This is a genomic window from Planococcus sp. BI3 (genome assembly GCF_056680115.1).
Genome location: NZ_CM155266.1, coordinates 2,444,267 through 2,905,639, shown reverse-complemented (window position 1 = coordinate 2,905,639; position 461,373 = coordinate 2,444,267). Strand labels below are relative to the sequence as shown.

Below are 461,373 nucleotides of genomic sequence, written 5' to 3'. Positions count from 1 at the left end.
GGAACTGGCCGCCATTTTCCACAACTGTAATAACCCCAGGCATTTCCGATACAATCGCTTTGGCTTCCGGCTTAGAACGCTTTAAGACAATCCGAAGTCTCGTTGCACAACGTGCAGCACTTGCCACGTTCTCCTCCCCGCCTACTGCCTCCAATATGTCTTTCGCAAGTTTTGAATAATCCCTAATTGTTGCTCCCATTTGTTTCACCCCTTTGTTTGAATACTCTTTATATTAATTGTACCGGTACAATTAATCAAGTACCTAACAAAATAATTGTTAGTGAAAAATTTAATTAGATGAGCTTCAAAGGAATTCATGCTATAATTCGGGTATCTTTTCAGACAAGAAAGCAAAGAGGTATGTATATGCTAAAATATCAGCACATCGCAGAAGAACTGGAAAATTACATAGAAGAGCATAAGCTTCAGCAAGGCGATAAGCTGCCTGTACTGCAGGATCTGATGACCCAATTCAATGTCAGCAAAAGCACTGTGACAAAAGCGTTGGATTCATTGGAGAAAAAAGGGGTTGTATTTCAAGTGAGAGGCAGCGGAATCTTCGTCAGGCGGCATAAACGAAGTGGCTATATCAGCCTTCTTTCAAATCAAGGATTCAAAAAAACACTGGAAGAATTTCAGATCACCTCAAAAGTGATCCAACTGGATGTGCGAAAACCGACCAAAGAAGCGGCACTGAATTTGAATATCGGCCTCAATGATGATGTTTACTATGTCAAAAGGATCCGTTTTATCCAAGGCCAGACCCTGTGCCTGGAAGAATCGTATTTCAATAAATCAATCGTCACTTACCTGAACACCGAAATTATTACGGAATCGATCTTCAATTACATTACCGAAGGGTTAGGGTTAAGCATCGGGTTTGCGGATACGTTCCTGCATGTCGACAAATTGACCGCCGAAGAAGCGAAGCATCTGGAACTGCTGGAAGGCGATCCTAAACTATATGTCGAATCCATTTTCCACTTAACCAATGGCCAGCCCTTCGACTTTTCCAAAGTGACCTATAACTATGTCCAGTCGCAGTTCTTTCTTCAAGCCGCTTTGTAATAACTAGCGGGCTAGAGACAAATTGATCGATGGACATGGATGGCACGCGCAGAGAGCACTCAACCAAATAACCTATTCTCGTAAAGAAACCCTTCAGAAAAAATTCTGAAGGGTTTCTTTCGCACCTGAAATAGATTTTCTTCTGCCTGTTGATTGGCTCTTTTGCTTTTCCTACTAAATAATCGACGCTGCTTTTTTCTGTTTGCTGCATCTTTTGCATGTGTAGACATACAGCGCCGGGACTTCACCGTCTCGGCTGCCTCGCTCGTATCTATGCAGACCGACCCTGCATAGAAGGCTGTTTTCTTTATGGGTGGCCAGCAACGAAACGATCAGACCGATAGAACCGACAGCAATCAGCAGATAAGGCGCATTGTATAAATTGAATGAGCGGTCGACTTTGGCCAGAAGAAGCACTGCGCCGAACAAAATAAAAAAGGAAAAGAGCGTTTTCAATTTCGCCAACAAAAGAAAGCCCCCTTTGGATTTTTTACTTGTACCCTTCATATACCCTAATTTTTTAAGATAAAAAAAGAAAGAATACTATAGGAGAAAACTTTTCTTATAGGTTTCAGCAGCCTTATTAGTGGCTGGCTGCCCATTAGGATGGACTTAAAGACAAGGAGGATGACAAGACCGGAAATAGGATGCAGCGCGGGATTTTCCCTGTCCTGCTTTTTTAGGTGCATCAACAGTTGCCCAGGATCAGAATGGTTCACTTTTTCGTGTAGCAGCCTTCGCATATAAACCGGCCTTCGTTCTTTAAATAGGCTTTGATCTCCGTAAAGCCTTTTCTTTTCGGGTAGCGCATTTTGATGAAGACAATTTCATCCCCTTTGACTTCTTTGTTGCAGACGGAGCAGGTGGGGTTTTCATTGAACATTGCAATCGCCTCTTTTTTGGGTTTTGGAAAGCTCTGGATTCATTGTTTCGAGTGGATTTTGCCGTCGGCCTTCCTTAGCCGATTGAGCGCGATGCTTGAAACAAGCGAAACCAGAATCAGCAACAAGGGGAGCTGCAGTAAAAGCTGTGTGTTTGCCACTGATGGATTGTTATACGTATGGATACTGATTCCGATGGATAGAAGAGCGGAAGAAACCCCAAGAATCACCAAGATCCATTTTAAGAATTTTCTATTCATCTTGCATCACCTCGACATTTTCTTTTTCACCAGTGAAAAGATAAAAACTACCGCTATGAAAAATAAAACCGTGTAGATGACATCGCCTATATTGATCAAATTGTCTCCTCCTTTCATGCATTTCCATTCTGATTTCTGCTTAATGCGTTATGTAGACACAACAAGGTCTTTAAAAAACGTAATGGGACAGAACGAAAACGACCGTTGCTATTAAAATAGGGAGCCAGAGCCACTCAAGCCATTTCCTATCGAACTTTTTCTCCCTCTCCGTTTTCTCGAAGAACGTATTCGACCAGGCCAATGACACAGAGGCCACTAAAAAAGCAATGAGTGTAAAAAAACCGCTAAAGTGCAGGGAAAAAATCAGCAAAGACCAAAGCACGTAGCGTGTGGTCGTGTGAGCAAAAAGAGCCATGGTGAAAACCTCCTCCTTCTGTATACGGGTTGGGTCTTATTTAGTTGCGTTTTTCCTTGTATTTTCCTTATCTCAGTTGATCTGTCGAGCATTATCGATCGGTTAGAAAAAGAGAAGCTGCGGGTGCCAGCTTCTCTTTTTGGTATTACCCGTTCCAAATTCCATCCATTTTCCTTCTGACGCTTTTCAATTAACCCAGTAATTCCTTTTTCACTTTCAGATAGGCAGCGTTGATCGCAGTATAATCTTTTTTGTTTTCGTCAATCAACTGCTGCAGAGAAGATTTTAGGTCCATTGATTTTCCTTCCAGCATACTTTGCATAATACACCCTCTGAACTGCTCTTCATAAAAAGCACTGGATTGTGACAGCATTATTTAATTCCTCCTTCCTTGTGTTTTACATAACCCAAATAAAAAAGGCTATTTCTGATTTCCAGAAATAGCCTTCCACTTTTTATGCATAAGAAAAAAACGTCAAAGTCTCGTTAAACGTCTGATTCGCACAAAGCACCACCTATTTCCACGCAGGTATTTGGTGTGTACTGGAACTAGGCAGGTCTCCTGACTTCTCATCAACGCTCATCATGCCTTCCCGTTTTCACAGTGGCTTGTTATGACTCGCTCCGAATTTACAGTTGCGGGACAGTGTTGGATTTTCACCAAGCTTCCCTTTTAAGCTTACTTTCGCAAGCACCTATTCCTACACGTTATGTAATTAATGTTACTATACCACAAAATCAATAAACCGATTAAGGGGTTCTTTTAGTAGATGCTTCGCAACTCATTTTCTTCTATATAATGAGTTGCCTTTACTTGAGTCTACTCGCGTCGGCTATGCTACTATTAAAATCAAAGTCCATTCTGGTCGAGTCAGGTGTGAATTTACGATGAATTTAATTGAAAAACTATATACGCTCATTATTTTAGCGGCGGCAGTGATCGGCATTGGCCTAGGGCAAATCGCAGTGATCCAGGAAAATGCAGAGTATTTTATCGTTCCTTTGCTGATGCTGATGCTCTACCTGACCTTTTTGCAAATTCCGCTGCCTCAAGCGATGCAGGCTTTTAGAAACAGAAAATTCGCCTTCGCTTCCCTGCTCATCAACTTTTTATGGACCCCTCTTCTGGCCTGGTTCTTGGCTTCCCTGTTTCTTGGAGACCAGCCGGCTTTGTACATTGGATTTATCATGTTGATGGTGACGCCTTGTACAGATTGGTATTTGGTGTTCACTGGCATCGCTAAAGGGAACGTCGCCCTGTCCGCTGCCATCCTCCCAGTAAACCTGATTCTCCAAATTGTGCTGCTGCCGCTTTACCTGTTCCTTTTCAGCGGCGCAGCGGGAGCAGTCGAATGGTCATTTTTAATGGAGAGCATCCTTTTTGTGTTGCTGCTTCCCTTGCTGCTCGCCATCGCTACGAAAGCAATCGGCAGCAAGAGTCCATGGCTGATCGAAAACCTGACCGCTAAATTGAGCGCATTGCCCCTGGTTTTCCTAAGCCTGGCCATCACAGCGATGTTTGCTTCGCAAGGTACACTGCTGCTCGGTAATTTTGATTTATTGGGTCAGCTCCTTGTGCCCATCTTCCTGTTTTTTACGGTGAATTTCATTGTCTCCCAAACCACCGGCCAGCTGTTGAATTTTTCCTATGCCGACAAAGCCAGCCTGAGCCTCACGACATTGGCAAGAAATTCACCCATCGCACTGGCAATTGCCATGACCGCATTTCCAGATCAGCCGCTGATTGCATTAACGCTGGTGATCGGCCCCTTGCTCGAGTTGCCGGTTCTTGCAGCCATTTCACAGCTGCTGCTTGTGTTCCGTAAATAAGGAAAACGGGAAAGCACAGTCGACTGGGAAATAGTCGACTGTGCTTTTTACAATGGCGCTTACAGAAATAAAATCCGATTTCATTTTTTATTTCACAATTATTTTTCTGCCACTATTTTGTTTCATGGCCAAATAAACTATTGAATTTTGATGATTTTTGGTAGCACATTTCAAAATCGAGCTCTAGCCCTTACGGCAGTAGGTGTTTCTTGCAAATGCCAAATCACTCTCGAGCCATGCACACTGAATAGAAGCGTTTTCATTTTTAGTTGCGTGTTCCAATCGTTCTAGACCTTCTATTTACAGTGAATTTTTGGAAGAAATTGTGTCTGAATTTCCATAATCATTCCAAATATCGCCTAAATAGTATTGAGTTCTTATAAGAGTTTTTGTATAGTTGCAAAGTGACTCAACGGCTTTAGTGAAAAACACCCCTTTAATTGGAAGATGTATTTGAGAAATCCGGCAAGTCAAAATCATATATAGATAGAAGGAAATCAAGTTATGAAATCTCATGTGCAAGTAAAAAAGCCGAAAACCATGGCTGCTATTTTAATGATTGGATCGTTTATCGGCTTATTCGGTGAAACCGCATTGAACATGGCGTTGACGAATATTATGGAAGACTTCGCCATCAGCGCGGGGAAAGCGCAATGGCTGACGACAGGTTATTTATTGGTATTAGCCATATTAGTGCCTTTGTCTGCGTATTTGGTGCGCTGGTTTACGACACGCCAATTGGTCGTCGCCGCATTAGCCATTTCTTCACTGGGGGCAATGCTTGCCGCTTTGGCTCCAAGTTTCGCTGTCCTGTTGACCGGCCGTTTGGTTCAAGCGATCGGTACAGGGATTTTCCTGCCGCTCATGTTCAGTGTGGTCCTGCTGATTTTCCCGATCCAGAAACGGGGATCGGTGATGGGGATTGTCGGCTTGGTCATTACTGCGGGACCCGCTTTAGGCCCGACCTTCAGCGGGTTGATCATCAGTGCCAGCAGCTGGCATTATATTTTCTGGGTGATGGTCTTATTAAATGCCTTGCTCTTGATCGGCGCGTTGACCATCGAAAATGTCTCGGATATTACCAAACCCAAAATTGATATCGGGTCGTTGCTGCTGTCGACCATCGCTTTTGGAGGCATCATCTACTCTTTATCGACATTGGCCGAAACACCGTTTACAGAGCCGATTGTCTGGGCTCCACTCGTGGCAGGTGCAACCGCTTTAGGGCTGTTCATCGTCCGCCAGCTGAAGATGCCGCAGCCGATGGTCAACTTACGTGTCTTCCAATATCCGATGTTCGCACTGGGAACCTTGCTGATGTTCATCACCCTCTTCGTCATTCTTTCCGTGGCAATCCTGATTCCGATCTACTTGAAGAGTGTCCTGGCTTATACATCAATCGCCGCTGGTTTGTTGATGCTGCCCGCCAACTTATTGAACATCATCATGGCACCGATTGTCGGGTCCAATTTTGACCGGGTAGGCGCCCGCATCTTTACACGCCTCGGGTTTGCATTTATTACGGTAGCGGCCATTGGCTTCCTTTTGATCCTTTCAGCCACTACACCCGTTTGGCAGGTTATCGCCGCTCTTTGTGTGCTGTTCTTAGGGATTTCGATGACCATCATGCCTGCACAGACCCATGCGATGAATCAGCTGCCGCCAAAGCTGTACGCAGATGGTTCAGCCGCCATGAATACCCTGACACAGGTGGCAGGAGCTGCAGGTACGGCGATTGCCATCACCTTGTTTACAGCTGGGCAAAAGAGCTATATCGCCGAATTTGGAGCAGCCAATCCTGCAGAGTTTTTGGCATCCGGCACCCATACCGCGTTTTATGCGGTATTAGCGGCTGCGGCCATTGGCTTGATCGGTTCCCTGTTCATCAAAAACAACCGGGAAGTCGTTAAATAAAATACAAACACACCAGTCCTTTGATAGGATTGGTGTGTTTTTGGGATTTTATTGTTTTACTCGCAGCAATGTCTTCCGCTGCAGAATAAGCTTTTAATACCCCAGGTTCAGCAGGTCATACTGAATGGCCAGAGCCAGTGCTAGTGCAAAAACAAGCATCTCCCCGATTGTGAGGATCGCCTGCTTCGGATGATCCGAGTATCTCCACTCAAAAAACGCCCTTACCGCATAGTCTATTACCATGAGCAGCACAATTGGAACGAGATATAAGATGATGGAATACTCTTTGAAAATGACCAAGTACAAAATGACAATCAGCACAATCGTCGATAGAATCCTAACAACCCAATCGACTTTTTGATGCACCTTGTTGACGTGGTTATAAGAAAACCACTCCGTTTTTTCTTTCTCAATCTTGAAAAGCTTTCTCAAGGTAAATTTCACCAAAGCCAGCAAGGTGAATAAAATAACTAGAGACAAACCAATGTTCAACCAGACCATATCATTTCCTCCTCGAATAATTTTTTTAACTGAAGAAGAATTGATAGACGATGTAGCCTAAAAATAAGATCAGAAGCAACAGTAACATGCCTCTCCAGCTCATGTCACCAGCAATGTCCGTTAAATTGCCGTTTCCGGCGCCGTTATCCAAGCCATCGCGCATGGATCCTCCTGGATTCTGTTTCAGCTCATTTTGCCTCAAGCGTTCTCTTTTTTCTTTTGCAGTTCCTTTTGGGTCCATGTGCTATTTCCTCCTTAATTTATTGTTAATCCAATTATTGGTTAATTCTATTATGACATAGATATCTTTTTCTTTATCGTCTCAAAAAAAGATAAGAGGCGCGGAGGACTTATATTATGAATGCGGAAACTATAGAAATCCTTGCTGCTATTTTTTACTAGCCTGTTATTTCATCACTTTAGTTTCCTCAGTTAAATTAGAAATATAAAAAGCAGTCCACCTTTCAGGTGGACTGCCGGATTAAACAATTTTATAAAGAGAAACTTCAGCCAGTGGATGATTCTTCACCCCCACTGATTGTTAGTCCATCCAATCGGACCTTTGCGATCAGTAGGGTAGGGAATTCAAAATAGATGCTTGAAATCGAAGAACCGCCATCAGCTCAACACTGCTTCCAATTGATCAACCCATTGAATGGTCAATAATTTCGGCAGGGCGGCCATTTCATAATTCAAGTGGATGTATTTTTTGCATTTGACTGTTGCTATACATTCTATAGTAGAATTCCATGTTTCAACCAACACTTTATACTTGCCAATATTCGGCAAAGAATAATTGGGAAGCAGTCCATTCTTCTGGCAATACTTCGTTTTATGGTAAGAGCCCAATAAACTTGGCAACTCACTCAGTTTTCGGTCCGTTAAATGCTGTCGAATCATCGTCGAGCTGATTTTTTGTTCATTCCATTTTAATTCTTCTACTATTGTAAGGCCTACTTGCTTCACAGTCGCATAAGCCGCCAATGTATCAACCGTGCCCTTGGCCTTTGTGCCATAGGTATAATCGAATCCGCAAACGATTTCCTGGGCATTCAATCCGCTAATGTAGTCATCTAAAAAATCGCCGGCTTCCACTTTCGCCAATTCTTTCGTGAATTCCACCACATAGAATACATCCACTCCAAGCTTTTCCAGCTTTTCGGCTTTTTGCTCCAGGGGCTCTAAATAAGAAACTTCTTTATCCGGAAACAGCACCGATTTCGGATGCGGGAAAAAAGAGAGAACCGCCAATGACAAATTTCGTGTGTCCGCTTTTTCTTTAGCTGTCTGGATTACTTTCTGATGCCCCAAATGCACACCATCAAAATAACCAAGTGCCATGGCTGCATCTGGAGCTGACTGTTTGATCTCCTGTAAGTTATGAGCATTCACGTAGATGATTTGCATGGTGACCCTCTCCTTTTCCTGATTATCTTGCCAGGCTTTGTGCTACCTCATAAATCAAATCTTCCTGTCCGCCGACCGCCTTCATCTTGCCGATTTCTTTTAAAATATCCCGTTCTTGGACACCGAATTGCCGGGCTGCTTTTTGCGCGTGAAGCAAGAAGCTCGAGTAGACGCCCGAGTGTCCTAGGATTAAGCTGCCTCCGGTGATTTCCTGGGGCTGCTGCATGATTGGTGCAATCACATTATTGGCCGTATCGATTAATTTGTATAAATCCACACCCGTTTCATAACCCATTTTCTCCAGTACAGCCACCATGACCTCTGTCTGTGTATTGCCGGCACCTGCGCCTAATGCGCGCATGCTGCCATCGATGAATGTGGCACCTGCTTCCACTGCTGCCACGGTATTCGCCATCGCCATCGATAAGTTATTATGGGCATGGAATCCGATGTCGCATTGCAGGGTTTGTTTCAGTGCATGGATCCGCTCCGTCACATCTTTCGGCAACATCGCACCGGCAGAGTCCGTGACATAGACGATTTCCGCCCCGTAGCTTTCAAATAACGATGCCTGTTTCACAATTTCCTCAACAGAAGCCATATGGCTCATCATCAAAAAACCGGCAGTTTTCAAGCCCAGTTCACGGCCCAGCTGGATATGCTGGGCGGAAACGTCCGCTTCTGTGACATGAGTCGCTACCCTTACCATTTTCGCGCCTGCTTTTACTGCGTTCTGTAAATCCCCTTTTGTGCCGATGCCCGGAATCAGCAGCACGGCAACTTCCGAAGTCGTGCATTCCGCTGCGGCCGCTTCAATGAGTTTGAATTCATCCGTTCCCGACAATCCGTATTGCAGGGAAGAGCCGCCCAGTCCGTCTCCATGGGAGACCTCAAAGTAACGGACTCCCGCTGCGTTTAAGCCTTTTGCCGCTTCGCGTACTTGATCTACTGTAAACGCATGGCGGACGGAGTGGCTCCCGTCACGCAACGATACATCCAAAATATTCACTTTCATGAGATGACCTCCTTCGCCCGTTGCAGATGGCGCGCCATTTCATTGGCGACTTGCACCGCTGCAGCCGTCATAATATCCAAATTCCCTGCATAGGCCGGCAAGTAATCCGCTGCGCCTTCCACTTCCAGAAACACCGACACTTTTTTGCCTTCGAATACGGTATTCGCTTTCAGCGAATAGCCGGGCACATATTTTTGGACATCCTGCGCCATTTGCAGAACCGAATCCCGAATCGCTTCTTCGTGGCCTTCTTCTTCAACAAGCGCATGCACCGTATCCCGCATGATGATCGGCGGTTCAGCGGGGTTCAGAATGATGATGGCTTTTCCTTTTTTAGCCCCGCCCACCACTTCGATGGCCCGAGACGTCGTAACCGTAAATTCATCGATATTCGCCCGTGTTCCCGGACCGGCACTTTTGCTTGAAATGGTCGCCACGATTTCGGCATAATCCACGGGCACGATACGCGAAATCGCATGGATCATCGGGATGGTCGCCTGCCCGCCGCATGTGACCATGTTGACGTTGCTCTTTTCCAGATGTTCGGTTAAATTCACCGGCGGAACAACAAACGGTCCGATTGCAGCAGGTGTCAAATCAATCACTCGTTTACCCGCTTCCGTCAAGAGCTTGCTGTTTTGCGCATGGGCATAGGCACTTGTCGCATCAAACACAATGTCCACTAAGTCTAAACGCTCCATCAAACCGTCAATGCCGGTCGCAATCGTTTCATAGCCGCGGTCTTTTGCACGCTTCAGACCATCAGACGCTGGATCAATGCCCACCATGACGCTCATCTCCAGAACTTCACTGCGTTCAATTTTATACATCAAATCCGTTCCGATGTTCCCGGAACCGATGATTCCTGCTTTCAGCTTGGTCATTTCATCATCACTTCTTTCGCAAAGTTCGTACTGACTTTTCCTAATACGCCAAAGTCAGCCTCAAAATGATCGCCTGCCTCAAACGTCACCGCTTTCGATAAAGCACCTGCAAGGACAAACATTCCCGGTTCGATCGATATGCCATATTCGTCCAACGCCTGTGCCAACCACACCACCGCATTCAGCGGATTGCCCAGTACTGCGGCGCTTGTCGCTTCATCCATCCATTCGCTGTTTTTAGTGACCGTCATGGGAATGGCGGTGATGTCTGCAATTTCAGATAGTTTTGTTCGCTTTCTTCCGAGAACGGCGCCTGCTGATGAACCGTTGTCCGCTACGGTATCTTCGAATTTGATCCTCCAGTCTGCAATACGGCTATCAATGATTTCAACGGCCGGCACCACATAGTCGACCGCGTCGATGACGTCTTCGACTGTTGCATTTGCTCCGGCCAATGCCTTTTTAAATACAAATGCAATTTCAAACTCCACTTTCGGCTGCAAAAATGAGTCGGCTCTAATCGCTTCTTCTTCTCCATACATCATCGTGTTCAAGATAAAGCCGTAATCCGGTGTATGGACATTCAGCATGTCCTGCATTGCTTTGCTGGTCAGGCCGATTTTCAACCCTTTGACCGTTGCGCCGTTCTTCACTTTTTCATCAATCCCCGCAAGCTGGATATGGTACGCCTGTTGGGCGGAAATTTCTTTATAGGTCGTTGTCAGCGGTGCGATTGGTGCTTTGGTGCGTTCCGCTTCCACTAGCTGCTGTACGATTTCTTGAATATTCATCTGTCTCCTCCTACTTGACGGCTTCAAATTGCGTTAACTCACGGTATTTTCCGGCAAAGAACAACAGCGGGCTCTTATCTTCAAGCTTCAAATCCAGAACCTTGCCGATCAATAAGGTGTGGTCCCCTTCTATATGGGTGGATACCACTTCACAGGCGATTTGTGCCAACGCCCCATCTAAAACCGGCAGGCCTTCCAATGAATCAAACAGGACCGGCTCTTCTCCAGGTCTTCCTGAGAAATGGCGGGAATATTGCTCCTGGTCTTCACTCAGGATATTGACAGCGAATTTTTTTGAAGCGCTTACTTTTTCCAAAAACTTTGCTTTATGTCCAATTGAAATCACGACCAGTTTCGGATCCAGTGAAACGGACATGAAACCGTTGGCTGTCATTCCGTGCGGCACGCCTTCATTTTCAGTCGTCAACACCGTAACCCCTGTCGCGAATTTCCCCATTGCATCTCTGAATAAACGATCATCCATGCTAATTCCTCCATTCATTTTTCGAATAATTCAATCATAAAGCAGCCATTTCAAAATTATCATGTTAATTTTTATTGAAAATTCTGATAGAAACCATAAAAACCACAGGCGGCTGTTTTTCATTTTCGTTCAAAAGATTTTTTAAAGAAAATCAGATTTACCAACAGTTTTTCTGACAAAGAATTTTATTTTTGGGAGTGGAATTTCATTTTATTTTTATTTCTCCCATTATCACTCGAAGGTGTTTCCAGTATTTTGCCCCTTGTAAAACTATTTCTTTTCACATAGAATTCATTTCAACGGCAAGACACCTCTTCCTTTTTCTTCCATTAAACTCTTGATTGGCCAGGCAGGAAGCAGGGTGGTGCCGAACTAAAGCAGTTTTTAAGAAAGAAGATGAAGGGAGGAAATTATTCTACGAAAGTTTAGAGAACGCTTACATTCATATGATTCCAGGGTGATGGGGAATAATTGAAAATCAAAAGGGGGATTTATATGCGCATGCGTTGGGTGGTATTGGGATTTCTTTTCTTGCTCGCTGTTTTGAATTACACGGATAAATCAGTTTTGGGGTTAGCCGCAGAACCGATCATGTCTCAACTAAATTTGTCTTACGATGAGTTCGGCATGGTGGGAAGCAGCTTCTTCGCAGCATATGCTGTCGGAAGTATTGTATTGGGCACACTGACGTATCGGTTTAACTCAAAATACTTATTGATGATGATTGCTGTCGGATGGACAGCTTCATTGGCCAGTGCTTATTTCGTTGAAACGCTGACGCATCTAATTTTACTCCGCGTTGTCTTAGGTTTCTTCGAAGGTTCTACACTCGGCTTGTCCATTGTCCATCTGGCACGCTGGTTCACCAGTTCACAACGCGGGTTCGCCGTTGCCATCATGACTTCCGGCACAACTGTCGGAACATACTTGGCTGCACCGGTTCTCGTATTGGGCATTACAAATGTCGGTTGGCAGCATACATTCGCTTTGCTCGGGGTAGCAAGCTTAATCTGGGCTGTCGCTTTCTTCTTTATGAAAGAAGAGCCGGATGAGCCGCTGATCGAAGACGTAAAATCCTTGGCTTCCAACAAAAATGTGCCGTTCAAGGATATTGTAAAAGTATTTATGAACCCATATGTGCTATCGATCGTCGTCGTTGGTTTCGTCTCCATGTGGATCACCACATGGGTACTTACGTGGGCACCGACCTACTTAATCCAGATTGCCGGCCTTGCACCTACGCGTATGAGCTTGATCTTCGCTGGAATGGGAATTGTCGGAACGATATTCGCCATCTGTATCGGTAAATTCACTGATAGCCTGTTCAAGAAAAAGAAAAGCCTTATCAAATCCTATGACCGTGTATTGATCACTGTATTGATTATTGGCTCACTGTCTTTCGCCATGACAACCCTTGTAGCTTCTCCAATTTTGGGCTGTGTGTTCTTAGGGATTGGCTTGATCATGAACACCAGTTTATTGCCTTTGAATACGACGATTAAATCACTGGTCATTCCGAAAAACCTGGTCGGCAGCGTCACCGGGATTTCCCTATCCATTGCGAGTATGGCCGGCATCATCGGGCCATGGGCTACCGGTTACTTGATCACACTTGCAGGTGACGACATTCGTGCCGGCTTCAACGCAGGGGTATTGGTCATCGTTAGTTTGTATGTGGTCTCTGCTGTCGTGTTGCTGCTGACACGCAAGTTGAAAATTACAGCTACCGAAAAAGAAGATGCACTTCGTGCCGCTGAAGATGAAAAAGAAAGATTGAAAGTCGTTGTCGAGCAATAAGGCCGACAGGGATTTGTTTATAAAAAAAGACTGTAAACACACTCATTTCGAGTTTGTTTACAGTCTTTTTTTATCCCATATGGGGTTGAACTCCTAAAATCAGTTGAACTTATTTCGAGAATTCCTCGAAGCTTAGGCTGTCTGTCAGAATCAGCACTTGGATGACCAATAAAATATAGGCAGCAGTTGAAGCATTTTTCAATGAAATCTGCAGCTGTTCCTCAATTTGCTTGATGCGGTACTGGACGCCGCCGATGGACAACATCAGTTCATCGGTCGTTTCTTTTAAGCGCTGGCTGTTCAATAAATACACATAAAGCGTGTGCAGCAATTCCTTTTTGCGTGAATCACTGAAATTGTACAAGTCTTTCAAGGTTTTCTTCGCCATTTCATGCAGCTGCTCGATGCTCATATTCTTGACGATATCGCCAAGCATGCCCAGATCTTCATAGTCCGTCAACAGCTTTTCGTTCGGAAAACGCTGAGCGACGCGCGCTTCTTTCAGTGAATGCTCAAACTCCTTGAAGTTGCTGAATGTCCCGCTGAGCCCGAGCGAATACTGATAATTGCTGTTTTGCTTTTCCATCTTCTGAAAAATTTTTGTGATTTTGTTTTTCCATTCCTGCTTATCCCCGTTATGCGAATTGAGCAGGGCAATTTCTTCCCCGAGAATGGCAAAAATACAAGGCAGGTCCCATTCTCTTGCCACTTTCGCCAGTTGGGTCATCTGGTCATGGATGTCGATCATTTCGTTGCTTTTCTTTTTCTTTTTCACATTGATGATGCCCGTGGAGAACGGTGGCTGAAACTTGAACGGCAAAAACTTGTAGTAAGATTCAATATATTTGATGTTCCGGTTGTGGATCAACCGCTCGAGCAGCGAACTGCGCATCCGCTGCTGCTCTTCAAACTGCGCTTCCTCGTATAGAATGCACAAAGCCACCACCGTCGAAATGCGCCCTAAAAATAAATGGTCGTTTTCATCCATCAGCTTTTCGTCAAAGTAAAAGAACGAACACGTGGCGTAATCTTTTTTATTGATCAGAACAGGCGCTGTCAATTTCCAATAGCCATCGCCTTCATAATGGGAAACATTGTGCTTATCATTCACAAGCGATAATTTCGTTTTATTGTTTTTAACTAATAGCTGCTGTTCTTCGGTCCATCCGATTTGGCTTAACGGGTTGCCATGGATGTCCTCAATCAAAATCGGGATGTTCAACAGCTCATAGGCCGTCTCAACGATTTCGTCCATCGAATGCTTTTCTGTCACTTTTTGTGTGAGCTGCCCTTGGAACATTGAAATTTTCTCAAGCATTTGCTTGTGGTGAACAAGCGCGTCATAGGTCATTTCAAGCTCAGATAAGATATTGTCGTTTTGGTACAGGTGGATCAGCTCGCCTTGTTCTTCAAGCCAATCACGCTCCAAACGCACTTCGAACTCACAGCATGCGTCCCCTTTTGCGACGCATTTATGCTCAATGGCAATGATCGACTCGCTGAATTCGTATGTCAATGCGCCACTCGCAAAGCCGCAAAGCATATGGCAAACGCATTCATCGGCCACCCCTGAATTCTTGAGATGCAATTGCGCTTCGAAGGATTCCACCCATTGCCCCCGCGTATCGCGGCATTCCACTGTACCGTCCGGATGGCGGATGATTTCCCCTTCGAAAATAACATCTTTTACATGCCCCAGGCGCGAATGCCTCTTGCCGACAACAGTCGGCGACTGCTGGTTTTGGAGATTTTTTTTGGCTGATTCAAGTCCGAATTCCTTGCCCAGCCGGAACAGAAATCCTTTTGTCTTATAGGATCCAATGTTGTTGAACAGATTATTTTTTAACGTATGAAAAGCATTTGCCGACATTAAAATATTTTTTGTTTCGTTGGAATCAAATGAAACTTCACTCATAGTCCCTCACCCCTTCAATTTCTATTCTCCATATTACAAGAATAAAATCATTTTTCAATATTTTTTAAAGATTAAGTCATCTTATTCAATAAAAATCACTATGATATTGAAATTTTCTAACAGTTATACTCAAAACAGAAATTAGAAGAGCCACCCAATATCACAAGGAGGTATGATGATGACAATTTTTGAAGGTTTTCATACTAGCTATGTATTAGCAAACGGTGTACGTACACATTATTCATGGGCTGGAACAGAAGGACCAGCTGTAATCCTGCTTCACGGCGCAGGACCAGGTGCTTGCGGTGCAGCAGGTTGGCGCCACATGTTGCCGGCGTTGGCAAAAGCAGGCTTTCGCGCCTATGCAGTGGACCAGATATCAATGGGCTTCACAGATGCCCGTCCACATGCCTGGCCAGTAAACGGCCATCAAAGTTTAGTGGACCACGTCCATGATTTCATCGAAGCCTTATGCCTGGATGAAGTTTCATTAATCGGCAACTCCCAAGGTGCTTACGTGGCAGCCAAATATGCCATCGACCATCCCGAAAAAGTAAATAGAGTCGTATACATCGGCAGCAACACCATTTATCAGGCGATGCAGGAAGTGCCTGAAAGAAAGATGCGTTCGTTCCTGGACGTTATCGGCTATGACTATACGGAAGAATCACTGCGCAAGTTCATGTACCGCAATTCCACGGATGAGGTATCGATTCCAGAAGAACTGATCCAGCTTCGCCACCGCGCTGCAACCAGCCCGGGCATTAAAGAATCCAACGAAGCATTCGCTGCCTACCTGGAAAAGATGAACGAAGATCCAAAATTATGGGATCGCTATTGCATCAAAGACTCTTTGCCGAAATTGAAAATTCCAGGCATCTTCATCTGGGGCAACCAGGACGCCGTGGCGCCTGTTGAAGTCGGCTACAAGCTTGAGAAACTATTGCCGAACATTGAATTCGAGTACATTGAAAACTGCGGCCATCAGGCACAAACGGACCAACCGGAAATCGTCAATAACCTTGTCACTGAGTTTTTAGCAGCAGAAAAAAACCAGGCAGTCACAGCACTCTAACTAATTCTTGAAAGGAATGATCACATGGTTACATTAGGCGAAAATAAAGTGCTTTATGAAGAAATTATGCAAAAAGCAAAACGAATCGGCGAAGCGGCAGAATTGGAAGCAATTGAAGCAGACCATAATTCGACCATTTCCCCACGCATCGCGGACCTGATCCGCCAGGAAGAAATTCACCGGTTGATCTTGCCGAAAGAATTCGGCCACCCGCAGCTGGATTGGCGCACGTTCGTTGATATGGTAAGCACCGTCGGCTATCACAATTTATCCGCTTCTTGGCTGACCTTCTTCTTCTCTGCACACAATGCTTGGGTCTGCTATTATCCAAAGCATATCCGCGATGAAGTCATTAACCAAGGCGGTTTTGTGGCTGACGTCTTTGCCCCGATCGGCCAAGTGGAACCAACTGAAGGCGGCTATCTTGTTTCAGGCAAGTACAATTTTGTAAGCGGTATCAACTATTCTGAGTGGGTCGGCGTTGGCGCCATGATGAAATTCGAAGAAAACGACAAACCTGAGCGTGTTGGCATCCTCTTTAAAGTTTCCGACCTGGAAGTTGTGAAAACGTGGGATTCCCTCGGCCTTCGCGGATCAGGAAGCAACACCTTGATCATCGATAATGTTTTTGTGAAACCCGACGCCATTTTGCGTTTCAGCAAAATCATCGAAAAGAGCCAGCCGCCATATGAAGAATTCGACCAGGACTATTTGTACTACAACACGCCGTTCTACCCTGGCTTCTACGTAGGATTTGCTGCAATGGCTATCGGCGGCGCAGAACGTGTGGTGTCTGAATTCGAAAAACATACAGCGGGGCGCGTACGCTTCTCTGGTGTAAATGAAAAAGAATCCCCTACGAGCCAGCGTGTCCTGTCAGAGATCAAGCTTGATCTGATTTCAGCTAAAGGCCTGATGACCGAATACATCAACATGATGGAAACGGACAAAGACGGTGCTTACGAAGGGGCAAAATACAAAGCAATCCGCGCTAAAATCATCGATACCTGTATCCAGATTGCCGTTAAGGCGTTGCTTACCTTAGGCGGCCATGCCTTATTGAAAGGCCATCCGGTAGAAATGTTCACCCGCGACTTGATGGCGATCGGGACGCATATCACTTCTTTATACGAAGATGGAATTTTGGGCTATGGCAGACATCTATTCGGTGTCGACACAAAAATTCAAGGGTAATCACGTATGCAAAAATGCGGTATCCAAAAATCAAAATCGCATTTACATATCATTTTCAAAAAATCTACCTATGGGGTGAAATTCAATGGAAAAGTTTCTTTACGCACCTGAAATCGCAAAACTGGGACACGTTGCTTTAGTATCGGAAGATCTTGAAAAATCTTTGTTGTTCTTCCGCGACACCATCGGCTTGGAAGTAACAGAAGTTGTAGACGGCGTCCATTACCTGCGCGCTTGGGGCGATTTCGAACATCATACCTTGTCTATTGCACAAGGTGAAACTTCGTACATCGACCACATCGGCTGGCGCACGAAACGCCCTGAGGATGTAGCGACTTTCGCCAGATTATTGAAAGATGCCGGCACCGATATCCGTTGGGTGCAAGCTGGAGAAGAAGTTGCACAAGGTGAAGCCGTCCGTTTTGAATTGCCGAGCGGCCACCGCTTTGAGCTTTACTACGATATGGACAAAACACCAGGTGACGAATCACGGAAATCCGTGCTTAAAAACCAAACCTATAAATCCTGGGCGAAAGGCGTATCTCCACGGCGCATCGACCATGTAAATCTTCAGACTTCCCAGGACAATACGGAAATTGTAAATTATTTAAAAGAGGCATTGGGCTTTAAGCTTCGGGAATATTTCGTCAATCCAGACGATATCCCTGTAGCAAGCTGGCTATCAGTGACAAACTTGGTTCATGACGTGGCCATCATGTCGACACCACGTTCAAAAGCACCGAACGAGATGCACCATATCGCTTACTGGCTGGACAACTCGCAGGATTTGCTGCGTGCAGCTGATATCTTATGCGAAGCCGAAGTACCATTCGTCGGACCTGGTAAACATGGCATCTCGCAAGCCATGTACATTTATGTAAAAGATCCGGGCAGCGGTTTGCGCCTTGAAATCTTCACGAACAGCTACTTGATCTTCGAGCCGGACTGGGAACCCATCAAATGGACGTACGAAGAATACTTGAAGAACGGTTCGTCATACTGGGGCGACCGTCGCCGCGATGACGTGGACCGCGAAGCACAAGTCAAAGAACTGGCCAAATCATAATAGCGAACCACCAGCATTCATAATCATGGGTGCTGGTGGTTTCTTAAATGCTGAAGGCAGATTGCAGAAAGAGGTGTTACGTTTGATCGCGATGTTAAGAGTATTGGCCTTGTCTTTAATTGGCGGGTATCTCTTCAGCCTGCTGCACATCCCGATTCCATGGATGCTCGGCCCGATTGTTGTCGTCATGTTAACCCAATTCGTTTACAAAGGTCCGCTCCAATGGTCCGGAAAAATGCGTGACCTGGGCGTCGTGATGGTCGGAACTGTCATCGGCGTCCAATTCAACATTGATCTATTTGGCATGATGGGCTCGATTTTTTTTTATATGATCATCTTGAACGTCATCTTGATTGGCGGTGCGATCGGCATCGCCTACTTAACGGGAAAATGGGCAAAAATCCCATTGAAAGCCGCTGTACTTGCCGCAATTCCGGGAGGTTTAGGCCAGATCATCGTCTTTGCCGAAGAAGAGAAAGTGAAAGAAATCGGCATCATTTCCTATTTTCAAGTCATTCGCCTCCTGCTGGTGGTGGTGTTCGTTCCGTTTATCGTCGCTGGCCATGCAATGAGCAAACCAGCGAATGATTCGACCTTAACCATCAGTTTAATCTTGTTGATTGCACTGGCTTGGGTATGTTCGTATTTAATGAAACGCATCCATCTGCCGGTCGCATTTTTCATCACACCTATTATTTTATTGATCACGCTTCAGCTGACGACTCCCATCACCATGCCGCAAGTACCAGGCATTGTCATGGTCGTGGCACAGCTGCTGATCGGCGCCCATATCGGCTTAATGCTCAAACCGGATATGATCAAGCTTCCGACACGGGTGCTGCTCGCCGGCGTATTCAGCGCCTTGGCATTGATTGCGTTAACGCTCGGCTCTAGTGTCCTCATGTCATTCGCGCTGGACACTTCATTTGCGACAAGCTTCCTGAGCACCGCTCCGGGCGGCCTCGATCAGATGGTGCTGCTCGCTGATGCGGTGAAAGCCGATGTCTCGCTGATTTCGATGTTCCAGACCTTCAGGCTGCTGTTCATCTTCATCATCATCATGCCGCTGATGAAAATATTTTACCGCTGGTGGGATAAGAAAGAAACAGTCTTCGATCAGGACGGCAGCGTGGTAAAATCTTGAGCCATATAGTTCTCATCAAGAACTTTCAGCTAGGATGGTTGAATTTAGATCAGCAATAAGATTTAAGCAGCAGTAATCAAACTCAGGTTTAACCATATTATAGTAGAAACCCGATTTTCAGCATCGATAAAAGGCAGCAAATCAGGTGTTATTCTATTGATGGACCAAACCTCAAAAGGCAGCCACTTAAAAATGTGGCTGCCTTTTGAGGTTTGATTTAACTTTTTTTAGAAATTTCCACTCCAAGATTGAACCCATCAAACTGGATGGTCAAAGCGAAGAAAATCACTAAGGCTAATCCAATTTCAACCAAAACATATTATTCCTCCTTGAATGATGTCTCCTCTTTTAACTAAAGAAGAATTGATAGACGATGTAGCCTAAAAATAAGATCAGAATTAGCAGGAGCATGCCTCTCCAGCCCATGTCACCAGCAATGTCCGTTAAATTGCCGTTTCCGGCGCCGTTATCCAAGCCATCGCGCATGGATCCTCCTGGATTCTGTTTCAGCTCATTTTGCCTTAAGCGTTCTCTTTGTTCTTTGGCAGTCTTCCTCGATTCCATCTGGCTACCCCTCCCCGTTTACTAATAATTCAATTAATAATTAATTCTATTATGCCATATATTTGGGATTCCATTCTTTATTTTTTGCAACTGCCGCAGAACAGAAAAAGCACCGCAGAAGTATTTTTCTGCGGTGCTTTCATATGGGATAGAGTTGCAGGTTCCAGATGAATCAGAGCTCGGCAAAAGCAGTTGCCCTGCTACTGATCGCTGACCGGAATATCTTCGAACAAAGGACTCACCGGTTTTTCATTATGGACATGTTCAATGGCCTCAGCCAACAGAGGCGCAACCGATAGGATCGTGATTTTTGGTGTACGTTTCTCTTCAGGCATTTGGATGGTGTTGGTGACAACCAGTTCCGTAAGGGCCGACTCTTCGATTCGTTGAACCGCTTGACCTGAAAGAACAGCATGTGTGCAGCAGGCATAAACAGCTTTTGCACCGTTTTCAACCAAGACATTGGCTGCTAAAGAAATCGTCGTTGCCGTATCAATGATATCTACAATGATGATGACGTTCTTGCCTTTAATATCCCCGACAATATTCACCACTTCAGGCTCGCCTGGATGCATCCGCCGTTTATCGATAAAACCGATCGGAACGTCCAGATAGCTTGCCAGTTTACGGGCTCTTCCCAGCCCTCCATTGTCTGGAGCTACGACAATTGCATCTTCCAATTTCTTATCAGAGAAATGCTTCGATAACACCGTTCCGCCCAGCAGCTGGTCTACCGGCATATCGAAGAATCCCTGGAGTTGAGGGGCATGCAGATCCATGGTGATGATATGGGTAGCTCCTGCGGTTTCCAGCATATTGGCAACCAGTTTAGCCGTAATCGGTTCACGTGAACTCGCTTTCCGGTCCTGCCGCGCATAGCCGTAATAAGGGATGACCACATTAATGGCTTCCGCAGATGCCCGCTTGAGCGCATCGATCATAATCAAGAGCTCCATGACATGCTCATTCCCCGGTTGGGATGTCGATTGAATCAAATAGATGTCTTTACCACGGACACTTTCCTCAATGTTGATTTGAACCTCCCCATCGCTAAAGTGTTTAATGGAGCTTTTCCCCAGTTCGCAGCCCAGCTCATCCGCAATTTCCTGGGCAAGTTCTGGATTTGAATTCAGTGAAAACAATTTAAAGTTTTGTCCTAATTGATATGGCAATTTATAGTCCCCCTCCGTAAAAATTATTTGGTGAAACTTGATGACTTAGTGGTTATTATGAAGGTTATTCAACTGACATTTGAACTTCAGTAGTTGAATTAATAATAACGCTTTGACGGGGCAATAGCCACAAGTTAGAGGTATTTTTACTTTTTCTCCATTGTTTGATGGGGGAAAATGTCCATTTCCATTATAGGATTAAACCTTATAGACGCTACTCTCTCTTACTATCACCTTGCGTAATAGTTCGATCCCTTGCTAAAGATACCGATTTCCTTTCAAAATAAACATGCAGCCGATATTCCGCTATCTCGCGAGTCCGGTTGTACAAAATATCCTGTTCTTCGCCAAAAGGCCGCAACTTGAATTGAAAAATGCCCCCTTCAAAAGAAACTAGCCCGCTTTTCTCACTGCCGCTCCATTTACTCATCGGCATCTGAGCAATTAACTTCGCCATGTTCTTTTGGTCGTATGTATGCAGCCGTCTGCCTTGTGCATCGCTGAAGTCGATGTTCATGCGGTAATCCTTTTCAGATAAGTAATTATGAAAGTAAGGGGCAGCTTCATCTGCTGTTATCGGATCGAGCCATCTTTTCGCACCTTTTGACAGCATATAACTCAAGACGACCATCTTATAGCTTTTGTTCATCCCTGTTTTTTCGACTTCCAGGAACCAGTTCCTGTATTTCAGCCAGATGTCTTGTTCTTTTTCCGTCAGCTCATCCGCATAAGCAAGCATTCCCATATAACTGCCAAACTCCTGCTTTACAGTTTTGGCGTCGAGGTTGGCGCGAAGGTGGAACTCCAAATACCTTGGGCGCCTTCCTATCTCCCTTTTCAAATCATGGTAAGCCAGTACCAGGGCTTCTTTGCGGGGCGCTCTTTTTCTGCGTATTTCCTCCAGCAGATCGATCACTTGCAGGTCCAAGTTAAATTCACATTGGAGCGGCAAAAGCGGTTGAGTGGCTTTATTCCCCGCCGGCTTGCCTTCCTTGTCAAAAACCGCCAGTTTCAGATCTGCATTTCGGTAATTGCCGATAAAATCGATGATGACGCAATGCGACTTTTCTTCCGCAATCCGCAGACCGCGGCCGATTTGCTGCGTGTAAACAGCCAGCGATTCGGTAGGCCGGATGAAAAGAAGTGTATCCACTTTCGGAATATCGACGCCTTCATTGAATAAATCGACTGTGAATATAACTTCAAGTTCACCAGAATCCAGTTTGGAACGGGCAGTTTTACGCTCTTGCGGATGAGACTCCCCGTGAAGCGCAATCGACCGGATGCCTTTACGCTGAAAAGTACGGTTCATGTATACAGCTTGCTTTACAGATGAACAGAAGACAATTGTTCTCGTCTGCTTGTAGCGATTCCATTCGTCAAAAATCTTTTGTGCAAACTCTTCACGCAGCTGCACCTGCAGCAATTCCTGTTCATCATACCGGGTTCCCCTCCACGGGATGGCAGAGTAATCGGTATCGTCATACACGCCGTAATAATTGAACGGCGCAAGCCAATTGCGCTCAATGGCGTCCAATATCGCTCATGGACTAACTTGTTTTAGATAGGCATACGTAGGTTCCTTTTTGAAAATGGTTTTTCGAATCATATTAACATACTATTTCAGCCCTACTATCTATGGTGTTTCTAAGACAGATTGCCTTGTATTCCTGGAAATGCGCACATAGACTTATAATAGTTTTTTGCATCAAATTTCTTTGTATATCTCTTAGCATCAATAGGAGACATATAAATAACACCATCTATATCTTTAAGTTCTTCTGTGTAATTATAATCAATTACTATAATATTTTCTGCACTTTGCTTGAGAGCGTAAAATATTTCGTGTAAATGAATAAATAGAAAAAGGAAGAGATATGCCACCGAAGTTGCATTTCTCTTCCTTTTTCAACATTAAATATTCATTCCACTTTCAATAAATTCTAAACAAACTCATTAAAAGAATCCTTGTTTATTCTCACTATAGCTAACAAGCATGTTTTTTGTATTTTGGTAATGGTCTAGCATCATTTTGTGATTTTCACGTCCGAAACCGGACATTTTATATCCTCCAAATGCAGAATGAGCAGGATACTGATGATAGCAATTTGTCCAAACCCGACCTGCTTGAATACCTCTTCCAAAACGATATGCTGTTTGAGTATCACGTGTCCAAACACCAGCACCAAGCCCATAGAGTGTATCATTGGCGATTTCTAAAGCCTCTTCTTTTGTCTTAAACGTAGTTACAGAAACAACTGGGCCAAAGATTTCTTCCTGGAAAATACGCATTTTGTTGTTACCTTTAAACACGGTCGGTTTGATATAGAAGCCTTCGGCTAAATCACCCTCCAAAATATTACGATCGCCTCCTGTTAAAACTTCAGCCCCTTCTTGTTTACCAATATCCAGATAAGACATAATTTTTTCCATCTGTTCTTGTGAAGCTTGAGCTCCCATCATCGTCTCTACATTAAGCGGATTGCCAACTTTAATCGCTTCAACGCGCTTTATTGCACGCTCCATAAATTCATCATAAATATCTTCCTGAATTAAGACACGAGATGGGGAAGTACAAACTTCTCCTTGATTCAAGGCAAACATTACAAAGCCCTCAATTGCTTTATCAAGAAAAGCATCATCTTGATCCATAACATCTTTAAAGAAAATATTCGGCGATTTCCCGCCCAACTCTAAAGTTACCGGAATTAAATTCTGAGCAGCGTATTGCATGATCAATCTTCCTGTTGTCGTTTCACCAGTAAATGCAACTTTACTGATACGAGGACTCGAGGCAAGTGGTTTTCCAGCTTCCAAACCAAAACCGTTTACAATATTTAAAACTCCAGGAGGCAATAAATCACCGACTATTTCAGCCCAAACAAGAATACTGGCTGGGGTTTGCTCAGCCGGTTTCAACACTACGCAGTTTCCTGCAACAAGTGCCGGTGCCAGTTTCCAGGCCGCCATCAACAGGGGGAAGTTCCATGGAATGATTTGTGCCACCACACCTAACGGTTCATGAAAATGATAAGCAACGGTGTCTTCATCAATTTGACTAAGTGACCCCTCTTGTGCACGGATAGCTCCTGCAAAATAGCGGAATTGGTCAATAGCTAAAGGAAGGTCAGCATTCAAGGTTTCACGGATAGCTTTTCCGTTATCCCAGGTTTCTGCAACAGCTAGGATTTCTAAATTTTCTTCCATTCGATCAGCAATTTTCAATAAAATATTAGCTCTTTCTGCAACAGATGTTTTTCCCCATGCATCTTTCGCGGCATGCGCCGCATCAAGTGCCGCTTCGACATCTTCTGCAGTAGATCTTGCAATTTCAGTAAATTTCTTGCCATTTACAGGTGATACGTTATCAAAGTATTGTCCTTTAATTGGAGACTTCCATTCACCATTAATATAGTTTTCATATCTCTCTTTAAACTTACTTTTAGCCCCATCAGTGTTGGGTGTTGAGTAAATCATAACCATTATCTTTTCCTCCCTTTGATTCGGATTACCGTTCGTAACATATATTCCTTAAAAAGAGATGTATGAACGGCTTATTTTCATTATTGTCAGACTAGTCTGTAAAAATCAATACTGTTAAATACTCCGAAAAAAACAACTTAATGAAGAAACACATTTAAGTTTTCTAAAAATTCCGTTTTTTACAACTAAATTTTTTCTTAGTTTGATATATTGAGTTTATTACAAAAGGGGGTAATTTTATGAAAGCAGAAGAAATCCAGATAAAGCAGGGTTCTCATCCATTAGCTCCATTAACAATTATAGAAATTCAAGATGCAGTCTCTTTATTAAAAAAAGAGAAACAACTAAGTCCTAATGTTCGTTTCCCTACAGTTTCGCTAAATGAACTTCCAAAAGAACTAGTTTTGAACTTTAAAGACGGTGACACATTTGATCGTCAAGTTTATATAGTGCTCTTAGATAATGAAAACTTAAAAACATTTGAAGTTGTAGTGTCACTATCCTCTTCTTCTATCATACGTTATGAAGAAATTCCAGATGTACAACCAGGAATCATGTTAGATGAATTTTTGGAGTGTGAAGACCTAGTAAAGAAACATCCAGATTTTAAAGAAGCATTAAAAAAACGTGGCATTGATAATCCTGATTTAATCATGGTTGATCCTTGGTCAGCAGGGTACTTTAATATCCCTGAAAATGAAGGTAAACGAATTGCACGTGCTATATGTTGGCAAAAGAAATTCGCTGATGATAACGGCTATGCATACCCTTTAACAGGCATAGTTGCTTATGTAGATTTAAACAAAATGCAGGTAGATCGTATTGAAGACTACGGTGTACGTGAAATGCCATCGACTGATGCAAATTACTATCCTGAAACAAGTGATTCAATCGAATTCCGTACTGATTTAAAACCACTAGATATTATTCAACCGGAAGGCCCAAGTTTCACGGTAGAAGGAAACTTGATTAAATGGCAAAAGTGGAGTTTCCGCTATGGATTTACGCCGCGCGAAGGGCTTGTACTGTATACAGTAAACTACCATGATAAAGGAAAAGATCGTCCAATTTTATATCGCGGTGCGTTATCAGAAATGGTTGTCCCTTATGGAGATGCAACTTTTGCACATAATACACAAAATGCATTTGATGCTGGTGAATATGGTATGGGACAGTTAGCTAATTCATTGGAACTTGGATGTGATTGCTTAGGTCATATTCAATACTTTGATGCAATCCTTACTGATGGTGCAGGAAATCCTCGTACGATTAAAAATGCAATTTGTCTTCATGAAGAAGATTATGGGATTGGATGGAAGCACACTGATTGGCGCACAGACCATGTAGAAGTTCGTCGGTCACGTCGCCTTGTCATCTCATTCTTCTGTACAGTAGGTAATTATGATTATGGATTTTACTGGAGTTTCTATCAAGATGGCACAATCGAAGTTGAAGTAAAATTAACTGGAGTTTTAAATACGGGAACATTTGATTCTACAGGGAGCTCAAAATATGGAACTGAAATTGCTCCCGGTTTAAATGCAGTTCACCATCAGCATTACTTTAATTTCCGTCTAGATACTATGCTGGATGGAGTAAAAAATTCAGTCGTTGAAACGGAGACAGTTGCAGAACCTGAAGGACCGAATAATCCATATTCAAATGCATTCTATCCTGTTACACGCACATTTCAAACAGAACAAGAATCTAAGCGCATTATAGATATAAAAACGCAACGTACATGGAAAATAGTTAATAAAAACTCATTGAACTTTGTGAATCAACCGGTCGGATACAAAATTATGCCAGGTGAAAATTGTCTTCCATTCGCTCATGACAGTTCAAGTGTGATAAAACGTGCTGGATTCATCAAAAATCATTTACATGTAACTAAATTTGATGAAAATGAAATGTATGCTACCGGGAAATATCCAAACCAACATAAGGGTGGCGATGGTTTACCTAAATATATTGAAGCAAATCGTTCAATCGATAATGAAGATATTGTTGTTTGGTACACAATGGGCCATCATCATATTACTCGGCCAGAAGATTGGCCTGTAATGCCAACTGCTTATATTAATTTCCAATTGAAGCCAGTAGGATTCTTTGATCGTAATCCTGCTTTAGATGTTCCTCGTTCGATACCGAAAAAATCTAACTCATGTCATTAAATAGTTTTGTAAAAAAGGAAACTGGAGTAGAGAAATCTTCTCCTTTTCTTTCTTTACAGCCGATAATGATTGGAAGGAGTTAAATCATGCTGCTTTTAATTTGTACATGTATGGTATTGCTGTATTCTATTGTTTTTATTCTTAAGATGAAGATGAATGCTTTTGGAGATATGATAGGTATGGTCATAGTAATGATTTTCGTTACTTTTTCTAGCGTCGCTTTCGGTACCATTCTCGGCGTTTTTTTCAAATTTGATATAACTCTCTCAACTATAATATCAATGCTCTACGGACTGGGCCTCGGCTATTTAGTAGGAAAATCAGTTAGTTTAATTGCAATTTTAGAAGGTTTAGCTGCTGGTATAATGGGGGGTATGATGGGGGCCATGCTTGGTAATATGCTACTTAGCAACTTTAAAATTATGATTATCTTCATTACAGTTCTTTTTATTATCATTACCTCATTTCTTTCTTACATTATTACACTTGAGATAGGTAAGAAAAATGAAGAGATACTCCCCATGCCTCGCCCTGATAAATGGATTATTTCTGCAACTCTCTCCATTTTAATTATTTTTGCTACTATAGGTATCGAAGGAAATAAGCCTAATGATAAACTTTATGAAAATCATAATCATTCGAGCGCTGAAATGAAGAGACAAAGCATTAATCAAAGTAATAACTAAAAGAAGGAGACTAGATCAGCGATGATATTTACTCCTTATCAACCCGATATTGAATCAAAAACAGCTAACTATTTAGAATTTAAGCCTACTCAAAATGGAATCAAGGAAAATATTTCTCTTTTTTATCAGTTCAAAACCACAAAAAATAGCGTGCAATATTTTTCTGTAATTCCGGACGGGTGCTTCGATATTATTTTTGAATGCGCTTCCAATAAGCCGATAGCATACCTTTGGACAAGCCCAGAAAAAAGTTTGGAACAACATGGATTCCGGCCTGAATGCGAATATTTTGGGGTTCGATTTTTACCAGAGCAAACAGTATTGATATTTCGCGATTCTATGAAATGTTTATTAAGTAAAAAAATTCTTTTAGAAGACGTCATTGATTCTGTGTCTTTTTTAGCGGAGGAAGTTTATGAGGCAATATCATTTGATTGCAGGATTCAGGCATTTGAAAAGTATATAAAATCATTAACTCACAATAATGAATCTCAACTTATAGTTAATTACTGTATTAATAGAATTTATCAATCTCAAGGGCAACCTGTTATTCAGGAATTGCCTAGAGAAACAGGCTACTCAGACCGATATCTCCGAAAAAAATTTGAAGAAAGCCTTGGCTTCTCTCCAAAACAGTTCAGTGAAATTGTACGGTTTCAGAATATATTAAATGTAGTTTGTAAAGAAGAGATATATAACTTACAGGATTTAGTTACTGAACACGGATACTATGATTTGTCTCATTGTATTAAAGGTTTTAAAAAGTTTGCAGACTTGACACCTAACCGATATAAAGAAAAGATTCATTCATAATACTATGATTCTTTTTGATGTTCAACATTCTAATAACCACTAAAATTTAGGAGGTTTGTATTATGGATGAAAACGTGACATTAAAAAAAGCATTAACACCACTTAATTTATGGGCGATCGGTGTAGGTATAGTAATCTCTGGACAATACTTTGGTTGGAATTTTGGTCTTGCGCAATCCGGTTATGTAGGAATGTTAATTGCAACAGCCATAATCGGAATTATGTATGTAACTATGTGTTTAGCTATTGCAGAGTTATCAACTATAATGCCTCATGCAGGAGGGCCTTACGCTTTTGCAAGGCGCGCCCTCGGTCCCTACGCGGGATTCATAACTGGAATTGGAGTAATTTTACAATACGGAGTTGCTAGTTCTGTAGTTGCATCCGGTGCAGGTTATTACGTTAACTTTCTTATTCCTGAAATCCACCCCGTATTAGCAGGTGCTGTACTATATATTTTCTTTTTTATAGTTCATGTCTTAGGTATAAAAGAATATGCAACAATTGAAATGATACTCGTTACTATAGCTGTAAGTATGATTATTATTTTTTCTTTTTATGGACTACCGCATATTAATCCTGCAAACCTTTTTGGAAATAACTTGAATCAATTGATTCCAGGAGGTTTTTCCGGAGTTTGGGCAGCGCTCCCATACGCTATGTGGCTCTATTTAGCAGCTGAAATGCTACCAATGCTAGCTGAAGAAAGTAAAAACCCTATTAAAGATATGCCTAAAGCTATAATGAGAACTTTAATCACGCTTATTATATTATCTGTATTTGTTATTACAGTTACGGTTGGATTAGGTGGAATTGCCGCAACTACCACAGCATCTGATCCTCTCGCTCTTGCTATTTCTTCTGTTTTTGGAGAAAATCATTGGGTAGTTACCGGTTTATTTATAGTAGGTTTATTTGCTTTAATTTCTAGTCTGTCAGGTACTATTTTAGCTTATTCCAGACAAATCTTTTCTCTTTCAAGAGCAGGGTATTTCCCTAAATACTTATCAAATATACACCAATCGCGTCGTACTCCTTATAACGCCATTATTATTCCTGGTGTTATCGGATTTTTTTTAACACTTCTATTCAATCCTAATACCTTAATTCTGATAGCTACATTCGGAGCATTGGTTTCTTATATCTTTATGTGTTCATCATTAATTGCACTAAGAATAAAGGAGCCTAATTTACATCGTCCTTACAAATCGCCATGGTTCCCTATAGCTCCAGCCATATCTATACTCATCGCTTTTGCCGCTTTGTTCTCAAGTATTTTCAGTAATATAGCGTTCTTCTATATAAGTATCGGTATATTTTCGGTAGCATCACTATACTATTATGTGTGGGGTAAAAATAATATAAATAAAGATGCTCCAGAGGAACAGTTCTCACATTCTAATCCACTTATAGTACCGGAATTAAAAATTCAAGAGAATGTTTTATTGGTAAGTCCAGAAAAAACAAATAAATAAATTCAAACCATATAGTTTCATAATCATTGCTCTCTAATATTTTAAATTTTAAAAAATATTAGCAGCTTAATATCGACTCTTATTTACTTCTATTTTATAAAAAGAGAATATTTTGAGAATAAAGTGACTGCCGCATAATCATATGCTTATTACCATCACCACCCTAACCACTGTCAACTACATGTAATTAAAAGAGAAACACCTAACCAGAAAATCAGTTAGGCGTTTCTCTTTTGTATTCTTTTCAATAGAACCTCAACACCAACAACAACTTACTTATCCTGATTCGCTTCTTCTGTGTCCCGAACATTCTTCTGCACAGTGACTACAGCAAACAAACTCAGGACGAACGAGATGCCGTAAAAGCCTTTCTCGCTTAAAGTGATGCTCCCGGCGTTGAACAGGCCGATCGCCATGAGTGCCAGCGCCGCGATCAACGCAAACCAGCTGATGCCGAAATACAGGTTCGTGACCCGTATCCCTTCGTCGCGGTCTCTGACTGCCTTTTGAAGCGACACTGCGGCGTAAAGTCCAAGAATCAATAGGGTAATATAATAGCCTTTTTCATTTAATTCCATCAGCGCATTGTATAATCCGATCAAATACGCCGATACCCCAATCAGCAAAGCGCCCCAGGCCGCACCTTTAAACGCACCGGTCGGTTCCCCTAATCTGCGTTCCTCTTTCGGTTTTCTGCTGAACAAGTCTTCGCTTTCACCCATCTGATCCCATCCCCTTTTAGCTTGAATTTCCAACTTCACTTGCACGACGCCATTTACAGTGGCCGGCCAGAGAAAAAATTTGCGGCGGCCGTCGGTTGGAGTCCCTGTATTTGTACCAGGTGAAACTACCTCTCCCCGTTCCAGTTTATCACAGCAGAACCATTCAGAAAGATGAAACTTTATGATCTCTTGTCCTCGCCATGGAAAGTTCGTATGTAGACTAATCTTTCGCTCGAATAAAGTTTGCGGCAGGCAGAAAACCGTCAAATCAGACTGCACATAGGACGGTCACCTCAGGCAATCCGCTATTCAACCATCAAACTAAAAACATAATGAGCAGTCCCTTGTTCCCAAATTGCAGTAACTACATACACCGTTTTTCCGCTGGACTGGTCCAGCACGATTCCTTTATAAGGCCCCTTCGCAACCCCGTCCGAATTCCAGATATTCACTCTATAGGAATCCGGCTCCTTTTCGAACCTGAGGCCGATCCCTGTCTCTCCATTTACTCTGGGAGCGTTCTGCTTCTCAGCTGCTTCCATCGGAGAAAGGGTTTCCGTTTCAACAAGAACCCACTCGCTTTCCTGTTCGTCAAAATAGCTCCAGCTATACCCGCTTCTTATAGAAGAAATCTCCTTCCCATCCACCTCCACTGTGAGAACAGGAGGCGTTTCACCTAAATCCTGACTGGCTTCTATTGCAGAGGGAACGGGTTTGTCAGCCGTCGCTGCCCCTCTTTCTTCTGAACAAGCTGCCAAAATCACAAGAAAGATCGCGCCCCAGAACAAGTGCTTGAACTTCATTCCTCTCCCCCCCTTTGTATCCATTAGACCTTTTAATAAATGAAAAGTTACAGTTCCAAAACGCATCGCTCTTCAACATCGCCCAACTATTTCATCACGTTGCTTTTAGAACTTTTGCCAAGCCTGCATAAAAAACTATTAATTGCATTCATATCAAGCGGAGCCTATAATTTGAAGCACTGTGCTGAAAAATAATAGCGGACAGCAATTATTTTTGACACAAAGGAATTAATGATAGAACGGAGATGTATGCGTGAAAAGCTTTTATAGTTTGCTGGTCATTTTTGCAGGATCATTGCTGCTTGCAGTTGCATTTAATATGTTTTTATTGCCACATGAGATCCTATCCGGCGGCGTCACAGGTATGGCAATGATTTTGGGGCTATTAACCTCCATCAATGCAGGAGTTTGGCTGGTGGTCCTTAACATTCCGATTTTCGTGGTCGCGTGGATGAAACTGGGCAAGGTGTTTGTCCTCAACAGTATTTTTTCCGTGGCGGTAACATCGATTGCGATGCTTTACATTCCTATTATGAAAGTCACCGAAGACGCACTATTGTCTTCAGTGTTTGGCGGGGTCATGATCGGCGCAGGTGCCGGTGTGATCATCCGTTTTTACGGTTCAGGCGGCGGATTCGACCTCGTCGGGCTGCTGCTTACGCTAAAGCGCGACATCCCGCTCGGCTTTTTAGTATTCTGTTTAAACAGCGTCGTCATTTTCATTTCCGGGTTCATCTTTTCTTGGGAACTGGCGATGTATACCATGGCTTCCATCTATATCACCGGAATCGTCATGGACCGTGTACACACACGCCATATCAAGCTGAGCCTCATGGTGGTGACAAGCCTCGGCGATGCCGTCAAAAAAGAATTGCTCGAAAACCTGTACCGCGGCATTACGGTGACCGACGGCGAGGGTGCCTACTCCGGCAACAAAGTGAAAGTGCTGCATAGCGTCATCACGCGTTACGAACTGGCCTATGTCCGGCCGCTCATCAAGTCCATCGATCCGAATGCGTTCGTCAGCATTACGGAAACGATGGAAGTTATGGGGAATTTCCGGCGGGACGGGACGTTCAAGAAACCGGCTGAACCGAAAAGTGCCGTCGTTGCTAATGCCCCGGACACTTCTAAATAAAATAGCACAGATCAAAAACGCACCGACACTGAGCCAGTTAAAGCTCAGGATCGGTGCGTTTTCTTAATTGTTTTTATTCCTCAATCCCCATCGACTTTTTATACCCTTCCAAATACGTCTTCTCAGACGGACTGCTCATGTCAAACGAACTCATGGCGCGGTGCCAGTTTGGGTAGATGGGCACCGGGCGCGCGGTGGATTCGATCAGATCGTGCTCGTCTTGCGTCAGTTTGATTTCAAAGGAAGCGATGTTTTCCTTCAGCTGCTCTTCGTTGCGGGCTGCGATGACAATCGGGCCGACGTTCGGACGGTCCCGGACCCATGCGTACGCGATCTGCGGCACCGATGCGTTATGGTTGGCCGCGACTTCCTCCAAGGCGTCGATGACCTGGTACAGCCGCTCCTGATCCTGCACCCAAGGTTCCGGCCATCCCGCTCCTTGGCGTGTGTTTTCAGGCGCTTGTTTATTGCGCCCGATCTTGCCGTTCAGCAAGCCTTCACCAAGCGGACTCCAGATCATCGAGCCGACGCCGAGTTCTTGGCCGGCCGGAAGCAGTTCGTATTCCGCTTCCCGCGCTTCTGGAGTGTAGTAGATCTGCTGTGTAATCGGCGGGATGGAGCCAGATTGGTGTGCGACCGTAAACGTACGGGCCAGCGCCCAGCCGCTGTAGTTCGACACGCCCCAATGGCGGATCTTGCCGGATTTCACGAGACCCGTCATCGTTTCGACCGTTTCCTCGACCGGTGTCTGTCCGTCCCAAAGATGAACGAAATAGACGTCGAGATAATCGGTACCCAGGCGCTCCAGCGACTGGTCAATGGACGTCAGGATGTTGCTTCGCGAAGCTCCCCTTGCGTTAGGGTTATTTTCGTCTATATGGAAACCTGTTTTCGACGTCAGCAGTACCTCATCCCGGCGCCCTTTGATGGCCGATCCCAATACTTTTTCCGCATCGCCTTTTGAGTAGAGGTTGGCGGTATCGAACATATTGATGCCGGCTTCCAATGACATGTCGACCATGCGGCGCGCGAGATTTTCGTCAATATTGCCTGCAGCTTCAAAACCATTTGTTCCGCTGAAAGGGACAGTCCCGAGTATGTATTTCGGAACACGCAAACCTGAATTTCCTAGATAAATATATTCCATGGTGGCCTCCTGATAAGCTGTATTTTTTAAAGCAAGACAGTCTTAGCTTACCCGTTGGCTGCTTATATAAAACAGTCCTTTGAAGGATCCAATCCAATTGGAAATGAATTTATTGCTATGCTATACTGGCCTTATCAAACGACAGAAAGGCTGATGGGTGGACGATGCGCAACTAATCTTGTTTTAGCGACTGGAATTTAAATTTCAACTTACGCAAAATAGGATTAGTCTGCCCATATTCAGAAAACTGTCGAGTCATGATACATCTATGGCTTATTTAGAACGGGCACGATACGGCTAATCCTTTCAAATTTATTTGGGGGGATTTTTTAGTTCCCTCTCCTGAAGGGATTGATTGGATGAAAGAACTACTGAAATTACAGAGTGTACGCTATGAAATAATGGATACGATGATTTTTGAAGAGGTCCATACAAGCATCCAGCAAGGCGAAGTGATCGGCGTCATCGGCAAGAATGGAGCCGGAAAGTCGACTTTGCTTCGCTTGATCGCCGGTGAATTGATTCCCACAAGCGGGCAGCTGGACTGGCTCCAGCCGAACATCGAAACCGTTTTTGTGGAACAGGAAACGGAAACACACGCCTTCAATGAGGTCACGGCTCCAGAAAGCGCCTTGCTGAAACAATGGCATGTGCCGATGCATGATTTTCCGCTCCTCAGCGGCGGCGAAAAACTGAAAGCCCGGCTTTCCGCAGGCCTCTCGAAGGATGCCCACCTGTTGTTGTTGGACGAACCGACCAATCATTTGGACAGCGAAAGCATCGAGCTGTTGGAGGCGCAGATTCGCAAATACCCAGGGACTGTCATCCTGGTGTCGCATAACCGAAACTTCCTGGACGCTGTTGCAACCAAAATCTGGTCGCTCGAAAACCAGAAACTGATCGAGCACTACGGCAACTACTCCAGCTATATGGAAGCGCGGCAGCAGAAACGGTTGACCCAGCAGCGTGAATACGACAAGCAGCAGAAAATGGTCGAGCGCATCGAAGCGCAGATGGACGAACTCACTTCCTGGTCGCATAAAGCGCATGCCGAATCGACCAAACAGGAAGGCGCGAAGGAATATTACCGGAAGAAAGCCAAGCGCATGGACAAACAGGTTAACTCTAAGCAGAAGCGTCTGGAAAAAGAATTGGATAAAATCGATGCAAAACCGCTTGAGCCTGAATACGAAGTCGCCTTCTCGATGAACGCCACACATAAAACAGGCAAACGTTTTCTTGAAGTGAAAGAGCTGTCGAAGGCGTATGGAGGAAAACTGCTATTTGAAAAAGCCGGCTTCACCATATTACACGGGGAAAAAGTCGCCATTGAAGGCGCAAACGGAAGCGGCAAAACGACATTACTCAAAATCCTGCTTGGACAGGAAGCCGCGGACGGTGACGTTTGGGTCTCCCCTTCCGCAAGCATAGGCTACTTGACGCAGGAAGTGTTCGATCTGCCGCTTGAGAAAACACCGGGCGAGCTGTTCTATAAGGAAAGCTTTGAAGCGCGCGGCAAAGTCCAGAACTTGATGAAGCATCTCGGCTTTACAGCAGAGCAGTGGAAAGAACCGATTGGTGTTATGAGCATGGGTGAACGCATCAAATGCAAACTGATGGTCTATATTCTGGAGGAACGGGACGCGCTGATTCTTGATGAGCCGACCAACCACCTCGATTTGCCGTCACGCGAGCAGCTCGAAGAGACTTTGGCGCAGTACACGGGTACGCTGCTGGTCGTCTCTCATGACCAAGCGTTCCGGGAGAAAACCACCACCAGCAAACTGGTCATCGCGGACCGCCGGATCGAGAAGCAGCTCGATGCACCCGCTCCGGAACGCGATGAAACTGGGGAATTGCTGATGCGGCTTGAGACGGAGCGCCAGGAAGTATTGGGCAAATTGAGTTTTATGATAGTGAAAGATCCGCAATATGCCGAGCTTGACCGGCGGTTTAGTGAGTTGACTCGTAAAATCAGCGAGCTGAAGCCGATTTGAATGAGAAGGAAAAAGAGCCGTCCTGAATCGTTCAGGAACGGCTCGTTTCATGTCTGGTTTTTTGGATGCAGCGATTTATCTTCGCTGGAAAGTTTCATGATGAACGGATAAAGGCTGAGCGTAGCAGTCAGTAAGCCAGCGGCAAGCAACACTACACCCAGTACACCCAAATCAAAAATATTGCTTAGCGCGATGATAAGGAATGCGGGAAGAATACTGAAGAGGGCATTTTGCTTTCTCGACTTCGGCACGATGTATTGGACTTTTTCGCAGTATGGACAATTTGCTTTATTGGTAAATTTCAGGGTTTTCAGGACAATGGTCTTCCATTTCCATTGCCGTACGCAATTTTCACAGCTTGGCATATAGACACGCTCCTTTTATTTATCTATTTGTTTATTTACGGTCTGTATAGTGGAAAGTTTCGTAATTCGAAGCTTTTGCGGCTTTTATTCGCATGAAGATTCCTAGTTAAATGGATATACAGTCTGAATCGGACCAAATACAGTCCGTTCCATGCTAAATACTGTCCAAATCAGTCGAAATACTGTCCAAACGCCCCCGTTTACTTGCCAACCCCAAATTCCCACACAAAAAAGAGCAGAATGGAAACAGTTTGCACGGCAAACTGCCTCTCTCCGTGAGCAAATCCCGCTCATGGACGACGATCACTCGTGGATTTCCATATCATACTTTCATTTATTGATTAGATGCCCCGGCATCTTATACACGGTACGAGGAAAAGTCATCCAAACTTCCCCATGCGCCACGAAACGTTTCCAGCACTCTTTAACACCCAAAAAACCGGAGCCATTTTCACTGGTTCTGGTTTTTTGGGTGTTCGAAAGCACCAGCCGGGTTCAGACAAATTTCATATCGCCCCACTCAGAACTTTCGCTCAGCATTGCTTTCAGCAAGTTAAAGCCTGCTTCAAAATCCTTCAAATCCGCCATTTCAATCGGCGAATGGGAATAGCGGCGCGGGAATGTGATAGCCGCCCCTAAAATTCCTTCTTTCACAAGATGGATTGCCGATAAATCTGTCGTCCCATTGGGCATGACTGACAACTGGATCGGTACATCGTATCTCTCTGCATATTTAACAATGAGGTCTTTCATCTGCGGAGCCATCAAATTTCCCCTTGCACCTCCACCGGAAAATAAGGGCAGCACCGGTCCCCTGCCAATGGAGATTGGATACGCATTGCCGTCCGGGGTGTCTGTGCATGCAATGGTATCAAGGATGATGGCGTAGTCGGGATCGATTTTGTAGCCAGCGATCTGTGCCCCGCGAAGGCCCACCTCTTCCTGTACGGTGATCACGCCAACCAGGGTTCCGCTAAAATTCTTATCTTGAAAGGCTTTGAATAATTCCACAAGCATGACACAGCAGCTCCGGTTATCGATCGCCTTGCCGCAAATCAAGTCACTATTGGTAAACCTGTCCAGATCGCTGATATAGGTGATTGAGTCGCCGATTTGAATGCCCATTTTCAAGACTCTTTCTCTGGAGTGGGCCCCGACATCGACGTACATATCGCTAATCGGCAAAACTGTGGTTTTTTCGCTGGCGGTCTGAAGATGGCCAGCTTTCACGCCGATGACGCCAAAATGGCCATTGACGTCCACTTTGCGTCCGACCAACAATGCGTCCATCATGCCGCCGGTTCGCTCCATCCGCAGGAATCCTTTCCTGTCGATGGCGCTGACCATGCAGCCGATTTCATCCGAATGCGCTGATACCAAGACCGTCGGACCGGGTTTGTTGCCTTCCAGAACGGCATAAATATTGCCCATATGATCAATCTCCACAGCTGCCAGCGGTTCCAGCAATTCTGCCAGCCGTTGGACCACCTGATGTTCTCTTCCTGGACTGCCGGGCAATGCAGCCAGCTCTTTTAGTTCTTTAAAAAACTGCTCTTTAAACATCGAATCTCCCCTTTCAGAATGCTCTACAAAATCTATACTACTTGAAAATAAACGTTCAGTCTTTTGAAAATTCCATTTATTCTACACAATGTCTTTTAGCAGCTAGTGGAAACAGGCTATTCTTAATACATGTATCTTTTCCCAAGACGATGTAATCGTATCTGAAATACAAATCCTTAATTCGTTTCAGTTTATTTAGTAACAACACAGGGAAGTTTATAGACCAATACCGTTTTTAAATTAGAGGAGGAACTATTTTTGGGACATTACATTGAAGTAGAAGATGGCGTAAAAGTTTATGTAGAAGACGTTGGATCGGGGCAGCCGGTCGTATTTATCCACGGTTGGCCGTTAAACAGCAAATCGTTTGAATCGCAGGTCAGCATCCTGGCGCAGCAAAACTTTCGTTTTATTGGCATTGACCTCCGTGGATACGGAAAATCGGACAAGCCGTGGTCGGGTTATGATTACGATACAGCGGCGAGCGACGTTAAAGCAGTTGTTGACCACTTGAAACTTGAGAATTTCGTACTTGGCGGATTTTCTATGGGCGGACCGATTGCAATCCGCTACTTAACGAAGTTTGGCCAGCAAGGCGTAGATAAATTACTATTAATGGGAGCCGCTGCTCCTGTGTTCACGCAGCGTGAAGATTTCAAAATTAACTTGAAACCTGAAGAAGTGGATGACATCATCAAGCAAATCAAAGAAGATCGCCCGGCTTTCCTTGCTCAATTTGCAGACATGTTCTTTGAACAGAAAAAATCACCGCAATTCCTGCAATGGTTCCAGCAGCTCGGCCTTGAAGCCGGAGCGCATTCAACCATCAACTCGGCCATTGCATTAAGAGACGAAGACTTGCGCGGCGAATTGGCGGGCATCACAGTGCCGACAGCCATTTTCCACGGGAAAAAAGATCAGATTTGTGCCTATGAATTGGGTGAAGAGTTGGAAAAACAAATCCCCAACTCCGTTCTCGTTCCATTTAAAGACAGTGGACACGGCATCAATGCCGATGAACCCGAGCGCTTTAACAATGAATTGCTAAGCTTCCTTAGAAGCTCTGGCGTAAAATAACAGAATTTAGATAATGGTAAAGAAGATGGCTTTGCAGCCGTCTTCTTTTTTTTTCAAAAAAAGTGATCTACTTTTTAATCCCCTCCGTTATGTATGTAAGAAACTTAAAAAAGAGGAGTGGTTTTAGATGAATTGGAAAAAAATAGTAGCACCTGTACTTGGAGCCGCACTTTTGGTTCCTGGAATGGGAACAGCAGCATTCGCGGACGAACTTCCGCCAACAGAAACGACAGGCGTTGAACTTCGCGCCACACTGGATTCCCTATTGTCAGAGCATTATGCGCTGGCCGTGGATTCCATGATGAAAGTTTATGACGGCGATGAAGCTGCGGACGCATCGATTGCAGCACTTGATGCCAACGCTGCCGACATGGAGCCGGTCATCGCCTCAGTTTACGGCGAAGAAGGCGGAGCTGCTTTCGTCGAAATCTTCGATAAGCACAATATGGGCACCGACGATTACGCTGCCGCTGTGAAAGACGGCGATGAAGCGATGCAAGAAGAAGCATTGGTCGAAATCCAGTCATTCGTTGACGACATGGGCGCATTTCTTGGCACTGCAACAGAAGGCAATCTTCCAGAAGACGGTGCAACTGCCGCGCTTCGTGAGCATGAAGATTTTGTTCAAGAAACATTCGACCTGTATGTAGAAGGTGATTACGAAGCGGCTTATACTTCTTACCTGGAAGGCTTCACGCAAATCTTTGGAGCAGGAAGTGCCATCAGTGGAGCGATTTCCGCTCAGTTCCCGGATCAGTTCTCCGATCCGAACACGCCAGCCGGCGACTTCCGTTCAACGGTTAACCGCATCGCTGCTGAGCATTTCGCTTTGGCCCAGCTGAGCATGACAAAAGGTTATAATGGATCTGAAGACTTCGACTTTGCTGACTGGGCACAAGACCAGAATACAGAAGAGTTCCGTACAGCACTGGCTTCTGTATACGGTGAAGAAGCGAGCAACCAGTTTGTTGAACTTTGGAACAACCAACACATTTCAGTCCAAGGCGACTTGGCGACCGCAGCAGCAGCTGACGATCAGCCCGCTGTAGAAGAAGCGACAGCTACACTCACCAGCACGTTTGCGACTGATCTTGGAACATTCCTGAACACCGCAACTGAAGACCGCATGCCTTTGGATGACACCATCGCAGGCGTACAAGCACATGAAACTTCAGTAGTTGATGCATTCCAGCAATACGCAGCTGGCGACTATGCAGCATCTTATGAAAGCTACCGTGCAGGCTATGCAATCATGTTTGATATCGGCAAAGGGTTGAGCGGCGCCATCGTCGATCAATTCCCTGAGAACTTTGAAAACACAGCACCTGAAAAAATGCCGGCAACAGGACTTGGCGGCACCGCTGAACAATCCAACACTATGGTCCTTTGGATTACCTTGAGCCTGATGATCCTATTGGCAGCTGGAACAATTACGTATCGTCAAACTAAAAACCAGCAATAACAGTTCAGGGAGGGCCAAGTGGCTCTCTCTGTTCCTGATTGGAAAGGAGGGAATGCAGATGAAGCAGCTTGTCACCATGGGAACAGCGATTGTTTTATGCCTCGTCTTGTTCATCATTTTGAAGCCTTTAGCAGCCAGTCCGACGGTTGAAGAAAGAAGCGAAACCACCGAACCGGCTGAGCAAGCGGCAGATAAGGAAGAGGTATCCGGCAACTATGTCGACAAAATTGCGGAGTTTCCTATCCTTCCGGAACAACGGGAAAAGCTGCAGATGCTGCAGCGTGAACGCCAGGAAAGCATAAGAGGCATGGAGCCTGCGCAGATTGAAGTCCCTTCGATCGGTGTTAAAGCAAACATCGAACCGACGGGCATTCTGGAGAATGGCGAAATGGGTGTGCCGGAAGACGTAGATCAAGTCGGCTGGTTTGAACCCGGATTTAAAGCGGGCGCCAAAGGCAACGCCGTATTAGCTGGACATGTCGACAGTTTGACGGGTCCCGCAATCTTTTATGAATTGAAAGATGTAAAAGTGGGGGAAACCGTGATTCTGAGAGACGCAGATGGCCGCGAAATGGTGTTTGAAGTGAAAAACCTGACAAGCTATGAAACTGATAGAGCGCCCATTGAAGAAATTTTCGGCAACTCGGACAAGCGGATGATCAACTTGATCACTTGCACCGGTGACTTTAACCGCGACATCGGGTCGCATGAAGAGCGTCTGGTCGTGACCGCCGAACTCGTTTCCGATTCGAACGTTAAAGAAACGCCGCCGGAACCGCCCGCAAACGTCATGGCAACGGCTTTCAATATCTCCTGGCATGCGGTGCGGGATGACGCGATCATCGGCTACCGCATCTATGAAGAAGATATCCAGACAGGCGAAATAGAAAAAGTTGAAACGGTTTCCTTGTTCGACAGAAAGAAAGTTGAACTTAAAACGGATGATGCCAAGCGCTATTTCGTCACTTCTGTGGATGTCGATTTGAATGAGTCGGAAAGAGCGGAAGCACAGACGAAATAAGTATTCTATTTGCAAAACCCCCAGCTAAGCGACATTAGCTGGGGGTTTATTAGGCTTTATTAACGGATTGAAGATTTTTTCCAACTTCTTTTTCATGCCGCAGCAGCCATTCCTTCCGGGTCAACGTTCCGGCGTAGCCGGTCAGCTTCCCCGTCGATCCGATGATCCGGTGGCAAGGCACGACAATGGTCAGCTTGTTCTTGCTGTTGGCATTCCCCACTGCCCTTACGGCTTTGTCGCTGCCGACCGCTTTGGCAATCGCCCCGTAGGAGACGGTTTCGGCATAGGGAACCTCGGTTAATGCCAACCATACTTTTTGTTGGAATGGAGTGCCGGTTGATTGGAAGGGAATGCTGAATTCCGTGCGCTCTCCCTTAAAGTATTCCTCCAGCTGCCGTTGGCAATCCACGATCACTTGCGGACTATCCGGATTGAGCGGAAAGTCCGCGCTGTCTTTTTCGCTGAACAGGATCGATAGGATTGCCCTTTCTGTTCCGACGATTTCCACGATGCCGATCGGGGATTGGAATTCAGCTTTGTGCAATTCATTCATAATAAAGACCTCCATAGATAGAATGTGGCATAAGCCTGCCACCCTTCCCAGTTTTTCGCCAGTTCGGCAATTTCTTCGACTGTCGGTTTCCGCTCCATTTTTAATTGGGCTTTCAATGCATTATGCAGGCCGACATCCGCCAGCGGAAAGGCTGATTGGCTGTGCAGGCATTTCATCATGACATAATTAGCCGACCAGGCGCCGATTCCTCGAATTTCCAGTAACGAACGCTCCATGTCCATTTCCTTAAGCAGCCGCTCCTTCTTCAACTCGCCGCTTGCCATCGCTTGCGCAATGCCCAAAATGTATTCCGATTTCCTGCCGGTCAGCTGCAAAGCCCTTAATTCCGCAACAGTCAGCGCGGCAATTAGCTCAGCATCCGGAAATGTCCAATAATGCTCTCCTTCGTAAGTCAGGGATTCTCCAAAGTTTTCGACGAATCTTTTCTTCAATGTGTAGGCAAAAGCCAGATTGATTTGCTGGCCCATAACCGCCCAGACCAGTGCTTCAAACAAGTCCGGTACGCCAATGACCCGCAAGCCATAATATTTTTCAACCACGCTGTTCAGCACCGAATCCGTTTCCGCCATCGCGTAAAATTCCCGAAGATCTGTTTTCAGGTCAAACCAGTCCACTACATAAGCTGCAGCCCCTTCTCTTTCCTGCACAGATGGCGCGCCCAATGGGAATTCGAGGCGCAAAGCTCCAGCTGACGGTCTGATATGAAACAGCACAAGCTGTCCATTGAGCTTCAGCAGTTTGGTGATCTTGCCTCCATCCAGCCGGTACAGGTTTTCCTGCGAAGACCGGCCCAGATGGACAAGGCATTCCGCAAAATTAAAATCAGCGGGCGTTGGTATTTCCGTATACAGTCCATCATCTATCTTTTTCATGAAGTCACAGCCTCGCTCCACTTCCGAAATTCAGTTGGTGAATGATTCTTCAGCTTGCGGAATATTCTATAGAAATTGGAGGGACTTTGAAACCCGGCTTCAAAACATATAGCGAGATTGGACAAGTCGGTGCATTTCAGCAAGTGCGCCGCCTTGTCTACCCTGATCCTTTCCAGACAGGAACGCGGCGTTTCGGACGTTTCCTGCTTGAATACACGTTCCAGGTAAAACGGGCTCATGCCGACATGATCAGCAATGTCCGGCAGGGTTATGCTTTCATTATAGTTAGCCGTCAGGTAAGCCATCACTTTGCGTGTCAGCTCTTCATCAGGTGAAAATTCCGTTTCGGGTTGGCATCTTTTACATGCCCGGAATCCATTCGATTCAGCTTCCACCATGGTCATATAAAATTCGACGTTGTTCTTTTTTGGCTTCCGGGACCTGCAGGATGGCCTGCAATAAATTTTGGTTGTTTTGACTGCTGTGTAAAAAAGACCGTCATACTTCCGATCGCAAGCCAGGACCTTTTCCCACATTTCATCAAAAGACAACTTTTCTTTTTCCATCATGCAGCCTCCTTCCACGCGAATCCTGGGCACATGTTTTATTGAATTCATCTAAGTTGAACTCGAGTCTTTTCATTTTTGTGCAGCGCTTCGGGTGTTTTGCAGAACCTCTAGTCTGAAGGGTTATGGGTTCAACTTATATCCCCGTGTTCTTTTCTTCATTATATCCCAGTGCTGCGCTTTCTTCAGCCCTCCGCTATCCGTTGTTTTCTCCATTTTATAACCGTGAACCCCGAGATGCATCCTCAATCTTGCCTTTACAGTCTAAAAAATCACAAGCGGAAAAATTTTTATTTCCAGCCGCCTTCTCTTATAATGGATAAGAACTCTATGAAAGAAGGAATAAGTTCATGATACAAATTTTTTGGTACGTATACGCTGCACTTCTAGCCACTTCCACGATTGGGTTTTTCATACATGGCGGCTACCGGAGCCCTGTCTTTCTGATTGACCTGGCATTTACAGTGATTGCCTGGGTTGGCCTGTTCGGGTTTGTGACCCATTATCAGATTTTCACACCATTGGCATGGCAAGTGATCTTTGCGGCTGTGGTGTTATGGGACCTGCTGTTTTTCTTCTTCATCAAGTCGCATGTCACGGCGGAAGAACCGGAAGCCGGCACTGCATCCATGACCATTATTTCCGGTGCGTTGATGCTCGTCTTGCTTGGCCCTCTCTACTACGCCTTATTCCAATATGCCTTTTAAGATTGACTCTGCCCCATGCCAAAGACCGCTGTACTCCAATTTCAGGTTGGGAGTACAGCGGTCTTTTTTTGCGGATAGACAACTTACTGTCCCGTGCTCTTCAAATCCGCTACTGGGTTCTCCAGCGGTTCGAACCCATCAATCCGGCAGCTCACTACATCCCCTTGCCGGATCACCACGGCCCCAGGGGTTCCGGTCGAAATGATATCCCCCGGCAGCAAAGTCATTACTTTGGAATGGAATGAAATCAAGAACTGCGGCTGAAAAGTCATATTCGAAACCGTATTCTCGCGGTGCACTTCCCCGTTGATGACAGTCGCCACTTTCAGCTCAAGGACATCCTCCACTTCATCCGGCGTAACCAGATGCGGACCGAAACTGAAAAATGTGTCGAAACTTTTGGCACGCGTCAAATAACGCGGATTTTTCTGCAGGATATCCTCTGCAGTCATATCGATAATCATCGTATAGCCGGCTACGACATCGAGCGCGTCTTCTTCCGCCACATCCCTGCATTCTTTGCCGATGATGATGCCCAGTTCAGATTCAGCAGTGGTGCGCTCTGATTGCAACGGCACCTGAATCGTTTCCCCCGGACCAATAATCGTCGTGTCAGGTTTCATGAAGCTCGCCGGTTCGGTGTTGGGTGACACTTCATGCAGGTCGGCCGCATGCTCCACATAATTCAAGCCGATGCCCCAAATCTTTCGCGGGTGGCGATACAGCGGTGCATAGCTGATCTGATCAAACGGGATGATCAATCTCTTAAAGGACTCCTCCCTTATCTTTTGCTGGAATTCATCCTGAAACCAATGGTTCAACGCGTTCAATTGATCCGATTCTATCAGTTCCAATAGATTCGTTGCCCATTGTTGGTTGAACGCATCGTTCAACCGCTCAAATGGCACGAGACCGGATTTCAGCACTAAGGCAGCCACTTCTTTACCTGATTGTTTAATTGTCGCTAAACGCATACGGCCATTCCTCCTTCGCATTCACTTCTGTGATAAACCTAAGAACTCATGCGGCTTATGCCTTTTCTTATTTACCCTATTAACTGACGGAAAATTCTTTCATTTTGATAAAAGCATTAAAAGGTCGTCTTTTTTGGGAGCATTTACCTTTTGCAATGGTGTACAAAGAAAGGGGGAAATCGTATAATGAAGACATGAAAGCGGTAAACAAGCTGGACTTTACAGCCGCAAATCGGACTCTGACAAGAAGGTGCAAAGATGATGAATTGGGACGAACGCAGACAGATCGTAAAGGTCGCTAACCTCTACTATTTCGACGGCCAGACCCAGGCGCAGATCGCCAGCAAAATGGGTGTCTCCCGACCGGTGATTTCAAAACTGCTGAATAAGGCAAGGGAAATGGGCATTGTGGAAATTTACATCAAGGATGAAAATGCTCATACAGTGGAATTGGAACAGCAGCTGGAAAAAGCGTACGGCCTGAAAGAAGCTCTGGTTGTGCCTGCAGCCAATTTAGGCACCGACATGATTAAGCATGCCCTTGGAAAAGCGGCTGCTTCCTATGTATCAAAAAATATTAAAGACATTAAATCACTGGGCATTTCATGGGGCAGCACTTTGTCTAAATTTGTGCAGGAATACCCGTATGAACAGCATCGCGACCTGCAGATTGTCCCGCTGGTCGGGGGAATGGGCCAGAAATTTGTAAACATCCATTCAAACCTGCTCGCTTATCAGCTGGCTCAAAAAATGAATTCTTATTGTTCTTATCTGTATGCACCTGCCATGGTGGAATCCCTGGAATTGAAAGAGCGGCTCATCCAGTCGGAGGATATCGCCATGGTGCTGGAAGAAGGGCGCAATGTGGAAATGGCGGTTGTCGGACTTGGCAATCCGTTCGAAGGCTCGACTATGGTCGAGATGAACTATCTGACTGCGGAAGATTTGGAGTCATTGAAGAGCGCCGGAGCTGCAGGAGATATCGGTTCGCGCTTTTATGATGCGGACGGCAACCAGATCAAGCATCCGTTGAACGATTTGGTCATTGGCCTGGACTTGGAAGAATTCAAGAACATACCGCAGGTCGTCGGCATTGTCGAAGGCGCCCATAAAGTCGAAAGCCTTAGAGCCGCTTTAAAAGGCGGATACTTGGATGTATTAATCATCGATGACGTTACGGCAGACTTGCTTCTCCTAAAAAACCAATAGACTGAACCTGGTGACATGCGTTATAACAAAAACCGATTGGCTTGATGCTTAGTGCATCAGGCCAATCGGTTTTTCAGCTTAAGAAAGTAGAGTATTTCAGTGCTTTTTTTATGATTTAGGCAGAGCTGAACGGGCGCTTCCGCTTTTCTCATTGTCCAGTTGCAAGTGCCTAGCTCTTCGGGATGTAAGCCACTCTGGCTGTGCGGCTGAAAACATGCCGCTTCGCCAGATCGTCTTACCCCTGTCAGAGCTGAACAGGCACTTTCACTTTTCTAGTGATGCACACCTCTCCCTAACCAAGAGGCAGCGGCTTCGTACAGGCTTTCGGATACTGTCGGATGCGCATGGATCATGGTTGCCAGCTCATCGACTGTGCCTTCCAACCGCATATAGGCGGATGGTTCTGCTATCATTTCCGTTACGTGGGGACCGACCATGGAAACGCCCAGGATCTCCCCGTAGGTAGTGCCGGCGATCAATTTGGTGAACCCTTCTTTTTCATCCAAAGTGAGGGCTTTGCCATTTCCCGCATGGTCCACTTTCACCACTTTGAAAGGGATGCCTTGTTGTTCCGCTTCTTCTTCCGTCATGCCGACACTGGCAATTTCAGGACTTGTATAGACGCATCTCGGCACCACGTGGTAATCCATCTTTTCTTCCTGTCCTGCCGCATTAGCCGCAGCAACCAATCCTTCAGCACTCGCCACATGCGCAAGCTGCCAATTGCCGACCAGGTCACCAGCAGCGTAAACATCCGGAAGGCTGGTCGCCATCTGTTCATCTACTTTCACGAAAGGGCCATTCATCTCCAGCTCCAAGGAGTTGAATGCTGAAGTATTGGGAGACCTGCCGACCGACAGCAGAATCATTGCGGTCTGCAAAGTTTCCTGGTTCCCTTTTTGGTTTTCAACATGGACCAGCCGGGAGCCGCCCCCTTGCTCCACTGCCATCACTTTGGTCGAGGTTAAAATGGTGATGCCTTTCTTTTTCAGTGATTTCGCCAGAACTCTTGCAGCTTGCGGATCTTCGCTCGGAACAATCCGGTCGCTCATTTCAACAATGGTCACGGGCACACCCAATGCTGCAAATATGCAGGCAAACTCCACACCGATGATGCCGCCGCCAACAATGGCCAGAGATTCCGGAATTTCCGTGATATCGAAAATCGTATCGCTGGTGTGGAAATTCCCTCTCTCCAGACCGGGAATAGGCGGGACAATCGGTTTCGAGCCGGTGGCCAAAATGATTTTATCAGCTTTAATTGTTTCCCGGCTGCCGTTCTGGTCCACTTGAATGATCCCGTTCGGCTGCACTTCCCCGTAGCCATTCAAGACATCAATTTTTCCTTGTTTCATTAAATGGGCGATGCCAGTCCGCAGCTTTTGGATGACTTCATCTTTGCGTGCCATCATCTTGGATAAAGTCACGGTGACAGGCCCCGTTTCTATGCCCCAGCTTTTGGCTTTCTCGATGTTTTCGATGACTTCGGCGTGCCGCAGCAAGGTCTTGGAAGGGATGCAGCCACGATTTAAGCATGTTCCGCCAAGCTCCCGCGCTTCCACCAAAGCCACCGACTTGCCCAGCTTCGCGGCTCTGATGGCCGCCACATATCCTGCCGGGCCGCCGCCGACCACCGCCACTTCATAAGTCTTCAATAGGATCTACCCCTTATAGTAATAATTCAAATGGATTTTCGAGCACGCCCTTCAAATCTGTAAGGAAAGCCGCAGCCGGTGCTCCGTCGATGACACGATGGTCAAAGGACAGGCCTACTCCCATCATCGGGCGCAGCACAATCTGGCCATTCAGGCCCACGGGCTTTTCAATGATACGCCCGATTCCGAGAATTGCGGATTCCGGCTGATTGATGACCGGGTTGAATGTGTCGACCGCGTACATGCCCAGATTGCTGATGGTGAAGGTGCCTCCGGACATTTCGTCCGGCTTCAATTTGTTGTCTTTGGCTGCCTGTCCAGCTGTTTTACAGGCGACCGTAAGTTCAGCCAAGCCTTTCTGGTCGGCGTCTTTGATGACCGGCACCACCAGGCCATCTTGGAGTGCTACCGCCAATCCGACATTAATGGCTTCATGATGGATAATTTCATTGCCTTCCAGTGAAATATTGATGTTCGGATGGCGCTTCAAGGCATGGGCTGCCGCCTTCAAAATGATTTCCGTGTAGCTGAGGCGGTAACCAGTCTGTTTTTCAATCGGTCCCAGCAATTGCTTGCGCATCGCCACCACTTCAGCCATATCGATTTCACTATTGAGTGTGACATGCGGCGCGGTCGTTTTGCTGTGGAGCATCCGGTCTGCTACAGCTTTCCGGATCCCTGCCATTTTCACCCGTTTAGCCGGTGCCGCTTGAGATGCCGCCGGTTGCTTGGCTTGCTCTACATCTGCCCGGTAAATCTTGCCTCGCGGACCGCTGCCGCTGACTTCCTGCAACTCCACTCCTTCTGCTTTCGCTACTTTTTCAGCAAGCGGCGTAGCACTGCTGGAAGCGGTGGCGGTGGCGGAAGCAGCGGCAAAACCTTCAACATCCGCCTGGTGAATCCGCCCTTTCGGACCTGAGCCTTCGACTTCTGTGAGTTGGACTTCGTTTTCCCGGGCGACTCTTCTGGCAGCCGGAGTTGCCCGGACTTTTTCCGGCTGTTCAGAGGGCTGCTCCGGTGTTTCGTCTTTCGACTGCTGTTCCGGCATTTCCGCAGAAACAGGCTTGCCGCTGACGCCCGACTCTCCAGGCGGCGAATCGGGAACTTCTTCTCCCTCTTCGCCGATATAGCCCACAACATGATTGATCGGCACTTCGTTGTCTTCTTCAAAATAGCGTTTCAGCAACTTCCCTTCCTCATAGGACTCAACTTCGATATTGATTTTATCGGTCATGATTTCAAATAGCGGTTCTCCGACTTCGACCGAATCGCCTTCTTCTTTAAACCATTGAAGCAATGTGCCGACTTCCATCGTACTGCTCAGCTTCGGCATGAAAATTTCTTTGGCCATCTGTTTCTCCTCCCTACAGGCGGTTTAGCGTTTCTTTGACGGCTGTGACGATATCGGCTACTCCAGGAACCGCCGCTTTTTCCAATTCCGGATTATAAGGAATCGGCACCGCTTTTCCGCCAAGCCGCTTGATGGGCGCATCCAGATAATCGAAAGCTTCACTTTCTGCAATCAGGCTGGCAATTTCACCGCCGAATCCGCCGCGTTTCACCGCTTCATGGACCACGACCAGGCGCCCTGTCTTTTGGACGGATTGGACAATGGTATCGATGTCGAGCGGCACCAGTGTCCGTGGATCAATCACCTCGACATGGATGCCTTCTTTCTCAAGTTCCTCAGCGGCCTCCAATGATTTGTGGACCATGATCGCCGTCGCGACAATCGTCACATCCGTTCCTTGTTTCTTGATATCGGCTTTGCCGAGCGGAATCGAATAGAGTTCTTCGGGAACATCGGATTTTGTCCGGTAGCAAAGTTTATGTTCATAGAAGATGACCGGGTTGTCGTCATCAATCGCCGCCTTCAATAATCCTTTGGCGTCGTAAGCCGTTGACGGCTGCACCACTTTCAGGCCGGGGATATGCGCCATCCAGGCTTCCAGGCTTTGCGAATGCTGCGCCGCCGCCCCGGTTCCGGAGCCGGCTGGCGTCCGCAGCACCATTGGCACTTTCCCTTTTCCGCCGTACATATAGCGAATTTTCGCTGCCTGGTTGACCATATTGTCCATCGCAATGGTCATGAAATCGGAAAACTGCAGTTCCAGTATCGGCCGCATGCCCGTCAGCGCCGCGCCGACTGCTGTTCCCGAGATGGCCGCTTCTGAAATGGGCGTATTGCGGATCCGTTCCGGGCCAAACTCTTCTATCATTCCACGTGTGACACCGAATGCGCCGCCATAGACGCCGATATCTTCTCCTAACACAAAAACGTCTTCGTTTTCACGCATTTCCTGGCTCATGGCTTCTCTTACTGCTTCTAAATAGGTCAGCTCTCTCATGCGTCGATTCTCCTTTACTCCGCTTTATGCGTAAATATCTTCCATTAAAGCATCCAAAGTGGGTTCTGGACTGTTTTTTGCGAATTCCACTGATTCCTCGATTTCCTTTTTGGCATCCGCTTTAATTTGATCGGCTTCCTGTTGCGTGAAAATCCCTTGCTCGATCAATACTTCGGCCATCAGCTTGATGGGATCCCGCAAGAGCCACTCTTTTTCTTCCTCGCGTGTCCGATACTTTTTGGCATCGCTCTTCGAATGTCCTTTGGAACGGTATGTTTTCGCTTCGACAATGGATGGCCCTTCGCCGTTGCGCGCCCGCTCGACCGCTTCACTGACGCCGTTCATGACGTCGAATACATCGTTGCCATCGACCACTTTCCCTGGAATGCCGTAACTTGCGGCACGTGCGGCAATATCTTCGATGTTGATCATTTCCCGCACCGGCCCTGACATGCCGTATTGATTATTTTCGCAAATGAAGACCACCGGCAATTTCCAGATAGACGCCAGGTTGATCGCTTCGTGGAAACTCCCTTCATTCGAAGCCCCATCCCCGAAGAAGCACAAGACCACATAGCCTGCTCGTTTCATCTGTGAAGTCAGCGCAGCTCCTGCAGCAATCGCAAAGCCGCCTCCTACAATGCCGTTGGCTCCGAGGTTTCCTTTGTCGACGTCCGCGATGTGCATCGAGCCGCCTTTGCCTTTGCAATAACCGGTTGTGCGGCCGAAAAGTTCAGCCATCATGCCGTTGACCGTTGCCCCTTTGGCGATGCAATGACCATGGCCACGGTGCGTACTGGTGATCTTGTCCTGCTCTTCCAGGACGGCGATAGAGCCGACGGCAGAAGCTTCTTGTCCGACACTCAAATGAGTGGTTCCGTGAATCATCCCTTTGGCAAAAAATTCATCCACCTTCTCCTCAAAAAAACGGATCAGCCACATTTGCTTGTACAATTCCCTTAACTCCGTTTCTTTTACTTGCGGCGGCAATTTCAGTTTCTGTGTCATGTGCCTTCCTCCTTTTACATATGTTCAACTGTGTGACATATGTAAAATATAATGTTTTTTGATTATTTAGTCAAGTCGTTTGAAAGGGCCATCCCTCTCGAATGGTTATAGAGAAGTCTGGCCCGTGGACAGCGACATTATTTAACTCGGCTTTTTTTCTGTTTGTATCGCTTGAGGATTTTCCGGGAAGCGTTGACATCCTTCAACAGGCGATACGGTTTGCTGACCGTCCGCACGGGAAGAGAAAGCAGCAGGTGGCTTAAGTCGTCTTTGTATTCCTGCGTGATCCGCGTCGGCTTCGAGGAAATCCGGTCATAGACTTCTTTATAGAACTTCTTGTTGACGTCCACTTTGAGCTGTTTGGTCTTGTTGCATTGCTCACACCGGATGCTTTTGATGTCATCGTTGATATACGTGATTTCGTGATTTACTTCTTCCCTGCAATGGCTGCAGAATAAAGCCGCTTCCATAGTTTTGATTTCCATGCTTGGACACCTTCTCATTTCGTTGATTGGGTTTTTCCTCTACATGAGATTAAACAGGCTAAGATTTGACTGGCATCCCTTTTTCGGTTTCCGCTTTAAATGTGTCATCCTGCATGCGGCGCAGGCGCCAGATCGTTGAGTCTTTGGTTTGTTCCACATCGTCATAGCTGATGATTTCACCTTTTTTGATATCCCGTTTTAAGCGGACGTTCTTATCAACCAATCCCAGCGGCAATGCATTTTCACTTCGCGCTTCCTGTGCTGTGAGGATATGGCCGTATACGGTGAACCCACCGATGCTGTCCAGGAAATCACCTGCTGCCAGATCGATTTTTGCGACCGTCACTGTTTCGGCCTGAAGCCCGTGCCAAGGTGCAATAGTCGCTTCGTTGTAGATATAGGCACGCGCAATGGAAATCGGTGTTTCCAGGCTGGTCAGATGATACGGGCGATAAAGCACATAATTCGGTCCTTCGCCCATACTTAAATACTTCAATTCATGATTTACTTCTTCTTTTTCAGAAGCGATGATGGCAAATACGCCCGGCGCAATGCCGTTGATGTATTCTACGATCCGTTTGTTGCTGACTTTTCCGCCGTCTTCCTTCAATTTGAAGATTTCAGGCAACCCTTTGACGTCGCTGACAAATCCGTGCATGCCGGGTTTATCGGGCAAAAAGCCTGTGGCATTGGCTACCGCTGTCATCTCGACCATCGTTTTCGTGCCATCCTGGAAAGATGCCAGCATTTTTGGGCTGGCTCCTTTTCTTTCAGCTTCTTCCGCAGCAGTGTCAGGATTTGCGTTGAGATTCAACGGATTGTTCTTGCCTTTGCCAAGAGCCACAACTTCAAACCCGAGTGCATCGGCAAAATCGAATAATTCCATAATGGCTCCCGGTTCATCGCCTGCAGAGCCCGTATAGACCACCCCGCTGGCATCGGCCATTTTCTTCAAAATCACCCCTACCGTTACGTCTGCCTCTACATTCAACATGACGATATGCTTGCGGTTAAGAATGGCATCCCAGGCGATTTTCGCCCCGATGTCAGGAACCCCCGTAGCGTCGACGATGACATCTACTTCAGGCAATGAAGTGACCAATTGTGCGTCTGTTGTGGCTACGACCTTTCCTTCCTTCACCGCTGCCGTCGCTTGCTCCACATTATTGGTTTCTACAATATCGTCAGCGGAAACACCTGATTTGACATAAGCATTCGTGACATTGCCGATTTGGATGTCCGCAGTGGCGACGACGCGCATCCCTGCCATGCTTTCAATCTGGGAAATCATTCCGCGTCCCATTTGGCCAGCTCCCACTACGCCGACTTTGATGATTTCGCCATTTCGTTCAAGCTCCTCGAGTTTTCTATTTATCCCCAGCATGAACTAACCTCCTTATCTAAAGCTTTAATATACGGATCGCAGAGCCGACCTGTAGTTCTGGCAGTGCTTTCTTTTCCACACACATCGTCCCCGGCAAAGCCGCTTCGGTTTCCCCGTTGAAGGCGATGGTGCAATGGCCGATTTCTTCCAATGTGTCATTGACTTTGCTGCCGACAAATAAAATCTCATAACGCTCACTGCCGACTTCCAGGATGTCTCCCGCTTCAACTTTCTCAAGCAGATCCGCCCGTTCATGGATTACTCCTATCGACCTCAATGACTCAGGAACCGTATCATTGAAAATAACCAGCATGTTTTCTTCAATAAAGATTTCTACTTCTTCCCCAATTTCCGTTATATTCGCTTCGTATTTTTTCGTCATCATATCCTCCACCTTACTGCCTCCTTATTTTTTAGCTGTACAGACCAAAACTGAACAAGTATGCAATGACCACTGCGAGTGGTCCGGTTATGACACGCGACAGAAGAACTGCAGGAACCCCGACTTCAATGGTTTCCGGCTCTGCTTCTCCCAATGTCAGGCCAACCGGCACGAAATCTGCTCCTACTTGTGGGTTGATGGCAAACAGCGCAGGCAGCGCCAATTCCGGCGGGATGTTCCCGCGCCCGATTTCCACACCAACCAAAACCCCGACTACCTGTGCGATAACCGCACCCGGCCCCAGCAAAGGCGACAGGATCGGCAATGCACAAATAACAGACAAGAGCAGCAAACCGCCGATATTTCCAGCTAACGGAGAAACGAAGTTGGCGATCAGATCACCGATTCCGGTAAAGGTAATGATTCCGATCAGCATACTGACAAAGGCCATGAACGGCAAAATATTCTTCAATACCTGATCGATCGTTTCCCGGCCGGCCTGGTAGAAAATGCCGACCACTTTACCGGCTCCGCGGCCGATTTTCTCGATGATGTTCATCTTTTTCGGTTGCTGGTAGCCAGCTGCCTTTTGTTTCGCTTCTTCTTTTATCTCCTGCGGCGTCTTTTGGCGCGCTGCCGGACTCTCCACTTTTTCGACAGCATCTTCAACGGCATCTTGATCTTCGTAAGGGGCCGCTACTGCACTGATATTTTCCAGTTTCACTCCGGAAACGAAGTTTTCTTCATTGATGAACTTCATCAACGGCCCTGATGGAGAAGTCGCGTTGACATTGACCGTCAAAATGTTCATCTTCGGGTAGACGCCGCAGCGTGCTGTCCCTCCGCAATCGATGATGACGCAGGCCATGCTTTCTTTATCGTACGAACCTTTAAATCCATCTACTGCTTCGGCACCCGTCAGTTTGGCGATTTCTTCCGCGACCGGATGGATGCCGCCGCCTGTCACCGATACGATGTAGCGCTTTTCTTCATTTGGCCGAATGGTCAGTGGACCGCCCCAACCGCCTCTGCCTTTCGTTACTGTCACCGGCTTATAATTCAATGGCGTCTGAATGCTGCTCATTTTCGTTGCCTCCCTTTTTTAGACCACTCGGCTGTTTAGACTTCCATTCCTCGCGCTTTCATCATGCGTACCGTAATGATTTCTGTAACGATTCCCCGGATCAGAATGACGATGACCCCTACGATAAAGAAGCGGATCGCCAGTGGCCCCAATGAAAAGCCCAATTGTGTGATCCCCGCGGAAATTCCCAGGTAAACGAATAACTCAGCGGGATTGGCGTGCGGGAATAGCCCGGTAATCGGATGCACGAAGGACACGGCTGAATCATAGAATGCCGGTTTTTGTTTTTCCGGCAGAAATTTCCCGAATGTGTAAGCCATCGGGTTGGTCAGGAAGAAAACCGCCAAGACAGGGAACAGCGAGTAGCGTAAAATGATGTTCTTCGTGCTCTTGCGCGCTAGATTGTTGATGCGCTCTTCCCCCACCAAGCGAATAAATGCATTGACGGCCGTGATCAGAACAACCAGCAATGGAATGATGCCGGTAACCAGGCCGACAAAAACATCTCCACCTGCTTGGAACATGCCAATAAACCCTTCTGCCAATCTAACCAAAAAGTCCATTTTTCTTCCTCCTTATACCGCTAGATTTGTCTTTTCATCCATCTGTGATTCTATTTTTTCAATTGCCATCTTAAAAGCTAAATCTACCGGTTCCTCTTTCAGGTCCTCCGCTACAGCTTCCAAAGGCAGGCCGACATACTTCGTAAACGGTTCAAAACGGCTGAACACTGTAACTCCCCGCATCAGGCGGCTTTCAACCACGGTCCCTGCTTCATCCGTCACCAAAATTGCAACTGCCCCAATTCCCAGTTTCTGTTTTTGAATTCCCACACCCAAATACCCTGAACGCCTTCTGCTCAATTCTCTGATTGTGCTATGGTAATTTTTCAGCTGCGCTTTGGCCATCCAAATTTGTAGCAGCCACACTGCAGCAAACAAAACGATGAACCATCCCCACATGGATTTCCGCCTCCCCTTTACATTTGTTCAGTTCCGTGACATTTGATATTATCATCATTATAAAAGCGCTTACACGATAAATCAATAGTTAATTAAAAGAAAATTCAAATTATTTAAACGTACCTATTCTTTGCTCAATCAGAAAACGAAGTCTATATAGAAGACATAAAAAGACCGAGTGTATCCCATTAGTTTTTTCGGCAGAAAAAAACCGTTTCCGAAAGTCATTTTAACGACTTCTGGAAACGGTTCTTACCTGCTTGCTTATTTCTGGAACTGTCCAATAAATTCATTCAGGCGATCCAGTGTATTGACATTCTCGTTGCAGGCCGCAGAATCCTGGCAAATGTAATTGCCGCGCTTGATAAACTGATCCTGCCCCGAGCTTTTCGTCTTGGCGATGAACATGCCGACTCTGCTGTGGTGGTTGCAGATGGTGCAGATGCCCTGCTTTTCGCTGCGTGTAAAGCTGCCTTGAACACCGATCAGCCGATCGTTTTCATCAGCCACCAAGTACATCTGACTCGAGCTTTCTGTCCAGGCTAAATAGGAAGTCCTGCTGAAGTTGATCCTTTCCAGCTTTGGCCCTTTGAATTTTTTTGCTTTAGGAAATAATTTTTGCAATCCTTGGCCAGAGACTGCTTTGAATGGAATAACATAGGGCTGAAGCTGCCCCAGGAATGCTTCCGCATCACCCAGTTCCTTCACCTGTACCAATGGGTTGAGGAGTTTTTTCTGTTCTTCGGTAAGTGTTGGAAATAATTTGTAGACTTTTTCGTGTGCGAGGTGCCGCAGAACATTCAATATCTCTGCGTCATTGGCGCTGGCTTGTCCCGCCACCAGGATTTTCGTCTGGTCCTTGATGAAATTGTATTGATCGTTCCGGATAAACGCTTTTGGATTGTCCGCTGTGCTGTCGCTGTTTTGATTGGTTTCTTTTACATGGATCATGTGAGCCCACTCCTTATGTTTTTTTCCCGCTTTAACGGGCAGTAAGACTCCCGCTTCTATAAGCGGAAGATTCACTGACCGCAAAAGTCCGATTGGATGGACTAACAATCAGCGGGGGATGAAGAAAACCCACACTGATTGAAGTTTCTCTTGATTAGCTGCGTGTATACGGAAGAAAGCCTGGCAAGATGAACGGCTGTATCTTGCGGGTCCGATTAGAACGTGCTTGACCCTCATGCAAAGGATCGCCTCTCCAAATACCAGTCTTTGCATGAGTTTTTTCTGACGCTGACAATTGAACTGCGATTGTCATCTAGTACCACCTCCTTTAAAAGGCACGGATTTTGCTTGTGGTTTCATCATACTTTATCCCGCATTTGTTTTCCATCCAAGGGATTGCTGACAGATGTGCTGGAAAATCCGCAAAAAAATAACCGTTCCCTTGATGGGAACGGTTATGCTTCAGTTCAACTGGATTGTCCATAATCACAAATTACATAAGCGACCGCTTTTGCGGCAACCAGCAAAGCGTCTTCGTCGATATCGAATTTCGGATGATGGTTAAAAAAGACTTCCGACTGCCCTTTCGGCTTGCAGCCGATATTGAAAAAAAGCCCCGGTGTTTTCTCCAGGTAATAGGCAAAATCCTCTGATCCGGAAAATACCGGGTATTCGATGACTTCCTTGATATCAGAATCGGTGGCCTTCTTCAAAATGGCAACGACTTCCTCGGTCACGGCTTCGTCGTTTTTCAGCGGAGGGTAATCGGCAGTGTAGACCAAATCGCATTGCACATCAAACTGCAGTTCAATGCCGCTGACAATGCGGTGAATTTCCTGGTCAATCAACTGCTGCGTCTTGTCGTTCATGTACCGGACGTCGCCTTCGATTTCAATGCTGTCTTTGATGATGTTGAATGAACCTTTGCCATCAAAGGAACCGATGGTCACCACACCCATTTCAAACGGGTTGAGGCGACGGCTGACGACGGTCTGCACCGCAGTGATAAAATGAGCGCCGGCGACAATCGGGTCATTGGCATTCTGCGGAGACGATCCATGGCCCCCGCGTCCCTGAATTTTCAGCTTGAAATATGTTCTGCCTGCCATGGCATAGCCGCTGCGGTAACCGATGGTGCCTGCCGGATGAGTCGGAAAAAGATGCGTGCCGAACACCGCATCCAAATCATCAAGCACACCCGATTCCACGATGCTTTTCGCTCCGCCCGGCGGCGTTTCTTCCGCATGTTGGTGGATGACCTTAATGGTGCCGGACAGCTCCGATTTCAATTGAATCAGGCAGTCAGCCAACACCAGCATATAGGCTGTGTGGCCATCATGGCCACAGGCGTGCATGACGCCTTCGTTCTGCGATTTGAACGGAACGTCCACTTCTTCCTGGATCGGCAGCGCGTCAAAATCAGCGCGTATGCCAATCGTTTTCCCTGGCTTGCCGCCTTTAATCGTGACGATGATGCCGAAGCCGTTCCCGACATGCGTCTGGACTCTGACATCTTTTCCTTCGTAGAAGTCAGCGATATACTTCGCAGTGTTTTCTTCTTTGAATGACAGCTCTGGATGCTGATGAAGGTAGCGGCGGATTTGGATCATTTCGTCCTTGCGGCTGTCCAGCATATTTATTAACTGTTGCTTAAGCTGAGATGATTGGACTTGCTGTACCATTTTATCTTCCTCCTTGTTAATATGTTCAGGCGATTTTTTTTGTCTTTTTCAGTTTTTCCAGAAGCAGGCAGATAATCACCAAGCCGAAAATACTGCAGAAGGCTTTCAATGAAGTCGGCACAGGCCCGAGGTTGACGGCCAAGGCCAAGGCAATGCCGATTACTCCCCACAACGGCTTTTGCATGGCCAGCTGGGCGATGAGCCCTCCAAAAATTGCCGGCAGGACGAATACCAGGGAATCCACAACCGACTGTGGCAAATATGTTACGAGATAAGAGCCGCCCAAGACAATGAACAGCAGCATGACGATATTGACGATTGATGCAGCCGCCATCGCCAGTGTCGCGGTCAGTTCACCCTTTTCCGTTCCGGGCTCAACACCTACGGCTGCTTGGGCAATCGAAGCTGCCGGCAAACACATATTGCCGATATTCCCTGTCAAAAAAGCTAAGTATGTACCCGAGATCCCTAATATCGGGTAATAGCTGATAGGCTCAACAAACCAAAGAACACCGACTACTGCGGCATACGCCAGAAATCCCGACAGGATGGCTGACCAACCTGGGTGGAAGCCCAGACCATAAGATAGATACAAGGGCAAGGCAAGCGACAGAAGGATGACCGCCCAGATGGTAAGTCTACCCCAGAAATGGGAGCGTTCATGAAATTTCTCGAAAGTGAGAGTCTTGAACTTCGCCTCTTCAAGTCCGTGTTCCAGGGTCTCATTTGCCACTTTATTGTTGAGCGTCATACGCAGTCTCCTCTTTTCTCCTCAGGATATGAAATAACCAACAGAAATTCCCACTAAAATAACCAGACCGAGCGACCATTCCCTGAGCCAGTTTAATTTGAATTTGGCGGAACTCCAAAGGATGAGCGGCATGACTGCAAAAGCGGCAAGGAAAACCATCGCTTCGTTCATTCCTTTGATCACCTGAGTCGTTCCCAGGTAACTGAAGGCACCCAGTAAAGCCGCTGTTGAAACCACCTTTAAGAGCGTGACACTTTTTTGGCCATTGCTGGCGATTTTCGCCTGGGCTCTACTGAGGGATTTGGTGAACAGTGCAGTCACCAGAAGCCAGCCGACTCCACCCAGGCACATGACCCAAACTGCATTCGTGAAGGCTTGATGCGTAAAGTCAGCAGACCCCAAATCAGAACCTGCCGCCTGTGCGCCGACCGTTGCCCCTATCGTTTCAACTGGCGCTGAGCCTATGATGCCAATACGCATCAAGGTAACGGGATTGCCGATTAATGTCAGCAAGGAAATCGCAACGATCAGAATGGCAAAAGAAGGGCCGAGTGAACTGATGGCACCCGTTCTCAAAGCCATCTTTACCTCCTGCTGGTTCATTCCGACAGTTGAAGCTGTCTTTGAAGCCAACTTGATAAATGTAATTGCCTGAAAAATGACGACGCTGACCACTAATGCCGCTATAATCCAAAGCGGTAAACTGTTTGCCGTTTCCATTACCTTGCTCATCCGCACACCTTCTCCGCCTTTTTTTAGTTTCTATCACTTTAAAAATTTTTCCTGAATATTCCGCATTCGGTTTATATTGTCCACTATAAACACTTTATTTTACAACAGCAATGGCAAAACTTTCACGCTGCCAGTGTATTGGAAAGCGGAAAAGCTGTTCTTATCACAAAGAAAGGGGTTACAAGATTTCTTTTTTATTTTCAAAAAAAATGCAAAAAGAGAGCTGCACGCAGCTCTCTTTCGTCTTCTTGTTACTGAGCGGTATAGCCGCCGTCAACCATCAGCGTACTGCCCGTAACAAATTCATTTTCAACCAGGAAGACAATCGCATGCGCAATTTCTTCCGGCTGCCCCAATCGGCCGACTGGATGCTTATTGACCAATGCGTCGTAAAAATCACCCAATGCTTCCTTGCTGACCATACCAGACTCTACATAGCCTGGAGCCACTGCATTGACACGGATTTTGTGCTCAGCATACTGCAGCGCCAAGGACTTAGTCATCAAGTTGACCGCACCTTTAGTTGCGTTATAGGCAAAAGCACCACCTTCACCAACCGTTCCCAGAATAGAGGAAGTGTTGATGATGACGCCGCCATCGCCATTTTTCAGCATATTCTTGATGGCATGTTTGGCTCCGAAAAAGACGCCGTCCTGATTGATGGAAATGACCTTGTGGTAGTCTTCGTACGTCAATTCATGAGTCACGCCAAGTACACCGACGCCCGCGTTGTTGACCATGATGTCAACTCTTCCGTAACGTTCGACTGTTGCCGCAACCAATTTTTCAACTGATTCTTCGCTGGCCACATCGACGTAAACGAAGGCCACTTCGGCATCGCCCTGTTTCAACTGTTGTTCAGCTTGTTTGCCGCCTTCTTCATTAAAATCAGCAATAACCACTTTTGCTCCTTTATCAAGAAAAGCTTTTGCTGTTGCCAAGCCGATACCGGATGCTCCACCTGTTACGATTGCTACTTTACCTGTTAAATTCATTTGCTCTGCCTCCTAGTATTGGAAAATACTCTCACCCTCTATTAAACCTCAGTAGTCTGAGTATTACAACTTCCTGGCGGCGATAATTCAATTCCCTAATTTCGCAGCTGGGAAATAACGTTCTTTCATTCTTGTTGAGAGAATTTCCAAAATGATGGCGAAAATCAAAATCATGTACGTGATCATTCCCACTTCACGCAAATCGAAATAGAATCCGGAAGCCATGAATAATTCAAAGCCGATTCCACCTGCTCCTGCAGCAGCCCCCATGGCAACAGCAACCGCAAAATTAATTTCGAAGCGCAGGAATGTCCAAGACAACAGATAGGTGAAAGTTGATGGGAGAACTGCGTGCACGACGATATGCCACCAATTTGCTCCTGTCGCGCGCAATGCTTCAATGATTCCTTGATCCACTTCTTCAAAGGCTTCTGAAAAGGCTTTAACTAAGTATGCAATTGAGTGGAACAGCATGCCAAGCACTGCTGCCTCACTGCCTAATCCAGCTGCAATGGCAAAAATCAATACCCATAAAACAGTTGGAACTGCGCGGATAAAAGCCACAACAATGCGCACCGTTTTTGAAATCCATACTTTTGATAAATTCGAGGCTGCCATCAATGCCAGGAAAAACGCGATGACGGCTCCAAGTATCGTGGACAAAAATGCCAACCCTAAAGTGACACCCATTTGATAGAATGCTTGCCCCCAAGTGAAATGGGACAGCGCGGGTTCCAGGAACATCGTTTTTAGGTTGTAGAAAGTTTCCGGAATCGCTTTAGACAAATCAAGTCCCGTGTAATCGAAGAATAAAAACGCTGCAATCGTTAGGGCTATGAGCACCGTCACTGTCCATGTCATGACACGTTCTGACTTGCTTCCCATCTTAATCGCTATCCGGCCGTCGGCTCCGCGTTTTATGTAGGTACTTGCCTCCATTAAATAATCACCTTCCTGATATAATTTGACATCAGCTCGATGACAATCACTGCAAGAATAATACTGAATGTGACCAAAGCCACAGCATTGTAATTCAATGTCTTATAGTACAGATCGAACGCATAGCCGATGCCAGTACCGGTCAGAATCCCCACTAAAGTCGCGTTGCGGATATTGGTTTCAATCATAAACAAAATCCAGCTGATCATCTGCGGCAGGCATTGAGGCACTACAGCTTTAAAAACAATCTGGAAATATGTCGCACCGGTGGCCCGTAAAGCTTCAACCGCGCTTTGGCTCGCTTCGTCTATCGATTCGATAAAAGCTCTTGTTAAAAAACCGACTGACCCCACAAATAAAGCTAAGTATCCAGTCACTGAGTTTTGTCCAAACGACAGCAAGAGGATCAATGCCCAAGCTACAACCGGGATATTTCGGGATAGGGATGCGACAAAGCGCGCAAACACGCCAAAGACTTTTTTGGTGCCAGTTGTTTTTGAACCCATCAAACTTAAAAAGAATGCAACGGCAGTACCGGTTGTTGTTGCTGCAATCGACATGAGGATCGTTTCCAGCAATTTCTCTAAAATTGTCGGAAGGCGCTCAAGAGATTCCTGGGTAATCATCATATTCGACAGGATCCAAGCGCCTGCTTTTGGCAAAGTGATGATTCCGTGGATTATATTGAATCCGGTAATTGCGGAAGACGCAAGAGTCATACCAATAATCAGCAGGATAAAAAAAATTGTCTGCCATTTCCGGCTGGCTTTCATTAGTTTTTCATTCACTGTAATTGCTCCTTACACCATAATTAGTTCCCGGATCCCTGGAGTAGCTTGTGCTTGTGTGCCATAAATCTGATCAGTATGGTTTCGGTGCAGCCTGTAACTCGGCCCGTCAAAGACAATTCCGCCTTTGTTCAAACCGATAATCCGGTCGGAGTAGCTTTTAGCTATCTCTACTTGATGAAGATTGACGATACAAGTGATGCCCAGTTCTTGGGTGATTGACTTTAAATGGTCCATGATGACTTTTGAAGCATTAGGATCGAGCGACGCTATCGGTTCATCGCACAAGACAATTTTCGGTTCTTGGATCAGTGAACGGGCAATGCCGACGCGTTGCTGCTGGCCGCCGCTCAACTGGTCACAGCGTTTATAGGCATGTTCTTCGATACCCAACTTCTTCAAAAGAAAAAAAGCATGTTCTTTTTCTGCTTCGGTAAAACGTCCTAAAATTCCCTGAATCGTCGTCTTGTAGCCAAAGCGGCCGTGAAGCACGTTCTCGATGACAGATAAGCGAGGCACCAGATTGTAATGTTGAAAAATCATTCCGATATTCGTGCGCAATTTCCGAAGTTCTTTTTTATTCAATTTGTTGACTTCTTGTCCATCAAAAACGATTTTTCCTTCATCAATTTCGACCATTCGATTGATGCAGCGAAGAAGTGTTGATTTCCCAGCTCCAGAAGGGCCAATGATGGATAGAAATTCACCGGATTCCACTTCAAAATTCAATCCTTGCAGCACCTTCGTTTCCGAATTATAGGACTTCCCGAGATCTTTGATTTGCAGTAAAGACATGCTCACCATCTCCTTTTTCGTCTCTTTTGTCAGACAGCGCATTCCCATCGAAGAGAACGCGCCGCTGTCTTTCGGTTATTATTTAGATAGTTCACGGATTGGATCAAACCATGCATCTTCCACTGGTGCAAAACGCTCATCCGCTGATTTGAAGAATAGACCCGAATCGCCTGAATCTTCCGGAACAAAGATTTTTTCATTATTCGCGATTTCATCTGAAATGAATAATTCTTGCAAGGCATCGTAATCTTCCTGGCCAAGCACTTCCATATTGGCTACAAACGGTGCATTCAGGACCGGAGTCACGCCCATCAATGCAAACTCACTGCCTGTTACGGTATTGAACGGTTCTGCTGCATCATCTTTGACCTTATAGACTGAGCCCACTTCATTGGCTTTGCCTTCGGTGACTTCAACATAGTTATCAACACAGGTATCACAGAATGCCGCAACTTCCGCGCTGTCATTCAGCAAATTGACCGCTGATCCCTGGTGTGAATTTCCGAAAAGCACTTGTGAGAACAATGGACCGCCTTCCATCAAGTCCTCTGCCACCAAATCCTCATAGCCGGATTGTTCAGCAAAATGACCGATGATGGTGGAAGAAGGAACGACAAATCCAGATGTGGAGCTATTGGAAACAAAAGACATTTTTTTCTGTTCCAATGTGTCCAATGAGAACTCGCCATCTGCTTTGAATTTTTCCTGATCGTCAACATTGACTGCCAGCCAGCTATGGTAAATTGCATCATCGAGTGTCCCTGATTCTCCTGTCGGTACGACCAACGGCTCTATTGCATCGTTGCCATTTTTTGCTTCAATATAGCCTTGCGCTCCCATAAATGCCATATCCGCATTATTGTTGACCAAGGTCTCGATCGCAATAGCATAATCCGTCGTCAATTGGTGCTCGACTTCTTTGCCGGTCGCCTGTTCAATTGCCGCTCCAATTTCATCACGTGAAGATGTCATGTCCGAACCTGATTCATTTGGGTACCATACCACTTTGATCACATCATCCACTTCCGTTTTCCCTGCTTCTGCGCTGCCGTCCGAGCAGGCCCCTAACAATAAAGCCGCTCCCACTACCATAGCCAATGCTGAACTTTTCTTTTTCATGGTCGATTCTCCTTTTTATGTACCTGGAATGAGCAGGTAACCCTGCTTTGTCAGTTTCATTACAACATAATTCCAAAGCGAATTCCTGATATTTACAGGAACTTCATAGTCTCTTAACGATGTTTACATCCTCAGGGCTGACGATGTCGCCAGGCTCTATAGCTGCACCAAAAGCGCCATGATAATCGCTGCCGCCGGTCATCAGCAAACCGTATTGCTGCGCAAGCTTTTCCACTTTCTGGCGATCTTCCGCGGAATGATCGAAATGATTGCGTTCGATTCCACCAAGACCTGCTTCCAACAACTCAGGTATCAGGTCAAAGGAATCGAGCTGTCCAGGATGCGCCACAACGGCCAGTCCCCCGTCAGAGACAACGGCCCGGACCGCATCAACAGCATCGGCGTAATCAACGTCTCCGGCTGCGACACCCGCCCCTTTGAACAGGCTCTTATAAAGAAATTTGTATTCATCGGATGTATAAGGGGCATCCGTCAGCTGCTGCATAATATGCTGCTTATAGACAGTGGTTGATGGCTTTGCCGATTCTATGACCGCTTCGGCATCCAGGTTAAATCCGGCTGCTTGAATTTGGCTCACCTGCCACATCGAATGGCTGTGGCGAAGCTCCAGCAATCCGCGGCAGAGCCTGGTGATAGCTGGAGCTCCCGGATGAAAATGATAGCCCAGGATATGCACTTTTCGCTGCCGCTTGAAATCATAAGCCGAAATTTCAATTCCGGGTATCGCCTGAATGCCATAGGATTCAGCAATCCGTTGTTTTTCCTGCCAACCCGATACTGTGTCATGATCGACAAAACTGATGGCTGTCACTCCCGCTTTTTTCGCCTTTTCGATGACTCTTTCTACTGAATCCGCACCGTCTGAATAGCAGCTATGGACATGTAAATCAGCTTTCAGCGCCAACACCCACTTTTTCGGCAACGGCCAACTTTCTCGTCTGCATGTCATAAACTTTATCGCAAAGCCCTTCCATGAATTCAATATCATGGAAAATCCCGACCAGCGTTGTACCGTTGAGCTTTAATTTTTCAATGATTTCACGGACTTTCATTTTCGATTGCTGATCCAAGCTTGCGGTCGGTTCATCAAGCAACAGCAAACGCGGTCGTTTAACTGTCGCCATTGCAATGTTCAAGCGCAATTTTTCACCGCCTGAAAAAGTATTCGGGTAACTGTCCCAAAGTTTCGGATCGATTTCGAAGTGAGACAGCGCTTTTTCCGCTTCTTCGCTGGCAACAGCCTCTGACGACCCCATCTCCAATAAGGCATTGGTCACCAATTGGCGGCAGGTCGTTCTTGGCATGACATTCAAAAACTGAGAAACATAGCCAATTTCGTATTTTCGCAAGTGCAGCATTTGCCGCTCCGTAATATGTGCCAGGTCCACCACGCCGAAAGCGGCAGAATCGTACATGATCTTTCCTTGATCCGGCAAATAGGTGCGGTAAATACTTTTCAGAATGGTTGATTTGCCGCTGCCGCTTTTTCCGACGATGCCAATAAATTCACCTGTTTCCAAAGAAAAACTGATGTCTTTTATTGCCGGCATGACTTTATTTAAATGATGGACGGTGAAGCTTTTTTCGAAATCCGCTATTTCCAGCATCGTCATTGTATTGCCTCCTTTTTCAACTTAAAAAAGTACAACTTATGGGTTCTTTATTTATTGTCCAGTTGCAAGGCCTAGCTCTTTGGGTCATAAGCCAACCCTGCTGTGCGGCAAAGAACGCCACTTCGCCGGTCTGTCTTATGCCCGGCAAATCTACACGGGCGCTTCCGCTTTTCTTTATTTTATCCGGTAATTCGTCGTCGTGATCAACGCGCCGTTGACCATGGTCGCTGTCAGCATCGGGTAGCCGTCATCCATGCGTTCAATCACCAGTATGTCAGCTCTTTTCCCGGGTTTGATCGACCCAAGCTCGTCATCCATTTTCACTGCTTTTGCCGGATTCAAAGTGACCATCATGAACATCGCGTGCAGATCGTTGCCGTATTTCTCATGCAGGTCAAAAACGGCATGCAGCAAAGCAGGGGGATAATAATCGCTGCACAGGATATCCATGCAGCCGTGGCTGATGGCTTCTGCAGCTGACAGATTGCCCGAATGGGAACCGCCCAACATTACATTGGGAGCTCCGGCAATGGTATGGATACCCAGCTCTTTGGCTTTAATGGCAACTTCCAGCGTGATGGGAAACTCACTGATGGTGGTGCCAAAGCTTTTCACCAAATCCAACTTCTTAACATCATCATCGTCGTGGGAAGCGACAGCAATCCCACGGGCGAGCGCAATATCCGCTACTTCCTTAATTTTCTCTGCAGCGAGGCATTCAGTACTTTGACGCTCTGCGATTAACACATTAACGTCTTCATCCGAAATTTCACGGTAACCTTTCAGGGTCTCCCGATAGACTTCCAGGTTGCGATATTGGCCTTGTCCGGGTGTGTGATCCATGAATGACAGCAGATGCACTTTGCCGTCTTCAATATTTCTTACCAGCTGATCCACTTCATCGATGTTGTCGATTTCAAAACGGGCATGCAGTCGATGGCGAATCAAGTGCAGCCGGTTATGCGTCTTTTCGATGGCATCCACCATGCGCTGGATATTGTTCGGATTGCGCATCGGTTTATGGGAAAACACATCTTCTTTATAGAACGACAAGGAATGGAACATTGTTGTAATGCCGTGGCTGATCAGGATTTTTTCCGCTTCACGCAAACTGATGTCAAAATCCATCATGCTGGTCGGACGCGGAGAAGCAATTGTTTCGATGTAATCGGAATGGATGTCGATAAACCCTGGAGAGATGTAGCCTCCATCGGCATCGATCAGCTTGGCATGCGGATAATCCGCTACCTGTTCTTCCGGAATGATCGACTGGATGATTTCCCCTTCCACTACGACTGCGAATCCTTCGGCTATTGATTGCTCCGTTACGATTTTTCCATTATGGATAATATACAAAGTATCGATCCTCCTAGAGTAATGAGTACACGAGTTGCTGCGTGTACGCATGTTGTGGGTCTTCTAATACTTGATCGGTCAATCCCTGTTCGATGATTTCACCATTCAGCATGACGATGGTCCGGTCAGCCAGCATGCGGATAACCGCTAAATCGTGCGAGACCACTACCATGCTGATGCCAAGCTCGCGCTGAATTTTCTTGATCAGGTCCAAAACATTTGCCTGGACCGACAAATCGAGTCCGGTCGTCACTTCGTCCAAAAACAGGATGGGTGGATTATTCGACAAGGCCTTAGCGATCTGGACGCGCTGCTGCATGCCTCCTGAAAAATTGCGCGGCTCTTCTTTCATGCGATGGAGCGGAATGTGGACATTGTCCAGCAGCCGTTTGCTGATCGCCTCCATCTCTCCAACATTTCGGTTGCCCGCCGCAATGAGTTTTTCTGCGATATTTCCCACAGAGGAAAAATTCATTTTCAAGCCGTGTACCGGATTTTGATAAACCATTCCATAATCGTGGTTGCGGATGGAACGCTTTTGCTGCGAAGACAAACCAAAGACATTGATGCCATCTAAAGCAGCTGTATGGATATATGCCGCTCCTGACGCAACGTCAGTGTCGAAGTACAAGCATTGCATCAACGTGGACTTGCCACTGCCACTTTCTCCGACTATTCCTAGAATTTCGCCGGGATATAAGTCAAGTGACACATCACGGACGGCGTACACTGTGCCGCATACTGTGCAATAATTTTTTTCCAAACGATCAGAATCTAACTTGTTGCATTGAGAACAACCAGGCCCAAATTGCTTTCGCAAGTTACGTACTTTTAAGATTGGTTCTTCATGCATAACTGCTTTCCACCTCAGCTTTCTCCTTGCTGTTCAATTGCTCCATGCAATAACTGGTATCGTTGCATTGATAAACAGTTCTTCCTGATTTCTGGTCAATCAATTCATCAAGAAAGACATGTGCCGATCCACATAGCTGGCATTCCTGGCCTTCAAAAGATTCAACAGCAAATGGGTAATCTTCAAAAGCCAGAGATTCCACAGAGGTATAGGGAGGTACAGCATAGATTTTCTTCTCGCGTCCCGCACCGAGTAATATCAACGCTTCCGATTGATGCATTCGGGGATTGTCAAAGCGCGGAATCGGGCTTGGTGCCATAACATAGCGTCCATTGACATAAACCGGATGATCCGCAGCAGTTGCTGTTTTGCCATATTTGACAATTTGCTCGAACAGCATCAGCCAAGCTCCGCTATAATCGTCTTCGGAGTGCATGCGTTTGGTCATGTACTCACGTGCTTCAACGGGACGCAGCGGTTCAGGCATCGGCACTTGCAGAACCAGAATCTGGCCTTTGGTCATCGGTGTTTCAGGAATACGGTGTCGGGATTGGATCAGGTCGGCTTCTCTGGTTTGTTCCGTGAGCCGGACGCCTGTTGTTTCCTGAACCAGTTTCTTGATGCTGACCGCATTGACTGACTCGTCGGCTCCTTGGTCGATGACTTTCAGCACATCTGTTTTGCCGATTAAGGACAGCGTCAACTGCAAGCCGCCTGTTCCCCAACCGCGTGCAATCGGCATTTCCCGTGAAGCGAAAGGCACTTGATATCCAGGAATGGCTACAGCTTTCAGCGTAGCCCGCCGAATTTCTTTTTTGGATCCTTCATCAAAAAATGCAAAATGCGGTTTAGCTCTCAACATCAGGCACTCCTTTCTTTACTTGGCGGATACTATCGAGCTTCGATTGGAAAGTGACGTAATGTGGGAGTTTCAAATGGGAAATAAAACCGGTGGATTCTACTGAATCGATATGCAATAAGACAAATTCTTCATCGTGGGTCGGAAATTCCGCATTCGGATGTTCCAGGCATTGATCCAGTATGCTCATGGCAATTGCCTTCGTCTCATTTTGTCCGTAGCAGACGCCATAACCGATCTCAAACTCCAATTCATCTTCATTGCTGTCATTTTTTACGGATACCGGTACAAACGACTCCACTTCTGTGATGCGGATTTCACCGATATAAAACTGATCTTCCAGCTCCTGATCCAGTTCGTTCGGATGTGTGGCATAAATCGGTATGTTACCGACGCGGACTTCACCGACAGTCGGATGGACTTGGCCATAGCCCCGCAACGATGCATAACCAAATGATGTGACCGCTCCGGTTTGGCCCCGTGTCAATACCTGCAGCCGCGCGCTTCTCGTCGTCGGAAACTGAAGGCTTTGCTTAGTAACGTCAGTAGGGAGTGTATTGTTCGGTTCGTACCTCTCAAACAAACCTTCCTGTCGCAGATAATCGACAACTTTCGGAAAATAGACCACTTCTTCTGGACCTTGAAGGGCTGACAGGTTATTTTTATAATCCTGCAGCCAGCCGCGATTGGTCTCCGCATTTTCATCCAACAACCCAAAATCCAGCAGCCGGTGTGTGTAATCATAAGTGGCACCCAATAACTGGCCACCTGGAATATCCTTAAAACTTGCTGAAATCCGCCGTTCGACCAGCATCGTTTCGGTTTCAACTGTCTCGCTGTAGTAATGGCGCGGCAAAGTTGAACGATGCGCGCGCATCAGGAATACAGCTTCTTCCATGCTGCCTTCTCCCTGCTTGATGGCTAAAGCCGCCAGTTCCGGTGAATACAAACTGCTTTCCGACATTACCTGGTCCACCATGCTTCTCATCGTCGCCAGGATTGTGTTGACCTCTAAAATCTCTTCGCCTTTTAACCGTTCATATGTCAGGCGCTTAATCGAAGCTTCGATTGCTTGAGTTCCGCCTTTTACAGGAACATAACCCATCTATTTCACCTCCATCGGAATTGCTGAAATTGTTCTAGGCAAACAAGCAATCTGAGAAGAGCCATCCGCGAAAATCATATCCATGCCCATTGGATATTCCTTGATGCGGCTGTCTCTGGCCAGCCAGAATTGGGGCGATTGACCAGTCGACAAATGGGCTTCGGTTTCGATTCCCGGTCCCGTCAGCAGCAAAGTGCCTTCATTCGTTAAAATCGGGGTTTCAATTATCCAGGTTGCGGATTGTTGCGGATCGATTAAGTTGCCTATTTTGCATTGCGCCAGTGCCTCTAAGATTTCCGATTCCTCGTTTTCCTGCAGCACGATGATAAAGTCCGCTTCCTGCAGCGGAGCCAGCCGGGCTGAAGTGTATTCTGAAATCTTCTCGATCAGATCCCGCCGGTTTTTCGATAGCACGTGAAAAGTGACTTCCGCATCCAGCAGCACCATCGCGCTTAACATGAGAGCATTGGCACAACCAAAATCCATGTCCACTTTTTCGGTCTCTTTTTCAATCAACGAGATGGTTCCTGGCCGTGACATGCTATGTAATAGTTTCCGATAAACTTGCTGCAAGTCGTGTATTTGATCAATCGCCATATAATCTCTCCTGGTCAGTTAGTTTAGTTTGTTCGCTTAAACTTCCATCGTTTCAAAGCTGACTTTAGTTTCGAAAAGCTCTGCCTGCTGCTGCGCTTTGGCCCCAATGATTTTCTGTTCTTCTGCCAAAAGCCGAGGTTCCCATCCAGCTGTCTCAGGCAACCCAGCCTTATACGCCGCGTCAATGATCGCTAAACGCCTAGCACGTTGTTCATCCATGCCTACGAGCAAGCCAGTTCCGATTTTCCCTGAAACCTCCACTTTCGCTTCCGTGATCAGGACTTCCCCCATATAAAACAGGGATTTTTTTGCCGACTCTCTCATTTTGACCATAATCATTCCTTGTTCGGGCGCAGAAATTTCCCGGCATTCGTATTTCTCCGCGATGCTGGCGGCTAAATCCTTTGCTAAACGCCCGTCTCCTTGAATAAGGATTTCTGTTCTGTTGCGTCTTTTCATATTCACTGCCTCCTCGTCTGTAAGTTCATCGTAACTTGTCGCCAAGTGGCTGTGTTTTAAGCTCTCGTAAAGCTTGTGTAAAGCTTCTTCACAATCAAGGAAAGAAAAACGGAAGCGCCCATTTAGCTCTAATGGGCATAAGACTCGCTGGATGCTGGACTCTGAACAATAAATGAAAAGTCCAAAGTTGCCTTTTCTAAAACAAAAAAACAGGCAAAGGATGATTGCTCCTTTGCCTGTTTTTTAATCCATGGTGATATCGTATTTAAATTTATCGCTGCGATACAGGATTCTGGTATGCTCCAACACGTTTCCAGTTGCTTCATCAATGCAATCGTTTTCCACCATCAGGAGCGGCACCATGCTTTTGCATTGCAGAAGCTCCTGTTCTGCCGAAGTCGGAAATACAATGCTCAACAAAGTTTTGCTGCCCGCAAATTCGGTATGGCCATGCTTGCGGTAATAAGCAAACATTGAACGGATGCCGAGCCCTTCTGTTGCTATTTCAGGAAACATTTTCTCGCTTACAAAAGAATTGTGTATGGCAATCGGTTGTCCATCGATAAAGCGGATTCTTGAAACTTTATAGATGTTATCTTCCGGACCACAATCCAATAGTTGATAGATTTTTTCGTCATATCCGGTTTTTTCACAGCTGCCAAGACGCGTTTCCAAGTTATAGCCCGCCTGCTCCATTTTTTCAGTAAAGCTGACTTTTCCGGTCAAATGCAACTGGATCTGTATAGACTCTTCTTTTAGGAACCGTCCCTTGCCTTGCTTTGAAAAGATATAGCCCCGCTCTTCCAGCTTTGTCAGCGCCGCACGCACTGTCATCCGAGGGACCCCATAGTGGTTTGCCAGTTCGTTCTCCGATGGCAGTTTTTCACCTGCCCGAAACTGCTTTGATGCAATTTTCACCATCAGTTCATCCAGAATTTGTGTTTCTTTATCAAATGAAATAAAAAGTCCTCCTTTTTTCCAGACCTTTTGCTATTTCCACTGCCATTATACGTTATTTCCAGTCTTTTTCGTTACAGAGTTTATTGCCTCTTTCACAATGACGTCACCCCCCAAAGCACTTTCGCACACCAACGCGTTAATGCGCTAAACTTTTTATTGATTTTTTTCAGAATATTCATTATAGTAGTAACATATTTAAACAACTTAGATAGGAGATGCAGCTATGAAAGAATTCATCGGCAAATTATTGAACGGTATGAGTATTGGCATTGTCGTCGCTTTGATTCCAAACGCATTATTAGGAGAAATACTGAAATTATTGATTCCCCATTTTCCTCCCCTGCAGCATCTTTTTGACATTACGGTTTTCACCATGAGTTTATTGCCGGTTCTGATCGGTGTCATGGTCGGCATCACGTTTAAGTTGACGCCGATCCAAACAGCCAGTGTCGGGATTGCCTCGATGGTCGGCAGCGGTGTCATCCAAAAAACTGCTGAAGGCGCCATGACCTTGAACGGCATCGGCATTGTCATCAATATCGGCATCACCGCGGCTTTGACTGTCTTGTTCGTCCAGTTTCTTGGTGATAAATTGAAGGCTTACGCGATCCTTTTGATGCCTACACTCAGCATCCTCATTCCGGGAATGATCGGTTACTTGCTGTTGCCATTCATGAAACAATCGACCGGCATAATCGGCACAGCGGTTGCACACATTACATCATTGCAGCCGGTGGTGATGGGCGCTTTGATCGCCATGATTTTCTGCATCATCATCCTGCTGCCGATTTCAACAGTTGGTGTCGCAACCGTCATCATGCTGTCAGGCATCGGTGCCGGGGCTGCCAACCTTGGAATCGTTGCTGCCGGTGTCGGGCTGGCCATTTCCAGCTATAAAGCCAATTCAATGGGAACCGCGCTCGCTCATGTACTTGGGTCTCCCAAAATTCAGATGAAAAACTTCCTGATGAAACCGCAGATCGCCATACCCATGCTGATTACAGCGGCGGTCCTCGGTGCACTTGCAGGCATCCTGAATATCCAAGGCACGCCTTACAGTGCAGGATTCGGGTTATCCGGCCTGGTCGGTCCGCTGAATTATATGAACCTTGCGGAAGGCGGCTGGAATGGCCGCAATATTGCAGTCATGATCAGCACATTCCTGGTTCTTCCGATTCTTTTGAATGTTGGTTTGCTGTACGTCTTCACACGCAAGCTGAAAATGATCAAAGCTGCTGATTACAAACTTGATTTCGAATAAAGAACGGATAGCACCGCAATAAATCAAAACCCAGCCGAGTGTGCATCTTCGGCTGGGTTTTATTGTTTTTCAAAACTATTGGATTGCCTTATTAATACAAGGATTCCAGCTCCACAGCAAGCCAACCGCGCACACTGTTGATCAGCCAAATCGCGTCATAATCTTCCAGCTCTTCTTTATGGATGATTTTTTCTTCGATCCGCTTTTGATCCAACAACTGCTGCCTGAAAGTGCCCGCCAGCAATCCGCAGGAAACCGGAGGCGTGAAAAATTGGCCGTCTTTTTCGAGAACGACATTACCGATGGTGAATTCTGTCAGTTGCTGTTTCTCATTCCATAATAAAACCGAAAACACATCATTCGGCAGCTTAGCGCTTGCCTTGTCATATACTTCACGATGCGTCGTTTTATGGAACAGGAACGGGTTTTTGCTGTCTGTCGCAGAGAGAGCCATTGCGCATTTGACAGGCTCTTCGATTGGAGCCGTTTTTTTCGCCTCCAGCTTCGTTATACCTTTGGCATCCAGCAACAACCGCACTTTATAGATGCCTGTCGGATGTTTTTCTGCAAGTTTTTTCAGTTCATTTTCGATTTCCTGAATATTTCCCGGGAAATCGAAATAAGCCGCTGAATCTTTGAGGCGAGCTAAATGGTATCGCAGCAACGGGTAGTTTCCATCTTCCAATTTCAAGGATTCCAACAGGCTGAACACCGGCCGCTTGGCTGTCAGCACTTCTGCTTTTGTCTGCAGCTCCCGGTATTCCCCTTCAAGAGTCGAATCCCAGGTGATGCCGCCTCCCACGCCATAACGCGCTATCCCCTTTTCCTGGTCAATGATGACTGTCCGGATGGGCACGTTGAAGATGGCGTCTTTGTCAGGAGTAATAAAACCGATAGCCCCGCAATACACTTCCCTTGGTGTCTGTTCCAATTCGGCTATGTAGTTCATCGTACTGATCTTCGGTGCGCCGGTAATAGATCCGCATGGAAATAAGGCCTGAAACCAGCCGAGGATAGTTGTTGCTTCATCCAGTTGAGCCCCTATGGTCGATGTCAGCTGATGAACGGTCGGATAAGTTTCCACCGTAAACAGCGGATCCGCTTTAACCGTCCCCCGTTTGGCTAATCGGCTCATATCGTTTCGAAGCAGATCAACGATCATCAAATTTTCAGCCCGTTCTTTTTCAGAAGCCTGCAGCTCCGCGATCCTTTCACGGTCTTCCTGAGTTGTGCGTCCCCTTGGAGCCGTGCCTTTCATGGGTTTCGCCGTCAGCTTTCCTGACTGTACTTTAAAGAACAGCTCCGGAGATGCCGACAGTACACGGAACCGGCCTAGATTCAGATACGCACCGTAGTCGGCCTGCTGATTTCTTGCCAATTGGCGGTAGAATGCCAGGCCGCTGCCCGTAAATTCCGCAACGAGTCGTTCCGTATAATTCACCTGATAGGTATCGCCTTCTTCAATCGCCTGCTTGATCCGCTGAATTCCTGCTTTGTACTGCTCCACGGAACTCGCCATTTTCCAATCCGAAACGCGGTAAGGCTGCTGTTCTTCTGGAATCGAAAAGCTTTTTTTCGGTTCATCGAAAATACCGAACCAGACAAGTGGCATCTCGCTTCCCGTCTGCACGTGCATTTCCGGATGAAAAGCCGGAGCTGCTTCATACGAAACATAGCCTGCTGCATAGAATCCTTCACCAACCGCCTTTTCCACCTTCTCCAGAATTGCCGGCACTTCTGAAAGCGTGCTTGTTTCAAGAACCTCTAAAGGTTCACTGAACAGGAGCGGTTCAATTCTTCCATCTTCATTTCGAAACTCATACACTAGGTAAGGGTTTTGCATGTCCAGCACCTCCCTCATTATCTTCTTTCCACTGCATTGCAGAGTCATAGCTGTTCTTCAGCATATTGAAACCCTCTGCAGTCAATATCGATTCTGGATGAAACTGTATGCCTTCAACCGGCAGATACTGATGACGGACTGCCATAATCGCGCCATCTTCTGAACGGGCAATTACTGACAGGCAGTCAGGCAGTGGTTCTTCCGCTACCAAAGAATGATAGCGGGTCACTGTTGTCGGATTGGGGATCCCTTTGAACAGCCCTTCGCCCGTGTGCGTCAACACGGACACTTTCCCGTGCATGGGCTTGCTTCCTTTACCGATCCGTCCACCGAAATGCTCGATGATGGTTTGGTGCCCCAGGCAAACACCGAGTACGGGAATCTGTCCGCTCAGCTCTTCCAGCACTTCCTTGCTTGCCCCATCAGCAGCCGGACGCCCCGGGCCGGGTGACAAGACAATCAGGTCCGGCATATATGCCTCTATTTGCTTTGCAGTCAATTCTCCATTCTGAAATACCAAAACGGCTGGATCCAATTGCTCAAAATAATGAACCAGGTTATAAGTGAATGAATCCTGGTTATCGATGATGATGATCATGATGGACACCTCTTAATTTCACTTTATTTAGATCTGACAGATGCTCCTATTATACGCTGTGGACTGGCGAAGATGGAAATTTCACAGAATCAGAAGCGACTCTCTGGCTTCAAATTATTAGCCAATAAAAAAACCGCCTTTCGACGATTTTGTGTCTTACTATCCGCTATACATAAGGTGAAGTATCGGTCGCCGCAATTGCCTGGCTTATTTTTTCAGCACTGTCCTGCAGAATCGGCAAAAATTCTTCCCGTAACGTTTCTTTTGATGTTCTTCCGGCATGTGCGGAGCAATTGATCGCAGCGATGACTTTGCCTGTTTTATTGCGCAGCGGTACAGCAATAGAGCGCAGCCCTTCTTCAAATTGCTGATCTACCCCGCCCCAGCCGCGCTCGCGCACTTCAGCAAGGGTTTGGCGCAATTGCTCTTTGTCCGTGATGGTCTTGCTTGTAAACTGTTCAAAATCAATGGCATCCATATACGTCTCCAGCTCTTCCTCCGGCAAATAGGCGAGCAGCACATGCCCCATCGAAGTGGCATAGGCCGGAAGACGGGAACCAACGTCCAAGTTGATGGACATGATGCGCTTGGTCGAAACCCGCGCCACATAAAGAACATCGGTGCCGTCCAAAATAGAGATCGAACACGATTCTTCCGTCTTCGCTACAAACTCCCTCATAAATGGATGAGCCAAGCTCCAGGTATTATTCGATGACAGATAAGCGTAACCCAGCGATAAGGTCCGCGCCGTCAGCGAATACGTATTATTTTTAGATTCTGCAAATCCCAGATGTTCCAACGTTAAAAGGATCCTGCGCGCTGTCGGACGGCTCAACCCTGTTTTCTTTGCTACTGCGCTTACGGTAAGAGACCGGTCCTGCTGTGAAAAAGCCTGGATGACCTGCAATCCCCGGTCCAATGATTGAATATAATCTCCACTATTTTTAAAATTGTCTGATTCTTTTGTTGACAAAACCACTACCTCCTATGCTAAGATGACATTGTACGCATTACGATACATTGTACGCTTATCGTACAACAATTATCTGCCACTGGCAAGCATTATATTTTTTACCGGTTGTGAAGGCGGTTACATTCACGGCTTCACACTTAAAATACCATCCCATTATTAGGAGGAATTTAAGATGACAGAAAAAACGGTTGTAAACGAACGCGTATTGGGAGCTTATGAAGGGTTTGTTAAGCATTTGAAGAATTTCCTGGATGAGCAGCAATTCAACCATGAAGAATACACGAACTTCGTCAAATGGGCCGATCGCTTAGGACGCAGCGGAGAGATTCCTTTGTTTCTTGATGTTTTTGTGGAAACCCATGTACTGGAATCGAAATACAAAAATTCACCAGGAACCGAACCTTCCCTGCTTGGACCTTATTACGAAGAAGGCTCTCCTGTTCTTGAGGAATCACCATTTGTTATGCCTATGAGAGAAGATGAGCCAGGCGACAAATTGACTTTCCGCGGAAATGTAAGTTCGATCAATGGACCATTAGCCAAAACAAAAGTGGAATGGTGGCAGGATGATGCAGATGGCTTGTATTCAAACTACGACTCGCCTGCGCCGGACTTTAATTTGCGCGGCCAGTTCCATACAGATGAAAACGGTGATTTTGAAGTACATTCAATCGTACCGATCCCTTACCAAATTCCGACGAGCGGCCCGACTGGTGAATTCACTTTTGCAGCCGGCTACCACGCATACCGTCCAGCTCATATCCATATCAAGTTTGAGCATGAAGGACATGAGACCTTGATCACGCAAGTATTTTTCGAAGGGGATGAATGGCTGGAGACAGATGTTGCCGGCGGCGTCCGTTCTTCTCTCCTAACGAAGCTTGAAGATAAAGGCGATCATAAAGAAGCATCATTGAACTTTGTCATGAGAACTAAATAATCTGCCAAAAAGCTGCCGGGATCCTCCTGGCAGCTGATTCTTTTTAATACAGGAACTGACAAATATGAACTGGAGTGGATGTAAGTGGAACTTTACAAAGTGGAGGTCAATGGAAACGAAATTCAAGTAGCCGATTACCCAGGAGAAGGAGGGACCATCATCGCCATACACGGATTAACCGGGACGCATAAGAATATGCATTATTATGCCGAACAGTTTAAAGGCGATTACCGGTTTATCTCGGTAGACCTCCGTGGCCGCGGCAATAGTGCGGCAGCGGATCTCGACACCTCCATCTTCAAGCACGCCGAGGACATTTTAGGCTTGATTGAAGAATTGAAGATCGTCAACCCGATCTTGCTCGGCTATTCGATGGGTGCTTTCATTTCGGCGATTGTCGCCAGCCGGCTGAAATCAGTCAAGGCGCTGATCTTGCTCGATGGCGCCGCCAAAACGTCCGAACACCAAAGAGGGATTGTCCAGCCATCCCTCGGGAGAATCAGCCGTGAATTTACTTCCAAACAGCATTACACGGAAGAAATCCAGAAAATATACGCAAATCTTGGAATTGAGTGGAATGAAGTATTGCAGGAAACGGCGGAATACGAAGTCGGCCCCGCAAACGGCCATTGGGAAAACAAAGCCACTGAGTCCCGCATCGTGGCAGATTTCGATAGTTTTTATTCTTTCGATCCGGCAGAAATCTGTCCGCAGATCGAGTGTCCGGTCCTGCTGGTTTACGCGGAAGGCAATATTGGGTCGATGCCGCCTCTCTTCTATCTGTCCGATTATGATGAGACACAAAAATACACCAAAGGGATCAAGACAGTCGTTTCAGGCGCCAACCATTACACCATGGTATTCGAACAACGCGAAGAGATTCTGCAGGCAGCCCAAAGCTTCCTGGAAGAATTGTAAAAAAGCATCCTGCAAAGGGGTGTACGGGGGGAAATAGTATATGAAGTATTCATTGACCACATTAAACAAACGCATGTGGAAATCGCATAAGCAAACAAAAGATCTGCTGACAATGGCAGAGCTTCGCAATTCCGGCGGTGCTGGGGTGGCAGCCGCGGAGTTTCCCGGAAAAGATTCTGCAGCTCCTGCAAGTGAAAAAACCAAACCAAAAAAGTCCTATAATTTATCCCAAAAAATCGGGCTATTTTTAGGCCCTGCTTTATTTCTGCTGATCCTGTTCTTGCTGCCGCTTCCTGGACTCAGCACGGAAGGCCGGGCAGTATTGGCCGTAACCGCTTGGATGGCCGTCTGGTGGATCCTTGAAGCAATGCCGCTTGGCATCACTTCGTTGATGCCGCTGGTTCTTTTGCCTTTGCTGCAGACAGTCGAGGCCGGCGTTGTCGCTTCCAGCTACGGGGATAACCTGATCTTCCTGTTCATCGGCGGATTCGCCCTTGCTTTGGCGCTGGAACGCTGGAACCTCCATGAACGAATCGCCTTGTCCATCATCAGTGCAGTAGGCGCCAGTACGTCAGGCTTGGTGCTCGGCTTTATGCTGGCAACAGGGTTCCTGTCGATGTGGGTTTCCAATATGGCTACGGTCATGCTGATGATCCCGATCGGTTTGGCGATCATCGCGAAAGTCGTCACTTTAATGAAGGAAGATGACGTCTATACGAAAGAAGAAGAAACGAAATTCACCAAATCCATCATTTTTGCCATCGGTTTCGGTGGAACAATCGGCGGCAGCGCCACGTTGATCGGGACGCCGACGAACTTGGTGCTTGCGGGACTGGCCAGTGAGTTACTAGGCTTTGAAATTTCCTTTGCCCAGTTCTTCATTTTCGCCTTTCCATTAGTAGCTTTACTGATGATCGTATCAATTTTCTATATTACAAAAATCGCCTATCCAATGAAAGTTAAAAATATCCGAAACGGCAAGCAATTTGTGGTTGACCGTAAACAAGAACTTGGCAAAATGAGCTATGAAGAAAAAATCGTCTTGACGATTTTCAGCCTGACCGCTTTTATGTGGATGACAAGAACTTTTATCTGGAGCGACATCATTCCAGGATTGAGCGATACGATGATTGCGATGGTTGCGGCCATCCTTCTCCACTTGATCCCAGCTTCAGGCGATTCGGGAGACCGGATTTTAAATGGCGATTCGTTGAAGAACATGCCTTGGGGCGTTCTGCTGTTGGTCGGTGGCGGTCTTGCACTGGCATCCGGCTTTAATGGCACGGACCTGGCTTCTTGGATCGGCAGCCAATTGCTGTTGCTTGAAGGCACTTCCTACCTGCTGATTCTTGCTGTTACTACCTTGCTTGGCATCGCCATGACACAAGTGACGCCGAACACCGCGACGGTGACCATTTTGGTGCCGATCACTGCCGCGCTCGCTTTGGCGATCGATGTCCATCCGCTGCCGTTGATGACTGCCGTCGCGATGGGTGCAGGCTTTGCATTCATGCTGCCGATTGGTACGCCTTCCAACGCCATCATCTTTGCAACCGGAAAAATCACGATGATCGATATGCTGAGAAAAGGTTCCGGACTGACGGTTCTCGCTTTCCTTCTCATCGTTGTATTCGTCTACTTTATCCTTCCGGTCGTTTTTGGCATCAACCAGCATGAATATCCAGACAGCTTAAAATAAATGAAAAACCAGGAGTGATAGTATGAGCAAAGCGTTAGATTATTTCAAAGAAGTGTACGATGAGGTGCCTGGATGGGTCCAGAAGATGCACGATTACAGCCCGGCGGTATTGGACACCTATACAGGAATACGCGGGGAAATCATGCAGGACGGTACTTTGTCCCGTAAGGAAAAAGATGCTTTGATCGCCAGTATGAACGCAGCGCGCCTGTATTCCCGGAGCATGCTGTTCCATACAAAAGGCGCCATCGACTTTGGCTATACCGTACCGGAACTGGCCGAATTTTTCCTGACTGCCTACTTGTACAAAGGTGACAAAGCCTTAGCATTGGCACTTGAAGCGGTCTCCTATGCGCTCCAATTGCAAGGGAAAACAGGGACGCTGCCGGACCCGGCTCCCGAACAGGCAGCTGATTCCCTGAAGACTATCATTGACTGGCTGGACGGCGAAGATACGCTTTATCTGGAAGAAACAGTGGCGCTCATCCGCTCCGGAAACCCTGAAGATATTCAAGCCAAGATTTTGGGAGATGGGCTGTTGTCCTCCCGTTTGAAGCATTTGAACATGGCCGGCAATTTTATCGTGGAACTGAACGGCAAAGGCGCGGCCCCTTGGATGGACAAGGCGCGGACTGCCGGCGCATCAGAGGCGGATCTGGCCGATATCGGCTACATCTGCATCCTGACTGCCGGCATCCCTGCCTGGTTCGAATTGAGCGACTCATTGAAAACAACCGAATAATCACCGAATGGAGGATTTCAGATGACAAAAATACAGCACGATATCACAAAAGCTCTGGAATGCATCAAATCTGGAGACACGGTCCTGGTCGGAGGCTTCGGCCTGATCGGCGCCCCCCTTACATTGATCGAGGGGCTGACGGAACGCGATGTCAGCGACTTGACCATCGTCAGCAATAACCTTGGCGAATCCGGCAAAGGACTGGGGATTCTGCTCAATCAAAATAAAATAAAAAAAGGCATCGGCTCTTATTTCACCAGCAACCGCGATGTCGGCGACAAATACCAAAAAGGTGAAATCGAATTGGAGTTGCTTCCGCAGGGCACACTCGCTGAATCACTCCGTGCAGGCGGTGCAGGCCTTGGCGGCTATTATACAACGACAGGCGTCGGTACGGATTTGGCGATCGGCAAAGAAGAGCGCGAAATCGATGGCATTTCCTACATTTTGGAGAAGGCCATCCGTGCAGACGTCGCCTTGATCCGCGCCCACAAAGCGGACACACTGGGGAACCTGGTCTACTACAAAACGGCGCGCAACTTCAACCCGTTGATGGCTACGGCAGCGAAAATCGTCATTGTCGAAGTGGATGAAATCGTTGAAGCGGGCGCATTAAACCCTGAAGAAGTGGTGACTCCCTTCATCTATATCGATACGATCGTCAAAGCACAGCAAGTGTTGACGAAAGAAGGAGTGGTGGCTGTATGACTGTCCAACTGAACAAAACAGAAATGCAACACGGCATTGCCAAGCGCGTCGCACAGGAACTCGCTGGCCCGTGCATCGTCAATTTGGGCATCGGAATCCCGACTTTGGTTGCCGAGTATATGACTGAAGACAATATTTATCTTCACACGGAAAACGGACTGCTTGGTGTCACCGATGTGGATGATGAAGCGATCGATCCCAATCTGGTCAATGCCGGCAAACTGCCGGTCGGCGAAGCCGTTGGCGCTTCATTTTTCAACAGCTCGGATTCGTTTGCCATGATCCGCGGCGGCCATGTGGATGTGGCGATTCTCGGTGCCCTTCAGGTGGATGAAACCGGCGTGATCGCCAATTGGGCGGTTCCCGGCAAGAACATCATGGGTGTCGGCGGTGCGATGGATTTATTGGTCGGAGCGAAAAAAGTGTTTGTGACGATGAGCCATACCTCAAAGGACGGCAGCTCCAAACTATTGAAAAGATGCACTTATCCGATCACTTCTACACGCCAAGTCGATATGATCTTTACAGAACTGGCGGTATTCAAAGTGAACGCCGGCCAATTAGAGCTGGTGGATTTGATGCCTGGCGCAACCATTGAAGAAGTTCGTAAAAAAACCGAAGCAGCCTTTATAGAATAGAAGAAAGAGGGTTTGTACACATGAAAATACGTTCATTTGACGTTTATATAGTCGATTTGCCGACCATCCGGCCGCATCAACTGGCGATGCATACCATCGTCTCGCAGACAATCCTGCTCGGTTGCGCTACAGACGAAGACGGACGTGAAGGCTGGGCGGAAGTCGCCACTATCGGCGGCGCTTCCTATGGCGAATCCACGCCGGAAGCGATCAAAGCCAATATTGATGCTTACATCGCGCCTTTGGTCATTGGCCAGGATCCAATCCATTTCGATAAGATCATGAACGATGTATCAAAGCTCGTACGCGGCAATTACTTCGCCAAAGCCCTGGTCGAAGGAGCGATTGTCGACCTGGCAGCCAAAAGCAAAAATATCGCGGCCTTTGAGTTGTTCGGCGGGCAGATCCACAAATCACTGCCGATTGCCTGGACACTGGCAAGCGGCAATACGGAAACCGATATCGAAGAAGCGCAGGAAATGCTCGAGAAAAAACGCCACAACATCTTCAAGCTGAAGATTGGCAAGGGCGACCCGTACCAAAACGTGGAACATGTCCGGAAAATCAAGCAAGCACTCGGCAATCAGGCGCGTTTGACGGTCGACATCAATCAGGCATGGGACGAAGATACATCGAATTACTGCATCGCTTCTCTTCAGGATGCCGGTGTTTCAATGGTCGAACAGCCGCTGCAGGCTTGGGATTTCGAAGGCATGTCACGTTTAACCGCTAAATTCACCGTGCCGATCATGGCAGATGAAGCGGCAACCAGCATCCAGGACGTTTTTCGGATCGCCAAATACCGTGCCGGAAATTCCATCGCGTTGAAACCCTGCAAGCATGGCGGATTGACACAGACGAAAAAAGTAGCCGGCATTGCAGAAGCCGCGGGACTCGGCCTTTACGGCGGCACCATGATCGAATCGAGCCTCGGTACTGCTATGTGCGCCCAGTTGTACGCCACGTTGCCTGAAATGAAATTCGGCACCGAGATATTTGGTCCGTTATTGTTCAAAGACACTCTCACAGCCAACGACATCCGCTTTGAGAATTTTGAGGTCATTGTGCCGGACGGTCCCGGCTTCGGCATGGAAATCGACAAGGAAAAAGTGAAGCATTACGCACGCAAGTTCCAGTCAGAAACGGAGATGACGATTTGAAAAATACAGTGATAGTAGATTCAGTCCGCACCGCAATCGGCAAGCTTGGCGGCGGCATCGGAAACGAAACGGTCGACTTTCTAGGTTCTCACGTCATTGAAGAATTGCTGCGCCGGACTCAATTGGACCCTTCCGCTGTGGAAGAAGTCATTTTAGGGCAGGCTAAACAAAGCGCCGATGTTTCCAACTTGGCCAGAGTCGCTATGCTGCGCGCAGGCATCCCGGCTGAAGTGCCGGGCTATACCATCCACCGCCAATGCGGTTCCGGCGTGCAGGCTTTGAATTCAGCTGCCCAGCAAATCCAGACAGGCCTCAGCGATATCATCATCGCTGGCGGAGCCGAATCGATGAGCACTGCCCCTTATTATGTCAATAATGTACGATTCGGCACAAAATCTGGAGACACCCTGCTGAAAGATCCGAATACGGCAAGCCAGCCGGGATCGCAGCCACGTGAGATTTACGGCGAACTGAACATGGGCATCACTGCCGAGAACGTCGCGGACAAATACGGCATCTCGCGCCAGCAGCAGGATGAATTTGCTCTGGAAAGCCAGGAAAAAGCCGCCAACGCTATTTCAAAAGGTTATTTCGAAGCCCAGATCGCTCCTTATCCGGTAAAAACGAGAAAAGGCGTCATCGAGTTCAAAACGGATGAACATCCGCGCGAAACGACGCTTGAGAAATTATCGCTCTTAAAGCCGGTCTTCAAAGAAGGGGGCACTGTTACGGCAGGCAATGCCAGCGGACGGAATGACGGAGCTGCGGCTCTACTCGTTATGTCGGAAGGTGAAGCCCTTAAGCGCGGTTATCAGCCAAAAGCACGCATCCTTGCCCAGGCTTCTGTCGGCTGTTCTCCTGAGCTGATGGGTATGGGTCCTGTACAGGCAACGTTCAAGGCCTTGAAACAAGCCGGATTAAAGGTGGAAGACATCGATATCGTCGAATTGAACGAAGCTTTCGCCTCCCAATCTGTCGCCTGCATCAATGAACTGGGATTCGATCGCAGCAAGGTCAATCCGAACGGCGGCGCGATTGCCATGGGCCACCCCATCGGAGCAACGGGTGCGATTCTGTTGACGAAATTAACACACGAGCTGGAGCGCACCGGCAAAAAATACGGTTTGGTGACGCTTTGCATCGCCGGTGGAATGGGCATTGCGACGATTATTGAGAATGTGAACGCATAAACAGAAAAAGGCAGAAGCCCGGAAAAGAATCAGGCTTCTGCCTTTTATTGTGCTTTGAATTGATTCGCTAGCTGCCTCTCAAACTCTGCATTTCATCAAAAAGGCTTTCGTTTCCTCTGTCGGTTTGGCCTTCCGGTTTCCCATCAGCTTTTCGACACGTGCCACCATCTTCTGGCCGATTCCTTCTCCGCGAAATGAAGGAACCACCGAAATGTGATGGATAGTGAAACTTTCATCATCTTCTACCTGAACACCGATCGCCCCGACATAATCTTCGCCTTCTTTCCAAAGGAAAAGCTGCCAGTCGGGACGTTCATTATATCGTTCCATCGTTTTTTTCAGTTGTTTGACATTTCGCTCCTGCGGCATAAAGGACAACAGCCCCATAGCGATTTTTTCATGTGATTGTTTGTATCTGTTCAGCATAGGCATCCCCTTTCTTCAGCGATTGCTTAAATTAATGAGCTTTGCTCAATGGCATCGAAAGCGGCAGACAGCCTGGCAGCAAAATCTTCAGGGGCTTCTTCTGAAGACAAAGTGACGCAAATGATGTCCGGATTGCTGTCCATACGATGCTGATAGGTGTTCGGCAAGGGAATTGGATGCTGGTGGAGTGCATCGATAAAGAGAGTCAGCTCCTTTGGCAATAGGAATATCTCTGCTTGATTGAATGCTTTTCCATTATCTTTGAGGTTCTTGAAGGAAATGTCATGGTCTAAAGCACAGGTGAAGTTTTTGCCATAAGAAGAAATATTGATGATCCTTTTTCTTTTGATCAAGCATTCTCCTGCCTGCAGTTCTACTTCGGCGTTCATCAGCATGCCCACTTGTTCGGCCAATTGCTCTAATTGTTCCATCCCGCTCATCCTTTCTATTTTTTCCAGACGATACCATTAGATGTTAAAAACAGTAAATTTACACATAAAAACGCCGAAAAGAATCGAGAGACTCTTTTCGGCGTTGCCTACAGCACTAATGTCTGTCACATCCAGCCAAATTATTTATGGAATATTTGTTTTTTCTTTAGCTTTTAAACTGATGAAAATTGAGTCTTAAACGGAAACTCTAGTGTTTTCCGTTCGCCCCTAATTTATCATCTTCGGAAAGATAAGTAAAATATTTGATGTGAATTTTCTGACAAATACCACACCATGGATTGCCGTTTCCATTCATCCACCCGCCGAAAAGATTGAATAGCCGGACAGCTTATCCCATATTTTTCTATACCCCTTTACTGGAATAAAACACTCTTGCTCCAAAATAAAAATCCGCCAAGCGGCGGATTTAAATCTTGCTTTGTTGGTAGTTTCTAAAGGACAGCATTTAATCTTCCTCTTCTTCTTCAGAATCCTCATCATCAGACTCCGAGTCATCCGTATTGGACTCTTCTTCATTCTGCATTTCCGAATCTTCATTGTCTTCAGCAGGCTCATCGTTGCCGCATGCAGCGAGTATCCCGATTGATAAAAACCCGGCAACTCCAAGCTTCAGCCATTTTCCTTGTACCATTTGCACCGCTCCTCAACATATTAGTATATAGTCATTCATACCCTTTGTTTTGAGAGGAAAACCTTGGGATAGCGGCCGGCGTGAACAGTTCCACCAATTTTTCGCAGCGGACGATATCACTGGTCTGCGGCAGCAATTCCACTTTGAGGGTCGCAACCAGCTGGGTCTTCACAAACAGCATGTCGCGAAAGCGGTCAACCGCGCCGCAAAATTCGGCAAAAAAGCTGTCTCCGGTGCCGAAAACCGCTGTTTGGAGCTCTTTTCTGTCCAATTTCTCGATGGCTTGGTACAAAGCGTGCATTTCTTCCGGAATTTCGCCGCTCCCCCATGTATAGGTGCCGATCAATACCACATCACAACCGGACAGTTTGGACAAAGGAAATTCTTCTACACGGTACAGATTCGTCTCAAGACCCTGGCTCAATGCAGCCTCCTGCAGCATCTCCGCTAACTGCCACGTGTTGCCGGTGACAGAAGCATAGACGATTGCCAGCTTCGGGCTAGAGTTCGTCAAAGCCATTCGACTGCGACACCTTCGTATAGGTCCGTGATTTCTGTTCGAAAAAGTCGGATTTCGTATCGTTCATCATATCGTCTCCAAAAACTTGGATCCACGGCATCGGATTGCTGCGCTCTTCGTAAAGATTGTCCAATCCCAACTGGCGCAGCCGTTTATTGGCCAAATACTCCACATAACCGGCAAACTCCTCCAGATCCAGTCCCTCGATATCCTCCAGAATATAATGCGCCCATTCTTTTTCAAGCGCCACTGCCCGGTCGATGGTCGTGTAGATGTATTGGATATTTTCGTCCGTGTTCAATTCCGGATTTTCCGTCAACATGATGCGGATAAACTGGGCAATAAAATACGCATGCTGCATTTCATCGCGCTGGATATAGCTGATCATCGTGCTGGTCTTCAGCATTTTCTGCTGGCGTGCCAGATGATAGAAAAAGGCAAAGCCGGCATAGAAATAAATGCCCTCCAGGTTAATGGAGTTGACGCTCAGCTTGAACAGGTTTTGCGGCGTCGGATTTTGGCGGAACTCCTCGTAGGCATCCAGGATCAGATCGTTGCGTTTTTGGACAACCGGATCGCTTTTCGCCTGGTTGAAGCGTGCATTCTGCTCACTGACCGAGACCAGCGAACTCAAGATGTAGGAATACGACTCGGTATGGACCGCTTCCTGTTGCGAAATGACCGCAAAAATGGCCTTGAAGCTGGAATCCGTGACATAATCCATGGCCTGGCTCATCGTCGGGGTCTGCAGGCTGTCGAGTGATGCCAGCTGCGTATTGATGCGCAAAAAGACATCCCTCTCCACATCGCTCAAGCTGTCCCATTGCTTGATATCGTCTTGCATATTGATTTCCTGCGCTTTCCAGAAGTTGGCCAAAAGTGCCTGGTACAGATCATACATCTGCGGATAGGCGATATCGTTCCAGTTCAGCAAGCCCGAAGACTGGCCATTCAAGACGCCAGTCGATTTGTTCGGGTGCTCCGGATTCAATAATTTAATCTTCGTCAACGGTTCGTGTATAGTCATCGGAATCCTCCTTTAGCTTTGGCACGCTTCGCATTCTTCAATTTCCGCCTGTGACGTGCTGCGGACGTAATAGGTCGTTTTCAGGTGCTGCTTCCACGCTTCCAGATGAAGCTCCAGCAATTCTTTCGCTTTGATGGTATGCGGCACATAAAAGTTAAAGCTGATGGACTGGTCGATATGCCGCTGCCGCGCTGCGTTTTGGCGGATACTCCATTTCTGGTCCAGCACGTGTCGTGCACGGCGGTAATAATCGTATGTGTTGTGGTCCAAATCAGGCGCCGTCACCTTGAACTTGAAATTCTTTTTCTCTTCCGCGTATTCAACAGCGTAAAGGGGATCGATGCCATCTGTTGAACCGCCGATTTTGGCAGTAGACGAGTTCGGCGCGACGGCCATCATCCAGCCGTTTCGGACACCGTTTGTGGCCACTTCCTGCTGCAATTGCTCCCAGCGTTCACCGCTGTAGTTGCGGCGTTCAAAATACTCGCCGGTCTGCCATTCAGAACCTGTAAATTTGCTGAAGGCTCCTTTTTCTTCGGCCAGCTGCATCGAAGCGCGGATGGTCTGATAAGCGATTTCCTCGTATAGCGAATCCGCAAATTCCACAGCCTGCTCGGTTTCCCAATGGATGCCTTCAAGCGCCAGGAGGTGGTGCCAACCGAAAGTTCCAACGCCCACCCCACGATATTTTTTATTGGTCGCATCGGCCTGCCCGACGGAAATGGTATTCAAGTCGATGACGTTATCCAGCATACGCACCTGGACCCGTATCACCCGCTCCAGCACGTCGGCTTTGAACGCTCTTGGCAAGTTGATGGATGACAGGTTGCAGACAACAAAATCGCCCGGCTTGCGGACCATGACAAGGTTGCCGTCTTCATCGGTGTATTCTTTCATGATGGTGGTAGCTGACATGTTTTGCATAATTTCCGTGCACAAATTACTACAGTAAATCGACGTCAGCCCTCTTCCTCTGGTGTGCTTGTTCGGGTTTTGGCGGTTCACTTCGTCCCGGTAGAACATATACGGCGTGCCGGTTTCGAGCTGCGACACCATGATGCGCGCCATAATCTCCATCGCCCGGTAAGTTTTGCGCGGCAATAGTGGGTGATCCACAGCTTCCTGGTATTTGTCGCTGAAGTATTTCTCATCGGTTTCATCGTAAAAATCTTCAAGCCCGAGCGCGTTGCCGTTTTCGTCTTTCCAGCCCATCACCTGCTTGATCTGGTGCGGACAGAAGGTATGCCATTCACCGATGCTGCGGCCTGTTTCGTCTTTTTCCTGCAGCCGTTCCATGAACAGATCCGGGATCGACACGCCGGTGAAAATATCATGCGCTTTGCGGCGTTCATCGCCATTATTAGTCTTCAGGTCCAGAAATCCATTCATGATGTCTTTATGGAAAACATCCAGGTAAATCGCTACTGCGCCTTGGCGCTGGCCCAGCTGATCGACGCTGACCGCCGTATCATTGACCAGGCGGATCCATGGCACGACGCCTGATGAATTGCCCTTGAACTTTTTGATATCCGAGCCCAACGCCCGCACTTTTCCGTAATAGATTCCGATGCCGCCCCCGTCTTTGCTGAGGCGGGCAATGTCCCAGTTGTTCAAATAAATGCCGTCCAATGAATCATCAACGGTATCGATAAAGCAGGACGACAATTGGCCGAAGCTCTTGCCGGCATTCGACAAGGTCGGTGTCGCCACTGTCATATACAGATGGCTCATGGCCCAGTATGCTTCTTTGACCAGTTCCAGCCGCTGCTCTTTCGGCTCGTTTTGCATCAAGGTCATCGCGATGACCAGGAAACGCTCCTGCGGAAGTTCGAACAAGCGCCCTTCATAATCTTTCGCCAAATAGCGGTCTGCCAGCAGGAACAAGCCAATGTAATTGAACAGCAGATCCCGCTCCGGATCGATTTCAGTGCCCAGTTCAGCGATTTCTTCTTTCGAATAAGCAGCCAAAAGCTCTCCTGAATAAATGCCGATGCTTGTAAGTTCGTTAATAAGGCCATAGAAATCACCGTATTTCTCTGAAGCGGAAAAGTTCCGGCTGTCTGCAGCTTTTCCATACAAGTCGCCGGCATACAATTCAGCTGCCACATACGTCCAATCCGGCTCATCCATGGTGATGCGGTTCAGCGCATACAGCAGGGATTGTTCTCCTTTTGCCTGTCCTGCCAATTTCGCCGCCCGTTCCAGCAGTTCCCGTGTATCCAGTCCGTATACTTCTGTTGCGCGTTGCAACGCTCTTTCCACTGCATTTATTTCTGTTTCTTCGATTTTCAGATTCATATCAGCACAACTCCTTTGCGTATTCGTTCACTTTCATGCGGCGCTGTTTCCGTTCCTGTGCGCTTTTGAATAGTTTTTCTTCGGCTGGCGTTTCCGGAATTACTCCGGTTACTGGCGTCGGCTTGCCTTCGCTGTCGACTGCCACCATCGTCAGGATAGCCGTAGTCGTTAAACTTTTATCACCGGTTTCAATATGCTGGCATTCAGCTTTGACATACACTTCCATCGATGTTCGGCCTGTTGAAATGACGACCCCTTCTAAAATGAGAATGTCCCCCACTTTTGCAGAAGACAGGAAATTCACGGTGTCGATTGATGCCGTGACCACCGCTTTTCCGCTATGCCTCATGGCTGTGATCGCGGCAATCTCATCTATGTATGCCAATACGGTGCCGCCGAAAATGGTGCCCATATGATTGGTGTCTGGCGGCAGCACCAGCCTTGTCTGGATGGTTCTTGCTACGCCTGCTGCTAATGGTTTTGTCATCTGCAATCAATCCTCCATCTTTGTGTACAAGAAAAAATCCCATCCTCTCAGGGAGGATGGGGTTAGATACGCAGAATATCGGATGGAAGCAGCAGAAAACAGCTGTTCCACGCATAATACCTTCGTTATCCCTCTCAGCTCCCGGAGAAGATCATAAACTATAACGAAGGCAGGTCTCCTGGCTTGTGCGTCATCCTCTGCTATCTCCTTCCCGTCCATTGGACAGTGGATTGCGATAGTTCGTCAGCACTTACAGTTGCGGGAACAGCTCCGGCATTCCACCGGATTCCCTATTAAGCCTTTTCAGGCACCTTCGTTATTGGTTCTACTATATATAGTGAATAATTTTAGAAAATCACTAAATCTTGTATTCATAAACTATAAATCACTTTCAGCGCTTTGACAAGAAATTTCTCAAGCCTCTGGTTAAGTGAAGGTTTTATTTGATGGTCAAATACCGTTTGAGCGCCTGTTTCACCGTTCCCATGGTCGTCAATTGGCTGAAGTCCACACGTGCTTCAATTGCTTTCAAAGCCAATTCCGGACGGATTCCCGTGAAAATCAGTTGAATGCCGAGCAGGCGCATGATGTGATCGATTTTGTATAGAAATTCCGCTACGACATTGTCGATGTTGTAGATGCCGGATACGTCGACGATGAGGCAATTCAGGCTCTCCCCTTGAACTTTTTGCGGAATGATGTCGAGCAGCCGATTGCTTCGGTCTCCATCGACCGACCCTACAAGCGGCAATACAGCCAATCCGTCAATAATCGGAACGATGGGTGTTGATATTTCGTTTTTCAATTGCAGCAGGTCGCGTTCTGTTTGTTTCTGTTCGCTAATATCACGGATAATCGACTGGATTGCGACCGTCTCCCCGTATTGAACCGGATAGCAATATAATTCGACATCTGCTTCAGTCCCATTAAAGCGTTTTACTTTCGTCTCCATCAATCCTCCGATGGTGCGGTCTTCCATGCCTGTGCGGATGCGTTCCGTGATCAGTTCTTTATAGTCTTCAGTAAAAACATCCACGACATTCGCACCAATAAGAGCTGCTTGTTCAGCTTTGAGAAATTCTGCTCCTGGCTGATTTATATACAAGACTTTCTGATTTGAATGAATAATCGTCGTCTCATTCGAATACTCCGCTATCTGCTGATATATTCGTTCTTTTTCTAGTATGCTCAATTGTGTGACTGATGTTGCAGTTGGCATTTTCTTTCACTCCTTTTGGCTACGAAACTGCCTTTCCCCTCATTTTACACTTTTTCAGTAAAACTTTCAGCGTCTGGTCCTCCTCAGAAATATCTGAATCATTCTATTATTTACAGTTTTGTTTCAAGTCTTGTATACCCAAAAAATTATGCTATGATAAGAAATTGTGATTTGAACTATTTTTTGTTGTTTTTTTGGAAATACACTAACCTAAGGTTATAGCTTAATGGAGATGCAAGATGAAACAATTAACAGGAAATGCTTTTCACTACGGCTGGGTCATTATCGCGATAGCGGCCTTGTCCCAATTTTTCTCTGGTCCCGGACAAACCTATTCCAATTCCATCTTTATCGACTATTATATAGAAGAATTCGGCTGGAGCCGTTCGACCGTTTCCGGCATCTACTCGGCAGCCACATTAACAGCAGGCTTTCTGCTGTTTTTTGTCGGACGCCTGATCGACCGAAATGGTTCGCGGAAAATGGCGGTTGCCGTTTCCATCGCCCTGGCAGTCGCTTGCTTCTTCAACAGCTTCGTGACAAGCTTGGTCATGCTGTTCATCGGCTTCTTTTTTATTCGACTGCTTGGACAAGGTTCCATGGCACTTATCTCAAGCTCCCTCATCCCTCAATGGTTTGTCAAAAAAAGAGGCCGCGCCATCAGCATCGCCGCAATCGGCGGCTTGGTCAGTTCCGCCGCTTTTCCACTGCTGAACGTTTGGCTGATCGAGGCATTCGGCTGGCGCAGTTCGTGGCTGATTTTAGGGGTCCTCATCATTGTCTGCTTTACGCCGCTTGCCCTTTTCCTCATTCAAAATTCGCCCGAAGAAATGGGTTTATTGCCGGACAACGGCGATGCATATAAGAAAGAGTCCAAAATAAAACCCATCGAAGAAGTTAGCTGGACGGTGAAAGAAGCTTCAAAAACCCGTGCCTTCTGGCTCCTGTTGCTCTGTGCGGCCATTCCGGGGATCGTCAACACCGGCTTGACCTTCCACTTGGTGTCCATCTTTTCCGAAAAGTCCTTATCGCTTGAAACCGCAGCTGGGATTTTAAGCTTAACGGCATTGATCGGATTGCCGGTCACGTTCATCACCGGCCTCCTGCTGGAAAAGGTAAAGGTGCAGTATATGCTGACACTCGTTTTTATAGGTGAATTGCTGTCTTTATTTCTCCTGCAGAAAGCTGATTTCCTCGCCGCCGCCATCGTGTTCGGTCTGGTTTGGGGCGTCAGCATGGGGATTGAACGCATCGTCATGGCGGTCGTCTGGCCCAATTATTTCGGACGGAAACACATTGGCAGCATCAGCGGCATATCCATGGCCATGGTTGTCACGGGATCCGCTCTTGGCCCGCTGCCGCTCGGCATTGCTTTCGATGTGTTCGGCGGCTACGCTGAAATCCTCTGGGTGTTGATGATCTTCCCGCTTTTCGGAATCGTGGCAGCTTTGCTGGCAGATCCACCGCAAAAGCAGGCAGCCGTAAAAGAATCCTTATCCAAGAAAATTTACGGACCTGCCGAAAACCCTTTACTCGCGGAGTAGAGGGTTTTTTGATTCCACGGGAATAGAAGGCAATAAAAAAAGTTGCCCAATTGGACAACCCCTTACTTCTCTATCTCTGCATCGACCCATTCAGCTTCAGAAGCTCGTTCTTTTTCTGTTTTGGGTTCATCGGCTTTTTTATTGTTTTTACTGGTGTACGGCTTAAAACTTTTGGCTTTATTGGCGCCGGCTTTCCAGCGTGTCCAGCCTTTTTTGCCAGTTCCTTGGCCAGTACCGCTTTTCGTTTTTGCTTTTGCTTTGCTCATTCTAATCACTCCATTACTTACGATGATGTACAGCTTATCACATCAGAGCTCAGAGTGGAATAGAAAGGTTTTGCTATTGCTGGCCAAGCACTTTCTGGATGTCTTTTTCAAATGATTCGGGTTTGTCTTTTGGCGAGAAACGCGAAACGATGTTGCCTTCCTGGTCGATCAGAAACTTGGTGAAGTTCCATTTGATCCCGCTCGACAGGAATCCTTTTGTATTCTCCGTCAAATAGCTGAAAAGCGGATGCGCATCCTTGCCATTGACCTTAATCAGGTCATGCATGGGAAAAGTGACGCCGTAAGTCATGCGGCACGCTTCCTGCGCTTCTTCTCCGCTGGCTTTTTCCTGGCCGAATTGATTGGATGGAAAGCCTAAGACTACCAGTCCTTGATCTTTATAGTCTTCATACATTTTTTCCAGGCTGTCGAATTGGTCTCTAAGGCCACATTTTGTTGCCGTGTTGACAATCAGCATAGCCTTGCCTTTGTATTCGCTTAATGGATATTCTTCCCCGTTGGGCTTTGGTACGGCGATATCATAAATATTCATCCTGCATCACTCCTCATATGGTGATTCAAAACATTTCTACAGATCCATGGCCTTGAAAGAAGCATTCAGCTCTTTCAGGTTTTTCATCAAAGCGATGGCGTTGACGCCCATAAAGTTACAGCTGATAAGTTTATCAAAGACGGCCTGTTCGACCGCCTCTTGTTCACTTCGTGCTTTTTCCGTCAATGAAATCGTAAATGCGCGTTTATCGGTTTTGGACTGCTGCTTGATCAGCCTTTCCTGTTCGATCATGCGGTTGATGATGGGATTCAAGGTTCCCGTACCAAGCCCCAGCCGCTCCCCGATATTTTTCGTCAGCAGCCCGTCTTCTTCCCAGAGGACAAGAAGCACCAGATACTGCGGAAATGTCAGACCGAACGGCTCTAACGCTTTCGCATACATCTTCGAAAAATTACTGGAAGCTTTATAGACTTCAAAACACAATTGCTGTTCGAGTTTCGTCGGTTTTTCCATTTACATCTCACCTATGCTCATTATTAGAGAACGCTTATTTCCACATCCACTGACCCTTTGATCGCTTTTGAATACGGGCAGTACTGATGCGCTTTTTCTACATACTCGTGTTTTTTCTCTTCATCGATCCCCGTGATATCGACCACAAGTTTCACTGCCAGCTTAACGCCGCCATTGTCTTTGTCTCCGATCAACGCAACAGTCGCTGTCACTTCGCTTTTTTCTATCTCCACTTTACCAGCTTCCAAGACTAATTCCAATGCGCTGTTGAAGCATGCGCTGTAGCCAGCCGCGAAAAGCTGTTCCGGATTGGTTGCCGTTGTGGCTGAACCGCCAAGTGCCTGTGGTTTTGCTACATCCAAATAAAAAATATTGTCCGGCGAATAAACCGCACCGTCTCTCCCGCCTGTATTGATCATGGTAGTTTCAAAAAGTGTTTTCATTATATATATTCCTCCATCCATTTATTCCGCTTTTACGGTCCGTTATATTCCACTTTTCCAGCGGGAAATCCATTGACCGTAAAAGTCCGGTTGGTTCAACTAACAATCACTGGGATTCAGTAATTGTTTTTTATATCTTACACGATGTATATTACATTGAATCGTACCCGATGTAAATAAAGATGCTCACCTCTAAAAAAGACTCCATTCACCGTGCTGGCGAATGGAGTCTTTTCGTATAGATCGATTAGTTTCCGTCTGCCTAATAAATGAATGGAATCAAGCGTGCGCGCTTTTTCATCCATTGCTCATAATCCGGTCCGAACTTCTCGATAAGCAACCGCTCTTCGTAATTGATCCGCTGCAGCAGCGCCCAGGCCATCGCCACGCCGCCAAGGACCGCGGCAATCAAGCTGCCGAAAAACAGCGCCATCCCCAGAGTGATCAGCAGAAGCCCAGTATACAGCGGATGGCGCAGCTTCCGGTACGGACCGGTGCTGACGATTTCATCCCCTTCACGAACTGTAACGTAACGTGTAAATTGCGACTTCAGATGAATAATCCCCCAAAACCGAAGGAAAACCCCCATTGAAAGCAACACGATTCCCGCCACCTGACTGATCAAAGCCACAGTGGCGAACGGCCTCAACTCCTGCAAAACCTGTGCCACGATGATCGTACCAATCAAAGTAGCAAAAATCACGAAAAAAGTCCTTTTTTCCAAAGAATCGCCCTGGCCAACGCCGCGATTGCGGAAAAGCACGAATTCACTGATCCAAATCAAGCTTACCGCTGTAAAAATCCATTCGATGATGGTCATAGCACAAGCCTCAACTTCCTGTTCATTTACTTTCAATAGTATAGAACATTTTAAAATAATACAATTTCCATCCCCTGCCAAACAAGCTGAGATAAGCATAGGCAGCGGGGAATAGTCCGGCTGCTCTGACTCGTGTCCAAGCTTTGGGCTTTTGCGGGAATTTCGGCTGAACGACTGCAAATTTTCCTGAACGACCACAAATTTTTTTGAACGACTGCAAATCCGCCTGAGCGACCACAAAATCGCACAAGCGACCATAAATCCATAATGGATGCACCAGAAGCCGAAAAAAGCCCTTTGCCGATCCGGCAAAGGGCTTTTTCATACGATTTTATCCAAGTTTCCTTGAAAACTGATGCTTTCGCCTTCAGTTCACTCTTCTGTAGAAGAGATTTCAACCAGCATTGCAGTGAATGCGATAAAAACAACCATCAATGAAAGTACCATCGTGAACATTGTTCCTCAACTCCTACCAAGTTTTGAATCCTTCTGAGCCTGGTGGTGCATGGTGCATCATTTGGCTTACTGGAATTGCATAAGCGATTAGAATAAGTGCAACAGCGAGGCCGATCCAAATCCACCAATTTTCCAGCCATTTCGGTGTCCGGGACATGTCGCTTTCCGCCATTGGGAAATCGACCAGATCCTTCGGCTCGACAGCTTTAGGCGACAGGAACATCGTCATGACAACGATATAGATGAGAATCATCGCAGAGACGAAGAGAATACTTCCGCCAACTGCCATCGTGACGTGGTTCGTCAGGATGCCGTCAAACCACTCCATTGCGGCTGGGTGATCGTTATAGCCAGAATACGCTGTTCTTCTTGGTGCTCCGAGAAGGCCCAAAAGATGCTGCGCTGTTGACATCAAGAGCATACCAATTGACCAGGTGATGATTTGGACCAGTCCGAGAACTTTCATGGACTTGGTGAATTTTCTTCCCGTCAAGTAAGGAATCAACCAGAACGTCAATCCCATGAATGTCATGGCAACTGGCGTTCCAACCGTAATATGGAAATGCCCGACAATCCATAAAGTATTATGGACGACTTCGTTCAACTGGAAGCTTGCGTTGATAATTCCGCCAGCTCCACCAGGGATAAAGAACGCCATGGCAATGAAAATCGATGTGAAACGGATATCTTTCCAAGGCAATTTCGTAAACCAACCGAAGAGGCCTTTTCCGCCATTCTTGCGTCCAGCGATTTCAAATGTCGCGAACATCGAGAACGCCGTCATCAATGATGGCACGATGACCATGAACGTCAACACCACCTGAAGGAATTTCCAGAAGTTCGAAATACCCGGTTCTGTCAGCTGATGGTGGAATCCAACAGGAATGGAAAACAGGATAAAGAGTACAAAAGACAAACGGGCCAAAGAATCACTGAATACTTTTACACCCAGGATTTTTGGTACGATGACGTACCAGGCCATGTATGCCGGCAACAGCCAGAAATACACAAGGGGATGTCCGAAAAACCAGAACAAAGTACGGCTGAGTTCCACATCAATGGTATCGGTCCAGCCGAATGCCCAAGGAATGTATTGGAAAAGCACCGTTGCTACGACGCCCAGACATGCGATGATCCACATGATGATGGTCGTGATGGTCATGAAAGCGAATAACGGGCTCAACTGCCCTTTATTGTTTTTCCGCCATACTCGGTAATGGCCGACCAGCGCAAAACTGCTGATCCATGTTCCGATGATTACGAGAGCAAGCCCTACATAGTAAAAGCCACTTGCCTGAAGCGGTGCATAAAATGTGTACATGACGGAAGCTTCTCCCGCCACAATCATCACTGTCGCCATGACCGTTCCAAGCAAGGTTACCCAAAAGCCGATCCAGGAGAACAACCGGACTTTCGGCCCGAAGCTCCCGAGGCTTTTGCTCATACCAGTAATAAAGAAACCAAAAATGAAAAATGTCGTAAATACGAGTGCGAGTAAAACGCCGTGTGCCGTTAAAATCTGGTAATAGTCCAGCCAAGCCGGCAATTGAAGAGCATCATTGCGGATAAAAACCTGAAGCAGGCCACATAATGTACCGATTAAAAATGCAGCGTAAGCTACGCCGATATTCCATAAAGCGAGTTTTCGATCTTGCACAGCTATCATTCTTCGTACACCTCTATCTCTGTATACATCATATGGTGACCTGTTCCACAATATTCATTGCAAAGAATTAAATATGTGCCAGGTTCTTCAAACGTATAGGATTTTGTCGTAATCCGGCCTGGAACGACCATCATATTGACTTTTGTATTATCAATGGTGAAACTATGGACCACATCGGTGCTGGTCACTTTGAAAATAACTTCTTTGCCGACTGGAACTTTCAATTCCGGTGCCTGATATCCGAAGGCCATTGCTACAATTGTGGCTTGATAGGTATCGTCATCCAATTGGGTAACACCCGGATTATCAAATGGGGCCGTTTCATTCACTTTTTTGGGATCTATTGTTTCCATCCCTCCAGCTGGGGTGTGATCCTGAGAGAATGCGCTCACTCCGACCACGCTTAAAAATACAATCAGCGATGCAATACCGAACACCAGCCAAATTTTTTCATATTTATGAAGATGCATTTAAACCTACTCCTTTCGTCCTGCCTTAACGGGCTACGTATAATAAATAAACGGCGACCCACATCACAACGATGATTAGTCCCACTATAAAAACACTCACTAAAGTACCTTTTAGATTGGGCTCTGGCTCCCGGTTTTCCTGGTTCATTCCTCTTCACCTCTTATGCGTTTTGTTCTTATCTCCAGATTATGCTATCGCCCGGGGCGGCACTGTGACATTTCTCACAGTCACGCCTTATTTTTAACAGATTGACAAATTTTAGACAAAAAAAGAACCCGCCGCATGGGCAAGCTCTCCTGCTAATCAATTTTGCATAAATAAATGGGACAGTTTTCACAATTTGTCTCCGTTTTTAAATAGTCCGTATCGTACAGAAGGATTTTCCCTTCATTTAACGTCAGTTTGCCGTTTTTTTTCAAATCATTCAGCATGCGGTTGACCACTTCTCTCGTCATTCCGCAAAAATTCGCCAAATCCTGATTAGTCAACACCAGATCAATTAAAATCCCATTATCAGTTTGGACCCCGTAGCTGTTGGACAGCCTGAGCAAGGTTGAATACAGCGCACCTTTTTTGCCATGCAGCAGCAGATCCCGGAATTTCGTCTGGGTTTTCTGCTGGTCGATTCCCATCCATTTCATAAAGGCGATGGACAAGCGCGCATTTGACAGCAGGGCCTCTTCCAAATCATTTATTGAAATATGAAGACAGACCGTGTCTTCTATCGCACGGGCATCCAGCATATATTTGGGCGCGTCAGAAAAAATAGTCACTTCTCCCACCAGCTGGCCTGGACCACAGATTTTCAGCGTCAGTTCCCGGCCGTTCGGCGTCACTTTTTCGATCCGTATTTTACCGGAACGAATGATGAAGACCCCTCCGATAGCATCTCCTTCGTGGAATAAATAGCTATCTTTTTTTAATTCCTTAACCTGATGGCGTACTGACAGCAATTCTTCCATGCCCACCAATACATCCGTATTCCCTGTGCCGGTATTCAATTTACAGCCGCCTTTCCATATATCTGCCGAATTCTTCTCTTTCATTCATTTTACCATGAATATCCTTTTATTCGTGTGTAAATTCATCATTTTGACACCGTTCTCAAAAGAATGTGACAGATAAGAAGGAACTTACCGCACCCACAGCGAAGTTCCCTAGTATAGAGACGAGGAGGAATGCTGAATGACTTTAAAATATTCCAATATATTGGTAGCAGTAGACGGTTCCAAAGAAGCAGAATTGGCATTTAAGAAAGGGGCAGCAGCAGCGGCGCGCAATAATGCCACATTGCACCTGGCCCATATCATCGACAACCGTTCATTCGGTTCCATCGAAGCGTACGATCGGACAATTGCAGATCGCACAAAAAAAACATCCCAGGAGTTGCTTGCCAGATATAAAGAAGAAGCAATGGCCGCCGGTGTAAAGAACGTAAATGTCATCATTGAATATGGCGTCCCTAAAATTGCCATCCCTAAAGAATTGGCTCCTAAATTGAACGTCGATGTCATCGTTTGCGGGGCTACCGGATTGAATGCAGCTGAACGCTTTATCATGGGCAGTGTTTCTGAACGGATTGTCCGCACTGCCAAATGTGATGTGCTGGTCGTCCGCAGAGAACAAGCTGACGTATTAGCAGAAGAATAACCACCGAAAGCCCTTCCCTATCTAAGTCTTTGGGAAGGCTTTTTTTTTGCTCTTTTATTCCTTCTTCACCACTCTCCTCATTCCCCTGTTCTTTCTCTGCTATCACACATCTAAATAACCATCAAAACCATCAGATAATCACCAAACGATAATAACCGAAAACAGTATTTCACTAAAACATCAAATTGATATTAATAAAGGAGTGCCTTCTAGGCTATTATCTGCTATTTTGTCATGTTCGAATTCTAATTGATAAGAAACTGTAATAATAAACAGGTTTATGTGGTGGTACAATTGGTCTGCTGGATTTTTCCTAACAGAACCATTTCGATAGGAAAAATTATCGAATATAAAAATTTTTCAGTATAACTTATAGATAACCACGGAAAATGAAAGGGGCGCAAGAGTTTGAAACCATTATCGAAATTACTGATGATCGCTTTGTCGGCTGTATTGGCTTTAACAATGTTTTTGCCTACTGCAAATGCAGATAAACTAAGCGATTTAGAGAAGAAACAACAAGAGGTTCAACAGAAACAAAGTGAATTGAACTCAGGGATTCAGCAAAAAACAAGTGAAATCTCCCAAAATCAAACCACACTCGAAAAAATCATCGCAAAAATCCGCGAATTGGATAACCAAATTATTGAAACACAAACCAAAATTGATGTGGTTCAAGCAGAAATCGATCAGACAAAAATCGAAATCGATGAGTTGAGAAAATCCATTGAAGAATTGGAAAGAAAAATTGCGGAACGCGAAGAGCTTCTGAAAGAGCGGGCGCGTGCCATACAGTTAAGCGGCGGCTCAGTAGACTACATAGATGTACTTCTTGGCGCAAACAGCTTTGTTGATTTCATTGACCGCTTTTCAGCAGTCAACATCTTAATTGAAGCGGACCGTGAAATTATGCGTGAACAAGCAGCAGACAAAAAACTTTTGGCTGAACAAAAAGCGGAAGTGGAAACGAAGCTGGCTGAACAAGAAGCTAAAAAAGCGGAATTGGTCAACTTGAAAAATTCACTTGATGCGCAAAAAAATGAACAAGCTAAATTGGAAAGTGATTTGAAAGCAGAACAAGCGCGCTTAGCTAAAGAAAAATCAACACTTGAAGCAGAGCATAACGAAACGATGAACATCAGTGCAGATCTTGAGAAGAAAATCGGCGCAGAACAGGCACGCCTTGCAGAAATCGCCAGAAAAGCAGAAGCCGCACGTTTAGCTAAAGAGGCCGCTGCACGTAAAGCGGAAGCTCAGCGTCAGGCTGCTGCATCTGCGGCTTCAGCGGCACCTGCAGCAACGGTTTCACAAGCTTCAGTTTCTTCCAACGCCGGCAGTTCAACATTTATCCTGCCGTCAACTGGACGCTTTACTTCTGGATTCGGCGGCCGTGATATCGGAGCCGGAGCAGAATCACACCTTGGAATGGATATTGCAAATTCACCAGGAACACCAGTTGTTGCCGCAGCGAGCGGAATGGTTTCACATGCTGGAAATATGGGTGGATACGGCAATGTCGTTATCCTTACACATTCCATCAACGGCCAGACACACTCTACTGTTTATGCACATATGAATTCAATCAATGTATCAGTCGGCCAATCAGTCGGACAAGGCCAACAAGTGGGCGGCATGGGCAACACAGGCCGTTCTACAGGCACACATCTTCACTTTGAAATTCACGTAGGACCTTGGAATGGCGCACGTTCAAACGCGGTTAACCCTTCTCCTTACGTACGATAAAAAAACAGAAAAAAACCGGTATCTCAGACGAGGTACCGGTTTTTTCTATCTATTACTGTCAAACGACAATTCATAAAACATCCACTTGCCCGCACTGTATCGGGACAAAATCAAATGGTGCTGACGTCAATCACAAATCGGTATTTTACATCTGAAGCCAATACTCGGTCATAGGCTTCGTCAATCTGATCGGCTGAAATGACTTCAATGCTCGGAACAATGTTATGTTCTGCACAGAAGTCCAGCATTTCCTGCGTTTCACGGATTCCCCCGATCATTGAACCCGCAAACGAACGGCGGCGGCCGATGAGAGAAAATACATTTACTGCTAACGGCTCAGCAGGCGCACCCACATTCACTAGAGATCCATCCAATGAAAGCAATGAGAAGTACGCGTCCATATCGAGTTTGGCACTTACCGTATTGATGATCAGATCAAAGGTGCCGGCAAGTTTTTCAAAAGTTTCAGGATCGCTGGTGGCATAATGGTCTTTTGCCCCGAATTTCAAACTATCTTCTTTCTTGTTCAATGTTTGCGACAAGACGGTAACTTCAGCACCCATGGCATGTGCAATTTTAACAGCCATATGTCCAAGGCCGCCCATACCCACGATCGCTACTTTCTTGCCTGGACCGGCATTCCAATGATTGAGCGGTGAATATGTGGTAATCCCCGCGCAAAGCAATGGCGCCGCAGCATCAAGTCCAATATTGTCAGGAATTCGCACGACAAAACCTTCTGTTACAACTATATGGGTTGAATAGCCGCCTTGTGTCTGTTCGCCGTATTTGTCGATACCGGCATAAGTCGGTACATTCCCTTTGAGGCAGTACTGTTCTTCGCCCCTTTTACAATTCTCGCATTCACCGCAAGAGTCGACCATGCAGCCAACCCCTACACGATCTCCAACCTTGAACTTCGTAACCTCTGTTCCTACCTCAGTGACAAATCCCGCAATTTCGTGGCCAGGTACAAGAGGATAGTTTACTGGGCCCCATTCGCCGTGTGCAGTGTGAATGTCTGAATGGCATATCCCCGAATATTTGATTTCAATCAGTACGTCTTGGGTATCCAGGTCTCTCCGTTTAATATCCACTTCTTGAAAGGGCTTGTCCGGACCGGTGACACCTCGTGATTTAACAGTAATCATCTAAAAACCTCCTACGTATTTTAAGAGAACCTGCTTGTACTGGAAATTACCGAGACCTGTATTTAAGTTCTCGGTAATTATCGAGACAGCGATCTGTTCTCTTCTAAAACAATCTTACGGGCTATAGTTGACTCTAGGTCAAGCGAGAAACCGGGATATCCCCTATTTTGCGTAAGCAGGCTTTGACTTTCAACAAGCCAAATGATAAAGTTTCTCCAAAACCTAGAGTTGACTCGAAGTCTAGCTCACAAAAAGAGGAGACAAAATCATGAAAACTTTTTCCATCAGCGAAGTCGCAAAACAATTAGATTTGACTGTATACACCTTGCGTTATTATGACAAGGAAGGGCTAATGCCGTTTGTCGAACGGACCACCAACGGAACACGCACATTTAAAGAATCCGACATCCAAGCGTTAAAAATCGTGGAATGCTTGAAAGCAAGCGGCATGCCTATTAAAGAGATCAAGAATTTCATTGATTGGTGCTCTGACGGCGACTCTACATTGCAGCAGCGATACGACATGTTTTTAGAGAGAAAAGCCACAGTTGAAGCACAGATGGAAGAACTAAAAAAGACCATGGAAATCATTGAGCATAAATGCTTCTATTACAAGGTGGCTTTGGAAGCCGGCACAGAAGATGTTCATAAGAATAAAAAAATCGGGAGTTTCAACTGATGCAGAGCTCGTTGTACTCCTTTGGTTGTGAGATGAATTGCTCTATCCGTTTTATAGGGGCATATCTGAAAGTTGCCTGTGGCGAAAGAATCCGGTATTACAAAATGTACAGCAAAAAGAAGCTGCATCCGTCAGCTTCTTTTTGTTATTTATTAAGCTTTTTCCCACTTCGCATCAATTGGTATGCCTGCTGCTTGAAATGTGGTGAAAACAGGACAACGGGCATCGGTCTTTTCTTTTAATTCCTGGATCCGCTCAACTGTCTCGTCTGTTTTCACTTTTGCATGTACATAAATCTGGTTAAAGTAAGGCTGAATGTCCGCTTGGCCCATAAGGCCACGAGGATCTAAGTCTCCCTTTACGTCAAACTCGATTCCCTGCAAATCAAATTTGATATCTTTTGCGACCAGGTTAGCAATGACATTTTCACATCCGGCCAATGAAGCGAGAAGAGTTGAAAGTGGATCAGGTCCTTTATCGGTTCCACCCATGCTCGGCGGCTCATCGATTGTCATTTCGTGGTTTCCCACCTTGAGTTCTGATTTCATTTTGCTTGAAGTGCCTGTTGCTTGAAACGTCATCTTATTTGCCATGTTGAATTTCCCCCTCTATTCGAATCTCCCTTTACTTTAACAGCATCTTCCAGACGAATATGTAAGGTGGCTTACAATGGTGTTTCCTATGAGAAAGCAAAGATTGTGCGTGCAGGTGGAGCTTCAAAAAAGGCTTCAACGCAATTTAAAAGAGCTTAAAGAAAATCTTTAAGCTCTTTTAACAAGTCTATTCCTCTTATCTTACTGTCCTTTATTTATAGAATGCTCAGCTGACGATGCCCAAAACGAAAAAAATCATTTTAAATTTTTCTTAATGTATTGAACAACTTTTCGCAATTCCTTAGCAGTGGGTCTTCCGTATGGACTAGTCTGCTTTTGTTGATACAGGATTCCCCCATTTTCATCCAGCAAGAAGTAAGCCGCTTCCCCGTGAGTTCCATGATCTTCATATGGAGCATCTTCACCGTGATAATAAACCCCATACTGGTCCAGCAAATCTTTCGAAGCATCTGCTAAAATCGGAAAACTTAACGTGTGCTTGCGCTTCATCTCCAGAGAACCTTCCTGCGTATCGGTCGAAAGAGCTGTGAAGTGGACCCCTTTGCCTTCAAAGTACGAGATGCTTTCTTCGATCTCCTGCAAATCCTGGTTGCAGACCGGACACCACGAACCTCTAAAAAAGACCAGAAATCTCCATCCTTGACGTTCGGCCATATCCTGTTCGAGGGAGTATGTCCCTCCTTCTGCCAACGGCAGTTCAAATAATGGCGCTTTGTTGCCTAGTTGCAATGTGTCCATCTATTTCCCCTCCTATTTCTTTCTGCTTTCAGCCCATCTCTTCCAAACTTTCTGCGTCCTTGTCAAGCTGTCATTTCCATTTCAGAAGACCGTTCAAGTCTGAAAAAATATAGTCTGGCTCCAATTCGAGCTCTTCAATCGGCAAGTTTTTTCGATTGATCCAAGCTGTCTGAAATCCGAAGTTTTTAGCTCCTGAGATATCCCAGCCGTTTGATGACATAAACAGGACTTCGTGATTTTCCAAATCCAGTTTTTTCACAGCGTATTCATAAGACGCCGGGGCTGGCTTAAATTGTTGGATTTCATCAATACTGAGCACTTCCGAAAATAAGTTTTCCACTCCGGCATTTTCAATCAGCGGATCCAGCATATCGTGAGACCCATTTGAAAATACCACCAGTTTTTGATCTTTCAGTTGAGTAAGGACATTTTCAACTTCCGCATAAAGCGGCAAGTGGAGATATGCTTCAAGCAGGTGCTGCTCGTTTTGTTCGTTTGATTTCAACTCGTTTTCTTTAAGAGCATACTTCAATGCCTGGTGGGTAATCGAAGACAATGTCGCATAGTTCCCCATCAGCTGGCGCAGCATAAAGTATTCAACTTGTTTTGTTCGCCACGTTTGGCTGATGGCCTCCCCGTAACCCGGATACAACTTTTCGCATTCATCTTTAACTGCCGTAACATCGAATAGTGTTCCATAAACATCGAAAACAAAAGCTTTAATTTGACTCTTCATCGAAACAACTCCCTCTGTAGTGTTATGGATATATGGCGAATTCTACTCCAGCATAACAGAAACCTGCCCTTAACTCAGTTTAGCGGATCTCCTTCTGACGGCATGTGGAATCCGATATAAGGGAAGTTCCTTTGTAAAGGTCAACTGTTGGCTGGCGGGAATGCAGTTGCTTTGCCGGATCCTGAACCGGCTCGTTGTAGTCTTCATGAGACATGTTCGGCCGTTTGATCAGTTTTCTGCATCCATTATTTCCATATACGTATAGTAGATATCCTGATCTTTCAAAAGCGGAAAACCTTGTCTTTTTTTCTCAATAGGCACATCCTGAATTAAAGCGCGATGATCAAAAATATTATAGGTTTGAAAAGAAAGGCCTTTCCCATTCAATTTGCGTATCGCTTTTTCACATTTGGTACATCCCGGAACTACGAATAAAATACGAGCAGATGACTTCCCATTAAAGGGAAAAGAGGGGGTATTCACCATGGATAAGCTGACACTCCTTTCGCATATCAATCTTTTTGATGAGCTGCCAATGGAAGATCTGAAATTAATCGACAGCAACAGCACAATGACACCTGTGAAAAAAGGAACACAGCTATTGATTCCCGAACAGCCCTTGGATGTCCTGTTCTTTTTGAAAAAAGGGCAGGTTCGCTTATATCGGATGACATCCCAAGGAAAGCAGTTTACGACTGATATCCTTGTGGACGGCAATGTCTTTGGCGAAACGGAATCTTTTATGCTGACAGATAAACAAACCTATGCAGAGGCAATGACCGACTGCTATCTATGCACAATGGATAAAGGGAAATTCGAATCTTTTATTCGGACAACACCGGAGGCATCACTCAAACTCATTCAAATTTTATCGAATCGCCTAGAAGAAACTTATGACCTTAGTGAAAAGATTGCCCTTTGGGATGTCCGCTATCGGACGCTTTTCCTGTTGCTCAAGCTGAGCGAAAAAAGTGGGACACGGGACAAGGAATGGCAATCACTCAATATGAAAATCACCCATGAAGATATTGCCACGATGGTTGGATCTTCACGGGAAACCATTTCTCTTTTGATGGGCAAATTAAAAAAAGAAGGATTATTGAAAAAAGCGCTGTTGGGATATGCCATCCAAGCAGATGAGATAAAGAAAATCCTGAGTGAATAAGGACTTTCTTTATCTTCTCAGAAAAGACGCCGTAAAAAAGTAAGGAACCTTACTTTGTTGAAACAAATGATCCTTTTTAAAAAACCTTTCTCAACTTACCAGGATGAACTGTCCGGTAGTGTGCAAAAGGTTTTTTTTCTCTTTTCTAAGCCTGTTTGCGGATGAGACGACTGAATACAGCCGCAAGGAGACTTGGATGAATAAAAGAACAGCTGCAAGGAAATGAATAGAGCCATTTCCTTGCAGCTGTTTCTTCTTTATTTTCGACACCGGGTTTTTACTGTTTTCTATTCTTTTCCTCCGTACAACTGCTGAAGTTCTTCTTCTTTCATGGTGAAACGATGCTCTTCAGCCGGAAACATCCCAGATCTCACTTCATCTACATACTGGGTCAATCCTTTTTTCATGATGTCTCCGGTTTCTGCATACGACCGTACAAATTTCGCCAAATGGTGCGCCCCGTATTTCAGGACGTCGTGGTAGACCAGAACCTGTCCATCCGTTTCACTGCCGGCACCGATGCCGATCACCGGAATCGTCAGCGCCGCTGTGACTTTCTGCGCCAATTGATACGGAATGCATTCGAGAACCAGCATGCAGGCTCCTGCGGCTTCACAAGCTTTTGCATCTTCAATCAGCTTTTGCGCGGCGTCCGCTGTTTTTCCTTGGACTTTATAGCCACCCAAAACGCCGGCTGTCTGCGGAAGCAATCCCAAGTGAGCGACAACTGGGATTCCGGTGCGCGTCAGCAATTTCACGACATCCACGACTTCATCTGCACCTTCGAGTTTTACGGCCTCCGCTCCTGTTTCTTGAAAAATGCGGACCGCGTTGTCGAGTGTGCGTTCTGCACTTCCATGAAACGAAGCAAACGGCATATCCACGACTAAAAACGTATCGGGTGCGCCGCGGCGGGCCGCTTTGCCGTGATGGATCATGTCATCGACTGTGACCTTTACAGTAGAATCATATCCCAGGACGACCATTCCGAGAGAATCGCCCACCAGAATCACATCGACTCCAGCCTGTTCTGCAAGCTTAGCTGATGGGTAATCATAGGCCGTGAGCATCGCGATTTTTTCATTCTGGGCTTTCATTTTGATAAGTGAGGCTGTGTTCTTCATTTTTTTCTCTCCTTTTGGGAGGAAAACCGAAATAAAGCCCATCGGTTCCAAAATTGGACAGACGGGCGGTAAGTTTATCAGTGGTTTTCTCCGTCCCTGTCGATTTAAGATCAAGGCAGAACTATGCAATTGTTGAGTTTTTTACCGGGTGCAGTTCAACAATGATACCGCCCTTATTGCCACTATAGCAGAAGCCTGTGTGTTGGAACATGGTTTGTATATTCAGCTGCTTTCAAAAATGCCATCCATTGTTCAACCGTTTCCGTTTTTCCTTCTTTGACTTTGAACCTCGAAAGCTCTGCCGTCAGCTTCATTCCATCAACATCCTTCACTGTTTTTTGAAATAACCTAACGTGGCTCTGCTGTTCAGCTGTTCGATGACACCAGTCTCTCTGTAGCCCAGTTTTTCATAGAAGCGGCAATTCTCTTCCTCTTCCAGAATGGTGGCGAGCTCCCACGTTACGGCTTCTTGATGCTGAATTTCTGCCAGTCGCATCGCTTTTCCTGCTATGCCGCGCCTTTGATGAGAAGGATCGACAAATAAGGGACTGACCCAAAACCCGCCGTCCTCATTCCACCTGATGCGTATCGCCCCCACCATTTTTTCCTCCGCCAAAATTTTATAGAAGCGCGAACTGGAACTGTTGATCCTGCCAAGTACCCGCTCCAGTGTTTCATTCGCCGGATTGGTGCCATGATCCTGGTATTTCTCCAAAAGGGGCAAAAAAGCTGCTTTTTGCATAGCGAGGATAGCAGGCGCATCCGAAGCTGTTGCTGTTTCCAGTCTGATATTCACAGGCTCACCTCATTTGTTAATAAAGAAAAAAGCTGTGGCACTCTTTTTTGGAAGGCACGATAATTATGTTCTTCTCCTTCCAACACCTTAAATTCTGCTGTAGGCAATTTTCTTTTGACGATCTCATAAATTGCATGATTGGAAGCCAAAAACTCTTTGCTTATAAAAGTTCCGCTCCCTGCTTCATTGGTACCGCAATCCATATACAGGGTGCGGACGGACGACAGATCTGTTGCCTCCAGCAAATCCTCCATTTTTTCCTGATTTGCATAAAACGCTCCTGAGAAAACAAACAGGTCTTTAAAAACCTTCGGATAAAGGCAAGCAGCATATAATGTGATTAAGCCGCCCATTGATATCCCAGCCATTGCTGCCTGATCTTCTATCGTTCTGTATTTTTTATCAATAGATGGTTTGAGTTCTTCGACAATAAATCCAATGTAGGATTTGCCCTTGCCTCCAAAAGAAGAACTTTCCGCACCTAAAAATTTTTGGCTGTATGCACCATTCTCCCATGGGCAATACTCATTTTTCCGCTCATCGCTGTTTTGATCAATTGCCACCACAATGACGTCCAGCTCTTTTTTGTCCAAGTAGCTTTCAAGTTCCAAGGAAACTCCGCCAATCGCCTCGCCATTCCGAAAGACGTTCTGGCCATCATGCATATACAGAACAGGATATTTTTTCTCACCAAACTGGTAGCTGCGAGGCAAATAGACCTGAACCCTTCGCTGTTGTTGAAAACTTTTTATCGTCATCGAAAAGATATCCAGCATCTCAATTCTCCTTTATCATTTAGCCCCCAAATACTCAACGGCCAATTCTTCTTCTCCATGCTTACTCACCCGGTAAGCCTTCGCTGCCGGTCTCGAACTGACAATCCGTTTGATATCCTGGCCAATATAGTGGATAGCCGCTCCATCGTCTGCCGCAATGCCCTCTTGCAAGTTGCCTTGTTCAATAAACTGGCGATAAGCCGGCCTTCTTTCGGCTTCACCGTCGTAATGCGGACAATGGCTGCCTTTCAAGAAACCCAGCGCCTGGAGCGGTTCAAGTCTGTCTCCATAGGAATCGGTGACACCTTCCTCGTACCAGCAGATAGAACCGGCACTGAGGCCCGCCAGCACAATTCCCTGCTGCCATGCCTTTTTCAGAATTCCGTCCAATCCCCATTCTTTCCAAAGTACCAGCAGGTTTTTGGTATTGCCGCCGCCTACGTAAATAATGTCCTGTTCCAGCACGAAGCGTTCCAAATCCTGCGTTGGCGGTTTAAATAAAGACAGGTGGCTCGGAATGCATGATTGCTGATTGAAGAAATCATAGAACTTCTCGATATAGCCGTCCGCATCTCCGCTTGCCGTTGGAATAAAACAGATTTTCGGCTGGGGTTTATTGGCCTGCTGCAATATGTATTGATCGAGTAACGGATTGTCAGGTTCCATCGAGAAACCTCCACCGCCCATAGCGATGATCTGGCGCATAGTTTTCACCCTTTCTTTACATTCTTATTTTTATTTATCCCGCTTTAACAATCAGTGGGGTGCCCCCACTGATTGAAGTTTCTCTTTATCCTTCAAATTGGAAGGTTTATCCTTCTATGCTATAGTAGGAAAAACAAATCTAGCTAGCGGGGGATTATCATGCTTGTACAGGAAGTTGCGGTAGAAAAAATAACAGCCAGTTTAACGCAAAGCCCTTATGTCCGAGCCGTTTTCCTGAAGGGTTCCATGGGGAGAGATGAACACGATGAGCATTCGGATATCGACCTGTATTGCCTGGTCGATAAAGAACAGGAAAAATCATTTCTGGCTGAGCGCCTTACTCATCTGCAGGCATATCGGCCGGTGCTATTTCAGGATGACATTTTCATCATTGCCCCTCAGCTCATAGCGATTTTCGATGACCTTCTCCATATCGATCTGTTTACGGTGACTGTGGAATCGTTTACGGCAAAGGATTTCTTCAAAGTGGTTTATGATCCTGAAAACCTGCTGGGGCAATTTACAGAATCACAAAGTCTGGAGCTGAGTGGAGTTGAATACACAGATCACGTCATCGATGTTGCGTGGTTTTTATTTCAGTACCGCAAAGCGGCTGCCAGAGGGAACGGCGTTTGGGCAGTGAAGATGCTGTCGCATGTTGTAGAGCATTTAGCACGGGTTCTCTTGTACCGCTATGCACCAGAGCGGGCACAGCTTGGCTTGAAAACAGTGAGCCGCTCGTTGCCGGAAGCCGTCTTTTCGGAAATCGAGAAAATCTCCAACCTCATGACTCCAGCAGATCATGTGCAAGCAGCTTCACGCATCAAAGAACTGCTGAAACGGGAATCTAGCTGGATCGATCAACATGTGTCCGAGGGTGATAAGATGATGCCGCTCATGAGGGAGATGATTAGAATTCAGGTCGACTAAACAAGTGGAAAGCGCCTAGCGAAGGCACTTTCCGCTTGTTCGTCAGTGCCCCTTTTCGTTTTCAGGCTCTATCAGCAGCACTATATACCCTACATCTTCTATAAAGTTCCAATCGGTGAATACTTCGGTTATGTTCTGGTTTAAGACTTGTTCAAGAGAAGAATTATAGATGAGTTTCGATTCCAAAGGGCGTTTTGCCAGTTTCAGCTGTACCGTATAATTATTTTTGATCAATTCCTTTTCGATTTCGATCATAATCCCTTTTCTTCGAATCAATACAGTCCGCGGATTCAACCAATAAACCTCAGTTTTCTCAGGTTCTTTTTGGGCTTCTTTGCTGATTTTAATGATTTCCTGATAAAATGCCTTGTTATCTATATCTTTCGGCCATTCACTCTCATCTTCGATACCCGCTCCATCGAGCACAAGAATCAGCAGACCGGTCTTATTCTCCAGATTCCAGTCTGCGTAGATGTCTTTGATATCAAGTTCAACTGATTTCAGCAAGTCCATCTTCATTTGGCCATTCAGGTCAGCCATCAGCAAATCCCTGATTTCCTGTATCCGCTCTGCTTCATGTTGGCTCATCCATACTTTTTCTGTCGGCGCCAGGAATTCACGCAAATGGATAACAACAAACGGCCGACGGATTGAGACAAATACAGACGTTGGCTCTTTTCCAAAATGCGTTCGCAATAAACCTGAAATATAGCCGCTCACTTCCGCTTCGATGGTTTTGTCCTTTTTCATAGCCGTTTCTCCTTTAGGTGACACATCATTTGTTGCTGATGCTATTCCCCTAAACGAGAGCATTTAACCCTCCACTGGAACGGACGCGCTAAAGTCACCAGGAGAAAAAAAGAGCGGTAGACTTATGCACCTATAAAATCTTCTGCCAAGCATAGATACTCCTTTAACGGGGAAAAACAAAAAAACTAAGCAGCAGGACTGCCGTAATGGCGGCTTCTGATAATTGGCTGATCCAAACATTATCGCTTTTAGCGTATTTCCATTCCATGAAAGCCCGGCTGAGGGAACTGATGAAGAAAAAGAAAAAGAGATAATACACCCAATTGATCGTTCCCATCAATCGGTTTCCCAAAGCGACTGCCCCAACAATGAACACGATCATCAAAAATGCTTCGATCAACGCATGCTTCCGGTTCAAGGGCCAATACAGCCATTCTTTGCGTTTTGCTATTTCCCAACGCTTCTTCACGTACCGCCCCACAAAAAAGTTTACGATAATAAAAAGGAGACAAAGTATGAGTGCTTCAATTATCAAGCTGTTTCCACCTCCATTATGCTTAATGCCAGCAGTCATTCAAGCTGCGGTTTCTCTTTATCAATTGCATAGACACAAACATTTTTTCCAGACAGCATTATTTCCTTCTCCATAGCCATGCCGATATGCTGCGCCACTTTTTGCGACGCCTTATTAGCCGGCTGGATCAAGGAAATGAGCCGCTTTCTTCCCAGCTGCTGCCAGCCGTAATCACGCAAAGTTTCTGCCGCTTCTTTGGCGTAACCCTGACCCCAAAAATCTTTGGCCACCCAATAACCCACTTCCAGTTCATCAACACCCTCAATGGTCTGAGCCACAAGTCCGGCATGGCCGATCCGCCTGCCATCTTCTTTCCGGATCAGCAGCAAAAGCCCGCCTTGAGGGTTTTCTTTATAAGAACGATAGATCCAATACAGAAATTCAAGAGCTTCACTTCGATCCCGTGTTTGCCCTTTGCCGATATAGCGGATCATTTCAGGGTCGGACAGCAGCGACCATAAAAACTGGAAATCCTCATCTGTGTATGTTCTGAATTCTAGCCTGTCAGACTGAAGCCGCACGGAATCACCTCTTTTTATAGGATTTTCAAAGATCACGCGGATTGATGATGGCGAGCACTTGGTGGTCCCGCCATTCGCCGTTGATCTGGACATTCTTCACAGCAATCCCTTCTTTGTGGAAGCCTGCCTTTTCCAGAACCCGCACGGATGCCTCATTTCCAGGCATAACCCCCGCTTCGATGCGGTGAAGGGCGAGCTTTCGAAAAGCATACGCCACAACCAGCTCTACCGCTTCTGTCGTATAGCCTTTATTATTGTGCTTTTTATCCAGGGCATATCCTAGCACAGCACTTTGCAGCGGACCTCTCATCACTTGAACAAGACTGATCGTTCCAACCAGCAATCCGGTTCTATTCTCAAAAATTCCAAAGCTGTAGGCCTGATCATCCTCTTTCTGTTCCGCGTAAATTTCAATCAGTTCCTTCTGTATCGGCAGAGTGTAGAAGTCCGGATAGCGGGTCATCGCGTACGCTTCAAAAAATTTTCTGTTCTCCACTTCCAACTTGAGTTTTTCGGCTGCATCTTCCGTACGCAAAAACCGGACAGTCACTTGTTCGCCTTTCATTTACACATCGCTCCTCTGGATTAGAACGTTCCACGTGAAACAGCTGGCAGTCAATCGGATGATTCCTCCATAGTCTTGCGGAAGCCGTAGAAAGGCCTGTAGCCCTGTGCTTCATAGAAACTACGGGACGTGCCGCTCGCCAACAATTCCATTCGGGTTTTCGGATACAGACTATGGACATGATCCATCAGGCTTTTCCCCACCCCTGATTTGCGGTGATTTTGGTTTACCAGCAATTCGCAGATATAGAGAGAAACGAAGCCGTCTGTCAGTCCCCGCAAATAACCGATGGGCTGCCCTTCCATTTCAGCCACGACTGCCACAGCGGAATTGTCCCAGGCTTGTTTTAGCTCTTGTGCTTTTGCTGCAAGGTTGCTCCACTGCTCCTGCTTGTTCAATTCATGGATGGCCGGAAAATCGTCTTCCCTGTATGGGCGAATCAACCATTCCTCCTGCGTCTTCATCTTCTGCCCTCCTTCACACTTTCTTTCAGCAAACCGATGATTTCTTCGTTTTGCTGGATCTGCTTTTCCGAATTGAGGCGCATAATCCTGACCCACCTCAAAGCGAAGGCGGCAATGAAAATAGGAATTAATACAAAAATTACGGCAATAGAATCTCCCATCTGGTTTCCTCCTCCATTTCAAATCGTAAAAATAACCGAGACAAAGTCTGGAAATAAACTCACGCCGAACGTGATCAGTATGACAGTACCCGCCAGCGATTCCAAGATCGTGTACAAATAGTCGTTCGGGTTTTCCGCATATTCCTTCTCGAACCCTGCCCGGATCAGTATCTGCAATGCCCCTATAACAGCCGTAATAACCACGACATATAGACTGATTACGGGGCCATATCCAATGAGGGACATCGACAGGATAAACACAATAATACCCGCGCCTACATTCACTATCCTGTCCCATTTTTTATGAAGATCATTGACATGTTCAGTTGAAAAAAACTTTCTCCTCTCTACTCCAAGAATATTTCTCAAGAACCGATTCACCAAAAAAATACTGGAAGCGGTTCCGAGTAAAAAAAGTACAATCCGCCATCCTACTCCATCAAAAAGCACTTCCAGAACCTCCTTCACCCGCGACCGCCCTTCCCGCTGTTCTTCCGGAAAACAGGCAGCCGCCAAGAAACGTCCCTTCAAGTGATCGGTAACCGTGGACGCCGCCACCGCCGAATCCCGCCACTTCTCCCGCGGCATACAGGCCCGGCACAGGATCTCCGGCTTCATTCAACACCCGGGCGGATAAATCTGTCTGCAGACCGCCCAAGGTTTTACGGCTGACAATCGACAGGCGAACCGCAATCAGCGGCCCTTTTTTTTGGTCCAGTAATTTATGCGGCGCCGCTACCCGGATCAGCCGGTCTCCCCGGTAATTCCGGGCACCACGCATCGCTGTAATCTGCAGGTCCTTTGAGAAGGGATTGTCGAGCTGCCGGTCACGCGCATCGATCTGTTCTTTGATCCGTCCAAAATCCAGCAGATTTCTCCCGGTCAGCTTGTTCATTCCTTCGACCAGTTCTTCAAGTGTATCCGCTACAATAAAATCTTCGCCTTTATCCATAAATGCCTGCACTGGTGACGTCGCTCCCGCGCGGATACGGGATAATACTTGCGGAATGCTTTTGCCGGTCAAATCCGGATTTTGTTCGGAACCTGACAGCGCAAACTCCTTTTCGATGATTTTTTGCGTCAAGATGAACCAGGAATAGCTATAGCCGGTCTTCTGGATGGTTTCGAGTGTGCCGAGTGTATCGAATCCCGGAAAGTTCGGCGCTGGAAAACGTTCGCCCGCAGCATCGAACCACATGGAAGAAGGTCCCGGCAGGATCCGGATGCCATGTTTGTTCCAGACCGGATCCCAATTCTTGATGCCTTCGGTATAATGCCACATCCGGTCGCGATTGACGATGCGCCCTCCTGCTTTTTCCGTGATGGCCAACATTCGCCCATCGACATGCGCCGGTACTCCCGATAACATCGTTTCGGGCGCTTTCCCCAACCGGCTTGGCCAATTTTCTTTGATCAATTCATGATTGCCGCCAATGCCGCCGCTCGTCACAATGACTGCCCTTGCTTTGCAACGGAAGTTGGCGATAGTTTGCCGCGAACTCGCTTCCCCCCGCTTGGCATCGCTCGGCTCCAGCAGCGAACCGGATACTCCAACCACCGCTCCGTCTTCAGTCAGCAGCTCATCCACTCGATGCCTCGGCCGAAACTCAATTAGCCCATTCTTCATGTGTTCACGCACCCGCCGCTCGAACGGCGCAACGATGCCAGGTCCCGTTCCCCAGACGATATGAAAGCGCGGCACTGAATTGCCATGCCCTTCCGCCAAATAACCGCCGCGTTCCGCCCAGCCGACGATCGGAAAGAATTTGACACCCATGCCGGCAAGCCAAGCCCGCTTTTCATTTGCTGCGAACTCCACATAGGCTTCTGCCCATTTTCTGCCCCAATAGTCCTCATCCTGCTCTTTATCAAAACCAGCTGCCCCAAGCCAGTCCTGCCAGGCCAATTCTTTTGAATCATTGATGCCCATGCGCCGCTGTTCAGGCGAATCGATCAAAAACAAACCGCCGAACGACCACCACGCCTGCCCGCCAAAAGACGCTTCCGGCTCCTGGTCCAACAGCAACACTTTTTGGCCCGCGTCAGCGATTTCCGCTGCCGCCACCAGCCCCGCAAGGCCTGCTCCTACTATAATCGCATCGAATTCCATCCGTACATCCCCCTTGACGTTGAACGATTCAGGTACTGCTTTCACACAGTGGGGAAGGTCCCCACTGATTGAAGTTGTCTTTATCGTATCATGTGGGTTTGGAAAATTATAGATATTTTTAGTTGTTTTCTGATTGTTTGAATTATTTATAGCGTAGATGCTGCTGAACGACTGTATTTTTTTCTGAACGATTGCAAATGCCGCTGAACGACTGTATTTTCATCTGAACGACTGCAAATGTTGCTGAGCGACCATAAAACCAACGCGAAACAAGCAGCTGATTTCATTAAAATAAAAGAAGAAAATATTCCCAGGAAATCAACCCAAAAAAACACCCGAAACCAACTTTCTGGTCCCGGGTGTCACACATCAGTCTAAATGCTTCCGTTGGAAGTCTGAAATGCTTTCATATTCTTCTGTCAGCAGGCGCGATAGGCGGATATAGATCGGCAGCAGCTCCCGGTAAACACCAGCTGCCGTTTCGTCCGGTTCATGCGTGTGCGTCTGGCCGATCATTTTGGAGACGATGCTGAAATCCTCGATTTCCCCTGTGGCGTACATGCCGAGAACGACAGCGCCGAGGCAGGAGCTTTCGAAGCTTTCCGGGATGACCACCGGCTTGCCGAAAACGTCTGCCAACAGCTGGCGCCACATTTCCGAGCGGGCAAAGCCGCCCGATGCCTGGATGCGCACCGGTTCGCCGGTCAACTCCTCGACCGCAAGCAACACTGTATACAAATTGAAGACAATGCCTTCGAGCACCGAGCGGATCATATGCTGCTTCTTGTGATGAATGCTGAGGCCGAAAAACGAGCCGCGGGCGTTGGAATCCCACAGCGGCGCCCGCTCCCCCGTCAAATAGGGATGGAACAGCAGGCCATCCGAGCCAGGATTGACCGTTTCAGCGATTTTTGTCAGCACATCGTATGGATCGATGCCGAGGCGTTTCGCTGTTTCGACTTCTGAGGAAGCAAACTCATCCCGCAGCCAGCGCAGGATGATGCCGCCATTATTGACGGGCCCGCCGACCACCCAATGGTTTTCAGTCAATGCGTAGCAAAAGGTCCGGCCTTTCGGATCCGTTTTCGGTTCTGCAGTGACTGTCCGGATGGCGCCGCTCGTGCCGATTGTCACTGCCAGAACGCCAGGTTCGATGGCGTCGACGCCGAGATTGGCTAAGACGCCGTCACTCGCACCGATGATAAAGGGAAGCTTTTCAGGAATGCCCATGAACAGGGCATGCTCCGCAACAAGTCCCGCCATCCCGTATGTGGTCGGGACCGGCCGCGACAACTGTTCCGGCGTAATGCCCGCCACCGCCAAAGCCTCTTCATCCCAATCCAAATTCTGCAGGTTGAAGAGCCCTGTCGCAGAGGCGATCGAATGGTCGACTACGTATTCCCCAAACAATTCATGGAAGACATACTCCTTGATGCCGATGAACTTCGCAGCCCGCTTGAAGAGTTCCGGTTTTTCATCTTTCAGCCAGACCAGTTTTGCCAGAGGAGACATCGCATGAATCGGTGTACCCGTACGCAGGTAGATTTCATGGCCATTGGGCTGTTCTTTTATATGCTTGGCATGCTTCGAACTTCTGGTATCGGCCCAGGTGATGCTTTTTGTCAGCAGATTTCCCGCTCCATCCACTGCGATGAGGCTGTGCATTGCCGAACTGAAGGACACCAGTTTCAGTTGCTGCAAATCAATATCGCTTTGCTGGATGGTTTTTCGGACAGAGGCCAATACAGCACGGAAAATCTCTTCCGGATCCTGCTCCGCTATCAGCGGGCTCGGCGTCTCCAGTGCATAAAAAACCGTATCGGCTGCTATTACGTTCCCGGATTTATCGAATAAAACGGCTTTGGTTGAAGTGGTGCCGATATCCACCCCAAGATAATAAGACAGTTCAGGCATTGGAACCCTCCTCTGTATACAAGAAAGAGAAAAAGGAAACATCCCTTTTTCTCTTCAGGCTTAATTTAGATAAAAATCTTATAATCAACATTACCACGAAACCGGTGAGACCAATAATGGTTTCCATCACCGCTCAGGATTTTAATGTATCCTTTGCGCCAGCACACCTCCACACAAAACTATGTGAACGAGCACCTGTTATTGTTTAGCCTTTCAACACTTGCTCTTATTTTTTCTCTACTGCGTGTCCGCCAAATTCATTGCGTTGTGCTGCCACGACTTTTCCTGCAAAAGTATCTTCTTCCAATGAGCGGTAGCGCATCATCAGCGACAAGGTGATGACCGGTGCCGGAACATTCAAATCAAGCGCAGTTTCCACAGTCCATTTGCCTTCACCTGACGAATTCATGACGCCTTTGATGCTGTCGAGTTTGGCGTCTTTAGAAAATGCGTTTTTCGTCATTTCCATCAAGTACGAACTGATGATCGACCCATTGTTCCAAACGCCAGCCACTTTTTCGTAATCAAAATCAAAAGGGCTTTTGTTCAGGATATCGAAGCCTTCCGCGATGGATTGCATCATGCCGTATTCAATGCCGTTGTGGATCATTTTCAAGAAATGCCCGCTTCCCGCTTCTCCTGTATACAAATAGCCATCTTGTACAGAAATATCCTGCAATAAGGGTTCAATGGTTTTGAATTTTTCTGCATCGCCGCCGATCATCGCACAAATTCCGTGGCGTGCCCCTTCTGTTCCGCCGCTCGTCCCGCAATCAAAGAAGAAAAGGCCGTGCTCTTTCAAAGTTGCTGCGCGGCGCACCGTATCCTTGTAGTTCGAGTTTCCGCCATCGATAATGGAATCTCCCTCGTCAAGCAACGGCATCAATTGCTGGATGACCGACTCGGTAATTTCACCAGCTGGCACCATCAGCCAAAGCGTACGGGGTAATTCCAGTCGCATCACCATTTCTTCAATAGAAGCAACTTGGCTAAAATCACTTTGCTCGATTGCCGCGTGGCTGTCGTATCCGACAACCTGATGACCGTGGTCTGTTAAGTTAAGCGCCAAGTTCAATCCCATTTTTCCTAAACCAATAATTCCAATTTCCATTGTGGAATCCCCCTTTAAAATAAAAGAATATTTTTCTTTAATGAACTCATTGTATCAAATATTTTTCCGTACGCATAACGTCAGTGTATAATAGATGAAAATACTTTTACAGAAACGAGGCGCGGATCATGAAAGAACAGCAATTTGCGCTGGCTGCCATACGCGGCAGTTACCGTCACTTCAGTGAAAAAGAAAAAAAGATCGCTGACTATGTACTGAACGATCCCAAAAACATCATTCATTTGACCATCAACCAGATTGCGGATGAGTTGGGGCTGGCTGAATCAACCATTTTCCGCTTTTGCCAACGCATCGGCTTCAAGGGATTCCAAGCCTTTAAAATTTCGCTTGCTGCCGAAGTTGTCGCTCCGTTGAAAGACATCCATGAAAAAATTGAAGGAGGCGACAGCATCAGCACTGTCACCGAAAAAGTATTCCGTTCCAATATCAAGACCTTGGAAGACACCCTCCAAATTGTCGATTCGGAAGCGATGGAGCAGGCAACTGCGAAATTGATGAAAGCCCGGAAAATTGATTTTTATGGCAATGGCGGTTCTGCCATGGTGGCTATGGACGGCTATCATAAGTTCATCCGCTTAGGCCTTCATGTCTCCATGAACCTCGATTCCCATATGCAATTGATGGCTGCGTCCCAGCTTCAATCAGACGATGTGGCGATTGTCATCTCCCATTCCGGATCGACTACTGAGGTTCTTGATGTCCTGCGGGTCTTGAAGGAAAAAGGGGTTACCATCATCTGTGTCACGAATTTTGCCAAGTCGCCTTTATCCAAAAACGCAGACATCGCCCTTTACACACTTTCAGAAGAAACTGATTTTCGCTCTGAGGCCTTGTCGTCCCGTATCGCCCAATTGAGTTTGATCGATGCGCTTTACACCAACTTGATGATCGCCCGCGGCAATGAAGGCAAAAAAGCCCTCCAGGACATGCGCGAAGCCATGTCTCATAGACGGTTATAGCAGGAGGAAGTTCAAGATTACAGCAGTGAACCGCTAGCTGCTTCCAAAAAAAGACTCCCTCGATCGAAAAACGGACAGAGAAAAAGAATTTTTTCTCTGTCCGTTTTTCTTTAGGGACTTATTGGACTGCTCTTTTTTATTTATAATTTCTATCAATTCCTTGGCATCTTTTGCAATAATGCATAACATATTTGAGCAGAACGTTCTTGTGACGGTGGTTTCAGCTATCGCTCATGGGGTATTTCATGGCTATCGGGAAGTTACACGAAACACCAACAAATTAACCTCATGGAGGAAGATGAGCATGAAAAACTTACAAGATACCACCACCTTGCACAACGGCGTCGAAATGCCCTGGTTCGGACTCGGCGTATTCAAAGTGAGCGAAGGGGCGGAAGTCATCGATGCGGTCAAAACTGCGATTGCCAATGGCTACCGCAGCATCGATACAGCTGCTGCCTATGGCAACGAAGAAGGCGTCGGCCAAGGAATCCGTGAGGGATTGGCGGAAGCCGGAATTTCCAGAGAAGAGCTTTTTGTCACTTCGAAGGTATGGAATTCAGATCTCGGTTATGAATCGACCCTTGCCGCCTACGAAACCAGCCTAAAAAACCTTGGTTTGGAGTATCTGGACCTTTATTTGATCCACTGGCCGGTTGAAGGGAAATACAAAGAAGCGTGGCGCGCATTGGAAACTTTGTACAAGGACGGCCGCGTCAAAGCGATCGGCGTCAGCAATTTCCACATCCATCATTTGCAGGAATTGCTGAAAGACGCGGAAATTACCCCCATGGTTGATCAAGTCGAATATCATCCGCTCCTTACCCAGACGGACTTGCATGAGTTCTGTAAAATTCAAGGCATCCAGCTGGAAGCCTGGTCGCCTTTGATGCAGGGCAAATTGTTGGATCACCCCTTGCTTTTGGAAATCGCGGCCAAGACCGAGAAAACGGTCGCACAGGTCATTCTTCGCTGGGATCTGCAAAATGGAGTGGTGGTCATCCCGAAATCCATCAAAGAAGCACGGATCATCCAAAATTCGCAGGTTTTCGATTTTGTGCTGACAGACGAGGACATGCAACAGATTTCGGCTTTGAATGAAAACAAGCGCGTTGGACCAGATCCCGATAACTTTGATTTTTAACCCTTGAAAGTCTCTTCTTTTCCAATGGAAGAGACTTTTTTTATAGATTCAAAACATACTTCCCACTAATTCTTGAATGGCATAATTTTCTATATATTTTTATAATTTTCTCTGAAAATATTAAAAAAAGCAGTATATTTACTGGGGATATGCAGTACTATGATAGCAGGCATTCTTTCTGGAACCGCTCGGTTAACATGCTGTTCTGGAGCTCAACTGATGTCGATTTCAAAAGCAGGGAGTCCTATGGTTATGAAACCCAAAAATAAAACACGTCTTGGCCTGATCTTTATTTCATTTTACGCATTTCTCTACTTCTCTTGGGTGAAGATTTGGGAGAATAATGAGGTTTTTTTGACAGTAGGCGGCAATATTTTTTCCGTTTTCGGATGTCTGATTGCTGCTGTTTGGCTCCTTAGGGCTTACCAAAAGAGCTGTGGCACTGAAAAAGTCTTTTGGCTATTGCTCACTGTCGGGACTTTGAATTATCTTGTAGCTGACTTCCTTTGGGTGATTTATGAAAACCTGTTCTCCAGGGAAATGCCTTTTCCAGGCCCCCCTGATTTCTTTTATATGCTGCAAATAGTTTTTTACCTGGCAGCCTTTTCATATAAACTCATCAAAGAAACGAAAAAACACTACTTTACTAAATTCCTATTCGATATTCTGATCGTCATGATTGTGGCTTCAACTTTCAGCTGGCATTTCCTGATCAGCCCGATTATTGAAGCAGGCGATCTTTCCATCTATTCTTTACTCGTCTCACTGGCTTATCCAATCGGTGATTTAGCTCTGTTGCTTGGCATTGTAACCATCTATCTCGGAACACAAAAATCCACTTTCAATAAGAACCTGCTCTTTTTGTCCATTGGACTCTTTTTCCAGATCATTGCCGACTCTGCTTATTTGTATTTGGTTTCTCTCGGCAGTTATGAGTCTGGAAGCCTAATCGATCCTTTGTTTATAATGGCAATTCTGTTGATCGGCTTTTCAGGATTTCTCCGGACAGAATCTATTCAGCAAACACCGCCTTCTTTAGCAGAACCGGAAGCTCCGCAGCGCTTGGACTTTTTCCGCCTCTCATTGCCTTATGTGACTGTCGTGATTTTATTTATTTTTATGGGTTCTCGATCCACCGGCATCGATATGGTCACCATCGGATCTGGAATTTCAATTTTGCTGGTCATCTTGAGACAAATTTTCATCATTTTAGAAAATCAACATCTGCTACGAAGCTATCATGAAAAAACAGAAGAATTGGATGTCAGTGAGCAGCGCTATAAATCCTTGTTTAACTATCATCCGGATGCGGTCTTTTCCCTTGACCTAAAAGGACGTTTTGAAAGCGCAAACCCTGCAAGCGGAACTCTTTTTGGGTACAAAAAGCATGAGCTGATTGGTCTTTCAAGCGCTATATTCATTGATAAAAAAATGAAACTGCAAGCTTCCAAGTACCTGGAAAATTCGTTGCAAGGCCAACCACAAAGCTACGAGCTATCGATACGAAGCCGGCTTGGAAAGTATCATTATCTCAGTGTCACCAACATTCCCATCAGGGTGCACAACAAGATTGTCGGGATTTTCGGAATTGGAAAAGATATTACAGAAAACAAAAAAAATGAAGAACAAATCCAATTCCTGGCCTACCATGACCCGTTGACCGGTTTGGCCAATCGATTGTATTTTGGGAAGGCCTTAGAAAAAGCAGTGACAGAAGGCGCAATTCTTAACGAACTGTTTGCTGTCATATTTATCGATTTGGACCATTTCAAAAACGTCAATGATACCTTGGGGCATGATATTGGAGACCAACTGCTGATTTCTGTAGCCGAAAGACTCCAAAGCTGTGCCGGTGAGGACGACGTCGTCTCCCGCCAAGGCGGGGATGAATTCACATTGATTATTCGCGGCGTAAGTGATTTGAAAGCTGTGGAACAGATGGCAGAGAGGATTCTGCATTCCTTAAGACAGGTTCATTCAATCAGCGGCAATGAAATCATCAGTCTGCCTAGCATCGGTATTGCTGTTTACCCATTGGATGCGACCACTTCTGTCGATTTAATGAAAAAAGCAGACACGGCGATGTACCAAGTGAAAGAGAATGGCAAAGGCCATTTCCAGTTCATCAAAGAACCGATTTGAATAGTCTTCAGCAGCCCCCATTCAGTCATGTTTGGGGGCTATTTGTGTCATCAGAATTTATTACTCTGTAAGTTGATTTCCCCTCTTTCTTTGTCCCGGACAAGCAGACATTTTGACAGCCTGCTCTGTCTGTTATAAGTTAATAAGGTTAATTCCGATAGGCTTGATAAGGATTATTATTTCTTGAAAAGGAGTGAGAAGATGAAAGCTTTCTGGAAACGATACCTCGATGCTTCATTGATTTTTAAAATTACGATTGCACTTATACTCGGCATTGCCGTCGGGCTGATTTTCGGAGAGCAGGCTGCTGTTCTGGCACCTTTCGGCGATTTGCTGCTAAACTTGTTGACCTTTCTGATCATCCCTTTGATTCTGTTTACGATGATGGTGGGGATCAATCAATCCTCAACCGGTGATCTCGGGCGTATGGGCGGTAAAGTGTTCATCTACTATACCCTTAGTTCCGCATTTGCCATTGTCGTCGGTTTGACCGTTGCCAGCCTGCTGCAGCCAGGCACCGGCATGCAGCTGCAGGGCAATGAAACCTTTGATGTTCCGGATAATCCTGGAATCATCAATGTTCTGTTGAATATCGTCCCTTCCAATATCTTCACCGCTTTTACCGAACTTAATCTCCTGGGCATTATTTTTACCGCTTTCGCTTTTGGTATTGCGCTGTCTTATATGCGCCAGTCCAGTGAACTTGAAAGCTTAGGCGATCATTTGTATAAAACCGTCAATGCGCTGAATGAAATGACCCTGCTGGTGCTGAAGGCCATTCTCCAATACGTGCCGGTCGGAATTTTTGCCATCATGGCAGAAACTGTCGGCAATCAGGGCTTTGCTACACTCCTTTCCCTTGGAGAAATGGTGCTGGTCTTATATGCCGCATTGATTGTTCAAGTTCTTCTCTATACGCTGGTTTTGCTGTTGTTCAAAGTCAAACCCGGACAATTTTTCAAACAGGCACGTACACCTATGCTGACAGCATTTGTCACTCAAAGCAGTTCAGGGACATTGCCATTGACCTTGAATGCCGCAAAAAATCTGGGGCTTTCGAAAAGCCTGTATGGCTTCAGCCTGCCGCTCGGTGCGACCATCAATATGGACGGAGCCGCCATCCGCATTGCTGTTTCCGCCGTTTTCGCAGCAAATCTGGTAGGTGATCCTCTTAGCCTTTCCGAAATGCTGATGGTGGTGCTGGTCGGAACCTTGGCATCCATCGGAACCGCTGGCGTCCCGGGCGCAGGAATTGTCATGATCGCCACAGTATTTGTCCAGTTGGGCTTGCCGATGGAAGCTGTCGCCTTGCTGACTGCCATCGATGCATTGGTCGGAATGGGCTGCACGGCACTGAATGTTACCGGTGATTTGGTTGGAAGTACGGTGATCGATAAAAATGAGAAAAAACGCAAACTTGCTTAACCAGTGAAAAGAGGCTGCCTACCCGGCAGCCTCTTTTCTAACAGTCCCATTTCAGTTATCCTTTTAAGTAACACACCAAAGGAGATGGCTCTATTGACAACAATTGGTTTGGTAAGGCACGGCATAACGGATTGGAACATACAAGGCATCGCCCAGGGATCATCGGATGTTCCGTTGAACAGAACAGGACGGCAGCAGGCGGAGGCGCTGGCAAACCGGCTTTCCGCAGAAGAAGACTGGGACCTGATCATCTCCAGTGACTTGGCCCGCGCGAAAGAAACAGCGGAAATCATCGGCCGGAAGCTCCAGTTGCCCGTCAGCCATTTGGATACGCGGCTGCGTGAAAGAAGCGGAGGCAAAATTGAAGGAACCACAGAGGAAGAACGACTCGAAAGATGGGGAACCGATTGGCGCAAACTCGATTTGGCGATGGAAAACCTCGACGAGGCAGCCGACCGGGGACTAGCTTGCATCGAAGATATACTGGAAGATTTCAGCGGCCAGCGTGTGCTGTTAGTCAGCCACGGGGCATTGATCGGCCTTACACTGAAGAAACTCATGCCCGGGAAGTTCCAGGAAACTTCCATGGACAATACATCCATCACGATTTTAAAAAATGCTGAAAGCCGCTGGGATTGCTCGCTGTATAATTGCACCGTGCATCTGCAGAAAAGCGAAAGCTATTGATTGCTGGCAAAACTTGCTGGCTCTCCTATATCCACTGTCCAGGAAACCACAGTCGCGCTGTCGCGGACGTGGTTTTTTTGGATGATTGACAGCAAAGCGGCTACTCCATCTGCTGTATGGGCATCTCTGCATTGCTGCCAGACACTTTCCGGTTCAGTGAATACCGCATTAGGGCATTCCACCAGACCGTCTGTCGTCAGCAGGAGCTGACTTTTTCCTTGGCGCAATTCCCGTATGCCGCTGCTGAAGCATGGAACTTCTTGCTCGAAGGTGTTCACCTGTCCGATCCATTCATAAAATTGGCGTTGATTGAGTTGATATTGCCCAAAAGCGGCCAGTTCAGGATGGAAGAGATAGAGCAGGCAATCGCCGATGGAAAACCAGTACAAATACCTCCCTTTTCTTACCGCTATGAGACAAGCTGTTTCGCCCTGCACGTGCCGGCAGGCTCTTTTGAAGTCGTCCTCCTGAAACAACTGCAGCAGCTTTCTTTCTATTGTATTGAACAATCTAACACCAACCTTACCTGATAGTAGAAGTGCGATTGACGTTTTGTGTTTTTCAACTTGTCTGATGACCAATTCAGCACTTTGGGCTGAATTATGCGCATCCAGAACCATCGCAAATTCCCATTCTTCCTTCTCATTGACCCACATCAGGCAGCCATCTTCATTTTTGGTTTGGCCGGCAGCAGAATTCCCGCCGAATCTGCCGACTACTGCATGATGGAGCCGCTCGACATCAGGCTGATCGATGTATGCTTCCTCACTGCCTACCCAGCTGAATTCCTGCACCATTTAACTAACCTCGCTCTCAATATTCTTACAATTATAATCGACACTAAGCAGATTGGACAGAACATCTTGTATATCACCCACATTCCTCACATCGATTTGAAGAATGTGGTAAAGTTAATACAAATGAGTGATAAAAATACCAACCAAAAAGGAGAGATTCTTGATGTACATCGTAACCAACCGCATTAAAATGAAAAAAGGATTTGCTGAAAAAATGGCTCCTAACTTTGCACGTCCAGGCGCTTTGCAGGAAATGGAAGGCTTCGTCAAAGTTGAAGTGACCATTACTCAGAACCTCGAAGAGTACGATGAATTGAACGTCAATATGTACTGGGAAAACCTGGAGAGCTTCGAAGCCTGGAAAACCAGCGATACATTCAAAGAAGCCCATAAGCGCCCCGAAACGAATGAAGACAGCGATGAACCGAAAAAAGAATCACCGATGCTCGGCAGTGAACTGGTAATCACCAAAATCGCTGCTCTTATTGAAGCAAAAACTTCAAATTGATCACTGCAGACAGATAGCCTGAAGTTGGCTGTCTGTTTCTTTTATGCCCCTCCCCCCAGCCTTATGAATTACATTGCAGAACAAGGAGAACTTCTACATGGATACTTCAAAACCCGATTTATGGACCAAGGACTTTATCGTCACGGCTTTAGTAAACTTTTTCTTAGTCCTCATTTTTTATCTGTTGATGGTCACGATCGCCGTCTATGCCGTTGAGGAATACGGTGCCTCCACAAGTGAAGCCGGACTGGTTACCGGAATTTTCATCCTGGGGGCTTTAACGGGAAGGCTGGTCATTGGCCGCACCATCGACAAAATCGGCCGCAAACGGACCTTGGTCATCGGCCTCGCGCTATTCACGTTGACCACGTTCTTCTATTTCCTGAATTTCGGACTGCCTTTCCTGATGCTTAACCGCTTTCTTCACGGCATGACATTGGGGATGGCCAGCACGGCGGCAGGAACCATCGTTGCCCAAATCATTCCAATGAGGCGCAAAGGCGAAGGCATCGGCTATTTCAGCCTCAGCTCAACATTGGCTACGGCTTTTGGTCCGTTCATCGGATTGATGATGAGCCAACACACCAGCTACGAAATGATTTTCGCTGTATGCCTAGTACTCGGCGCCATCAGCCTGGTTGTCTCTTTATTCGTCTACGTGCCGCCGGTGGCTGCCCCGCCTGTCACTGACGAAACGAAAGGGTTTAAGATTTCCGACTACATTGAACCAAAAGCTGTTCCGATCGCGCTTGTTTGCTTGGCGATTGCCCTTTGCTATTCAAGCGTTCTGTCCTTTATCAATTTTTACGCGATGGAAGAAGATTTAGTGGCAGCAGCAAGCTACTTCTTCCTAGTCTATGCCATCGCAATATTGGTTTCCCGCCCGTTCACTGGGAAATTGATGGATGTGAAAGGTGCAAACTTCGTCATGTATCCTGCTTTTGCTGTCTTTGCAGCAGGGCTGTTTTTGTTAAGCATCACCAGCAGCAGTACTGGCCTATTGGTGGCTGGAGCCTTGATTGGATTAGGTTTCGGCAATATGCAGTCGACGACACAGGCCGTCGCCGTCAAGTTGACGCCGCCTCACCGCATGGGGCTTGCGACCTCGACGTTTTTCATCGCCATGGATGCAGGGCTTGGCTTTGGTCCGTACCTGCTGGGCTTCGTGATTTCCGTGATCGGTTACAGTTCACTCTATGGAATCCTCGGCTTTGCGGTTCTGGCCACCGCGTTCCTCTATTTCCTGCTGCATGGCAAAAAAGAGCGCGCGGAAGCTGCGGCTCTGGCTTATAAATAAAAGAGCTTCTCTTTTTCCACTGCTTTGGGTATGGCTCCAAGTTTTGTAATGATCGTTGAAAATGAAAATCTCAGTTCAATGAACTGAGATTTTTTTCATTGATTTTCCAACTAAGCTGACTAGCTTAAGTCTATTCCTTCACACCAGGTTATACTTCTTCCTCGTCCTTTTTCCATTTCACATAGTTGTACGTGATGTCCCAGGAGATCAAGAGCAAGAAAATAGCCCCGATAACGATGTATTCTTTTGACGTCAACTCACTAAACCAATACATAGCAATATATAAGAGAATAATTAATGGGATACCCCACAACGCCCTTATAAATCTTCTTCTGTATGTTAAGTTATAAAAATTCACTACAAATCCTTTATTCTTTTTTTCTTTATCCTTATATATTCTCGACATGATTAGACTAAATGCTAAAACTGCTATGACCGGCACAATAAAAGCTAGTAGAATATCCACTATTCACCTCCTAGCAAGAAGAATTTTTGGTTGTTGCAGTTAGGGTAAGCTGTCAATTAATTTAAATATAATTATTCGAACTATCTATTTACTTTATCATAAAATCCAGATGAAAATGTTAAATAAAGGGAAATTTTATTAATTCTAATTGTACGAGAAGTTTTATGTTGTTTTTATATCCGAAATTATCATATGAAATATGAGCATCTACGGGCAAGTGCTTCCCCATAAATCACCTTAATTTTCTACTTTCCACTAGATGAAAAATACTCTTAAACAAAAAATGGCCATCAAATCAGTATACAATTTGATGGCCATTTATATTTACTTCACTGTTTAAGGTTGATAGAAAATCCCGTTAGCTTTTGTGCAGTTTTTATTCTTCTTCTTTTTCAGCGATTGCCTTCGTTTGATGAACTGTACCGTGAGGGTGTTCAGGCGGCGCGTAAATTGAGTATATTTTTAAAGGATTGTCCCCGGTATTCGTGACGTTATGCCATTTCCCTGCTGGAATCATGATGGCATAGTCCTCTTGTGCGTTTTCTTCAAATGTCAGATTATCCTTGCTGTCGCCCATTTGGACAAATCCTGTTCCAGATTCAATCCGCAGGAATTGGTCACCTTCTTCATGGGCTTCCAGGCCGATGTCATCACCCACTCTAATGCTCATCACAGTTACCTGCAGGTTTTTTCCAGTCCACAAGGCGGTACGGAATGTCTCATTTTGCTTGGTCGCCTCTTCGATATTTACAACGAACGATTCTGCTCCATAATCTTTCAATTCCATCATCAATTCCTCCTCCGAATTTTCTTCACAGCCTTCTATACCTCTGTTCGGGCTGTGCCAAACAATTCGAAAAAGCACTTGCTTATACCAGTAATTGCTTGACCAATTCCTTGTTGCGCTTTTTGAACACTTCATTATGAGAGGATACCATCGCGATTTTATTGGCGTCCGGCTGGATGAAGTGCTTGGCTTTATTGACGGCATTTGCTGCATCATGGAAAGTCCCTGCAATCAAATTCAATTTGCCTTCATGCTGCAGGATATCTCCGGCTGCAAAGAGGCCAGCCACTGAAGATTCGCTGCTCGATGTCCCTGCAATGTAATAATCATCGGCAATTTCAATATTCAATGGGCTGTTTCCAAGCAAACTGATGTCGCGTTCGTAGCCATGGTTGATGATCATTTCGTCGATTGGCAGCACTTGCTTTTCGTTCGTTTCCTGATGCGTCAGTTCGACAAACTCGATGGCGTCCCGGTCATCAGAAGCGATCAGCCGTGTGATATTGGTATGGAGGCAACAGATGGCCGATCCGTTCATCAGCTGTGTCACCTGTGCTTCATGCCCGGCAAGTTCCGGCTTGCGGTAAGTGATGTAGACTTGCTTGGCAATCGGCTCCAGCTCATTGGCCCAGTCGATTGCCGAATTCCCCCCACCCGAAATGAGGACAGTCTTGTCTTTGAAGCGCCCCAGTGATTTGACCGTGTAATTCAAATTCGACACTTCAAAGCGTTCCGCTCCTTCGATCTGCAACTTTTGTGGGTTGAGGATACCGCCGCCGACTGCCACGATGACGGTTTTCGATACATGCACCTCTCCTGAAGAACCGATCAATTCGAATACCCCTTCTTCATTCTTCGTTATGGACTCCACTTTTTCATTCAATACAACTTCCGGTTGGAATGTCAGCCCTTGTGCAACCAATTGATCGATGAGTTTGGCTCCTTGAATCGGCGGCTGCCCTCCCACGTCCCAAATCATTTTTTCTGGGTATACATGGATTTTGCCGCCCAATTGCGGCTGGAATTCGATGATTTTCGTTTTCATTTCCCGTAGGCCACTGTAAAAAGCCGAATATAATCCAGCAGGACCCCCACCTATAATCGTTACATCAAAAAGCTCCCGTTCCTCCATCTATCTTCACTCCTATCCTTTTGTATTTCGTATTGACAACTTTGGTAAATAGTCTTATAGTATTGATTGTACTGAAAATGAGAATCATTATCAATGAAAAAGAGTATAAATTTAGAAAAGGAGGTTTTTGGAATGGTGCGCTTATTCACCGAGGAGCTGAACATCGGCTATGGAGACCGGTTGATCGTCAAAGATTTGACGGTCCAAATTCCGGACAAGAAAATCACGACGATCATTGGCTCCAATGGCTGCGGCAAATCAACGCTGTTAAAAGCGATTACTCGGGTGATTTCGCATCAATCCGGATCCGTGGTATTGGACGGCAGCAATATTGCACAGGAAAACACAAAGTCCCTGGCAAAGAAAATGGCTATTCTTCCCCAAACACCGGACAGTGCTGCCGGGTTGACGGTCGGCGAACTGGTTTCCTATGGCCGCTTCCCTTACCAAAAAGGCTTTGGGCGTTTGTCCAAACGAGATTATGAAATCATCAATTGGGCACTCGATGTCACCGGCACACAGTTTTTTAAATACCACCCGGTGGACGCCTTGTCCGGCGGCCAGCGCCAGCGCGTTTGGATTGCGATGGCATTGGCACAGGAAACGGAAATGATTTTTCTGGATGAGCCGACCACCTATCTTGATATGGCCCATCAGCTGGAAATCCTGGAGCTCCTGCAACAACTTAATCGGGAACAGGAACGGACCATCATCATGGTGCTCCACGACCTGAATCAGGCTGCGCGGTTTGCCGATCACATCATCGCGATGAAAGATGGGCAGATTGTCAAAGCCGGCAATTGCCATGAAGTCATTACACAACCTGTATTAAAAGAAGTATTCCGGATTGATGCTGAAATCGGGCTGGATCCGAGAACCCAAAAACCGATGTGCATAACATACGATTTAATCAGAGGAGTCTAACGACATGAAAAAATTATTCTTGCCCCTATTTCTATTTACTTTGCTGCTGATCCTTGCTGCCTGCAACTCCGATTCAACTGCTGAGGAAACCGACGCTGCAGAAACGGATAAATCTCCAGATACCATTACATATGAATCGGAAAGCGGACCGATCGAAGTTCCGGCAGATCCACAGCGTGTAGTCATGCTCTCTTCTTACGCCGGTGACGCCATGTCTTTGGACGTCCCTTTAGTAGGAGTAACTTCCTGGGCAAAAAACAACCCGCGTTTTGAAGAAGAACTGGCAGACGTGGAAGAAGTAGCAGAAACAGACCTGGAAAAAATCATCGAATTGGAACCCGACTTGATCATTGGCTCTTCAACTACAGCCAACATCGATAAATTGAGTGAAATCGCACCAACGGTCACATACACTTACAACAACGTCGGCTATTTGGAGCAGCATCTGGAAATCGGTAAAGTATTAAACAAAGAAGAAGAAGCACAAGCTTGGATCACCGACTTCCAGGAACGGGCACAACAAGCCGGGAACGACATCCGCGCTGAAATCGGTGAAGAGACAACCGTTTCCGTCATTGAAAACTTCGACAAGCAAATCTATGTATTCGGAGACAACTGGGGACGTGGAACTGAAATCCTCTACCAGGAAATGAAATTAAAGATGCCGGCAAAAGTAGAAGAAATGGCGTTAGCAGACGGTTACTATATGCTTTCTCAGGAAGTGTTGCCGGAATACATGGGTGACTATGTGATTTTCAGCAAAGACAGTGCGCAAGACAACTCATTCCAGGAAACGGACCTGTACCAAAACACACCGGCCGCTCAAAACGGCCAGATCTTTGAAGCTGATGCCAAAGAATTTTACTTTAACGATCCAATTTCATTGGAATACCAATTGGAATTCTTTATCAAAAACTTTTTAGGTGAGTGAGATTACTTGGCATCAAGCAAGTATCACAGCGCCGGCGTGTTCATGGGTCAGGTTTCCTGTGAGAGCAGCCATACCTAAAGCGGCCCGAGCGCTGGCTAAAAGACGCATTCTTTAATCCACCAAATATAAACTTCTACACTAAAGGAGAGGAATTCTGATTTTAGAATTCCTCTTTATAATCTCAGGAAAAGATGATGATCAATGAGCCCTAAAGTTTCATTTCCAATTAAATTTATTTTAAGCCTGCTCTTACTCGCACTGACACTTGTCGTCTCCTTGATTTTTGGAGCGGCGGACATCAGCCTGAAAGAAGTGGGGCTGGCGTTGTTTTCAACCAGCTCCAGTGACGGCATCGGGGTTATCCGGGAAATCCGGCTGCCTCGTGAAATTGCTGCGATTTTCGTCGGTTCCGCTCTTGCAGTGTCTGGCGCAATGATGCAGGGAATGACCCGCAACCCGCTGGCTGATCCGGGCCTCCTGGGTCTGACAGCAGGTGCCAATGCGGCTCTTGCTTTCACCTTGGCCTTTATCCCCGCTGCCAATTATTTCGGCATCATGATTGCTTGTTTTATCGGAGCAGCGGCCGGTGCCGCCTTGGTATTCGGCATCGGCGCCGTCAAAAAGGGCGGCTTTTCGCCTTTTCGGATCGTCCTCGCCGGAGCCGCCATTTCGGCTTTCCTGACAGCCATTGCTGAAGGGATCGGCTTGTATTTCAATATCTCGAAAAACGTTTCCCAATGGACAGCGGGCGGATTGATCGGCACTTCCTGGGGACAGCTGCAGGTGGTGGTTCCTTTTATCGCCGTGTCTTTGCTGATTGCTTTAGTGCTGTCGCGGCAGTTGACCATTCTCAGTTTGAGTGAAGAGGCCGCCATCGGCCTTGGCCAAAAAACGGCCCAGGTCAAAGCGGTTCTCTTTGTCGTCATCACCCTTCTTGCGGGTGCCGCTGTGGCACTTGCCGGCAATATGGCCTTTATCGGCTTGATGATTCCGCATGTGGTGCGGGCGATTGTCGGTACCGATTACCGGTTCATCATCCCGATGTCTGCAATTGCAGGCGCCATTTTCATGCTGCTCGCCGACTTGATCGGCCGGACCATCAATTCACCGTTCGAGACACCGGTTGCAGCGATCATCGCGATCATCGGCTTGCCCTTCTTCCTGATCATTGTCCGTAAAGGAGGCAAAGCATTCGCATGATCCATCCAAGCTTACGCAAAAAACAACGAATTTCATATTACCTGTTGCTGGCGTTGATCTTGTTGACGGCAATCGCCAGTATGGGTTTGGGCTATTCCCCCATCTCCTATGACCGCCTGATGCCGGCAATTTTTGGCCAAGGTACGTTCAAAGAAGATTTCATCCTGTTTTCCATTCGGCTTCCGCGTATTTTGATCACATTGCTGGCCGGTATGGCGCTGGCTTTATCCGGTGCGATTTTGCAAAGTGTGACACGCAATGATCTCGCAGACCCCGGAATCATCGGCATCAACTCCGGTGCCGGCGTCGCCATTGCAGTTTTCTTCTTATTTATTCCGGTAGAGGCAGGCGCATTTGTCTACTTGCTGCCCATCGTGGCATTTGGCGGCGCGCTGGCGACGGCCGCATTGATTTATGCGTTTTCCTACTCACGCAATAGCGGCCTGCAGCCCATCCGTCTGGTGCTTGTCGGAATCGGCTTTTCGATGGCTTTGTCGGGAGTCATGATCGTCTTGATTTCTTCTGCAGAACCGGAAAAAGTCGATTTCATCGCAAGTTGGCTGGCCGGCAATATCTGGGGAGCCGATTGGCCCTTCATTGTGGCCATTCTTCCCTGGCTGCTGGTGCTGATTCCCTTCACCCTGTACAAGGCCAATCGCATGAATGTCCTTGGCCTTAGCGACCCGGTCGCTGTAGGCATCGGCGTGTCCATCGAAAAAGAACGGCTGGTTCTGCTGCTCGCCGCTGTCGCTCTTGCCGCGTCAGCTGTGTCGGTTACCGGGGGGATTGCGTTCATCGGCCTGATGGCGCCCCATATCGCCAAATCCATTGTCGGTCCGCGCCATCAATTATTCCTGCCGCTCGCCATCCTGATCGGCGGCTGGCTGTTGCTGCTGGCGGATACTGTCGGCCGGAACCTGCTTGAACCTTCCGGAATTCCGGCCGGCATCATGGCCGCGCTGATCGGAGCTCCTTATTTCATCTATCTGCTATTGAAAAAATGACAGACAAAAACACAGTAAGCCTCATTGCAGAGCTTACTGTGTTTTTAGTTTGTCTAAAAGTATGGATCAAAAACTTTCTACGGATCGAATCCATTCTAATTTAATCGTCCGTCTCAATGTTAAATTAAAAGATAGCATTTCAGTTACAGTTTTGAGGACTCTTCAGTATACTGAATTTACGCTTTTAGATGCTCTCCATACAAAGGCGATGCCGCGGGTTTCCCAAAATAATAGCCTTGGAACAATTGATACCCACGCTGCTTCAGCCAGTCAAAGTCCTCGCGCGTTTCGATGCCTTCTGCCAATGGAATAGAGCCGATTTCCAAAGCTTTCTTCAGAAACTTATTAGCGACTTTCTGCTTTTGTTCATCCGTTGCTACATCCTGAACAAATTTCATATCCAACTTCATATATTTGGGTTTCAGATCTGCCAGCATTTCAATGGTACTGTAGCCCTCACCTACGTCATCCAATGCGTAATCGAATCCTTTTTCTTTATAGTAAGACAGGATTTTCTTCAAATGCTCCAGGTCATCCACTTTTTCTGTTTCCACCACTTCAAACACCAACGATTTAGGATTGACCCCTAATTGCTGTGACAACGAAATTGTAGAACGCAGGCAAAATTCAGGCGAATAAATCGAAGTGGGGATAAAATTGATGAATGCCTTCTCCCCTTTTAGCGCGGCTGCGTATTTCACGGCAGTCATTCTGCAGACACGGTCCAATGCATACAAGCGCCCGCGGGTTTTTGCTGCGGGAAAGATTTCATTCGGGTAGATCATCGAACCGTCTTCGTTTTGAAAACGTGCCAGCATTTCGTAGGCAAAAATATTTGCATCCGCATCCACAATCGGCTGATAATGGCAGGTCAATCGTTCGTTTTTGATGACATCGTCTATCCATTCGGTTGCAAAAACCTGGGACATCCCCTCTAGCGGCTGCCAGGCTTCCTGATTGATGCGGAATACCACTTGTTCCATATCCAGCAAATCACTGCAAAAATCCATGAACTCACGGGCTCCTTTTTCATCCACCTGCAGCTTGTTTCCTTTAGGGATAACTTCTATCTTTCTTCTTTCCAAATGATCTATAACTATCTGTAAAGCTGAAAGATTCGTTTGCCCTTCCAGCTTTATTTCAAATTTGATGGCCGTCACTGAGCAGTTATTGCATTCCATAATTACTCACTCCCTTTTTTATGGTATTTATAGTTTACTTTATATGTCTTAAAAACTGTTGAAATTTTATTGGAAAATTTAAGTTTTCTTTATTTTTCACTATAGCCACCCGATCAAATATTTCCAGCTGCCGCCCACGATTTAAAGGGTATTTGGGATCGAGCTAGAATTAATTCTAATACACAGCAATAACCTGGCTCTCTTCCCCTATCCAAATTACCTTCTGTACAAAAGGACTGCCCGCTAGTATTTCATTCGCAAAGGAGAATGATCATGGGAAAAATCGTTGTAGCGATGTATTTGACGCTTGATGGGGTCATGGAAGAACCTTCGTGGACTGCGCCTTACTGGGATGATGAAATAGCCAAATTCCAGCTGGACCTGCTGTTTGGCAGTGATGCATTGCTGCTCGGACGGGTGACATATGAAGGGTTTGCGGCAGCATGGCCGGCGGCAGAAGATGACGAGGGATTTGCCGAACGGATGAACAAATTGCCGAAGTATGTGGTTTCCACCAGCTTGAAACGCACAGAATGGAATGCCCGACTGATCACCAGCCATGTGCGAGAGGAAATTGCCAAACTGAAAAAAACCGGGCAACGGCTGTTGGTCTACGGCAGTGCTGAACTTATCGAAACCTTGTTGAAGCATGACTTGATCGACGAATTGCATTTGATGACATTTCCACTCGTCTTAGGTGAAGGCAAACGGCTGTTCAAGGAAAATGCTGACCAGAAAATGTTCAATCTCCAGGAAATCCGTTCAACAGATGCTGGCGTACTCATCGCCAGCTATACGCCGGACAAATAATGACAACCAAAAAGACTCCCTATACGGGAGCCTTTTTGTATTGAGCTTGTAGACAAATGGATATTTATATCTTTTAAAGAATGACTAAATATTTCATCATGTTTATTCCGAATTCTGCGCTACAGACGGACGCTTTCCGCTGGCTCGCGCCGAAATCCACTTGGGCTGGCCACGAAGACTCCTGTAGAATCAGTGAAAGCTGAAGAATCCTCCTTGGAAAGACTTTGTCTACAGCTTAGTTTTTGCGCTTATGTTTTAGAGAATTTCTTTTTGGCGTAGACATAAGTGACCGCCAGCGCAGCGACCAATACGCCTCCTTTGATGATGTCGAACGCGTAATAAGGAAGGTTCAAGATCGTCAAGCCGTTCAGCAGGATGCCGATGACTGCAGCACCGAAAAATGTGCCGAGTGCATTTGGTTTGCCTGCTCCTAAAACCGAATAGCCGACGAATACTGCCGCGACTGCTTCCATCATCAATGGGGCTCCTGCGTCAATCTGCCCGGAACCTACGCGTGCAGTGAACAGGATGCCCGCCATGGAAGCGAAAACGCCCGATACCACATATGCGGTAAACTTCACTTTTTTGACGTTGACGCCTGACAGCGTCGCCGCTTCGGCATTGCCGCCGGTCATGTACAGCACTCTTCCCCAGCGTGTATGGTTGAGCACGACATAAGAAGCCAGGACCATCACCAGCATGATCCAAACCGGAACCGGCAGACCCAGCATCTGGCCCTGGCCGATCCACAGGAACGCTTCCGACAATTGGCCAGGTGCGGTTCCGCCTGAAGTCAGCGGCATATTATTATAGATCGAGTAGCCTTCCGTATAGGTCCGGTGCAAACCGGCCACGATATACATCATGCTCAATGTTGCCAAGAGATCGGGAATGCCGATGACTACAATAAGAAAGCTGTTGACCGCTCCGACCAGCACTCCGATCAATAGCGGCAAGATCAGCACAAGCCATAACGGCATATCGTACCACACCATCAAGGAAGCGGAAACGACTGTCGATAGGGACATCGTCGAGCCTACAGACAGGTCAAAACCGTCGACTACCAGCGTGAACGTCACCCCTAAAGCCAGTAAAGTCACAATGGAAATCGAGCGCAGGATATCCGTGAAATTGCCGTATGTGAAAAAGGCATCGCTGATCGTGCTGAAATAAAAAATAATGAAGACGAGTAACGCGATGGCGCCATATTTAAACAGAAACTGAATTGTGCTGTCTTTCACCGAGCCCTTGTTTTTCCCCAAGTTCTTCTTTTCCGCCACTTGCATACAATAAAATCCTTTCTTGGGTCGCTTCTTGTCGTGACAATTCTTTCACGATTTGACCGTTGTACATTACGAGAATGCGATCGGAAATTCCGATGGCTTCATGAATTTCACTTGAAAAATACAAACATCCTTTGCCGCTCTCTGCCAATTGGCGGATCAACTTGAAAATATCGACTTTGGCACCGATATCGACGCCTTTTGTCGGTTCATCGAATAGGTACAAGGCAGAATCGAGTGAAATCCATTTGCCGATCGCCACTTTCTGCTGGTTCCCGCCGCTCAAATGGATAAGCGGTGTTTCTGTGCTGCCGGTTTTGATGCGCAGCCGTTCAATGATTTCATCGGCAAAGCGTTGTTCAGCTTTTCGGTCCATCAAAAGGCGCTTGGAGAACTTTTTCAGATTGGGAAATGAAGCATTGGTTTCCAGCGATTCCTGGACAAACAAGCCTTCTTTTCGCCGTTCTTCCGGAATCAATGCCATCCCTGCTTTGATGGCATCTGCAGGATGCTTGATTTTAGCTGTTTTTCCCGCCAGCCTAATCGTTCCGGAAGTTAAAGGGGTTCCGCCGAACAATGCTTTGGCGAGCTCCGTTTTGCCTGCTCCTACCAGTCCGACGACACCCACCACTTCGCCTGCTGCAACTGTCAGCGACAAATCCTTGAGCTTTTGCCCATCGGACAAATGAGCGACTTCCAACAAAGCGGATCCGATGTCATGCGCACGCGGTTCCAATTCGTGGCTGAGTGCCGCTCCGAGCATCGCTTCGATTACCCCGTCCTGATCGGCTTCTGCCGTATCGTAGGTTTTGACAAGCGTCCCTTCCCGCATGACTGTAATCCGGTCGCTGATTTCAAACACTTCCGGCAAACGATGGGAAATAAAGACACAGCCGACCCCCTGTGCTTTTAATTTTGAAATGACAGTATACAGTTTTTCCGATTCATGAATCGACAACGGCGCCGTCGGTTCATCGAAAATGATGATTTTCGCTGAATGCACCAACGCTCTGGCAATCAGCACCATCTGCTTTTCCGCCAATGTCAGGCTCGCCGCTTTTTGCTGGACATCAATGGTTTCCGCTTGAAGTTCAAGCAATGCCGAATAGGCCCGCTTGTTGATCTTCTGTCTGGAGACGAATAGATTCCCCTTGCCTGCGAACGTGTCGAGCAGGATATTTTCTGCAACGGTCAACTCAGCCACAATGGCCGTATCCACTTCCTGATAAACACAGTAGATTCCCTGTTCTTTCGCTGCTTTCGGCGATTCCAGCCGAATGTCGGAACCGTCCAGATGGATCGTTCCTTCATCCTGTTGATAAACGCCCGACAAGATTTTGATCAAGGTGCTTTTTCCTGCGCCATTGACGCCGAGAATGGCATGGACTTCGCCTTTTTCCAAATGGAATTCCGCTCCTTGCAATGCTGTTACTGGTCCGAATTTTTTCCCGATGCCAGTCATCGATAGTAAAGGTCCTGCCATAGAGATGCCCCTTTCTGATAAAAGAGCTGCCCCATCTTTCAGGACAGCTCGAAATGGTAAAGATTATTGGCCTTCCAGTTCGCGCAACTCATCTGTATACCCTTGTTCGCTTGCTCCCCAGCCTTCTACGTACTCGCTCAATTTATCGGTTGTCACCGTTTCTTCCGGCAGGCTTTCCGCCTCCACGAAGACCGGCTCCAGGATCACTTTTTCTTCCGGTTGTTCACCGTTCAGCAACTGATACAGGTAACGCACTTGAATGCGTCCGATGTCTGTCGGATCAACAGCTGCTGAAGCCACCCAGGGGCTGTTTTCTTTTTGCATCAATTGCAGATCTTCATCACTCATGTCGATGCCGTACACTTTGATATCCGTACGCCCTGCTTGTTCAATGGCACGGACGGCGCCTTTTGCAAACTCATCCCAAGCCGCCCAGACCGCTGTGATTTCCCCTTCATTCGGGTATTGCTTCAACACAGCTTCCATCTGTGATTGGGTATCCAATGCCGTGTTGTTGGTGGCAGCACCGAATGCCGTCACTTCTGTAATGCCCGGATTGTCCGTCAGGAATTTTTCATACGCCACCTGGCGTCTTTCCATTGGCGCAAAGCCCGCTGTCCAAATTTTGACGATATTGGCTTCACCATTATTGTCTTCTGCCAGTTTTTCCAAAGTCATCTCAGCCATTTGCTGATCGCCCTGTTCCAAAGAAACAACGCCTTCCGCATCGATTCCTGCATCAAACGCCACTACCGGAATTCCTGCTTCAAGTGCTTTTTCAACGCCTTGGCTCAACGCTTCTTTTGTTCCATGGTCGATCAAGATGCCATCGACTCCTTGATTGATGGCTGCATCCAGGTTGGAGGCCATTTTCGCCAAATCTCCTTCAGAAGTGAAAACGGTCGCTTTGCCGCCGAATTTCTCAACCTGTGCTTCTACGCCCGCAATGTATTGAGCGGAAAATGTGCCTAAGTTAATTTGCATGACCAACGCGATTTCCTTGCCAGCAAGCGGATGATCTGATGCTTCGGCTTCGGTATCTGAAGAAGTTTCTTCTTCGGTGACGTCCCCTTGCGGTTGGCAGGCAGCCAATAAAATACTGATAAATAAGAGTGCGGCAAGCAGCCAAATGGATTGTTTTTTCATAGTCTTTCTCCTTTCCCTGCAGATGCTCTTAGCAAATCAGGGATGTTTTTTTGATAACCTTCAGTAATGATGCCTTTTTCAGTGATAATTGCTGTAATGAGATGTGCCGGTGTTACATCAAATGCCGGATTAAATACTTTTGTGCCGATTGGTGCCACCGGTTGGCCGTTCATATGGGTGATTTCTTCCGAGTGGCGCTCTTCGATTGGAATCGCAGTGCCGTCTTCAATCGACAAATCGAAAGTCGAGGCCGGCGCCGCCACATAAAACGGAATATTGAATGCGCTCGCCAATAAAGCCAAATTATAAGTTCCGATTTTATTGGCCGTGTCGCCATTTGCCGCAATGCGGTCCGCGCCGACAATGATGGCTTCAATTTCTTTAGCTCTAATAGTATGTGCCGCCATGCTGTCGGTAATCAGCGTGACGTCGACTCCCGACTGCTGCAGCTCCCATACCGTCAAGCGTGCGCCTTGATAAAGCGGCCTGGTTTCACAGGCAAACACTTCAAATTCTCGGCCGCGTTCGCTCCCAAGATGGAATGGCGCTAAGGCGGTGCCGTATTTGGCCGTAGCAATCGAACCTGCGTTGCAGATGGTCATGACACGCGTTTGCCCCTGCAGCAAGACCAGCGCATGTTCACCGATGCTGCGGCAGGACGCTTCATCTTCCCTGTGGATCTTCACAGCTTCCGCCAGCAGCAACAGTTTGGCTTGGGGCACGTTCTCCGCTTCGCTTAATTTATCTTTCAGACGGCGGAGCGCCCAGCCAAGGTTGACTGCAGTCGGCCTTGAAGAATTCAAGTACGCCGCATCTTTTTCGACATATTGCTGGAAGGCTTCCAGTGAATCCGTGTCATGCCGCTTGGCTCCGACGGCCAGTCCGTATGCCGCGGTAATGCCGATCGCGGGAGCTCCGCGAACCTTCAATGAAAGGATGGCATCATAAACGTCTTCCACGGTTTCAAGTGTCAAATATTCAATGGCATGCGGCAGTTTTTGCTGATCCAGGATGGCCAGCAGCTGGCCATCCCATTTGATGGATAAAGGAATGCTCATGTGCGCGCCTCCTCCAGAATTTGCAGTACATCCCCGATTGATGTGGTTTCTTGACGCTGCAGAATCAAAGCCCGGCCAGTATCCAAAGCCTGTTTCTTAAAAGTGATTCTTTTTTCCGTGTCTTCGATGCTGTCCAGATCTTTGACATGCGCCAAGCCGATCGTCCGGCGGATCAATTCACAGCCTGCAAATCCAGCCGCATCTGCCAGTACTTTGCCAAGCACGTATTCCAGGTAGCCTTCAGTTTCCTTGAACGATTCGACGCTGTGGTTTTTCCACAACCCGGAAAATGCAGCAGCAAAAACTTCCCATGTTTTTCCGATATCCTCCACGATTACCTGGCGATCTTCGCCTTCGCGTGTGATGGACTGGAAAATCAAGTTGGCCAGGAACAAGCCAACATCAAACCCGATCGGACCGTAGAAACCAAATTCCGGATCAATCACTTTGGTTTCGGTCTGGCTCGCAAAAATACTGCCTGTATGAAGATCGCCATGCAGCAGCGCTTCCGCTTCGGTCAAAAAGCTCTTCTTCAACTTCGCCACTTCCAGCTGCAGCTTCCCATCGCTCCAAATCGCCTCTGCCGCTGCTTGGAGCTGCGGTTCGTAATCATTGGTGTCGAGGTCAAAGAACGGATCCGTAAAAATGAGGTCTTCTGTAATTTTGCACAACTCAGGATTGGAAAACTCTGCAGCCAAGCGCTTTTTTTCAAAAGGATGCAAGCCGTAATCCGATGTATGAAATAAAGTCAGTGCCAAGTATTCGCCAATATCCTGGGGCAGTCTCGGGAAATTCCGTCCGTTGACCAAACCCTCCCGCGCAATCTCCAAGTGGGATAAATCCTCCATCACAGTAATGGCCAGTTCCTCATCTGTTGCGTAAACAACCGGTACCAAGGATGGAACAAATTCTCCATGCTTTTTGAGGACATTTGCTTCAATTGTTGCCCGCTTTAACGTCAACGGCCAGCTTTCGCCGATGACCTTGGCATAAGGCAGTGCCTGCTTGATGATCAACCGCTTCCCTGTATTCGGGTCTTCAATTTGGAAAACATAATTCAAATTGCCATCGCCGATTTCCCGGCAAGCTAATTGGGCAGCAGGATCAAATGTATGGCCAGCTTTCGCCAAAGCAACGGCTGTCTCTTCGGTTAATGCCTTATAAGTGGTCGGAACAGTAAGAGTCATCATCTATCTTCCTTTCTTCTGCAATATAAAAAGCCTCTTTCATAAAAAGAAAGAGGCCAGAATAAGAGATCCCATGCCTCTTATCTTTCAGAAAATAAATTTCTGATGGAATTAGCACCGTGCCTTGCAGGATTTTCATCCTGGCGCCTGGGCGCCCCGTCTCACAACGGTATTACGGTCGGTTGCTGGGCGTCATCGGGCCAAAATCCCTCTGCCAGCTCTTGATAAGAGTACTGCGTGTTATTCAATTTAAGTTATGCAGAGAATCCTATCACGATTCAGAATTGACTGTCAATCCATTTTCCCAATAAAAACAATTTTGCAATAACAGTGTTGACAGATTTCTGCACACATGAAATAATCAGAATTACTTTACTCTATTAAATCGAATTATTATTTTGGATTGAACCTATAAAACTGTTTCACCCAATTTCATATCTTTCTTATTCAGAGCAGGTGGAGGGACAAGCCCTATGATACCCGGCAACCGGTCCAATGATGGACACGGTGCTAATTCTTGCAGCCAGAACCGATGGCTGAGAAATAAGAAGTTGTTAACGCCCTTAACCTCTTCTTATTTGAAGAGGTTTTTTATTTTTTAAAAATTGCATGGGAGTGTGGAATAGATGAGCTTATTGACTGCTACTTATCAAGTGTATGGAAAGCCCGGTTCCTTCGGGGAAAAGGCGGAAGGCATCGCTTTGGGCTTGACGATCGGCTCTTGGACAGATTTGCCGCTGCTTGATCAGGCACAATTGAAACACCATAAGGGGCATGTTGTCTCCATCGTAGAATTCGCGGAAGACAGCCATCCATTGAAGCCGGAGCTGATAAAAGCAGAACTCGAAATTGCCTACCCGAGCATCAATTTCTCAGCCGACTTGCCTGCCATCCTGACTACGGTTTTCGGCAAACTATCTCTGGATGGCGAAGTGAAGCTATTGGATTTGGATTTCAGCCATGACCTGCTCAGCCACTTTCCCGGTCCGCGCTTCGGCATAGAAGAAATCCGCAATACACTCGGCGTAGCTGGAAGGCCGCTTCTGATGAGCATATTCAAAGGCGTCATCGGCCGCGACATGGATTTTTTATCCGCTCAATTGCGCGAACAGGCATTAGGCGGCGTAGACCTCGTTAAAGACGACGAAATTTTATTTGAAAATCCGCTGACTCCATTCGAAAGCCGCATCATCACAGGGAAACGGGTGCTGGAGAATGTCTATGAGGAAACGGGCCATCGCACATATTATGCAGTGAACCTGTCGGGCAGAACTTCCGACCTGAGAGGTAAGGCACGAAAAGCACGCGAGCTTGGAGCGGATGCCTTATTGTTCAACGTCCACGCATACGGGCTCGATGTGCTGCAGGAATTGGCGGAAGATGATGAAATCGGTTTGCCGCTGATGGCGCATCCGGCATTCAGTGGCGCTTTCACTTCATCCCCGTTTTACGGGCTTGCTGCGCCGCTCGCACTCGGAAAGCTGGTCCGCTATGCCGGTGCAGATTTCTCCCTGTTCCCTTCTCCTTACGGCAGTGTTGCATTGGAAAAAACAGCTGCTCTTGCACTCGGCAAGGAACTGATTAGGGACAGCCCATTGAAACGAAGCTTCCCAGTGCCTTCTGCCGGCATCCATCCGGGGCTTGTGCCTTTACTGCTGGCAGATTACGAGATAGATAGTGTCATTAATGCCGGCGGTGGAATTCACGGACATCCGGCTGGTGCAGCTGGGGGCGGCCGTGCCTTCAGACAGGCAATAGATGCGGTGCTGCAAGGAGAAACCCTGCAGGATGCCGGCAAACAGCATAAAGAATTACAAACTGCACTTGAGTTATGGGGGTGAAGAGATTGAACAAACCGATTATTTTTTGCGATTTTGACGGTACGATTACCGCCAACGATAATATCATCGCCATCATGAAGAAATTTGATCCGCCGGGCTGGGAACCAGTCAAAGACCAAATCCTCGACCAATCCATCTCGATACGTGAGGGTGTAGCGAACATGTTTTCCCTGCTCCCTGTTTCGGCAAAAGACGAAATCATTTCATATGTTTTGGAACAGGCGGAAATACGGGAAGGTTTCAGTGACTTTGTCGCTTATACGAGAAAACAGGAACTGCCTTTATACATTGTCAGCGGTGGAATCGACTTTTTCGTCTATCCGCTCCTTGAACCTTTCGGACCTCTTGACGGCATCTATTGCAACGGTGCCGACTTTTCAGGAGACCTCATCAAACTGGAATTCCCGCATGGCTGCGATGAAAAATGCAGCAGCCAGGGCTGTGGATGCTGTAAGCCATCCGTCATCCGGGAAATTTTGGATACCGGCACGAAAAGCATCGTCATCGGGGATTCCATCAGTGATTGGGAAGCAGCCAAAAAAGCCGATTTCGTCATCGCCAGGGATTTATTGGCGGAGAAATGCCAAGAGGCTGGCATCGCTTACGAACCATTTGAAACTTTCAACGAAGTCATTGCGATTGTCGATGACTATATAGGAGTGAAGTCATGACTGCATTGCGGGAAAAATGGCTGGAACTGGCGGATGTCAAAGATGAACTGGCGTCTCGCGACTGGTTTATGGGAACCAGCGGAAATCTCGCCATCAAGGTCGCGGACCAACCGCTCGAATTCTTGGTCACCGCCAGCGGCAAAGACAAAAAGAAACGGACCGATGAAGACTTTTTGCTTGTCGATGCCAACGGCCAGCCGGCTGCAGAAACACATTTGAAACCATCTGCTGAAACCTTATTGCATTGCGCAATCTATGGAAAGACGGCGGCCGGCTGCAGCCTCCACGTCCATACGGTCGCCAATAATGTCATTTCCGAGTTATACGGCGATGCCGGAAAAATCGATTTCCAAGGACAGGAATTGATCAAAGCATTCGGTTTGTGGGAAGAAGATGCGGTACTGACCATTCCCATCATCCCCAATCACGCCGATATCCCAACGCTCGCCAAAGCATTCGAGCCTTTTATCGCCGCCGACAAAGGTGCGGTGCTGATCCGAAACCACGGCATCACCGTCTGGGGAAAAGACGGCTTTGAAGCGAAGAAATTGCTTGAAGCCTGTGAGTTTTTATTTCAATACCAATTGGCGTTGCAACTGCATTTAAAATAAGAAAGGAAGATTCTAATGGCTATCATTAAAATTCAAGGAACAGACGAAACAATTGAAGCACAAAACGAGGTTGCAGCATTTCTCGAACAGCAGGAAGTCGTTTACGAACATTGGGACAACACGAAATTACCTGAATCTCTTCGTGAAAAATTCGACTTGAGCGATGAAGACAAAGAAGAGATCATTAAGGCGTTCAAAACAGAAATCGATGACATTTCCGAGCGCCGCGGCTACCAGGCAGCGGATATTATCTCCCTGTCAGACTCCAACCCGAAACTGGACGAGCTCTTGAAGAACTTCCAACGCAAACATATTCATACAGACGACGAAGTGCGCTATATCGTCAGCGGCCACGGCGTCTTCATCATCCAAGGGAAAGACGAGCGCTACTTCGAAGTCCACTTGACGCCAGGCGACTTGATTTCGGTTCCTGAAAACATCACCCATTACTTTACACTTGCTGATGACCGAAAAGTCGTGGCGATCCGAATCTTCGTGACAACCGAAGGCTGGGTACCGGTTTATCAGGAAGAAAGCAGCGTTCAAAACTAATTATTGCACTAGAAAAGACTCGACTACTCGAGTCTTTTTTATTTTGCGGAAAAAGTAATTATTTTCTATTTTTAATGACTTTTAAGCTATAATGTCTTTTGAGTTATATTTTGTAAATAGAAACGAGTGGTATGAATGAAGAAAACGACCCTAACCGTATCGGCAATTGTTATTTTGTTTCTATTGCCCCTTCTCATCTGGTTCTTTAAGGAAGAAAAAATAATGACGGTAGCGATCATTGATAAGACAGTCCCCACTGAAAGCTACCGGGAACATAAAGGCCTGACCTGGCTGCTGAATCATCATCGTTATATGACCGAAGCCAAAACCGAATATAAAATGGATGCCGATTATTACGGCTTTGTTCCTGATGAAAAAGCGGAAAGCTACACCATTCGTGATTTGCCTGAAGACCTGTCCGGAACTGATCTCATTTACCTGGCAGATTCCTACGGTGTCTATGAAGAAGATCTCCCTTGGCAGTCAGCAGAAAAAAACCCTGGCAGTTCGTCCATGATTTCCGGCGGACTCCACATGAGTGAATGGCAGACCATTAAAAAGCAAGTTCAGTCTCAAGGCACAGACTTGGTAGTGGAATTCAATACCTTTGCTTCGCCTACTGCCACAGAAGTCACGCAGGATATGAATAGTTTTCTGGGACTGGAATGGAGCGGCTGGAGTGGACGCCATTTTGCGGACCTTCATTCTTCCAAAAGCGAAGTGCCTCAGTGGATTATTTCCAACTATGAAAAAAACGATGGAGAATGGAATTTTGAAGGCGCCGGATTCGTCTTGGTCAATGATGCCGAAGGCGAAATTGTGGTACTTTCTGAAGAGGCCGGCGAAATCGGGGCTGATGGACTCCGTCTTGCCTTTACTGAACAGGGTAAAGCTCGATTTGATTTGACGGACAGCCCTTCTTTCGGGTATTGGTTTGATATTAACCAGCCGGCTCCAGGCACTGAGGTCCTGGCAGACTATAAATGGGATCTTGAAAGTGCAGGCAGCGAGAAATTGAAAGCTGCGGGCATTCCCGAGAACTTCCCGGCAATGTTCCATCAATCCAAGCATGGGGCAGACCTTTATTATTTTGCAGGAGATTTTGTCGATATCGATGATACCCCAAGCTTTTACCGCTATTCAGGATTCTCAAAACTGCGTTCATTCATTTCAATGGAATCATTGGATGCCGAAAAGAGTTTTTATTGGCAGACTTACGTGCCGATGATGGAAACGATTTTGGCAAATACAGAAGACAAAGAAACACAAGTTGAAACGATCAAAGCAACCGCCGCTGAGAAAGACGGCATCACTTACCCTTCCCGTGTCAACGGGCAGGCATTTGAAGTCTATCAGGATGGCGAATGGCAGCCATTCACCATCAAGGGCGTCAATATGGGAATGGCCAAACCCGGCACATTTCCTGGAGAAGCTGCAATTACACGGGAGGAGTATGACCGCTGGTTCCAGGCAATCGGGGAAATGAATGCCAATGCGGTCCGCGTTTATACACTCCATCCTCCAGCGTTCTATGAAGCCTTTGCCGCTTATAATGCCAGCGCCAAAGAGCCGCTTTACCTGTATCACGGCGTCTGGATTGACGAAGAGCCTTTGGTGGAGACCTTGGATGCCTTCACCCCTGAAATCACTGAACGCTTTGAGGCTGAGGTCAAAAAAGTTGTCGACGTCATCCACGGTGACGCAGTCGTGGAACAAGAACCTGGCCACGCTTATGGAAGCTATAAGACAGATATCTCTCCTTACGTCATCGGCTGGATGATCGGCATTGAATGGTTCCCTGGAACGGTCCATCAGATGGAGCTTGACTACCCTGAACTGGGCGACTATGATGGCACCCACGTATACACAGAAGGCGCCAATCCCATGGAACATTGGCTGGCGCAGCAATTAGATCGCCTCGCGGAATACGAGCTGGACGAATACCAAAGCATGCGTCCGCTGAGCTTCACCAACTGGGTGACGACGGACAATATCGATCAGCCTGCAGAGCCGAGTGAACAGGAAGACATGGCCACCGTCGATCCGAATCACATCAAAACCAAAGGCGTGACAGATACGGTCGGCATGTTTGCATCCTATCATGTCTATCCGTACTACCCTGATTTTCTGAATTTGGACGAACGCTATACCGAATTTGTAGACCATCGCGGAGAGTTCAATAACTACGCGGGTTACTTGAAAGATTTAAATGATTCCCACGACATGCCAATTGTCATCGCCGAGTTTGGTGTGCCCGCTTCGCGTGGCATGACCCATGAAAACCCGTTCGGCTGGAACCAGGGATTTATCTCTGAAAAACAGCAGGGTGACATTGTCAGCCATCTGTATGAAGATATTCTAGAAGAAGGCATGCTGGGCGGAATGGTATTCACTTGGCAGGACGAATGGTTTAAGCGCACCTGGAATACAATGGATTATGACAATCCGGACGAACGGCCCTTCTGGTCAAATGCACAAACCAACGAGCAGCAGTTCGGCCTGTTGAGCTTTGACCGCCATAAAGTGAAAGTCGATGGACAGGACGATTGGACAGACGGTCAGACACTTTACGAAAAACAGGACGGAGCGCTCAGATCGCTTGCTTTAGATTCGGATGAACGATATGTCTACATTAAAGCCCAATTCGATCCGGCCAATAAAACCTGGTGGGACGAACAGGATTTCAACCTGTATTTCAGCGTTCGTGGAGACAAAGGCATCGCAGTTGATGCTTTGGAGAACATAGAATTTCTGGCAGATTTCCAGTTAAAAATCACAGGATTGGAGCAGGCGCGCTTGTTGGTGGCCGGTGACTACGACAGCTTCTACTATGATTATCACGAACGATTGGAGATGATTCCAGCAGAAGAAAACATCGAATCGACTTTCCAACCGATCCGTCTGGCCTTGAACAAAGAATTTGTTCGCCCCGATACCGGCGAAGTGTATCCGTTTGATGCATATGAAACAGGAATCCTCCGATTCGGCATCGCCAATCCGGAGCACAAGGACTATGATTCTCTGAATGATTATTATTACGACAAGGAAACCGGAATCATGGAAATTCGGATTCCATGGATGCTGCTGAATGCCAAAGACCCGGCCAAACGGGAATTTATCGGCGACCTTCAAAAAGACGGCATAGAAGCTTCCGAAACGATCGAAGGGCTGGATGTCACTGCTAGTTTAAGCGGGCAAGACGGAAAAGCGGTTGAAACTTTCGCTGCTGCCCAAGCTGCCCAATACACATGGGATACTTGGGGCTTGCCGCAAACTGAGGAGCGGCTGAAGCAATCGTATTACATTCTTCAAAAGACCTTTGGCGAGACAAAGTGACATAAACCAAAGAACAAAAAGAAGGAAGCCATTTACAGGCTTCCTTCTTTTTGTTCGTCATCGGAGAAAACACCTTTTCGCTCCATGTCTCCCCATACTGATTTTTTCTTGAAGGCATAAAATAAACCCTGGACCCGCCAGAAATTCATCAAGATCCGGTACCAGAATGTCTCGGTCAACGCATAAGCATAGAGGACAAGAATACTCTTGACGGTTGGATACTTGTGATAGGTCCATTCCTCCAGCAGTACTGCGAGCGCGGACAAAAGTGAACCATACAGCACCATCACCAGAAGCATAATAAGGGCAATATCTGTCTCAATGAAAGAAAAGGCAAAGCCGCCAATAATGATGAAATAGCCCATCACTTCAAAGATAGCGCTCAACAGCTCAATAAAGACATAATAAGGCATTGAAAATAATCCGATTCCTCTGTACTTCGGGTTGAACATCATCCCGCGATGCGTCCATAGCGTTTCTGCAAGGCCTCTTTGCCAACGGATGCGCTGTGCCCGCAAGGATGCCAGGGTGCTCGGGGCTTCTGTCCAGCAAACAGGATCTTGAATGTATTCGATCCGCTGTTTTGATTTTTCATCTTTGATGGAACGATGCAAGCGGACGATCAGTTCCATATCTTCACCAACCGTATCGGTTTTATAGCCGCCAACCTTGATGACGCGGTTTTTTTCGAAGACGCCGAATGCACCTGAAATGATCAACAGAATGTTGACACGGCTGAAGCCGAGGCGACCAATCAAAAATGCACGGAAGTACTCGATAATCTGCATAACTTCCATTGGTTTTTTAGGCAACGCCACCTGCTCGATGACACCGCGGTTAATTTTGCAGCCATTGGCAATCCTCACAGTTCCGCCTGTAGCTGTCACCATCCCGCTCGAATCGATAATCGGTTTCATTGTTTTCAGCAAAGCATCCTGTTCCAGAATTGAATCGCCGTCAATTGCCGCAAAGTATGGGTACCTTGAAAAATTGATTCCCGCATTCAGGGCATCCGCCTTACCGCCATTTTCTTTCTCGATTAAAAATAAATTCGGTTGCAGGGTTGAACGATAAGCCCGCTTGATTTCCCCTGTCTTAAAGTACGTTCGGATAGCCAGCTCAATCGGCTCCATCTCAAATTGAGACAGGACTTTTTCACTGGTTTTATCCGTAGAACCATCATTGACCACAATAATTTCATACTGAGGATAATTCAGGTTCAGCAGGGATCGGACCGTACTGATGACTCCAGCTTCTTCGTTATAGGCGGGAACCAGGATGGAAATGGGATAGGTATCTGTATTGATCGACATTTCCTCAATTTGTTCCTGGCGGTTTAATTTTTTCTCTTTGCTGATTTTCGGGCTGGCTACAAGGAAAAGGACCAAGTAAATCGCACCCGCGGCGAGCATATAAGCAATTATTCCCCAGGAAATAACTTCGATGACTAACGTAATTCCATTCCCACTCATATGCGGCTCCCTCCTTCCCTTGTCAGCATATGCTTGGCGATATCTCTGGCATAGGCATCCGCATGATCAGCCGCTACCTGTTCAAGTAATGTATTGCCGCCTTCAAAAACCTTTATATTCTCAGCACTCGCAAACCGAACCCACCAAATATTGTCCGACAGCAGATCGACCAATTTCTCTTTATGCTGTTCCAAACGGCAGGCGCCCGTCAATTTAGCCGCGTACATACGCTCTTCCCAGTATTTCGAGCCGAAGAACGCCGAAAGGATGGATGGATCTGTTATTTTCCGGTAATGGCACAGGCTGTTCATGGCCTTTAGCCGAACTTCCTTGCGCTCATCCCGTAATTTCTTTTCAACAAAAGGAAAGATCATGTCTATCTGATGTTCTCCGCTATAGGTAATAAAAGCATAAAGCATGTTCTCTGAAATATCTTCTTTCGATTGTATCCGTTCCAGTGTTGACTTTAACAGCTCTTCATCCAGTCGGTACAATAGTTCCTTAATCATTCCAAACGACAGATCCTTGTTTCTAATGGCTTTTTCCATTAACCGGGATTCCTGCAGCGTAGCGCAAACCCGTATGCATTGACGAAACTCTTCATCCCTCTTACTGATTTTCAAAAAATGCTGATAAACATCTTCTTTTAAAGAAAAAAGCCTGAAATCTTCTATAAAGTATAAGGCGTTGATACGCTCGGCCCATTGTCCTTTTTTCAAGGCACGGCGGTATTGTTCTGCTAGATGTTTTTCTGCCAGCAGATAAATTCTTGCCTTTTGTTCTGCCTGAAAATCTTCAGTTGAAAATTCATCGAGCATTTTTTCCATCACCTTAAATTGCCCTTTTCCTGCTGCAGGCAAAACAGGTTCAATAGGCTGTATGCCTTCAATATATTCTCGAAATTGCGGCTTCAAAGTTTCCAATTTTTCTTTAATATCATTTTCAGCGGCCAGGTTTTTCATTTTCCAACCAATCAGCATAACTAAAATCAGCAATTGAATCCCCAATAGACCTAAAACAACCCATATAAATATATCTATCATCAAGTAAATCTCCTTTTCCCAAAATGCATCTTTAACCAAGCGTTTAATAGTACCTAAATCTTCTAAAAAATTTATTTTACTGATAATTTATGGATATTGTAACACATTGGCTTTGTTTTAACTGTATGAAAAAACAGCAAAGTTCAGCCAAATCGGCCAACCTTGCTGTTTTTCATCCTTTTATGGAGCCATCATTTTCCAGCTGTCCACGTGATGGATTGCAATACCGCCAAACCCTTTTGTTTCGGCATAATGTGCGGATAATTTAGCCAACTCGACTTTCATAAAGGCTTCTCCTTCTTCAAAGAAAGAAATAGAATCACCTTCACTGGTTTGTCCGGTTTCAACACCCACTATTACTGTTTTTCCGTATTTTTCTCCATAGGCCACTTCATTTTTTACAAGCTCCGTAATCATGGCCGCTGAATCCCTGTATGCCATAAGTGTGACGCCGTGCGTATTGGCGATCACCCACTCGGCGAGTATGCCTTTGCCAAAAGTGTTTTTATAAGAGATTTCATCGAACCAGAAAGGCAGATCGGCTTCGAGCGGCAGATTTAATAGAGCTGTGCTGGATTTGGCTTTTACTAAGAGAGCTTGATAAGCTTTTACTGTCGCCGCTCGGTTGGTATTCCAGCCACTGTATAAATAAGGTTCTACATCCAGATGGACTCCGCCAAATCTTTGAGCCGGCGCCGCTCCTTTCTGATAAACAGACAGCCAAGACATCAACCGATCCTGCTTGGTAAAGCCTTTCGGCGCCACCCAGTCAGGTGCTCCATCCAACGCATAGATGGCTATTCCTGCAGCTCCCGCTCTTTCAATAAAACTCTGATAAATACTGGCCGGAATATCTGCATCAATCTGTACGTATACTTTGTTTACTTCTTTGCTTTCCAAAAAAGCGAGTGTGCCTTCTTCATCATTGTAGATCATCCACGGATTCCATAGCCAAGTGGCTTTGACATCCAATTCAGCAGCTTGAGCATCCAGTCCATTTTGCGTCAGCATAAACAACAACCACACACCTGCCATCATTATTTTTTTCATTTCCCCATTATCCTTCCGTTCTGATAGCCGTGACTCACAGAACGAGGCCAGGCAACCTGACAACCTTGCGTTTTCCAACGGTTAGGCTCATGGCTTTGCGCCCTTCCCTTTCGGTGAAGTTTGCCTTTTTCAGATTTTCATTATTATATGTCAAATAATTCAATTCGACCATCTTTTTTTTAACCCTTTTCAAAATGAAGATTTAAGGCAATAATCAACAATAGGATTCCTGTATTTCCTGCACAGAAGGAGTGAACTGCATGTCTATAGCATTGCTTGAAGACGAACTAACATTGGTTTTGATAAAAGCTTTAAAAGAAGGGAAAATAAATGAATTTCAGGAAATCCTGGAAGAACTTCAGCCATATGATATGGCCATCCAGTATCGGCACCTGCCGGACAAGCACCAAAATAAGTTCCTTCTTTATCTAAGCATCCGCCAGTTGACGGAATTGATGCAGGAACTTTCTAAAAATGAACAAATTGATATTCTTCATAAATTGGGGCTGGAAAAATCTTCAAAGGTCCTTGACCGCATGGACAATGACGATTTGGCCTTACTATTGGCCGATCTGGAGCCGGAACGCATTGAAGAGCTGCTGTCGCAGATTAATCAGGACGACTCCCGATTTGTTAAAAGTACGATGACCTATCCTCCCGAAACCGCGGGTCGACTGATGAATAACCGGTATGTGTGGATCCCGCGCCATTACACGATCCGTGAAGCGGTTGATAAGATAAAGCTTTTTGCCGATTTAGCGGAATACCTCAACTATCTGTATGTCGTAGACGAGGATAAAAAGCTGGTCGGCGTCGTTTCCTATAAAGATCTGATCCTTGGAAATCTTGACGATAAAATTGAAGAGGTCATGTACAATCGCGTCGTCAAAGCCGATGTACTGACCGACCAGGAAGATGCTGCTCAATTGATCAGCCGTTATGATTTTGTCACGCTTCCGATTGTCGATAAAGACGATAAACTTGTTGGCGTAATCACTGTCGATGATGTGATCGACGTCGTCATGCAGGAAGCAAATGAAGATATTGAAAAATTATCGGCTTCCGGAAAATCAATCGACTTTAACACCCCCGCTGTGATCGCGGCCTATCGCCGCCTGCCCTGGCTGATTCTTCTGCTGTTCATCGGTTTGTTTTCAGGCGGCATCATCAGCCGCTTTGAAGAAACCCTTCAGACGGTTGTCGCTTTAACCTTCTTTATGCCGATGATTGCCGGCATGACAGGGAATACCGGAACACAGTCACTGTCTGTAGTAGTCCGTGGGTTGGCTTCACAAAAGCTGGATTCCAAACAGACCATCAAGTTGATCATCAGGGAATTATGGGTCGGCATCATTATTGGCGTCATCTGTTCTGTTCTTATATTGCTGATTGCCTATGTGTGGCAAGGTAATTTCGTGTTAGGAATTGTTGTCGGCGGTTCCTTGTTGATGACCTTGATCATCGGAACTTTAGCCGGAACCATCATTCCACTGGTCTTATATCGATTCAATATAGATCCAGCTGTGGCTTCGGGCCCTTTAATTACGACAATCAATGATATCTTGTCCCTGCTGATTTATTTTGGCATGGCTACCTTGTTCATCTCCCAGTTGATGTAGAAAACCAAGTGAACTTCCTATGAGAGCTGGCACACGGAATATCGATATGGACAGATTATGGGCTGGACTTAAATAAACTTACTCTTTTTAGAGCAATCCCCTTTATTCCAAGTAAGTTACTCGGTATAATAAGTGGTAATCTTAGGAGGCGAGTCCATGACTATTCCAAAACCCCTTGTCCAGATCAATCAGGCTTTTATTGTCGTTACCGCAGCAGCGGCACTTTTGCTCCATCCAGCCATTCTGCTGGTGCCGTTTGCTGTTGGAGTTTATACATTGGCAACAAAGAAAAACCCGGTGATTCAATCCAGCCGCCGCTTTTTGGCCAAGCCGATGGCGAGCTACCAGCAGGAAGACAAAGACCAGCAGCTTTTCAATCAATGGATCGCGACAATCTGCTTGGGGCTGTCGCTTGTTTTCTTCTCTGTCGGCATGCAACTGGCAGGCTTCGCCTTCAGCATCATGGTCATTATCGCAGCAGGAGCCGCACTCATGGGCTATTGCATCGGCTGCACCATCCGTTACCGTTACATGATGTGGAAACACAACCGAACAGCATAAAAAAAGACCGGAAGCCCATTGCTTCCGGTCTTTTCTGTCTATAGTGAATTACTTATTTGACTTGGCCATTGCCGCGTATGATGTATTTAGTCGATGTCAAAGCAGGCAAGCCCATAGGTCCGCGCGCATGGAGCTTTTGTGTGCTGATGCCGATTTCAGCACCGAAACCAAATTCGAAACCGTCTGTAAAACGGGTCGAGGCATTATGATAAACCGCTGCTGCATCAATTTCCATAAAGAATTGATCGACATTTGCGGAGTTGGACGAAATGATGGCTTCCGAATGCTTGGTTCCGTAAGTGTTGATGTGATGGATCGCTTCACTCACATCATCAACGGTTTTCATTGACACTTCAAGCCCAAGGTATTCGGTTCCCCAATCGGCTTGTTCTGCAGGTATGACATTAGGAGAGAGTTTCTGTGCGACTTCATCTCCGTGGATTTCCACTTGGTTGCGCTGCAATGCTGTCACCAATTCCGGCAAATGCGCTTCTGCCCATTTTTTGTGGACCAGAATGCTTTCGCAGGAATTACAGACTGAAGGCCGCTGTGTTTTGGCATTCAGGGCGATTGCTATCGCCATTTTGACATCCGCTGTCTCATCGATATAGATGTGGCAATTTCCTGCGCCAGTTTCCAATACCGGAACTGTAGAATTTTGGACGACCGTCTGAATCAGCTTGGCGCCTCCGCGTGGAATCAATACATCCAGGTATTGGTTCAGCTTGAACATATGGGAAGCTGCTTCCCTGCTTGTATCCTCAAGCAATTGAACAGACTCAACCGGCAACTCGCTTTTTTCAAGTGCGCGGTGGATAACGGCGACGATGGCTTTATTGGAATGGATTGCCGTGGAACTGCCGCGAAGCACCACCGCATTGCCGGTTTTCAGGCATAAGCTGGAGGCGTCCACCGTGACATTGGGACGCGCTTCATAAATCATGCCGACAACACCTAAAGGCACACGGATTTTCGACATCGTTAAGCCATTCGGCCGCTCCCATTTCTCCAGTACCTCACCGACAGGATCCGCAAGCTTCGTCAATTGAATCAAAGCATCAGCCATGTCGGCTAATCGCGCGCCATCGAGCTTCAGACGGTCCACCAATGAGTCACTCATTCCACTTTGGCGTCCCACTTCCACATCCTTGTTGTTTTCTTCCAGAATATAAGCTTGCTCCTCAAGTAATTGAGCTGAAATTAGACGCAGCGCGTTGTTTTTTTGCTTGGTTGTCGACTTCGCCAATATTGCTGAAGCCTGTTTCGCCTGTTTCGCTTTTTGAACCAGTTCACTTTTCTCGATTTGCTGTTCTTGAAGAAGTTCGGTCATTCCTGATACCCCTTTCGATTTTTCGTTGCTCAAACACCCATTTTTGCTTTCACGCCGATATAAGTGCCATCGCCTTTGCCATGGAGAATATCAACCAATTTTTCACTGCCTGTTCCTGAACCGATAAATACCTGAACGCCTAAAGCCAATGCGGTACGTGCTGCTTCAACTTTTGACTTCATGCCGCCAGTTCCAACAACAGAGCCCTCGGAAGATGTGGCTTCTATTAATTCATCTGGAATTTCATCAAGATGGAGGTATTTTTGAGCTTGAGGATTGGTTCTCGGATTGTCCTGATAAATGCCATTGATATCTGTTAAAATCACAAGGAAATCTGCGTGGACAAGCCCGCTTACCAACGCCGACAGCATATCATTATCGCCAAACGTCAGCTCTTTCACTGACACCGAATCGTTTTCATTGATGATCGGCATGACGTTTCGTTCCAACAATTTTGAAATAGTATCATTGGCATTTTTATAAAGATCTTTCGTCAACAGCAACTGTGCAGCGACAATGCCGTGTTTTTTGCATTCATCTGCATAGGCCTGCAACAATAGGCTTTGCCCTACTGCTGCCGCCGACTGCTTATCGACTACTGTATCCGGACGTGATAAATAGCCCATGCTAGTACAGCCTGAAGCGACTGCTCCAGATGAGATCAATATCACTTCATGCCCGTCTTTTTTTAAGCGAGCCAGTGCATCCATATGCTCGCGCAACTTTTCAATCGACAGTTTGCCACAATCATCTGTCAATGAACTACTGCCTATTTTTACAACAATTCTTTTCTTCTCCATGTGCAATCACCACCCGATTTTGATAAATAAAAAAAATTCTTCCATTTCACTCAAAAGCGGAAGAACCATGCCTCCATGTCTTTGTTCTCTTCAGCTGTTCCAACGAATCTGTCTAATAGAGTTATTATGCACTGCTTTGCATTTTAAGTCAATTCAATAAATTATTTTTTACAGTATAAATGGATTTAACTAACTTCCACATGCATTATAAGTGAATATTTATGCATCATAGTGAAAACGTCTTACACTTTTCTCCTGAAAAATCTGTGTTCAGGACCTGAGGAAAAGGATAGTTAATTCTAATTTTTCGGTTTAAAATGAAAATTCGAATTTTGATTGAAGTGCTAGTTTACCACAGTTTTCCTTTCATTGAAACCGAACTCCAAATGTAAGTGTGGAATGCACGGGTCAGTGATAACTCTTTTAACCGTCGAACAGGTGCTTCTTTTCCTCCTAAAAAAAGAATGTATATATAGAAGGTTTTTTGTTTGGAATCTGACTAACAAAATTTGATTTTCACCGAAAAAAAAAAAGCATGGAAAGTTGACTCCACGCTTTCTTTCTTATTTTATTTGGAACCTGCACTCCATTTCATGCCCCATTTGAATGCTTTATCCATTTCTTGATGGCCTGAGAAATACTCGACCACTTTTTTGACGCTCAAAGTTTGATTTTTTTCATTTTCAACCAGTGCGATGGCGCACATCCGCTTGCCCTTACGGTGTTCATCCAGACGGACTTCAACATCAGGTCCATTTTTTTGCTTTAATGTGACGACTCCATCCACTTCTGCCCAATTGGCTGCGCCTTCGTAAATAAAAGCGTAAACCAAAATACGTTTAAACTTCACAAGTTGGTCTCCATTGATCCGAAGATTTTCTCCACCTTTGGATGTACCCGTTCGGTCATCATGATCAAGCGCAATATAGGGCAGCTGCTTTAGATTCCCGAAAGTGTTGCCAAGGGCCTGGACGACTCCTTTGGACCCATCTTCCAACTCAAACAGGCAGCCCAAATCCAAATCCACTGAGTTGCTGGCATTCAGAATCGACGATAAAAAGCCGCCTGACGTTTTTTGTGTCCAATTCAAATTCACGACAATTTCACCTAAAGGCGAATCGGTCTTATTCAAGTTGATTTTGTCTCCAGCCTTTTTGAGTTCCACTTTTTTCAAGTTGATGGCAGCGGGTTTCGGGCTCGCAACATCTATTTTTACAGGCGGGCTCATTTTTTTGAATGCATCTGCCGGCAACTCGAGGTTGAATTGTTTGCAGAGCTCCCTAAGGTCTCCTGAAACACTCTGGCCAATTGCGGAAAACTTCCACTCTCCATTATGTAAATAAACTTCCCCTGCCAACAACGTCAAATCTTTGTTGAATTCCTTATCCAAATCGTAGCGACACAGCTCTTTTTCATTTTGGCCATCTTCTATGCGCACGTAAGCATTTGAAACCTGACCGAAATCCTGTTTTTTAGCTGCTCCATCGTAAATGGTGATTGCGACCGCAATTTTTTTAATGCTTTCTGGAACTTTCTCGAGGTCGATAATGAGCTGTTCATCATCTCCAGCACCCACACCTGTCCGATTATCTTTCGCTAGTTGGACCGCTGTTCCTCCACCAGCCAGGTTATTGTAAAAAACAAGGCTCTCTTTTCCGGAAACTTTTCCTTCCGCGTCTATGAGCAAAGCCACCACGTCCAAGTCGATCGACGAATCCGTTTGACTGACATCCCAGCCCAAGCCGATTTTCAAATGCTTTAAGCCGGGATGTGCTTTTGTTAAATCCACTTTTTGTCCCTTAATCAATGTCACCATTTTTTTCCTCCTTCAATAAAATCATCTCAATTAACTATACGGCAAATAAATTCTATTCTCACATAATACAGTATTTACAAGCATTAAAATCCCGCAAGGCGGAACCTCACGGGATGGTTTTTTTCTTATAGCGGACGATAATCCGGCTGCAATTGCTTTAAGTTTCTGTACTTGATGATCTGTGCCACATACCATAACAGCACGACCAAAGTGATGCAGGCTCCAATAATGGCGGAAACCTGGTAATCCATGTTCAGGCCTTCCGGCGCGTAGAAAATATACATGGATACGACAGCTGTCATGAAAATCGCGGGCACTCCAGCCACCCAATGGAACTTGAAGTTTTTCATCAGGTAGACGGCAGCTGTCCACAGCATGAAGGTAGCCACCAGCTGGTTGGTCCAGCCGACATATCTCCACAGGAAGGTATAGTCGATTGTTGCCATATAGAAGGTTGGAATCGCCAATGGAATGGTGACCAACAGGACCTTCACTTTCCCTTCCATGTTTACAAACTTCGCCAGGATATCCGTCAAGATCATCCGTGAAGAACGAAGCGCGGTATCCCCAGTAGTAATCGGCAGGATGATGACACCGAAAATAGCGAGCAATCCGCCCATTGTACCAAGCAGGGAAATCGAAATTTCATTGACTACGCCTGACGGGCCTCCAGCAGCAAGTGCTGCTCCTAAGCCTTCAGTACCGTTGAAGAAAGTCATGCCGGCTGCTGCCCAGACCAAGGCGATGATGCCTTCGATGATCATAGCTCCGTAAAAGATCTTGCGGCCGTCTGTTTCTTTTTTCATCGTCCGGGCAATGATCGGACTTTGCGTGCTATGGAAGCCTGAAATCGCTCCGCATGAAATGGTCACCATCAATAATGGCCAAATCGGCAGGTCACCTGGATGCAAGTTTGCAAATGTCAGGTTCGGCATTGGTTTTCCAGAGAAGACCAGTGCCACAGCGACTGCGACCGCCATAAACAATAAAATTGCGCCCAATACTGGATAGATTCGGCCAATCACTTTATTGATCGGCAAGATCGTTGCCAGGATAAAATAGAAGAATATGATAACTAATGCAGTCATAAAATTAATGGGTGTGATTTGTGCAATCAATTGGGCCGGCCCTGCGGTAAAAGCCGCCGTCACCAACAGCATCAATACCAACGAAAGGCCGTTGATAAATACTTTGGCATTTTTGCCAAGGTATTTTCCTACCAGTGTCGGGAATTGCGCACCGCCATGGCGCATGGACATGACTCCTGAGAAATAATCGTGCACGCCGCCGGCAAAAATTGATCCGAGAACGATCCAGACAAAAGCGACAGGGCCATAAAGCGCTCCTGCGACTGCGCCGTAAATTGGACCCAGACCTGCAATGTTCAAAAGCTGAATCAAGTTGCCTTTCCACCAGCTCATCGGCATGTAGTCCAGTTTATCTGTCTTCGAATAAGCGGGCGTCGGTGTGTTGTCGTCGACTCCAAATACACGTTCAATGAATTTCGAATAAAATACATAACCTAAAATAAGTAAGGCCAAGGCTGCAAAAAAAGTAATCATGTGGCGGTTCCTCCTGATGTTGTTGTATAAGCATAAATCATGATAACATGTTTTTTAAATATATAAACATAATATTTAGAAAAAAACAAATTTACTGTAAAATAACTATAAGTACTTATAATAAATTAAAATTCATGATTTTATATACCTAATTGATTGATTTACTTTATAAAAGAATAGTATTTTTTTAAAAAAAAAGATAAAAATATTATTCTTATTTGATTTCTGATCAAGAAAAAAATGTGCAAAGGAAAGTTTTTCCTTTGCACATTTCATTTTGTCCGAATTCTTGCTCGCCGAATGCCTTGAATCACATCTATGGCTGAAGAAATGATTACAACCACTAAAATACTGCCTATCAGCCAATTGAGGCCCGCTGTCCCACCGAATAATTCCGTAAGCCATTGCCGGAACGCTGCGTTGACCAGATTGGAATTGGTGAAAATCAGGATAAACACCAATACCGACGTTGTCTGAACAAATGCGTTGAAAAGTGCCAGCTTATTGGTCCATTGCACTGCGCGCCATTGATAAACAGCCAGTGTAATTTCCAGCACGACGACAAGTATGATCAATGGCCAATAAGAAACTAAAACGTCCTGGTTGAAGATCGGTGTCGTAAATTCCAAACCGCCCTGCTGCCCCTGCTGATAAATCCCCAGCAGCTTATCGGCATTGAAATAAACCGTTGTCCAAATTGCCGTCCAGATTAGGCTGCCGAATATTTGGCTTCTTGGAATCTTTTTTTCTTTTAAGATATGTGGACGCTCTGGAAATTCCTTCAGGTCATCCGGTGTCCATTCTTCAAAATTCAACGCCAAAGGCCTTTGTGATTTGGAATGCTCGGTTCGTTCAACAATGGCCAGCACCAGGGTCAGCCAGAATATCGCTTGAACCACCGTATTGATGATTCCCGAAATGATCGCTCCGATCAAATCCCCGATGATGGTGAAGACCGGCACTTCTCCGGCTCCAGAAACGATTGTGACGATAATGATGATGATGGTGGTCACAGTAATCGCAATCGGCAGGATCAGCTTCAATAGCTGCAGGTAAAGGTCATAATACCGCGGACCAATCAAATACATCGGGCGCTCCGCATAGCGGCTGGCCAGAACAGCCGGGTGGCCCAGTTCGGAAAGAACGTTTTTGGCGTCCAGTTCCGTGTAAGTATCCGGCAGCATCTTTTCAATCGTCGACCGCAGCTCCTCCGCAATTTCGTCCCGTTTTTTTTCAGGAAGCCTCTTCGTGACTTCCCTGATGTATAGCTCAATCAGCTTCATAGCAAACATCCCCTTTTTACAAGCTGTATGGCTGATGTTTCGACTCTTCCTTATGCTTCTATCATACACCGTTATTTTTATTTAAAAAACAGCTTCTTTTTCTTTTGTTGATATATTCAGAAAATTACATCAACAAATGAGAACAACAAAAAGCAGACCTATATCAATAGGCCTGCCAAGCTTCTGCAATGCATCTTTTCTTGCGCTTTAACGGCCAATAGGGATGCTGAAAATTCCTGCTGATTAGCGTTTATCCTTATTCAAAGCGCGTGTTGAATTCCAACGCATCTGCAATTTTTTTGTCCTGACCGTCAAAGACATCACTTGTCGTGATCGTCACGGAATCAAGGTCACCATCTTCAACAATAAAGCCGATATTGCCCTGTTTGGTTTCGCCCGGGGCAAGTTCACCGTTCAACTCCTCCAGGTAGATGTCATCTTCCCAAAGCTTTGTTTCCCCTTTGGCTGTTTCCAGCAAAGCTACTGGCGCAAAATGGATCGGCTCATCCGAAGTGTTGGTGATTTCCACGAACATTTTCACGACTTCGAACTTCTGATCATGCGTGTAGGAATGGAAAAAATCAATCAGGCTGTAATCCGGCTCCAGCTGCAGAATTTTCGATTCCGCTACGGTCAGTTCCACAGGGCCGACCTCGACAGTTTCACTGTCCATGTTCACCGCTTTTACAGTTGCTTCTCCTTTGGCATCCCGCTTGTTTTGTCCAGTTTCCTGCAGCATGCGGTCATCTGTCACCTGTGGGCTTAGGACATAGTCTTCATAATAATCGGGGGCTTGGTTTTGCTGGTCGGCTGCCAAAGCTACCACCGTCGAATCTGCCTGTTCCGAACACCCCCCGAGCAATAATGCCGAGAGCATCATTAAATAAACGGTTTTTTTCATGTCAGTTCCTCATTTCACTGCTGTTTTTGCTGCATCACTTATCGTTGATTTCCACTTTCGCTTTCAGCAAATCAAAGATGATTTTTGCGTGGTCGGTATTGTCGAGCTGTCCTGCGAATTTATCACTTGCTGGACCGTAGGCGTAAACTGGAACATCTTCCCCTGTATGGCCTCCGGTTGTCCAGCCCGTATGTGAGCGCTTATCGAAAATCTTTTCAATGGAGTTGTCGATTGCTGTATATTTGCCGCCTTCTGCAGCTTTTTTCACTGCACTGATTTCGTCAGCCGTCAGGTCGAGGTCAATATACTCGCTTAACGTTTCTTCCACATCAGCACCGTCAACGATTTGTTCCGCCATGAAATCCGGTGTGCGTTTTGCCGCTTTGATCGGCTCTCCGAACCAGTTGTAGATGCCGTCCGAACCGATGGAGAAGCCGCCCGTCGAATGGTCAGCCGTTGCGACAACTAAGGTATTGCCGTCTTCTTCAGCAAATTTGATCGCCGCCTGGAAAGCTTTGTCGTAATCTTCCATCTCGCTCATCGCAGCAACGATGTCGTTGTCATGTCCTGCCCAGTCGACCTGGCTGCCTTCCACCATCAGGAAGAAGCCGTCTTCATCTTCTGATAACCGGTCGATGGCCGAACTAGTCATCTCCGCTAGTGACGGTGTGCTGTCGTCCCGGTCAATCATTTTCGGAAGTCCGGCCGGTGCAAACAATCCAAGCACCTGCTCGTCATCATTATTTAATAGTTGTTCACGGTCTGTGATATAGCTGTAGCCATCCTGCTCGAACTCCTCCGTAAGGTCACGGTCTGTCCGGTCGAATAAATCCGCTCCCCCACCTAGAAGAACATCAACTTTGTGGTCGCCGTCGATTAAGTCGTCATAATAATCATCCGCAATGGCATTCATGTTTTTTCGTGCGATGTCATGAGCACCAAACGATGCCGGTGTCGCATGGGTAATTTCAGAAGTTGCGACCAATCCCGTTGCTTTGCCTTTTTCTTTGGCTGCCTCCAGGACTGTCTTCACTTCACTTTCATCATTATCCACAGCAATGGCATTGTTATAAGTTTTGATGCCCGCAGCCATGGCTGTAGCAGATGAAGCGGAATCAGTGATATTTTGTGCTGGATCTTCCGGATACGTCGATTGCTGTCCAACCAGATACGAATCGAAAGACATGTCTTCAACCAACTTGGTCGAAGCGTCGTCCTGCAAATAACGGTAGGCGGATGTATACGATGTTCCGACTCCGTCACCGATCAGGAAAATCACATTCTTCACCTGATTATCGCCACCCTTGCCTTTGCCCTGGCTGTGCTCAGGCGCTTTGCCCTGGTTTTTCCCCGGAGCCTGCGCTTCGGCGGATAGCGCAAAAGAATTGATGCCTGTCAGCGCCACTGCTGAAGCTAAGGCAATCGGAAGTACTTTCAATTTCAGGTTTCTATGTATCATTTTCTTCCCTCCAGTCATTTGATGAACAAACTCAGTGTAGGGTTTGATTGTTAAGCGCTGATGGGAAAATTGTTTAGCTTTTGTAAATTGTAAAAAAATAGGTATTTTTTACACAAAATAAAAAGCCCGGAACAGTGTCCGGGCTTTCGCTTATTGGGAAGCGGTTGCTGTTGAATTTTTCGCCAGCAGCAGATATGCCAGTAACGCGATCAAGCACATGGAAAAGATGACAACCCCCATTGGAACTGCCGTGTTTTCTCCAGCAATCCCCACTAATGGTGCAGTTGCTGCTCCAAGGATAAAAGGCAATAGCCCAAGCAAAGCGGAGGCGCTTCCGGCTACATGGCCCTGGCTTTCCATGGCGAGTGTAAACGCGGCCGTCCCCACCACGCCAATGGACATGACGAAAAAGAAAATCGGGATGACAACTGCCCATAACGGTCCTTGCAACAAGACGACAGCCAATAGGACGGCCCCGGCACCCGTGGCACTGTATAAGGCTGTTTCCAGGAAACGTTTTTCAGACCAGACATACGAAAAGCGGCCAACAGCGTAGCTGCCGAGTATCAAACCGATGCCATTCATCCCGAACAGCAGGCTGAATACCTGTGGCGATACCCCATAGATGTTCTGGTAGATGAAGGGAGTTCCTGACACATAGGCAAAAACACCACCGATCAGAAAGCCTTGCGCCAGCGCATAGCCGGTAAACTGTCGGTTCTTTAAAATCCCGGCAAAATTGCTGAAGGTCGTTCCCAGGTTGCTCGGAACGCGTTTTTCAGGCGGCAGGCTTTCCTTTAGGCGGAAAGCAGAAATCAGCAACAGGACAATTCCCAATACCGTCAGCACTAGGAAAATCCCTCTCCAGTCTGCAAATAGCAGAACTCCGCTTCCAACTGAAGGCGCCAGCAGCGGAACCAGGTTGTTGACGACCATCAACAAAGCGAACAATCTCGTCAATTCCGCCCCATTGCTGACGTCCCGCACTATTGCCCGGGAAATAACCAGTCCGCCAGAAGCGGCAAAGCCCTGTACGAAACGCAAAAGAACGAATATGTAGATGTTCGGAGCAAATATACAGGCAACCGATGCCACAATATAGGCAACGAGGGAAATCAGCAGCGGCTTCCGCCTTCCCTGCACATCACTAAGCGCACCCGTGATCAATTGGCCAAGTGCGAGTCCGAGCAGGCAGGCCGTCAAACTTAATTGAACAGCAGTGGCATTCGTTTCATAGACATCCGCAAGAATTGGAAAAGCCGGTAAATACATATCGATCGTGAATGGAATCAAAGAAGTCAAGGCACCCATCAATAAAATAAAATGGACGCGTTTTAAGCCAGTCAAACTTTCCAATACTTACACCTTCTTTTCTATCATAAAAACATATGAGCTTGTAGACAAAAATATGTATGACATTTAAAGAATGAATTCATATTTCATCATGTTTATACTGGATCCTGCGCTCCAGGCGGACGCTTTCCGCGGGCTCGCGCCGAACTAACTCGGACTGGCGCCCGAGTGGATTTCGGCACTTCGCTGTTCCCGCAGGAGTCGCCGCCTTGCGCTCCGGATCCTTGAGTGAAGAGTTTACCAAATTTGTTGGGACTATTTTTTCTGGAACAGACCAGCAGGCTTCTTTCTTGGATTGAAGTGACACTCCCCAAGCGGGGCTGGTCAAGAAGACTCCTGTGGAATCAGTAAAGGCTGAAGCCGAGCCCGCAAAAAACGAAGTGGCTGGGCTGGTTGGGGTTATGCACCGCTATTTATTTTGGGTAGAGTTTGTATACAGCCTCAACACTACATAAATCATTTTCTCAAGTTGTTGAAGAAATCCCTCCAGAAAGAAAAAACACCGTTTTCTAACATAACATAAAAGCTCCAGTGTTTCTTCAAATATATTCTCTCTTATCCAACTTTTTAAACCTCCAATTCAATAGGACAGCTAAAAACCCGTCGCTGCCGGGCTATCCCAAAGGATAACCCGGCAGCGACGGGCATAAGAAATTCTACTAGATAAAAAGAAAATCTGATTTATTTTACTTCCACAGTCCAGCCCAGTGTATCTTCAATCTTCCCTGTCTGGATTCCTGTGATCGTATCGTAAAGTTTTTGTGATAACTCACCGATTTCGTGGTTGTTGATGATCATTTTCTTGCCTTGCCAGTTCAATTCTCCGACTGGAGAAATAACTGCTGCCGTTCCGGTGCCGAAGACTTCTTCGACTTGGCCGGCTTCATAAGCTTCGTACAGTTCATTGATGGAAACACGTTTTTCTGTTACCGTGATGCCCCATGTGCCAAGCAATTCAATGATGGACATGCGCGTGATGCCTTTTAGGATGCTGCCATTCAACTCAGGCGTCACCACTTCACCGTTGATCTTGAAGAAGATGTTCATGCTGCCGACTTCTTCGATGTATTTCTTCTCGACACCGTCAAGCCACAACACATCCGCATTTCCTTCTTTCTTGGCATTGGCCTGCGCCTGATAGCCGGATGAATAGTTTCCAGCAGTTTTGGCCATACCCGTTCCGCCTTTTACTGCGCGGGTGAATTTGTCTTCCACATGAATGACGACTGGTTGAAGGCCGCCTGGGAAATAAGAGCCTACCGGTGACAGGATGACCATGTATTTATAAGTCTGAGACGGCCCGACTGCAAGGTTGGCGTCTGTCGAAATGATATAAGGACGGATATACAGGGACGTTCCAGGTGTTTTCGGAACCCACTCTTTTTCAAGCTTGATCAATTGCGTCAAATGCTCCAAAGCCTGTTCTTCATCGATTGCCGGAATGCTCAGGCGTTCGCTTGACAGGTTCAGGCGTTCAAAGTTCTTTTCGGGACGGAACAATAAAATACGGCCGTCCTCTGTATGATAGGCCTTCATGCCTTCAAAAACCGTTTGGCCATAATGGAAAATCATTGCTGCGGGATCCAAAGTGATTGGGCCATAAGGAACAATTTTCGGATCGTACCAGCCTTTTTGGGTTTCATACTCCAGGATGTACATATGATCTGTAAATGTAGTCCCGAATGGCACCTGGTCTTTCACCGGTTTTTCTTTTTTGCTGTTATTTTCAATAACTTCAAGTTGATACGTAGTCATCGTCAGGACTCCTTTTGTAAAAATAATTTTAATTATCAGTAATATGAATAATTATACACGTTCTTTCTGTCCTTTAAAAGCTCCACCGGTCCATAATGCCAAAATTGCGATAAAAGACCCGTTACTCGCCCAAACAAAAAGACCATTCAGCGAATGATCTCAATAAAGTGGGCAAGGATTTTGGCGGTCAGCCCCCAAATGACTTTGTCTCCATAAATATAAAAATACTCATCAACCTGGCGCGTCCGCCAATTGTAATTTTCCCCTCCGGCAATCAAATCGTAGGGAAAGCTTTCCTCCGGTTGGATATCGAAATTGATGCGGTATACTTTCGGCTCTTTCTCCAGAAAAAAGGACAGCGGCACTGTAAAGATGCTATCGACTTCAGGTGGATTCGGCTCGAACACAACCTCTGGATCGATGACACCGGCGAAAGTGTATACAATCATGCCAAAAGGCGAAACAATATAATCCAATGGAAAGATATCCGAGATTTCGGCTCTTTCTATTCCAAGCTCTTCAATCGTTTCCCGGACGGCCGTATCTTCTTCCGTCTGGTCCTGAAAATCTATTTTTCCACCAGGAAAACAAATTTCCCCCGGCTGGTTTCTTAAGTCAAAAGAGCGGACTTCAAAGAGGACATGAATTTCTCCATCTTTTTCGATAAGGGGCAAAAGAATTGCATATTTTGAGAAATCCTTATTTCCCAATACATCAGGGATACGGTTTTTCACTTTTTCCAGTATGCTTTTCGGATCCATATCAACACCTCAGCTCTCTTTCACCCATTTTACCAAACCAGGCGCAATAATTCCTTTTCAAAGATGAGCTATGCAACAGATTGATGGCTAAATAAGATAATCAGCAGATGGCCGGGCTACATCGTCAGGATTTCCCGAATATCTTCTGCCGACATCGCCTTCAGCGGTTCTTCCCCCGACTGGATGACATCGTCGATCAAGTTTTTCTTTTTCATCTGCAGTTCGTTGATCTTTTCTTCGATGGTTCCCTTGGCGACCAGCCGAATCACCTGTACTTCCTCCTTCTGTCCCATGCGATGCGCCCGGTCAGCGGCTTGCTGCTCGACAGCGGGATTCCACCACAGGTCATACAGTATGACTGTATCGGCCCCGGTCAGATTCAGTCCGGTGCCGCCGGCTTTCAAGGAAATCAAAAACAAGTTTCCTTCTCCTTCATTAAAACGCTGGCATAGATCTACCCGTTCCACGGGCGGTGTCTGGCCGTCCAAATAAAAATAAGGGACTCCTTCTTTCGCCAATTGGCGGCCGATGATTCCGAGCATTTGGGTGAATTGCGAAAATACCAGCACACGCCGTCCCGACAGCCGGCATTCCTCCACAAGTTCCATCAATTGATCGAACTTGCCGGACCCGCCATCGTAGCCTTCCACGAACAACGCAGGATGGCAGCATAATTGGCGCAGCCGGGTCAGCCCGGCCAAAATCCGGATGCGGTTTTTCTGGAAACTGTCTTTGTTCAAATGCTTTAACGCATCCTGTTTCAGCTCAGCTAAATAAGCCGCGTATAATTTCTTCTGCTCTTTCTGCAGTTCTGAATAATGGATGGTCTCCACTTTATCCGGAAGCTCTGTCAACACGTCCGTCTTGAGGCGGCGCAGGATGAACGGGCGCACCCGTTTCTTGATGCTGTCGCGCCTCATTTCACTGAACAGCCTACGGTTTGGCAGCAGTTCCGGAAACACCACATTAAAAATCGACCATAATTCATCCAGCGAGTTTTCAATCGGGGTCCCGGTGAGCGCAAACCGGTGATCCGCCTGGATTTCCCGGACCGCCTTCGCCGTTTGGGTGACCGGGTTCTTGAAAGCTTGTGCTTCATCCAAAAACACCGTATGGAAGTGTTGATTTCGGTATAGCACCTGATCCATACGCAGGGACGGATAGGAAGTGATGACCACATCCAGATCCAGCTCCTGTGTTTTTCGAATCAATGAAGCCCTTTGTGTTTTATTGCCATCGATGATTCCGGCTTTGAGTTCTGGTGCAAACTTCGCCAGTTCATTGAGCCAGTTGTAGACCAGCGACGAAGGCGCGACGACCAGGACCGGTTGTTGCTGTTTGCGGATTTCCGGCAACACCGACACGATAAAGGCGATGCTTTGCAGGGTTTTGCCAAGTCCCATGTCATCAGCCAAAATGCCACCGAATTTATACCTCGCCAGCAGCTTGAGCCAGCGGAAACCGGCTTCCTGGTAATCGCGCAGGACGCCATCCAAACTTTCCGGTATATCAGTCCCCAACTCATCCGGTCGATTCAGGTTTTGCAGCAAGTGGGCAAAGCTTGCACCGGGATCGAGCAGCTGCCCTTCGTCCAGTGAAGCCACTAACTGCAGGCCATGAATCAAGGGGATGCGGATTTCTTCCCGCCCGAAATTAGCCGAATTAATGTCTAATTCGCGCAGAAAATCGCTTAACTCCATGAATTCCGCTGTCTCCAGAGACATTAACGTACCGTTAGGGATTCGGTAATAAGGGCGCTTTTCCTCCAAAGCCTTCAAAATCTTCTTGATCTCCGCTTCCGGGATGTCCTGCAGGTCAAAGCGGAACTCCAGCCAATCGGTGCGCTCACTGATTTCAACTTTCACTTTCGGACCGCCATAGTTTTTCTGGACGCGCAGCTTGACGGCAGTCGTCGCGTAAATCTGCAGCAGCTCTTCCAGCACAGGAATGACGTGGTACAGAAAATGGTACTCCGATTCCTCGTCCTGCATATAGAAGCCGCCGTCGGTCTGTGCAAAGGCGCTGTCTTTCATAATCTGCAAGATGGCCTGCTCCTGCTCGCGCTGCCTGCGGATTCCCGGGTAATGGCGGAATTCGTCCTCTGGTTCTTCACAAGGGTTGATGACCAAATGGCCATAATGGAATTCCACTCCTGCCAGCAGCCGGTGCTTGATGCGGTCAAGATACAGTTCGGCACGGAGAGGTGTTTCCACCAGCCGGTCTGCTACTGCTCCACTGATGTGCACTTGCCCTAAACGCTCCAGCCCCGGCACGACGGTCGCCATGAAATGGTCCATTTCCTCTGCTGAAATGAGCAGCTGGTCCACCGAGCCAGGCAATAATCCCTTTAATTCCGTTAGGCGTTTGGCATCTTCTCCCACTAAATGGACCAAGGCGCCGTCTGCAATCGCCATTTCATAGGCGCTTAAGATCAGCACTCCTTCCAAGCCTTCGACATCCAGCCGAAAGCCGCCGGAACGGTTTTCGTCAAAGTGGAAAGACAGGGGCAATTCTTTTTCGATGTGGATGCCTTCCGTAAGCCGCCCTGCACTAACAAGCTTGACGTAAGGGAGGTCTTGCATCAAAGGCAGCAGCCGCTCCCAGTCCGAAGCCGCCAAAACCAGCAGATCCGCTCGTCCTCCTTTTTCGGCACCTGAAATTCGAGTTTTCACCAAATAATCGAGAACTTTTTCAGTTTTTTCCTCCAGCCGATGATCTTCTGGTGAGTAATGGAATCGGGATGATTCGCTGTACGGTTCCTCACTCTTCACCGCTTCAAGGAAATCGCCGATATTCCCAACAGGTTCCAGCTCCACTGCTCCTACGGCTATCCTTAGGCCCAATACGTTTCCCGTTTCTTCCACCAGGACCGGAAGCAAGGTGAATTCGACCCGAAGTGTTTGCCGCTTGTCGAAATACTGCCGTCTGCCTTTTGTCCCTGCTGCTTGGCGGGCAAATAAATCCAACATTTTCATTGCAGGGTTTTCACGTTGCTGCATGTCGTCAATCGCCAGCAGAACACCCGCAATATGATGGCAATAAGTCGCCACAAATCCGACTGGCGGACAGCTGCAGGAAGCCAGAAGTTCCCCATCCTCTTCCTGCCTGACGCTGACGTGAACTTCGTTGCGTCCGGTGACGATGCCTTTGATGAGCCGGTCGTCATTCAGATCCGGTGAAAGCCGGATTTTGCCGGCCTGAATAAAAGACAGGCCTTTTTTATAGGCGGCCTGTCCGCATAATTTTTTTATTTTTGTTTCATTAAGTGAGAAGTTCATGAGGCCAGTTCCTTCCTGAGATACCTGAATACCGGAGACCGTTGCGAAAAATTCTGCAGCTCTCTCCATTATCCCTAACTGCGTGGCGCTAATCAACTTAGCCCATTCTTCACCTTTGATAAGTACAGAAAATCCCCTGCAACAGGAAGTTGAGGGGATTTTCTGTACTTATAAAGAGTCCATTAGCTGACCGGTGACTTTTCGATTTCGGGAATCTGTTCTTTTATCGCTTTGATGGCTTCTTCAAGATTTTGTACCTGCAGCACTTTCTTTTGCTGGTCCGGGTATTGAAGACCGGTATGCTTATAGCGCGAGTCGTAATAATACTCCAGCAACAGGCGAACCGCAGAGGAGAATTCCCCTAGTTCCAGATCCGATTCTATCCTTTTTGAAATATCCTGGGGCATCCGTGATTTGATCCGCTGAAATGCAGCGATGCATTCAGCCTGATATTCCACCGGACGGTAATCTTCAATAATCTCTTTGATCCGTTCTTCCATCGGCATATCGATGACGAGCTGGACACTCCTGTTTTTCAGTTCCATGACCCAGCTCGGAATGACCACTTTGCCGATCCGTGAACTTTCTGCTTCAAAAAGCACGAAAGGTGCCTTTTCGAGTTCCCGGAATTGCTGGACCAACAGCGAGTCGAATACTTTCTGGTTATGGGGTTCAACACCGATATGGCCAAAGATCGAGCCTTTATGATTGGCCAGCCCTTCCAGGTCGATAACGGGATAGCCTTCTTTTTCCAAAGCCTTCAGAATTCTTGTTTTGCCCGTTCCAGTCAAACCATTCAATACGTATGCTTTAAAAGGGGCTTCCGGCTGCTCCAGCTGGTTGATGACCCATCTCCGGTATTCCCGGATTCCGCCTTCCAACCGGCTGACGTGAACGTCCATCAACGACAAAAGCGTAGCAGTTGTCCGGCTGCGCATGCCGCCACGCCAGCAAAACACTGTTTTATTGCCTTCGATCTGTTTAAATTGCTGAACAAACTCCGGCAATTTGGCTGATATAATTTCAAGGCCGCGCACTTTGGCAGCCTCCACGCTTGCTTGTTTATAAAGGGTCCCGATTTCTGCCCGCTCTGCATCATCGAAAAAAGGAATATTGATGCTGCCGGGTATTGAGAAGTTCTTATATTCAGATGGTGACCTCACATCGACGAGGATCATCTTTTTCTTTTCACTTAACGGAATCAATTCATTTACTGTAATATTGCTGAACATCTAATTTCCTCCAAATACGTGCTTGTTTTACTTATTCTTTCAGTATACACCCATACGGAATGGTTTTCTTTTATGATTGCTTATCTATTGCAGAGCGTCCTCTTCTTTAATTACAATCTATGAAGCCTCTTCTTTAGTTTCCACTCGCGGATATCGATTTCAAAAAAATTCTTTGCTGCTCTAAAGAAGCTTTAACACCGGCTTTTTCAAGCATTTTTCATTGACAGAGCGGGGTTCAGGCATTATGATAACGAAGTATTCCCGACTAATTCACTAAGAAAAGGATGGTTTCATGACTTCAGTTACACATGTTCAACCGGTGAACGATGCTCAAGGTCCGGTTGCCCGGAAAGATACAGCTTTAAACAGTCCCCAGGTTCCACTGATTGTCGGTGGATTGGCAGTTGCGGCTCTATTGATGATTTATCTATTGGCTACTCAACATATTTCACAGCCCATTCTTCTGGTTATCGGCCTATTGCTTGGCTATACCTTATTCCATGCACGTTTTGGCTTTACTTCCGCGTTCCGTCGCCTGGCATCTGTCGGCAACGGGCAGGCTATGCGATCACATATGCTGATGCTGGCGATTGCGGTCACATTGTTTGCACCAATTCTGGCATATGGCTACTCGTTCTTCGGGACTGAGGTTGCCGGCTATGTTTCGCCCGTAGGCGTCAGCCTGGTTGTCGGCGCATTCATCTTCGGAATCGGCATGCAGCTCGGCGGCGGCTGCGCTTCCGGTACTTTGTATGCAATCGGCGGCGGACGGACGGTTATGTTTGTGACCTTGCTGTTCTTCATCATTGGAACGACAATCGGCGCTTACCATCTGCCGTTCTGGACAGAAGAAATGCCGGCGTTCGAACCGATTTCGTTAGCCACTTCAACCGGCCTTGGCTATGGCGGCGCTTGGCTTGTATCGATTGTCATTTTCGGTTTGATTGCTTTGATCAGTTTGGCTATCGAGAAAAAGAGACGCGCTCCAAAAATGGCGCCTCTGCCATCCGCTTCTGGATGGAAACGGATTTTCCGCGGTTCATGGCCTTTATTCGCTGCGGCAATCGTCCTGGCTGTATTAAACGCATTGACCTTGATGGTTCGCGGTACGCCTTGGGGCATTACATCGGCCTTTGCACTTTGGGGCTCGAAAATCGCCGAGTTGTTCGGCGTCGATGTAGCAAGCTGGGGGTATTGGCAAGGTGCTAATGCGGCTATGCTTGAGTCTTCAATCTTTGCCGATTCTACGACTATCTTGAACTTTGGTGTCATCATCGGAGCGTTCCTGGCTTCAGCGGCTGGCGGCTTGTTCAAATTCACGAAAGTGAAAGCCGGCAATTTCTTCGCTTCGGTCATCGGCGGCCTATTGATGGGCTATGGCGCCCGTTTAGCATTCGGCTGTAACATCGGTGCCTACTTCGGCGGCATCGCCTCGTTCAGCCTGCACGGCTATATCTGGGGCATCCTGGCATTGGCCGGAACTTTTGTTGCGCTGTATCTTCGCCCATTATTTGGACTGTCGGTACCTAAATCCAACGATTCGGTTTGCTGACAAAAAATACTTATGAAAAATAAAATCCCTCAAAACGGGCACTTTAACAGTGAACGTTTTGGGGGATTCTTTTTGTTTTGCCGCTATTCAATTCATGCTTTTGAAGTTTTTTCTTCCAGTTGTGCCCATACCTTCGATTTCAAGTAATGGTAAACACCATTTTCATCGCAGGTGAATTCCGTCACTTCATCGACCAGCACCTTGATATGATCCGCCGCATTTTTCATCGCGACGGAATGGCTGACATACTCGAACATCTTAACATCGTTGTCGCTGTCTCCGATAGCCAAGGTCTCACAGCCAATTAAACCGAATCGCTCCAGCATCTGTTCGATTCCCGACGCTTTATTGACATCGGCAACCATCACTTCAGCATTATGCGGTGAAGATGGAGTCATCGTGAAGTGCATGTCTTTTTGAAGCTGCTGGAGTTCGACTTTCCAGTCATTGATTTCATCTTGCGTTCTTGCGAAGAAATAAAACTTCGAAAAATGAGCGCCGGTGATTTCTTCCGTCCATTCAATGTCCTCTTCTATTGCTTTTTGTCGCGAGATCCATTCGTTGATCTGAACCGAATCAGGCTTTGGATCACGAACGGCTGCTTCGACAAATGATTGGTCCTGTTTCAGAACCAGCCGTGCTTTTCCATGCGGGAAAAGCTCGTAGTAAATTTTGCGTTCCCGCGCCTTTTCAATGATGGTCTCCACTAAATCCACAGGCAATGCATGCTCAAACACCACTTCTTCTCCGATGTAACCGGCCATGCCGTTGGCGGTGATCCTGCCATCCACCGCAAAGCCTTCCGGAAGCATTTCCTTCAGCTCATCAGCAGATCTGCCTGTTGCGATAAAAACAAATACTCCTGCGCTTCGCAATTCATCTATAATTTCTTTCGTTTTCATGCTCACTTTGTTCGTATGATCTAAAATTGTGCCATCCATATCCAAAAAAACGGCTTTCGGGTTAATCGCCACTCCATTACCTCCTGATGTTAAAATACAATTGATTTAGCTTCAGTATACGCTTTGCTTTTTTTAAACTCAATGAATGTGGAGCGGCCCTTGCCGCCTGCAGGAATAATCCCTATTACAGACAGGCAAGGAATGTTAGAATAAGGCAAAGAAGAATTTTCAGATTTTATTAAGGGTAATGAACGAGCTGCTTGCAAGCACAGGTGATGTTCAACTGGCTTAAAAGGCAGCAAAGCGGCCGGAGTATCATGCAGCAGGTAAGTTCAGCAAACTTAAACTTGCAGAAAATCGTTTTTTTATGCCGGTCAGACAGATACGGAAGTTTGATGGCAGATGGAGGCTAACATGAAACAGATTCTGACCATACAAAAAGTATTGAATAATAATGTCGTCATCGCCAGCAATGATTTATATAAAGAAGTTGTTTTAATCGGCAACGGCCTTGGCTTTAATCGAAAAAAGGGAGACACTGTCCCTTTTGACCAAGCCGATAAAACGTTTTTGCTGCAGGATGAAAAAGAAATGGAGCAATACGTCAATCTGCTTCCTTATATAGAGGAAAAACTCATTGCATTTATCCACGAGCTGCTCCTGTTCATCGAGGCAAAAATGGGCAAAGACTTAAATGAGCATATTCACGTAGCACTGACAGACCATATCGCGTTTGCCATTAATCGGGCAAAAAAAGGAATTCAATTCTCCAATCCTTTTTTATTTGAAATCGAGTCGCTGTACCCAAAAGAATACATTGTGGCACAGGATGTGGTCCGGAAAGTGGAAGAACGGACAGGAGTTTCATTTCCGGAAGGAGAAGTCGGCTTTATCGCACTCCATATCCACAGTGCCGTTACAGATAAGTCGCTGCGTGATATCAACCGGTATCATAACTTGCTGTCAATAATGGTGGGCATCATCGAAGACAGCCTGGATATCCAGTTGGAAAAAGACAATATCGACTACCACCGGCTTATTCAGCATCTTCACCGTGCCATCGACCGCGCCGATAAAGGACATCCCTTGGGGGAAGAAAATAAATTGGCAGCAATGTTGAAAAGTGAATATCCTGTATGCTATAATCTTGCTTGGAAGCTCATTAAAATAATGCAAAACCAATTGAATAAGCCTGTAGATGAGGCGGAAGTCATGTATTTGACGATTCATCTGCAACGCTTGACACATAAATTCTGACCATACGTGTTACTGATTCGATCAGGCATGAGTATGAAAAGATGCAAAAGTTGACCACTAGGACAAAACTGTCCTTTTATCGGCTTTTCCCTTTTCTTGCTCATGCCTTTTTTCGTGTCTTCAATTGGGCTGTTCTATATTTGAAACAACGAGGAGGAAATTACATGTCATTCAATTTGTTCGGTACCTTGCAAAAAGTAGGTAAAGCACTTATGTTGCCAGTGGCACTCTTGCCAGCTGCCGGTATTCTGTTGGCGTTCGGTACCAGCTTTGCACAAGAATCATTTTTGGAAGCGGTTCCGTTTATGGGAGCTGACTGGATTCAGGCGTTATTATTCGTTATGGCGGAAGCCGGCGGCGTTATTTTCGACAACCTGCCCTTGCTATTTGCTGTAGGTGTCGCGATCGGACTTGCCGGCGGTGATGGAGTAGCGGGACTCGCTGCAATCATCGGTTACCTGATCATGAACGTCACGATGAAAGCTTTTGGTGGCATTACCCTGGAAATGACCGCTGACCCGGCATATGCCAATGTACTGGGAATTCCGACATTGCAGACAGGTGTATTCGGCGGTATTATCGTCGGTGTCATGGCTGCTTTCATGTACAATAAATTCTTCAAAATCGAGTTGCCGCAGTTTTTAGGTTTCTTTGCTGGAAAGCGCTTTGTTCCAATCATCACTGCCTTCTCTGCTGTTTTCCTTGGTATTGTGATGTTCATGGTTTGGCCATTCGCCCAAGCTGGTTTGAATACACTTTCTCACTTTATGCTGGAAACAAACCGTACACTTGCGGCATTCGTATTCGGAACCATTGAACGTTCATTGATTCCTTTCGGTCTCCACCATATCTTCTACTCGCCATTCTGGTTTGAGTTTGGCCAGTATACCAATGCTGCCGGAGAAATTATCCGCGGCGACCAGCGCATCTTCTTTGCACAACTGCAGGATGGTGTAGACTTTACTGCCGGTACATTCATGACCGGTAAATTCCCGTTCATGATGTTCGGCCTTCCGGCTGCTGCACTTGCCATCTACCACTGTGCACGCCCGGAGAAAAAGAAAATTGTCGGAGGCATCATGCTTTCAGGTGCTTTGACTTCATTCCTTACAGGAATTACAGAACCTCTTGAGTTCTCATTCTTGTTTGTGGCGCCGGTCCTGTTCGGTATCCATGCGATTTTCGCGGGTCTGTCGTTCATGACGATGCACTTGCTCAGCGTTAAGATCGGCATGACATTCTCCGGTGGACTGATTGACTTCCTGCTGTTCGGCGTACTGCCTGGCAGAACAGAATGGTTCTGGGTCATTGTCGTCGGTCTGGTGTTCTCATTCATCTACTACTTCGGTTTCCGTTTCGCCATCCAGAAATTCAATTTGATGACGCCTGGACGCGAACCAGATGAAGAAGGCGATGACGAAACAACAGAAGTCGGCGACCTGCCGCATGAAATTCTTGCTGCCATGGGCGGACAAGAAAATATCACCCATCTTGACGCCTGTATCACACGCCTGCGTGTCAGCGTAGCAGATAAAGGCAATGTCGATAAAAACAGATTGAAAAAACTTGGCGCATCCGGCGTCATGGAAGTCGGCAACAACATCCAGGCCATCTTCGGACCTGTTTCAGACAACCTGCGCGGACAAATGCAGGATATTATGGATGGCAAATCGCCACGCCCAGCTGCTAAAACGGCTGCTGCAACTGAAAATGCTGTTGCTTCGTCGACACCATTGGAATTCAACAGCCCGATTTCAGGAGAACTCCTGCCGATTTCAGAAGTTCCGGATCAGGTATTCTCCGGTAAAATGGTTGGAGATGGCTTTGCCATCAAGCCGACAGAAGGAAAAGTCTTCTCTCCGGTAAACGGTAAAGTCGTCACTGTTTTCCCTACCAAACATGCCATTGGCATCGCGGCGGATAACGGGACGGAAATACTGATCCACATCGGTATTGACACGGTTCACCTGAAAGGTGAAGGCTTCACATCACATATTGAACAAGGCGACCTGGTTGAACAAGGACAGCTTCTGATGGAAATGGACTTGGATTATATCGCTGAAAATGCGGCATCCATCATTACGCCTATCGTCTTCACGAACCTTGAAGAAGGCCAATCGATCAAGCTCATCAAATCCGGCTCAATAGCAGCCAAAGACAAGAGCATCATGGAAATTGTCCATGGAGAGCCTGTAGTCTGATTTAGAAACACCAAACAAAAGCCCGGCGCCTTCGGAAATTTCCCTTAGGCAGCCGGGCTTTATTACATACTGGATTAAAATGGGAGGCTGGAATACGTGAATTTATTGACCTTAAACTGCCATTCCTGGCACGAAGAAAATCAATTTGAAAAAATACGCTGCTTGGCAAAAACCATCAAAGAAAAAGACTATGACGTCATTGCACTCCAAGAAGTCAATCAATCGATCAGTGCAGAGCTGCTCTATGGCGATATTAAGGAAGACAATTTCGGGATAGTCCTGCTCGAGGAGCTTAAAAAGATCGGGGTTGCCGATTATTCGTTTGTCTGGAGCTTTTCCCATCTGGTTTACGGCATCTATGAAGAAGGTGTCGCCATCCTGACTAAACATCCGATTTTAGCAGAAGATTCCTTTTTCGTCAGCCAAAGTACAGACAGCAACTACTGGAAAACACGGAAAATTGTTGGTGTCCAAATCGACTGCCAAGGCATTCCGTTGTCCTTCTATTCCTGCCATATGGGCTGGTGGACCGATGAGGAAGAGCCCTTCAAGCTTCAGGCAGACAGCCTTCTGCAGCAGGCCAAAAAAGATGCACCGCTTTTTCTGATGGGTGATTTCAATAACAGTGCTTCTCTGTCAGGAGAAGGCTATGACCACCTGATCAGCCACGGCCTTTACGATACGTACGGGTTAGCCGGATATAAAGATCAAGGCACAACTGTCGAAGGCAAAATTGCCGGATGGCATGACAACAAACACGACCTGCGCATCGATTTGGTCTTAATGGATACACCTTTTCAGGTGCTGTCTTCCAAAGTCATTTTCAATGGCCGCAATAAATCCATCATCTCCGACCATTTCGGGGTAGAAGTCGATTTGCTGATTGATGGACTATCGGAGTAGTAAGGAACCCGGAGTGCGAAAGAGCTTAGTGCTTCCAGGAGGACCCAAAACCAACTCTGCTTCAGCCGTTCAATAGTAAATTTTTTAAACTGGCCCCTAAGTTTTGTTCGGAATTGATACTTTTAACTGGTTCACCCATCTGCTAATCTTATCTGAAAAAGAAAAGATAGGAAGGTAACCACCCATGCAAAAAACAACCAGCTATTCACCAGCGAATAATTCACGCACTCTTGATTTGATTTTAAGTTCTATGGCCATTGCACTTGTCTTTGTCGCTACATTATTGCTGAATATCCGTCTGCCGATTGCGGCAAATGGCGGGCTTGTCCATCTCGGCACCGCCATGCTCTTCATTATCGCCATCCTTTTCGGGCCTAAGAAGGGGCTGATTGCCGGCGCTGTCGGAATGGGGCTGTTTGATCTGGTTTCCGGCTGGACCTTATGGGCACCGATTACTATACTTGCACGCGGCCTTCAAGGTTACCTGGTCGGGAAAATCGCCTGGTCTGGCGGCAGAAACGGCGGCAGTACGCGGTTCAATATTTTCGCTGCCATCGTTTCGATTCCCTTTATGGTCGCAATCTACTACCTCGGCGAAGCCATCATCTTCAGCAGCTGGATCATTCCGGCCGCTTCGATTCCCGGCAATCTCGTCCAAAACACAGTTGGTCTGATCATCGCGATTCCAGTAGCCGTCGCTTTGAAGAAAACGCCGTTTTTTAAATAAGCTTTCCATAGTGCTATCCAAAAAGAGCATGTCTGAAATTCAGACATGCTCTTTTTTTCAGTTTTTTACTTTTGATACGGTCAAGCCATCACCTGTCGGGATCAACATCGATTCCAGCTGAGGGTGATTAGCCACCATCAGATTAAATGCCTTCATCACTTGGGTATGGCGGCTGACTTCAACAGTTTCATCCGCCACTGTTCCCTTTGCGAGTACATTGTCTGCCACAATCAATGCACCGGGCTCAGACAGTTTTACGCAATAGTTCAAGTAGTTTTCATAGTTTTCCTTATCGGCGTCGATAAAGAAAAAATCGAACTTGCGATTTTCCTGCACTAGGGTTTCCAGGCTCTCTAAAGCCGCTCCGGTCATATAAGTAACCTGATCACCAAAGCCCGCTTCCGTTAAATTATGGTGCGCCAGTTCGGCATACCGTTCCTCAAGCTCAAGAGAAGTCAATTTCCCGTCTTTACCGGTGAACCCTCTCGCCAGGCAAATGCCGCTATAGCCGCCAAGCGCTCCGATTTCCAAAATATTTTTTGCACTTGAAATTGATACCAGCATCGCCAGCAGCTTGCCTGACGATGGCGATACAGAAATCGAAGGCATCCCTTTTTCTTCTATCGAGGAAACGACTCTCTCCAAAAGTGAATCGTGCGTCGTGAAGACGGAATCGATGTATTGGTTGATTTTCTTCATGCTCAGGATCTCCTCCTTTGTCACTTGGGTGTTTCTTCTGCGTATACAAATAAATTGTATACGTTTGTAGATAAAACTGTCCAAAAAAAGCCCCTCTCATCGACTTTCATGAGAGGGGCTTACCTAATTATTTTGTAAGCTTATATTCCTACAGGACTTTTTTCATCCAGCTGAAGTGCTTTTGCTGTTGAAATATGAATTTCCTGAAGAAGCTCTGGGTTTTCAGACAATGCAACGCCATAAGACGGAATCATTTCTTTGATTTTTGGTTCCCATTCGCCAACTTGGTCCGGGAAGCATCTTTTGAAGATTTCAAGCATCGCATGAACGGCCGTGGATGCACCTGGAGAAGCTCCGAGCAATGCAGCAACTGAACCATCAGCAGCGGTCACAATTTCTGTACCAAACTGAAGAGTTCCTTTGCCTTTATCCGTATCTTTGATGACCTGTACACGTTGTCCTGCAACAACGACATCCCAGTCCTCAAGTTTGGCAGTCGGGATGAATTCGCGCAATTCTTCTACGCGCTTTTCATTCGACAGCATGACCTGCTGGATCAGATATTTGGTCAATGACATCTCTTTTGCGCCTGCAGCCAGCATCGTGAAGACGTTGTTCGGTTTTACAGATCCGATCAAGTCCAAGTTCGATCCTGTTTTCAGGAACTTCGGAGAAAATCCTGCGAACGGTCCGAACAATAGGGATTTCTTGTTGTCGATAAAGCGTGTGTCCAAATGCGGCACTGACATCGGAGGAGCTCCGACTTTCGCTTTTCCGTATACTTTTGCGTGATGCTGCTCGACGATTTCCGGATCATTGCAGACCAGGAACATCCCGCTTACCGGGAATCCGCCGATATGCTTGGATTCCGGAATGCCTGTTTTTTGAAGCAAAGGCAAGCTTCCGCCGCCGCCGCCGATAAAGACGAAGTCAGCGTTATGGTATTCGATTTTATCGTTTGCAAGGTCCTGCACTTTCACTTCCCAAGTGCCGTCGCCACTGCGTTTAATGTCTTTTACAGCATGCTTGTAATTAATCTCGACCTGTTCTTCTTTCAGGTGGTCAAAAAGCATTTCCGTTAACGCGCCAAAGTTGACGTCCGTCCCGGAATCGATTTTGGTGGCTGCCATCACATCATTTGGAGAACGGCCTTCCATGATAAGCGGAATCCATTCCTTCAGTTTTGCAGGATCAGCGGAATATTCCATTCCTTTGAATAAAGGGCTGGTGGATAATGCTTCAAACCGCTTGTTCAGGAAGCGGACATTGTCTTCTCCCTGCACCAAACTCATGTGAGGAATCGACATGATGAAGTCCTGAGGATTCACGATGCGTTTATTGTTTACAAGGAACGACCAAAACTGTCGTGACAGCTGGAACTGTTCGTTGATGTTGATTGCTTTTTTGATTTCAATAGAACCGTCCGCCTGTTCCGGTGTATAGTTCAGCTCGCATAATGCGGCATGTCCGGTTCCTGCATTATTCCATTCGTTGGAACTTTCAGATCCCGCTTTTTCAAGTTTTTCAAACACTTTGATATTCCAGTCTGGCGCTAGCTCTTTAAGCATTGATCCCAAAGTCGCGCTCATGATTCCAGCACCGATTAAGATGACGTTTCGTTTTTTTTGTAGGTTGTCCATTATAACCGTCCTTATCCCGTATATTTGCAAATAGGTGCAGCTTGCTCCTGATCAAATAATACAAAAAGCCAGGCTCAACCAAAAAACGCACCTTTTCTGCCTCAATCATGCAATTATATCATATCCATCGATTATACCCATCTGCTTTTGCCTGTCAATTATAACTTAAGTAATGCAGCTAAAAAAGAAAGATGTCCATTTTAAGAGGAAATATGCCTGAAAAGCCCAAATGCGGACTTTGTCCAGAATGTCTGCATTTGGGCTTCGCTTATAGGATGGCAAAAGAAATTTTTTACGCTATCATGGTTTGTATTTTATCGGCCTTGTAAAGCCTCATAATGGCGCAGCACTTCTTTGGTGATTTCGCTGTCTTCAGGAAGTCCGCTGACTGTTTTCAAAACAGCCGCCGGTCCGTCTTTCCGGATCATTTCCTGGATTTCCATCGCTTCTTCATCTTCTGGATAATCAAACGACAGCGCAGCGGCAATCGCCTTCGCCAGGTTGGTGTAAGGCAATCCTGCTTTTTGGGCCTGGGTTGCGGGACGGATCAGCCGATCTTCAGGACCCAGCTTGCGGATCGGTGCACGCCCGACTCGTGTAACGCCGTCATTCAAATAGGCATTTTTGAAACGTTCAATGTTCTTGTTGATATAAGCCAAGTGTTCTTCTTCATCAAGGCCATATTCCTTCACCAGATAAGCGCCCGTCTCCTTGAGCGTCTCTCTGACCTGATCCACAATCTTCTCATCAGCCAAAGTTTCGTCGATCGTCGATTTTCCTGCCAGATAACCCAAGTAGGCAATAACGGCATGGCCTGTGTTTACTGTAAACAGCTTCCGTTCAATGAACGGCGCAAGGTCTTTGACCATTTTCATGCCGTTTACCGGCGGGATGTCTCCAGTCGTTTCCACGACCCATTCGTAATAAGGTTCAACCAATACGTCCAGTGAACTTTGATCCTGGATCGGCACGATTCGGTCTACAGCCGAATTGAAGAAATAGATCTTCCCTTCCAGCTGGTTCTTTGTATCTTCGTCGAGGTTATCCAGTATATGCTGCTTCAGGATATCCGTTGCACCAATCTGGTTTTCACAGGCGATGACATAAAGCTTGTCGTCTGTTGCCGTTACGCGCTTCGCTATGCCACGGGCCATCAACGGGGCGATTCTCGGCAGGATGTTCGGGCCGATTGCCGTAGTCAAATAAGTCGCTTGTTGAATCGCATCGATTACTTCGTTGTCATGCGTCATATTATTGATGCCCGACACGTTTTTGATGGTGATGGATTCTTCCTGCGGCTGAGCCATTTTCACCTGATAGCCTTTTTCTTCATTCAGTTTGTTGATGACCTGTTCTGCAACATCCACAAATGTCACGTGGTATCCCGATTCAGAAAATAAAGCTCCGATAAACCCTCTGCCAATGTTTCCTGCTCCAAAATGAACTGCTTGTTTCATTGATCATCATTCCTTTATCAAATTATTTTGTAGATAATCCAAGAAAATATCTTCTAATTTCTGCCGGATCACTTTCTCATTGGATGACGAGAAAATCATCATGGATACATCACTTTCGATCAGGCTAGTACTGATTAAGCTAAGTATTTCCTGCTCTTTTCCCGTCAGCATGGTTGGCGCCAACATCAGCATCAGGTTTTTCATCTGCATGTCTTTGCCGTCCATCCCTTTGACCAAAAGCGGATCGTCCAAATGGATTATTTGGAATACCAGTTGTTGAATAGAGTCATCCCGGCAATGGAAAAGTGCCATATTGGTGTCCGGAATCCCCAATCCGCCTTTTTTTTCACGCTCTTTCAATTCGTGCATAGCAGAGGCTGCGTCTGTAATCAGCCCCTCCACTTTCGCCCGTTCCATTACTTCCTGTAAAACCTTCCAATGATCCGTGGCCCTGTGTTTGTTGAGGACCTTGAAGTTGGCCAAGATCGCTTCCATGCTGCCCTGCACTTCTTTTATTTCCCGCAGGACGTTCTGTATATTGGGGCGGTCATCCGCAAGTGCGTTTTCTGCAGGATTTTCAGGATTCAGGTAATGCTTTTTGCCGGTGATCTTCTCGACATTTTTTTGCAGGTAGCTCTCGATATAGCCGATATCGCTGTCACTCAATAAAGGGCTCACCATAATATAATCCACTTCTGTGATGGGCAGCCGGATCGTCGAAATCACCAGGTCGTAATCCTGAAATTGCGCTGATTGGAAATCGTTGATGGATAACACTTTCACTGAATTGATTTCAGGCAGCTCTTTTTGAATCCGGCTTGCCAGCATCTTGGAAGTCCCGATGCCTGTCGGACAGATGACGACGGCGTCAATCCGGACCTTTTCCTCCCTCATCAGCAAAGCTGAGCCGAAATGCAGAACAATAAAAGCCGTCTCATCAGCCGAAAAGTCCAGCTCCTTGAATTCAGTTTCCAGGCCTTGCTTGACCGCCATGAACAGCACCGGGTATTTCCGCCTGATTTCATCAGTCAACGGATTAAAGGATTCAAGCTTTTGGTTTAACCGGAAAATCGAAGGCCCCATATGCGCGAGAAGTCCCTGATACAGCGAAAAGTCATCAGCCAGATCGACATGCAGCTGAGATGAAACGTCGCGGATCAGATTTTTTATCAGCCCGCCGAGCAGCACGCTGTCGTAATAAGCCAAATCAGCAGCTTGCACTTTCGAACCTTTTAAAATTACTGTCAAAAAATGAATATCTTCTCTAGTCAGCCCAACTGAAAGCTCGTTTCTCAACTCTTTGCAAACATTCTCCATCAAACGATATTCGTTGTTGGCGTCCTGTCCCCCACTATCCGCCGCTTCCAACTGGAAACCAGCTTCTGTGCGTTGAAGAACCAGGCAGCTGTAGACCACCAATCCAATATAATCACTGTCGGCCAATCTTGTTTGTTCCTTATTGATCTTTTGATCTATCAGTCCATCCACGACTACCAAGTATTTGGGTGAAAAGTAGCCTAGAATTTTCTCTTCCTGGTTTTTTCCCTGTTGAAGAAAATACAAACCTTCAACCATCTCTTCATAAAAATGGGCAAGAATGTAACCGCCTAATGCATGGCGTTTATTGGCTTCTCCGCCATTTATTTCTATACCGACGCCTCTTGTCCGTGACAACTCGATTGAAAACTTTCGAAGCCAATCCGTTAAATCATCCAAATAGGCAGTCAATGTGGCAGTGCTGATCCCCAATTGGCCGGCAAGCATCTGCTTTTTAAAAAACGGGCCTTCGTGCAGCAGAATAACCAGCAGCTTCAACTTTCTCTCTTCCGGCGTTTCATCCGCCGGGGTGACGGCGATCAAATTCTGTATCAGGCGGTAGACTTGCTCATTCGGTCCCGCAATAAAAAGCCCTTCATCTCCCGTACGTTCCACGGTTAAATCAAATTGCTTCAACAGCTTCCCGACGGATTTCAAATCCCGCTGAATTGTCCGGGCACTGACATCCAGATACGAAGACAGTGAATGGACCGTATGTTTTCCGGAGGTCCTGACGATCAACTCGATAACGGATTTTTCCCTAAATGTAATAAACATCGATTTCACTCATTTCACTTTTGGATGCCTTTCAAGAGCAGAAAATGTAGCTATATAAGTTGAACTGCTAATTTTTAATAACCGATATTCCGCAAAACAGCTTGCTTGCGCCGAAGCGGTATAGGAATGATAATTCTTTCGTTCAACTTATATAGCACAAAAAGGCAGGAATCCCCGCCTTTCCATTGCTGCTATTTAATTGCTGTTGATGATGGCGATTAATTCCTTAGCGGACTTCGCATTCACCAGCTTATCCACATTGAGCTGTTCCGCGCATACGATGGCGATTCCTGAAAGGATTTCCAAATGCGTGCCATCCTTTCCGGCAATGCCGAAAATCATTTTTGCGCTTTCTCCATTAAAGTCTACTCCATTTGGAACTTGAACAACAGTAAAGCCTGATTTAAGGACAGATTTCTTGGCATCTTCCGTGCCGTGTGGAATCGCGACATTATTGCCCATATAGGTCGTCGTGATTTCCTCACGTTTCATCATTTCATCCACATAGGACGCTTCGACATATCCGCCTTTGACCAAAGCCTCACCCGCGAATCGGATCGCTTCTTCTTTTGTGCGGAACTTCTGGTTCATAAAGACGTTTTCCTCCAGCAATAACTGATCGTCTTCCGCATTATGCGGAACCACCGCTTCGCTTTCTTCGACAAGCTCATGCTGCTCACCCGTCGCACCATTTTGCAGACGGTCGATCAGTTTGTCGTACTCAGGGCTTGATAGGAAGTTGTCGACTGAAATATGGTAAGCATCCGGAACCTTATTTTCGGCACGCGGCGTTAGTTTTTCCTGCGTAATGACGATTTGGGAATCGGATGGGATGGTGCTGATTGCAGTATTCGTAACGATTACACCCAATCCCGCTTCTTTTACTTTCTTGCGGAGAAGAGAAGCACCCATGGCACTGGACCCCATTCCGGCGTCGCAGGCAAAAACGATTTTTTGCACATTGGATGGGAATACGCCGCTGACAGTTCCTGCAGGTGACGTTATTTCCCGGGAAATAGAACTCTTTTTCCCTTTCATCTGTTCCATTTTCTTCGTGGCTTCTTCTATGTCTTCATCTGTTTGTTTGCTCGATTTCAACACGACGGCTGAAATGGCGAAAGACACAGCCGTTGCCACAAAGACGGCCGCAAAGTTGGCCAGGTACGCCATACTTTCGGGCGGTGTAACCGCGGCAATGGCTAAAATGCTTCCCGGCGATGCAGGGGCAACCAGTCCGCCACCCATTAAGACAAGCGTAAAGACGCCGCTCATTCCGCCGAAAATAACAGCCAACAACAACATCGGCTTCATCAATACGTATGGGAAATAAATTTCATGAATTCCCCCGAAAAAGTGAATGATGGCCGCGCCGGGAGCTGATTGCTTGGCAATGCCTTTTCCAAACAGCATAAACCCAAGCAGTACGCCGAGTCCCGGTCCTGGATTCGCTTCCAGCAAGAACAGGATTGATTTTCCTGTCTGCTGAACTTGCTCCAAGCCGATCGGCGTCAATACGCCGTGATTGATGGCGTTATTCAGGAACAGAATTTTCGCCGGCTCGATCAAAATGCTGGTCAATGGCAATAAGCCTGCTTCCAGCAACCAGTCCACACCTGAAACCAGAACTCCGGTAAAGGAGCTTACAGCGGGTCCGATGCCGAGAAATGCAAGAATGGCAAGTGCGCCGCCGAGGATGCCGGCAGAGAAGTTATTGACCAGCATTTCAAAGCCAGTCCGGACTTTCCCTTCGATCAATTGGTCAAATTTCTTGATGGCATACGCGCCCAGTGGACCCATGATCATGGCGCCCAGGAACATTGGCGTATCGGGAGCTCCGACAATGACACCCATTGTCGCGATGGTCCCGACCACTCCCCCGCGCTGATCGTAAATCAGCCGGCCTCCTGTGTAACCGATCAGAAGCGGCAGCATGTAGGTAACCATCGGCCCTACCAGTGAAGCCAGGTTTTCATTCGGGTAAAATCCTGTTGGGATGAATAGGGCTGTAATCAATCCCCAGGCGATAAACGCGCCGATATTCGGTAAAACCATGGAGCTCAGGAAATTGCCGAACTTTTGTATCCGAACTTTCGTTTTTGAATCTTTCATGTGATCTCTCCTTTGGAGTTTAGTTGGTTAGGCTGAATGACAGCCTTCAAAAAATGCGAGGCTGCTAGGAATTTTTTTGCATAATACCCTCTGCCTAAAAACTTATATTCAATTTCTCTCTCTATGATGTGTCTTCATCATAGCCCTCGGTTGGAAGCGCATTCAACGACAAGGAAAGTCATCTTTGTCGGGCTTGTCTGGACAAGGCTGATGTTACATCAAAAAAGGCTGTCCTTTCGCCATATGAATGACGTCTGGACAGCCTCTTTATGCTTTTCTTAAAAGTCTTTTTTTTACAGCTCTCCCTACCACTAGAGCGGCTGCGAAGAAAACTGAAACACCGAACAGAATGGGTACGATAAGACTACGCCCCTCCGGAAGCTGCAGCCGCCTGGTCGGCTTTGACGCAGTCGATCGCCACGACAATGGCGATGACGACCTCCTCCAACTCGTCATTTAAGATTTGGATTTTATAACTGTCTCCCCAGCTGAACCATTCTTTGTTCACCTGGCCGATCACTTCCCCGTTCTGCAGTATTTGAAAATCCATATCCCACCAGTTCCCACGGATTTCAACTCCAGTTCCGTCGATCGTATAACGGGCTTTGAACAAGGAAAACTCCTTTTTAATCGTTAGCCGCTCCTGTCCGTTCACTTCAACAAAGAACTTTGGCAGAAAGCTGAAGGTCTTTTTGGTGATGAGGGCGACTTCATCTCTTGCCATATTCATAATGGAGAAGGTCTTAGGAATCTGGAGAAAGCTGCCTTCCACATAATAGACATCCTTCTGTTCCTTATCCTTCACGGTAAACTTGCCGCTCAAACTGAATACCTTTTGTTTGATGTAGAGTTCGTGCATCATGATCGTCTCCTTTTTATCAGACTGGGAATCCTATAGGAAAGTATAGATAACACGTTTTTTCCGCTTCCGTTTCACGTTTTCTTTATTATGAAGGAAAGTCTTGGAAGAAGCACGGAAGTTATAAGGAAGATTTGGAGGCTGATAAACCTCATCCAACTACCATGGATAAGGGGTCGGGTCAGCATATTCTCCTGGGTTTTGATACGATGCCAGTGAGGTGACTAGTTATCTATTGGCGAGAAGGACTGGTCTCGCTAAAGCTTTAAAAAAAGAGCCGAACAGAAAAATTTTCACGAAAGGAAGTATGCAAAATGTTATTGAAAAACGCAAAACTTTATGGACAAGAAGGAAAATGGGATATCTTGATTCAAGCAGATCAAATCAACTCCATCAAACAAGCAGCAAATTCGGCTGAGGCAACTGATGGGCAAACCATCGACTTAAAAGGAAAAATCGTGTTGCCCCCTTACGTAGAGCCGCATATCCATTTGGACTACGTGCTGACAGCGGGAACGCCGCGATGGAGCCAATCGGGTTCTGTCTTCGAAGGGATAGAAATTTGGTCTGAACGAAAACAACTCGTAACGGAAACAAAAGACGATATTAAAAAAAGAGCGTTACAGGCGATCAAGATGCAGCTAGAACACGGCATCCAGCATGTACGGACGCATGTGGATGTCAGCGATCCGACATTAAAAGGCCTTGAGGCATTATTGGAAATAAAAGAAGAAATTAAACCGTGGATGGATCTGCAGATTGTGGCGCTTCCTCAAGAAGGCTTGTATACCAAACCGGATGGGGAAGAACTGCTGATCAAGGCTTTGGAAATGGGCGCTGATGTCATCGGCGGCATTCCACATTATGAATTGACCCGGGAAGACGGGGTCCGCTCAGTAGTTAAGGCGCTGGAACTGGCCGTCAAATACGACAAATTGGTCGATATCCATTGTGATGAGATTGATGATGACCAATCCAGGTACCTGGAAGTGCTGGCAGGCGAAGCATTGAAATTGGGCATCGGACATCGTGTAACCGCCAGCCATACGACGGCCATGGCTTCCTACAGCAATGCCTACACGTACAAATTGTTCCAGACCTTAAGAAAAGCCAAGATCAACTTTGTGTCGCTGCCAAAAGCCAACCTCCATTTGCAGGGACGTTTTGATGGCCATCCGGCGCGCCGCGGCATCACACGCGTGAAAGAATTGCTGGCAGATGACATCAATGTCTGCTTCGGCCTCGATTCAATCATGGATCCGTGGTACCCGCTTGGTGACGGCAACTTGATGAGTGTCGTCGATACCGGACTGCATGCCTGCCATATGACCGATTACGCCCATATCGTAAAAGCGCTCGACCTGATCACCATCAATGGCGCCAAAACGCTCGCAATCGAAGAAGGCTACGGCATCAAAGAAGGCCATCAAGCCAACTTGATCGTCATCGATTCCGAATCTGAATACGAAGCAATCCGGACGCAGGCTTCCGTGCTTTACTCGATCCGCAACGGAAGAATCATCGTTGAAACCAAGCCTGCTGAAACGACGATGAATATCCCACTTCTTACTTGAACAAAAGGTGGAAATCAATAATGAACGCAACAAAGAGGGGCCAATTTAGGGCCCCTCTTTGTTTTTCCATCACCCTGCGATGCTTAAATAAAGCTCATTGTATATCCATTGAACTCGGCTATTCTGAATACGTTCTGCAAGTGGGACCCGTACATTTCCAATAGAATTTTTTACCCATTATACTAAAGGCAGATATTCCTTTAAGAAAGGATATGGCCCAAATGGAAATTGAGAATTTACTCAACGTGAAGACACGGCAGGAATTGCGGGAGTGGCTCGAGGAAAATTCAACAACAGAAAAGTTCTGCTGGGTGGTCGTCAGTACAAAGGCACAACCAGGAGTCATCCAGTATTTAGATTTAGTGGAAGAAGCCTTATGTTTCGGCTGGATCGACAGCACAAAAAAGAAACTGTCCGATACGGAGACGGTCCAGCGGCTTTCGCCACGAAAGAAAAACAGTAATTTTACGGAGTTGAACAAAGAGAGGATACGAAGATTGGAGAAATTGGGGTTGATGACAGAAAGAGGACGGCGAATTTTGCCCGATATGCGCCTTGAGTCCTTTGTCATCGATAAAGAGATTGAAGCACGCCTGAAAAAAGAGGCTCAAGTTTATCAAAACTTCCTGAACTTTCCCGAACTCTATAGAAGAATCCGAATCGATACCATCCAAAGCCATAAAAAAGATCCTGAACTTTTCAATAAAAGATTGGAGAAGTTCATTGAAAGTACAAGGGAAAATAAAATGTACGGCCAGTGGCATGACAATGGCCGCTTGCTTGATTATTGAAAGCCACTGCCAATCGCTCATTTATATAAACATCATAAAAGAGGCTTAGACAGAACTTTGGATTGTATAAACCAAATGAAAGCGAATTGAGGCGGCTCTACTTTGTGATGCCTGAACTCATATACTAGAATCAAGAAATCCTGAAAAACAAAAAAACGGGAAGAGAACCTCTTTTCGAAGTTTCGCATCTTCCCGCTTTTTGATCCTTCTATTCTCTTATCTATTTAAACTAAAGTTGGCAATGAAATGTTACCGGCTTATATTTAATTGCTGACACCAAAAAACTACTTATAACCAGGCGCTCCATATGGCTCTCTGATGCCTCTTCAAGCAACGGAACATCTATTTACGGGCCCACGCAGCAATCGCTGTGATATCTTCAGGAGCAGTTCTGCAACACCCTCCGATTATCTGTGCACCGGCTTCATGCCAACGGCGTGTGTTTGAGGTAAACTGGTTTGCTGAAGAACCTTCCCCCCATGTCTTGCTTGCCGGATCGTATTCTTCGCCTGAATTCGGATACACGATGACCGGTTTGCTGGTCTGGCTCTTCACCTCGGTGATCAACGATTCAATTATATGGGGCGCTGAACAATTGATGCCGATGGCCGCTGCTTGCTGTTGGCCATCCAACCACTCCGCACATTTGGCAATTTTCTCTCCATCGCTTATGTGGTGTTCGTCTTTTGCGCTGAAACTGAACCACGCATAGACATCCGGAAACTCCTTTAATACTTTGACGATTGCTTTAGCTTCCGCCAGACACGGGATGGTTTCACACGCTAGAATATCTGCACCCGCTCCAACCAATACCCGCATCCGTTCTTTATGGAAGGCAATCAATTCCTCTTCGCTCACCGAATAATCGCCCCGGTATTCAGAACCATCCGATAGGAATGCACCATATGGCCCGACAGAAGCGGCAACGAACGGTTTCGGCCTGTTCGATTGATCCTGCAAACCTGCCCAAAATTCATCACGGGCTTCTGCTGCAAGTGCAACAGACTTGGAGATCAAGCCGATTGCCTCTTCCCCGGTCAATCCTCTTTCTTGGTATCCTTCGATAGTCGCCTGATAGCTGGCAGTAATTGCGCAATCTGCACCTGCCTGGAAATAATCCAAGTGAACTTTCTTGATCAATTCCGGGTTTTCCATCAAGACTTTTGCCGACCATAAGCGGTCATTTAAATTGCATCCGTAATTCTCAAGCTCGGTGGCCATCGCACCGTCAAGAATGACCAGTGGGAAGCGGTTCAAAATTTGTTCAATCGGGTTCACGCTAAAACATCCTTTCCAAATCCAAGCTCTTTTCGCCATCTATCAATTGTTTCGAGTCGCTTTGCTTAAAAATTGCCTGGTTCTTTCCACTTTTGGATCAGTAAAGAGCTGCTCAGGCGTTCCTTCTTCGATCACGACGCCGTCTTCCATAAAAATGACACGGTCCGAGATTTCACGCGCAAAATTAAGCTCATGGGTCACAATGAACATCGTTTTGCCTGTGTCTGCCACACTTCTGATCGTCGCCAAAACTTCATCAACCAGCTCCGGGTCAAGAGATGAAGTCGGTTCATCAAACAACAGAACATCCGGATTGAGCGCAAGTGCCCGAGCGATGCCAACCCGTTGCTGCTGGCCACCTGACAGTTGCACCGGATAATGGCCCAGCTTATTCGACAAGCCCACCCGTTCGAGAATTTCCAGGCTCTGTTTTTTCGCTTCGTCTTTCTTCAGTTGCTTGACGCTGGTTAATCCGATCATCACATTCTGCAGCACGGTCAAATTTTTAAACAGATTGTACTGCTGAAAAACCATTCCGGTCGATGTTCTTAACGCAAAAATATCCGATTTGCTGGCTGATTCAACGTCCACTCGGTTGCCGCCGATTTCCACGATTCCGCTGGTCGGCTGCTCCAGGAAATTGATGCAGCGCAACAGCGTCGACTTGCCGGAGCCGCTTGGTCCCAAAATAGCAACAACTTCGCCTTTATTGACGCTTATGTTGATTCCCTTCAGCACATGGTGGCGATCGTAGTATTTATGTATGTTTTCCAGTTTAATCATGAAACAATCCCTCTTTCATATCTGCGAGCCCGCTTCTCCAGTTTGACCAGCAACCGCTCCACTATAATGCACAGAATCCAATAGACGATGGACACCGCGATATATACTTCAAAAAATGCCAATCCGCGGGAGCCAAGAATTTTTGCCTGCCCCATAATATCCACGACTCCGATGATGAAAACAAGAGACGTGTCTTTGATCGTACTGATGAACATATTGCCCAGGTTCGGAATCGCGACTGCCAATGCCTGCGGGAAAATGATTTGAAGCATCATTTGAGTAGGCTTCATCCCGATTGCTTTTGCAGCTTCAAATTGCCCCCGATCAACCGATTCGATCGCGGACCGGATTGTCTCGGACAAATAAGCGCCCAGATTGATGGAAAATGCCAATAGCGCATATACTTCAGGCGGGATACTGTTGACATCGGCGTTTTGAAGCCAGCCATATTCAATCTGCAAAAAATAGATGATCTTCGGTATGCCATAAAACACCAGATAAATTTGGACCAGTAAAGGAGTTCCTCTGACAAAAGAGATGTATATCGATGAAACCACACTCAATACCGGAATTTTGTATATTTTGATCAATGCGGTAAAAACCCCGATTACTAAACTCAAAACCAATGAGCCGACCGCTATCCCGATGGTAATCGGGAGCCGTGAAATAATAGCAGGAAAACTTTCGATTAAAAATTGTATATCCAGTAGATTTTCCATTTTCTCTTTCCTTCCACAAACCTATTCGGGGATATATTCTCCGCCAGTCCATTCGATCGACAGGTCCGCTAAGGTGCCGTCTTCTTTCAGTTCTTTCAGGATGGGATCGATCAAGGCCTTTAATTTTTCGCCCTCTTCTCCATTTTTCAACACAATTCCCATGTCATCATTCACCAAGGGCTGCCCTACAATTTCTACCCCTAAATCATTTTTTTCCAATACCGCATTCATCATAATCGGATCATTCACGTAGGCATCAACACGGCCATTTTGCACGTCCTGCAAAATTTCCGAAGGGTTTCCACTTTCGCTGTATTTCAACTCAATAGGCGTCTCTGCTGTTTCGTTGTATTCCTCCAGCAACAGCGTATAGGAATCCCCCGCTAAAGCGCCAACCGCCTTTCCTTCTAAATCCTCTACCGTCTGGATGTCTTCTCTTCCGGTTTTCACCGCAATGACTGTTTCCGCTGCAAAATAGGATTCATCCGTGAACAAGTACTTTTCCTGGCGTTCAGGTGTTTTCGCTACTTGATCTGCGATTGCCTGAACCTTATTGGATTCGAGTGCGAGAAACATGCTGTCCCACGGAACGGCGACAAACTCGAATGTATAGCCATCCAATTTTTCATCGATCGCTTTCACCATCTCGACGTCATACCCTGTCAATTCATTGGTGTCATCCGCAAAAGCAAATGGCGGATAGTCATTTTGCGTTCCTACCACAATCACTTGATCGCCCGTGGCACTTGTCGCTTCCTCCGATGAACACCCGCTTAACGCCCCGATTACACCCAGTGATAAAAACAGTGATCCCAATACATAATGTTTTCTTTTCATTTTCATGCTCCTTTTTTAGGCAACAAGCCGTAAGTCAATTTGATGGTGAAAGGCAATCGCCGATTTTTCTTGCTATGTAAGCCGAACATAAAGTCATTACTGCCGGTGCAGTGCCGGCAAAGGGCTAGTTGCTTATGCAATACATGGCGTCTTCCTTTTTCTCTTGCATATTTCCAGGCCACAGCAAACCTCCTTCTTTCTACTTCTCAAGAAAATCATTTTTGCCATCCCCCTTTTGAAAGAAAAAAACCTCTTCCAATAGGAAAGAGGTTTCAGCCAAATTCTTATCTCTCAGAATAAAACACTCTGCAGGAATTAGCACCTCTCATAAAAATGATGGTTGCTGGACTTCACAGGGCCTGTCCCTCAGTCTCTCTTGATAAGTTATTTAATTTTTTTTCATATTACCGATAATATTTGACATTGGTCCTCATGTCAAATACATTTTTATTCTATTTTGAATTTACTCAAAATTTTGTACGGAAATTTGGCGTTTCCCCCCACGAATGGAGCTGGATTGCAGAGTGTCTCACAGTTTCTGAATTCCCGTTGAAATAATTTAACGATTGAAGCGCATAATGGAGGATTGACAATCACTCACGTCATCCATACTATCTAATAATAATTCATCCTTGTTTTGTACACGAACCGTCATTTTAAAACCACCTCATTACCGAGGAAGATCGGAGCGAAAAAAATGAACAAAGAAACTATTTATGATGTCGCAATAATTGGTGCTGGAACAATGGGAATGGCTGCCGGCGCTTTTTTGGCACAACAAAACGTGAAAACCGTTTTGATTGATGCCTTTGATCCCCCACATATCCACGGCAGCCACCATGGCGATACCCGTTTGATTCGCCATGCTTACGGCGAAGGGAGGCAATACGTTACGTTAGTGAAACGCGCCCAGCAATTGTGGGAGGAACTGGAGCAGCAAACCGGCTTCAACATCTTTGAAAAAACCGGGGTCGTCGGCCTTGGCCCCCAAGATTCGTCCTTTCTTCAGGAGACCATTGCGGCTGCCCACAAGTATGACCTACCGTTAGAGATGCTGACCGGCAAGGAAATCAACGAAAGATGGCCGGGATTTTCTGTACCTGAGCATTTCATCGGCTGCTTTGAATCCGAATCAGGAATCCTCTACAGCGAGAATGCCATTCGGGCATACAAAAAAATGGCGATTGCACACGGAGCACAGCTGGTTGCCCATACACCCGTTCAACACATCGACCTCCATGACAAACAAGGTGTAAAAATCACGACCGAACATACGACGTTTCATGCCAAGAAAGTGATCGTCACGGCCGGAGCATGGGCAGCCAAACTGTTGCCGGATTTGGCGCTGCCGATCCAGCCTGTCCGTAAAGCTGTTGCTTGGTTCGAAGCGCCTTCCAAATTGTATGATGCCGTTCATTTTCCAGCCTTTTTTGTAGAAGACCAGGATAAGAAGTTTTATGGTTTCCCCAGTTTGAATGGAGCGGGACTGAAAATCGGAAGATCGGATGGCGGACAGCCGATCGATCCAAATCTGCAGACCCAGAACTTTGGAGTATATGAATCGGATGAAGGCGACTTGAGGCAGGGCCTTGAGCTCTACCTGAACCATGCAAACGGCAAACTGAAGCAAGGCAAAACTTGCTTGTATACACTTTCAAGCGACAATGATTTTATCGTGGATTTTCATCCAAAAGATCATCGTGTCATTTTCGCCTGCGGGTTTTCCGGCCATGGCTTTAAATTTGGAAGTGTCATGGGAGAAGTGTTGAGCCAATTGGCTTTAGCAGGAAAAAGCGAATTGGATATCTCTATATTTGCTCTCAACAGATTTGACTCAGCATCCATAACACCCCGCCCATCCGAATTCCAGTAGACAAGAGATGAATTGAACAGCAACGAAGACGTAAATTGGAGCCGCTGTTTCTGCGTTTAGACATCGCAGAAACAGCGGCTCCAATTCCTTCTAGGTATTCTACTAATTTCAAACTCTTCCACAGACCGCTTTCCCCATCATTTCCCCTTTAAACTTAAGCGGCTGCTGACCCGTCTGCCTACTCGCGTTTACTTGCTCCCTACTGAAACAGCGCTCCATCAGAACCCGTTAAAGAACGAAGCAAACAAGACAAAAACAATAAGCAGAACAAAGATCGTGATTATGATGCCTGGCAGGATGACAATGAAAAACCCTTTCCAAGACGAGACGCGATGCGCTTCACCTACAGCTTTGCAGACGATGACGAAGGTCCAAACAGACACTACCGCCATCACTAGAGACATGATAACGACAAGCGGATCTCCTTCCACATCCCGCCGGTCTGCAAAGAACGTTTCAGGTGACGCAAAAACCCAGATAATCAGCAGCGGCAAGAGCCAGATTTGCGGTATTTGCGCGGTGGCAAGTGCCTTGAACATTTCCTGATAAGTTGCCGTCCCTTTAAACAACCGCCCAACCAGCATCAATATAGCGGCGCCCAAGAAGTAGCCAAACGCACTCCCTATCGGACCGGTGATCAGTGCCTGAAGAATAGCTGCCCACCCTTGCATATCTGCATTTCGGGTATTCATGAGTCCAATCAGGCCTGATGCAAAGCCCGTCAAGACAATGAGCAAAATGATGTATTTAGCAGATTTCCGGTCAATGACAAAGCGGACAGTTTCGCGTGTGCGCAGCCAAATATCGGTTAACGGATTCACCTCGCGCTCTTTGCGTAATCGATCTTCCCTCACCATGGTTCCTTCCTCCTTTCGTTCGTTTTTCACAACGGCAGGCAGCAGAATTTCCAAATTTTCTCTTCTATCTTTCTCTTCCCTTTTTCACCTTTTATTATCGGCAATTCGGCAATATCCTTAAATTCTTTTCAGAAAAATAAAAGCAGTTGGATTTTAATTTAAATAAGGATTCTTCCAGGTTCAAATTCCCCGGAAAAATCCCTATTGTAAAATGCCTACCACTTGTTCCCTGCTGGCGAGGAGCGTACCTCTTTGACAAACTGAAGGGATTTTTCGATGATAAACTCCAGTTCGTAGTCCATGGAAGCAATGTGATAAGAATTATGCAGTTCGTATTTCTGTTTGTTTTCTGACTGGATCTTCCTGAGAATATCATCTGTATTGCTCGGCGGCACCACATGATCTTCAAGTGATTGGAAACATACGACTGGACAACGCACGCTTGAGAGCTTAGCTTCAACGGCATTCATATACAGCAGTAATTGCTGATATGCTTTGACCGGCGCTTGCTCATAAGTGATTTCCACCGCATCCGCTCTTTTGATGTCCGGTTGGCCTTCTGTGACATAAACGGAAGACGGCTGGTTACGGTATATTTCAAACGCCGGGATCTCAATCGCTGGATTGATCAGGACAATCCCTTGAATGTCAGGGTAGCGGCTGGCCAAATCCAAGCTCAAGGTGCCGCCCATAGATTGCCCGATGACAAAAATGCTTGAACAGGTCAGCTTCAGTTCGTTATAGGCATCTTCTACCCGCGCAAACCAATCACTGCAGGCAAACTGCCCAATATCTTTAAAATGCGTGCCATGGCCAGGAAGCCTTGGACAGGAAACAGTATAGCCACGGGCAGCAATCGCCTCGCCCAATTCCTTTACGCTTTGCGGCGTGCCTAAAAATCCGTGGCACAATAAAACCCCCGTGCTATTTCCTTTCAGAAAAAATGATTCAGCTTGTGGGATGACCGGATATTGTTCATGTACCATTTGAATCCTCCTTTGCCCGTTCTAAATCTATATACTCGTGCTAAAAAAGCTTATTCACATTAGACTACAATTAAAACCTACTTGTCAACTTGGTTTTAAATCCACCTACTCTTGAGGCCACATATTTGTCGGACTTTCGCTGAATAGATGAGTTCTCCATCAAATGACCATTACGTCCAGAAACATTCAAAAAAGAGTCTCTCCCGATTGATGAAGGAAAGACTCTTTTTCAATTGTGACCAACTGTGTTGTTTCAGCTGCTGCCTAAAGTTTTATAGTAGACCTAAACTCTCCAACAACAAATAACTTCCCGTAAACAATAAGATAACATAGGTGAAAATTCGAAAAGCATGTTGATTGATTCGCCCAAATAATAATTGTCCGATATATAACCCTACCGCCACGAGAGGAATCCCCCATAAACTTGATAACCAGACGGTGCTATTCGTCCCCGCAAAAATGATCTGGAGGATTAAACTGACAAAATAGATGAACAGATAAAATGCCAATGTTGTACTCCGCAATACTTCTTTTTTCGTGTTAGTTCCAGAAAAATACAACAGAATTGGCGGCCCTGGCATCCCGATACTTGTCGTGAGAGAACCCGAAAGCCCTCCAATGAACAAATCTGTTTTGTTGCTTTGGCTGATTCGGAATTTAAAGATGAGCAGCACTGTCAACAGTAGGATAAGGACGCTTACACCCAGCTTCAATCCATCCAAATTGAGTGATAAAAAGAGAACGATGCCAATGGGCAGTCCCGCAAAACTCCCCATCACAAATCTTTTAAGAATACCAAAATCAATATCCTTTCTGATTTTCATAATCAAGGCACTGGATATGAGCAAAGAGAGGATTAAGTTTATCTGGATGGCTTCGACCGGCTTAAAGAGCAAGAGCAGAAAAGGTGTCGCCAAAATAGAAAAGCCGAACCCTGTACTCGTCTGGAGAATGGAGGCAATCAAAATGATGATGATAAATGCTGCAATCTCCATAACACACCTGCTTTCTCTATTACATCACCAGCCCAAGGATCAAGTTCCTCTTCTACTCCAACTCTTCCTCCGCAAGCAGCTTGAACCCTTCAATCATCGTGTCTTCTTCCACTTCGATCAAGATACAGCGCTTGCCATTGTAATTGACTTCTTTGACGTAACGTAAGTCTTGGGGGCTGATCGAAATATTTGCGACTTTCGTGCTGATTTTGATGGATTTGGACGCGTAGCTTGGAACGATGTGGCTGGCTTTCATTTCATAGGTTTTGTCTTGGACCACTTGTTGAAAAGCCCTTTCCACTTTTTCGGGGCTGACGTCTTTTACGCCGCTCGCCTTCAGCACCCGTGTCATCTCTGTCGTATCCAAAATAGGGGCACCCTCTTCGTCGTCTTCACCCTCTTCTGCCACAACCAACATCTGATTGATTTCATCGTATACACCGGCAAGTGTTCTGGAATTCACTTCATCACCGCCAATGACGGCTTTGACAATTTCTTCAAATACCGCTTTTTCTTCCTCAGCCGTACTGATTTCATCGCCATTCAAGACATTCTCGATAAACTGGAAATCCGGTTTATTTGCTTTGCCCGCCGCATACAGGATGTGATGGATATCTGCAGCGTTATCGGTAAAGCTCGGGAACAGGAATCCACCGATTGGAGAAGCCAATTTAATGACGGGGTCGACCAAGACATTCGCCTTATACTCTTTCTCGACAAAATCAAACACCAGCGAGCTTTTCGGCAATTCGGTTTGGTTCATGCTGCAAAGGATAAACGGAGTGGTATACACTTCATCCCGCATGTCTATTTCCGTTTCATCGGCCTTGCGTCTCGTCGTCTTATGGTATTTTCCACGAATGAACGTCACCACCATGTCTTTCTCATAAGGTCTTTCTTCGACCATCTTCAAGGCGATGCGCTGCATATTCGCTTTCCATTCAGCAACTTCAGATGCCTCGAGCCCTTCATACAGGAGCCGCTGTGTATGGTCTGCCTGTCCTTCTTCTTGCGGCTGAAACTTCACTTCAAACATCTTGGCATCCAATTTTCCGCCTAATACCTTTTTGAAGTTATCGAAGAACAGTTCCTGCTGGTCCCGGTCCAACATGGAAAATGAGCGGCTTTCTTCATGATAGATCTCACTGCTTTCCTGCTGGATATATACGTTATAAATTTCTGCGATTTTCAATAAATCAGTATCCAGTTTAAATCGTTTGCGAATATCTGCTATATCTTTCTTATTCATCTCAAATTCCAACTCCCTAACTAGTAAGTCCATGGTCTATCCAAAAAAGAGCAGCCAAAGCTAAACAGCTTTTGGCGCTCCTCCATTATAACAATATTTAAGATGGAGAAAGAAACACAGTCAATTTTAGATCGAGTGATTTCTGCTGGGGGATGTTCAGCCAATCCCTCAGCCATCTGACAGAACGGCAGCTGCTCTTTGACGAAGAAATACTGATATCACTTTAAAAATCGTTATTCTGAAAAATCTATTTATTGTCACTTGTTAAATTTCTAACTTAGATTAAATAATACTCAAATTTTTCTTCAACTATTAATTTTTCAGTACTTAAAGGGACTCATTGAAATAAGGGGTTCTCTTTGACAAATAATTTGTATCATATAACATTAGAACTATGATTAGAATCGTTATAGTTAAATAATTATGTTAATTAAAAATGAAAATGTAATTGATATTTTTATGGAATCACTGACTATGATTGTTCTAAAAAAAACTAGGAGGTATTTTATATGTCTTTGATCGGAAAAGAAATCCAACCCTTTGCAACTTCAGCTTACAATGCTGGAATCGGTGAATTTATCGAGCTTACTGAAGAAAATATGAAAGGGAAATGGAGTGTGGTTTGCTTCTACCCAGCTGACTTTACATTCGTTTGCCCTACTGAACTTGAGGATCTTCAAAAGCAATACGCTACGCTAAAAGGTTTAGGTGTTGAAGTGTATTCTGTTTCAACGGACACTCATTTCACTCATAAAGCATGGCACGATCATTCGGATGCCATCAGCACAATCGAATACATCATGATCGGTGATCCTTCCCAAAGAATTTCACGGAGCTTCGATGTACTTGACGAAGAAGCAGGCCTGGCACAACGCGGCACCTTCATCCTTGATCCAGAAGGCATCGTCCAAGCAGCAGAAATCAATGCGGACGGCATTGGCCGTGATGCAAGCACGCTTGTCGGCAAAATCAAAGCAGCACAGTATGTCCGCAACAATCCAGGTGAAGTTTGTCCTGCAAAATGGGAAGAAGGCAGCGCGACACTTAAGCCAAGCCTTGATCTTGTAGGGAAAATTTAAGGAGTTCTGATAATGATATTAGATGCCGAAATAAAAGAACAATTAGGGCAATACCTCCAGCTGTTGGAAGGCGATGTGCTGCTGAAAGTCAGCGCAGGAGCTGACAAAGTTTCCCGCGATATGTTGGCTTTGGTGGATGAATTATCCGCCATGTCTTCCCATATTAAAGTTGAACATGCCCAATTGGAAAGAACGCCGAGCTTCAGCGTAAACCGCATCGGCGAAGATACCGGGATCACATTTGCGGGCATCCCTCTTGGCCATGAATTCACTTCATTGGTTCTTGCTTTATTGCAAGTAAGCGGGCGTGCTCCGAAAGTCGATCAAAAAGTTATCGATCAAATTAAAAGCATTGAAGGCACCTACCACTTTGACTCGTATATCAGCTTGAGTTGCCAAAACTGTCCTGAAGTCGTCCAAAGCCTGAACTTGATGAGTGTTCTCAACCCTACTATCTCGCATACGATGATTGACGGTGGAGCATTTAAAGAAGAAGTCCAAAGCAAAGACATCATGGCAGTACCAACTGTCTTCCTGAACGGGGAATCTTTCTCCAGCGGACGGATGTCATTGGAAGAGTTGCTTGCCAAATTGGGCAGCGCTCCAGATGCATCCGAACTTGCAGATAAGGAACCCTATGACGTCCTTATCGTCGGAGGGGGACCTGCGGGGGCAAGTGCGGCAATTTATGCAGCACGCAAAGGCATCCGTACCGGTATTGTTGCTGAACGCTTTGGCGGCCAAGTGCTGGATACGCTCAGCATTGAAAACTTCATCAGTGTAAAGCACACAGATGGGCCTAAGTTCGCCGCGAGCCTTGAAGAACATGTCAAAGAGTACGACATCGATGTGATGAACCTGCAACGCGTCAAGCGGTTGGAAAAGAAGGATTTCATCGAGCTTGAACTCGAAAATGGCGCTGTTCTTAAGGGCAAAACGGTCATTCTTTCTACAGGTGCCCGCTGGCGCAACATCGGTGTTCCTGGTGAGGATGAGTTTAAGAACAAAGGGGTAGCTTACTGCCCGCATTGTGACGGCCCATTGTTTGCCGGCAAAGACGTAGCCGTGATCGGCGGCGGAAACTCCGGCGTTGAAGCAGCCATTGACCTGGCAAACATTGTGAACCATGTAACGGTCCTTGAATACAATGCAGAGCTGAAAGCAGATTCAGTCCTTCAGGACCGCCTGCGCAGCCTGCCGAATGTCACCGTCTTAACAAATGCCCGCACCCAGGAAATCACTGGAACGGACAAAGTGAACGGCATGTCTTATGTGGACCTTAAAACAGGAGACACCAAACAGATCCGATTGTCGGGCGTATTTGTCCAAATTGGTCTGGTTCCGAATACGGACTGGCTAGGCGATACCGTAGAACGCACGAAGTATGGCGAGATTGTCATCGACCAACGCGGCGCTACAAACGTACCGGGCGTGTTTGCTGCTGGAGACTGCACGAACATTCCGTACAAACAAATCATCATTTCGATGGGAGCAGGCGCGACAGCATCCTTGAGTGCTTTCGACCACCTCATCAGAAGCAAAGTACCCGTTTTAGTATAAAAATAGAGCTCCAAATATAAAAGGACTGTGGAAGAGAATTGATCTCTCACCACAGTCCTTTTTGTTCGCTGGCATGAATTTCTTGCTCCCTGCCTACCGTTTTGCTTCATGCAGCCGGCGATGGAGTCCGTGCACTTGCTCTGCCAGTTCAGGAACCGGCCCGTCTACTGCCGTATCCCTGATCACCTCTTGGATGGACAGATTCCGCACACGCGATGGTGCAGCGCCCAGTTCACTTAACCACCCGGCCAACTGCTGCGAGGAACTTGCATACACGATCCGTCCTAAACCGACCCACCCGTGAGCCGCCGCACACATCGGGCAATGTTCCCCTGAAGTGTAAACGGTCGCTTTGCCTCTTTCTTCAAAGGGCATATTAGTTGCCGCCCATCTCGCGATCGCAAACTCCGGATGCTGGGTATGGTCACCGCCTGCCACATGGTTATGGTCTTCAAACAGCACTTCCCCAGCAGCCGAAACAAGGACGGAACCGAACGGCTCGTCCCCTTTTTCCAAAGCCGTTTCGGCCAGTTCCACACAGCGCCGCAGATGCTCCAAATCCGTTTGGTTGATCATTTTTAACTCCCCCTTCGTGTGCTTTCCATTCCCCCATACGCTTTGCAGAACTTCTTGATCTCAAGAGAATTCTGTAATGAGTTAAGCAGCAATTCCAATCGATGTTTTTTCATATTTTTTGTCATTTAATGATTTCAGGATGAAATGCGCAACGTCCGCCCGGGAGATGGACTTCGATTTTTCGGGTACACCTTCTGCAGCTTCTCTGTACTTGCCTGAAAACGGACCATTCGTTAACCCCATCGGCCGAACGATTGTGTAGGCCAGTCCATGGGCTTCAATAGAATCAACGGCAGCCCGGTGATCTTTCAACGCATTCTTAAGCACACCCATCATCAATTTCCCGCTAACGCCTGGCAATTCATCATAGATTCCTGCAGAGGCCGTGTAGACGATCCGTTCTACCCCATGCTCCTGCATGCCTGCCACAATATTTTTCACCATCTCCTGGAGCTCTGTTGATTTTTTCATTCCCTGACTTGAGCCCAAGCATGAAACGACCGCATCATGGCCAGCAATTGCTGCTGCGACTTCTGCCCGATTGAAGGCATCGCCTTTGACTACACTTAAATTCTCATGGCTAACTTCAAGCTTTGATGGTGTCCTTACAAATGCCGTGACCTCAAAACCATTTTCTACAGCCTGCTCCACGACTTTTTTCCCTACTCCGCCCGTTGCACCAAAAACAATGATTTTCATAGCACTCTACCTTTCTTTTTCATTCTAATTTAAGCTTATTTTTAAATGAAAGAAATAGCCAGCGGGACATAATAATTCACATAATAAGTTTAAGCACGGTCTTTTTCGTGTAAGTATAGGATAGTAATAGAAATGGTTCACAAAAAATCTAATTCCTTAAATTTTTTTCTTTTTCATAGTGACTTTGTATACATCAATTCTTTATTTTTTAATATCCATATGTTTATTTTATTTTAATTTTGCCCCATTGTATGGAGTGACCCTGTTATAGTGGGAATATTAAATCTAAATTGGCTTTCATGCTCCAACGAATTTTCAAACTCTTACTTTTTCCACCAAATGGAGAAAAGTACACAAAAGGCGGAATGACAATGAAAAAATGGTTACCACTAACTGGCCTCCTCATATTGGCAGGCTGTTCACCTCAACAACCCGAACAACCCGAGCAGTCCCAATCGGTTGAGGATACAAGAAAATATACGCACGGTGTTTCCATTATTGAAAATTCGGTGCTTTGGTCTGAAAAAAGTGATGAGCAGCGCAAGGATGGCTGGACACATGATATTTATAAAAAAGAAATCGGAGAAACTGAGATCGACACACTTGTTGAGGATCCTGAAGCACAAGAGCCCGTCAGCGCAAGTTCGACCGATGAATCCATCATTATTACATACGAGGATGGCTATGATACTTCAAATAACGTTTCCCAACGCTTTAAGCTTTATGATTATGATTGGGAAAAATTGCATGAAGGGACACTGCTTGAAGGAGGACATTCCGGGCATGTTGCTTCGACAAATGAGCATCACGTCATTTTTTGGTCCAACAAGTGGGTCAACGGGGGCGGTGTAAACGACCTTGGCAGCGGCAAGGATGTCATTGTTTCTACGATTTCAAACGAAGGCGAGGTATTACATGAAGTACAACTTTCAGAAGCAGATGACCGCGATAGCTGGCCAATGCTTGCCGCTTCCGAAGACAATGCCCTCCTCGTTTGGCAGCAATTCAATGACAAAGCAACCAAGGCAGCGCTTCATTTCGCCGTTTATGACCCTGCAACAAATGAACTGACTGTGGAACCATCTGAACTCTTGCCCCAAGTGGATTTTTATATGTACAGCGTTTCTTATGTACAAGCCACCGAACAATATGTAGTCGCAGCACAGTCAAAGAAAGGAGGGACATTGCTATTGCTGTCAAAAGACGGGGAACTTATTGATCAAATCGATGCCCCCGACCTGGTCAGAGAAGCAGCCCCTGCTGTGCAAGAGAATACACTTGTCTTTCCACAAATGCCCTCCAGCTACTTTACCGTCCAGGTTTCTGACGACGAATTCCAGCTCCAACCATCTGAAGAAGCGGATGTGGAATGGGGAATGTCCGGAACGACAGGCATGTTTTTAGATGACCAAAATGTATATTTTGCGACTTTGAAGAAGGAAGGGTTAGAGGAAGTCACTTTGGAGATTGATGAATAGGAACAATAATAGTTGGTGAATAGAATCAGGAGGCATCCCAAATATGATTTTGGGATGCCTCCTTTATTGGTTTAAAGTTCAGTTGAACTATTTTTTGAAATAAAAAAGGATCCCACAAAGGAATCCTCACACATTTTTTGCAACGGGAAAATGTTTTATGTTTTTCTTTCCCCATTCGTCCATCATCAATACGATTGGAATTAAGCTTTCTCCCAAAGTTGTTAAAGAATATTCCACCTTCGACGGAACTTCAGGAAATACTTTCCGGTGAACAATGCCATCCTCTTCTAACTCTCTAATTTGAGTAGTGAGTACCTTATGTGTAATTTTTGGAAGCAATCGTTTAATTTCGCTGAATCGTAAAACACCCTCTGTTCCTAAATAGTAAATAATAACGATTTTCCATTTGCCACTAATAATAGATAAGGTCAGTTCTTTTTCGCAATTAAATTCGCCACACTCAATTTCCCTTTTTATTTCTGACCGCAAATCATCCATTAGCTTGCCCCTTTCCTTCTATTGCCTGGAAGTATCCTTTTGGTAACCTTCTCACAAAAAAGTGCGTTCTTCCAACGAAAAGAATTATAATTTAGAATAAACAGAATACAGAAGATATTTCATGCGGAATATCACAGTTTCGTCCCTTCTCCGATGCTGGCCCTGGTGCAAAGCTCAGATCTCATATGTGAAAAAATTCGATAGGAGATGACAGAAATGGCAGGAAACAGAGCGGTGGTATATAGAGGTGCTGGAAATGTAGCTGTTGAAGACATTCGTTACCCTGAATTGATCATTAGGGACGGCCCCGGGGTAAATCCGTTAAATGTAGGGCGTAAATGTGAACATGGAGTGATTGTAAAAATCGTTACAACGAATATTTGCGGAAGTGATCAGCACATGGTGCGCGGCCGGACGACAGCTCCTGAAGGGCTTGTTCTTGGCCATGAAATTACAGGCGAAGTCATTGAAGTGGGCCGGGATGTTGAATTCATTAAAAAAGGAGACCTCGTGTCTGTTCCATTTAATATCGCTTGTGGCCGCTGCCGCAGCTGCAAAGAGCAAGATACACATATTTGCGAGAACGTAAACCCGGATCGCCCGGGGTCTGCTTATGGCTATGTCGACATGGGCGGATGGGTCGGTGGCCAATCGGAATATGTAATGGTCCCTTACGCAGATTTCCAGCTGCTGAAATTTCCGGACAAAGAGCAGGCGATGGAAAAAATACTTGATTTGACGATGCTTTCCGATATTTTTCCGACAGGCTATCATGGTGCGGTGAGTGCTGGTGTAAAACCAGGAGCTACTGTCTATGTTGCCGGAGCAGGCCCTGTAGGATTAGCTGCTGCCCACTCTGCCCAACTACTCGGTGCATCTGTTGTTATAGTGGGGGATTTAATCAGTGAGCGCCTTGCACAGGCCAGAAGTTTCGGCTGTGAAACAGTAAACCTTCGGGAACATTCCGATCTCGGTGAACAAATCGCTCAAATCCTGGGTGTCCCAGAGGTTGATTGCGCCATTGATTGCGTCGGCTTTGAAGCTAGTGGACATGGAGAGGGTGCCGGTGAAGCACCAGCGATTGTATTGAATTCCATTATGGAAATTACGCGTGCAGGTGGACGTCTTGGTATACCTGGACTCTATGTAACCGGTGATCCAGGCGCTGCCGATGAAGATGCAAAAATTGGAACCTTGAAAGTGCGCTTAGGTCTCGGCTGGGCAAAAGCACATACTTTTGTAACGGGCCAGACTCCAGTTATGAGATACCATCGTGACTTGATGATGTCGATCTTAAGCGGAAGAGCACAAATTGCCAAAGCGGTAAATGCCACGGTGATTTCTTTAGACCAAGCACCATCAGCATACGCTGAATTTGACCAGGGAGCTTCCAAAAAGTTTGTCATTGACCCTCATGGATATTTCAAAAAGTAAGATGTTTTCCTATATGCCCATAGAAAAACAAGGAGGTTCTTTCTTATGACCAAAATCACGTTGGAGCTGGTAAAGAAAATTATTGCCGGTGCTGAAGAAGAAGCCAAGAAACTTGGCATTTCCATGGTGATTTCTGTGGTGGATGATGGCGGAAACCTAATGGCCGTCCACCGGATGGATGATGCGTGGTTGGCGAGTATCGAAATTTCCCAAAATAAAGCATGGACATCCGTGGCTCTAAAAATGCCGACAGCAGCCCTGGCGGAGGCAACTGTTCCTGCGGCCGAACTTTATGGGTTGAACACAACCAACAACGGGCGCCTTGTCGTTTTCGGCGGCGGAATCCCGCTTGTCATCGATGATAAAGTAGTTGGGGCAATCGGCGTCAGCGGGAGCGGCGTGCCGCATGATGTGCAAGTTGCGGAAGCGGGTGTACATGTATTTAATGAGCAATTGACGTTGTGAAATGATTTCTACATGAAGAAGCGCCAGGAGGATGATCCTGGCGCTTCTTTTTTAGTTGCGCAGGCAAAACAAATGGACGGACTCACCCCGGATTCCCCTCGTATACTACTGTTAGAAAAACCCTTTACATAATAATACGTTTTCCATTTTACCTATCCATTCATTTTTCTAATAACGTCCATGTCCCCTTAAATGGTTGAGTACCTAGATTTCCTATGGTGATACAAATGTTATATACTAATTATACATAATTTATAGTTTTACTATGACTTTCGGAGGGGATCTCATGATATTCGAAAACAAAGTAGTGGTTGTTAATGGTGGAACGGATGGAATTGGCAAGGAAGTGGTTCGTTTCTTTTGTAAAGAAGGGGCTACCGTTCATTTTACTGGAAGAGATCGCACCAAAGGCTCTCAGGTAGAGAGTGAATGCAATGGGAAGGCTCATTTTTACCAAGTCCATAACGAAAATGTGGAAGAAATCGAGGGCTTTTTTAAAGCGCTTGAAAATGATGGGCATACTGTTGATATTCTATTCAACAATGCTGGTATTCTGTCTACAGGAATGGGGCCATTGTCTCGCGTAAAGCTAGATGACTGGAATTATTTAATTGCTGTCAATCAAACGGCCATCTTCGCCTACATGAAATATTCTTTAGTCGTAATGAGTAAGCAAAAAAGTGGAGTCATCATTAATAACGCAGCCATCCTTGGCAACGATAAGGTTAATCCCATGTTACCAGCTTATAGTGGGACAAAAGCAGCGGTTGTTGCGATGACTCAAAGCACGGCACTTCGCTTTGCGAATCAAGGAATCCGGGTCAATTGCATATCCCCTGGCCCTACAGAAACCGACCTGGCCATTAAAGCATATGGCGGAAAAGAGAATTATGAAAAACAATCACAGGGACACCCTAGAGGAAGCTACGGGAAACCAAGTGAAATCGCAGAAGTCGTTCTATTCTTAGCTTCAGACAAAGCATCCTATATAAACGGTGCAGAAATAGTCGTAGATGGCGGCTATTCATTAAAATAAGTGGATTTAGGGGACAGGGACTTTGTCTTAAGACAAAGTCCCTGTCCCCTTGTTCATGCTACTATGATTGGCCTTGGCTTATGCAAGACTGCTTTGAATTACTGAAAAAGATATATCCCGACCTCGGACAGCAGCTAAATAGTTGGTCAATAAGCTCTATTTCAGTTAATAGATATAAAAGGGGCCTGCTAGAGTCCCTTAATAGTTTACTTTTATTTATGGTACGGCTCACCCTTCATAATCCGGAAAGCCCGGTAAACCTGCTCCACCAAAATCAACCTCATCAATTGATGCGGAAACGTCATCTTCGAAAACGACAGTTTTTCATCCGCACGCTTCAATACTTCATCATGCAGCCCCAAAGATCCGCCGATGACAAAGACGATTTTGCTGCGGCCGTAGGTCATCAGCGATTGGATATCTTTTGCCAGCTGCTCGGAGGTTTTCATTTTGCCGTCGATCGCCAAAGCAATAACATATGCATCTGGGGAAATTTTCGCCAGAATCCGCTCTGCTTCCTTCTTTTTGACGATTTCCATGTCAGCTTCGCTCAATTGCTCTGGTGCTTTTTCATCGGCTACTTCGATTTCAGTGATTTTTGTATAGCTTCCCAGTCGTTTTGTGTACTCTTCAATACCGGATTTTAAATACTTCTCTTTCAGTTTTCCCACACTGATAATTGAGATATTCACAGGTTATCCCCCTTCACAATAAATTTACAAACAAGTTACCCACAAATGTTATACACATATCCACAAGTCTTTCTACATATTGTGCTCACTTACTCTTTTGCCACAAGATACGTCGCAGGCTCTTTACAGTAATCGCAACCTGTTGATAACTTTTCCGTTTCTGATAATTCTGTAAGTATAGGATAGGTTTTTGTTTCTGCTACGAACACGTCTAATGCATGTTCCACATGGGTTTTGCAGCATTTAATCTCCATTTTTTCCACCTCTTTCGATTTCCGAATATTCCACATAGTTATGCACATTTTGCCGTCTTTTATCCACAACCCATTTTAACAGAAGAAAAGAGCTACGGATAGCGAAGCTTTTATTCATCTGTGGATTGTTAATAAAAAATTTACTGTCAAAAAGTTATCCACACACTCTTTTCTCATTCCCTGATAATATATGCGGGGATTAATCTGCCGAATTTGCAGTTTTGAATAGTATTACACGAAAGCTTAGCAGCAAAATAACACTGCTCCTGCATCGCTGCGCTAGCTTGTCTGCCTGAAGTGATTCTTTGAAAAAACAAAAAACCCGCATAGAATCGAAATTCTACACAGGCTCTCTATCCTACAAAGCTGAATTATCAACCAGCTCTAATTCAAATTCCATCAGTTCTCCATCGCGGTAAGCATTCACCGTCATCAGATCCCCGATTTCTTTTTCATTGTACAGATGCTGGCGCAATTCGATGATATCCGCTATCGCTACTCCATCCATCTCCACAATGACGTCAAACCGCTCCATACCGGCTGCCTCTGCGGCCGATCCTTCCACCACTGAATTGATGACAACACCCTGTGTGACGTCTTCAGGGAGGTTTAAGGTCTCCTCGCGATCTTTCCGCGGCACTTGAACCAAATCGAGCAGCGTGATGCCCATAGACGGCCGTATCATTTCTCCGTTTTCTTCAAGTGAGCTGATGACCGGCATTGCTGAATTGATGGGAATGGAAAAGCCGATGCCTTCCACTGCCGAGGTCGCTATTTTCATAGAATTGATGCCGACCAGCTGGCCTGCGAGATTAACCAGCGCACCACCGCTGTTGCCTGGGTTGATTGCAGCATCCGTCTGCAGCACTTCCGCCTGCCAGTCCTCTTGGCCATCCCCGTCCAAATCTACTGGAACCGCACGATCCTTTCCGGACACTACACCTGTTGTCACCGAGCCTGAAAAATCAAGGCCCAATGGATTGCCGATAGCGATGACCGTCTCTCCTTGTTTTAAAGCGTCCGAATCGCCAAATTGGGCAACAGCCTGTACTTCGGCTCCGTCCATCTCAAGAACAGCAAGATCGGTCCAAATATCGCTCCCGACCAACGTCGCTTCCACTATAGAACCATCAGACAATGTCACTTCGATGCCGCTCGCACCATCAATGACGTGATGATTCGTCACCACATGCGCTATGCCATCCTCATTTTTATAAATGACGCCTGAACCTGTTCCAACTGCCTGTTCTTGCTCGGGCGATTGGGACCAGAAATCACCGGCTTCCTGAAGATTGGTGACTCCCACGACGGAATCTGCCGCAATTTCTACAGCTTCTGTCACATCCGTCGTAATATCAACCGAAACTGATTGTGATTGGGATGGCCCTTCGGATTCCTGTTGAACAATTTGCGTCTCACTGCCATTATCAGGTATCAACCCTGGCATCGAATAAAACAATAACCACACCAGTAAAGCACCGGCCGCCACTCCCGCCAGCCCTGCAGCAAATGCGCCCAAACGACTCGGTTTCTGCCTGCCGTTCGGTGTCTGATTGTAATAGCCCATTGTCTTCATCCTTTCTTTATCTGTTACCTGTTTACCCGGCTTGGCTGCTCAGTAAGACTCTTGCTGAATGTAATTTGAACTTACTACCAGTTTAAAAAGTCCAAACAGACAAAGCAAGCTGGAAGAGTTGGAGGCTTTTTTGGATTTTAAAATTAGAATGGACACCGGTCTTTCGCCCACCCAAAAAAACAGCCGGAAGCTGATCCGCTTCCGGCTGTTGGTTACACAACGACTAATTTAGTTGGGATATTGGCATCGGTGTCGAGAAGATTGACATACTCTCCAACGATGATGCCTTTTGTCTGAAGGGTCTGCTCAACGCTCATGCGCGCCAGATCCTTCATGTTATTGTCTTTGCTTAAATGCGACAGGTAAATGCGCGTCGGTTTTTCAGCAAGCACTTCGCTCATGGCGACTGCTGCGTCTTCGTTGGACACGTGGCCGACATCGCTTAAAATCCGGCGCTTAATGGACCATGGATAACGGCCCATCTGCAGCATCCCGACATCATGGTTGCTTTCAAACACATAAGAATCGGATGCCTGAATGATCCCTTTCATCCGGTCGCTGACATAGCCGGTATCCGTGATCAACGACAACTTCCGTCCGCCGGCATGAAAGACATAGAACATTGGATCTGCTGCATCATGCGAGACGGCAAACGATTCAATGTCCAGCGAACCGAAAGTCTTCACGGTATCCATATCAAAATGGAAACGCTGTTCCACTGGGACCGCCCCGATCAACCCATCCATTGCTGCCCAGGTTTTGGCATTGGCATAGATCGGCACTTTGTGCTTGCGTGCTACAATGCCAAGCCCTTTGATGTGGTCGCTATGTTCATGCGTGACCAGGATGCCGTCGAGGTCGCTCATTTTTTTGCCGATTGCCGCAAACAGCTCTTCCATCTTGCGGCCACTGAGTCCCGCATCGACCAGAAAGGAATGTTCCCCGTTTTCGATATACGTAGCGTTGCCGCTTGAGCCGCTGGCTAATACACTGAATTGCATAAAAAAATCTCCTTACTCTGCTGCTTCTTCTTCTCGTTTATTCAACTCGATAACGCCATCTTTCACCGCGTTCACGAAATAGTCCTGGCGGCTGCCATCGGGAAGCTCTGCTTGAATATGCCAGGTCGGCACAAACATTTGCCGGTTTTCCGATACCTGCACATGAACAGAATAGCCTAACTCTGTTTTTATGATCGCCAAGTCACGTTCCAGCATATTTTTCTGATAAAGCGTATGAATCGCTCTGATGGCTGGCAGCAATTCTTTTGGCTCTTCATTTTCAATAATGTCCGTGAACATCGTTTGTTCATAACGGATAAAATTGCCTTCATTGTCCCAATAAACGGTCAGCTTCCCGTCTTTACTGTGGTAAAGAGTTTCGCCGTCAAAGGTTTGGAAAAAGACGGCTTTGTTTTGTTCTTCATCCAGTTCCCATAATTCGTAGGACGCACCTTCATGGGTATTTTCTTCAACGAATGCAGTCAGCGCTTCGACGCTTTCTGCTTCCCCTATTGGAGCAACAGGTTTTTCATAGGCAACCTGCAGCTTTTTGCCGTCTTGAACATTTACCTGAACATTTTCTTTTGGCGCTTCCTTAGCAGTAAACAGTTTCGTTTCCCCACGCATATAAGGCATGCTCTCGACAACTTCAGGTAAATTCAAATAGGTGATTCCGTCACTTTTCATTTTTTCATCCACCGAGGATTCCGAAAGGACTTCCGTGTTTTTGGATTCTGTATAACGGTCCAAATACAAAGAATACAAAAAAACATTCAAAATAGAAAAGACAATGATAAAGATCGTCTTGGTTTTATTCCAATCCAAGTTTACGCCCTCCTGTCAATTCGCTCGTCAGCTCTGTCCAAACACCATTTGCTTTGAAATACCAAGCAGGCTCAAAAGTGATCAAAGGGCGTTCTTCACTTCTCGTCAATTTATACGCAGGCGTAATATCCGTTATTGCGGATAAATCCTGATTATCAATTTGTTCAATTGCTTCCAAGACTTCTTCTCCGGAAGCCAATACGGCCATTCTTTTTTCCGCTTCGGAATCCAATTGATAGGTCGGCCGAACATAGCTGTAAACCTGTTCCTCGCCCGCATCCACTCCGAAGGTAATATCCAGCCCTGTTGTGGTAGTGGTGCTGAAAACCGGTAAACTGGCTACATACAACTGGTATTCAATATGCTGGCTGATTGAATTCATTCCGGCGTACAGATAGTTATCCGTCCAGCCGCCATGTTCATTGATATAACCGAAGGAATCGAATAACAGATCTGAAGGAATCGCTGGATCTGAAGTTTCAGCTTTTGGCTGAATATAACTGATGCTTTTAGTGTTCGGATTTTCCCTCATCAACGCCCCGGAATCATCTTTGTATTCCTGTGTCATCAAGTCTGCTGATAATGCCAATGCCGGACTATCCAGCAGAGCTTCAGCAAATTTTGAAGTCGGCGTTTCTTCCAGCAAATAATCGAAGCTTGCTTGCTCGACTTCACCTTTCTGTACATAGATCGGCAAAGTCCCGATCTTTTCATCGGTCATATAAGCTTCATAGTCAACAGCCTCAGTTAATATCTCAGCTTGGAATTGTCTCAGATCTTCTGCTGGGATTACAGCTTTGTAAATTCTTCCCGACAGGGTATTGATGAAATACAGAGACGGCCGATCATTAGCCGGGCCTTCCCATTCGATGACGATCCGGTCAAATGAAGACTCGGGAATCGCCGCATCGACAATGTTGGTCATCGAATCGAATACCGGAAAAGGAATCAAACCCGGATAGTAGATGACTGCACGGTTCGAGGTGTGCATATAGGATTCCAACGTTTCCGGAGTCGCTTCTTCCTGCACCACCCGTACATCCTGGATCTCCCATAGCTCTAACGAGTTGATCAGCAAGTCTATATTGCTTTGATCGGTCGTTCCTGTGACTGTATCCTTGTTATGAAACAGCAATTTAACAGGTCTGACAACTTCCTCAGTGTTCTTGGTTTGTGCGATCGGCTCGTCCACTGTAGTCGACGGCTCGATGGTTTCATGCGTAGGGGTGAAGGTCCAGATGGTGAAGGTCAATGCCAGACTGAGCAGGATCAGCAAAAGTAACGCAAATGATTTAATTTGCTCTACATATTTCAATCCCACTCACCTCCATCGTCTATTTCAAAAGGCAGTGTAAAGAAAATAGTCGTTCCTTTTCCATACTTACTCTCAGCCCAGATGACGCCTCCGTGGGCATTAATCATTTCTTTGGAAATGGCTAATCCTAAACCGGTTCCGCCCATTTCGCGGGAGCGGGCACGGTCGACCCGGTAAAAGCGGTCAAATATGCGGTCGACATTTTCTTTTGGAATTCCCATGCCTTGATCACTGATCTGGATTAACAAAAATCCTTCCTCTACAGTCATGCCAAAACGAATTTTTCCACCTTCTGGAGAATACTTCAAGGCATTGGAAATAATATTATCAATCACCTGCGTCAATTTATCAGGATCGATTTCCACAAAATACTGCTCTTTCGGCAAATGCCGTTCAAAGCTGACTTTTTGTGATTTTGACATTTCAAAACGGTCAATGATGCGGTTGAAAAAGACATTAAACTCGACCATTTCTTTGCTCATCTCGGTTTCGCTCGAATCCATTTTCGATAATTTCAGCAAATCATTGACGAGTCGGATCATCCGCTCTGTTTCTGTCTGCGTAACGTTCAGGAAGTTCGGAGCCAGATTCGGGTCCTGCCAAGCCCCGTCCGCCAATGCTTCCAGATAGCTGCGCATAGTGGTCAAAGGCGTCCGCAATTCATGCGACACATTGGCCACGAATTCGCGGCGTTCCATGTCGATTTTTTCCTGCTCGGTATTGTCATGCAAAACCGCAATCAGTCCATTGACAAAGCCGGTCTCTTTTTGAATGACTGAAAACGTCGTCCGCAATAAGGTACTTTGTTCATGCGATCCAAAATCGAGTGTCACAGCCTCTTTCATATCGATCAAATCTTCGAAAGTATATTCTTCCTCCAGCCCCAATATGCTCGTTACCGGGCGGTTGATCACCGTTTCACGTGAAACATTCAGCAATTGCAACGCAGGGTCATTGATCAGGATGATTCGGCCTCGTCTATCTGTCGACAGCACCCCATCCGTCATGTTGGAGAGGACTGATGCCAGTTTCCGCCGCTCACTTTCGGTGGACTGCTGGGATTCCTGCAGCCTGTTTGTTAAATGGTTAAAGGCGCGGGCAAGCTGTCCGATTTCATCATCACTGTATACCCGTACTTTACGGGAGAAATTTCCTTTTGCCATAGCTTGTGCCTGTTTTCGCATATCTGCAATCGGCCGTGAAATAGTTTGCGCGACCAGAATTCCTAATATCGCCGTGATAACCAAAGAGATTGCGGTGCCTCCCGCAAGTATGGAGTTGATGTCGTCCATTTGGTCGTAGACATTTTCAATTTCTGCTACAACGTATAAAGTTCCAAGAACCTCTCCGCCTGCTGCAATGATTGGTTGTGTCCGCACCCAAATCCGCTCTTCACTTTCGGGATCGACGTAGGTTTGCTCTTGATCGGCTTCTCCGATAATCGTTTGCCGCACCAGGTCATTTGTTGAACGTTGGCCGACCAATGATTGGTTTTCGATTACAGAAGTTGCCAGGATGCTGTAACGTGTGTTGACGACGCGTATTTCATTGATATCATCTGACTGAAAACCATACAACACCGTCCGCAGCGTCTGCTCAAGCGTTAAATCTTCATCTGTGCGTTCTTTGATCATTTCTTCCCGCACACTGAATTCAATGATTTCCATTCGGTCTTCAATCGAGCTTTCAAAGTTCCCTTTCAGAGTCTCCTCCAGCTGCTGGGCAAAATAAAGTCCGATAATCTGCATGGCTAAAAGAATCAACAGAATATAGATTAAAACAAATTTTACATGTATCGATTTTAAAAAATTAACTTTTGACATTCAGTTACTCCTGTTCAGGATTTCGCAAATAATACCCTACACCGCGGCGCGTTACGATCCATGCTGGATGGCTTGGGTTGTCTTCGATTTTTTCACGCAAACGGCGAATGGTAACATCAACTGTCCGTACATCGCCGAAATAATCATATCCCCATACCGTCTGCAGCAAATGCTCACGCGTCATCACCTGTCCGATATGCTTGCCGAGGTAATGCAGCAATTCAAATTCACGATGCGTCAATTCAATAGTTTCTTCACGCTTCAACACAAGATAGGCATCAGGCTGAATCGTCAATGAGCCCACCTGGATATCGTTTGAATTCAGGCCTTCATCTTCTGCAGGCGCAATATTTTGGCGGCGCAAATTCGCTTTTACGCGTGCAATCAATTCGCGAGTCGAAAAAGGCTTCGTAACATAATCATCTGCACCCAATTCAAGACCAAGAACTTTATCGATCTCCGAGTCTTTTGCCGTTAACATTATAATTGGAAAATCAAATTTCTTACGGATTTCGCGGCACACTTCCATGCCATCACGATTCGGCAGCATAATATCCAACAACATCAAGTCCGGTTGGATTTCTCCCGCTATCTTGATCGCTTCATCTCCGTCATAAGCGCAAACTACATTAAAGCCTTCTTTTTTTAAGTTAAACTGCAGAATATCTGCAATCGGTTTCTCGTCGTCTACAACCAAAATGGTTTTGCTCATCATTATTCTCCCCTTTTTCTTCCCGTTTACACCCTTTTTTCTTGTCGTTGCACATTCTTTACTACCCTATACTTTATCATTGTTTAGGCCATTTCGCATCTATCAGCGGCTAAGCCCCTGGAGCGCTCCCAGAAACCCTTCAGACTGCGCAAGCTCGATTGCCACGCTCTGGTTACACGCTCGTCTTTTCCTGCCCTTATTTTCCATACACCGCTCTTGCTCCCTCTTTTTATTTCCGAAAAAGAAGTGAACAGCAAAAAGCAGCCGCCCGAAGGCGGCTGCTTGATGAAAACAGTAAGGATAAATCAACAATTATCTCCAAACACTCGTAACAATATTCGTTTGGTTGCGGTCAGGACCGACAGAGAAAATCGAAATCTGAACGCCTGTCAATTGAGCGATGCGCTCCAGGTAATGGCGCGCGTTTGCTGGAAGTTCATCCAACGATTTGCAGTTTGTTACATCTTCAGGCCAGCCTGGAAGCTCTTCATAGACCGGCTCGCATTCATCAAGCATACGCAGGTTCGCTGGGTATTCCGTGATCAATTCTCCCTGGTAGCGGTAAGCTGTACAAATCTTCACCGTATCAAGTCCTGCCAATACGTCGATCGAGTTGACAGTCAAATCCGTCAAGCCGCTGACACGTCTAGCGTGGCGGACAACAACGCTATCGAACCAACCGATGCGGCGTGGGCGTCCAGTCGTTGTTCCGTATTCTTTGCCGACTTCGCGGATCTGTTGGCCCACTTCATCGTGCAATTCTGTTGGGAACGGTCCGTCGCCGACTCGCGATGTATAAGCTTTGCAGACACCGATGACGTGCTGGATTGTTGTCGGGCCGACACCTGCACCGATTGTCACTCCACCTGCTACTGGGTTGGAAGATGTTACAAATGGGTAGGTCCCTTGGTCGATATCAAGCATAACGCCTTGAGCGCCTTCAAACAGGACGCGGCGGCCTGCGTCAATGGCATCATTCAATACTTTTGACGTGTCCGTTACATATTTGGCGATTTCCTGGCCGTATGCATAATACTCTTCCATGATTTCTTCTACAGTAAATCCTTCTGTTTCATAGAACTTTTCGAACAGACGGTTTTTCTCTTTCAAGTTCATGCGCAGTTTTTCTTCGAACACAACATGGTCCAACAAATCCGCCATGCGAATTCCGACACGCGCTGCTTTGTCCATATAAGCAGGTCCGATGCCTTTGCCTGTTGTTCCGATTTTATTTGCTCCGCGGCGTTCTTCTTCCACTTCGTCCTGCTTGATGTGGTATGGCAATAAGACGTGCGCGCGGTTGGAAATGCGCAGGTTCTCCGTTGTCACTCCACGGTCATGAAGACCTTTCAATTCTTTCACAAGCGCTTTCGGATCCACGACCATGCCGTTTCCGATCACGGATGTTTTATCTTTATAGAAAATCCCTGAAGGAATCAAATGCAGTTTGTACGTTTCTCCACCAAAAATAATGGTATGTCCAGCGTTGTTCCCGCCTTGGTAACGTGCAATCACTTCTGCATGTTCAGATAGAAAATCAGTAATTTTTCCTTTTCCTTCGTCTCCCCATTGCGTTCCTACTACTACGACTGATGTCATCGTCCGCACCTCCGTTAGGCTATATGCCCTGTCTCAAACAGTGTTTATTGTACCAATGAAATGGCTTATCGTCAATATAAAACAGAAGAAAACACGAACATATAAATGTGTTACCACATTTAATGTTCGTGTTTAAAAGGCTCCACCGGATTCATGCTGACTCCAGTCAATGGTAACGAATTTATTGTATTCCTTTACAAAAGCCAGTTTCACCGTACCGGTCGGGCCGTTACGCTGTTTGGCGATGATGATTTCAATCATGTTCTGGTCTTCAGTTTCCTTGTCGTAATAATCTTCTCGGTACAGGAAGGATACGATATCCGCATCCTGCTCAATACTTCCGGATTCACGTAAATCGGACATCATCGGCCGCTTATCCTGCCGCTGCTCCACTCCACGGGATAACTGCGACAAGGCGATGACCGGAACTTCCAGCTCACGCGCCAGCCCTTTCAGGGAACGGGAAATATCCGATACTTCCTGCTGGCGGTTTTCGCCTGAACGTCCAGGCCCCTGGATCAGCTGCAGGTAATCGATCATGATCATGCCAAGCCCGTACTCCTGTTTCAGGCGACGGCATTTGGCCCGGATGTCGTTGACACGGATCCCCGGTGTATCATCGATGAAAATTCCGGCATTCGACAAGCTGCCCATTGCCATCGTCAACTTGCGCCAGTCTTCGTTTTGAAGGGCACCTGTACGCAGCACCTGTGCATCAATATTGCCTTCTGCACACAGCATACGCATAACCAGCTGTTCAGCACCCATCTCCAGACTGAAGATGGCGACGTTCTCGTCTGTTTTGGTCGCGACATTCTGCGCAACGTTCAAAGCAAAAGCCGTCTTACCGACAGAAGGCCGTGCAGCCACGATAATCAAGTCGTTTCGCTGAAACCCTGCGGTTATCTTATCCAAGTCCTGAAAGCCCGTAGGAATGCCTGTGACGTCTCCTTTGCGTGTATGCAAAAGTTCGATGTTGTCGTAGGTCTTGACCAGCACATCTTTGATGTGGGTAAAGTCACCGGCATTTTTCCGGTTCGAAACTTCCATCATTTTCTTTTCCGCTTCGGCAAGCAGGGCTTCCACTTCATCTTCGCGTGTAAAGCCGTCTTCCACGATCGTTGTCGCTACCCGGATGAGGCGGCGCAGCAGCGCTTTCTCTTCGACGATATGGGCGTAATGCGCAACGTTGGCGGCCGTCGGTACAGCGTTGGCGATTTCCGTTAAATAGGAAAGGCCGCCAACGTCCTCCAGTTCTTTTTTGACAGAAAGCTCTTCTGTCACGGTCACTACATCAATCGCTTTTCCCTGATCTGATAAGTTCAGCATCGTCTGGAAAATCTTCTGATGGGCAATCCGGTAAAAATCCTCCGCCATCACGATTTCGGCAACCGTGATGAGGGAAGGCGGTTCTAAAAAGATGGCGCCAATGACCGATTGCTCGGCTTCATGGTTGTGTGGGGGGACACGATCTATCGTTTCGTTCATCGGTCTCCCACCTTACGCTTCTTCAGTAACATGTACTCGAAGCGTAGCGGTCACATCATGATGCAGTTTCACAGGGATATTCGTATAGCCAAGTGCACGGATGGCATCGTCCAAATCCATTTTGCGCTTGTCCAATTTAATGCCATGTTTTTTCTCTAGTTCTGTCGCTACCTGTTTGGTGGTGATCGATCCGAACATGCGGCCGCCTTCGCCGGATTTAGCCGTCAATTCAATTGTCAGGCTTTCCAGTTTTTCTTTCAGCTGTTGCGCTTCCTCGCGCTCCTGGTCGGCTTCTTTTTGTTCTTTTTTCTTTTGGCCATCCAATTTGCTGATGGTCGCCTGATTAGCTTCAATCGCCCAATTATTTTTCAACAGGAAGTTATGCGCGTAGCCATCCGCCACGTTTTTGATTTCACCTTTTTTGCCTTTGCCTTTTACGTCTTTCAAAAATATAACTTTCATTCGTTTGCTCCTCCTTCATGATCTTCCATAATCGCCGCTTTTAATTGTTCAAGGGCTTCTTCTATTGTTGCATTCGGCATTTGCGTGGCTGCATTGGTTAAATGGCCGCCGCCGCCGAGATTTTCCATAACAATCTGGACATTCACTTCGCCAAGCGACCTGGCACTGATGCCGATGCCGCCTTCTGAACGCTCCGCCACCACGAATGACGCGTTGACATCCTTCATCGTCAGCAGGATATCTGCTGTCTGGGCGATCAATACCGGGCTGTAGGCGCGGTTAGGCTCTCCTTTTGCGATGGCAATGCCATTGCCGACAAATTCTACTGTTTGAACGATTTTCGCGCGTTCAATATAGGTCTCCAGATCTTCTTTCAAAATGCGCTGGACAAGCACGGTATCGGCTCCATTTGAACGCAGATAAGAAGCTGCTTCAAATGTCCGGGCGCCTGTTCTCAATGTAAAGCTTTTCGTATCGACAATGATTCCAGCCAGCATTGCTGTCGCTTCCAGCATGGACAGCTTTTCGTGTTTCGGCTGGTATTCGATCAATTCGGTAACCAATTCAACTGTCGATGAAGCATAAGGCTCCATGTAGACCAGCATCGTATTCGTGATGAATTCCTCACCTCTCCGGTGGTGGTCAATCAAAACGACCCGATCCATCCGCTGCAGCAACCGTTCATCGATGACCATCGATGGCTTGTGCGTATCCACTATAACGAGCAGGGAATGCTCGGTCATGTCCGCCAATGCTTCTTCAGGCGTGATAAACTGCTCAAACAGGCCAGGATCGCCTTCGATTTCTTCCATCAGCCTCATAACACTGCGGTCATATTCATCAAAGTCAATGACGATGCGGCCTTTGACTTTATTCATGGCGGCCATTTTGGCAACACCGACTGCCGCACCAATGGAATCCATATCAGGCATTTTATGGCCCATTACAAAAACCTGGTCACTTTCCTGAATCAGATCACGCAAGGCGTGTGAAATAACCCGCGCCCTGACCCGTGTCCGTTTTTCGACCGGATTGGTCTTGCCTCCGTAGAATTTCACTTTTCCGCTCGGTTGCTTGATGGCCACCTGATCTCCACCGCGGCCAAGCACCAGATCCAGCCCTGATTGAGCCAAACCTCCAAGCTCGACCAGCGATGCAGATCCGGCGCCGACACCAATACTCAAGGTCAAAGCCAAATTGTCTTTGGCCGTGACTTCACGGATGTCATCCAGAATCGCGAATTTCGACAGCTCCAGCTCTTTTAAAATCGACTCGTTAAAGACGGCCATAAAGCGGTCAGATGAAATACGCTTCACGAAAATGCCGTATTTGGCGCCCCATTGGTTGATGAGCGAAGTGACCAAACTGTTTATATTGCTGCGTGTCTGATCATCCATCCCCTGCGCCAATTCGTCGTAATTGTCGATGAATAAAATGCCGATGACGGACCGATCCGCATGATACAGCGCCTCGATTTCCACTTGTTCGGTAATATCAAAAAGATAGAACAGGCGGTCATCCGCCCTATAATACACGCGGTATTTTCGGTCGCCCAATGTGATCGTCAGCTCTTTGGCTTCATCGGACTTCACCAACGTGTGAAAATCATCTGACAATTTATAAAGAGACTCGCCGATCAGTGTATCGTACTCGAGTGTCGAGGTCATATAGGGATTTGCCCATTCAATGTCGTATTTTTCATTGACCAGCATAATCCCGATCGGCATCTCGAGGAGCGCTTCTTCCCCAACCTTCTTCATGCGGTAAGACAGGGTTTCAATATGTTTTTCAGTAGCTTGATAGACTCTTTTTTCCGTCACCCATGCGGCCGAAAAAGCCAGCACAAAAAGCAGCGCAAAAATTCCAGCTGCCCATTCCGACCAAAATGAAATCAGAATCGCCGCGGCCATACCAAGAGACAGCAGCGCGATAAGCGGATATCGAAGTTTTCTTTTTCTAAAAAAAGCCGACATTATTCTTCAGCTCCTTATTTTCCTTTAAACTCGTGTGCCCGCTTGACCCAACCCCGGATATCAAACCCAAGGTCTACGATTCCGACAATACTCGTAAATGACTGCAGCGGCAAGGCCAATAACGTCACCAGCACTGTCACCCATTTTGGCCAGCCTTCCTGGTGGATGTAGAAATGGTAAAAAGAAATACCCTGCAGGAACAGCAGGAATTGCAGCAGCACGGTTGCATTGATGAAGACCATGTATGCCATCGTTCCAGGTTCGAACTCCGACAACAGGGAAACAATCAACACGATTAAATAATACCATAAAACGGATTTTGGCAATTTCATGTTCCGGAAAGGCGGAAACTTAGGAACTGCAATCCCAAGGCGCTTCATAATCGGCAGCAAGATCACTAACAAGACCCATACCACCATGAACACACCTAATACCAATAACACCGGCAACAGAGTTTCAAATGAAAACTGCAATTGCGCAACGAGTTCATTGTATTCTTCGATAGAAGCTTCAGTAGCCCCAAAACGTTCCATCAAGGCACCTGTCTGTTCGTAGGATTGATCGAACATGCCACTAAATTCTTCCAGTACATTGATGCCAAAGAGCACAATGGAAGCCACGTATTGAACCATCAATGACACCAACAGGACAATGCTGGCACCCATGAACATGAATAATTTGCTCTTCTTATAATAAATTGAAAGACCGATTGCCAATCCCAGCGGTACATGGATCAACGCCAGCGGCACGGACAACAGGCCACCGATGATAAACGACAGCACCAGACAGACCGATGCAAAAAGCGCTGAAGCTTTCCATGGATATTTTGCGCTGTACCAGGCGACCGGCAATGCCAAAATTAAAGTACTTACTATACTCAAAACAGGAACGTATACGGAGATTGCCAGCAGCACTGTAAACACCGCCGCCATCATCGCCCCAGTTGTAAGTTGTCGCGTTTGTTGATTTTGCATATGACTGTTTTTTCCCCTCTTTCGGGCAGATTTCATCTTTGTAATTGTACCATGATTCAAGAACCTGAACAAAAGGAGGCGCGTCCGAGGGAAAGCACAACTGCTCTAAAGTAGAAGAAGACACAAAGAGGACAATTTTTTAACTTCTTTAAACTGAATGTTTCTTTACGTGGATATTCCGCAAACTAACTTTTCAAGAAAGGAGGTTAGAAGTTTATCGACAGTCTGAAGAAATGGACCCACTTATCTTTAATGCGTCTCCTGAAAAACGCTCCATCGGCAGTGACGTTCTCTTCTTATTTCAGTGCATAAAAAAAAAGACCGGTTTCCCGGTCTTTTTGAAATCATTGTCCAGACTCCAGCACCCAGGTTCGCCGGGCGCTTTCGCTTTTCATTAATTATCTTTCTTCCGCAACAAACGGTAGAAGTGCCATGATACGTGAGCGTTTGATAGCGATTGTCAACTTACGTTGCCATTTAGCGCTAGTGCCTGTAACACGACGTGGCAAGATTTTCCCTCTTTCAGAAATGAATTTCTTCAAAAGGTCAGTATCTTTATAGTCAATGTGCGTGATGTTGTTGGAAGTGAAGTAACAAACCTTTTTCCGTTTTTTTCCTCCGCGACGTGGTGCCATATCGAATTACCTCCTTTACTTAAAAGTTGATCGTCAGCTTCAGTCCATCTTAGAACGGTAAATCGTCATCCGATACTTCTATCGGACCGCTGCCGCTTGAGAATGGATCTTCATCTACACGAGTATGATTTTGCTGACTTGGGCTTGGTGATTGGTTCTGCTGATAGGAAGGCTGCTGTCCTTGCGAACGTTCCGCATTAGCGCTTTTCGGTTCAAGGAATTGAACACTGTCGGCCACTACTTCTGTCGTATAGACGCGTTTCCCGTCTTGTCCCTCGTAGCTACCAGTCTGGATGCGGCCTTCAACGCCAGCCAAGCTTCCTTTTTTCAGGAAATTCGCTGTGTTTTCAGCTTGTTTGCGCCAAACGGTACAATTAATGAAATCAGTTTCGCGTTCACCCTGAGCGTTCGAGAATGTCCGGCTTACAGCAAGTGTAAAACGGGCAACCGCGGCGCCGCTTGGTGTGTAACGAAGATCTGGATCTTTTGTCAGTCTTCCGACTAAAACAACTCGGTTAATCATCAGAATTCAACCTCCTTCAAGTCAAAAAAATTTCAGTGCCAGTATCCTGTTTACGCGTCTTTGCGTACAGCGATATGACGAATAATGTCTTCGTTAATGTTCGCAAGACGTGTGTATTCGTTGATAGCTTCAGAACCAGAGTTAATTTTTACGATCTGGTAGAAACCTTCACGCAAATCGTTAATCTCATAAGCTAAACGACGTTTACCCCACTCTTTCGACTCGATGATCTCAGCTCCGTTAGAAGTAAGGATATCGTTAAAACGCTCAACTAGAGCTTTTTTCGCTTCCTCTTCAATTGCAGGCTGAATGATATACATTAATTCATATTCTCTCATCGTGTTGTCACCTCCTCATGGACTTGGGCCCTGCTGTATCCAGCGGGCAAGGAGCAAGCAATTCATAAATATTACTCACATCACAGTATTGTATCATAATTCCCAAAGACTCGCAAGCATGATTTTCCATTTAAAATCCTCTATACTTTTAGCATAGACCCTAAAGGATGTGAAGCGATGACACCCAGCCATATTATAGAGTTGGAAATGGACGAAATAGCTCCCAAAGCACTTTGGTTTAATGTCATCTTGCTGGTGGCATTCGCAGCTGCCTACCATCTTTTCAACGAACCTTTAGCATTCCATTTTTCTATCGGTGGAATCTTATTGTTTTTGATTGGCTATCTGGTTTTGATTGTCGTGCATGAATTCTTTCACTTAATTGGTTTTGTGCTGTTCGGGAAACTCCCTGTTTCTTCATTGAATTATGGCATCAACTTGAAAATGGGCATCGCTTATGCCACCACCAGCAAGCCTATTCAAAATCATGCGATGCGCAAAGTGCTGCTGCTGCCATTTTGGACAACAGCCTTCCTTCCTACCGTCCTGGGGTTTTGGTTCGACAGCCAGGTGCTGGTGCTGTTAGGGGCGATGCTGACTGCAGGAGCTTTCGGTGACTTCGTCATGTATGGTAAATTGCGCAAAGAAAAAAACGCGGCATGGATCATAGATGACCCTTCTTTGCCACGTTTGCATGTTTACGAACGCTATCCTCAAAACGAAAGCGCCGACTAATATCGGCGCTTCTTTCTATCTATACTGTAGCAGAATTGGCGGTATCCCAGTTTCCTGTTAGAATCTGCCTTGCCAAAAGCTTTTCATTTTTTGCGATATAAACGATTGTTTCCATGGATTTACTGCCCACTTCCACTTTAATCATCACTTTGTCGTACATATCCGTTTCAGGATTTCCCGAATAATCCTCTAAGTAATCCAAAGCCGGCCACAACACATCAGGGATGTCGTAAACTTCCCCTTCAATCTGTCCACTGTCCGACAAAGTCATTGCCGGATAGCCCATTCCGGTATCATACAATATCCCTTTGGCTGTTGCCCGTTCTTCCACCAATTCCGCTTCTTCCAAATAACAATGATACTTCCCGCCCTGTTTCAGCGTTCCGTATGCAAATAACAACATTCCCAATTCCTCCATGCAAAAACCGGATGCGACAAGGCACCCGGTTCTTTTTTAGTTTTGTGGTTCTGTAAATTCAAGCTTTTTATGAGCATAACGGTCGTTTCCGCTTTTAGTTATCCAGCTGCGGTGGCCAGATTCTCGGGTCATAAGTCAACCCAGCGGCGTGGCAAAGAGCGCCACTCTGCTGGTCCGCCTTATGCCTGTCGAATCTTGACGGCCATCCTCGCTTTTAGATTTATCCAGCTGCAACGACCTGCTCCTTGGGTCGTAAGCCACTCTGGCTGTGCGGCTGAAAACACGCCGCTTCGCCAGACCGTCTTACGCCTGTCGGAGCATAACGGTCGTTTCCGCTTTTAGACGTTAAATCTAAATAGCATTACGTCGCCATCTTGGACGATGTATTCTTTGCCTTCTTGGCGCACTTTCCCTGCTTCTTTCGCTGCTGCCATTGAGCCCGCTTCGACCAGGTCTTCATAAGCAACCGTTTCGGCACGGATAAATCCGCGTTCGAAGTCAGAGTGGATGACGCCGGCACATTGTGGTGCTTTCATGCCTTTTTTAAATGTCCATGCCCGAACTTCCTGAACGCCAGCTGTGAAGTATGTCGCTAATCCAAGCAGGTTGTATGAAGCCTTGACCAATTGATCCAGTCCCGACTCTTTGATGCCCAACTCTTCAAGGAACATTTCTTTTTCTTCGTCTTCTAGTTCCGACATTTCTTCTTCGATTTTGGCACAGATAACAATGACATCCGCCTTGTCTTTCGCAGCGAACTCACGAACTTTTTGAACGTATTCATTGTCATCGGCATCTGCAATTTCATCCTCAGAGACGTTTGCTACGTATAACATCGGTTTGATCGTCAATAGATTCAAGCCTTTTGCAATCTGCAGTTCGTCTTCTGTGAATTCGATTGAACGTGCCAATTGACCGTTTTCAAAGGCCTCACGCAATTTCATCAGCACAGGTTCTTCAGCGACAGCGTCTTTGTCTCTTTGTTTCACTAATTTCGCCGCACGTACAATGCGTTTTTCGATGCTTTCCATATCCGCCAAAATCAATTCCAAGTTAATGACTTCAATATCAGAAATCGGATCTACTTTTCCGGTTACATGCGTAATGTTATCGTCAGCAAAGCAGCGAACCACTTGGCAAATTGCGTCAACTTCACGAATATGAGACAGAAATTTATTTCCTAGTCCTTCGCCTTTGCTGGCGCCTTCAACAATTCCTGCAATATCGGTAAATTCAAAAGCCGTGGGTACGGTTTTTTTCGGAACTACCAATTCCGTCAATTTATCAAGACGCTCGTCTGGAACTTCAACAATTCCAACGTTCGGATCTATTGTACAGAATGGGTAGTTTGCCGCTTCCGCGCCCGCTTTTGTAATCGCATTAAATAATGTGGATTTCCCCACGTTTGGTAACCCTACAATCCCTGCAGTTAATGCCATAGGATGCACAACCTTCCTTCTATATCAAACGAATTATTTTTACACAACCATTCCATTATAAGAACAGAACCCGAAATTGTCCATTTTTCATTCCGTTTCCGCTTTGACCAAAACTTTTTTCATCTTCTTATTGAATTCCATACGCGGCAGCATCACGCTGTGCTGGCAACCCTCACATTTAATCCGGACGTCAGCCCCCATGCGGATAATCTTCCAGGCATTGGCTCCACACGGATGGCCCTTCTTCATTTCAACTATATCATTCAGTCCAAACTCCTTCATCTCCATGAGTGTGCCTCCTTCTATCTATTAAACTTTAGCATTTCTGGCTGCAATGGATTCTTCCGGAGAACGCTGCATCATCACCATCCGCGGATAAGGAATTTCCACACCCCGTTGATCCAGAAAGTCCTTCAAATCGCGGCGCATTCCTCTTGCCACAGCAAAATGCTGCATCGGCAGAGTTTCTGCTGTGATTCGCATGACGATTTCTGTTGTCGTCAGGTTTTGGACACCCAGCAATTCTGCAGGTTTGATGATTTGTTCATATCGATCCTGTAAGCTGTCCAGAAATTCCATGATCAAGCTTTCCACTCGCGTGATATCCGATTCATAGGAAATATTGACATCAACCACCGCAATCGAGTTGTGAATCGAAAAATTCACGACATCGGTGATCGTGCCATTCGGAAATATAAACAATTCCCCAGTCCAGGCCTTCACTTTGGTCGTCCGCAATCCGATTTCTTCCACTGTTCCTTCAGCGACACCGATACGCACATAATCTCCTACGGAAAATTGATCTTCAAAAATAATGAAGAATCCGGTGATTACATCACGGACCAAGTTCTGTGCGCCAAAACCAACGGCCAAACCAAGCACCCCTGCCCCGGCGATCAGACCGGTAATATCAATGGTAAACGTCGATAAAATAGAAACAGCCGCGATGAAATACACAACATAGGCTACTACATTGGACAATAGCTTCGATAAGGTTTGCTGTCTCCGTTCATTGTAAAGAAGCGGCCCTTTAATGCGTACGGAAAACGTTTTACGAATCACGACACGCAATACTTTCACCAGCACAACCGCGGCTATGGTTATCAAGACTACCTTCAAAAGAATGACGATAAGGCCCATCCACATGCCTTCATCGGAAAGGACAGTTAAAATTTCTTTTGTTACTTTTTCAACATTCACACTTTCACCTTCCTAGCACTTACATTAAATTAAATTTATAGATGATGGTAACCACTATTCCGACAACCAAAATCCCCGGCAACAAATTCGCTACCCTGATTTTCGTAACACCCATCATGTTCAACCCAATAGCGGCAATCATGACACCACCGGTTGCACTCATTTCCATAATGAACATATCCAGTGCGGCAGCAGGAATCACTAAACTGATTTGGGTCGCAAACAAAGCAATCAACCCCTGGTACACAAATACAGGAATAGCCGCAAGCAGGACACCGATGCCAAGTGTAGAAGCTAAAACAATAGAAGTGAACCCATCAATAATCCCTTTGGAGATCAGTACCCCATGCTCGTTGCTCAGCCCACTTTCCATCGCGCCAATAATTCCCATTGCACCGATGACAAATATTAATGTTGCTGTTACAAATCCTTGTGCGATGCTGCCTTTACTTTCTTTCGCCCCCAGCATCCCTTCAATCCAGTGGCCAAAACCATTTAGTTTGCCCTCTAAATCTGCCCATTCTCCAATGACCGTTCCCAGCACTAAACTGATGATGACAATCACGAAGTTCTGGCTTTCAAACCCCATCTGGAAACCGAGTACAATTACGGCCAGACCAATCACGTACATGACCGTCTCTTTCATCTTTTCAGGAATATTACGAAGAGCTCTTCCAAGAATGGTTCCCACTACAATTAAAACTGCATTTATTAATGTCCCTAAGAGAACCACTATATTTCTCCTCTCTGTACTCTCCTTTTTGAATAGTTCTCTTCTCCCTCTTTTGAAAGAGAGTTCCACTTTTCCTTCGAAGTCATTTTAAACCTTCAGTATTTTCATTTATCAAAAACAGAACCTATTCCCCTTTTCCGGGAAATAGGCACTCGTCAGCTTAACAATTCTAAAATCCGTTCCAAATCATCTTCTGAGAAAAACTCGATTTCGATCTTCCCTTTGTCTTTGTTCTTCTTGATTTGAACTTTTGTGCCAAAGCGCTCTCTAAGTTCCGATTGCTTTTCTTCTATAAAGATATCTCTCTTTTTTTCAATTGTTTCACGTGGAACATCTTCGTTTAAACGCTGCACTAAATTTTCCAACTGGCGAACATTCAGATTCTCTTTGACTACTTTTTCCGCTGTTTCGGGAATAAGTTTTTTACTTCGCAATCCTAATAACGTACGCCCGTGCCCCATAGATAACTTTTTGTCAGAAATGAGTGTGCGGACATTTTCAGGCAATGCCAAAAGACGGACATGATTGGCTATATGAGGACGGCTTTTTCCTAAACGGAAAGCAAGCTGTTCCTGCGTTAAATTCAAGGCTTCCATCAGCTTTTGATAAGCTTCCGCTTCTTCAATCGGCGTCAAATCTTCACGTTGAAGATTTTCTAATATAGCAAGTTCCATCATCTGCTGGTCTGTCAGTTCTTTAATAATGGCTGGAACTTCTTTTAATTTGATTAATTTGGCTGCACGGAAACGGCGTTCGCCAACGACTAATTCGTATTTCTCGCCTTTCTTCCTTACAACAATCGGTTGTAAAATCCCGTGTTCTTTAATGGATTCCGCCAATTCTTCCAAAGCTGCCTGGTCGAATATTTTACGTGGCTGATATGGGTTTGCTCCAATTTTGCCGACGCTGATCTGGTTTACTTTCTCCGCTTCATTGATTGTTTCACCCGGAAACAACGCATTAATGCCTTTTCCCAATCCTTTAGCCATTATGAATCACTTCCTTCGCCAATTCTAAATACACTTCTGCGCCTCTGGATTTTGGATCATAGATGATAATTGGCTCTCCGTGGCTCGGTGCTTCACTCAGTCTTACATTTCTTGGAATGATTGTTTTGTACACTTTATCCTGGAAATATTTCTTCACTTCTTCAATCACTTGAATTCCCAGATTGGTCCGGGCATCCAGCATTGTCAATAAGACACCATCAATCATTAAATCATGATTTAAATGCTTTTGCACTAAGCGAATAGTACTTAATAATTGGCTTAGTCCTTCTAACGCATAGTATTCACATTGTACTGGAATAATGATTGCGTCAGAAGCGGTCAATGAATTCAAAGTCAACAACCCCAAAGATGGCGGACAATCAATGATTATGTAATCGTACATATCTTTGACTTCTTCCAAGGCGTTTTTCAGGCGGGCTTCTCTCGAAATGGTTGAAACCAATTCGATTTCAGCTCCTGCCAGAGAAATCGTGGCGGGAACCACATGCAGATTCTCTACTTTCGTTTCCATGATTGTACTTTTGACATCTACATCATCTATTAAAACTTCGTAGATGCATTGATCAACATCCCCTTTGTTTACCCCCACCCCACTGGTGGCATTTCCTTGAGGATCGATATCTATTAATAGAACTTTTTTGCCCAAATAAGCAAGGCAGGCACTTAAGTTCACTGAAGACGTTGTTTTTCCTACGCCGCCCTTTTGATTGGCGATCGCAATAGTTCTACCCACACTTGCACCAACTTTCTTTAATACTCTCTTCATTTTACTTCGGAACCTTTATTTTAGCTATTCTATTAGGCTTCCATTTTCCTATTGTATCAAAATTTTTCAACAATACGATGTCAAAGCTATTAAAAAAACTCTTTCCATACGGAAAGAGCGCTTTACGATTTCTTTTTCGGGATCTTCACAGTGATCTGATAGTATTCTTCATATTCCTCTTCCTCAGTGGTCACATCGATGCCACTTTTGGAGACCATGTTCAACGATTCTTTGATGGTGTTCATGGCAATCCGCATGTCTCGGCTTATTGCTTTTCTTTGGGCTTTCGGTTTTTTCGGCTCAGTTGACAGCAGCTTGCTTACTTTCATTTCCAGCTGCTTTACATTCAAGCTTTCATCTATGGTTTCATCAAACAGTTTTTTCTGCAGTTCAGCATTCTTCACCTGTAAAAGGGCTCTGGCATGCCGCTCCGTCAGCAACCGGTTCAGTAATGCTGTTTGAATTTCTTCCGGCAATTTTAATAGCCGCAGTTTATTGGCGATCGTAGACTGTCCTTTGCCAAGACGCTGAGCCAATGCCTCCTGCGTAATTTCCTGTATTTCCAGCAGGTTTTGGTAAGCATGTGCCTCTTCTATTGCGGTAAGTTCTTCACGCTGAAGATTTTCAATCAACGCAATAGACGCTGTTTCCTTGTCGCTCAGATTTCGGATGATTGCCGGGACTTCTGTCCACTCGAGTGATTTCATTGCACGAAAACGCCGTTCTCCCGCAATGATTTCATATTCCCCTTCAGTGTCGGACTTCCTGACCACAATCGGTTGAATCACTCCATGGACATGGATGGTCCTGGCCAACTCTTCAATCTTCTCTTGATCGAAAACTGTTCTAGGCTGATATTTATTGGCATGTATTTTGTCGAGCGGCAATTTCAAGACTTCTTCTGAAGTCTTGTGTTCAGCCGCTTCTTTCTTCGCTGTTTCATTTGCTTTATCGCCGCCTCCGAAGAAACGTGAAAAAGGACTTTTCATCCTCAAGCACCACCTTTTACAAGCTCACTTAGCTGCTGAATCTTTATCACTGTTATTCCCTTGGCAGTAAAATGTTTCACGTGAAACATTAAGAGATTGGCGACTTGTTTGGAACTCCAGCTTTCCGTGGGTATTTCTTTGGTGTTTCTTTGAATTTTTTAAAGACCTGGATATAACGTTCGCTTTCTTCCATCGGCAACAGGAAGGAATGCACAGCTTGCAGTTTCACGCCCAACTTTTGCAATGCTTTTTCTGCGTCATCCAATTCATCTGCAGCAGATGAAGCTTTCATGGCTGCAAATATTCCGCCTTTTTTAACAAGCGGCACACATAATTCTGCCAGGACTGACAATCGGGCTACGGCGCGTGCGGTCACTAAGTCATAGCTTTCACGGTAGATCGACTGCCCAAAATCTTCTGCTCTCGAATGGATGAACTGCACTTTGGTGAGTCCAAGTTTACCACTCAAATGCTCCAGAAACTGAATGCGTTTGTTCAAGGAATCCACAATCGTAATTTCGATATGGGGAAAACAAATTTTTAGTGGAATACTGGGGAATCCTGCACCGGCACCGACATCACAAAGCTTCATTGATTTTGTAAAGTCCAAATAAAACGCTGCAGTAATCGAGTCATAGAAGTGTTTTAGGTAAACAGCTGGTTGCTCTGTAATTGCTGTAAGGTTCATCTTTTCATTCCATTCGACCAATTCCTTGTAATAGATCCGGAATTGCTCAAGCTGCTCCTCGGTCAAGAGGACCCCTTTTTCACTGAGGGCATCTTTAAACTGTTGTTCATTCATGCTGGCTTCCTCCCTCTTGATGGTTTTCTATGTAAAAGATAAATGGACTGGTGTGAGCCAGCCCATTTTGTTGTCTAGCTTATGCCTTTAAGATCAAACTGAGATTTTCGCAATCTTTCCTTGTTCAATATACACCAATAAGATGGATATGTCAGCCGGATTTACGCCGGAGATGCGGGAAGCCTGTGCGATGGACAACGGACGAACTTCTGTAAGTTTGCCTCGGGCTTCAGTCGCAATTCCTGAAATCGCATGGTAATCAATATTGTCGGGAATTTTTTTGTTTTCCATTTTTTTGAGTTTATCGACCTGCTGCAGTGACTTTTCGATATAGCCTTCATATTTGATATGAATTTCGACTTGTTCTTTCACTTCTTCTTCCAGCTCTATAGTAGAAGCTGTCAGCTGTGAAATCATATCGTAGTTCATTTCTGGACGCTTCAGCAGATCTGCTCCGCGAATGCCGTCTTTCAATTCACTGCCGCCTGCGTCACGGATCACTTGCTGGGTAATTTCATTTGGCTTGATCATAATACTTCTCAGGCGTTTTATTTCATCTTCAATACGTTCTTTTTTCCCTAGGAATTTTACGTATCGCTCTTCCTTGATCATACCGATTGCATAGGCCAATTCAGTTAAACGCATATCTGCATTGTCATGGCGGAGCAATAAACGGTATTCTGCACGGGAAGTCAACAGACGGTAAGGTTCATTCGTTCCTTTTGTCACCAAATCGTCGATCAAAACACCAATATAGGCGTCAGAACGGCTCAGAATTACTTCTTCCTTGCCAAGCACTTTTGCGGCTGCGTTGATGCCTGCCATCAGTCCCTGGCCGGCTGCTTCTTCATAGCCGGAAGTTCCGTTGATCTGCCCAGCCGTATAAAGATTTTCAATCTGTTTTGACTCCAGCGTCGGCCATAATTGCGTTGGGACGATGGCATCATATTCGATGGCATAGCCTGCACGCATCATTTCAGCCTTCTCAAGCCCCGGAATCGATTCCAGGAGCCTCCGCTGTACATGTTCAGGCAAACTGGTTGAAAGGCCTTGTACGTAAACCTCACGCGTATTACGGCCTTCCGGCTCCAGGAAGATCTGATGGCGCGGCTTGTCATTAAAACGGACAACCTTGTCTTCGATTGAAGGGCAATAGCGCGGACCCGTTCCTTTTGCCATCCCTGAATACATCGGTGACAAATGCAGGTTTTCATCAATGATCTGATGGGTCTTTTCATTTGTATAGGTCAGCCAGCATGGCAGCTGGTCTGTGATGTATTCAGTGGTTTCATGGCCAAAGGAGCGTGGCACATCATCGCCGGGCTGAATTTCAGTTTTGCTGTAGTCAATGCTGTTGCTGTTGATGCGCGGCGGTGTCCCTGTTTTAAAACGAACCGTTTCAAAGCCGAGCTTCTCCAGATTTTCCGCCAATTTAATGGAAGGCTGCTGGTTGTTCGGTCCGCTGGAATAGCGCAGATCGCCGATGATGACTTCCCCACGCAGGAATGTTCCAGTGGTGATGACTACTGAGTTAGCATGGTAAATGCCTCCTACTTGCGTAATCAATCCTTTGACCTTGCCATCTTCCACAATGAGTTCTTCAGCTATCCCCTGGTGCAATGTCAAGTTCGGTTCTTCTTCCATCAGCCGCTTCATTTCCTGCTGATAAAGAACTTTATCGGCCTGTGCACGCAATGCGCGGACAGCAGGTCCCTTAGCTGTATTCAACATTCTCATTTGAATGTGTGTTTTATCGATAACGCGTCCCATGGCTCCGCCAAGTGCGTCGATTTCACGTACAACGATGCCTTTTGCTGGCCCACCGATGGACGGGTTGCATGGCATAAATGCGATCATATCCAGATTCATCGTCAAGACGAGCGTTTTAGCGCCCATCCGTGCCGCGGCAAGAGCAGCTTCTGCTCCTGCATGTCCGGCTCCTACGACGATGACATCGAACGTGCCTGCTTTGTATTGTGGCATGTTCGTTCATTCCCTTCGAGTTTTATTTCCCTAGACAGAACTGGGAGAATAGCTGGTTCAGGAGGCCGTCATCTGCGGTATCTCCTATGATTTCACCAAGAATCTCCCAAGTTCGGGTAACGTCAATTTGAATCATATCTACCGGAACTTCCATTTCAGCAGCCCTAATAGCGTCTGAAATGGTTTGATGTGCCTGATGCAGCAATGCAATGTGGCGCACATTGGATACATAGGTCATGTCCCCTGCTTCGAGTTCTCCTTGGAAAAAAAGGTCAGCAATGGCTTCTTCAAGCTGATCGATGCCTTCTTCGTCAATTAACGAAGTCGTCACCAGCAGCTTATTTCCTGCCAGTTTCTGCACTTGCTCCAGGTCGATTTTCTGCGGCAGATCGGTTTTATTGATCACGACAATATAGTCCATATCTTTGACCGTCTCAAACAGCAGCTCGTCTTCCAGAGTCAACGCTTCTGCATAATTCAAGACGTAAAGAATCAAATCGGCTTCTTTCAATACTTTCCGTGAACGTTCAACGCCGATCCGTTCGACAATATCTTCCGTTTCCCGGATTCCTGCCGTATCAACCAAACGCAACGGAACACCGCGAACATTTACGTATTCCTCTATTATATCACGGGTTGTTCCCGCTATTTCTGTGACAATTGCTTTATTTTCCTGAACAAGGCTGTTCAATAGAGAAGATTTACCGACATTGGGCCGACCCAAAATGACAGTTGAAAGCCCTTCTCTCAAGATTTTCCCTTGCGAAGACGTCTGCAGCAATTTATCGATTTCCGAACGGACCCATTTTGATTTTTCCAGCATGATCGGACGTGTCATTTCTTCCACATCGTCGTATTCCGGATAGTCAATATTCACTTCCATTTGGGCAATCGATTCCAGCAGGGCCTGGCGCAGCGTGCCGATCAGCTTCGACAGCCGCCCTTCCATCTGATTGAGTGCGACATCCATGGCACGGTCCGTCTTCGCGCGAATCAGGTCCATGACCGCTTCTGCCTGGGACAAATCGATGCGGCCGTTCAAAAATGCCCGTTTGGTGAACTCTCCAGGCTCTGCAAGTCTTGCTCCTGCACGCAACGCCAATTCCAGCACCCGATTGACTGAAACAATTCCGCCGTGGCAATTGATTTCAATAACATCTTCACGGGTGAATGTTTTTGGTGCTTTCATGAGTGACATCATAACTTCTTCCACTACTTCTCCTGTCGCCGGATCTTCAAGATGTCCGTAATGGATGGTATGGGTAGCTTGGGCAGCCAGCGCCTTCTTGCTCGGAGCCCGGAATAGTCTATCGGCGATAGCCACAGCTTCCGGACCGCTCAAACGGACGATTGCGATTGCTCCCTCTCCGCTCGGTGTAGATATGGCAGCGATTGTGTCGAAATCCATGATGTTTCCTCCTCTTAAGAAAAGCGGCAGCGCCAACTCTGTGGATAACCAACAAAGCAGCGCAGCAGCCCGATTGCCAAAATATATGTTCATAACTTTATTTTCTGCTCTAAAAAAGTTGTCCACATGTGGACAACCAGTAAATGCACATGGCTTTCTAACATACTACAATAGCATAAAGTGCTCGAAATCAAAAGACACAGCACTTTATTTTGATAAATTCCGTCAATTTGACATAAAAAAGCCCGCCATGCCGGCGGGCTTCATCTTATTTATGCGGTTCAATGACGAGATAACGGTTGGGATCTTTCCCTTCCGAATACGTATCAATGTCTAAACGCCTTGATAATGCCTGGTGGATGACTTTTCGTTCGTAGGACGGCATCGGTTCGAATTGAACACGTCCGCCAGTCCGAATCGCTTTGTCAGCCATCCGATCCGCTAATTGCTCCAGCGTCTCCTGACGGCGTTCCCGGTAATTCTCAGCGTCTAATTGAACCATCATGAACTGATTTGAGTATTTATTGGCAACAAGTTGGGCCAGTTGCTGAAGGGAATTCAAGGTTTGTCCCCGTTTGCCGATCAGCATGGCAACTTTCTCGCTTTCCAGGTAAAAATTCACTTTTTTACCCCGCTGCTCATGTGCAATGGATAAATCGTCAATTCTCATGCCCTTGGCAATCGATTGAATGTAATTTTTTGTTTCTTGAATCGCCTGCTCATTCGAGAGGGCTGGAATTTCTTCCTTTTCTTCCTCTTTTACAGGCAGATCTTCATGTGTCTCATGGATTTCAACAGCTTTGTCTGCTATCGTATCCATTTTTTCTTTTTCAGGAAGCGGTGTTTTTTCAATTATGGTGACTTCGACTTCTGCTTTTTTGGCACCAAAACCGAAAAAACCCTTTTTCTCTTCCTGAATGACCTTGATGCTTACTTCTTCACGTGCAACTTGGAGTTTTTCTAATGCTTCAGATATCGCGCTTTCAACAGTTGGACCCGTTTGCGTAATCTGGTTCACTTTTTAACCCCTCCTGCTTTCGTTTTAACAGGCTGCTGTACCTCTTTTTTCTCCCATGGACGGTAAATGACCAGGTTTTGGATAAGTGAAATGATATTTCCGATGACCCAATAAAGTGTCAATGCAGAAGGCAAAACAATACCGAATCCAATGATCATTACCGGCATGAAATACATCATGATCTTCATCTGAGGATTGTCCATTGCTGGGCCAGTCCGCAATACAACAAACTGCATCAATCCTGCGATGACCGCTAAAATGATGCTTGGTTCTGCCAGCGGAAAAATAAGAAATGCGCCCAAATCGATTTCAGGTGTGCTGTTCATGCGGCTGATTGCGTGATAAAACCCGATCAGCACCGGCATTTGAATCAAAACCGGCAAACAACCCGCCATTGGGTTGACGCCTTTTTCCTGGAATAAAGCCATCATTTCTTTTTGGTATTTTTGTTGCGTGACAGCGTCTTTTGACTTGTATTTTTCTTTCAGTTTAACAAGTTCAGGCTGTACTTCCTGCATACGTTTCGAACTTTTCGTCTGTTTAATCATCAGTGGCAGCATCACTAGCCGGATGATGATTGTGACAGCAATAATCCCGAAGCCGTAAGTTCCCAGTAAATCTTTGAAGAACACGATGGTTGACACCAATGGCCAAACAATAAACTCGTTCCAAAATCCTTCACTCTGGTCACTGATCGGCTGATCAAACTCTGTACAGCCGGAAAGCAGCAAGGTTACTGCAATCAGTGAAATAAGTAGAACTAATTTCTTATTCACCCTTCTTCCCCCAAACTAATTTTCAATTACTTCTATAATAACATCTATTCTGCATCGTCTTCTACTTCTTAGGCAATGCACGTGCAATCTTCAATACATGTTCAAGACTTTTCTTGCTTTCGTGAAAATCCAATGTGGCCGCCTGTGGTCGGGCGATGATAATGTAGTCTGCATTAGGCAATAGATCATCTTTCAATTCCAAGAAAGTTTGCCGGATATAGCGTTTGATGCGGTTGCGTGCTACTGCGTTTCCTACTTTTTTGCTGACGGACAATCCCAGGCGAAATTCGGGCTGTTCCTCTTTTAATACATAAACGATGAACTGCCGATTTGCAAAAGACTTTCCTTTTTTAAAGACATGCTGAAACTCTTTGTTCTTCTTGATCCGTTGGTGCTTGTTCATTCTTTCACCTGCTTATTTTAATGCTCTTCCGCGAAAATGGAGCAGAAAAGAAAAAAAGACCACTGATGCGGTCAGTGGACTTAAGCTGATAATACTTTTCTTCCTTTACGACGGCGTGCAGCCAATACTCTACGTCCGTTCTTTGTGCTCATACGTGCTCTGAAGCCGTGTACTTTGCTGTGTTTACGTGTATTTGGTTGATATGTGCGCAATGTCATATATGACACCTCCTATATAGAGAGTTAACTATTTTTCTAAAGACAGTCTCGACAATTATAAGGGCACAAAGGTATAAATGTCAATGTCTTATTGAAAAACACCTTTGGATCTCCTCTTTCCTCCATTACTTAGTTATACACAATTCTTCTAATTAACCGGTGATGGCCTGTGCACTGTTTTTTTTCAAAAAATAATTATCCACATGCCTTATCTACAGCTTTTTAACATAAGAACCCCTTGTGGATAGTTCGGATGTGAACAAAAATAGATGTGTGGATAACTCAAAGAACTTCTTGTATTGTCTCATCTTTTTTGGTAACATTAACTTGTTTTCACTTGTTAACAATTTTCACCTCAAATAAGTTATCCACAAACTGTGGGTAAGGTGTGGATAGTTATTCACCACCTTGTTTGCAAATGTTATCCACAAGCTGTGATTTTGTGTATGATATACTTTAAAATATAGTTATATATAAAGGAGAAGAGCTATTGAAACACTTAGACGAACTTTGGTCGAGTGTCTTAGCCCAAGTTGAAACTAAAATCTCCAAACCAAGTTTTGAAACGTGGTTAAAATCGACAAAACTTTTATCCTACCAGGATGATACAGTCACCATTTCAGCGCCTAATTCCTTTGCCCGCGACTGGTTGGAAAACCATTACGTGCATTTGATTACGGGAATTTTATCGGATTCCACCGGCGATGATATGATGATTAAATTTGTTGTGCCCAAAGATCAGGATATGGATGATTTTCAACTTCCTGCGCCTCGCGTTAAACCGGGACAAGACCAGCAGCAAGAGTTTTTACCTGGCATGCTGAATCCTAAATACACTTTCGATACGTTTGTAATTGGTTCAGGCAACCGCTTCGCCCATGCCGCCTCTTTGGCCGTGGCCGAAGCTCCAGCAAAAGCTTATAACCCGCTGTTTATCTATGGGGGAGTAGGACTTGGCAAGACGCATTTAATGCACGCAATTGGACATTACGTCCTTGAACACAACCCGAATGCCAAAGTAGTTTACTTATCTTCGGAGAAATTTACCAATGAATTCATCAATTCGATCCGCGACAATAAAACGGGTGAATTCCGTGACAAATACAGGGGTGTCGACATTCTTCTGATTGACGATATCCAGTTTTTAGCGGGCAAAGAACAGACACAGGAAGAGTTCTTCCATACATTCAACACGCTTCACGAAGAATCCAAACAGATCATCATTTCCAGTGACCGTCCTCCAAAAGAGATTCCGACACTGGAAGATCGGCTCCGCTCCCGCTTTGAATGGGGCTTGATCACCGATATCACACCGCCTGATCTGGAAACCCGGATTGCTATTTTACGCAAAAAAGCAAAAGCGGATGGACTGGATATTCCGAACGATGTCATGACCTATATTGCCAATTCGATTGATTCGAATATCCGTGAACTTGAAGGGGCCCTGATCCGTGTTGTGGCTTATTCCTCTTTGATCAACCGGGACATGAGTGCTGAATTGGCTGCAGAAGCTTTAAAAGACATCATGCCGAATTCAAAACCGAAAGTTATTACGATTTTGGACATCCAAAACGCAGTCGGCGACCAATTCAATGTCAAACTGGAAGATTTTAAAACAAAACGCCGCACTAAGGATATTGCGTATCCGCGCCAGGTAGCGATGTACCTGTCACGTGAGATGACCGATTTCTCTTTGCCTAAAATTGGCGAGGAATTCGGCGGGCGCGACCATACGACCGTTATTCATGCGCATGACAAAATTTCCAAAATGCTGAAAGACAATCACCAGCTTCAGCAGGACGTCAAGGACATCAAAAGCGCGCTTGGCAAGTAAAAAAGGCTGTGGATAACCCAATAAACAAGCAAGCAGTTTATGCACAGACTGTCTACATGTGGATAAGCTGCTTTTATTGACTTTTCAAGGCTTATCCACATATTCACAGCCCCTACTACTACTATTACTTTAAAAGCCTTTAAATAAAATATATATATAAGCGAGGTTCGAGAATGAAATTCGAGATAAAGCGTGAGCGATTAGTTGAAGGATTAAACGATGTAATGAAAGCGGTAAGTTCAAAAACCACCATTCCGATCTTAACGGGAATTAAAATGGATGTTTCTTCTGATGGAATGAGATTGACAGGAAGCGATTCTGATATCACGATCCAGACATTCATTCCTGCTGAAGAGGATGGGGAACAAATCATCCAGGTAACAGATGGAGGAAGCATTGTCCTTCAAGCAAAAGTATTTGGGGAAATCATCCGCAAATTGCCGACTAACGAAGTTGAAATTGAAATCACTGGAAATTTCCAGACGCACATCCGTTCAGGAAAGTCCGAATTTCATTTAATTGGCTTGGATGCAATGGATTATCCACAATTGCCGGACATTCAAGACGATCGTTTGTTTACGATTCCTGCAGATCTATTGAAGACCATCAACCGTGAAACTGTCTTTGCTGTTTCAAGTTCTGAAACACGTCCTGTACTGACAGGCGTACACTGGGAAGTCAAAGATGGGGAACTTGTTTGTGTTGCAACCGACAGCCACCGTTTGGCACGCCGTAAAACCAAACTGGAAACATTGCCGGAAGGGGAATACAGCGTTGTAATTCCAGGGAAAAGTTTGACGGAATTGAATAAAATCCTCGACGATACTTCTGAAGCGGTTGAAATCGTCATGACCAATCAACAGGTTTTATTCAAATCCAAGCACATTCTTTTCTTTTCCCGTCTATTAGAAGGGAACTATCCGGACACGAGCCGCCTCATACCGGCAGAATACAAGACAACCGTAACGGTAAACGGCCGTTCGCTTCTGCAAGCGATTGATCGTGCGTCCCTATTAGCCAGAGAAGAACGCAATAATGTCGTACGTTTCTCAGCAACTGCCGGCAATGAAGTGGAAGTTTCTTCTAACTCTCCTGAAGTCGGGAAAGTGGAAGAGCAGCTTCAGGCACATAGCATCGAAGGAGAAGATCTGAAAATCTCTTTCAGCGCTAAATTTATGATGGACGCGCTAAAAGCGATCGATGGACAAGATGTCGTCATTCAGTTCACTGGAGCGATGCGCCCATTCATTTTGAAATCAGCGCTTGATGATTCAATTTTGCAGCTGATTCTTCCCGTCCGAACATATTAAAATTAAAACAGACCCTCAGGATAGCCATATAGGCTATCCTTTTTACTTTTTAGCTAAAATAGGGTAAAATAGAGGGATAGACTATGAATCGAAGGATGAGTGCATTTTGAGAGAAATCGGTATTGAGACTGAATATATAACACTTGGGCAATTGTTAAAAATGACGGATACAATAAGTTCAGGCGGAATGGCCAAATGGTTTTTGGGTGAACATGAAGTTTTCGTGAACGGCGAAGCTGAAAACCGCAGAGGCCGGAAGTTGCGTCCAAATGATCTTGTAAATATTCCTGGATTTGGAGATTTTCGCATCGTGACCGCTGAAGGCATGAGCTTCGATGCGGATTGACCGCCTTGAGCTTGTCAATTATCGGAACTATGAATCGCTAGAGCTGGAATTTTCTCCAGAGATTAACGTCTTTATCGGAGAAAATGCACAAGGCAAAACCAATATCATGGAATCACTGTATGTTTTATCTATGGCAAAATCACATCGGACTTCCAATGACAAGGAATTGGTACGTTGGGAAGCTGATTATGGTAAAATAAAGGCTGATGTTTTCCGTAAATACGGCAGGCTGCCCCTTGAAATTATTTTGTCAAAAAAAGGGAAGAAAGCTAAAGTCAATCATTTAGAGCAACGCAGGCTGAGTGATTATATTGGCCAATTGAATGTCGTGATGTTTGCCCCCGAAGATTTGCATCTTGTCAAAGGCAGTCCACAAGTGCGCAGACGTTTCATCGATATGGAAATTGGTCAGATCTCTCCGGTTTATCTGCATGATTTAGTAACGTATCAAAAACTCCTCAAACAAAGAAATCATATATTGAAGCAGCATTACGGAAAACAAACAATTAATGACGTCATGTTCGATGTCTACACAGAACAATTCATCGAATCGGCTGTCAAAATCATCCGCAAGCGGTATCAGTTCATGGAGCTTTTGCAGAAATGGGCAGAACCGATCCATCACGGCATTTCCCGCGGGCTGGAACAACTTCAAATCCGCTATCAACCGATCAGCGGTTTAAAGCCTGAATGGACGCCTGAAGAAATGGCGTCTTTTTTAGAGCAAAAACTGATAGAAGTGCGCAAACGTGAGATTGAACGTGGGGTGACGCTTGTCGGTCCGCACCGCGACGAACTTCAATTTTTCGTTAATGGCTATGATGTACAGACCTATGGCTCGCAAGGCCAGCAGCGTACAACGGCGTTATCTTTAAAATTGGCTGAAATTGAGCTGATTAAACAGGAAGTCGGAGAAGCACCGGTCCTGCTTCTGGATGACGTGCTTTCCGAATTGGATGATTACAGGCAATCTCATCTATTGAATACGATCAAAGGATCCGTACAGACCTTCGTCACAACGACAAGTGTTGAAGGCATCCAACATGAAACAATTAAAAATGCACGTATTTTTGAGGTGTCCCATGGGACAGTCAAGGAGTGAAAATGTGTGTACATCCAAATTGGAGCAGCACAAATTCTCCAAATAGCTGACATTATAGCCGTCATTCAATATGACAATAAGATGCCGGCTGCTTGTTCCTATTGAAACCGTAAAATCCTTGGTAGTGACCGAAGATTTTACTTACGGTTCTCCTTATCGGACACAGGCGATTATGAAAAAAATAGAACAAAATAGATTATGAATATGCAGGATCAGGAGTAAGAAATGCGTAAGAAAGAGCAGGTGAATGGAATGGCTACGGAAGAAAAAGGTTTACAGGAATCGTATGAAGCTAGTCAGATTCAAGTGTTGGAAGGATTGGAAGCTGTTCGTAAAAGACCAGGGATGTATATTGGTTCTACGGGCTCAAGAGGGCTCCACCATTTGGTGTGGGAAATCGTCGATAATAGTATAGATGAGGCGTTGGCGGGTCATTGCAACGAAATCCAAGTCACTATTGAAGCAGACAACTGGATTCGCGTGGAAGATAACGGACGCGGAATCCCTGTTGGCATGCAGGAGAAAATGGGGCGTCCGGCAGTTGAAGTCATTATGACCGTGTTGCATGCGGGCGGTAAATTTGGCGGCGGCGGCTATAAAGTATCCGGCGGCCTTCACGGCGTAGGCGCTTCTGTTGTGAATGCTTTGTCCGAAACGACAGAGGTATTCGTAAATCGTGAAGACAAAAGACATTACATCAAATTTGAACGCGGAGCGGTAACAGAAGATCTGCGTGTCATCGGCGATTCAGAACACACTGGCACGACCATCCGTTTTAAAGCCGATTCGGAAATCTTTACCGAAACGACGGTTTACGAATTTGACCTTCTGGATCATCGTCTGCGTGAGCTTGCTTATTTGAACCGCGGTTTAAAAATTATCGCAAGAGATGAGCGCGAAGGCGAAGAAAAAGAGAAAGTCTACCATTTCGAAGGCGGCATCAAGTCGTATGTCGAGCATCTGAACAAAACAAAAGATCCACTTCATGAAGAAGCGATTTTTGTTGAAGCTGAAAAAGAAGGCATCACGGTTGAAGTGGCAATGCAATACAATGCTGGCTATGCAGCGAATATCTTCTCTTTCGCCAACAATATCAATACCCATGAAGGCGGAACGCACGAATCAGGTTTTAAAACTGCTTTGACGCGCGTCATCAATGACTATGGCCGGAAAAATGGCATGTTGAAAGAACAGGATCTCAACTTGACGGGCGATGATGTGCGTGAAGGACTAACCGCAATCATTTCCATCAAGCATCCGGATCCACAGTTTGAAGGCCAAACAAAAACAAAATTAGGCAATACGGAAGTCAGCACCATCGTCAATAATTTATTCTCTGGCGGATTTGAACGGTTCTTATTAGAGAATCCTTCCGTTTCGCGAAAAATTGTTGAAAAAGGAATTATGGCTTCCCATGCCCGAATGGCTGCTAAAAAAGCCCGTGAATTCACGCGCCGCAAGTCTGTTCTGGAAGTCTCAAGTCTGCCGGGGAAACTGGCAGATTGCTCGTCACGCGATCCTAAAGTCAGTGAAATTTACATCGTTGAGGGTGACTCAGCGGGTGGTTCTGCAAAATCAGGCCGTGACCGCCATTTCCAGGCTATTTTACCGCTTCGAGGAAAAATCCTGAACGTTGAAAAAGCTCGTTTAGACCGCATCTTGACCAATGCTGAAATTCGCAACATCATTACGGCATTGGGAACAGGAATCGGCGAAGAATTTAATTTGGCAAAAGCGCGTTACCATAAAGTTGTCATCATGACCGATGCCGATGTCGATGGTGCCCATATCCGTACTTTGCTGCTGACGTTCTTTTTCCGTTACATGCGCCCATTGCTTGAAGCCGGCTATATTTACATTGCCCAGCCGCCATTGTTCCAAATCAAACAAGGCAAGCATGTGGATTACGTCTATACAGATCAGCAATTAAAAGATGCACTTGAACAATTATCTCCAACGCCAAAACCGAATATTCAGCGGTATAAAGGATTAGGAGAGATGAACGCTACACAATTATGGGACACGACAATGGATCCGGACGTTCGGACTTTGCTGCAGGTCACATTAAACGATGCGATGGTAGCCGACGAAACCTTCCATATCCTAATGGGAGACGACGTTGAACCACGCCGTAACTTTATTGAAGAAAATGCGAAATACGTTAAAAACCTGGACGTTTAAGTGATATAGAGTTGAGAGGAGGCTGCGGTTATGGCTGAACGGCCTAGCAGTGGTGTTGAAGAAATAAACATAAGTACGGAAATGCGGACTTCGTTTTTGGATTATGCAATGAGCGTAATCGTGTCCCGTGCCTTGCCGGATGTGCGTGATGGATTAAAACCGGTCCACCGGCGTATTCTTTATGCAATGTACGATTTAGGGATTACTGCAGACAAAGGCTATAAAAAATCAGCGCGTATCGTTGGAGATGTTATTGGTAAATACCACCCCCACGGTGACACAGCTGTTTATGAAACCATGGTACGCATGGCCCAGGATTTCAGCTACCGCTATATGCTGGTGGATGGACACGGAAATTTCGGGTCTGTTGACGGAGATTCGGCTGCAGCAATGCGTTACACAGAATCCAAAATGTCGAAAATTTCCATGGAATTGCTGCGTGACTTAAATAAAAACACAATTGATTATAGAGATAACTATGACGGCCAGGAAAAAGAGCCGGTTGTTTTGCCGAGCCGATTCCCCAATTTATTGGTGAACGGAACTTCAGGTATCGCAGTTGGTATGGCGACCAATATTCCACCTCATCATTTAGGTGAAACAATTGACGCTGTATTGGCTTTGGCTGAAAATCCGGCAATCACCACTGAAGAGCTGATGGAATTCCTCCCTGGACCTGATTTCCCGACAGGCGGCATCATTCTTGGCCGCAGCGGCATTCGCCGTGCTTACGAAACGGGTAAAGGGTCTGTTTTGATCCGTTCAGTGGTCGACATTGAAACAAAAGCCAACGGCAAAGAAGTCATCATCGTCAACGAAATTCCTTTCCAGGTAAACAAAGCCCGATTGATTGAGAAGATTGCTGAGCTGGTTCGCGATAAGCGGATTGACGGCATCACCGATTTGCGGGATGAATCTGACCGCAACGGCATGCGCATTGTCATAGAAGTTCGTAGAGATGCCAGTGCAAGTGTCTTATTGAATAATTTATACAAACAAACGGCGATGCAAACGAGCTTCGGCATCAATATGCTGGCGCTGGTGGATGGTCATCCGAAAGTTTTGGGCTTGAAAGAAATTCTTTTCCATTACTTGGAACACCAAAAAGTGGTAATCCGCCGCCGTACACAATTTGAACTGACAAAAGCGGAAGACCGCGCACATATTCTTGAAGGCTTACGTATTGCCCTGGATCATATTGATGCAATCATTGCCTTGATCCGTGGATCGCAGACTGCCGAACAGGCACGTAATGGGTTAATGACGGATTTCAATTTGACTGAACGCCAATCGCAAGCGATTTTAGATATGCGCTTGCAGCGTTTGACTGGATTAGAAAGAGACAAGATTGAAGAAGAATATCAAGGTCTGGTGAAACTGATTGATGACCTTAAAGAGATTCTAGCGAATGAACATCGCATTCTTGAAATTATCCAAGAAGAAATGCTTGAAATCAAAGAACGTTTCAGCGATAAGCGCAGAACGGAAATTACGACTGGCGGAGCGGAAATGTTTGAAGATGAAGATTTGATTCCAGTGGAAGCATCTGTATTGACGCTGACCCATAATGGTTATATCAAACGTCTGCCGGCCAATACCTACCGCAGCCAAAAACGCGGGGGACGCGGTGTGCAGGGGATGGGCACCAACGAAGATGATTTCGTAGAACATTTACTGTACACGTCCACCCACGATACTATCCTGTTCTTCACCAACAAAGGGAAAGTGTACCGTAAAAAAGGATATCAGATTCCTGAGTATGGCCGCACTGCCAAAGGTTTGCCGCTGGTCAACCTGTTGGAAATCAGCAAAGAAGAGAAAGTCACAGCCGTTATACGCGTCAATGAATTCAAGGAAGATGCTTTCTTCTTCTTTACGACACGTGAAGGCGTCAGCAAACGGACACCTGTAACGAATTATGCCAATATCCGCCAAAACGGTTTGATTGCCATCAGCCTTCGTGAAGAAGACGAACTGATTTCAGTGAAACTGACAGATGGCACGAAGGAAATGGTCATCGGCACAAGAGATGGTGCCCTGATCCGATTCCCTGAAACGGATATTCGCAGCATGGGCCGGACAGCAAGTGGAGTCCGGGGTATCCGTCTTCGTGAAGGAGATGCAGTGGTCGGCATGGAGATTTTGGATCCTAACGACAATGTATTGGTCATCACGGAAAAAGGATACGGCAAACAGACAAAAGAATCCGAGTACCGTGTTCAATCCAGAGGCGGTATGGGAATCAAAACTTGCCAGATCACTGACAAGAATGGACCGCTTGTTGCCGTACGAACTGTTAATGGAACTGAAGACATCATGCTGATCACAGTCAACGGAATTTTGATCCGCATGGACGTCAACGATATTTCAACAACAGGCAGAAGTACGCAAGGCGTTCGCTTGATTCGTCTCGGTGACGATGAAATCGTAGCTACTGTCGCCAAGGTTAAGAAAGATATTGATATCCCTGAAGATTTGGAAGAAATCGAAGGGGATGTCGAAAAAACATTAATCGAAGAAAGTGCTGAAGCAGATGTCTATGAAGAAGACGACGTTGTTGCTGACGAGAAGATTGATGATATAGAAGAAACTCCAAAAGAAGACGAAGAATAAGACGTTCCTTACAGCCTGCTGATAACATTCAGCGGGCTGTTTTTTTATGGAGAAGTTTCAGTAAATGATTTAATGAAAAGATGTAGAATTCATGAGCGGACTTCTTCGAACGGAAGGACGCAAGACGCTCTAAGACTATGCGTAGTCGGCCAACGATTCTGTAGGCAGCTGAATGGCTATAGGGCAATGGAATTTCTTGAGGGATTTTCATTGCGGGGTATATTGCCTGTCAGATCATGAAACCAGCTGTTCTTTATGCAACGGGCTGATTCTTACTGAATGAATGTGCAATGGCTGCGCCTGAAAGAATCTAGCGGGCTTCTTGAAAGCCCAAAGAGTTTTCTTCATCTTATAGAAGAAAGAGTGAAGACTGCAGAGCGTTTTCTTTTTGGAGCTCAGCAAACTCTCTCCGGACACTTGAGCTGCTGGTGTACAGAATCTTAGGCAGCTGTGGATTTTTCTAATGGGCTTTTTTGTTTTGCTGTAAAGCTTTTTAAAAGTCGTGGATTCCTTTTTGTATCTAAGATTATCGTGGGTATAAGTGTTTATTAGATGTAGAAATGTGATCTGTGAAGTGAATAGAGCTCTATCATAAGGGAGGAGGTGACTGCTGTATCATGCAGAAGCTTCCTGCTTTTTTCATATCTACTGGAGCATTTTTAAAGATTTGAAGTTTTTTTGCAAAAAGTGTTGACTCTTATGCATCAAGCATGGTATATTAATCAAGTCGCCAATGAGCGCGACACTTTGAACCTTGAAAACTGAACAGCAAAACGTCAACAAACAGCAACGGCCGCGCAAAACGGCCCGCGCAAATCTACTGATCAGCTTATGCAGATCACAAGCGAACCGTGCGTCTAACGACCACGGTACGCCAGCAAGTCAAAGAGCAGTCAAATGTTCTCTATAATGGAGAGTTTGATCCTGGCTCAGGACGAACGCTGGCGGCGTGCCTAATACATGCAAGTCGAGCGGAACACTTGGAGCTTGCTCCAAGCGTTCAGCGGCGGACGGGTGAGTAACACGTGGGCAACCTGCCCTGCAGATCGGGATAACTCCGGGAAACCGGTGCTAATACCGAATAGTTTGCGGCCTCTCCTGAGGCTGCACGGAAAGACGGTTTCGGCTGTCACTGCAGGATGGGCCCGCGGCGCATTAGCTAGTTGGTGGGGTAATGGCCCACCAAGGCGACGATGCGTAGCCGACCTGAGAGGGTGATCGGCCACACTGGGACTGAGACACGGCCCAGACTCCTACGGGAGGCAGCAGTAGGGAATCTTCCGCAATGGACGAAAGTCTGACGGAGCAACGCCGCGTGAGTGACGAAGGTTTTCGGATCGTAAAACTCTGTTGTGAGGGAAGAACACGTGCCAACTAACTACTGGCATTTTGACGGTACCTCACCAGAAAGCCACGGCTAACTACGTGCCAGCAGCCGCGGTAATACGTAGGTGGCAAGCGTTGTCCGGAATTATTGGGCGTAAAGCGCGCGCAGGCGGTCCTTTAAGTCTGATGTGAAAGCCCACGGCTCAACCGTGGAGGGTCATTGGAAACTGGAGGACTTGAGTGCAGAAGAGGAAAGTGGAATTCCATGTGTAGCGGTGAAATGCGTAGAGATGTGGAGGAACACCAGTGGCGAAGGCGACTTTCTGGTCTGTAACTGACGCTGAGGCGCGAAAGCGTGGGGAGCAAACAGGATTAGATACCCTGGTAGTCCACGCCGTAAACGATGAGTGCTAAGTGTTAGGGGGTTTCCGCCCCTTAGTGCTGCAGCTAACGCATTAAGCACTCCGCCTGGGGAGTACGGCCGCAAGGCTGAAACTCAAAGGAATTGACGGGGGCCCGCACAAGCGGTGGAGCATGTGGTTTAATTCGAAGCAACGCGAAGAACCTTACCAGGTCTTGACATCCCGCTGCCCGGTGTAGAGATACGCCTTTCCCTTCGGGGACAGCGGTGACAGGTGGTGCATGGTTGTCGTCAGCTCGTGTCGTGAGATGTTGGGTTAAGTCCCGCAACGAGCGCAACCCTTGATCTTAGTTGCCAGCATTCAGTTGGGCACTCTAAGGTGACTGCCGGTGACAAACCGGAGGAAGGTGGGGATGACGTCAAATCATCATGCCCCTTATGACCTGGGCTACACACGTGCTACAATGGACGGTACAAAGGGCTGCCAACCCGCGAGGGGGAGCCAATCCCAGAAAACCGTTCTCAGTTCGGATTGCAGGCTGCAACTCGCCTGCATGAAGCCGGAATCGCTAGTAATCGTGGATCAGCATGCCACGGTGAATACGTTCCCGGGCCTTGTACACACCGCCCGTCACACCACGAGAGTTTGTAACACCCGAAGTCGGTGAGGTAACCACTTGTGGAGCCAGCCGCCGAAGGTGGGACGGATGATTGGGGTGAAGTCGTAACAAGGTAGCCGTATCGGAAGGTGCGGCTGGATCACCTCCTTTCTAAGGATAAATTCGGAACCGGGTTTCCCGGGGTTGACGTTTTGCGTTCAGTTTTGAAGGTTCACCTTCAGGCGGCAACGCCTTTTTGTGATTCTTTCAACACTTGTTCTTTGAAAACTGGATAAAACGACATTGAAACATATATGCAAGCAATTCATGTACGCGTGGCTTTCGAGCCACAACTTTTTAATTGACCATTGGTTAAGTTAGAAAGGGCGCACGGTGGATGCCTTGGCACTAGGAGCCGAAGAAGGACGGCACTAACACCGATATGCTTCGGGGAGCTGTAAGTGAGCTGTGATCCGGAGATTTCCGAATGGGGGAACCCGCTGCCTTTAATCGGGCAGTATCCATGTGTGAATTGATAGCACATGAGAAGGCAGACCCAGGGAACTGAAACATCTAAGTACCTGGAGGAAGAGAAAGCAAATGCGATTCCCTGAGTAGCGGCGAGCGAAACGGGATCAGCCCAAACCAAGAGGCTTGCCTCTTGGGGTTGTAGGACACTCTATACGGAGTTACAAAAGGAAGGATTAGGCGAAGCGACCTGGAACGGTCCGCCGCAGCGGGTAACAGCCCCGTAGCCGAAAACCCTTCCCCTCCAGAGTGGATCCTGAGTACGGCGGAACACGTGAAATTCCGTCGGAATCCGGGAGGACCATCTCCCAAGGCTAAATACTTCCTAGTGACCGATAGTGAACCAGTACCGTGAGGGAAAGGTGAAAAGCACCCCGGAAGGGGAGTGAAATAGATCCTGAAACCGTGTGCCTACAAGTAGTCAAAGCCCGTTAATGGGTGATGGCGTGCCTTTTGTAGAATGAACCGGCGAGTTACGATTGCATGCAAGGTTAAGCTGAGAAGGCGGAGCCGCAGCGAAAGCGAGTCTGAATAGGGCGCCAGAGTATGCAGTTGTAGACCCGAAACCAGGTGATCTACCCATGTCCAGGGTGAAGGTAAGGTAACACTTACTGGAGGCCCGAACCCACGCACGTTGAAAAGTGCGGGGATGAGGTGTGGGTAGCGGAGAAATTCCAATCGAACCTGGAGATAGCTGGTTCTCTCCGAAATAGCTTTAGGGCTAGCCTCAAGATTGAGAATCCTGGAGGTAGAGCACTGTTTGGACTAGGGGCCCATCCCGGGTTACCGAATTCAGACAAACTCCGAATGCCAGTGATTTATGCTTGGGAGTCAGACTGCGAGTGATAAGATCCGTAGTCAAGAGGGAAACAGCCCAGACCACCAGCTAAGGTCCCCAAATATCCGTTAAGTGGAAAAGGATGTGGCGTTGCTTAGACAACCAGGATGTTGGCTTAGAAGCAGCCATCATTTAAAGAGTGCGTAATAGCTCACTGGTCGAGTGACACTGCGCCGAAAATGTACCGGGGCTAAACGGATTACCGAAGCTGTGGATGGACATCGTAGATGTCCGTGGTAGGAGAGCGTTCTAAGGGCGTTGAAGTCAGACCGCAAGGACTGGTGGAGCGCTTAGAAGTGAGAATGCCGGTATGAGTAACGAAAGACGGGTGAGAATCCCGTCCACCGAATGCCCAAGGTTTCCTGAGGAAGGCTCGTCCGCTCAGGGTTAGTCGGGACCTAAGTCGAGGCCGATAGGCGTAGACGATGGACAACAGGTTGATATTCCTGTACCACCTCCCCGCCGTTTGAGCAATGGGGGGACGCAGAAGGATAAGGAGAGCGTGCCGTTGGTTGTGCACGTCCAAGCAGTGAGGCGTGGAATGAGGCAAATCCCATTCCTGATACGTTGAGCTGTGATGGCGAGAGGCCTAGCCTCGGAGTCCCTGATTTCACACTGCCAAGAAAAGCCTCTAGCGAGGCGGGAGGTGCCCGTACCGCAAACCGACACAGGTAGGCGAGAAGAGAATTCTAAGGTGAGCGAGTGAACTCTCGTTAAGGAACTCGGCAAAATGACCCCGTAACTTCGGGAGAAGGGGTGCTCTGGTAGGGTGTATAGCCCGAGAGAGCCGCAGTGAATAGGCCCAGGCGACTGTTTAGCAAAAACACAGGTCTCTGCAAAACCGTAAGGTGACGTATAGGGGCTGACGCCTGCCCGGTGCTGGAAGGTTAAGGGGAGTGCTTAGCGCAAGCGAAGGTGCGAACTGAAGCCCCAGTAAACGGCGGCCGTAACTATAACGGTCCTAAGGTAGCGAAATTCCTTGTCGGGTAAGTTCCGACCCGCACGAAAGGCGTAACGATCTGGGCACTGTCTCAACGAGAGACTCGGTGAAATTATAGTACCTGTGAAGATGCAGGTTACCCGCGACAGGACGGAAAGACCCCGTGGAGCTTTACTGTAGCCTGATATTGAATTTTGGTGCAACTTGTACAGGATAGGTAGGAGCCTTTGAGCCCGGAGCGCCAGCTTCGGGGGAGGCGTCAGTGGGATACTACCCTGGTTGTATTGAAATTCTAACCCACACCCCTGATCGGGGTGGGAGACAGTGTCAGGCGGGCAGTTTGACTGGGGCGGTCGCCTCCTAAAGAGTAACGGAGGCGCCCAAAGGTTCCCTCAGAATGGTTGGAAATCATTCGCAGAGTGTAAAGGCAGAAGGGAGCTTGACTGCGAGACGTACAGGTCGAGCAGGGTCGAAAGACGGGCTTAGTGATCCGGTGGTTCCGCATGGAAGGGCCATCGCTCAACGGATAAAAGCTACCCCGGGGATAACAGGCTTATCTCCCCCAAGAGTCCACATCGACGGGGAGGTTTGGCACCTCGATGTCGGCTCATCGCATCCTGGGGCTGTAGTCGGTCCCAAGGGTTGGGCTGTTCGCCCATTAAAGCGGTACGCGAGCTGGGTTCAGAACGTCGTGAGACAGTTCGGTCCCTATCCGTCGCGGGCGCAGGAAATTTGAGAGGAGCTGTCCTTAGTACGAGAGGACCGGGATGGACACACCGCTGGTGTACCAGTTGTTCTGCCAAGGGCATCGCTGGGTAGCTATGTGTGGCCGGGATAAGTGCTGAAAGCATCTAAGCACGAAGCCCCCCTCAAGATGAGATTTCCCATTGCGCAAGCAAGTAAGATCCCTCAAAGACGATGAGGTAGATAGGTTCGAGGTGGAAGCGTGGCGACACGTGCAGCTGACGAATACTAATCGATCGAGGACTTAACCAAACAAAGTACGGATTCTTGCATGGAATCAATGTCGTGTATCCAGTTTTGAGCGAACAAGCTCAAGCAAAAAATAGTCCAGTGATGATGGCAAAGAGGCCACACCCGTTCCCATCCCGAACACGGCAGTTAAGCTCTTTTGCGCCGATGGTAGTTGGGGGTCTCCCCCTGTGAGAGTAGGACGTCGCTGGGCTATATGAAAGAAAGTCGTTACCGATTCCGGTAACGGCTTTTTTGTTTGGATAAAAGAAAGAATCTATAAAATTCTCATGTAAGTCTTCAATAGACATGAGTAAATATTACTTAAAACAAAAGGGAATCTCTGAATTCAGCTGACAAAATGTCTCTTCTAAGAGTTTAAATGCCTTTAATTAACCATAATTAATTATTCGGAATAATTTTTCTTTTATCAGTTTCTTGACACACCATATCCGCGCTGATAACCTTAACAATAATATTTAAAAGGAAGCAGGAGGCGCGTCTACTTATGTGGGAATCGAAATTTGTTAAAGAAGGCTTAACGTTTGATGATGTATTGCTTGTACCAGCTCATTCGGAAGTTTTACCGAAGGATATTGATTTGACGGTGGAATTAACACCAACTCTTAAGTTGAAAATTCCGGTGATCAGTGCAGGGATGGATACAGTAACGGAAGCTAAGATGGCTATAGCTATGGCTCGCCAAGGCGGTTTAGGAATCATTCACAAAAACATGAGCATTGAGGAACAGGCTGAACAGGTAGTGACTGTAAAACGTTCTGAGAATGGCGTTATTACGGATCCTTTCTATTTAACTCCCGAACACCAAGTTTATGATGCTGAGCATTTGATGGGCAAATACCGCATTTCCGGTGTGCCGATTGTCAAAAAAGAAGATGATCTTACACTTGTCGGGATTATTACGAATCGCGATCTACGCTTTATCCAGGACTATTCTTTGAAAATCAATGACGTTATGACAAAAGAGAAGTTAGTCACTGCTCCAGTAGGAACTACTTTAGAAGATGCTGAGAAGATTCTGCAGCAGTACAAAATTGAAAAGTTGCCGATCGTTGACGATAAAGGCCTTCTAAAAGGGCTAATTACCATCAAAGATATCGAAAAAGTGATTGAGTTCCCGAATGCTGCAAAAGATCAGCATGGACGTTTGCTGGTCGGTGCCGCTGTAGGCGTCACTTCCGATACAATGAAACGTGTTGAGCATTTGGTCAAGGCATCTGTTGATGTGATTGTATTGGACACGGCTCATGGCCATTCAGAAGGCGTTTTAGGCATGGTTAGACAGATTCGCACTGAGTATCCGGAATTGACGATTATCGCAGGGAATGTGGCAACGGCTACAGGAACCAAAGCATTGATCGAGGCCGGTGCTGATGTAGTCAAAGTCGGAATCGGACCAGGCTCAATCTGTACGACTCGCGTTGTTGCAGGCGTTGGTGTTCCTCAAATTACGGCTGTTTATGATTGCGCAACAGAAGCACGCAAGCTTGGCAAAGCGATTATCGCTGATGGCGGAATCAAGTATTCTGGGGATATCATCAAAGCATTGGCAGCAGGCGGACATGCAGTTATGTTAGGTAGTTTGCTGGCAGGAACGACTGAAAGCCCAGGAGACACTGAAATCTTCCAAGGCCGCCAATTCAAAACATACCGTGGCATGGGATCAATCGCTTCTATGGAAAAAGGATCAAAAGACCGTTATTTCCAGGATGATGCGAAAAAATTGGTTCCCGAAGGCATCGAAGGCCGCATGCCATATAAAGGACAGCTTTCTGATACGATCCACCAATTACTTGGCGGTATCCGTGCAGGAATGGGCTATTGCGGAACTAAAGATTTGCAGACATTGCGTGATGAAGCACAGTTTATCCGTATGACAGGTGCCGGTTTGCGCGAAAGCCATCCGCATGATGTCCAAATCACGAAAGAGTCTCCTAACTATTCCATTTAAGAATAAACTTCTTTAAGCAGATCTCTTGTTTAAAGAAGGATATCAATAAGCACCTTTTCCATCATTTGAATGATGGAAAAGGTGCTTTTTTCATGTTTTTATTCTTGGGTACAAAGAATATGATAAAATAGCATTTGGAATCTTATAAACGGAGGTATTTAAACAAGTGAAAAATATATTTACTAAAGGCTTACTGACAGCGCTAATGGCCGCAATGACGTTAACTGTAATTGTTCCGCAGCAGGCACAAGCGGAAGAATCATTAAATATAATGGCGGAAGCTGCTATTTTGGTGGATGCTGAAAGCGGTAAAATTCTCTATGAAAAAAATGCCGAGACGCCTTTAGGGGTTGCCAGTATGACGAAGATGATGACGGAATATTTATTGTTTGAAGCAATTGAAGAAGGTGGGGTTACGTGGGGTCAGGAATACCAAGTAACGGATTATGCCCATCAGATTTCTCAGGACATGCGTTTGAGCAATGTGCCGTTTCGTAAAGATGGCACTTATACCATTAAAGAAATGTATGAGGCGATGGCTATTTTCTCTGCTAATGCAGCAACCATCGGTATAGCTGAGACGATTGCAGGTACGGAAAGTGAATTTGTCCGCATGATGAATGAAAAAGCCAAAGAAATGGGCTTGGAAGAGACGGTTTTCGTCAATTCAACAGGGCTCAGCAATTCAAGCTTGATGGGAATGCATCCGGAAGGAACTAAAGAAAAAGATGAAAACATCATGCCGGCACGTTCAGTTGCGAAGCTGACGAAGATTTTGTTGGATGATTATCCGGAAGTGCTGGAAACGACAAAAATTCCCGTGATGATGTTCCGTGAAGGAACGGTGGATGAAACGCGGATGGAAAATTGGAATTCCATGCTGCCTGGTTTGATTTATGAGTACGAAGGTATGGATGGATTGAAAACCGGCAGCACGGATTTTGCGGGCTATTCGTTTGCAGGCACCGCTAAGCGTGATGATACCCGTTTTATCGCGGTAGTCATGGGTGCGGTGGACAACAAAGGATCCGGTTCTTACAAAGCCCGTTTTGAAGCGACGCGCACGTTGTTTGATTACGGTTTTGGCCAGTTCACGACAGAGGAAATTATTCCTGCCGGGTATCAGTTTGAAGGACAGGAAACCTTGGCTGTTGAGAACGGTGTGGAACAGGAAGTGGCGATTGCAGTCAAAGAGCCGGTGAGCATGATGATCCGGACCGCTGACAAGGAATTGTATCAGCCGGAATTGCTGCTGGATGATTCGGTCGTCCAGGATGGCAAGCTGGAAGCAGGGATAGACAAGGATTTAACGGTAGGAACGCTCAATCTGACAAAAGCTGATGGCACGGAATACGGCTATTTGAGCGGCAACGCAAAAGAGGTTGAAGTGGCAACCACCAAAGCTGTAGAGCGCGCTGGCTGGGTGTCTTTATCGATGCGCAATGCTGGAGGATTCCTGTCTTCTTTATGGAATGATGCCGGCAGTTTTGTAAAAGGTTTATTTTAATGAAAAAAGCCGTTCATCTGAAAATGATGAACGGCTTTTTCTAGCGAATTTCCCAGCAGGCCATCAAGTCAAGAATGCCGGAGTGGATTTCTTCTTCCGACAGGCCACCGAATCCAAGAACGATTTCAGGGTGTGTACCGGCTCTTTTATGGACGTCGTAAGACTTCAGGCCAGTGACACGGATTCCGGCTGTTTTAGCGCGTTCCACCAGCTCTTCTTCGGTCAATGGGGTTTGGATGGTGAGAACGATGTGCATCCCTGCCTGTTCACCGGAAACCGTGACTATTGGTGCGAATAAAGCCAGAGACGAGCTCAGTTGTTTGATTTTCTTCTGATACAGCTTTCGCATCCGATTGAGATGGCGTGCGAAATGGCCCTCTTTCATGAATTTGGCGACCAGCTGCTGATCGTGTCTTGGCACGGATGAAGAATAATGAAGAAAGGTTTGCTGATACGCCGGCAGCAGACGTTTAGGCAAGACCATATAGGCAATGCGCAGGGAAGGCATAAGTGATTTTGAAAAAGTGCTGATGTAGATGACCCGATCACTCAGATCCATGCTTTGCAAAGCAGGAATCGGCCGGCTGGTGTAACGAAATTCACTGTCGTAATCATCTTCAATAATATAGCGTTCCGGTTTGGCTGAAGCCCAGTTGAGCAATTGCGCCCGTTTGGTGGCACTCAGAACAGAACCAGAGGGGAACTGGTGAGAAGGTGTCACATACGCGACATCGACATTAGAAGCTTCCAATTCACTGATATTGATGCCGTCGGGATCCAACTCAATAGGAATCGACTGCCGTTCATGATGGCTGAAAATACTGTGGGTCAGTGCATAGCCGGGATTCTCATAGCCATAGACCAGTTTTTTATCCAGCAGGCGAATCAGCAGCGGCAGAAGCTGTTCGGTCCCGGAACCGATGACGATCTGGTCCGCATCACAGACTACCCCTCGGGATTGATACAGATAACGGGCAATTTCCTGGCGCAGGGCATCGTCTCCTTGAGGGTGTCCGGACAATAACAATTCATGGTTGGATTCATCCAGGATGTCGCGCGCGAGTTTGCGCCAGGTGACAAATGGAAACGAGTGGGTATCGATGCTGCCAGAGTTGAAATCCACTTTGTAGGACGTGGCTTCTTTGATGACCGGCTCGTCGTGGGGAATATCCAAATAAGCGAGTTCTTCGACCGGTTGTGCGTAAAATCCTTTGCGGGGACGCGATTCAATAAACCCTTCTGCTACAAGCTGAGAGTAGGCAAGTTCGACAGTTGTTTGACTGATTTGCAGAAAATCCGCTAATTTCCGTTTGCTTGGCAATTTGGTATCGACATGTATGGTGCCATCAATAATGGCTTTTTTTATTTCCCGGTAAAGTTGCTTGTATAGCGGAATCGGTGACTGTTTTTGAAGCTGAAACATGAGCATGTCCATTTGGTTTCCTCCAACTGACCTTATTGAAATGAATAGAACTGAGTCTTTTTATATGGTCAAACTCTATTATACTGAATTTATCAACAAATAGGGGGAATTAGTAAATGAGCCAACATGGAACAGATCGCGTAAAAAGAGGAATGGCCGAAATGCAAAAAGGCGGAGTGATTATGGATGTGGTCAATGCGGAGCAGGCGCGCATTGCTGAAGCTGCAGGTGCCACCGCCGTTATGGCGCTCGAGCGTGTGCCGTCCGATATTCGCAGAGATGGTGGAGTGGCGCGCATGGCAGATCCACGTATTACAGAAGAAGTGATGAAAGCCGTATCGATTCCGGTCATGGCAAAAGCCCGCATTGGCCATATTGTGGAAGCGCGCATCCTGGAAGCGATGGGTGTCGATTATATCGATGAAAGTGAAGTATTGACGCCTGCAGATGAAGAGTTTCATTTATTGAAAAACCAATACACAGTGCCATTTGTCTGCGGCTGCCGGAATCTGGGCGAAGCGGCACGCCGAATTGGTGAAGGAGCTTCCATGCTGCGTACGAAAGGCGAACCGGGTACCGGCAATATTGTCGAAGCCGTCCGCCATTTGCGCCAGGTGAACGCGGAAGTACGGAAAGTAATCGCCATGAGTGAAGATGAATTGATGACAGAAGCCCGTAACTTAGGTGCTTCCTACGAATTCCTGAAAGAAGTGAAAAGCTTGGGCCGTTTGCCGGTGGTCAATTTTGCAGCTGGCGGAGTTGCGACACCGGCGGATGCGGCATTGATGATGGAACTCGGCGCAGACGGCGTATTCGTTGGATCCGGTATCTTCAAATCGGATAATCCCGAACGGTTTGCGCGTGCGATTGTCGAGGCGACTACCCATTACCAGGATTATAAATTGATTGCAGAGCTGTCAAAAGACTTGGGCATCGCCATGAAAGGCATTGAGATCTCAACAATTGCTGCGGGCGAACGCATGCAGGAGCGGGGCTGGTAGAGATGAAACGAGTCGGAGTCCTCGCTTTGCAGGGAGCGGTTCGGGAGCATCTTCAGTCGATCGAAGCTTGCGGAGCAGAAGCGGTTTCTGTAAAATGGCCAAAAGATCTTGAATCGCTGGATGCCTTGATTTTGCCGGGGGGTGAAAGTACGGCCATGCGCCGCTTGATCGATCGCTACGGATTAATGGAGCCGCTTCGGGATTTTGCTGAAACCGGTAAGCCGATGTTCGGCACGTGTGCGGGGTTGATTCTACTGGCTAAAACCGTAGTCGGCTCCAAGGAAGCGCATCTCGGCGTCATGGACGTGGCCGTTGAACGGAATTCATTCGGCCGGCAAGTGGACAGTTTTGAAGCGCCGCTTGAAATTAAAGGCATTTCGGGAGCTTTTGAAGCGGTCTTTATCCGCGCGCCGCATATTGTCCGTGCCGGATCGTCCACTGAAGTGTTATGTGTCCATGATGGGAAAATCGTCATGGCGAAAAATGGTCAGTTTCTGGGCTGTTCGTTCCATCCGGAATTGACCGAAGACCATCGCATCACGGAGTATTTTTTAAGTATGATTCCAAGCAAGTCAGACCTTCTCTTGCCAAATTAATCAATATATAGTAAAGTATGATTAATTTAAAAGACGAAACGTTGATGGGAAGTAGTAAAGCGAGTGTTTTTCCAAAGAGAGCCGGTGGTTGGTGCGAACCGGTGAAAAACGCGTTTGAATCCACCCCGGAGTTGCATGGCGAAAAAAGCCATTGCCGGTTTTAATGCCGTTATGTGATGAAGAGGATTGGCCTTATGCCGATCAATCAGGGTGGCAACGCGGGTAGCTCTCGTCCCTTTACCAAGGGATGGGGGCTATTTTTGTTGTCTTTTTTTATGTGATTATAAATTTTGAGGAGGAAACATTATGTTGGATATTCGTTTTGTACGTGCGAATTTTGAAGAGGTAAAAACCAAATTGGCCAAACGCGGAGAAGATATTTCTGTGCTGGATGATTTTGAAGGATTGGATGTAAAACGGCGAGAATTGATTGCGCAGACCGAAACTTTGAAGGCGGAGCGCAACGAGGCTTCCCAAAACATCGCCGCTATGAAACGGGCGAAAGAAAATGCGGACGATGCTATTGCGAAAATGCGTGAAGTCGGCGACAAGATCAAAGCCATTGATGAAGAATTGCGGAAAGTGGAGGAAAGCCTGAATTATATCATGATGCGTGTACCCAATATTCCGCATGACAGCGTTCCGTTCGGCGATTCTGAAGACGACAACGAAGAAATCCGCACGTGGGGCGACAAGCCGCAATTCGGATTTGACGTAAAGGCGCATTGGGATCTGGGCACCGATTTGAAGATCATCGATTTTGAACGTGCAGCCAAAGTGACAGGAAGCCGTTTTGTCTTTTACCGCGGGCTTGGTGCACGCCTGGAGCGCGCATTGATCAACTTCATGATGGACCTTCACCAGGAAGAGCATGGCTATGAAGAAATGCTGCCGCCGTATCTGGTCAACCGCGAAAGCTTGACGGGTACTGGCCAATTGCCGAAATTCGAAGAAGATGCCTTCCTGATCGAAAAAGAGGATTATTTCTTGATTCCGACCTCTGAAGTGCCGGTGACCAACTTCTACCGCGACGAAATTCTGACAGCGGATATGATGCCACAGGCCTTCGCTTCGTACAGCGCGAATTTCCGCTCTGAAGCGGGTTCTGCGGGTCGCGACACACGCGGGTTGATCAGACAGCATCAATTCAATAAAGTCGAGCTGGTGCGCTTTGTGAAGCCAGAGGATTCTTATGATGAGCTGGAGAAACTGACGGGCCATGCTGAGAAAGTCCTTCAGCTTTTAGGATTGCCATACCGCGTGCTGAAGATGTGCACAGCAGACCTTGGCTTTACAGCGGCCAAGAAATACGACATCGAAGTGTGGATTCCAAGCCAGGAGACATACCGGGAAATTTCTTCATGCAGTAATTTTGAAGATTTCCAGGCAAGACGCGCAAATATTAAATTCCGCCGGGAAGCAACCGGCAAACCGGAATTCGTCCATACCTTGAACGGCAGCGGACTGGCGATCGGCCGAACAGTCGCCGCTTTGCTTGAAAACTGCCAGCAGGAAGACGGATCCATCACAATTCCGGAAGTGCTGCAGCCTTATATGGGCGGCAAAACGGTAATCAAATAATAAAAAGGCTCAAAAGCAAATTTGCTTTTGAGCTTTTTATTTGGAGAAAAGGGTAAGGAGTAGATAAAGAGAAAGAGTGGAGGGAATTAGTTGATGGAAAACCTGAGCTTTCAATTTATAGAGACGAACGGCATCAATCTTCATGTTGCGGTGGCCGGACCTGCGGATGGACCTTTGGTCGTCTTGCTGCATGGCTTTCCGGAATTTTGGTTTGGCTGGAAAAATCAAATTCAGCCGCTCGCGGAAAAAGGCTACCGGGTAGTGGCGCCTGACCAGCGCGGTTATAATTTAAGCGACAAACCGAAAGGAATCGATAATTACACAGTCGATTACTTAAGGGATGATGTGATTGGCATCATCAAGCATTTCCAGAAAGAAACGGCCATTGTCATTGGGCATGACTGGGGCGGTGCAGTTGCCTGGCATCTGGCGGCCACCCGCCCGGAATACGTGGAAAAGCTGATTGTCCTGAACATTCCGCATCCCCAAGCCATGCCCCGGGTACTCAAAAAGAATCCGCTGCAGTGGATGAAGAGTTCCTATATCGCATTTTTCCAGTTGCCCAATCTGCCCGAAAAGGCTCTCGGTATGGGAGAGTTCAAAGCAATGCAGCAAAGCATCCAGCAATCCAGCAATCCGAATACGTTTTCGAAGCAGGAGATCGAGCAATACAAAACGGCATGGTCCCAATCCGATGCGCTGACAGCGATGCTCAATTGGTACCGGGCAATCCGCCGCGGCAGCTTCAGGCAAATCCCTGAGACCAAAATCAAGGTGCCAGTCAGGATCATCTGGGGCGTGGGTGACCAGTTCCTGTCCCCTATGCTGGCAAAAGAAAGCATGTCTTTTTGCGAAGAAGTCAATTTGGCATTTGTAGGTGAAGCGACTCATTGGATCCAGCATGAACAGCCGGAAATCGTCAACCGGCTGATCGATCAGTTTATCAGCGAATAAAAAGCGAAAAACCCTATAACTGGGTTTTTCGCTTTTGTTTTTTGACTTCCCGAAGATTCCGGAAAAACTGTGTCAGCAACTGTCCGCATTCCTCGGCGAGGACATTTTCGGTTACCTGGCATTGATGGTTAAAGCGGTCGTCGTTCAGCAGGCGATACAAGGAATCCACACTGCCAGCTTTGGCATCCCGTGCGCCGTAGACGACATGAGGAATCCGGGATTGCAGGATGGCCCCTGCGCACATCGGACAAGGCTCTAACGTAACGTAAATCTTGGTGTCTTCCAGCCGCCAGCTGCCCAGATGTTGGCAGGCTTCCTGAATAGCCAAAAGCTCGGCGTGTGTGACGGCATTTTGTGTCGTTTCCCGCAGGTTATGGGCGCGCGCTATCACTTGATCTTGATGGACGATTACGGCGCCGATCGGCACTTCTCCTTTGGCTCCCGCTTTTTCCGCTTCTTCAATTGCTAAGCCCATATAAAAATGATCTTTTTCCATTCCGTTCATGATGCATCGCTCCTTGTTTCTAGTGTAGCATTTTCGGACCTGTAAAAAGAGCGGAAAAATCCATACAGACAAAAATCATTGGAAAGCGTAAACTGGAGAAATGAGAAAGCAGGGAGTGATTCGAGGATGAAACAGCATAAAAAGGAAAAACCGCTGCATTTTACGGTACGCTTTATCTTTATTTTCATTGGCGCCACGATGGCAGCAGCTGCCATCGAATTATTCCTGGTCCCCAATTCGATTATTGACGGCGGGATTATCGGGATTTCATTGATATTGGACTATTTAACGGTGATTCCGTTTGGTATCTTGCTGGTGGTTATAAATTTGCCGTTTCTATATTTTGGCTATAAGCATATCGGCCGCAATTTTTTTATCTCATCTATTTTTGCCATCGTCGCGTTGGCGTTGATCGAAATTCCAATGCATCAGATTGAACCGTTTGTGGAAGATCCGCTTCTCGCTACTGTATTTGGCGGCCTGCTTCTCGGAGCGGGCGTCGGAATTGTCATCCGTAATGGGGGAGCACTTGATGGGACGGAGATCCTTGGGATTTTATTGACAAAGAAACTGCCGTTTTCGGTTGGCGAATTTGTCATGTTCTTCAATGTCTTCATCTTCGGTTGGGCTGCGTTTGTGCTGGGAATGGAACAGGCGATGTATTCGATATTGACCTATTATATCGCTTCCAAAACCATTGACGTGGTCATTCAAGGCTTGGATGACACCAAGGCAGTGCTGATCGTTTCGGAAGAATATGAAGAAATCGGTTCGGCCATCAACGACCGCCTGGGCCGCAGCTTCACAAAACTTCACGGCAAAGGGGGCTACCTCAACTCACCGAAAGATGTCATTTATGTCGTAGTCACCCGTCTGGAAATCACTAAGCTTAAGCAGATTGTGTCAGATATTGATTCCAAAGCCTTTTTGACCATTATGGCTACCCAGGAAGTCCATGGCGGTACGTTTAAAGCACCGATCCATTGATCAAACTGTCGATTTTTCGCTCTACTTTTAACCAGAGCTGTGTGTTAAAATAAATGGCATTGCAATTTACTTGAATCGAAAAAGGAGGACTTCGCATGCCGGTGCCATTCATTACGGTAGAAGGTCCGATTGGTGTAGGCAAGACCTCGCTGACCAAAGCGCTCGCCAATCAAAATCAATTTCAGCTGTTAAAAGAGATTGTTGACGAAAATCCGTTTTTAAATAAATTCTACGAAGATATAGAAGAGTGGAGCTTCCAGACAGAGATGTTCTTCTTGTGCAACCGCTACAAGCAATTGGCAGATATTCAGAAAAAGTTCATTTCAAAGCAGGAACCAGTGGTAGCGGATTATCATATTTTTAAAAATCTCATCTTTGCGAAGCGTACATTACCGGAAGCCGAGTACGCTAAATATGAAGCTATCTACAAAATCCTGACGGTGGATATGCCGAAACCGAATATGGTCATTTATCTGCATGCCAGCCTGGATACATTGATGAAGCGCATCAAATTGCGCGGCCGTGAATTCGAGCAAATGATCACACCGGAATACATGGAGCAATTGGCAGCGGATTACCACGAGTTCATCGAACGCTTTGAGCGCGAGCATCCGGAAATCCCTGTGCTGCGTTTTAATGGTGATGAAATCGATTTTGTCCAAAATGGCGGCGATCTTCAGCTGATCCTGGACAAGGTGGATGGAACTTTACAAAAGAGGAGTTTGACCCTATGAATTTACGAGAAAAATACGGCATTCCACAGAATGCGGTAATTACAATAGCCGGCACAGTGGGTGTGGGGAAATCTACGATGACAAAAGCGTTGGCGGATGCCTTGCAGTTCCGCACATCGTTTGAAAACGTCGATACCAATCCGTATCTGGACCTGTTTTATGATGATTTTGAGAAATGGAGCTTCCATTTGCAGATCTACTTCCTGGCTGAACGCTTTAAAGAACAGAAGCGGATGTTCGAGTACGGCGGCGGATTTATCCAGGACCGTTCGATTTACGAAGATACCGGCATCTTTGCGAAAATGCATTGGGATAAAGGCACGATGAATAACGTGGATTACGAAACTTATACCAATCTGTTTGAAGCGATGGTTATGACCCCTTATTTCCCGCACCCGGATTTATTGATTTACCTCGAAGGTTCGATTGATGACATCCTGTCCCGCATTCAGGAACGCGGGCGGGCAATGGAGCAGCAAACACCAGTAGATTACTGGCTGGAAATGCACCAGCGCTATGAAAGCTGGATCAATTCCTTTAACGGCTGTCCGGTATTGCGTTTGAACATCAATGATTATGACTTGATGAACGACCCGGATTGTTCTGAGCAGATCGTGGAACGCATTGGTGGATTCATGCAGCAAACGTCCATTCTACGCAAATAAAGAAACCCTTGAGCAGCGCTGCTCAAGGGTTTCTTTATTATTTCCCGGGAAATATAGAAAAAGGCATGAAAAAACCGGAAGGCCAGAGCCTTCCGGTAATCTATATCGAAATAATCGGACATACAATTGTTAAGAAGAATTCATTACTTGCGTAACAGATCCAATCTCAGATTTATATGCACGTGTAAATTTAAAAAATGGAGGAGGAAGAGGGATTCGAACCCCCGCGGGATTTGACTCCCCTGTCGGTTTTCAAGACCGATCCCTTCAGCCAAACTTGGGTATTCCTCCGTATTGGACATGAACTAATTTATCACGGATGAATAATGGCTGTCAACAGTTTTTCGCTTTTTTTTTTAAAAAATGATGAAAACCAACTATTATAAATTGAACTAATGATCTTCACCCTTTGGTATTCCAAAAACCCGATGCTCCTGCATTGCTGCGCTATTCCCTTGAGGGTCTTCGCTGATCTACTCGAACTTTTTTATGGATAAAGCGGGAAAACACAGGTTCGCTTCAAATTCATAATATCTCTTAGCGCCGGCGCAATCGTCCATTGTCTACCTACAGCGGCCGAAACGCTGTGTAAAAGCGGTTTCTTTAGTTCAACTTATATAGCCCCAAAAACTGCTTGATCAAAAAGAAATTGTCGTTTAAGAAGGTTACTGATTGATTTTTTGGCGATTAATATCGTATACTAGTAAATGCCGTGCTAGGTGGGAAGATAGCGGTGTCCTGTAACCTGCAATCCGCTTTAGCAGGACTGAATTCCTTTCTGAGGCTGTTTGTATGTAAGGTCTGCCTCTTGCACGTAGTGTTGACATCTGGGTCCTGCGCAATGGAATCCCATGAACCATGTCAGGTCCGGAAGGAAGCAGCATTAAGTGGAACATTCCATGTGCCGCGGGATCGCCTAGATCGAGCCAGCGACAAGGGTAACGCTTATGTACAGCAGTCGAAGAAAGGTGCACGGCAATAATATGTAAATTCAAACCTGTCCGCTCTTGCAGCGGACAGGTTTTTTATTGTTCTATTCGCGGAATCGTCACGCGGGGATCGGGGAAATCATTCAGAAGGATCCGTCTTTTATGATATAATAACAGGACGAAAAACAGATTAGTTAAAAGGAGAGAACAAGTTGGCGTATCAAGCTTTTTACCGTGTTTACAGACCCCAGTCCTTTTCAGAGATGACAGGTCAGATGCATGTCAAACAAACCCTTCAAAACGCTCTCCTTCACAATAAGACAACACATGCTTATTTGTTCTCAGGGCCGAGAGGGACAGGAAAGACCAGTGCGGCTAAGATATTTGCCAAAGCATTGAATTGCGTGGAGGCTCCCACAGCAGAACCTTGCAATGAATGTGCTTCCTGCAAGAGCATCAACGAAGGATCCAACACTGATGTCATAGAATTTGATGCAGCTTCCAACTCACGAGTAGAAGAGATGCGGGAGATTATTGAAAAAGTCCGGTTTTCACCGGCGAACTCACGCTTTAAAATCTACATCATTGATGAAGTGCATATGCTGTCAAACAGTGCCTTCAATGCGCTGTTGAAAACATTGGAAGAGCCGCCGGAACATGTGGTCTTCATTTTGGCGACAACAGAGCCGCATAAACTGCCACTGACGATCATTTCACGCTGCCAGCGATTTGATTTTAAATCACATACGCAAGTGGATATTGTGTCGCGGATGGTGGAAGTGTTGACCGATGCACAGATTCCTTACAACGAACAGGTACTCAAAATAATTGCGCAGGCTGCAGCGGGCGGTATGCGTGATGCACTCAGCCTATTGGATCAGGTCGTATCCTTCAGCGGCGATGAAATGACCGTCGAAGATGCCTTGCTTGTCACGGGGTCAATCAGCCAGGATATGTTCTATGGCATTGCGGAAGCACTGCTTGCCAAAGACATCGGGCAGTCATTGACGCTGCTGGAACAATTGGTGCGGGATGGCAAAGATCCTGTCCGGCTGGTTGAGGATTTCATTACCTTCTTCCGGGATCTGCTGTTGATCCAAACGGCGCCTGACCTTCACGATATGTTGGAGTTGGCGACGCATGAACCGCGCTTTGAAGAATTGGCCAATCGATTCGAGCCGGCCACGCTTTACACGTGGATTGATATTTTATCTAAAACCCAGCAGGAAATGCGGTTTTCCAACCATACAAAAATATACATGGAAACGGCTTTGCTGAAGATGGCACAGGCAGATGTACCGGTCCAAAGTACAGCTTCTGCCGTATCGCCTGAGCTCGAAGCGAAAGTTATCCAACTGGAAAATTTGGTGCGTGAATTGCAGCAACAGGTGAAAAACGGTGCAGGCAACGGTGCGGCAGCGGTGCCTGCTGAACAGAAAAAACGCCAGCGTGCGCAGAGTGCCTTTAAAATACCGACGGGACGCATACAGGACGTCTTGAAAAACGCGACCAAGGTGGACATTCAAGCCATCAAAACCAATTGGGCGACAGTGATGAGCCAATTGCAGCGGTCGCATTCGGCTTTATTGAATGATGCAGAGCCAGTAGCGGCATCGGCGGATGCATTTGTGTTAAAATTCAAGTATGATATTCATTGCCAGATGGCTTCTGAAAACCAGACGTTTGCTGCAACCTTCAGCCAATTATTGGAGCAGTATGCAGGCAAAGCTTATACGCCGGTTTTTGTACCGGACGCCAGTTGGCTGAAAATCCGTGAAGAGTTTATCAAAAAGAGCGGATCGAAGGCAGGCACTGAAGAAAAACAGTCAGAGACTGAAGAAGAAAATCCGTTTTCGGGTGAAGGGGCTGTAGCGGAAGAAGATCCGGTCGTCTCAGAAGCCGAGCGTCTTTTCGGAAAAGACTTTGTCGAGGTTCATGACGATTAAAATGAAAATTCTAAGGAGGAACTAATTATGCGCGGTGGAGGAAATATGCAAGGCATGATGAAGCAGATGCAAAAAATGCAAAAAGAGATGGCGGTTGCCCAAGAAGAGCTAGGAACATTGAAGTTCGAGGGAACAGCTGGCGGCGGTATGGTTAAAGTTACTGTATCCGGCCATAAAGAAGTGTTGGATGTTGTATTGGATCCTACTGTAGTAGATCCAGAAGACGTTGAAATGCTGCAGGATCTTTTGATTGTAGCTACAAACGAAGCGTTCAAAAAAGCGGATGAACATGCGAATTCCACAATGGGGAAATTCACGAAGGGCCTAAATCTCCCGGGCATGTTCTAGGAGGTAAACCAGATGCATTATCCAGAACCCATTTCGAAATTAATGGAGAGTTTTATGAAATTGCCAGGAATCGGGCCGAAAACAGCGGCCCGGCTGGCATTTTTTGTGCTTGGCATGAAGGAAGATACAGTGCTTGATTTTGCTAAAGCGTTGGTGGATGCAAAACGAAATTTAAGTTTCTGTTCAGTATGCGGCCATATCACCGATGTGGATCCTTGTCATATTTGTCAGGACCAACAGCGCGACCGGACGACGATCTGTGTGGTCCAGGATCCGAAAGACGTCATTGCCATGGAGAAGATGCGCGATTACAAAGGCTTGTACCACGTCCTGCAGGGAGCCATTTCTCCAATGGATGGCGTTGGCCCAGAAGACATCAACGTTCCGTCGCTATTGAAGCGCCTTCAGGACGAAGAGGTCGAGGAACTGATCCTGGCGACCAATCCGACTATCGAAGGAGAAGCGACGGCGATGTATATTTCCCGCCTCGTAAGGCCTTCAGGAATCAAAACTACAAGGATTGCCCATGGGCTTCCGGTAGGTGGCGATCTGGAGTATGCGGACGAAGTGACTTTATCGAAAGCGCTGGAAGGCCGTCGCGAGCTTAAATAGAAGCAGAATGGAAATAGGCTGTATGCTTCTAGGAAAATGGTAAATATTCTGATTTATTATGTTTTGCATATAATAGTCTAGAGGGTAATATAGATCAGTAGAGAAAAGAAGAAGGACGGGAAAGGAAAAGGGAGTAAAGTGAAATGGCTTTACAGAGCGGTTTTTCTTAGTTCCTTTTTCAAACTCCTTCTATATAATGAAAAGAGAATTCCATAAGGAATGTTTTATGAATATAATTTTATTTACCAAAAGTGTTGACAGTCTGGCGAATATGCTTTAGTATCATAGGAGTCGTAAAGAACGACGCAAACAACTTAAACAACGCAAACAACTTGAACCTTGAAAACTGAACAGCAAAACGTCAACAAACAGCAACGGCCGCGCAAAACGGCCCGCGCAAACCTACTGATCAGCTTATGCAGATCAAAGCGAACCGTGCGTCTAACGACCACGGTACGCCAGCAAGTCAAAGAGCAGTCAAATGTTCTCTATAATGGAGAGTTTGATCCTGGCTCAGGACGAACGCTGGCGGCGTGCCTAATACATGCAAGTCGAGCGGAACCATTGGAGCTTGCTCCATTTGGTTCAGCGGCGGACGGGTGAGTAACACGTGGGCAACCTGCCCTGCAGATCGGGATAACTCCGGGAAACCGGTGCTAATACCGAATAGTTTGCGGCCTCTCCTGAGGCTGCACGGAAAGACGGTTTCGGCTGTCACTGCAGGATGGGCCCGCGGCGCATTAGCTAGTTGGTGGGGTAATGGCCCACCAAGGCGACGATGCGTAGCCGACCTGAGAGGGTGATCGGCCACACTGGGACTGAGACACGGCCCAGACTCCTACGGGAGGCAGCAGTAGGGAATCTTCCGCAATGGACGAAAGTCTGACGGAGCAACGCCGCGTGAGTGACGAAGGTTTTCGGATCGTAAAACTCTGTTGTGAGGGAAGAACACGTGCCAACTAACTACTGGCATTTTGACGGTACCTCACCAGAAAGCCACGGCTAACTACGTGCCAGCAGCCGCGGTAATACGTAGGTGGCAAGCGTTGTCCGGAATTATTGGGCGTAAAGCGCGCGCAGGCGGTCCTTTAAGTCTGATGTGAAAGCCCACGGCTCAACCGTGGAGGGTCATTGGAAACTGGAGGACTTGAGTGCAGAAGAGGAAAGTGGAATTCCATGTGTAGCGGTGAAATGCGTAGAGATGTGGAGGAACACCAGTGGCGAAGGCGACTTTCTGGTCTGTAACTGACGCTGAGGCGCGAAAGCGTGGGGAGCAAACAGGATTAGATACCCTGGTAGTCCACGCCGTAAACGATGAGTGCTAAGTGTTAGGGGGTTTCCGCCCCTTAGTGCTGCAGCTAACGCATTAAGCACTCCGCCTGGGGAGTACGGCCGCAAGGCTGAAACTCAAAGGAATTGACGGGGGCCCGCACAAGCGGTGGAGCATGTGGTTTAATTCGAAGCAACGCGAAGAACCTTACCAGGTCTTGACATCCCGCTGCCCGGTGTAGAGATACGCCTTTCCCTTCGGGGACAGCGGTGACAGGTGGTGCATGGTTGTCGTCAGCTCGTGTCGTGAGATGTTGGGTTAAGTCCCGCAACGAGCGCAACCCTTGATCTTAGTTGCCAGCATTCAGTTGGGCACTCTAAGGTGACTGCCGGTGACAAACCGGAGGAAGGTGGGGATGACGTCAAATCATCATGCCCCTTATGACCTGGGCTACACACGTGCTACAATGGACGGTACAAAGGGCTGCCAACCCGCGAGGGGGAGCCAATCCCAGAAAACCGTTCTCAGTTCGGATTGCAGGCTGCAACTCGCCTGCATGAAGCCGGAATCGCTAGTAATCGTGGATCAGCATGCCACGGTGAATACGTTCCCGGGCCTTGTACACACCGCCCGTCACACCACGAGAGTTTGTAACACCCGAAGTCGGTGAGGTAACCACTTGTGGAGCCAGCCGCCGAAGGTGGGACGGATGATTGGGGTGAAGTCGTAACAAGGTAGCCGTATCGGAAGGTGCGGCTGGATCACCTCCTTTCTAAGGATAAATTCGGAACCGGGTTTCCCGGGGTTGACGTTTTGCGTTCAGTTTTGAAGGTTCACCTTCAGGCGGCAACGCCTTTTTGTGATTCTTTCAACACTTGTTCTTTGAAAACTGGATAAAACGACATTGAAACATATATGCAAGCAATTCATGTACGCGTGGCTTTCGAGCCACAACTTTTTAATTGACCATTGGTTAAGTTAGAAAGGGCGCACGGTGGATGCCTTGGCACTAGGAGCCGAAGAAGGACGGCACTAACACCGATATGCTTCGGGGAGCTGTAAGTGAGCTGTGATCCGGAGATTTCCGAATGGGGGAACCCGCTGCCTTTAATCGGGCAGTATCCATGTGTGAATTGATAGCACATGAGAAGGCAGACCCAGGGAACTGAAACATCTAAGTACCTGGAGGAAGAGAAAGCAAATGCGATTCCCTGAGTAGCGGCGAGCGAAACGGGATCAGCCCAAACCAAGAGGCTTGCCTCTTGGGGTTGTAGGACACTCTATACGGAGTTACAAAAGGAAGGATTAGGCGAAGCGACCTGGAACGGTCCGCCGCAGCGGGTAACAGCCCCGTAGCCGAAAACCCTTCCCCTCCAGAGTGGATCCTGAGTACGGCGGAACACGTGAAATTCCGTCGGAATCCGGGAGGACCATCTCCCAAGGCTAAATACTTCCTAGTGACCGATAGTGAACCAGTACCGTGAGGGAAAGGTGAAAAGCACCCCGGAAGGGGAGTGAAATAGATCCTGAAACCGTGTGCCTACAAGTAGTCAAAGCCCGTTAATGGGTGATGGCGTGCCTTTTGTAGAATGAACCGGCGAGTTACGATTGCATGCAAGGTTAAGCTGAGAAGGCGGAGCCGCAGCGAAAGCGAGTCTGAATAGGGCGCCAGAGTATGCAGTTGTAGACCCGAAACCAGGTGATCTACCCATGTCCAGGGTGAAGGTAAGGTAACACTTACTGGAGGCCCGAACCCACGCACGTTGAAAAGTGCGGGGATGAGGTGTGGGTAGCGGAGAAATTCCAATCGAACCTGGAGATAGCTGGTTCTCTCCGAAATAGCTTTAGGGCTAGCCTCAAGATTGAGAATCCTGGAGGTAGAGCACTGTTTGGACTAGGGGCCCATCCCGGGTTACCGAATTCAGACAAACTCCGAATGCCAGTGATTTATGCTTGGGAGTCAGACTGCGAGTGATAAGATCCGTAGTCAAGAGGGAAACAGCCCAGACCACCAGCTAAGGTCCCCAAATATCCGTTAAGTGGAAAAGGATGTGGCGTTGCTTAGACAACCAGGATGTTGGCTTAGAAGCAGCCATCATTTAAAGAGTGCGTAATAGCTCACTGGTCGAGTGACACTGCGCCGAAAATGTACCGGGGCTAAACGGATTACCGAAGCTGTGGATGGACATCGTAGATGTCCGTGGTAGGAGAGCGTTCTAAGGGCGTTGAAGTCAGACCGCAAGGACTGGTGGAGCGCTTAGAAGTGAGAATGCCGGTATGAGTAACGAAAGACGGGTGAGAATCCCGTCCACCGAATGCCCAAGGTTTCCTGAGGAAGGCTCGTCCGCTCAGGGTTAGTCGGGACCTAAGTCGAGGCCGATAGGCGTAGACGATGGACAACAGGTTGATATTCCTGTACCACCTCCCCGCCGTTTGAGCAATGGGGGGACGCAGAAGGATAAGGAGAGCGTGCCGTTGGTTGTGCACGTCCAAGCAGTGAGGCGTGGAATGAGGCAAATCCCATTCCTGATACGTTGAGCTGTGATGGCGAGAGGCCTAGCCTCGGAGTCCCTGATTTCACACTGCCAAGAAAAGCCTCTAGCGAGGCGGGAGGTGCCCGTACCGCAAACCGACACAGGTAGGCGAGAAGAGAATTCTAAGGTGAGCGAGTGAACTCTCGTTAAGGAACTCGGCAAAATGACCCCGTAACTTCGGGAGAAGGGGTGCTCTGGTAGGGTGTATAGCCCGAGAGAGCCGCAGTGAATAGGCCCAGGCGACTGTTTAGCAAAAACACAGGTCTCTGCAAAACCGTAAGGTGACGTATAGGGGCTGACGCCTGCCCGGTGCTGGAAGGTTAAGGGGAGTGCTTAGCGCAAGCGAAGGTGCGAACTGAAGCCCCAGTAAACGGCGGCCGTAACTATAACGGTCCTAAGGTAGCGAAATTCCTTGTCGGGTAAGTTCCGACCCGCACGAAAGGCGTAACGATCTGGGCACTGTCTCAACGAGAGACTCGGTGAAATTATAGTACCTGTGAAGATGCAGGTTACCCGCGACAGGACGGAAAGACCCCGTGGAGCTTTACTGTAGCCTGATATTGAATTTTGGTGCAACTTGTACAGGATAGGTAGGAGCCTTTGAGCCCGGAGCGCCAGCTTCGGGGGAGGCGTCAGTGGGATACTACCCTGGTTGTATTGAAATTCTAACCCACACCCCTGATCGGGGTGGGAGACAGTGTCAGGCGGGCAGTTTGACTGGGGCGGTCGCCTCCTAAAGAGTAACGGAGGCGCCCAAAGGTTCCCTCAGAATGGTTGGAAATCATTCGCAGAGTGTAAAGGCAGAAGGGAGCTTGACTGCGAGACGTACAGGTCGAGCAGGGTCGAAAGACGGGCTTAGTGATCCGGTGGTTCCGCATGGAAGGGCCATCGCTCAACGGATAAAAGCTACCCCGGGGATAACAGGCTTATCTCCCCCAAGAGTCCACATCGACGGGGAGGTTTGGCACCTCGATGTCGGCTCATCGCATCCTGGGGCTGTAGTCGGTCCCAAGGGTTGGGCTGTTCGCCCATTAAAGCGGTACGCGAGCTGGGTTCAGAACGTCGTGAGACAGTTCGGTCCCTATCCGTCGCGGGCGCAGGAAATTTGAGAGGAGCTGTCCTTAGTACGAGAGGACCGGGATGGACACACCGCTGGTGTACCAGTTGTTCTGCCAAGGGCATCGCTGGGTAGCTATGTGTGGCCGGGATAAGTGCTGAAAGCATCTAAGCACGAAGCCCCCCTCAAGATGAGATTTCCCATTGCGCAAGCAAGTAAGATCCCTCAAAGACGATGAGGTAGATAGGTTCGAGGTGGAAGCGTGGCGACACGTGCAGCTGACGAATACTAATCGATCGAGGACTTAACCAAACAACCGTACGGATTCTTGCATGGAATCAATGTCGTGTATCCAGTTTTGAGCGAACAAGCTCAAGCAAAAAATAGTCCAGTGATGATGGCAAAGAGGCCACACCCGTTCCCATCCCGAACACGGCAGTTAAGCTCTTTTGCGCCGATGGTAGTTGGGGGTCTCCCCCTGTGAGAGTAGGACGTCGCTGGTCTGTTTTATCTTTTTTATACAAATAATTCTTTTGAGTGAACAAGCACTCAACCAAATAGTCTAGTGATGATGGCAAAGAGGCCACACCCGTTCCCATCCCGAACACGGCAGTTAAGCTCTTTTGCGCTGATGGTAGTTGGGGGTCTCCCCCTGTGAGAGTAAGACGTCGCTGGGCACATGAAAAAAAGTCGTTACCGATTCCGGTAACGGCTTTTTTGGTGTGGAAAAATCAATGGAATAACTTGCACCGAGATCTTTCAGGTTCAGTTCTGCTGCTCTAGGCCGAAGTTGCTATAATGGAAGGAATCAATGAATGTGAGGATGAAAATTTATGACGCAACGACGTCCGATTGTGGATGCATTAATACAATTTCAAAACAGGCAGCCCATTTCTTTTCATGTACCAGGGCATAAGCACGGCATTCTGTCAGGATTGCCGAAAGAAATTCAGTCGGCACTACATTACGATTTGACGGAACTCACGGGTTTGGATGATCTTCATTATCCGGAAGAAGCAATTAAAGATGCACAGCTTCTATTGGCGGAAGCTTACGGCGCGAAAAGGAGCTTTTTATTGGTCAATGGTTCGACTGTGGGAAATCTGGCGATGATTCATGCAGCTTGTAAAGAAGGGGATGCAGTCATAGTTCAGCGCAATTCCCATAAGTCGATTTTCCATGCATTGGAGCTTGCGCGCGTACGCCCTGTTTACGTTTCACCGAAATGGGATGAGGAATCCATGACAGCAGCGGCGGTGTCTCTGAAGGCAATAGAAGCGGCAATAGAGGCATATCCGGAAGCTAAAGCAGTAGTGCTGACTTATCCCAATTATTATGGGATGGCAGCCAATGAACTGGCTGCCATCATTGCTGTATGCCACGAAAATGAGATGGCAGTTTTGGTGGATGAAGCGCATGGAGCCCATTTCCAGATAGGCTCTCCGTTTCCGGTGTCATCTTTGGCTCTGGGTGCAGATGTAGTGGTACAGTCAGCGCATAAGACTTTGCCGGCGATGACAATGGGGTCGTTTCTGCACGTAGGCAGTGAACGCGTGGATGTTAAAAAAATCCGGAAATACTTGCAGATGTTTCAATCGAGCAGTCCGTCTTATTTGATCTTGGCCTCTTTGGATGATGCACGGTCTTATCTTCAAAATTATTCACAGCCCGATATTCGGACATTCATTGAAAAGCGTGACCGTTTTCTCAGCAGCCTGCGGATGATTCCGCATTTGAATGTCGTGGAATCCGATGACCCGCTGAAAATTATGCTGAGGGTGGATCATCATAGCGGTTATCAGCTAAAGCGGATGTTGGAGCAAGTGGGAGTTGAAGTTGAACTGGCGGATCTTTTTCAAGTGTTGTTGATCTTGCCACTATTGAAGCAATGGCATGCGTATCCGTTTGCCGAAATCCGCAGCCGCTTGAAAGAGGCGGTCGCGATGCTTGAAGGGGAGACGAGAAAAGACATGAAGCTTCAAGTAAAAAGAACTTCAGAGGTGACAGTGCCTGAGTTGTCTTTTGAAGAAATCGATTTGTCAGATCACGAATGGGTTTCTTATACCCAGGTTATTGGACGGATTGCGGCTGGGATGGTGATTCCTTATCCGCCCGGCATTCCGCTTGTGGTGGCTGGTGAGAAATGGACGTTGGCCAAAGTGGAAGAGTTGATGAATTACCTTGCCTCAGATGCGCAGATCCAAGGGGACCACCGGCTGGAGTCCAAGCAGTTGCCGGTACTTCCACAGACAGCACCATAGAATAAGTAACGGATAAAGAGGGTATACTGAAACATCATTATAATGGAACAGAATGTGGGGGATTTTCATGGATCAGGAAAAGTATGCAATTATTGATATCGGGTCGAACACCATCCGGCTTGTCATCTATACACGGGATAAGAGTGGGCGTTTTACTGAAAGTGAGAACGTTAAGGCAGTGGCTCGTCTCCGTAATTATTTGAACAAGGATAATGTTTTGGAACAGGACGGCATTGATATACTCGTCAAGACATTAAAGAGTTTCCAGGAAGTCACCCGCCATCATCAGCTGAAGGATATTAAATGCGTCGCCACGGCTGCTGTACGCCAAGCAGAAAATCAGGATGATATTATGTCAGCGGTAGAGAAAGAGACGGATTTTACCATTCGCATCCTTTCCGAATTTGAAGAAGCGAACTATGGTTATCTGGCAGTGGTCAATTCGACGCCATTCACCAGCGGCATCACGGTCGATATTGGGGGTGGCAGTACAGAAATTACGTATTTCAACAATCGCCAGCTGATTTTTTTCTATAGTTTTCCTTTCGGAGCATTATCTTTGAAACAGCAATTTATCGAAGGTGACACGCCGACAAAGGGGGAATTGCGCGAGTTGCGGTTATTTTTGAAAGAGCAATTCAATCAGTTGGAATGGCTGGCCGATAAGCGCCTGCCATTGATCGGCATCGGGGGAAGCGCGCGGAACATGGCTCAGGTCCATCAGGAGCATGTTGAATATCCATTGTCAGGAGTCCATCAATACATGATGAGCAGGAATGATGTAGAAGAGATCGATGATTTGTTGAAATCCCTGGAGTTCTCGGAGCTTCAGCGGCTTGAAGGTTTGTCGAAGGACCGGGCGGATATCATCATTCCAGCAGTTGAGGTGTTTCACTACTTGATGGAATTGATTGATACGAAGGAATTTGCACTCAGCAGAAAAGGCTTGAGAGATGGTGTTTTTTATGAAGAGACGACCAAGGATTTTGATTTAGCGGTATTTCCTAATGTCGTGGAAGAAAGTTTTCATGAACTGGCCATCGATTATGACATCAATTTGACCCATGCGTTCCATGTCACCAACAGTGCATTGCTGATTTCAAAAAAATTGGAAGAGGCCGGATTGCTGTCCCTGGAAGAACAGGATTATAAGCGCCTCAAGCTGAGCAGTGCCCTTTATAATTTAGGGAGCTATATTGATTCCGAATCCAGCCACCAGCATACCTTCTATTTATTGGGCAACCGGACGATAGATGGGCTGCTGCATAAAGAACGGGTTATTGTTGCATTGATGGCTTCATTTAAGAATAAGGAAGTGTTCAAACGCAACGTCAATCTTTATGAAGATTGGTTCAATAAAGAAGAGTTGGCGAAATATAGTTTGCTTGGAGCCATTATTAAGCTGGCGTACAGTTTGAATGCTACAAAGCGGGACATTGTAGAAAATATTGAATTGGAAGAGAAAGGCGATAAGCTTATTTTTTCTGTTCAATGCCGTGAAGACTGGAAGCCGGAACAATATCAGGTGGAAAAACAGAAAAAGCATTTGGAAAAACAGCTAAAGAAAACAATTGATTTTAAATTTTACAAATAATTTACATTGCGAAGGCAATATTCCACTCTTTTAAAAGGGGGATAATGGTACGATAAAGAGAAACTTCACTCTGTAGGGGATGGATCGTCTCTGCCGACTGTTAGTTGATCCAATCGGACTTTTGCTGTCAGTGGATCTCCACTTGTAAAAGCGGAAGCTTGACTTGCCGTTAAAGTGGGAGAAAAGAATGGATTATAAGTAAAAGGTGGAGTCTAAATTGGAGACAGTGAAAAAGAAGAATGTAGAACTCAGGGATCCTGCGTATTACAATAACCGTGAATTGAGTTGGCTCGCTTTTAATGAACGGGTTCTTCAGGAAGCCCTTGATAAACGAAACCCTCTGCTGGAGCGGTTTAAGTTTTTGTCGATTTTCAGTTCCAATCTGGATGAGTTTTTTATGGTGCGTGTGGCGGGGCTGCAGGATCAGGTGAAAGTCGGGTTTACAAAACCTGAAAATAAGGCTGGTATGACGCCAAAGCAACAATTAAATGAAATTGCCATAAAGACACATCATTTGGTGGATTTGCAGTATGAGGCTTTGCAGAAAAATTTACTGCCGAAACTTCAAAAAGAAAATGTGGAATTTGTAAAGATGGCCGACTTGAGTGCGGATCAATTGGATGTTATGGAGAAGCATTTTGAAGACCATATTTTTCCTGTCCTGACGCCTATGGCGATAGACGCGTACCGGCCTTTTCCAATGCTGCTGAATAAAAGCATCAATTTAGCGGTGGTACTGGAAGATGAAGAGGACAAGGTGGAAGAGGGGCAAAAAATTGCCATCGTCCAGGTTCCTTCTGTGCTAGAGCGGTTTGTCCGTCTGGAGTCGAAAAAAGGCAGCCAAAAGCTGATTTTATTGGAAGATGTTATCAGCTTTTTTATTCGTAAGCTTTTTCATGGTTTCAAGGTGATTTCGGTGTCTGTGTTCCGGATTACACGCAATGCCGACATGACAATCCACGAGGAAGGCGCACGCGACTTGTTGAAGGAAATTGAAGAAGAGCTCCGGAAGCGGAAGTGGGGAGCGGCTGTCCGCCTGGAAATCCAACAGCCTGGATTTGATCCGGCTATTTTGGATTATTTGACCGAAGAGCTGGAGGTCCATAAAAAAGACGTTTATACAATCGAGGGATTTTTGGATCTGACGGTCTTTTTCAACTTTTATAAAAAGATGGCGCCGATTTGGGAGCATCTGGTCTTTGAAGGAAAAGTATCGCAACTGCCTAACGGTATGGAGACGGGCAAGCAGATTTTCCAAAAGGTCAGTGAGCAGGATATTTTCCTTCACCATCCATACGAATCATTTGAACCGGTTGTCCAGTTTATCTCAGAAGCAGCGGATGACCCGGATGTACTGGCCATCAAACAGACGCTTTACCGAGTCAGTGGGGATTCTCCTGTTATCAAAGCCTTGAAAAGAGCGGCAGAAAATGGCAAGCAGGTAACGGTGCTGGTGGAATTAAAGGCCCGTTTCGATGAAGAAAACAATGTACAATGGGCAAAAGAGCTGGAGAAGGCCGGATGCCATGTGATTTATGGGATGACCCACCTGAAGACGCACAGCAAAATCACTTTGGTGGTGCGAAAAAAAGAAGACAAGATTGAACGCTTTGTTCATTTGGGAACGGGCAATTACAATGACCAAACAGCTAAAATCTATACGGATATGAGTTTATTCACTTCCAAAAGGGAGTTTGGCATCGATGCCACTAACTTTTTCAATTACTTGAGCGGTTATACCGAAAAGCCGGAGTTCCATTATCTGTCGGTGGCGCCTTTTACCATCCGCACCGATATCATTGACTTGATCGATGCCGAAATCCGTTTTCAGAAAAAGAATGGCAATGGCCGGATCGTTGCAAAAATGAACTCACTGACGGATAAAATCATCATTATGAAATTGTATGAAGCATCGAATGCAGGAGTAAAAGTGGATTTGATTGTCAGAGGGATTTGTTGCTTGCGCCCGGGAATTGCAGGCGTCAGTGAAAACATCCAAGTGCGAAGTATTGTTGGCAGCCTGCTGGAGCATAGCCGTGTTTATTTCTTTCATCATAATGGCAAAGGCAAGACCTTCCTGTCTTCCGCGGATATGATGACCCGGAATTTAAATAACCGGATTGAAATCCTGTTTCCGATTGTCGATGAAGCTATTAAAGAACAGGTTAAGAGCATATTGGAACTGGGGCTTGCCGATAATGTCAAAGCGAGACAGCAGGATGCAACGGGAGTTTACCATTATGTGCCACGCGAAAATGATGAGCCGGCAATAGACAGCCAAATGGAGTTGTACCGAAGGGCCTATCAGGTGGCGGAAGATGAAGAATAACAAGAGAGCCGTTCATTTCCACAGGGGAAGGAACGGTTTTTTTACAGGTCACTGTAAAATATGGCCAGTTTCGTGTATAGTATAAAGAGTTTGAAACAGCAGAATATGATTAATTTCATGGAATAAGGTGAGCGGTAAAATGAGTTATTTGATCAATCTGGAAGGCGGCGAAGGATCGGGCAAGTCGACGGTTCTGAAAATGCTGGCAGATGCACTGGAGAAAAAAGGATTTTCCGTTGTTTGCACGAGAGAGCCGGGCGGCATCGACATCGCCGAACAAATCCGCAGCGTGATTTTGGACCGGGAAAACACAGCAATGGATGCGCGAACAGAAGCTTTGTTGTATGCAGCAGCCAGAAGACAGCATTTGGTTGAGAAGATCATTCCGGCACTTGAAGCTGGGAACATCGTCTTATGCGACCGTTATATTGATTCCAGCCTGGCTTATCAAGGATATGCACGAGGGCTTGGGATGGAAGAGATTTTCGCCATCAATAAATTCGCCATCGATGATTATATGCCGGATCTGACCCTTTATTTCGACGTTAATCCGAAGGTTGGATTGGCACGGATTGAAAAGGATGCAGAACGTGAAATCAACCGGTTGGATGTAGAATCAATGAAGTTCCACTATAAAGTAAGAGAAGGCTATCTCTTGCTGTTGAGCCAAAATCCAGAGCGCATTCGCCTGATCAATGCAGAGAATGAGCTGGATGCCGTTTTTGCAGATGCCTTGGAAACTGCTCTACGGTTCATAGAAGAACGGCAAGCGGCAGTTGATCCTTCTTAGGATCAGCTGTCTTTTCCGGAGCAGCTGTTTTTTGGATAATGAGCTGGAAAGATATACAGCGTATATCTTTGTTCATGTTATACTTATATAGAAGAAATACGAAAAGGAGTGAGTGCTGATGAAACTCGTAGTAGCAGTTGTACAGGATCAAGACAGTAACCGATTATCCAATGCTTTGACGAAAAATGATTTCCGGGCTACAAAGCTTGCCAGTACAGGAGGGTTTTTGCGCTCAGGGAATACGACCTTTTTAATCGGTGTGGAAGATGAACTCATACCGAAATTATTGGACTTGATTCGTGAAAACTGTCGATCTCGTGAGCAGATGGTAGCACCTGTATCACCGATGGGCGGCAATGCTGACTCGTATATTCCTTATCCAGTGGAAGTTGAAGTAGGCGGAGCAACGATCTTTGTCTTGCCGATTGAACAATTCCATCATTTTTAAACAACTGGGGAACCTAATGGATTTTCCGCGAGAAATTAGACAGTCGCCAATTGGCCAGTGCCATAAATAATACCCGTGCTCCAATCGGAACACGGGATTTTTTACAAAGTCTGAAGGTGAAACTTATGCAAAAAACAACGGATGAATTTTTGGAGATGCAACCAGTGGTGATGAAGAGGCTGCAGGGCGCTTATGAGAAAGACCGGTTAGCGCATGCTTACCTGTTCGAAGGTCCTGCCGGCTCGGGGAAAAAGGAAATCACTCACTTTTTCGTCAAGCTGCTGCTATGTGAATCGCCTGTGCAAAATGTTCCATGTGAAACATGTCGGAGCTGTCAGCTTTATAATTCCGGCAATCATACCAATGTTTTGTTCATTGAACCAGATGGCCAAAACATTAAAATTGACCAAATCCGTGAGTTGATTTTCAAGTTGAATAAAACCGGGCTGAATACAGGCCGTAAAATATACGTGATTGAACAGGCAGATCGCATGAATAATTCTTCTGCCAATGCCCTGCTGAAGTTTTTGGAAGAGCCGGAGTTTAATGTAACGGCCATCCTGTTGACAGAGCGCCTCAATGCGTTGATGAGCACCATCCGTTCCCGATGCCAATTGATTCCGTTCCAGCCGCTGTCACGACCGAAGCTGATGGAAAAGTTGATGGCGGATGGCATGACTGAATCGATGGCTGCAACCGTCAGCATGCTGACACAAAGCGAAGAAGAAGCGATTGCTTTAGCTCAAGATGAACAATTTTCACAAGCCAGAAAAACAGTGTTGAAGCTGGTGGAAGTAGCTGGCAGTAATGTTCATGAGGCACTTTTGATGCTTCAGGCCGAATGGTTGCCGTTATTTAAAGAAAAAGAAGATGCCGAAAGAGGCCTGGACATGTTATTATTTGCATATCGGGACATCGCTTCGGTAAAAGCAGGTCTTGAAACTGCACGAACATATCCAGACATGGAAGAAACTTGGAAGCAGATGGCTCTCCAGCGTTCCTTTACGGTATTGTCCAAGCAGTTGCAGGCTGTCTTACAGGCCAAACAACAATTGCCGCGCAATATGAACCGGACGCTGTTGATGGAGCAGTTAATGCTGAATCTGCAGGAGGGGTAGCAATTGTATAATGTGATAGGTGTCCGCTTTAAAAAAGCGGGTAAAATATATTATTTTGATCCAGGTGAATTAGGGATTGAAAAAGACGATTACGTCATTGTGGAAACCGCAAGAGGCGTAGAATACGGCAAAGTGGTCGTAGCGACGAAAACTGTCGGGGAAAACGACGTAGTCCTCCCACTGAAACAAGTGGTAAGGGTAGCGACTGACCGCGATCGCCATCAGGTGGAAGAAAACCGCCTGGAAGCAAGCCGTGCTTTTGAACTGGGTACCGACAAAATTGAAGAGCATCGCTTGGATATGAAACTGGTGGATGTTGAATACACCTTCGACCGCAATAAAGTCATTTTTTACTTTACAGCGGAAGGCCGTGTGGATTTCCGGAACTTGGTCAAAGACTTGGCTTCCATTTTCCGTACACGTATTGAACTTCGCCAAATCGGCGTTCGTGATGAAGCAAAAATGCTCGGCGGCATCGGCCCCTGTGGCCGTATGCTGTGCTGTTCGACATTTCTAGGTGATTTTGAGCCAGTTTCGATCAAAATGGCAAAAGATCAAAACCTGTCGTTGAATCCTTCGAAAATCTCCGGTTTATGCGGCCGCTTGATGTGCTGCCTAAAATACGAGAATGACGAATACGAAACAGCGAAAAAGGAAATGCCGGATATCGGAACACGGGTAACAACACCAGATGGTGATGGCCGTGTAGTAGGCATGAACATTCTGGAGCGGGTGTTGAAAGTTCGCTTAGCTGAGCAGGAACAGACACTTGAATATACATTAGATGAGATAATGGGCCAAGGAACGAGAGCGTGAGGTGGTTTTAAGTGAAGGAAAAGAATTTTTTGGATACGGTCATGGAGTTTGAACAACAGCTCCAATCGATGCAGGAACAATTCAGCGAATTAAAAGCGGTCGTAGCCCGGACGATGGAAGAGCATCATGCGCTGCAATTGGAGAATCATCATTTGCGCGCACGTTTGGATGAATTTCATAAAGCAGTGCCCGAAGTGGCGGCTGTGGATCCTGTGAAATTGAAAAAAGCGGTGATGGATATCGGTGAAGGCTACGATAATTTAGCCCGTTTGTATCATGAAGGCTACCATGTCTGCAATGTACATTTCGGCAGTTCCCGAAAAGGCGACGATTGCCTGTTCTGTTTGTCATTCCTGAATAAGCAGAACTGAAAAGTGGAAGCGGCCGCACTGCTCCGACCGGCGTAAGCGAGACCAACAGAGTGGCGTTCTTTGCCGCTGGAGCTGGACAAGAAAAGCGAAAGCAGCTGTATGGCTGCTCGCTTGTAAAACAATAAAAGAAAGGCTTCCGACACTCCGTGTGGCGGCAGCCTTTTGTTATGCTAGGAGTTGAACAGATGTTAGTGGATGACGAAAGACTTGATTATTTATTGGCGGAAGACTTGCGGATCATTCAAAGTCCATCTGTGTTTTCTTTTTCATTGGATGCGGTGCTATTGGCCCGTTTTGCGTATGTTCCGCTGAAGCGGGGGACGATCGTGGACCTGTGCACAGGCAACGGAGCGATTCCGCTGTTTCTGAGTGCCCGTACGGAATCCCGCATCATCGGCGTAGAACTGCAGGAGCGGCTGGCCCATATGGCGCGGCGCAGTGTAGAGTACAACGGTCTTGAACAGCAGATTGAGATTATCGAAGGCGATGTCAAAAATATGCCGGCTCAGCTGGGGTTTGAAAAATACGACGTCGTCACCTGCAATCCGCCTTATTTTCCGGCACATGAGATGAGCGACAAAAACCTCAGTGAGCATATGGCCATTGCGCGGCACGAACTCCATCTGACATTGGATGAAGCGGTCTTGTCAGCGAGCCAATTGCTGAAGCAAGGCGGCAAAGCGGCGTTTGTCCACCGTTCCGGCCGCCTGATTGATTTGATTGCGGCGATGCGTGCAAACCGGCTGGAACCCAAACGGATCCGGCTGGTGTATCCGAAAGCCGGTAAAGAAGCCAATACCTTATTGATCGAAGGCATAAAAGATGGCAAACCTGATTTGAAGATCTTGCCGCCCTTGATTGTCTATGGTGATGATGGGGAATATACTGAAGAAGTTCGGGAGTTATTATATGGCAGCGAGTGACCATTACTTCTATGTTCTGGAATGTGCCGACGGGTCATATTATGCGGGTTATACCAACGATCTTGAAAAGCGGCTGGCTGCACATAACGCTGGAAAAGGTGCGAAATACACACGCGCCAAAGGGCCGTCCAAGCTCATTCACGATGAATGCTATGATACCAAACCGGCAGCGATGAAAGCGGAATATGCCTTCAAGCAATTAACGAAGACGCAAAAGATCCGTTATATTGCTGAAGGAAAGGAGAACGGCAAATGAAATCCCAAAAAAGTTTCCAACATAAGCAAGCTACACTATATCTGGTGGCCACACCTATCGGCAATCTGGAAGATATGACAATACGCGCTTTGCGCATCTTAAAAGAAGTGGATATTATTGCGGCGGAAGATACGCGAAACACAAAAAACCTCTGCAATTACTTTGATATCCAGACTAAATTGGTCAGTTACCATGAGCACAATCAGGAAAGTGGGGGCTTTAAGATCTTGTCGTACCTGGAGGACGGCAAGTCTGTCGCTTTAGTCAGCGATGCGGGCATGCCCTGTATTTCCGATCCTGGGGAAGACATCGTCAAACGGGCAGTTGCGGAAGGCTTTCCTGTTGTGCCGATCCCTGGAGCCAACGCAGCGCTCAGTGCGCTGATTGTCTCGGGAATTTCACCGCAGCCTTTTCTATTTTACGGATTCCTGTCGCGCAATAAAAAAGACCGGCAGGCAGAGCTTGAACTCCTGGGCCAGAAGGAAGAAACGTTAATCTTTTACGAAGCGCCTCACCGGCTGAAGGAAAGCTTAAAAAGCATTCAAAAAGCGGTCGGGGATGAACGAAAGATCACGTTAGCGCGGGAAGTGACAAAGAAATTCGAAGAGTTTCTGAGAGGCACGGTTGCAGAAGCTGTGGTGTGGGCTGAAGAAAATGAAATTCGTGGTGAGTTTTGCCTGGTGCTGGAAGGCAATGCAGATCCGGAGCCTGTCGAAAATGTGAAGTGGTGGGAACATTTGTCCATCGAAGAACACGTGGATCAACTGATGGAGACCAAAAACCTGACATCCAAAGAAGCCATCAAAGAAGCGGCAATCGAACGCCAGTTGTCCAAGAGAGAAGTGTATCAGGCTTATCATACGTAGAAAAGCGGAAGCGCCCGTGTAGATTCGACGGGCATAAGCCGCTCCGGCGAAGCGGCGTTTTTTCAGCCGCATAGCTGGAGTGGCTTATGACCGTCGAATCTGGGCGCTGGAGCTGGACAAAGAAAAGCGTAAGCGCCCGTGTAGCCTCGACACAAGCGCTGGAAGTCTTGCCGCGCAGCTGGGTTGGCTTATGAACCAAAGAGCCCTAAACAATAATAGAAAGCATTAAAAAAACCAGGAAGCATCAGCGTCCTGGTTTTTTAGATTACTTCTTTAAGTTGTTTTGGATTTCTTTTACCAGCATCTCTGCGCCTTCAGCACTTAAGATCAATTTTCCGCCAACCAATTTCATGTTTTCGTCTGAGACTTCGCCTGTAACTGCACAAGTCATATTAGGTAGATATTTTTTCAAGATAATTTTGTCATCATCCACGTAAATTTCCAATGCATCTTTTTCTGCGATTCCCAAAGTACGGCGTAATTCAATTGGAATTACCACACGCCCTAATTCGTCCACTTTCCGAACAATACCTGTCGATTTCATAATGATAGTCCTCCTTTTGTTTTTATCGGATGTATTCGCCAAAATTCGACATTTACCACTTCCTGTCATAAATCATACCAACTACTGGCAATTTGGTCAATAAAAAACTATCAGAATCATAATGAAATTTTACATCTACTGTTAATTTTCTTTGATTTAGGATTAAGTTCGCCATTAATTTGACAAAGTTTCACTAAAAGTAAATAAAATCCATTTTAAATATGCTCAATTAATGTCGAATTGCCATTTAAACTGGCTTTGTCGAATTGAAAGATTGTACAAAATAGGCGACTTCGTTAAAATAAGAACTATACAAAAAAACTGGAGGAATTTTTCGTGACTGCTAAAAAAGAAACGTTTTATTTAACCACACCGATTTATTATCCAAGCGGAAAATTCCATATTGGAACGGCTTATACGACAGTTGCTTCTGATGCGATGGTCCGCTACAAGCGTTTGCGTGGATTTGATGTCCGGTTTTTGACTGGTATGGATGAACATGGCCAAAAAATCGAAGAAAAAGCGAAAGAAGCAGGCAAAGCGCCCCAGGAATTTGTGGATGACATGGCTCTAGCGGCGAAACAAGTATGGTCGACGATGGACATCACTTATGATGATTTTATCCGCACTACAGAAAAACGCCATAAAGAAGGGGTGGAACGGATTTTCAAAACCTTCCTCGACAATGGCGATATCTATAAAGGTGAATATGAAGGCTGGTATTGCACACCTTGCGAATCGTTCTTCACGGAAAATCAACTGGATAACGGCAATTGTCCGGATTGTGGGCGTCCAGTCCATAAAGTGAAAGAAGAGTCGTATTTCTTCAATATGAAAAAATATGCAGCCCGCCTGCTGGAGTACTATGAAAACAATGTAGAGTTTATTGAGCCAGAATCTCGGAAAAATGAAATGATCAATAATTTCATTAAACCCGGATTAGAGGACCTGTCGGTTTCACGGACTTCTTTTGATTGGGGAATCCCGGTTCCTGGAGATCCGAAGCATGTCATCTATGTTTGGGTTGACGCTTTATCGAATTACATCACCTCACTTGGCTATGGTTCAGACGATGAGACCTTATTTAATAGATACTGGCCGGCTGATGTCCATGTAGTGGGTAAAGACATCGTCCGTTTCCACACAATCTACTGGCCGATTTTCCTGATGGCTTTGGATCTGCCGTTGCCGAAGAAAGTGTTTGCTCATGGCTTCATCATGATGAAAGACGGCAAAATGTCGAAATCCAAAGGCAATGTGGTTTATCCGGAAATGCTGGTAGAGCGATACGGCTTGGACGCAACGCGTTATTTCCTGTTGCGTGAATTGCCATTCGGTTCTGACGGTGTCTTTTCACCGGAATCGTTTGTTGAACGAACCAATTTTGATTTGGCCAACGATCTCGGGAATTTATTGAACCGTACAGTGTCGATGATCAATAAATACTTCGACGGTGCAGTGCCGCAAATCAACGGGCTGCAAACAGAATTTGATGGACCGCTTCAGCGCGTGGCAGCTCAGACAGTAAAAGTCTACGAGCAGCATATGGAAAGAATGCAGTTCAGCATTGTCTTAAGCGAAGTATGGGCATTGATTTCACGGACCAATAAATACATTGATGAAACGCAGCCATGGGTGCTGGCAAAAGATGAAGAAGCGACAGCGCAATTGGCTTCTGTTATGGCCCATTTGGCGGAAAGCCTTCGCATGACTGCGGTTATGCTGCAGCCATTCCTGCCGAACGCTCCAAAACAGATCATTGAACAGCTTGGTCTATCAGAAGACTTCCTGGCTTGGGATACGTTAGAGGACTTCAGCCAAATCCCTGCAGGCATTCAAGTAGTGGCTAAAGGAACACCAATCTTCCCGCGCCTTGAAGTGGAACCTGAAGTGGCGTATATCCGAGATCAAATGCGCGGTACTGCCCCACAGGCAGCTGAAGAGCCGGCAATCATAGAAGTTCCGGATGTGCCGGAAATCGCGATTGAGGATTTTGCGAAAGTGGATTTGCGCGTAGCAACAGTGACAGCTTGTGAAGCGGTGCCGAAAACTTCCAAGCTGTTGAAGCTGCAGTTGGACATGGGCTATGAGCAGCGGCAGGTAGTGTCCGGCATTGCCGAACATTACAAACCAGCTGAACTGGTCGGTAAAAAAGTGGTCGTGGTGGCAAACTTGAAACCTGTGAAATTGCGGGGCGAGCTGTCTCAGGGAATGATCCTGGCCGGTGAAAAAGATGGTTACCTGACATTGGCATCGGTCGCTGAAAAGCTTCCGAATGGTTCAAAAATAAAATAAGACTACTGGAAAAGACCTGTTTTGACCCACTGTGATAAGTGGGTCTTTTTTTGTTTTCATGGGTTTTATTGCCCAGTATTACAGGGAAATAAATGGCTTTGACGCGGAACTAACATGTTTTGTTACCTAATTGTAATGTTGCTGTGAAGAAAGATACAGGTGGAACCATTAGAATAAAGCTTAATGTGAGGAGAATGATTGATGTTTATCGATACCCATGTACATTTAAATGCAGACCAATATGATGAGGACCTGACACAAGTCATTGAGCGCGCACGAGAAAACCATGTGGAGAAAATGGTAGTCATCGGCTTCGACCGAAAAACGATCAAACGTGCCATAGAATTGGCCGAAACCTATGAATTCATCTTCGCAGTAATTGGTTGGCATCCGGTTGATGCCATCGATTGTACTGAAGAAGACCTGAAATGGATTGAAGAACTGTCGGCTCATCCGAAAGTAGTCGGAATCGGAGAAACCGGACTGGATTACCATTGGGACAAGTCGCCAAAAGAAGTGCAGCAGGAAATTTTCCGTAAGCAGATTCGATTGGCTAAAAAAGTGCGGCTTCCGATCATTATCCATAACCGCGAAGCCACAGAAGATGTCCTAAAGATCCTTAAAGAAGAAAATGCGGAAGAAATAGGCGGTGTCATGCATTGCTTCAGCGGAAGCGTGGAGACAGCCCGTGAAAGTATAGACATGAATTTCATGATTTCACTTGGTGGCCCGGTAACATTCAAAAATGCCAAAAAGCCAAAAGAAGTTGCTGAGTTGATTTCACTCGATCATCTGATGATCGAAACGGATGCACCATATTTAGCCCCACACCCGTATCGCGGGAAACGCAACGAACCGTCTTATGTGCCATTGGTTGCGGAAGAAATTGCCCGATTAAAAGGGATTTCGATAGAAGAAGTCGCAAAAGCAACTACTCGGAACGCTGAAAATTTTTATAAATTTTCTCAAATAGAGTGAAATTAAGAAATTCGTATCCGTTGACAGGTCGAACATGAGCCCATATAATCACTCAGGTGAAGAAGGAGGAGATTTTTTTGTCAAACGAAGCAAATAATACCAAATCAACAAAATTATTCAAAGGTAAATCATTGGCGGTCACAATCGCAACCGTATTGTTGTTCGCAGCGGTTTTAACTTTTGCTATATATGAAGGTACAAAAAATACAGTAACTGTAACAGCGAATGGTGAACAGGAAGAAGTAAGAACACATGCAGAAACTGTAGCGGCATTTTTAGAGGAGCAGGAAATCGAACCTGGAGAACATGATTTTCTGAGCCATTCAAAAGAAACGCCGATCAATGAAGATCTGGCTCTCGAATGGGATGCAGCAGAACAATATAACGTAACAGTTGATGGAAAAGCCACTTCGGCTTGGACAACTGAAAATACGGTGTCAGAAATTTTAGCAAAAGCGAACATCGACCTTACGAAACATGATAAAGTTTCACCGGCATTAGAAGAACAAGTGGATGAAGAAACAACGATCTCAGTGGAAAAAGCATACGAGGTTACCATCCAGGACGGCCTTGAAGAAAAGAAAGTATGGTCTACTTCGACTACGGTCGCTGATCTTTTAAAGCAGAATGAAATTTCTGTGGGCAAACTTGACAGAGTGGAGAACAAAATGGACGAATTGGTCCTTCCGAATTCAGAAGTCAAAGTGGTTCGCGTTGAAAAGGTCACCGATGTAGTCGAGGATACTGTGAAATATGCAGTAGAAACGAAAAAAGACGATTCCTTGCTTAAAGGAAATGAAAAAATTGTTCAAAAAGGTTCAAATGGCGTAGTTAAGAAAACCTACGAAGTGGTTAAAGAAAACGGCAAAGAAGTAAAACGTGACCTCAAAAACAAAAAAGTGGTAAAAGAGCCAAAGAAACAAGTAACAGCAGTCGGTACGAAGACGGTTGTAGCAAGTGTTTCACGTGGGGCTCAAACAAAAGCAGTACCTGCAGCAAAAGCAGAACCGGCAACACAAAAAGCAGCTCCTGCGCAGGAAAAGCAACAGGCACCAGCTGCTGTTAAAACGGCATCTGCAGAAAAAGCACCTGCAACAACAAAAGCAGCTCCTGCAGAATCTGAACCAACTGGCGGCAAAGAATTCTACGTTTCAGCGACAGCTTATACAGCGAGCTGCACGGGCTGTTCAGGAATAACTGCAACAGGCATCAATTTGCATAGCAACCCAGGCCTTAAAGTAATTGCAGTAGATCCTAGTGTTATTCCTTTAGGTTCTAAAGTATGGGTTGAAGGATATGGCAATGCGATTGCAGGAGATACGGGCGGAGCAATCAAAGGCAATAAAATTGATTTGTTCATGGCCAATAAATCCGATGCTTTGTCATTCGGACGCAAACAAGTGAAAGTCAGAATCCTTAACTAATCTACAGTAAGTTCTATTGGAGGCTTTCCCGGGATATTTCCTGGGAAAGCCTTTTACATGTCTGCCCGCAAACGTGTAGAATAAAGAGAAACTTCAATCCAGAGGGATTTTCTTCATTCCTACAGACCCATAAAATGAGAAAAATAAGAAGCTTGAAAAGAGGAACCGGATAAATGAAGATAAATGAAATTATAGTAGTAGAAGGCAAAGACGACACAGTAGCGATTAAACGGGCGGTCAACGCGGATACAATTGAAACGAACGGTTCCGCGCTTACAGCAGAGACATTGCAGCGGATTGCTCATGCACAGCAAAAACGCGGCGTCATTGTTTTTACGGACCCCGATTATCCCGGGCGGCGGATCCGTGCTATTATTGAAGAACATGTGCCTCAGGCTAAGCACGCATTTTTGGCCAAAGAAAAAACCATTGCCAAAAATGGCAAAGGCTTAGGGATCGAACATGCCCGTGATGAAGACATCCGCGAAGCTCTGCAGGCTGTCTATACACCGCTTCAGGAAGAGCGTGCTGTCGAAATCACCATGGAAGATTTGATCGATGCTGGGCTTGTTGCACACCCACAAGCCAAACAACGCCGAATCCAAATCGGCAATGATCTGCAGATTGGCTATACCAACGGCAAGCAGCTCCAGAAGCGGCTCCATATGTTTGGTATATCCAAAGACCAGTTTATCAAAGCAGTACAAGCGTTAACTCAGGAGGAAAACCAATGACCAAAGATATAGCCACACCGATACGGACTCAAGAGATCATGGCAAAATACGATTTAAAAGTGAAGAAGAGCTTAGGGCAGAATTTTTTGATCGACCCTAATATTTTACGTAAAATTGTCGGACAGGCAGACCTGACAAAAAAGTCGGCAGTCATTGAAATCGGCCCGGGAATCGGTGCGTTAACAGAACACTTAGCAAGAGAAGCGGGAAAAGTACTGGCTTTTGAAATCGATCAGCGTTTATTGCCTGTGCTGGCAGATACACTTTCCCCATACGACAATATTTCCATCGTTCACGCCGACATCCTTAAAACGGATGTACAGGCAGCCATCGACCGTGAATTGGCCGATTACGACGATATTGTAGTAGTAGCAAATTTACCATATTACGTCACGACTCCGATCATCTTAAAGCTGTTGCTGGAAAAACTGCCGATCCGCGGCATGGTCGTTATGCTGCAAAAAGAGGTGGCTGAACGCATTACAGCCAAACCTGGGACCAAGGCCTACGGATCGCTGTCCATTGCCATCCAGTACTATACACAGGCTGAAATGGCATTGACCGTTCCTAAGTCGGTCTTTCTGCCGCAGCCGAATGTCGATTCTGCTGTTATCCGCATGACCAAACGGGAAGTGCCGGAAGTGGAAGTGATTGATGAAGACTTTTTCTTCAGCGTTACGCGAGGGTCGTTTGTCCAGCGAAGAAAAACTATTTTGAACAACCTTCAAGTTGCGATGCCATTAGGAAAAGAGAAAAAAGAGCTGATTTTAAAGGCACTGGAAGAAGCGGGAATCGATCCAATACGACGCGGAGAAACTTTGTCGATCAAAGAATTCGGTCTGCTGGCAGACAAATTATACGCATATTTCCAGTAAAACCGGCATTCTGTTACAATTTGGGCACAACTTCTTTCGGATTAAAGAAATTTCGAATAAATAAATATTGACAGCAGCTTATAGTCGCTGATAAAATTATAAATTTGCTTGACTATTCCATCATATTATGGTAGAATTTTGTCTATAGTGAGGTGTAGACAAAATGCCCAAAACTTTGGCGGATATTAAAAAATCGTTAGACCTACATTTAGGGAAACGATTGCTTTTGAAGGCAAATGGAGGTCGCAAGAAAACTGTCGAACGTGCCGGGATTCTGCGCGAAACGTATCACTCCGTGTTCGTGATTGAGCTAGATCAAGAAGAGCATGCATTTGAACGCGTGTCTTACAGCTACGCAGACATCTTAACTGAGGCGGTAGAAATTACTGTTTACGAGGGAACTGAAGATGCACTTGTTGTGAAATAATTGAATTATATTTATATGTTACTTCAAAACTTGCTCCTGCTTATTCAAGCGGAAGGCGAGTTTTTTTGTTTCTGTCAGCACTTTGCTTCTCATTGTCCCGCGGTATGTTAAAATAGTCTTCATCAGAATATAAAAGGAGGCAGTGGGATGCTCTACGTGAAAGCGCCTGCCAAGATTAACTTAACGTTAGATGTTTTACACAAACGTCCAGATAACTACCATGAAATTGAAATGATTATGACGACGGTGGATTTGTCGGACCGCATCGGATTGATGGGGACAGCAAAAGGCATTCATATTCAGTCTGCTGACCGTTTTGTTCCGAATGATTCACGCAACCTTGCTTACCAGGCGGCGCAATTGATCAAAGACACCTTTAATATCAAGACCGGTGTCATCATCTCGCTCGATAAAAAAATCCCGGTTGCTGCAGGCCTTGCCGGAGGCAGCAGTGATGCCGCAGCTACTTTAAAAGGTTTGAATAAACTTTGGCAGTTGAACCTGTCACTTGATGAACTGGCTGAACTGGGAGCCAAAATTGGCTCAGATGTGTCTTTTTGTGTTTACGGCGGAACTGCATTAGCGAAAGGGCGCGGAGAAATCATCCGGGAACTGCCCACCCCCCCGAATTGCTGGGTCATATTAGCAAAGCCGACTCTTGGGGTCTCTACAGCTGATGTTTACGGTGCATTCGATGTTCAAACAGCTCAGCATCCAAATACGGAGAAGATGATCCAGGCGCTCAACGATGGTGATTATGAAGCCATGTGCGCCAATTTGGGCAATGCACTCGAGAGTGTGACATTGAAACTGTATCCGGAAGTTGAACAAATCAAAGAACAGATGAAAAAGTTTGGAGCAGATGCCGTGTTGATGAGCGGCAGCGGGCCAACGGTTTTCGGCTTGGTGTATCAGGAAGCGCGCATTCCGCGTATCTATAATGGCTTGCGTGGCTTTTGTTCGGAAGTTTATGCAGTGCGGTTGATTGGTGAGCGGGAGCCACTTGCTTAAATACGGACATTTATGGTAAGTTTTCTATAAATCATTCGTGTTTAGGAGAGGGTAGTTTTGAAGTGGAAGCGCAGTGAACGGCTTGTTGATATGACGCATTTTTTATTGGAACATCCGCATAAATTGATTCCACTAACTTATTTTTCGGATCTGTACCAATCAGCTAAGTCTTCAATCAGTGAAGATTTAGGGATTGTCAAAGAAACGTTTGAGGAAAAAGGGATCGGCCTGCTGATGACTGTTCCGGGAGCGGCAGGTGGCGTTAAATACATACCGAAGCTCCATGCTGATGAAATTAAATCCGTAATGGCGGATTTAATGGAAGAGTTAAGCCATTCCGACCGGCTGTTGCCGGGGGGATATTTGTATATGACCGATGTGCTTGGCAATCCGGAAATGATGAACCGTGTCGGTAAAGTATTTGCTACGGCATTTGCCAAAGAAAAAATCGATGTCATCATGACGGTAGCTACAAAAGGCATTCCGATTGCCCATGCGATCGCCCGTCATTTGAATGTGCCGGTGGTCATCGTCCGCAGAGACAGCAAAGTTACAGAAGGCTCTACTGTCAGCATCAATTATGTATCGGGGTCTTCACGCCGGATCCAGACTATGGTGTTGTCGAAACGCAGCATGAAGAGCGGCCAGCGGGTGCTCATCACAGACGACTTCATGAAAGTCGGCGGCACGATGAATGGCATGAAGAATCTGCTGGAAGAATTTGAATGTACATTGGCGGGTGTTGCGGTACTCGTAGAGTCGGAACATTCAGATGAACGGCTGGTAGAAAAATACCTGTCTCTTGTCAAGTTGCATGAAGTCAGCGAGAAAGAACGCACCATTGCATTAGAAGAAGGAAATTACTTTGAAAATGGAGGAATTTAATATGAATTACGTAGCAACAGACAAAGCGGCAGCAGCAATTGGCCCTTATTCACAAGGCGTGGTTTCAGGTGGAATCCTCTACAGTTCAGGTCAAATTCCACTAACAGCAGCAGGAGAATTGGTTGCAGGCAGCATTTCAGATCAAACGCATCAGGTATTTTCGAACCTGAAAGCGGTTCTTGCAGAAGCAGGTTCTTCACTGAATGAGGTCATCAAGACTACAGTCTTCATTAAAGATATGAATGATTTTGCAGAATTGAACGAGATTTACGCAGCTTATTTTGGGGACCATAAACCGGCGCGTTCGACCGTTGAAGTGGCACGTTTGCCAAAAGACGTTAAAGTGGAAATCGAAGTTATTGCGAAAGTGAACAAGTAAAACCTATATAAGTTGAACTAAAGAAAGCAGGCAAACTCATTAAAATTGAGTTTGCCTGCTTTTTTTCATGGAAGAGCGGCATCCGAGCTAGAGAGCAACAAAGGGCATCCTTTTGTCACAATATCCGTTTATTTGAATTTATTGAGCAAATTTTCTAATAAGTTTCGGTATTTGTGAAGGAGATTAGGTCTTTATAGCGAATACCCATAATTAGGGTTTAAAAATAGCAGCTGAGAAAAGGGGGATGAGAGAGTGGAAGTAACAGATGTGAGACTACGACGTGTACAAACCGATGGCCGAATGAGAGCGATCGCTTCCATCACGCTGGACAATGAATTCGTCATCCATGACATTCGGGTGATTGATGGAAATGAAGGATTGTTTGTTGCGATGCCGAGCAAAAGAACACCGGATGGAGAATTTCGTGACATTGCACACCCAATCAATTCAAGCGCACGCACCAAGCTTCAGGAAGCTGTCTTAACTGCATACGAGCAAAGTGAAAGCGAATCGGTATTGGAAAATGCCAGCGTTTAATGGAGCTGAAACGAGGAGCCTTCTATATGGAACAGGCTCTTTTTTTATTTGGCCTTTTTTGTCATGGTATTGTCATGCCTTGAAACCTTGAAAAATCAAGGTTTTTCCGCTATAGTCAATAAGGAAAAGCTAAATTTCTTTTGACATAGACAGGTTAAACTGGGTTTATTGAGTGATAGAATAAATGAATGGATAGGATCGGCAAAAAGGATGCTTATCAAATCAGGAGTGGAGGGTAAGGAATGTCAAATACATATGCAGTAATTTTAGCGGCGGGTCAAGGTACCCGTATGAAGTCAAAATTGTATAAAGTGCTTCATCCGGTCTGTGGGATGCCGATGGTTGAGCATGTAACAGGCAACGTCGAACAGCTTGGTGTTGAAAAAATTGTTACCGTTGTTGGGCATGGTGCTGAAAAAGTTCAGCAGCAGCTGGGTGATAAAAGTGAATATGCGCTGCAGGCGGAACAACTTGGAACAGCTCATGCAGTACAACAGACAGCCTCATTAATTGAAGGTCTGCCTGGAACAACTTTGGTTGTTTGCGGAGATACACCGTTGATCCGCCCGGAAACGATGCAGGCATTGCTTGACCAGCATGCCCAAACGCAGGCGAAAGCGACAATTCTGACAGCGATAGCCGATAATCCGACAGGCTACGGACGGATTCTTCGCAACAGTGCTGGCATCGTCGAAAAGATTGTCGAGCAAAAAGACGCGTCTTCAGAAGAGCAGCAAGTGAAAGAAATTAATACAGGTACGTATTGCTTTGATAATGAAGCGTTGTTTGAAGCGTTAAAACTGGTTTCCAATGACAATGTCCAAGGGGAATATTATTTGCCGGATGTCATTGAAATCCTTCAAAAACAAGGGGAAATCGTTGCTGCTTATGCTACGGACAGCTTTGATGAAACATTGGGCGTAAATGATCGTGTGGCATTGAGCCAAGCTGAGGGCATCATGCGCAAGCGGATTGCTGAAAAGCATATGAGAGCCGGTGTTTCAATTATTGATCCTGCGACTGCCTATATTAGTGCACAAGCCGAAATTGGAGCGGATACCATCATCCACCCAAACGTGACGATTGATGGCAATACGAAAATCGGCGAAGATTGCATCATTTCTTCCAATAGCCATATCGTCAACAGTGTGATCGGCGACCGTACGGCAATCCGAAGTTCAGAGATCCATGACAGCAGCATCGGAACGGATACAGCTGTGGGGCCATTTGCACACATTCGCCCACAAACCGTTCTGGGCAATGACGTGAAAATCGGCAACTTTGTTGAAGTGAAAAAATCGGAAGTTGGCAATGACAGCAAAGTTTCTCACTTAAGCTATATTGGCGATGCCCATGTCGGGACAGGCGTCAATATTGGTTGTGGCACCATCACGGTCAATTACGATGGCAAAAATAAATTTCAGACCATCATTGAAGACGATACGTTTATCGGCTGCAACTCGAATCTGATTGCACCGGTCACTGTAGGGAAAGGTTCTTATGTAGCCGCGGGCTCTACGATTTCTAAAGATGTACCTGAAGATTCCTTGGCAATTGCACGCGCGCGCCAGGAAAATAAAGAAGGCTATGCAAGTAAATTGAACGGTAAAAAATAGGAGGGTTCACACCTAATGGGCTATCAAAATGCAAACTCGAAATTGAAAATCTTTTCATTGAATTCGAACCAGGAGTTGGCTGAAGAAATTTCAGAACACGCAGGCATTCCACTTGGGAAAAGTTCGGTTACACATTTCAGTGATGGCGAAATCCAGATTAATATTGAAGAAAGCATTCGCGGCTATGATGTATTTATCGTGCAATCAACTTCTCAGCCTGTCAACGAGAATCTGATGGAGCTGTTGATCATGATTGATGCTGTTAAACGAGCTTCTGCCCGTACGGTTAATGTCGTGATTCCTTACTATGGTTATGCGCGCCAAGACCGTAAAGCCCGTTCACGTGAACCGATTACAGCGAAATTAGTAGCGAACTTATTGGAGACTGCAGGAGCCACACGCGTGATTGTTCTTGATTTGCATGCTCCTCAAATCCAAGGGTTCTTTGATATTTTGATTGACCACTTGGTGGCTGTACCGTTGCTTTCCGATTACTTCCTGAATGAAAGCGGCATTGACCTGGAAAATGTCATTATCGTTTCGCCGGATCACGGCGGTGTAACACGTGCGCGTAAAATGGCGGATCGCCTGAAAGCGCCGATCGCAATCATCGACAAACGCCGCCCGCGTCCGAATGTTGCGGAAGTCATGAACATTGTTGGGAATGTGGAAGGCAAAACTGCCATCATCATCGATGACATCATTGATACGGCGGGAACAATTTCAATCGCTGCCAGTGCCTTAATTGAAAGCGGAGCGAAAGAAGTTTATGCATGCTGTACCCACCCTGTCTTGTCCGGCCCTGCTGTGCAACGCATCAATGACTCGGTTATCAAGGAATTGATCATCACCAACTCGATTGCATTGCCTGAAGAAAAGAAATCTCCTAAGATCAAGCAGTTGTCAGTGGCGCGTTTGCTGGCCGAGACAATTGTACGTGTTCACGAGCAAAAATCCGTCAGCACGCTTTTTGATTGATCATTAAAATACCTTTCAATTTGCTCTAGGTTTCATTAATATAAGAAAAGGGTATATACTGTTTATGTACCTATCGAGAATTATGTACTTTTTAATATAACTGGAGGCTGAAAGTAATGACTGTAAAAATGACCGCACAAAAAAGAGAAAGCAGCAATAAGAATTCTGCTTTGACTGAACTTCGTTCGAAAGGACTTGTACCAGGCGTAGTTTACGGCTTTAAAACTGAAACGACACCGGTAACTGTATCTGAAATCGAATTGATCAAAACTTTGCGTGAATCTGGACGTAACGGCGTAATCAGCCTTGAAATTGATGGCAAAAGCACAAACGTTGTCTTGAGCGATTATCAAAAAGACGCTTTAAAAGGCAGCTTTAAGCATGTCGACTTTTTAGCGATCAACATGTCTGATGAGCTAGAAGTGGCTGTAACTGTTCACTTGACTGGCGAATCAGTAGGCGAAAAAGAAGGCGGCTTTATCACACAGCCAAACCGTGAAGTAAATGTTCGCGTAAAACCTTCTGATATCCCGGATGCTTTGGAAGTAGATACCACTAAATTGGAGATTGGCGAAACAATCACAGTTGGCGATATCCGTGGAACTGTCTCTTACGAAATTTTGGATGAAGATGACTTTATTCTTGTTTCTGCAACAGCTCCTCGTACACAGGAAGAATTGGACGAGCTTGAAACTGTAGTTGAAGAAGATGCAGAACCAGAAGTGGTTGGCAGCGAAGATTCTGAAGACAAAAAAGAAGCATAAATACGAACAGGAAATAAGGGGCTGTCGAGAGACAGTCCCTATTTTTTTGTTTCAAGAACGATTATGGTAAAATAGAAGGCAGTGAAAAAGCAAAGGAAGATGGGTATGAAACTGATTATTGGCCTGGGAAATCCAGGCAAAGCATATGAAGATACACGCCACAATATCGGCTTTAAAGTGGTGGATTATTTAGCATCTCAATGGAACGCGCCGTTGACACAGTCCAAATTCAAAGGCATGTATTCTGTCAGCCATCGCCCTGAAGGCAAAGTGATGCTGCTTAAGCCGCTGACTTATATGAATTTGTCTGGCGAGAGTGTCAGTGCGCTGATGGATTATTATGATGTCAATCTGGAAGACATCATTGTGATTTACGATGATCTGGATTTGCCGACCGGGCAATTGCGCCTGCGCCAAAAAGGCAGTGCCGGTGGCCATAATGGCATTAAGTCATTGATCCAGCATTTAGGCACCCAGGAATTCAACCGGCTGCGCATCGGCATCAACCGTCCGCCTGCAGGCATGAAGGTGCCGGATTACGTATTGCAGCGATTCTCTAAAGAAGAGAACCCTTACGTGGAAGACGCCATCAAAAAGAGTGCGGCTGCCTGTGAAAACTGGTTGTCAAAACCGTATGTAGAAGTGATGAATCAATTTAATGGAGCATAACCGCTTTGACGCATTTGGCGTTCAGAGCTTTTTTCTGTTTCCTGTATGTTTTTGAAAGGAGGAAGTTGGATGAACCATATTTTAAAGACTTTTTCGGAGGATACCCATACACAAAACTTTATAGCCGATTTGAACAAAGGGCAGGACCATCAATTGATTTCCGGTTTGTCAGGAAGCGCCAGACCGATTTTCTATCAAACAATCTGGTCTGAAACAGAAACGCCTTTATTGATTGTCACGCCAAATCTATTGCATGCTCAGCGTGTATATGATGATTTGGTGCGTCTGGTCGGCGAACAGCACGTCCACCTTTACCCAGCGGAAGAGTTGATCGCTGCAGAAGTGTCTTTTTCAGGTCCGGAACTGCGGGCTCACCGCATCGATACACTAGACCATATGAAGAGTGTCGGCAAAGGGATTTATATCACACCAGTGGCGGGGATGCGCAAGTTCCTGCCGACGAAAGAACAATGGGACTATGCGACGTTGCGTATTGCCGAAGGCGAAGAACTCGATACAGACGAGTGGCTGTTGAAATTGGTGGCAATGGGCTATTCCCGAACGCCAATGGTGACCACTCCGGGTGAGTTTGCACTTCGTGGAGGAATTTTGGATATTTACCCGCTGAATCTGGAACATCCGGTGCGCATCGAATTGTTCGATACGGAAGTAGACTCGCTGCGGTCGTTTTCGGCGGAAGACCAGCGTTCACTCGAGAAAGTCAAATCGTTGTGTATCCTTCCTGCGAGTGAGTTGGTGCTGTCGAAAGACCAGCGCGTCGGTCTGGCAGGAAAGCTGGAGGCCAAACTTGCAGTCAGCTTGAAGAAAATAAAAACTGACGATACGAAAGCTTTGATGCTCCAGCATATCCAGCATGACATCGATTTATTGAAACAAGGCGAAACACCGGAACAGGTATCGAAATATGCGTCATTGGCCGAAACTCAATCAGCATCTTTAGGCGATTATTTCCCGGGAAATGGATTGGTCTTTTTTGATGAACTGGGCCGGATCCAGGAAATGACGGATACGCTGGAGCGTGAAGAAGGCGACTGGATCGTCTCGCTGCTGGAGGAAGGAAAGTTTCTTCATGATGTTCCGTTAACTTATACTTTCCGTGAAATGATGACGAAACTCGAGCAGAAAGTGACGTTCCTGTCTTTATTCGTCCGGACATTCCCGATGGTTTCAGTCAAAAAGTCCATCGCCTTTTCGTGCAAGCCGATGCAATCCTTTCACGGGCAAATGCATCTGTTGAAAGCGGAGACGGAACGTTGGACCTTAGGGAAGTTCCAGGTCTTCATCGTGGCACAAGGGGATGACCGCCTGGAAAAAGTGCGGGCTGTTCTTGCGGATTATGACATGGAAGCGGAAATCGCCGTGCCTTCGACAGAACTCCAAGGCGGCAAAATCTATTTGGTTGATGGGGAACTGGCGACAGGATTTGAAATGCCGCTTCAGCGTTTGGCCGTCATTACGGATTCGGAATTGTTCAAGCAGCAGCCGAAAAAGAAGACGCGTGCGCAAAAACTGACGAATGCAGAGCGCATCAAAAGCTACTCCGAAATCAAACCGGGCGATTACATCGTGCACATCCATCACGGCATCGGCCGTTTTGTAGGCATCGAAACACTGGAAAGTGGGGGCGTCCATAAAGACTATCTCCATATTGTCTATAAAGCAGATGATAAATTATTCGTGCCGGTCGACAAAATCGACTTGATCCAAAAATACATTGCATCTGAAGAAAAAGAACCCAAGCTGCATAAGATGGGTGGTACGGAGTGGAAGAAGACCCGTACGAAAGTGTCCGCCGCAGTACAGGACATTGCGGATGACCTTATCAAGCTCTATGCAGAACGGGAAGCGTTGAGAGGTTTTGCATTCTCTGAAGAGCAGGACATGCAGCGCCAATTTGAAGCGGAATTCCCGTATGAAGAAACCGTCGACCAGCTGCGCTCGATCAATGAAGTCAAGCGGGACATGGAAAACGAACGGCCGATGGACCGCCTGATCTGCGGCGATGTCGGCTATGGCAAGACAGAAGTGGCGATCCGTGCTGCATTCAAAGCGGTATTGGACGGCAAGCAAGTGGCATTCCTTGTACCGACGACGATATTGGCGCAACAGCATTTTGAAACGATGAGCGAACGCTTCAAGGATTACCCGATTACGGTTGGCTTGATGAGCCGTTTCCGCTCGAAAAAGCAACAGACTGAAACCGTCAAAGGCCTGAAGAACGGCTCGGTTGACGTAGTTGTCGGCACGCACCGTATTTTATCGAAAGATATGCAGTACAAAGACCTTGGCTTATTGATCATCGATGAAGAACAGCGCTTTGGAGTGACCCATAAAGAGAAAATCAAACAAATGAAGACTAACGTGGATGTTCTGACGCTGACGGCGACGCCGATTCCGCGTACGCTTCACATGTCGATGATCGGCGTGCGCGACCTGTCCGTCATCGAAACACCGCCGGCCAACCGTTTCCCGGTGCAAAGCTATGTGATGGAGCATAACGGTTCGCTCGTACGCGAAGCCATCGAACGCGAAATGGCGCGCGGCGGGCAAGTGTTTTATTTGTATAACCGTGTGGATGATATGACGCGGAAAGTGGAAGAAATTCAAGCCTTGGTGCCGGAAGCGCGCGTTGGCTATGCGCATGGCCAAATGAATGAAACCGAACTGGAATCGGTGATTCTAAGTTTCCTTGACGGCGATTACGATGTCCTGGTGACGACGACCATCATTGAAACCGGTATCGATATTCCGAACGTCAATACCTTGATCGTCTATAATGCAGATCGTATGGGCTTATCGCAGCTTTATCAATTGCGTGGACGCGTCGGGCGTTCGAGCCGCGTGGCCTATGCCTATTTCATGTACCAGCGCGACAAAGTGCTGACCGACGTCGCAGAAAAACGCTTGATGGCCATCAAGGAATTCACGGAACTTGGATCCGGCTTTAAAATCGCCATGCGCGATTTGACGATCCGCGGGGCAGGCAATCTGCTTGGTTCACAGCAGCACGGATTTATCGACTCCGTCGGTTTTGATCTGTATTCACAGATGCTGCAGGAGGCCATCGACGAGCGCCAGTCCGGAGTCAAAAAAGAAGTGATACCGGAAATCGAAATTTCACTCGATGTGGATGCGTATATTCCGGATTCCTACATCAGCGACGGCTACCAAAAGATTCAAATGTACAAACGCGTCAAAGGCATCGATACGGAAGAGGAAATGACCGAGCTGCAGGATGAATTGATCGATCGTTTTGGCGATATGCCGAATGAAGCTGACCTATTGCTGCGCATTGCCCGCATGAAAGTATGGGCACGCCAGGTAGGTGTTGAATCGATCAAGCAACATGGCAAAGTCGTCACCGTCAAACTGAGCGAAAAAGGCACAGCCAGCATTAATGGCGGCAAAGTGGTAGAAGAATCTTCCGCTTACGGCCGCGCCGTCGGATTCAGCATGTCCGGCCAGCAGCTGGTCATGACCATCGATGAAAATAAAACCAAGAAACTGCATCCGTTTGATGTGTTGGAAGGCATGATAAAACTCTTGCCGGAATCGCTTCGTGAAGCAAAACCGGTTAGTTGAGTTGGACTAGTTACTATAAGTAAGAGATGAGTGGATCCGGTGAACAATGAAGGCACAATGAAATCATTTATGAAAGGCGCAGTCCTGCTGACGATTGCAGGGTTTATCGTCAAGCTATTGAGTGCAGTCTACCGGGTGCCTTTCCAGAACCTTGTCGGAGACCAGGGCTTCTATATTTACCAGCAGGTGTATCCGTTTGTCGCGATTTTCGGCATTTGGACTTCCTACGGGTTTGCGGTAGCGGTCTCCAAATTGCTGGCGGATGCGGACAGACAGGCGCATGGAGCCATTCTGCGCATTGCGTTCATATACGTGGCAACTGTCTCCATTGCGGTATTCGTGCTGCTGTTTTTCGGTGCAGAGTTGCTGGCGGGCTGGATGGGCGATCGGCAATTGGATCGCTTGCTGAAAGTCGGTGCATTTTCAGTCTTGCTGATGGCGCCGCTCGCTGTTCTAAAAGGCTACTTCCAGTCGCGCAATGACATGGCGCCGGTTGCCTATGCACAGGTGATGGAGCAGGGGCTGCGCGTATCGGTTATTTTGATCGGGACCTGGATTGTCGTCTCGAGCGGTTTGTCCTTGTACGCCGCTGGGCAGATGGCAATGTTTGGTGCAGTTGCCGGCGGGCTGGGAGCGGTAGTTCTGCTGCTGACCTATTTCCGCAGGCATTGGGATTTCCTGAAACAGCCTTCACAAATGCAAACCTGGCCCGTCATCAAAGAAATGACCGCTGTCAGTTTGAGTGTCAGCATGAGTTCGTTGATCCTGCTGCTGTTTCAGCTGGTGGATTCGTTTACCGTGTTCCGTCTGCTTGAAGAAAGCGGCCTCTCGCGTATTGCAGCCATGGAGCAAAAAGGCATCTACGACCGCGGCCAGCCACTTGTGCAATTCGGGATTTTGATCGCCACGTCACTGACTTTGGCAATCGTTCCCTTGGTGGCGCGAACCTCTAAAAACCATAGCGGCAGGCCAGCCGAAATGTATGCCAGCTTGGCTTTCCGTGTGTCGGTCCTGTTTGCGTTCGCTGCTGCAGTTGGTCTGACTTTCGTCATGCCCTATGTCAATGAAACCTTGTTCCAGACGCGCGAACAATCTGGTGCATTAATTATCTTCAGCTGGCAGATCGTCTGGATGTCGCTGCTGTTGATCATGACCGCGATGCTGCATGGGCTCGGCAAGGTGAGGGTTCCGGCTTTATTGCTGGCATCGGGCTTAGCGGTAAAAGTTGTCAGCAATTGGCTGCTGCTGCCCGTATGGGGAGTGGCGGGAGCGGCGCTTGCTGGAAATATCGGCCTGGCGCTGATTGTAATCGGGTTGGTGTTCTATTTCAAAAAAGTCTGGCCGCTGCAGTTGGCGCCGTTTTCCTATTACGCCTGGCTGTTCGGCGCATCGGCAGCCATGTCGGCAGTGGTGCTGGGCTGGTCGATAGTGGCTGATGGCTATCTGTTCGACGGCCTACCCAGCCGTCTGGGTGCTGCATTGACCATAGCGACAGCGATTCCACTCGGCGCTGCGGTATTTATGGCGCTGATCGCAAGAAGCCGCATCATCACGGAAAAGGAATGGTACATCATTCCGTTCGGCCGCAAGCTGGCAGGACTGCAATTAGCAATAAATTCAAAGAAAAAAGGTGAAAAGCGATGAACACCATTCACATAATCGGCCTGGGTGCCGGAGATTTAGACCAACTGCCGCTGGGCGTCTACAAAAAGCTGAAAGCTGCAGAAAATTTATATGTACGGACCGAAGACCATCCGGTATTGACCGAGCTGGCGCAAGAAGGCGTAACGTTTAAGAGCTTTGACTCGGTTTATGAAAAGCACGGCGCCTTCAGCCCGGTCTACGAGGAAATTGCGGAGACCCTGATTGATTTATCGAAGCAGGCATCTGTGATTTATGCTGTGCCAGGCCATCCTTTGGTCGCCGAGCAGACCGTGCAAAACTTGATCGCTGCTGAACAGCAGGGGCGTTGCCAATTGGCCATTGAAGGTGGGCATAGCTTCCTGGATTCGCTGTTCGGTGCGCTTCGCATCGATCCAATCGAAGGCTTTCAATTGATGGACGGCACGGAAATGACCAGCGACCAAGTGAACATGACGCAGCACCTGCTGATTGCCCAAGTCTATGACAGCTTCAGCGCCTCGGAAGTCAAATTGACGCTGATGGAAAAATACCCGGACGATTATCCGGTGACCATCGTGACGGCTGCCGGTTCTGCAGATGAAGTGCTGCGCACCGTGCCGCTCCATGAATTGGACCGCTCGGCAGAAGTCAACAACTTGACGACCGTCTATGTGCCGCCGGCAGCGGAACAAACGCAGCGATTGAAGGAATGGCAGACCTTCCGCAGCATCATCGCGAAGCTGAGAGGCCCTGAAGGCTGCCCGTGGGACCGCGAGCAGACACATGAGTCACTGAGCCCGTTTTTGATCGAGGAAGCGCACGAGCTGCTTCAGGCGATTCAGGAAGGCGACGATGAGGCGATTGCGGACGAATTGGGGGATGTTTTGCTGCAGGTGTTCCTGCACGCCCAAATCGGGCAGGACAACGGCTATTTCCAGTTGGAGGATGTGCTCGAAGCCATCAGCGCCAAAATGATCCGCCGCCATCCGCATGTTTTCGGCGACGCATCGGCTGAGGATGCCGAACAGGTTGTCGCCAATTGGCAGGAAATCAAAGCCCAGGAAAAACCGGCAGCCGAGTCTTTATTGGAAGGCCAGGAGCGTTTCAGCTCTTCGCTTACCACTTCGTTCAATTACCAGAAAGAAGCGGCGAAAGTCGGATTCAGCTGGCCGGATGCTGCCGGTGCATGGGATAAATTCCACGAAGAATTGCAGGAGTTCCAAGAGGAAGCGGCGAAAGGTTCCAAAGCCCGCCAGTTGGATGAACTCGGCGATCTTTTGTTCACCTTGGTGAATCTTGCCCGCTTTTTCGAGCTGTCTCCGGAAGAAGCGATGATGCAGGCAAACCGCAAATTCCAAAGACGTTTCAGCTACGTGGAACAACAGGTGAAAGAAGGAACCGGAAACTTCAGTGACTATACGCTGGAGCAGCTGGATAGATTCTGGAACCAAGCCAAACTATTGGCAAGAAAGGAAGACTGACTATGCGACTCGATAAATTTTTGAAAGTATCCCGCTTGATCAAACGCCGTACATTGGCGAAGCAAGTGGCTGACCAAGGCCGCATCACCGTAAACGGCAATAAAGCGAAAGCCAGCTCAGTCATCAAAGTGAATGATGAGCTGCAGATCCGTTTCGGCCAAAAAGTCGTCACCGTACGCATCGATGGGCTGAAAGAAGTCGCGAAAAAAGAAGAAGCGGCCAATATGTACACCATCCTGAAAGAAGAAAAGCTGGACAAGGTCGAACCTGAATTTATTGATGACGAAGCCTGATTGGCCAAACAAGTAAAAAACAAAAACGCCTTAAGGAATCCATGGATTCCTTAAGGCATTTTTTAGTGTTGTCTATTTGTCGCCCATGAGTGCAACGAGTACCGCTTTTTGTGCGTGCAGACGGTTTTCAGCTTCCTGGAAAATCACCGAATGCGATCCTTCCAAAATGCCGGTTGTCACTTCCTCTTCACGGTGGGCAGGCAGGCAGTGCATGAAGATATAATCTTCATTGGCATGCTTGACGAGCTCTTCGTTCACTTGGAAGCCCTGGAAATGCTTCAGGCGTTCAATGCTTTCCTGTTCCTGGCCCATACTCGCCCAGACATCCGTATAGATGATATCGCTTCCGGCAACCGCTTGTTCCGGGCTTTCGGTGATCTCGATGGTCGATCCGGTATAATGTGCGATGTCTTTTGCCAAGGCCACCATTTCTGCAGTGGGTGCATAGGCGGCAGGAGAGGCGACGCTGATGTCCATGCCGACTTTAGCGGCACCGATCATCAAAGAATTGGCCATATTGTTGCCGTCTCCGATATACGCCATTTTCTTGCCTTTGAGTGTGCCGAAATGCTCGAGGATGGTCATCAGATCCGCCAGCACCTGGCACGGATGGTAATCATCGGTCAATCCGTTGATGACGGGAATGGAACTGAAGTCTGCCAGTTCCTGGACAACAGATTGATGGAAAGTACGGATCATCAGCCCGTCCAGGTAACCTGACAACACACGCGCGGTATCCGGAATGGTTTCTCCTCGTCCGATCTGGGTGTCCTGGGAGCTCAGGAACATGGCATTGCCGCCAAGCTGGAGCATTCCCGCTTCAAATGAAACACGGGTGCGGGTAGATGATTTTTCAAAAATCATGCCCAGTACTTTGCCTTTTAACAGGGGCAGGTATTTATTTTCAGGTTTTTTCAGTTCTATCGCCAAATTCAGCAAATCCATGATTTCGTCTGTGCTGTAATCTTTCAGGGACAAGAAGTCCTCTTGGATAATCGATGGAGCAAACGGGATCGTCAGTGTCATTTTGCAAGCACTCCTTTCGCTAATGTGGTAATGGATGAATAGGCTCTGTTGAAAGCAGCTGCTGTTTCAGGGCGTGTCCAGACATGGAGACGGTGAATCGCCGCTTGCTTCGCGTTGGTGCTTTCCGGGTCAGGGGCAAAGTCGATATAGGCTTTTTTATCATCTGTTTTCAGCCATTCCTCAAATGGAATAATGGACTCAGTAACAATGCTGAAACCGCATGCGTCCCATGAAGCGCTGTCCACGTGGCCGATTGACCCTTCCGCGACGAACAAGGTGCCGCCGGAAGCCAGCTCTGCCAATTGGACAGAGGCGCCGCTGAGAGCTTTTGCCAATGCAGTAGTAAGATCAGGGCTAGAGCCGATCACTTCGCCTGTCGACATCATTTCAGGAGACAGGACAGGGGACAGTCCAGGTAATTTTATATGAGAGAAAACCGGTGCTTTAACTGTATATTCCGGCTGTCCATTATAAGTTTCTTCAATGTGGAGTTCTTCGAAAGGCACTCCCAGCAATAAAGCCGTGGCGTGCTGCACAAGCGGCACATCCGTCACTTTCGAGCTGATCGGTGCTGTCCGTGACGCCCGCGGGTTGATTTCCATGACGAATAATTGATCGCCTTCATAAACGAACTGGATATTGAACAAGCCGGTATAGTCCATGTTTCTGGCGATATGTTTCGCTGTTTTTGAAAGCTCCTGCAGAGCCTGTTCCGATAAGGAAACCGGCGGCGTGATGGAGATGCTGTCGCCCGAATGGACACCGGTTCCTTCGACATGCTCGAAAATGGCGGAGACCCAGACATTTTCACCGTCGGTCAAGATATCGGCCTCGACTTCCTTGCCGGTGACAAAATGATCGACCAGTATAGGAAACGCCATTGTTGTCTGCTGCAGCCAGTCGCTCAGTTCGGTTTCATTGTGCAGCACGATCATGCCGCGTCCGCCGATAACATAAGAAGGACGAAGGAGCACCGGAAAGCCGAGCAGGCGGGCTGCCGGAATGACAGCGGATGGCTCACTCGCTGTTTTGCCGGGAATGGTCGGCAAGCCGATCGATTCCAGGAAGGCATAAAAACGGTCGCGGTCTTCCATTTGGTCCAACAGGTCCACTGTCGACCCAAGAACCGTAATGCCCGCTTCTTGAAGCGCAGCTGCAACATTCAGTGAAGTTTGTCCACCGAACTGGAGAATGACTTGGTTGATGCCTTCAAAATCCAAAACATTGAGAATATCTTCCGGCGTCATCGGTTCAAAATACAACGCGTCCGCCACTTCATAATCGGTGCTGACCGTTTCCGGATTGTTGTTGATCATGATCGCTTCATAGCCAAGCTTTTGGGCTGCCATGACACTGTGGACACAGCAATAATCGAACTCGATGCCCTGGCCGATCCGAATCGGTCCCGATCCCACCACCGCTACTTTTTTCTTGTGGTGAGAACGAATGACATCGGAAGAGCCCTGCCACGTGGAATAAAAATAATTCGTATCCGAGCGGAATTCTGCGGCACATGTATCGATCATGCGATAAGCAGGCGTCACTTGCCAGATGCGGCGTTGTCCCCAAATCTCGGGACAAGTGACATTCCAAAGATCAGCCAATTGCTGATCGCTGAAGCCGAGCGTCTTGGCCTGCAGCAAACGGGAGCGGTTCATGCTATTCCAATCCAGTTGCTGAAGCTGCTGCCATTCAGTGACGATATTGGCCATCACAAATAAGAAATAAGGGGTGATGCCCGTAATGCCGTGCAGAAATTCAATGCTTTTGCCGCGGATCAGCAGTTCAAAAAGAACAAACAGCCGGCGGTCATCGGCTTCAATCGCCAATTGGCATAAGCTTTCTGTGGAGAAACCTGACAGTGCCTTCAGACGGAAGCCATCAATCGGCAATTCAAGTGAACGGATTGCTTTTTGCAGCGCTGCTTCCATGCGCCGTTCAATGGCCATGACTTCGCCGGTCGCTTTCATCTGTGTGCCCAGTTTGCGCTCTGCCTGCGGGAATTGATCGAATGGCCAACGCGGAATTTTAACAGCCACATAATCCAATGCCGGTTCAAAGCTGGCAAATGTAGTGCCGGTGACCGGATTTTTCAATTCGGCCAATCTATAGCCGATTGCTAACTTGGCAGCAATCTTGGCAATTGGGTAACCGGTCGCTTTTGAAGCAAGTGCCGAAGAACGGCTGACGCGTGGATTAACTTCAATCAAGTAATACTCTGACGTTTCAGGATGCAGCGCGAACTGGACATTACAGGCGCCGATAATGCCAAGCGCTTCAATGATGTGGATAGAAGAGCTGCGCAGCATATGGAAATCTTTATCATTCAAGGTCTGGCTGGGTGCCACAACAATCGAGTCGCCGGTATGTACGCCGACAGGATCCAGGTTTTCCATATTGCAGATGGTAATGCAGGTTCCATCTGCATCGCGCATCACTTCGTATTCAATTTCCTTATAGCCGGCAATGCTGATTTCCACCAGGCATTGCTTGATCGGGCTGGCGCTTAATCCTTGCTTTACCAGTTTAATATAGGTTTCTTCATCTTCGGCAATGCCGCCGCCAAAGCCGCCGAGCGTATAGGCAGGGCGTACGATAAGGGGATAGCCGGCAGAAGCGGCAAACTCTAAAGCTCCTTCAACCGAATAAATGATGTCGCTGTCCGGAACCGGTTCGCTCAGTTCATTCATCAAGGAGCGGAATTGCTCGCGGTCTTCAGCCTGTTTAATGGCTTTCATATCCGTACCGAGCAGCGTGACGCCGTATTGCGTTAAGATGCCGGAATCGGATAAAGCCATCGCAAGGTTCAGGCCGGTTTGTCCGCCAACGGTAGCCAGCAAACCATCCGGACGTTCTTTTTCGATGATGGCAGCAGCGCTTTCCAAGGTCAACGGCTCAAAATACACTTGATCAGAAACAGATTTATCAGTCATGATGGTTGCGGGATTATTGTTGATCAGGACTACATGGATGCCTTCTTCTTTTAAAGCCAGACATGCCTGGGTGCCGGAATAATCGAATTCTGCCGCTTGTCCGATGACGATGGCTCCCGAACCGATAACCAGTACTTTTTTTATTTGCTCCTGCTTAGGCATGTGTTTTCACTCTCTCTTTCTGCTTGGCCGTTGCCAGGAATTGATGGAACAACTCAAGGTGATCTGCTGGGCCTGGTGCTGCTTCCGGATGGAACTGGACCGTGGTTAAGGGTAAGGAGGTGTGGACCAGCCCTTCGATGCTGCCGTCGTTGACGTTTTCGTAAAGTACGGAAAAAGGTGTATCCTGTAAACTGGCGCTATCGACCACATAACTGTGGTTTTGTGAACTCATGCTGACCCGTTTCGTCCGCAAGTTCATCACAGGATGATTAGCGCCGCGATGGCCGTATGCAAGCTTTGTGGTTTTTGCGCCAAAAGCTGAAGCCAGTACTTGATGGCCAAGGCAGATGCCGAAACTCGGATAGCGTTCAGCCCAATTGCGGTATATAGGAAATAAATGCTGAAGAGCTGCCGGGTCTCCCGGACCGTTTGAGAAAAGAAGGCCATCCAGCCCCAGTGAATCGAGCTTTTCTGTGGGTGTTGCATAAGGGACGATGCTGACTCGGCAATCGAGTTTGAGCAATTCTTTTAAGATGGAAGATTTGTAATGGAAGTCGATCAAGCCGATGTGGGTAGAGCCGGATCCAAAGGTCTGAATTTCTTCAGCGCTTGTGGTGGCTGGGAAGAAATAGGTTTGCACGGGTTCCCAGGCCAATTCCGGCAGGGAAGTGTGGATCAGCTGCGACTGCATGGTGCCGGATTCCCGGACGTTCTGAATGATTGAGCGTGTATCCACACCGCTCAAAATGGGAATGTTGTGGCTGTCAGCAAACTCAGCAAGTGAAATTGCATCTTTTCCGAGGGGGCCGTCGTAGAGCCCAGCAACAATAATGCCAGCAGTTTGGATGTGATCGGATTGTGCATAAAGGGACTGGATTCCGTATTGGCCGATCAGTGGATAAGAGAACACGATAATCTGGCCTTTATAGGAAGGATCCGTCAAAACTTCTTCATAGCCGGTCATGCCCGTGAAAAAGACGATTTCCCCTTGAATGGCGGAAGCCTTGCCGTGCCACTGGCCTTTAAACGCTTTTCCATTTGATAAAGTCAATAAACCTGTCATTTTCTTCACTCCAATTTTATTCATTAATTTTGTATATTTATAAGTCCACACTTACATTTAATTTGAAGAAACCTCGGAAACATTAGATAAAAGATAATGATTAGTATTATATGACTGTATAAAAATTAAGTCAATAGTATTTTTATTAATAAAGGGAAGATTCTTATAATGGGTGTTTAAAGAAATGGAGTGAAAATAGGGAAAAATATTCAAAAAGCTTATAATAGTAAGGGTTTTCATGTATAATAATGACAAAGTTAGTATGGAAGGGGAGCGGGTCATGAGTTTGAAGAGAGACAACAAGGCGGAAAAGCGTGAAGTCACCTCAATTCGCAATGACTATGTCCGTTCGGTTGAAGTGGAAGGCGAGCGCAAAAAAGCGCATCGAGTCCGGTTGTTAAGAAGATTGACGGTGTTTGGCGTGCTGGTTTTAATGGCCACCATTTGGGTTGGTTCCACCATCTATGCTCAGACGCAGACAATTGCTGGAAAAGAAGAGCTTCGTGAAGAGGCGTTGCTGAAACTTGAAGAAGTTGAAAAGCAGCAAAGCCAGCTGGAAGAGCAAATCCTGTTATTGAATGATGAAGAGTATTTAGCAAAATTAGCGCGCAAAGATTACTTCCTTTCAGAAGAAGGGGAAATTATTTTCACCACACCACATGATGAAAAAAAAGATGAAGAAAATTCATCAGAAGAAGAGTAGTCGGTTGACACTCTTTTTTTGATGGTTATAATAAAAAGTGGGATAAGTCCCGCAAAATGACAGCATGGCCCTGAATTTTGGAGTCATCTTAATTTTTAAGGAGGAGCATTTTTTTTATGTCGATTGAAGTAGGCAGCAAGTTAGAAGGTAAAGTCACAGGTATTACAAACTTTGGAGCATTTGTTCAGCTTCCAACTGGTGCAACAGGCCTCGTGCATATAAGTGAAGTCGCCGACAACTATGTCAAAGATATCAACGATCATCTTAAAGTTGGCGAAATGGTAGAAGTTAAAGTTATGAATGTAGAAGCAGACGGTAAAATCGGCCTTTCCATTCGTAAAGCGAAACCACAACCACCCGGCGGCACAGAACGACCGCAACGCCCACGCCCAAGCAGCAACCGTTCGTTTGATCGCGCTCCAAAAGAGAACTTTGAAACGAAAATGGCGAAGTTCTTGAAAGACAGCGAAGAAAACATGACGACCTTAAAACGCGCTACTGAATCGAAGCGCGGCGGCAGAGGAGCAAAAAGAGGCTAACTTGCTAGCTGTTTTAATAGTATAGGGAAATGCTTCAACACAGCTGGAAATCTATATTGAAACGCTTCTCACTTGGGAAGCGTTTTTTTTATCACCTTCTGCCGGTTTGGCAGGCATTTCCAGTCAGACAAAAAAAGCAGCGTCCAATGAAGGACGCTGCTTTTAGATCGAGATTTTCAGTTTAAGAATAATGGCGGCAGAGGGGATCGAACCCCCGACCTCACGGGTATGAACCGTACGCTCTAGCCAGCTGAGCTACGCCGCCTTGTTTAAACGAACATTTAACAGCATACTATTGAAAGGCGCTTCTGTCAATTGCCATTTGAAAAATAATTTTTAATTTCTCCTTATGAACAGGTTTGGAAGGAAGACATAGGCAAGTGAGGTGAAAAAATGAAAAGCTTTCAAGGGTTGATGATGAAGCATATCCGCAAGCAGGAGTTGCTCCAAGCGGGAGACCGGGTATTGGTTGGCTGTTCAGGGGGCATCGATTCCATGGTGCTGCTCTATTTCTTGAATTCGCTGAAGGATGAACTCGGCATTTCAGTTGCAGCAGTCCATGTAGACCATATGCTGCGAGGCGAAGAATCCCGGCAGGACCGGCTATTTATGGAAACGGTAGCTGATGAATGGGGGGTGGAATGCTTTAGCCGGGCAATTCCAATTCCTGAAATATGGCAAGAAAAGGGCGGCAATAAGCAGCAGCTGTGCCGCTCGGAACGCTATGCATACTTTCTCGAAATGATGGACAAGACAGGTGCAGCTAAATTTGCCACCGCCCACCATGCCGACGATCAACTAGAAACCATCCTTATGTCAGGGTTGAGAGGCAGCCTTCAGGATGGTTCATTCGGAATTCCAGTCAGCCGGCCGTTCGGTGCTGGCTTATTGATCCGGCCCCAATTGGCGGTGGACAAGGAGCAGATTGTGGCATATGCTGAGGCGCACGGGATTCCCCACCGGGAAGATTCCAGCAACGCAGAACCGGCTTATACACGAAACCGGCTCCGTCAACAGGTTTTGCCGCTTCTTAAAGAAGAAAACAGCAATGTCTCCCGGAATTTTGTGGAGCTGGCGGAAGATATGCAGCAGGATCAGCAATTCCTGCAGGATTTGGCTGAAGAGAAATTGAGACAGCTGATCCAAATGAAAGAAGAAGGAATTGTTTTGTCTGCCAAAAGTTTCAGACTTGAGGCGTATGCTTTACAAAAAAGAATGGTTCTACTACTATTAAACTATCTATATAATCCGAGGCAAGTTCCCGTAACAAGACAGCTGGTCGAGCAAATGCAGGAAATGATGCAAAGTTCGTCGGGCACTGTTTTTTTACATTTGCCGCAAAATTATGTAGCGACCCGCCAATACGACACGGTTTTTCTCAATCGCCAGCCACTAATGCAAGCAGCTGTGCCAGCATCCGTCATCATTACAGCTGACTGGACCCCGGTTTACTGTGGCTGCCGTTACAAAGCGATGCCTTTCACCGAATTGGGAGAAAATGAGGATGCGGTGGTTTGGCATTTTCACGCCACGGAAGATTCGAAACTATTTATAAGGAGCAGAAAACCGGGTGACCGGATTCAGCTTGCTGGAATGGATCGTCCAAAGAAATTGGCGCGCTTGATGATTGATGAAAAAATCCCTGTGCCTATGAGAGAAAGTTGGCCTGTCATCACTACTGACAAAAACGAACTTTTATTAGTGCCAGGCATACGCCCATCCGCTAATGTCAGCCGACAAAAACGCGACGGAGACAATTGGGTACTAATTGAACAATTTTTATAGAGTGTAAAACAAGGATTACTAGGAGGCCCACCATGTTACAGAACGACATTAAAGAAGTATTGATCAGTGAAGAACGGCTACAGGAAAAAGCACGTGAACTGGGAGCGATATTGACAGAAGACTACAAAGACAAATATCCCTTGGCTATTGGTGTATTAAAAGGTGCCATGCCTTTCATGGGAGATTTGATGAAACGCGTTGATGGTTTTGTCGAAATGGACTTTATGGATGTCTCGAGTTATGGCAATGCCACCGTTTCTTCAGGAGAAGTCAAGATCATCAAAGATTTGAATGCCAGTGTTGAAGGCCGTGATCTTCTGATCATTGAAGACATCATTGACAGTGGGCTGACGCTCAGCTATTTAGTGGACTTGTTCAAGTACCGGAAGGCAAAATCGATTAAAATCGTTACATTGCTGGATAAGCCAACGGGCCGCAAAGTGGACTTGAAAGCTGATTATGTCGGTTTTGTTGTACCGGACGCATTTGTTGTGGGTTACGGATTGGATTATGCAGAAAGATACCGGAACTTGCCGTATATCGGAATTCTGAAGCCTTCGGTTTACAATGGAGAAGAAGAATAGACAATGATCGTTCACAGTCTATGGATTTATCAGCGGGAATAAGGTCTTTTCGTTGTATGCTTAAATGTTCCTATGATAGTATTTAGTATAGTTTTAGGGAAACTTTATGAGGAGGCGCAGGATGAATCGGATATTTCGATACACCATATTTTATTTACTGATTTTCCTAGTTATTATCGGGATTCTGGGTACCTTTAACAATAGCAACCAGCCGACTGAAAATATAGGATATAACGAATTTTTAGCAGCGCTGGAAAATGGGGAAATTACAGAAGTAACGATCCAGCCAGAGGCAATGGTTTATGAAGTTACAGGTGTAATGGAAGGCTATGAAGAAGGCCAGTCTTTTGTAACGAATATTCCACTTGAAAACGAAGCGTTGACGACCCAGATCGATGAAGTTGCCAGCTCGCAGGATGTACAGGTTGAATTCTTGAAAGCTCCACAAACAAGTGGTTGGGTTTCATTTTTCACAGGCATCATTCCGTTCATCATCATCTTCATCCTTTTCTTCTTCCTACTTAATCAATCACAAGGCGGCGGAGGCGGCCGTGTGATGAACTTCGGTAAAAGTAAAGCGAAGCTGTATGATGACCAGAAGCAAAAAGTCCGCTTTGGCGATGTAGCTGGAGCAGATGAAGAGAAACAGGAACTTGTAGAAGTTGTTGATTTCTTGAAAGATCCGCGCAGATTCGCAGATATCGGCGCCCGTATTCCAAAAGGGATTTTGCTTGTCGGACCTCCGGGTACTGGTAAAACCCTCTTGGCACGTGCTGTTGCCGGAGAAGCAGGCGTTCCTTTCTTCTCCATCAGTGGTTCTGATTTTGTAGAAATGTTTGTCGGTGTCGGAGCTTCCCGAGTTCGTGATTTGTTCGAAAACGCTAAGAAAAACGCACCTTGTATCATTTTCATCGATGAAATTGACGCAGTCGGCCGCCAACGTGGCGCAGGCCTCGGCGGTGGACACGATGAGCGTGAACAGACATTGAACCAACTATTGGTAGAGATGGATGGTTTCGGTGCAAACGAAGGCGTCATCATTATTGCAGCAACCAACCGTCCGGATATTCTGGATCCGGCTTTGCTTCGTCCAGGACGTTTTGACCGTCAGATTACTGTAGGTCGTCCGGATGTTAAAGGCCGTGAAGAAGTCCTTAAAGTTCATGCCCGCAATAAACCGCTTGATGAAAACGTCGACTTGAAAGCGATCGCTCAGCGTACACCTGGATTCTCAGGCGCCGATTTGGAGAACTTATTGAACGAAGCGGCACTTGTTGCAGCCCGTCGCAGTAAACTCAAAATCGACATGTCCGATCTGGACGAAGCATCAGACCGCGTTATCGCTGGTCCTGCTAAGAAAAACCGCGTCATTTCGAAAAAAGAACGCAATATCGTGGCATTCCACGAATCTGGACATACTGTCATCGGTTTGATATTGGACGATGCAGATATTGTCCATAAAGTAACCATCGTTCCTCGCGGCCAAGCTGGCGGTTATGCCGTCATGCTTCCAAGAGAAGATCGCTACTTTATGACGAAACCGGAATTGCTTGATAAAATTGCAGGATTACTCGGTGGCCGTGTAGCTGAAGATCTTTCATTCGGTGAAGTATCGACCGGCGCCCATAACGATTTCCAACGTGCAACGGCTATTGCCCGCAGCATGGTAACGGAATACGGTATGAGTGACAAAATTGGACCTGTCCAATTCGGTACGGCGCAAGGTGGAAATGTTTTCCTAGGCCGCGACTTTAACTCAGAGCAAAACTATTCTGATGCGATTGCCTTTGAAATCGACCAGGAAGTCCAACGCATCATCAAAGAGCAGTATATCCGCACGAAAGAGATTCTGACTAAACATCAGGACCTTCTGAAATTGATTGCGACTACATTGCTTGAAGTTGAAACTTTGGATGCAGCCCAGATCCTTCACTTGAAAGATCATGGAACACTTCCTGAACGTTCATATGAGTCATTGAACGGCGATTTTGGAGATGAAAGCACGCCTGATTTGAAAAAAGACAGCGATGTCCCGGATGCAGTAGGAGCAGCAACTGATCCTTCGGCGGGAGACCTGCCATCAGAAGAAGGCGAAGCGACTCCAGTTGGAGAGCCGATTGAAGAAAAACGCAAATAAGCACAATAAATAATGAGCTGGTTGCCCATTCCCTTTGAAAGGGATGGGCAACCAGCTTTTTGCTTTCCCCGAATTATGGTATGATGTGTTGGAAATTCGTCAATAAGCGAGGGCAAATCATGATCTTAGTATTGGATGCTGGAAATACGAATATTGTTCTGGGCGTCTACAGCCAGGAACAGTTAATACATCATTGGCGCATGGAAACTCTCCGCCACAAAACAGAAGATGAATACGGGATGCAGATCAAAGCATTTCTGAACGATGCTGGGTTAAGCTTTTCTTCGATTAATGGCATCATCATGTCTTCCGTCGTGCCGCCCATCATGTCTGCGCTGGAACGGATGTGCCAGAAGTATTTTCAACTAAAGCCGATGATTGTCGGGCCTGGAGTCAAAACCGGGCTCAACATCAAATATGATAATCCCCGGGAAGTGGGTGCCGACCGGATCGTCAACGCGGTCGCAGCGATTCACGAATACGGTGCTCCTTTGATCATTGTGGACTTTGGCACTGCCAATACTTTCTGTTATATTGATGAAAAGCAGCAATACATGGGAGGTGCCATCGCCCCAGGCATCAATATTTCAACAGAAGCACTGTATGCCCGTGCCTCCAAATTGCCGCGGATTGAAATTGCTACGCCGGATCAAGTGGTAGGCAGAAACACCATTTCCGCCATGCAGGCTGGAATTGTCTACGGGTATGTTGGCCAGGCGGAAGGCATCGTGGCGCGGATGAAAAAGCAGAGCAAGGAAAAACCGACAGTCATTGCGACTGGCGGCATGGCTTCTTTAATTGCCGGCGAATCGACAGTCATTGATTATGTAGATCCTTTTTTGACATTAAAAGGACTGTATTTAATTTACAAACGCAACCAAGCGTAAAGAAAGGAACGATACATGTGTCAGATTATTTAGTTCGCGGCCTCGGATTTAACGGGAGTGTCCGTGCATTTGCAGTAGACAGCACGAAAACAGTAGGAGAAGCGCAGCGCCGCCACATGATGTGGCCGACCGCTTCGGCAGCTTTAGGGCGTGCGATGACAGGTGGCGTCATGCTTGGAGCTATGCTGAAAGGCGACGATAAAGTAACGATTAAATTTGAAGGCGGCGGACCCATCGGTGCCTTGTTGGTGGACAGCAATGGAAAAGGCGGCGTCCGCGGTTATGTATCCAATCCGCAGACCCATTTTGATTTGAATGAAAAAGGGAAATTGGATGTCAGCCGTGCAGTTGGCACGAATGGCATGATGTCCGTTGTTAAAGACCTTGGCATGCGCGATAATTTCACGGGCCAAACACCGATCGTTTCAGGTGAAATCGCTGAAGACTTCACTTATTATTTCGCAGTGTCCGAACAAGTGCCTTCTTCTGTTGGATTGGGTGTCCTGGTGGATACCGACAACTCAATTTTGGCGGCAGGCGGGTTTATCATCCAATTGATGCCGAATACAGATGATGAAACCATCACAAAAATTGAAGAACGCCTATCCAATATCGAACCTGTTTCCAAGATGATTCAACGGGGATTGTCGCCTGAAGAAATCCTTGAAGCGGTTCTCGGAGAAGGAAATGTCCAAATTCTTGATAAAACGCCGGTACATTTTGAATGCAATTGTTCCAAAGACCGTTTTGCGACAGCTATCCTGGGACTTGGAGAAAAAGAAATTCAAGAAATGATCGATGAAGACGGCATGGCAGAAGCGCAATGCCATTTCTGTCTGGAAACGTATCAGTATTCCAAAGAGGAACTCGAGTCGTTTATCAATGAGCTCCAGTCCAAATAATCGGCGCCCTGTACCACCGGCAGGTACAGGCAAGCCAAAAAGACATCTGAAAACTAAACCGGTGCTGCTGGTCATCGGCATTTTACTGTTGGCAAATTTCCTCTGGTTTATCGCTTGGCTGATTCCGAATGATACCGGCAACGCGGAAAAAGTAGCTTCTGTCAGTGGAGATGACATCACACGGGAAGAGTGGCTGGTGACCATGGAAGAACAGCATGGCCGCGAAGCGCTGCTCGAACTGGTCAACGAGAAAGTCATGGCAACAGCAGCAAAAGATTATGGGATTGAAGTAAGCGAAAAAGAGATTGATTTGGAATTGGCATTGCTGCGCTCATCGCAGGATACTACGGAGACTGCATTATATGCAGCAGATGAAACACGCCAACGCGAAAAGCTAAAAGCCCAGTTGATTCTGGAAAAAGTCCTAACAAAAGATATTGTCATCGAAGACAGTGAAATTAAAGCGTTCTACGATGATAATCAATCACTCTATGACGTGAAAGATTCATACCGGACACGCATGATCGTTCTAAACTCAAAAGCAGAAGCGGAAGAAACCATTAAGGAACTGGAAAAAGGTTCTTCATTTGAAGCGACTGCCCGTGAACGTTCGATCGACAGCGCGACAGGCAACCTTGGTGGAGACATCGGATACATTGCGAATGGTGAACCGGGAGTTGACGACAATATTGCCAAGACGGTTGCAAAAGTAGAGGTGGGTGGATGGTCATCTCCACTGGCTTTGGAAAACGGCCGGACCGCGATTATTTCCGTGACGGAAAAAGTGGATGGCCAGACATTTTCTTTTGAAGACGTAGAAGGACACATCAACCGTGAGCTGGCACTTGAACAATTGCCGCAATCGATCACTCCGGAAGCATTTTGGCAGGAGTTCGATGCAGAATGGTTTTATGGAGAGTAGATACTTACTGGACGTTTCGTTATGAAACGTCCATTTTTTATGAATTCATACAATTTGACAAACCGTCCGATTTATTGATACCATTAGCTTTATTAAAGTCGACAAAATTACTAGGGATTAGGAGTGTTGAAGAATGGCGCGTGTAGGAAATTCGATTACTGATTTGATTGGGCAAACACCAATCGTAAAATTAAACCGGTTAACAGGTCCTGAAGACGCGGACGTTTATTTGAAATTGGAATACTTCAACCCAGGCAGCAGTGTCAAAGACCGTATTGCGCTGGCTATGATCGAGGCGGCTGAAAAGTCCGGAGATTTAAAAGAAGGCGATACCATCATCGAACCGACGAGCGGCAATACAGGAATCGGCCTGGCAATGATTGCAGCAGCAAAAGGCTATAAATCTGTTTTGGTTATGCCTGAAACGATGAGCATGGAGCGCCGCAACTTATTGCGTGCTTATGGAGCTGAATTGATTTTGACGCCAGGGGCAGACGGAATGAACGGTCCGAATGGCGCCATCAAGACCGCTGAAAAAAATGCTGCTGAAAACGGCTGGTTCATGCCGCAACAGTTCAACAACGAAGCGAACCCTGAAGTGCATCGGTTGACAACAGGTCCGGAAATCGTTGAAACAATGGGAGATCAATTGGATGCTTTCATTTCCGGGATCGGTACAGGCGGGACGATTACAGGTGCTGGCCAAATATTGAAGGAAAAGTATCCTGATATTCAAATCGTTGCAGTGGAACCAACTGATTCGCCGGTCCTATCAGGCGGCAAGCCAGGACCACATAAAATTCAGGGGATTGGAGCAGGATTTGTGCCTGCTGTATTGGACACTGAAATTTATAACGAGATTATTCAAGTTACCAATGACCAATCGTACGAAACCGCTCGCCAGGCAGCGCGCGAAGAAGGAATTCTTGGCGGCGTCTCTTCAGGTGCTGCTATTTATGCCGCTCTTCAGGTTGCTAAACGTTTAGGTAAAGGCAAAAAAGTCTTGGCGATTATCCCGTCTAATGGCGAACGCTACTTAAGCACGCCGCTTTATCAATTTGACGAGTCCAACTAAACAGCGACAGTAAGAGGAGCGTGCCCTATGGCCGCTCTTTTTTCCTGGAAAAAAACAGCTCAAGTAAGGTAAGATGAAAGCACGCTTTTATTTCCCGGGAAATAAATACCTATTTAAAGTATGGACGGTGACTCTGGATGAAAATCAATTTTAAAGATAAAACGCTCGTCATGGGCATATTGAATGTCACACCGGATTCTTTTTCCGATGGAGGCAAGTACAGTGGATTAGAACAAGCGCTTACCCATGCGCGAGGGATGATTGCAGACGGTGTGGATATCATCGATGTGGGAGGCGAATCTACACGTCCAGGCTATACACAGATCTCAGATGATGAAGAAATTGGGCGAATTGTGCCGGTTATTGAATCATTGCGGCAACAGTGTGACGTTTTAATTTCCGTAGATACCTATAAATCGCGGGTGGCTGATGCGGCTGTTGCTGCAGGTGCACACATCATCAATGATATCTGGGGAGCCAAATACGATCCGGCCATTGCGGAAGTAGCAGCGAAGTGGAATGTTCCGCTTATCCTCATGCATAACCGTCTCGATACGTCATATTCAAATTTCCAGGAAGACATTTTGCAGGATTTGGGAGAAAGTATTCAAATCGCATTAGATGCTGGCGTGTGCAAAGAGAACATCTGGCTAGATCCGGGTGTAGGATTCGCTAAGTCAGTGTCGCAAAACCTCCAAGCAATGCAAATGATCGGGCAGCTGGTGGAATTAGGCTATCCGGTTCTTCTGGGTACCTCAAGAAAGTCGTTCATCGGAAAGATTTTAGACGCTCCTGTCGACGAACGCCTTGAAGGTTCACTGGCAACCGTTTGCTATGGCGTCAATCAAGGCTGTCACATTGTGCGTGTCCATGATGTAAAGGAAACGGTGCGTGCAGTCCGGATGATTGATGCATTAACTGGCAAGTGTCCATACGAGGAGGAGAAATAATGGATTTTATTCACGTGAATGATATGGAATTCTATGGCTACCACGGGGTATTCCCTGAAGAGACGAAACTTGGCCAGCGATTTCGGCTGACGGTTTCATTGGCTGTGGATTTGCAGCAGGCTGGCGAGACAGACGCCTTGGAACATACAGTGCATTACGGAGAAGTCTATGAAGCCTGCCGTTCAATCGTCGAAGGTAAACCAAAAAAATTAGTGGAGGCTGTAGCGGAAAGTGTGGCTGCCCGCATACTTTCCAATTTCCCGTTAGTACAAGGAATCCGTGTGCAGCTGATCAAACCGGATCCGCCGATTCCCGGCCATTATAAATCCGTGGCGATCGAACTGACGCGAGGTACATTCGCATGAACCAAAGTTATTTATCGCTTGGCTCTAATATGGGAGACCGCTTTGAAATGCTGAGACAGGCCGTGTCGCAATTAGCCGGTCACCCGGCCATCAGTATTACTCGTATTTCTTCGCTTTATGAAACGGATCCAGTAGGGTACACAGACCAGGAGCCTTTCCTGAATATGGTCGTCCAGCTCGAAACGGAACTAGAAGCACTGGCGTTACTCGATGCCTGTCAGGAAATCGAACAGAATTTAAATCGTAAGAGGCTGATCAGATGGGGACCGCGGACAATAGACCTTGATATTTTATTATTTAACCAAGATAGCTTTAAAACAGAAAGGCTTGTTGTTCCACATCCGAGAATGCATGAACGGGCTTTCGTTATGGTTCCGCTGCTGGAAGTGAATCCGGAGCTTGAAGTTGCAGGTTCTACAGAAGCTGAAGGCGTTCGTTTGTGGAAATCATATACTACCACGGAAGAATTTTTGCAAGATAGACATTGTTAAGTAGAAGCTGCCACAAATTTGTGGCAGCTTTTTTATGTAGTATGGTAAGAAATTGTGTACAATAGAGAAATACGTGAATGAGATTGGCTTTATAGAGATAAAGGAGTGTAGGACATGTCAGAAGAATTAAACGATCAATTATTGGTGAGACGCCAAAAAATGCAGAATTTCCGTGATCATGGAATGGATCCATTTGGTAGCCGTTTTGAACGGACTCACCTATCACAGGAAATTATTGAGCAATACGGAGAGCTTTCCAAAGAAGAGCTTGAAGAAACACCACATGAAGTAATCATCGCTGGCCGGGTTATGACGAAACGTGGAAAAGGAAAAGCCGGCTTTGCCCATATCCAGGATCTTAAAGGCCAAATACAAATCTATGTCCGCAAAGATGCGATTGGCGAAGAAGCTTATGAATTTTACAATACGGTCGACTTGGGAGATATTCTGGGTATTAAGGGGACTGTCTTTAAAACAAATGTAGGTGAACTTTCAGTCAAAGCGAAAGAAGTAGAGTTTCTTACGAAAGCACTGCGTCCGCTGCCTGAAAAGTTCCATGGCTTAAAAGATGTAGAACAACGTTATCGCCAGCGGTATTTAGATCTGCTGACAAGTGATGATAGCAAAGAGACTTTCATACTGCGGAGCCGGATTATTCAATCGATGCGCCGTTATTTAGATGATAAAGGATTCTTGGAAGTGGAAACCCCGATGCTTCATTCAATCGCGGGAGGAGCAACTGCAAAACCATTTACAACACATCACAATGCATTGGATATGGAGCTGTATATCCGTATTGCAATTGAACTTCATTTGAAACGTTTGATTGTCGGCGGCTTGGAGAAGGTCTATGAAATCGGCCGTGTCTTCCGAAACGAAGGAATCTCAACTCGCCACAATCCTGAATTTACGATGCTAGAGCTATATGAAGCCTATGCAGACTACAACGATATTATGGCGCTCACTGAAAACCTTGTAGCACATATTGCGCAGGAAGTCCTTGGGACGACCACTGTCCAATACGGGGAAGATGAAATTGATTTAGCTGTAGGCTGGAAACGACTACATATGGCTGACGCTGTAAAAGAATATACGGGTGTTGATTTCTGGAAGCACATGACAAAAGCAGAAGCACAGGCTTTAGCGAAAGAACACAATATTGATGTGAAGCCTACTATGGATGTAGGTCATATTTTAAATGAATTCTTTGAGCAAAAAGTGGAAGAGCAATTAGTTCAACCTACTTTCATTTACGGACATCCAGTTGAAATTTCGCCTTTAGCTAAGAAAAACCCTGAAGATGAGCGGTTTACGGATCGTTTTGAATTGTTTATCGTTCGCCGTGAGCATGCTAATGCGTTTACGGAGTTAAACGATCCAATTGATCAGCGTCAGCGTTTTGAGGCACAGTTGATAGAAAAGGCTGAAGGAAACGACGAGGCTCATGAAATGGATGAGGACTTTATTGAAGCGTTGGAATATGGGTTGCCGCCAACAGGTGGATTAGGAATCGGTATTGACCGTTTAATTATGCTATTAACGAATTCTTCCTCTATTAGAGACGTTTTGTTGTTCCCGCAAATGCGACCGAAAGAATAAAGACTCTGGAAAAAACGCCGGTTTAAAGGGCTCAAACCTTTTTATCGGCTTTTTTAAAAAAATGCTTGTGTGTATTTTGAAATGGTGCTATACTATTTCTTGTCGCGTTTTTCATAATAAAATACGCGAAGAACGATAAGGTGAAAAAAGTTATTGACTTCGGTAATAGAAGCTGGTAATATTGAAAAGTCGCCAATAGAGTTTGGCAAACAACTTGAACCTTGAAAACTGAACAGCAAAACGTCAACAAACAGCAACGGCCGCGCAAAACGGCCCGCGCAAACCTACTGATCAGCATTCGTGCAGATCACAAGCGAACCGTGCGTCTAACGACCACGGTACGCCAGCAAGTCAAAGAGCAGTCAAATGTTCTCTATAATGGAGAGTTTGATCCTGGCTCAGGACGAACGCTGGCGGCGTGCCTAATACATGCAAGTCGAGCGGAACCATTGGAGCTTGCTCCATTTGGTTCAGCGGCGGACGGGTGAGTAACACGTGGGCAACCTGCCCTGCAGATCGGGATAACTCCGGGAAACCGGTGCTAATACCGAATAGTTTGCGGCCTCTCCTGAGGCTGCACGGAAAGACGGTTTCGGCTGTCACTGCAGGATGGGCCCGCGGCGCATTAGCTAGTTGGTGGGGTAATGGCCCACCAAGGCGACGATGCGTAGCCGACCTGAGAGGGTGATCGGCCACACTGGGACTGAGACACGGCCCAGACTCCTACGGGAGGCAGCAGTAGGGAATCTTCCGCAATGGACGAAAGTCTGACGGAGCAACGCCGCGTGAGTGACGAAGGTTTTCGGATCGTAAAACTCTGTTGTGAGGGAAGAACACGTGCCAACTAACTACTGGCATTTTGACGGTACCTCACCAGAAAGCCACGGCTAACTACGTGCCAGCAGCCGCGGTAATACGTAGGTGGCAAGCGTTGTCCGGAATTATTGGGCGTAAAGCGCGCGCAGGCGGTCCTTTAAGTCTGATGTGAAAGCCCACGGCTCAACCGTGGAGGGTCATTGGAAACTGGAGGACTTGAGTGCAGAAGAGGAAAGTGGAATTCCATGTGTAGCGGTGAAATGCGTAGAGATGTGGAGGAACACCAGTGGCGAAGGCGACTTTCTGGTCTGTAACTGACGCTGAGGCGCGAAAGCGTGGGGAGCAAACAGGATTAGATACCCTGGTAGTCCACGCCGTAAACGATGAGTGCTAAGTGTTAGGGGGTTTCCGCCCCTTAGTGCTGCAGCTAACGCATTAAGCACTCCGCCTGGGGAGTACGGCCGCAAGGCTGAAACTCAAAGGAATTGACGGGGGCCCGCACAAGCGGTGGAGCATGTGGTTTAATTCGAAGCAACGCGAAGAACCTTACCAGGTCTTGACATCCCGCTGCCCGGTGTAGAGATACGCCTTTCCCTTCGGGGACAGCGGTGACAGGTGGTGCATGGTTGTCGTCAGCTCGTGTCGTGAGATGTTGGGTTAAGTCCCGCAACGAGCGCAACCCTTGATCTTAGTTGCCAGCATTCAGTTGGGCACTCTAAGGTGACTGCCGGTGACAAACCGGAGGAAGGTGGGGATGACGTCAAATCATCATGCCCCTTATGACCTGGGCTACACACGTGCTACAATGGACGGTACAAAGGGCTGCCAACCCGCGAGGGGGAGCCAATCCCAGAAAACCGTTCTCAGTTCGGATTGCAGGCTGCAACTCGCCTGCATGAAGCCGGAATCGCTAGTAATCGTGGATCAGCATGCCACGGTGAATACGTTCCCGGGCCTTGTACACACCGCCCGTCACACCACGAGAGTTTGTAACACCCGAAGTCGGTGAGGTAACCACTTGTGGAGCCAGCCGCCGAAGGTGGGACGGATGATTGGGGTGAAGTCGTAACAAGGTAGCCGTATCGGAAGGTGCGGCTGGATCACCTCCTTTCTAAGGATGAATTCGGAACCGGGTTTCCCGGGGTTGACGTTTTGCGTTCAGTTTTGAAGGTTCACCTTCAGTGGCGACACTGGAATGATCTTCTATTAGAATATGAATTATACTCAAGAGGGCCTATAGCTCAGCTGGTTAGAGCGCACGCCTGATAAGCGTGAGGTCGATGGTTCGAGTCCATTTAGGCCCACCATTCTTCTTGGGGCCTTAGCTCAGCTGGGAGAGCGCCTGCCTTGCACGCAGGAGGTCAGCGGTTCGATCCCGCTAGGCTCCACCAATCATTTCGCACGCAGAAGTGATGAACTTGTTCTTTGAAAACTGGATAAAACGACATTGAAACATATATGCAAGCAATTCATGTACGCGTGGCTTTCGAGCCACAACTTTTTAATTGACCATTGGTTAAGTTAGAAAGGGCGCACGGTGGATGCCTTGGCACTAGGAGCCGAAGAAGGACGGCACTAACACCGATATGCTTCGGGGAGCTGTAAGTGAGCTGTGATCCGGAGATTTCCGAATGGGGGAACCCGCTGCCTTTAATCGGGCAGTATCCATGTGTGAATTGATAGCACATGAGAAGGCAGACCCAGGGAACTGAAACATCTAAGTACCTGGAGGAAGAGAAAGCAAATGCGATTCCCTGAGTAGCGGCGAGCGAAACGGGATCAGCCCAAACCAAGAGGCTTGCCTCTTGGGGTTGTAGGACACTCTATACGGAGTTACAAAAGGAAGGATTAGGCGAAGCGACCTGGAACGGTCCGCCGCAGCGGGTAACAGCCCCGTAGCCGAAAACCCTTCCCCTCCAGAGTGGATCCTGAGTACGGCGGAACACGTGAAATTCCGTCGGAATCCGGGAGGACCATCTCCCAAGGCTAAATACTTCCTAGTGACCGATAGTGAACCAGTACCGTGAGGGAAAGGTGAAAAGCACCCCGGAAGGGGAGTGAAATAGATCCTGAAACCGTGTGCCTACAAGTAGTCAAAGCCCGTTAATGGGTGATGGCGTGCCTTTTGTAGAATGAACCGGCGAGTTACGATTGCATGCAAGGTTAAGCTGAGAAGGCGGAGCCGCAGCGAAAGCGAGTCTGAATAGGGCGCCAGAGTATGCAGTTGTAGACCCGAAACCAGGTGATCTACCCATGTCCAGGGTGAAGGTAAGGTAACACTTACTGGAGGCCCGAACCCACGCACGTTGAAAAGTGCGGGGATGAGGTGTGGGTAGCGGAGAAATTCCAATCGAACCTGGAGATAGCTGGTTCTCTCCGAAATAGCTTTAGGGCTAGCCTCAAGATTGAGAATCCTGGAGGTAGAGCACTGTTTGGACTAGGGGCCCATCCCGGGTTACCGAATTCAGACAAACTCCGAATGCCAGTGATTTATGCTTGGGAGTCAGACTGCGAGTGATAAGATCCGTAGTCAAGAGGGAAACAGCCCAGACCACCAGCTAAGGTCCCCAAATATCCGTTAAGTGGAAAAGGATGTGGCGTTGCTTAGACAACCAGGATGTTGGCTTAGAAGCAGCCATCATTTAAAGAGTGCGTAATAGCTCACTGGTCGAGTGACACTGCGCCGAAAATGTACCGGGGCTAAACGGATTACCGAAGCTGTGGATGGACATCGTAGATGTCCGTGGTAGGAGAGCGTTCTAAGGGCGTTGAAGTCAGACCGCAAGGACTGGTGGAGCGCTTAGAAGTGAGAATGCCGGTATGAGTAACGAAAGACGGGTGAGAATCCCGTCCACCGAATGCCCAAGGTTTCCTGAGGAAGGCTCGTCCGCTCAGGGTTAGTCGGGACCTAAGTCGAGGCCGATAGGCGTAGACGATGGACAACAGGTTGATATTCCTGTACCACCTCCCCGCCGTTTGAGCAATGGGGGGACGCAGAAGGATAAGGAGAGCGTGCCGTTGGTTGTGCACGTCCAAGCAGTGAGGCGTGGAATGAGGCAAATCCCATTCCTGATACGTTGAGCTGTGATGGCGAGAGGCCTAGCCTCGGAGTCCCTGATTTCACACTGCCAAGAAAAGCCTCTAGCGAGGCGGGAGGTGCCCGTACCGCAAACCGACACAGGTAGGCGAGAAGAGAATTCTAAGGTGAGCGAGTGAACTCTCGTTAAGGAACTCGGCAAAATGACCCCGTAACTTCGGGAGAAGGGGTGCTCTGGTAGGGTGTATAGCCCGAGAGAGCCGCAGTGAATAGGCCCAGGCGACTGTTTAGCAAAAACACAGGTCTCTGCAAAACCGTAAGGTGACGTATAGGGGCTGACGCCTGCCCGGTGCTGGAAGGTTAAGGGGAGTGCTTAGCGCAAGCGAAGGTGCGAACTGAAGCCCCAGTAAACGGCGGCCGTAACTATAACGGTCCTAAGGTAGCGAAATTCCTTGTCGGGTAAGTTCCGACCCGCACGAAAGGCGTAACGATCTGGGCACTGTCTCAACGAGAGACTCGGTGAAATTATAGTACCTGTGAAGATGCAGGTTACCCGCGACAGGACGGAAAGACCCCGTGGAGCTTTACTGTAGCCTGATATTGAATTTTGGTGCAACTTGTACAGGATAGGTAGGAGCCTTTGAGCCCGGAGCGCCAGCTTCGGGGGAGGCGTCAGTGGGATACTACCCTGGTTGTATTGAAATTCTAACCCACACCCCTGATCGGGGTGGGAGACAGTGTCAGGCGGGCAGTTTGACTGGGGCGGTCGCCTCCTAAAGAGTAACGGAGGCGCCCAAAGGTTCCCTCAGAATGGTTGGAAATCATTCGCAGAGTGTAAAGGCAGAAGGGAGCTTGACTGCGAGACGTACAGGTCGAGCAGGGTCGAAAGACGGGCTTAGTGATCCGGTGGTTCCGCATGGAAGGGCCATCGCTCAACGGATAAAAGCTACCCCGGGGATAACAGGCTTATCTCCCCCAAGAGTCCACATCGACGGGGAGGTTTGGCACCTCGATGTCGGCTCATCGCATCCTGGGGCTGTAGTCGGTCCCAAGGGTTGGGCTGTTCGCCCATTAAAGCGGTACGCGAGCTGGGTTCAGAACGTCGTGAGACAGTTCGGTCCCTATCCGTCGCGGGCGCAGGAAATTTGAGAGGAGCTGTCCTTAGTACGAGAGGACCGGGATGGACACACCGCTGGTGTACCAGTTGTTCTGCCAAGGGCATCGCTGGGTAGCTATGTGTGGCCGGGATAAGTGCTGAAAGCATCTAAGCACGAAGCCCCCCTCAAGATGAGATTTCCCATTGCGCAAGCAAGTAAGATCCCTCAAAGACGATGAGGTAGATAGGTTCGAGGTGGAAGCGTGGCGACACGTGCAGCTGACGAATACTAATCGATCGAGGACTTAACCAAACAACCGTACAGATTCTTGCATGGAATCAATGTCGTTTATCCAGTTTTGAAGGAACAAGAAAAGTTTTTGAAAAAAAGCTTGAAAAAACCACTTAGCATGGTATAATGAATCTTGTCTTTCAAAACCAAATAGTCCAGTGATGATGGCAAAGAGGCCACACCCGTTCCCATCCCGAACACGGCAGTTAAGCTCTTTTGCGCCGATGGTAGTTGGGGGTCTCCCCCTGTGAGAGTAGGACGTCGCTGGGCAATACATATCGGAGGATTAGCTCAGCTGGGAGAGCATCTGCCTTACAAGCAGAGGGTCGGCGGTTCGATCCCGTCATCCTCCACCATTTTTTCTCTTTCGCCGGAGTAGCTCAACTGGTAGAGCAACTGACTTGTAATCAGTAGGTTGAGGGTTCAAGTCCTTTCTCCGGCACCACTCATGCAAATGAGCCATTAGCTCAGCTGGTAGAGCATCTGACTTTTAATCAGAGGGTCGAAGGTTCGAATCCTTCATGGCTCACCATTTTAATTTCATAATTGCCACGCGGGTGTGGCGGAACTGGCAGACGCACTAGACTTAGGATCTAGCGCCTTCGGGCGTGGGGGTTCGACTCCCTTCACCCGCACCATTTTTGCGGAAGTAGTTCAGTGGTAGAACGCCACCTTGCCAAGGTGGAGGTCGCGAGTTCGAACCTCGTCTTCCGCTCCAATTTTTTTTGCACACTATGCCGACCCTTAGCCGGGGTGGCGGAACTGGCAGACGCACAGGACTTAAAATCCTGCGGTAGGTGACTACCGTACCGGTTCGATTCCGGTCCTCGGCACCATTTATGCAAACCAAATGAATACTTTTTATGCGCCCGTAGCTCAATTGGATAGAGTACTTGACTACGAATCAAGCGGTTAGAGGTTCGAGTCCTCTCGGGCGCACCATATTTTTTACACTCAGCAACTCAAGTTCGGGAAGTAGCTCAGCTTGGTAGAGCACTTGGTTTGGGACCAAGGGGTCGCAGGTTCGAATCCTGTCTTCCCGACCAAACAATGGGGCCTTAGCTCAGCTGGGAGAGCGCCTGCCTTGCACGCAGGAGGTCAGCGGTTCGATCCCGCTAGGCTCCACCATTTTTTAATATTGAACCTTGAAAACTGAACAGCAAAACGTCAACAAACAGCAACGGCCGCGCAAAACGGCCCGCGCAAACCTACTGATCAGCATTCGTGCAGATCACAAGCGAACCGTGCGTCTTCGGACCACGGTACGCCAGCAAGTCAAAGAGCAGTCAAATGTTCTCTATAATGGAGAGTTTGATCCTGGCTCAGGACGAACGCTGGCGGCGTGCCTAATACATGCAAGTCGAGCGGAACCATTGGAGCTTGCTCCATTTGGTTCAGCGGCGGACGGGTGAGTAACACGTGGGCAACCTGCCCTGCAGATCGGGATAACTCCGGGAAACCGGTGCTAATACCGAATAGTTTGCGGCCTCTCCTGAGGCTGCACGGAAAGACGGTTTCGGCTGTCACTGCAGGATGGGCCCGCGGCGCATTAGCTAGTTGGTGGGGTAATGGCCCACCAAGGCGACGATGCGTAGCCGACCTGAGAGGGTGATCGGCCACACTGGGACTGAGACACGGCCCAGACTCCTACGGGAGGCAGCAGTAGGGAATCTTCCGCAATGGACGAAAGTCTGACGGAGCAACGCCGCGTGAGTGACGAAGGTTTTCGGATCGTAAAACTCTGTTGTGAGGGAAGAACACGTGCCAACTAACTACTGGCATTTTGACGGTACCTCACCAGAAAGCCACGGCTAACTACGTGCCAGCAGCCGCGGTAATACGTAGGTGGCAAGCGTTGTCCGGAATTATTGGGCGTAAAGCGCGCGCAGGCGGTCCTTTAAGTCTGATGTGAAAGCCCACGGCTCAACCGTGGAGGGTCATTGGAAACTGGAGGACTTGAGTGCAGAAGAGGAAAGTGGAATTCCATGTGTAGCGGTGAAATGCGTAGAGATGTGGAGGAACACCAGTGGCGAAGGCGACTTTCTGGTCTGTAACTGACGCTGAGGCGCGAAAGCGTGGGGAGCAAACAGGATTAGATACCCTGGTAGTCCACGCCGTAAACGATGAGTGCTAAGTGTTAGGGGGTTTCCGCCCCTTAGTGCTGCAGCTAACGCATTAAGCACTCCGCCTGGGGAGTACGGCCGCAAGGCTGAAACTCAAAGGAATTGACGGGGGCCCGCACAAGCGGTGGAGCATGTGGTTTAATTCGAAGCAACGCGAAGAACCTTACCAGGTCTTGACATCCCGCTGCCCGGTGTAGAGATACGCCTTTCCCTTCGGGGACAGCGGTGACAGGTGGTGCATGGTTGTCGTCAGCTCGTGTCGTGAGATGTTGGGTTAAGTCCCGCAACGAGCGCAACCCTTGATCTTAGTTGCCAGCATTCAGTTGGGCACTCTAAGGTGACTGCCGGTGACAAACCGGAGGAAGGTGGGGATGACGTCAAATCATCATGCCCCTTATGACCTGGGCTACACACGTGCTACAATGGACGGTACAAAGGGCTGCCAACCCGCGAGGGGGAGCCAATCCCAGAAAACCGTTCTCAGTTCGGATTGCAGGCTGCAACTCGCCTGCATGAAGCCGGAATCGCTAGTAATCGTGGATCAGCATGCCACGGTGAATACGTTCCCGGGCCTTGTACACACCGCCCGTCACACCACGAGAGTTTGTAACACCCGAAGTCGGTGAGGTAACCACTTGTGGAGCCAGCCGCCGAAGGTGGGACGGATGATTGGGGTGAAGTCGTAACAAGGTAGCCGTATCGGAAGGTGCGGCTGGATCACCTCCTTTCTAAGGATAAATTCGGAACCGGGTTTCCCGGGGTTGACGTTTTGCGTTCAGTTTTGAAGGTTCACCTTCAGGCGGCAACGCCTTTTTGTGATTCTTTCAACACTTGTTCTTTGAAAACTGGATAAAACGACATTGAAACATATATGCAAGCAATTCATGTACGCGTGGCTTTCGAGCCACAACTTTTTAATTGACCATTGGTTAAGTTAGAAAGGGCGCACGGTGGATGCCTTGGCACTAGGAGCCGAAGAAGGACGGCACTAACACCGATATGCTTCGGGGAGCTGTAAGTGAGCTGTGATCCGGAGATTTCCGAATGGGGGAACCCGCTGCCTTTAATCGGGCAGTATCCATGTGTGAATTGATAGCACATGAGAAGGCAGACCCAGGGAACTGAAACATCTAAGTACCTGGAGGAAGAGAAAGCAAATGCGATTCCCTGAGTAGCGGCGAGCGAAACGGGATCAGCCCAAACCAAGAGGCTTGCCTCTTGGGGTTGTAGGACACTCTATACGGAGTTACAAAAGGAAGGATTAGGCGAAGCGACCTGGAACGGTCCGCCGCAGCGGGTAACAGCCCCGTAGCCGAAAACCCTTCCCCTCCAGAGTGGATCCTGAGTACGGCGGAACACGTGAAATTCCGTCGGAATCCGGGAGGACCATCTCCCAAGGCTAAATACTTCCTAGTGACCGATAGTGAACCAGTACCGTGAGGGAAAGGTGAAAAGCACCCCGGAAGGGGAGTGAAATAGATCCTGAAACCGTGTGCCTACAAGTAGTCAAAGCCCGTTAATGGGTGATGGCGTGCCTTTTGTAGAATGAACCGGCGAGTTACGATTGCATGCAAGGTTAAGCTGAGAAGGCGGAGCCGCAGCGAAAGCGAGTCTGAATAGGGCGCCAGAGTATGCAGTTGTAGACCCGAAACCAGGTGATCTACCCATGTCCAGGGTGAAGGTAAGGTAACACTTACTGGAGGCCCGAACCCACGCACGTTGAAAAGTGCGGGGATGAGGTGTGGGTAGCGGAGAAATTCCAATCGAACCTGGAGATAGCTGGTTCTCTCCGAAATAGCTTTAGGGCTAGCCTCAAGATTGAGAATCCTGGAGGTAGAGCACTGTTTGGACTAGGGGCCCATCCCGGGTTACCGAATTCAGACAAACTCCGAATGCCAGTGATTTATGCTTGGGAGTCAGACTGCGAGTGATAAGATCCGTAGTCAAGAGGGAAACAGCCCAGACCACCAGCTAAGGTCCCCAAATATCCGTTAAGTGGAAAAGGATGTGGCGTTGCTTAGACAACCAGGATGTTGGCTTAGAAGCAGCCATCATTTAAAGAGTGCGTAATAGCTCACTGGTCGAGTGACACTGCGCCGAAAATGTACCGGGGCTAAACGGATTACCGAAGCTGTGGATGGACATCGTAGATGTCCGTGGTAGGAGAGCGTTCTAAGGGCGTTGAAGTCAGACCGCAAGGACTGGTGGAGCGCTTAGAAGTGAGAATGCCGGTATGAGTAACGAAAGACGGGTGAGAATCCCGTCCACCGAATGCCCAAGGTTTCCTGAGGAAGGCTCGTCCGCTCAGGGTTAGTCGGGACCTAAGTCGAGGCCGATAGGCGTAGACGATGGACAACAGGTTGATATTCCTGTACCACCTCCCCGCCGTTTGAGCAATGGGGGGACGCAGAAGGATAAGGAGAGCGTGCCGTTGGTTGTGCACGTCCAAGCAGTGAGGCGTGGAATGAGGCAAATCCCATTCCTGATACGTTGAGCTGTGATGGCGAGAGGCCTAGCCTCGGAGTCCCTGATTTCACACTGCCAAGAAAAGCCTCTAGCGAGGCGGGAGGTGCCCGTACCGCAAACCGACACAGGTAGGCGAGAAGAGAATTCTAAGGTGAGCGAGTGAACTCTCGTTAAGGAACTCGGCAAAATGACCCCGTAACTTCGGGAGAAGGGGTGCTCTGGTAGGGTGTATAGCCCGAGAGAGCCGCAGTGAATAGGCCCAGGCGACTGTTTAGCAAAAACACAGGTCTCTGCAAAACCGTAAGGTGACGTATAGGGGCTGACGCCTGCCCGGTGCTGGAAGGTTAAGGGGAGTGCTTAGCGCAAGCGAAGGTGCGAACTGAAGCCCCAGTAAACGGCGGCCGTAACTATAACGGTCCTAAGGTAGCGAAATTCCTTGTCGGGTAAGTTCCGACCCGCACGAAAGGCGTAACGATCTGGGCACTGTCTCAACGAGAGACTCGGTGAAATTATAGTACCTGTGAAGATGCAGGTTACCCGCGACAGGACGGAAAGACCCCGTGGAGCTTTACTGTAGCCTGATATTGAATTTTGGTGCAACTTGTACAGGATAGGTAGGAGCCTTTGAGCCCGGAGCGCCAGCTTCGGGGGAGGCGTCAGTGGGATACTACCCTGGTTGTATTGAAATTCTAACCCACACCCCTGATCGGGGTGGGAGACAGTGTCAGGCGGGCAGTTTGACTGGGGCGGTCGCCTCCTAAAGAGTAACGGAGGCGCCCAAAGGTTCCCTCAGAATGGTTGGAAATCATTCGCAGAGTGTAAAGGCAGAAGGGAGCTTGACTGCGAGACGTACAGGTCGAGCAGGGTCGAAAGACGGGCTTAGTGATCCGGTGGTTCCGCATGGAAGGGCCATCGCTCAACGGATAAAAGCTACCCCGGGGATAACAGGCTTATCTCCCCCAAGAGTCCACATCGACGGGGAGGTTTGGCACCTCGATGTCGGCTCATCGCATCCTGGGGCTGTAGTCGGTCCCAAGGGTTGGGCTGTTCGCCCATTAAAGCGGTACGCGAGCTGGGTTCAGAACGTCGTGAGACAGTTCGGTCCCTATCCGTCGCGGGCGCAGGAAATTTGAGAGGAGCTGTCCTTAGTACGAGAGGACCGGGATGGACACACCGCTGGTGTACCAGTTGTTCTGCCAAGGGCATCGCTGGGTAGCTATGTGTGGCCGGGATAAGTGCTGAAAGCATCTAAGCACGAAGCCCCCCTCAAGATGAGATTTCCCATTGCGCAAGCAAGTAAGATCCCTCAAAGACGATGAGGTAGATAGGTTCGAGGTGGAAGCGTGGCGACACGTGCAGCTGACGAATACTAATCGATCGAGGACTTAACCAAACAACCGTACGGATTCTTGCATGGAATCAATGTCGTGTATCCAGTTTTGAGCGAACAAGCTCAAGCAAATAGTCCAGTGATGATGGCAAAGAGGCCACACCCGTTCCCATCCCGAACACGGCAGTTAAGCTCTTTTGCGCCGATGGTAGTTGGGGGTCTCCCCCTGTGAGAGTAGGACGTCGCTGGTCTATATGAAAGAAAGTCGTTACCGATTCCGGTAACGGCTTTTTTGTTTAGGAAAAAAGAAAAATAAAAGAATGAAACTTTGAGTGGGAATAAGGATTGAATATGTATTGGAATGGGAAAACAAGAGTGAGGTGAGTAATTATGAAACCAGGTGTATACAAAGTAGAAGCTATTGATAAAAGAACGGTATTATTGAAGGCGGTTAAAGAAAATGAGGAACAGTATACCTTTCCTTTAGTGGATTTCACTCATAATGTCTCAGTGGGGGATGTAGTGGAAATTTGGCAAGAGGGGATTAAGTGGAAGACTAAATATTTAGAAGAAAAAACTGGGTCAGTATCTAGTCATGCTAAAGATTTTGTGAAAAAAATACTAGATCAAGAGTAAGGTTTAAAAGTCTTTTAGCATTCTAGCTTTAAGACTTTTTTAATTGATTAAAACCTTCGATACATACTATTTGATATCTATAAAAAGCTTGGTGTATAATTAAGTCAAATATAGTCAAAGTCAACTTTGGCTATATTATGTATCGAAGAGGTGAAGGCGATGCGGAATATTTCGGATGTAATTGAAGGTTATTTGAAGCAAGTTATCGAATTAAGCGAGAGAGATCATATTGAAATTAAACGGAGTGAAGTAGCTGAAAAATTTCAATGCGTACCATCTCAAATAAACTATGTCATTAATACTCGTTTTACTGTTGATCGTGGGTACTTGGTAGAAAGTAAACGCGGGGGCGGCGGGTATATTCGCATTAAAAGAATTAGACTTCATCAAAAATCAGATGTGATTGCAGAAGTAATTCAACGTTTGGAGCACGGTGCTACGCAAGTAATGGCAGAGGATATCGTTTTCAGACTGTTGGATGAAGACATTATTTCGAAGCGAGAAGCAAAACTGATTCTCAGTGCTGTTGATCGCGCGACACTGCTTTTGCCTCTTCCGACACGCGATGAAGTCCGAGCACGCATCCTTATAGCGATGCTCTTCACAATTAAATATCAATCGAACACATAAAGGGGTGAAAAGATGATTTGCGATCAGTGCGGAGAACGTTCTGCATCAGTAATAGTTAAACAACAGCAACAAGGACAGATAATAGAGCTTCATTTATGTCATATCTGCGCTGCTGAAAACCATAGTATTAATATTGCTTTTGAACAAGATCCATTAGCTATTCATCAGTTATTATCAAATTGGTTCCCTAGTTCGCAGGCATCCATTAACCCAGTTAGAAAGGAAATGGCGACTTGTGCCTCATGTGGTTTTACTTTCGCTAAATTTTTACAGCTTGGAAAGTTTGGCTGCGCTACTTGCTACGATACGTTTTCGCCACAACTCAATGAAATATTTAAACGTTTCCATAACGGGAATACAGAACACACTGGCAAAATACCAGCTTCCTACGGCACTACCTTAAAAATAAAAAAAGAAATTGAAGAACTTCGAAAGCAAATGCATGTATCAATTCAAGGGGAACACTTTGAAGAAGCAGCAAGATTAAGAGATGAAGTAAAAGTTTTAAGTACCAAGCTTGAGGGGGGTGCCGCAGATGGCAGTTGAACGGTTTCTCCAACCTCGAGCAAGCAGCTGGATGGCCAATGGTGGCGAAAATGTTGATATTGCAATGAGTACAAGAATTCGATTAGCTAGAAATTTGAATGATTTTAAATTCCCTTATTCTTTTACGGAAGATGAAGCGCTCAAAGTGGATAAAGAAATCTCTTCTGTATTGATAGATAAAGGCAGTGAGTTAGACTATACTTTCAGTCATATTAGTATTGAAGAACTTGCTCAGCTGCAAAAGGAAGTATTAGTGGAAAAGCATTTAATCAGTCCTTATCTTGCTAATAGCCACCATTCCGGTTCTGTTTTATTGTCTGAAGATGAAGAGCTGAGTATTATGGTAAATGAAGAGGATCATTTAAGAATTCAAAGTCTGCAGTCAGGATTCCGTCTTCAAAAAGCCTATAAAATAGCCAATGAGTTAGATTCGTTATTAGAAAAGAATTTGTCGTATGCTTTTCATGAAAAATACGGTTACTTAACCAGCTGCCCAACAAATGTAGGTACAGGAATGAGAGCATCGGTTATGCTTCATTTGCCGGCTTTGACTATCTCGCATCAAATTCAACGGATTATTCCTGCGATTTCAAGACTTGGTATGGTGGTTCGCGGAATTTATGGGGAAGGCAGCGAGGCATTGGGAAATGTATATCAAATTTCCAATCAATTGACGCTAGGTAAATCCGAATATGAAATTCTTCAGGATTTAGAGAATATGACAGAACAGATAATCCAACAAGAACGCAAGGCGCGGGAAGCAATTTTTTTGAATTCGCCGCTGCTGTTGGAAGATCGTGTCTATCGTTCGCTTGGTATTCTTACCCATTCGAGACTGCTGACGACGGAAGAAGCTGCCACTTGTTTGTCAGATGTTCGATTGGGTATTGATTTAAAAATGATCCAGGATGTAGACATGTCGATTTTGAATGAATTGATGATTTTTATGCAGCCGGCATTTCTGCAACAATATGCTGATAAGCCGCTGCAGCCGAAAGAACGCGATTTTGCCCGGGCAAAATTGTTCCGGGAGCGATTGAATAAAGAAGGTATAAATAGTGAAGGAGAGGATCTTGCATGATGTTTAATCGATTTACACAACGCGCACAAAAAGTTCTTCAGTTAGCTCAAGAAGAGGCCATTCGTATGAAACATGAATCAATCGGTACAGAGCATATTCTTCTTGGTTTAATTCGCGAAGGTGGCGGTATTGCCGCTAAAGCTCTTGAAGCGATTGAAGTGAATACACAATTGATAGAGGAAGGCGTTAAAGAACTTGTTGGCGTCGGTGAAAAAGATGTTGGTCCGATCGTCCATTACACACCAAGAGCGAAAAAAGTTATTGAATTGTCAGTTGATGAGTCCCGTAAATTGGGCCATTCTTATATTGGTACAGAGCATTTGTTGCTGGCATTGATTCGTGAAGGTGAAGGCGTTGCAGCACGTGTGTTAGGAAATGCCGGTGTCAGCTTGAATAAAGCGCGCCAGCAAGTATTGCAGCTCTTGGGCAACAATGAGCAGGCATCTACAGGTACAAGCCCGAATGCTTCGGCAAATACGCCGACATTGGATGGTTTGGCACGTGATTTGACTCAGGTAGCACGTGAAGGCGGCTTGGATCCGGTCATTGGCCGTAGTGATGAAATTACGCGTGTGATTGAAGTATTGAGCCGCAGAACTAAAAACAACCCTGTTTTAATCGGGGAACCGGGTGTCGGTAAAACCGCGATTGCTGAAGGTTTGGCACAACAAATCGTCAACAATGAAATTCCGGAAACTTTGCGCGACAAACGCGTTATGGTTCTCGATATGGGTACAGTGGTTGCCGGAACGAAATACCGCGGTGAATTCGAAGATCGCCTGAAAAAAGTGATGGATGAAATTCGCCAGGCAGGCAATGTTATCCTCTTCATCGATGAGCTTCATACGTTAATTGGAGCAGGTGGAGCAGAAGGGGCGATTGATGCGTCCAATATCCTGAAACCTTCATTATCCCGCGGTGAACTTCAATGTATCGGTGCTACGACTTTGGATGAGTACCGCAAGTATATTGAAAAAGACGCGGCTCTTGAACGCCGTTTCCAGCCAATCCAAGTGGATGAGCCTACAGTAGACGAGTCGATTCAAATTATCCGCGGACTGCGCGATCGCTATGAAGCGCATCACCGTGTGAAAATTACGGATGAAGCGATTGAAGCAGCAGCTAAAATGTCAGACCGCTACATTTCGGATCGTTTCTTGCCCGATAAAGCGATTGACTTGATTGATGAAGCAGGATCTAAAGTAAGACTTCGCTCTTACACGACTCCACCGGATTTGAAAGAGTTGGAAGCGCGTTTGGAAGCTGCGCGTTCTGAGAAAAACGAAGCAGTGCAAAGCCAGGAATTTGAAAAAGCGGCTTCTCTTCGGGATGCTGAACAAAAGCTGCAGAACCAATTAGATAAAACAAAGAAAGAATGGAAAGAAAAGCAAGGAAAAGAAGAGTCTGAAGTGACCGTGGAAGATATCGCGAAAGTAGTTTCTATGTGGACCGGTATTCCGGTTTCGAAACTGGCACAAACAGAATCCGATAAATTGTTGAACTTGGAATCAATTCTTCATAACCGTGTTATCGGCCAAAATGAGGCTGTCACATCGATTTCAAAAGCCATTCGCCGTGCGCGTGCCGGGTTGAAAGATCCAAAACGCCCAATCGGATCGTTCATCTTCCTTGGACCCACTGGTGTTGGTAAAACGGAATTGGCGCGTGCGCTGGCTGAATCCATGTTTGGTGATGAAGAAGCGATGATCCGCATTGATATGTCCGAATACATGGAAAGACATTCGACTTCACGTTTGGTCGGTTCACCTCCAGGATATGTGGGCTACGAAGAAGGCGGACAGTTGACAGAGAAAGTTCGCAGAAAACCATACTCAGTCGTGCTGCTTGACGAAATTGAAAAAGCTCACCCTGACGTATTCAATATTCTGCTGCAGGTTCTTGAAGATGGCCGTTTGACGGATTCTAAGGGCCGCAGAGTCGATTTCCGCAACACAGTTATCATCATGACTTCAAACGTTGGTGCGGAAGAATTGAAATACAATAAGTATGTTGGTTTCAATTTAGATGATGCGAAAACGGATTACAAAGACATGAAAGGCAAGATGCTTGCTGAGTTGAAAAAAGCATTCCGCCCAGAATTCTTAAACCGTGTCGATGATATGATCGTCTTCCATTCTCTTGAAAAAGAGAATTTAAGAGAGATTGTGAACTTGATGACCAAACAATTGGTTGATCGCCTGAAAGAGCAGGATATCGATTTGGAATTGACTGAGGCAGCACTTGAAAAAGTGGCTAAAGAAGGATATGACCCAGAATACGGGGCACGACCACTTCGCCGTTCTCTTCAAAAACACGTGGAAGACCGTTTGTCAGAAGAGCTGTTAAAAGGTACAGCATTATCAGGCCAACGTATTATCTTCGATGTAGAAGATGATGACTTCATCGTTCGCACAAAAGAAACAGAAGAAGCGAAAGAAGCGGTAGTGGAAAAAAAATAAGAACATTCCGCTCGCCGGAGTTGCTCTCCGGCGAGCGGTTTTTCTATTTAAGGAGAGGTACACTTGGCTAAAAAAAAGACAAAGTTCATTTGTCAGTCGTGTGGTTATGAATCCGCCAGGTGGATGGGGAAATGCCCAGGCTGTGCAGCATGGAATACGATGACTGAAGAAGTTGAAGTTGCTGCTCCTAAAGGGACGCGCGGCGCTTTTCAGCACAGTGCATCGGTTCCCCAAAAAGCGATACCAATCAATGCGATTGAAACACAGGACGAACCACGTGTGGAAACAGAGCTAAGCGAATTGAACCGTGTACTTGGCGGTGGCATTGTTCCAGGATCACTGATCCTGATTGGGGGAGACCCAGGCATCGGGAAATCGACGTTGCTCCTGCAGGTTTCGGCTATGCTTGCTAATAGCGGCAGCCGGGTATTATATATTTCCGGGGAAGAATCCATTCGTCAAACCAAATTACGGGCAGAGCGTTTGGATGCTTCATCTTCAGAGCTGTTCATCTATGCGGAAACGAATCTTGAATTGATTCATCATACGATTGAAGATGTAGCACCTGATTTTGTAATTATCGATTCGATTCAGACAGTTCATCATCCTGAAGTGACTTCTGCACCCGGGAGTGTAACACAGGTAAGAGAAAGTACCGCAGAATTAATGCGAATTGCAAAAACGAAAAATATTGCCATCTTTCTCGTAGGCCATGTAACGAAAGAAGGGCAGATTGCAGGGCCGCGTATTTTGGAGCATATGGTGGATACTGTGCTGTATTTTGAAGGCGAACGCCATCACACGTACCGGATTTTACGCAGCGTTAAAAACCGCTTCGGCTCAACCAATGAAATTGCGATTTTTGAAATGCTTCAAGGCGGACTGAAAGAAGTGTTGAATCCGTCCGAATTGTTTCTGCAGGAACGGTCGAGTGGTTCAGCGGGCTCGACTGTTGTAGCATCCATGGAAGGGACGCGCCCCATCCTGGTTGAAATCCAGGCCTTGGTGACGCCATCAAGTTTCAACTATCCCAAGCGCATGGCAACAGGCATCGATGTCAACCGGGTGTCGCTGCTGATGGCAGTGCTGGAAAAACGGGTGGGCATGCTGCTGCAGGCGCAGGACGCTTACATTAAAGTGGCAGGCGGCGTCAAACTTGATGAGCCAGCTATCGATTTGGCGGTGCTTGCAAGCATTGTCTCCAGTTTCCGGGACAAGGCTCCGAATGTCTATGACTGCATCATCGGAGAAGTTGGATTGACCGGTGAAGTAAGGCGCGTCTCCCGGATTGAGCAGCGTGTGCAAGAAGCAGCCAAGCTTGGATTTAAGCGGGCAATTGTTCCAGCATCAAATTTAGGCGGCTGGGATTATCCTGAAGGGATTCGCGTAGTCGGTGTAGAAAGTGTTAATGACGCATTAAAAGAAATTTTTCCACAGTGAGGAGGCAGTTATGCCTCCTTTTATTTCTAAACAAAGGTCATTACAGCGTTTCAGTTTTAAAATGTGTATAATTAAAAAAAGGAGGTGGAGCGTGTGTTAAGACCTATTATTCAAATTATGTTTTTACTTATTGGTGCGACAGTCGGAATTTTATTATTGCCATCTGCATTTGAACTTATTCCCCTTCTCGACAATCCATGGATCAGTAACCCTTATGTGGCAGCAATTGTTGGTGCTCTTGTCTTTTTCCTGTTATCTTTATTGTTTGTAGAGTCTCTAATCAACTTTATGAAGTGGATGGAAGAGAAACTGCTTCATGCACCGACACCGGACCTGTTATTTGGGACGGTAGGTATGATTATCGGTCTTGTAGTTGCTTTCCTGATCGGCTTTGCATTGAGTACAGTCGATATTCCATTGGTTGCGACAGTGGCGCCTTTAGTGTTATCTGTAGTGCTCGGCTATTTAGGGTTCCAGGTGGGATTCCAAAAACGCGAAGAGATGTTGACGATGTTGACTCCCGCTAAATTCACACCGGTGAAAAAGTTGGAGCCGGAAGAGCCGGTTGAAAAAGTCTCCTATAAACTGCTTGATACCAGTGTCATCATCGACGGTCGGATTGCGGATATTTCGGCAACGGGTTTTATGGAAGGCACTTTTGTGGTACCCCAGTTCGTGTTGTCTGAGCTTCAGCATATTGCCGATTCTTCGGATACCCTGAAGCGGACACGCGGCAGGCGAGGCCTGGATATTTTAAAACGGCTTCAAAGTGAGCGTGTGGATGCCATAATGATCACAGAGGAAAATTTTGATGAAGTCAGCGAAGTTGATTTGAAGTTGATGCGCGCGGCGAAAAAAATGGGTGGCCAAGTTGTGACAAATGATTTTAATCTTAATAAAGTATGCGAACTTCATAATGTTCCAGTATTGAATATCAATGACTTGGCGAACGCTGTGAAACCTGTTGTAATACCGGGAGAAGATATGCATGTAGTGGTCATCAAAGATGGCAAAGAGCAAAATCAGGGTGTGGCCTATTTGGACGATGGGACGATGATCGTGATTGAAGATGGCAAAGGTTTTATTGGCCAAGCAATCAACGTCACTGTCACCAGTGTTTTGCAGACTTCTGCAGGGCGGATGATTTTTGCAAAGCCGCGCGACGGCAAACAAACTGCAACAAATTGATAAAGGATGTTATCCAATGAATTATACAGTCGTCTTGCCTGCTGCCGGCAGCGGGAAACGAATGAAAGCAGATAAAAACAAATTATTGCTCGAACTTTTCGGCAAACCTATTTTTCTTTATACGTTGGAAGTTTTCCAGCAGGACCCGAACTGCGAGGCTATTTGGCTGGCAGTAAAAGAGCAGGAACGGCAACTGATCGAAGAATATGTAGAGCGTCATAACATCACAAAAGTACAAGGTTACGCTACAGGGGGAACGGAGCGGCAGGATAGTGTGAGAGCCTGTCTTGAAGCGATTCCACCTTGTGGCGTTGTTTTGGTTCACGATGCTGCACGGCCTTTCATCGATCGGGAAGTGATTGCGCGGCTGGTGGAAACAGCGCAGGTTTCCGGAGCTGCAATTGCTGGCGTGCCGGTCAAAGATACCATCAAAAAAGTAGAAAATGGCATCATTTCAGAAACTATAGACCGCAATCAATTGTGGATGATCCAGACACCGCAGGCTTTTCGCTATTCGTTGATTTTAAACGCAGCGAAGGCAGCCCAAAATGATGGATTCATGGGGACAGATGAAGCGATGCTTGTTGAACGCTTAAACTATCCCGTGGCTATTGTTGAAAGTACATACGAAAATATTAAAATGACGACACCGGATGACTTAGTCTATGGAAGAGCTATTCTGGAAAGTCGACTACAGGAGGAACAGAAATGATTAGAATCGGACAAGGTTATGACGTACACCAGTTGGCAGAAGGACGCCCTTTTATATTAGGTGGTATTGAGATTGAACACGATAGAGGCCTTCTTGGCCACTCAGATGCGGATGTTTTGCTGCATACAATTACCGACGCAGCACTTGGCGCGATTGGTGGAGGCGATATCGGCAAGCATTTTCCAGATACAGATCCTGAATTCAAAGACGCTGATTCCCGTAAACTATTGACGCATATTTGGGAATACGTCAAAGAGCAGGGATATGAACTTGGCAATGTTGATTGCACGGTGATTGCCCAAAAGCCCAAACTGGCTCCTTATATCGAACAAATGCGTGAATCAATTGCGAACTTGCTGGAAGCGGATATTTCACAGGTCAATGTTAAGGCGACAACTTCCGAGCATCTTGGATTTACTGGACGTGAAGAAGGAATTGCTGCATTAGCGGTGATCCTATTGAACAAGCGCCCTGTTTCGTTAGATGTCCCAGAGTGATAGAATAACAGAAGGATACGATAATTTAGGAGGAACTCAAATGACACAAGAAGTACGCGTACGTTATGCGCCAAGCCCGACAGGCCATCTGCACATCGGCGGCGCCCGGACAGCATTATTCAATTATTTATATGCACGCCACAATAACGGGAAATTCATCGTTCGCATTGAAGATACGGACATAGCCCGTAATATTGAAACAGGGATTATGTCTCAGTTGGATAACTTGAAATGGCTGGGCATCGACTATGATGAATCTGTGGATATCGGTGGAGATTACGGTCCTTATCGCCAAATGGAGCGCCTGGATACGTATAAAGAGCATTCAGACAAGATGCTTGAAAAAGGTCTTGCCTACAAATGCTTTTGTACAGCTGAAGAGCTTGAAACAGAGCGTGACGCTCAAAAAGCATCAGGCATCGCTGCGCCTCAATACAGCGGCACTTGCCGTAATTTGACATCTGAAGAAGTTGCTGAAAAAGAAGCAGCAGGCAAATCGTTTACGCTTCGTGCGAAAGTTCCTGCTGCTGTTACGTATGCGTTCAACGATTTGGTACGTGGTCCGATTTCATTCGAATCAAAAGATGTCGGCGATTGGGTGATGGTCAAAACCAATGGTATTCCGACGTATAACTTTGCAGTTGTCATTGATGACTATTTGATGAAAATTTCCCATGTATTCCGTGGGGAAGAGCATTTATCAAACACGCCAAGACAGATGATGATCTATGATGCGTTCGGCTGGGAGCATCCGTCTTATGGCCATATGACTTTGATCATCAACGAAGATCGCAAGAAGTTATCGAAACGGGATGAGTCAATTCTGCAGTTTATTTCCCAGTACAAGGATCTAGGCTATATTCCGGAGGCCTTGTTTAATTTCTTTGCGCTTCTCGGCTGGTCTCCAGAAGGTGAAGAAGAGATCTTCTCGAAAGAGGAATTGATTCGCATTTTTGATGTAGAGCGCTTGTCTAAATCGCCATCAATGTTCGATAAACAAAAATTGATGTGGATGAACAACCAGTACATCAAGCAATTGCCGCTTGAAGAAGTGGTGAAGCTAGCTCTTCCGCATTTGCAGAAAGCAGGCAGATTGCCGGAAGAAATGACGCCGGAACAAGCGGAATGGGCGAACAAGCTGGTTGCGTTATACCACGACCAACTGAGCTACGGTGCGGAAATCACTGAGCTTTCTGAGCAATTTTTCACTGAGAAATTATCATACGGAGAAGCTGAACAAGAAATATTGGCTGCTGAGCAAGTGCCTGAAGTGATGACGGCATTCAAAGAGCAGTTGGCTTCATTGGAAAACTTCGAGCCGGCTGAAATCAAAGCGGCAATCAAGGCGGTCCAGAAATCAACGGGCCATAAAGGCAAAAACCTGTTCATGCCAATCCGTGTGGTCATCACTGGACAAATGCACGGACCTGAATTGCCGGACTCTATTTCCCTGCTAGGGAAAGACAAAGCCATTGCCCGCGTTTCCCAATATGCAAGTGCCTAGCATTGACTTATTGCGCTAACGGTGTAAAATGAATTTACCATTAATAAAAACGTTGACGGGAAGAAGTACATGCAGCAAGCTCTTTAGAGAAGATCCCCACCGGCTGTAAGGGATCCGGGCCGCTGCTGCATCGAAATGCCTCTCCGAGTGCTGAGTCGAATCAAGTAGACCAGACGTCTTGCCCGCGTTACGGGCCATCGAGAGAAAAGGATGTACTATCCTTTTAATCAGAGTGGAACCGCGCAACTATGCGTCTCTGTCATTTATATGACAGGGGCGCTTTTTATTTTGGAATAGAAAGGGAGCGATAGAGATGTTTAAATTATTGAAAGACGATGTTGATGTTATTTTCGAACAAGATCCGGCAGCACGTAATTATGTAGAAGTAATCCTCACGTATTCAGGCTTACATGCCATCTGGGCACATCGGCTGGCACATTTTTTCTTTAAGAACAAACTATTTTTCATTGCCCGCGTCATTTCGCAGATCAGCCGCTTTTTCACGGGAATCGAAATTCATCCTGGCGCAGTCATTGGGCGCCGTTTCTTTATTGACCATGGAATGGGCGTAGTCATCGGGGAGACCTGTGAAATTGGCGACAACGTCACCTTGTACCAAGGTGTGACACTGGGCGGCACTGGGAAAGAACGGGGCAAGCGCCATCCGACGTTGGAAGACAATGTGCTGGTTGCAACCGGGGCCAAAGTATTGGGTTCTATCGTGATTGGAGCCAACTCTAAAGTCGGAGCGGGTTCGGTTGTATTGAAGAACGTACCGATGAATTCAACAGTAGTCGGAATTCCAGGTAAAGTGGTTATTCAAAATGGCGTGAAAGTAAAGCCGGACTTGAACCATCAGAATATGCCGGATCCCGTTATGGACAAATGCGATAGCATGGAAATGAAGATTGCCAGATTGCAGCAAGAAGTTGAACAATTAAAAAAAGCTAGGCAGGAAGAAGGGCAACGTTCATGAGTATCCAGATTTTTAATTCATTGTCACGGCAAAAAGAAGAGTTTATTCCTTTAGAAGAAGGAAAAGTAAAGATGTATGTCTGCGGTCCGACCGTTTACAATTACATCCACATTGGCAACGCGCGTCCGGTGATCGTCTATGATACGGTGCGCCGCTACTTGGAATACCGTGGTTACGATGTGAAGTATGTATCGAACTTTACGGATGTCGACGATAAATTGATCAAAGCGGCCAATGAATTAGGCCAGGAAGTTCCGGAAATTGCGGAGCGGTTCATCGCTGCTTATTTTGAAGATACGAAAGCACTGGGCTGCGCAGAAGCGGACGTCCATCCGCGCGTAACCGACCATATGGTGCAGATCATCGAGTTTATTGAAGCGTTGATTGAAAAAGGCTATGCTTATGAGTCGCAGGGAGATGTCTATTACCGGACCCGCAAATTTGAGGGCTACGGCAAGCTGTCCCATCAGTCAGTCGATGAATTGAAAGTCGGGGCTCGTGTGGAGACCGGCGATAAAAAGGAAGATGAACTGGATTTCGTGTTGTGGAAAGCGGCGAAGCCGAAAGAAATTTCATGGGATAGCCCATGGGGCAAAGGACGTCCTGGCTGGCATATTGAATGCTCGGTTATGGCACGTGAGCATTTAGGCGATACCATTGATATTCACGCAGGCGGACAGGATCTGACTTTCCCGCATCATGAAAATGAAATTGCCCAATCCGAAGCCTTGACCGGCAAACCTTTTGCGCGTTATTGGATGCATAATGGGTATATTAATATTGATAATGAAAAAATGTCGAAGTCGCTGAATAATTTTGTGCTGGTAAACGATATATTGAAGGAAATGGATCCACAGGTCCTGCGCTTCTTTATGCTGTCGGTCCATTACCGCCACCCGATCAACTACTCTCAGCAATTGGTGGAAGATGCCATTGCCGGGTTGGAGCGGCTGCGTACGGCGTATGCCAACTTGAAGCATCGCTTAAGCACTTCAGCAGATCTGGGTGACCATTCCGATATTTGGATCCATAAAATCGAAACTATTAAAACTGCATTCGTTGAAACGATGGATGATGACTTTAATACGGCGAATGCCATTTCTAGCCTATTTGATCTGTCCCGTTTATCGAATACGTATTTATTGGAAAAACAGACGGCGACCCCGGTCTTAGAGACTTTTATTGCCGTGTTCGATGAATTGGCCGGCATTTTAGGCATCCCATTCAGCCAGGAAGAAGAATTGCTGGATGAAGAAGTTGAGGCATTGATGGAAGAGCGCATTGAAGCGCGTAAAAATCGTGACTTTGCCCGCGCCGATGAAATCCGTGATTTATTCAAAGAAAAAAATATCATTCTGGAAGATACGGCACAAGGTACACGCTGGAAAAGAGGGTAAGATAGTGAATGTTTTACGGAAAAATGATGTAGACCAATTGAACGCACTGGCGCTTGCCTATATGGGAGATGCCGTTTACGAGCAGGCGATCCGTGAGCATTTGCTGCGTTCAGGACGCGCTAAGCCGAATATTCTGCACCGCCAGTCGACCACTTTCGTTTCTGCTAAAGCGCAGGCGATGGTCTTGAAACGATTAACAGAAGAAGGGTTTTTGACGGAAGCGGAATTGGCGATTATGAGACGGGGGCGCAATGCCAAGTCTGGATCTGTTCCAAAAAATACCGATGTGCAAACTTATAATTTTAGCACCGCTTTTGAAGCGGTCTTAGGCTGGCTGTATTTAAAAGAAGAGCAAGCGCGTGTGGACGAAATCATTTCCTATGCGATTGAGATTGTGGAAGAGTTAGGAGGCGTATTGAAATGACGGAAGAAGATTTGGCACCGGAGATAATCGGCGGCAAGAACCCTGTACTGGAAGCGCTGCGGGCAGACCGGGACATCAATAAAATCTGGATTGCGGAAGGCGTCCAGAAAAAAGGAATCACCGAATTGCTGCAACTGGCAAAAGACAAGGGCGTTATCGTCCAATCCGTACCGAAGAAAAAAATCGACGGATTGACGGATACCAATCACCAGGGGATCGCAGCAGCAGTAGCTGCATATAATTACGCAAGCCTTGATGATTTGTTTGCGGCAGCAGCGGCAAAAAATGAAGATCCATTTTTTCTGATTTTAGATGAATTGGAAGACCCGCATAATTTGGGTTCCATTATGAGAACAGCAGATGCAATCGGTGTTCATGGCTTGATTATTCCAAAGCGTCGGGCTGTAGGTCTGACAGGTGTTGTGGCTAAGGCTTCGACAGGTGCAATCGAGCACGTGCCGGTCGTGCGCATCAATAATTTGTCGCAGACCGTGGACGAATTGAAAAAGCGCGGCCTTTGGATTGCTGGTACAGATGCCAAAGAGTCGGTTGATTACCGCAGAATGGATGCATCTCTTCCGCTGGCGGTCATCATTGGCAGTGAAGGCAAAGGCATGAGCCGGATTTTGCGTGACAAATGTGATTTCCTTTATCAGTTGCCGATGGTCGGACATGTCACTTCACTGAATGCTTCAGTGGCAGCAAGCCTGTTGATGTACGAAGTTTATAGAAAGCGCAATCCACTGGGTTAATGCCATGAACATTCTGCTGGTTGATGGATACAATATCATTGGTGACTGGATGGAGCTGCAGGAACTGAAGAAAGATAAGTTGGCAAATGCCAGAGATCGTCTGATAGAGCGGATGGCTGAATACCGCAGCTACAAAGGATGGCGTGTCATCATCATTTTTGATGCCCACCTGGTTCCAGGGATTGAAGCCAAGAATCTGCACCACGATGTTGAAGTCATTTTCACAAAAGAAAGCGAAACGGCAGATGAACGGATTGAAAAACTGGCAGCGAGTTTAAATAATCGCCGTGACCAGATTTATGTAGCCACTTCGGATTTAACAGAGCAATGGGTTATTTTCGGCAAAGGAGCATTGCGAATTTCAGCACGCGAACTGGAAATTGAAATGAATGAAATACAGGAGAACATCACTAAAAAAGTAAAAGAAATCCAGGAGCAGCGCGGGATTTCCAAAATTCCACTGTCCAGCGAAGTAGCGGAAATTTTCGAAAAATGGCGAAGAGGCTTAAAATGAACGGTTGACGCTCATTTTTTTCTTCCTGTATACTGAGGATATCGAGGCTCACGCAATCGGAGGGATCACCCGTGGAAAATCATGATCAAGTTCAGCCCCAACGATTCACCGACATGACAGATGAGGAACTTGTCAGTTTAGTCCACAGTGGAAACACAGAAGCATTGGATTTTTTGATTACAAAGTTCCGGTCTTTTGTTCGAATGAAAGCCCGTTCGTATTTTCTGATCGGCGCTGATAAGGAAGATATTATCCAGGAAGGCATGATCGGACTGTACAAGGCGATCCGTGATTTTCGAAGTGATAAGCTATCTTCTTTCCGTGCATTTGCGGAACTATGCATCATTCGGCAGATCATTACTGCCATTAAAACGGCTACGCGCCAAAAACATATTCCGTTGAATTCATATGTATCTCTGGACAAACCGATCTATGATGAAGAGTCTGACCGAACTTTGATGGATGTACTGACCGGAAACGGAGCGGATGATCCAGAAGATCTGATCATCCATAATGAAGAATTTCAGTATATGGAAGAAAAGATGGGGGAAGTGCTGAGTGAACTTGAGCGTGAAGTTTTGGCCCTTTATTTAGATGGCCAATCCTATCAGGAAATTTCAGAAAAGCTCGAACGCCACGTCAAATCGATCGACAATGCACTGCAACGGGTCAAACGGAAACTGGAACGCCACTTGCAAATCAATGAGATGCCGAGCTCCTGATGCGCAGTTGACAGGGGTGTTTTAAGGTGATAACCTTGAAAAAGCTGTAAACTTGAATAAAGTGATAACATGGCTGGAAAAATTTTTTTAAGCTGCTCGAAATGTGCATCCCGCAATTACACGGTTCCTGCGAAAGCGGAATCCGGCACACGTTTGGAACTCGAAAAATTCTGTGCTCATTGCAATGGGCATACCGTGCATAAACAAACGATATGAATTTTAACTGAATGCCGGACGATATAGAGTGATTTTGAAATTCGGAGGTTTTTTAAACAATGGGTAACATTGGCGGTTTTTTTAAAAATGTCGTTTCGGAAATGCGGAAAGTTAGCTGGCCGAAACGAAAAGAACTAACTCGTTATACGATCGTTGTTCTTTCTACTTGTATTTTCATGGCTCTCTTCTTCGCGATAATTGACGCAGGCATCTCGGAAGTATTCCGTTGGTTCTTGGCGCTATAAGTCATCCGACAAGAATAATGCATAAAAAATAGCCCGTCATTCTATGAGAACGGGTTTTTTCATTTGGTAAAAAAGGAGGGATGGACGTTCAGTCCGCACGATTATGGAGAAAAATTGGTATGTAGTCCACACGTATTCTGGATATGAGAACAAAGTGAAGGCAAACCTGGAAAAGCGTGTAGAAACAATGGGTATGGAAGATCTTATCTTCCGCGTCATCATTCCTGAAGAAGAGGAAACAGATTTTAAAGATGGCAAGAAACGCACTGTTATGCGCAAGACCTTCCCGGGTTATGTCCTGGTTGAATTGATCATGACAGATGAATCCTGGTACGTTGTCAGAAACACGCCAGGTGTTACAGGATTTATCGGTTCATCAGGCGGGGGAGCAAAACCGACGCCGTTGTTAGATGAAGAAGTTGAGTTCATTCTGAAACAAATGGGAATGACAGGACGCAAAGTGGATATTGACTTTGCAGTTGCCGATACAGTTGAAGTGATGGAAGGGCCATTCGCCAACTTCCAAGGTAAAGTGGAAGAAATTGATGATACAAAAGGCAAAGTTAAAGTGTCGATTGATATCTTCGGCCGCGAAACCAAAATGGAACTGGATTTCGAGCAAGTTCAAAAAGTATAAATGCCCCTTGCTATTCTGAATTATTAATGGTATTATTTCATAGGTCAGACTGTCATAGGACAATCTGTACAATTTAGCTAATTCTATCAACATCGTTGACAGACAGATATTGAGTGGGAGGGGAAACCCTATTACCACATCACGGACTTAAGGAGGTGTGTTTCGTGGCTAAAAAAGTTGTTAAAGTTGTAAAGTTGCAGATTCCTGCAGCAAAAGCTAATCCAGCGCCACCAGTTGGTCCAGCATTGGGTCAAGCAGGTGTTAACATCATGGGCTTCTGTAAAGAGTTCAACGCGCGTACGGCAGATCAAGCAGGACTGATCATTCCAGTTGAGATTTCAGTATTTGAAGATCGTTCATTTACATTCATTACGAAAACTCCACCCGCAGCTGTTCTATTAAAAGTAGCAGCCGGTATTGAATCAGGTTCAGGCGAACCGAACCGCAATAAAGTAGCGACTGTGAAACGCGACAAAGTTCGCGAAATCGCAGAAACTAAAATGCCAGATCTAAACGCTGCTTCAGTAGAAGCTGCAATGTTGATGGTTGAAGGTACTGCTCGCAGTATGGGCATTACAATCGAAGACTAATTCTAGCAGTTGTTTTTGGATGGGTTGCGCAGTTCATCATGAGCCGCGCAGCCTTTAATCGTGGGAGGTTCATTCCGTTATACCACAACAAGGAGGACGTTTAAAATGGCTAAAACAGGCAAAAAGTTGCAAGAAGCAGCAAAATTGATCGACCGTTCAAAACAATACGAAGCTAAAGAAGCAATCGAACTTGCGAAAAAAGCAAGCACAGTGAACTTTGACGCTACAGTAGAAGTGGCTTTCCGTCTAGGAATCGACACGCGTAAGAACGACCAGCAAATCCGTGGGGCAGTAGTACTTCCAAACGGAACTGGTAAAACTCAAAGCGTATTGGTTTTCGCTAAAGGCGAAAAACTGAAAGAAGCTGAAGCAGCTGGCGCAGATTTCGTAGGCGACGCTGAATATATCGAAAAAATCCAACAAGGATGGTTTGACTTCGACGTGATCGTTGCAACTCCTGACATGATGGGTGAAGTTGGTAAACTTGGACGCGTTTTAGGGCCAAAAGGCTTAATGCCAAACCCGAAAACAGGCACAGTTACATTTGATGTAACAAAAGCTGTTCAGGAAATCAAAGCTGGTAAAGTGGAATACCGTGCAGACAAAACGGGTATCATCCATGCGCCAATCGGGAAAGTTTCTTTTGATGACAGCAAACTTGCTGAAAACTTGGAAGCAATCTATGACGTAGTGCAAAAAGCGAAGCCAGCTTCTGCTAAAGGTACTTACATCAAATCGCTAAACGTTACTACTACAATGGGGCCTGCTGTTAAAGTAGATCCATCAAAAGTAGTTGCTAAATAAGATATTGACATCGTATTTTCGCTCTGCTATACTAGCGGAGTTGTGAAATACCCATTTGTACCGCAGACAGCAGGGGCGCGAGCCGCTTAATTTATCCCTGCCGAGGACATGATGAATTCAGTAAACATCTTTTTGATGCTGATTTTATGCCTCTGTGTCTGTAATGGACCAGAGGCTTTTCTTATGGACGGTATAAATGAAAAATCTATAGGAGGTGCCAAAATGAGCAAAGCAGTTGAAACGAAAAAAGTTGTCGTGCAAACAATCGCTGATAAGTTCAGCGCTGCAGCTTCAGTTGTAGTTGTTGACTACCGTGGATTGAACGTTGCACAATTAACAGAACTTCGTAAACAGCTTCGTGAAGCAGGCGTTGAGTTTAAAGTTTACAAAAACTCAATGACTCGCCGTGCGACAGAAATGCAAGGTCTTGAAGCGATCAACGAACACTTTACAGGACCAAACGCAATTGCATTTTCTAACGAAGATGTAGTAGCTCCAGCGAGAATCATCAATACTTTCGCTAAAACGAACGACGCGCTTGAAATCAAAGCGGGTGTCATCGAAGGTGTAGTAGCATCTGCTGAAGATGTGAAAGCATTGGCAGAACTTCCATCACGCGATGGTTTGCTTTCTATGCTACTCAGCGTACTACAAGCTCCAATCCGCAACTTTGCAGCTACTACAAAAGCAGTTGCAGACCAAAAAGAAGAACAAGGCGCTTAATAAGTTAGCCGGCTAAGCACGACAAAAAATATTACCTATCAATAGGAGGAAACTATAATGACACAAGAACAAATCTTAGACGCAATCAAAGAAATGACAGTTCTTCAACTTAACGACCTAGTAAAAGCAATCGAAGAAGAGTTCGGCGTAACTGCTGCTGCTCCAGTTGCTGCTGCTGGTGGCGGTGCTGCTGTTGAAGAAGAGCAAACAGAATTTGACGTAATCCTTACTTCTGCTGGCGATTCAAAAATCAAAGTAATCAAAGCAGTACGTGAAGTAACTGGTCTTGGTCTTAAAGAAGCGAAAGCTCTTGTAGACGAAGCTCCTAAAGCAATCAAAGAAGGCGTTACTAAAGAAGAAGCTGAAGAAGTTAAAGGCAAACTTGAAGAAGTTGGCGCTGGAGTAGAAGTTAAGTAATTTCATGAATCCATAAAAATGAAAGGAAAGCTCGTCAGTGTATACCGACGGGCTTTTCTTCTTTTTAAATTCATTTGCATAACGGGCAGCCGTCCGTAATAAGGTGAACGCAAGGAGGACTTTATATGTCTCAACATTATTATTCTAAAAATCCTCAAACAAAAAGCAATCCCCGAGAGTGGACAGATGTATTGCGGGGCGAAAAATTCCGATTCCAGACCGACGCAGGAGTTTTCAGCAAAAGTGAAGTAGATTTTGGTTCGCGTTTATTGATCGAGACATTCGTTGAGGCTGAGATAGATGGACCGGTGCTTGATGTTGGCTGTGGATATGGGTCCATCGGAATGGCAGTCGCAAAAGCATCTCCTCATAAACAAGTGCATATGGTGGATGTCAATACACGAGCTATCGAACTGGCGAAAACAAACGTTGAAAAGAACGACATCTCCAATGTCCAGATTTACGAAAGTGATGGTTTAAGCGCTGTTGAAGCTAGTGATTTTTCTGCAATTTTAACAAACCCGCCGATCAGAGCAGGCAAGGATACCATTTTTCGTTTTTATGAAGAGGCTGCTGAAAAGTTAGCGGATGGTGGATCGTTATGGGTGGTTATCCAGAAAAAGCAAGGCGCTCCTTCTACGCAGGTGAAACTGGAAGAGCTTTTCGGAGAAGTCAGAGTGGTCGATAAGAAAAAAGGTTACTTTATTTTTGAAGCCAGAAAAGTTTGACTTGACAAAACCGCTGTGTTATTATAATGAAATGCAAAATTTATTATTTTGAGGTCGTTTGCCCTTTTTCGGGCTTGGCATGGCGACAGAGCTAATCACGTGTAAACCGAAAATGAGCTGATTTATAGTCTCGTTTTCTTTTTGTCTTTTCGATATCATACACTATTTTGTGGAAATCGCAAAGACCTATAATCGTTTTATTGAGGGGTGAATAAGTTGGTAGGTCAACTAGTTCAGTACGGTCAACATCGTCAACGCAGAAGTTTTTCGAGAATCAGTGAAGTGCTGGATCTTCCGAACTTGATTGAAATTCAATCGTCATCTTATGAATGGTTCCTTGAAGAAGGGCTTCGTGAAATGTTCCGGGACATCTCGCCGATTGAAGATTTCACAGGAAATCTATCACTCGAGTTTGTTGATTATAGTCTCGCGGAACCGAAGTATCCGGTCGATGAATCGAAAGAGCGTGACGTTACTTATGCAGCACCTTTGCGTGTTAAAGTACGTCTGCACAACAAAGAAACAGATGAAGTGAAAGAACAGGATGTCTTCATGGGGGATTTCCCACTAATGACAGAAACAGGTACTTTCGTCATCAACGGCGCAGAACGCGTTATCGTTTCTCAATTGGTTCGTTCGCCAAGTGTTTATTTCCATGACAAGACAGATAAAAATGGTAAAAAAGGCTTCGGAGCAACTGTTATTCCAAACCGTGGAGCATGGCTTGAATATGAAACAGATGCGAAAGATGTCGTGTACGTCAGAATTGACCGGACACGTAAATTACCGGTAACGGTTCTTTTGAGAGCGCTTGGTTTTGGATCTGACCAGGAAATCATCGATTTGCTTGGTGATAACGAATTCCTTCAAAACACGCTTGAAAAAGATAACACTGAGAGCACAGAAAAAGCGCTTCTTGAAATCTATGAACGCTTGCGCCCTGGTGAGCCGCCTACAGTTGAAAGCGCGAAAAGCTTATTATACTCACGCTTTTTCGACCCAAAACGCTATGACCTGGCAAATGTCGGCCGTTACAAAATGAACAAAAAGCTTCATATCAAAAACCGTCTTTTCAATCAGACAATCGCTGAAACTCTGGCTGATCCTGAAACAGGCGAAATTCTGGTTGAAGCTGGCACATTGATTGACCGCCGTGTACTTGATCGCTTGATTCCAAACTTGGAAAATGGCGTTGGTTTCCATACAGTTTCTCAAGTAGGTGGTGTCCTGGAAGGTGAAGTGACCTTACAGTCGATCAAAATCTACGCGCCAAACAATGAAGACCAAAAAGAGATCACTGTCATCAGTAATGCTTATATAGAAGACAAGATCAAAAATGTAACGCCGGCTGATATCATTTCTTCTATCAGTTACTTCTTTAACCTGCTTTACGGTGTCGGAAACACGGATGATATCGATCATCTTGGTAACCGTCGTCTGCGTTCAGTAGGTGAGTTGCTGCAAAACCAATTCCGTATCGGACTATCCCGTATGGAGCGTGTAGTTCGTGAGCGTATGTCCATTAACGACACACAGGCAATCGTTCCTCAGCAATTGATCAATATCCGTCCGGTTATTGCATCAATTAAAGAGTTCTTCGGCAGCTCTCAGCTTTCCCAGTTTATGGATCAAACCAATCCATTAGCTGAATTGACGCATAAACGCCGTCTATCGGCGCTTGGACCCGGTGGTTTGACGCGTGAACGTGCAGGCTTTGAAGTCCGTGACGTTCACTATTCCCATTATGGCCGCATGTGTCCAATTGAAACGCCTGAGGGCCCGAACATTGGATTGATCAACACCCTTTCAACATTTGCGAAAGTAAATAAATTCGGTTTCATTGAAACTCCTTATCGCCGTGTAGATGGGGAAACCGGTGTTGTCACAGAACACATCGACTACCTGACTGCTGACGAAGAAGACAATTATGTAGTGGCGCAGGCCAATTCGAAGCTGAATGACGATGGTTCATTCGTTGAAGAAGGCGTCGTTGCACGTTTCCGCGGTGAGAACACCGTCTACAAACGTGGCAGCATCGACTATATGGACGTTTCTCCGAAGCAAGTCGTTTCTGTAGCGACAGCCTGTATTCCGTTCCTTGAAAATGATGACTCCAACCGAGCATTAATGGGAGCGAACATGCAACGTCAGGCAGTTCCATTGTTAAACCCGGAAGCTCCTTTCGTAGGAACCGGAATGGAACACTTGGCCGCGCGTGATTCTGGTGCAGCTGTTGTAGCTAAAAATGACGGTATCGTGGAATATGTGGAAGCTAAGGAAATTTCAGTACGCCGCATTGAAGTTGTGGATGGCAATGAAGTCCGAGGCGACCTTGACACATACAAATTGCAGAAATTTGTCCGTTCTAACCAAGGAACAAGCTATAATCAACGCCCGATCGTCAAAGTTGGAGACCGTATTTCCAAACGCGATATTCTTGCTGACGGACCTTCAATGGAACGTGGAGAGATGGCATTAGGAAGAAACGTATTGGTTGCCTTCATGACATGGGATGGTTTTAACTACGAAGATGCGATCATCATGAGTGAGCGCTTAGTAAAAGATGATGTTTATACATCTGTCCATATCGAAGAGTATGAATCCGATTCACGTGATACGAAATTAGGGCCGGAAGAAATTACGCGTGACATCCCGAACGTTGGGGAAGATGCATTGCGTAACTTGGATGACCGAGGTATTATCCGTGTCGGAGCTGAAGTGAAAGATGGAGATATTCTAGTTGGTAAAGTAACACCTAAAGGGGTTACGGAATTGACTGCTGAAGAACGTCTGCTTCATGCCATTTTCGGTGAAAAAGCACGTGAAGTGCGCGATACTTCATTGCGGGTGCCTCACGGTGCCGGCGGTATTGTATTGGACGTCAAGATCTTCAATCGTGAAGATGGAGACGAATTGCCACCAGGTGTTAACCAGCTGGTTCGCGCATATATCGTTCAAAAACGTAAAATCTCTGTTGGCGATAAAATGGCTGGACGTCACGGAAACAAAGGTGTTATTTCGAGAATTCTGCCTGAAGAAGATATGCCATTCATGCCAGACGGCACACCGGTAGACATTATGTTGAATCCACTTGGTGTACCATCCCGTATGAATATCGGTCAGGTACTTGAGTTGCACCTAGGAATGGCTTCCCGTTCACTTGGAATTCATATGGCCTCATCTGTATTTGATGGAGCGAATGAAGAAGATGTCCTGGAAACAATGGAAGAGTCAGGTATGCCACTCGATGGTAAAACGATTCTTTATGATGGCCGTTCTGGTGAATCATTCGATAACCGTGTCTCTGTAGGTATCATGTACATGATTAAACTTGCCCACATGGTCGATGATAAATTGCACGCCCGTTCAACTGGACCTTACTCATTGGTTACACAACAACCATTGGGTGGTAAAGCGCAATTCGGCGGACAGCGTTTTGGGGAGATGGAAGTATGGGCACTTGAAGCATATGGTGCCGCTCATACATTACAAGAGATCCTAACGGTGAAGTCGGATGATGTGGTTGGCCGCGTGAAAACCTATGAAGCAATTGTTAAAGGTGAAAGTGTACCGGAACCAAGTGTGCCGGAATCATTTAAAGTTTTGATCAAAGAGCTTCAAAGTTTAGGTATGGACGTTAAGATGTTGACGATTGATGATGAAGAAATTGAATTGCGCGATTTGGATGAAGAAGAAGATCTTCAACCGGCGGATTCATTGAACATCCTCCCGATTGCCGATACAGAAGCACCGGTTGGAACAATTGATAAATAAACATGGGATTCGAACGGCTTTAACCGGCCGTTCTCCATTTATTCACTTAGCCATTACCGAGGAAGAGCCGTACAGAAACTCGAGACAAAAGGGAGGTAGGCTCCTTGATAGATGTTAATAATTTTGAGTATATGAAAATCGGATTAGCGTCACCCGATAAAATTCGCTCATGGTCTTATGGAGAAGTCAAAAAGCCAGAAACAATCAATTACCGTACACTGAAACCTGAAAAAGATGGTTTGTTCTGCGAACGTATTTTCGGTCCTACGAAAGACTGGGAATGCCATTGCGGTAAATACAAGCGTGTCCGCTACAAAGGCGTTGTCTGCGATCGCTGTGGCGTTGAAGTCACACGTTCAAAAGTTCGCCGCGAACGCATGGGGCATATTGAATTAGCAGCTCCCGTTTCGCACATCTGGTATTTCAAAGGAATTCCGAGCCGCATGGGACTTATCCTGGATATGTCCCCACGCTCACTTGAAGAAGTTATTTATTTTGCTTCTTATGTAGTAATCGATCCTGCGGATACACCACTTGAAAAGAAACAACTTCTTTCTGAAAAAGAATACCGCGCTTACCGTGATAAGTTTGGGAAAAAATTCCAGGCTGCTATGGGAGCAGAAGCAATCAAACGTCTATTGCAGGAAATTGACCTTGAACGCGAAACGGATTCTTTAAAAGAAGAGTTGAAAACGGCTCAAGGCCAACGACGTACTCGTGCGATTAAACGCCTTGAAGTGGTTGAGTCATTCCGTAATTCAGGAAACAATCCTGATTGGATGATTCTTGATGTTCTTCCTGTTATTCCACCTGAACTTCGCCCGATGGTTCAATTAGATGGCGGCCGCTTTGCGACTTCTGATCTAAATGACCTTTATCGCCGCGTAATCAACCGGAATAACCGTCTGAAGCGTCTTTTGGATCTTGGTGCACCAAACATCATCGTACAGAACGAAAAACGTATGCTTCAAGAAGCTGTTGATGCATTAATCGATAACGGCCGTCGTGGCCGTCCGGTTACAGGACCTGGTAACCGTCCATTGAAATCTCTTTCTCATATGCTGAAAGGGAAACAAGGGCGTTTCCGTCAGAACCTTCTTGGTAAACGAGTTGATTACTCAGGCCGTTCCGTTATCGTAGTCGGACCTAACCTGAAAATGTATCAATGTGGTTTGCCGAAAGGAATGGCAATCGAATTGTTCAAGCCGTTCGTTATGAAAGAATTGGTTGAACGTGGATTGGCTCACAACATCAAGAGCGCAAAACGCAAAATCGAACGTCTTCATTCTGAAGTTTGGGATGTACTGGAAGACGTCATCAAGGAGCATCCGGTTCTATTGAACCGAGCACCGACTCTTCACAGACTGGGTATCCAGGCATTTGAACCGACACTAGTTGAAGGTAAAGCAATCCGTCTTCATCCGCTTGTATGTACTGCATACAATGCCGATTTCGATGGTGACCAAATGGCTGTTCACGTACCTTTATCATCCGAAGCACAGGCAGAAGCAAGATTATTGATGCTTGCAGCTCAAAACATTTTGAATCCAAAAGACGGAAAACCTGTTGTAACACCATCTCAGGATATGGTTCTAGGAAACTATTACTTAACACTTGAGCGCAAAGGTGCTACAGGAGAAGGCGCAACTTTCTCAGGACCTGAAGAAGTAATGATCGCTTATCAAACAGGCCATGTGCACTTGCATACACGTATTGCAATTCTAGCTGGAGCCGTCAACAACCCGACGTTCACAGAAGAACAGAACAAAATGCTTTTATTGACAACTGTCGGTAAAATTATTTTCAATGAAATTCTGCCGAAGTCATTCCCGTATATCAACGAGCCGACTGATTACAATCTGCAGGTGGAAACGCCAGCGAAATATTTCGTCGCTACAACGACTGATATTCGCAAGCATATTGAAGAAGCGGAACTTGTGACACCATTCAAGAAGAAAATTCTTGGGGAGATCATCGCGGAAGTATTCAAACGTTTCCATATTACGGAAACTTCTAAAATGCTTGACCGCATGAAGAGCCTTGGGTTCAAATATTCGACACAAGCCGGCATTACTGTTGGTGTGGCGGATATCGTAGTTCTTCCGGACAAGGGAGAAATTCTTGTTGATGCACAAGAAAACGTAGATAAAGTAATGAAACAATTCCGTCGCGGATTGATTACAGAAGAAGAGCGATATGCACGCGTCATTTCATATTGGAGCAATGCAAAAGATATTATTCAGAGCAAACTGATGGCATCTCTTGATAACTTGAATCCAATCTTTATGATGAGTGATTCCGGAGCGCGTGGTAATGCATCCAACTTTACACAGCTTGCTGGTATGCGTGGACTCATGGCCAACCCGGCTGGGCGCATTATCGAACTTCCGATTAAATCATCCTTCCGTGAAGGTTTGACTGTACTTGAATACTTCATCTCTACACACGGTGCCCGTAAAGGTCTTGCCGATACAGCACTTAAAACAGCCGATTCTGGTTACTTGACTCGTCGTCTGGTAGACGTTGCACAAGATGCAATCGTCCGCGAAAATGACTGTGGCACTGACAGAGGATTGCTGGTTGGAGCGTTGATGGAGGGCACTGAAGTGATTGAAGAGCTTGATGAGCGTATCGTTGGCCGTCATGCTAAGAAAACAATCCGCCATCCGGAAACAAAAGAAATAATTGTAGCGAAAGATGAATTGATTACACAAGATCTGACTCGCCTCATTCTTGAAGCGGGCATCAAAGAAGTAACGATTCGCTCTGCGTTTACATGTAATACAAAACACGGCGTTTGTAAGAAATGCTACGGTACTAACCTGGCAACTGGAGACGAAGTTGAAGTGGGCGAAGCAGTAGGTATTATTGCGGCTCAATCAATCGGTGAACCAGGAACTCAGCTTACGATGCGTACATTCCACACAGGCGGGGTTGCAGGAGATGATATTACACAAGGTCTTCCGCGTATCCAGGAAATATTTGAATCACGTAATCCGAAAGGCCAGGCAGTGATTTCTGAAATTACAGGTACGGTTACTGAAATTGATGAAATTCGTGAAGGCCAGAAGGAAGTAACGATTCAAGGTGAGGTTGAAACACGTAAATATCTAGCTCCTTATAATTCACGCATCAAGGTTCAAGTTGATGATGCAATCGTTCGAGGCGAAGTATTGACGGATGGTTCAATCGATCCGAAACAATTGCTACAAGTAAAAGACGTTCAAGCTGTTCAAGTCTATCTATTGAAAGAAGTTCAAAAAGTATACCGTATGCAAGGAGTAGAAATCGGCGATAAGCACGTTGAAGTTATGGTTCGTCAAATGTTCCGTAAAGTCCGCGTCATTGAAGCCGGTGATACTGAATTGCTGCCAGGTTCACTTTTGGATATTCACCAATTTACTGAAGCCAACGTTAAAGCGGTGCTAGAAGGCAACTTGCCAGCTACAAGCCGTCCTGTAATTCTAGGGATCACAAAAGCTTCCCTTGAAACAGAATCATTCCTATCGGCCGCATCATTCCAGGAAACGACTCGTGTCTTAACAGATGCAGCGATTAAAGGAAAACGTGATGAACTTCTAGGATTGAAAGAGAATGTCATCATCGGTAAACTTGTTCCAGCTGGAACAGGAATGCAGCGTTACCGTCAAATTAAGATTGCTCAAAGCGAAAAAGCAGCGAAGCAGGAAATTGTCGGTACAGAATCATAAAAAGATTTTTGATTCCGGGGGAGTTATAAATAACCCCCCGGGATTTTTTAAGAATTCAGTTGACAGCATTGTCATAGGATGATAATATGTTGAGGGTTGATGGTTAACGGTCTGACACTTTGGAGGATATGCAAATGTCTAATGAAAAAGTAAAACAGGCAAGTCAAATAATCATCGGTACAAAGCAGACAGTAAAAGCATTAAAAAGCGGCATTGTCCAAAAGATAATAGTGGCAAAAGACGCGGACGATCGAATGACCGAACAGATTATCCAACTAGCCTTAGAAAAAGGTGTTCGGATCGAATTTGCAGATTCACGATTAAAGCTTGGCAAAGCATATGGCATTAATGTCGGTGCAGCTGCTGTGGCTATTACTGGATAACAGTTTTTGTGTAAAACACAAAGACTTTGTTTTTTACCCAAAAATGAACCACCTGGATATGTGGTATTAGAACACCTTTTGAGAGGAGGAAAAATCGATGCCTACAATTAACCAATTAGTTAACAAGCCTCGTAAACCAAAAATCACGAAATCAGGTTCACCAGCGCTAAACAAAGGGTACAACAGCTTTAAAAAGTCTCAAACTAACGTGACATCACCACAGAAACGTGGAGTATGTACTCGTGTTGGTACGATGACACCAAAAAAACCAAACTCGGCATTACGTAAATATGCTCGTGTACGGTTGACTAACCAAATCGAGGTTAATGCTTACATCCCTGGAGAAGGTCACAACCTTCAAGAGCACAGTGTAGTTCTTCTTCGCGGCGGACGCGTAAAAGATTTACCGGGTGTACGTTACCATATCGTACGTGGAGCACTTGATACAGCTGGAGTAAGCGGCCGTATGCAAAGCCGTTCTAAATACGGAACTAAACGTCCTAAAGTAAAAAAATAATAAGTTAAATTAACGAAGAGATTTCGTTGAAAGGAGGAACATACATGCCTCGTAAAGGTCCTGTAGCTAAACGTGATGTGTTGCCAGATCCAATTTATAATTCGAAATTGGTGACACGCTTAATTAATAAAATGATGGTTGACGGAAAAAGAGGTACTTCACAAAAGATCCTATACGGAGCGTTTGAGTTAGTAAAAGAACGCAGCGGTAAAGATCCGATTGAAGTATACGAACAAGCACTGACTAACATTATGCCAGTTCTTGAAGTTCGCTCTCGCCGTGTTGGTGGAGCTAACTACCAAGTGCCGGTTGAAGTTCGTCCTGAACGCCGTACAACTTTAGGTCTTCGCTTCCTGGTGAACTATTCACGTCTTCGTGGAGAGAAAACAATGGAAGAGCGTTTGGCTAATGAAATCATGGATGCAGCCAATAATACTGGTTCATCAGTTAAGAAACGTGAAGATTTGCATAAAATGGCTGAAGCTAACAAAGCATTCGCTCACTATCGCTGGTAATTTCTTTCGAGATGTTTTTAACATCTTAATCAGAAACGGAAGGAGAAAAATAACATGGCTAGAGAGTTCTCCTTAGACAAAACACGTAATATCGGGATCATGGCACACATTGATGCTGGTAAAACGACTACTACGGAGCGTATTTTATACTACACTGGTAAAATCCACAAAATTGGTGAAACGCATGAAGGTGCTTCTCAAATGGACTGGATGGAACAAGAGCAGGAACGTGGAATTACTATTACTTCTGCTGCTACAACTGCTTCTTGGAAAAACCACCGTGTTAATATCATCGATACTCCAGGACACGTAGACTTCACTGTAGAAGTTGAACGTTCATTGCGCGTACTTGATGGTGCTGTTACTGTTCTTGATGCTCAATCAGGTGTTGAGCCTCAGACTGAAACAGTTTGGCGTCAAGCTACAACATACGGAGTTCCACGTATCGTATTCATCAACAAAATGGATAAAATCGGTGCTGATTTCCTTTATTCTGTAGGCACATTACACGATCGCCTACAGGCTAATGCACACCCGATCCAGTTGCCAATCGGCGCTGAAGACGACTTTTCAGCAATTATCGACTTAGTTGAAATGAACACTCGTTTCTATGCAAATGATTTGGGAACTGAAATCACAGAAGGTGAAATTCCAGAATCTCATAAAGAGCTTGCAGAAGAATGGCACACTAAATTAGTGGAAGCTGTTGCTGAGCTTGACGAAGACTTGATGGAAAAATATCTTAGTGGGGAAGAAATTACTGTAGAAGAACTTAAAGCTGGTATCCGTAAAGGAACGCTAGACGTTGAGTTTTACCCAGTAGTTTGCGGAACTGCATTTAAAAATAAAGGGGTTCAATTAATGCTTGATGCAGTAATTGATTACCTACCATCTCCATTGGATGTACCTCCAATGACCGGCGTTCTTCCGGATTCAGATGAAGAAGTTTTGCGTAAACCTAGCGAAGAAGAACCATTTTCTGCGTTGGCGTTTAAAGTAATGACAGATCCATACGTAGGGAAATTGACTTTCTTCCGTGTGTATTCTGGCTTCCTTAAATCTGGTTCATATGTTCAGAACTCTTCTAAAGGCAAGCGTGAGCGCGTTGGACGTATCCTTCAAATGCACGCAAACTCCCGTGAAGAAATCGCTGAAGTATATTGTGGAGACATTGCTGCTGCTATCGGACTTAAAGATACATCAACTGGTGATACTTTATGTGACGAAAAACAGCAGGTTGTTCTTGAGCGCATGGTATTCCCAGAACCTGTTATCTCACTTTCTGTGGAACCTAAGTCAAAAGCGGATCAAGATAAAATGGGTCAAGCCCTTGCGAAACTGCAAGAAGAAGATCCTACTTTCCGTGCGCACACTGACCAGGAAACTGGCCAAACAATCATCGCGGGTATGGGTGAACTTCACCTTGATATCCTAGTTGACCGTATGCGCCGTGAATTCAACGTAGAAGCTAACGTAGGTGCACCTCAGGTATCTTACCGTGAGACATTCCGTGAGTCTGCTAAAGTTGAAGGTAAATTCGTACGCCAATCTGGTGGACGCGGACAATTCGGACACGTTTGGATTGAATTCTCTCCAAACGAAGAAGGAGCAGGTTTTGAATTTGAAAATGGTATCGTTGGTGGTGTTGTTCCACGTGAATACATCCCAGCAGTTGAAGCGGGTCTTCGTGACTCACTAGACAATGGTGTTATTGCCGGATATCCTTTGATTGATATTAAAGCTCGCTTGTTCGACGGATCTTACCATGATGTTGACTCGAATGAGATGGCATTTAAAGTTGCTGCTTCGATGGCACTTAAAAATGCAATTTCGAAAGTTAGACCGGTTCTTCTTGAGCCAATTATGCGTGTTGAGGTTGTTATCCCTGAGGAATACCTTGGAGATATCATGGGTGACATTACGTCACGCCGAGGCCGTGTAGAAGGTATGGACGCTCGCGGAAACGCACAGGTTGTCCGTGCTATGGTACCTCTTGCAGAAATGTTCGGTTATGCAACTTCATTGCGTTCAAATACGCAAGGCCGTGGTGTGTTCTCAATGCACTTCGATCACTATGAAGAAGTACCGAAATCAATTTCTGAAGAAATCATCAAAAAAAATAAAGGTCAATAATTGAATTTTGATCTTTAATAAAGTATAAATAATTTGTATGTCTAGAATGATAGGGCCCTATCGTTCTAGCACTTCAAATGAGCATTCACTTACATTTTGAGGAGGATTTTTCTAATGGGAAAAGCTAAATTTGATCGTTCTAAAACGCACGCGAATATTGGTACAATTGGTCACGTTGACCATGGTAAAACAACTTTGACTGCAGCAATCGCTACAGTTCTAGCTAAAAAATCAGGCGGGGAAGCTCGTTCTTACGCTCAGATTGACAACGCACCTGAAGAAAAAGAGCGCGGCATCACGATCAATACTTCACACGTTGAGTATGAAACTGAAGCACGCCACTATGCACACGTAGATTGCCCTGGACACGCCGATTATGTTAAAAACATGATCACTGGTGCTGCTCAAATGGACGGCGGGATCTTAGTAGTATCTGCTGCTGACGGCCCAATGCCACAAACTCGTGAGCACATTCTTCTTTCACGTCAAGTTGGTGTTCCTTACCTAGTAGTATTCATGAACAAATGCGATATGGTAGATGACGAAGAACTTCTTGAACTAGTTGAAATGGAAGTACGCGACCTTCTATCAGAATATGACTTCCCTGGCGATGACATTCCTGTCATCAAAGGTTCTGCTCTTAAAGCTCTTGAAGGCGAAGCAGAATGGGAAGAAAAAATCGTTGAATTGATGGATGCAGTTGATAGCTATATCCCAACTCCACCACGTGACACTGACAAGCCATTCATGATGCCTGTTGAGGATGTATTCTCAATCACTGGCCGTGGTACTGTTGCTACTGGACGCGTTGAACGCGGACAAATCAAAATCGGTGATAACGTTGATATCATTGGTCTTACTGAAGAACCAAAATCTACTACTGTAACAGGAGTAGAAATGTTCCGTAAATTGCTTGACTATGCTGAAGCTGGCGACAACATTGGTGCACTTCTTCGTGGGGTTTCTCGCGACGACGTACAACGTGGACAAGTATTGGCTAAACCTGGCACAATTACTCCACACACTGAATTCAAAGCTGAAGTTTATGTTCTTTCAAAAGAAGAGGGTGGACGTCACACTCCATTCTTCACAAACTACCGTCCACAGTTCTACTTCCGTACAACTGATGTAACTGGCGTTTGTAACCTTCCTGAAGGTGTAGAAATGGTTATGCCTGGAGATAACATCGAAATGATCGTTTCTCTAATCTCTCCTATCGCACTTGAAGAAGGAACTAAGTTCTCTATCCGTGAGGGTGGACGTACTGTAGGCGCTGGCGTTGTTGCTACAATCACTAAGTAATAACTGCTGAGTGTTGATGAAAGACCCTGTCTCATTTATTGAGACAGGGTCTTTTTTTGCATTAAAGTAAAGAAATTAGCAATACTATTATTAAGGTTAAGCACCGTTCATAAAATATTCAAATTTTTTAAAAAATCTTTCAAAACCAGTAATAGCAACAATGAAAACGGATACATTGTTTATAAATAGTCAAAATAGATAAAAAAAGGGCATGAAGTTGATTGACACGTCTTCAAATAGGCGATATGATAGCAACAATTTACAAGACACAAACGGAATTCGATATATTGCATATTATAAAACTTTCGAGAAAGAAGTGGACATCATGAGCGAACAAGTAATTTATTTAAATGGTGAATTCGTTAAAAAGGAAGACGCTAAAATTTCAGTTTATGATCACGGTTTTTTATACGGTGATGGTGTGTTTGAAGGAATCCGTTCTTATAACGGAAATGTCTTTCGACTGGAAGAACATTTAGAGCGGCTTTACGATTCAGCAAAATCCGTGATGCTCGAGATTCCACATACTTTTGAGGAAATGATTAAGATTGTTGTTCAAACACTGAGAGAAAATAAGTTCAAGGATGCTTATATTCGACTCATCGTTTCACGGGGTGTCGGGAATCTTGGATTAGACCCTTACAGCTGCTCCCACCCAAGTGTAATTGTAATCGCGGAACCGTTATCGCTGTTTCCGAAATCGATGTATGAAACAGGCATTGAGATTGTATCGGTTGCTACACGGAGAAGCCGTTCGGACGTTTTAAGTCCAAAGGTTAAATCGTTGAACTATATGAATAACATTTTAGTGAAACTTGAAGCTCACCTGGCAGGCGTTTCCGAAGCGCTTATGCTGAACGATCAAGGTTATGTAGCTGAAGGTTCAGCAGACAATATCTTCATTGTCCGCAAAAACAAATTACTGACTCCTCCAGGTTATGTAGGAGCGCTTGAAGGAATTACACGCAATGCAATCATGGATGTAGCTGCTCAGAAAGGCTACGACATTCAAGAAGGTGTTTTTACTAGACATGATGTGTATGTAGCAGATGAAGTATTCCTAACAGGAACGGCTGCTGAAGTAATTGCAGTAGTAAAAGTGGATGGCCGAGTAATTGGCGAAGGGAAACCGGGGCCGGTTACGAACGATCTGCTTGAATCATTCAGAGAGCTTGTTCAGAATGATGGCGTGAAAGTTTACACAGATCATTTAAACGTAGTATAAGACAGGAATCACCTCAATCAAATATGAGTTCAACTCAATGACGAGGTTAAAGCAAATGGAAATTGTATTCACAGAGAGCCGGTATAGGTGGAAGCCGGTAATGCAACCATTTGCGACATCCCCTCCGAGTGGATTACTGAAAAGCTTCGGCTGTTTAGGTAGTCCCGGTGACTTGCAAGTTAAAAGGCATCGTTATCAACGGATAAGCATTGCTTATCCATGAGGCTGCGGTTGCGCAGTGAAATAGGGTGGTACCATGAAGCTTTTTCATCCCTATGCGAAGAACATGTTTCTTTGTGTAGGGATGGAAAAGCTTCTTTGTTTTTATTCCACCAGAGACTTAGAAAAGGAGGCGGAAGGATTGGGAGTAAACGTACAAGTAAGAGAAGAAGTTAAACAGCAGCTGACAGGTAGTGGTGCAGACGTACTGATTCAATCTTTAAAGGGTCAGGGTGTAGAAATCATTTTTGGATATCCGGGAGGCGCGGTGCTGCCAATTTATGATGCCTTGCATAAAAATCCGATACGCCATATTTTGGCCAGACATGAACAAGGTGCCATTCATGCAGCAGAGGGATATGCAAGAGTATCCGGTAAACCCGGAGTTGTGCTTGCCACATCGGGTCCTGGTGCAACGAATTTGGTCACAGGAATAGCAGATGCGATGCTGGATTCCTTGCCGCTGGTCATTTTCACAGGGCAAGTTGCAACTTCAGTAATCGGAACCGATGCTTTTCAGGAAGCGGACATCATCGGCATCACACAACCGATCACGAAGCATAATTACCAAGTGAAAAAAGTGGCGGATTTGCCAAGAATTATAAAAGAAGCATTTTATATCGCTTCTACTGGACGTCCAGGACCGGTTCTGGTCGACATACCGAAAAATATCGCAACGGAATTGTTTTTATCCAATAAAGAAGAAGAAGCGGTTTATCTACCGGGTTATCAACCGACGACGAACCCGAACTACCTGCAGATCCAAAAAGCAGTGCAATTATTGTCCCAAGCGAAAAAGCCGTTGATCTTAGCAGGAGCGGGCATACTTGCTGCCAAAGGGACAGAAGAACTGAAAACTTTTTCGGAACGCCACCAAATTCCGGTTACCAATACATTGCTTGGTCTGGGCAGCATTGCTGGCGAACATGAACTATTCTTAGGCATGGCTGGCATGCACGGAACCTATACAGCCAATACAGCGATTTGTGATTGCGATGTGCTGATGAATATTGGTGCACGATTTGATGACCGGTTGACCGGGAATCTTGCTCATTTTGCGCCAAATGCACAAGTAATCCATATCGACATCGACCCCGCAGAAATCGGCAAAAATGTTCCAACAGCTATCCCGATTGTGGCGGACGCTAAAGAAGCTTTGCTTCAATTGCTGAAACAACCGTTTGAAAGCCCGGACACAGCTGAATGGTTAGCGAAGCTATCCGCTGATAAAGCGGAATATCCGCTTCAATACCATTTGAAAGGCCGGGAAGGTATTCTTCCTCAACAAGCGGTTGAGTTGATACACCGCTTGACCGGAGGCAATGCAGTTGTAACTACGGATGTGGGCCAGCACCAAATGTGGGCGGCTCAATATTACCGCTTTAATAATCCGCATAATTGGGTAACTTCAGGCGGCCTTGGCACGATGGGCTTTGGTTTTCCTGCAGCTATCGGCGCGCAATTAGCGAAACCCGATGAGCAGGTCATTTCTATTGTAGGGGATGCCGGCTTCCAAATGACTTTACAGGAACTGTCTTTGCTTCAAGAGCTTCGTATCCCAGTAAAGGTTATCATCTTAAACAATCAAAGTCTGGGAATGGTCAGACAGTGGCAGGAAACATTTTACGAAGGGCGTTATTCCCAGTCTATGATTCCTGTTCAACCTGATTTTGTGAAGCTGGCTACAGCTTATGATATCAAAGGCTATAAAGTGGAAACAATGGAAGAAGCAGAAGTGGTTTTCGCAGAAGCACTTAATTCAAACGAGCCGGTCTTGATCGATTGCCGCGTGGTGCAGATGGAATCTGTTTATCCGATGGTTGCACCTGGCAAAGGCTTGAATGAAATGATCGGAGTGAAAGGCGAATGAAACGAGTCATTACAACAACCGTAATCAACCAGAGTGGAGTGTTGAACCGCGTTACCGGATTGCTGATGAAACGGCAGTTCAACATCGAAAGCATTTCGGTTGGTCACACAGAGCAGCCTGGAATGTCGAAAATGACTTTTGTGGTCAATGTAGAAGATAAAGGCAAGCTGGAACAATTACTGAAACAGCTGCAGAAACAAATCGATGTGATCAAAGTGAATGACATTACTGATAAGGCGATGGTGATGAGGGAGCTGGCGCTGGTCAAAGTGGTCGTCCCTCCGGCAGTCAGAAACGAGATTTTCAGCATTGTTGAACCATTCCGTGCGACAGTCGTCGATATGAGCAAAAATGTCACCACATTCCAAGTAACAGGCGATCCGGAAAAAATTGAAGCATTTATTGATCTGATGAGGCCTTATGGTGTGAAAGAGCTGACCCGAACCGGGGTATCCGCTTTTGTCAGAGAAACCCAAAAAGCACAAACACCGCAATTGAACATCCTATAAAAACCCAAACTCGAGGAGGAAATTTAAAATGGCAAAAATGTATTATAACCAAGACGTAAACGAACAGGTACTTAAAGGAAAGACAATCGCGGTGATCGGTTATGGTTCTCAGGGCCATGCACATGCTCAAAACTTGAAGGAATCCGGTTTCGAAGTAATCGTTGGCGTACGTCCAGGTAAATCATTCGATCAGGCAAAAAATGATGGTATGAAAGTGGCTACAGTCAAAGAAGCGGCAGACGCGGCAGACGTAATCATGATCTTAGTTCCAGATGAAAAACAGACGCAAATTTACAATGCAGAAATCAAACCATCATTAACAGCTGGAAAATCACTTGTTTTTGCTCACGGCTTTAATATCCACTTTAACCAAATTGTTGCACCTGAAGATGTGGACGTATTCCTGGTAGCCCCAAAAGGCCCTGGACATCTTGTACGTCGTACGTACGAAGCGGGAGCGGGAGTTCCTGGATTGATTGCCATCCATCAGGATGTTTCAGGAAAAGCGAAGGAAGTTGCACTTGCTTACGCAAAAGGAATTGGAGCTACACGCGCAGGCGTTTTGGAAACGACGTTCAAAGAAGAAACGGAAACGGATCTATTCGGAGAACAGGCAGTGCTTTGCGGCGGTGTAACTTCACTGGTGAAAGCTGGATTCGAAACACTTGTTGAAGCTGGATACCAACCAGAACTTGCGTACTTCGAATGCATGCACGAATTAAAATTGATCGTTGACCTAATGTACGAAGGTGGTTTGTCAGGAATGCGCTACTCAATTTCCGACACAGCTCAATGGGGAGATTTTGTTTCAGGACCACGCATTGTTGATGCAGATACGAAAGCCCGCATGAAAGATGTTCTTACGGATATCCAAACAGGGAAATTCGCTAAAGGCTGGTTGCTTGAAAACCAATTAAACCGTCCGGAATTTACAGCAATTGAAAAAGCAGAAGAATCTCATCAAATTGAACAAGTTGGACGTGAATTGCGTGCGATGATGCCATTCGTCAATGAAGGCAAAAAAGCTAAACAAAAAGAGGTGGTTGCCAATGTCACAAATTGATATTTTCGATACGACATTACGAGACGGGGAACAGTCGGCCGGGATCAACTTGAATACAGCAGAGAAAATCGAAATCGCCCGCCAGCTTGAACGTCTGGGAGTGACGATTATCGAATCAGGGTTTCCTGCTTCATCTCCAGGAGACTTTGACGCTGTGCAGCGAATCGCAGGCACAGTAAAGAATTCCATCGTAACGGGTCTGGCCCGTTCGATCCAAAGTGATATTGACCGGACATGGGAAGCGTTAAAAGGAGCGGAACAGCCGCATATTCATATCTTTTTAGCGACTTCACCCATCCATATGGAAACAAAATTGTTTAAAACACCCGAACAGGTTGTTGAATTGGCAGTAGAATCGGTGAAATACGCGCGCAAGTTCTTCCCGTTGGTCCAATGGTCAGCGGAAGATGCTTCCCGTTCAGATCCTGAATTCCTGGCTCACATCATCCGCAAAGTCATCGAAGCGGGGGCAACAACCATCAACCTTCCGGATACAGTCGGTTATGCGACGCCTAAAGAATATGGGGCAATGTTCAAATACATGATCGAAAACGTTTCAGGAATCGAAAAAGTAAAGCTGTCCGCACATTGCCATAATGATTTGGGCATGGCGACAGCCAATACATTGGCCGCAATTGAAAATGGAGCTACTCAAATTGAAGGAACCATCAATGGCATCGGAGAACGTGCCGGAAACGTCGCGCTCGAAGAAATTGCAGTGGCTTTGCATATCCGCAAACAGATCTTCAATATCGAAACGGGCATCAATCTTCATGAAATCAAGCGCACAAGCCAATTGGTCAGCCAGTTGACAGGCAGCTTGATCCAACCGAATAAAGCTGTTGTCGGCAAAAATGCTTTTGCTCATGAATCTGGCATCCACCAGGACGGCATGCTCAAGAACCCGTTGACTTATGAAATCATTACACCTGAATTGATCGGTGATGCAGCAACTGAATTGGTGCTTGGCAAACATTCCGGGCGGCACGCTTTTAAAGACCGCGCCATCAAAATGGGCTTTGACTTATCTGATGAAAAGCTCAACAAGGCATTTGTCGAATTCAAGAAATTAGCTGACAGCAAGAAGCAAATTGTGGAAGACGACCTTTATGTATTGCTTACCGATCAACAAATCCAAGACACTGAAACACCGGTTTATAAACTGGAGAGTGTACAGGTGCAATACGGTACAGCCAATATTCCGACTGCCACTGCTTCTGCTTATCACCCGAATGGCGAATTGATCAATGAAGCAGCTACTGGAGCCGGATCGGTTGAAGCAATCTTTAACACATTAGAGCGGATTGTCGAAGGAAAAGTCCATATTCTTGATTACCGTGTAACGTCCATCGGCAAAGGCCGCGATGCCTTAGGTGAAGCGGTCATCAATATGAGTTATAACGGCGAGACAGTCACAGGCCGTGATGTTGCACAGGATGTCCTGGAAGCAACAGCAAAAGCGTATTTAAATGCAGTCAATCGCCAAATTGTCCAAGTTGGGAAAAAAGTCAGGATGTCGGCAGTGTAAAAAGAACAGATTGAAAGAGGAGGAATTTAAAATGAAAAAAACAATAGCGGTATTGCCGGGAGACGGAATCGGACCAGAAGTAACAGATGCAGCGGTGAAGGTGCTGCAATCCATTGCAATGCGTTATGGACATACTTTTCATTTAAAGCACGCGGCAATCGGAGGCACGGCGGTTGATCAATTTGAAAACCCGCTGCCTCAGCAAACCATTGATGTTTGTGAAGCGAGTGACGCGATTCTCCTCGGTGCGGTCGGAGGAACGAAATGGGACAACAATCCCGCTCATCTGCGTCCTGAAAAGGGGCTTTTGAATATCCGGAAGCATTTTGATTTGTTCGCCAACATCCGGCCGGTCAAAGCGATACCTTCGTTGCTGGCTTCGTCTCCTTTAAAGGAGGAAGTGGCGAAAGAAGTGGATATGGTCATCGTCCGCGAATTGACGAGCGGTCTTTATTTTGGGGAACCGAAACGCCGTTCAGAGAAATCGGCAGTGGATACGTTGGTTTATACGAGACAGGAAATTGAGCGCATTGTTAATCAGGCGTTTGAAATCGCCCGTACACGCAGAGGCAAAGTGACTTCGGTCGATAAAGCCAATGTATTGGAAACCAGCAAACTATGGCGCGAAGTTGTGGAAGAACGCCGGAAAGCTTATCCGGATATCGAAGTAGAGCATATGCTGGTCGATTCGGCTGCAATGAAACTGATTACCGATCCACGTGCTTTCGACGTTATGGTAACAGAGAACATGTTCGGTGATATCTTGAGCGATGAAGCTTCGGTCATCACAGGTTCACTGGGCATGCTGCCATCTGCAAGCATCCGTTCAGACGGTTTTGGCCTTTACGAACCCGTACACGGTTCAGCGCCGGATATCGCAGGGCAAAACAAAGCGAATCCATCTGCTGCCATCTTGTCAGCTGCGATGATGCTGAAGCATTCATTCGGCCTTCATACGGAAGCTGCGGCGATTGAAAAAGCGGTAATGAGCGTCTTGGAAGACGGATATTGCACTGGAGATTTGGCTGGACATGGAAAACGCGTGGTTTCAACTGATCGATTTGTAACAAAAGTCGTAGAAGAGCTGGAAAGAGAATTTGTATCAGAACATATCATGTATTCTTATGTGTAAGTGAAAGGAGCGGTTCGCATGGCAAAAACAATCATAGAAAAAATTTGGGAACAACATATCGTCTTCGAAGAGCAAGGAAAGCCGGACCTGCTATATATCGATCTTCATTTATTGCATGAGGTGACCTCTCCGCAAGCGTTTGAGGGGCTTCGGTTGAACGGACGGAAAGTTCGCCGTCCGGATCTTTGCTTCGCTACCATGGACCATAACGTTCCAACACGGAACCGGGAAACGATTACAGATCCCATTTCGCGGAAACAGATCAAAACTTTGCAGGACAATTGCGATGAGTTCGGTGTTCCGCTTGCGGGCATCAACCATCCAGATCAGGGAATCGTCCACGTTATCGGACCGGAACTAGGTTTGACGCAACCGGGCAAGACCATTGTTTGCGGCGATAGCCACACCTCGACGCACGGTGCCTTTGGCGCTTTGGCATTCGGTATTGGTACGAGTGAAGTGGAGCACGTTCTTTCCACACAGACGCTCTGGCAATCAAAACCGAAAACTATGGAAGTGCGGATTGACGGCAAGTTGGGCTTTGGTGTTTCTTCCAAAGATGTTATCCTGGCCATTATTTCGAAGTTCGGCATCGATATGGGAACCGGCCACATTATGGAGTATACCGGTGAAGCAATCCGTGGGTTGTCGATGGAAGAACGCATGACCATCTGCAATATGTCGATTGAAGCCGGTGCACGGGCAGGATTGATTAGTCCGGATGGAACAACGGTAGAATACTTGAGAGGGCGCAGAAACGTGCCTGAAGGTGAAGCATTTGAAAAAGAAGCTGCCCGTTGGCTGGCTCTTGCAACAGATGAAGGCGCACAGTATGACACGTCAGTGACGATTCATGCGGATGAGATTTCTCCATTCGTTACATGGGGCACCAATCCGTCGATGGGTTCAGGCATTGCGGAAAGCGTTCCATCTGCAGCTGACTACGATAAACAGTCGGATAAAGATGCGTTAAAGCAGGCTTTGGCCTATATGCATCTAGAAGAAGGCACACCGCTTTCTTCGATTGATATCCAACATGTCTTTATCGGTTCCTGCACCAACGCCCGTCTTGGCGACTTGCGTGCAGCCAGTGAAATCATTAAAGGCAAAAAAGTGCATCCATCCGTTACGGCAATTGTCGTCCCGGGATCTGAAACGGTAAAACGTGCAGCAGAACAGGAAGGTTTGGATCAGGTATTTCTTGAAGCCGGCTTTGAATGGCGTGAAACAGGATGCAGCATGTGCCTAGCAATGAATGAAGACTCGGTGCCAGCGGGCGAACGCTGTGCGTCCACGTCCAACCGGAATTTCGAAGGACGCCAGGGAGCGGGATCCATGACGCATCTGGTAAGCCCTGTAATGGCCGCTGCCGCTGCGATTGAAGGTCATCTGACAGATGTCCGGAATTATATGGAAGAGCCCGTACCATCCCTATGACAGGCGGAAATGAGGAGGCCAAACGATGAAACCGATCAATAAAATCTCAAGCGTCCTGACGCCGCTTGAACGTAAAAACGTAGATACTGACCAGATTATTTCAAAAGAGTTTCTCAAGCGTATTGAACGAACAGGATTCGGCAAATATCTATTTTATCATTGGCGCTTTCATGCCGATGGTACACCGGTAGAAGATTTTGTTCTGAATGATCCTCGATTCAACGACTCCGAAATTCTGGTCGCACAAGAAAATTTCGGCTGCGGTTCTTCTCGTGAACATGCTCCGTGGGCGATTTTGGATTACGGATTCCGCGTAGTCATCGCTCCCAGTTATGCAGACATCTTCTATAACAACTGCGTTAAAAATGGCATCCTGCCGATCCGCTTAAAGGATCAGGAAGTCAATGAGTTGATTGACAAGGGACAGCGTGAGGAATTCAAGTTGGAAATCAATTTGGAGGATCAGACTGTCAACAGCCAGGATGGCACGCGCTATAAATTCGATATTGATCCATACTGGAAAGAAATGCTGCTGAAAGGCTGGGACGAAATTGCCTTGACGTTCCAATACGATTCTTATATTGCAGCCTACGAAGAAAAACAGCAGCAGGCTTAATGGAATAGCTTATTTTTCGTGAGAAGACCCTTTACGGTTATGTAAAGGGTCTTTATTTTTGGGTTTTTTGCATTCAAGTGAATCGGCAATCCGGTGTTGACAAGCATTTCGTGTTTTGGTAATTTAAAGTGTGTACTTTAACGCTTTAGCAAACTAAAGGAGAGTTTACTTATGAATGCAGTTGTTGTCGCTGTCTTAGTCATGCTCGTATTGAGCTTATTGCGTGTGAATGTCGTCTTTGCTTTATTGATCGGCGCGCTTGCAGGCGGATTAAGCGGTGGATTATCATTTATGGATACATTAACATCATTTACAGAAGGTTTAGGGGCAGGCGCCACTATTGCGCTCAGCTATGCCATGCTCGGTGGCTTTGCCGTAGCGATTTCACGCACCGGCATACCGGAGCTGCTGGTATCAGGTGTCTTGAAAATGGTCAATAAAGACGGTGAAGCGACACGTGAAAATCTGGCGAAAGCCCTCATCGTCATTGCGCTGCTGGCGATGGCCATCTTCTCGCAAAACCTGATCCCAATCCATATCGCTTTTATTCCGTTATTGGTTCCACCGATTTTGCACATCTTGAATGAACTGCGAATCGACCGCCGCCTGATCGCTGCGGTCCTGACGTTTGGCCTGACGGCGCCTTATATTTTATTGCCGTATGGTTTCGGGCTGATTTTCCATGAGATTGTTTTTACACAAATGGAACTGGCAGGGCTGACCATCGACATGGCGGATATCCCGAAAGCGATGGCGATTCCAGTAGCCGGCTTGTTGGTAGGATTGATCGTTGCGGTGTTCATCTCTTACCGCAAGCCGCGTGATTATCACAAAACTTCTTCTACTATAGAAGGAACTCCTAAAAAGACAGCTTCCACAAAAGATGTCCTCGTGACAATTGTGGCGCTGATTGCTGCATTAGTTGCGCAGATCCAGACAGACTCGATGATCATCGGCGCACTTGCCGGAATTCTAGTGCTGTATGTCTTTGGTGCAATGAAGTGGCGCGAGGCTGACGACGTCCTCACAGAAGGCATGCGCATGATGGCGTTCATCGGCTTTGTCATGATTACAGCAAATGGCTTTGCAGCGGTCATACAGGCAACAGGAGCCGTTCAGCCGTTGGTTGAAAGCGTATCAGAGCTGTTTGCCGGCAATAAAGGCCTGGCAGCACTGGCGATGCTTATCGTCGGTCTGTTCGTAACGATGGGCATCGGCTCATCGTTCGCTACGATTCCAATCATTGCCGCAATCTTCGTGCCGCTAAGTCTGGAGTTTGAATTCTCGACAATGGCGATCATCGCGTTGATCGGTACGGCAGGTGCACTAGGTGATGCCGGATCGCCTGCTTCTGACTCGACGCTTGGTCCGACTGCCGGACTGAACGTCGACGGGCAGCACAATCACATTTGGGATACGTGCGTTCCGACCTTCCTTCATTACAATATTCCCTTGGTGATATTCGGTTGGATTGCTGTTATGCTGCTGGGTTAAGCTCGAAATGTTCGGACTATTATCGTCACGCTTGAAGTTCTAAAATATCCTGTTATAATAAAAAAAGCGAATAAGAAAGAATTTCGTGGAAAGACTTGCGGAATTCTTTTTTCTTTTGTATAATGGTGAATGTTGGTCTTTGACTGCGATGAAGCGAGAGGTTACCGATACACCCGGCCGCTTTGCCATGGCGAGTGATTGGAAAATTTTCGTGGAGAATGTCTATCAAAAATAGGCGAAAAGGAGGGAAAATAATGGCAAAACAAAAAATCCGTATCCGTTTAAAAGCATATGATCATAGAATTCTAGATCAGTCTGCTGAGAAAATTGTAGAAACCGCAAAACGTTCAGGTGCAAGCGTATCGGGTCCGATACCATTGCCGACTGAAAGAACGGTCTACACAATCTTGCGTGCTGTCCATAAGTACAAAGATTCTCGTGAGCAATTTGAAATGCGCACACACAAACGTCTAATCGATATCGTTAACCCGACACCACAAACTGTTGATGCGTTAATGAAACTTGATTTACCATCAGGCGTTGACATTGAAATTAAACTTTAATTGGTAAACGAAATAGAAAAACATAAATAACCACAGGAGGTGTGACAACATGACCAAAGGAATCTTAGGTAGAAAAATCGGTATGACGCAAGTTTTTGCTGAGAACGGTGATTTAATCCCTGTAACTGTTATTGAAGCTGCTCCAAACGTAGTACTTCAGAAGAAGACAGTTGAGGTAGACGGCTACGAAGCAATCCAATTAGGTTTTGAAGACAAGCGCGAAAAGCTTTCCAACAAACCTTCTAAAGGACACGTAGCAAAAGCGAACACTGCTCCTAAGCGCTTCATTCGCGAACTTCGCAATGTAAACTTAGCTGATTACGAGATTGGTCAAGAAGTCAAAGTAGATGTATTCGCAGAAGGCGATGTAGTAGATGTCACAGGAACAACAAAAGGTAAAGGTTTCCAAGGTGTTATTAAACGCCACGGACAATCTCGCGGGCCAATGACACACGGTTCTCGTTACCACCGTCGTCCTGGTTCAATGGGTCCGGTTGCTCCTAACCGCGTATTCAAACAGAAGAAATTACCTGGTCAAATGGGTGGCACAACAATTACGATTCAAAACCTTTCCATCGTGAAAGTAGATCTTGAGCGTAACTTGCTTCTTATTAAAGGTAATGTTCCTGGTTCTCGCAAAGCATTGATCCGTGTTAAAACGGCAGTTAAAGCGAAATAATAATTTTTAGAGAAAGGAGGAAACAAGAATGCCTAAAGTAGCTTTATTAAATCAAACAGGTTCACAAGTGGGCGACATCGAATTGAACGACTATGTATTCGGTATCGAGCCAAATGAATCAGTGTTATTTGACGCAGTAGTGTCTCAACGCGCTTCACTTCGTCAAGGTAACCATAAAGTAAAAAATCGTTCTGAAGTAGCAGGTGGCGGTAAAAAGCCATGGCGTCAAAAAGGAACTGGACGTGCTCGTCAAGGGTCGATCCGTTCACCACAATGGCGCGGAGGCGGTATCGTATTCGGTCCAACTCCACGTAGCTATAGCTACAAACTTCCTAAAAAAGTACGTCGTTTAGCTCTACGTTCTGCTCTTTCATCTGCAGTAATCGGAGAAAACCTGATGGTACTTGAAGGATTGACATTTGATGCGCCAAAAACAAAAGCTTTCATCCAGTTGACTCAAGATCTTTCAATTGGCAGAAAAGCATTGTTCGTAACTGCTGACCTTGATGAGAACCTTGCAAAATCTGCACGCAATCTTCATGGTATGACAGTAGTAGCAGCAGATGGCATTAATGTTTTAGACTTGCTTGGACATGACAAAATTGTTATGACAAAAGCAGCGATCGAGAAAATTGAGGAGGTGCTTAGTTAATGGAAGCACGTGATGTAATTAAACGTCCAGTCATTACTGAGCAATCATCTGAAGTAATGGCAGAGAAAAAGTACACTTTTGAAGTGGACACTCGCGCAAACAAAACACAAGTTAAACAAGCTGTACAGGAGATCTTTGGCGTGAAAGTTGAGAAAGTCAACATCATGAACTACAAAGGCAAATTCAAACGTATGGGCAAACACGCAGGATACACGAACAAACGCCGTAAAGCGATTGTTAAATTGACTGCTGAATCTAAAGACATCGAACTATTTGAAATTTAATTTCCATAAGTTCTTAAAGAACTATTAAAGAAGGAGGGAAACAACGTGGGCATAAGAAAATATAAACCTACCACTAACGGTCGTCGTAACATGACGAGTTCGGATTTCGCTGAAATCACTACGAACAAACCTGAAAAATCGCTTCTGCAACCTGTAAAGCGTAAGGGCGGCCGTAATAACCAAGGTAAAATAACTGTACGCCATCACGGTGGTGGACATAAACGCCAATACCGTGTTATCGATTTCAAACGTAACAAAGATGGCATTCCAGGACGCGTTGCTACAATCGAATACGATCCAAACCGTTCTGCAAACATCGCTTTGATTCACTACGCTGATGGTGAGAAACGTTACATCCTCGCTCCTAAAGGAGTAGAAGTTGGAACTCAGATCATGTCAGGTATTGAAGCAGACATCAAGGCAGGTAACGCTTTGCCGTTGTCAAACATCCCGATGGGTTCTACAATCCACAACATCGAATTGAAGCCAGGCGGCGGCGGACAACTAGTTCGTTCAGCAGGAACTTCAGCTCAGGTATTGGGTAAAGAAGGAAAATACGTAACAGTTCGTTTGCAATCAGGCGAAGTTCGCATGATCCTTGCTACTTGCCGCGCAACTATCGGCGCAGTAGGAAATGAGCAACACGAATTGATCAACATTGGTAAAGCAGGACGTAACCGCTGGAAGGGCAATCGCCCAACAGTCCGCGGATCTGTAATGAACCCTAACGATCACCCACACGGTGGTGGTGAAGGACGCTCGCCAATCGGACGTAAATCACCAATGTCTCCTTGGGGTAAACCAACTCTTGGATACAAGACGCGTAAGAAAACGAACAAGTCAGATAAATTTATCGTACGTCGTCGTAAAAAATAATTTGATTCCGCTACGGTTCGCTGAAAGAACCGTGGTGCAATCACGAAGGGAGGATCCCACATGGGCCGCAGCTTGAAAAAAGGACCTTTTGCTGATGATCATCTTTTGAAAAAAGTTGAAGCACAAAAGGACTCTGAGAAAAAACAAGTGATCAAAACTTGGTCTCGCCGTTCTACAATTTTCCCGACATTCATCGGACAAACAATCGCAGTATACGATGGTCGTAAACACATCCCTGTATATGTGACTGAAGATATGGTGGGCCATAAACTAGGCGAATTCGCTCCAACGCGTAAATACGCTAGCCATGGTGCAGACGATAAGAAAACAAGACGTTAATTGAGAGGAGGATTTCCCTATGCAAGCAAAAGCTGTCGCTAGAACAGTACGTATTGCTCCTCGTAAAGTCCGTTTAGTTGTAGATTTAATTCGAGGCAAGCAAATTGGCGAAGCTGTTGCGATTTTGAACCACACTCCGAAAGCAGCATCTATTGTTGTTGAGAAGTTATTGAAATCTGCAGCTGCTAACGCTGAACACAACTACGAAATGGATCTGAATGAGCTAATCATCAGTGAAGTATTCGTTGACGAAGGACCAACACTTAAACGTTTCCGTCCACGTGCAATGGGACGCGCAAGCGCAATTAATAAACGCACAAGCCACATTACACTAGTGGTATCTGACCAGAAGGAGGGGTAATTCGTGGGACAAAAAATACATCCAATTGGGATGCGTATCGGAATCATTCGTGATTGGGAATCTAAATGGTACGCTGAGAAAGATTATGCGACGCTTCTTCACGAAGATATTAAAATCCGTGAATATGTTGAAGCACGTTTGAAAGAAGCTTCAGTTTCTAAGATTGAAATTGAACGCGCTGCAAACCGTGTCAACGTAACTATTCACACTGCAAAACCAGGTATGGTAATTGGTAAAGGCGGATCTGAAGTAGAAGTACTTCGCAACCAACTTAACACTATGACTGGCAAGCGTGTACACATCAACATCATTGAAATCAAAAGAGCTGATCTTGATGCAAGATTGGTTGCTGAAAGTGTTGCACGTCAATTGGAAAACCGAGTATCTTTCCGTCGTGCACAAAAACAAGCGATCCAACGCACTATGCGTTCTGGCGCTAAAGGAATCAAAACTCAAGTATCTGGACGTCTAGGCGGCGCTGACATTGCGCGTGCTGAACACTACAGTGAAGGTACTGTTCCGCTCCATACGCTCCGCGCTGACATTGATTATGCGCATGCTGAAGCAGACACAACATATGGTAAGCTTGGCGTAAAAGTATGGATCTACCGCGGTGAAGTCCTTCCAACTAAGAAGAAATCTGAGGAAGGAGGCAAATAATATGTTAATGCCTAAACGCGTTAAATATCGTAGAGAGCACCGAGGCAAGATGCGCGGAGAAGCTAAAGGCGGTAAAGAAATCGCATTCGGCGAATTTGGTCTCCAAGCACTGGAATCATCTTGGATCACTAACCGTCAAATCGAAGCAGCACGTATTTCCATGACTCGTTACATGAAACGTGGCGGTAAAGTCTGGATTAAAATTTTCCCACATAAGCCATATACGAAAAAGCCTCTAGAGGTTCGTATGGGATCTGGTAAAGGTTCACCTGAAGGATGGGTAGCCGTTGTCAAAACTGGTAAAATCATGTTCGAACTTGGTGGAGTAACTGAAGAAGTGGCACGCGAAGCATTACGCCTTGCATCTCACAAGCTTCCAATCAAAACGAAGTTCATAAAACGCGAAGAAATTGGTGGTGAATCGAATGAAAGCTAATGAAATCCGTGACCTAACCACTGCTGAGATTGAACAAAAAGTGAAATCACTGAAAGAAGAGCTTTTCAACCTTCGCTTCCAATTGGCTACCGGTCAATTAGAAAATACTGCTCGCATCCGCGAAGTACGTAAAGCGATTGCCCGTATGAAAACTGTGATTCACGAAAGAGTACTCAGTGGCACTAACTGATAAATCGAGAGGAGGTTTGCAAGTATGACTGAGCGTAACCAACGCAAAGTATACACAGGCCGTGTTGTGTCTGACAAAATGGACAAAACCGTTACAGTAATGGTTGAAACTCAAAAGAAGCACGCATTCTATGGCAAACGTGTAAAATACTCTAAGAAATATAAAGCTCATGATGAGCTAAACGAAGCGAAAATGGGCGACGTAGTTCGCATCATGGAAACTCGTCCGTTATCAGCTACAAAACGTTTCCGCGTATTGGAAATTGTAGAAAAAGCGGTTATCATTTAATTTAAATAATTTCGGAACCTAAGAAATTCCGGAGGGAGGTTACCTTAGTGATCCAACAGGAAAGTCGTTTAAAAGTTGCAGACAACTCGGGTGCTCGTGAAGTACTAACGATTAAAGTACTTGGTGGTTCTGGTCGCAAGACTGCAAACATCGGAGACGTAATCGTTTGTACCGTGAAAAAAGCAACACCAGGTGGCGTTGTTAAGAAGGGTGAAGTCGTTAAGGCTGTCATCGTTCGCACGAAAAGCGGAGCTCGCCGTAAAGATGGTACTTATATCAAATTTGATGAAAATGCATGTGTCATTATCCGTGACGACAAAGGTCCACGCGGAACTCGTATTTTCGGACCTGTTGCCCGCGAACTTCGCGATAACAGCTTCATGAAAATCGTTTCACTTGCTCCTGAAGTTCTTTAATAAATCAATGTGCCATACCAAGGAGGTGCGACAGAATGCATGTAAAAAAAGGCGATACAGTTAAGGTAATCTCAGGCAAAGACAAAGGCAAAACAGGCGTTGTTTTGACTGCTTTACCTAAGAAAGACCGTGTGCTTGTTGAAGGTGTAAACATCATCAAAAAGCATACAAAACCGAACCAGGCAAATCCGCAAGGTGGAATTGTCAGCCAAGAAGCAGCAATTCACGTTTCTAACGTAATGTTACTTGACCCTAAATCCGGCGAGCCGACTCGTGTAGGATATAAGGTTGAAGATGGTAAAAAAGTTCGTGTTGCAAAAAAATCCGGCGAAAAATTAGATAAATAAAATTCCTGAATGAAGGGAGGTACACACATGAACCGCCTAAAAGAAAAATATGTGAATGAAATCACTCCTGCTCTAGTGAGCAAGTTTGAATATAAATCGGTTATGCAGGCACCTGAAGTAAACAAAATCGTCATCAACATGGGTGTAGGCGAAGCTGTTCAAAACACGAAGTCACTTGACTCCGCTGTCGAAGAATTACAAACAATCACTGGCCAAAAGCCGATTGTTACTAAAGCTAAAAAATCTATTGCTGGCTTCCGTCTTCGTGAAGGTATGCCTATCGGATGTAAAGTTACACTACGCGGAGAGCGTATGTATGACTTCCTGGATAAATTAATTGCTATCTCACTTCCACGTGTACGTGACTTCCGTGGCGTATCGAACAAATCGTTCGACGGACGCGGTAACTACACACTTGGCGTTAAAGAACAATTGATCTTCCCTGAAATCGACTATGATAAAGTTAACAAAGTACGCGGTATGGACATCGTAATTGTAACAACTGCGAACTCTGATGAAGAAGCTCGTGAGTTATTAACACAATTCGGAATGCCGTTCCAAAAGTAAACGTGAGGGAGGCGTAAACGTGGCTAAAAAATCTATGATCGCAAAACAAAAACGCACGCCAAAGTTTAAAGTACAAGAGTACACACGCTGTGAACGATGCGGACGTCCGCATTCGGTATTACGCAAATTTAAACTTTGCCGTATTTGTTTCCGTGAACTTGCATATGTGGGACAAATTCCTGGCGTCAAAAAAGCCAGCTGGTAATCCCCTAATTTGGGAAGGAGGTAAAAGTAATGACAATGACAGATCCGATTGCAGATATGCTGACACGCATTCGTAACGCAAACATGGTTCGTCACGAGAAATTAGAGCTTCCGGCTTCTAATGTGAAAAAAGACATCGCTGAAATCCTTAAGCGTGAAGGTTTCGTTCGTGACGTAGAATATGTTGAAGATGATAAACAAGGCATGATCCGGATTTTCCTTAAATACGGAGCAAACAACGAACGCGTTATTACTGGATTGAAACGCATTTCAAAACCAGGACTACGTGTTTACGCTAAAACTGACGAGGTGCCACGTGTACTAAACGGTCTTGGAATCGCTTTAGTCTCAACATCACAAGGTTTAGTAACTGATAAAGAAGCCCGCGCGAAACAAATCGGCGGAGAAATTTTAGCATACGTTTGGTAATAAGCAACAAACGAATGGAGGTGCAACAGAATGTCACGTGTAGGTAAAAAACCAATCGAGGTACCTGCTGCCGTTACTGTAACTCTTGGCGACAAGAACTCTGTAACTGTAAAAGGCCCTAAAGGCGAGTTGACTCGCGAATTCCATAAAGATATTACAATCACACAAGAAGATAACGTGCTAACTTTGACACGTCCTTCAGATTCTAAAGATCACCGCACAAACCACGGTACAACTCGTGCTTTGCTTGCGAATATGATTACTGGAGTTTCAGAAGGATTCCAACGTTCACTTGAACTAGTTGGTGTCGGTTACCGTGCTCAATTGCAAGGACAAAAATTGGTTCTTAACGTAGGTTACTCTCACCCGGTTGAATTCACACCGGAAGAAGGAATCACAGTTGAAGTTCCAGCTAACACAAAAGTCATTGTTAAGGGTATTGATAAAGAACGCGTTGGAGCTTTAGCTTCAAACATCCGTCAAGTGCGTCCACCAGAGCCGTATAAAGGCAAAGGTATTCGTTACGAAGGAGAAGTAGTTCGCCGCAAAGAAGGTAAAACAGGTAAATAATGCTGCTTAGGCAGGCTGAAAGGAGTGACCTCAGTGATTACGAAACTCGATAAAAACGCATCTCGTAAAAAACGTCATGCACGTGTACGTTCTAAAATTACGGGTACAGCACTACGCCCACGTTTAAACGTATTTCGTTCAAATAAATACATTTACGCTCAATTGATCGACGATTCAAATGGCGTTACACTTGCAAGTGCATCATCTATGGAGAAAGATTTCTCGGTAGAATCAACTGGCAATGTGGAAGCGGCAGCTAAAGTCGGCGAAACAATTGCAAAACGCGCTACTGAAAACGGCTTAAAATCGGTTGTTTTCGACCGCGGTGGTTATTTATATCATGGACGTGTAAAAGCGTTAGCAGAAGCTGCCCGTGAAAATGGTTTAGAATTCTAAAAAAGGAGGGACACATTTCATGAGTCGTATTGATTCAAACAAACTTGAACTTGAAGAACGCGTAGTTACAATTAATCGCGTAGCGAAAGTTGTAAAAGGTGGACGTCGTTTCCGTTTCTCCGCATTAGTTGTTGTAGGCGACAGAAATGGTAATGTTGGTTTTGGTACTGGTAAAGCTCAAGAAGTTCCAGATGCTATCCGCAAAGCCATTGAAGATGCAAAGAAAAACCTTATTGAAGTACCAATGGTCAAAGGTACAACTCCACACTTAGTAATCGGACGTTTTGGTGCAGGTCAAATCCTCATCAAACCTGCTTCTCCGGGTACTGGTGTAATTGCTGGCGGACCTGTTCGTGCGGTACTTGAATTAGCTGGGGTACAGGATATTTTATCTAAATCTCTAGGTTCAAGCACACCAATCAACATGGTTCGTGCAACTATTGACGGTTTAACTCAATTGAAAAGTGCTGATCAAGTTGCAAAACTTCGCGGCAAATCAGTTGCAGAACTGTTAGGATAGGAGGGAAAATCACATGGCAACTAAATTGGAAATTACCCTCACAAAATCTGTGATCGGTGCTAAACCGCCACAACGTAAAACGGTTCAATCACTAGGATTGCGCAAAATGCACCAAACTGTTGAGCACCAAGACAATGCAGCCGTTCGCGGAATGCTTGATAAAGTCGCTCACTTAGTAACTATCAAAGAAGTTTAATTACGGATTTCTATAGAAGGAGGTGCCAACTAAATGAAACTTCATGAATTAAAACCGGCAGAAGGTTCACGCAGCTCAAGAAAGCGTATCGGACGCGGTATCGGTTCAGGTACTGGTAAAACAGCAGGTAAAGGTCATAAAGGTCAAAACGCACGTTCAGGCGGCGGTGTTCGTCCTGGATTCGAAGGCGGTCAAAACCCTTTGTTCCGTCGTTTGCCAAAACGTGGATTTACCAACATTAACCGTAAAGACTATGCAGTCGTGAACATTGAAGTGTTAAATCGTTTCGACGAAGGCACAGAAGTAACACCTGCATTGTTGATCGAAACAGGTATTGTGAGCAATGAACGTTCTGGAATCAAAATTCTGGGCAATGGTAGCTTAGAAAAGAAATTGACAGTAAAAGCTCACAAATTCTCTGGATCAGCTAAAGAAGCGATCGAAGCTGCTGGCGGACAAACAGAGGTGGTTTAATGTTTCAGACAATCTCTAATTTTATGCGCGTGACTGATATTCGAAATAAAATATTCTTTACATTACTGATGCTCATCATTTTCCGTATTGGAACTTTTGTTCCAGTACCGAATGTTGACGCTTCTGTTTTGCAAGCTACTGACCAGATGGGTCTGGTTGGATTCTTAAATACTTTCGGTGGAGGTGCCCTTGCTAACTTTTCGATTTTAGCGATGGGAATTATGCCATACATTACAGCATCAATCATCGTGCAGCTTTTGCAGATGGATGTTGTACCGAAATTTGCAGAGTGGGCGAAACAAGGTGAAGTCGGAAGACGGAAACTTGCTCAATTCACTCGCTACTTCACAATTGTTCTTGCCTTTATTCAAGCAATCGGTATGTCTTATGGATTTAACCAAATGTACGGCGGTTCTTTAATCCAGAATGACACGATCTCAACGTATGTTGTCATCGCCATTGTATTGACTGCAGGTACGGCGTTTCTTCTGTGGCTTGGTGAGCAGATTACGGCAAAAGGTGTGGGGAACGGTATTTCGATTATCATCTTCGCAGGGATTGTCGCTGCAGTACCAGGCGCTGTTAATCAATTGTATGCACAGCAGATCCAAGGAGCTGGAGATCAGCTTCCGATCAATATTGCCATTATGGCATTGCTTGCATTGGCTGTTGTTGCCATTACGGTTTTGGTCATTTACGTTCAACAAGCGTTGCGTAAAATACCGATTCAGTATGCGAAGCGAGTTGCTGGCCGTGGCCAGACGACAAGCGGGCAGCAAACGCATTTACCTTTGAAAGTGAACGCGGCCGGAGTTATCCCGGTAATCTTTGCCGTAGCGTTTATCATTACGCCACAAACCATTGCTTCTTTCTTTGGTGCCAACGCGTTTACAGAAGCGATTCAGAATACGTTTGATTATACGCGTCCTGTCGGCATGATCATTTATGTCGCTTTGATCGTAGCATTTACGTACTTCTACGCATTTATTCAGGTTAACCCTGAGAACGTGTCGGATAACTTGAAAAAGCAAGGTGCATATATTCCGGGAATCCGTCCGGGTAAAAATACACAGGATTATTTAACAAGCGTGTTATACCGATTGACATTCGTTGGTGCCATCTTCCTTGCAGTCATTGCCATTCTACCGATTTTCTTCATTAACATTGCGAATTTACCGCAATCGGCGCAAATCGGCGGAACGAGTCTTCTGATTGTTGTAGGGGTAGCACTTGAAACGATGAAGCAATTGGAATCTCAGCTTGTAAAACGTCATTACAAAGGCTTTATGAAATAATCAGTAGGATTTTAGAGGGACGTGAAAGCGTCTCTTATCCAATTGTCTGAGGGGGAAAACGTATGAATATCGTATTAATGGGTCTACCGGGTGCCGGAAAAGGTACTCAAGCAGACGAAATTGTTAAGAAGTACGACATCCCTCATATTTCTACAGGTGATATGTTCCGGGCTGCTATAAAAGGCGGAACGGAACTGGGCTTGAAAGCAAAATCATTCATGGATCAAGGTGCTCTAGTGCCTGATGAAGTGACAATCGGCATTGTCCGGGAACGATTAAGCGAAAAGGACTGTGAAGAAGGCTTCTTATTAGATGGCTTTCCGCGCACGGTTCCTCAAGCTGAAGCGTTGGAATCTCTTTTGGCCGATCTTGATAAGCGAATCGAGCATGTCGTAAATATCCAAGTCGAACAAAGCAAACTAATTGAACGTTTGACAGGCCGATGGATCTGTAAAGTTTGTGGAACTGCTTACCATACTGTGTTTAACCCGCCTGCAACAGCCGGTGTATGCGACAAAGATGGTGGAGAACTCTACCAGCGTGAAGATGATAAACCTGAAACTGTCACTAAACGTTTAGAAGTAAATATGCAACAAACACAGCCGCTTCTTGATTTCTATGAAAGCAAGAACGTGCTGCAAAATATAGATGGACAGCAGGACATTCAAAAAGTATTTGCTGACATTGATGCTCTTCTAAAGGGCGACCGAGGCTAATCCCCGGCGCCGGGCGCAGTTAGTTGCCTCCATGTGGCTTTAAGGAGCACCGGAGATATGAATTTTCGAGAGCTGCAAAAGCAAACAAGGCTCAGGATATGAAAGTTGATGCAAAATGCGCTTTAGTGCAATTGCGCATTGAAACGAGTATAATGGGTTGCGTGGAAGCATCTGTGTAACGGGTTTGGAACTCATCCAAAGCAGTCCGGGCAGTCGAGGATACATGAGACAGACTGGCTTTGCCGGATTTACCCCGGCCCGCTGATCTGCGGGACTCGGAGAATGTCTTTCGAATGTCACTCATGCATTTCTTGTGAATGAATGTACTACTACTATTCAATCAGCAAATACTGTTTGAAGATGAGAACCTGATTTGTATACAGAAGGGAGACTGGGTCGATGGCGAAAGACGATGTAATTGAAATCGAAGGAACTGTCGTTGAGACTTTGCCTAACGCGATGTTTAAAGTGGAATTGGAAAACGGCCATACGATTCTTGCGCACGTATCAGGCAAGATTCGCATGCATTTCATCCGCATTCTGCCAGGAGATAAAGTAACAGTAGAACTTTCTCCTTATGATTTAACACGCGGTCGTATCACATACCGTTTTAAATAATCTTTTGCACTCCGGACTATAAGGAGGTTGGGTTAGATGAAAGTGAGACCATCTGTAAAACCGATCTGTGAAAAATGTAAAGTTATTCGCAGAAACGGTAAAGTAATGGTAATCTGTGAAAATCCGAAACACAAACAAAGACAAGGCTAATCTTGAAGGAGGTGCATCGCACACATGGCACGTATTGCTGGTGTTGACATTCCGCGCGACAAACGCGTTGTTATTTCATTAACATACATTTTCGGTGTTGGTAAAACAACTGCACAGAAAGTTCTTTCTGCTGCTGGTATCTCTGAAGAGACACGAGTTCGTGATCTTACAGAAGATGAGTTGAACAATATCCGTGAACAATTAGATAAGTACAAAATCGAAGGTGATCTTCGCCGTGAAGTTTCAATGAACATCAAACGCTTGATGGAAATTGCTAGCTTCCGAGGGATCCGCCATCGTCGTGGACTACCTGTCCGCGGTCAAAATACGAAGAACAATGCGCGTACGCGTAAAGGTCCTCGTAAAACTGTAGCTAACAAGAAAAAATAATCAGTAAAGGAGGTTTCTTCTTAACATGGCACGTAAACAACAAACTCGTAAGCGTCGTGTGAAAAAGAATATCGAATCTGGTATTGCTCACATCCGCTCAACATTCAATAACACAATCGTTACTATCACTGATATGCAGGGTAACGCTGTTTCATGGTCAAGTGCAGGAGCTCTAGGATTTAGAGGTTCACGTAAATCTACTCCTTTCGCTGCGCAAATGGCTGCTGAAACTGCTGCTAAAACATCAATCGAACACGGTCTGAAAACTTTAGAAGTTACAGTTAAAGGTCCTGGTTCAGGTCGTGAAGCTGCTATCCGTGCGCTTCAAGCTGCCGGACTAGAAGTTACAGCTATCAAAGATGTAACTCCAGTACCTCATAACGGTTGCCGTCCGCCAAAACGCCGTCGCGTATAATCGTTAATCTTAATAGGATTTTTGAACATCACGACTTACTGGATGGGTTCTGAATCGTAGCGAAAGTCTGTGACTATCGAATTCTTTGATGAAGCGAAAAAAAACCGACGTTTTGAAGGAGGGTAAACTGAATGCTCGAAATAGAAAAACCAAAGATTGAAACGGTTGAGATCGACAGCAATTCCAAGTTTGGAAAATTTGTTGTTGAACCCCTTGAGCGTGGATATGGAACCACTTTAGGAAACTCCTTACGTCGAATCTTACTTTCATCTTTACCTGGCGCAGCTGTTACTTCAATTCAAATTGATGGCGTTCTGCACGAATTCTCCACTGTCGAAGGTGTTGAAGAAGATGTAGCAACCATTATTTTGAATATCAAGAAGCTGGCGTTGAAAATTTACTCTGACGAAGAAAAAGTCATTGAAATTGATGTAAAAGGTGATGGAACGGTTACGGCTGCAGATATCACGCACGACAGTGACGTGGAAATTCTGAATCCGGATCTATATATTGCAACAATCGCTAAAAATGGCCACTTACGTATGCGCATGTATGCGAACAGAGGCCGTGGATATGCCCGTGCAGATCAGAACAAACGTGAAGATCTTCCGATTGGCGTTATCCCGATTGACTCTATTTACACTCCAGTTTCACGCGTTAATTTCCAAGTGGAAAACACTCGTGTGGGTCAACTGGCTCATTTCGATAAATTATCTCTTGATGTATGGACAGATGGCAGCATTGGTCCAAAAGAGGCAATTGCGCTTGGCGCAAAGATTTTTACTGAGCATTTAAATATCTTCGTGGGATTAACAGATGAGGCACAAACGGCTGAAATCATGGTTGAAAAAGAAGAAGACCAAAAAGAAAAAGTATTAGAGATGACTATCGAAGAACTTGATCTTTCGGTTCGTTCTTACAACTGCTTAAAACGTGCGGGTATCAACACGGTACACGAACTGGCAAGCAAGTCGGAAGACGACATGATGAAAGTACGCAACCTCGGACGCAAATCACTTGAAGAAGTTAAAGTGAAGTTGGAAGATTTAGGCCTTGGCCTTCGTAAAGAAGACTGAGTGTTAAAATTGGATCCGAACTATTCAACAAAGGAGGGAAACTTCAATGAGAAAGCTTCAACGTACAAGTTCTCAACGTAAAGCACTATTACGTGACCTTACTACAGACTTAATCGTACATGAACGCATTCAAACGACTGAAGCTCGTGCGAAAGAAGTGCGTTCGACTGTAGAAAAAATGATTACTCTTGGTAAACGTGGAGATCTTCACGCTCGCCGTAAAGCAGCAGCATGGATGCGCCGTGAGTTGGTAACAACTGCAGACGCTGAAGGCAACGAAACAACAACTTATGCTTTGCAGAAATTGTTTGATGATGTTGCACCACGTTACGCTGACCGTCAAGGCGGTTACACTCGCATCATGAAAATGGGGCCTCGTCGCGGAGACGGCGCACCTATCGTTATTATCGAATTGGTTTAATCAATCGGAGGGGGTCAATAGCCCTCTTCTTTTAGCATTATGATTTATACGACAATATGAAAAGCTGAGTGTTATGATGAGCGAGCCGAAAGGCGGCGTCTCGTCTAGCTCTACGCACCTCATTCAACCCTGGCTTAAGCAACCGGGGAAGCCATAGAGACAGAAAAGCGCATTTCTCTGAATGAGGTGCGCGCTTTTTTTATTTATTTACCGTTTTACAAACGCTGTTGAAAACCAGTAGAGTAGAGAAGAGATGAGCAAAGCAAGTGTTAGAGGAGGTCAGCTGAGATGAATTCGATTATATTGTCATTCGAAAATGTGACATTTACATATACGCAAGAAGATGAATCAGTGAAACCCGCCGTAAAGGATTTATCGTTCTCTATTGAGGATGGTGAATGGATTGCGTTGGTGGGCCATAACGGTTCAGGAAAATCAACTATCGCTAAATTGATAAACGGCTTATTGTTTCCGCAGACCGGAAAAGTTTTTGCGATGGGCAAATTGATGGCCGAAGAAAGTCTCTGGGACATCCGTTCGCAAATGGGAATGGTTTTCCAGAATCCGGATAATCAGTTTGTCGGGGCAACGGTTCAGGATGATGTAGCTTTTGCGCTGGAAAACAACGGAGTTCCGCATGAAGAAATGGTCTTGCGTGTTAAAGAAGCTTTGCACCAAGTGAAGATGGAAGCCTATTTCGATCACGAGCCCCATCATTTATCCGGCGGCCAAAAGCAGCGAGTGGCAATAGCCGGTGCCCTCGCTTTGCGTCCACGTTTGTTGATATTGGACGAAGCGACATCCATGCTCGATCCCCAGGGACGGATGGAAGTCATCGAAACCATTCGCGAGCTGCGGGAAGCGACTGGCCTGACAGTCATATCGATTACGCACGATCTGGAAGAAGCCGCAATGGCTGACCGGATCCTGGTCATGAATGCAGGGCAGAAACAATTGGAAGGTACGCCGGAAGCTGTTTTTTTGTCTGGCAATGAACTGACAACCCTGGGCTTGGACTTGCCGTTTTCGATGCGCATGACGCATTTGCTTCGGGAAGCCGGAGTCGAGCTGCAAGGGGAACATATGACAGAAGACGAATTGGTGGATGAACTATGGACATTTTACTCCGAGAAGTAGGATACAGCTATGCAAAAGATACGCCGTTTGAAAAGCGGGCGTTGACGAGTGTGTCGCTTCATATCCCTTCCGGTTCCTATACAGCAATCATCGGGCATACCGGATCCGGAAAGTCCACGGTTCTTCAGCATTTGAATGCCTTGCTGAAACCGACAGAAGGGTCTGTCATGATTGGCGAACGCAAAATAGAGGCAGGCGTGAAGGCGAAGAATCTGCGCGATGTCCGGCGCCAGGTCGGGATTGTTTTTCAATTTCCTGAACAGCAGCTTTTTGATGAAACGGTCTTGAAAGATATTATGTTTGGACCCCTGAATTATGGAGTGCCGGAAGAAGAAGCGAGCCGGCGGGCGCATGAACTGGTTGAACAGTTGGGATTGCCGCCGGAAGTATTGACGAAATCCCCATTTGATCTGTCCGGCGGCCAAATGCGTCGTGTGGCGATTGCTGGTGTGCTGGCGATGGAGCCGGATGTGCTGGTGCTGGATGAACCAACAGCTGGACTGGATCCGCGCGGCCGCCGTGAAATTATGGACCTGTTCCATCGGCTGCACATTCAGAAAGGCCTGACGACCGTCCTGGTGACCCATAGCATGGAAGATGCGGCGCGTTACGCAGATAGTGTCGCGATCATGCATAATGGGCGTTGCGTGGTTACAGGAGAGCCTGAAGAGATCTTTTCAAATGAAGAGCAGCTACGGGATTATCGCCTGGAGCCGCCACGGACCATCCGCCTGCAGCGGAAATTCGAAGCCAAAGCAGGCATTAAGCTCGAGGCCATTTCATTGACGGAAGAAGCATTGGCCAAAAACATCGCCTTGGCTTTATCGGAAGGGCGTGATTCCGAATGATGGAGAAAATGATATTTGGCCGCTTTATTCCGGGTGTGTCCATCATTCACCGAATGGATCCTCGAGCGAAGATTTTATTTGTCTTTGTATTTATCGCCATTGTGTTTATTGCTAATAGCGCTGTGACCTATGGTATTTTGCTTGGATTTACTTTATTGGTAGTATTCCTGTCCAAAATTCGTCTGTATTTTTTGATAAACGGTTTGAAACCGGTCTTTATTCTATTGATTTTCACCTTTTTGCTGCATATTTTCTTTACGCGGGAAGGCGATCTGCTATTGGATATCGGCTTTATCGAAATTTATGAAGAAGGATTGCGGCAAGGGATATTCATTTCAATCCGTTTCCTGGTACTGGTGTTCATCACCAGTATCCTGACCTTGACGACTTCACCGATTTCCATCACGGACGGCATTGAAGTGCTGCTCGGGCCATTCAAGCGGATCAAGCTGCCGGTCCACGAACTGGCATTGATGATGTCCATTTCGCTGCGATTTATCCCGACTTTGATGGACGAGACAGGCAAAATCCTCAAGGCTCAGATGGCAAGAGGCTCAGACATCGGCTCAGGGCCGATTAAAGAGCGTCTAAAGGCGGTCGTTCCCTTATTGATCCCATTGTTCGTCAGTGCCTTTAAACGGGCAGAAGACCTGGCTACTGCGATGGAAGTCCGTGGCTACCGGGGAGGCGAAGGCAGAACACGTTATCGCCAACTGGATTGGCGTTTGGTAGACAGCCTGAGTTTGCTGGTGCTGGCAGTGCTTGCGGGAATGCTTTGGTATTTCCGGGTATAAGGAGAGAGATTATGAAACGATTAAAAGCGACGATTGCTTATGACGGCTCCGGTTTTGCAGGCTATCAGGTGCAGCCGGACTCGCGTACGGTCCAACGTGAATTAATGAAAGTGCTGAAAACCATCCATAAGGGAAAAGTGAAGCAAGTGGTGGCAAGTGGACGGACGGATGCCAAAGTCCATGCAACGGGTCAGGTCATCCATTTTGACACGGAGTTTTCCATTCCGGTGAGCGGATGGCTGAAGGCCTTGAACGTGCTGTTGCCGGAAGACATCCGGGTCAGCTCGATCGAAGAGGTGGATGAGTCTTTTCATGCACGCTACCATACGACAGGCAAGACCTATCGCTACAAATGGGACCGCAGCCCGATCATCAGCCCGTTCACGCGCAACTATATGGTCCATGTTAAGCAGCCGCTTGATGTAGATGCCATGAGAGCAGCAGCGCAGGCTTTGATCGGCACGCATGATTTCTCCAGTTTTTGTGCAGCGAATACAGCCGTGGTCGACAAAGTGCGCACGATTTGGCGCATTGATTTTGAAGAACACGGCACTGAACTGCATATGGTCATCGAAGGTTCCGGCTTCCTCTATAATATGGTCCGCATTATTGCGGGAACGTTGACGGAAGTTGGCATCGGCAAAAGAACGGCAGAGGAACTTGTAGAAATTGTGGCTGCCACTGACCGGGACGCCGCTGGAAAAACAGCAGCGGCACATGGTCTTTACCTGGAAAGCGTGATGTACCGGAGCTGAAGCAACTTTTCCTGGTGTTTTTAGAAAACCCCTTGACTTTTCAGAGCTGGCGTTATAACATAATGTATGGTATTTTCATTACCCCCACGATATGCCCCGGAAGGTTATTAGTGTTAAGGGATAACGAAAAAACGGAACAGCGGAACACTGTAAAACAAGTTAAAAAAGAGACGATTTATTAGGAGGACAATATACATGCGTACAACATTCATGGCTAAGGGTCACGAAGTAGAGCGTAAATGGTTGGTTGTCGATGCAGAAGGGCAAACTCTTGGACGTTTAGCTTCTGAAGTCGCTTCAATCCTACGCGGGAAATATAAACCAACATTCACACCAAACGTTGACACTGGCGATCACGTGATCATCATCAACGCTGAAAAGATTCACCTTACAGGGAAAAAGCTTACGGACAAAATTTACTATCGCCACACACAATTCAGCGGTGGATTGAAACAGCGTACTGCACTTGAAATGCGCACAAAATACCCAACTAAAATGCTTGAATTGGCTATCAAAGGGATGCTTCCAAAAAACTCTTTAGGTCGTCAAACGTTCAGAAAGCTGCATGTCTATGCTGGCCCAGAACATAACCACCAAGCACAAACACCAGAAATTTACCAGCTTCGCGGATAATTATTAGTAAATTAGAGGAGGATACACCTTTGGCACAAGTTCAATATATTGGGACAGGTCGTCGTAAAAACTCAACAGCTCGCGTACGGTTAGTACCGGGTGACGGCACAATTACAATCAACAAACGTGACGTAGCGGACTATGTTCCTTACGAAACATTACAACAAATCATCAAACAGCCACTAGTTGCTACGGATACTCTAGGAAGCTACGATATCCTAGTAAACGTAAACGGCGGTGGATTCACAGGCCAAGCCGGAGCAATCCGTCACGGTATCGCACGTGCTCTACTTACTGTAGACCCTGCATTCCGTCCTGCGTTGAAATCTGCTGGGTTGTTAACACGTGACCCACGTATGAAAGAACGTAAGAAACCAGGTCTTAAATCAGCACGTCGTGCACCTCAGTTCTCAAAACGTTAATTTCGATTTTCGTTTACAAAGCACTTTCCGAAGAAATTCGGAAAGTGCTTTTTTATGTTCAAAAGGAAGCTTGAACAGGTAATATAGAAGAAAATGGGGAGGGATCTAGAAATGAACCGGATCAATTTGATTTGCCTGGGTGTAAAAGATATGAAAACATCAGTAAAGTTCTACAGAGATGGGCTTGGCTTCAAAACCGCTGAAAAAAGCGATAATCCTGAAATTGTGTTTTTTAACTCTTCGGGTACGAAACTGGAGTTGTATTCATTGGAGAGATTAGCAAAAGACATCGATGAGGAAAATCCGCCAAGCGGCAGCGGATTTTCAGGCATTACCTTAGCGTATAACGCAAAGTCAAAAGAAGAAGTGGATAGAGTGATGGCCCTGGCGAAAGCTGCTGGAGGGAAAATCGCCAAAGAACCGAAAGATGTTTTTTGGGGAGGTTATTCAGGCTACTTTACAGATCCCGATGGCTACTACTGGGAAGTAGCGTGGGGTCCGGACTTTACGTATGACGAAAACGATATGCTGGAAATTGAATCGTAATTAGTCTGCTGAGCCACTCTAGCTGTTCGGCTGAAGACAAACTGCTTTGCCAGATCGCTTATGTCTCTGAAGCTGAGTGGCTTTACCGTTTTTCTTGTGAGACTGAATAGATTTAAAATAGGATTTGCTGTGCTATACTTTATGGTGAGCAAAATTGATGGGGAGTGTATCGATATGTTAACTGAAGTACAAGTGCGCGAATTACTCGGAACCTTAGAAGATCCGTTTTTACATAAATCGTTGACGGAAACGAACGGCATCACGTCCGTAACGATTAAAGAAGAAAAAAAACACGTCAGTGTGAAAGTGGCGATCGCCAAAACCAACACGCCTGAACAAATGCAGCTTCAGATGAAAGTCGTCGATGTATTGAAAGAAGGGGGAGCGGCTTCTGTCGGCATCCGCTTTGAAGAGCTCTCTCCTGAAGCGTTGGCACAGTTCCGCGGAACGGCAAACGAATCAGAAGCGCAGGATCTATTGTCTCCACTCAACAAAGTTGAATTCATTTCGATCGCCAGCGGTAAAGGCGGCGTAGGCAAATCGACAGTCTCTGTCAACTTGGCGGTCGCGTTGGCGCGCCTTGGCAAAAAAGTCGGCTTGGTCGATGCAGATATCTACGGTTTTAGTGTGCCGGATATGATGGGCATCGACAAATCGCCGGTCGTCCGCGGCGAAACAATCATTCCGGTTGAACGGTTCGGCGTAAAAGTCATTTCAATGGGCTTTTTCGTAGAAGACAATATGCCGGTCGTTTGGCGTGGCCCTATGCTCGGCAAAGTGCTTGACCAATTTTTCCGCGATGTAGAGTGGGGAGATTTGGATTACCTTCTATTGGACCTGCCGCCTGGCACCGGGGACGTCGCACTCGACATCCACCAGATGCTTCCGGCTTCTAAAGAGATCGTCATCACGACTCCTCACCCGACGGCCGCATTCGTTGCAGCGCGTGCCGGAGCGATGGCACTTCAAACTGACCACGAAGTTTTAGGAGTCATCGAAAACATGTCGTGGTTCGAAAGCAAAGAGTCCGGCAAAAAAGAATACCTATTTGGACAAGGCGGCGGACCAAAGCTTGCAGAAGAATTGCAGACGCCATTGCTCGGACAGATTCCAATGGGCCAGCCCGACTGGAACGAAGAAGATTTCGCTCCTTCCGTCTACCTGGAAAACCATCCGACTGGAAAAATCTACGAAGACATCGCGAAGCAAGTGCTTAAACAATTTGCTGATAAAAAATAAAAGCTTGAGCAGCCTGGAAGCCGTAATTGGTTTCTGGGCTTTTATTTTAGGCGATTTATAATAGGATATGGCAATTCAGTAACAAAGCGCTGACTTTCAAGGTTTGTTCACAATCTATACTGTGCAGTGAATGGATTTTTTTATAGGCGGTTGGTACAATCTTAAAAGAACTTTAAATAACGGAGGCATTCAATTGACAATACGAAATTGGGTTAAGTTTTTTTTGAAAGCACTTTTACTTGGTGGAGCGGTAACCGGAGTGCTCGGTTTGTTCGTTCGCTGGGATGACGTATTTTCGCAGCCATTTAATGCGGGCGAGTGGGGCGAGTTTCTGGCAGGGTTCATCTGGCTGGTCATTATCGGCCTGACGATGAGCATCATCAGCCAATTGTGTTTCTTTGCCTATTTGACAGTGCATCAAATAGGGATGAACATTTTCCGCACATTGCGTCTGTGGAACTGGATTCAACTATTGATCATCGTAGTGGTTGTCACCGATTTAATATTATTCCGATTTGCACCAAATGCAGAAACGACAGAGCAGGTCTGGTTATATGGAATACTGCTGGCCATCCTGATTGTTACAGCAGTGGTGACAGCTTACTTTAAAGCGAAATGGACAAATAAGGAGACATTTATATCCGCGTTGTTCTTCATGATCGTGATTACGACTGTAGAATGGCTGCCGGCATTGATGGTGGAAGAAGGGAATATCGACAGTTGGGTCACGTTATTGCTGTTTCCATTCCTGGCAGTGAACGCTTATCAGTTGCTGGTATTGCCAAAATACAATGCCCAATCAGATATTGACCGCCAGAAATTGGAAGAGCGGCGTGCGGCAAGAAAAGCGCAAGCGCAGCCAGTTTCTAAAAAATAAAATCATTCATCCGTTGATTCTATTGCAACGGGTGGATGATTTTTGTTTTCGTGAAAATGAGCTAGGTTCTTAAGAAACATAGGCGGCTGTAAGGGCGAAGAGTAAGGGTGCAGGATCAGAGACTAGGAATACAGAAGGGAAAAGCGAGTTTTAAGAAAAACTTCTGTAAAAGTGTTGACAGGAATATAAACATGCTTTAATATAGTAAAAGTCGCCAAGCAACAACGAACAACATAAACGAAACGGCGGCAAACAACTTGAACCTTGAAAACTGAACAGCAAAACGTCAACAAACAGCAACGGCCGCGCAAAACGGCCCGCGCAAATCTACTGATCAGCTTATGCAGATCAAAGCGAACCGTGCGTCTAACGACCACGGTACGCCAGCAAGTCAAAGAGCAGTCAAATGTTCTCTATAATGGAGAGTTTGATCCTGGCTCAGGACGAACGCTGGCGGCGTGCCTAATACATGCAAGTCGAGCGGAACCATTGGAGCTTGCTCCATTTGGTTCAGCGGCGGACGGGTGAGTAACACGTGGGCAACCTGCCCTGCAGATCGGGATAACTCCGGGAAACCGGTGCTAATACCGAATAGTTTGCGGCCTCTCCTGAGGCTGCACGGAAAGACGGTTTCGGCTGTCACTGCAGGATGGGCCCGCGGCGCATTAGCTAGTTGGTGGGGTAATGGCCCACCAAGGCGACGATGCGTAGCCGACCTGAGAGGGTGATCGGCCACACTGGGACTGAGACACGGCCCAGACTCCTACGGGAGGCAGCAGTAGGGAATCTTCCGCAATGGACGAAAGTCTGACGGAGCAACGCCGCGTGAGTGACGAAGGTTTTCGGATCGTAAAACTCTGTTGTGAGGGAAGAACACGTGCCAACTAACTACTGGCATTTTGACGGTACCTCACCAGAAAGCCACGGCTAACTACGTGCCAGCAGCCGCGGTAATACGTAGGTGGCAAGCGTTGTCCGGAATTATTGGGCGTAAAGCGCGCGCAGGCGGTCCTTTAAGTCTGATGTGAAAGCCCACGGCTCAACCGTGGAGGGTCATTGGAAACTGGAGGACTTGAGTGCAGAAGAGGAAAGTGGAATTCCATGTGTAGCGGTGAAATGCGTAGAGATGTGGAGGAACACCAGTGGCGAAGGCGACTTTCTGGTCTGTAACTGACGCTGAGGCGCGAAAGCGTGGGGAGCAAACAGGATTAGATACCCTGGTAGTCCACGCCGTAAACGATGAGTGCTAAGTGTTAGGGGGTTTCCGCCCCTTAGTGCTGCAGCTAACGCATTAAGCACTCCGCCTGGGGAGTACGGCCGCAAGGCTGAAACTCAAAGGAATTGACGGGGGCCCGCACAAGCGGTGGAGCATGTGGTTTAATTCGAAGCAACGCGAAGAACCTTACCAGGTCTTGACATCCCGCTGCCCGGTGTAGAGATACGCCTTTCCCTTCGGGGACAGCGGTGACAGGTGGTGCATGGTTGTCGTCAGCTCGTGTCGTGAGATGTTGGGTTAAGTCCCGCAACGAGCGCAACCCTTGATCTTAGTTGCCAGCATTCAGTTGGGCACTCTAAGGTGACTGCCGGTGACAAACCGGAGGAAGGTGGGGATGACGTCAAATCATCATGCCCCTTATGACCTGGGCTACACACGTGCTACAATGGACGGTACAAAGGGCTGCCAACCCGCGAGGGGGAGCCAATCCCAGAAAACCGTTCTCAGTTCGGATTGCAGGCTGCAACTCGCCTGCATGAAGCCGGAATCGCTAGTAATCGTGGATCAGCATGCCACGGTGAATACGTTCCCGGGCCTTGTACACACCGCCCGTCACACCACGAGAGTTTGTAACACCCGAAGTCGGTGAGGTAACCACTTGTGGAGCCAGCCGCCGAAGGTGGGACGGATGATTGGGGTGAAGTCGTAACAAGGTAGCCGTATCGGAAGGTGCGGCTGGATCACCTCCTTTCTAAGGATAAATTCGGAACCGGGTTTCCCGGGGTTGACGTTTTGCGTTCAGTTTTGAAGGTTCACCTTCAGGCGGCAACGCCTTTTTGTGATTCTTTCAACACTTGTTCTTTGAAAACTGGATAAAACGACATTGAAACATATATGCAAGCAATTCATGTACGCGTGGCTTTCGAGCCACAACTTTTTAATTGACCATTGGTTAAGTTAGAAAGGGCGCACGGTGGATGCCTTGGCACTAGGAGCCGAAGAAGGACGGCACTAACACCGATATGCTTCGGGGAGCTGTAAGTGAGCTGTGATCCGGAGATTTCCGAATGGGGGAACCCGCTGCCTTTAATCGGGCAGTATCCATGTGTGAATTGATAGCACATGAGAAGGCAGACCCAGGGAACTGAAACATCTAAGTACCTGGAGGAAGAGAAAGCAAATGCGATTCCCTGAGTAGCGGCGAGCGAAACGGGATCAGCCCAAACCAAGAGGCTTGCCTCTTGGGGTTGTAGGACACTCTATACGGAGTTACAAAAGGAAGGATTAGGCGAAGCGACCTGGAACGGTCCGCCGCAGCGGGTAACAGCCCCGTAGCCGAAAACCCTTCCCCTCCAGAGTGGATCCTGAGTACGGCGGAACACGTGAAATTCCGTCGGAATCCGGGAGGACCATCTCCCAAGGCTAAATACTTCCTAGTGACCGATAGTGAACCAGTACCGTGAGGGAAAGGTGAAAAGCACCCCGGAAGGGGAGTGAAATAGATCCTGAAACCGTGTGCCTACAAGTAGTCAAAGCCCGTTAATGGGTGATGGCGTGCCTTTTGTAGAATGAACCGGCGAGTTACGATTGCATGCAAGGTTAAGCTGAGAAGGCGGAGCCGCAGCGAAAGCGAGTCTGAATAGGGCGCCAGAGTATGCAGTTGTAGACCCGAAACCAGGTGATCTACCCATGTCCAGGGTGAAGGTAAGGTAACACTTACTGGAGGCCCGAACCCACGCACGTTGAAAAGTGCGGGGATGAGGTGTGGGTAGCGGAGAAATTCCAATCGAACCTGGAGATAGCTGGTTCTCTCCGAAATAGCTTTAGGGCTAGCCTCAAGATTGAGAATCCTGGAGGTAGAGCACTGTTTGGACTAGGGGCCCATCCCGGGTTACCGAATTCAGACAAACTCCGAATGCCAGTGATTTATGCTTGGGAGTCAGACTGCGAGTGATAAGATCCGTAGTCAAGAGGGAAACAGCCCAGACCACCAGCTAAGGTCCCCAAATATCCGTTAAGTGGAAAAGGATGTGGCGTTGCTTAGACAACCAGGATGTTGGCTTAGAAGCAGCCATCATTTAAAGAGTGCGTAATAGCTCACTGGTCGAGTGACACTGCGCCGAAAATGTACCGGGGCTAAACGGATTACCGAAGCTGTGGATGGACATCGTAGATGTCCGTGGTAGGAGAGCGTTCTAAGGGCGTTGAAGTCAGACCGCAAGGACTGGTGGAGCGCTTAGAAGTGAGAATGCCGGTATGAGTAACGAAAGACGGGTGAGAATCCCGTCCACCGAATGCCCAAGGTTTCCTGAGGAAGGCTCGTCCGCTCAGGGTTAGTCGGGACCTAAGTCGAGGCCGATAGGCGTAGACGATGGACAACAGGTTGATATTCCTGTACCACCTCCCCGCCGTTTGAGCAATGGGGGGACGCAGAAGGATAAGGAGAGCGTGCCGTTGGTTGTGCACGTCCAAGCAGTGAGGCGTGGAATGAGGCAAATCCCATTCCTGATACGTTGAGCTGTGATGGCGAGAGGCCTAGCCTCGGAGTCCCTGATTTCACACTGCCAAGAAAAGCCTCTAGCGAGGCGGGAGGTGCCCGTACCGCAAACCGACACAGGTAGGCGAGAAGAGAATTCTAAGGTGAGCGAGTGAACTCTCGTTAAGGAACTCGGCAAAATGACCCCGTAACTTCGGGAGAAGGGGTGCTCTGGTAGGGTGTATAGCCCGAGAGAGCCGCAGTGAATAGGCCCAGGCGACTGTTTAGCAAAAACACAGGTCTCTGCAAAACCGTAAGGTGACGTATAGGGGCTGACGCCTGCCCGGTGCTGGAAGGTTAAGGGGAGTGCTTAGCGCAAGCGAAGGTGCGAACTGAAGCCCCAGTAAACGGCGGCCGTAACTATAACGGTCCTAAGGTAGCGAAATTCCTTGTCGGGTAAGTTCCGACCCGCACGAAAGGCGTAACGATCTGGGCACTGTCTCAACGAGAGACTCGGTGAAATTATAGTACCTGTGAAGATGCAGGTTACCCGCGACAGGACGGAAAGACCCCGTGGAGCTTTACTGTAGCCTGATATTGAATTTTGGTGCAACTTGTACAGGATAGGTAGGAGCCTTTGAGCCCGGAGCGCCAGCTTCGGGGGAGGCGTCAGTGGGATACTACCCTGGTTGTATTGAAATTCTAACCCACACCCCTGATCGGGGTGGGAGACAGTGTCAGGCGGGCAGTTTGACTGGGGCGGTCGCCTCCTAAAGAGTAACGGAGGCGCCCAAAGGTTCCCTCAGAATGGTTGGAAATCATTCGCAGAGTGTAAAGGCAGAAGGGAGCTTGACTGCGAGACGTACAGGTCGAGCAGGGTCGAAAGACGGGCTTAGTGATCCGGTGGTTCCGCATGGAAGGGCCATCGCTCAACGGATAAAAGCTACCCCGGGGATAACAGGCTTATCTCCCCCAAGAGTCCACATCGACGGGGAGGTTTGGCACCTCGATGTCGGCTCATCGCATCCTGGGGCTGTAGTCGGTCCCAAGGGTTGGGCTGTTCGCCCATTAAAGCGGTACGCGAGCTGGGTTCAGAACGTCGTGAGACAGTTCGGTCCCTATCCGTCGCGGGCGCAGGAAATTTGAGAGGAGCTGTCCTTAGTACGAGAGGACCGGGATGGACACACCGCTGGTGTACCAGTTGTTCTGCCAAGGGCATCGCTGGGTAGCTATGTGTGGCCGGGATAAGTGCTGAAAGCATCTAAGCACGAAGCCCCCCTCAAGATGAGATTTCCCATTGCGCAAGCAAGTAAGATCCCTCAAAGACGATGAGGTAGATAGGTTCGAGGTGGAAGCGTGGCGACACGTGCAGCTGACGAATACTAATCGATCGAGGACTTAACCAAACAACCGTACGGATTCTTGCATGGAATCAATGTCGTGTATCCAGTTTTGAGCGAACAAGCTCAAGCAAAAAATAGTCCAGTGATGATGGCAAAGAGGCCACACCCGTTCCCATCCCGAACACGGCAGTTAAGCTCTTTTGCGCCGATGGTAGTTGGGGGTCTCCCCCTGTGAGAGTAGGACGTCGCTGGGCTATTCTATGTTTATTTTTTGTACCTAATGATTCTTTTACCTTGCTTCCATAGCTCAGCAGGTAGAGTGCTTCCATGGTAAGGAAGAGGTCACCGGTTCGAATCCGGTTGGAAGCTTTTGTTTTCTTTTAGGAGTTTATTAGCAGGAAGTTAAACATATTTATTTTAACCAAGGCCCCTTGGTCAAGCGGTTAAGACACCGCCCTTTCACGGCGGTAACACGGGTTCGAATCCCGTAGGGGTCACCAATTTTTATGGAGGATTAGCTCAGCTGGGAGAGCATCTGCCTTACAAGCAGAGGGTCGGCGGTTCGATCCCGTCATCCTCCACCATTTTTTCGTAAATTCATACGGTGGGGTAGCGAAGTGGCTAAACGCGGCGGACTGTAAATCCGCTCCTTCGGGTTCGGCAGTTCGAATCTGCCCCCCACCACCAGTTTTCTTATATCTAGCAATGGGGTATAGCCAAGCGGTAAGGCAACGGGTTTTGATCCCGTCATGCCCTGGTTCGAATCCAGGTACCCCAGCCATTTTTTACTATGAGCCATTAGCTCAGCTGGTAGAGCATCTGACTTTTAATCAGAGGGTCGAAGGTTCGAATCCTTCATGGCTCATTTTCAAATTCCTTGCGCCTGTTCAGCGCGGGGCCTTAGCTCAGCTGGGAGAGCGCGTCGCTGGCAGTGACGAGGTCAGGGGTTCGAGCCCCCTAGGCTCCATTGTTCCATGTGTATTTGTACTATCCATGTGTAAAAAAGCCGTATCCATTAATTTGGATACGGCTTTTTTTTAGGTTCCGATATATTCCGATTGTGGGCGGAAAATGACGTTATTCTCCTGTTGTTCCAGTGCGTGTGCGGTCCATCCGATAATGCGGGCGATGCTGAAGGTCGGTGTGAACAACCCTGTCGGCATGGCAATCGACCTCATGATGGCCGCTGCATAGAACTCCACATTGGTATAGAGCGCGCGTCCCGGTTTGCGCTCGTTCAGCAGCTCGATGATGCGAGCCTCGGCAGTAGCCGCCAAGTCGAGCCATGGATCTTCTCCTTGCAGATCCAGGCATTTCTTACGGAGGACAACCGATCGGGGGTCTTCTGTCCGGTAGACACGGTGGCCGAATCCCATGATCTTTTCTCCTCGGTCCAGTTTTTCTGAAATCACAGCATCAATGCGGTCTTCAGATTTCATTCGATCGAGCAGGTCAATGACACCGGATGGCGCACCTCCGTGAAGCGGGCCTTTCATGGTGCCGAGGGCTGACGTCACGGCAGATACGAGATCGGACTTGGTGGAGATGGTGACGCGGGCTGCAAAAGTCGAAGCGTTCATGCCATGCTCCATCGTCAATTTCAAATAAGTCTCGAGCGCTTCCGTCTGTGCAGCAGTCGGCTCCTGTCCGTTGATCATCCACAGGTAGTTGGCAGTATGCCCCAAATTAGCTCGCGGCGCAATCGGCTCCTGCCCGTTTTGAAGGCGGTAAAAAAGAGCGGTCATCACCGGCAGTGCGGCTGTCAGTGCAATCGCTTGTTCTGCAGAAGACAAGGCTTGGAATTTGGCATCGGGATAAGCGGATACCAGTGTCCGCATGGCATCCATTAAAGAGGTTTCTTTTGGCAGCAGCTGAGCGATGCGGACAATATGTGCCGGCAATTCCCGGCAGTTGGTCAATTGTTGCTGAAGCTGTTGCAACTGCGGAGCATCGGGCCACTGGCCATGCCAGAGAAAATAAGCAGTTTCTTCGAACGACCTGCCTTCTATAACACTTTCCACCAATTGCCCCCGGTAGCGCAGTTCTCCCCGTTCTCCATCAACAGAGGCAATGGCAGTTTGAACAGCTACTACACCTTTCAATCCTGGCTGAAACATGTGAAATTCCTCCTTTTTCTTTTAGTTTACTCCTCTGATTTGATAAAAAAAAATAAAGATATATAATTGAGACAATTAAGAATAGTAATCGAGATGAGGGATGTCATGGAAGTCCAGTGGTTGAGAACCTTCGTGGATGCTTCAGAAACCTTGAATTTCAGAATGAGCTCGGAACGCTTGATGATGTCCCAGCCAAGTGTCACTGTCCATATCCGGTTGCTGGAAGAAAGTCTGGGCCTTCTTTTGTTCAAACGCAGCCATAACCGGGTGTCGTTGACCGAGGAAGGACGGTATTTTAAGGAAAGAGCGGAAAAAGTCTTGGAACAGCTGGATGACAGCGTTGAAGAACTGCATTCCTTCGCGCAGGGCTACCGCAAAAAATGGACCTTGGCGATTTCCCCTTTGATGGCAGAAACAATTTTGCCTTATGTACTAAAATCCTTTACAGGACAGCACCCCGAAGTCGAACTGGTGATTCGCGTGGAAGAATCCGAACAGATTGAGGCCTTGGTCGAGTCGGAGCAAGTGTCCGCTGGGATTTCTGCAATGCCGCCAATCGGTCGCGGCATTGCGCAGCTTATAGTTTATGATGACCCACTGTTGTTCATCCTGCCGAGAGATGCTTATGATGATGAGACGGGCCCGGCAGTTTCAGTGGAGAAGGCTCTGCGGACGTCGGTATTGTTTACACACCATCATCCGGTTTTCTGGGAAGAGCTGTTAGGAAAGCTGCGTCTGCATGTGCCCGGCATCCGGACCATGAAAGTGACGCAGGCGCATATTGCCAAACGGTTTATACAAGAAGGCTTAGGTGCATCTTTTTTGCCCAAGTCGATGGTGCGGCGCGAGCTGGTTGAAGGTCGCCTGATGGAAGTGCATTTTGACTTGTTCTCTTTGCCTAAAGTCTCTACCTATTTTTTAACCAAGCATATGGGTACGCTGGAACAGGAGTTTATGCAGCGCATCCAATCGGTATATTTTACTTAAAAGGAGAAGATGGAATGATTATTGAATCGGATGGTGTTCGTTTGCGTTTATTGAAGAGGGATGATTTTGAAGCGCTATGGGCTTTGTATACGCCGAAAATATTTGAGCACATGCTCAATAAAGTCGAGGTTTTTGAGGATATGGTGACGTGGCTGGAAGCGGGTCTGAACCAATCGAATGTCCTTATTTTTGCAGTGGAAAACCCGGGAACGGGCGATATTCTGGGAACAACGCGTATATATGCAATTGACGAGACCCATAAAAGCTGTGAAATCGGCGCCACTTTTTACGCGCAGTCGGCTCAGCGGACGCATGTCAATACGGCAGTCAAACGCGCTTTGCTGAGTTATTGTTTTGAAGAGCGCGGCATGATCCGTGTTCAATTTAAAACGGATGCCGAAAATATCCCTTCACAAAAGGCCATTGAACGCATCGGAGCTGTAAAAGAAGGCGTACTGCGCAATGAACGCATCCGCTCGACCGGTAAGCCGAGAGATGCAGTGGTGTATTCCATTATTGATCGGGACTGGCCGAAAGTGAAAAAAGACCTTGCGAAAAAAGTGAATAAATATACCTGATTTTGTAAGGTTGAGCCAATGAGACCTTAGCGGTTACAATGAATCTATCTTGCTAAGGAGGTATAAAATAATGAATAAATTAAATATATCTATTATCGGAGTTCCAATGGACCACGGGCAAAATCGCCGTGGCGTCGACATGGGGCCAAGCGCGATCCGTTATGCTGGAGTGGTAGACCGCATTGAAGACTTGGGCCATACTGTTATGGACGAAGGCGATATCCAGATCGGCAAGGCAGATGGCAGCGTCGATACATCAACGAATCTGCGTAATTTGAAAGCGATTACGGAAGCGACAGAAGCGCTGGGCGATAAAGTATTTGAAGTGGCCGAAGCGGGTAATTTCCCATTGGTATTGGGCGGTGACCACAGCATTGCCATCGGTACACTTTCCGGGATTTCTGAACGCCACGAAAATCTGGGTGTCATCTGGTATGACGCACATGCGGACATGAACACCAGTGATACTTCACCATCCGGCAATATCCACGGCATGCCGCTTGCGGCAAGCTTCGGGCTTGGCCACGAAAAACTGACGAATATCCGCGGCTATTCACCAAAAGTGAAGCCTGAAAATATCGTCATCATCGGTGCGCGCTCAGTTGACCCTGGCGAACGCCAATTGATCAAAGAACTTGGCATCCGTGTCTACAGCATGCACGAAATCGATAAAATGGGCATGAATGCAGTTATCGAAGATGCCATCCATTACTTAAAAGAAGAACGCAATACAGATGCTGTCCACTTGTCATTGGATCTTGACGGCATCGATCCAATCTACACACCGGGCGTCGGCACACCGGTTCCAGGCGGCATCAGCTACCGGGAGAGCCATTTGGCGATGGAAATGCTGTTTGATGCAAACATCATCACTTCTGCTGAGTTTGTGGAAGTCAATCCGATTCTGGATGAGAAAAACCGGACTGCTGACGTAGCTGTGGCATTGATTGGTTCCCTATTCGGCGAAAAATTATTGTAATCAAAGACAGGCGAAAGCCTGTTTTTTTTTATGCCGTTAAATAGGGAACCTCTTCATATTGAAAACGTCACAAAATTAGTTGGATTTATTTGGGTATTGTCTGATACGATAGAATAAGAAAAAATAATTGAAACTTTTAGAGGCAAGGGACGTATATAAAGTACAGCCGCATAGGCGGAGGGAAATGAAATCATGGATGCGTTAGTCAATAAACGAATAGCTAAAGTATTAAAAGGCGATCAGAACGCATTCGCCGAAATCGTGGAGCTTTACCAGCATCAGCTGTATCAGATTTGCTACCGGATGCTTGGCAACAAGCAGGAAGCGGAAGATATTGCTCAGGAAGCTTTTATGCGCGCTTATGTTAACATCCACACGTTTGATCAGAAGCGGAAGTTTTCGACCTGGCTGTACCGCATCGCCACCAATCTGTGCATCGACCGGATCCGGAAGAAAAAGCCGGACTATCACCTCGATGCTGAAGTGCGCGGAACGGAAGGCTTGAACATGTATTCGAAAATTGCCAATGATGATGAGCTTCCGGAAGAAGAGTTGATGCGGATGGAAGTGCAGGAGCGGGTGCAGTACGAAATCAGCCGCTTGCCGGATAAGTACCGTGCCGCAATTGTATTAAAGTATATTGAAGAATTGCCGCTGGCGGAAATCAGTGAAATCCTGGATTTGCCGTTGGGTACGGTGAAAACGCGTATCCACAGAGGGCGAGAAGCTCTTCGCAAGCAATTGAGCAATTTGTAGGAGGCGAGCGCGATGAATGCGTGTCCGGAAAACGTGATTCATCTAATGGACGATTACCTCGATGGGGATATCAGTCCAAGCGATGAAAGACAACTAAGAGAACACCTGGAAAGCTGCAGCGATTGCAGAAAGCTATACCAGGCATTAAGCAAAACTATTGCATTTGTCCAAAGTGCATCACATATGCAGGCACCTTCCGATTTTGTCCAGAAGACCATGGAACGGCTGCCGAAAGAAAAACAGCGGGCAGGTGTCCAGCGGTGGTTCAGAAGACATCCGATGCTTGCAGCTGCCGCATTGTTCTGCGTGTTGATGAGCGCGGCGCTGTTTACGAACTTCAATGATGACCAGCAGTTTTCTTTTACCAAGCAACCGAATCTGGTGGTGGAAGGACAGACTGTGATTGTTCCTGAAGGACAGACAGTGGTCGGTGATTTGACAGTGCGCAATGGCGATCTGCGTGTTGAGGGCGAGCTTCAAGGAGACGTGACGATTGTCAACGGCCAATACATGGCATCGAGCGGTGTCATTACCGGTGAAATTGAAGAAATCGATAAAGCTTTCGAATGGCTGTGGTATACCCTTAAAAACGGTTTTAAAGACGCGGCCGCTATTTTTGATGAAGATGGCAGCCAAACAAAAGAGTAAAACCCATCCTCTCCTAAAGGATGGGTTTTTTCTATGAAGGCAAGCCCAATTCACTTATGATATACTAAATGCATATGCAGATGTAGAAAAGCGAGGGTTGCAGATGCCTTTTTTGGAAAATTTAACAGACCAAACACCATTCGGACTTCTAGGGAATATCATCGATGTTTTATTAGTTTGGTTCGTTATCTATAAATTGATCACCGTCATCAAGGGAACGAAGGCTGTTCAATTGCTGAAAGGGATCTTTGTCATTATTATTGCACGCCTCGTAACACAGGCACTCAACCTGGAAACACTGGGATGGATTATGCAGCAGGTGCTCGAATGGGGCTTCCTGGCCATCATCATCATCTTTCAGCCGGAGCTGCGCCGTGCACTTGAACAGCTCGGCCGCGGCAAGCTATTCTCCAGCAGTACGCTGAATGAGGAGTCTGAACGCAACCGGTTGATCGAAGCAATGTCCAAATCCGTCAGCTATATGGCAAAACGGCGAATCGGGGCATTGATATCGATTGAACGCGAAACGGGTTTGAGCGAATACATTGAGACCGGCATTCCGATGAACTCGGATATTACGTCTGAATTGATGATCAATTTGTTCATCCCGAATACACCGCTGCACGACGGAGCGGTGATTGTCCAAAAAAACCGGATTGCCGCAGCGGCTTGTTATTTGCCGCTGTCTGAAAGTCCGTTCATTTCAAAAGAGCTGGGAACGCGCCATCGTGCCGCTCTCGGCATCAGTGAAGTGACCGACGCGATCACGATTATCGTATCGGAGGAAACAGGCGCCATCAGCCTGACGGCAAATGGCGATTTGCACCGCAATTTGTCACTTGAAGACTTCGAAGTGAAGCTGCGCCGGATCTGGTTCGGAGCAGAACAGCAGGAAGTCGCTCTTTCCTGGTGGAATTGGAGGGGGAAAAAGAATGGATAAAATGATGGACAATCGCTGGTTTTTACGGATTACGGCGCTGCTGTTGGCCCTCCTTTTATTCTTCTCCGTGCAGGCGGAAGATAGCTCCACAGGGACGACGGACAATAGCCGGACCTCGGAAGTGATTGAAGATGTGGAAATTGAGGTATACCATGACAATACCCTGATGGTCAGCGGTGTGCCGAAAACAGCGGATCTTCACTTGAATGGCCCTGTCAGTATCGTCCAGACGGCTCGCCAATTAGAAGATTTTACGTTATTTGTGGATTTGCGCAATTTGCCGATGGGAGAGCATCAAGTCCCGATCCAAACTGAAAATTTATCTGAACAATTAAATGTCCGAGTCGATCCAGCTTTTGTTAATGTGGTGATCGAAGAGCGGGTATCACAGGAATTCCGCGTCGATCCGGAAGTGAATGAACGGATGCTGGCAGAAGGGTTTATTCTGGATAGTGTGGTTGTCGAACCGGAAACCGTCACTGTGACTGGCCCGAAAAGCATGATTGATGCCATCAGCTTTGTCAAAGCAACGGTCTCCGGAGAGCAGGGAGTGAAGGAATCCTTTACCACAGCTGCCCGTGTCCGTGTATTGGCTGAGGATTTGACGAAGCTGGAAGATGCGGAGATCGAACCAGAGGAAGTTGAAGTGGATGTCGAAGTCGTTGAATACAGCAAAGTGGTGCCGGTAAGGCTTGAGCCGACCGGTGAAGCCCGTGCAGGCATCACCATCAACGACTGGAGCACATCCACTGAAGAAGTCCGGATTTTCGGTCCGAAAACAGTGGTGGACGAAATCACCGAATATGTCATCGAAGTCGATGCCGCGAGTGTTACGGCTGAAGACAGCACAGTGGAAATCGAATTGGAAGTTCCTTCAGGCACTTCAACGGTTTCACCAGGGCAAGTCATGGTGGAAGCGGAGACAGTGGTTGATGAGGATGCGTTGATTCCGGAAAGTTCCGAGAATCCCTAAACAACTGACAGTTTAGCGCCATAAAGGCATAAAATAAAAAAAAAGCGAAAGCTTAACTAAAACAATCAGAAGCAACTGATTGAAGGAGCGAATAGTAGAATGGGAAAATATTTTGGAACAGATGGAGTACGGGGAGTCGCCAATAGCGAGCTGACACCTGAACTGGCCTTTAAATTAGGGCGCATTGGCGGATATATCTTAACGAAAAGTGCAAAAGACAAACCGAAAGTGCTGATTGGCCGCGATACACGGATTTCAGGCGAGATGCTGGAAGGCGCTTTGGCTGCCGGACTGCTTTCTGTAGGAGCGGAAGTTATGCGCCTCGGCGTCATCAGTACGCCAGGCGTTTCTTATTTAACACGCGTGATGAGTGCTGAAGCAGGCGTCATGATTTCGGCTTCACACAATCCTGTAGAAGACAACGGCATTAAATTCTTCGGTTCGGATGGCTTTAAACTGTCGGATGCACAGGAAGCGGAAATCGAAGCTTTGCTTGACAGCAATGAAGATAACTTGCCGCGCCCAACTGGAGGCGACCTTGGCAGCATTACGGATTATTTCGAAGGCGGCCAGAAGTACCTTCAGTACCTGAAGCAGACAGTCGATGAAGAATTCGATGGTGTCCATGTAGCATTAGATTGTGCTCATGGTGCGACTTCTACACTGGCGACGCATGTATTTGCGGACCTGGATGCAGACATCACCTCAATGGGAGCTTCACCGAACGGCTTGAACATCAACGCCGGAGTAGGTTCTACACACCCTGAGAAATTAGCGGAGCTGGTTCTTGCCAAAGGCGCGGATATCGGACTGGCATTCGACGGCGACGGCGATCGCCTGATTGCAGTGGATGAAAAAGGCCAAATCGTTGATGGCGATCAAATCATGTACATTTGTGCCAAGCATCTGCATTCAGAGGGACGCTTGAAAAAAGATACAGTGGTTTCGACTGTCATGAGCAATATGGGCTTTTATAAAGCATTGGAAAGCCACGGCATGAAGAGCAACAAAACGGCTGTCGGCGATCGTTATGTAGTGGAAGAAATGAAGAAAAATGACTATAACCTGGGCGGCGAGCAATCTGGCCATATTATTTTCCTGGATTACAATACAACGGGTGACGGCTTATTGACTGGCCTGCAGCTGGTCAATATCATGAAGATCACCGGCAAGAAATTGTCTGAGCTGGCTTCTGAAATGACCATCTTCCCTCAAAAACTTGTGAATATTCGTGTGACGGATAAACATGCCGTAACAGACAACGCCAAAGTGGCAGCTGTTATTGCGGAAGTTGAAACTGAAATGAACGGCAATGGCCGCGTGCTTGTGCGCCCATCCGGTACGGAGCCATTGGTGCGTGTCATGGTGGAAGCAGCTTCTGCGGAAGACTGTGAACGCTATGTAGAGCGCATTGCGGAAGTTGTCCGCAGCGAAATGGGCTTGAGCTAATCGAATACATTAATTTAGAGACCGTAAGCATTTTTGCTTACGGTCTTTTTTATATTGAATCTTGTAACGGGTATTTTGCAAAGCAGTTGCGCTTTTCTGCGTGAAGCATCCCCGAAGCGTCTTATAGAAACGGATTTTTTAAGTTTTTTAGAGGACAAAATATAAAAAAAGGAAGAAATGAAACTTAAAGGAAATTAATGGTTATAAATACCTAAGTAATTATATGCTTTAATTGACGGGATTGTGCGAAGGCTGTATGATGATAGAGTCGGTTTACGACCGCAGAAAAAGGGGGATAGAGCTAAGTGCGAGGAAGAAAATTATAGCGCCTGTACTGAAGAAATCGGACGGACCAGTCATCTTCAGTAGACGAGGAGAAGGAGTATCGAGATTTCGGCGGATCCCTTCCGGCCGTGAAGCCCGGTCGTTATGTCCATTCTTAAAACAATCGAGTGATCGATTGGACAACAAGATGGACGGGCTCAAGCAGAAGTGTTTAGGAAACAGACAAACACTCATTTTGATTTTAGAAAACGGAGGAATTAGACTATGTGTGGAATTGTTGGGTATATTGGAGAAAACGACTCGAAAGAAATTTTATTGAAAGGCTTGGAGCGCTTGGAATACCGCGGTTATGATTCAGCAGGAATTGCTGTACGCAACGGCAAAGGCGTAACGGTCTTTAAGGAAAAAGGGCGCATTGTGGATTTGCGCGGCGTTGTGGAAGAAGACGTAATGGGCACTACAGGAATCGGGCATACACGCTGGGCGACTCATGGCAAGCCGAACCGCGCCAACGCTCACCCGCACCAGAATACATCTGACCGCTTCACGATCGTCCATAACGGCGTGATTGAAAACTATCACCACATCCAACGCGATTACTTGGCTGGCGTGGTAATGGAGTCAGATACAGATACAGAAATCATCGTACAGTTGATCGGCAAATTTGTTGAAGAAGGCCAGACAACACAGGATGCTTTCAGCAAAGCCCTTACTTTACTGAAGGGTTCATACGCGATTGCATTATTGGACGCGGAAGAAGAGGAAACGATTTTCGTGGCGAAAAACAAAAGCCCGTTGCTTGTAGGACTTGGCGAAGATTTCAATGTTATTGCATCTGATGCAATGGCGATGCTTCAATTGACAGACCAGTTTGTTGAATTGATGGATAAGGAAATCGTCATTGTCCGCAAAGACAGTGTGGAAATTTTGACATTGGAAGGCGAAACCGTAAGCCGTCTGCCATTCACTGCAGAAATCGACATGAGCGACATCGAAAAAGGAACGTACCCTCATTATATGCTGAAGGAAATTGACGAGCAGCCAGCGGTTGTCCGTAAAATTATTCAAGCATATCAGGATGAAAATGATAAATTGACCATCAATCCGGAAATCCTGGAAGCGATGCAGGCTGCTGACCGCATCCATATCATCGCGGCAGGAACGAGCTATCATGCAGGATTGATCGGCAAGGAATACATCGAGAAATTAGCGGGTATCCCGGTTGAAGTGCATGTTTCAAGCGAATTCGGCTACAACATGCCCCTGCTGTCTGAAAAACCGTTGTTCATCTTTATTTCCCAATCAGGGGAAACAGCGGACAGCCGCCAGGTATTGGTGAAGATCAAAGAGATGGGCCATGCTTCATTGACCATCACGAACGTTGCGGGATCTACTTTGTCACGTGAGTCTGACCATACCTTATTGTTGTATGCAGGCCCTGAAATCGCGGTTGCTTCGACAAAAGCCTACACAGCGCAATTGGCTGTGTTGTCGATCTTGGGTGCAGTAACAGCGGAAGCGCGCGGCATCGATATTGGTTTTGATTTGGTGCAGGAGCTGGGAATCGTTGCGAATGCCATTCAGGCACAAGTCGATTCTAAAGAAGAAATGGAAAAGATTGCTGCAGACTACCTGTCTACAACACGCAATTGTTTCTTTATCGGCCGCGTTATGGATTATTTCGTCGGACTGGAAGGCTCGTTGAAATTGAAAGAAATTTCATACATCCAGGCAGAAGGCTTTGCCGGAGGCGAGTTGAAGCACGGAACGATTGCTTTGATTGAAGAAGGCACACCGGTTATCGCACTTGCGACACAAGAAGCGGTTAATTTGAACATCCGCGGAAACGTTAAAGAAGTTGCGGCACGCGGCGCGCACACTTGCATCATTTCAATGGAAGGCTTGCAGGAAGAAGGCGACAGCCTGGTGCTTCCGAAAGTCAACGAATTGCTGTCACCGCTTGTGTCGGTCATCCCGATGCAGTTGATCAGCTATTACGCAGCGCTTCACCGCGACTGCGACGTGGACAAGCCGCGCAACCTTGCGAAATCTGTAACAGTAGAATAATAAAGTCAGCTTTTGGCTGAACAGCTTCACCCCTTTGGATTTAAATTCCGAAGGGGTTTTTTTCTTTTTTAACAGGATAAAAAGAAGAAAATGAATGAAAGAAAGGTTGGAGGAGCGGCAATAAATTTGCGCTTCATATTCCAAAAACATGCGCAAATAATTTTTTTCAATATAATTAATAGGGGATGTGGAAGGAGAATTCTATGAATTATTAATCCCTATTCTTTTAGAAAATGGACAAACAAACGCTTTGGATTTTCCATCTTGTCCTGTGCCAAATGGTATACTTAATGCAACATAAAGAAAAAGGTGTGAATTGAATGTCTTCGTTTAATGACTTTTCCCGATACATAAGTGAAAACGCTGAATCCTTATCAGCGGAAGTGGTTGAATCAGTTGTACAGGAGATGAACCTGGATATTCCCGACTGGGAAAAACAACAGGCCGCCAGCATGTACGTGGAACTTCTCGGTTTTTTCGGGCAGTCTCTTCCGGAAGCCGAGCGCATTGACGTGCCGGATTCATTGATCGAGTGGAGCAAAAAGAATGCCGAAATGCAGGTGGCTTCGGGCGGCAAGATTTCGGAGATCGTCGTTCGGTATCCGCCGACGCGCCAGGTGTTTTCAGAGATTTTTACACGGCTCAGCCTGCAGTTCGGTTTGAGCGTTGTGGAAAACGCCAAAGCGACCAGAGGCATCGACGCCATACTGGATGTCAGTTTAACTGAAACCTTCTACGCTTTTGAGCGGCTGTCGGAGCGCTATCAGGCAGAAACCCAGATGGAGCTGCTCAATCTGTCAGCGCCGATCGTGCCGGTTCTTGATGATGTTGTGGTGCTGCCTTTGATCGGCGTCATCGACAGCTACCGGATTGCCCATATCATGAACAATGTCATTCCGAGAATCGCGGAAATGAATGTTAATCATGTCATCACGGATTTTTCGGGTGTCCTGACCATCGACGCCCATATTGCGCAGTCTCTCCAGCAGATCGGCGGCACCCTTCAATTGATGGGCATCCACGTGGTCATCGCCGGATTGCGCCCAGACCTTGTCCAGACCATCGTCTACAGCGGAATCGATATGCTGGAGACGGATGCCTATGCGACGGTGAAGCAGGCGCTGGAAAGCGTAAGCTAGCTTAAAGATCATGATGTAGAATAGAACTGAAAAAATCACTCCTGCAGGTTAATTTGCAAGGGTGATTTTTTGTTCGAAACGGTAAAGTTTTGGGGAGGATGAAGTGCAACCATCAAACTTAATGGTTTATTGAAATAGTGAAAACTGAGAAAAGAAATTGATTGCATGAAATCTTACAGGGCTCCAGATTAAGAGCTAATTGAACAGAAGCTAAGGCAATGGATATTCTGAAAGAAACTGATATTGCCTGAGGAAAAATTCTGCGTTACACTGGTGGCAATAAAGACCGTCAGCTTGTCTATTCCCATTCAGAAAGGATGATCTAGATGACGACTTCAACTGTCGTGTTATCCATGGCGCGCCGTTTCGATGCCAGCGACAAAGCAGTGTACGAAGCCTGGACCAACCCGGAACTGATGAAAAAATGGCTGTTCACGACTGAAGCCACCAACCAAGTAACAAGAAATTCCCTGCGCGCAGGCGGCAGCTGGGAAATCGTCGACCGCCGGGAAGGCACCGATTACCGCGCGATCGGTGAATACCTGGAATTGAAGCCGCCGCATAAGCTGATGTTCAGCTTCCAGATGCCGCAGTTCAACGACGCTGAAGACCGCGTCACAGTATGGATTTCCATGGTGCAGAACGCTTGCGAAATGGCGTTTGTCCAGGAAATCACAGTGCCGCATGAAGAAGGCTGGACAGCAGAAGACATCAAAAAGGCCGGCGAAGAATACAGCAGCCAAAGCAAAGAAGGCTGGAGCAGGATGTTTGAGAACTTGAAGCAGCTGCTTGAAACAGCCTAACCGAAAAACCCGCAATCTCCCGTAAAGCGGAGGGATTGCGGGTTTTTTAGTAGATTGATGTAATAAAAAATAAAGTATATGGATAATATTGCATAACGATAAAGTAAAGGATATGATCGACAAGAAACAATAAAACTAGTATAAAATAAATCATTTTTGATTATTATAGCTATCGGAGGAAATCCATGACACAATTAACGGATTTGGAATTCAAGGTTCAGGAACTGGTGGCCTTGCTGGAAGCATCAAAGCAATTGAATTCTAATTTAGAAATGGAAGAAGTTCTTGAAAGCATCCTGCTGCAGATGGTGCAGGTCGTCGGTGCGGAAGCGGGGACCTTGTGGGTGCTGAACAAAGAGCAGCAAAAGATCAAGGCCTCAGCGGCGTACGGGCCTTCTGCGTCCGATATCCTCAACATCAAGCTGGAACTGGGTGAAGGCATTGTCGGCAAAGTGATCGAAACGGGCGAGGCCCAGCTCATCGAAAACGTAGCGGTGAATCCTGACTGGGCCCATCGCGTGGACCATTCCAGCGGTTTTGTGACGGAGTCGATGATCACGGTTCCCTTGGCGGTCAAAGGCAAGGTGCTGGGTGCTTTGCAGCTGCTCAATAAAAAAGACATCGCGTTTTTCTCCGAACAGGACATCAGCCTGGCAGTGGCACTCGCCAATCAATCCGCACTGGCGCTCCACAACAGCCAGATGTACGACGAACTGCAGCGCATGCTGCTGAGCATGATCCGCACGCTGGCGAAGGTGCTGGACGCGCGTGACCCTTATACGGCAGGACATTCGGAGCGGGTGGCGAAATATTCGCTGTGGATCGCCCAAAAGCTCGGCTTTGATGCACATCGCTGTGAAGAATTGTACAAAGCGGCTTTATTGCACGATATCGGGAAAATCGCCGTAGCGGATGACATCCTCCGAAAGCCTGGACGATTGACGGGGGAAGAATACGCAGCCATCAAGCAGCATACCGTCATCGGAGCAGACATCCTATCCAATATGGAACCGAAAGACGCCATGGTACACGCGATTGAAACTGCGCTGTCCCATCATGAACGGCTTGACGGCACCGGCTATCCGCATGGCTTGGCTGGGGACGACATCCCCTTATTCGCGCGGATCGTCGGCGTAGCGGATGCGTTTGACGCCATGACCACGGCACGTTCCTACAGCAAAGGCCTGTCGTTCCGTTTGGGAGCGGAAGAACTGATCCGCTGCCGGGACACCCTATTCGATGGCCAGGTAGTGGATGCCTTCGCTGGAATTCTGGCGGGCTGCGACTACAGATTGGAGATATACGAAGAGCAACACGGGAGAGGCTACCGGCTATGAGCCAGTTTGACGTATTATTGATCGGCCACCTGATCGGAGATTTCCTGCTGCAGACAGGCTGGATGGCCAAACACAAAGCCACTAAATGGCTGCCGTTATTGACGCATGTCTCTATTTATACAGCCGTCATCGCGGTGTTCGGCATCCTCTCAGGCGGACTGTCCCTGCCTGCTCTGGCAATCGTTTTCGTCGGCCACATCATCCTGGACCGGAAAGGCTTTGTGCTGTTTTGGGTCCATCGGGTCCAGACGGCTAAAGGACCGGAAAAGGTCTGGCTGTCCATCGTGGCGGACCAGATTTTCCATCTCATTTTGCTTGCCATTGCCATCGTGATTTCTTAGGAGTGAACAACATGAAGCCCAAAAATTATGTGCTTGAAAAAGAATATGCGGTAGACCGGAAAACCGCTTGGCAGCTTTTGGCGGACAATAACCGCATGAACCTGTATATCGGCCTGTTCCCTGTCAGCTTCAGCCCGGCAAAGCGGGACGGAAGGGAAGTGTTTTACCGGGAAGCCCATGCCAAAGTGCTGGGGCTCGTCCCCATCTCTTGGCAAGAGTTTCCGTTCCAGTGGCAGGAAAATGACAGCTACACGGTCGAACGCCGTTACCTGACAGGTCCGCTCAAACGGTACACATTGAAAGTCGAACTGTTCGACAACGTGGAAAATGGAACCCGGGTCAAACTGACGGCTGACTTTGTGCCGCTCAATCCTTTAGGCTATGGGGCCATTTGGGCAACCGGCCTGCCGGCTGTCAAAAAAATCATGCGTTATTTGGATGATTACTTGGAATCCGGGGTAACCGATGTATTCGAAGCACCGCAAAAACCGGTCACGGTCAAAGTCAATCTGCTCGAACTCGACCGGATGTCGGCTCTGCTTGCCAAGTCGCCTATTGCCGGCAGCTACGTAGAACGGCTGCATCAGTATTTGGTCGGCAAAGGCGACCACGACGTCGCGCACATCGAACCAATTCAGCTGGCGAAACTGTGGAACGCGGATTTGGACGACACCTTGCGCGTCTTGCTGTATGCCACAAAAGCGGGCTTGCTGAACCTGAGCTGGAACGTCATCTGCCCGAACTGCCGGGTTTCGAAAGTCGAGCACAGCTCACTGTCACAGCTCGAGCAGCAGTTTCACTGCGACCTGTGCGGCGTCAATTACGACGCCAACTTCGATCAGTATGTCGAACTGAACTTCTCGGTCCATCCGGCTGTGCGTGAGGCTTACGCCGAAGTGTATTGCATCGGCGGCCCGATGATCACGCCGCATGTCAAAGCCCAACAAGTCATCGAAAAAGGCAAGACCACGCATTTTGCGATTCCTGAGAGCGGCGATGCGCTGCGTTTTCGTGTGCTGCAAGCCAATCACCGAGTGGCGATAGATAAAAATGCGGAAACGGGTTCGTTGGTTTATAGCGATGGAGGCTGGTCACGGGATTCCGTCTCCGGCTCGGGTAGCGTGGCCATCACGAATTCCAGTTCGGCCGACATCGTGGTCGCTTTGGAACATGCCGACTGGAACAAACAAGCCGTGACAGCCGCTAAAGTAACGGCGATGCAGGAATTCAGGGACCTGTTTTCTTCTGAAGTGCTGGCGCCTGGACAGAAAATCGGCATCGATCACGTGACGATCCTGTTTACGGATTTAAAAGGCTCGACTTTATTGTACGAAACGATCGGCGACTCCAGTGCTTACGGCCAGGTGCGCAATCATTTCGAATTCCTGACCGGGCACATCACCCGGAATTCCGGCAGCGTCGTGAAAACCATCGGCGACGCCGTCATGGCCGTCTTCCATAAACCGGAGGACGGGTTGAAAGCCGCCTTGGCCATCCAGAAAAACCTGGCAGCGTTCAATCGGACGGCGAATAGAGACTTGGTGCTGCGCCTCGGCTTGTACAGCGGAGCGGCCATCGCCGTCAATTCCAACGACCGGCTGGATTATTTCGGCCGGACCGTCAACATCGCTGCGCGCATCCAAGGGCAGGGCAACGGCAATGACGTCGTCATCAGCCGGGAGGTCCTGGCGCAGCCGATGTCAGCGGAAGTGCTGGCGAGCGCTGACGTGGAGCTGGAAGAGTTCTCAGCCCTCCTGAAAGGGATCGACGGCGCTGTGGAGCTGGTGCGGATCTGTTTGAGAGAAGAGTTAGGGATTGAAGAGCAGGCAGGTTGAACGGCTTCCAATAGATGGACCGGATTAAAAATTGATTGTTAATAAATGCCTGTTGAGATATGTTTATCTTAAGAGGCATTTTTTTGTTAAGGAAAGGGAGTTGGGCATGAAGGTTCAAACAGAACAATTCGGTGAAGTGGAACTGGCAGAAGAACGTGTCATCACGTTTGATAGAGGGATTCCGGGATTTGAGGAATATAAGAAATATGTATTGCTGCCGGCAGATGCAGAAGGCGAATCGCCATTCTTTTTTCTGCAGTCAGTGGAAGCGGTGGAAGTCAGTTTCTTCCTGGTCGATCCGTTTACGTTTTTCAAGGATTATGACATCAAGCTGGAAGAGCAGATGGTGGAGCGGCTGCAGCTGGAAGATCCGGCAGATGCCATCGTGCTGACGACGGTTTCTGTCAAAGGCGACATCAGCGGAGCGACGACGAACTTGAAAGCGCCGCTGGTCATCAACAATCGGAAACAAACGGGCATGCAAATTGTCTTGAACAATAAAGACTACGAGATCAAGCAGGCTTTATTCCAGAGCGGCGAACCCGCTGCAAGGCAGGTGTAGAGAATGTTAGTGCTGGGACGTAAAAAAGGCGAAACAATTATCATCAACGACGACATTGAAATTACGGTGACTTCTATAGAAGGCGACATGGTGCGGATCGGCATCAACGCGCCGAAGCAAGTGACCATCCACCGGAAAGAAGTGTACCTGGAAATCCAGGAAGAGAATAAGCAAGCGACATCGAATGTCATAAATTTGAGTGATTTTTTGAGTATGAAGAAGAAATAGAGCGGGAAGCCTGCAGATGTTGCAGGTTTTTTCTATGTCTATCGCGCCACGTTGGCAGACTCAATTGTTCCTTAAATTGTGGCTGCCGCGGGGGCGCAAAAAATATTCTAAAATCTTTTTCGAAAAACACTAAACATTTGTGAAACCCCTCCGATATAACTACTGTAAGGCAGTTCAAAAGGATTTGAGCGCTTACAAAAAACAAAAAAACATTACACGGAGGTAATACACAATGATTATCAATCACAACATCACAGCTTTAAACACTCATCGCCAAATGGGCTCGGCTCAAAACGCACAAGCGAGCAGTATGGAGAAACTGTCTTCAGGACTTCGCATCAATAGCGCTTCTGATGATGCAGCTGGACTTTCGATCTCTGAAAAAATGCGCGGACAGATTCGCGGGTTAGAGCAGGGATCTCGTAACGCTCAAGATGCAATTTCAATGATTCAAACTGCAGAAGGTGCTTTGAGCGAAACACAAGACATCCTTCAACGTATGCGTGAATTGGCTGTTCAATCTGCCAATGATACAAACACTACGACTGATCGTGGTGAAATTCAAAAAGAAGTTGATCAATTAGCTGAAGAAATTACACGTATTTCTAACACCACTGAGTTCAATAATAAATCACTTCTAAATGGTGCAGTTAAAGAAGGGAATTTAGGGAAAACTACCTTCCAAATTGGAGCTAACTCTGGTCAAAATTTAGGTTTAGAAATTAGTGCAATGGATGCTTTTTCTTTAGGGGTTGGTAGAAATGTTACTACTTCTAAAGTGCAAGCTGGAGCTACTGATGTAACTAGTTCTTCTTTGAATCCTACAAAAGGTTCTGGTGTCTTAAATGGCTCGACTTTAGAACTAACTGCTGATGCTACTGCTGTTAATGCAACAGAAACAACTACTAAATTGCAAACAGTTAACGATACCTCGAAATACAATGGTTACACTGTAACTGTAGCAAGTTCTGCAGCATTAGCAAATAGTTTCCAAGTTGATAATGACGCTAAAACAATTTCGATTTCATTGGATTCTGCTACTACTGGTGCAACTGCTGCTGCAGCTAATAGTTATATTCAGGGGCAAACTGGTGGTGCGGATTTTGAATTTGGTGACGTTCCGGCAGTGGGCACTGGTACTCTTGCAGGAGGACTTGCAGCAGATGAGACGAAACTTTCACTAACTGATGGAACATTAACAGAAGAAGTCATTGTTAAAAATAACGCTTCTAATGTCTCTTTCACAGATTCTGCGAAATTTGCAGGAGTAACTTTAACATTAGATGGATCCGTTAATGGTAGTACTGCAGCTTCAATCGCAATTTCTACAACAGCTGCAGGAGCAGCGACATTTTCAAATAATGCAAAAACAGCTGATGCAGTTTCCGCAGGAGGAATTGATGTTTCATCTCAATCAGCAGCGGATACAGCAATAACTTTCATTAATAATGCAATCGAAAATGTATCATCGCAACGAACTAAATTAGGATCTGTACAAAATCGTCTTGATCATACAATTAATAATTTAAACACTTCTGCCGAAAACTTAACAGCAGCGGAATCACGTATTAGAGATGTCGATATGGCGAAAGAAATGATGGAACAAACGAAGAACTCGATTCTTGCACAAGCATCACAAGCAATGTTGGCTCAATCCAATCAAATGACTCAATCAGTTTTACAACTGTTGAGATAATTGATTTTAGGGCGTCTAACCGGGTAACGGGTTAGAGTATAACTGGGTGAATTGCTGGAACTTCCTAAAGCCCCATCAACCACAACGTAACTGGAAACGGTAAGCGTGACGGTCTGAAAATGATGAGGATGGAACAATGGATAATCAGCAGCCAAGCTCCTGTGAGGAAACTCTGGGGAAGGTTCAACGACTAGGATAGACCGTCTAAGGCACAAGCTATGGCGATGAAATCCGTAGGGCGGCAAGCGCCGTTCGAAGTGCCCAGCTCCTCAAAAATGAGGGTGAAGATATAGTCTATTCTATGATCGAAAGACATAGCGGCAAAGCAAGCCAACCAAGCACCGCAGCAAGTACTTCAATTGCTACGTTAATCTTAAAAATGAGAGGGAGCCTAATTTTAGGCTCCTTTTTTTATAAGGGGGCAATCCAATGGATATCGCTGCGTTATCAATGGCCTTAAGCCAGATGAACGTCCGGACAGAAGCGAATGTATCGATTATGAAAAAGACGATAGACCAAGCAGAAACAAATGGCCAGGATGTTGTAAAGATGCTGGAGCAATCTGTTCAGCCTCACATCGGCGGTCGCTTGGATATTAAAGGATAGAGGAGTAAGAAAGTTTGTGACTGTAAAAGGTCATAGACTTTCTTTATTTTTATTGTAAAAATATTTTATTCCCTCCCACAATTATCCTATTCTTTTTTCACCCATTATCTTGTAAACTAAACAAGATTAACTCAAGCAAAGGGTGTGAGATCCGATTGACCAGTCCGATTTCCAATAACTTTCTTTTATTTAATACGATCGCTTCGATGGCGAAGGCGATGCCTGCTTTAAGCCAGACCGACAGTGGCAACAATTCCATCGGCAGTTCGACAAGCCCGAGCACATTTTTTGCGATGCTGATGAATGCTATGATGGAAAGCATGGAACAAACGGGTACTGGTACGTCTCCGCAAGCAGGAGCGCAAGTTTCCTTGCCGACTTTGACTACGCCTTTAACGGCGCCGCTCGCGAATTCCTATAACCCAGCCCTGACTATTCCGCCGCTCAACACAAAAGAAGTTCCAACGGCGGCAACGGATAAGAGTGACCTGAAGTTTCGGCCGACGCAATTCATCAAACTGGATAATACCTTAGAAGGCAAGTTGAACGGAACAGCCGCTCATTTTATCAATGCTGGGAAAAAATACGACCTGGATCCGAATTTATTGTCAGCCATTGCTATCCATGAAACCGGCAACGGCTCATCGAAAGCGGTCAATGACAAAAACAATGTCGCCGGCATGATGGGCAAGAATGGCTTTCGGAGCTACGCTTCTGTGGAAGACAGCATTTTCGACATGGCCCGCAATCTGCGCCAAAATTATTTGAATGAAGGCAAAGACACCATCGCAAAAATCGGAGCGAAATACGCGCCGGTCGGAGCCGCCAATGATCCGAGGGGGTTGAACAACCACTGGACACAAGGCGTCAGCAATTATTATTCCAAACTCACATAAGATAAGACGGGTTCTTCACGGACCTGTCTTATTTTTTTTGATTTTATGCTAAAAAAATCTCTTTTTCTGCCGATAACTAATATAGAGAGCTTTTTAGGCAAGGTTGAAGATTGGGAGAGTGTCTATTATGGAAGTGACAAATCATTCAGTTCCACATTTTTCGAAAATCAGTGAACCAGATCCGATTGCTCCAAAAGAAATGGCAGCTCCTGAAGAAAACAAATTCCAGGAACCCACTAAACCCATTACAAAAGAAATGATCAGCGATAAAGTCGCCGGCATGAACGAGTTTTTAGAGCCCACATCGACCAATGTGAAATTCCAGTTGCATGAAAAGCTGGAGGTTTATTACGTACAGGTGATCGACTCAAAAACAGATGAAGTCTTGCGGGAGATTCCCAATAAGAAATTCTTGGATATGTACGCCTCGATGGCAGAGCTTGTAGGCCTGATTGTGGATGAGAAATTATAAGATCGGAGTGAACCTATTATGCGCGTTGGCGGAATAGCATCAGGCATGGATACAGAATCGATCGTCAAAGACATGATGAAGATCCAAAAGATGCCTTTAGATAAATTAATGCAGCAAAAAACATTTACAGAATGGCAGCAGGAAGCATTTCGCGATACCAATCTAACCATGGAGAACCTTCGGACAAGCGCCAGCAATTTGCGTCTGCAGTCATCGTTCAACTCCTACAGCGCCACGTCACCGGCTCCAAACAGTTTTTCAGTTGCGACAACAGCGAATGCAATGAGCGGCTCGTATCAAGTGCAGGTGACAAGTGTGGCGAGTGCGGCGAAGTTGAATTCATCACTCGGAATTAAAAATACAACAGGTGATGCTGCAAAATCGACTGACCAAATTGGCGTAGCCGGAAAAATTAATATAGGAAGTATAAGCATAAATGTAGCTAGTACCGACACGTTTGCAGCTGTAGCCAAAAACATTCAGGACGCAACGGCAGCTTCAGTTCCAGCTCTGCGTGCCAGCTTTGACAACACGACCTCCCGCTTTTTTATCGCATCAAAAGGAATGGGAACTGAACAAGCTTTTACGATGGAGTTTAAGAATGCAGACGGAACAGCAGCAAGTGAGGAATTGGCCAATAAAATCATCAATAATAATGGTACTACTACAGCAACGGCCACCGGAGCAACAGATGGTTCCATCATGTTTGACAACATAGAAATCAAAAACCTGAAAACCAACCAGACGACGGTCAACGGATTAACGATTAATCTATTGCAAGCTTCTACCACAGCCACGACCGTCTCAGTCCAGTCCAACCCAGAAAAACCACTGGCGATGATCAAAGATTTCGTCGATAAGTACAACGAAACCATTGACACCCTGCAGAAGCAACTGGTCGAAAAACGCTACCCCGATTTCCAGCCATTGTCCGACGAACAGAAAAAGGACCTGACGGAAAATGAAATTGAGTTATGGGAAGACAAAGCGCGGAGCGGCTTGCTCCGGAACGACCCGGTCCTGAAATCTGCCATGCAAGACCTGCGAAGAGCCTTTATGGATAGCGTATCGGGCCTTGCAGAAGGCAATATCAATCATTTGTCGCAAATTGGCATCAATACAGGATCGTATACAGAAGGCGGCAAGTTATTCATCGACGAAAAAAAACTAAGCGAAGCCCTGACCAATAAACCGGATGAAGTGATGGCACTGTTCACGACCCGGGATGCTGCCGGCAACGGCGTCGGAGCAAGAGTGTACGATACTTTGAGCGCAGTGGTCAAAAACCTCAGTGCAAAAGCCGGCAGTTCATCAGGCTCTATCGACAACAGCACGCTGTCCAAAAAGATCAAACAGATGAACGACGAGATCAGCCGCTGGCAGGACCGCCTTACGCGTGTCGAAGACCGCTACTGGAAGCAGTTCACGGCCATGGAGAAAGCGCTGAGCCAAATGAACTCACAAAGCTCCTGGATGCAGCAGAACTTGTTTGGTGGCGCATAATGAGTTCGAAAACGATCATGCATGCATTTCTGCGGCAGACACATGAGCTTTATGAAAAAGCGCAAAGCATCAATTCCCGGATGGAAGCGAACGAAGAAGGAATGGTCGAAGCACTGGAAGCCTTGTTTGCCCACCGGCAGGAAGCCATCAAACAATTGGAAACGTTCATGAAGCAAAAAAACTTCCAATGGACTACGGAAGAACAAGCCATCATTGATCAAGTCAAGATCATTGACCAGAAGCTTCAACACCTGCTCAATGAGCTTCATTTTGCATTCCTGACACAGATCCAGCGCATAGCCCAGACAAAAGAAGTATCGAAAAAATACAACGGTGCCTACCAGACGATGGCAACCGGCGGTTCATTCATCGACAAACGGAACTAAAAGCAAGGGGGAGCAATTTAATGGCAACGATCAATCCTTACCAGACTTACCAGCAAAACTCAGTGATGACGGCATCACCACAGGAACTGACGCTGATGCTCTATAACGGCAGCCTGAAGTTCATGAAACTCGCAAAACGCGCAATGGCAGATAAAAAATACGAAGAAAAGAACACCAACATCCTCAAAGCCCAAAACATCGTCCAGGAGCTCCGCATCACATTGGACTTGGACATCGAAATGTCAGCTGCTCTTGCCCAAATGTACGAATACATGTACACCCGCCTTTTGGATGCCAACACCAAAAACGACCCAGCCGCACTCGAAGAAGTGGAAACACTCATGACAGACATGCGCAACACCTGGAAACAGGCGATGGCATTGGCGAAGAACAGCTAATAATTTAATCGAAAAGTTGTTAAGAAATTTATTTGAATACATCCTTAAGAAAATTAGAAGAAAGAGCGTAAGGCGGCGACTCCAGCGGGATAGCGAGACAGCCGAGACCCCGCAGGGAGCGAAGCGACTGAGGAGGCTTGGCGCTCGCCCGCAGGAAAGCGTCCGCCTGCAGCGATTTCTTCCACACAAATTACACAGGTAAATGAAAAGAGGTATGAACGTGGATAAGACATCATGGGTAGGAGTCATATTAGGATTTGTCGTGTTGATCGGCGGAATGATCCTCAAGGGATCAAGCCCGATCGCCCTATACAATCCAGCGGCGCTGGTAATCATCTTTGCCGGAACCATCGCCTGTATCCTCGTTGCGTTTCCAATGGACGAAGTGAAAAAAATCCCCAGCTTTTTCAAAGTGATATTCAGAGCAGAAAAAGTAGTCTCCATCAAAGAAATGATTCCGATGTTCACCGGATGGGCCATGCTTGCACGAAAAGAAGGCTTGCTGTCACTGGAGGAAAAAGCGGAAGAAGTAGAAGATCCGTTTTTGCAGCGTGGACTGAAAATGGTCGTTGATGGCCAGTCGCAGGAGCAGATCCGTGATTTGATGGAAGAAGAAATCGCCGCGATGGAAGATCGCCATGAATTGGGCGCGAAAATTTTTACACAAGCCGGTACCTATGCGCCGACACTTGGTGTGTTGGGTGCCGTTATCGGATTGGTTGCCGCACTTGGCCATTTGGACGATGTAGCCATGCTTGGTAAATCCATCTCCGCTGCGTTTATCGCAACGCTTTTCGGGATTTTCTCCGGTTACGTGTTATGGCATCCATTTGCCAATAAGCTGAAGCGGAAATCAGAAGCGGAAGCTAAAATAAAAATGATTATGCTGGAAGGCTTGCTGGCTGTCCAGGAAGGGCTGCCAGTCCGGACTGTGGAAGAAAAGCTGTTGACTTATTTGCCGGCGAAAGACCGTGTGCTTGAATCTGAAGAAGAGAGCGGTGTTCACGTTGAAGCGTAAAAAAAAGCAGGAAGACCATGTGGATGAAGCCTGGCTATTGCCTTATGCGGATATTTTGACGCTGCTTTTGGCGCTGTTCATCGTGCTTTTTGCTTCCAGCCAGGTAGATGCCCAGAAGTTCAATGCCATCGCCGAATCCTTCAACAACGAGCTGCAGGGAGGCACCGGCATCCTCGATGAGCAGGCGCCGATTGAAAGCTTTGACACCTCGCCGACAGCTGAGCTGAGCGAGGACCCGCCGTCCGGTGAAAGTCTGGAAGAGATTCTCGCTGCCAAGGACCAGCAGGAATTGCAGGATTTCCAAACGAAGATCGATGCCTATATTGAAGAAAAAGGTTTATCGCCTCGTCTTCAAACTGAAATGACCAAAAAAGGCCTGATGATCACGATCAAAGAAGGCGTATTGTTCGAATCCGGAAGTGCTAATATGCGCGATGGATCCCAGACGATTGCAGAAGAAATTTCAAATTTGCTGATTTCAGATCCGCCGCGGATGATTTTCATTGAAGGGCATACAGATGATATTCCGGCAGGCACAAGGGAATTTCCGACGAATTGGGAATTGAGTTCTGCGCGAGCCATTAATTTCATGAAGATCTTGCTTGAAAATGGTAATCTCGATCCGAAAAAATTCAGTGCAAGCGGCTATAGCGAATACCAGCCGATCGCGACGAACGATACAGTGGAAGGACGTGCGGAAAACCGCCGCGTCGAAGTGCTGATCTCACCTTATGAAAAAGAAACTGACGAATAAGAGGTGCACCATGAGGAAATTAGAGAAGATCATCAGCGTCGTCATCATGGCGACAGTCATCGGTGGAGGCGCCGCATTTTATGTCGGACAAAAAGATGCCGAAGCGGAAGAGGAGGAACCGCTCAGCGCTGAAGAAGTAGCAGAAATGAGCATTGATACCGACATCATTACAACCAATCTGGCGTCTCCTGGAAACTTCGGAATCGTCCAGTTCAATATCCTGTTCAGCGATATCGAAACGAAAGAAGAAGCTGGAAAACGCACTGCCGAAGTTCGTGCCGCCGTCATCGCGACAGTCGCAAGCTTTACGAAAGATGAACTGGTCGGGGAAAACGGCATTACCACCTTAGAAGGAGAACTTGCTGCACGCTTAGCCGAAGTTTTTGAAAAAGGCAAGGTTGAACGGGTGCTGGTGACGGAATTTAAAGTACAATAAAGGAAAATATAACTCGGTGGCAGACTGGCTGTTCAAGTGGATTAAATTGAAATTCTGCTAAACATTTTGGCAAAGCTGCCGATATAAATCTATAGAGAAGGTCAGGTGAGTGGATATGGGAGCAAATCAGCTGGATAATTGCCGGATTTGCGGTACATTATTCCTTAAGGACTATACTGACTATTGTTTGGACTGCTACAAAAAAATTGAGCAGGAATTTAAAGTTGTAAATGAATTTCTGAGAATCGAAGCCAATCGCTTTGCGGATATCCAGGACATCAGCCGGGGCACAACCGTCTCTGTTAAACAGATTACCGATTTTATTCGCGACGGACGCCTTTACGCGGACGACTTCCCGAATTTGGGTTACCCGTGCAAGCATTGTGATAAAGTGATTAAAAGACAGATTTTATGCGACGACTGTTACAAGGAGTTTTCGGCGGAACTCAATGTGACATTGAAAACCGATGAATTTTTCGAAGCAACCGGCAGAAAACGGGAAAGACCAAAGATAAATGCGCAATATTGGAAAACACGCTAATCGACAAAAACTAAACTAGAGGGCGGTGAAGGAATGAATATTGACAAAACGAATGGTTCTTCCTTTATTCAAGCTTACCAAAAATTGCAGGTGGCTCCGGCCGCCAAAACCAAATCGCTGCAACAAGAAGACCAGCTGCAGATTTCAAATCAGGCAAAAGCCATGTTCGAAAAAAATGCCAATGTCGATATTGAACGGCAGGAAAAGATCAAAGTTTTGAAAGCGCAGGTCCAATCAGGTGAATATCAGGTGAACAGCGACAAAGTAGCCGAACAGGTTTATCAGTTCTGGTTTGAAAAATAAGATAAAGCGTATGAAAAGGAGGATATCGGATGCTGAATTTAGTAGTAAACACGCTGGATGAGTTGATCAGCATACAAAAACAGCTTATCCGCTATGCCGAGCGCAAGCAAACAGTGTTGATCGAACGAAAAGTCGATGAACTGACCGAGCTTGTGAAAGAAGAAACAAAGTTGGTCAAACAGCTTGGCCAATTGGAAGACGAACGGCAGCAACTCGTGGCCGACGTACTGGAAGAGCATCCCGGCCTGACATTTAGCCAGTTTGCAGAACAAATTCCGGATGAACGGGTAAAACAAGAGCTTCACTCACAATTGAAAACTTTACAAATGCTTTTAGCTGAGCTGCAGGCAAAAAATAAAGTCAATGAAAAGATCCTGGAAGACTCAATGAGCTTTGTTCAACATATGATCACGCAAGTGACAAAAACGAAACAGCAGCATTTTAATTATCAATCGCCGGCAGTACAGCAAAAACCACAATCAAACAATCAGGGCTTTTTCGATACAAGAGCTTAACGGTTGTCGGAAAGCAGGGAAAGCTCATGGTTTCATCATTTCACGGATTAGAATTAGGAAAACGCGGATTATCCGTTGGCCAGGCAAGCATTGCGACGACTGGGCAGAATATCGCCAACGTCAATACGAAAGGCTACTCACGCCAACAAGTGAATTCAAGTGCTTCGCCGTCTTTGGACATCTGGACAAGCCAAGGCGCGAACACTGGCCAGCTTGGAACCGGCGTCAATCTCGATTCAATCACCCGTGTAAGAGACCAGTTTCTTGATCAGCAATTCCGGGACCATTCGGAAACACTCGGAAAGTGGCAGGCGAAGCAGACAACATTGGACCGGTTGGAGACCATCATCAACGAGCCGAGCGACAGCGGATTGAACACGGCGATGGACAGCTTAAAGAACGCCTGGCAGGATTTGGCCAACGAGCCGGATAGTTTGTCCGCGCAGGCAGTGGTCAAAGAACGCGCCCAAGGATTTATCGAGGTAGCCCAGTCGATGAACAAATCGATGGACACTTTGCAAAGTGAACTGACACAGCAGTCGGAAGCGGCTTTCGCAGAAGCGAACCGCTATTTGGAGCAAATTGCAGAATTGAATAAAAGCATCGTCCGCGAAGGCAGCCAGTCAAATGACTTAAAGGATAAGCGCGATGTGCTGGTGGAAGAACTTTCAACGCTGATGTCGATCAAGGTCGATGAAAAATCGAATGGCAGCTACACGATCCGCCTGGCGTCAACCGACCAGGAATTGGTCAGCGGCGACGCAGTTCCTAAGATGGATGCTGGTGGAAATGAAATCTACGGCGGCAAATTGGCTGGATTGAGCGAGTCGATGGATATCGCGAAAAATTACCAGGAAAATCTGAATAAAGTGGTCAGTGATTTTGCAGTGGCCAACGGCATGTCTACAACAGGCGGCAAAGATCAGGCTTTATTCATCGGCAACGCTGCAGACTTTAAGATTTCAGAGCTGAAAGTCAATTACCAAGCAGATCCCTTGAAGCAGCCGGCTGCAACAGGCGAAACGGCCCAAAGTGATTTCCGGAAACTGGTCAGCCAACTGGGTGCGCAAAGCCAGGCGGCAATCAACTCTGTTACCAATCACGGAGCAGCTCTTCAAGCAACAGAAAATCGCAGACAATCAGTAACGGGTGTTTCCTTGGATGAGGAAATGGCCAACTTGATCAAATACCAACATTCATACAACGCGGCAGCACGGTTAGTATCGATGACAGATCAGATGCTCGACACCATCATCAACCGCATGGCCGCCCGGTAAGTAGAGGGGGAAGCAAAATGAGAGTCACACAGCAAACGCTCAACCAAAATGCCATTCGCAACATGGGCCAGAACTTGGCCCGCTTTGAAAAAATCAACAATCAGGTGTCGACAGGAAAATTGCTTCACCGGCCATCGGATGATCCAAACGGTGTCAGCAAAGCGATGAACTTGAAAAGTGCACTTGCCGCCAACACGCAATTCGAACGAAATACCAGTGAAGCGAAGTTGTTGATGGATGAAACCGACCAGCATATCAGCTCCATGACCGATGTCATGCAACGGGTTCGTGAACTCGCGGTACAGGGCAATAACGGCAGCTTATCCGAGTATGACCGCACAGCGATTTCCGCGGAAGTGGAAGAATTGACCGAGCAGATGCGCCAATTGGCGAATGCCAAGGTCAATGGCAAGTCGTTGTTCAACGGCCAGAATACAGGTGAAATCCCTTTCCCTAAAAAAGGAAGCTACGATTTCCAAAGCACCGGAGTGGCTGCGAGAACGTTCAACATCGGAGAAGGCATCAACATCCAATCCAGTGTTTTGCCGGATGACTTGTTTGGGGCAGCAGATGACAAAAACCTTTTCAAAACCCTGCAAAGCATCTCCGTTAATTTAAAAGCTGGAACTTCCAGTGATTTGGGGGATATTGATGCCGGAATGGAACGGCTGTTGACTGCAGCTGCTGGAAACGGTGCACGCCAAAACCGTGTAGAAGCCGTTGAAAACCGCCTGCTCGACACCAACCTGCAATTGAAAACGATGCTGTCGAAAGTTGAAGACATCGACTACGCGGAAGCGATCATCAAATTGACCAGCGAAGAAAGTGTCTACCAGGCGAGCCTCGCTGCATCATCAAAAATAATCCAGCCGAGTTTGATGGACTTTTTGAGATAAGAGATTGAAGAAATCGCTCCAGGCGGACGCTTTCCGGGGGCACGGCTTCAGCCGCTTCCCTCGCTGCGCTCAGTCCAGGGTCTTCAGCTCGCGCTGTTCCCCCAGGAGTCGCCGCCTTCCACTCATTCTTCTAAGAGTCATACTACTTTAATGAATAAAATGATTAATTTATAACTTAATTACTAGGATATGGAGCAAAACAGCGGAGACTCCCGCGAACCCTTGGCAGTTGGCACCGCGACGTCCTGTCGCGCCAACTGCATGCCCCGCATCCTACGGGGCCGAAAGCGGAGTTGTTTTGCGGAATATCACAAACAAATTTCCTTTGAATAAAAAAAGCAGGCACCCCGCGGGGTGCCTGCTTTTTTGTATTATCCTTTAATCGTGTTGACCAAGCCCATCATGTCGTCTGCGTAGGAAATGGCTCTTCCTTGTGATTGAAACAAGCGCTGTGTTGCAATCAATTCGGTCATCTCATCTGCCAGTTCGACATTGGATGCTTCAAGCGCGCCTTGCTTTATGGTGATGGAGCCGTCATTTTGCTGGGACAGATCGATCAGCTCTAAATTGCCGTTGGCGAGTTGTTCAGCTTCGGTGCCGGTCAGGCGCAAAAGATTGTCGCCTATTTTTTCAAGTGAATTCGGCCGGTTTATCTGGGCGATGCCGAGTGGGATTTCAGCTGCTTGTTTAGCGGGATCTTTATAGGAGATTTCCAAGGTTCCGTTTCCAGTTAATTGAATGCTGTCGTAGTCATTGTCAAAGACAATGGGCTGGTTATCAGCTCCGAGAACTGCATCGCCGTTAGCTGTAACCAAGCTCACTTGGTTTGAATTCAAAACCGGCTGCACCTGAAAAGATCCATCTTTTGTGTAAAATGTGTTGCCTTCAGATGCAACACGGAAGTAAGCCGATTCGCCTTGGATCATAAAATCGAGCGGCCGGTCTGTTTGCCGGACCGCACCTTGTTCATTGCGGGTGGCTGTCTGTGAAAGGATCGCTCCAGTGCCGATGCGTAAACCGTACGGCGTAATTCGCCCGATTTCATTTTGCGGACCGACCTGTTTTTCAATCGATTGCACCAAGGCATCCGAAAAACTGGCTTCCTGGCGTTTATAGCCATTGGTGTTTACATTGGCTATGTTATTGGCGATCGAGTCGATTTTTTTTTGCAGTTCACCCATGGTGTTGCTGGCTGTGTTCATCTGGATATTCAACTGTACACTTCCTCCTTACACGCGTCCGATTTCATTGACGGCTTTTTCCATGCTGCGGTCATAGGCCTGAATCACTTTTTGGTTTGATTCGAAGCCTCGGTAGGTCGTCATCATATCTGTCATGGTCTTGGTCAAATCAACATTCGATTGTTCAATGAACCCCTGCTTTATGAAACTGTCTGTAGTATTCAATAATGCTACGGTATCGATGAATTGAGGGGTTTCTTCCGGATTCCCGGCCCATCGCAAAAGATTCTGTCCTTCTTTTACAAATTGTTCCGGGTTTTCGGTATGGCCAATCCAAAGACGGCTTCCTTGTGTCCCATCAGCTAAGATGATTTGGCCATTGTCCTGTACAGTAAAATCGGTTGAACCGACTTGGATGGGTTGCTGATTTTCATCCAAGACAGGAAAGCCTTCGCTGGTCGTCAGGACACCTTCAGCATTGACAGCGAACGTTCCATTTTTTGTGTAGCGCACTTCATCATTTTCAGCTGCTGCTGCGAATACCAACGTACCTTTTTTTTGTGTTTCCGGATTGGTTGGCAGCAATTCATCCAATAGCACCATATCGGTCAAATTTCCAGTTTCCTTTAGGGGACCTTGGAGAAATGAAGGGATCCCTTCTTGCGTATAGACGCCTGTAGTTAAAGTGCCGATATTATGCGGGACTATTGTACCTTTTTTACCGTTCTCAATCGCTTTGATCAACTGCTCAGGAAAAGCGCGTAAAACGGCCTGGTCTTCTTTAAAGCCAGGAGTATTGGCATTTGAAAGGTTATTTGTCAATATTTGTTGTTGTCTATTAGTAGCCATCATCCCTGATGTAGCAGTGTATAATCCACGAAACATAGGCTTTTTCTCCTTCTCAGTAGCTCAATGGTAGTTATCGGGTAGCATAACATTATCTATTCAAAAAAAATAGAGCTTTTTATATTAATATGGAAAAAATATGATAAAAAAGATTTAAAAAGAAAAATATACAAAAATATAGAAATATGATAGTATCACTTTGTTAATATCTTTTCAAAATAGTACAAAATAACGATTTTGGAAAATAAAATATGGGAATATCATTGTGAAAATAGCAAATTTATCCGAAAGATAGAGACGCAAAGCCACGGGCCTAAATACACAGTGTACAAGGCAGCCGGGTTACCAAAAATGGTAGATTTGATAAAAATCCACCTTTTTCAAGGTGGATTTTTATGTACCGATTATCTGGACAAAAAGGAGTTTTTTGATGAATATATTTCCTAAATCTCTTGAAACAATGGAACAGGCTTTATCAGCTTCAACATTAAAGCAACGTGTTCATTCGGCGAATATCGCCAATGTGGATACCGCCAATTACAAAAGCAAAAAAGTCGATTTTCAAGCGGCATTGGATACAGCAATGAACAAACAAAGTCTTTCCAGCTACAAGACAGATGATCGCCATCTGTCGTTCAGCAACGAATTTTCAAAGACTAAAACTGAAGTTTTAACAAACAGCTCCACTAAATACACTAACAACGGCAATAATGTGGACATGGATGTAGAAATGGCCGAGCTGGCAAAAAATCAATTATGGTATAACGCCGTCACCGAACGGGTCAATGGCAAACTCAACAGCCTCAGCTCCGTTATTAATGGAGGGAGATAGAACAAATGAGCTTATTCAGTGGATTTAATATCAGTTCTTCAGGACTGACTGCCAATCGCCTCCGCATGGACGTCGTATCTGCCAATATCGCCAACGCCAACACCAACCGCGCCGAACTGGTGGATGGAGAATGGATGCCTTACCGGCGCAAAACAGTGGAACTTTCGCAAAGCGGCGAATCGCCTTTTGCCAACCAATTGCAATCGGCCATCAATAGAGGGAATGCTACGGTGTCGGGTGTTAAAGTCTCAGAAATCGGAGAAGACCAGACACCTTTTACAATGAGCTATGATCCCGAACATCCGGATGCTGGAGAAGACGGCTATGTCCGTTCATCCAATGTCGATCCATTGAAAGAAATGGTGGATTTGATGTCCGCAACCCGCTCCTACGAAGCCAACGTCACGGCGTTGAATGCTTCGAAAAGCATGTTTATGAAAGCTTTGGAGATTGGGAAGTAAATTAGTATTGATTATTAAGAGGTAATGAGTGAAGAAATCGCTCTAGTCGGACAAGGCATTGGCCGAAGGAATTTCGGACGGTGTCTTTGCGACAAAGCTAGCGCAGCGATGCAGGAGCAGTGTTATTGCAACTGACTTACTGAGAACAGCCGCCTTCCACTATTTCTTCTAAGATTCATATGAAAGAACCTATCTCATTATATATTTTCACCTATTAGGATATGGAGCAAAACAGCGGAGACTCCCGCGGGATAGCGAAGTGTCGAAATCCACTCGGGCCAGGAGCCCGAGTTAGTTCGGCGCAAGCCCGTAGGAAAGCGGAGCTGTTTTGCGGAATATCAACGGTGAACCATTAAGACCAACCTACTATAGATAAATAAGGAGGCACCATGGAAAAAATAAGCCAGATTCAGACGCCTTTCATCCAAAATCAATTGTTCAATAACGTGAAACCCGAAAACAAAGTGGAAGGGTTTGGAGAAATCTTTAAAGACGCGTTAAAAGAAGTGAGCAAAGCACAGAACGAATCAGATAAATTGACCAATCAATTGGTGACAGGAGAAGTTCAGGATGTCCATGAAGTGATGATCGCTTCGCAAAAAGCCAGCTTATCGCTGCAGATGACGATGCAGGTCCGCAATAAGGTTGTTGAGGCCTATCAAGAAGTAATGAGAATGCAAGTATGAGGCGAACTGGCGGGATGATGACTAGATGAAAGAGAAGTTTTTGACATATAAAACGAAATTGAGTGAGTCATGGGGCAGTTTTTCTCCTGTAACGAAATGGTCTTTAATCGGCTCTTTTTTCCTCACATTTCTTATTTTGCTTATCTTTGTTTTTCTTAGCAGCCGCTCTGATTTTTCAGTGCTGTATTCGAATTTGACGGCAGCGGAAGCGGGCGAAATCAAAACAGCTATCGAAGAACAGGCCATTCCGGTAGAAGTATCGGCCGACGGCAAAACGATCAGTGTGCCCGAAGAGCATCTGGCTAATTTAAAAGTCAGTTTGGCAGCGGAAGGCATTCCGAAAAATGGCAATGTGAATTACGGCATATTCAGTGAAAACATGGGCCTCGGGATGACGGACCGCCATTTTGATGTGGTGGAACGGGATGCCATGCAAAATGAGCTGGCGTATTTGATTGAGCAGATTGATGGAGTCACGGAAGCGAATGTCATGATTACGCTGCCGAAGGAAAATGTTTGGATTACCGATGAAGAACAGACATCTACAGCTTCCATCGTTATTAAAGGCGATCCGACATTTCAATTGGACCAAAAGCAGATTAATGGTTTGTACCACCTGATCAGCAAATCGGTTCCGAGTTTGCCGGCTGAGCAAATTGTTATCATGGATCAGAATGGCCAGGTGTTTGAAGTGCAGGATGCCAACCAGGCAGATACCAATCTGTCGGTTTATCAGCAGCATCGTGAAATCCAAAAAGGCATCGAACAGGATATCCAGCGCGAGTTGCAGCAGATGCTCGGCTTATTGTTGGGACAGGACAAAGTGGTCGTTTCTGTTATGACGAATATCGATTTCACGAAAGAAAAACGGGAAGAACAACTGGTTGAACCCGTCGATGTCGAGAACAATGAGGGCTTGGATATCAGTGTGGAACGAATCATCGAAACGTATTCAAGTGAAGGCGTGGTTGTTGAAGATCCAGCAGGAACTGGTGAGACAGAAGTCGCCAATTATCCAGGTGCGGACGGCGCCGGCAACAGTGAATCTGAGCGCACGGAAGAACGGATCAATAGCGAAGTCAACCGGATCAACCGGCAAATTGAAATGAGCCCATATGTCATTGACGACATCACGATCAATGTAGGAGTGGAACCACCCGTCCCTGAAAATCCAGAAAGCTTAACACAGGAAAACGTCACAGATATCAGCAATCTATTGAAGAATGCGGTCAGTACTTCATTGAGTATGAATGAATTTGCTGCAACTGAGGCAGAACTGGAAGACCGGATTTCTGTCTTTGCAACAGAATTCCAAGGGCGTCCGGCAATTGAAGACGAAGAGCCGGAAGCAACATTCCTAACAGGCATCCCGAATAATCTTCTATGGGTAATTGCTGGAGCGATTGTTTTGGTGATCATCATCGTCATTGCGTTGCTATTGCTCCGCAGAAAGAAAAAAGAAGAGATTTTTGAAGAAGAATACGATTTTGGAGGATTTGAACAGGCATTGGCCAAGTCAAATCAAGTAGATTCTGAAGAAGAAATTGATTTGTCCGAGTTCAAAAACAGGTCGAATCCGAAACGAAAAACGATTGAAAAGCTTGCCAAAGGACGACCAGAAGACTTTACTAAATTATTGCGTTCGTGGATGGCAGATGACTAGGAGAGTGGCCCATGGTTAGAAGCATGGAAGAGTTAACCGGAGTTCAGAAAGTGGCTATCTTATTGGTCGGCTTAGGGCCGGATGTCTCGATTGAAATATTCAAGCAGCTGACAGAGCCTGAAATCGACCAGCTGACGATGGAAATTTCCAATGTGCGCCAGCTAAAGAACAGTCAAACGGAAGAAGTAATTGATGAATTTTATGAAATGATTCTGGCACAGGATTATATGAATGAGGGCGGTTTAGGTTATGCCCGCAATATTCTGGAACAGGCACTGGGAAAAGATAAAGCGATGGACACCATCAGCCGCTTATCGAACAGGCTTCAGGTAAAACCATTCAGTTTTGCACGAAAAGCAGATCCAATCCAGATTTTGAATATTCTTCAGCACGAACAGGCTCAAACCATTGCGTTGGTGCTTTCTTATTTGGATGCCAAACAATCTTCCCAGATCCTGTCTCAGCTGCCGAGCGAAAAACAGGCGGAAGTGGTAAGGCGCATCGCCTTGATGGAAAGTACTTCACCGGATGTCATCCATCAAATCGAGCAGATTTTGGAGCGCAAGTTGACTGCAACAGGTACGCAGGATTACACTGCTGCGGGTGGAGTGGAAGCAATTGTCCGAGTGTTGAGCAATGTCGACCGCGGTACAGAAAAATCCATCCTGAACGAACTTGAAAGTGGCAGCCCGGATCTGGTTGCAGAAATCAAGAAGCGCATGTTCGTCTTCGAAGACATCGTCAGTTTGGAAACACGTTCCATACAGCGGATTCTTCGTGAAGTCAGCGATGTTGATTTGACATTTGCATTAAAAGTAGCGAGTGATGAAGTGAAAAACAGCATTTACCGCAATATGTCGACGAGAAGATCGGATGTTGTCCGAGAAGAAATTGAAGTTTTAGGTCCAGTGAAACTAAAAGATGTAGAAAATGCACAAACAAATATTGTCGGGTTGATTCGCAGCCTGGAAGAAAAAGGCGAGATAGCCGTATCCCGCGGTGAAGAAGGGGATGAAATGATTGACTAACATCATTCGTCTTCCGCAGTCATACTCCAGCAAAACAAAAATTATCCATACCCGAAAAATTGAAGTGAAAAAGCCTGTTTTCAATGATCAGGACTTGGATCCGAGACAGCAGCGCCAGCACCTGCTAGCAGAAATCAATGAGTTGGAATTCCGCCATGAACAATTGCAGGCCCAGATTTTGAGCGACCAACAAAATGCGCAGCAGGAAATCAGCGAATGGTGGCAGGAAAAACAGCAGGCAGCGCAACAGCATGCTGAAGAATTGGGACAGCAAGCCGAGCAGCAAGGATTTCAGGCTGGATTTTCGGAAGGTCTTCAGCAAGCAGAGCAAGACAGCGTTGAAAAACAACTGGAAATGACCCGTTTGCTGGAGATGGCCTATGAAGAAAAAGCGAAAATCATTCAGCAGGCAGAACCGTTTCTCCTGTCTTTAAGTGTCACGATTGCAGAAAAAGTGATTCATAACGAATTAAACCAGGATACGCAGCAATTGCTGCATATCATTCAACATGCATTGAAGCAGGTAGAGGAGTCGGAAGACGTCACGTTGCAGGTTTCTCTCGAAGACTACGCGGCCATCATTCCATTTCTGGAAGAGCTGAAGACCTATATCAAAGCAGATTCGGAATTAAAGCTGATTCCGGTTGCCAACCTGACACCAGGCGGCTGCAGGATCCACACAGCAAGTGGCTCCTACGATGCAATGGTTGATAATCAGCTGGATGAAATCAAAAATCAATTGCTCGCTTATTGTGAGGAGAAAACCAACGATGAACTTGTGGCAAGATGAATATTTGGAGTTGTTGAGTGAAATCGAACCGATCCAAAAACATGGGAAAGTAGTTCAGGTCATCGGTTTGACAATTGAATCCAGAGGGCCGAATGCGAAAATCGGCGAGCTTTGCCTGCTTTATCCAAACCGCAACGAACCGCCGATAGAAGCAGAAGTGGTCGGTTTTAGGGAAAACCGGATTATGCTCATGCCGCTGCAGGATCTTTCGCAGGTCGGGCCCGGATGTCTGGTGGTGGCAACAGGAGGTCCGCTTCAAATTAAAGTGGGCCCTTCTATTTTAGGGAAAGTTCTTGATGGGACCGGCATGCCGCTCGATGAAAGTTTATTGCCGCGCGGCCTCAAAAAGTATTCGACCAATAATGCACCGCCCAATCCGTTGAAACGTCCACGGATCAATAAACCGCTGGAAGTCGGCGTCCGTGCGATTGACGGTTTGCTGACGGTCGGGCAAGGACAGCGGGTCGGTGTATTTGCCGGAAGCGGTGTGGGAAAAAGCACCTTGATGGGGATGATCGCCCGCAATACCGAAGCTGACATCAATGTTATCGCCTTGGTCGGTGAACGTGGACGGGAAGTGCGTGATTTCATCGAACGCGACCTCGGTCCTGAAGGATTGAAAAAATCAGTGGTCGTGGCTGCAACGTCAGATCAGACGCCGATGCAGCGCATTAAAGCGGCACTTACGGCAACAGCAATTGCCGAATACTTTCGTGATCAAGGGAAGAACGTCATGCTGATGATGGATTCGGTGACCCGTTTTGCCATGGCGCAGCGGGAAGTCGGACTGGCGGTAGGAGAACCGCCGACCAGCAAAGGCTACACGCCGAGCGTCTTTGCGCTGCTGCCCAAATTGCTGGAGCGCTCAGGCACTTCAAGCAAAGGTTCGATCACTGCTTTTTACACGGTTTTAGTGGATGGCGACGATATGAACGAACCGATTGCCGACGCGGTGCGCGGAATTTTGGATGGCCATATTGTATTGGACCGCAAGATTGCCCAAAAAGGCCAATTTCCTGCGATCAATGTCATGGCCAGTGTCAGCCGCGTCATGCACGAAGTCGTTTCAGCAGAGCATCAGCAGGCGGCGAGGGAATTCAAGCGCTTGTTGGCTGCTTACGAAACTTCGGAAGATCTCATCAATATCGGTGCCTATAAAAGTGGCGCCAATAAAGAAATCGACGATGCCATACGAGCACATCCACTGATCAAGGAATACCTGCAGCAGGACATCTATGAAAAAGCCAAACTGGAAGAAAGCATAGAACGGCTATCAGCACAATTTGGAGGCGGTTAAACTGACACAATTCAACTTTCGATTTCAGAAGATACTGGATTTAAAAGAAAATGAAAAGGGCTTTGCGCAGATCCAAATGGCTGAAGCCATCAAACAGCATGAAGTGGGATATGAGCGTACCAAAGCCATCCAGAACAAAATCAGCGATGTGGAACAGTTGAAAAAAACCAAACAGCAAAGCGGCGTCAATATTTCGGAATTGCGAATGCTGGAAGAGTATATCCACCAGCTTCAGGATCAATCGCAGTCCTCTAAAAGAGAACTGGAATATTTGCAGAAAAACGTTTCAGCCTCTCAAGGAATATTGCAAAAGAAAGCACAGGAAGAAAAGACCTGGGAAAATTTAAAACAGCAAAAAATGAACCGTTTTGAAGAAGAAAACAAAGCGGCTGAACAAAGCTTTTTCGACGAAATGGCCAGCACTCGTTTTTATCGCGTAACCAAAGCGAATAACTTAGCGGAAGGAAGTTAAGCGGATGGAAGCCCTGAAACTATCGTTTCCGCAAACCCTCAGTTTCTCTGCAAAAAAAGCTGTTGCACCGGTTCAAAACCAAGCGTTATTTGCTTCTTTAATGGGTTCGTTAAGCACACAAGCGGAACTTCCTATTGAAGAGCAGGAACCAACAGGCGAATTGGCGGAAAGCCTGGAAAACTTGCTGATGCTTTTGGAGGAATTACCGGCTGACAGGCGAATTCCCGAGCAGCAAGAGCTTCAATATGCAATTCTTCAATTACAGGACCTTCAAACCGAAAACCAGAAGCTTAACTCTACAGCACCAAACTTACGAAGTGGAACAGAAGAACCGATGGCGGAAGCGGCAGGCAAATTGCTCGTGCTGCTCGAGCATATCCAGCAGAAGCTGCAGATTCTATCCGATAAATTTACTGCAGAATCCACAGCCCCTCCTATTTTTAAGGGGGCAGAAGAAAAAAAGACTAACCCTGACTTTAACAATTTAGTCCAAATATCTAAAAAGCTGGATGAGCTGATTGGTCTTCTCGAAAAGGGGCAACAAGGAAAATCAACCGCACAAGAACCGTTAAAGGTGCTGCCGGTTGATGGACCCAAGTTGAATAACAGTGTTTTAAGATCTTCACCTGAAACAATCAAGGCGGCAGAAGATCTTCCGAAACTACCTGTTGAGATGCAGCAAGCGCTGCAAAAAGCCGAAGTCAAAGAACCTCAGCCAGCCGTGAAGCATCAAAACATAGAAGAACTTCAAACCACTAAAGCGCCTAATGAAAGCAAAGCTCCTCAAGAGCCAGCTGTTCAGCCGCCAGCTACTGTGGCGACTGAAGCTGGAAAAACAGCCGGCAACCCAATCCGGACAGAAGCCAATCCACCGGCTGCCCCATTTGTCCGTTTATCAAATCTTCTGGAAGACTTGGGCGGCATGCTGAAAAGCTCGATGCGTATGGCTGAGACTGCAGAAGGCATGAAAATGCGCGTCAATATTTTTCCGGAACATCTCGGGCACCTTGAAATTCTGCTGACGTCGACGAACGGAAAACTGGCCGCTCAAATTATGGCAAGCACACCGATGGCGAAAGAAGCACTTGAGCTTCAATTGAATCAACTGCGGGCTTCATTGGTTCAGCAGGGGGTAGCAGTAGAGAAGATCGAAGTGCTGCAGCAAAGTTCGCAGCAGCCTTCCAGCCAGCAACATTCCCAGACGGAGCAGCGATTCGCACAGCCCCAACCCAAAAATGGAACAGCTGCACACAATAAAAATGGCTATACGCAACAAGAAGAAGAAAAGCTTGCTGAACGACAGCCTTCAGTTGGCCATTTGATGAAAGTGGATTACACAGTTTAAAAGAGAGGGTGTTTGGATGAACATCTCGACAGCGACAACCGCAGCAGCTGCTGCACCAGCGCCAGTTGCTAAGACGGAAGCGACAAATGCACTTGGACAGGATGCATTCCTGAAAATCCTGGTAACTCAAATGAAGCATCAAGATCCAATGGAACCGTTGAAAGACACCGAATTTATTGGCCAGATGGCTCAGTTTACCAGCCTGGAGCAATTGACAAACTTAAATAAGACGATGACTCAATTTGTCAGCAATCAAGGAACTTCTTCATTGGCAGACTATGCCCACTTGATCGGCACTTCAGTCAAATGGGAGTCAGAAACAGGTTCAGGTGAAGGCATCGTCAAAGCTTTGTCCAGCAAGAACGGGGAGTTGATAGCTGAGCTTGAAGGGTCGGATATAAAAGTGCCGATCGAGTCGATTCAACGGATCGAAAAACAAACAACTACCACAAATGAACAGGAAACTGTGTAATCCATTTTGGATCAAGCACATTTCTTGAAAGGGGAAAATTAAATGTTGCGTTCAATGTACTCGGGTGTTTCAGGCATGAAGAATTTCCAAACGAAATTGGATGTTATCGGCAATAATATCTCCAACGTCAATACGATCGGTTATAAGAAAAGTACGATTAATTTCCAGGATCTATTAAGCCAAAACATGTCAAATAGCGGTGCCAATCCAATGCAGATCGGTTTAGGATCGTCGATGGCAGCCATTAATGTTAACCACAATCCCGGATCAGCAATGACAACGGGAGTCGGAACGGATCTGGCGATTATGGGAGATGGATTTTTCGTCGTTCAAGACCCGGAAACTCAAGGAGCAGAAGGGCAATATCTAACGCGTGCAGGGAATTTCACGGTGACAGCTGCTGGCAACTTAGTAACAGCGCAAGGTTTTAACGTGTTGAACAGCGCCAGCCAACCAATTGTTATTGATGCGGCTACTTACGATTCGTTTAGCATTAATCGTTTAGGAGAAGTAATTGGACGACAAGCAGATGGCGCGGAAACAACCATTGCATCTGTTGGCGTATCATCACCTGAAAACCCAGCAGGCCTTCGCAAGTTTGGCGGTTCGTTATATCAGATGACGAATGTAGCTAGTGCAAACGGTATAAATATCCAAACGGCAACTGATAAGAATACAGCAATCGGTTCCGGTATTCTTGAGATGTCGAACGTTGACCTTACGGAAGAGTTCACGGAGATGATCATCGCTCAACGCGGATTCCAAGCCAACTCACGGACAATCACTACTTCTGATGAAATATTACAGGAAGTTATCAACCTGAAACGCTAATAGAGGGGGCTTAGGCTGAGCAAAGCTGCTGCTTTGCCCAGCACCGATATGATTCAATTAACCAGGTTAAACCGATCAGCTATTGTATTGAATGCAATCTATATTGAGCGGTTGGAATCGACACCGGATACAGTGGTGACCTTAACAACCGGCAAAAAAGTCCATGTACTGGAAACCGTAGAGGAAGTTATGGACAAAGTGACCGGGTATTACCGGAAGCTGAACATTTTACCTCGTTTGCATGAGCCGAACTTGGACGAATGAGGGGGCAATCAAGTTGACAGATGTTTTATCAGAAGAAAATATTGAAACTATCCTTTCGGCAATGGGCCAGCAGGAGCCAAAATCCGTCAACAAGAAAAGGAATGTCCAAACATACGATTTTAAGAAAGCTCTGCGTTTTTCACAAGATCAGATACGCACGTTGTCCCGCATTCATGAGAATTTTGCCCGTTTACTGACTTCCTATTTTTCGGCGCAGCTTCGGACGTATGTTCAGATAAGTGTAGAGGTAGTGGAGCAGCTGGCCTATCAGGATTATATTCGGAATATCCGAAAAAAATCGATTATGGGCGTGTTTGAAGCAACCCCGCTGCAGGGCAGTATGGTTATGGACTTTTCTCCAGATGTGGCGTATGTCATGTTCGACCGGCTTCTTGGAGGTCAGGGCACCATACTGGAAAAGGGAAACGAGTTGACTGAAATCGAAATCAGCGTCATCGAGCGCGTCTTTGCAAAGTCGTTGGACTGTTTTGAAGAAGCATGGTCATCCGTGTTGAAGCTGTTTCCTGAACTGAAGGAAATTGAAGTGAATCCCCAATTCCTGACGATGTCCCCGCCGAATGAAACCGTCATTCTGGTCAAGCTGCAGACAAGAATCGGTGAAGTGGAAGGCCACATCAATATCTGTCTGCCCCATGTCGTACTGGAACAGATTTTGCCGAAGCTGTCAGCGAAGCACTGGCTGGCAAATCAAAAAAGAACGATTGAAACCCATGAAGTGGAAGCTTTGGAAGAAAAGCTCCAGGGTACTAGGATGGAAATTAAAGCGCAACTGGGAAAAACAACAATCGAACTCGGAGATTTTTTGAATCTGAAAACCGGAGACATCATCCGTTTGAACGAATCGCATGATGTGCCTGTCAAACTCCTGGTGGATGAAAAAATGAAGTTTTTTGCGCAGCCTGGAGTTTCCAAAGGACGAATGGCTGTACAGGTAACAGAAGTGGCGACTCAAGGAGCCTTATTTGATGACAATTGATCAACCGTCTCCGGAAGAACTCGCAAAATTACTGAATCACAAGAAGACAGGGGGAAAGGTGATGGCTGAAAGCATATTAACAACAACGGAAAAAGAAGCGGTCACTGAATTGCTGAACGCTGCATTGGGCGGATCCGCGGCGGTACTGTCTTCATTGCTTTCCGAACAGGTTTTCGTGACTGCCCCGACTTTAACCCTCGCCGGCAGAGACGATGTGTTCGCTTCGGCAACTGCCCCGTTTTATGTAGCACTTGGTGAATATAAGGGAGCGGCAACTGGCATGCAAGTTCTCGCCGTTTCCAAAAAAGATGCAGATGCTGCATTGATGGTTGAACAAGAGGAAGCAGAAAGCGAAAACGAATTTCAGGCTATTCAGGAGATGATCGGAAAGATGTTCGATTCGGTGGCGCAGTCGATGTCAGCGCTGTTGGAAATGGACATTGCTTATTCCCTGTCTGGAATGGATATTGTTGAACAGGCAGGCGACTTTCGGTTAGCCAACTTCACCAAAGAACAAAGTTTTGTGGAAGTGGCATTTCAACTGAACATCAGCGGCAAGCAAAACGTCCATTTTCATCTGTGCATGCCCGTTGTGCTGGCAAAAGAACTGGCAGGCATACTGACCGCATCAGTGGATGAAGAAGAAATAGAGGAGATACGCGACATGCCAAAGCACTCAGATAACCAGCCGAATGAAACGGCGCAAGAAACACCCGTTGTACAGAATGTCCAATTCTCAAGCTTCGACAATACCGAGACTGCCCAATCCGAACCGAATAACCTGAACATGCTATTGGATATTCCACTGCAGGTAACGGTGGAGCTGGGACGCACAAAACGCTTGGTCAAAGAAATACTTGAAATCTCGCAGGGATCCATCATTGAACTGGATAAATTGGCTGGCGAACCGGTCGATATCCTGATTAACAACAAATTGATTGCAGTTGGAGAAGTAGTGGTCATCGACGAGAATTTCGGTGTCCGCGTGACGGATGTGCTGAGTACAGCGGAACGTATCTCGAAATTGCGTTAATGCCTGATAGAAGGAGTTTACCGAAATTGAACAAATCCATGTATGTATCCATCGCCCTGTTTATGGCAGCCTTGTTTTTCGTTGCTCTGCCTTTGCCATTGTCAGTTCAAGCCAGTCCGAATGTCGTGGAATGGCTGAACAATGAGGAGCCGGCAGAAGAAACACCGGCAGAACCGGTGGAAGCAGCACCCGTTGAAGAAAAAAGCCTGGCTGGCATCATCGTTCAATTGGTGCTTTATACGCTTTTAATTGTGGTAATGATTTATGGCCTGATCAAGTTCTTGGCGGCACGCCAGAAAAACCTCCAACCCAACCAGGCAGTCAAGCTGATGGGCGGCACGCCGCTTGGCAACAACAAGTCGCTGCAGCTGGTGAAAGTCGGCGGACAGATGTACTTGATTGGTGTGGGCGATGAAGTAACGCTGATCAAAGAGTTTTCAGATGCAGCGGAAATCAGCGGCATCGAAAGGGACTTTGAACAGCAGCAACCGCCACTTTCCAAAAACCTGCTGGACTTTACGAAAAAGAAAATCGGCAGCTTTTCGAAAAACCCGCAAAAAAAAGGGTTTGAGCAGCTTTTCAAGCAAAGCCTGAACAAACAAAAAGCCAAGCAGAAAGTGCTCGAAAACGAGCTTGGGAAAGATAAGGAAGGACGTCCGCTATGATTCCGGAAATTTTATCATCCATCAATATTCCGGGCATTGATTTTGGCGGAGAATCACCGGAAGATGTCTCAACGACCCTTCAGCTGTTCTTCCTGTTGACGGTCTTGTCGCTGGCTCCGGGAATCCTGATCATGATGACCAGTTTTACACGTATCATCATCGTCTTGTCGTTTGTCCGGACCGGACTCGGTACACAATCCATGCCGCCAAACCAAGTATTGGTTGGACTGGCGCTGTTCCTGACCTTCTTCATCATGTCGCCGATTGCGCTGGAGATGAATGAAACGGCTCTTCAGCCTTATTTGGATGGTGAGTTGGAACAGCAGGAAGCACTCGATACGGCCATCGTTCCGTTAAAGGAATTCATGGCGCAGAACACGCGGGAAAAGGATTTGGCCCTATTCTTTAAATATGCGGAGCTGGAAAAGCCTGACAGCATTGAAGAAATTCCACTGACTTCTCTGATTCCGGCATTTGCCATCAGTGAACTGAAAACGGCCTTCCAGATCGGCTTTGTCATTTTTATTCCCTTTTTGATCATCGATATGGTTGTGGCCAGCACGTTGATGGCGATGGGGATGATGATGCTGCCGCCGGTCATGATTTCTCTGCCATTTAAAATTTTGCTGTTCGTCCTGGTGGATGGCTGGTACTTAATAATCGAATCGCTGCTTGTCAGCTTTTGACGAAGGGAAGAAAAAAATGACTCCAGATATGGTGATCAAACTAGCCGAACAATCGATTTTTACCATTATCCTCATATCCGCTCCGGTGCTGCTGATTGCGTTAGGCGTCGGATTATTGGTCAGTGTCTTCCAGGCGATGACCCAAATCCAGGAACAGACTTTGGCGTTCGTCCCGAAAATACTGGCGGTCTTCATTTCGCTCGTGGTCTTTGGACCGTGGATGCTGACCCTGCTGATGGATTACACGAAAGATCTGTTTCAGCAACTGCCAAGAATCATCGGGTAAGCGCACATGGAAACGATTTTTGACATACTGCCTTATTTTCTGCTGATGCTTATCCGCTTAACCAGTTTTTTCCTGATTGCCCCGATTTTTTCAATGCGGGGTGTACCGGCACAATTTAAAATCGGCATCGCTGCTTTTCTGGCATTTGTTGCCGTTTCAACCTTGCCGATGGGTGAAACGATCCCGTTGGACTCTTCCTATCTCTTATTGATCATCAAAGAACTCGCTACCGGACTGGCGCTCGGCTTTACAGCGGCGCTATTATTATACGCAGTCCAGATTGCCGGCGCCTTTATCGATTTTCAGATGGGCTTTTCCATGGCCAATGTATTGGATCCGCAAACGGGGGCGCAGGTGCCGATCATCGGCCATTTCAAGTACATGATGGCGCTGTTGTTCTTGTTGACAGCTGACGGCCACCATTTGATGCTGGACGGCGTCATGCAGAGCCTCCGCGTGTTTCCGGTCGAGCGCTTAGCGATTACAGTGAAAGCCGAAGACATCGCTCAGTTTATGACCGGCCTGTTTACGGAGATGTTCCTGATTGCCTTGCAGATCGCGCTGCCGATTGTGGGCGCCTTGTTCTTGGTGGATATTGCGCTTGGCATCCTGGCGAAAACAGTGCCGCAGCTGAACATTTTTGCGGTCGGCCTGCCGTTGAAGATCTTTGTCGGCTTTATCATGATTTTTCTGACCTTGCCCGTGTTCTTCTACATCCTGCAGATTCTCTTCGAGAAAATCCTGGTGAGCATGGCTCAGTTGATCAGTATATTAGGAGGAACATAAGTGGTGAAAAGGTATCCCCTGGACCTGCAGTTTTTTGCCGGCGAAAAAACCGAAAAAGCGACGCCGCAGAAACGCCAGGAATCCAAGCGGAAAGGCCAGGTGGCGAAAAGCCCTGAAGTTGCTGCCGCTATGATCATCCTTGGCGGGATCATGCTTTTGAATTCACTCGGAGGCTGGATGCTGGACCAGATTCTGGCCATCTACCGCATCCATTTCACGCAATATATTTCCTGGGAAATAACGCCGGCGACCATCCGGACTTTGTTCGAGCAGATGGCCATGAATGCATTTCTGCTGCTTTTGCCCATCATGCTGGTTGGTGTAGTTTTCGGCTTTCTCGGAAACTTCATCCAGGTTGGTGCCATCTTTACGGCCGATCCCATCATGGCAAAGCTGGAGCGCATGGATCCGGTCAAAGGGGCAAAGCGGATCTTCTCGGCCCGTGCTTTGGTCGAATTGGGGAAATCCCTCTTGAAGATTGCTATTATCGGCGGCGCTGCTTTCGGTGTGCTGTGGATCGGCAAGGATGAACTGTTTTCCCTGTCCCAAAAAAGCATCAGCTATTCCTTATCTTTTATCGGCTCGTTAGTATTCCAGATGGGACTGGTTGCCGGCATCATTTTGCTGTGTTTATCCATTCTGGATTATATCTACCAGAAATATGAATTTGAAAAAGGCATACGGATGTCCAAACAGGACATCAAAGATGAATACAAAAAAGCGGAAGGCGATCCGCTGATCAAATCAAAAATTAAAGAAAAGCAACGGCAAATGAGCATGAATCGCATGATTCAGGATCTGCCGGGCGCGGATGTGCTGATCACCAATCCGACGCATTATGCAATCGCCATCAAATACGATGCCGAAACGATGGCGGCTCCGGTCATCATCGCGATGGGCAAAGATCATCTCGCCTTAAAGATCAAAGAAAAAGCAAAAGAACTTGGAATTGTGACGATGGAAAACAAGCCTCTCGCGCGTGCGCTGTATGCCCAGGTTGAAATAGGGGATACCGTGCCGGAAGAATTATTTCTGGCTGTGGCAGAGGTTTTAGCATATATTTACCGGTTAAAAGGAAAAATCCGATGAATGGGAAAGAGGAGGGGACCGCGTGAAATTCAGAGATTATGCCATCATGGTAGCCGTCATAATGATTGTTGTCATGATGGTCATCCCTCTTCCGCCGCTCTTATTAGATATACTGATCATGATCAATATCAGCCTTGCCTTAACAATCTTGTTAGTGGCAATGAATACAAAAGAACCGCTGCAATTTTCTATTTTTCCTACCTTATTATTATTGACGACTTTATTTCGTCTGGGATTGAATGTCTCGACGACGCGCTCGATCCTGACCAATCAGACCGGTGGACAGGTTATTGAAACATTTGGTTCATTTGTTGTCGGGGGCAGTGCCATCATCGGGATTTTGGTGTTCTTGATTCTTGTCATCATCCAATTTCTGGTCATCACAAAAGGATCTGAGCGGGTTGCGGAAGTCGCTGCCCGGTTTACGCTCGATTCGATGCCAGGCAAGCAGATGAGCATCGACGCCGATCTTGGCGCTGGGATGATCTCGGACCAGGAAGCCAAGAGCCGACGTGAAAAAGTCAGCTCGGAAGCGGATTTTTACGGCGCTATGGATGGTGCCAGCAAATTCGTCAAAGGAGATGCAATTGCCGGCATCATCATTACCATCATCAATATTATTGGCGGCTTGCTGATCGGCGTAATGGTCCACAAAATGCCATTCGGAGAAGCCGCCCAGCTGTTCACCCTATTGTCGATTGGAGACGGGCTGGTTTCCCAAATTCCCGCGCTGTTGATCTCCACCGCGATGGGTATTGTGGTGACGCGTGCGGTATCTGATGGCAATTTAGGGTCGGATATCACCAAGCAGCTTTTTGCGTACCCGAAGATGCTGTATATCGTTGCAGCTACGTTGATCATGTTTGCCGTGTTCACTCCAATCAGCCCGATGTTGGTAGTGCCGATTGCCGGTGTTATCGCTTATGGAGCTTTCCAGATGCAGAAAACCTTGAATTCCGAAGAAAAGCAGGACGTTGAAATCAGCAAGGACGTGAAAGAGCTGGAAGGGATGAAAAGTCCGGAAAGCGTCATTGACCTGCTGCATGTCGATGCCATCGAGTTTGAATTCGGCTACGGCCTGATTCCGATTGCCGATAAAAATCAAGGCGGCGATCTGCTGGACCGTGTCATTATGATTCGCCGGCAATGTGCGATGGAGCTTGGGATCGTGGTTCCGGTCATTCGGATTCGCGACAATATCCAATTGCAGCCGAGTGAATACGTCATCAAGATCAAAGGCAACCGGGTGGCGTCAGGCGAAATCATGCTCGACCATTACCTGGCCATGAGCCCAGGCATTGACGACGAAGCGGTGGAAGGCATCGAAACAGTTGAACCCGCTTTTGGCATGCCTGCCCTATGGGTCAATGAAGATATGAAGGAAGAAGCGGAAATGGCGGGCTACGCCATTGTCGATCCCCCCTCTGTTGTCTCGACTCATCTGACGGAAGTCATCAAGCGCCATGCCCATGAACTGATCGGCAGACAGGAAGTCAAGTCGCTGATCGAGAATGTGCGGGAAACTTCTCCTGCCGTGGTGGAAGAATTGGTGCCGCAGCTGATGACCATCGGCGAAGTGCAGAAAGTGCTGATGAAACTCCTGAAAGAGAAAGTATCAATCCGTAATTTATTGGTCATTTTGGAAACGCTGGCCGATTACGCTTCGCAGACAAAGGATACGGATTTGCTGACGGAATATGTCCGCCAGTCGCTGTCCCGTCAGATCACGCTGCAATACACTACGCATAAGGAACCACTGCAGGTTATTACAGCGGGAGCGAGCCTCGAGAAGAAGTTCGCCGACTCGGTGCACCGGACAGAACAGGGCAATTACCTGTCCATCGATCCGGAATCTTCCCAGACGATTTTCCAGAAAATCACGGAACAGGCAGCGCAGCTTCAGCAAACCGGCGTACAGCCGATCTTGTTGACGTCTCCCGCCATCCGTATCTACATGAGGCAGTTCGTGGAGCGTTTTGCTCCTGACCTGCCGGTTCTGTCCTATAACGAACTGGAACCGGAAATTGAAATTCAAAGTGTTGGAGTGGTTAACATCTCATGAGGCTGAAAACATATATAGTGGGCACGATGACCGAAGCGATTCCGATGATTAAGAAGGACCTGGGCGCTGATGCCTTGATCCTGAATACGAAAAAAATAAAAACCGGTGGCTTTTTAGGATTTTTTCAAAAAGAAAAACTGGAAGTTACGGCCGCCATTGATCCCATTGCAGCACCGAAACCCCAACAGACAGAACCACCAAAGGCTCGGCCATTTGCTAGTCCAGAAAGACAGAACGATTCTTCAGCTGAGCTGATTACTGAATTAAAAAGCATTAAGCAGTTCATGATGCAGCAGGTGAAAGCGGAAAATCTTCCAGAAGGCCTCCAATCAGTGAAAGAGCGATTGACTGCACAGGAAGTCGCACCGGATATTCAGGCAGATCTGCTGGCCAAACTGATGGTGAGAGCTGAATTGAACACTGACCAAACGTCAGAGAATGTATGGCGGCTGGCTCGTGAAGAACTGCTTGCTATACTAGAGCGGAATCAGCAGCACCCAGCTGTGCAAAACCCGGAAGTTATCTGTTTTATAGGACCGACAGGCGTAGGCAAGACGACAACCATCGCCAAGATTGCGGCAGATTATATGCTGACGAAAGACAAAAAAGTAGGTTTGATTACCGCGGATACATATCGCATTGCCGCAGTCGAGCAATTGAAGACTTATGGCAGCATCTTGAATATTCCAGTCCGGGTGGTCGAAACGCCGGAAGATCTAACGGCAGCAATTAAGGATTTTCATGACTGCGACATCATTTTGATGGATACAGCCGGACGGAATTATCAGCAAACCCAGTATATCGACGACTTGACCCGTTTACTCCCGGAAGGCAGCAAAGTGCAGATTCACCTGGTGTTGAGCCTGACTGCCAAATACGAAGATATGAAAAAGATCATCGATAATTTCCAGTCTGTTGCGATGGATGAGCTGCTGCTGACTAAAAAGGATGAAACCAGTTCTGCGGGAGCAATCGTCAACCTGATCCATCATTACGGCATTCCGATACGCCATATTGCAAACGGCCAAAATGTGCCGGACGACATACTGGCATTCACTCCCCAATTGGCAGCGGATTTCATTTTGGGGGAAGAACATCATGCGTGATCAGGCGAACCAGTTACGGGAAAAGATGATGGGAAAGAAGACCGATAAGCCCGAACGGAAACCTGTTAAAAAAACCAGAGTCCTGGCGATTGCCAGCGGCAAAGGCGGAGTGGGCAAATCCAATTTCGCATTGAATTTTGGGTTGAGCCTGGTTGAACAGAACAAAAAAGTATTGATTTTCGATGTCGACCTCGGTTTTGCCAATATTGATGTGCTGCTTGGACGGGTGCCTCGGGAAACGATTGCCACGATGATTGAAAAAGATTTGGCTGCACAGGACATCATTGAAGAAGGGCCGAATGGGCTGCTGTTCATTTCAGGAGGCAATGGATTTAATGACCTGTTTCAGATGGATGACCTGAAACTGCAGAAATTTTTCCGTGAGTTGAGTACGCTGCAAGGCCAGGTGGACTATATCATCCTGGATACCGGAGCCGGCCTGTCTTACGAGAACCTTCGTTTTATCCTGGCTGCCGATGACGTCATCCTCGTGACGACGCCTGAACCGACTTCCGTCACAGACGCCTATTCGGTCGTCAAGATGGTCCATGGCAAAGATCCGAATGTCCACATGAAACTGGTGGTCAATCAATGCATCAGCGTAAAGGAAGCGCAGCGGACAGCCGATAATTTCAGGCAGGCAGCCGACCAGTTTTTGGGTAAAGAGATTGGCGCTTTAGGTTTTATTCCAAGCGATTCTCATATTCCGGAAGCCGTAAAGCGGCAGAAACCGCTCTTGTTGGCTTATCCGAACAGTGAAGCGGCAGCAGCAATCCGGCAAATCGCCAACGAATTTCTGCAGCTGCGGGTGCCCTATAAATTGGGGCTTAAGGGATTTATCATGAAAATCCTGTTTAAATAAGAGTGGCTTTGCCGCTTGGAAATGGTGGTGAAAATCATGCTGAATCCCAAATTATCAAAAGAAGAACTCACCTGCTGGAACGATTGGCAACAACATCGCGATCCGGAGGCTGGCAACTACCTGGTTGAACAATATCTTCCTTTGGTCGATTACGTGATTCAACGGTTCATGATCAGTTTACCCAAAACTGTGGAAAAAGATGATGTCCGCAGCTACGCTTATGAAGGATTGCTTGATGCCTTGAGCAAGTTCAATATCGAGCGGGATTTGAAATTTGAAACCTATGCCTCCTGGCGCATCAAAGGCGCCATCATTGACGGGTTGCGGCACAGTGATTGGCTTCCTCGGTCTGTCCGGGATAAGGTGAAGAAAATTGAAAAAGCCTATCTTTTGCTGGAGCAGGAAAATGAAGCCGCAGTGTCCGATGAGCAGGTCAGTTCGTATCTGGGCATCACCAAAGCCGAGCTCAATAAAACCGTTTCTGAAGCCGCGTTATCGACGATGATTTCAATGGATGATGAGCATTTTGAAGAACGGAGAACTTTGGGGAACTATTACACCGATTCGCCGGAACGCCATCTGTCAGAACAGATGACCAAAGAATCACTGGTACGGGCCATTGACCGCTTGCCTGAAAAAGAAAAAATCACTGTTTCCTTATGTTATTTTGAAGAAATGAAATTGACGGAAATCGCAGAAATTCTCAGTGTAAGTGTATCAAGAGTTTCACAGCTTCACTCAAAAGCGATGCTCCGGCTGCATGCGTCGATTTTAACTGTGCATGACAATTATTAAGCTTGAAAAAAGAAACAGAAGGCCTGGGTGATGACCATGGAATGGCTATTGATTGCCGTCAGTACCGGACTATTGCTATTGAATGTACGGCTGTTGCTGACAGCCAAAAAACAGCGAATGGATGAAGATCCAACTGGAGTCCACGAAAGTATGGCAGAGTTCGTGGCGCAGCTTGAAAAAGAAAATGATGAACTTTACGATAAATTAACCTCCTATATAAAAGACAATGAATCGCAGCTGGCAGAACGGCTTGAACGTTTGGAAAAAAATCTTGCTGCTGAATCTGAAGAGATGCCAGACAAGGCTTCTGTGGATAGGGACAAGATCCTTCAGCTTTCAAGGCAAGGATTTTCTTCCAAACAAATCGCCAAAGTACTTCAAACCGATTACGAAAAAGTAGAGCTTGTTGTTAGGATGAAGAACAAGCGGCAAGAGGATTTTAAAGAGGACGAGGTGCTGTAAGTGCGCATTGACAGTCAGAACGCGATTCAAAACGAACGGCTATCGGTGCAGGGGACCGGAAATAAGGCCAATGAACTTTTTTCGAATGCCCTGAAAAAATCCCAGTCCAAGCTTCACACGGATTCCCTCAATCAATTAATGGAACGGGTGGATGCGCAGGGACAGAAATTAGCCAATCAGCGAACACTTGAAAACCTTCTGAACTATAAGCACGCGGTAAAGAAATTTGTTGG

Annotated in this window: 441 protein-coding genes, 20 tRNA genes, 16 rRNA genes, 1 other RNA gene, 7 riboswitches and 3 other annotated features (2 of these 488 only partly in view); of the genes, 297 read left to right on the top strand and 181 right to left on the bottom strand. The window is 46.5% G+C overall.

The window, feature by feature from the left end:
• A protein-coding gene (locus tag AC1MEO_RS14625) for a beta-glucoside-specific PTS transporter subunit IIABC (RefSeq protein ID WP_480331595.1) crosses the window boundary here: on the bottom strand, nt 1-199 show its beginning. 1,688 nt of this gene lie to the left of the window's left edge; 199 of the gene's 1,887 nt are visible here — the first part of the coding sequence; the start codon lies at nt 197-199; its stop codon lies beyond the left edge, outside the window.
• A 167-nt stretch (nt 200-366) separates the two neighbouring features.
• Here AC1MEO_RS14625 and AC1MEO_RS14620 point away from each other — a divergent pair, with 167 nt between their 5' ends.
• Complete coding sequence (locus AC1MEO_RS14620) at nt 367-1,068, top strand: GntR family transcriptional regulator (protein WP_480331593.1); 702 nt, start codon at nt 367-369, stop codon at nt 1,066-1,068.
• A gap of 174 nt (nt 1,069-1,242) precedes the next feature.
• Here the strand turns inward: AC1MEO_RS14620 and AC1MEO_RS14615 are convergent, their stop codons facing one another.
• The 4 genes from AC1MEO_RS14615 to AC1MEO_RS14600 form a co-directional block, all read right to left on the bottom strand.
• Nucleotides 1,243-1,533, bottom strand: coding sequence for a hypothetical protein (locus tag AC1MEO_RS14615; protein ID WP_480331591.1), 291 nt, complete (start codon nt 1,531-1,533; stop codon nt 1,243-1,245).
• Between the two features lie 250 nt (nt 1,534-1,783).
• Complete coding sequence (locus AC1MEO_RS14610; protein ID WP_480331589.1) at nt 1,784-1,951, bottom strand: Fe3+ hydroxamate ABC transporter substrate-binding protein; 168 nt, start codon at nt 1,949-1,951, stop codon at nt 1,784-1,786.
• Nucleotides 1,952-1,990: 39 nt separating this feature from the next.
• Complete coding sequence (locus AC1MEO_RS14605) at nt 1,991-2,209, bottom strand: hypothetical protein (RefSeq protein WP_480331587.1); 219 nt, start codon at nt 2,207-2,209, stop codon at nt 1,991-1,993.
• 605 nt (nt 2,210-2,814) lie between these two features.
• A complete protein-coding gene (locus tag AC1MEO_RS14600) occupies nt 2,815-2,997 on the bottom strand; it encodes a hypothetical protein (protein ID WP_480331585.1) in 183 nt (60 codons plus the stop codon).
• A 162-nt stretch (nt 2,998-3,159) separates the two neighbouring features.
• A riboswitch (cobalamin riboswitch) is annotated at nt 3,160-3,338 on the bottom strand.
• A 174-nt stretch (nt 3,339-3,512) separates the two neighbouring features.
• Between AC1MEO_RS14600 and AC1MEO_RS14595 the strand changes: the two genes are divergently transcribed.
• Both AC1MEO_RS14595 and AC1MEO_RS14590 read left to right on the top strand, forming a co-directional pair.
• On the top strand, nt 3,513-4,454 hold the full coding sequence (locus AC1MEO_RS14595; protein WP_480331583.1) for an arsenic resistance protein: 942 nt from the start codon (nt 3,513-3,515) through the stop codon (nt 4,452-4,454).
• A gap of 504 nt (nt 4,455-4,958) precedes the next feature.
• Nucleotides 4,959-6,368, top strand: a complete 1,410-nt coding sequence (locus AC1MEO_RS14590; RefSeq protein ID WP_480331581.1) for a DHA2 family efflux MFS transporter permease subunit — start codon at nt 4,959-4,961, stop codon at nt 6,366-6,368.
• Nucleotides 6,369-6,461: 93 nt separating this feature from the next.
• On the opposite strand, the gene AC1MEO_RS14585 is transcribed toward AC1MEO_RS14590, so the two are convergent.
• The 7 genes from AC1MEO_RS14585 to AC1MEO_RS14555 all read right to left on the bottom strand — a co-directional run bounded on the left by AC1MEO_RS14585 (nt 6,462) and on the right by AC1MEO_RS14555 (nt 11,450).
• Complete coding sequence (locus tag AC1MEO_RS14585; protein ID WP_480331579.1) at nt 6,462-6,869, bottom strand: DUF4181 domain-containing protein; 408 nt, start codon at nt 6,867-6,869, stop codon at nt 6,462-6,464.
• A 25-nt stretch (nt 6,870-6,894) separates the two neighbouring features.
• Nucleotides 6,895-7,110 carry a DUF6366 family protein gene (locus AC1MEO_RS14580; protein WP_480331577.1) on the bottom strand — a complete coding sequence of 72 codons (216 nt, stop codon included), beginning with the start codon at nt 7,108-7,110 and terminating at the stop codon, nt 6,895-6,897.
• A gap of 377 nt (nt 7,111-7,487) precedes the next feature.
• The gene (locus tag AC1MEO_RS14575; protein ID WP_480331575.1) at nt 7,488-8,276 is read right to left on the bottom strand and encodes an adenylyltransferase/cytidyltransferase family protein; all 789 of its coding nucleotides are present in this window, start codon (nt 8,274-8,276) and stop codon (nt 7,488-7,490) included.
• Nucleotides 8,277-8,298: 22 nt separating this feature from the next.
• Entirely contained in the window at nt 8,299-9,291 is a 993-nt protein-coding gene (gene dmpG, locus AC1MEO_RS14570) for a 4-hydroxy-2-oxovalerate aldolase (RefSeq protein ID WP_480331573.1), read from the bottom strand.
• Nucleotides 9,288-10,175 (bottom strand): acetaldehyde dehydrogenase (acetylating), encoded by an 888-nt coding sequence (locus tag AC1MEO_RS14565; RefSeq protein WP_480331571.1) that lies wholly within the window; start codon nt 10,173-10,175, stop codon nt 9,288-9,290. Before AC1MEO_RS14565 ends, dmpG begins: the two co-directional genes overlap by 4 nt.
• The gene (locus AC1MEO_RS14560; RefSeq protein WP_480331569.1) at nt 10,172-10,966 is read right to left on the bottom strand and encodes a 2-keto-4-pentenoate hydratase; all 795 of its coding nucleotides are present in this window, start codon (nt 10,964-10,966) and stop codon (nt 10,172-10,174) included. Before AC1MEO_RS14560 ends, AC1MEO_RS14565 begins: the two co-directional genes overlap by 4 nt.
• Before the next feature lie 10 nt (nt 10,967-10,976).
• Nucleotides 10,977-11,450 carry a flavin reductase family protein gene (locus AC1MEO_RS14555; RefSeq protein WP_480331567.1) on the bottom strand — a complete coding sequence of 158 codons (474 nt, stop codon included), beginning with the start codon at nt 11,448-11,450 and terminating at the stop codon, nt 10,977-10,979.
• A 495-nt stretch (nt 11,451-11,945) separates the two neighbouring features.
• Between AC1MEO_RS14555 and AC1MEO_RS14550 the strand changes: the two genes are divergently transcribed.
• Nucleotides 11,946-13,247 (top strand): MFS transporter, encoded by a 1,302-nt coding sequence (locus AC1MEO_RS14550; RefSeq protein WP_480331566.1) that lies wholly within the window; start codon nt 11,946-11,948, stop codon nt 13,245-13,247.
• 109 nt (nt 13,248-13,356) lie between these two features.
• Here the strand turns inward: AC1MEO_RS14550 and AC1MEO_RS14545 are convergent, their stop codons facing one another.
• Nucleotides 13,357-15,162, bottom strand: a complete 1,806-nt coding sequence (locus AC1MEO_RS14545; RefSeq protein WP_480331564.1) for a helix-turn-helix domain-containing protein — start codon at nt 15,160-15,162, stop codon at nt 13,357-13,359.
• A 178-nt stretch (nt 15,163-15,340) separates the two neighbouring features.
• Here AC1MEO_RS14545 and AC1MEO_RS14540 point away from each other — a divergent pair, with 178 nt between their 5' ends.
• The 4 genes from AC1MEO_RS14540 to AC1MEO_RS14525 all read left to right on the top strand — a co-directional run bounded on the left by AC1MEO_RS14540 (nt 15,341) and on the right by AC1MEO_RS14525 (nt 19,641).
• Nucleotides 15,341-16,237 carry an alpha/beta fold hydrolase gene (locus AC1MEO_RS14540; RefSeq protein WP_480331562.1) on the top strand — a complete coding sequence of 299 codons (897 nt, stop codon included), beginning with the start codon at nt 15,341-15,343 and terminating at the stop codon, nt 16,235-16,237.
• A gap of 24 nt (nt 16,238-16,261) precedes the next feature.
• The gene (locus AC1MEO_RS14535) at nt 16,262-17,431 is read left to right on the top strand and encodes an acyl-CoA dehydrogenase family protein (protein WP_480331560.1); all 1,170 of its coding nucleotides are present in this window, start codon (nt 16,262-16,264) and stop codon (nt 17,429-17,431) included.
• An 85-nt stretch (nt 17,432-17,516) separates the two neighbouring features.
• The gene (locus AC1MEO_RS14530; protein ID WP_480331558.1) at nt 17,517-18,497 is read left to right on the top strand and encodes a VOC family protein; all 981 of its coding nucleotides are present in this window, start codon (nt 17,517-17,519) and stop codon (nt 18,495-18,497) included.
• 91 nt (nt 18,498-18,588) lie between these two features.
• Entirely contained in the window at nt 18,589-19,641 is a 1,053-nt protein-coding gene (locus AC1MEO_RS14525; protein ID WP_480336111.1) for an AbrB family transcriptional regulator, read from the top strand.
• Between the two features lie 348 nt (nt 19,642-19,989).
• On the opposite strand, the gene AC1MEO_RS14520 is transcribed toward AC1MEO_RS14525, so the two are convergent.
• The 4 genes from AC1MEO_RS14520 to adh all read right to left on the bottom strand — a co-directional run bounded on the left by AC1MEO_RS14520 (nt 19,990) and on the right by adh (nt 24,854).
• A complete protein-coding gene (locus AC1MEO_RS14520; RefSeq protein WP_480331556.1) occupies nt 19,990-20,205 on the bottom strand; it encodes a DUF6366 family protein in 216 nt (71 codons plus the stop codon).
• Nucleotides 20,206-20,405: 200 nt separating this feature from the next.
• Nucleotides 20,406-21,377, bottom strand: coding sequence for a ribose-phosphate diphosphokinase (locus tag AC1MEO_RS14515; RefSeq protein WP_480331554.1), 972 nt, complete (start codon nt 21,375-21,377; stop codon nt 20,406-20,408).
• A 214-nt stretch (nt 21,378-21,591) separates the two neighbouring features.
• The gene (locus AC1MEO_RS14510) at nt 21,592-22,914 is read right to left on the bottom strand and encodes a DEAD/DEAH box helicase (RefSeq protein ID WP_480331552.1); all 1,323 of its coding nucleotides are present in this window, start codon (nt 22,912-22,914) and stop codon (nt 21,592-21,594) included.
• Between the two features lie 419 nt (nt 22,915-23,333).
• A complete protein-coding gene (gene adh, locus AC1MEO_RS14505; RefSeq protein ID WP_480336110.1) occupies nt 23,334-24,854 on the bottom strand; it encodes an aldehyde dehydrogenase in 1,521 nt (506 codons plus the stop codon).
• Between the two features lie 245 nt (nt 24,855-25,099).
• On the opposite strand from adh, the gene AC1MEO_RS14500 reads away from it, so the two are divergent.
• The 4 genes from AC1MEO_RS14500 (at nt 25,100) to eat (ending at nt 30,008) form a co-directional block, all read left to right on the top strand.
• A complete protein-coding gene (locus AC1MEO_RS14500; RefSeq protein WP_480331550.1) occupies nt 25,100-27,034 on the top strand; it encodes a primary-amine oxidase in 1,935 nt (644 codons plus the stop codon).
• Between the two features lie 86 nt (nt 27,035-27,120).
• On the top strand, nt 27,121-27,720 hold the full coding sequence (locus AC1MEO_RS14495) for a hypothetical protein (protein WP_480331548.1): 600 nt from the start codon (nt 27,121-27,123) through the stop codon (nt 27,718-27,720).
• A 21-nt stretch (nt 27,721-27,741) separates the two neighbouring features.
• The gene (locus tag AC1MEO_RS14490) at nt 27,742-28,533 is read left to right on the top strand and encodes a helix-turn-helix domain-containing protein (RefSeq protein WP_480331546.1); all 792 of its coding nucleotides are present in this window, start codon (nt 27,742-27,744) and stop codon (nt 28,531-28,533) included.
• Between the two features lie 62 nt (nt 28,534-28,595).
• Nucleotides 28,596-30,008 (top strand): ethanolamine permease, encoded by a 1,413-nt coding sequence (gene eat, locus AC1MEO_RS14485; RefSeq protein WP_480331544.1) that lies wholly within the window; start codon nt 28,596-28,598, stop codon nt 30,006-30,008.
• A 272-nt stretch (nt 30,009-30,280) separates the two neighbouring features.
• On the opposite strand, the gene yiaA is transcribed toward eat, so the two are convergent.
• Together yiaA and AC1MEO_RS14475 are read right to left on the bottom strand one after the other, a co-directional pair.
• The gene (gene yiaA, locus AC1MEO_RS14480) at nt 30,281-30,730 is read right to left on the bottom strand and encodes an inner membrane protein YiaA (protein WP_480331542.1); all 450 of its coding nucleotides are present in this window, start codon (nt 30,728-30,730) and stop codon (nt 30,281-30,283) included.
• Between the two features lie 305 nt (nt 30,731-31,035).
• Nucleotides 31,036-31,533 (bottom strand): hypothetical protein, encoded by a 498-nt coding sequence (locus tag AC1MEO_RS14475; RefSeq protein ID WP_480331540.1) that lies wholly within the window; start codon nt 31,531-31,533, stop codon nt 31,036-31,038.
• A gap of 319 nt (nt 31,534-31,852) precedes the next feature.
• Here AC1MEO_RS14475 and AC1MEO_RS14470 point away from each other — a divergent pair, with 319 nt between their 5' ends.
• Complete coding sequence (locus tag AC1MEO_RS14470; protein WP_480336108.1) at nt 31,853-32,671, top strand: YitT family protein; 819 nt, start codon at nt 31,853-31,855, stop codon at nt 32,669-32,671.
• Between the two features lie 73 nt (nt 32,672-32,744).
• On the opposite strand, the gene AC1MEO_RS14465 is transcribed toward AC1MEO_RS14470, so the two are convergent.
• A complete protein-coding gene (locus AC1MEO_RS14465; protein WP_480331538.1) occupies nt 32,745-33,818 on the bottom strand; it encodes an aldo/keto reductase in 1,074 nt (357 codons plus the stop codon).
• Between the two features lie 359 nt (nt 33,819-34,177).
• Here AC1MEO_RS14465 and abc-f point away from each other — a divergent pair, with 359 nt between their 5' ends.
• Complete coding sequence (gene abc-f, locus AC1MEO_RS14460; RefSeq protein ID WP_480331536.1) at nt 34,178-35,815, top strand: ribosomal protection-like ABC-F family protein; 1,638 nt, start codon at nt 34,178-34,180, stop codon at nt 35,813-35,815.
• Between the two features lie 47 nt (nt 35,816-35,862).
• Here abc-f and AC1MEO_RS14455 read toward each other — a convergent pair whose 3' ends face one another.
• Entirely contained in the window at nt 35,863-36,180 is a 318-nt protein-coding gene (locus AC1MEO_RS14455; RefSeq protein WP_480331534.1) for a TIGR04104 family putative zinc finger protein, read from the bottom strand.
• A gap of 495 nt (nt 36,181-36,675) precedes the next feature.
• The gene (locus AC1MEO_RS14450) at nt 36,676-37,743 is read right to left on the bottom strand and encodes a M42 family metallopeptidase (protein ID WP_480331532.1); all 1,068 of its coding nucleotides are present in this window, start codon (nt 37,741-37,743) and stop codon (nt 36,676-36,678) included.
• 258 nt (nt 37,744-38,001) lie between these two features.
• Between AC1MEO_RS14450 and AC1MEO_RS14445 the strand changes: the two genes are divergently transcribed.
• From AC1MEO_RS14445 to AC1MEO_RS14435, 3 genes are all read left to right on the top strand, one after another.
• Nucleotides 38,002-38,820, top strand: coding sequence for an alpha/beta fold hydrolase (locus tag AC1MEO_RS14445; RefSeq protein WP_480331530.1), 819 nt, complete (start codon nt 38,002-38,004; stop codon nt 38,818-38,820).
• Nucleotides 38,821-38,947: 127 nt separating this feature from the next.
• Nucleotides 38,948-40,282: a hypothetical protein gene (locus AC1MEO_RS14440; RefSeq protein WP_480331528.1), complete on the top strand. Its 1,335-nt coding sequence runs from the start codon at nt 38,948-38,950 to the stop codon at nt 40,280-40,282.
• 58 nt (nt 40,283-40,340) lie between these two features.
• Nucleotides 40,341-41,303, top strand: coding sequence for a class F sortase (locus AC1MEO_RS14435; RefSeq protein WP_480331526.1), 963 nt, complete (start codon nt 40,341-40,343; stop codon nt 41,301-41,303).
• Between the two features lie 49 nt (nt 41,304-41,352).
• Here AC1MEO_RS14435 and AC1MEO_RS14430 read toward each other — a convergent pair whose 3' ends face one another.
• Genes AC1MEO_RS14430 through AC1MEO_RS14420 form a run of 3 tightly spaced genes read right to left on the bottom strand, consistent with a single transcriptional unit; the run spans nt 41,353 to nt 43,315 of the window.
• Nucleotides 41,353-41,856, bottom strand: a complete 504-nt coding sequence (locus AC1MEO_RS14430) for a methylated-DNA--[protein]-cysteine S-methyltransferase (RefSeq protein WP_480331524.1) — start codon at nt 41,854-41,856, stop codon at nt 41,353-41,355.
• Nucleotides 41,853-42,749: a DNA-3-methyladenine glycosylase family protein gene (locus tag AC1MEO_RS14425; RefSeq protein WP_480331522.1), complete on the bottom strand. Its 897-nt coding sequence runs from the start codon at nt 42,747-42,749 to the stop codon at nt 41,853-41,855. The genes AC1MEO_RS14430 and AC1MEO_RS14425 overlap by 4 nt, the downstream gene beginning before the upstream one ends.
• On the bottom strand, nt 42,746-43,315 hold the full coding sequence (locus tag AC1MEO_RS14420; protein WP_480331520.1) for a bifunctional transcriptional activator/DNA repair enzyme AdaA: 570 nt from the start codon (nt 43,313-43,315) through the stop codon (nt 42,746-42,748). The genes AC1MEO_RS14425 and AC1MEO_RS14420 overlap by 4 nt, the downstream gene beginning before the upstream one ends.
• 350 nt (nt 43,316-43,665) lie before the next feature.
• Between AC1MEO_RS14420 and AC1MEO_RS14415 the strand changes: the two genes are divergently transcribed.
• Entirely contained in the window at nt 43,666-44,022 is a 357-nt protein-coding gene (locus tag AC1MEO_RS14415; protein WP_480331518.1) for a hypothetical protein, read from the top strand.
• Between the two features lie 83 nt (nt 44,023-44,105).
• On the opposite strand, the gene AC1MEO_RS14410 is transcribed toward AC1MEO_RS14415, so the two are convergent.
• Nucleotides 44,106-44,996, bottom strand: a complete 891-nt coding sequence (locus tag AC1MEO_RS14410; RefSeq protein ID WP_480331516.1) for a fumarylacetoacetate hydrolase family protein — start codon at nt 44,994-44,996, stop codon at nt 44,106-44,108.
• Between the two features lie 258 nt (nt 44,997-45,254).
• Here AC1MEO_RS14410 and AC1MEO_RS14405 point away from each other — a divergent pair, with 258 nt between their 5' ends.
• Nucleotides 45,255-46,205: a sugar-binding transcriptional regulator gene (locus AC1MEO_RS14405; protein ID WP_480331514.1), complete on the top strand. Its 951-nt coding sequence runs from the start codon at nt 45,255-45,257 to the stop codon at nt 46,203-46,205.
• A 272-nt stretch (nt 46,206-46,477) separates the two neighbouring features.
• Here AC1MEO_RS14405 and lpdA read toward each other — a convergent pair whose 3' ends face one another.
• The 29 genes from lpdA to AC1MEO_RS14260 form a co-directional block, all read right to left on the bottom strand.
• A complete protein-coding gene (gene lpdA, locus AC1MEO_RS14400) occupies nt 46,478-47,860 on the bottom strand; it encodes a dihydrolipoyl dehydrogenase (RefSeq protein WP_480331512.1) in 1,383 nt (460 codons plus the stop codon).
• A 13-nt stretch (nt 47,861-47,873) separates the two neighbouring features.
• Nucleotides 47,874-49,211 (bottom strand): dihydrolipoamide acetyltransferase family protein, encoded by a 1,338-nt coding sequence (locus AC1MEO_RS14395; protein ID WP_480331510.1) that lies wholly within the window; start codon nt 49,209-49,211, stop codon nt 47,874-47,876.
• Between the two features lie 13 nt (nt 49,212-49,224).
• Entirely contained in the window at nt 49,225-50,208 is a 984-nt protein-coding gene (locus AC1MEO_RS14390; protein WP_480331508.1) for an alpha-ketoacid dehydrogenase subunit beta, read from the bottom strand.
• Nucleotides 50,209-50,232: 24 nt separating this feature from the next.
• On the bottom strand, nt 50,233-51,216 hold the full coding sequence (locus AC1MEO_RS14385) for a thiamine pyrophosphate-dependent dehydrogenase E1 component subunit alpha (RefSeq protein WP_480331506.1): 984 nt from the start codon (nt 51,214-51,216) through the stop codon (nt 50,233-50,235).
• Between the two features lie 137 nt (nt 51,217-51,353).
• Nucleotides 51,354-51,701, bottom strand: coding sequence for a bh protein (locus AC1MEO_RS14380; RefSeq protein WP_480331504.1), 348 nt, complete (start codon nt 51,699-51,701; stop codon nt 51,354-51,356).
• A gap of 58 nt (nt 51,702-51,759) precedes the next feature.
• The gene (locus AC1MEO_RS14375) at nt 51,760-53,085 is read right to left on the bottom strand and encodes an NAD(P)H-dependent oxidoreductase (protein ID WP_480331502.1); all 1,326 of its coding nucleotides are present in this window, start codon (nt 53,083-53,085) and stop codon (nt 51,760-51,762) included.
• A gap of 16 nt (nt 53,086-53,101) precedes the next feature.
• Nucleotides 53,102-53,470 carry a PTS glucitol/sorbitol transporter subunit IIA gene (locus AC1MEO_RS14370; RefSeq protein ID WP_480336106.1) on the bottom strand — a complete coding sequence of 123 codons (369 nt, stop codon included), beginning with the start codon at nt 53,468-53,470 and terminating at the stop codon, nt 53,102-53,104.
• A gap of 28 nt (nt 53,471-53,498) precedes the next feature.
• Nucleotides 53,499-54,551, bottom strand: a complete 1,053-nt coding sequence (gene srlE, locus AC1MEO_RS14365; RefSeq protein WP_480331500.1) for a PTS glucitol/sorbitol transporter subunit IIB — start codon at nt 54,549-54,551, stop codon at nt 53,499-53,501.
• Nucleotides 54,552-54,586: 35 nt separating this feature from the next.
• On the bottom strand, nt 54,587-55,114 hold the full coding sequence (gene srlA / locus AC1MEO_RS14360) for a PTS glucitol/sorbitol transporter subunit IIC (RefSeq protein WP_480331498.1): 528 nt from the start codon (nt 55,112-55,114) through the stop codon (nt 54,587-54,589).
• Between the two features lie 12 nt (nt 55,115-55,126).
• On the bottom strand, nt 55,127-55,513 hold the full coding sequence (locus tag AC1MEO_RS14355) for a transcriptional regulator GutM (RefSeq protein ID WP_480331496.1): 387 nt from the start codon (nt 55,511-55,513) through the stop codon (nt 55,127-55,129).
• A 264-nt stretch (nt 55,514-55,777) separates the two neighbouring features.
• The gene (locus AC1MEO_RS14350) at nt 55,778-56,464 is read right to left on the bottom strand and encodes a FusB/FusC family EF-G-binding protein (protein ID WP_480331494.1); all 687 of its coding nucleotides are present in this window, start codon (nt 56,462-56,464) and stop codon (nt 55,778-55,780) included.
• 154 nt (nt 56,465-56,618) lie between these two features.
• The gene (locus AC1MEO_RS14345; RefSeq protein WP_480331492.1) at nt 56,619-56,777 is read right to left on the bottom strand and encodes a hypothetical protein; all 159 of its coding nucleotides are present in this window, start codon (nt 56,775-56,777) and stop codon (nt 56,619-56,621) included.
• A gap of 154 nt (nt 56,778-56,931) precedes the next feature.
• The gene (locus AC1MEO_RS14340) at nt 56,932-58,146 is read right to left on the bottom strand and encodes an amidohydrolase (protein ID WP_480331490.1); all 1,215 of its coding nucleotides are present in this window, start codon (nt 58,144-58,146) and stop codon (nt 56,932-56,934) included.
• A gap of 25 nt (nt 58,147-58,171) precedes the next feature.
• On the bottom strand, nt 58,172-58,897 hold the full coding sequence (locus tag AC1MEO_RS14335; protein ID WP_480331488.1) for a small-conductance mechanosensitive channel: 726 nt from the start codon (nt 58,895-58,897) through the stop codon (nt 58,172-58,174).
• Nucleotides 58,898-58,918: 21 nt separating this feature from the next.
• Entirely contained in the window at nt 58,919-59,629 is a 711-nt protein-coding gene (locus tag AC1MEO_RS14330) for a DUF5058 family protein (protein WP_480331486.1), read from the bottom strand.
• Nucleotides 59,630-59,880: 251 nt separating this feature from the next.
• Complete coding sequence (locus tag AC1MEO_RS14325) at nt 59,881-60,624, bottom strand: SDR family NAD(P)-dependent oxidoreductase (RefSeq protein ID WP_480331484.1); 744 nt, start codon at nt 60,622-60,624, stop codon at nt 59,881-59,883.
• Nucleotides 60,625-60,711: 87 nt separating this feature from the next.
• The gene (gene phnE, locus AC1MEO_RS14320; protein WP_480331482.1) at nt 60,712-61,563 is read right to left on the bottom strand and encodes a phosphonate ABC transporter, permease protein PhnE; all 852 of its coding nucleotides are present in this window, start codon (nt 61,561-61,563) and stop codon (nt 60,712-60,714) included.
• Complete coding sequence (locus tag AC1MEO_RS14315) at nt 61,563-62,351, bottom strand: PhnE/PtxC family ABC transporter permease (protein WP_480331480.1); 789 nt, start codon at nt 62,349-62,351, stop codon at nt 61,563-61,565. The genes phnE and AC1MEO_RS14315 overlap by 1 nt, the downstream gene beginning before the upstream one ends.
• Before the next feature lie 12 nt (nt 62,352-62,363).
• Nucleotides 62,364-63,146: a phosphonate ABC transporter ATP-binding protein gene (gene phnC, locus AC1MEO_RS14310; RefSeq protein ID WP_480331478.1), complete on the bottom strand. Its 783-nt coding sequence runs from the start codon at nt 63,144-63,146 to the stop codon at nt 62,364-62,366.
• A gap of 78 nt (nt 63,147-63,224) precedes the next feature.
• Nucleotides 63,225-64,265 (bottom strand): PhnD/SsuA/transferrin family substrate-binding protein, encoded by a 1,041-nt coding sequence (locus AC1MEO_RS14305; RefSeq protein ID WP_480331476.1) that lies wholly within the window; start codon nt 64,263-64,265, stop codon nt 63,225-63,227.
• Nucleotides 64,266-64,368: 103 nt separating this feature from the next.
• Nucleotides 64,369-65,184 carry a PHP domain-containing protein gene (locus tag AC1MEO_RS14300; RefSeq protein WP_480336105.1) on the bottom strand — a complete coding sequence of 272 codons (816 nt, stop codon included), beginning with the start codon at nt 65,182-65,184 and terminating at the stop codon, nt 64,369-64,371.
• Nucleotides 65,174-65,899, bottom strand: a complete 726-nt coding sequence (gene phnL, locus AC1MEO_RS14295) for a phosphonate C-P lyase system protein PhnL (RefSeq protein ID WP_480331474.1) — start codon at nt 65,897-65,899, stop codon at nt 65,174-65,176. The genes AC1MEO_RS14300 and phnL overlap by 11 nt, the downstream gene beginning before the upstream one ends.
• A gap of 174 nt (nt 65,900-66,073) precedes the next feature.
• Entirely contained in the window at nt 66,074-67,255 is a 1,182-nt protein-coding gene (gene phnM / locus AC1MEO_RS14290; RefSeq protein WP_480331472.1) for a phosphonate metabolism protein PhnM, read from the bottom strand.
• Between the two features lie 13 nt (nt 67,256-67,268).
• A complete protein-coding gene (locus AC1MEO_RS14285) occupies nt 67,269-68,108 on the bottom strand; it encodes an ATP-binding cassette domain-containing protein (RefSeq protein ID WP_480331470.1) in 840 nt (279 codons plus the stop codon).
• Nucleotides 68,101-68,970, bottom strand: a complete 870-nt coding sequence (locus tag AC1MEO_RS14280) for an alpha-D-ribose 1-methylphosphonate 5-phosphate C-P-lyase PhnJ (protein ID WP_480331468.1) — start codon at nt 68,968-68,970, stop codon at nt 68,101-68,103. The genes AC1MEO_RS14285 and AC1MEO_RS14280 overlap by 8 nt, the downstream gene beginning before the upstream one ends.
• Complete coding sequence (locus tag AC1MEO_RS14275; protein WP_480331466.1) at nt 68,957-70,072, bottom strand: carbon-phosphorus lyase complex subunit PhnI; 1,116 nt, start codon at nt 70,070-70,072, stop codon at nt 68,957-68,959. Before AC1MEO_RS14275 ends, AC1MEO_RS14280 begins: the two co-directional genes overlap by 14 nt.
• Nucleotides 70,073-70,669, bottom strand: a complete 597-nt coding sequence (gene phnH, locus AC1MEO_RS14270; protein ID WP_480331464.1) for a phosphonate C-P lyase system protein PhnH — start codon at nt 70,667-70,669, stop codon at nt 70,073-70,075.
• A gap of 36 nt (nt 70,670-70,705) precedes the next feature.
• Nucleotides 70,706-71,128, bottom strand: a complete 423-nt coding sequence (gene phnG, locus AC1MEO_RS14265) for a phosphonate C-P lyase system protein PhnG (RefSeq protein ID WP_480331462.1) — start codon at nt 71,126-71,128, stop codon at nt 70,706-70,708.
• Nucleotides 71,129-71,371: 243 nt separating this feature from the next.
• Nucleotides 71,372-72,061: a GntR family transcriptional regulator gene (locus tag AC1MEO_RS14260; RefSeq protein WP_480336104.1), complete on the bottom strand. Its 690-nt coding sequence runs from the start codon at nt 72,059-72,061 to the stop codon at nt 71,372-71,374.
• Between the two features lie 250 nt (nt 72,062-72,311).
• Here AC1MEO_RS14260 and AC1MEO_RS14255 point away from each other — a divergent pair, with 250 nt between their 5' ends.
• A complete protein-coding gene (locus AC1MEO_RS14255) occupies nt 72,312-73,349 on the top strand; it encodes a PTS sugar transporter subunit IIC (RefSeq protein WP_480331460.1) in 1,038 nt (345 codons plus the stop codon).
• Nucleotides 73,350-73,440: 91 nt separating this feature from the next.
• Here AC1MEO_RS14255 and pabB read toward each other — a convergent pair whose 3' ends face one another.
• The 3 genes from pabB to AC1MEO_RS14240 form a co-directional block, all read right to left on the bottom strand.
• A complete protein-coding gene (gene pabB, locus AC1MEO_RS14250; RefSeq protein ID WP_480331459.1) occupies nt 73,441-75,192 on the bottom strand; it encodes an aminodeoxychorismate synthase component I in 1,752 nt (583 codons plus the stop codon).
• Entirely contained in the window at nt 75,167-75,790 is a 624-nt protein-coding gene (locus AC1MEO_RS14245; protein ID WP_480331457.1) for an anthranilate synthase component II, read from the bottom strand. The genes pabB and AC1MEO_RS14245 overlap by 26 nt, the downstream gene beginning before the upstream one ends.
• A 166-nt stretch (nt 75,791-75,956) precedes the next feature.
• The gene (locus AC1MEO_RS14240; protein ID WP_480331455.1) at nt 75,957-76,763 is read right to left on the bottom strand and encodes an IclR family transcriptional regulator domain-containing protein; all 807 of its coding nucleotides are present in this window, start codon (nt 76,761-76,763) and stop codon (nt 75,957-75,959) included.
• 172 nt (nt 76,764-76,935) lie between these two features.
• Between AC1MEO_RS14240 and AC1MEO_RS14235 the strand changes: the two genes are divergently transcribed.
• From AC1MEO_RS14235 to AC1MEO_RS14200, 8 genes are all read left to right on the top strand, one after another.
• Nucleotides 76,936-77,703 (top strand): dioxygenase family protein, encoded by a 768-nt coding sequence (locus AC1MEO_RS14235; RefSeq protein WP_480331454.1) that lies wholly within the window; start codon nt 76,936-76,938, stop codon nt 77,701-77,703.
• Nucleotides 77,704-77,787: 84 nt separating this feature from the next.
• Nucleotides 77,788-78,621 (top strand): alpha/beta fold hydrolase, encoded by an 834-nt coding sequence (locus AC1MEO_RS14230; RefSeq protein WP_480331452.1) that lies wholly within the window; start codon nt 77,788-77,790, stop codon nt 78,619-78,621.
• A gap of 40 nt (nt 78,622-78,661) precedes the next feature.
• Nucleotides 78,662-80,320, top strand: coding sequence for an SLC13 family permease (locus AC1MEO_RS14225; protein WP_480331450.1), 1,659 nt, complete (start codon nt 78,662-78,664; stop codon nt 80,318-80,320).
• Nucleotides 80,321-80,342: 22 nt separating this feature from the next.
• Entirely contained in the window at nt 80,343-81,062 is a 720-nt protein-coding gene (locus tag AC1MEO_RS14220) for a carboxymuconolactone decarboxylase family protein (RefSeq protein WP_480331448.1), read from the top strand.
• Between the two features lie 21 nt (nt 81,063-81,083).
• Complete coding sequence (locus tag AC1MEO_RS14215; RefSeq protein ID WP_480331446.1) at nt 81,084-81,770, top strand: CoA transferase subunit A; 687 nt, start codon at nt 81,084-81,086, stop codon at nt 81,768-81,770.
• Entirely contained in the window at nt 81,767-82,408 is a 642-nt protein-coding gene (locus AC1MEO_RS14210) for a 3-oxoacid CoA-transferase subunit B (protein ID WP_480331444.1), read from the top strand. The genes AC1MEO_RS14215 and AC1MEO_RS14210 overlap by 4 nt, the downstream gene beginning before the upstream one ends.
• Nucleotides 82,409-82,428: 20 nt before the next feature.
• Nucleotides 82,429-83,568, top strand: a complete 1,140-nt coding sequence (locus AC1MEO_RS14205) for a muconate cycloisomerase family protein (RefSeq protein ID WP_480331442.1) — start codon at nt 82,429-82,431, stop codon at nt 83,566-83,568.
• Nucleotides 83,565-84,758 carry a thiolase family protein gene (locus tag AC1MEO_RS14200; RefSeq protein WP_480331440.1) on the top strand — a complete coding sequence of 398 codons (1,194 nt, stop codon included), beginning with the start codon at nt 83,565-83,567 and terminating at the stop codon, nt 84,756-84,758. Before AC1MEO_RS14205 ends, AC1MEO_RS14200 begins: the two co-directional genes overlap by 4 nt.
• A gap of 78 nt (nt 84,759-84,836) precedes the next feature.
• On the opposite strand, the gene AC1MEO_RS14195 is transcribed toward AC1MEO_RS14200, so the two are convergent.
• The 8 genes from AC1MEO_RS14195 to AC1MEO_RS14160 all read right to left on the bottom strand — a co-directional run bounded on the left by AC1MEO_RS14195 (nt 84,837) and on the right by AC1MEO_RS14160 (nt 91,818).
• Nucleotides 84,837-85,184, bottom strand: a complete 348-nt coding sequence (locus tag AC1MEO_RS14195) for a GNAT family N-acetyltransferase (protein ID WP_480331438.1) — start codon at nt 85,182-85,184, stop codon at nt 84,837-84,839.
• 26 nt (nt 85,185-85,210) lie between these two features.
• Entirely contained in the window at nt 85,211-85,615 is a 405-nt protein-coding gene (locus AC1MEO_RS14190) for a DUF1259 domain-containing protein (protein WP_480331436.1), read from the bottom strand.
• A 466-nt stretch (nt 85,616-86,081) separates the two neighbouring features.
• On the bottom strand, nt 86,082-86,267 hold the full coding sequence (locus AC1MEO_RS14185; protein ID WP_480331435.1) for a hypothetical protein: 186 nt from the start codon (nt 86,265-86,267) through the stop codon (nt 86,082-86,084).
• A gap of 31 nt (nt 86,268-86,298) precedes the next feature.
• Nucleotides 86,299-86,787, bottom strand: a complete 489-nt coding sequence (locus AC1MEO_RS14180) for a flavodoxin domain-containing protein (RefSeq protein ID WP_480331434.1) — start codon at nt 86,785-86,787, stop codon at nt 86,299-86,301.
• Entirely contained in the window at nt 86,768-87,814 is a 1,047-nt protein-coding gene (locus AC1MEO_RS14175) for a ribonucleotide-diphosphate reductase subunit beta (RefSeq protein WP_480331432.1), read from the bottom strand. Before AC1MEO_RS14175 ends, AC1MEO_RS14180 begins: the two co-directional genes overlap by 20 nt.
• Nucleotides 87,815-87,826: 12 nt before the next feature.
• A complete protein-coding gene (locus AC1MEO_RS14170) occupies nt 87,827-90,112 on the bottom strand; it encodes a ribonucleoside-diphosphate reductase subunit alpha (protein ID WP_480331431.1) in 2,286 nt (761 codons plus the stop codon).
• A 1-nt stretch (nt 90,113) separates the two neighbouring features.
• Nucleotides 90,114-90,599, bottom strand: a complete 486-nt coding sequence (locus tag AC1MEO_RS14165; protein WP_480331429.1) for an acyl-CoA thioesterase — start codon at nt 90,597-90,599, stop codon at nt 90,114-90,116.
• Nucleotides 90,600-90,750: 151 nt separating this feature from the next.
• Nucleotides 90,751-90,929: riboswitch (cobalamin riboswitch) on the bottom strand.
• Nucleotides 90,930-91,038: 109 nt separating this feature from the next.
• Nucleotides 91,039-91,818 carry a PAS domain S-box protein gene (locus tag AC1MEO_RS14160; RefSeq protein WP_480331427.1) on the bottom strand — a complete coding sequence of 260 codons (780 nt, stop codon included), beginning with the start codon at nt 91,816-91,818 and terminating at the stop codon, nt 91,039-91,041.
• A 239-nt stretch (nt 91,819-92,057) separates the two neighbouring features.
• Here AC1MEO_RS14160 and AC1MEO_RS14155 point away from each other — a divergent pair, with 239 nt between their 5' ends.
• Entirely contained in the window at nt 92,058-93,362 is a 1,305-nt protein-coding gene (locus AC1MEO_RS14155) for an MFS transporter (RefSeq protein WP_480331425.1), read from the top strand.
• A gap of 62 nt (nt 93,363-93,424) precedes the next feature.
• Here the strand turns inward: AC1MEO_RS14155 and AC1MEO_RS14150 are convergent, their stop codons facing one another.
• From AC1MEO_RS14150 to AC1MEO_RS14110, 9 genes are all read right to left on the bottom strand, one after another.
• The gene (locus AC1MEO_RS14150; RefSeq protein WP_480331424.1) at nt 93,425-93,628 is read right to left on the bottom strand and encodes a DUF3934 family protein; all 204 of its coding nucleotides are present in this window, start codon (nt 93,626-93,628) and stop codon (nt 93,425-93,427) included.
• Between the two features lie 73 nt (nt 93,629-93,701).
• Complete coding sequence (locus AC1MEO_RS14145) at nt 93,702-94,181, bottom strand: glutathione peroxidase (protein WP_480331423.1); 480 nt, start codon at nt 94,179-94,181, stop codon at nt 93,702-93,704.
• A gap of 36 nt (nt 94,182-94,217) precedes the next feature.
• The gene (locus tag AC1MEO_RS14140) at nt 94,218-94,655 is read right to left on the bottom strand and encodes a MarR family winged helix-turn-helix transcriptional regulator (protein WP_480331421.1); all 438 of its coding nucleotides are present in this window, start codon (nt 94,653-94,655) and stop codon (nt 94,218-94,220) included.
• A gap of 23 nt (nt 94,656-94,678) precedes the next feature.
• Entirely contained in the window at nt 94,679-95,098 is a 420-nt protein-coding gene (locus AC1MEO_RS14135; protein ID WP_480331419.1) for an organic hydroperoxide resistance protein, read from the bottom strand.
• 262 nt (nt 95,099-95,360) lie between these two features.
• Entirely contained in the window at nt 95,361-95,918 is a 558-nt protein-coding gene (locus AC1MEO_RS14130) for a methyltransferase family protein (RefSeq protein ID WP_480331417.1), read from the bottom strand.
• 22 nt (nt 95,919-95,940) lie between these two features.
• Nucleotides 95,941-96,243, bottom strand: coding sequence for a hypothetical protein (locus AC1MEO_RS14125; RefSeq protein WP_480331416.1), 303 nt, complete (start codon nt 96,241-96,243; stop codon nt 95,941-95,943).
• 144 nt (nt 96,244-96,387) lie between these two features.
• On the bottom strand, nt 96,388-98,040 hold the full coding sequence (locus tag AC1MEO_RS14120) for a b(o/a)3-type cytochrome-c oxidase subunit 1 (RefSeq protein WP_480331414.1): 1,653 nt from the start codon (nt 98,038-98,040) through the stop codon (nt 96,388-96,390).
• Entirely contained in the window at nt 98,037-98,510 is a 474-nt protein-coding gene (locus AC1MEO_RS14115) for a cytochrome c oxidase subunit II (protein WP_480331412.1), read from the bottom strand. The genes AC1MEO_RS14120 and AC1MEO_RS14115 overlap by 4 nt, the downstream gene beginning before the upstream one ends.
• 300 nt (nt 98,511-98,810) lie before the next feature.
• Nucleotides 98,811-99,473, bottom strand: a complete 663-nt coding sequence (locus AC1MEO_RS14110; protein WP_480336102.1) for a Crp/Fnr family transcriptional regulator — start codon at nt 99,471-99,473, stop codon at nt 98,811-98,813.
• Nucleotides 99,474-99,696: 223 nt separating this feature from the next.
• Between AC1MEO_RS14110 and AC1MEO_RS14105 the strand changes: the two genes are divergently transcribed.
• Together AC1MEO_RS14105 and AC1MEO_RS14100 are read left to right on the top strand one after the other, a co-directional pair.
• Entirely contained in the window at nt 99,697-100,161 is a 465-nt protein-coding gene (locus tag AC1MEO_RS14105; RefSeq protein ID WP_480331410.1) for a universal stress protein, read from the top strand.
• 408 nt (nt 100,162-100,569) lie between these two features.
• Nucleotides 100,570-101,904, top strand: coding sequence for a murein hydrolase activator EnvC family protein (locus AC1MEO_RS14100; RefSeq protein WP_480331409.1), 1,335 nt, complete (start codon nt 100,570-100,572; stop codon nt 101,902-101,904).
• Nucleotides 101,905-102,014: 110 nt separating this feature from the next.
• Here the strand turns inward: AC1MEO_RS14100 and AC1MEO_RS14095 are convergent, their stop codons facing one another.
• Complete coding sequence (locus AC1MEO_RS14095; RefSeq protein ID WP_480331407.1) at nt 102,015-103,055, bottom strand: NAD(P)-dependent alcohol dehydrogenase; 1,041 nt, start codon at nt 103,053-103,055, stop codon at nt 102,015-102,017.
• Between the two features lie 268 nt (nt 103,056-103,323).
• Between AC1MEO_RS14095 and AC1MEO_RS14090 the strand changes: the two genes are divergently transcribed.
• The gene (locus tag AC1MEO_RS14090; protein ID WP_480331405.1) at nt 103,324-103,734 is read left to right on the top strand and encodes a MerR family transcriptional regulator; all 411 of its coding nucleotides are present in this window, start codon (nt 103,324-103,326) and stop codon (nt 103,732-103,734) included.
• A 152-nt stretch (nt 103,735-103,886) separates the two neighbouring features.
• Here AC1MEO_RS14090 and AC1MEO_RS14085 read toward each other — a convergent pair whose 3' ends face one another.
• The 4 genes from AC1MEO_RS14085 to AC1MEO_RS14070 form a co-directional block, all read right to left on the bottom strand.
• Nucleotides 103,887-104,327, bottom strand: coding sequence for an OsmC family protein (locus tag AC1MEO_RS14085; protein ID WP_480331404.1), 441 nt, complete (start codon nt 104,325-104,327; stop codon nt 103,887-103,889).
• Nucleotides 104,328-104,582: 255 nt separating this feature from the next.
• A complete protein-coding gene (locus tag AC1MEO_RS14080) occupies nt 104,583-105,086 on the bottom strand; it encodes a peroxiredoxin family protein (RefSeq protein WP_480331402.1) in 504 nt (167 codons plus the stop codon).
• A gap of 70 nt (nt 105,087-105,156) precedes the next feature.
• The gene (locus tag AC1MEO_RS14075) at nt 105,157-105,822 is read right to left on the bottom strand and encodes a haloacid dehalogenase type II (protein ID WP_480331400.1); all 666 of its coding nucleotides are present in this window, start codon (nt 105,820-105,822) and stop codon (nt 105,157-105,159) included.
• 228 nt (nt 105,823-106,050) lie between these two features.
• Complete coding sequence (locus AC1MEO_RS14070) at nt 106,051-106,308, bottom strand: glutaredoxin domain-containing protein (RefSeq protein ID WP_480331398.1); 258 nt, start codon at nt 106,306-106,308, stop codon at nt 106,051-106,053.
• Between AC1MEO_RS14070 and AC1MEO_RS14065 the strand changes: the two genes are divergently transcribed.
• On the top strand, nt 106,307-106,987 hold the full coding sequence (locus AC1MEO_RS14065) for a Crp/Fnr family transcriptional regulator (protein WP_480331397.1): 681 nt from the start codon (nt 106,307-106,309) through the stop codon (nt 106,985-106,987). The two genes, AC1MEO_RS14070 and AC1MEO_RS14065, sit on opposite strands and share 2 nt — an antisense overlap.
• A 287-nt stretch (nt 106,988-107,274) precedes the next feature.
• Here the strand turns inward: AC1MEO_RS14065 and panB are convergent, their stop codons facing one another.
• The 5 genes from panB to AC1MEO_RS14040 all read right to left on the bottom strand — a co-directional run bounded on the left by panB (nt 107,275) and on the right by AC1MEO_RS14040 (nt 110,388).
• The gene (panB, locus tag AC1MEO_RS14060) at nt 107,275-108,111 is read right to left on the bottom strand and encodes a 3-methyl-2-oxobutanoate hydroxymethyltransferase (RefSeq protein WP_480331395.1); all 837 of its coding nucleotides are present in this window, start codon (nt 108,109-108,111) and stop codon (nt 107,275-107,277) included.
• Nucleotides 108,112-108,293: 182 nt separating this feature from the next.
• Nucleotides 108,294-108,425, bottom strand: a complete 132-nt coding sequence (locus tag AC1MEO_RS14055; protein ID WP_480331393.1) for a DUF6176 family protein — start codon at nt 108,423-108,425, stop codon at nt 108,294-108,296.
• A gap of 14 nt (nt 108,426-108,439) precedes the next feature.
• Nucleotides 108,440-108,907, bottom strand: a complete 468-nt coding sequence (locus AC1MEO_RS14050) for a GNAT family N-acetyltransferase (protein WP_480331391.1) — start codon at nt 108,905-108,907, stop codon at nt 108,440-108,442.
• Nucleotides 108,904-109,683 (bottom strand): alpha/beta hydrolase, encoded by a 780-nt coding sequence (locus tag AC1MEO_RS14045; RefSeq protein ID WP_480331389.1) that lies wholly within the window; start codon nt 109,681-109,683, stop codon nt 108,904-108,906. The genes AC1MEO_RS14050 and AC1MEO_RS14045 overlap by 4 nt, the downstream gene beginning before the upstream one ends.
• Nucleotides 109,684-109,698: 15 nt before the next feature.
• A complete protein-coding gene (locus AC1MEO_RS14040; protein WP_480331387.1) occupies nt 109,699-110,388 on the bottom strand; it encodes a Type 1 glutamine amidotransferase-like domain-containing protein in 690 nt (229 codons plus the stop codon).
• A 159-nt stretch (nt 110,389-110,547) separates the two neighbouring features.
• Between AC1MEO_RS14040 and AC1MEO_RS14035 the strand changes: the two genes are divergently transcribed.
• Nucleotides 110,548-111,318: a nucleotidyltransferase domain-containing protein gene (locus AC1MEO_RS14035; protein WP_480331385.1), complete on the top strand. Its 771-nt coding sequence runs from the start codon at nt 110,548-110,550 to the stop codon at nt 111,316-111,318.
• 42 nt (nt 111,319-111,360) lie between these two features.
• Here the strand turns inward: AC1MEO_RS14035 and AC1MEO_RS14030 are convergent, their stop codons facing one another.
• The 10 genes from AC1MEO_RS14030 to gnd all read right to left on the bottom strand — a co-directional run bounded on the left by AC1MEO_RS14030 (nt 111,361) and on the right by gnd (nt 119,488).
• The gene (locus AC1MEO_RS14030; RefSeq protein ID WP_480331383.1) at nt 111,361-112,068 is read right to left on the bottom strand and encodes a Na-translocating system protein MpsC family protein; all 708 of its coding nucleotides are present in this window, start codon (nt 112,066-112,068) and stop codon (nt 111,361-111,363) included.
• Nucleotides 112,069-112,231: 163 nt separating this feature from the next.
• Complete coding sequence (locus AC1MEO_RS14025) at nt 112,232-112,642, bottom strand: DUF4181 domain-containing protein (protein ID WP_480331381.1); 411 nt, start codon at nt 112,640-112,642, stop codon at nt 112,232-112,234.
• Nucleotides 112,639-113,163 (bottom strand): GNAT family N-acetyltransferase, encoded by a 525-nt coding sequence (locus AC1MEO_RS14020; RefSeq protein WP_480331379.1) that lies wholly within the window; start codon nt 113,161-113,163, stop codon nt 112,639-112,641. Before AC1MEO_RS14020 ends, AC1MEO_RS14025 begins: the two co-directional genes overlap by 4 nt.
• Nucleotides 113,164-113,188: 25 nt before the next feature.
• Nucleotides 113,189-113,728, bottom strand: a complete 540-nt coding sequence (locus AC1MEO_RS14015; protein WP_480331377.1) for a GNAT family N-acetyltransferase — start codon at nt 113,726-113,728, stop codon at nt 113,189-113,191.
• A gap of 50 nt (nt 113,729-113,778) precedes the next feature.
• Nucleotides 113,779-114,192, bottom strand: coding sequence for a GNAT family N-acetyltransferase (locus AC1MEO_RS14010; RefSeq protein ID WP_480331375.1), 414 nt, complete (start codon nt 114,190-114,192; stop codon nt 113,779-113,781).
• Nucleotides 114,189-114,353, bottom strand: a complete 165-nt coding sequence (locus AC1MEO_RS14005) for a hypothetical protein (RefSeq protein ID WP_480331372.1) — start codon at nt 114,351-114,353, stop codon at nt 114,189-114,191. The genes AC1MEO_RS14010 and AC1MEO_RS14005 overlap by 4 nt, the downstream gene beginning before the upstream one ends.
• An 18-nt stretch (nt 114,354-114,371) precedes the next feature.
• Entirely contained in the window at nt 114,372-114,734 is a 363-nt protein-coding gene (locus AC1MEO_RS14000) for a DUF4181 domain-containing protein (RefSeq protein ID WP_480336101.1), read from the bottom strand.
• Nucleotides 114,735-114,792: 58 nt separating this feature from the next.
• Entirely contained in the window at nt 114,793-116,463 is a 1,671-nt protein-coding gene (locus tag AC1MEO_RS13995) for an FAD-binding dehydrogenase (RefSeq protein WP_480331370.1), read from the bottom strand.
• Between the two features lie 369 nt (nt 116,464-116,832).
• Nucleotides 116,833-118,377 carry a gluconokinase gene (gene gntK, locus AC1MEO_RS13990; protein WP_480331368.1) on the bottom strand — a complete coding sequence of 515 codons (1,545 nt, stop codon included), beginning with the start codon at nt 118,375-118,377 and terminating at the stop codon, nt 116,833-116,835.
• Between the two features lie 226 nt (nt 118,378-118,603).
• Nucleotides 118,604-119,488 (bottom strand): phosphogluconate dehydrogenase (NAD(+)-dependent, decarboxylating), encoded by an 885-nt coding sequence (gnd, locus tag AC1MEO_RS13985; RefSeq protein WP_480331366.1) that lies wholly within the window; start codon nt 119,486-119,488, stop codon nt 118,604-118,606.
• Nucleotides 119,489-119,616: 128 nt separating this feature from the next.
• On the opposite strand from gnd, the gene AC1MEO_RS13980 reads away from it, so the two are divergent.
• The 5 genes from AC1MEO_RS13980 to AC1MEO_RS13960 all read left to right on the top strand — a co-directional run bounded on the left by AC1MEO_RS13980 (nt 119,617) and on the right by AC1MEO_RS13960 (nt 125,866).
• Nucleotides 119,617-120,468 (top strand): MurR/RpiR family transcriptional regulator, encoded by an 852-nt coding sequence (locus AC1MEO_RS13980; protein ID WP_480331365.1) that lies wholly within the window; start codon nt 119,617-119,619, stop codon nt 120,466-120,468.
• A gap of 298 nt (nt 120,469-120,766) precedes the next feature.
• Nucleotides 120,767-121,612 (top strand): aldo/keto reductase, encoded by an 846-nt coding sequence (locus AC1MEO_RS13975; RefSeq protein WP_480331364.1) that lies wholly within the window; start codon nt 120,767-120,769, stop codon nt 121,610-121,612.
• Nucleotides 121,613-121,864: 252 nt separating this feature from the next.
• Nucleotides 121,865-123,754, top strand: coding sequence for a DUF4084 domain-containing protein (locus tag AC1MEO_RS13970; protein ID WP_480331362.1), 1,890 nt, complete (start codon nt 121,865-121,867; stop codon nt 123,752-123,754).
• Between the two features lie 201 nt (nt 123,755-123,955).
• Entirely contained in the window at nt 123,956-125,179 is a 1,224-nt protein-coding gene (locus AC1MEO_RS13965; RefSeq protein ID WP_480331361.1) for a dicarboxylate/amino acid:cation symporter, read from the top strand.
• A gap of 93 nt (nt 125,180-125,272) precedes the next feature.
• A complete protein-coding gene (locus AC1MEO_RS13960; RefSeq protein ID WP_480331359.1) occupies nt 125,273-125,866 on the top strand; it encodes a histidine phosphatase family protein in 594 nt (197 codons plus the stop codon).
• On the opposite strand, the gene AC1MEO_RS13955 is transcribed toward AC1MEO_RS13960, so the two are convergent.
• Nucleotides 125,860-126,663, bottom strand: a complete 804-nt coding sequence (locus tag AC1MEO_RS13955; RefSeq protein ID WP_480331357.1) for a protein phosphatase 2C domain-containing protein — start codon at nt 126,661-126,663, stop codon at nt 125,860-125,862. The two genes, AC1MEO_RS13960 and AC1MEO_RS13955, sit on opposite strands and share 7 nt — an antisense overlap.
• A gap of 163 nt (nt 126,664-126,826) precedes the next feature.
• Between AC1MEO_RS13955 and AC1MEO_RS13950 the strand changes: the two genes are divergently transcribed.
• Both AC1MEO_RS13950 and AC1MEO_RS13945 read left to right on the top strand, forming a co-directional pair.
• Nucleotides 126,827-127,171 (top strand): heme oxygenase, encoded by a 345-nt coding sequence (locus tag AC1MEO_RS13950; RefSeq protein ID WP_480331355.1) that lies wholly within the window; start codon nt 126,827-126,829, stop codon nt 127,169-127,171.
• Between the two features lie 97 nt (nt 127,172-127,268).
• On the top strand, nt 127,269-128,468 hold the full coding sequence (locus AC1MEO_RS13945) for an MFS transporter (protein ID WP_480331353.1): 1,200 nt from the start codon (nt 127,269-127,271) through the stop codon (nt 128,466-128,468).
• A gap of 148 nt (nt 128,469-128,616) precedes the next feature.
• Here AC1MEO_RS13945 and AC1MEO_RS13940 read toward each other — a convergent pair whose 3' ends face one another.
• From AC1MEO_RS13940 to AC1MEO_RS13930, 3 genes are all read right to left on the bottom strand, one after another.
• Nucleotides 128,617-128,934, bottom strand: coding sequence for a hypothetical protein (locus AC1MEO_RS13940; RefSeq protein WP_480331352.1), 318 nt, complete (start codon nt 128,932-128,934; stop codon nt 128,617-128,619).
• Nucleotides 128,935-129,310: 376 nt separating this feature from the next.
• On the bottom strand, nt 129,311-129,856 hold the full coding sequence (locus AC1MEO_RS13935) for a cupin domain-containing protein (RefSeq protein WP_480331350.1): 546 nt from the start codon (nt 129,854-129,856) through the stop codon (nt 129,311-129,313).
• On the bottom strand, nt 129,804-130,853 hold the full coding sequence (locus AC1MEO_RS13930) for an NAD(P)/FAD-dependent oxidoreductase (protein ID WP_480331348.1): 1,050 nt from the start codon (nt 130,851-130,853) through the stop codon (nt 129,804-129,806). Before AC1MEO_RS13930 ends, AC1MEO_RS13935 begins: the two co-directional genes overlap by 53 nt.
• Nucleotides 130,854-130,985: 132 nt before the next feature.
• On the opposite strand from AC1MEO_RS13930, the gene AC1MEO_RS13925 reads away from it, so the two are divergent.
• The 4 genes from AC1MEO_RS13925 to AC1MEO_RS13910 all read left to right on the top strand — a co-directional run bounded on the left by AC1MEO_RS13925 (nt 130,986) and on the right by AC1MEO_RS13910 (nt 134,912).
• On the top strand, nt 130,986-131,777 hold the full coding sequence (locus tag AC1MEO_RS13925) for an ABC transporter ATP-binding protein (RefSeq protein ID WP_480331347.1): 792 nt from the start codon (nt 130,986-130,988) through the stop codon (nt 131,775-131,777).
• A 4-nt stretch (nt 131,778-131,781) separates the two neighbouring features.
• Nucleotides 131,782-132,708: an iron-hydroxamate ABC transporter substrate-binding protein gene (locus AC1MEO_RS13920; protein ID WP_480331345.1), complete on the top strand. Its 927-nt coding sequence runs from the start codon at nt 131,782-131,784 to the stop codon at nt 132,706-132,708.
• Nucleotides 132,709-132,909: 201 nt separating this feature from the next.
• Nucleotides 132,910-133,908, top strand: coding sequence for a FecCD family ABC transporter permease (locus tag AC1MEO_RS13915; protein ID WP_480331343.1), 999 nt, complete (start codon nt 132,910-132,912; stop codon nt 133,906-133,908).
• Complete coding sequence (locus tag AC1MEO_RS13910; RefSeq protein WP_480331341.1) at nt 133,905-134,912, top strand: FecCD family ABC transporter permease; 1,008 nt, start codon at nt 133,905-133,907, stop codon at nt 134,910-134,912. Before AC1MEO_RS13915 ends, AC1MEO_RS13910 begins: the two co-directional genes overlap by 4 nt.
• 176 nt (nt 134,913-135,088) lie before the next feature.
• Here the strand turns inward: AC1MEO_RS13910 and AC1MEO_RS13905 are convergent, their stop codons facing one another.
• Nucleotides 135,089-136,093: an EAL domain-containing protein gene (locus tag AC1MEO_RS13905; protein ID WP_480331339.1), complete on the bottom strand. Its 1,005-nt coding sequence runs from the start codon at nt 136,091-136,093 to the stop codon at nt 135,089-135,091.
• A gap of 273 nt (nt 136,094-136,366) precedes the next feature.
• Here AC1MEO_RS13905 and AC1MEO_RS13900 point away from each other — a divergent pair, with 273 nt between their 5' ends.
• A complete protein-coding gene (locus tag AC1MEO_RS13900) occupies nt 136,367-136,903 on the top strand; it encodes a dihydrofolate reductase family protein (RefSeq protein WP_480331338.1) in 537 nt (178 codons plus the stop codon).
• Nucleotides 136,904-137,151: 248 nt separating this feature from the next.
• On the opposite strand, the gene AC1MEO_RS13895 is transcribed toward AC1MEO_RS13900, so the two are convergent.
• The 5 genes from AC1MEO_RS13895 to mtnK form a co-directional block, all read right to left on the bottom strand.
• Entirely contained in the window at nt 137,152-138,189 is a 1,038-nt protein-coding gene (locus tag AC1MEO_RS13895) for an ABC transporter permease (RefSeq protein ID WP_480331336.1), read from the bottom strand.
• Entirely contained in the window at nt 138,113-139,669 is a 1,557-nt protein-coding gene (locus AC1MEO_RS13890; RefSeq protein WP_480331334.1) for a sugar ABC transporter ATP-binding protein, read from the bottom strand. The genes AC1MEO_RS13895 and AC1MEO_RS13890 overlap by 77 nt, the downstream gene beginning before the upstream one ends.
• A 63-nt stretch (nt 139,670-139,732) precedes the next feature.
• Entirely contained in the window at nt 139,733-140,815 is a 1,083-nt protein-coding gene (locus AC1MEO_RS13885) for a sugar ABC transporter substrate-binding protein (protein WP_480331333.1), read from the bottom strand.
• Nucleotides 140,812-141,873, bottom strand: coding sequence for an S-methyl-5-thioribose-1-phosphate isomerase (mtnA, locus tag AC1MEO_RS13880; protein ID WP_480331332.1), 1,062 nt, complete (start codon nt 141,871-141,873; stop codon nt 140,812-140,814). The genes AC1MEO_RS13885 and mtnA overlap by 4 nt, the downstream gene beginning before the upstream one ends.
• Nucleotides 141,870-143,060, bottom strand: coding sequence for an S-methyl-5-thioribose kinase (gene mtnK, locus AC1MEO_RS13875; protein ID WP_480331330.1), 1,191 nt, complete (start codon nt 143,058-143,060; stop codon nt 141,870-141,872). The genes mtnA and mtnK overlap by 4 nt, the downstream gene beginning before the upstream one ends.
• A gap of 77 nt (nt 143,061-143,137) precedes the next feature.
• A riboswitch (SAM riboswitch) is annotated at nt 143,138-143,291 on the bottom strand.
• A gap of 209 nt (nt 143,292-143,500) precedes the next feature.
• Nucleotides 143,501-143,610: riboswitch (SAM riboswitch) on the top strand.
• A gap of 76 nt (nt 143,611-143,686) precedes the next feature.
• On the opposite strand from mtnK, the gene mtnW reads away from it, so the two are divergent.
• From mtnW to AC1MEO_RS13850, 5 genes are all read left to right on the top strand, one after another.
• Nucleotides 143,687-144,901 carry a 2,3-diketo-5-methylthiopentyl-1-phosphate enolase gene (mtnW, locus tag AC1MEO_RS13870; protein ID WP_480331328.1) on the top strand — a complete coding sequence of 405 codons (1,215 nt, stop codon included), beginning with the start codon at nt 143,687-143,689 and terminating at the stop codon, nt 144,899-144,901.
• Nucleotides 144,902-144,906: 5 nt separating this feature from the next.
• Nucleotides 144,907-145,572 (top strand): 2-hydroxy-3-keto-5-methylthiopentenyl-1-phosphate phosphatase, encoded by a 666-nt coding sequence (locus AC1MEO_RS13865; protein WP_480331326.1) that lies wholly within the window; start codon nt 144,907-144,909, stop codon nt 145,570-145,572.
• Nucleotides 145,569-146,183: a methylthioribulose 1-phosphate dehydratase gene (locus AC1MEO_RS13860; protein ID WP_480331324.1), complete on the top strand. Its 615-nt coding sequence runs from the start codon at nt 145,569-145,571 to the stop codon at nt 146,181-146,183. Before AC1MEO_RS13865 ends, AC1MEO_RS13860 begins: the two co-directional genes overlap by 4 nt.
• Before the next feature lie 15 nt (nt 146,184-146,198).
• Complete coding sequence (locus AC1MEO_RS13855) at nt 146,199-146,735, top strand: 1,2-dihydroxy-3-keto-5-methylthiopentene dioxygenase (RefSeq protein WP_480331322.1); 537 nt, start codon at nt 146,199-146,201, stop codon at nt 146,733-146,735.
• A gap of 135 nt (nt 146,736-146,870) precedes the next feature.
• On the top strand, nt 146,871-150,071 hold the full coding sequence (locus AC1MEO_RS13850) for a hypothetical protein (protein ID WP_480331320.1): 3,201 nt from the start codon (nt 146,871-146,873) through the stop codon (nt 150,069-150,071).
• Between the two features lie 32 nt (nt 150,072-150,103).
• On the opposite strand, the gene AC1MEO_RS13845 is transcribed toward AC1MEO_RS13850, so the two are convergent.
• From AC1MEO_RS13845 to AC1MEO_RS13835, 3 genes are all read right to left on the bottom strand, one after another.
• On the bottom strand, nt 150,104-151,543 hold the full coding sequence (locus AC1MEO_RS13845; RefSeq protein WP_480331318.1) for a glycosyltransferase family 2 protein: 1,440 nt from the start codon (nt 151,541-151,543) through the stop codon (nt 150,104-150,106).
• Nucleotides 151,540-152,586: a hypothetical protein gene (locus AC1MEO_RS13840; RefSeq protein WP_480331316.1), complete on the bottom strand. Its 1,047-nt coding sequence runs from the start codon at nt 152,584-152,586 to the stop codon at nt 151,540-151,542. Before AC1MEO_RS13840 ends, AC1MEO_RS13845 begins: the two co-directional genes overlap by 4 nt.
• Before the next feature lie 180 nt (nt 152,587-152,766).
• The gene (locus tag AC1MEO_RS13835; protein WP_480331314.1) at nt 152,767-153,636 is read right to left on the bottom strand and encodes an amidase; all 870 of its coding nucleotides are present in this window, start codon (nt 153,634-153,636) and stop codon (nt 152,767-152,769) included.
• 47 nt (nt 153,637-153,683) lie between these two features.
• Nucleotides 153,684-153,771: riboswitch (cyclic di-GMP riboswitch) on the bottom strand.
• A 125-nt stretch (nt 153,772-153,896) separates the two neighbouring features.
• On the opposite strand from AC1MEO_RS13835, the gene mgtE reads away from it, so the two are divergent.
• Together mgtE and AC1MEO_RS13825 are read left to right on the top strand one after the other, a co-directional pair.
• Nucleotides 153,897-155,255: a magnesium transporter gene (gene mgtE / locus AC1MEO_RS13830; protein ID WP_480331312.1), complete on the top strand. Its 1,359-nt coding sequence runs from the start codon at nt 153,897-153,899 to the stop codon at nt 155,253-155,255.
• A 156-nt stretch (nt 155,256-155,411) separates the two neighbouring features.
• Nucleotides 155,412-155,816 carry a DUF4395 domain-containing protein gene (locus AC1MEO_RS13825; protein ID WP_480331310.1) on the top strand — a complete coding sequence of 135 codons (405 nt, stop codon included), beginning with the start codon at nt 155,412-155,414 and terminating at the stop codon, nt 155,814-155,816.
• Between the two features lie 52 nt (nt 155,817-155,868).
• On the opposite strand, the gene AC1MEO_RS13820 is transcribed toward AC1MEO_RS13825, so the two are convergent.
• From AC1MEO_RS13820 to mnmH, 12 genes are all read right to left on the bottom strand, one after another.
• On the bottom strand, nt 155,869-157,146 hold the full coding sequence (locus tag AC1MEO_RS13820) for a glutamate-5-semialdehyde dehydrogenase (protein WP_480331308.1): 1,278 nt from the start codon (nt 157,144-157,146) through the stop codon (nt 155,869-155,871).
• A gap of 29 nt (nt 157,147-157,175) precedes the next feature.
• A complete protein-coding gene (gene proB, locus AC1MEO_RS13815) occupies nt 157,176-157,946 on the bottom strand; it encodes a glutamate 5-kinase (RefSeq protein ID WP_480331306.1) in 771 nt (256 codons plus the stop codon).
• A 568-nt stretch (nt 157,947-158,514) separates the two neighbouring features.
• Nucleotides 158,515-159,762, bottom strand: a complete 1,248-nt coding sequence (locus AC1MEO_RS13810) for a TerD family protein (RefSeq protein WP_480331304.1) — start codon at nt 159,760-159,762, stop codon at nt 158,515-158,517.
• A 125-nt stretch (nt 159,763-159,887) separates the two neighbouring features.
• Complete coding sequence (locus tag AC1MEO_RS13805) at nt 159,888-161,324, bottom strand: carbon starvation CstA family protein (RefSeq protein WP_480331302.1); 1,437 nt, start codon at nt 161,322-161,324, stop codon at nt 159,888-159,890.
• A gap of 272 nt (nt 161,325-161,596) precedes the next feature.
• On the bottom strand, nt 161,597-162,607 hold the full coding sequence (locus AC1MEO_RS13800; RefSeq protein WP_480331300.1) for an HAAS signaling domain-containing protein: 1,011 nt from the start codon (nt 162,605-162,607) through the stop codon (nt 161,597-161,599).
• Nucleotides 162,608-162,863: 256 nt separating this feature from the next.
• The gene (locus AC1MEO_RS13795; RefSeq protein ID WP_480331298.1) at nt 162,864-163,508 is read right to left on the bottom strand and encodes a DUF4352 domain-containing protein; all 645 of its coding nucleotides are present in this window, start codon (nt 163,506-163,508) and stop codon (nt 162,864-162,866) included.
• A gap of 34 nt (nt 163,509-163,542) precedes the next feature.
• Complete coding sequence (locus tag AC1MEO_RS13790) at nt 163,543-164,967, bottom strand: alkaline phosphatase (RefSeq protein WP_480331296.1); 1,425 nt, start codon at nt 164,965-164,967, stop codon at nt 163,543-163,545.
• A 150-nt stretch (nt 164,968-165,117) separates the two neighbouring features.
• The gene (locus AC1MEO_RS13785; RefSeq protein ID WP_480331294.1) at nt 165,118-166,323 is read right to left on the bottom strand and encodes a multidrug effflux MFS transporter; all 1,206 of its coding nucleotides are present in this window, start codon (nt 166,321-166,323) and stop codon (nt 165,118-165,120) included.
• 678 nt (nt 166,324-167,001) lie between these two features.
• Nucleotides 167,002-168,075: a branched-chain amino acid aminotransferase gene (locus tag AC1MEO_RS13780; RefSeq protein ID WP_480331292.1), complete on the bottom strand. Its 1,074-nt coding sequence runs from the start codon at nt 168,073-168,075 to the stop codon at nt 167,002-167,004.
• Between the two features lie 146 nt (nt 168,076-168,221).
• Entirely contained in the window at nt 168,222-168,836 is a 615-nt protein-coding gene (locus AC1MEO_RS13775) for an NUDIX hydrolase (protein ID WP_480331290.1), read from the bottom strand.
• A 116-nt stretch (nt 168,837-168,952) separates the two neighbouring features.
• Nucleotides 168,953-172,114 (bottom strand): DEAD/DEAH box helicase, encoded by a 3,162-nt coding sequence (locus AC1MEO_RS13770; protein WP_480331288.1) that lies wholly within the window; start codon nt 172,112-172,114, stop codon nt 168,953-168,955.
• A gap of 182 nt (nt 172,115-172,296) precedes the next feature.
• The gene (mnmH, locus tag AC1MEO_RS13765; RefSeq protein ID WP_480331286.1) at nt 172,297-173,346 is read right to left on the bottom strand and encodes a tRNA 2-selenouridine(34) synthase MnmH; all 1,050 of its coding nucleotides are present in this window, start codon (nt 173,344-173,346) and stop codon (nt 172,297-172,299) included.
• A 292-nt stretch (nt 173,347-173,638) separates the two neighbouring features.
• On the opposite strand from mnmH, the gene AC1MEO_RS13760 reads away from it, so the two are divergent.
• The gene (locus tag AC1MEO_RS13760) at nt 173,639-174,898 is read left to right on the top strand and encodes a YeeE/YedE family protein (RefSeq protein WP_480331284.1); all 1,260 of its coding nucleotides are present in this window, start codon (nt 173,639-173,641) and stop codon (nt 174,896-174,898) included.
• Nucleotides 174,899-174,990: 92 nt separating this feature from the next.
• On the opposite strand, the gene AC1MEO_RS13755 is transcribed toward AC1MEO_RS13760, so the two are convergent.
• Nucleotides 174,991-175,872, bottom strand: a complete 882-nt coding sequence (locus AC1MEO_RS13755) for a Cof-type HAD-IIB family hydrolase (protein ID WP_480331282.1) — start codon at nt 175,870-175,872, stop codon at nt 174,991-174,993.
• A gap of 342 nt (nt 175,873-176,214) precedes the next feature.
• On the opposite strand from AC1MEO_RS13755, the gene glcT reads away from it, so the two are divergent.
• The 4 genes from glcT to AC1MEO_RS13735 all read left to right on the top strand — a co-directional run bounded on the left by glcT (nt 176,215) and on the right by AC1MEO_RS13735 (nt 180,888).
• Nucleotides 176,215-177,057 carry a glucose PTS transporter transcription antiterminator GlcT gene (gene glcT / locus AC1MEO_RS13750; RefSeq protein ID WP_480331280.1) on the top strand — a complete coding sequence of 281 codons (843 nt, stop codon included), beginning with the start codon at nt 176,215-176,217 and terminating at the stop codon, nt 177,055-177,057.
• A gap of 164 nt (nt 177,058-177,221) precedes the next feature.
• Entirely contained in the window at nt 177,222-179,258 is a 2,037-nt protein-coding gene (ptsG, locus tag AC1MEO_RS13745) for a glucose-specific PTS transporter subunit IIBC (RefSeq protein WP_480331278.1), read from the top strand.
• 96 nt (nt 179,259-179,354) lie between these two features.
• Complete coding sequence (locus AC1MEO_RS13740) at nt 179,355-180,161, top strand: endonuclease/exonuclease/phosphatase family protein (protein ID WP_480331276.1); 807 nt, start codon at nt 179,355-179,357, stop codon at nt 180,159-180,161.
• A gap of 184 nt (nt 180,162-180,345) precedes the next feature.
• On the top strand, nt 180,346-180,888 hold the full coding sequence (locus tag AC1MEO_RS13735; protein WP_480331274.1) for an ECF transporter S component: 543 nt from the start codon (nt 180,346-180,348) through the stop codon (nt 180,886-180,888).
• Nucleotides 180,889-180,945: 57 nt separating this feature from the next.
• On the opposite strand, the gene AC1MEO_RS13730 is transcribed toward AC1MEO_RS13735, so the two are convergent.
• The 6 genes from AC1MEO_RS13730 to AC1MEO_RS13705 all read right to left on the bottom strand — a co-directional run bounded on the left by AC1MEO_RS13730 (nt 180,946) and on the right by AC1MEO_RS13705 (nt 189,746).
• The gene (locus AC1MEO_RS13730) at nt 180,946-181,587 is read right to left on the bottom strand and encodes an O-methyltransferase (protein ID WP_480331272.1); all 642 of its coding nucleotides are present in this window, start codon (nt 181,585-181,587) and stop codon (nt 180,946-180,948) included.
• A gap of 140 nt (nt 181,588-181,727) precedes the next feature.
• On the bottom strand, nt 181,728-183,227 hold the full coding sequence (locus tag AC1MEO_RS13725) for a malate:quinone oxidoreductase (RefSeq protein WP_480331270.1): 1,500 nt from the start codon (nt 183,225-183,227) through the stop codon (nt 181,728-181,730).
• Nucleotides 183,228-183,541: 314 nt separating this feature from the next.
• Nucleotides 183,542-184,684, bottom strand: coding sequence for a mannitol-1-phosphate 5-dehydrogenase (locus AC1MEO_RS13720; RefSeq protein WP_480331268.1), 1,143 nt, complete (start codon nt 184,682-184,684; stop codon nt 183,542-183,544).
• A 6-nt stretch (nt 184,685-184,690) separates the two neighbouring features.
• A complete protein-coding gene (locus AC1MEO_RS13715; RefSeq protein WP_480331266.1) occupies nt 184,691-186,778 on the bottom strand; it encodes a BglG family transcription antiterminator in 2,088 nt (695 codons plus the stop codon).
• A 195-nt stretch (nt 186,779-186,973) separates the two neighbouring features.
• The gene (locus tag AC1MEO_RS13710; protein ID WP_480331264.1) at nt 186,974-188,887 is read right to left on the bottom strand and encodes a PTS mannitol transporter subunit IICBA; all 1,914 of its coding nucleotides are present in this window, start codon (nt 188,885-188,887) and stop codon (nt 186,974-186,976) included.
• A gap of 364 nt (nt 188,888-189,251) precedes the next feature.
• Nucleotides 189,252-189,746, bottom strand: a complete 495-nt coding sequence (locus AC1MEO_RS13705; RefSeq protein ID WP_480336099.1) for an LURP-one-related/scramblase family protein — start codon at nt 189,744-189,746, stop codon at nt 189,252-189,254.
• Between the two features lie 314 nt (nt 189,747-190,060).
• Here AC1MEO_RS13705 and codA point away from each other — a divergent pair, with 314 nt between their 5' ends.
• Nucleotides 190,061-191,320, top strand: coding sequence for a cytosine deaminase (gene codA / locus AC1MEO_RS13700; protein WP_480331262.1), 1,260 nt, complete (start codon nt 190,061-190,063; stop codon nt 191,318-191,320).
• 221 nt (nt 191,321-191,541) lie between these two features.
• A complete protein-coding gene (locus AC1MEO_RS13695; RefSeq protein WP_480331260.1) occupies nt 191,542-192,111 on the top strand; it encodes a YdeI/OmpD-associated family protein in 570 nt (189 codons plus the stop codon).
• Between the two features lie 342 nt (nt 192,112-192,453).
• On the opposite strand, the gene mmuM is transcribed toward AC1MEO_RS13695, so the two are convergent.
• The 5 genes from mmuM to AC1MEO_RS13670 are packed head-to-tail and all read right to left on the bottom strand — an operon-like array spanning nt 192,454 to nt 195,910.
• Nucleotides 192,454-193,389: a homocysteine S-methyltransferase gene (gene mmuM / locus AC1MEO_RS13690; RefSeq protein ID WP_480331258.1), complete on the bottom strand. Its 936-nt coding sequence runs from the start codon at nt 193,387-193,389 to the stop codon at nt 192,454-192,456.
• A gap of 42 nt (nt 193,390-193,431) precedes the next feature.
• Nucleotides 193,432-194,172 carry an amino acid ABC transporter ATP-binding protein gene (locus tag AC1MEO_RS13685; RefSeq protein WP_480331256.1) on the bottom strand — a complete coding sequence of 247 codons (741 nt, stop codon included), beginning with the start codon at nt 194,170-194,172 and terminating at the stop codon, nt 193,432-193,434.
• Nucleotides 194,169-194,891 (bottom strand): amino acid ABC transporter permease, encoded by a 723-nt coding sequence (locus tag AC1MEO_RS13680; RefSeq protein ID WP_480331254.1) that lies wholly within the window; start codon nt 194,889-194,891, stop codon nt 194,169-194,171. Before AC1MEO_RS13680 ends, AC1MEO_RS13685 begins: the two co-directional genes overlap by 4 nt.
• A 21-nt stretch (nt 194,892-194,912) precedes the next feature.
• The gene (locus tag AC1MEO_RS13675) at nt 194,913-195,728 is read right to left on the bottom strand and encodes a transporter substrate-binding domain-containing protein (protein ID WP_480331252.1); all 816 of its coding nucleotides are present in this window, start codon (nt 195,726-195,728) and stop codon (nt 194,913-194,915) included.
• A 2-nt stretch (nt 195,729-195,730) separates the two neighbouring features.
• A complete protein-coding gene (locus AC1MEO_RS13670; RefSeq protein WP_480331249.1) occupies nt 195,731-195,910 on the bottom strand; it encodes a hypothetical protein in 180 nt (59 codons plus the stop codon).
• Between the two features lie 99 nt (nt 195,911-196,009).
• A riboswitch (SAM riboswitch) is annotated at nt 196,010-196,114 on the bottom strand.
• A 311-nt stretch (nt 196,115-196,425) separates the two neighbouring features.
• On the opposite strand from AC1MEO_RS13670, the gene solA reads away from it, so the two are divergent.
• Nucleotides 196,426-197,601: an N-methyl-L-tryptophan oxidase gene (gene solA, locus AC1MEO_RS13665; RefSeq protein WP_480331247.1), complete on the top strand. Its 1,176-nt coding sequence runs from the start codon at nt 196,426-196,428 to the stop codon at nt 197,599-197,601.
• A 218-nt stretch (nt 197,602-197,819) separates the two neighbouring features.
• Here the strand turns inward: solA and AC1MEO_RS13660 are convergent, their stop codons facing one another.
• The 4 genes from AC1MEO_RS13660 to AC1MEO_RS13645 all read right to left on the bottom strand — a co-directional run bounded on the left by AC1MEO_RS13660 (nt 197,820) and on the right by AC1MEO_RS13645 (nt 201,688).
• Nucleotides 197,820-198,458, bottom strand: a complete 639-nt coding sequence (locus AC1MEO_RS13660) for a Yip1 family protein (protein ID WP_480331245.1) — start codon at nt 198,456-198,458, stop codon at nt 197,820-197,822.
• Nucleotides 198,459-198,673: 215 nt separating this feature from the next.
• Entirely contained in the window at nt 198,674-199,444 is a 771-nt protein-coding gene (locus AC1MEO_RS13655; protein ID WP_480331243.1) for an alpha/beta hydrolase, read from the bottom strand.
• 272 nt (nt 199,445-199,716) lie between these two features.
• Nucleotides 199,717-200,439 carry a sulfite exporter TauE/SafE family protein gene (locus AC1MEO_RS13650; RefSeq protein ID WP_480331241.1) on the bottom strand — a complete coding sequence of 241 codons (723 nt, stop codon included), beginning with the start codon at nt 200,437-200,439 and terminating at the stop codon, nt 199,717-199,719.
• A 52-nt stretch (nt 200,440-200,491) separates the two neighbouring features.
• A complete protein-coding gene (locus AC1MEO_RS13645; protein WP_480331239.1) occupies nt 200,492-201,688 on the bottom strand; it encodes a DUF4317 domain-containing protein in 1,197 nt (398 codons plus the stop codon).
• A gap of 509 nt (nt 201,689-202,197) precedes the next feature.
• Between AC1MEO_RS13645 and ahpC the strand changes: the two genes are divergently transcribed.
• Nucleotides 202,198-202,767: an alkyl hydroperoxide reductase subunit C gene (ahpC, locus tag AC1MEO_RS13640; protein WP_480331237.1), complete on the top strand. Its 570-nt coding sequence runs from the start codon at nt 202,198-202,200 to the stop codon at nt 202,765-202,767.
• Nucleotides 202,768-202,779: 12 nt separating this feature from the next.
• Nucleotides 202,780-204,327 carry an alkyl hydroperoxide reductase subunit F gene (gene ahpF / locus AC1MEO_RS13635; protein WP_480331235.1) on the top strand — a complete coding sequence of 516 codons (1,548 nt, stop codon included), beginning with the start codon at nt 202,780-202,782 and terminating at the stop codon, nt 204,325-204,327.
• Nucleotides 204,328-204,420: 93 nt separating this feature from the next.
• On the opposite strand, the gene AC1MEO_RS13630 is transcribed toward ahpF, so the two are convergent.
• Together AC1MEO_RS13630 and AC1MEO_RS13625 are read right to left on the bottom strand one after the other, a co-directional pair.
• A complete protein-coding gene (locus AC1MEO_RS13630) occupies nt 204,421-204,903 on the bottom strand; it encodes a nucleoside deaminase (protein ID WP_480331233.1) in 483 nt (160 codons plus the stop codon).
• 81 nt (nt 204,904-204,984) lie between these two features.
• Nucleotides 204,985-205,602: an NAD(P)-dependent oxidoreductase gene (locus tag AC1MEO_RS13625; RefSeq protein ID WP_480331231.1), complete on the bottom strand. Its 618-nt coding sequence runs from the start codon at nt 205,600-205,602 to the stop codon at nt 204,985-204,987.
• A 371-nt stretch (nt 205,603-205,973) separates the two neighbouring features.
• Here AC1MEO_RS13625 and AC1MEO_RS13620 point away from each other — a divergent pair, with 371 nt between their 5' ends.
• Nucleotides 205,974-207,080 carry a hypothetical protein gene (locus AC1MEO_RS13620; protein ID WP_480331229.1) on the top strand — a complete coding sequence of 369 codons (1,107 nt, stop codon included), beginning with the start codon at nt 205,974-205,976 and terminating at the stop codon, nt 207,078-207,080.
• Between the two features lie 126 nt (nt 207,081-207,206).
• Here AC1MEO_RS13620 and AC1MEO_RS13615 read toward each other — a convergent pair whose 3' ends face one another.
• Nucleotides 207,207-207,578: a winged helix-turn-helix transcriptional regulator gene (locus AC1MEO_RS13615; protein WP_480331227.1), complete on the bottom strand. Its 372-nt coding sequence runs from the start codon at nt 207,576-207,578 to the stop codon at nt 207,207-207,209.
• Between the two features lie 216 nt (nt 207,579-207,794).
• Between AC1MEO_RS13615 and fdhA the strand changes: the two genes are divergently transcribed.
• From fdhA to AC1MEO_RS13600, 3 genes are all read left to right on the top strand, one after another.
• Nucleotides 207,795-209,012, top strand: coding sequence for a formaldehyde dehydrogenase, glutathione-independent (gene fdhA, locus AC1MEO_RS13610; protein WP_480331225.1), 1,218 nt, complete (start codon nt 207,795-207,797; stop codon nt 209,010-209,012).
• A gap of 45 nt (nt 209,013-209,057) precedes the next feature.
• A complete protein-coding gene (locus AC1MEO_RS13605) occupies nt 209,058-209,477 on the top strand; it encodes a GlcG/HbpS family heme-binding protein (RefSeq protein ID WP_480331223.1) in 420 nt (139 codons plus the stop codon).
• Between the two features lie 286 nt (nt 209,478-209,763).
• On the top strand, nt 209,764-210,513 hold the full coding sequence (locus AC1MEO_RS13600) for an SDR family NAD(P)-dependent oxidoreductase (protein ID WP_480331221.1): 750 nt from the start codon (nt 209,764-209,766) through the stop codon (nt 210,511-210,513).
• A 212-nt stretch (nt 210,514-210,725) separates the two neighbouring features.
• Here the strand turns inward: AC1MEO_RS13600 and rlmH are convergent, their stop codons facing one another.
• From rlmH to rpsF, 16 genes are all read right to left on the bottom strand, one after another.
• Nucleotides 210,726-211,205 (bottom strand): 23S rRNA (pseudouridine(1915)-N(3))-methyltransferase RlmH, encoded by a 480-nt coding sequence (rlmH, locus tag AC1MEO_RS13595; protein ID WP_480331219.1) that lies wholly within the window; start codon nt 211,203-211,205, stop codon nt 210,726-210,728.
• 89 nt (nt 211,206-211,294) lie between these two features.
• On the bottom strand, nt 211,295-211,459 hold the full coding sequence (locus tag AC1MEO_RS13590; protein ID WP_480331217.1) for a CxxH/CxxC protein: 165 nt from the start codon (nt 211,457-211,459) through the stop codon (nt 211,295-211,297).
• A 358-nt stretch (nt 211,460-211,817) separates the two neighbouring features.
• On the bottom strand, nt 211,818-213,026 hold the full coding sequence (locus AC1MEO_RS13585; RefSeq protein ID WP_480331215.1) for a S1C family serine protease: 1,209 nt from the start codon (nt 213,024-213,026) through the stop codon (nt 211,818-211,820).
• Between the two features lie 221 nt (nt 213,027-213,247).
• A complete protein-coding gene (locus AC1MEO_RS13580; protein ID WP_480331213.1) occupies nt 213,248-214,036 on the bottom strand; it encodes an MBL fold metallo-hydrolase in 789 nt (262 codons plus the stop codon).
• A 12-nt stretch (nt 214,037-214,048) separates the two neighbouring features.
• Entirely contained in the window at nt 214,049-214,861 is an 813-nt protein-coding gene (locus tag AC1MEO_RS13575; RefSeq protein ID WP_480331211.1) for a two-component system regulatory protein YycI, read from the bottom strand.
• Nucleotides 214,848-216,182, bottom strand: a complete 1,335-nt coding sequence (locus AC1MEO_RS13570; protein WP_480331209.1) for a YycH family regulatory protein — start codon at nt 216,180-216,182, stop codon at nt 214,848-214,850. Before AC1MEO_RS13570 ends, AC1MEO_RS13575 begins: the two co-directional genes overlap by 14 nt.
• Nucleotides 216,173-217,999: a cell wall metabolism sensor histidine kinase WalK gene (gene walK, locus AC1MEO_RS13565; RefSeq protein WP_480331207.1), complete on the bottom strand. Its 1,827-nt coding sequence runs from the start codon at nt 217,997-217,999 to the stop codon at nt 216,173-216,175. Before walK ends, AC1MEO_RS13570 begins: the two co-directional genes overlap by 10 nt.
• A gap of 4 nt (nt 218,000-218,003) precedes the next feature.
• A complete protein-coding gene (gene yycF, locus AC1MEO_RS13560) occupies nt 218,004-218,711 on the bottom strand; it encodes a response regulator YycF (protein WP_480331205.1) in 708 nt (235 codons plus the stop codon).
• 312 nt (nt 218,712-219,023) lie between these two features.
• Entirely contained in the window at nt 219,024-220,310 is a 1,287-nt protein-coding gene (locus AC1MEO_RS13555) for an adenylosuccinate synthase (RefSeq protein WP_480331203.1), read from the bottom strand.
• 132 nt (nt 220,311-220,442) lie between these two features.
• Nucleotides 220,443-221,798: a replicative DNA helicase gene (dnaB, locus tag AC1MEO_RS13550; RefSeq protein ID WP_480331201.1), complete on the bottom strand. Its 1,356-nt coding sequence runs from the start codon at nt 221,796-221,798 to the stop codon at nt 220,443-220,445.
• A 12-nt stretch (nt 221,799-221,810) separates the two neighbouring features.
• Entirely contained in the window at nt 221,811-222,260 is a 450-nt protein-coding gene (rplI, locus tag AC1MEO_RS13545) for a 50S ribosomal protein L9 (protein ID WP_480331199.1), read from the bottom strand.
• Nucleotides 222,257-224,233: a DHH family phosphoesterase gene (locus AC1MEO_RS13540; RefSeq protein ID WP_480331197.1), complete on the bottom strand. Its 1,977-nt coding sequence runs from the start codon at nt 224,231-224,233 to the stop codon at nt 222,257-222,259. The genes rplI and AC1MEO_RS13540 overlap by 4 nt, the downstream gene beginning before the upstream one ends.
• Nucleotides 224,234-224,247: 14 nt before the next feature.
• Nucleotides 224,248-225,207, bottom strand: a complete 960-nt coding sequence (locus AC1MEO_RS13535; protein WP_480331194.1) for a YybS family protein — start codon at nt 225,205-225,207, stop codon at nt 224,248-224,250.
• Nucleotides 225,208-225,605: 398 nt separating this feature from the next.
• Nucleotides 225,606-225,842, bottom strand: a complete 237-nt coding sequence (gene rpsR, locus AC1MEO_RS13530) for a 30S ribosomal protein S18 (RefSeq protein ID WP_006830564.1) — start codon at nt 225,840-225,842, stop codon at nt 225,606-225,608.
• Between the two features lie 49 nt (nt 225,843-225,891).
• The gene (gene ssb / locus AC1MEO_RS13525; RefSeq protein ID WP_480331192.1) at nt 225,892-226,365 is read right to left on the bottom strand and encodes a single-stranded DNA-binding protein; all 474 of its coding nucleotides are present in this window, start codon (nt 226,363-226,365) and stop codon (nt 225,892-225,894) included.
• 50 nt (nt 226,366-226,415) lie between these two features.
• Nucleotides 226,416-226,703, bottom strand: coding sequence for a 30S ribosomal protein S6 (rpsF, locus tag AC1MEO_RS13520; protein WP_058383866.1), 288 nt, complete (start codon nt 226,701-226,703; stop codon nt 226,416-226,418).
• Nucleotides 226,704-226,880: 177 nt separating this feature from the next.
• Here rpsF and AC1MEO_RS13515 point away from each other — a divergent pair, with 177 nt between their 5' ends.
• Nucleotides 226,881-227,438, top strand: coding sequence for a DUF3267 domain-containing protein (locus AC1MEO_RS13515; protein WP_480331190.1), 558 nt, complete (start codon nt 226,881-226,883; stop codon nt 227,436-227,438).
• 19 nt (nt 227,439-227,457) lie between these two features.
• Here the strand turns inward: AC1MEO_RS13515 and AC1MEO_RS13510 are convergent, their stop codons facing one another.
• The 15 genes from AC1MEO_RS13510 to rpmH all read right to left on the bottom strand — a co-directional run bounded on the left by AC1MEO_RS13510 (nt 227,458) and on the right by rpmH (nt 240,601).
• On the bottom strand, nt 227,458-227,841 hold the full coding sequence (locus AC1MEO_RS13510) for a gamma-glutamylcyclotransferase family protein (protein ID WP_480331188.1): 384 nt from the start codon (nt 227,839-227,841) through the stop codon (nt 227,458-227,460).
• A 353-nt stretch (nt 227,842-228,194) separates the two neighbouring features.
• Nucleotides 228,195-229,295 carry a redox-regulated ATPase YchF gene (gene ychF / locus AC1MEO_RS13505; RefSeq protein ID WP_480331186.1) on the bottom strand — a complete coding sequence of 367 codons (1,101 nt, stop codon included), beginning with the start codon at nt 229,293-229,295 and terminating at the stop codon, nt 228,195-228,197.
• Between the two features lie 87 nt (nt 229,296-229,382).
• A complete protein-coding gene (locus AC1MEO_RS13500; RefSeq protein WP_480331184.1) occupies nt 229,383-229,583 on the bottom strand; it encodes a DUF951 domain-containing protein in 201 nt (66 codons plus the stop codon).
• 21 nt (nt 229,584-229,604) lie between these two features.
• Nucleotides 229,605-230,495 carry a mechanosensitive ion channel family protein gene (locus tag AC1MEO_RS13495; protein ID WP_480331182.1) on the bottom strand — a complete coding sequence of 297 codons (891 nt, stop codon included), beginning with the start codon at nt 230,493-230,495 and terminating at the stop codon, nt 229,605-229,607.
• A gap of 19 nt (nt 230,496-230,514) precedes the next feature.
• Nucleotides 230,515-231,228, bottom strand: coding sequence for a DUF554 domain-containing protein (locus AC1MEO_RS13490; RefSeq protein ID WP_480331180.1), 714 nt, complete (start codon nt 231,226-231,228; stop codon nt 230,515-230,517).
• A 155-nt stretch (nt 231,229-231,383) separates the two neighbouring features.
• On the bottom strand, nt 231,384-232,217 hold the full coding sequence (locus AC1MEO_RS13485) for a ParB/RepB/Spo0J family partition protein (RefSeq protein WP_480331178.1): 834 nt from the start codon (nt 232,215-232,217) through the stop codon (nt 231,384-231,386).
• Complete coding sequence (locus AC1MEO_RS13480; protein WP_006830554.1) at nt 232,210-232,971, bottom strand: ParA family protein; 762 nt, start codon at nt 232,969-232,971, stop codon at nt 232,210-232,212. Before AC1MEO_RS13480 ends, AC1MEO_RS13485 begins: the two co-directional genes overlap by 8 nt.
• A 155-nt stretch (nt 232,972-233,126) precedes the next feature.
• Nucleotides 233,127-233,993, bottom strand: coding sequence for a nucleoid occlusion protein (gene noc / locus AC1MEO_RS13475; RefSeq protein ID WP_480331175.1), 867 nt, complete (start codon nt 233,991-233,993; stop codon nt 233,127-233,129).
• 88 nt (nt 233,994-234,081) lie between these two features.
• Nucleotides 234,082-234,795: a 16S rRNA (guanine(527)-N(7))-methyltransferase RsmG gene (gene rsmG, locus AC1MEO_RS13470; RefSeq protein ID WP_480331173.1), complete on the bottom strand. Its 714-nt coding sequence runs from the start codon at nt 234,793-234,795 to the stop codon at nt 234,082-234,084.
• 93 nt (nt 234,796-234,888) lie between these two features.
• On the bottom strand, nt 234,889-236,778 hold the full coding sequence (gene mnmG, locus AC1MEO_RS13465) for a tRNA uridine-5-carboxymethylaminomethyl(34) synthesis enzyme MnmG (RefSeq protein WP_480331171.1): 1,890 nt from the start codon (nt 236,776-236,778) through the stop codon (nt 234,889-234,891).
• A 22-nt stretch (nt 236,779-236,800) separates the two neighbouring features.
• The gene (gene mnmE, locus AC1MEO_RS13460) at nt 236,801-238,186 is read right to left on the bottom strand and encodes a tRNA uridine-5-carboxymethylaminomethyl(34) synthesis GTPase MnmE (protein WP_480331169.1); all 1,386 of its coding nucleotides are present in this window, start codon (nt 238,184-238,186) and stop codon (nt 236,801-236,803) included.
• A 268-nt stretch (nt 238,187-238,454) separates the two neighbouring features.
• Nucleotides 238,455-239,204, bottom strand: coding sequence for an RNA-binding cell elongation regulator Jag/EloR (gene jag / locus AC1MEO_RS13455; RefSeq protein WP_480331167.1), 750 nt, complete (start codon nt 239,202-239,204; stop codon nt 238,455-238,457).
• Nucleotides 239,201-239,980 (bottom strand): membrane protein insertase YidC, encoded by a 780-nt coding sequence (yidC, locus tag AC1MEO_RS13450; protein WP_480331165.1) that lies wholly within the window; start codon nt 239,978-239,980, stop codon nt 239,201-239,203. The genes jag and yidC overlap by 4 nt, the downstream gene beginning before the upstream one ends.
• Before the next feature lie 61 nt (nt 239,981-240,041).
• On the bottom strand, nt 240,042-240,383 hold the full coding sequence (rnpA, locus tag AC1MEO_RS13445; protein WP_480331163.1) for a ribonuclease P protein component: 342 nt from the start codon (nt 240,381-240,383) through the stop codon (nt 240,042-240,044).
• Between the two features lie 80 nt (nt 240,384-240,463).
• A complete protein-coding gene (gene rpmH / locus AC1MEO_RS13440; RefSeq protein WP_146555349.1) occupies nt 240,464-240,601 on the bottom strand; it encodes a 50S ribosomal protein L34 in 138 nt (45 codons plus the stop codon).
• A 490-nt stretch (nt 240,602-241,091) separates the two neighbouring features.
• On the opposite strand from rpmH, the gene dnaA reads away from it, so the two are divergent.
• The 11 genes from dnaA to AC1MEO_RS13385 all read left to right on the top strand — a co-directional run bounded on the left by dnaA (nt 241,092) and on the right by AC1MEO_RS13385 (nt 259,030).
• On the top strand, nt 241,092-242,435 hold the full coding sequence (gene dnaA / locus AC1MEO_RS13435; RefSeq protein ID WP_480331160.1) for a chromosomal replication initiator protein DnaA: 1,344 nt from the start codon (nt 241,092-241,094) through the stop codon (nt 242,433-242,435).
• Nucleotides 242,436-242,608: 173 nt separating this feature from the next.
• On the top strand, nt 242,609-243,745 hold the full coding sequence (gene dnaN / locus AC1MEO_RS13430; RefSeq protein ID WP_480331158.1) for a DNA polymerase III subunit beta: 1,137 nt from the start codon (nt 242,609-242,611) through the stop codon (nt 243,743-243,745).
• A gap of 106 nt (nt 243,746-243,851) precedes the next feature.
• Nucleotides 243,852-244,091 (top strand): S4 domain-containing protein YaaA, encoded by a 240-nt coding sequence (gene yaaA / locus AC1MEO_RS13425; protein ID WP_263298735.1) that lies wholly within the window; start codon nt 243,852-243,854, stop codon nt 244,089-244,091.
• Nucleotides 244,081-245,193 carry a DNA replication/repair protein RecF gene (gene recF / locus AC1MEO_RS13420; RefSeq protein ID WP_480331156.1) on the top strand — a complete coding sequence of 371 codons (1,113 nt, stop codon included), beginning with the start codon at nt 244,081-244,083 and terminating at the stop codon, nt 245,191-245,193. Before yaaA ends, recF begins: the two co-directional genes overlap by 11 nt.
• A 252-nt stretch (nt 245,194-245,445) precedes the next feature.
• Entirely contained in the window at nt 245,446-247,374 is a 1,929-nt protein-coding gene (gene gyrB / locus AC1MEO_RS13415) for a DNA topoisomerase (ATP-hydrolyzing) subunit B (protein ID WP_480336098.1), read from the top strand.
• Nucleotides 247,375-247,404: 30 nt separating this feature from the next.
• Complete coding sequence (gene gyrA, locus AC1MEO_RS13410; protein WP_480331154.1) at nt 247,405-249,987, top strand: DNA gyrase subunit A; 2,583 nt, start codon at nt 247,405-247,407, stop codon at nt 249,985-249,987.
• Nucleotides 249,988-250,893: 906 nt separating this feature from the next.
• Nucleotides 250,894-252,444: ribosomal RNA gene (locus AC1MEO_RS13405) — 16S ribosomal RNA — on the top strand.
• A gap of 199 nt (nt 252,445-252,643) precedes the next feature.
• A 23S ribosomal RNA gene (locus tag AC1MEO_RS13400) occupies nt 252,644-255,575 on the top strand.
• 74 nt (nt 255,576-255,649) lie between these two features.
• A 5S ribosomal RNA gene (rrf, locus tag AC1MEO_RS13395) occupies nt 255,650-255,765 on the top strand.
• Together the 16S, 23S and 5S rRNA genes form the textbook arrangement of a ribosomal RNA operon.
• Nucleotides 255,766-256,059: 294 nt before the next feature.
• Nucleotides 256,060-257,523, top strand: a complete 1,464-nt coding sequence (gene guaB, locus AC1MEO_RS13390; protein ID WP_480331152.1) for an IMP dehydrogenase — start codon at nt 256,060-256,062, stop codon at nt 257,521-257,523.
• Between the two features lie 166 nt (nt 257,524-257,689).
• Entirely contained in the window at nt 257,690-259,030 is a 1,341-nt protein-coding gene (locus AC1MEO_RS13385) for a serine hydrolase (protein WP_480331150.1), read from the top strand.
• A 40-nt stretch (nt 259,031-259,070) separates the two neighbouring features.
• Here AC1MEO_RS13385 and pdxR read toward each other — a convergent pair whose 3' ends face one another.
• Nucleotides 259,071-260,465 carry a MocR-like pyridoxine biosynthesis transcription factor PdxR gene (gene pdxR, locus AC1MEO_RS13380; RefSeq protein ID WP_480331148.1) on the bottom strand — a complete coding sequence of 465 codons (1,395 nt, stop codon included), beginning with the start codon at nt 260,463-260,465 and terminating at the stop codon, nt 259,071-259,073.
• A gap of 104 nt (nt 260,466-260,569) precedes the next feature.
• Here pdxR and pdxS point away from each other — a divergent pair, with 104 nt between their 5' ends.
• The 4 genes from pdxS (at nt 260,570) to AC1MEO_RS13360 (ending at nt 264,585) form a co-directional block, all read left to right on the top strand.
• Entirely contained in the window at nt 260,570-261,454 is an 885-nt protein-coding gene (pdxS, locus tag AC1MEO_RS13375; protein ID WP_223643588.1) for a pyridoxal 5'-phosphate synthase lyase subunit PdxS, read from the top strand.
• 2 nt (nt 261,455-261,456) lie between these two features.
• Nucleotides 261,457-262,050 carry a pyridoxal 5'-phosphate synthase glutaminase subunit PdxT gene (gene pdxT, locus AC1MEO_RS13370; protein ID WP_480331146.1) on the top strand — a complete coding sequence of 198 codons (594 nt, stop codon included), beginning with the start codon at nt 261,457-261,459 and terminating at the stop codon, nt 262,048-262,050.
• 32 nt (nt 262,051-262,082) lie between these two features.
• Nucleotides 262,083-262,290 (top strand) — a binding site (T-box leader).
• Nucleotides 262,291-262,356: 66 nt separating this feature from the next.
• Nucleotides 262,357-263,631, top strand: coding sequence for a serine--tRNA ligase (gene serS / locus AC1MEO_RS13365; RefSeq protein ID WP_480331144.1), 1,275 nt, complete (start codon nt 262,357-262,359; stop codon nt 263,629-263,631).
• 93 nt (nt 263,632-263,724) lie between these two features.
• Nucleotides 263,725-264,585, top strand: a complete 861-nt coding sequence (locus tag AC1MEO_RS13360) for an alpha/beta fold hydrolase (RefSeq protein ID WP_480336097.1) — start codon at nt 263,725-263,727, stop codon at nt 264,583-264,585.
• Nucleotides 264,586-264,598: 13 nt separating this feature from the next.
• Here AC1MEO_RS13360 and tadA read toward each other — a convergent pair whose 3' ends face one another.
• The gene (gene tadA / locus AC1MEO_RS13355; RefSeq protein WP_480331142.1) at nt 264,599-265,090 is read right to left on the bottom strand and encodes a tRNA adenosine(34) deaminase TadA; all 492 of its coding nucleotides are present in this window, start codon (nt 265,088-265,090) and stop codon (nt 264,599-264,601) included.
• 126 nt (nt 265,091-265,216) lie between these two features.
• Between tadA and AC1MEO_RS13350 the strand changes: the two genes are divergently transcribed.
• The 3 genes from AC1MEO_RS13350 (at nt 265,217) to AC1MEO_RS13340 (ending at nt 267,476) form a co-directional block, all read left to right on the top strand.
• A complete protein-coding gene (locus tag AC1MEO_RS13350; protein WP_480331140.1) occupies nt 265,217-266,077 on the top strand; it encodes a YitT family protein in 861 nt (286 codons plus the stop codon).
• Nucleotides 266,078-266,172: 95 nt separating this feature from the next.
• Nucleotides 266,173-266,811, top strand: coding sequence for a deoxynucleoside kinase (locus AC1MEO_RS13345; RefSeq protein WP_480331138.1), 639 nt, complete (start codon nt 266,173-266,175; stop codon nt 266,809-266,811).
• A complete protein-coding gene (locus AC1MEO_RS13340; RefSeq protein ID WP_480331136.1) occupies nt 266,808-267,476 on the top strand; it encodes a deoxynucleoside kinase in 669 nt (222 codons plus the stop codon). The genes AC1MEO_RS13345 and AC1MEO_RS13340 overlap by 4 nt, the downstream gene beginning before the upstream one ends.
• Nucleotides 267,477-267,674: 198 nt before the next feature.
• Here the strand turns inward: AC1MEO_RS13340 and AC1MEO_RS13335 are convergent.
• Nucleotides 267,675-267,767: transfer RNA gene (locus AC1MEO_RS13335), tRNA-Ser, on the bottom strand.
• Between the two features lie 419 nt (nt 267,768-268,186).
• On the opposite strand from AC1MEO_RS13335, the gene ffs reads away from it, so the two are divergent.
• The 19 genes from ffs to rsmI all read left to right on the top strand — a co-directional run bounded on the left by ffs (nt 268,187) and on the right by rsmI (nt 287,944).
• An RNA gene (ffs, locus tag AC1MEO_RS13330) (signal recognition particle sRNA large type) lies at nt 268,187-268,452 on the top strand.
• Between the two features lie 165 nt (nt 268,453-268,617).
• Nucleotides 268,618-270,351, top strand: coding sequence for a DNA polymerase III subunit gamma/tau (dnaX, locus tag AC1MEO_RS13325; RefSeq protein ID WP_480331134.1), 1,734 nt, complete (start codon nt 268,618-268,620; stop codon nt 270,349-270,351).
• A gap of 27 nt (nt 270,352-270,378) precedes the next feature.
• Nucleotides 270,379-270,699, top strand: a complete 321-nt coding sequence (locus AC1MEO_RS13320; protein ID WP_480331132.1) for a YbaB/EbfC family nucleoid-associated protein — start codon at nt 270,379-270,381, stop codon at nt 270,697-270,699.
• A 12-nt stretch (nt 270,700-270,711) separates the two neighbouring features.
• The gene (recR, locus tag AC1MEO_RS13315; RefSeq protein ID WP_480331129.1) at nt 270,712-271,311 is read left to right on the top strand and encodes a recombination mediator RecR; all 600 of its coding nucleotides are present in this window, start codon (nt 270,712-270,714) and stop codon (nt 271,309-271,311) included.
• Between the two features lie 490 nt (nt 271,312-271,801).
• A 16S ribosomal RNA gene (locus tag AC1MEO_RS13310) occupies nt 271,802-273,353 on the top strand.
• A 199-nt stretch (nt 273,354-273,552) separates the two neighbouring features.
• A 23S ribosomal RNA gene (locus AC1MEO_RS13305) occupies nt 273,553-276,484 on the top strand.
• 75 nt (nt 276,485-276,559) lie between these two features.
• A 5S ribosomal RNA gene (rrf, locus tag AC1MEO_RS13300) occupies nt 276,560-276,675 on the top strand.
• 58 nt (nt 276,676-276,733) lie between these two features.
• A 5S ribosomal RNA gene (gene rrf / locus AC1MEO_RS13295) occupies nt 276,734-276,849 on the top strand.
• 156 nt (nt 276,850-277,005) lie between these two features.
• Nucleotides 277,006-278,433 (top strand): aminotransferase class I/II-fold pyridoxal phosphate-dependent enzyme, encoded by a 1,428-nt coding sequence (locus tag AC1MEO_RS13290; protein WP_480331127.1) that lies wholly within the window; start codon nt 277,006-277,008, stop codon nt 278,431-278,433.
• 67 nt (nt 278,434-278,500) lie between these two features.
• On the top strand, nt 278,501-280,027 hold the full coding sequence (ppx, locus tag AC1MEO_RS13285) for an exopolyphosphatase (protein WP_480331125.1): 1,527 nt from the start codon (nt 278,501-278,503) through the stop codon (nt 280,025-280,027).
• Nucleotides 280,028-280,244: 217 nt separating this feature from the next.
• A complete protein-coding gene (locus AC1MEO_RS13280; RefSeq protein ID WP_480331123.1) occupies nt 280,245-282,356 on the top strand; it encodes an RNA degradosome polyphosphate kinase in 2,112 nt (703 codons plus the stop codon).
• Between the two features lie 139 nt (nt 282,357-282,495).
• On the top strand, nt 282,496-283,146 hold the full coding sequence (gene tmk / locus AC1MEO_RS13275; protein ID WP_480331121.1) for a dTMP kinase: 651 nt from the start codon (nt 282,496-282,498) through the stop codon (nt 283,144-283,146).
• 118 nt (nt 283,147-283,264) lie between these two features.
• Nucleotides 283,265-283,594 carry a cyclic-di-AMP receptor gene (locus tag AC1MEO_RS13270; protein WP_006830740.1) on the top strand — a complete coding sequence of 110 codons (330 nt, stop codon included), beginning with the start codon at nt 283,265-283,267 and terminating at the stop codon, nt 283,592-283,594.
• A gap of 125 nt (nt 283,595-283,719) precedes the next feature.
• Nucleotides 283,720-284,712, top strand: coding sequence for a DNA polymerase III subunit delta' (holB, locus tag AC1MEO_RS13265; protein WP_480331119.1), 993 nt, complete (start codon nt 283,720-283,722; stop codon nt 284,710-284,712).
• Nucleotides 284,713-284,715: 3 nt separating this feature from the next.
• On the top strand, nt 284,716-285,528 hold the full coding sequence (locus tag AC1MEO_RS13260; RefSeq protein WP_480331117.1) for a PSP1 domain-containing protein: 813 nt from the start codon (nt 284,716-284,718) through the stop codon (nt 285,526-285,528).
• Nucleotides 285,529-285,539: 11 nt separating this feature from the next.
• Nucleotides 285,540-285,899 (top strand): DNA replication initiation control protein YabA, encoded by a 360-nt coding sequence (gene yabA, locus AC1MEO_RS13255; RefSeq protein WP_006830743.1) that lies wholly within the window; start codon nt 285,540-285,542, stop codon nt 285,897-285,899.
• Between the two features lie 185 nt (nt 285,900-286,084).
• Nucleotides 286,085-286,822 carry a tRNA1(Val) (adenine(37)-N6)-methyltransferase gene (locus AC1MEO_RS13250; protein ID WP_480331115.1) on the top strand — a complete coding sequence of 246 codons (738 nt, stop codon included), beginning with the start codon at nt 286,085-286,087 and terminating at the stop codon, nt 286,820-286,822.
• Nucleotides 286,809-287,078, top strand: coding sequence for a GIY-YIG nuclease family protein (locus tag AC1MEO_RS13245; protein ID WP_480331113.1), 270 nt, complete (start codon nt 286,809-286,811; stop codon nt 287,076-287,078). Before AC1MEO_RS13250 ends, AC1MEO_RS13245 begins: the two co-directional genes overlap by 14 nt.
• Nucleotides 287,075-287,944 (top strand): 16S rRNA (cytidine(1402)-2'-O)-methyltransferase, encoded by an 870-nt coding sequence (rsmI, locus tag AC1MEO_RS13240; RefSeq protein WP_480331111.1) that lies wholly within the window; start codon nt 287,075-287,077, stop codon nt 287,942-287,944. Before AC1MEO_RS13245 ends, rsmI begins: the two co-directional genes overlap by 4 nt.
• 265 nt (nt 287,945-288,209) lie before the next feature.
• Here rsmI and AC1MEO_RS13235 read toward each other — a convergent pair whose 3' ends face one another.
• A complete protein-coding gene (locus AC1MEO_RS13235; RefSeq protein WP_480331109.1) occupies nt 288,210-288,488 on the bottom strand; it encodes an AbrB/MazE/SpoVT family DNA-binding domain-containing protein in 279 nt (92 codons plus the stop codon).
• 336 nt (nt 288,489-288,824) lie between these two features.
• Here AC1MEO_RS13235 and metG point away from each other — a divergent pair, with 336 nt between their 5' ends.
• The 18 genes from metG (at nt 288,825) to AC1MEO_RS13145 (ending at nt 309,060) form a co-directional block, all read left to right on the top strand.
• Entirely contained in the window at nt 288,825-290,783 is a 1,959-nt protein-coding gene (gene metG / locus AC1MEO_RS13230) for a methionine--tRNA ligase (protein ID WP_480331107.1), read from the top strand.
• A gap of 201 nt (nt 290,784-290,984) precedes the next feature.
• Nucleotides 290,985-291,761, top strand: coding sequence for a TatD family hydrolase (locus AC1MEO_RS13225; RefSeq protein ID WP_480331105.1), 777 nt, complete (start codon nt 290,985-290,987; stop codon nt 291,759-291,761).
• A 77-nt stretch (nt 291,762-291,838) separates the two neighbouring features.
• Entirely contained in the window at nt 291,839-293,185 is a 1,347-nt protein-coding gene (locus AC1MEO_RS13220; protein WP_480331103.1) for a ubiquitin-like domain-containing protein, read from the top strand.
• A gap of 173 nt (nt 293,186-293,358) precedes the next feature.
• Nucleotides 293,359-293,919, top strand: a complete 561-nt coding sequence (gene rnmV / locus AC1MEO_RS13215; RefSeq protein ID WP_480331101.1) for a ribonuclease M5 — start codon at nt 293,359-293,361, stop codon at nt 293,917-293,919.
• The gene (rsmA, locus tag AC1MEO_RS13210; protein WP_480331099.1) at nt 293,916-294,794 is read left to right on the top strand and encodes a 16S rRNA (adenine(1518)-N(6)/adenine(1519)-N(6))-dimethyltransferase RsmA; all 879 of its coding nucleotides are present in this window, start codon (nt 293,916-293,918) and stop codon (nt 294,792-294,794) included. Before rnmV ends, rsmA begins: the two co-directional genes overlap by 4 nt.
• Nucleotides 294,795-294,957: 163 nt before the next feature.
• Nucleotides 294,958-295,221 carry a biofilm formation stimulator Veg gene (gene veg, locus AC1MEO_RS13205; RefSeq protein WP_006830753.1) on the top strand — a complete coding sequence of 88 codons (264 nt, stop codon included), beginning with the start codon at nt 294,958-294,960 and terminating at the stop codon, nt 295,219-295,221.
• Nucleotides 295,222-295,368: 147 nt separating this feature from the next.
• Nucleotides 295,369-296,232 (top strand): 4-(cytidine 5'-diphospho)-2-C-methyl-D-erythritol kinase, encoded by an 864-nt coding sequence (ispE, locus tag AC1MEO_RS13200; RefSeq protein ID WP_480331096.1) that lies wholly within the window; start codon nt 295,369-295,371, stop codon nt 296,230-296,232.
• A 57-nt stretch (nt 296,233-296,289) separates the two neighbouring features.
• A complete protein-coding gene (purR, locus tag AC1MEO_RS13195) occupies nt 296,290-297,117 on the top strand; it encodes a pur operon repressor (protein WP_480331094.1) in 828 nt (275 codons plus the stop codon).
• 1 nt (nt 297,118) lies between these two features.
• Complete coding sequence (locus tag AC1MEO_RS13190; RefSeq protein ID WP_480331092.1) at nt 297,119-297,496, top strand: RidA family protein; 378 nt, start codon at nt 297,119-297,121, stop codon at nt 297,494-297,496.
• 252 nt (nt 297,497-297,748) lie between these two features.
• Nucleotides 297,749-298,033 (top strand): septation regulator SpoVG, encoded by a 285-nt coding sequence (gene spoVG / locus AC1MEO_RS13185; RefSeq protein ID WP_480331091.1) that lies wholly within the window; start codon nt 297,749-297,751, stop codon nt 298,031-298,033.
• 242 nt (nt 298,034-298,275) lie between these two features.
• The gene (gene glmU / locus AC1MEO_RS13180; protein ID WP_480331089.1) at nt 298,276-299,649 is read left to right on the top strand and encodes a bifunctional UDP-N-acetylglucosamine diphosphorylase/glucosamine-1-phosphate N-acetyltransferase GlmU; all 1,374 of its coding nucleotides are present in this window, start codon (nt 298,276-298,278) and stop codon (nt 299,647-299,649) included.
• A gap of 15 nt (nt 299,650-299,664) precedes the next feature.
• Nucleotides 299,665-300,627 carry a ribose-phosphate diphosphokinase gene (locus AC1MEO_RS13175; RefSeq protein WP_006830759.1) on the top strand — a complete coding sequence of 321 codons (963 nt, stop codon included), beginning with the start codon at nt 299,665-299,667 and terminating at the stop codon, nt 300,625-300,627.
• A 116-nt stretch (nt 300,628-300,743) separates the two neighbouring features.
• Nucleotides 300,744-301,391 carry a 50S ribosomal protein L25/general stress protein Ctc gene (locus tag AC1MEO_RS13170; RefSeq protein ID WP_480331086.1) on the top strand — a complete coding sequence of 216 codons (648 nt, stop codon included), beginning with the start codon at nt 300,744-300,746 and terminating at the stop codon, nt 301,389-301,391.
• A 105-nt stretch (nt 301,392-301,496) separates the two neighbouring features.
• Entirely contained in the window at nt 301,497-302,060 is a 564-nt protein-coding gene (gene pth, locus AC1MEO_RS13165; RefSeq protein ID WP_480331085.1) for an aminoacyl-tRNA hydrolase, read from the top strand.
• A gap of 69 nt (nt 302,061-302,129) precedes the next feature.
• Entirely contained in the window at nt 302,130-305,663 is a 3,534-nt protein-coding gene (mfd, locus tag AC1MEO_RS13160) for a transcription-repair coupling factor (RefSeq protein WP_480331083.1), read from the top strand.
• Between the two features lie 39 nt (nt 305,664-305,702).
• Complete coding sequence (locus tag AC1MEO_RS13155; protein WP_480331081.1) at nt 305,703-307,307, top strand: putative polysaccharide biosynthesis protein; 1,605 nt, start codon at nt 305,703-305,705, stop codon at nt 307,305-307,307.
• Complete coding sequence (yabN, locus tag AC1MEO_RS13150) at nt 307,304-308,767, top strand: bifunctional methyltransferase/pyrophosphohydrolase YabN (protein WP_480331079.1); 1,464 nt, start codon at nt 307,304-307,306, stop codon at nt 308,765-308,767. Before AC1MEO_RS13155 ends, yabN begins: the two co-directional genes overlap by 4 nt.
• Nucleotides 308,768-308,769: 2 nt before the next feature.
• A complete protein-coding gene (locus tag AC1MEO_RS13145; RefSeq protein ID WP_480331077.1) occupies nt 308,770-309,060 on the top strand; it encodes an RNA-binding S4 domain-containing protein in 291 nt (96 codons plus the stop codon).
• Between the two features lie 72 nt (nt 309,061-309,132).
• Here the strand turns inward: AC1MEO_RS13145 and argF are convergent, their stop codons facing one another.
• From argF to AC1MEO_RS13130, 3 genes are read right to left on the bottom strand one after another with little or no spacing between them, the layout of a single operon-like run.
• Complete coding sequence (argF, locus tag AC1MEO_RS13140) at nt 309,133-310,086, bottom strand: ornithine carbamoyltransferase (RefSeq protein WP_480331075.1); 954 nt, start codon at nt 310,084-310,086, stop codon at nt 309,133-309,135.
• Nucleotides 310,083-313,181 (bottom strand): carbamoyl phosphate synthase large subunit, encoded by a 3,099-nt coding sequence (locus AC1MEO_RS13135; protein ID WP_480331073.1) that lies wholly within the window; start codon nt 313,179-313,181, stop codon nt 310,083-310,085. The genes argF and AC1MEO_RS13135 overlap by 4 nt, the downstream gene beginning before the upstream one ends.
• Entirely contained in the window at nt 313,174-314,244 is a 1,071-nt protein-coding gene (locus AC1MEO_RS13130; protein WP_480331071.1) for a carbamoyl phosphate synthase small subunit, read from the bottom strand. Before AC1MEO_RS13130 ends, AC1MEO_RS13135 begins: the two co-directional genes overlap by 8 nt.
• 280 nt (nt 314,245-314,524) lie before the next feature.
• On the opposite strand from AC1MEO_RS13130, the gene AC1MEO_RS13125 reads away from it, so the two are divergent.
• On the top strand, nt 314,525-314,947 hold the full coding sequence (locus tag AC1MEO_RS13125; RefSeq protein WP_480331069.1) for an FtsB family cell division protein: 423 nt from the start codon (nt 314,525-314,527) through the stop codon (nt 314,945-314,947).
• A 116-nt stretch (nt 314,948-315,063) separates the two neighbouring features.
• Nucleotides 315,064-315,486, top strand: a complete 423-nt coding sequence (locus AC1MEO_RS13120) for a S1 domain-containing RNA-binding protein (protein WP_223643244.1) — start codon at nt 315,064-315,066, stop codon at nt 315,484-315,486.
• 191 nt (nt 315,487-315,677) lie between these two features.
• Here AC1MEO_RS13120 and AC1MEO_RS13115 read toward each other — a convergent pair.
• Nucleotides 315,678-315,751, bottom strand: a tRNA-Met gene (locus tag AC1MEO_RS13115).
• 128 nt (nt 315,752-315,879) lie between these two features.
• Between AC1MEO_RS13115 and tilS the strand changes: the two genes are divergently transcribed.
• The 116 genes from tilS to AC1MEO_RS12535 all read left to right on the top strand — a co-directional run bounded on the left by tilS (nt 315,880) and on the right by AC1MEO_RS12535 (nt 409,389).
• Nucleotides 315,880-317,271, top strand: coding sequence for a tRNA lysidine(34) synthetase TilS (tilS, locus tag AC1MEO_RS13110; protein ID WP_480331067.1), 1,392 nt, complete (start codon nt 315,880-315,882; stop codon nt 317,269-317,271).
• 32 nt (nt 317,272-317,303) lie between these two features.
• On the top strand, nt 317,304-317,855 hold the full coding sequence (gene hpt, locus AC1MEO_RS13105) for a hypoxanthine phosphoribosyltransferase (protein ID WP_480331065.1): 552 nt from the start codon (nt 317,304-317,306) through the stop codon (nt 317,853-317,855).
• A 121-nt stretch (nt 317,856-317,976) separates the two neighbouring features.
• Nucleotides 317,977-319,992: an ATP-dependent zinc metalloprotease FtsH gene (ftsH, locus tag AC1MEO_RS13100; RefSeq protein WP_480331064.1), complete on the top strand. Its 2,016-nt coding sequence runs from the start codon at nt 317,977-317,979 to the stop codon at nt 319,990-319,992.
• Between the two features lie 119 nt (nt 319,993-320,111).
• Entirely contained in the window at nt 320,112-320,879 is a 768-nt protein-coding gene (locus tag AC1MEO_RS13095; RefSeq protein WP_480331062.1) for a type III pantothenate kinase, read from the top strand.
• A 17-nt stretch (nt 320,880-320,896) separates the two neighbouring features.
• Complete coding sequence (hslO, locus tag AC1MEO_RS13090) at nt 320,897-321,781, top strand: Hsp33 family molecular chaperone HslO (RefSeq protein ID WP_480331060.1); 885 nt, start codon at nt 320,897-320,899, stop codon at nt 321,779-321,781.
• Nucleotides 321,762-322,703 carry a peptidyl-prolyl cis-trans isomerase gene (locus tag AC1MEO_RS13085; protein WP_480331058.1) on the top strand — a complete coding sequence of 314 codons (942 nt, stop codon included), beginning with the start codon at nt 321,762-321,764 and terminating at the stop codon, nt 322,701-322,703. The genes hslO and AC1MEO_RS13085 overlap by 20 nt, the downstream gene beginning before the upstream one ends.
• Before the next feature lie 133 nt (nt 322,704-322,836).
• Nucleotides 322,837-323,778, top strand: coding sequence for a cysteine synthase A (gene cysK, locus AC1MEO_RS13080; protein ID WP_480331056.1), 942 nt, complete (start codon nt 322,837-322,839; stop codon nt 323,776-323,778).
• A 137-nt stretch (nt 323,779-323,915) separates the two neighbouring features.
• Nucleotides 323,916-324,728, top strand: coding sequence for a dihydropteroate synthase (folP, locus tag AC1MEO_RS13075; protein ID WP_480331054.1), 813 nt, complete (start codon nt 323,916-323,918; stop codon nt 324,726-324,728).
• Nucleotides 324,728-325,093 (top strand): dihydroneopterin aldolase, encoded by a 366-nt coding sequence (folB, locus tag AC1MEO_RS13070; protein ID WP_480331052.1) that lies wholly within the window; start codon nt 324,728-324,730, stop codon nt 325,091-325,093. Before folP ends, folB begins: the two co-directional genes overlap by 1 nt.
• Nucleotides 325,090-325,584, top strand: coding sequence for a 2-amino-4-hydroxy-6-hydroxymethyldihydropteridine diphosphokinase (folK, locus tag AC1MEO_RS13065; RefSeq protein ID WP_480331050.1), 495 nt, complete (start codon nt 325,090-325,092; stop codon nt 325,582-325,584). The genes folB and folK overlap by 4 nt, the downstream gene beginning before the upstream one ends.
• Before the next feature lie 114 nt (nt 325,585-325,698).
• Nucleotides 325,699-327,183: a lysine--tRNA ligase gene (lysS, locus tag AC1MEO_RS13060; protein ID WP_480331048.1), complete on the top strand. Its 1,485-nt coding sequence runs from the start codon at nt 325,699-325,701 to the stop codon at nt 327,181-327,183.
• Between the two features lie 375 nt (nt 327,184-327,558).
• A 16S ribosomal RNA gene (locus AC1MEO_RS13055) occupies nt 327,559-329,110 on the top strand.
• Between the two features lie 119 nt (nt 329,111-329,229).
• Nucleotides 329,230-329,306, top strand: a tRNA-Ile gene (locus tag AC1MEO_RS13050).
• An 8-nt stretch (nt 329,307-329,314) separates the two neighbouring features.
• Nucleotides 329,315-329,390, top strand: a tRNA-Ala gene (locus AC1MEO_RS13045).
• Nucleotides 329,391-329,513: 123 nt separating this feature from the next.
• Nucleotides 329,514-332,445 (top strand): 23S ribosomal RNA (locus AC1MEO_RS13040).
• A gap of 133 nt (nt 332,446-332,578) precedes the next feature.
• Nucleotides 332,579-332,694, top strand: a 5S ribosomal RNA gene (rrf, locus tag AC1MEO_RS13035).
• A gap of 10 nt (nt 332,695-332,704) precedes the next feature.
• Nucleotides 332,705-332,780, top strand: a tRNA-Val gene (locus AC1MEO_RS13030).
• Nucleotides 332,781-332,793: 13 nt separating this feature from the next.
• Nucleotides 332,794-332,869 (top strand) — tRNA-Thr (locus tag AC1MEO_RS13025).
• Between the two features lie 11 nt (nt 332,870-332,880).
• Nucleotides 332,881-332,956 (top strand) — tRNA-Lys (locus tag AC1MEO_RS13020).
• 21 nt (nt 332,957-332,977) lie between these two features.
• Nucleotides 332,978-333,062: transfer RNA gene (locus AC1MEO_RS13015), tRNA-Leu, on the top strand.
• Nucleotides 333,063-333,067: 5 nt separating this feature from the next.
• Nucleotides 333,068-333,142 (top strand) — tRNA-Gly (locus AC1MEO_RS13010).
• A 29-nt stretch (nt 333,143-333,171) separates the two neighbouring features.
• Nucleotides 333,172-333,260 (top strand) — tRNA-Leu (locus AC1MEO_RS13005).
• 29 nt (nt 333,261-333,289) lie between these two features.
• Nucleotides 333,290-333,366: transfer RNA gene (locus AC1MEO_RS13000), tRNA-Arg, on the top strand.
• 27 nt (nt 333,367-333,393) lie between these two features.
• Nucleotides 333,394-333,470 (top strand) — tRNA-Pro (locus AC1MEO_RS12995).
• Between the two features lie 6 nt (nt 333,471-333,476).
• Nucleotides 333,477-333,552: transfer RNA gene (locus AC1MEO_RS12990), tRNA-Ala, on the top strand.
• A 171-nt stretch (nt 333,553-333,723) separates the two neighbouring features.
• Nucleotides 333,724-335,275 (top strand): 16S ribosomal RNA (locus AC1MEO_RS12985).
• Nucleotides 335,276-335,474: 199 nt separating this feature from the next.
• Nucleotides 335,475-338,406 (top strand): 23S ribosomal RNA (locus AC1MEO_RS12980).
• A 72-nt stretch (nt 338,407-338,478) separates the two neighbouring features.
• Nucleotides 338,479-338,594: ribosomal RNA gene (gene rrf / locus AC1MEO_RS12975) — 5S ribosomal RNA — on the top strand.
• Between the two features lie 139 nt (nt 338,595-338,733).
• On the top strand, nt 338,734-338,979 hold the full coding sequence (locus AC1MEO_RS12970) for a hypothetical protein (protein WP_480331047.1): 246 nt from the start codon (nt 338,734-338,736) through the stop codon (nt 338,977-338,979).
• A 159-nt stretch (nt 338,980-339,138) separates the two neighbouring features.
• Entirely contained in the window at nt 339,139-339,609 is a 471-nt protein-coding gene (locus AC1MEO_RS12965; RefSeq protein ID WP_480331045.1) for a CtsR family transcriptional regulator, read from the top strand.
• 12 nt (nt 339,610-339,621) lie between these two features.
• Entirely contained in the window at nt 339,622-340,155 is a 534-nt protein-coding gene (locus tag AC1MEO_RS12960) for a UvrB/UvrC motif-containing protein (RefSeq protein WP_480331043.1), read from the top strand.
• Nucleotides 340,145-341,236 (top strand): protein-arginine kinase McsB, encoded by a 1,092-nt coding sequence (mcsB, locus tag AC1MEO_RS12955; RefSeq protein ID WP_480331041.1) that lies wholly within the window; start codon nt 340,145-340,147, stop codon nt 341,234-341,236. The genes AC1MEO_RS12960 and mcsB overlap by 11 nt, the downstream gene beginning before the upstream one ends.
• Complete coding sequence (locus tag AC1MEO_RS12950; RefSeq protein ID WP_480331038.1) at nt 341,233-343,695, top strand: ATP-dependent Clp protease ATP-binding subunit; 2,463 nt, start codon at nt 341,233-341,235, stop codon at nt 343,693-343,695. Before mcsB ends, AC1MEO_RS12950 begins: the two co-directional genes overlap by 4 nt.
• A 63-nt stretch (nt 343,696-343,758) precedes the next feature.
• Nucleotides 343,759-345,135 (top strand): DNA repair protein RadA, encoded by a 1,377-nt coding sequence (radA, locus tag AC1MEO_RS12945; protein ID WP_480331036.1) that lies wholly within the window; start codon nt 343,759-343,761, stop codon nt 345,133-345,135.
• A 93-nt stretch (nt 345,136-345,228) separates the two neighbouring features.
• Complete coding sequence (locus tag AC1MEO_RS12940; protein WP_480331034.1) at nt 345,229-346,323, top strand: PIN/TRAM domain-containing protein; 1,095 nt, start codon at nt 345,229-345,231, stop codon at nt 346,321-346,323.
• Between the two features lie 16 nt (nt 346,324-346,339).
• Nucleotides 346,340-347,035, top strand: coding sequence for a 2-C-methyl-D-erythritol 4-phosphate cytidylyltransferase (ispD, locus tag AC1MEO_RS12935; protein WP_480331032.1), 696 nt, complete (start codon nt 346,340-346,342; stop codon nt 347,033-347,035).
• Nucleotides 347,032-347,532 (top strand): 2-C-methyl-D-erythritol 2,4-cyclodiphosphate synthase, encoded by a 501-nt coding sequence (gene ispF, locus AC1MEO_RS12930; protein WP_480331030.1) that lies wholly within the window; start codon nt 347,032-347,034, stop codon nt 347,530-347,532. The genes ispD and ispF overlap by 4 nt, the downstream gene beginning before the upstream one ends.
• Nucleotides 347,533-347,572: 40 nt before the next feature.
• Complete coding sequence (gene gltX / locus AC1MEO_RS12925; RefSeq protein WP_480331028.1) at nt 347,573-349,036, top strand: glutamate--tRNA ligase; 1,464 nt, start codon at nt 347,573-347,575, stop codon at nt 349,034-349,036.
• Between the two features lie 43 nt (nt 349,037-349,079).
• Nucleotides 349,080-349,297 (top strand) — a binding site (T-box leader).
• 52 nt (nt 349,298-349,349) lie between these two features.
• Entirely contained in the window at nt 349,350-350,012 is a 663-nt protein-coding gene (gene epsC / locus AC1MEO_RS12920) for a serine O-acetyltransferase EpsC (protein WP_480331026.1), read from the top strand.
• Nucleotides 350,009-351,409 (top strand): cysteine--tRNA ligase, encoded by a 1,401-nt coding sequence (gene cysS / locus AC1MEO_RS12915; RefSeq protein WP_480331024.1) that lies wholly within the window; start codon nt 350,009-350,011, stop codon nt 351,407-351,409. Before epsC ends, cysS begins: the two co-directional genes overlap by 4 nt.
• 4 nt (nt 351,410-351,413) lie before the next feature.
• Entirely contained in the window at nt 351,414-351,833 is a 420-nt protein-coding gene (locus AC1MEO_RS12910) for a Mini-ribonuclease 3 (RefSeq protein ID WP_480331022.1), read from the top strand.
• The gene (rlmB, locus tag AC1MEO_RS12905) at nt 351,830-352,585 is read left to right on the top strand and encodes a 23S rRNA (guanosine(2251)-2'-O)-methyltransferase RlmB (protein ID WP_480331020.1); all 756 of its coding nucleotides are present in this window, start codon (nt 351,830-351,832) and stop codon (nt 352,583-352,585) included. Before AC1MEO_RS12910 ends, rlmB begins: the two co-directional genes overlap by 4 nt.
• Before the next feature lie 4 nt (nt 352,586-352,589).
• Nucleotides 352,590-353,099: an NYN domain-containing protein gene (locus AC1MEO_RS12900; RefSeq protein ID WP_480331018.1), complete on the top strand. Its 510-nt coding sequence runs from the start codon at nt 352,590-352,592 to the stop codon at nt 353,097-353,099.
• 113 nt (nt 353,100-353,212) lie between these two features.
• Complete coding sequence (gene sigH / locus AC1MEO_RS12895; RefSeq protein WP_480336095.1) at nt 353,213-353,821, top strand: RNA polymerase sporulation sigma factor SigH; 609 nt, start codon at nt 353,213-353,215, stop codon at nt 353,819-353,821.
• 69 nt (nt 353,822-353,890) lie between these two features.
• Nucleotides 353,891-354,037, top strand: a complete 147-nt coding sequence (gene rpmG, locus AC1MEO_RS12890; RefSeq protein ID WP_480331016.1) for a 50S ribosomal protein L33 — start codon at nt 353,891-353,893, stop codon at nt 354,035-354,037.
• A 59-nt stretch (nt 354,038-354,096) separates the two neighbouring features.
• Entirely contained in the window at nt 354,097-354,282 is a 186-nt protein-coding gene (gene secE, locus AC1MEO_RS12885; RefSeq protein ID WP_480331014.1) for a preprotein translocase subunit SecE, read from the top strand.
• Between the two features lie 103 nt (nt 354,283-354,385).
• Nucleotides 354,386-354,919, top strand: coding sequence for a transcription termination/antitermination protein NusG (nusG, locus tag AC1MEO_RS12880; protein ID WP_480331012.1), 534 nt, complete (start codon nt 354,386-354,388; stop codon nt 354,917-354,919).
• 164 nt (nt 354,920-355,083) lie between these two features.
• Nucleotides 355,084-355,509 carry a 50S ribosomal protein L11 gene (gene rplK / locus AC1MEO_RS12875; protein ID WP_006828906.1) on the top strand — a complete coding sequence of 142 codons (426 nt, stop codon included), beginning with the start codon at nt 355,084-355,086 and terminating at the stop codon, nt 355,507-355,509.
• 105 nt (nt 355,510-355,614) lie between these two features.
• Nucleotides 355,615-356,313, top strand: coding sequence for a 50S ribosomal protein L1 (gene rplA, locus AC1MEO_RS12870; RefSeq protein ID WP_480331010.1), 699 nt, complete (start codon nt 355,615-355,617; stop codon nt 356,311-356,313).
• Between the two features lie 42 nt (nt 356,314-356,355).
• Nucleotides 356,356-356,504 (top strand) — a sequence feature (ribosomal protein L10 leader region).
• A gap of 31 nt (nt 356,505-356,535) precedes the next feature.
• Entirely contained in the window at nt 356,536-357,036 is a 501-nt protein-coding gene (rplJ, locus tag AC1MEO_RS12865; RefSeq protein ID WP_480331008.1) for a 50S ribosomal protein L10, read from the top strand.
• A 57-nt stretch (nt 357,037-357,093) separates the two neighbouring features.
• Nucleotides 357,094-357,453, top strand: coding sequence for a 50S ribosomal protein L7/L12 (gene rplL / locus AC1MEO_RS12860; RefSeq protein ID WP_480331006.1), 360 nt, complete (start codon nt 357,094-357,096; stop codon nt 357,451-357,453).
• Nucleotides 357,454-357,578: 125 nt separating this feature from the next.
• Entirely contained in the window at nt 357,579-358,181 is a 603-nt protein-coding gene (locus AC1MEO_RS12855; protein WP_480331004.1) for a class I SAM-dependent methyltransferase, read from the top strand.
• A 216-nt stretch (nt 358,182-358,397) separates the two neighbouring features.
• Nucleotides 358,398-361,955, top strand: coding sequence for a DNA-directed RNA polymerase subunit beta (rpoB, locus tag AC1MEO_RS12850; protein ID WP_480331002.1), 3,558 nt, complete (start codon nt 358,398-358,400; stop codon nt 361,953-361,955).
• A gap of 104 nt (nt 361,956-362,059) precedes the next feature.
• A complete protein-coding gene (gene rpoC, locus AC1MEO_RS12845) occupies nt 362,060-365,665 on the top strand; it encodes a DNA-directed RNA polymerase subunit beta' (RefSeq protein ID WP_480331000.1) in 3,606 nt (1,201 codons plus the stop codon).
• 134 nt (nt 365,666-365,799) lie between these two features.
• Entirely contained in the window at nt 365,800-366,048 is a 249-nt protein-coding gene (locus AC1MEO_RS12840; RefSeq protein WP_480330998.1) for a ribosomal L7Ae/L30e/S12e/Gadd45 family protein, read from the top strand.
• Nucleotides 366,049-366,145: 97 nt separating this feature from the next.
• A complete protein-coding gene (gene rpsL, locus AC1MEO_RS12835; protein WP_480330996.1) occupies nt 366,146-366,565 on the top strand; it encodes a 30S ribosomal protein S12 in 420 nt (139 codons plus the stop codon).
• Nucleotides 366,566-366,609: 44 nt separating this feature from the next.
• The gene (gene rpsG / locus AC1MEO_RS12830; protein WP_215102521.1) at nt 366,610-367,080 is read left to right on the top strand and encodes a 30S ribosomal protein S7; all 471 of its coding nucleotides are present in this window, start codon (nt 366,610-366,612) and stop codon (nt 367,078-367,080) included.
• Between the two features lie 54 nt (nt 367,081-367,134).
• Entirely contained in the window at nt 367,135-369,213 is a 2,079-nt protein-coding gene (gene fusA, locus AC1MEO_RS12825; RefSeq protein WP_480330993.1) for an elongation factor G, read from the top strand.
• Nucleotides 369,214-369,327: 114 nt separating this feature from the next.
• The gene (tuf, locus tag AC1MEO_RS12820) at nt 369,328-370,515 is read left to right on the top strand and encodes an elongation factor Tu (RefSeq protein WP_480330990.1); all 1,188 of its coding nucleotides are present in this window, start codon (nt 369,328-369,330) and stop codon (nt 370,513-370,515) included.
• 325 nt (nt 370,516-370,840) lie between these two features.
• Nucleotides 370,841-371,740, top strand: coding sequence for a branched-chain-amino-acid transaminase (ilvE, locus tag AC1MEO_RS12815; RefSeq protein WP_480330988.1), 900 nt, complete (start codon nt 370,841-370,843; stop codon nt 371,738-371,740).
• Between the two features lie 361 nt (nt 371,741-372,101).
• Nucleotides 372,102-373,829, top strand: a complete 1,728-nt coding sequence (gene ilvB, locus AC1MEO_RS12810; protein WP_480330986.1) for a biosynthetic-type acetolactate synthase large subunit — start codon at nt 372,102-372,104, stop codon at nt 373,827-373,829.
• Nucleotides 373,826-374,338 (top strand): acetolactate synthase small subunit, encoded by a 513-nt coding sequence (gene ilvN / locus AC1MEO_RS12805; protein ID WP_480330984.1) that lies wholly within the window; start codon nt 373,826-373,828, stop codon nt 374,336-374,338. The genes ilvB and ilvN overlap by 4 nt, the downstream gene beginning before the upstream one ends.
• A gap of 28 nt (nt 374,339-374,366) precedes the next feature.
• Complete coding sequence (gene ilvC / locus AC1MEO_RS12800; protein WP_480330982.1) at nt 374,367-375,401, top strand: ketol-acid reductoisomerase; 1,035 nt, start codon at nt 374,367-374,369, stop codon at nt 375,399-375,401.
• A complete protein-coding gene (locus AC1MEO_RS12795) occupies nt 375,388-376,929 on the top strand; it encodes a 2-isopropylmalate synthase (protein WP_480330980.1) in 1,542 nt (513 codons plus the stop codon). Before ilvC ends, AC1MEO_RS12795 begins: the two co-directional genes overlap by 14 nt.
• A gap of 31 nt (nt 376,930-376,960) precedes the next feature.
• Complete coding sequence (gene leuB, locus AC1MEO_RS12790; RefSeq protein WP_480330978.1) at nt 376,961-378,061, top strand: 3-isopropylmalate dehydrogenase; 1,101 nt, start codon at nt 376,961-376,963, stop codon at nt 378,059-378,061.
• 18 nt (nt 378,062-378,079) lie between these two features.
• Entirely contained in the window at nt 378,080-379,498 is a 1,419-nt protein-coding gene (gene leuC / locus AC1MEO_RS12785) for a 3-isopropylmalate dehydratase large subunit (protein ID WP_480330976.1), read from the top strand.
• Between the two features lie 25 nt (nt 379,499-379,523).
• Entirely contained in the window at nt 379,524-380,114 is a 591-nt protein-coding gene (gene leuD / locus AC1MEO_RS12780) for a 3-isopropylmalate dehydratase small subunit (RefSeq protein ID WP_480330974.1), read from the top strand.
• A 171-nt stretch (nt 380,115-380,285) separates the two neighbouring features.
• Entirely contained in the window at nt 380,286-381,608 is a 1,323-nt protein-coding gene (locus tag AC1MEO_RS12775; protein WP_480330972.1) for a Na+/H+ antiporter family protein, read from the top strand.
• A 254-nt stretch (nt 381,609-381,862) separates the two neighbouring features.
• Nucleotides 381,863-382,171 (top strand): 30S ribosomal protein S10, encoded by a 309-nt coding sequence (gene rpsJ, locus AC1MEO_RS12770; RefSeq protein ID WP_067204744.1) that lies wholly within the window; start codon nt 381,863-381,865, stop codon nt 382,169-382,171.
• Between the two features lie 49 nt (nt 382,172-382,220).
• Nucleotides 382,221-382,850: a 50S ribosomal protein L3 gene (gene rplC / locus AC1MEO_RS12765; RefSeq protein WP_480330969.1), complete on the top strand. Its 630-nt coding sequence runs from the start codon at nt 382,221-382,223 to the stop codon at nt 382,848-382,850.
• Between the two features lie 28 nt (nt 382,851-382,878).
• Nucleotides 382,879-383,502, top strand: a complete 624-nt coding sequence (rplD, locus tag AC1MEO_RS12760; protein WP_480330967.1) for a 50S ribosomal protein L4 — start codon at nt 382,879-382,881, stop codon at nt 383,500-383,502.
• The gene (gene rplW / locus AC1MEO_RS12755) at nt 383,502-383,786 is read left to right on the top strand and encodes a 50S ribosomal protein L23 (protein WP_006828930.1); all 285 of its coding nucleotides are present in this window, start codon (nt 383,502-383,504) and stop codon (nt 383,784-383,786) included. The genes rplD and rplW overlap by 1 nt, the downstream gene beginning before the upstream one ends.
• Before the next feature lie 45 nt (nt 383,787-383,831).
• A complete protein-coding gene (gene rplB / locus AC1MEO_RS12750) occupies nt 383,832-384,662 on the top strand; it encodes a 50S ribosomal protein L2 (RefSeq protein WP_065527565.1) in 831 nt (276 codons plus the stop codon).
• Between the two features lie 60 nt (nt 384,663-384,722).
• Nucleotides 384,723-385,001, top strand: coding sequence for a 30S ribosomal protein S19 (gene rpsS, locus AC1MEO_RS12745; RefSeq protein ID WP_210018810.1), 279 nt, complete (start codon nt 384,723-384,725; stop codon nt 384,999-385,001).
• Between the two features lie 19 nt (nt 385,002-385,020).
• On the top strand, nt 385,021-385,362 hold the full coding sequence (gene rplV, locus AC1MEO_RS12740) for a 50S ribosomal protein L22 (protein ID WP_480330964.1): 342 nt from the start codon (nt 385,021-385,023) through the stop codon (nt 385,360-385,362).
• Nucleotides 385,363-385,365: 3 nt separating this feature from the next.
• Nucleotides 385,366-386,022 carry a 30S ribosomal protein S3 gene (rpsC, locus tag AC1MEO_RS12735; protein WP_480330962.1) on the top strand — a complete coding sequence of 219 codons (657 nt, stop codon included), beginning with the start codon at nt 385,366-385,368 and terminating at the stop codon, nt 386,020-386,022.
• A 1-nt stretch (nt 386,023) separates the two neighbouring features.
• Nucleotides 386,024-386,458: a 50S ribosomal protein L16 gene (gene rplP, locus AC1MEO_RS12730; protein ID WP_480330960.1), complete on the top strand. Its 435-nt coding sequence runs from the start codon at nt 386,024-386,026 to the stop codon at nt 386,456-386,458.
• The gene (gene rpmC, locus AC1MEO_RS12725; protein ID WP_215102493.1) at nt 386,448-386,648 is read left to right on the top strand and encodes a 50S ribosomal protein L29; all 201 of its coding nucleotides are present in this window, start codon (nt 386,448-386,450) and stop codon (nt 386,646-386,648) included. Before rplP ends, rpmC begins: the two co-directional genes overlap by 11 nt.
• 24 nt (nt 386,649-386,672) lie before the next feature.
• The gene (gene rpsQ, locus AC1MEO_RS12720) at nt 386,673-386,936 is read left to right on the top strand and encodes a 30S ribosomal protein S17 (RefSeq protein WP_008432511.1); all 264 of its coding nucleotides are present in this window, start codon (nt 386,673-386,675) and stop codon (nt 386,934-386,936) included.
• 47 nt (nt 386,937-386,983) lie between these two features.
• Nucleotides 386,984-387,352 carry a 50S ribosomal protein L14 gene (gene rplN / locus AC1MEO_RS12715; RefSeq protein WP_006828938.1) on the top strand — a complete coding sequence of 123 codons (369 nt, stop codon included), beginning with the start codon at nt 386,984-386,986 and terminating at the stop codon, nt 387,350-387,352.
• Nucleotides 387,353-387,387: 35 nt separating this feature from the next.
• On the top strand, nt 387,388-387,699 hold the full coding sequence (gene rplX / locus AC1MEO_RS12710; protein ID WP_058386721.1) for a 50S ribosomal protein L24: 312 nt from the start codon (nt 387,388-387,390) through the stop codon (nt 387,697-387,699).
• A 27-nt stretch (nt 387,700-387,726) separates the two neighbouring features.
• Nucleotides 387,727-388,266 carry a 50S ribosomal protein L5 gene (gene rplE, locus AC1MEO_RS12705; protein ID WP_480330956.1) on the top strand — a complete coding sequence of 180 codons (540 nt, stop codon included), beginning with the start codon at nt 387,727-387,729 and terminating at the stop codon, nt 388,264-388,266.
• Between the two features lie 19 nt (nt 388,267-388,285).
• Complete coding sequence (gene rpsN, locus AC1MEO_RS12700) at nt 388,286-388,471, top strand: 30S ribosomal protein S14 (RefSeq protein WP_006828941.1); 186 nt, start codon at nt 388,286-388,288, stop codon at nt 388,469-388,471.
• A 29-nt stretch (nt 388,472-388,500) separates the two neighbouring features.
• Entirely contained in the window at nt 388,501-388,899 is a 399-nt protein-coding gene (rpsH, locus tag AC1MEO_RS12695; protein ID WP_480330954.1) for a 30S ribosomal protein S8, read from the top strand.
• 30 nt (nt 388,900-388,929) lie between these two features.
• Nucleotides 388,930-389,469 (top strand): 50S ribosomal protein L6, encoded by a 540-nt coding sequence (gene rplF, locus AC1MEO_RS12690; protein ID WP_480330952.1) that lies wholly within the window; start codon nt 388,930-388,932, stop codon nt 389,467-389,469.
• A 33-nt stretch (nt 389,470-389,502) separates the two neighbouring features.
• Complete coding sequence (gene rplR, locus AC1MEO_RS12685) at nt 389,503-389,865, top strand: 50S ribosomal protein L18 (protein WP_480330950.1); 363 nt, start codon at nt 389,503-389,505, stop codon at nt 389,863-389,865.
• A 19-nt stretch (nt 389,866-389,884) separates the two neighbouring features.
• Nucleotides 389,885-390,385 (top strand): 30S ribosomal protein S5, encoded by a 501-nt coding sequence (gene rpsE / locus AC1MEO_RS12680; RefSeq protein ID WP_480330948.1) that lies wholly within the window; start codon nt 389,885-389,887, stop codon nt 390,383-390,385.
• A gap of 13 nt (nt 390,386-390,398) precedes the next feature.
• Nucleotides 390,399-390,581 carry a 50S ribosomal protein L30 gene (gene rpmD / locus AC1MEO_RS12675; RefSeq protein ID WP_006828946.1) on the top strand — a complete coding sequence of 61 codons (183 nt, stop codon included), beginning with the start codon at nt 390,399-390,401 and terminating at the stop codon, nt 390,579-390,581.
• Between the two features lie 33 nt (nt 390,582-390,614).
• Complete coding sequence (gene rplO, locus AC1MEO_RS12670) at nt 390,615-391,055, top strand: 50S ribosomal protein L15 (RefSeq protein WP_142830562.1); 441 nt, start codon at nt 390,615-390,617, stop codon at nt 391,053-391,055.
• Entirely contained in the window at nt 391,055-392,350 is a 1,296-nt protein-coding gene (gene secY / locus AC1MEO_RS12665) for a preprotein translocase subunit SecY (protein ID WP_223643201.1), read from the top strand. Before rplO ends, secY begins: the two co-directional genes overlap by 1 nt.
• Nucleotides 392,351-392,412: 62 nt before the next feature.
• The gene (locus AC1MEO_RS12660; RefSeq protein WP_480330945.1) at nt 392,413-393,066 is read left to right on the top strand and encodes an adenylate kinase; all 654 of its coding nucleotides are present in this window, start codon (nt 392,413-392,415) and stop codon (nt 393,064-393,066) included.
• 399 nt (nt 393,067-393,465) lie between these two features.
• Nucleotides 393,466-393,684 carry a translation initiation factor IF-1 gene (gene infA, locus AC1MEO_RS12655; protein ID WP_006828950.1) on the top strand — a complete coding sequence of 73 codons (219 nt, stop codon included), beginning with the start codon at nt 393,466-393,468 and terminating at the stop codon, nt 393,682-393,684.
• Between the two features lie 36 nt (nt 393,685-393,720).
• Complete coding sequence (gene rpmJ, locus AC1MEO_RS12650; RefSeq protein ID WP_006828951.1) at nt 393,721-393,834, top strand: 50S ribosomal protein L36; 114 nt, start codon at nt 393,721-393,723, stop codon at nt 393,832-393,834.
• A 24-nt stretch (nt 393,835-393,858) separates the two neighbouring features.
• A complete protein-coding gene (gene rpsM / locus AC1MEO_RS12645; RefSeq protein WP_215102476.1) occupies nt 393,859-394,224 on the top strand; it encodes a 30S ribosomal protein S13 in 366 nt (121 codons plus the stop codon).
• A 25-nt stretch (nt 394,225-394,249) separates the two neighbouring features.
• The gene (rpsK, locus tag AC1MEO_RS12640) at nt 394,250-394,639 is read left to right on the top strand and encodes a 30S ribosomal protein S11 (RefSeq protein WP_006828953.1); all 390 of its coding nucleotides are present in this window, start codon (nt 394,250-394,252) and stop codon (nt 394,637-394,639) included.
• 131 nt (nt 394,640-394,770) lie between these two features.
• On the top strand, nt 394,771-395,715 hold the full coding sequence (locus tag AC1MEO_RS12635) for a DNA-directed RNA polymerase subunit alpha (RefSeq protein ID WP_146559466.1): 945 nt from the start codon (nt 394,771-394,773) through the stop codon (nt 395,713-395,715).
• A 46-nt stretch (nt 395,716-395,761) separates the two neighbouring features.
• On the top strand, nt 395,762-396,136 hold the full coding sequence (gene rplQ / locus AC1MEO_RS12630; RefSeq protein WP_008432531.1) for a 50S ribosomal protein L17: 375 nt from the start codon (nt 395,762-395,764) through the stop codon (nt 396,134-396,136).
• Between the two features lie 288 nt (nt 396,137-396,424).
• The gene (locus AC1MEO_RS12625) at nt 396,425-397,273 is read left to right on the top strand and encodes an energy-coupling factor ABC transporter ATP-binding protein (RefSeq protein ID WP_480330940.1); all 849 of its coding nucleotides are present in this window, start codon (nt 396,425-396,427) and stop codon (nt 397,271-397,273) included.
• Nucleotides 397,249-398,121: an energy-coupling factor ABC transporter ATP-binding protein gene (locus AC1MEO_RS12620; protein WP_480330938.1), complete on the top strand. Its 873-nt coding sequence runs from the start codon at nt 397,249-397,251 to the stop codon at nt 398,119-398,121. Before AC1MEO_RS12625 ends, AC1MEO_RS12620 begins: the two co-directional genes overlap by 25 nt.
• The gene (locus AC1MEO_RS12615) at nt 398,118-398,915 is read left to right on the top strand and encodes an energy-coupling factor transporter transmembrane component T family protein (RefSeq protein WP_480330936.1); all 798 of its coding nucleotides are present in this window, start codon (nt 398,118-398,120) and stop codon (nt 398,913-398,915) included. Before AC1MEO_RS12620 ends, AC1MEO_RS12615 begins: the two co-directional genes overlap by 4 nt.
• Nucleotides 398,916-398,926: 11 nt before the next feature.
• Nucleotides 398,927-399,670: a tRNA pseudouridine(38-40) synthase TruA gene (gene truA / locus AC1MEO_RS12610; RefSeq protein ID WP_480330934.1), complete on the top strand. Its 744-nt coding sequence runs from the start codon at nt 398,927-398,929 to the stop codon at nt 399,668-399,670.
• Nucleotides 399,671-399,865: 195 nt separating this feature from the next.
• Nucleotides 399,866-400,303, top strand: a complete 438-nt coding sequence (rplM, locus tag AC1MEO_RS12605) for a 50S ribosomal protein L13 (protein WP_480330932.1) — start codon at nt 399,866-399,868, stop codon at nt 400,301-400,303.
• Nucleotides 400,304-400,332: 29 nt separating this feature from the next.
• Nucleotides 400,333-400,725, top strand: a complete 393-nt coding sequence (rpsI, locus tag AC1MEO_RS12600; RefSeq protein ID WP_058386707.1) for a 30S ribosomal protein S9 — start codon at nt 400,333-400,335, stop codon at nt 400,723-400,725.
• 111 nt (nt 400,726-400,836) lie between these two features.
• Nucleotides 400,837-401,271: a VOC family protein gene (locus tag AC1MEO_RS12595; protein ID WP_480330930.1), complete on the top strand. Its 435-nt coding sequence runs from the start codon at nt 400,837-400,839 to the stop codon at nt 401,269-401,271.
• Nucleotides 401,272-401,445: 174 nt separating this feature from the next.
• Nucleotides 401,446-402,510 (top strand): Mrp/NBP35 family ATP-binding protein, encoded by a 1,065-nt coding sequence (locus AC1MEO_RS12590; protein WP_480330928.1) that lies wholly within the window; start codon nt 401,446-401,448, stop codon nt 402,508-402,510.
• Nucleotides 402,511-402,703: 193 nt separating this feature from the next.
• Nucleotides 402,704-403,387, top strand: a complete 684-nt coding sequence (locus AC1MEO_RS12585; protein ID WP_480330926.1) for a KinB-signaling pathway activation protein — start codon at nt 402,704-402,706, stop codon at nt 403,385-403,387.
• 415 nt (nt 403,388-403,802) lie between these two features.
• Nucleotides 403,803-405,354 (top strand): 16S ribosomal RNA (locus AC1MEO_RS12580).
• Between the two features lie 199 nt (nt 405,355-405,553).
• A 23S ribosomal RNA gene (locus AC1MEO_RS12575) occupies nt 405,554-408,485 on the top strand.
• Between the two features lie 75 nt (nt 408,486-408,560).
• Nucleotides 408,561-408,676 (top strand): 5S ribosomal RNA (gene rrf / locus AC1MEO_RS12570).
• Between the two features lie 42 nt (nt 408,677-408,718).
• Nucleotides 408,719-408,791, top strand: a tRNA-Thr gene (locus tag AC1MEO_RS12565).
• Between the two features lie 56 nt (nt 408,792-408,847).
• Nucleotides 408,848-408,922 (top strand) — tRNA-Glu (locus AC1MEO_RS12560).
• An 8-nt stretch (nt 408,923-408,930) separates the two neighbouring features.
• A tRNA-Val gene (locus AC1MEO_RS12555) sits at nt 408,931-409,006 on the top strand.
• A 19-nt stretch (nt 409,007-409,025) separates the two neighbouring features.
• A tRNA-Tyr gene (locus AC1MEO_RS12550) sits at nt 409,026-409,109 on the top strand.
• 19 nt (nt 409,110-409,128) lie between these two features.
• Nucleotides 409,129-409,203, top strand: a tRNA-Gln gene (locus AC1MEO_RS12545).
• Nucleotides 409,204-409,214: 11 nt separating this feature from the next.
• Nucleotides 409,215-409,287: transfer RNA gene (locus tag AC1MEO_RS12540), tRNA-Lys, on the top strand.
• Nucleotides 409,288-409,316: 29 nt separating this feature from the next.
• Nucleotides 409,317-409,389: transfer RNA gene (locus AC1MEO_RS12535), tRNA-Ala, on the top strand.
• Between the two features lie 70 nt (nt 409,390-409,459).
• Here AC1MEO_RS12535 and AC1MEO_RS12530 read toward each other — a convergent pair.
• Complete coding sequence (locus tag AC1MEO_RS12530) at nt 409,460-410,539, bottom strand: citrate synthase/methylcitrate synthase (RefSeq protein WP_480330924.1); 1,080 nt, start codon at nt 410,537-410,539, stop codon at nt 409,460-409,462.
• A 105-nt stretch (nt 410,540-410,644) separates the two neighbouring features.
• On the opposite strand from AC1MEO_RS12530, the gene AC1MEO_RS12525 reads away from it, so the two are divergent.
• The 31 genes from AC1MEO_RS12525 (at nt 410,645) to flgL (ending at nt 438,143) form a co-directional block, all read left to right on the top strand.
• Nucleotides 410,645-411,526 carry a LysR family transcriptional regulator gene (locus AC1MEO_RS12525; RefSeq protein ID WP_480330922.1) on the top strand — a complete coding sequence of 294 codons (882 nt, stop codon included), beginning with the start codon at nt 410,645-410,647 and terminating at the stop codon, nt 411,524-411,526.
• 14 nt (nt 411,527-411,540) lie between these two features.
• Complete coding sequence (locus AC1MEO_RS12520) at nt 411,541-412,104, top strand: GNAT family N-acetyltransferase (protein ID WP_480330920.1); 564 nt, start codon at nt 411,541-411,543, stop codon at nt 412,102-412,104.
• A gap of 70 nt (nt 412,105-412,174) precedes the next feature.
• Nucleotides 412,175-413,083 (top strand): arginase, encoded by a 909-nt coding sequence (gene rocF / locus AC1MEO_RS12515; RefSeq protein ID WP_480330918.1) that lies wholly within the window; start codon nt 412,175-412,177, stop codon nt 413,081-413,083.
• A gap of 192 nt (nt 413,084-413,275) precedes the next feature.
• Complete coding sequence (sigW, locus tag AC1MEO_RS12510; RefSeq protein WP_215101094.1) at nt 413,276-413,839, top strand: RNA polymerase sigma factor SigW; 564 nt, start codon at nt 413,276-413,278, stop codon at nt 413,837-413,839.
• A gap of 12 nt (nt 413,840-413,851) precedes the next feature.
• The gene (locus AC1MEO_RS12505) at nt 413,852-414,487 is read left to right on the top strand and encodes a zf-HC2 domain-containing protein (RefSeq protein WP_480330916.1); all 636 of its coding nucleotides are present in this window, start codon (nt 413,852-413,854) and stop codon (nt 414,485-414,487) included.
• Nucleotides 414,488-414,590: 103 nt separating this feature from the next.
• Entirely contained in the window at nt 414,591-415,427 is an 837-nt protein-coding gene (gene cdaA / locus AC1MEO_RS12500) for a diadenylate cyclase CdaA (protein ID WP_480330914.1), read from the top strand.
• Nucleotides 415,420-416,400, top strand: a complete 981-nt coding sequence (locus AC1MEO_RS12495; protein ID WP_480330912.1) for a CdaR family protein — start codon at nt 415,420-415,422, stop codon at nt 416,398-416,400. Before cdaA ends, AC1MEO_RS12495 begins: the two co-directional genes overlap by 8 nt.
• 99 nt (nt 416,401-416,499) lie before the next feature.
• Nucleotides 416,500-417,849: a phosphoglucosamine mutase gene (gene glmM / locus AC1MEO_RS12490; protein WP_480330910.1), complete on the top strand. Its 1,350-nt coding sequence runs from the start codon at nt 416,500-416,502 to the stop codon at nt 417,847-417,849.
• A gap of 549 nt (nt 417,850-418,398) precedes the next feature.
• Complete coding sequence (gene glmS / locus AC1MEO_RS12485) at nt 418,399-420,201, top strand: glutamine--fructose-6-phosphate transaminase (isomerizing) (RefSeq protein ID WP_480330908.1); 1,803 nt, start codon at nt 418,399-418,401, stop codon at nt 420,199-420,201.
• A gap of 320 nt (nt 420,202-420,521) precedes the next feature.
• Nucleotides 420,522-421,340: an STAS domain-containing protein gene (locus AC1MEO_RS12480; RefSeq protein WP_480330906.1), complete on the top strand. Its 819-nt coding sequence runs from the start codon at nt 420,522-420,524 to the stop codon at nt 421,338-421,340.
• 326 nt (nt 421,341-421,666) lie between these two features.
• The gene (locus AC1MEO_RS12475; protein WP_480330904.1) at nt 421,667-422,143 is read left to right on the top strand and encodes an SRPBCC family protein; all 477 of its coding nucleotides are present in this window, start codon (nt 421,667-421,669) and stop codon (nt 422,141-422,143) included.
• Nucleotides 422,144-422,328: 185 nt separating this feature from the next.
• Nucleotides 422,329-423,480, top strand: coding sequence for an HD-GYP domain-containing protein (locus AC1MEO_RS12470; protein WP_480330902.1), 1,152 nt, complete (start codon nt 422,329-422,331; stop codon nt 423,478-423,480).
• Nucleotides 423,477-423,821, top strand: a complete 345-nt coding sequence (locus AC1MEO_RS12465; RefSeq protein WP_480330900.1) for a DUF3307 domain-containing protein — start codon at nt 423,477-423,479, stop codon at nt 423,819-423,821. The genes AC1MEO_RS12470 and AC1MEO_RS12465 overlap by 4 nt, the downstream gene beginning before the upstream one ends.
• Nucleotides 423,822-423,832: 11 nt before the next feature.
• On the top strand, nt 423,833-425,656 hold the full coding sequence (locus AC1MEO_RS12460; RefSeq protein WP_480330898.1) for an adenylate/guanylate cyclase domain-containing protein: 1,824 nt from the start codon (nt 423,833-423,835) through the stop codon (nt 425,654-425,656).
• A 106-nt stretch (nt 425,657-425,762) separates the two neighbouring features.
• Nucleotides 425,763-426,218: a flagellar assembly protein FliW gene (gene fliW / locus AC1MEO_RS12455; protein ID WP_480330897.1), complete on the top strand. Its 456-nt coding sequence runs from the start codon at nt 425,763-425,765 to the stop codon at nt 426,216-426,218.
• 3 nt (nt 426,219-426,221) lie between these two features.
• Complete coding sequence (gene csrA / locus AC1MEO_RS12450) at nt 426,222-426,446, top strand: carbon storage regulator CsrA (protein WP_480330895.1); 225 nt, start codon at nt 426,222-426,224, stop codon at nt 426,444-426,446.
• Between the two features lie 232 nt (nt 426,447-426,678).
• Nucleotides 426,679-428,142 (top strand): flagellin N-terminal helical domain-containing protein, encoded by a 1,464-nt coding sequence (locus AC1MEO_RS12445; RefSeq protein ID WP_480330893.1) that lies wholly within the window; start codon nt 426,679-426,681, stop codon nt 428,140-428,142.
• 429 nt (nt 428,143-428,571) lie between these two features.
• A complete protein-coding gene (locus AC1MEO_RS12440; protein ID WP_480330891.1) occupies nt 428,572-428,748 on the top strand; it encodes a YjfB family protein in 177 nt (58 codons plus the stop codon).
• Nucleotides 428,749-428,903: 155 nt separating this feature from the next.
• Nucleotides 428,904-429,644 carry a glucosaminidase domain-containing protein gene (locus tag AC1MEO_RS12435; protein ID WP_480330889.1) on the top strand — a complete coding sequence of 247 codons (741 nt, stop codon included), beginning with the start codon at nt 428,904-428,906 and terminating at the stop codon, nt 429,642-429,644.
• Between the two features lie 127 nt (nt 429,645-429,771).
• Nucleotides 429,772-430,116 carry a flagellar protein FlaG gene (flaG, locus tag AC1MEO_RS12430; RefSeq protein ID WP_480330887.1) on the top strand — a complete coding sequence of 115 codons (345 nt, stop codon included), beginning with the start codon at nt 429,772-429,774 and terminating at the stop codon, nt 430,114-430,116.
• Between the two features lie 18 nt (nt 430,117-430,134).
• Nucleotides 430,135-431,619 carry a flagellar filament capping protein FliD gene (gene fliD / locus AC1MEO_RS12425; RefSeq protein ID WP_480330885.1) on the top strand — a complete coding sequence of 495 codons (1,485 nt, stop codon included), beginning with the start codon at nt 430,135-430,137 and terminating at the stop codon, nt 431,617-431,619.
• Complete coding sequence (locus AC1MEO_RS12420) at nt 431,619-432,005, top strand: flagellar protein FliT (RefSeq protein WP_480330883.1); 387 nt, start codon at nt 431,619-431,621, stop codon at nt 432,003-432,005. Before fliD ends, AC1MEO_RS12420 begins: the two co-directional genes overlap by 1 nt.
• A 20-nt stretch (nt 432,006-432,025) precedes the next feature.
• A complete protein-coding gene (fliS, locus tag AC1MEO_RS12415; RefSeq protein ID WP_480330881.1) occupies nt 432,026-432,403 on the top strand; it encodes a flagellar export chaperone FliS in 378 nt (125 codons plus the stop codon).
• Nucleotides 432,404-432,623: 220 nt separating this feature from the next.
• Entirely contained in the window at nt 432,624-433,421 is a 798-nt protein-coding gene (motA, locus tag AC1MEO_RS12410; protein ID WP_480330879.1) for a flagellar motor stator protein MotA, read from the top strand.
• A complete protein-coding gene (gene motB / locus AC1MEO_RS12405; protein ID WP_480330877.1) occupies nt 433,411-434,175 on the top strand; it encodes a flagellar motor protein MotB in 765 nt (254 codons plus the stop codon). The genes motA and motB overlap by 11 nt, the downstream gene beginning before the upstream one ends.
• A gap of 10 nt (nt 434,176-434,185) precedes the next feature.
• Nucleotides 434,186-434,611 (top strand): flagellar basal body-associated FliL family protein, encoded by a 426-nt coding sequence (locus AC1MEO_RS12400; protein ID WP_480330875.1) that lies wholly within the window; start codon nt 434,186-434,188, stop codon nt 434,609-434,611.
• Between the two features lie 115 nt (nt 434,612-434,726).
• A complete protein-coding gene (locus AC1MEO_RS12395; protein ID WP_480336093.1) occupies nt 434,727-435,152 on the top strand; it encodes a flagellar protein in 426 nt (141 codons plus the stop codon).
• 33 nt (nt 435,153-435,185) lie between these two features.
• Nucleotides 435,186-435,455 carry a flagellar biosynthesis anti-sigma factor FlgM gene (gene flgM / locus AC1MEO_RS12390; protein ID WP_480330873.1) on the top strand — a complete coding sequence of 90 codons (270 nt, stop codon included), beginning with the start codon at nt 435,186-435,188 and terminating at the stop codon, nt 435,453-435,455.
• Between the two features lie 29 nt (nt 435,456-435,484).
• A complete protein-coding gene (locus tag AC1MEO_RS12385) occupies nt 435,485-435,970 on the top strand; it encodes a flagellar protein FlgN (RefSeq protein ID WP_480330871.1) in 486 nt (161 codons plus the stop codon).
• Between the two features lie 26 nt (nt 435,971-435,996).
• Nucleotides 435,997-437,247, top strand: coding sequence for a flagellar hook-associated protein FlgK (gene flgK / locus AC1MEO_RS12380; protein WP_480330869.1), 1,251 nt, complete (start codon nt 435,997-435,999; stop codon nt 437,245-437,247).
• Nucleotides 437,248-437,264: 17 nt separating this feature from the next.
• Nucleotides 437,265-438,143, top strand: coding sequence for a flagellar hook-associated protein FlgL (flgL, locus tag AC1MEO_RS12375; protein ID WP_480330867.1), 879 nt, complete (start codon nt 437,265-437,267; stop codon nt 438,141-438,143).
• A gap of 371 nt (nt 438,144-438,514) precedes the next feature.
• Here the strand turns inward: flgL and AC1MEO_RS12370 are convergent, their stop codons facing one another.
• Together AC1MEO_RS12370 and AC1MEO_RS12365 are read right to left on the bottom strand one after the other, a co-directional pair.
• Nucleotides 438,515-439,357: a flagellar hook-basal body protein gene (locus tag AC1MEO_RS12370; RefSeq protein WP_480330865.1), complete on the bottom strand. Its 843-nt coding sequence runs from the start codon at nt 439,355-439,357 to the stop codon at nt 438,515-438,517.
• A gap of 15 nt (nt 439,358-439,372) precedes the next feature.
• Nucleotides 439,373-440,209: a flagellar hook-basal body protein gene (locus tag AC1MEO_RS12365; RefSeq protein WP_480330863.1), complete on the bottom strand. Its 837-nt coding sequence runs from the start codon at nt 440,207-440,209 to the stop codon at nt 439,373-439,375.
• 224 nt (nt 440,210-440,433) lie between these two features.
• A riboswitch (cyclic di-GMP riboswitch) is annotated at nt 440,434-440,520 on the top strand.
• An 80-nt stretch (nt 440,521-440,600) separates the two neighbouring features.
• Here AC1MEO_RS12365 and flgB point away from each other — a divergent pair.
• From flgB to AC1MEO_RS12240, 25 genes are all read left to right on the top strand, one after another.
• A complete protein-coding gene (gene flgB, locus AC1MEO_RS12360; RefSeq protein WP_480330861.1) occupies nt 440,601-441,002 on the top strand; it encodes a flagellar basal body rod protein FlgB in 402 nt (133 codons plus the stop codon).
• 5 nt (nt 441,003-441,007) lie between these two features.
• Nucleotides 441,008-441,463 (top strand): flagellar basal body rod protein FlgC, encoded by a 456-nt coding sequence (flgC, locus tag AC1MEO_RS12355; RefSeq protein WP_480330859.1) that lies wholly within the window; start codon nt 441,008-441,010, stop codon nt 441,461-441,463.
• Nucleotides 441,464-441,852: 389 nt separating this feature from the next.
• A complete protein-coding gene (fliE, locus tag AC1MEO_RS12350; RefSeq protein ID WP_480330857.1) occupies nt 441,853-442,149 on the top strand; it encodes a flagellar hook-basal body complex protein FliE in 297 nt (98 codons plus the stop codon).
• Between the two features lie 25 nt (nt 442,150-442,174).
• Entirely contained in the window at nt 442,175-443,812 is a 1,638-nt protein-coding gene (gene fliF / locus AC1MEO_RS12345) for a flagellar basal-body MS-ring/collar protein FliF (RefSeq protein ID WP_480330855.1), read from the top strand.
• An 11-nt stretch (nt 443,813-443,823) separates the two neighbouring features.
• A complete protein-coding gene (gene fliG, locus AC1MEO_RS12340; protein WP_480330853.1) occupies nt 443,824-444,840 on the top strand; it encodes a flagellar motor switch protein FliG in 1,017 nt (338 codons plus the stop codon).
• Nucleotides 444,833-445,630 (top strand): FliH/SctL family protein, encoded by a 798-nt coding sequence (locus AC1MEO_RS12335; protein ID WP_480330851.1) that lies wholly within the window; start codon nt 444,833-444,835, stop codon nt 445,628-445,630. Before fliG ends, AC1MEO_RS12335 begins: the two co-directional genes overlap by 8 nt.
• Nucleotides 445,611-446,927: a flagellar protein export ATPase FliI gene (gene fliI, locus AC1MEO_RS12330; RefSeq protein ID WP_480330849.1), complete on the top strand. Its 1,317-nt coding sequence runs from the start codon at nt 445,611-445,613 to the stop codon at nt 446,925-446,927. Before AC1MEO_RS12335 ends, fliI begins: the two co-directional genes overlap by 20 nt.
• A complete protein-coding gene (gene fliJ / locus AC1MEO_RS12325; RefSeq protein WP_480330847.1) occupies nt 446,914-447,399 on the top strand; it encodes a flagellar export protein FliJ in 486 nt (161 codons plus the stop codon). Before fliI ends, fliJ begins: the two co-directional genes overlap by 14 nt.
• Before the next feature lie 4 nt (nt 447,400-447,403).
• Nucleotides 447,404-448,744 carry a flagellar hook-length control protein FliK gene (locus AC1MEO_RS12320; RefSeq protein ID WP_480330845.1) on the top strand — a complete coding sequence of 447 codons (1,341 nt, stop codon included), beginning with the start codon at nt 447,404-447,406 and terminating at the stop codon, nt 448,742-448,744.
• A 16-nt stretch (nt 448,745-448,760) separates the two neighbouring features.
• Nucleotides 448,761-449,216 (top strand): flagellar hook capping FlgD N-terminal domain-containing protein, encoded by a 456-nt coding sequence (locus AC1MEO_RS12315; protein ID WP_480330843.1) that lies wholly within the window; start codon nt 448,761-448,763, stop codon nt 449,214-449,216.
• Nucleotides 449,217-449,258: 42 nt separating this feature from the next.
• Nucleotides 449,259-450,047, top strand: a complete 789-nt coding sequence (locus AC1MEO_RS12310) for a flagellar hook-basal body complex protein (RefSeq protein WP_480330841.1) — start codon at nt 449,259-449,261, stop codon at nt 450,045-450,047.
• An 87-nt stretch (nt 450,048-450,134) separates the two neighbouring features.
• Nucleotides 450,135-450,311 (top strand): flagellar FlbD family protein, encoded by a 177-nt coding sequence (locus AC1MEO_RS12305; protein WP_480330839.1) that lies wholly within the window; start codon nt 450,135-450,137, stop codon nt 450,309-450,311.
• Nucleotides 450,312-450,324: 13 nt separating this feature from the next.
• Entirely contained in the window at nt 450,325-451,308 is a 984-nt protein-coding gene (fliM, locus tag AC1MEO_RS12300) for a flagellar motor switch protein FliM (protein ID WP_480330837.1), read from the top strand.
• Nucleotides 451,298-452,341 (top strand): flagellar motor switch protein FliN, encoded by a 1,044-nt coding sequence (fliN, locus tag AC1MEO_RS12295; RefSeq protein ID WP_480330835.1) that lies wholly within the window; start codon nt 451,298-451,300, stop codon nt 452,339-452,341. The genes fliM and fliN overlap by 11 nt, the downstream gene beginning before the upstream one ends.
• Before the next feature lie 26 nt (nt 452,342-452,367).
• Complete coding sequence (locus tag AC1MEO_RS12290; RefSeq protein WP_480330833.1) at nt 452,368-453,006, top strand: flagellar biosynthetic protein FliO; 639 nt, start codon at nt 452,368-452,370, stop codon at nt 453,004-453,006.
• Nucleotides 453,003-453,692, top strand: a complete 690-nt coding sequence (gene fliP / locus AC1MEO_RS12285) for a flagellar type III secretion system pore protein FliP (RefSeq protein ID WP_480330831.1) — start codon at nt 453,003-453,005, stop codon at nt 453,690-453,692. The genes AC1MEO_RS12290 and fliP overlap by 4 nt, the downstream gene beginning before the upstream one ends.
• 16 nt (nt 453,693-453,708) lie before the next feature.
• Nucleotides 453,709-453,978 carry a flagellar biosynthesis protein FliQ gene (gene fliQ / locus AC1MEO_RS12280; RefSeq protein WP_480330829.1) on the top strand — a complete coding sequence of 90 codons (270 nt, stop codon included), beginning with the start codon at nt 453,709-453,711 and terminating at the stop codon, nt 453,976-453,978.
• A gap of 6 nt (nt 453,979-453,984) precedes the next feature.
• Nucleotides 453,985-454,764: a flagellar biosynthetic protein FliR gene (fliR, locus tag AC1MEO_RS12275; protein WP_480330827.1), complete on the top strand. Its 780-nt coding sequence runs from the start codon at nt 453,985-453,987 to the stop codon at nt 454,762-454,764.
• Entirely contained in the window at nt 454,765-455,853 is a 1,089-nt protein-coding gene (gene flhB, locus AC1MEO_RS12270; RefSeq protein WP_480330825.1) for a flagellar biosynthesis protein FlhB, read from the top strand.
• A 22-nt stretch (nt 455,854-455,875) separates the two neighbouring features.
• On the top strand, nt 455,876-457,915 hold the full coding sequence (gene flhA, locus AC1MEO_RS12265) for a flagellar biosynthesis protein FlhA (protein WP_480330823.1): 2,040 nt from the start codon (nt 455,876-455,878) through the stop codon (nt 457,913-457,915).
• Nucleotides 457,912-459,021, top strand: a complete 1,110-nt coding sequence (flhF, locus tag AC1MEO_RS12260; protein WP_480330821.1) for a flagellar biosynthesis GTPase FlhF — start codon at nt 457,912-457,914, stop codon at nt 459,019-459,021. The genes flhA and flhF overlap by 4 nt, the downstream gene beginning before the upstream one ends.
• Nucleotides 459,014-459,883, top strand: a complete 870-nt coding sequence (locus AC1MEO_RS12255; protein ID WP_480330819.1) for a MinD/ParA family protein — start codon at nt 459,014-459,016, stop codon at nt 459,881-459,883. Before flhF ends, AC1MEO_RS12255 begins: the two co-directional genes overlap by 8 nt.
• A 36-nt stretch (nt 459,884-459,919) precedes the next feature.
• Nucleotides 459,920-460,678 carry a FliA/WhiG family RNA polymerase sigma factor gene (locus AC1MEO_RS12250; RefSeq protein ID WP_480330817.1) on the top strand — a complete coding sequence of 253 codons (759 nt, stop codon included), beginning with the start codon at nt 459,920-459,922 and terminating at the stop codon, nt 460,676-460,678.
• Between the two features lie 30 nt (nt 460,679-460,708).
• A complete protein-coding gene (locus AC1MEO_RS12245; protein ID WP_480330815.1) occupies nt 460,709-461,140 on the top strand; it encodes a DUF6115 domain-containing protein in 432 nt (143 codons plus the stop codon).
• A protein-coding gene (locus AC1MEO_RS12240; RefSeq protein WP_480330813.1) for a YaaR family protein crosses the window boundary here: on the top strand, nt 461,141-461,373 show its 5' portion. Its footprint extends 205 nt past the window's final position; the window shows 233 of its 438 coding nt (coding positions 1-233); its start codon is at nt 461,141-461,143; its stop codon lies off the right edge, out of view.

What these genes read in the sequence shown, in the direction of transcription:
- AC1MEO_RS14620 (WP_480331593.1), top strand. Translation starts at nt 367, where the DNA reads ATGCTAAAATATCAGCACATCGCAGAAGAACTGGAAAATTACATAGAA.
- AC1MEO_RS14610 (WP_480331589.1), bottom strand. Translation starts at nt 1,951, where the DNA reads ATGTTCAATGAAAACCCCACCTGCTCCGTCTGCAACAAAGAAGTCAAA.
- AC1MEO_RS14605 (WP_480331587.1), bottom strand. Translation starts at nt 2,209, where the DNA reads ATGAATAGAAAATTCTTAAAATGGATCTTGGTGATTCTTGGGGTTTCT.
- AC1MEO_RS14600 (WP_480331585.1), bottom strand. Translation starts at nt 2,997, where the DNA reads ATGCTGTCACAATCCAGTGCTTTTTATGAAGAGCAGTTCAGAGGGTGT.
- AC1MEO_RS14595 (WP_480331583.1), top strand. Translation starts at nt 3,513, where the DNA reads ATGAATTTAATTGAAAAACTATATACGCTCATTATTTTAGCGGCGGCA.
- AC1MEO_RS14590 (WP_480331581.1), top strand. Translation starts at nt 4,959, where the DNA reads ATGAAATCTCATGTGCAAGTAAAAAAGCCGAAAACCATGGCTGCTATT.
- AC1MEO_RS14585 (WP_480331579.1), bottom strand. Translation starts at nt 6,869, where the DNA reads ATGGTCTGGTTGAACATTGGTTTGTCTCTAGTTATTTTATTCACCTTG.
- AC1MEO_RS14580 (WP_480331577.1), bottom strand. Translation starts at nt 7,110, where the DNA reads ATGGACCCAAAAGGAACTGCAAAAGAAAAAAGAGAACGCTTGAGGCAA.
- AC1MEO_RS14575 (WP_480331575.1), bottom strand. Translation starts at nt 8,276, where the DNA reads ATGCAAATCATCTACGTGAATGCTCATAACTTACAGGAGATCAAACAG.
- dmpG (WP_480331573.1), bottom strand. Translation starts at nt 9,291, where the DNA reads ATGAAAGTGAATATTTTGGATGTATCGTTGCGTGACGGGAGCCACTCC.
- AC1MEO_RS14565 (WP_480331571.1), bottom strand. Translation starts at nt 10,175, where the DNA reads ATGACCAAGCTGAAAGCAGGAATCATCGGTTCCGGGAACATCGGAACG.
- AC1MEO_RS14560 (WP_480331569.1), bottom strand. Translation starts at nt 10,966, where the DNA reads ATGAATATTCAAGAAATCGTACAGCAGCTAGTGGAAGCGGAACGCACC.
- AC1MEO_RS14555 (WP_480331567.1), bottom strand. Translation starts at nt 11,450, where the DNA reads ATGGATGATCGTTTATTCAGAGATGCAATGGGGAAATTCGCGACAGGG.
- AC1MEO_RS14550 (WP_480331566.1), top strand. Translation starts at nt 11,946, where the DNA reads ATGCGCATGCGTTGGGTGGTATTGGGATTTCTTTTCTTGCTCGCTGTT.
- AC1MEO_RS14545 (WP_480331564.1), bottom strand. Translation starts at nt 15,162, where the DNA reads ATGAGTGAAGTTTCATTTGATTCCAACGAAACAAAAAATATTTTAATG.
- AC1MEO_RS14540 (WP_480331562.1), top strand. Translation starts at nt 15,341, where the DNA reads ATGACAATTTTTGAAGGTTTTCATACTAGCTATGTATTAGCAAACGGT.
- AC1MEO_RS14535 (WP_480331560.1), top strand. Translation starts at nt 16,262, where the DNA reads ATGGTTACATTAGGCGAAAATAAAGTGCTTTATGAAGAAATTATGCAA.
- AC1MEO_RS14530 (WP_480331558.1), top strand. Translation starts at nt 17,517, where the DNA reads ATGGAAAAGTTTCTTTACGCACCTGAAATCGCAAAACTGGGACACGTT.
- AC1MEO_RS14525 (WP_480336111.1), top strand. Translation starts at nt 18,589, where the DNA reads ATGTTAAGAGTATTGGCCTTGTCTTTAATTGGCGGGTATCTCTTCAGC.
- AC1MEO_RS14520 (WP_480331556.1), bottom strand. Translation starts at nt 20,205, where the DNA reads ATGGAATCGAGGAAGACTGCCAAAGAACAAAGAGAACGCTTAAGGCAA.
- adh (WP_480336110.1), bottom strand. Translation starts at nt 24,854, where the DNA reads ATGATTTACTCAACACCCAACACTGATGGGGCTAAAAGTAAGTTTAAA.
- AC1MEO_RS14500 (WP_480331550.1), top strand. Translation starts at nt 25,100, where the DNA reads ATGAAAGCAGAAGAAATCCAGATAAAGCAGGGTTCTCATCCATTAGCT.
- AC1MEO_RS14495 (WP_480331548.1), top strand. Translation starts at nt 27,121, where the DNA reads ATGCTGCTTTTAATTTGTACATGTATGGTATTGCTGTATTCTATTGTT.
- AC1MEO_RS14490 (WP_480331546.1), top strand. Translation starts at nt 27,742, where the DNA reads ATGATATTTACTCCTTATCAACCCGATATTGAATCAAAAACAGCTAAC.
- eat (WP_480331544.1), top strand. Translation starts at nt 28,596, where the DNA reads ATGGATGAAAACGTGACATTAAAAAAAGCATTAACACCACTTAATTTA.
- yiaA (WP_480331542.1), bottom strand. Translation starts at nt 30,730, where the DNA reads ATGGGTGAAAGCGAAGACTTGTTCAGCAGAAAACCGAAAGAGGAACGC.
- AC1MEO_RS14475 (WP_480331540.1), bottom strand. Translation starts at nt 31,533, where the DNA reads ATGAAGTTCAAGCACTTGTTCTGGGGCGCGATCTTTCTTGTGATTTTG.
- AC1MEO_RS14470 (WP_480336108.1), top strand. Translation starts at nt 31,853, where the DNA reads ATGTTTTTATTGCCACATGAGATCCTATCCGGCGGCGTCACAGGTATG.
- AC1MEO_RS14465 (WP_480331538.1), bottom strand. Translation starts at nt 33,818, where the DNA reads ATGGAATATATTTATCTAGGAAATTCAGGTTTGCGTGTTCCGAAATAC.
- abc-f (WP_480331536.1), top strand. Translation starts at nt 34,178, where the DNA reads ATGAAAGAACTACTGAAATTACAGAGTGTACGCTATGAAATAATGGAT.
- AC1MEO_RS14455 (WP_480331534.1), bottom strand. Translation starts at nt 36,180, where the DNA reads ATGCCAAGCTGTGAAAATTGCGTACGGCAATGGAAATGGAAGACCATT.
- AC1MEO_RS14450 (WP_480331532.1), bottom strand. Translation starts at nt 37,743, where the DNA reads ATGTTTAAAGAGCAGTTTTTTAAAGAACTAAAAGAGCTGGCTGCATTG.
- AC1MEO_RS14440 (WP_480331528.1), top strand. Translation starts at nt 38,948, where the DNA reads ATGAATTGGAAAAAAATAGTAGCACCTGTACTTGGAGCCGCACTTTTG.
- AC1MEO_RS14435 (WP_480331526.1), top strand. Translation starts at nt 40,341, where the DNA reads ATGAAGCAGCTTGTCACCATGGGAACAGCGATTGTTTTATGCCTCGTC.
- AC1MEO_RS14430 (WP_480331524.1), bottom strand. Translation starts at nt 41,856, where the DNA reads ATGAATGAATTGCACAAAGCTGAATTCCAATCCCCGATCGGCATCGTG.
- AC1MEO_RS14425 (WP_480331522.1), bottom strand. Translation starts at nt 42,749, where the DNA reads ATGAAAAAGATAGATGATGGACTGTATACGGAAATACCAACGCCCGCT.
- AC1MEO_RS14420 (WP_480331520.1), bottom strand. Translation starts at nt 43,315, where the DNA reads ATGGAAAAAGAAAAGTTGTCTTTTGATGAAATGTGGGAAAAGGTCCTG.
- AC1MEO_RS14415 (WP_480331518.1), top strand. Translation starts at nt 43,666, where the DNA reads ATGATACAAATTTTTTGGTACGTATACGCTGCACTTCTAGCCACTTCC.
- AC1MEO_RS14410 (WP_480331516.1), bottom strand. Translation starts at nt 44,996, where the DNA reads ATGCGTTTAGCGACAATTAAACAATCAGGTAAAGAAGTGGCTGCCTTA.
- AC1MEO_RS14405 (WP_480331514.1), top strand. Translation starts at nt 45,255, where the DNA reads ATGATGAATTGGGACGAACGCAGACAGATCGTAAAGGTCGCTAACCTC.
- AC1MEO_RS14395 (WP_480331510.1), bottom strand. Translation starts at nt 49,211, where the DNA reads ATGGCCAAAGAAATTTTCATGCCGAAGCTGAGCAGTACGATGGAAGTC.
- AC1MEO_RS14390 (WP_480331508.1), bottom strand. Translation starts at nt 50,208, where the DNA reads ATGAGAGAGCTGACCTATTTAGAAGCAGTAAGAGAAGCCATGAGCCAG.
- AC1MEO_RS14385 (WP_480331506.1), bottom strand. Translation starts at nt 51,216, where the DNA reads ATGACACAGAAACTGAAATTGCCGCCGCAAGTAAAAGAAACGGAGTTA.
- AC1MEO_RS14380 (WP_480331504.1), bottom strand. Translation starts at nt 51,701, where the DNA reads ATGGAAATCAAAACTATGGAAGCGGCTTTATTCTGCAGCCATTGCAGG.
- AC1MEO_RS14375 (WP_480331502.1), bottom strand. Translation starts at nt 53,085, where the DNA reads ATGCTGGGGATAAATAGAAAACTCGAGGAGCTTGAACGAAATGGCGAA.
- AC1MEO_RS14370 (WP_480336106.1), bottom strand. Translation starts at nt 53,470, where the DNA reads ATGATGACGAAAAAATACGAAGCGAATATAACGGAAATTGGGGAAGAA.
- srlE (WP_480331500.1), bottom strand. Translation starts at nt 54,551, where the DNA reads ATGAGCAGCATTCAGACGCCATTGAATTATAAGCCGGTGACAGTAACG.
- srlA (WP_480331498.1), bottom strand. Translation starts at nt 55,114, where the DNA reads ATGGACTTTTTGGTTAGATTGGCAGAAGGGTTTATTGGCATGTTCCAA.
- AC1MEO_RS14355 (WP_480331496.1), bottom strand. Translation starts at nt 55,513, where the DNA reads ATGTGGGGATGGTTCATCGTTTTGTTTGCTGCAGTGTGGCTGCTACAA.
- AC1MEO_RS14350 (WP_480331494.1), bottom strand. Translation starts at nt 56,464, where the DNA reads ATGATCCATGTAAAAGAAACCAATCAAAACAGCGACAGCACAGCGGAC.
- AC1MEO_RS14345 (WP_480331492.1), bottom strand. Translation starts at nt 56,777, where the DNA reads ATGACAATCGCAGTTCAATTGTCAGCGTCAGAAAAAACTCATGCAAAG.
- AC1MEO_RS14340 (WP_480331490.1), bottom strand. Translation starts at nt 58,146, where the DNA reads ATGGTACAGCAAGTCCAATCATCTCAGCTTAAGCAACAGTTAATAAAT.
- AC1MEO_RS14335 (WP_480331488.1), bottom strand. Translation starts at nt 58,897, where the DNA reads ATGACGCTCAACAATAAAGTGGCAAATGAGACCCTGGAACACGGACTT.
- AC1MEO_RS14330 (WP_480331486.1), bottom strand. Translation starts at nt 59,629, where the DNA reads ATGAGCAAGGTAATGGAAACGGCAAACAGTTTACCGCTTTGGATTATA.
- AC1MEO_RS14325 (WP_480331484.1), bottom strand. Translation starts at nt 60,624, where the DNA reads ATGAATTTAACAGGTAAAGTAGCAATCGTAACAGGTGGAGCATCCGGT.
- phnE (WP_480331482.1), bottom strand. Translation starts at nt 61,563, where the DNA reads ATGGAGGCAAGTACCTACATAAAACGCGGAGCCGACGGCCGGATAGCG.
- phnC (WP_480331478.1), bottom strand. Translation starts at nt 63,146, where the DNA reads ATGTCTTTACTGCAAATCAAAGATCTCGGGAAGTCCTATAATTCGGAA.
- AC1MEO_RS14305 (WP_480331476.1), bottom strand. Translation starts at nt 64,265, where the DNA reads ATGAAAAAGAAAAGTTCAGCATTGGCTATGGTAGTGGGAGCGGCTTTA.
- phnL (WP_480331474.1), bottom strand. Translation starts at nt 65,899, where the DNA reads ATGACGATGCTGGAAATAGCGGATTTCGAAAAAAGCTTCACCGTCCAT.
- AC1MEO_RS14285 (WP_480331470.1), bottom strand. Translation starts at nt 68,108, where the DNA reads ATGCATGAAGAACCAATCTTAAAAGTACGTAACTTGCGAAAGCAATTT.
- AC1MEO_RS14280 (WP_480331468.1), bottom strand. Translation starts at nt 68,970, where the DNA reads ATGTTGAGAGCTAAACCGCATTTTGCATTTTTTGATGAAGGATCCAAA.
- AC1MEO_RS14275 (WP_480331466.1), bottom strand. Translation starts at nt 70,072, where the DNA reads ATGGGTTATGTTCCTGTAAAAGGCGGAACTCAAGCAATCGAAGCTTCG.
- phnH (WP_480331464.1), bottom strand. Translation starts at nt 70,669, where the DNA reads ATGGCGATTGATCAAATACACGACTTGCAGCAAGTTTATCGGAAACTA.
- phnG (WP_480331462.1), bottom strand. Translation starts at nt 71,128, where the DNA reads ATGAAAAGACGCAACAGAACAGAAATCCTTATTCAAGGAGACGGGCGT.
- AC1MEO_RS14255 (WP_480331460.1), top strand. Translation starts at nt 72,312, where the DNA reads ATGAAAGAATTCATCGGCAAATTATTGAACGGTATGAGTATTGGCATT.
- pabB (WP_480331459.1), bottom strand. Translation starts at nt 75,192, where the DNA reads ATGCAAAACCCTTACCTAGTGTATGAGTTTCGAAATGAAGATGGAAGA.
- AC1MEO_RS14245 (WP_480331457.1), bottom strand. Translation starts at nt 75,790, where the DNA reads ATGATCATCATCATCGATAACCAGGATTCATTCACTTATAACCTGGTT.
- AC1MEO_RS14235 (WP_480331454.1), top strand. Translation starts at nt 76,936, where the DNA reads ATGACAGAAAAAACGGTTGTAAACGAACGCGTATTGGGAGCTTATGAA.
- AC1MEO_RS14225 (WP_480331450.1), top strand. Translation starts at nt 78,662, where the DNA reads ATGAAGTATTCATTGACCACATTAAACAAACGCATGTGGAAATCGCAT.
- AC1MEO_RS14220 (WP_480331448.1), top strand. Translation starts at nt 80,343, where the DNA reads ATGAGCAAAGCGTTAGATTATTTCAAAGAAGTGTACGATGAGGTGCCT.
- AC1MEO_RS14215 (WP_480331446.1), top strand. Translation starts at nt 81,084, where the DNA reads ATGACAAAAATACAGCACGATATCACAAAAGCTCTGGAATGCATCAAA.
- AC1MEO_RS14210 (WP_480331444.1), top strand. Translation starts at nt 81,767, where the DNA reads ATGACTGTCCAACTGAACAAAACAGAAATGCAACACGGCATTGCCAAG.
- AC1MEO_RS14205 (WP_480331442.1), top strand. Translation starts at nt 82,429, where the DNA reads ATGAAAATACGTTCATTTGACGTTTATATAGTCGATTTGCCGACCATC.
- AC1MEO_RS14195 (WP_480331438.1), bottom strand. Translation starts at nt 85,184, where the DNA reads ATGCTGAACAGATACAAACAATCACATGAAAAAATCGCTATGGGGCTG.
- AC1MEO_RS14190 (WP_480331436.1), bottom strand. Translation starts at nt 85,615, where the DNA reads ATGGAACAATTAGAGCAATTGGCCGAACAAGTGGGCATGCTGATGAAC.
- AC1MEO_RS14185 (WP_480331435.1), bottom strand. Translation starts at nt 86,267, where the DNA reads ATGGTACAAGGAAAATGGCTGAAGCTTGGAGTTGCCGGGTTTTTATCA.
- AC1MEO_RS14180 (WP_480331434.1), bottom strand. Translation starts at nt 86,787, where the DNA reads ATGGCTTTGACGAACTCTAGCCCGAAGCTGGCAATCGTCTATGCTTCT.
- AC1MEO_RS14175 (WP_480331432.1), bottom strand. Translation starts at nt 87,814, where the DNA reads ATGACTATACACGAACCGTTGACGAAGATTAAATTATTGAATCCGGAG.
- AC1MEO_RS14170 (WP_480331431.1), bottom strand. Translation starts at nt 90,112, where the DNA reads ATGAATCTGAAAATCGAAGAAACAGAAATAAATGCAGTGGAAAGAGCG.
- AC1MEO_RS14165 (WP_480331429.1), bottom strand. Translation starts at nt 90,599, where the DNA reads ATGACAAAACCATTAGCAGCAGGCGTAGCAAGAACCATCCAGACAAGG.
- AC1MEO_RS14160 (WP_480331427.1), bottom strand. Translation starts at nt 91,818, where the DNA reads ATGCCAACTGCAACATCAGTCACACAATTGAGCATACTAGAAAAAGAA.
- AC1MEO_RS14155 (WP_480331425.1), top strand. Translation starts at nt 92,058, where the DNA reads ATGAAACAATTAACAGGAAATGCTTTTCACTACGGCTGGGTCATTATC.
- AC1MEO_RS14150 (WP_480331424.1), bottom strand. Translation starts at nt 93,628, where the DNA reads ATGAGCAAAGCAAAAGCAAAAACGAAAAGCGGTACTGGCCAAGGAACT.
- AC1MEO_RS14145 (WP_480331423.1), bottom strand. Translation starts at nt 94,181, where the DNA reads ATGAATATTTATGATATCGCCGTACCAAAGCCCAACGGGGAAGAATAT.
- AC1MEO_RS14140 (WP_480331421.1), bottom strand. Translation starts at nt 94,655, where the DNA reads ATGGAAAAACCGACGAAACTCGAACAGCAATTGTGTTTTGAAGTCTAT.
- AC1MEO_RS14135 (WP_480331419.1), bottom strand. Translation starts at nt 95,098, where the DNA reads ATGAAAACACTTTTTGAAACTACCATGATCAATACAGGCGGGAGAGAC.
- AC1MEO_RS14130 (WP_480331417.1), bottom strand. Translation starts at nt 95,918, where the DNA reads ATGACCATCATCGAATGGATTTTTACAGCGGTAAGCTTGATTTGGATC.
- AC1MEO_RS14125 (WP_480331416.1), bottom strand. Translation starts at nt 96,243, where the DNA reads ATGAAAAAGCCCTTTGCCGGATCGGCAAAGGGCTTTTTTCGGCTTCTG.
- AC1MEO_RS14120 (WP_480331414.1), bottom strand. Translation starts at nt 98,040, where the DNA reads ATGATAGCTGTGCAAGATCGAAAACTCGCTTTATGGAATATCGGCGTA.
- AC1MEO_RS14115 (WP_480331412.1), bottom strand. Translation starts at nt 98,510, where the DNA reads ATGCATCTTCATAAATATGAAAAAATTTGGCTGGTGTTCGGTATTGCA.
- AC1MEO_RS14110 (WP_480336102.1), bottom strand. Translation starts at nt 99,473, where the DNA reads ATGGAAGAATTGCTGTCAGTACGCCATCAGGTTAAGGAATTAAAAAAA.
- AC1MEO_RS14105 (WP_480331410.1), top strand. Translation starts at nt 99,697, where the DNA reads ATGACTTTAAAATATTCCAATATATTGGTAGCAGTAGACGGTTCCAAA.
- AC1MEO_RS14095 (WP_480331407.1), bottom strand. Translation starts at nt 103,055, where the DNA reads ATGATTACTGTTAAATCACGAGGTGTCACCGGTCCGGACAAGCCCTTT.
- AC1MEO_RS14090 (WP_480331405.1), top strand. Translation starts at nt 103,324, where the DNA reads ATGAAAACTTTTTCCATCAGCGAAGTCGCAAAACAATTAGATTTGACT.
- AC1MEO_RS14085 (WP_480331404.1), bottom strand. Translation starts at nt 104,327, where the DNA reads ATGGCAAATAAGATGACGTTTCAAGCAACAGGCACTTCAAGCAAAATG.
- AC1MEO_RS14080 (WP_480331402.1), bottom strand. Translation starts at nt 105,086, where the DNA reads ATGGACACATTGCAACTAGGCAACAAAGCGCCATTATTTGAACTGCCG.
- AC1MEO_RS14075 (WP_480331400.1), bottom strand. Translation starts at nt 105,822, where the DNA reads ATGAAGAGTCAAATTAAAGCTTTTGTTTTCGATGTTTATGGAACACTA.
- AC1MEO_RS14065 (WP_480331397.1), top strand. Translation starts at nt 106,307, where the DNA reads ATGGATAAGCTGACACTCCTTTCGCATATCAATCTTTTTGATGAGCTG.
- AC1MEO_RS14070 (WP_480331398.1), bottom strand. Translation starts at nt 106,308, where the DNA reads ATGGTGAATACCCCCTCTTTTCCCTTTAATGGGAAGTCATCTGCTCGT.
- panB (WP_480331395.1), bottom strand. Translation starts at nt 108,111, where the DNA reads ATGAAGAACACAGCCTCACTTATCAAAATGAAAGCCCAGAATGAAAAA.
- AC1MEO_RS14055 (WP_480331393.1), bottom strand. Translation starts at nt 108,425, where the DNA reads ATGAAGCTGACGGCAGAGCTTTCGAGGTTCAAAGTCAAAGAAGGAAAA.
- AC1MEO_RS14045 (WP_480331389.1), bottom strand. Translation starts at nt 109,683, where the DNA reads ATGCTGGATATCTTTTCGATGACGATAAAAAGTTTTCAACAACAGCGA.
- AC1MEO_RS14040 (WP_480331387.1), bottom strand. Translation starts at nt 110,388, where the DNA reads ATGCGCCAGATCATCGCTATGGGCGGTGGAGGTTTCTCGATGGAACCT.
- AC1MEO_RS14035 (WP_480331385.1), top strand. Translation starts at nt 110,548, where the DNA reads ATGCTTGTACAGGAAGTTGCGGTAGAAAAAATAACAGCCAGTTTAACG.
- AC1MEO_RS14030 (WP_480331383.1), bottom strand. Translation starts at nt 112,068, where the DNA reads ATGAAAAAGGACAAAACCATCGAAGCGGAAGTGAGCGGCTATATTTCA.
- AC1MEO_RS14025 (WP_480331381.1), bottom strand. Translation starts at nt 112,642, where the DNA reads ATGACTGCTGGCATTAAGCATAATGGAGGTGGAAACAGCTTGATAATT.
- AC1MEO_RS14015 (WP_480331377.1), bottom strand. Translation starts at nt 113,728, where the DNA reads ATGAAAGGCGAACAAGTGACTGTCCGGTTTTTGCGTACGGAAGATGCA.
- AC1MEO_RS14010 (WP_480331375.1), bottom strand. Translation starts at nt 114,192, where the DNA reads ATGAAGACGCAGGAGGAATGGTTGATTCGCCCATACAGGGAAGACGAT.
- AC1MEO_RS14005 (WP_480331372.1), bottom strand. Translation starts at nt 114,353, where the DNA reads ATGGGAGATTCTATTGCCGTAATTTTTGTATTAATTCCTATTTTCATT.
- AC1MEO_RS13995 (WP_480331370.1), bottom strand. Translation starts at nt 116,463, where the DNA reads ATGGAATTCGATGCGATTATAGTAGGAGCAGGCCTTGCGGGGCTGGTG.
- gntK (WP_480331368.1), bottom strand. Translation starts at nt 118,377, where the DNA reads ATGCCTGAACTGTCTTATTATCTTGGGGTGGATATCGGCACCACTTCA.
- gnd (WP_480331366.1), bottom strand. Translation starts at nt 119,488, where the DNA reads ATGGAAATTGGAATTATTGGTTTAGGAAAAATGGGATTGAACTTGGCG.
- AC1MEO_RS13980 (WP_480331365.1), top strand. Translation starts at nt 119,617, where the DNA reads ATGAAAGAACAGCAATTTGCGCTGGCTGCCATACGCGGCAGTTACCGT.
- AC1MEO_RS13975 (WP_480331364.1), top strand. Translation starts at nt 120,767, where the DNA reads ATGAGCATGAAAAACTTACAAGATACCACCACCTTGCACAACGGCGTC.
- AC1MEO_RS13970 (WP_480331362.1), top strand. Translation starts at nt 121,865, where the DNA reads ATGAAACCCAAAAATAAAACACGTCTTGGCCTGATCTTTATTTCATTT.
- AC1MEO_RS13965 (WP_480331361.1), top strand. Translation starts at nt 123,956, where the DNA reads ATGAAAGCTTTCTGGAAACGATACCTCGATGCTTCATTGATTTTTAAA.
- AC1MEO_RS13955 (WP_480331357.1), bottom strand. Translation starts at nt 126,663, where the DNA reads ATGGTGCAGGAATTCAGCTGGGTAGGCAGTGAGGAAGCATACATCGAT.
- AC1MEO_RS13950 (WP_480331355.1), top strand. Translation starts at nt 126,827, where the DNA reads ATGTACATCGTAACCAACCGCATTAAAATGAAAAAAGGATTTGCTGAA.
- AC1MEO_RS13945 (WP_480331353.1), top strand. Translation starts at nt 127,269, where the DNA reads ATGGATACTTCAAAACCCGATTTATGGACCAAGGACTTTATCGTCACG.
- AC1MEO_RS13935 (WP_480331350.1), bottom strand. Translation starts at nt 129,856, where the DNA reads ATGAAGTGTTCAAAAAGCGCAACAAGGAATTGGTCAAGCAATTACTGG.
- AC1MEO_RS13930 (WP_480331348.1), bottom strand. Translation starts at nt 130,853, where the DNA reads ATGGAGGAACGGGAGCTTTTTGATGTAACGATTATAGGTGGGGGTCCT.
- AC1MEO_RS13925 (WP_480331347.1), top strand. Translation starts at nt 130,986, where the DNA reads ATGGTGCGCTTATTCACCGAGGAGCTGAACATCGGCTATGGAGACCGG.
- AC1MEO_RS13920 (WP_480331345.1), top strand. Translation starts at nt 131,782, where the DNA reads ATGAAAAAATTATTCTTGCCCCTATTTCTATTTACTTTGCTGCTGATC.
- AC1MEO_RS13915 (WP_480331343.1), top strand. Translation starts at nt 132,910, where the DNA reads ATGAGCCCTAAAGTTTCATTTCCAATTAAATTTATTTTAAGCCTGCTC.
- AC1MEO_RS13910 (WP_480331341.1), top strand. Translation starts at nt 133,905, where the DNA reads ATGATCCATCCAAGCTTACGCAAAAAACAACGAATTTCATATTACCTG.
- AC1MEO_RS13905 (WP_480331339.1), bottom strand. Translation starts at nt 136,093, where the DNA reads ATGGAATGCAATAACTGCTCAGTGACGGCCATCAAATTTGAAATAAAG.
- AC1MEO_RS13900 (WP_480331338.1), top strand. Translation starts at nt 136,367, where the DNA reads ATGGGAAAAATCGTTGTAGCGATGTATTTGACGCTTGATGGGGTCATG.
- AC1MEO_RS13895 (WP_480331336.1), bottom strand. Translation starts at nt 138,189, where the DNA reads ATGCAAGTGGCGGAAAAGAAGAACTTGGGGAAAAACAAGGGCTCGGTG.
- AC1MEO_RS13890 (WP_480331334.1), bottom strand. Translation starts at nt 139,669, where the DNA reads ATGGCAGGACCTTTACTATCGATGACTGGCATCGGGAAAAAATTCGGA.
- AC1MEO_RS13885 (WP_480331333.1), bottom strand. Translation starts at nt 140,815, where the DNA reads ATGAAAAAACAATCCATTTGGCTGCTTGCCGCACTCTTATTTATCAGT.
- mtnA (WP_480331332.1), bottom strand. Translation starts at nt 141,873, where the DNA reads ATGAGCATTCCTTTATCCATCAAATGGGATGGCCAGCTGCTGGCCATC.
- mtnK (WP_480331330.1), bottom strand. Translation starts at nt 143,060, where the DNA reads ATGACTCTTACTGTTCCGACCACTTATAAGGCATTAACCGAAGAGACA.
- mtnW (WP_480331328.1), top strand. Translation starts at nt 143,687, where the DNA reads ATGAGCTTATTGACTGCTACTTATCAAGTGTATGGAAAGCCCGGTTCC.
- AC1MEO_RS13860 (WP_480331324.1), top strand. Translation starts at nt 145,569, where the DNA reads ATGACTGCATTGCGGGAAAAATGGCTGGAACTGGCGGATGTCAAAGAT.
- AC1MEO_RS13855 (WP_480331322.1), top strand. Translation starts at nt 146,199, where the DNA reads ATGGCTATCATTAAAATTCAAGGAACAGACGAAACAATTGAAGCACAA.
- AC1MEO_RS13850 (WP_480331320.1), top strand. Translation starts at nt 146,871, where the DNA reads ATGAAGAAAACGACCCTAACCGTATCGGCAATTGTTATTTTGTTTCTA.
- AC1MEO_RS13845 (WP_480331318.1), bottom strand. Translation starts at nt 151,543, where the DNA reads ATGAGTGGGAATGGAATTACGTTAGTCATCGAAGTTATTTCCTGGGGA.
- AC1MEO_RS13840 (WP_480331316.1), bottom strand. Translation starts at nt 152,586, where the DNA reads ATGATAGATATATTTATATGGGTTGTTTTAGGTCTATTGGGGATTCAA.
- AC1MEO_RS13835 (WP_480331314.1), bottom strand. Translation starts at nt 153,636, where the DNA reads ATGAAAAAAATAATGATGGCAGGTGTGTGGTTGTTGTTTATGCTGACG.
- mgtE (WP_480331312.1), top strand. Translation starts at nt 153,897, where the DNA reads ATGTCTATAGCATTGCTTGAAGACGAACTAACATTGGTTTTGATAAAA.
- AC1MEO_RS13825 (WP_480331310.1), top strand. Translation starts at nt 155,412, where the DNA reads ATGACTATTCCAAAACCCCTTGTCCAGATCAATCAGGCTTTTATTGTC.
- AC1MEO_RS13820 (WP_480331308.1), bottom strand. Translation starts at nt 157,146, where the DNA reads ATGACCGAACTTCTTCAAGAACAGCAAATCGAGAAAAGTGAACTGGTT.
- proB (WP_480331306.1), bottom strand. Translation starts at nt 157,946, where the DNA reads ATGGAGAAGAAAAGAATTGTTGTAAAAATAGGCAGTAGTTCATTGACA.
- AC1MEO_RS13810 (WP_480331304.1), bottom strand. Translation starts at nt 159,762, where the DNA reads ATGGTGACATTGATTAAGGGACAAAAAGTGGATTTAACAAAAGCACAT.
- AC1MEO_RS13805 (WP_480331302.1), bottom strand. Translation starts at nt 161,324, where the DNA reads ATGATTACTTTTTTTGCAGCCTTGGCCTTACTTATTTTAGGTTATGTA.
- AC1MEO_RS13800 (WP_480331300.1), bottom strand. Translation starts at nt 162,607, where the DNA reads ATGAAGCTGATTGAGCTATACATCAGGGAAGTCACGAAGAGGCTTCCT.
- AC1MEO_RS13795 (WP_480331298.1), bottom strand. Translation starts at nt 163,508, where the DNA reads ATGAAAAAAACCGTTTATTTAATGATGCTCTCGGCATTATTGCTCGGG.
- AC1MEO_RS13790 (WP_480331296.1), bottom strand. Translation starts at nt 164,967, where the DNA reads ATGATACATAGAAACCTGAAATTGAAAGTACTTCCGATTGCCTTAGCT.
- AC1MEO_RS13780 (WP_480331292.1), bottom strand. Translation starts at nt 168,075, where the DNA reads ATGACTACGTATCAACTTGAAGTTATTGAAAATAACAGCAAAAAAGAA.
- AC1MEO_RS13775 (WP_480331290.1), bottom strand. Translation starts at nt 168,836, where the DNA reads ATGGATCCGAAAAGCATACTGGAAAAAGTGAAAAACCGTATCCCTGAT.
- AC1MEO_RS13770 (WP_480331288.1), bottom strand. Translation starts at nt 172,114, where the DNA reads ATGAACTTCTCACTTAATGAAACAAAAATAAAAAAATTATGCGGACAG.
- mnmH (WP_480331286.1), bottom strand. Translation starts at nt 173,346, where the DNA reads ATGTTCAGCAATATTACAGTAAATGAATTGATTCCGTTAAGTGAAAAG.
- AC1MEO_RS13760 (WP_480331284.1), top strand. Translation starts at nt 173,639, where the DNA reads ATGACTTCAGTTACACATGTTCAACCGGTGAACGATGCTCAAGGTCCG.
- glcT (WP_480331280.1), top strand. Translation starts at nt 176,215, where the DNA reads ATGAAACAGATTCTGACCATACAAAAAGTATTGAATAATAATGTCGTC.
- ptsG (WP_480331278.1), top strand. Translation starts at nt 177,222, where the DNA reads ATGTCATTCAATTTGTTCGGTACCTTGCAAAAAGTAGGTAAAGCACTT.
- AC1MEO_RS13735 (WP_480331274.1), top strand. Translation starts at nt 180,346, where the DNA reads ATGCAAAAAACAACCAGCTATTCACCAGCGAATAATTCACGCACTCTT.
- AC1MEO_RS13730 (WP_480331272.1), bottom strand. Translation starts at nt 181,587, where the DNA reads ATGAAGAAAATCAACCAATACATCGATTCCGTCTTCACGACGCACGAT.
- AC1MEO_RS13725 (WP_480331270.1), bottom strand. Translation starts at nt 183,227, where the DNA reads ATGGACAACCTACAAAAAAAACGAAACGTCATCTTAATCGGTGCTGGA.
- AC1MEO_RS13720 (WP_480331268.1), bottom strand. Translation starts at nt 184,684, where the DNA reads ATGAAACAAGCAGTTCATTTTGGAGCAGGAAACATTGGCAGAGGGTTT.
- AC1MEO_RS13715 (WP_480331266.1), bottom strand. Translation starts at nt 186,778, where the DNA reads ATGTTTATTACATTTAGGGAAAAATCCGTTATCGAGTTGATCGTCAGG.
- AC1MEO_RS13710 (WP_480331264.1), bottom strand. Translation starts at nt 188,887, where the DNA reads ATGAAAGATTCAAAAACGAAAGTTCGGATACAAAAGTTCGGCAATTTC.
- AC1MEO_RS13705 (WP_480336099.1), bottom strand. Translation starts at nt 189,746, where the DNA reads ATGCACGAACTCTACATCAAACAAAAGGTATTCAGTTTGAGCGGCAAG.
- codA (WP_480331262.1), top strand. Translation starts at nt 190,061, where the DNA reads ATGTTATTGAAAAACGCAAAACTTTATGGACAAGAAGGAAAATGGGAT.
- AC1MEO_RS13695 (WP_480331260.1), top strand. Translation starts at nt 191,542, where the DNA reads ATGGAAATTGAGAATTTACTCAACGTGAAGACACGGCAGGAATTGCGG.
- AC1MEO_RS13685 (WP_480331256.1), bottom strand. Translation starts at nt 194,172, where the DNA reads ATGATTAAACTGGAAAACATACATAAATACTACGATCGCCACCATGTG.
- AC1MEO_RS13680 (WP_480331254.1), bottom strand. Translation starts at nt 194,891, where the DNA reads ATGGAAAATCTACTGGATATACAATTTTTAATCGAAAGTTTTCCTGCT.
- AC1MEO_RS13675 (WP_480331252.1), bottom strand. Translation starts at nt 195,728, where the DNA reads ATGAAAAGAAAACATTATGTATTGGGATCACTGTTTTTATCACTGGGT.
- solA (WP_480331247.1), top strand. Translation starts at nt 196,426, where the DNA reads ATGAACAAAGAAACTATTTATGATGTCGCAATAATTGGTGCTGGAACA.
- AC1MEO_RS13660 (WP_480331245.1), bottom strand. Translation starts at nt 198,458, where the DNA reads ATGGTGAGGGAAGATCGATTACGCAAAGAGCGCGAGGTGAATCCGTTA.
- AC1MEO_RS13655 (WP_480331243.1), bottom strand. Translation starts at nt 199,444, where the DNA reads ATGGTACATGAACAATATCCGGTCATCCCACAAGCTGAATCATTTTTT.
- AC1MEO_RS13650 (WP_480331241.1), bottom strand. Translation starts at nt 200,439, where the DNA reads ATGGAGATTGCAGCATTTATCATCATCATTTTGATTGCCTCCATTCTC.
- AC1MEO_RS13645 (WP_480331239.1), bottom strand. Translation starts at nt 201,688, where the DNA reads ATGAATAAGAAAGATATAGCAGATATTCGCAAACGATTTAAACTGGAT.
- ahpC (WP_480331237.1), top strand. Translation starts at nt 202,198, where the DNA reads ATGTCTTTGATCGGAAAAGAAATCCAACCCTTTGCAACTTCAGCTTAC.
- ahpF (WP_480331235.1), top strand. Translation starts at nt 202,780, where the DNA reads ATGATATTAGATGCCGAAATAAAAGAACAATTAGGGCAATACCTCCAG.
- AC1MEO_RS13630 (WP_480331233.1), bottom strand. Translation starts at nt 204,903, where the DNA reads ATGATCAACCAAACGGATTTGGAGCATCTGCGGCGCTGTGTGGAACTG.
- AC1MEO_RS13625 (WP_480331231.1), bottom strand. Translation starts at nt 205,602, where the DNA reads ATGAAAATCATTGTTTTTGGTGCAACGGGCGGAGTAGGGAAAAAAGTC.
- AC1MEO_RS13620 (WP_480331229.1), top strand. Translation starts at nt 205,974, where the DNA reads ATGAAAAAATGGTTACCACTAACTGGCCTCCTCATATTGGCAGGCTGT.
- AC1MEO_RS13615 (WP_480331227.1), bottom strand. Translation starts at nt 207,578, where the DNA reads ATGGATGATTTGCGGTCAGAAATAAAAAGGGAAATTGAGTGTGGCGAA.
- fdhA (WP_480331225.1), top strand. Translation starts at nt 207,795, where the DNA reads ATGGCAGGAAACAGAGCGGTGGTATATAGAGGTGCTGGAAATGTAGCT.
- AC1MEO_RS13605 (WP_480331223.1), top strand. Translation starts at nt 209,058, where the DNA reads ATGACCAAAATCACGTTGGAGCTGGTAAAGAAAATTATTGCCGGTGCT.
- AC1MEO_RS13600 (WP_480331221.1), top strand. Translation starts at nt 209,764, where the DNA reads ATGATATTCGAAAACAAAGTAGTGGTTGTTAATGGTGGAACGGATGGA.
- AC1MEO_RS13590 (WP_480331217.1), bottom strand. Translation starts at nt 211,459, where the DNA reads ATGGAGATTAAATGCTGCAAAACCCATGTGGAACATGCATTAGACGTG.
- AC1MEO_RS13585 (WP_480331215.1), bottom strand. Translation starts at nt 213,026, where the DNA reads ATGGGCTATTACAATCAGACACCGAACGGCAGGCAGAAACCGAGTCGT.
- AC1MEO_RS13580 (WP_480331213.1), bottom strand. Translation starts at nt 214,036, where the DNA reads ATGCAATTCAGTGTATTAGCCAGCGGCTCAAGCGGCAACGCTACGTAT.
- walK (WP_480331207.1), bottom strand. Translation starts at nt 217,999, where the DNA reads ATGTCAAAAGTTAATTTTTTAAAATCGATACATGTAAAATTTGTTTTA.
- yycF (WP_480331205.1), bottom strand. Translation starts at nt 218,711, where the DNA reads ATGAGCAAAACCATTTTGGTTGTAGACGACGAGAAACCGATTGCAGAT.
- AC1MEO_RS13555 (WP_480331203.1), bottom strand. Translation starts at nt 220,310, where the DNA reads ATGACATCAGTCGTAGTAGTAGGAACGCAATGGGGAGACGAAGGAAAA.
- dnaB (WP_480331201.1), bottom strand. Translation starts at nt 221,798, where the DNA reads ATGAACGAAACGATAGATCGTGTCCCCCCACACAACCATGAAGCCGAG.
- rplI (WP_480331199.1), bottom strand. Translation starts at nt 222,260, where the DNA reads ATGAAAGTTATATTTTTGAAAGACGTAAAAGGCAAAGGCAAAAAAGGT.
- AC1MEO_RS13540 (WP_480331197.1), bottom strand. Translation starts at nt 224,233, where the DNA reads ATGTCGGCTTTTTTTAGAAAAAGAAAACTTCGATATCCGCTTATCGCG.
- AC1MEO_RS13535 (WP_480331194.1), bottom strand. Translation starts at nt 225,207, where the DNA reads ATGCAAAATCAACAAACGCGACAACTTACAACTGGGGCGATGATGGCG.
- rpsR (WP_006830564.1), bottom strand. Translation starts at nt 225,842, where the DNA reads ATGGCACCACGTCGCGGAGGAAAAAAACGGAAAAAGGTTTGTTACTTC.
- ssb (WP_480331192.1), bottom strand. Translation starts at nt 226,365, where the DNA reads ATGATTAACCGAGTTGTTTTAGTCGGAAGACTGACAAAAGATCCAGAT.
- rpsF (WP_058383866.1), bottom strand. Translation starts at nt 226,703, where the DNA reads ATGAGAGAATATGAATTAATGTATATCATTCAGCCTGCAATTGAAGAG.
- AC1MEO_RS13515 (WP_480331190.1), top strand. Translation starts at nt 226,881, where the DNA reads ATGACACCCAGCCATATTATAGAGTTGGAAATGGACGAAATAGCTCCC.
- AC1MEO_RS13510 (WP_480331188.1), bottom strand. Translation starts at nt 227,841, where the DNA reads ATGTTGTTATTTGCATACGGAACGCTGAAACAGGGCGGGAAGTATCAT.
- ychF (WP_480331186.1), bottom strand. Translation starts at nt 229,295, where the DNA reads ATGGCATTAACTGCAGGGATTGTAGGGTTACCAAACGTGGGGAAATCC.
- AC1MEO_RS13500 (WP_480331184.1), bottom strand. Translation starts at nt 229,583, where the DNA reads ATGGAGATGAAGGAGTTTGGACTGAATGATATAGTTGAAATGAAGAAG.
- AC1MEO_RS13485 (WP_480331178.1), bottom strand. Translation starts at nt 232,217, where the DNA reads ATGGCTAAAGGATTGGGAAAAGGCATTAATGCGTTGTTTCCGGGTGAA.
- noc (WP_480331175.1), bottom strand. Translation starts at nt 233,993, where the DNA reads ATGAAAAGTCCTTTTTCACGTTTCTTCGGAGGCGGCGATAAAGCAAAT.
- rsmG (WP_480331173.1), bottom strand. Translation starts at nt 234,795, where the DNA reads ATGAATGAACAACAGTTTAAAGATGCCCTCAGTGAAAAAGGGGTCCTC.
- mnmG (WP_480331171.1), bottom strand. Translation starts at nt 236,778, where the DNA reads ATGCCACAATACAAAGCAGGCACGTTCGATGTCATCGTCGTAGGAGCC.
- mnmE (WP_480331169.1), bottom strand. Translation starts at nt 238,186, where the DNA reads ATGGATTTCGACACAATCGCTGCCATATCTACACCGAGCGGAGAGGGA.
- rnpA (WP_480331163.1), bottom strand. Translation starts at nt 240,383, where the DNA reads ATGAACAAGCACCAACGGATCAAGAAGAACAAAGAGTTTCAGCATGTC.
- rpmH (WP_146555349.1), bottom strand. Translation starts at nt 240,601, where the DNA reads ATGACATTGCGCACATATCAACCAAATACACGTAAACACAGCAAAGTA.
- dnaN (WP_480331158.1), top strand. Translation starts at nt 242,609, where the DNA reads ATGAAATTCGAGATAAAGCGTGAGCGATTAGTTGAAGGATTAAACGAT.
- recF (WP_480331156.1), top strand. Translation starts at nt 244,081, where the DNA reads ATGCGGATTGACCGCCTTGAGCTTGTCAATTATCGGAACTATGAATCG.
- gyrB (WP_480336098.1), top strand. Translation starts at nt 245,446, where the DNA reads ATGGCTACGGAAGAAAAAGGTTTACAGGAATCGTATGAAGCTAGTCAG.
- gyrA (WP_480331154.1), top strand. Translation starts at nt 247,405, where the DNA reads ATGGCTGAACGGCCTAGCAGTGGTGTTGAAGAAATAAACATAAGTACG.
- guaB (WP_480331152.1), top strand. Translation starts at nt 256,060, where the DNA reads ATGTGGGAATCGAAATTTGTTAAAGAAGGCTTAACGTTTGATGATGTA.
- pdxR (WP_480331148.1), bottom strand. Translation starts at nt 260,465, where the DNA reads ATGGACATGCTCATGTTTCAGCTTCAAAAACAGTCACCGATTCCGCTA.
- pdxS (WP_223643588.1), top strand. Translation starts at nt 260,570, where the DNA reads ATGAGCCAACATGGAACAGATCGCGTAAAAAGAGGAATGGCCGAAATG.
- pdxT (WP_480331146.1), top strand. Translation starts at nt 261,457, where the DNA reads ATGAAACGAGTCGGAGTCCTCGCTTTGCAGGGAGCGGTTCGGGAGCAT.
- serS (WP_480331144.1), top strand. Translation starts at nt 262,357, where the DNA reads ATGTTGGATATTCGTTTTGTACGTGCGAATTTTGAAGAGGTAAAAACC.
- AC1MEO_RS13360 (WP_480336097.1), top strand. Translation starts at nt 263,725, where the DNA reads ATGGAAAACCTGAGCTTTCAATTTATAGAGACGAACGGCATCAATCTT.
- tadA (WP_480331142.1), bottom strand. Translation starts at nt 265,090, where the DNA reads ATGAACGGAATGGAAAAAGATCATTTTTATATGGGCTTAGCAATTGAA.
- AC1MEO_RS13350 (WP_480331140.1), top strand. Translation starts at nt 265,217, where the DNA reads ATGAAACAGCATAAAAAGGAAAAACCGCTGCATTTTACGGTACGCTTT.
- AC1MEO_RS13345 (WP_480331138.1), top strand. Translation starts at nt 266,173, where the DNA reads ATGCCGGTGCCATTCATTACGGTAGAAGGTCCGATTGGTGTAGGCAAG.
- AC1MEO_RS13340 (WP_480331136.1), top strand. Translation starts at nt 266,808, where the DNA reads ATGAATTTACGAGAAAAATACGGCATTCCACAGAATGCGGTAATTACA.
- AC1MEO_RS13320 (WP_480331132.1), top strand. Translation starts at nt 270,379, where the DNA reads ATGCGCGGTGGAGGAAATATGCAAGGCATGATGAAGCAGATGCAAAAA.
- recR (WP_480331129.1), top strand. Translation starts at nt 270,712, where the DNA reads ATGCATTATCCAGAACCCATTTCGAAATTAATGGAGAGTTTTATGAAA.
- AC1MEO_RS13290 (WP_480331127.1), top strand. Translation starts at nt 277,006, where the DNA reads ATGACGCAACGACGTCCGATTGTGGATGCATTAATACAATTTCAAAAC.
- ppx (WP_480331125.1), top strand. Translation starts at nt 278,501, where the DNA reads ATGGATCAGGAAAAGTATGCAATTATTGATATCGGGTCGAACACCATC.
- tmk (WP_480331121.1), top strand. Translation starts at nt 282,496, where the DNA reads ATGAGTTATTTGATCAATCTGGAAGGCGGCGAAGGATCGGGCAAGTCG.
- AC1MEO_RS13270 (WP_006830740.1), top strand. Translation starts at nt 283,265, where the DNA reads ATGAAACTCGTAGTAGCAGTTGTACAGGATCAAGACAGTAACCGATTA.
- holB (WP_480331119.1), top strand. Translation starts at nt 283,720, where the DNA reads ATGCAAAAAACAACGGATGAATTTTTGGAGATGCAACCAGTGGTGATG.
- AC1MEO_RS13250 (WP_480331115.1), top strand. Translation starts at nt 286,085, where the DNA reads ATGTTAGTGGATGACGAAAGACTTGATTATTTATTGGCGGAAGACTTG.
- AC1MEO_RS13245 (WP_480331113.1), top strand. Translation starts at nt 286,809, where the DNA reads ATGGCAGCGAGTGACCATTACTTCTATGTTCTGGAATGTGCCGACGGG.
- rsmI (WP_480331111.1), top strand. Translation starts at nt 287,075, where the DNA reads ATGAAATCCCAAAAAAGTTTCCAACATAAGCAAGCTACACTATATCTG.
- AC1MEO_RS13235 (WP_480331109.1), bottom strand. Translation starts at nt 288,488, where the DNA reads ATGAAATCGACAGGTATTGTTCGGAAAGTGGACGAATTAGGGCGTGTG.
- AC1MEO_RS13225 (WP_480331105.1), top strand. Translation starts at nt 290,985, where the DNA reads ATGTTTATCGATACCCATGTACATTTAAATGCAGACCAATATGATGAG.
- rnmV (WP_480331101.1), top strand. Translation starts at nt 293,359, where the DNA reads ATGAAGATAAATGAAATTATAGTAGTAGAAGGCAAAGACGACACAGTA.
- rsmA (WP_480331099.1), top strand. Translation starts at nt 293,916, where the DNA reads ATGACCAAAGATATAGCCACACCGATACGGACTCAAGAGATCATGGCA.
- veg (WP_006830753.1), top strand. Translation starts at nt 294,958, where the DNA reads ATGCCCAAAACTTTGGCGGATATTAAAAAATCGTTAGACCTACATTTA.
- ispE (WP_480331096.1), top strand. Translation starts at nt 295,369, where the DNA reads ATGCTCTACGTGAAAGCGCCTGCCAAGATTAACTTAACGTTAGATGTT.
- AC1MEO_RS13190 (WP_480331092.1), top strand. Translation starts at nt 297,119, where the DNA reads ATGAATTACGTAGCAACAGACAAAGCGGCAGCAGCAATTGGCCCTTAT.
- glmU (WP_480331089.1), top strand. Translation starts at nt 298,276, where the DNA reads ATGTCAAATACATATGCAGTAATTTTAGCGGCGGGTCAAGGTACCCGT.
- AC1MEO_RS13175 (WP_006830759.1), top strand. Translation starts at nt 299,665, where the DNA reads ATGGGCTATCAAAATGCAAACTCGAAATTGAAAATCTTTTCATTGAAT.
- AC1MEO_RS13170 (WP_480331086.1), top strand. Translation starts at nt 300,744, where the DNA reads ATGACTGTAAAAATGACCGCACAAAAAAGAGAAAGCAGCAATAAGAAT.
- pth (WP_480331085.1), top strand. Translation starts at nt 301,497, where the DNA reads ATGAAACTGATTATTGGCCTGGGAAATCCAGGCAAAGCATATGAAGAT.
- mfd (WP_480331083.1), top strand. Translation starts at nt 302,130, where the DNA reads ATGAACCATATTTTAAAGACTTTTTCGGAGGATACCCATACACAAAAC.
- yabN (WP_480331079.1), top strand. Translation starts at nt 307,304, where the DNA reads ATGAACACCATTCACATAATCGGCCTGGGTGCCGGAGATTTAGACCAA.
- AC1MEO_RS13145 (WP_480331077.1), top strand. Translation starts at nt 308,770, where the DNA reads ATGCGACTCGATAAATTTTTGAAAGTATCCCGCTTGATCAAACGCCGT.
- argF (WP_480331075.1), bottom strand. Translation starts at nt 310,086, where the DNA reads ATGACACTGACGATCCCGTTTGCTCCATCGATTATCCAAGAGGACTTC.
- AC1MEO_RS13135 (WP_480331073.1), bottom strand. Translation starts at nt 313,181, where the DNA reads ATGCCTAAGCAGGAGCAAATAAAAAAAGTACTGGTTATCGGTTCGGGA.
- AC1MEO_RS13130 (WP_480331071.1), bottom strand. Translation starts at nt 314,244, where the DNA reads ATGACAGGTTTATTGACTTTATCAAATGGAAAAGCGTTTAAAGGCCAG.
- AC1MEO_RS13125 (WP_480331069.1), top strand. Translation starts at nt 314,525, where the DNA reads ATGAGTTTGAAGAGAGACAACAAGGCGGAAAAGCGTGAAGTCACCTCA.
- AC1MEO_RS13120 (WP_223643244.1), top strand. Translation starts at nt 315,064, where the DNA reads ATGTCGATTGAAGTAGGCAGCAAGTTAGAAGGTAAAGTCACAGGTATT.
- tilS (WP_480331067.1), top strand. Translation starts at nt 315,880, where the DNA reads ATGAAAAGCTTTCAAGGGTTGATGATGAAGCATATCCGCAAGCAGGAG.
- hpt (WP_480331065.1), top strand. Translation starts at nt 317,304, where the DNA reads ATGTTACAGAACGACATTAAAGAAGTATTGATCAGTGAAGAACGGCTA.
- ftsH (WP_480331064.1), top strand. Translation starts at nt 317,977, where the DNA reads ATGAATCGGATATTTCGATACACCATATTTTATTTACTGATTTTCCTA.
- AC1MEO_RS13095 (WP_480331062.1), top strand. Translation starts at nt 320,112, where the DNA reads ATGATCTTAGTATTGGATGCTGGAAATACGAATATTGTTCTGGGCGTC.
- AC1MEO_RS13085 (WP_480331058.1), top strand. Translation starts at nt 321,762, where the DNA reads ATGAGCTCCAGTCCAAATAATCGGCGCCCTGTACCACCGGCAGGTACA.
- cysK (WP_480331056.1), top strand. Translation starts at nt 322,837, where the DNA reads ATGGCGCGTGTAGGAAATTCGATTACTGATTTGATTGGGCAAACACCA.
- folP (WP_480331054.1), top strand. Translation starts at nt 323,916, where the DNA reads ATGAAAATCAATTTTAAAGATAAAACGCTCGTCATGGGCATATTGAAT.
- folB (WP_480331052.1), top strand. Translation starts at nt 324,728, where the DNA reads ATGGATTTTATTCACGTGAATGATATGGAATTCTATGGCTACCACGGG.
- folK (WP_480331050.1), top strand. Translation starts at nt 325,090, where the DNA reads ATGAACCAAAGTTATTTATCGCTTGGCTCTAATATGGGAGACCGCTTT.
- lysS (WP_480331048.1), top strand. Translation starts at nt 325,699, where the DNA reads ATGTCAGAAGAATTAAACGATCAATTATTGGTGAGACGCCAAAAAATG.
- AC1MEO_RS12970 (WP_480331047.1), top strand. Translation starts at nt 338,734, where the DNA reads ATGAAACCAGGTGTATACAAAGTAGAAGCTATTGATAAAAGAACGGTA.
- AC1MEO_RS12965 (WP_480331045.1), top strand. Translation starts at nt 339,139, where the DNA reads ATGCGGAATATTTCGGATGTAATTGAAGGTTATTTGAAGCAAGTTATC.
- AC1MEO_RS12960 (WP_480331043.1), top strand. Translation starts at nt 339,622, where the DNA reads ATGATTTGCGATCAGTGCGGAGAACGTTCTGCATCAGTAATAGTTAAA.
- mcsB (WP_480331041.1), top strand. Translation starts at nt 340,145, where the DNA reads ATGGCAGTTGAACGGTTTCTCCAACCTCGAGCAAGCAGCTGGATGGCC.
- AC1MEO_RS12950 (WP_480331038.1), top strand. Translation starts at nt 341,233, where the DNA reads ATGATGTTTAATCGATTTACACAACGCGCACAAAAAGTTCTTCAGTTA.
- ispD (WP_480331032.1), top strand. Translation starts at nt 346,340, where the DNA reads ATGAATTATACAGTCGTCTTGCCTGCTGCCGGCAGCGGGAAACGAATG.
- ispF (WP_480331030.1), top strand. Translation starts at nt 347,032, where the DNA reads ATGATTAGAATCGGACAAGGTTATGACGTACACCAGTTGGCAGAAGGA.
- gltX (WP_480331028.1), top strand. Translation starts at nt 347,573, where the DNA reads ATGACACAAGAAGTACGCGTACGTTATGCGCCAAGCCCGACAGGCCAT.
- epsC (WP_480331026.1), top strand. Translation starts at nt 349,350, where the DNA reads ATGTTTAAATTATTGAAAGACGATGTTGATGTTATTTTCGAACAAGAT.
- cysS (WP_480331024.1), top strand. Translation starts at nt 350,009, where the DNA reads ATGAGTATCCAGATTTTTAATTCATTGTCACGGCAAAAAGAAGAGTTT.
- rlmB (WP_480331020.1), top strand. Translation starts at nt 351,830, where the DNA reads ATGACGGAAGAAGATTTGGCACCGGAGATAATCGGCGGCAAGAACCCT.
- AC1MEO_RS12900 (WP_480331018.1), top strand. Translation starts at nt 352,590, where the DNA reads ATGAACATTCTGCTGGTTGATGGATACAATATCATTGGTGACTGGATG.
- sigH (WP_480336095.1), top strand. Translation starts at nt 353,213, where the DNA reads ATGACAGATGAGGAACTTGTCAGTTTAGTCCACAGTGGAAACACAGAA.
- rpmG (WP_480331016.1), top strand. Translation starts at nt 353,891, where the DNA reads ATGGCTGGAAAAATTTTTTTAAGCTGCTCGAAATGTGCATCCCGCAAT.
- secE (WP_480331014.1), top strand. Translation starts at nt 354,097, where the DNA reads ATGGGTAACATTGGCGGTTTTTTTAAAAATGTCGTTTCGGAAATGCGG.
- nusG (WP_480331012.1), top strand. Translation starts at nt 354,386, where the DNA reads ATGGAGAAAAATTGGTATGTAGTCCACACGTATTCTGGATATGAGAAC.
- rplA (WP_480331010.1), top strand. Translation starts at nt 355,615, where the DNA reads ATGGCTAAAACAGGCAAAAAGTTGCAAGAAGCAGCAAAATTGATCGAC.
- rplJ (WP_480331008.1), top strand. Translation starts at nt 356,536, where the DNA reads ATGAGCAAAGCAGTTGAAACGAAAAAAGTTGTCGTGCAAACAATCGCT.
- rplL (WP_480331006.1), top strand. Translation starts at nt 357,094, where the DNA reads ATGACACAAGAACAAATCTTAGACGCAATCAAAGAAATGACAGTTCTT.
- AC1MEO_RS12855 (WP_480331004.1), top strand. Translation starts at nt 357,579, where the DNA reads ATGTCTCAACATTATTATTCTAAAAATCCTCAAACAAAAAGCAATCCC.
- AC1MEO_RS12840 (WP_480330998.1), top strand. Translation starts at nt 365,800, where the DNA reads ATGTCTAATGAAAAAGTAAAACAGGCAAGTCAAATAATCATCGGTACA.
- rpsL (WP_480330996.1), top strand. Translation starts at nt 366,146, where the DNA reads ATGCCTACAATTAACCAATTAGTTAACAAGCCTCGTAAACCAAAAATC.
- rpsG (WP_215102521.1), top strand. Translation starts at nt 366,610, where the DNA reads ATGCCTCGTAAAGGTCCTGTAGCTAAACGTGATGTGTTGCCAGATCCA.
- fusA (WP_480330993.1), top strand. Translation starts at nt 367,135, where the DNA reads ATGGCTAGAGAGTTCTCCTTAGACAAAACACGTAATATCGGGATCATG.
- tuf (WP_480330990.1), top strand. Translation starts at nt 369,328, where the DNA reads ATGGGAAAAGCTAAATTTGATCGTTCTAAAACGCACGCGAATATTGGT.
- ilvE (WP_480330988.1), top strand. Translation starts at nt 370,841, where the DNA reads ATGAGCGAACAAGTAATTTATTTAAATGGTGAATTCGTTAAAAAGGAA.
- ilvN (WP_480330984.1), top strand. Translation starts at nt 373,826, where the DNA reads ATGAAACGAGTCATTACAACAACCGTAATCAACCAGAGTGGAGTGTTG.
- ilvC (WP_480330982.1), top strand. Translation starts at nt 374,367, where the DNA reads ATGGCAAAAATGTATTATAACCAAGACGTAAACGAACAGGTACTTAAA.
- AC1MEO_RS12795 (WP_480330980.1), top strand. Translation starts at nt 375,388, where the DNA reads ATGTCACAAATTGATATTTTCGATACGACATTACGAGACGGGGAACAG.
- leuB (WP_480330978.1), top strand. Translation starts at nt 376,961, where the DNA reads ATGAAAAAAACAATAGCGGTATTGCCGGGAGACGGAATCGGACCAGAA.
- leuC (WP_480330976.1), top strand. Translation starts at nt 378,080, where the DNA reads ATGGCAAAAACAATCATAGAAAAAATTTGGGAACAACATATCGTCTTC.
- leuD (WP_480330974.1), top strand. Translation starts at nt 379,524, where the DNA reads ATGAAACCGATCAATAAAATCTCAAGCGTCCTGACGCCGCTTGAACGT.
- AC1MEO_RS12775 (WP_480330972.1), top strand. Translation starts at nt 380,286, where the DNA reads ATGAATGCAGTTGTTGTCGCTGTCTTAGTCATGCTCGTATTGAGCTTA.
- rpsJ (WP_067204744.1), top strand. Translation starts at nt 381,863, where the DNA reads ATGGCAAAACAAAAAATCCGTATCCGTTTAAAAGCATATGATCATAGA.
- rplC (WP_480330969.1), top strand. Translation starts at nt 382,221, where the DNA reads ATGACCAAAGGAATCTTAGGTAGAAAAATCGGTATGACGCAAGTTTTT.
- rplD (WP_480330967.1), top strand. Translation starts at nt 382,879, where the DNA reads ATGCCTAAAGTAGCTTTATTAAATCAAACAGGTTCACAAGTGGGCGAC.
- rplW (WP_006828930.1), top strand. Translation starts at nt 383,502, where the DNA reads ATGGAAGCACGTGATGTAATTAAACGTCCAGTCATTACTGAGCAATCA.
- rpsS (WP_210018810.1), top strand. Translation starts at nt 384,723, where the DNA reads ATGGGCCGCAGCTTGAAAAAAGGACCTTTTGCTGATGATCATCTTTTG.
- rplV (WP_480330964.1), top strand. Translation starts at nt 385,021, where the DNA reads ATGCAAGCAAAAGCTGTCGCTAGAACAGTACGTATTGCTCCTCGTAAA.
- rplP (WP_480330960.1), top strand. Translation starts at nt 386,024, where the DNA reads ATGTTAATGCCTAAACGCGTTAAATATCGTAGAGAGCACCGAGGCAAG.
- rpmC (WP_215102493.1), top strand. Translation starts at nt 386,448, where the DNA reads ATGAAAGCTAATGAAATCCGTGACCTAACCACTGCTGAGATTGAACAA.
- rpsQ (WP_008432511.1), top strand. Translation starts at nt 386,673, where the DNA reads ATGACTGAGCGTAACCAACGCAAAGTATACACAGGCCGTGTTGTGTCT.
- rplX (WP_058386721.1), top strand. Translation starts at nt 387,388, where the DNA reads ATGCATGTAAAAAAAGGCGATACAGTTAAGGTAATCTCAGGCAAAGAC.
- rplE (WP_480330956.1), top strand. Translation starts at nt 387,727, where the DNA reads ATGAACCGCCTAAAAGAAAAATATGTGAATGAAATCACTCCTGCTCTA.
- rpsH (WP_480330954.1), top strand. Translation starts at nt 388,501, where the DNA reads ATGACAATGACAGATCCGATTGCAGATATGCTGACACGCATTCGTAAC.
- rplF (WP_480330952.1), top strand. Translation starts at nt 388,930, where the DNA reads ATGTCACGTGTAGGTAAAAAACCAATCGAGGTACCTGCTGCCGTTACT.
- rpsE (WP_480330948.1), top strand. Translation starts at nt 389,885, where the DNA reads ATGAGTCGTATTGATTCAAACAAACTTGAACTTGAAGAACGCGTAGTT.
- rpmD (WP_006828946.1), top strand. Translation starts at nt 390,399, where the DNA reads ATGGCAACTAAATTGGAAATTACCCTCACAAAATCTGTGATCGGTGCT.
- rplO (WP_142830562.1), top strand. Translation starts at nt 390,615, where the DNA reads ATGAAACTTCATGAATTAAAACCGGCAGAAGGTTCACGCAGCTCAAGA.
- secY (WP_223643201.1), top strand. Translation starts at nt 391,055, where the DNA reads ATGTTTCAGACAATCTCTAATTTTATGCGCGTGACTGATATTCGAAAT.
- AC1MEO_RS12660 (WP_480330945.1), top strand. Translation starts at nt 392,413, where the DNA reads ATGAATATCGTATTAATGGGTCTACCGGGTGCCGGAAAAGGTACTCAA.
- infA (WP_006828950.1), top strand. Translation starts at nt 393,466, where the DNA reads ATGGCGAAAGACGATGTAATTGAAATCGAAGGAACTGTCGTTGAGACT.
- rpmJ (WP_006828951.1), top strand. Translation starts at nt 393,721, where the DNA reads ATGAAAGTGAGACCATCTGTAAAACCGATCTGTGAAAAATGTAAAGTT.
- rpsM (WP_215102476.1), top strand. Translation starts at nt 393,859, where the DNA reads ATGGCACGTATTGCTGGTGTTGACATTCCGCGCGACAAACGCGTTGTT.
- rpsK (WP_006828953.1), top strand. Translation starts at nt 394,250, where the DNA reads ATGGCACGTAAACAACAAACTCGTAAGCGTCGTGTGAAAAAGAATATC.
- AC1MEO_RS12635 (WP_146559466.1), top strand. Translation starts at nt 394,771, where the DNA reads ATGCTCGAAATAGAAAAACCAAAGATTGAAACGGTTGAGATCGACAGC.
- rplQ (WP_008432531.1), top strand. Translation starts at nt 395,762, where the DNA reads ATGAGAAAGCTTCAACGTACAAGTTCTCAACGTAAAGCACTATTACGT.
- AC1MEO_RS12625 (WP_480330940.1), top strand. Translation starts at nt 396,425, where the DNA reads ATGAATTCGATTATATTGTCATTCGAAAATGTGACATTTACATATACG.
- AC1MEO_RS12620 (WP_480330938.1), top strand. Translation starts at nt 397,249, where the DNA reads ATGGACATTTTACTCCGAGAAGTAGGATACAGCTATGCAAAAGATACG.
- AC1MEO_RS12615 (WP_480330936.1), top strand. Translation starts at nt 398,118, where the DNA reads ATGATGGAGAAAATGATATTTGGCCGCTTTATTCCGGGTGTGTCCATC.
- truA (WP_480330934.1), top strand. Translation starts at nt 398,927, where the DNA reads ATGAAACGATTAAAAGCGACGATTGCTTATGACGGCTCCGGTTTTGCA.
- rplM (WP_480330932.1), top strand. Translation starts at nt 399,866, where the DNA reads ATGCGTACAACATTCATGGCTAAGGGTCACGAAGTAGAGCGTAAATGG.
- AC1MEO_RS12595 (WP_480330930.1), top strand. Translation starts at nt 400,837, where the DNA reads ATGAACCGGATCAATTTGATTTGCCTGGGTGTAAAAGATATGAAAACA.
- AC1MEO_RS12590 (WP_480330928.1), top strand. Translation starts at nt 401,446, where the DNA reads ATGTTAACTGAAGTACAAGTGCGCGAATTACTCGGAACCTTAGAAGAT.
- AC1MEO_RS12530 (WP_480330924.1), bottom strand. Translation starts at nt 410,539, where the DNA reads ATGTTTCAGCCAGGATTGAAAGGTGTAGTAGCTGTTCAAACTGCCATT.
- AC1MEO_RS12525 (WP_480330922.1), top strand. Translation starts at nt 410,645, where the DNA reads ATGGAAGTCCAGTGGTTGAGAACCTTCGTGGATGCTTCAGAAACCTTG.
- AC1MEO_RS12520 (WP_480330920.1), top strand. Translation starts at nt 411,541, where the DNA reads ATGATTATTGAATCGGATGGTGTTCGTTTGCGTTTATTGAAGAGGGAT.
- rocF (WP_480330918.1), top strand. Translation starts at nt 412,175, where the DNA reads ATGAATAAATTAAATATATCTATTATCGGAGTTCCAATGGACCACGGG.
- sigW (WP_215101094.1), top strand. Translation starts at nt 413,276, where the DNA reads ATGGATGCGTTAGTCAATAAACGAATAGCTAAAGTATTAAAAGGCGAT.
- AC1MEO_RS12505 (WP_480330916.1), top strand. Translation starts at nt 413,852, where the DNA reads ATGAATGCGTGTCCGGAAAACGTGATTCATCTAATGGACGATTACCTC.
- cdaA (WP_480330914.1), top strand. Translation starts at nt 414,591, where the DNA reads ATGCCTTTTTTGGAAAATTTAACAGACCAAACACCATTCGGACTTCTA.
- AC1MEO_RS12495 (WP_480330912.1), top strand. Translation starts at nt 415,420, where the DNA reads ATGGATAAAATGATGGACAATCGCTGGTTTTTACGGATTACGGCGCTG.
- glmM (WP_480330910.1), top strand. Translation starts at nt 416,500, where the DNA reads ATGGGAAAATATTTTGGAACAGATGGAGTACGGGGAGTCGCCAATAGC.
- glmS (WP_480330908.1), top strand. Translation starts at nt 418,399, where the DNA reads ATGTGTGGAATTGTTGGGTATATTGGAGAAAACGACTCGAAAGAAATT.
- AC1MEO_RS12480 (WP_480330906.1), top strand. Translation starts at nt 420,522, where the DNA reads ATGTCTTCGTTTAATGACTTTTCCCGATACATAAGTGAAAACGCTGAA.
- AC1MEO_RS12475 (WP_480330904.1), top strand. Translation starts at nt 421,667, where the DNA reads ATGACGACTTCAACTGTCGTGTTATCCATGGCGCGCCGTTTCGATGCC.
- AC1MEO_RS12470 (WP_480330902.1), top strand. Translation starts at nt 422,329, where the DNA reads ATGACACAATTAACGGATTTGGAATTCAAGGTTCAGGAACTGGTGGCC.
- AC1MEO_RS12465 (WP_480330900.1), top strand. Translation starts at nt 423,477, where the DNA reads ATGAGCCAGTTTGACGTATTATTGATCGGCCACCTGATCGGAGATTTC.
- AC1MEO_RS12460 (WP_480330898.1), top strand. Translation starts at nt 423,833, where the DNA reads ATGAAGCCCAAAAATTATGTGCTTGAAAAAGAATATGCGGTAGACCGG.
- fliW (WP_480330897.1), top strand. Translation starts at nt 425,763, where the DNA reads ATGAAGGTTCAAACAGAACAATTCGGTGAAGTGGAACTGGCAGAAGAA.
- csrA (WP_480330895.1), top strand. Translation starts at nt 426,222, where the DNA reads ATGTTAGTGCTGGGACGTAAAAAAGGCGAAACAATTATCATCAACGAC.
- AC1MEO_RS12445 (WP_480330893.1), top strand. Translation starts at nt 426,679, where the DNA reads ATGATTATCAATCACAACATCACAGCTTTAAACACTCATCGCCAAATG.
- AC1MEO_RS12440 (WP_480330891.1), top strand. Translation starts at nt 428,572, where the DNA reads ATGGATATCGCTGCGTTATCAATGGCCTTAAGCCAGATGAACGTCCGG.
- flaG (WP_480330887.1), top strand. Translation starts at nt 429,772, where the DNA reads ATGGAAGTGACAAATCATTCAGTTCCACATTTTTCGAAAATCAGTGAA.
- fliD (WP_480330885.1), top strand. Translation starts at nt 430,135, where the DNA reads ATGCGCGTTGGCGGAATAGCATCAGGCATGGATACAGAATCGATCGTC.
- AC1MEO_RS12420 (WP_480330883.1), top strand. Translation starts at nt 431,619, where the DNA reads ATGAGTTCGAAAACGATCATGCATGCATTTCTGCGGCAGACACATGAG.
- fliS (WP_480330881.1), top strand. Translation starts at nt 432,026, where the DNA reads ATGGCAACGATCAATCCTTACCAGACTTACCAGCAAAACTCAGTGATG.
- AC1MEO_RS12400 (WP_480330875.1), top strand. Translation starts at nt 434,186, where the DNA reads ATGAGGAAATTAGAGAAGATCATCAGCGTCGTCATCATGGCGACAGTC.
- AC1MEO_RS12395 (WP_480336093.1), top strand. Translation starts at nt 434,727, where the DNA reads ATGGGAGCAAATCAGCTGGATAATTGCCGGATTTGCGGTACATTATTC.
- flgM (WP_480330873.1), top strand. Translation starts at nt 435,186, where the DNA reads ATGAATATTGACAAAACGAATGGTTCTTCCTTTATTCAAGCTTACCAA.
- AC1MEO_RS12385 (WP_480330871.1), top strand. Translation starts at nt 435,485, where the DNA reads ATGCTGAATTTAGTAGTAAACACGCTGGATGAGTTGATCAGCATACAA.
- flgK (WP_480330869.1), top strand. Translation starts at nt 435,997, where the DNA reads ATGGTTTCATCATTTCACGGATTAGAATTAGGAAAACGCGGATTATCC.
- flgL (WP_480330867.1), top strand. Translation starts at nt 437,265, where the DNA reads ATGAGAGTCACACAGCAAACGCTCAACCAAAATGCCATTCGCAACATG.
- AC1MEO_RS12365 (WP_480330863.1), bottom strand. Translation starts at nt 440,209, where the DNA reads ATGTTTCGTGGATTATACACTGCTACATCAGGGATGATGGCTACTAAT.
- flgB (WP_480330861.1), top strand. Translation starts at nt 440,601, where the DNA reads ATGAATATATTTCCTAAATCTCTTGAAACAATGGAACAGGCTTTATCA.
- flgC (WP_480330859.1), top strand. Translation starts at nt 441,008, where the DNA reads ATGAGCTTATTCAGTGGATTTAATATCAGTTCTTCAGGACTGACTGCC.
- fliE (WP_480330857.1), top strand. Translation starts at nt 441,853, where the DNA reads ATGGAAAAAATAAGCCAGATTCAGACGCCTTTCATCCAAAATCAATTG.
- fliF (WP_480330855.1), top strand. Translation starts at nt 442,175, where the DNA reads ATGAAAGAGAAGTTTTTGACATATAAAACGAAATTGAGTGAGTCATGG.
- fliG (WP_480330853.1), top strand. Translation starts at nt 443,824, where the DNA reads ATGGTTAGAAGCATGGAAGAGTTAACCGGAGTTCAGAAAGTGGCTATC.
- fliI (WP_480330849.1), top strand. Translation starts at nt 445,611, where the DNA reads ATGAACTTGTGGCAAGATGAATATTTGGAGTTGTTGAGTGAAATCGAA.
- AC1MEO_RS12320 (WP_480330845.1), top strand. Translation starts at nt 447,404, where the DNA reads ATGGAAGCCCTGAAACTATCGTTTCCGCAAACCCTCAGTTTCTCTGCA.
- AC1MEO_RS12315 (WP_480330843.1), top strand. Translation starts at nt 448,761, where the DNA reads ATGAACATCTCGACAGCGACAACCGCAGCAGCTGCTGCACCAGCGCCA.
- AC1MEO_RS12310 (WP_480330841.1), top strand. Translation starts at nt 449,259, where the DNA reads ATGTTGCGTTCAATGTACTCGGGTGTTTCAGGCATGAAGAATTTCCAA.
- fliN (WP_480330835.1), top strand. Translation starts at nt 451,298, where the DNA reads ATGACAATTGATCAACCGTCTCCGGAAGAACTCGCAAAATTACTGAAT.
- fliP (WP_480330831.1), top strand. Translation starts at nt 453,003, where the DNA reads ATGATTCCGGAAATTTTATCATCCATCAATATTCCGGGCATTGATTTT.
- fliQ (WP_480330829.1), top strand. Translation starts at nt 453,709, where the DNA reads ATGACTCCAGATATGGTGATCAAACTAGCCGAACAATCGATTTTTACC.
- fliR (WP_480330827.1), top strand. Translation starts at nt 453,985, where the DNA reads ATGGAAACGATTTTTGACATACTGCCTTATTTTCTGCTGATGCTTATC.
- flhF (WP_480330821.1), top strand. Translation starts at nt 457,912, where the DNA reads ATGAGGCTGAAAACATATATAGTGGGCACGATGACCGAAGCGATTCCG.
- AC1MEO_RS12255 (WP_480330819.1), top strand. Translation starts at nt 459,014, where the DNA reads ATGCGTGATCAGGCGAACCAGTTACGGGAAAAGATGATGGGAAAGAAG.
- AC1MEO_RS12250 (WP_480330817.1), top strand. Translation starts at nt 459,920, where the DNA reads ATGCTGAATCCCAAATTATCAAAAGAAGAACTCACCTGCTGGAACGAT.
- AC1MEO_RS12245 (WP_480330815.1), top strand. Translation starts at nt 460,709, where the DNA reads ATGACCATGGAATGGCTATTGATTGCCGTCAGTACCGGACTATTGCTA.